Origin of the sequence: Brenneria uluponensis, assembly GCF_032395385.1 — a bacterium.
Classification (GTDB): domain Bacteria; phylum Pseudomonadota; class Gammaproteobacteria; order Enterobacterales; family Enterobacteriaceae; genus Prodigiosinella; species Prodigiosinella aquatilis.
On sequence record NZ_CP135917.1, the window covers coordinates 3,398,245 to 3,859,617 of the forward strand.

Annotated in this window: 395 protein-coding genes, 10 tRNA genes, 3 other RNA genes, 6 pseudogenes, 1 riboswitch and 1 other annotated feature (2 of these 416 cut by a window edge); of the genes and pseudogenes, 189 read left to right on the forward strand and 225 right to left on the reverse strand. The window is 48.6% G+C overall.

Annotated features, from left to right (window positions below; all coding sequences use genetic code 11):
- The 3 genes from RS889_RS15860 to RS889_RS15870 form a co-directional block, all read right to left on the reverse strand.
- On the reverse strand, nucleotides 1–218 hold the 5' end (the start) of the coding sequence (locus RS889_RS15860) for a nucleotide sugar dehydrogenase (RefSeq protein WP_315707971.1). 949 nt of this gene lie to the left of the window's left edge; 218 of the gene's 1,167 nt are visible here — the first part of the coding sequence; its start codon is at nucleotides 216–218; its stop codon lies beyond the left edge, outside the window.
- 114 nt (nucleotides 219–332) lie between these two features.
- A complete protein-coding gene (locus tag RS889_RS15865) occupies nucleotides 333–1,340 on the reverse strand; it encodes an NAD-dependent epimerase (RefSeq protein WP_315707972.1) in 1,008 nt (335 codons plus the stop codon).
- A 521-nt stretch (nucleotides 1,341–1,861) separates the two neighbouring features.
- Nucleotides 1,862–2,581, reverse strand: coding sequence for a glycosyltransferase family protein (locus RS889_RS15870; protein ID WP_315707973.1), 720 nt, complete (start codon nucleotides 2,579–2,581; stop codon nucleotides 1,862–1,864).
- 848 nt (nucleotides 2,582–3,429) lie between these two features.
- Here RS889_RS15870 and RS889_RS15875 point away from each other — a divergent pair.
- Nucleotides 3,430–5,016: a TerC family protein gene (locus tag RS889_RS15875; protein WP_021015181.1), complete on the forward strand. Its 1,587-nt coding sequence runs from the start codon at nucleotides 3,430–3,432 to the stop codon at nucleotides 5,014–5,016.
- Nucleotides 5,017–5,099: 83 nt separating this feature from the next.
- On the opposite strand, the gene asmA is transcribed toward RS889_RS15875, so the two are convergent.
- The 4 genes from asmA to apbC all read right to left on the reverse strand — a co-directional run bounded on the left by asmA (nucleotide 5,100) and on the right by apbC (nucleotide 9,715).
- Nucleotides 5,100–6,932: an outer membrane assembly protein AsmA gene (gene asmA / locus RS889_RS15880; RefSeq protein WP_315707974.1), complete on the reverse strand. Its 1,833-nt coding sequence runs from the start codon at nucleotides 6,930–6,932 to the stop codon at nucleotides 5,100–5,102.
- 41 nt (nucleotides 6,933–6,973) lie between these two features.
- Nucleotides 6,974–7,555, reverse strand: a complete 582-nt coding sequence (gene dcd, locus RS889_RS15885; RefSeq protein WP_021015179.1) for a dCTP deaminase — start codon at nucleotides 7,553–7,555, stop codon at nucleotides 6,974–6,976.
- A gap of 236 nt (nucleotides 7,556–7,791) precedes the next feature.
- Nucleotides 7,792–8,433, reverse strand: coding sequence for a uridine kinase (gene udk / locus RS889_RS15890; RefSeq protein WP_315707975.1), 642 nt, complete (start codon nucleotides 8,431–8,433; stop codon nucleotides 7,792–7,794).
- 172 nt (nucleotides 8,434–8,605) lie between these two features.
- Nucleotides 8,606–9,715 carry an iron-sulfur cluster carrier protein ApbC gene (apbC, locus tag RS889_RS15895; protein WP_315707976.1) on the reverse strand — a complete coding sequence of 370 codons (1,110 nt, stop codon included), beginning with the start codon at nucleotides 9,713–9,715 and terminating at the stop codon, nucleotides 8,606–8,608.
- A gap of 257 nt (nucleotides 9,716–9,972) precedes the next feature.
- Between apbC and metG the strand changes: the two genes are divergently transcribed.
- Nucleotides 9,973–12,003 (forward strand): methionine--tRNA ligase, encoded by a 2,031-nt coding sequence (gene metG, locus RS889_RS15900; protein ID WP_315707977.1) that lies wholly within the window; start codon nucleotides 9,973–9,975, stop codon nucleotides 12,001–12,003.
- A 149-nt stretch (nucleotides 12,004–12,152) separates the two neighbouring features.
- Here metG and pgl read toward each other — a convergent pair whose 3' ends face one another.
- Complete coding sequence (gene pgl, locus RS889_RS15905; protein ID WP_315707978.1) at nucleotides 12,153–13,151, reverse strand: 6-phosphogluconolactonase; 999 nt, start codon at nucleotides 13,149–13,151, stop codon at nucleotides 12,153–12,155.
- Between the two features lie 180 nt (nucleotides 13,152–13,331).
- Between pgl and RS889_RS15910 the strand changes: the two genes are divergently transcribed.
- A complete protein-coding gene (locus RS889_RS15910) occupies nucleotides 13,332–14,153 on the forward strand; it encodes a pyridoxal phosphatase (RefSeq protein ID WP_315707979.1) in 822 nt (273 codons plus the stop codon).
- Between the two features lie 47 nt (nucleotides 14,154–14,200).
- Here the strand turns inward: RS889_RS15910 and modC are convergent, their stop codons facing one another.
- The 4 genes from modC to RS889_RS15930 all read right to left on the reverse strand — a co-directional run bounded on the left by modC (nucleotide 14,201) and on the right by RS889_RS15930 (nucleotide 17,014).
- On the reverse strand, nucleotides 14,201–15,259 hold the full coding sequence (gene modC, locus RS889_RS15915; RefSeq protein WP_315707980.1) for a molybdenum ABC transporter ATP-binding protein ModC: 1,059 nt from the start codon (nucleotides 15,257–15,259) through the stop codon (nucleotides 14,201–14,203).
- The gene (modB, locus tag RS889_RS15920) at nucleotides 15,259–15,948 is read right to left on the reverse strand and encodes a molybdate ABC transporter permease subunit (protein ID WP_315707981.1); all 690 of its coding nucleotides are present in this window, start codon (nucleotides 15,946–15,948) and stop codon (nucleotides 15,259–15,261) included. The genes modC and modB overlap by 1 nt, the downstream gene beginning before the upstream one ends.
- Complete coding sequence (modA, locus tag RS889_RS15925; protein WP_315707982.1) at nucleotides 15,935–16,720, reverse strand: molybdate ABC transporter substrate-binding protein; 786 nt, start codon at nucleotides 16,718–16,720, stop codon at nucleotides 15,935–15,937. The genes modB and modA overlap by 14 nt, the downstream gene beginning before the upstream one ends.
- 144 nt (nucleotides 16,721–16,864) lie before the next feature.
- Nucleotides 16,865–17,014 (reverse strand): AcrZ family multidrug efflux pump-associated protein, encoded by a 150-nt coding sequence (locus RS889_RS15930; protein ID WP_315707983.1) that lies wholly within the window; start codon nucleotides 17,012–17,014, stop codon nucleotides 16,865–16,867.
- A gap of 201 nt (nucleotides 17,015–17,215) precedes the next feature.
- Here RS889_RS15930 and modE point away from each other — a divergent pair, with 201 nt between their 5' ends.
- The 7 genes from modE (at nucleotide 17,216) to gpmA (ending at nucleotide 25,342) form a co-directional block, all read left to right on the forward strand.
- Nucleotides 17,216–18,007 carry a molybdenum-dependent transcriptional regulator gene (gene modE / locus RS889_RS15935; protein ID WP_021015168.1) on the forward strand — a complete coding sequence of 264 codons (792 nt, stop codon included), beginning with the start codon at nucleotides 17,216–17,218 and terminating at the stop codon, nucleotides 18,005–18,007.
- A gap of 86 nt (nucleotides 18,008–18,093) precedes the next feature.
- Nucleotides 18,094–19,575: a molybdate ABC transporter ATP-binding protein ModF gene (modF, locus tag RS889_RS15940; protein WP_315707984.1), complete on the forward strand. Its 1,482-nt coding sequence runs from the start codon at nucleotides 18,094–18,096 to the stop codon at nucleotides 19,573–19,575.
- 214 nt (nucleotides 19,576–19,789) lie between these two features.
- The gene (gene galE / locus RS889_RS15945; RefSeq protein ID WP_315707985.1) at nucleotides 19,790–20,806 is read left to right on the forward strand and encodes a UDP-glucose 4-epimerase GalE; all 1,017 of its coding nucleotides are present in this window, start codon (nucleotides 19,790–19,792) and stop codon (nucleotides 20,804–20,806) included.
- Between the two features lie 18 nt (nucleotides 20,807–20,824).
- Nucleotides 20,825–21,871, forward strand: a complete 1,047-nt coding sequence (gene galT, locus RS889_RS15950) for a galactose-1-phosphate uridylyltransferase (RefSeq protein WP_021015165.1) — start codon at nucleotides 20,825–20,827, stop codon at nucleotides 21,869–21,871.
- A 5-nt stretch (nucleotides 21,872–21,876) separates the two neighbouring features.
- The gene (galK, locus tag RS889_RS15955; RefSeq protein WP_315707986.1) at nucleotides 21,877–23,028 is read left to right on the forward strand and encodes a galactokinase; all 1,152 of its coding nucleotides are present in this window, start codon (nucleotides 21,877–21,879) and stop codon (nucleotides 23,026–23,028) included.
- A complete protein-coding gene (gene galM / locus RS889_RS15960) occupies nucleotides 23,018–24,058 on the forward strand; it encodes a galactose-1-epimerase (RefSeq protein ID WP_315707987.1) in 1,041 nt (346 codons plus the stop codon). The genes galK and galM overlap by 11 nt, the downstream gene beginning before the upstream one ends.
- A 531-nt stretch (nucleotides 24,059–24,589) precedes the next feature.
- Nucleotides 24,590–25,342 (forward strand): 2,3-diphosphoglycerate-dependent phosphoglycerate mutase, encoded by a 753-nt coding sequence (gpmA, locus tag RS889_RS15965; protein WP_021015161.1) that lies wholly within the window; start codon nucleotides 24,590–24,592, stop codon nucleotides 25,340–25,342.
- 55 nt (nucleotides 25,343–25,397) lie between these two features.
- On the opposite strand, the gene aroG is transcribed toward gpmA, so the two are convergent.
- Nucleotides 25,398–26,450 carry a 3-deoxy-7-phosphoheptulonate synthase AroG gene (gene aroG / locus RS889_RS15970; RefSeq protein WP_315707988.1) on the reverse strand — a complete coding sequence of 351 codons (1,053 nt, stop codon included), beginning with the start codon at nucleotides 26,448–26,450 and terminating at the stop codon, nucleotides 25,398–25,400.
- A gap of 293 nt (nucleotides 26,451–26,743) precedes the next feature.
- Between aroG and zitB the strand changes: the two genes are divergently transcribed.
- Nucleotides 26,744–27,667 (forward strand): CDF family zinc transporter ZitB, encoded by a 924-nt coding sequence (gene zitB, locus RS889_RS15975; RefSeq protein WP_315707989.1) that lies wholly within the window; start codon nucleotides 26,744–26,746, stop codon nucleotides 27,665–27,667.
- A 16-nt stretch (nucleotides 27,668–27,683) separates the two neighbouring features.
- On the opposite strand, the gene pnuC is transcribed toward zitB, so the two are convergent.
- The 4 genes from pnuC to RS889_RS15995 all read right to left on the reverse strand — a co-directional run bounded on the left by pnuC (nucleotide 27,684) and on the right by RS889_RS15995 (nucleotide 31,522).
- Nucleotides 27,684–28,409, reverse strand: coding sequence for a nicotinamide riboside transporter PnuC (gene pnuC / locus RS889_RS15980; protein ID WP_315711080.1), 726 nt, complete (start codon nucleotides 28,407–28,409; stop codon nucleotides 27,684–27,686).
- A gap of 215 nt (nucleotides 28,410–28,624) precedes the next feature.
- Nucleotides 28,625–29,668: a quinolinate synthase NadA gene (nadA, locus tag RS889_RS15985; protein ID WP_315707990.1), complete on the reverse strand. Its 1,044-nt coding sequence runs from the start codon at nucleotides 29,666–29,668 to the stop codon at nucleotides 28,625–28,627.
- Nucleotides 29,669–29,894: 226 nt separating this feature from the next.
- Nucleotides 29,895–30,611 (reverse strand): DUF554 domain-containing protein, encoded by a 717-nt coding sequence (locus RS889_RS15990; protein ID WP_315707991.1) that lies wholly within the window; start codon nucleotides 30,609–30,611, stop codon nucleotides 29,895–29,897.
- A 287-nt stretch (nucleotides 30,612–30,898) separates the two neighbouring features.
- Complete coding sequence (locus tag RS889_RS15995) at nucleotides 30,899–31,522, reverse strand: TetR/AcrR family transcriptional regulator (RefSeq protein ID WP_315707992.1); 624 nt, start codon at nucleotides 31,520–31,522, stop codon at nucleotides 30,899–30,901.
- Nucleotides 31,523–31,758: 236 nt separating this feature from the next.
- Here RS889_RS15995 and RS889_RS16000 point away from each other — a divergent pair, with 236 nt between their 5' ends.
- From RS889_RS16000 to RS889_RS16010, 3 genes are read left to right on the forward strand one after another with little or no spacing between them, the layout of a single operon-like run.
- Nucleotides 31,759–33,459, forward strand: coding sequence for an FUSC family protein (locus RS889_RS16000; RefSeq protein WP_315707993.1), 1,701 nt, complete (start codon nucleotides 31,759–31,761; stop codon nucleotides 33,457–33,459).
- Nucleotides 33,456–34,931, forward strand: coding sequence for an aldehyde dehydrogenase family protein (locus tag RS889_RS16005; RefSeq protein WP_315707994.1), 1,476 nt, complete (start codon nucleotides 33,456–33,458; stop codon nucleotides 34,929–34,931). The genes RS889_RS16000 and RS889_RS16005 overlap by 4 nt, the downstream gene beginning before the upstream one ends.
- Nucleotides 34,932–34,979: 48 nt before the next feature.
- The gene (locus RS889_RS16010) at nucleotides 34,980–36,470 is read left to right on the forward strand and encodes a carotenoid oxygenase family protein (RefSeq protein WP_315707995.1); all 1,491 of its coding nucleotides are present in this window, start codon (nucleotides 34,980–34,982) and stop codon (nucleotides 36,468–36,470) included.
- Nucleotides 36,471–36,655: 185 nt separating this feature from the next.
- Here RS889_RS16010 and RS889_RS16015 read toward each other — a convergent pair.
- From RS889_RS16015 to sdhC, 23 genes are all read right to left on the reverse strand, one after another.
- A non-coding RNA gene (locus RS889_RS16015) (RtT sRNA) lies at nucleotides 36,656–36,782 on the reverse strand.
- A 40-nt stretch (nucleotides 36,783–36,822) separates the two neighbouring features.
- Nucleotides 36,823–36,949, reverse strand: a non-coding RNA gene (locus RS889_RS16020) — RtT sRNA.
- Between the two features lie 40 nt (nucleotides 36,950–36,989).
- A tRNA-Lys gene (locus tag RS889_RS16025) sits at nucleotides 36,990–37,065 on the reverse strand.
- Between the two features lie 44 nt (nucleotides 37,066–37,109).
- A tRNA-Lys gene (locus tag RS889_RS16030) sits at nucleotides 37,110–37,185 on the reverse strand.
- Between the two features lie 174 nt (nucleotides 37,186–37,359).
- Entirely contained in the window at nucleotides 37,360–38,154 is a 795-nt protein-coding gene (cpoB, locus tag RS889_RS16035; RefSeq protein WP_021015151.1) for a cell division protein CpoB, read from the reverse strand.
- A gap of 9 nt (nucleotides 38,155–38,163) precedes the next feature.
- Nucleotides 38,164–38,673 carry a peptidoglycan-associated lipoprotein Pal gene (pal, locus tag RS889_RS16040; RefSeq protein ID WP_021015150.1) on the reverse strand — a complete coding sequence of 170 codons (510 nt, stop codon included), beginning with the start codon at nucleotides 38,671–38,673 and terminating at the stop codon, nucleotides 38,164–38,166.
- A 40-nt stretch (nucleotides 38,674–38,713) separates the two neighbouring features.
- Nucleotides 38,714–40,003, reverse strand: a complete 1,290-nt coding sequence (gene tolB / locus RS889_RS16045; protein WP_290182222.1) for a Tol-Pal system beta propeller repeat protein TolB — start codon at nucleotides 40,001–40,003, stop codon at nucleotides 38,714–38,716.
- 132 nt (nucleotides 40,004–40,135) lie between these two features.
- On the reverse strand, nucleotides 40,136–41,338 hold the full coding sequence (tolA, locus tag RS889_RS16050) for a cell envelope integrity protein TolA (RefSeq protein ID WP_315707996.1): 1,203 nt from the start codon (nucleotides 41,336–41,338) through the stop codon (nucleotides 40,136–40,138).
- A gap of 63 nt (nucleotides 41,339–41,401) precedes the next feature.
- Nucleotides 41,402–41,827: a colicin uptake protein TolR gene (gene tolR, locus RS889_RS16055; RefSeq protein ID WP_315707997.1), complete on the reverse strand. Its 426-nt coding sequence runs from the start codon at nucleotides 41,825–41,827 to the stop codon at nucleotides 41,402–41,404.
- A 13-nt stretch (nucleotides 41,828–41,840) separates the two neighbouring features.
- Nucleotides 41,841–42,527 (reverse strand): Tol-Pal system protein TolQ, encoded by a 687-nt coding sequence (gene tolQ / locus RS889_RS16060; RefSeq protein WP_021015146.1) that lies wholly within the window; start codon nucleotides 42,525–42,527, stop codon nucleotides 41,841–41,843.
- Nucleotides 42,524–42,934, reverse strand: a complete 411-nt coding sequence (ybgC, locus tag RS889_RS16065; protein ID WP_315707998.1) for a tol-pal system-associated acyl-CoA thioesterase — start codon at nucleotides 42,932–42,934, stop codon at nucleotides 42,524–42,526. Before ybgC ends, tolQ begins: the two co-directional genes overlap by 4 nt.
- 134 nt (nucleotides 42,935–43,068) lie before the next feature.
- A complete protein-coding gene (gene ybgE / locus RS889_RS16070; RefSeq protein WP_021015144.1) occupies nucleotides 43,069–43,362 on the reverse strand; it encodes a cyd operon protein YbgE in 294 nt (97 codons plus the stop codon).
- The gene (gene cydX / locus RS889_RS16075) at nucleotides 43,359–43,475 is read right to left on the reverse strand and encodes a cytochrome bd-I oxidase subunit CydX (RefSeq protein WP_315707999.1); all 117 of its coding nucleotides are present in this window, start codon (nucleotides 43,473–43,475) and stop codon (nucleotides 43,359–43,361) included. Before cydX ends, ybgE begins: the two co-directional genes overlap by 4 nt.
- Before the next feature lie 16 nt (nucleotides 43,476–43,491).
- A complete protein-coding gene (cydB, locus tag RS889_RS16080; protein WP_315708000.1) occupies nucleotides 43,492–44,631 on the reverse strand; it encodes a cytochrome d ubiquinol oxidase subunit II in 1,140 nt (379 codons plus the stop codon).
- 12 nt (nucleotides 44,632–44,643) lie between these two features.
- Nucleotides 44,644–46,212, reverse strand: a complete 1,569-nt coding sequence (gene cydA / locus RS889_RS16085) for a cytochrome ubiquinol oxidase subunit I (RefSeq protein ID WP_315708001.1) — start codon at nucleotides 46,210–46,212, stop codon at nucleotides 44,644–44,646.
- An 830-nt stretch (nucleotides 46,213–47,042) separates the two neighbouring features.
- Nucleotides 47,043–47,915, reverse strand: a complete 873-nt coding sequence (sucD, locus tag RS889_RS16090) for a succinate--CoA ligase subunit alpha (protein ID WP_315708002.1) — start codon at nucleotides 47,913–47,915, stop codon at nucleotides 47,043–47,045.
- Nucleotides 47,915–49,081, reverse strand: a complete 1,167-nt coding sequence (gene sucC / locus RS889_RS16095; protein WP_290182213.1) for an ADP-forming succinate--CoA ligase subunit beta — start codon at nucleotides 49,079–49,081, stop codon at nucleotides 47,915–47,917. The genes sucD and sucC overlap by 1 nt, the downstream gene beginning before the upstream one ends.
- 131 nt (nucleotides 49,082–49,212) lie before the next feature.
- A complete protein-coding gene (gene odhB / locus RS889_RS16100) occupies nucleotides 49,213–50,442 on the reverse strand; it encodes a 2-oxoglutarate dehydrogenase complex dihydrolipoyllysine-residue succinyltransferase (protein ID WP_315708003.1) in 1,230 nt (409 codons plus the stop codon).
- Between the two features lie 16 nt (nucleotides 50,443–50,458).
- On the reverse strand, nucleotides 50,459–53,266 hold the full coding sequence (sucA, locus tag RS889_RS16105) for a 2-oxoglutarate dehydrogenase E1 component (RefSeq protein ID WP_315708004.1): 2,808 nt from the start codon (nucleotides 53,264–53,266) through the stop codon (nucleotides 50,459–50,461).
- A 247-nt stretch (nucleotides 53,267–53,513) separates the two neighbouring features.
- Nucleotides 53,514–54,230: a succinate dehydrogenase iron-sulfur subunit gene (locus RS889_RS16110; RefSeq protein ID WP_315708005.1), complete on the reverse strand. Its 717-nt coding sequence runs from the start codon at nucleotides 54,228–54,230 to the stop codon at nucleotides 53,514–53,516.
- A gap of 16 nt (nucleotides 54,231–54,246) precedes the next feature.
- Nucleotides 54,247–56,013, reverse strand: a complete 1,767-nt coding sequence (sdhA, locus tag RS889_RS16115; protein ID WP_315708006.1) for a succinate dehydrogenase flavoprotein subunit — start codon at nucleotides 56,011–56,013, stop codon at nucleotides 54,247–54,249.
- On the reverse strand, nucleotides 56,013–56,360 hold the full coding sequence (sdhD, locus tag RS889_RS16120; RefSeq protein ID WP_315708007.1) for a succinate dehydrogenase membrane anchor subunit: 348 nt from the start codon (nucleotides 56,358–56,360) through the stop codon (nucleotides 56,013–56,015). Before sdhD ends, sdhA begins: the two co-directional genes overlap by 1 nt.
- Nucleotides 56,354–56,743 carry a succinate dehydrogenase cytochrome b556 subunit gene (gene sdhC, locus RS889_RS16125; RefSeq protein WP_315708008.1) on the reverse strand — a complete coding sequence of 130 codons (390 nt, stop codon included), beginning with the start codon at nucleotides 56,741–56,743 and terminating at the stop codon, nucleotides 56,354–56,356. Before sdhC ends, sdhD begins: the two co-directional genes overlap by 7 nt.
- A gap of 634 nt (nucleotides 56,744–57,377) precedes the next feature.
- Here sdhC and RS889_RS16130 point away from each other — a divergent pair.
- On the forward strand, nucleotides 57,378–58,661 hold the full coding sequence (locus RS889_RS16130; RefSeq protein WP_315708009.1) for a citrate synthase: 1,284 nt from the start codon (nucleotides 57,378–57,380) through the stop codon (nucleotides 58,659–58,661).
- Nucleotides 58,662–58,857: 196 nt separating this feature from the next.
- On the opposite strand, the gene pxpA is transcribed toward RS889_RS16130, so the two are convergent.
- The 7 genes from pxpA to RS889_RS16165 form a co-directional block, all read right to left on the reverse strand.
- Nucleotides 58,858–59,595: a 5-oxoprolinase subunit PxpA gene (gene pxpA / locus RS889_RS16135; RefSeq protein ID WP_315708010.1), complete on the reverse strand. Its 738-nt coding sequence runs from the start codon at nucleotides 59,593–59,595 to the stop codon at nucleotides 58,858–58,860.
- The gene (gene pxpC / locus RS889_RS16140; RefSeq protein WP_315708011.1) at nucleotides 59,585–60,514 is read right to left on the reverse strand and encodes a 5-oxoprolinase subunit PxpC; all 930 of its coding nucleotides are present in this window, start codon (nucleotides 60,512–60,514) and stop codon (nucleotides 59,585–59,587) included. Before pxpC ends, pxpA begins: the two co-directional genes overlap by 11 nt.
- Entirely contained in the window at nucleotides 60,508–61,164 is a 657-nt protein-coding gene (gene pxpB, locus RS889_RS16145; RefSeq protein ID WP_315708012.1) for a 5-oxoprolinase subunit PxpB, read from the reverse strand. The genes pxpC and pxpB overlap by 7 nt, the downstream gene beginning before the upstream one ends.
- 68 nt (nucleotides 61,165–61,232) lie before the next feature.
- Nucleotides 61,233–61,976: a type 2 GTP cyclohydrolase I gene (locus RS889_RS16150; RefSeq protein ID WP_315711082.1), complete on the reverse strand. Its 744-nt coding sequence runs from the start codon at nucleotides 61,974–61,976 to the stop codon at nucleotides 61,233–61,235.
- A 16-nt stretch (nucleotides 61,977–61,992) separates the two neighbouring features.
- Complete coding sequence (gene phrB / locus RS889_RS16155) at nucleotides 61,993–63,435, reverse strand: deoxyribodipyrimidine photo-lyase (protein ID WP_315708013.1); 1,443 nt, start codon at nucleotides 63,433–63,435, stop codon at nucleotides 61,993–61,995.
- 22 nt (nucleotides 63,436–63,457) lie between these two features.
- Nucleotides 63,458–64,417, reverse strand: a complete 960-nt coding sequence (locus tag RS889_RS16160) for a YbgA family protein (RefSeq protein ID WP_315708014.1) — start codon at nucleotides 64,415–64,417, stop codon at nucleotides 63,458–63,460.
- Nucleotides 64,418–64,606: 189 nt separating this feature from the next.
- The gene (locus RS889_RS16165) at nucleotides 64,607–64,813 is read right to left on the reverse strand and encodes a YbfA family protein (protein WP_021015125.1); all 207 of its coding nucleotides are present in this window, start codon (nucleotides 64,811–64,813) and stop codon (nucleotides 64,607–64,609) included.
- A 376-nt stretch (nucleotides 64,814–65,189) separates the two neighbouring features.
- Between RS889_RS16165 and kdpF the strand changes: the two genes are divergently transcribed.
- The 7 genes from kdpF (at nucleotide 65,190) to RS889_RS16195 (ending at nucleotide 73,521) form a co-directional block, all read left to right on the forward strand.
- Nucleotides 65,190–65,243, forward strand: coding sequence for a K(+)-transporting ATPase subunit F (gene kdpF, locus RS889_RS23850; RefSeq protein WP_425475158.1), 54 nt, complete (start codon nucleotides 65,190–65,192; stop codon nucleotides 65,241–65,243).
- Nucleotides 65,243–66,931 carry a potassium-transporting ATPase subunit KdpA gene (kdpA, locus tag RS889_RS16170; RefSeq protein WP_315708015.1) on the forward strand — a complete coding sequence of 563 codons (1,689 nt, stop codon included), beginning with the start codon at nucleotides 65,243–65,245 and terminating at the stop codon, nucleotides 66,929–66,931. The genes kdpF and kdpA overlap by 1 nt, the downstream gene beginning before the upstream one ends.
- A 14-nt stretch (nucleotides 66,932–66,945) precedes the next feature.
- Nucleotides 66,946–69,012, forward strand: a complete 2,067-nt coding sequence (gene kdpB, locus RS889_RS16175; RefSeq protein WP_021015123.1) for a potassium-transporting ATPase subunit KdpB — start codon at nucleotides 66,946–66,948, stop codon at nucleotides 69,010–69,012.
- Between the two features lie 15 nt (nucleotides 69,013–69,027).
- Nucleotides 69,028–69,603 (forward strand): potassium-transporting ATPase subunit KdpC, encoded by a 576-nt coding sequence (gene kdpC / locus RS889_RS16180; RefSeq protein ID WP_315708016.1) that lies wholly within the window; start codon nucleotides 69,028–69,030, stop codon nucleotides 69,601–69,603.
- Between the two features lie 12 nt (nucleotides 69,604–69,615).
- On the forward strand, nucleotides 69,616–72,345 hold the full coding sequence (kdpD, locus tag RS889_RS16185) for a two-component system sensor histidine kinase KdpD (protein ID WP_315708017.1): 2,730 nt from the start codon (nucleotides 69,616–69,618) through the stop codon (nucleotides 72,343–72,345).
- A complete protein-coding gene (gene kdpE, locus RS889_RS16190) occupies nucleotides 72,342–73,031 on the forward strand; it encodes a two-component system response regulator KdpE (RefSeq protein WP_315708018.1) in 690 nt (229 codons plus the stop codon). The genes kdpD and kdpE overlap by 4 nt, the downstream gene beginning before the upstream one ends.
- Nucleotides 73,032–73,092: 61 nt before the next feature.
- Nucleotides 73,093–73,521, forward strand: coding sequence for an EamA family transporter (locus RS889_RS16195; protein WP_315708019.1), 429 nt, complete (start codon nucleotides 73,093–73,095; stop codon nucleotides 73,519–73,521).
- 46 nt (nucleotides 73,522–73,567) lie between these two features.
- Here the strand turns inward: RS889_RS16195 and pgm are convergent, their stop codons facing one another.
- Nucleotides 73,568–75,211, reverse strand: a complete 1,644-nt coding sequence (gene pgm, locus RS889_RS16200; RefSeq protein ID WP_315708020.1) for a phosphoglucomutase (alpha-D-glucose-1,6-bisphosphate-dependent) — start codon at nucleotides 75,209–75,211, stop codon at nucleotides 73,568–73,570.
- 25 nt (nucleotides 75,212–75,236) lie between these two features.
- Nucleotides 75,237–75,776 (reverse strand): replication initiation negative regulator SeqA, encoded by a 540-nt coding sequence (gene seqA / locus RS889_RS16205; protein ID WP_315708021.1) that lies wholly within the window; start codon nucleotides 75,774–75,776, stop codon nucleotides 75,237–75,239.
- A 341-nt stretch (nucleotides 75,777–76,117) separates the two neighbouring features.
- Between seqA and ybfF the strand changes: the two genes are divergently transcribed.
- Entirely contained in the window at nucleotides 76,118–76,885 is a 768-nt protein-coding gene (gene ybfF / locus RS889_RS16210; RefSeq protein WP_037380760.1) for an esterase, read from the forward strand.
- 184 nt (nucleotides 76,886–77,069) lie between these two features.
- Nucleotides 77,070–77,351: a LexA regulated protein gene (gene ybfE / locus RS889_RS16215; RefSeq protein WP_021015115.1), complete on the forward strand. Its 282-nt coding sequence runs from the start codon at nucleotides 77,070–77,072 to the stop codon at nucleotides 77,349–77,351.
- Between the two features lie 41 nt (nucleotides 77,352–77,392).
- On the opposite strand, the gene RS889_RS16220 is transcribed toward ybfE, so the two are convergent.
- Nucleotides 77,393–79,060: a methyl-accepting chemotaxis protein gene (locus RS889_RS16220; protein ID WP_021015114.1), complete on the reverse strand. Its 1,668-nt coding sequence runs from the start codon at nucleotides 79,058–79,060 to the stop codon at nucleotides 77,393–77,395.
- 418 nt (nucleotides 79,061–79,478) lie between these two features.
- On the opposite strand from RS889_RS16220, the gene fldA reads away from it, so the two are divergent.
- A complete protein-coding gene (gene fldA / locus RS889_RS16225; RefSeq protein WP_021015113.1) occupies nucleotides 79,479–80,006 on the forward strand; it encodes a flavodoxin FldA in 528 nt (175 codons plus the stop codon).
- Nucleotides 80,007–80,340: 334 nt separating this feature from the next.
- On the forward strand, nucleotides 80,341–80,787 hold the full coding sequence (gene fur, locus RS889_RS16230) for a ferric iron uptake transcriptional regulator (RefSeq protein WP_021015112.1): 447 nt from the start codon (nucleotides 80,341–80,343) through the stop codon (nucleotides 80,785–80,787).
- A gap of 71 nt (nucleotides 80,788–80,858) precedes the next feature.
- Here fur and glnS read toward each other — a convergent pair whose 3' ends face one another.
- Nucleotides 80,859–82,517: a glutamine--tRNA ligase gene (gene glnS / locus RS889_RS16235; RefSeq protein WP_021015111.1), complete on the reverse strand. Its 1,659-nt coding sequence runs from the start codon at nucleotides 82,515–82,517 to the stop codon at nucleotides 80,859–80,861.
- Nucleotides 82,518–82,695: 178 nt separating this feature from the next.
- A complete protein-coding gene (gene nagE / locus RS889_RS16240; protein ID WP_315708022.1) occupies nucleotides 82,696–84,186 on the reverse strand; it encodes an N-acetylglucosamine-specific PTS transporter subunit IIBC in 1,491 nt (496 codons plus the stop codon).
- A 432-nt stretch (nucleotides 84,187–84,618) separates the two neighbouring features.
- On the opposite strand from nagE, the gene nagB reads away from it, so the two are divergent.
- The 10 genes from nagB to RS889_RS16290 all read left to right on the forward strand — a co-directional run bounded on the left by nagB (nucleotide 84,619) and on the right by RS889_RS16290 (nucleotide 90,598).
- The gene (nagB, locus tag RS889_RS16245; protein WP_021015109.1) at nucleotides 84,619–85,419 is read left to right on the forward strand and encodes a glucosamine-6-phosphate deaminase; all 801 of its coding nucleotides are present in this window, start codon (nucleotides 84,619–84,621) and stop codon (nucleotides 85,417–85,419) included.
- Nucleotides 85,420–85,440: 21 nt separating this feature from the next.
- Nucleotides 85,441–86,595, forward strand: a complete 1,155-nt coding sequence (gene nagA / locus RS889_RS16250; protein ID WP_315708023.1) for an N-acetylglucosamine-6-phosphate deacetylase — start codon at nucleotides 85,441–85,443, stop codon at nucleotides 86,593–86,595.
- 7 nt (nucleotides 86,596–86,602) lie between these two features.
- Nucleotides 86,603–87,826: a DNA-binding transcriptional regulator NagC gene (gene nagC, locus RS889_RS16255; RefSeq protein WP_021015107.1), complete on the forward strand. Its 1,224-nt coding sequence runs from the start codon at nucleotides 86,603–86,605 to the stop codon at nucleotides 87,824–87,826.
- A 300-nt stretch (nucleotides 87,827–88,126) separates the two neighbouring features.
- Entirely contained in the window at nucleotides 88,127–89,788 is a 1,662-nt protein-coding gene (asnB, locus tag RS889_RS16260) for an asparagine synthase B (protein WP_021015106.1), read from the forward strand.
- A 220-nt stretch (nucleotides 89,789–90,008) separates the two neighbouring features.
- Nucleotides 90,009–90,085 (forward strand) — tRNA-Met (locus RS889_RS16265).
- Between the two features lie 7 nt (nucleotides 90,086–90,092).
- Nucleotides 90,093–90,177 (forward strand) — tRNA-Leu (locus RS889_RS16270).
- 29 nt (nucleotides 90,178–90,206) lie between these two features.
- A tRNA-Gln gene (locus tag RS889_RS16275) sits at nucleotides 90,207–90,281 on the forward strand.
- A gap of 37 nt (nucleotides 90,282–90,318) precedes the next feature.
- Nucleotides 90,319–90,392 (forward strand) — tRNA-Gln (locus tag RS889_RS16280).
- A 49-nt stretch (nucleotides 90,393–90,441) separates the two neighbouring features.
- Nucleotides 90,442–90,518 (forward strand) — tRNA-Met (locus tag RS889_RS16285).
- 6 nt (nucleotides 90,519–90,524) lie between these two features.
- Nucleotides 90,525–90,598, forward strand: a tRNA-Gln gene (locus tag RS889_RS16290).
- A 67-nt stretch (nucleotides 90,599–90,665) separates the two neighbouring features.
- Here RS889_RS16290 and ubiF read toward each other — a convergent pair.
- Nucleotides 90,666–91,832 (reverse strand): 3-demethoxyubiquinol 3-hydroxylase, encoded by a 1,167-nt coding sequence (gene ubiF / locus RS889_RS16295; RefSeq protein ID WP_315708024.1) that lies wholly within the window; start codon nucleotides 91,830–91,832, stop codon nucleotides 90,666–90,668.
- Nucleotides 91,833–92,038: 206 nt separating this feature from the next.
- Here ubiF and miaB point away from each other — a divergent pair, with 206 nt between their 5' ends.
- The 9 genes from miaB (at nucleotide 92,039) to RS889_RS16340 (ending at nucleotide 101,301) form a co-directional block, all read left to right on the forward strand.
- Nucleotides 92,039–93,463, forward strand: coding sequence for a tRNA (N6-isopentenyl adenosine(37)-C2)-methylthiotransferase MiaB (miaB, locus tag RS889_RS16300; RefSeq protein ID WP_021015104.1), 1,425 nt, complete (start codon nucleotides 92,039–92,041; stop codon nucleotides 93,461–93,463).
- Nucleotides 93,464–93,691: 228 nt separating this feature from the next.
- Nucleotides 93,692–94,747 (forward strand): PhoH family protein, encoded by a 1,056-nt coding sequence (locus RS889_RS16305; RefSeq protein WP_021015103.1) that lies wholly within the window; start codon nucleotides 93,692–93,694, stop codon nucleotides 94,745–94,747.
- Nucleotides 94,744–95,223 carry an rRNA maturation RNase YbeY gene (ybeY, locus tag RS889_RS16310; protein ID WP_315708025.1) on the forward strand — a complete coding sequence of 160 codons (480 nt, stop codon included), beginning with the start codon at nucleotides 94,744–94,746 and terminating at the stop codon, nucleotides 95,221–95,223. Before RS889_RS16305 ends, ybeY begins: the two co-directional genes overlap by 4 nt.
- Before the next feature lie 107 nt (nucleotides 95,224–95,330).
- Nucleotides 95,331–96,209: a CNNM family magnesium/cobalt transport protein CorC gene (gene corC / locus RS889_RS16315; RefSeq protein WP_021015101.1), complete on the forward strand. Its 879-nt coding sequence runs from the start codon at nucleotides 95,331–95,333 to the stop codon at nucleotides 96,207–96,209.
- Nucleotides 96,210–96,216: 7 nt separating this feature from the next.
- Nucleotides 96,217–97,746 (forward strand): apolipoprotein N-acyltransferase, encoded by a 1,530-nt coding sequence (lnt, locus tag RS889_RS16320; protein ID WP_315708026.1) that lies wholly within the window; start codon nucleotides 96,217–96,219, stop codon nucleotides 97,744–97,746.
- Between the two features lie 359 nt (nucleotides 97,747–98,105).
- A complete protein-coding gene (locus tag RS889_RS16325; RefSeq protein ID WP_315708027.1) occupies nucleotides 98,106–98,999 on the forward strand; it encodes an amino acid ABC transporter substrate-binding protein in 894 nt (297 codons plus the stop codon).
- Nucleotides 99,000–99,158: 159 nt separating this feature from the next.
- Nucleotides 99,159–99,899 (forward strand): amino acid ABC transporter permease, encoded by a 741-nt coding sequence (locus RS889_RS16330; RefSeq protein WP_315708028.1) that lies wholly within the window; start codon nucleotides 99,159–99,161, stop codon nucleotides 99,897–99,899.
- Nucleotides 99,900–99,901: 2 nt separating this feature from the next.
- Complete coding sequence (gene gltK / locus RS889_RS16335; protein ID WP_021015097.1) at nucleotides 99,902–100,576, forward strand: glutamate/aspartate ABC transporter permease GltK; 675 nt, start codon at nucleotides 99,902–99,904, stop codon at nucleotides 100,574–100,576.
- Nucleotides 100,576–101,301: an amino acid ABC transporter ATP-binding protein gene (locus RS889_RS16340; RefSeq protein ID WP_021015096.1), complete on the forward strand. Its 726-nt coding sequence runs from the start codon at nucleotides 100,576–100,578 to the stop codon at nucleotides 101,299–101,301. The genes gltK and RS889_RS16340 overlap by 1 nt, the downstream gene beginning before the upstream one ends.
- Before the next feature lie 54 nt (nucleotides 101,302–101,355).
- On the opposite strand, the gene RS889_RS16345 is transcribed toward RS889_RS16340, so the two are convergent.
- A complete protein-coding gene (locus tag RS889_RS16345; protein ID WP_021015095.1) occupies nucleotides 101,356–101,838 on the reverse strand; it encodes a zinc ribbon-containing protein in 483 nt (160 codons plus the stop codon).
- Nucleotides 101,839–102,146: 308 nt separating this feature from the next.
- On the opposite strand from RS889_RS16345, the gene leuS reads away from it, so the two are divergent.
- The 13 genes from leuS to lipA all read left to right on the forward strand — a co-directional run bounded on the left by leuS (nucleotide 102,147) and on the right by lipA (nucleotide 115,971).
- A complete protein-coding gene (leuS, locus tag RS889_RS16350; protein ID WP_315708029.1) occupies nucleotides 102,147–104,831 on the forward strand; it encodes a leucine--tRNA ligase in 2,685 nt (894 codons plus the stop codon).
- Between the two features lie 10 nt (nucleotides 104,832–104,841).
- Complete coding sequence (gene lptE, locus RS889_RS16355) at nucleotides 104,842–105,399, forward strand: LPS assembly lipoprotein LptE (RefSeq protein WP_315708030.1); 558 nt, start codon at nucleotides 104,842–104,844, stop codon at nucleotides 105,397–105,399.
- Nucleotides 105,396–106,430 carry a DNA polymerase III subunit delta gene (gene holA, locus RS889_RS16360; protein WP_315708031.1) on the forward strand — a complete coding sequence of 345 codons (1,035 nt, stop codon included), beginning with the start codon at nucleotides 105,396–105,398 and terminating at the stop codon, nucleotides 106,428–106,430. Before lptE ends, holA begins: the two co-directional genes overlap by 4 nt.
- A 1-nt stretch (nucleotide 106,431) precedes the next feature.
- Nucleotides 106,432–107,091, forward strand: a complete 660-nt coding sequence (nadD, locus tag RS889_RS16365; RefSeq protein WP_315708032.1) for a nicotinate-nucleotide adenylyltransferase — start codon at nucleotides 106,432–106,434, stop codon at nucleotides 107,089–107,091.
- A gap of 150 nt (nucleotides 107,092–107,241) precedes the next feature.
- Complete coding sequence (gene rsfS, locus RS889_RS16370) at nucleotides 107,242–107,559, forward strand: ribosome silencing factor (RefSeq protein WP_021015090.1); 318 nt, start codon at nucleotides 107,242–107,244, stop codon at nucleotides 107,557–107,559.
- A gap of 1 nt (nucleotide 107,560) precedes the next feature.
- Nucleotides 107,561–108,031: a 23S rRNA (pseudouridine(1915)-N(3))-methyltransferase RlmH gene (rlmH, locus tag RS889_RS16375; RefSeq protein WP_315708033.1), complete on the forward strand. Its 471-nt coding sequence runs from the start codon at nucleotides 107,561–107,563 to the stop codon at nucleotides 108,029–108,031.
- Nucleotides 108,032–108,067: 36 nt separating this feature from the next.
- Nucleotides 108,068–109,972: a peptidoglycan DD-transpeptidase MrdA gene (gene mrdA, locus RS889_RS16380; RefSeq protein ID WP_315708034.1), complete on the forward strand. Its 1,905-nt coding sequence runs from the start codon at nucleotides 108,068–108,070 to the stop codon at nucleotides 109,970–109,972.
- 9 nt (nucleotides 109,973–109,981) lie between these two features.
- The gene (mrdB, locus tag RS889_RS16385) at nucleotides 109,982–111,094 is read left to right on the forward strand and encodes a peptidoglycan glycosyltransferase MrdB (protein ID WP_021015087.1); all 1,113 of its coding nucleotides are present in this window, start codon (nucleotides 109,982–109,984) and stop codon (nucleotides 111,092–111,094) included.
- Nucleotides 111,095–111,103: 9 nt separating this feature from the next.
- Nucleotides 111,104–112,198 (forward strand): endolytic peptidoglycan transglycosylase RlpA, encoded by a 1,095-nt coding sequence (rlpA, locus tag RS889_RS16390; RefSeq protein ID WP_315708035.1) that lies wholly within the window; start codon nucleotides 111,104–111,106, stop codon nucleotides 112,196–112,198.
- A 193-nt stretch (nucleotides 112,199–112,391) separates the two neighbouring features.
- Nucleotides 112,392–113,603 carry a D-alanyl-D-alanine carboxypeptidase DacA gene (dacA, locus tag RS889_RS16395; protein ID WP_315708036.1) on the forward strand — a complete coding sequence of 404 codons (1,212 nt, stop codon included), beginning with the start codon at nucleotides 112,392–112,394 and terminating at the stop codon, nucleotides 113,601–113,603.
- Nucleotides 113,604–113,720: 117 nt separating this feature from the next.
- Nucleotides 113,721–113,984: a DUF493 family protein YbeD gene (ybeD, locus tag RS889_RS16400; RefSeq protein WP_315708037.1), complete on the forward strand. Its 264-nt coding sequence runs from the start codon at nucleotides 113,721–113,723 to the stop codon at nucleotides 113,982–113,984.
- Between the two features lie 119 nt (nucleotides 113,985–114,103).
- Nucleotides 114,104–114,805 carry a lipoyl(octanoyl) transferase LipB gene (lipB, locus tag RS889_RS16405; protein WP_021015083.1) on the forward strand — a complete coding sequence of 234 codons (702 nt, stop codon included), beginning with the start codon at nucleotides 114,104–114,106 and terminating at the stop codon, nucleotides 114,803–114,805.
- 200 nt (nucleotides 114,806–115,005) lie between these two features.
- On the forward strand, nucleotides 115,006–115,971 hold the full coding sequence (gene lipA / locus RS889_RS16410; RefSeq protein WP_021015082.1) for a lipoyl synthase: 966 nt from the start codon (nucleotides 115,006–115,008) through the stop codon (nucleotides 115,969–115,971).
- Nucleotides 115,972–116,094: 123 nt separating this feature from the next.
- Here lipA and tatA read toward each other — a convergent pair whose 3' ends face one another.
- Nucleotides 116,095–116,301 carry a Sec-independent protein translocase subunit TatA gene (gene tatA / locus RS889_RS16415; RefSeq protein WP_315708038.1) on the reverse strand — a complete coding sequence of 69 codons (207 nt, stop codon included), beginning with the start codon at nucleotides 116,299–116,301 and terminating at the stop codon, nucleotides 116,095–116,097.
- A gap of 158 nt (nucleotides 116,302–116,459) precedes the next feature.
- A complete protein-coding gene (locus RS889_RS16420) occupies nucleotides 116,460–117,248 on the reverse strand; it encodes a deaminated glutathione amidase (RefSeq protein WP_315711085.1) in 789 nt (262 codons plus the stop codon).
- A gap of 101 nt (nucleotides 117,249–117,349) precedes the next feature.
- Nucleotides 117,350–117,410, forward strand: a riboswitch (Fluoride riboswitch).
- A gap of 74 nt (nucleotides 117,411–117,484) precedes the next feature.
- Here RS889_RS16420 and crcB point away from each other — a divergent pair.
- On the forward strand, nucleotides 117,485–117,868 hold the full coding sequence (crcB, locus tag RS889_RS16425; protein ID WP_021015079.1) for a fluoride efflux transporter CrcB: 384 nt from the start codon (nucleotides 117,485–117,487) through the stop codon (nucleotides 117,866–117,868).
- Nucleotides 117,869–117,932: 64 nt separating this feature from the next.
- On the opposite strand, the gene cspE is transcribed toward crcB, so the two are convergent.
- A complete protein-coding gene (cspE, locus tag RS889_RS16430; protein ID WP_009113827.1) occupies nucleotides 117,933–118,142 on the reverse strand; it encodes a transcription antiterminator/RNA stability regulator CspE in 210 nt (69 codons plus the stop codon).
- 226 nt (nucleotides 118,143–118,368) lie between these two features.
- Here cspE and RS889_RS16435 point away from each other — a divergent pair, with 226 nt between their 5' ends.
- Complete coding sequence (locus tag RS889_RS16435; RefSeq protein ID WP_290182150.1) at nucleotides 118,369–119,064, forward strand: aspartate/glutamate racemase family protein; 696 nt, start codon at nucleotides 118,369–118,371, stop codon at nucleotides 119,062–119,064.
- Between the two features lie 379 nt (nucleotides 119,065–119,443).
- Here the strand turns inward: RS889_RS16435 and ypfM are convergent, their stop codons facing one another.
- On the reverse strand, nucleotides 119,444–119,503 hold the full coding sequence (ypfM, locus tag RS889_RS23855; RefSeq protein WP_101377563.1) for a protein YpfM: 60 nt from the start codon (nucleotides 119,501–119,503) through the stop codon (nucleotides 119,444–119,446).
- A 586-nt stretch (nucleotides 119,504–120,089) separates the two neighbouring features.
- Between ypfM and RS889_RS16440 the strand changes: the two genes are divergently transcribed.
- The 8 genes from RS889_RS16440 to RS889_RS16475 all read left to right on the forward strand — a co-directional run bounded on the left by RS889_RS16440 (nucleotide 120,090) and on the right by RS889_RS16475 (nucleotide 124,790).
- The gene (locus RS889_RS16440; RefSeq protein WP_021015077.1) at nucleotides 120,090–120,455 is read left to right on the forward strand and encodes an ArsR/SmtB family transcription factor; all 366 of its coding nucleotides are present in this window, start codon (nucleotides 120,090–120,092) and stop codon (nucleotides 120,453–120,455) included.
- Nucleotides 120,456–120,457: 2 nt separating this feature from the next.
- The gene (locus RS889_RS16445) at nucleotides 120,458–120,937 is read left to right on the forward strand and encodes an arsenate reductase ArsC (RefSeq protein WP_021015076.1); all 480 of its coding nucleotides are present in this window, start codon (nucleotides 120,458–120,460) and stop codon (nucleotides 120,935–120,937) included.
- Nucleotides 120,938–120,949: 12 nt separating this feature from the next.
- The gene (locus tag RS889_RS16450; RefSeq protein WP_315708039.1) at nucleotides 120,950–121,153 is read left to right on the forward strand and encodes a hypothetical protein; all 204 of its coding nucleotides are present in this window, start codon (nucleotides 120,950–120,952) and stop codon (nucleotides 121,151–121,153) included.
- Nucleotides 121,154–121,212: 59 nt separating this feature from the next.
- On the forward strand, nucleotides 121,213–122,259 hold the full coding sequence (gene arsB, locus RS889_RS16455) for an ACR3 family arsenite efflux transporter (RefSeq protein WP_315708040.1): 1,047 nt from the start codon (nucleotides 121,213–121,215) through the stop codon (nucleotides 122,257–122,259).
- Between the two features lie 181 nt (nucleotides 122,260–122,440).
- The gene (locus tag RS889_RS16460) at nucleotides 122,441–122,800 is read left to right on the forward strand and encodes an ArsC family reductase (protein WP_290183090.1); all 360 of its coding nucleotides are present in this window, start codon (nucleotides 122,441–122,443) and stop codon (nucleotides 122,798–122,800) included.
- Between the two features lies 1 nt (nucleotide 122,801).
- Nucleotides 122,802–123,929, forward strand: coding sequence for a succinyl-diaminopimelate desuccinylase (dapE, locus tag RS889_RS16465; RefSeq protein WP_315708041.1), 1,128 nt, complete (start codon nucleotides 122,802–122,804; stop codon nucleotides 123,927–123,929).
- On the forward strand, nucleotides 123,926–124,600 hold the full coding sequence (locus tag RS889_RS16470) for a M15 family metallopeptidase (RefSeq protein WP_315708042.1): 675 nt from the start codon (nucleotides 123,926–123,928) through the stop codon (nucleotides 124,598–124,600). The genes dapE and RS889_RS16470 overlap by 4 nt, the downstream gene beginning before the upstream one ends.
- Nucleotide 124,601: 1 nt before the next feature.
- Complete coding sequence (locus tag RS889_RS16475; RefSeq protein ID WP_021015070.1) at nucleotides 124,602–124,790, forward strand: YpfN family protein; 189 nt, start codon at nucleotides 124,602–124,604, stop codon at nucleotides 124,788–124,790.
- A 201-nt stretch (nucleotides 124,791–124,991) separates the two neighbouring features.
- On the opposite strand, the gene ypfH is transcribed toward RS889_RS16475, so the two are convergent.
- The 6 genes from ypfH to dapA form a co-directional block, all read right to left on the reverse strand.
- Nucleotides 124,992–125,678: an esterase gene (ypfH, locus tag RS889_RS16480; protein ID WP_315708043.1), complete on the reverse strand. Its 687-nt coding sequence runs from the start codon at nucleotides 125,676–125,678 to the stop codon at nucleotides 124,992–124,994.
- A gap of 722 nt (nucleotides 125,679–126,400) precedes the next feature.
- Entirely contained in the window at nucleotides 126,401–128,431 is a 2,031-nt protein-coding gene (locus tag RS889_RS16485) for a tRNA(Met) cytidine acetyltransferase TmcA (RefSeq protein ID WP_315708044.1), read from the reverse strand.
- Between the two features lie 27 nt (nucleotides 128,432–128,458).
- The gene (locus RS889_RS16490) at nucleotides 128,459–128,911 is read right to left on the reverse strand and encodes a DUF441 domain-containing protein (RefSeq protein ID WP_021015060.1); all 453 of its coding nucleotides are present in this window, start codon (nucleotides 128,909–128,911) and stop codon (nucleotides 128,459–128,461) included.
- 177 nt (nucleotides 128,912–129,088) lie between these two features.
- Complete coding sequence (gene purC / locus RS889_RS16495; protein ID WP_021015059.1) at nucleotides 129,089–129,802, reverse strand: phosphoribosylaminoimidazolesuccinocarboxamide synthase; 714 nt, start codon at nucleotides 129,800–129,802, stop codon at nucleotides 129,089–129,091.
- 100 nt (nucleotides 129,803–129,902) lie between these two features.
- On the reverse strand, nucleotides 129,903–130,940 hold the full coding sequence (gene bamC / locus RS889_RS16500; protein WP_315708045.1) for an outer membrane protein assembly factor BamC: 1,038 nt from the start codon (nucleotides 130,938–130,940) through the stop codon (nucleotides 129,903–129,905).
- A 16-nt stretch (nucleotides 130,941–130,956) separates the two neighbouring features.
- Nucleotides 130,957–131,835 carry a 4-hydroxy-tetrahydrodipicolinate synthase gene (dapA, locus tag RS889_RS16505; protein WP_021015057.1) on the reverse strand — a complete coding sequence of 293 codons (879 nt, stop codon included), beginning with the start codon at nucleotides 131,833–131,835 and terminating at the stop codon, nucleotides 130,957–130,959.
- A 111-nt stretch (nucleotides 131,836–131,946) separates the two neighbouring features.
- Between dapA and RS889_RS16510 the strand changes: the two genes are divergently transcribed.
- The 4 genes from RS889_RS16510 to arsC all read left to right on the forward strand — a co-directional run bounded on the left by RS889_RS16510 (nucleotide 131,947) and on the right by arsC (nucleotide 135,050).
- The gene (locus tag RS889_RS16510) at nucleotides 131,947–132,552 is read left to right on the forward strand and encodes a glycine cleavage system transcriptional repressor (protein WP_425475159.1); all 606 of its coding nucleotides are present in this window, start codon (nucleotides 131,947–131,949) and stop codon (nucleotides 132,550–132,552) included.
- 2 nt (nucleotides 132,553–132,554) lie between these two features.
- On the forward strand, nucleotides 132,555–133,022 hold the full coding sequence (gene bcp / locus RS889_RS16515; protein WP_021015055.1) for a thioredoxin-dependent thiol peroxidase: 468 nt from the start codon (nucleotides 132,555–132,557) through the stop codon (nucleotides 133,020–133,022).
- Nucleotides 133,023–133,208: 186 nt separating this feature from the next.
- Complete coding sequence (gene bepA, locus RS889_RS16520; RefSeq protein WP_315708047.1) at nucleotides 133,209–134,672, forward strand: beta-barrel assembly-enhancing protease; 1,464 nt, start codon at nucleotides 133,209–133,211, stop codon at nucleotides 134,670–134,672.
- Nucleotides 134,673–134,693: 21 nt separating this feature from the next.
- Nucleotides 134,694–135,050 carry an arsenate reductase (glutaredoxin) gene (gene arsC, locus RS889_RS16525; protein WP_315708048.1) on the forward strand — a complete coding sequence of 119 codons (357 nt, stop codon included), beginning with the start codon at nucleotides 134,694–134,696 and terminating at the stop codon, nucleotides 135,048–135,050.
- A gap of 9 nt (nucleotides 135,051–135,059) precedes the next feature.
- Here arsC and hda read toward each other — a convergent pair whose 3' ends face one another.
- The 3 genes from hda to upp all read right to left on the reverse strand — a co-directional run bounded on the left by hda (nucleotide 135,060) and on the right by upp (nucleotide 137,880).
- The gene (gene hda, locus RS889_RS16530; RefSeq protein WP_021015052.1) at nucleotides 135,060–135,767 is read right to left on the reverse strand and encodes a DnaA inactivator Hda; all 708 of its coding nucleotides are present in this window, start codon (nucleotides 135,765–135,767) and stop codon (nucleotides 135,060–135,062) included.
- Between the two features lie 102 nt (nucleotides 135,768–135,869).
- Nucleotides 135,870–137,162 carry a uracil permease gene (gene uraA / locus RS889_RS16535; RefSeq protein WP_315708049.1) on the reverse strand — a complete coding sequence of 431 codons (1,293 nt, stop codon included), beginning with the start codon at nucleotides 137,160–137,162 and terminating at the stop codon, nucleotides 135,870–135,872.
- A 91-nt stretch (nucleotides 137,163–137,253) separates the two neighbouring features.
- Nucleotides 137,254–137,880 (reverse strand): uracil phosphoribosyltransferase, encoded by a 627-nt coding sequence (upp, locus tag RS889_RS16540; RefSeq protein WP_021015050.1) that lies wholly within the window; start codon nucleotides 137,878–137,880, stop codon nucleotides 137,254–137,256.
- Nucleotides 137,881–138,113: 233 nt separating this feature from the next.
- Here upp and purM point away from each other — a divergent pair, with 233 nt between their 5' ends.
- From purM to RS889_RS16590, 10 genes are all read left to right on the forward strand, one after another.
- Nucleotides 138,114–139,151, forward strand: a complete 1,038-nt coding sequence (purM, locus tag RS889_RS16545) for a phosphoribosylformylglycinamidine cyclo-ligase (RefSeq protein ID WP_315708050.1) — start codon at nucleotides 138,114–138,116, stop codon at nucleotides 139,149–139,151.
- Nucleotides 139,151–139,789: a phosphoribosylglycinamide formyltransferase gene (gene purN, locus RS889_RS16550; RefSeq protein ID WP_315708051.1), complete on the forward strand. Its 639-nt coding sequence runs from the start codon at nucleotides 139,151–139,153 to the stop codon at nucleotides 139,787–139,789. Before purM ends, purN begins: the two co-directional genes overlap by 1 nt.
- A gap of 355 nt (nucleotides 139,790–140,144) precedes the next feature.
- Entirely contained in the window at nucleotides 140,145–141,185 is a 1,041-nt protein-coding gene (gene galS / locus RS889_RS16555) for an HTH-type transcriptional regulator GalS (RefSeq protein WP_315708052.1), read from the forward strand.
- Nucleotides 141,186–141,495: 310 nt separating this feature from the next.
- Nucleotides 141,496–142,491, forward strand: a complete 996-nt coding sequence (gene mglB / locus RS889_RS16560) for a galactose/glucose ABC transporter substrate-binding protein MglB (RefSeq protein WP_315708053.1) — start codon at nucleotides 141,496–141,498, stop codon at nucleotides 142,489–142,491.
- Nucleotides 142,492–142,566: 75 nt separating this feature from the next.
- Nucleotides 142,567–144,087, forward strand: coding sequence for a galactose/methyl galactoside ABC transporter ATP-binding protein MglA (mglA, locus tag RS889_RS16565; RefSeq protein ID WP_315708054.1), 1,521 nt, complete (start codon nucleotides 142,567–142,569; stop codon nucleotides 144,085–144,087).
- A 19-nt stretch (nucleotides 144,088–144,106) separates the two neighbouring features.
- Entirely contained in the window at nucleotides 144,107–145,117 is a 1,011-nt protein-coding gene (gene mglC / locus RS889_RS16570) for a galactose/methyl galactoside ABC transporter permease MglC (RefSeq protein ID WP_315708055.1), read from the forward strand.
- A 312-nt stretch (nucleotides 145,118–145,429) separates the two neighbouring features.
- Entirely contained in the window at nucleotides 145,430–146,254 is an 825-nt protein-coding gene (locus RS889_RS16575) for an ABC transporter substrate-binding protein (RefSeq protein ID WP_315708056.1), read from the forward strand.
- Nucleotides 146,251–147,105, forward strand: coding sequence for an amino acid ABC transporter permease (locus RS889_RS16580; protein ID WP_315708057.1), 855 nt, complete (start codon nucleotides 146,251–146,253; stop codon nucleotides 147,103–147,105). The genes RS889_RS16575 and RS889_RS16580 overlap by 4 nt, the downstream gene beginning before the upstream one ends.
- Before the next feature lie 218 nt (nucleotides 147,106–147,323).
- Nucleotides 147,324–148,433 (forward strand): ABC transporter substrate-binding protein, encoded by a 1,110-nt coding sequence (locus RS889_RS16585; RefSeq protein WP_315708058.1) that lies wholly within the window; start codon nucleotides 147,324–147,326, stop codon nucleotides 148,431–148,433.
- Nucleotides 148,426–150,537, forward strand: a complete 2,112-nt coding sequence (locus tag RS889_RS16590) for a TonB-dependent siderophore receptor (protein ID WP_315708059.1) — start codon at nucleotides 148,426–148,428, stop codon at nucleotides 150,535–150,537. The genes RS889_RS16585 and RS889_RS16590 overlap by 8 nt, the downstream gene beginning before the upstream one ends.
- 90 nt (nucleotides 150,538–150,627) lie before the next feature.
- Here RS889_RS16590 and ybbP read toward each other — a convergent pair whose 3' ends face one another.
- Nucleotides 150,628–153,060: a putative ABC transporter permease subunit YbbP gene (gene ybbP / locus RS889_RS16595; RefSeq protein ID WP_315708060.1), complete on the reverse strand. Its 2,433-nt coding sequence runs from the start codon at nucleotides 153,058–153,060 to the stop codon at nucleotides 150,628–150,630.
- Complete coding sequence (gene ybbA / locus RS889_RS16600) at nucleotides 153,057–153,743, reverse strand: putative ABC transporter ATP-binding protein YbbA (protein ID WP_021015038.1); 687 nt, start codon at nucleotides 153,741–153,743, stop codon at nucleotides 153,057–153,059. Before ybbA ends, ybbP begins: the two co-directional genes overlap by 4 nt.
- Between ybbA and tesA the strand changes: the two genes are divergently transcribed.
- From tesA to RS889_RS16615, 3 genes are all read left to right on the forward strand, one after another.
- Nucleotides 153,711–154,349 (forward strand): multifunctional acyl-CoA thioesterase I/protease I/lysophospholipase L1, encoded by a 639-nt coding sequence (gene tesA / locus RS889_RS16605; RefSeq protein ID WP_315708061.1) that lies wholly within the window; start codon nucleotides 153,711–153,713, stop codon nucleotides 154,347–154,349. The two genes, ybbA and tesA, sit on opposite strands and share 33 nt — an antisense overlap.
- 28 nt (nucleotides 154,350–154,377) lie before the next feature.
- Nucleotides 154,378–155,154, forward strand: coding sequence for an SDR family oxidoreductase (locus tag RS889_RS16610; RefSeq protein WP_021015036.1), 777 nt, complete (start codon nucleotides 154,378–154,380; stop codon nucleotides 155,152–155,154).
- 63 nt (nucleotides 155,155–155,217) lie between these two features.
- Nucleotides 155,218–156,078 (forward strand): co-chaperone YbbN, encoded by an 861-nt coding sequence (locus RS889_RS16615; protein WP_021015035.1) that lies wholly within the window; start codon nucleotides 155,218–155,220, stop codon nucleotides 156,076–156,078.
- Nucleotides 156,079–156,183: 105 nt separating this feature from the next.
- On the opposite strand, the gene RS889_RS16620 is transcribed toward RS889_RS16615, so the two are convergent.
- The 8 genes from RS889_RS16620 to menF all read right to left on the reverse strand — a co-directional run bounded on the left by RS889_RS16620 (nucleotide 156,184) and on the right by menF (nucleotide 165,335).
- Nucleotides 156,184–157,377 (reverse strand): nicotinamide mononucleotide deamidase-related protein YfaY, encoded by a 1,194-nt coding sequence (locus RS889_RS16620; protein WP_315708062.1) that lies wholly within the window; start codon nucleotides 157,375–157,377, stop codon nucleotides 156,184–156,186.
- Nucleotides 157,378–157,573: 196 nt separating this feature from the next.
- Nucleotides 157,574–158,119: a YfaZ family outer membrane protein gene (locus tag RS889_RS16625; protein ID WP_021015033.1), complete on the reverse strand. Its 546-nt coding sequence runs from the start codon at nucleotides 158,117–158,119 to the stop codon at nucleotides 157,574–157,576.
- Nucleotides 158,120–158,248: 129 nt separating this feature from the next.
- On the reverse strand, nucleotides 158,249–159,637 hold the full coding sequence (gene menE / locus RS889_RS16630; protein WP_315708063.1) for an o-succinylbenzoate--CoA ligase: 1,389 nt from the start codon (nucleotides 159,635–159,637) through the stop codon (nucleotides 158,249–158,251).
- Nucleotides 159,625–160,596: an o-succinylbenzoate synthase gene (gene menC / locus RS889_RS16635; protein ID WP_315708064.1), complete on the reverse strand. Its 972-nt coding sequence runs from the start codon at nucleotides 160,594–160,596 to the stop codon at nucleotides 159,625–159,627. The genes menE and menC overlap by 13 nt, the downstream gene beginning before the upstream one ends.
- Nucleotides 160,596–161,453, reverse strand: a complete 858-nt coding sequence (gene menB / locus RS889_RS16640; RefSeq protein WP_315708065.1) for a 1,4-dihydroxy-2-naphthoyl-CoA synthase — start codon at nucleotides 161,451–161,453, stop codon at nucleotides 160,596–160,598. The genes menC and menB overlap by 1 nt, the downstream gene beginning before the upstream one ends.
- Nucleotides 161,454–161,455: 2 nt before the next feature.
- Nucleotides 161,456–162,235, reverse strand: coding sequence for a 2-succinyl-6-hydroxy-2,4-cyclohexadiene-1-carboxylate synthase (menH, locus tag RS889_RS16645; RefSeq protein ID WP_315708066.1), 780 nt, complete (start codon nucleotides 162,233–162,235; stop codon nucleotides 161,456–161,458).
- Nucleotides 162,229–163,905, reverse strand: coding sequence for a 2-succinyl-5-enolpyruvyl-6-hydroxy-3-cyclohexene-1-carboxylic-acid synthase (gene menD, locus RS889_RS16650; protein ID WP_315708067.1), 1,677 nt, complete (start codon nucleotides 163,903–163,905; stop codon nucleotides 162,229–162,231). The genes menH and menD overlap by 7 nt, the downstream gene beginning before the upstream one ends.
- A 107-nt stretch (nucleotides 163,906–164,012) precedes the next feature.
- Complete coding sequence (gene menF, locus RS889_RS16655; RefSeq protein ID WP_315708068.1) at nucleotides 164,013–165,335, reverse strand: isochorismate synthase MenF; 1,323 nt, start codon at nucleotides 165,333–165,335, stop codon at nucleotides 164,013–164,015.
- 1,203 nt (nucleotides 165,336–166,538) lie between these two features.
- Between menF and RS889_RS16660 the strand changes: the two genes are divergently transcribed.
- The 3 genes from RS889_RS16660 to rcsB are packed head-to-tail and all read left to right on the forward strand — an operon-like array spanning nucleotide 166,539 to nucleotide 171,056.
- A complete protein-coding gene (locus tag RS889_RS16660; protein WP_021015026.1) occupies nucleotides 166,539–167,720 on the forward strand; it encodes an MFS transporter in 1,182 nt (393 codons plus the stop codon).
- Nucleotides 167,721–167,724: 4 nt separating this feature from the next.
- Nucleotides 167,725–170,412, forward strand: coding sequence for a phosphotransferase RcsD (rcsD, locus tag RS889_RS16665; protein ID WP_315708069.1), 2,688 nt, complete (start codon nucleotides 167,725–167,727; stop codon nucleotides 170,410–170,412).
- Entirely contained in the window at nucleotides 170,409–171,056 is a 648-nt protein-coding gene (rcsB, locus tag RS889_RS16670; RefSeq protein ID WP_021015024.1) for a response regulator transcription factor RcsB, read from the forward strand. Before rcsD ends, rcsB begins: the two co-directional genes overlap by 4 nt.
- Nucleotides 171,057–171,110: 54 nt before the next feature.
- Here the strand turns inward: rcsB and rcsC are convergent, their stop codons facing one another.
- Entirely contained in the window at nucleotides 171,111–173,972 is a 2,862-nt protein-coding gene (rcsC, locus tag RS889_RS16675) for a two-component system sensor histidine kinase RcsC (protein ID WP_315708070.1), read from the reverse strand.
- 125 nt (nucleotides 173,973–174,097) lie between these two features.
- A complete protein-coding gene (gyrA, locus tag RS889_RS16680; protein ID WP_315708071.1) occupies nucleotides 174,098–176,737 on the reverse strand; it encodes a DNA topoisomerase (ATP-hydrolyzing) subunit A in 2,640 nt (879 codons plus the stop codon).
- A 257-nt stretch (nucleotides 176,738–176,994) separates the two neighbouring features.
- Between gyrA and ubiG the strand changes: the two genes are divergently transcribed.
- From ubiG to RS889_RS16710, 6 genes are all read left to right on the forward strand, one after another.
- Nucleotides 176,995–177,714, forward strand: coding sequence for a bifunctional 2-polyprenyl-6-hydroxyphenol methylase/3-demethylubiquinol 3-O-methyltransferase UbiG (gene ubiG, locus RS889_RS16685; RefSeq protein ID WP_315708072.1), 720 nt, complete (start codon nucleotides 176,995–176,997; stop codon nucleotides 177,712–177,714).
- Between the two features lie 463 nt (nucleotides 177,715–178,177).
- The gene (gene nrdA, locus RS889_RS16690) at nucleotides 178,178–180,463 is read left to right on the forward strand and encodes a class 1a ribonucleoside-diphosphate reductase subunit alpha (RefSeq protein WP_315708073.1); all 2,286 of its coding nucleotides are present in this window, start codon (nucleotides 178,178–178,180) and stop codon (nucleotides 180,461–180,463) included.
- 71 nt (nucleotides 180,464–180,534) lie between these two features.
- Nucleotides 180,535–181,665 (forward strand): class Ia ribonucleoside-diphosphate reductase subunit beta, encoded by a 1,131-nt coding sequence (gene nrdB / locus RS889_RS16695; RefSeq protein WP_315708074.1) that lies wholly within the window; start codon nucleotides 180,535–180,537, stop codon nucleotides 181,663–181,665.
- A 5-nt stretch (nucleotides 181,666–181,670) separates the two neighbouring features.
- Entirely contained in the window at nucleotides 181,671–181,931 is a 261-nt protein-coding gene (gene yfaE, locus RS889_RS16700) for a class I ribonucleotide reductase maintenance protein YfaE (RefSeq protein WP_037380739.1), read from the forward strand.
- Between the two features lie 574 nt (nucleotides 181,932–182,505).
- On the forward strand, nucleotides 182,506–183,420 hold the full coding sequence (locus RS889_RS16705; protein ID WP_290182089.1) for an SPFH domain-containing protein: 915 nt from the start codon (nucleotides 182,506–182,508) through the stop codon (nucleotides 183,418–183,420).
- The gene (locus tag RS889_RS16710) at nucleotides 183,420–183,875 is read left to right on the forward strand and encodes an NfeD family protein (protein WP_021015017.1); all 456 of its coding nucleotides are present in this window, start codon (nucleotides 183,420–183,422) and stop codon (nucleotides 183,873–183,875) included. Before RS889_RS16705 ends, RS889_RS16710 begins: the two co-directional genes overlap by 1 nt.
- On the opposite strand, the gene cueR is transcribed toward RS889_RS16710, so the two are convergent.
- Complete coding sequence (cueR, locus tag RS889_RS16715) at nucleotides 183,872–184,306, reverse strand: Cu(I)-responsive transcriptional regulator (RefSeq protein WP_315708075.1); 435 nt, start codon at nucleotides 184,304–184,306, stop codon at nucleotides 183,872–183,874. The two genes, RS889_RS16710 and cueR, sit on opposite strands and share 4 nt — an antisense overlap.
- A 115-nt stretch (nucleotides 184,307–184,421) precedes the next feature.
- Here cueR and copA point away from each other — a divergent pair, with 115 nt between their 5' ends.
- From copA to ybaL, 7 genes are all read left to right on the forward strand, one after another.
- Entirely contained in the window at nucleotides 184,422–187,163 is a 2,742-nt protein-coding gene (gene copA / locus RS889_RS16720) for a copper-exporting P-type ATPase CopA (RefSeq protein WP_315708076.1), read from the forward strand.
- A 118-nt stretch (nucleotides 187,164–187,281) separates the two neighbouring features.
- Nucleotides 187,282–188,082 (forward strand): TraB/GumN family protein, encoded by an 801-nt coding sequence (locus RS889_RS16725; protein ID WP_290182086.1) that lies wholly within the window; start codon nucleotides 187,282–187,284, stop codon nucleotides 188,080–188,082.
- 31 nt (nucleotides 188,083–188,113) lie between these two features.
- Complete coding sequence (gene ybaK / locus RS889_RS16730; RefSeq protein ID WP_021015013.1) at nucleotides 188,114–188,593, forward strand: Cys-tRNA(Pro)/Cys-tRNA(Cys) deacylase YbaK; 480 nt, start codon at nucleotides 188,114–188,116, stop codon at nucleotides 188,591–188,593.
- Between the two features lie 367 nt (nucleotides 188,594–188,960).
- Entirely contained in the window at nucleotides 188,961–190,616 is a 1,656-nt protein-coding gene (gene lldP / locus RS889_RS16735; protein ID WP_315708077.1) for an L-lactate permease, read from the forward strand.
- Nucleotides 190,613–191,401, forward strand: a complete 789-nt coding sequence (gene lldR / locus RS889_RS16740; protein ID WP_021015010.1) for a transcriptional regulator LldR — start codon at nucleotides 190,613–190,615, stop codon at nucleotides 191,399–191,401. The genes lldP and lldR overlap by 4 nt, the downstream gene beginning before the upstream one ends.
- Nucleotides 191,398–192,579, forward strand: a complete 1,182-nt coding sequence (lldD, locus tag RS889_RS16745) for an FMN-dependent L-lactate dehydrogenase LldD (protein WP_315708078.1) — start codon at nucleotides 191,398–191,400, stop codon at nucleotides 192,577–192,579. The genes lldR and lldD overlap by 4 nt, the downstream gene beginning before the upstream one ends.
- 644 nt (nucleotides 192,580–193,223) lie before the next feature.
- Nucleotides 193,224–194,906 (forward strand): YbaL family putative K(+) efflux transporter, encoded by a 1,683-nt coding sequence (ybaL, locus tag RS889_RS16750; protein WP_315708079.1) that lies wholly within the window; start codon nucleotides 193,224–193,226, stop codon nucleotides 194,904–194,906.
- A gap of 45 nt (nucleotides 194,907–194,951) precedes the next feature.
- On the opposite strand, the gene hemH is transcribed toward ybaL, so the two are convergent.
- The 8 genes from hemH to RS889_RS16790 all read right to left on the reverse strand — a co-directional run bounded on the left by hemH (nucleotide 194,952) and on the right by RS889_RS16790 (nucleotide 203,256).
- Nucleotides 194,952–195,914, reverse strand: a complete 963-nt coding sequence (gene hemH, locus RS889_RS16755) for a ferrochelatase (protein WP_315708080.1) — start codon at nucleotides 195,912–195,914, stop codon at nucleotides 194,952–194,954.
- Nucleotides 195,915–196,149: 235 nt separating this feature from the next.
- The gene (gene adk, locus RS889_RS16760) at nucleotides 196,150–196,794 is read right to left on the reverse strand and encodes an adenylate kinase (protein ID WP_290182080.1); all 645 of its coding nucleotides are present in this window, start codon (nucleotides 196,792–196,794) and stop codon (nucleotides 196,150–196,152) included.
- Nucleotides 196,795–197,039: 245 nt separating this feature from the next.
- Complete coding sequence (gene htpG / locus RS889_RS16765) at nucleotides 197,040–198,923, reverse strand: molecular chaperone HtpG (RefSeq protein ID WP_315711089.1); 1,884 nt, start codon at nucleotides 198,921–198,923, stop codon at nucleotides 197,040–197,042.
- A 165-nt stretch (nucleotides 198,924–199,088) separates the two neighbouring features.
- Entirely contained in the window at nucleotides 199,089–199,694 is a 606-nt protein-coding gene (gene recR / locus RS889_RS16770; protein WP_021015004.1) for a recombination mediator RecR, read from the reverse strand.
- Nucleotides 199,694–200,023: a YbaB/EbfC family nucleoid-associated protein gene (locus RS889_RS16775; RefSeq protein ID WP_021015003.1), complete on the reverse strand. Its 330-nt coding sequence runs from the start codon at nucleotides 200,021–200,023 to the stop codon at nucleotides 199,694–199,696. Before RS889_RS16775 ends, recR begins: the two co-directional genes overlap by 1 nt.
- A gap of 41 nt (nucleotides 200,024–200,064) precedes the next feature.
- Nucleotides 200,065–202,086 carry a DNA polymerase III subunit gamma/tau gene (dnaX, locus tag RS889_RS16780; RefSeq protein ID WP_315708081.1) on the reverse strand — a complete coding sequence of 674 codons (2,022 nt, stop codon included), beginning with the start codon at nucleotides 202,084–202,086 and terminating at the stop codon, nucleotides 200,065–200,067.
- Nucleotides 200,674–200,738: a sequence feature (DnaX frameshifting element), on the reverse strand. (Overlaps the previous gene by 65 nt.)
- A 74-nt stretch (nucleotides 202,087–202,160) precedes the next feature.
- On the reverse strand, nucleotides 202,161–202,709 hold the full coding sequence (apt, locus tag RS889_RS16785; protein ID WP_021015001.1) for an adenine phosphoribosyltransferase: 549 nt from the start codon (nucleotides 202,707–202,709) through the stop codon (nucleotides 202,161–202,163).
- Between the two features lie 166 nt (nucleotides 202,710–202,875).
- Nucleotides 202,876–203,256, reverse strand: coding sequence for a DUF454 family protein (locus RS889_RS16790; protein WP_021015000.1), 381 nt, complete (start codon nucleotides 203,254–203,256; stop codon nucleotides 202,876–202,878).
- Between the two features lie 169 nt (nucleotides 203,257–203,425).
- On the opposite strand from RS889_RS16790, the gene priC reads away from it, so the two are divergent.
- A complete protein-coding gene (priC, locus tag RS889_RS16795) occupies nucleotides 203,426–203,959 on the forward strand; it encodes a primosomal replication protein PriC (protein WP_021014999.1) in 534 nt (177 codons plus the stop codon).
- 71 nt (nucleotides 203,960–204,030) lie between these two features.
- Entirely contained in the window at nucleotides 204,031–204,195 is a 165-nt protein-coding gene (gene rsmS / locus RS889_RS16800) for a pleiotropic regulatory protein RsmS (protein ID WP_315708082.1), read from the forward strand.
- An 85-nt stretch (nucleotides 204,196–204,280) separates the two neighbouring features.
- Here the strand turns inward: rsmS and mscK are convergent, their stop codons facing one another.
- Both mscK and acrR read right to left on the reverse strand, forming a co-directional pair.
- Nucleotides 204,281–207,538: a mechanosensitive channel MscK gene (mscK, locus tag RS889_RS16805; protein WP_315708083.1), complete on the reverse strand. Its 3,258-nt coding sequence runs from the start codon at nucleotides 207,536–207,538 to the stop codon at nucleotides 204,281–204,283.
- Between the two features lie 209 nt (nucleotides 207,539–207,747).
- Entirely contained in the window at nucleotides 207,748–208,389 is a 642-nt protein-coding gene (gene acrR, locus RS889_RS16810) for a multidrug efflux transporter transcriptional repressor AcrR (protein ID WP_315708084.1), read from the reverse strand.
- Nucleotides 208,390–208,531: 142 nt separating this feature from the next.
- Here acrR and RS889_RS16815 point away from each other — a divergent pair, with 142 nt between their 5' ends.
- The 4 genes from RS889_RS16815 (at nucleotide 208,532) to RS889_RS16830 (ending at nucleotide 214,732) form a co-directional block, all read left to right on the forward strand.
- Nucleotides 208,532–209,716, forward strand: coding sequence for an efflux RND transporter periplasmic adaptor subunit (locus RS889_RS16815; protein ID WP_315708085.1), 1,185 nt, complete (start codon nucleotides 208,532–208,534; stop codon nucleotides 209,714–209,716).
- A gap of 16 nt (nucleotides 209,717–209,732) precedes the next feature.
- Nucleotides 209,733–212,873, forward strand: coding sequence for an efflux RND transporter permease subunit (locus RS889_RS16820; RefSeq protein ID WP_315708086.1), 3,141 nt, complete (start codon nucleotides 209,733–209,735; stop codon nucleotides 212,871–212,873).
- Nucleotides 212,874–214,106: 1,233 nt separating this feature from the next.
- Complete coding sequence (tomB, locus tag RS889_RS16825; protein ID WP_315708087.1) at nucleotides 214,107–214,475, forward strand: Hha toxicity modulator TomB; 369 nt, start codon at nucleotides 214,107–214,109, stop codon at nucleotides 214,473–214,475.
- A gap of 53 nt (nucleotides 214,476–214,528) precedes the next feature.
- Nucleotides 214,529–214,732: an HHA domain-containing protein gene (locus RS889_RS16830; RefSeq protein WP_021014990.1), complete on the forward strand. Its 204-nt coding sequence runs from the start codon at nucleotides 214,529–214,531 to the stop codon at nucleotides 214,730–214,732.
- 355 nt (nucleotides 214,733–215,087) lie between these two features.
- Here RS889_RS16830 and ffs read toward each other — a convergent pair.
- Nucleotides 215,088–215,184, reverse strand: an RNA gene (gene ffs / locus RS889_RS16835) — signal recognition particle sRNA small type.
- Nucleotides 215,185–215,338: 154 nt separating this feature from the next.
- Between ffs and RS889_RS16840 the strand changes: the two genes are divergently transcribed.
- Together RS889_RS16840 and tesB are read left to right on the forward strand one after the other, a co-directional pair.
- On the forward strand, nucleotides 215,339–215,659 hold the full coding sequence (locus RS889_RS16840) for an MGMT family protein (RefSeq protein WP_021014989.1): 321 nt from the start codon (nucleotides 215,339–215,341) through the stop codon (nucleotides 215,657–215,659).
- A 355-nt stretch (nucleotides 215,660–216,014) separates the two neighbouring features.
- Nucleotides 216,015–216,878, forward strand: coding sequence for an acyl-CoA thioesterase II (tesB, locus tag RS889_RS16845; protein WP_315708088.1), 864 nt, complete (start codon nucleotides 216,015–216,017; stop codon nucleotides 216,876–216,878).
- An 80-nt stretch (nucleotides 216,879–216,958) separates the two neighbouring features.
- Here the strand turns inward: tesB and amtB are convergent, their stop codons facing one another.
- The 5 genes from amtB to RS889_RS16870 form a co-directional block, all read right to left on the reverse strand.
- Entirely contained in the window at nucleotides 216,959–218,245 is a 1,287-nt protein-coding gene (amtB, locus tag RS889_RS16850) for an ammonium transporter AmtB (protein ID WP_021014987.1), read from the reverse strand.
- A gap of 41 nt (nucleotides 218,246–218,286) precedes the next feature.
- Nucleotides 218,287–218,625 carry a P-II family nitrogen regulator gene (gene glnK / locus RS889_RS16855; RefSeq protein WP_002208627.1) on the reverse strand — a complete coding sequence of 113 codons (339 nt, stop codon included), beginning with the start codon at nucleotides 218,623–218,625 and terminating at the stop codon, nucleotides 218,287–218,289.
- A gap of 303 nt (nucleotides 218,626–218,928) precedes the next feature.
- On the reverse strand, nucleotides 218,929–220,713 hold the full coding sequence (locus RS889_RS16860; protein ID WP_021014986.1) for a SmdB family multidrug efflux ABC transporter permease/ATP-binding protein: 1,785 nt from the start codon (nucleotides 220,711–220,713) through the stop codon (nucleotides 218,929–218,931).
- A complete protein-coding gene (locus tag RS889_RS16865; RefSeq protein WP_315708089.1) occupies nucleotides 220,706–222,475 on the reverse strand; it encodes a SmdA family multidrug ABC transporter permease/ATP-binding protein in 1,770 nt (589 codons plus the stop codon). Before RS889_RS16865 ends, RS889_RS16860 begins: the two co-directional genes overlap by 8 nt.
- Nucleotides 222,476–222,558: 83 nt before the next feature.
- Nucleotides 222,559–223,020, reverse strand: coding sequence for an Lrp/AsnC family transcriptional regulator (locus RS889_RS16870; protein WP_290182067.1), 462 nt, complete (start codon nucleotides 223,018–223,020; stop codon nucleotides 222,559–222,561).
- A gap of 117 nt (nucleotides 223,021–223,137) precedes the next feature.
- Between RS889_RS16870 and RS889_RS16875 the strand changes: the two genes are divergently transcribed.
- Nucleotides 223,138–224,202: a PLP-dependent cysteine synthase family protein gene (locus RS889_RS16875; RefSeq protein ID WP_021014983.1), complete on the forward strand. Its 1,065-nt coding sequence runs from the start codon at nucleotides 223,138–223,140 to the stop codon at nucleotides 224,200–224,202.
- A 128-nt stretch (nucleotides 224,203–224,330) separates the two neighbouring features.
- Nucleotides 224,331–225,026 (forward strand): 7-cyano-7-deazaguanine synthase QueC, encoded by a 696-nt coding sequence (queC, locus tag RS889_RS16880; RefSeq protein WP_021014982.1) that lies wholly within the window; start codon nucleotides 224,331–224,333, stop codon nucleotides 225,024–225,026.
- 335 nt (nucleotides 225,027–225,361) lie between these two features.
- On the opposite strand, the gene RS889_RS16885 is transcribed toward queC, so the two are convergent.
- From RS889_RS16885 to bolA, 8 genes are all read right to left on the reverse strand, one after another.
- Entirely contained in the window at nucleotides 225,362–225,739 is a 378-nt protein-coding gene (locus tag RS889_RS16885) for a ComEA family DNA-binding protein (protein WP_021014981.1), read from the reverse strand.
- A gap of 141 nt (nucleotides 225,740–225,880) precedes the next feature.
- On the reverse strand, nucleotides 225,881–227,758 hold the full coding sequence (ppiD, locus tag RS889_RS16890) for a peptidylprolyl isomerase (RefSeq protein ID WP_315708090.1): 1,878 nt from the start codon (nucleotides 227,756–227,758) through the stop codon (nucleotides 225,881–225,883).
- Nucleotides 227,759–228,008: 250 nt separating this feature from the next.
- Nucleotides 228,009–228,281 carry a nucleoid-associated protein HU-beta gene (hupB, locus tag RS889_RS16895; protein ID WP_021014979.1) on the reverse strand — a complete coding sequence of 91 codons (273 nt, stop codon included), beginning with the start codon at nucleotides 228,279–228,281 and terminating at the stop codon, nucleotides 228,009–228,011.
- Nucleotides 228,282–228,482: 201 nt separating this feature from the next.
- The gene (gene lon, locus RS889_RS16900) at nucleotides 228,483–230,843 is read right to left on the reverse strand and encodes an endopeptidase La (protein WP_021014978.1); all 2,361 of its coding nucleotides are present in this window, start codon (nucleotides 230,841–230,843) and stop codon (nucleotides 228,483–228,485) included.
- A gap of 191 nt (nucleotides 230,844–231,034) precedes the next feature.
- Nucleotides 231,035–232,309 (reverse strand): ATP-dependent protease ATP-binding subunit ClpX, encoded by a 1,275-nt coding sequence (gene clpX, locus RS889_RS16905; protein ID WP_021014977.1) that lies wholly within the window; start codon nucleotides 232,307–232,309, stop codon nucleotides 231,035–231,037.
- Nucleotides 232,310–232,481: 172 nt separating this feature from the next.
- The gene (clpP, locus tag RS889_RS16910) at nucleotides 232,482–233,105 is read right to left on the reverse strand and encodes an ATP-dependent Clp endopeptidase proteolytic subunit ClpP (protein ID WP_021014975.1); all 624 of its coding nucleotides are present in this window, start codon (nucleotides 233,103–233,105) and stop codon (nucleotides 232,482–232,484) included.
- 377 nt (nucleotides 233,106–233,482) lie between these two features.
- Complete coding sequence (gene tig / locus RS889_RS16915; protein WP_315708091.1) at nucleotides 233,483–234,787, reverse strand: trigger factor; 1,305 nt, start codon at nucleotides 234,785–234,787, stop codon at nucleotides 233,483–233,485.
- Nucleotides 234,788–235,078: 291 nt separating this feature from the next.
- The gene (bolA, locus tag RS889_RS16920) at nucleotides 235,079–235,393 is read right to left on the reverse strand and encodes a transcriptional regulator BolA (protein ID WP_021014973.1); all 315 of its coding nucleotides are present in this window, start codon (nucleotides 235,391–235,393) and stop codon (nucleotides 235,079–235,081) included.
- A 328-nt stretch (nucleotides 235,394–235,721) separates the two neighbouring features.
- Here bolA and RS889_RS16925 point away from each other — a divergent pair, with 328 nt between their 5' ends.
- From RS889_RS16925 to RS889_RS16960, 8 genes are all read left to right on the forward strand, one after another.
- Nucleotides 235,722–236,300 carry a lipoprotein gene (locus tag RS889_RS16925; RefSeq protein ID WP_021014972.1) on the forward strand — a complete coding sequence of 193 codons (579 nt, stop codon included), beginning with the start codon at nucleotides 235,722–235,724 and terminating at the stop codon, nucleotides 236,298–236,300.
- A gap of 60 nt (nucleotides 236,301–236,360) precedes the next feature.
- Entirely contained in the window at nucleotides 236,361–237,827 is a 1,467-nt protein-coding gene (gene ampG, locus RS889_RS16930; RefSeq protein WP_315708092.1) for a muropeptide MFS transporter AmpG, read from the forward strand.
- Between the two features lie 420 nt (nucleotides 237,828–238,247).
- Nucleotides 238,248–239,195, forward strand: coding sequence for a cytochrome o ubiquinol oxidase subunit II (cyoA, locus tag RS889_RS16935; RefSeq protein WP_315708093.1), 948 nt, complete (start codon nucleotides 238,248–238,250; stop codon nucleotides 239,193–239,195).
- A 19-nt stretch (nucleotides 239,196–239,214) separates the two neighbouring features.
- Nucleotides 239,215–241,206, forward strand: a complete 1,992-nt coding sequence (gene cyoB, locus RS889_RS16940) for a cytochrome o ubiquinol oxidase subunit I (protein WP_021014969.1) — start codon at nucleotides 239,215–239,217, stop codon at nucleotides 241,204–241,206.
- A complete protein-coding gene (locus tag RS889_RS16945; protein ID WP_290182054.1) occupies nucleotides 241,196–241,810 on the forward strand; it encodes a cytochrome o ubiquinol oxidase subunit III in 615 nt (204 codons plus the stop codon). The genes cyoB and RS889_RS16945 overlap by 11 nt, the downstream gene beginning before the upstream one ends.
- Nucleotides 241,810–242,142 carry a cytochrome o ubiquinol oxidase subunit IV gene (locus RS889_RS16950; protein WP_290182053.1) on the forward strand — a complete coding sequence of 111 codons (333 nt, stop codon included), beginning with the start codon at nucleotides 241,810–241,812 and terminating at the stop codon, nucleotides 242,140–242,142. The genes RS889_RS16945 and RS889_RS16950 overlap by 1 nt, the downstream gene beginning before the upstream one ends.
- A gap of 14 nt (nucleotides 242,143–242,156) precedes the next feature.
- On the forward strand, nucleotides 242,157–243,047 hold the full coding sequence (cyoE, locus tag RS889_RS16955; RefSeq protein WP_315711091.1) for a heme o synthase: 891 nt from the start codon (nucleotides 242,157–242,159) through the stop codon (nucleotides 243,045–243,047).
- A 154-nt stretch (nucleotides 243,048–243,201) separates the two neighbouring features.
- Nucleotides 243,202–244,566, forward strand: coding sequence for an MFS transporter (locus RS889_RS16960; protein WP_315708094.1), 1,365 nt, complete (start codon nucleotides 243,202–243,204; stop codon nucleotides 244,564–244,566).
- A gap of 120 nt (nucleotides 244,567–244,686) precedes the next feature.
- On the opposite strand, the gene RS889_RS16965 is transcribed toward RS889_RS16960, so the two are convergent.
- Nucleotides 244,687–245,178, reverse strand: coding sequence for a YajQ family cyclic di-GMP-binding protein (locus tag RS889_RS16965; RefSeq protein ID WP_021014964.1), 492 nt, complete (start codon nucleotides 245,176–245,178; stop codon nucleotides 244,687–244,689).
- 207 nt (nucleotides 245,179–245,385) lie between these two features.
- Between RS889_RS16965 and panE the strand changes: the two genes are divergently transcribed.
- Complete coding sequence (panE, locus tag RS889_RS16970) at nucleotides 245,386–246,294, forward strand: 2-dehydropantoate 2-reductase (RefSeq protein ID WP_021014963.1); 909 nt, start codon at nucleotides 245,386–245,388, stop codon at nucleotides 246,292–246,294.
- Nucleotides 246,257–246,847 carry a protein deglycase YajL gene (gene yajL, locus RS889_RS16975; protein ID WP_315708095.1) on the forward strand — a complete coding sequence of 197 codons (591 nt, stop codon included), beginning with the start codon at nucleotides 246,257–246,259 and terminating at the stop codon, nucleotides 246,845–246,847. The genes panE and yajL overlap by 38 nt, the downstream gene beginning before the upstream one ends.
- Before the next feature lie 94 nt (nucleotides 246,848–246,941).
- Here the strand turns inward: yajL and thiI are convergent, their stop codons facing one another.
- On the reverse strand, nucleotides 246,942–248,390 hold the full coding sequence (gene thiI, locus RS889_RS16980; protein WP_021014961.1) for a tRNA uracil 4-sulfurtransferase ThiI: 1,449 nt from the start codon (nucleotides 248,388–248,390) through the stop codon (nucleotides 246,942–246,944).
- Between the two features lie 249 nt (nucleotides 248,391–248,639).
- On the opposite strand from thiI, the gene xseB reads away from it, so the two are divergent.
- The 3 genes from xseB to dxs are packed head-to-tail and all read left to right on the forward strand — an operon-like array spanning nucleotide 248,640 to nucleotide 251,692.
- The gene (gene xseB / locus RS889_RS16985) at nucleotides 248,640–248,888 is read left to right on the forward strand and encodes an exodeoxyribonuclease VII small subunit (protein WP_021014960.1); all 249 of its coding nucleotides are present in this window, start codon (nucleotides 248,640–248,642) and stop codon (nucleotides 248,886–248,888) included.
- Nucleotides 248,885–249,796, forward strand: a complete 912-nt coding sequence (gene ispA, locus RS889_RS16990) for a (2E,6E)-farnesyl diphosphate synthase (protein ID WP_315708096.1) — start codon at nucleotides 248,885–248,887, stop codon at nucleotides 249,794–249,796. Before xseB ends, ispA begins: the two co-directional genes overlap by 4 nt.
- 33 nt (nucleotides 249,797–249,829) lie before the next feature.
- Nucleotides 249,830–251,692 (forward strand): 1-deoxy-D-xylulose-5-phosphate synthase, encoded by a 1,863-nt coding sequence (gene dxs, locus RS889_RS16995; RefSeq protein WP_315708097.1) that lies wholly within the window; start codon nucleotides 249,830–249,832, stop codon nucleotides 251,690–251,692.
- 167 nt (nucleotides 251,693–251,859) lie between these two features.
- Here the strand turns inward: dxs and pgpA are convergent.
- From pgpA to nrdR, 6 genes and pseudogenes are all read right to left on the reverse strand, one after another.
- Nucleotides 251,860–252,365 (reverse strand): annotated as a pseudogene (gene pgpA, locus RS889_RS17000) (phosphatidylglycerophosphatase A).
- A complete protein-coding gene (gene thiL / locus RS889_RS17005) occupies nucleotides 252,346–253,320 on the reverse strand; it encodes a thiamine-phosphate kinase (RefSeq protein WP_315708098.1) in 975 nt (324 codons plus the stop codon). Before thiL ends, pgpA begins: the two are co-directional and overlap by 20 nt.
- A gap of 59 nt (nucleotides 253,321–253,379) precedes the next feature.
- Nucleotides 253,380–253,799, reverse strand: a complete 420-nt coding sequence (gene nusB, locus RS889_RS17010; RefSeq protein WP_021014956.1) for a transcription antitermination factor NusB — start codon at nucleotides 253,797–253,799, stop codon at nucleotides 253,380–253,382.
- Between the two features lie 29 nt (nucleotides 253,800–253,828).
- Nucleotides 253,829–254,305, reverse strand: a complete 477-nt coding sequence (gene ribH, locus RS889_RS17015) for a 6,7-dimethyl-8-ribityllumazine synthase (RefSeq protein WP_021014955.1) — start codon at nucleotides 254,303–254,305, stop codon at nucleotides 253,829–253,831.
- Between the two features lie 122 nt (nucleotides 254,306–254,427).
- Nucleotides 254,428–255,543 (reverse strand): bifunctional diaminohydroxyphosphoribosylaminopyrimidine deaminase/5-amino-6-(5-phosphoribosylamino)uracil reductase RibD, encoded by a 1,116-nt coding sequence (gene ribD, locus RS889_RS17020; protein ID WP_315708099.1) that lies wholly within the window; start codon nucleotides 255,541–255,543, stop codon nucleotides 254,428–254,430.
- Between the two features lie 56 nt (nucleotides 255,544–255,599).
- On the reverse strand, nucleotides 255,600–256,049 hold the full coding sequence (nrdR, locus tag RS889_RS17025) for a transcriptional regulator NrdR (protein ID WP_021014953.1): 450 nt from the start codon (nucleotides 256,047–256,049) through the stop codon (nucleotides 255,600–255,602).
- Nucleotides 256,050–256,566: 517 nt separating this feature from the next.
- On the opposite strand from nrdR, the gene mgtA reads away from it, so the two are divergent.
- A complete protein-coding gene (gene mgtA, locus RS889_RS17030) occupies nucleotides 256,567–259,275 on the forward strand; it encodes a magnesium-translocating P-type ATPase (protein ID WP_315711093.1) in 2,709 nt (902 codons plus the stop codon).
- A gap of 186 nt (nucleotides 259,276–259,461) precedes the next feature.
- On the forward strand, nucleotides 259,462–260,040 hold the full coding sequence (locus RS889_RS17035) for a SadB/YajI family lipoprotein (RefSeq protein ID WP_315708100.1): 579 nt from the start codon (nucleotides 259,462–259,464) through the stop codon (nucleotides 260,038–260,040).
- An 87-nt stretch (nucleotides 260,041–260,127) separates the two neighbouring features.
- On the opposite strand, the gene secF is transcribed toward RS889_RS17035, so the two are convergent.
- The 5 genes from secF to queA form a co-directional block, all read right to left on the reverse strand.
- Nucleotides 260,128–261,096 carry a protein translocase subunit SecF gene (gene secF / locus RS889_RS17040; RefSeq protein ID WP_021014950.1) on the reverse strand — a complete coding sequence of 323 codons (969 nt, stop codon included), beginning with the start codon at nucleotides 261,094–261,096 and terminating at the stop codon, nucleotides 260,128–260,130.
- A 10-nt stretch (nucleotides 261,097–261,106) separates the two neighbouring features.
- A complete protein-coding gene (gene secD, locus RS889_RS17045) occupies nucleotides 261,107–262,954 on the reverse strand; it encodes a protein translocase subunit SecD (RefSeq protein ID WP_071790851.1) in 1,848 nt (615 codons plus the stop codon).
- A gap of 27 nt (nucleotides 262,955–262,981) precedes the next feature.
- Nucleotides 262,982–263,317: a preprotein translocase subunit YajC gene (gene yajC / locus RS889_RS17050; RefSeq protein ID WP_021014948.1), complete on the reverse strand. Its 336-nt coding sequence runs from the start codon at nucleotides 263,315–263,317 to the stop codon at nucleotides 262,982–262,984.
- 51 nt (nucleotides 263,318–263,368) lie between these two features.
- Nucleotides 263,369–264,526 carry a tRNA guanosine(34) transglycosylase Tgt gene (gene tgt / locus RS889_RS17055; RefSeq protein WP_021014947.1) on the reverse strand — a complete coding sequence of 386 codons (1,158 nt, stop codon included), beginning with the start codon at nucleotides 264,524–264,526 and terminating at the stop codon, nucleotides 263,369–263,371.
- A gap of 100 nt (nucleotides 264,527–264,626) precedes the next feature.
- On the reverse strand, nucleotides 264,627–265,694 hold the full coding sequence (gene queA / locus RS889_RS17060) for a tRNA preQ1(34) S-adenosylmethionine ribosyltransferase-isomerase QueA (protein WP_315708101.1): 1,068 nt from the start codon (nucleotides 265,692–265,694) through the stop codon (nucleotides 264,627–264,629).
- A 117-nt stretch (nucleotides 265,695–265,811) separates the two neighbouring features.
- Between queA and RS889_RS17065 the strand changes: the two genes are divergently transcribed.
- Both RS889_RS17065 and RS889_RS17070 read left to right on the forward strand, forming a co-directional pair.
- A complete protein-coding gene (locus RS889_RS17065; RefSeq protein ID WP_021014945.1) occupies nucleotides 265,812–266,393 on the forward strand; it encodes an acyl carrier protein phosphodiesterase in 582 nt (193 codons plus the stop codon).
- A gap of 214 nt (nucleotides 266,394–266,607) precedes the next feature.
- Nucleotides 266,608–267,210 carry a peroxiredoxin C gene (locus tag RS889_RS17070; protein ID WP_021014944.1) on the forward strand — a complete coding sequence of 201 codons (603 nt, stop codon included), beginning with the start codon at nucleotides 266,608–266,610 and terminating at the stop codon, nucleotides 267,208–267,210.
- A 124-nt stretch (nucleotides 267,211–267,334) separates the two neighbouring features.
- Here the strand turns inward: RS889_RS17070 and proY are convergent, their stop codons facing one another.
- The 5 genes from proY to phoB all read right to left on the reverse strand — a co-directional run bounded on the left by proY (nucleotide 267,335) and on the right by phoB (nucleotide 274,028).
- On the reverse strand, nucleotides 267,335–268,708 hold the full coding sequence (gene proY / locus RS889_RS17075; protein WP_315708102.1) for a proline-specific permease ProY: 1,374 nt from the start codon (nucleotides 268,706–268,708) through the stop codon (nucleotides 267,335–267,337).
- A 75-nt stretch (nucleotides 268,709–268,783) separates the two neighbouring features.
- Nucleotides 268,784–270,103 carry a branched-chain amino acid transport system II carrier protein gene (gene brnQ / locus RS889_RS17080; RefSeq protein ID WP_315708103.1) on the reverse strand — a complete coding sequence of 440 codons (1,320 nt, stop codon included), beginning with the start codon at nucleotides 270,101–270,103 and terminating at the stop codon, nucleotides 268,784–268,786.
- A 486-nt stretch (nucleotides 270,104–270,589) separates the two neighbouring features.
- On the reverse strand, nucleotides 270,590–271,696 hold the full coding sequence (locus RS889_RS17085) for a cobalamin-independent methionine synthase II family protein (protein ID WP_315708104.1): 1,107 nt from the start codon (nucleotides 271,694–271,696) through the stop codon (nucleotides 270,590–270,592).
- Between the two features lie 292 nt (nucleotides 271,697–271,988).
- Nucleotides 271,989–273,311: a phosphate regulon sensor histidine kinase PhoR gene (gene phoR / locus RS889_RS17090; protein WP_315708105.1), complete on the reverse strand. Its 1,323-nt coding sequence runs from the start codon at nucleotides 273,309–273,311 to the stop codon at nucleotides 271,989–271,991.
- Nucleotides 273,312–273,338: 27 nt separating this feature from the next.
- The gene (gene phoB, locus RS889_RS17095; protein ID WP_021014939.1) at nucleotides 273,339–274,028 is read right to left on the reverse strand and encodes a phosphate response regulator transcription factor PhoB; all 690 of its coding nucleotides are present in this window, start codon (nucleotides 274,026–274,028) and stop codon (nucleotides 273,339–273,341) included.
- A 213-nt stretch (nucleotides 274,029–274,241) separates the two neighbouring features.
- Here phoB and sbcD point away from each other — a divergent pair, with 213 nt between their 5' ends.
- From sbcD to rdgC, 3 genes are all read left to right on the forward strand, one after another.
- The gene (sbcD, locus tag RS889_RS17100; protein ID WP_315708106.1) at nucleotides 274,242–275,480 is read left to right on the forward strand and encodes an exonuclease subunit SbcD; all 1,239 of its coding nucleotides are present in this window, start codon (nucleotides 274,242–274,244) and stop codon (nucleotides 275,478–275,480) included.
- Entirely contained in the window at nucleotides 275,477–279,160 is a 3,684-nt protein-coding gene (locus tag RS889_RS17105; RefSeq protein WP_315708107.1) for an AAA family ATPase, read from the forward strand. Before sbcD ends, RS889_RS17105 begins: the two co-directional genes overlap by 4 nt.
- A gap of 193 nt (nucleotides 279,161–279,353) precedes the next feature.
- Nucleotides 279,354–280,265, forward strand: coding sequence for a recombination-associated protein RdgC (gene rdgC, locus RS889_RS17110; protein ID WP_021014936.1), 912 nt, complete (start codon nucleotides 279,354–279,356; stop codon nucleotides 280,263–280,265).
- A 62-nt stretch (nucleotides 280,266–280,327) separates the two neighbouring features.
- Here rdgC and RS889_RS17115 read toward each other — a convergent pair whose 3' ends face one another.
- Nucleotides 280,328–282,118, reverse strand: coding sequence for a methyl-accepting chemotaxis protein (locus RS889_RS17115; protein WP_315708108.1), 1,791 nt, complete (start codon nucleotides 282,116–282,118; stop codon nucleotides 280,328–280,330).
- A 236-nt stretch (nucleotides 282,119–282,354) separates the two neighbouring features.
- On the opposite strand from RS889_RS17115, the gene RS889_RS17120 reads away from it, so the two are divergent.
- Nucleotides 282,355–282,498: a hypothetical protein gene (locus RS889_RS17120; protein ID WP_157831388.1), complete on the forward strand. Its 144-nt coding sequence runs from the start codon at nucleotides 282,355–282,357 to the stop codon at nucleotides 282,496–282,498.
- A 279-nt stretch (nucleotides 282,499–282,777) separates the two neighbouring features.
- Here the strand turns inward: RS889_RS17120 and ppnP are convergent, their stop codons facing one another.
- Both ppnP and aroL read right to left on the reverse strand, forming a co-directional pair.
- A complete protein-coding gene (gene ppnP / locus RS889_RS17125) occupies nucleotides 282,778–283,062 on the reverse strand; it encodes a pyrimidine/purine nucleoside phosphorylase (RefSeq protein WP_021014934.1) in 285 nt (94 codons plus the stop codon).
- Between the two features lie 105 nt (nucleotides 283,063–283,167).
- The gene (gene aroL / locus RS889_RS17130; protein WP_021014933.1) at nucleotides 283,168–283,689 is read right to left on the reverse strand and encodes a shikimate kinase AroL; all 522 of its coding nucleotides are present in this window, start codon (nucleotides 283,687–283,689) and stop codon (nucleotides 283,168–283,170) included.
- A 375-nt stretch (nucleotides 283,690–284,064) separates the two neighbouring features.
- Here aroL and RS889_RS17135 point away from each other — a divergent pair, with 375 nt between their 5' ends.
- From RS889_RS17135 to RS889_RS17145, 3 genes are read left to right on the forward strand one after another with little or no spacing between them, the layout of a single operon-like run.
- Nucleotides 284,065–284,904, forward strand: a complete 840-nt coding sequence (locus RS889_RS17135; RefSeq protein ID WP_315711095.1) for a PhzF family phenazine biosynthesis protein — start codon at nucleotides 284,065–284,067, stop codon at nucleotides 284,902–284,904.
- Nucleotides 284,905–284,931: 27 nt separating this feature from the next.
- Nucleotides 284,932–285,132: a hypothetical protein gene (locus RS889_RS17140; protein ID WP_315708109.1), complete on the forward strand. Its 201-nt coding sequence runs from the start codon at nucleotides 284,932–284,934 to the stop codon at nucleotides 285,130–285,132.
- Between the two features lie 34 nt (nucleotides 285,133–285,166).
- Nucleotides 285,167–285,511 carry an aminotransferase-like domain-containing protein gene (locus RS889_RS17145; protein WP_315708110.1) on the forward strand — a complete coding sequence of 115 codons (345 nt, stop codon included), beginning with the start codon at nucleotides 285,167–285,169 and terminating at the stop codon, nucleotides 285,509–285,511.
- A 133-nt stretch (nucleotides 285,512–285,644) separates the two neighbouring features.
- On the opposite strand, the gene RS889_RS17150 is transcribed toward RS889_RS17145, so the two are convergent.
- Nucleotides 285,645–286,172: a GNAT family N-acetyltransferase gene (locus tag RS889_RS17150; RefSeq protein WP_315708111.1), complete on the reverse strand. Its 528-nt coding sequence runs from the start codon at nucleotides 286,170–286,172 to the stop codon at nucleotides 285,645–285,647.
- A gap of 260 nt (nucleotides 286,173–286,432) precedes the next feature.
- Here RS889_RS17150 and RS889_RS17155 point away from each other — a divergent pair, with 260 nt between their 5' ends.
- Nucleotides 286,433–286,951 (forward strand): helix-turn-helix domain-containing protein, encoded by a 519-nt coding sequence (locus tag RS889_RS17155; protein ID WP_315708112.1) that lies wholly within the window; start codon nucleotides 286,433–286,435, stop codon nucleotides 286,949–286,951.
- A 158-nt stretch (nucleotides 286,952–287,109) separates the two neighbouring features.
- Here RS889_RS17155 and RS889_RS17160 read toward each other — a convergent pair whose 3' ends face one another.
- The 3 genes from RS889_RS17160 to RS889_RS17170 form a co-directional block, all read right to left on the reverse strand.
- Nucleotides 287,110–288,105: a type II asparaginase gene (locus tag RS889_RS17160; RefSeq protein ID WP_237160242.1), complete on the reverse strand. Its 996-nt coding sequence runs from the start codon at nucleotides 288,103–288,105 to the stop codon at nucleotides 287,110–287,112.
- Nucleotides 288,106–288,413: 308 nt separating this feature from the next.
- Complete coding sequence (locus RS889_RS17165; RefSeq protein ID WP_021014924.1) at nucleotides 288,414–289,535, reverse strand: 5-methyltetrahydropteroyltriglutamate--homocysteine S-methyltransferase; 1,122 nt, start codon at nucleotides 289,533–289,535, stop codon at nucleotides 288,414–288,416.
- A 284-nt stretch (nucleotides 289,536–289,819) separates the two neighbouring features.
- Nucleotides 289,820–290,752 (reverse strand): LysR family transcriptional regulator, encoded by a 933-nt coding sequence (locus tag RS889_RS17170; protein ID WP_315708113.1) that lies wholly within the window; start codon nucleotides 290,750–290,752, stop codon nucleotides 289,820–289,822.
- A 163-nt stretch (nucleotides 290,753–290,915) separates the two neighbouring features.
- On the opposite strand from RS889_RS17170, the gene RS889_RS17175 reads away from it, so the two are divergent.
- Nucleotides 290,916–292,343, forward strand: coding sequence for a M20 family metallopeptidase (locus RS889_RS17175; RefSeq protein WP_315708114.1), 1,428 nt, complete (start codon nucleotides 290,916–290,918; stop codon nucleotides 292,341–292,343).
- An 8-nt stretch (nucleotides 292,344–292,351) separates the two neighbouring features.
- Complete coding sequence (locus RS889_RS17180) at nucleotides 292,352–293,632, forward strand: MFS transporter (RefSeq protein WP_315708115.1); 1,281 nt, start codon at nucleotides 292,352–292,354, stop codon at nucleotides 293,630–293,632.
- A gap of 62 nt (nucleotides 293,633–293,694) precedes the next feature.
- Here the strand turns inward: RS889_RS17180 and RS889_RS17185 are convergent, their stop codons facing one another.
- The gene (locus tag RS889_RS17185; protein ID WP_315708116.1) at nucleotides 293,695–294,228 is read right to left on the reverse strand and encodes a GNAT family N-acetyltransferase; all 534 of its coding nucleotides are present in this window, start codon (nucleotides 294,226–294,228) and stop codon (nucleotides 293,695–293,697) included.
- A 96-nt stretch (nucleotides 294,229–294,324) separates the two neighbouring features.
- On the opposite strand from RS889_RS17185, the gene RS889_RS17190 reads away from it, so the two are divergent.
- Nucleotides 294,325–295,215, forward strand: a complete 891-nt coding sequence (locus RS889_RS17190; RefSeq protein ID WP_315708117.1) for a LysR family transcriptional regulator — start codon at nucleotides 294,325–294,327, stop codon at nucleotides 295,213–295,215.
- Nucleotides 295,216–295,324: 109 nt separating this feature from the next.
- On the opposite strand, the gene RS889_RS17195 is transcribed toward RS889_RS17190, so the two are convergent.
- Nucleotides 295,325–295,927, reverse strand: coding sequence for a hypothetical protein (locus RS889_RS17195; RefSeq protein ID WP_315708118.1), 603 nt, complete (start codon nucleotides 295,925–295,927; stop codon nucleotides 295,325–295,327).
- A 506-nt stretch (nucleotides 295,928–296,433) separates the two neighbouring features.
- Between RS889_RS17195 and RS889_RS17200 the strand changes: the two genes are divergently transcribed.
- The 4 genes from RS889_RS17200 to RS889_RS17215 are packed head-to-tail and all read left to right on the forward strand — an operon-like array spanning nucleotide 296,434 to nucleotide 299,393.
- Nucleotides 296,434–297,666, forward strand: a complete 1,233-nt coding sequence (locus RS889_RS17200; RefSeq protein WP_315708119.1) for a SpoIIE family protein phosphatase — start codon at nucleotides 296,434–296,436, stop codon at nucleotides 297,664–297,666.
- A 30-nt stretch (nucleotides 297,667–297,696) separates the two neighbouring features.
- Nucleotides 297,697–298,248 (forward strand): SiaB family protein kinase, encoded by a 552-nt coding sequence (locus RS889_RS17205; protein WP_315708120.1) that lies wholly within the window; start codon nucleotides 297,697–297,699, stop codon nucleotides 298,246–298,248.
- 1 nt (nucleotide 298,249) lies between these two features.
- Nucleotides 298,250–298,669 carry a DUF1987 domain-containing protein gene (locus RS889_RS17210; protein ID WP_315708121.1) on the forward strand — a complete coding sequence of 140 codons (420 nt, stop codon included), beginning with the start codon at nucleotides 298,250–298,252 and terminating at the stop codon, nucleotides 298,667–298,669.
- Between the two features lie 4 nt (nucleotides 298,670–298,673).
- Nucleotides 298,674–299,393 carry a GGDEF domain-containing protein gene (locus RS889_RS17215; RefSeq protein ID WP_021014914.1) on the forward strand — a complete coding sequence of 240 codons (720 nt, stop codon included), beginning with the start codon at nucleotides 298,674–298,676 and terminating at the stop codon, nucleotides 299,391–299,393.
- Nucleotides 299,394–299,479: 86 nt separating this feature from the next.
- On the opposite strand, the gene RS889_RS17220 is transcribed toward RS889_RS17215, so the two are convergent.
- The 4 genes from RS889_RS17220 to RS889_RS17235 all read right to left on the reverse strand — a co-directional run bounded on the left by RS889_RS17220 (nucleotide 299,480) and on the right by RS889_RS17235 (nucleotide 301,944).
- Nucleotides 299,480–300,379, reverse strand: a complete 900-nt coding sequence (locus RS889_RS17220; protein WP_315708122.1) for a DMT family transporter — start codon at nucleotides 300,377–300,379, stop codon at nucleotides 299,480–299,482.
- A complete protein-coding gene (locus tag RS889_RS17225) occupies nucleotides 300,373–300,684 on the reverse strand; it encodes a 2OG-Fe dioxygenase family protein (RefSeq protein WP_315708123.1) in 312 nt (103 codons plus the stop codon). The genes RS889_RS17220 and RS889_RS17225 overlap by 7 nt, the downstream gene beginning before the upstream one ends.
- 51 nt (nucleotides 300,685–300,735) lie before the next feature.
- On the reverse strand, nucleotides 300,736–301,605 hold the full coding sequence (locus tag RS889_RS17230) for a queuosine precursor transporter (protein ID WP_315708124.1): 870 nt from the start codon (nucleotides 301,603–301,605) through the stop codon (nucleotides 300,736–300,738).
- Between the two features lie 81 nt (nucleotides 301,606–301,686).
- Nucleotides 301,687–301,944 (reverse strand): adenine nucleotide alpha hydrolase family protein, encoded by a 258-nt coding sequence (locus tag RS889_RS17235; protein ID WP_315708125.1) that lies wholly within the window; start codon nucleotides 301,942–301,944, stop codon nucleotides 301,687–301,689.
- Between the two features lie 146 nt (nucleotides 301,945–302,090).
- On the opposite strand from RS889_RS17235, the gene RS889_RS17240 reads away from it, so the two are divergent.
- Entirely contained in the window at nucleotides 302,091–302,993 is a 903-nt protein-coding gene (locus tag RS889_RS17240) for a LysR family transcriptional regulator (RefSeq protein ID WP_237160191.1), read from the forward strand.
- Between the two features lie 115 nt (nucleotides 302,994–303,108).
- Here RS889_RS17240 and RS889_RS17245 read toward each other — a convergent pair whose 3' ends face one another.
- The 3 genes from RS889_RS17245 to RS889_RS17255 all read right to left on the reverse strand — a co-directional run bounded on the left by RS889_RS17245 (nucleotide 303,109) and on the right by RS889_RS17255 (nucleotide 305,232).
- Nucleotides 303,109–303,450: a zinc ribbon domain-containing protein YjdM gene (locus tag RS889_RS17245; protein ID WP_021014909.1), complete on the reverse strand. Its 342-nt coding sequence runs from the start codon at nucleotides 303,448–303,450 to the stop codon at nucleotides 303,109–303,111.
- A gap of 185 nt (nucleotides 303,451–303,635) precedes the next feature.
- Nucleotides 303,636–304,613, reverse strand: a complete 978-nt coding sequence (gene mbfA, locus RS889_RS17250; RefSeq protein WP_315708126.1) for an iron exporter MbfA — start codon at nucleotides 304,611–304,613, stop codon at nucleotides 303,636–303,638.
- Nucleotides 304,614–304,788: 175 nt separating this feature from the next.
- Nucleotides 304,789–305,232, reverse strand: a complete 444-nt coding sequence (locus RS889_RS17255; RefSeq protein ID WP_315708127.1) for a PaaI family thioesterase — start codon at nucleotides 305,230–305,232, stop codon at nucleotides 304,789–304,791.
- A 748-nt stretch (nucleotides 305,233–305,980) separates the two neighbouring features.
- Between RS889_RS17255 and RS889_RS17260 the strand changes: the two genes are divergently transcribed.
- Entirely contained in the window at nucleotides 305,981–307,876 is a 1,896-nt protein-coding gene (locus tag RS889_RS17260; protein ID WP_315708128.1) for a methyl-accepting chemotaxis protein, read from the forward strand.
- A gap of 231 nt (nucleotides 307,877–308,107) precedes the next feature.
- A complete protein-coding gene (locus RS889_RS17265; protein WP_315708129.1) occupies nucleotides 308,108–308,572 on the forward strand; it encodes a YehS family protein in 465 nt (154 codons plus the stop codon).
- 32 nt (nucleotides 308,573–308,604) lie between these two features.
- Here the strand turns inward: RS889_RS17265 and cobA are convergent, their stop codons facing one another.
- The 7 genes from cobA to RS889_RS17300 form a co-directional block, all read right to left on the reverse strand.
- Entirely contained in the window at nucleotides 308,605–309,432 is an 828-nt protein-coding gene (gene cobA, locus RS889_RS17270; protein ID WP_315708130.1) for a uroporphyrinogen-III C-methyltransferase, read from the reverse strand.
- A gap of 27 nt (nucleotides 309,433–309,459) precedes the next feature.
- The gene (locus RS889_RS17275; RefSeq protein WP_315708131.1) at nucleotides 309,460–312,180 is read right to left on the reverse strand and encodes a nitrate reductase; all 2,721 of its coding nucleotides are present in this window, start codon (nucleotides 312,178–312,180) and stop codon (nucleotides 309,460–309,462) included.
- On the reverse strand, nucleotides 312,177–316,370 hold the full coding sequence (gene nirB / locus RS889_RS17280) for a nitrite reductase large subunit NirB (RefSeq protein WP_315711097.1): 4,194 nt from the start codon (nucleotides 316,368–316,370) through the stop codon (nucleotides 312,177–312,179). Before nirB ends, RS889_RS17275 begins: the two co-directional genes overlap by 4 nt.
- A 19-nt stretch (nucleotides 316,371–316,389) precedes the next feature.
- On the reverse strand, nucleotides 316,390–317,184 hold the full coding sequence (locus tag RS889_RS17285; RefSeq protein WP_021014901.1) for an ABC transporter ATP-binding protein: 795 nt from the start codon (nucleotides 317,182–317,184) through the stop codon (nucleotides 316,390–316,392).
- Nucleotides 317,185–317,194: 10 nt separating this feature from the next.
- Nucleotides 317,195–318,118, reverse strand: coding sequence for a nitrate ABC transporter permease (gene ntrB, locus RS889_RS17290; RefSeq protein ID WP_315711099.1), 924 nt, complete (start codon nucleotides 318,116–318,118; stop codon nucleotides 317,195–317,197).
- Between the two features lie 11 nt (nucleotides 318,119–318,129).
- Nucleotides 318,130–319,389: a CmpA/NrtA family ABC transporter substrate-binding protein gene (locus tag RS889_RS17295; protein WP_021014899.1), complete on the reverse strand. Its 1,260-nt coding sequence runs from the start codon at nucleotides 319,387–319,389 to the stop codon at nucleotides 318,130–318,132.
- 516 nt (nucleotides 319,390–319,905) lie between these two features.
- Nucleotides 319,906–321,210, reverse strand: coding sequence for a nitrate- and nitrite sensing domain-containing protein (locus RS889_RS17300; protein WP_315711100.1), 1,305 nt, complete (start codon nucleotides 321,208–321,210; stop codon nucleotides 319,906–319,908).
- A 285-nt stretch (nucleotides 321,211–321,495) separates the two neighbouring features.
- Between RS889_RS17300 and nfsB the strand changes: the two genes are divergently transcribed.
- Together nfsB and RS889_RS17310 are read left to right on the forward strand one after the other, a co-directional pair.
- Nucleotides 321,496–322,149, forward strand: coding sequence for an oxygen-insensitive NAD(P)H nitroreductase (nfsB, locus tag RS889_RS17305; protein ID WP_315708132.1), 654 nt, complete (start codon nucleotides 321,496–321,498; stop codon nucleotides 322,147–322,149).
- Between the two features lie 423 nt (nucleotides 322,150–322,572).
- A complete protein-coding gene (locus RS889_RS17310) occupies nucleotides 322,573–323,076 on the forward strand; it encodes an RNA polymerase sigma factor (protein WP_315708133.1) in 504 nt (167 codons plus the stop codon).
- Nucleotides 323,077–323,264: 188 nt separating this feature from the next.
- On the opposite strand, the gene RS889_RS17315 is transcribed toward RS889_RS17310, so the two are convergent.
- Genes RS889_RS17315 through exbB form a run of 3 tightly spaced genes read right to left on the reverse strand, consistent with a single transcriptional unit; the run spans nucleotide 323,265 to nucleotide 325,521 of the window.
- Nucleotides 323,265–324,131, reverse strand: a complete 867-nt coding sequence (locus tag RS889_RS17315; RefSeq protein ID WP_315708134.1) for a TonB family protein — start codon at nucleotides 324,129–324,131, stop codon at nucleotides 323,265–323,267.
- Nucleotides 324,128–324,565, reverse strand: coding sequence for a TonB system transport protein ExbD (exbD, locus tag RS889_RS17320; protein WP_315708135.1), 438 nt, complete (start codon nucleotides 324,563–324,565; stop codon nucleotides 324,128–324,130). The genes RS889_RS17315 and exbD overlap by 4 nt, the downstream gene beginning before the upstream one ends.
- A gap of 2 nt (nucleotides 324,566–324,567) precedes the next feature.
- Nucleotides 324,568–325,521 carry a tonB-system energizer ExbB gene (exbB, locus tag RS889_RS17325; protein WP_315708136.1) on the reverse strand — a complete coding sequence of 318 codons (954 nt, stop codon included), beginning with the start codon at nucleotides 325,519–325,521 and terminating at the stop codon, nucleotides 324,568–324,570.
- Nucleotides 325,522–325,999: 478 nt separating this feature from the next.
- Between exbB and RS889_RS17330 the strand changes: the two genes are divergently transcribed.
- Together RS889_RS17330 and RS889_RS17335 are read left to right on the forward strand one after the other, a co-directional pair.
- Nucleotides 326,000–328,696 carry a M16 family metallopeptidase gene (locus RS889_RS17330; RefSeq protein WP_315711101.1) on the forward strand — a complete coding sequence of 899 codons (2,697 nt, stop codon included), beginning with the start codon at nucleotides 326,000–326,002 and terminating at the stop codon, nucleotides 328,694–328,696.
- Nucleotides 328,697–328,766: 70 nt separating this feature from the next.
- Nucleotides 328,767–330,023: a thioredoxin family protein gene (locus tag RS889_RS17335; RefSeq protein WP_315708137.1), complete on the forward strand. Its 1,257-nt coding sequence runs from the start codon at nucleotides 328,767–328,769 to the stop codon at nucleotides 330,021–330,023.
- Nucleotides 330,024–330,224: 201 nt separating this feature from the next.
- On the opposite strand, the gene RS889_RS17340 is transcribed toward RS889_RS17335, so the two are convergent.
- The 3 genes from RS889_RS17340 to RS889_RS23860 all read right to left on the reverse strand — a co-directional run bounded on the left by RS889_RS17340 (nucleotide 330,225) and on the right by RS889_RS23860 (nucleotide 335,749).
- On the reverse strand, nucleotides 330,225–332,870 hold the full coding sequence (locus RS889_RS17340) for a TonB-dependent siderophore receptor (RefSeq protein ID WP_315708138.1): 2,646 nt from the start codon (nucleotides 332,868–332,870) through the stop codon (nucleotides 330,225–330,227).
- Between the two features lie 94 nt (nucleotides 332,871–332,964).
- Nucleotides 332,965–335,643, reverse strand: coding sequence for a M16 family metallopeptidase (locus RS889_RS17345; protein ID WP_315708139.1), 2,679 nt, complete (start codon nucleotides 335,641–335,643; stop codon nucleotides 332,965–332,967).
- Nucleotides 335,633–335,749 (reverse strand): hypothetical protein, encoded by a 117-nt coding sequence (locus RS889_RS23860; RefSeq protein WP_425475085.1) that lies wholly within the window; start codon nucleotides 335,747–335,749, stop codon nucleotides 335,633–335,635. Before RS889_RS23860 ends, RS889_RS17345 begins: the two co-directional genes overlap by 11 nt.
- 46 nt (nucleotides 335,750–335,795) lie before the next feature.
- On the opposite strand from RS889_RS23860, the gene RS889_RS17350 reads away from it, so the two are divergent.
- Nucleotides 335,796–337,577, forward strand: coding sequence for an ABC transporter ATP-binding protein/permease (locus tag RS889_RS17350; RefSeq protein WP_315708140.1), 1,782 nt, complete (start codon nucleotides 335,796–335,798; stop codon nucleotides 337,575–337,577).
- Between the two features lie 47 nt (nucleotides 337,578–337,624).
- The gene (locus RS889_RS17355) at nucleotides 337,625–339,376 is read left to right on the forward strand and encodes an ABC transporter ATP-binding protein/permease (RefSeq protein ID WP_315708141.1); all 1,752 of its coding nucleotides are present in this window, start codon (nucleotides 337,625–337,627) and stop codon (nucleotides 339,374–339,376) included.
- Between the two features lie 42 nt (nucleotides 339,377–339,418).
- Here the strand turns inward: RS889_RS17355 and RS889_RS17360 are convergent, their stop codons facing one another.
- Nucleotides 339,419–340,396, reverse strand: a complete 978-nt coding sequence (locus RS889_RS17360; protein ID WP_315708142.1) for a FecR family protein — start codon at nucleotides 340,394–340,396, stop codon at nucleotides 339,419–339,421.
- A 675-nt stretch (nucleotides 340,397–341,071) separates the two neighbouring features.
- A pseudogene (locus tag RS889_RS17365) lies at nucleotides 341,072–342,096 on the reverse strand (IS630 family transposase).
- 1,183 nt (nucleotides 342,097–343,279) lie between these two features.
- Between RS889_RS17365 and mutS the strand changes: the two are divergent.
- Nucleotides 343,280–345,838, forward strand: coding sequence for a DNA mismatch repair protein MutS (mutS, locus tag RS889_RS17370; protein ID WP_315708143.1), 2,559 nt, complete (start codon nucleotides 343,280–343,282; stop codon nucleotides 345,836–345,838).
- Between the two features lie 90 nt (nucleotides 345,839–345,928).
- Here mutS and RS889_RS17375 read toward each other — a convergent pair whose 3' ends face one another.
- Both RS889_RS17375 and RS889_RS17380 read right to left on the reverse strand, forming a co-directional pair.
- Nucleotides 345,929–346,402, reverse strand: coding sequence for a copper resistance protein NlpE N-terminal domain-containing protein (locus RS889_RS17375; RefSeq protein ID WP_315708144.1), 474 nt, complete (start codon nucleotides 346,400–346,402; stop codon nucleotides 345,929–345,931).
- Between the two features lie 46 nt (nucleotides 346,403–346,448).
- Nucleotides 346,449–346,997: a YaeQ family protein gene (locus RS889_RS17380; RefSeq protein WP_315708145.1), complete on the reverse strand. Its 549-nt coding sequence runs from the start codon at nucleotides 346,995–346,997 to the stop codon at nucleotides 346,449–346,451.
- 239 nt (nucleotides 346,998–347,236) lie between these two features.
- On the opposite strand from RS889_RS17380, the gene RS889_RS17385 reads away from it, so the two are divergent.
- Nucleotides 347,237–347,437 carry a YaeP family protein gene (locus RS889_RS17385; RefSeq protein WP_021014892.1) on the forward strand — a complete coding sequence of 67 codons (201 nt, stop codon included), beginning with the start codon at nucleotides 347,237–347,239 and terminating at the stop codon, nucleotides 347,435–347,437.
- On the forward strand, nucleotides 347,424–347,684 hold the full coding sequence (rof, locus tag RS889_RS17390; RefSeq protein WP_021014891.1) for a Rho-binding antiterminator: 261 nt from the start codon (nucleotides 347,424–347,426) through the stop codon (nucleotides 347,682–347,684). Before RS889_RS17385 ends, rof begins: the two co-directional genes overlap by 14 nt.
- A 45-nt stretch (nucleotides 347,685–347,729) precedes the next feature.
- Here the strand turns inward: rof and tilS are convergent, their stop codons facing one another.
- From tilS to rpsB, 19 genes are all read right to left on the reverse strand, one after another.
- Nucleotides 347,730–349,061 (reverse strand): tRNA lysidine(34) synthetase TilS, encoded by a 1,332-nt coding sequence (tilS, locus tag RS889_RS17395; protein WP_425475086.1) that lies wholly within the window; start codon nucleotides 349,059–349,061, stop codon nucleotides 347,730–347,732.
- Nucleotides 349,051–349,440 carry a VOC family protein gene (locus RS889_RS17400; RefSeq protein WP_315708146.1) on the reverse strand — a complete coding sequence of 130 codons (390 nt, stop codon included), beginning with the start codon at nucleotides 349,438–349,440 and terminating at the stop codon, nucleotides 349,051–349,053. The genes tilS and RS889_RS17400 overlap by 11 nt, the downstream gene beginning before the upstream one ends.
- Before the next feature lie 176 nt (nucleotides 349,441–349,616).
- Nucleotides 349,617–350,576, reverse strand: coding sequence for an acetyl-CoA carboxylase carboxyl transferase subunit alpha (gene accA, locus RS889_RS17405; protein WP_315708147.1), 960 nt, complete (start codon nucleotides 350,574–350,576; stop codon nucleotides 349,617–349,619).
- A 12-nt stretch (nucleotides 350,577–350,588) separates the two neighbouring features.
- Nucleotides 350,589–354,071 (reverse strand): DNA polymerase III subunit alpha, encoded by a 3,483-nt coding sequence (gene dnaE / locus RS889_RS17410; RefSeq protein WP_315708148.1) that lies wholly within the window; start codon nucleotides 354,069–354,071, stop codon nucleotides 350,589–350,591.
- An 80-nt stretch (nucleotides 354,072–354,151) separates the two neighbouring features.
- Entirely contained in the window at nucleotides 354,152–354,748 is a 597-nt protein-coding gene (gene rnhB, locus RS889_RS17415; RefSeq protein WP_315708149.1) for a ribonuclease HII, read from the reverse strand.
- Nucleotides 354,745–355,893, reverse strand: coding sequence for a lipid-A-disaccharide synthase (gene lpxB, locus RS889_RS17420; protein WP_315708150.1), 1,149 nt, complete (start codon nucleotides 355,891–355,893; stop codon nucleotides 354,745–354,747). Before lpxB ends, rnhB begins: the two co-directional genes overlap by 4 nt.
- 3 nt (nucleotides 355,894–355,896) lie before the next feature.
- Nucleotides 355,897–356,685, reverse strand: coding sequence for an acyl-ACP--UDP-N-acetylglucosamine O-acyltransferase (lpxA, locus tag RS889_RS17425; protein WP_021014884.1), 789 nt, complete (start codon nucleotides 356,683–356,685; stop codon nucleotides 355,897–355,899).
- Between the two features lie 4 nt (nucleotides 356,686–356,689).
- Nucleotides 356,690–357,145 carry a 3-hydroxyacyl-ACP dehydratase FabZ gene (fabZ, locus tag RS889_RS17430; protein WP_021014883.1) on the reverse strand — a complete coding sequence of 152 codons (456 nt, stop codon included), beginning with the start codon at nucleotides 357,143–357,145 and terminating at the stop codon, nucleotides 356,690–356,692.
- Nucleotides 357,146–357,296: 151 nt separating this feature from the next.
- Nucleotides 357,297–358,319, reverse strand: a complete 1,023-nt coding sequence (gene lpxD, locus RS889_RS17435) for a UDP-3-O-(3-hydroxymyristoyl)glucosamine N-acyltransferase (RefSeq protein ID WP_315708151.1) — start codon at nucleotides 358,317–358,319, stop codon at nucleotides 357,297–357,299.
- 3 nt (nucleotides 358,320–358,322) lie between these two features.
- A complete protein-coding gene (gene skp / locus RS889_RS17440) occupies nucleotides 358,323–358,820 on the reverse strand; it encodes a molecular chaperone Skp (RefSeq protein WP_021014881.1) in 498 nt (165 codons plus the stop codon).
- Between the two features lie 130 nt (nucleotides 358,821–358,950).
- On the reverse strand, nucleotides 358,951–361,377 hold the full coding sequence (gene bamA / locus RS889_RS17445) for an outer membrane protein assembly factor BamA (RefSeq protein ID WP_315708152.1): 2,427 nt from the start codon (nucleotides 361,375–361,377) through the stop codon (nucleotides 358,951–358,953).
- A 35-nt stretch (nucleotides 361,378–361,412) separates the two neighbouring features.
- The gene (rseP, locus tag RS889_RS17450; protein WP_315708153.1) at nucleotides 361,413–362,768 is read right to left on the reverse strand and encodes a sigma E protease regulator RseP; all 1,356 of its coding nucleotides are present in this window, start codon (nucleotides 362,766–362,768) and stop codon (nucleotides 361,413–361,415) included.
- 21 nt (nucleotides 362,769–362,789) lie between these two features.
- Complete coding sequence (gene cdsA, locus RS889_RS17455) at nucleotides 362,790–363,647, reverse strand: phosphatidate cytidylyltransferase (protein ID WP_021014878.1); 858 nt, start codon at nucleotides 363,645–363,647, stop codon at nucleotides 362,790–362,792.
- A 9-nt stretch (nucleotides 363,648–363,656) separates the two neighbouring features.
- On the reverse strand, nucleotides 363,657–364,418 hold the full coding sequence (ispU, locus tag RS889_RS17460) for a (2E,6E)-farnesyl-diphosphate-specific ditrans,polycis-undecaprenyl-diphosphate synthase (RefSeq protein WP_021014877.1): 762 nt from the start codon (nucleotides 364,416–364,418) through the stop codon (nucleotides 363,657–363,659).
- 181 nt (nucleotides 364,419–364,599) lie between these two features.
- Entirely contained in the window at nucleotides 364,600–365,799 is a 1,200-nt protein-coding gene (ispC, locus tag RS889_RS17465; RefSeq protein ID WP_315708154.1) for a 1-deoxy-D-xylulose-5-phosphate reductoisomerase, read from the reverse strand.
- Between the two features lie 187 nt (nucleotides 365,800–365,986).
- A complete protein-coding gene (gene frr, locus RS889_RS17470) occupies nucleotides 365,987–366,544 on the reverse strand; it encodes a ribosome recycling factor (RefSeq protein ID WP_315708155.1) in 558 nt (185 codons plus the stop codon).
- A 137-nt stretch (nucleotides 366,545–366,681) separates the two neighbouring features.
- Entirely contained in the window at nucleotides 366,682–367,413 is a 732-nt protein-coding gene (gene pyrH, locus RS889_RS17475) for a UMP kinase (protein ID WP_021014874.1), read from the reverse strand.
- Between the two features lie 146 nt (nucleotides 367,414–367,559).
- Nucleotides 367,560–368,417, reverse strand: a complete 858-nt coding sequence (gene tsf, locus RS889_RS17480; protein WP_021014873.1) for a translation elongation factor Ts — start codon at nucleotides 368,415–368,417, stop codon at nucleotides 367,560–367,562.
- Nucleotides 368,418–368,528: 111 nt separating this feature from the next.
- Nucleotides 368,529–369,254, reverse strand: a complete 726-nt coding sequence (rpsB, locus tag RS889_RS17485) for a 30S ribosomal protein S2 (RefSeq protein ID WP_021014872.1) — start codon at nucleotides 369,252–369,254, stop codon at nucleotides 368,529–368,531.
- 337 nt (nucleotides 369,255–369,591) lie between these two features.
- Here rpsB and map point away from each other — a divergent pair, with 337 nt between their 5' ends.
- The 4 genes from map to RS889_RS17505 all read left to right on the forward strand — a co-directional run bounded on the left by map (nucleotide 369,592) and on the right by RS889_RS17505 (nucleotide 374,551).
- Nucleotides 369,592–370,386 (forward strand): type I methionyl aminopeptidase, encoded by a 795-nt coding sequence (gene map, locus RS889_RS17490; protein ID WP_021014871.1) that lies wholly within the window; start codon nucleotides 369,592–369,594, stop codon nucleotides 370,384–370,386.
- A 116-nt stretch (nucleotides 370,387–370,502) separates the two neighbouring features.
- Nucleotides 370,503–373,187, forward strand: a complete 2,685-nt coding sequence (gene glnD / locus RS889_RS17495; protein WP_315708156.1) for a bifunctional uridylyltransferase/uridylyl-removing protein GlnD — start codon at nucleotides 370,503–370,505, stop codon at nucleotides 373,185–373,187.
- Nucleotides 373,188–373,221: 34 nt separating this feature from the next.
- Nucleotides 373,222–374,046, forward strand: coding sequence for a 2,3,4,5-tetrahydropyridine-2,6-dicarboxylate N-succinyltransferase (gene dapD / locus RS889_RS17500; RefSeq protein WP_315708158.1), 825 nt, complete (start codon nucleotides 373,222–373,224; stop codon nucleotides 374,044–374,046).
- Between the two features lie 115 nt (nucleotides 374,047–374,161).
- The gene (locus RS889_RS17505; protein WP_021014868.1) at nucleotides 374,162–374,551 is read left to right on the forward strand and encodes a DUF3461 family protein; all 390 of its coding nucleotides are present in this window, start codon (nucleotides 374,162–374,164) and stop codon (nucleotides 374,549–374,551) included.
- A 179-nt stretch (nucleotides 374,552–374,730) separates the two neighbouring features.
- Here RS889_RS17505 and RS889_RS17510 read toward each other — a convergent pair whose 3' ends face one another.
- From RS889_RS17510 to syd, 4 genes are all read right to left on the reverse strand, one after another.
- Nucleotides 374,731–375,189, reverse strand: a complete 459-nt coding sequence (locus tag RS889_RS17510) for a flavodoxin (protein WP_021014867.1) — start codon at nucleotides 375,187–375,189, stop codon at nucleotides 374,731–374,733.
- 36 nt (nucleotides 375,190–375,225) lie between these two features.
- The gene (gene truC, locus RS889_RS17515) at nucleotides 375,226–375,996 is read right to left on the reverse strand and encodes a tRNA pseudouridine(65) synthase TruC (protein WP_021014866.1); all 771 of its coding nucleotides are present in this window, start codon (nucleotides 375,994–375,996) and stop codon (nucleotides 375,226–375,228) included.
- The gene (locus RS889_RS17520; RefSeq protein WP_037380683.1) at nucleotides 375,989–376,321 is read right to left on the reverse strand and encodes a YqcC family protein; all 333 of its coding nucleotides are present in this window, start codon (nucleotides 376,319–376,321) and stop codon (nucleotides 375,989–375,991) included. The genes truC and RS889_RS17520 overlap by 8 nt, the downstream gene beginning before the upstream one ends.
- Nucleotides 376,322–376,957: 636 nt before the next feature.
- Nucleotides 376,958–377,512, reverse strand: coding sequence for a SecY-interacting protein (gene syd, locus RS889_RS17525; protein WP_315711105.1), 555 nt, complete (start codon nucleotides 377,510–377,512; stop codon nucleotides 376,958–376,960).
- A gap of 234 nt (nucleotides 377,513–377,746) precedes the next feature.
- Between syd and ppnN the strand changes: the two genes are divergently transcribed.
- Nucleotides 377,747–379,111 (forward strand): nucleotide 5'-monophosphate nucleosidase PpnN, encoded by a 1,365-nt coding sequence (gene ppnN / locus RS889_RS17530; protein ID WP_021014863.1) that lies wholly within the window; start codon nucleotides 377,747–377,749, stop codon nucleotides 379,109–379,111.
- A 58-nt stretch (nucleotides 379,112–379,169) separates the two neighbouring features.
- Nucleotides 379,170–379,934 carry a flap endonuclease Xni gene (xni, locus tag RS889_RS17535; protein WP_315708159.1) on the forward strand — a complete coding sequence of 255 codons (765 nt, stop codon included), beginning with the start codon at nucleotides 379,170–379,172 and terminating at the stop codon, nucleotides 379,932–379,934.
- A gap of 27 nt (nucleotides 379,935–379,961) precedes the next feature.
- Here the strand turns inward: xni and rlmM are convergent, their stop codons facing one another.
- From rlmM to RS889_RS17555, 4 genes are all read right to left on the reverse strand, one after another.
- Nucleotides 379,962–381,065: a 23S rRNA (cytidine(2498)-2'-O)-methyltransferase RlmM gene (gene rlmM, locus RS889_RS17540; protein WP_021014861.1), complete on the reverse strand. Its 1,104-nt coding sequence runs from the start codon at nucleotides 381,063–381,065 to the stop codon at nucleotides 379,962–379,964.
- A gap of 1 nt (nucleotide 381,066) precedes the next feature.
- Nucleotides 381,067–381,453: a DUF423 domain-containing protein gene (locus tag RS889_RS17545; RefSeq protein ID WP_021014860.1), complete on the reverse strand. Its 387-nt coding sequence runs from the start codon at nucleotides 381,451–381,453 to the stop codon at nucleotides 381,067–381,069.
- Nucleotides 381,454–381,501: 48 nt separating this feature from the next.
- Nucleotides 381,502–382,428 (reverse strand): transcriptional regulator GcvA, encoded by a 927-nt coding sequence (locus RS889_RS17550; protein WP_315708160.1) that lies wholly within the window; start codon nucleotides 382,426–382,428, stop codon nucleotides 381,502–381,504.
- A gap of 367 nt (nucleotides 382,429–382,795) precedes the next feature.
- Nucleotides 382,796–383,017, reverse strand: coding sequence for a YgdI/YgdR family lipoprotein (locus RS889_RS17555; RefSeq protein ID WP_021014858.1), 222 nt, complete (start codon nucleotides 383,015–383,017; stop codon nucleotides 382,796–382,798).
- Nucleotides 383,018–383,200: 183 nt separating this feature from the next.
- Here RS889_RS17555 and csdA point away from each other — a divergent pair, with 183 nt between their 5' ends.
- Together csdA and csdE are read left to right on the forward strand one after the other, a co-directional pair.
- Nucleotides 383,201–384,406: a cysteine desulfurase CsdA gene (gene csdA / locus RS889_RS17560; RefSeq protein WP_315708161.1), complete on the forward strand. Its 1,206-nt coding sequence runs from the start codon at nucleotides 383,201–383,203 to the stop codon at nucleotides 384,404–384,406.
- A gap of 10 nt (nucleotides 384,407–384,416) precedes the next feature.
- Nucleotides 384,417–384,863 carry a cysteine desulfurase sulfur acceptor subunit CsdE gene (csdE, locus tag RS889_RS17565; RefSeq protein ID WP_021014856.1) on the forward strand — a complete coding sequence of 149 codons (447 nt, stop codon included), beginning with the start codon at nucleotides 384,417–384,419 and terminating at the stop codon, nucleotides 384,861–384,863.
- A 1-nt stretch (nucleotide 384,864) separates the two neighbouring features.
- On the opposite strand, the gene tcdA is transcribed toward csdE, so the two are convergent.
- On the reverse strand, nucleotides 384,865–385,680 hold the full coding sequence (tcdA, locus tag RS889_RS17570) for a tRNA cyclic N6-threonylcarbamoyladenosine(37) synthase TcdA (protein ID WP_021014855.1): 816 nt from the start codon (nucleotides 385,678–385,680) through the stop codon (nucleotides 384,865–384,867).
- A 454-nt stretch (nucleotides 385,681–386,134) separates the two neighbouring features.
- Here tcdA and RS889_RS17575 point away from each other — a divergent pair, with 454 nt between their 5' ends.
- Both RS889_RS17575 and RS889_RS17580 read left to right on the forward strand, forming a co-directional pair.
- Nucleotides 386,135–386,356 carry a GNAT family N-acetyltransferase gene (locus RS889_RS17575; protein WP_315708162.1) on the forward strand — a complete coding sequence of 74 codons (222 nt, stop codon included), beginning with the start codon at nucleotides 386,135–386,137 and terminating at the stop codon, nucleotides 386,354–386,356.
- Nucleotides 386,353–387,333, forward strand: a complete 981-nt coding sequence (locus tag RS889_RS17580) for a D-2-hydroxyacid dehydrogenase family protein (RefSeq protein WP_315708163.1) — start codon at nucleotides 386,353–386,355, stop codon at nucleotides 387,331–387,333. The genes RS889_RS17575 and RS889_RS17580 overlap by 4 nt, the downstream gene beginning before the upstream one ends.
- A gap of 106 nt (nucleotides 387,334–387,439) precedes the next feature.
- Here RS889_RS17580 and mltA read toward each other — a convergent pair whose 3' ends face one another.
- The gene (gene mltA / locus RS889_RS17585; RefSeq protein ID WP_315708164.1) at nucleotides 387,440–388,609 is read right to left on the reverse strand and encodes a murein transglycosylase A; all 1,170 of its coding nucleotides are present in this window, start codon (nucleotides 388,607–388,609) and stop codon (nucleotides 387,440–387,442) included.
- A 217-nt stretch (nucleotides 388,610–388,826) separates the two neighbouring features.
- On the opposite strand from mltA, the gene RS889_RS17590 reads away from it, so the two are divergent.
- Nucleotides 388,827–388,903, forward strand: a tRNA-Met gene (locus tag RS889_RS17590).
- A gap of 87 nt (nucleotides 388,904–388,990) precedes the next feature.
- On the opposite strand, the gene amiC is transcribed toward RS889_RS17590, so the two are convergent.
- Nucleotides 388,991–390,232, reverse strand: a complete 1,242-nt coding sequence (amiC, locus tag RS889_RS17595; RefSeq protein WP_315708165.1) for an N-acetylmuramoyl-L-alanine amidase AmiC — start codon at nucleotides 390,230–390,232, stop codon at nucleotides 388,991–388,993.
- Nucleotides 390,233–390,477: 245 nt separating this feature from the next.
- Here amiC and argA point away from each other — a divergent pair, with 245 nt between their 5' ends.
- A complete protein-coding gene (gene argA, locus RS889_RS17600; protein WP_290181956.1) occupies nucleotides 390,478–391,803 on the forward strand; it encodes an amino-acid N-acetyltransferase in 1,326 nt (441 codons plus the stop codon).
- A gap of 45 nt (nucleotides 391,804–391,848) precedes the next feature.
- On the opposite strand, the gene recD is transcribed toward argA, so the two are convergent.
- From recD to RS889_RS17665, 13 genes are all read right to left on the reverse strand, one after another.
- On the reverse strand, nucleotides 391,849–393,702 hold the full coding sequence (gene recD, locus RS889_RS17605) for an exodeoxyribonuclease V subunit alpha (protein ID WP_315711107.1): 1,854 nt from the start codon (nucleotides 393,700–393,702) through the stop codon (nucleotides 391,849–391,851).
- Nucleotides 393,695–397,264 (reverse strand): exodeoxyribonuclease V subunit beta, encoded by a 3,570-nt coding sequence (recB, locus tag RS889_RS17610; protein ID WP_315708166.1) that lies wholly within the window; start codon nucleotides 397,262–397,264, stop codon nucleotides 393,695–393,697. Before recB ends, recD begins: the two co-directional genes overlap by 8 nt.
- The gene (gene ptrA / locus RS889_RS17615) at nucleotides 397,261–400,146 is read right to left on the reverse strand and encodes a pitrilysin (RefSeq protein WP_315708167.1); all 2,886 of its coding nucleotides are present in this window, start codon (nucleotides 400,144–400,146) and stop codon (nucleotides 397,261–397,263) included. Before ptrA ends, recB begins: the two co-directional genes overlap by 4 nt.
- A 17-nt stretch (nucleotides 400,147–400,163) precedes the next feature.
- A complete protein-coding gene (gene recC, locus RS889_RS17620) occupies nucleotides 400,164–403,577 on the reverse strand; it encodes an exodeoxyribonuclease V subunit gamma (RefSeq protein ID WP_315708168.1) in 3,414 nt (1,137 codons plus the stop codon).
- 26 nt (nucleotides 403,578–403,603) lie between these two features.
- Nucleotides 403,604–404,005 (reverse strand): prepilin-type N-terminal cleavage/methylation domain-containing protein, encoded by a 402-nt coding sequence (locus tag RS889_RS17625; protein ID WP_315708169.1) that lies wholly within the window; start codon nucleotides 404,003–404,005, stop codon nucleotides 403,604–403,606.
- Nucleotides 403,992–404,444 (reverse strand): DUF2509 family protein, encoded by a 453-nt coding sequence (locus RS889_RS17630; RefSeq protein ID WP_315708170.1) that lies wholly within the window; start codon nucleotides 404,442–404,444, stop codon nucleotides 403,992–403,994. Before RS889_RS17630 ends, RS889_RS17625 begins: the two co-directional genes overlap by 14 nt.
- Entirely contained in the window at nucleotides 404,428–405,033 is a 606-nt protein-coding gene (locus RS889_RS17635) for a prepilin peptidase-dependent protein (protein ID WP_315708171.1), read from the reverse strand. The genes RS889_RS17630 and RS889_RS17635 overlap by 17 nt, the downstream gene beginning before the upstream one ends.
- On the reverse strand, nucleotides 405,027–405,518 hold the full coding sequence (locus tag RS889_RS17640) for a prepilin peptidase-dependent protein (RefSeq protein WP_315708172.1): 492 nt from the start codon (nucleotides 405,516–405,518) through the stop codon (nucleotides 405,027–405,029). Before RS889_RS17640 ends, RS889_RS17635 begins: the two co-directional genes overlap by 7 nt.
- A 170-nt stretch (nucleotides 405,519–405,688) precedes the next feature.
- Entirely contained in the window at nucleotides 405,689–406,483 is a 795-nt protein-coding gene (gene thyA / locus RS889_RS17645; protein ID WP_021014841.1) for a thymidylate synthase, read from the reverse strand.
- 30 nt (nucleotides 406,484–406,513) lie between these two features.
- Nucleotides 406,514–407,380, reverse strand: coding sequence for a prolipoprotein diacylglyceryl transferase (gene lgt / locus RS889_RS17650; protein WP_315708173.1), 867 nt, complete (start codon nucleotides 407,378–407,380; stop codon nucleotides 406,514–406,516).
- A 254-nt stretch (nucleotides 407,381–407,634) separates the two neighbouring features.
- On the reverse strand, nucleotides 407,635–409,881 hold the full coding sequence (gene ptsP, locus RS889_RS17655) for a phosphoenolpyruvate--protein phosphotransferase (protein WP_021014839.1): 2,247 nt from the start codon (nucleotides 409,879–409,881) through the stop codon (nucleotides 407,635–407,637).
- Nucleotides 409,882–409,892: 11 nt separating this feature from the next.
- Nucleotides 409,893–410,420, reverse strand: a complete 528-nt coding sequence (rppH, locus tag RS889_RS17660; protein WP_315708174.1) for an RNA pyrophosphohydrolase — start codon at nucleotides 410,418–410,420, stop codon at nucleotides 409,893–409,895.
- A 355-nt stretch (nucleotides 410,421–410,775) separates the two neighbouring features.
- Nucleotides 410,776–410,922, reverse strand: coding sequence for a hypothetical protein (locus RS889_RS17665; RefSeq protein WP_021014837.1), 147 nt, complete (start codon nucleotides 410,920–410,922; stop codon nucleotides 410,776–410,778).
- 188 nt (nucleotides 410,923–411,110) lie between these two features.
- Here RS889_RS17665 and mutH point away from each other — a divergent pair, with 188 nt between their 5' ends.
- The 4 genes from mutH (at nucleotide 411,111) to RS889_RS17685 (ending at nucleotide 414,149) form a co-directional block, all read left to right on the forward strand.
- Nucleotides 411,111–411,797 carry a DNA mismatch repair endonuclease MutH gene (gene mutH / locus RS889_RS17670; protein WP_315708175.1) on the forward strand — a complete coding sequence of 229 codons (687 nt, stop codon included), beginning with the start codon at nucleotides 411,111–411,113 and terminating at the stop codon, nucleotides 411,795–411,797.
- Nucleotides 411,798–411,880: 83 nt separating this feature from the next.
- Entirely contained in the window at nucleotides 411,881–412,597 is a 717-nt protein-coding gene (locus tag RS889_RS17675; protein WP_021014835.1) for a TerC family protein, read from the forward strand.
- Between the two features lie 160 nt (nucleotides 412,598–412,757).
- Nucleotides 412,758–412,976, forward strand: coding sequence for a YgdI/YgdR family lipoprotein (locus tag RS889_RS17680; RefSeq protein WP_021014834.1), 219 nt, complete (start codon nucleotides 412,758–412,760; stop codon nucleotides 412,974–412,976).
- Between the two features lie 132 nt (nucleotides 412,977–413,108).
- Nucleotides 413,109–414,149 carry an NADP(H)-dependent aldo-keto reductase gene (locus RS889_RS17685; protein ID WP_315708176.1) on the forward strand — a complete coding sequence of 347 codons (1,041 nt, stop codon included), beginning with the start codon at nucleotides 413,109–413,111 and terminating at the stop codon, nucleotides 414,147–414,149.
- Between the two features lie 57 nt (nucleotides 414,150–414,206).
- Here the strand turns inward: RS889_RS17685 and RS889_RS17690 are convergent, their stop codons facing one another.
- The 4 genes from RS889_RS17690 to trmB all read right to left on the reverse strand — a co-directional run bounded on the left by RS889_RS17690 (nucleotide 414,207) and on the right by trmB (nucleotide 419,972).
- Nucleotides 414,207–417,143 carry an autotransporter domain-containing protein gene (locus RS889_RS17690; RefSeq protein WP_315708177.1) on the reverse strand — a complete coding sequence of 979 codons (2,937 nt, stop codon included), beginning with the start codon at nucleotides 417,141–417,143 and terminating at the stop codon, nucleotides 414,207–414,209.
- 956 nt (nucleotides 417,144–418,099) lie between these two features.
- The gene (locus RS889_RS17695) at nucleotides 418,100–418,816 is read right to left on the reverse strand and encodes a YggN family protein (RefSeq protein ID WP_021014831.1); all 717 of its coding nucleotides are present in this window, start codon (nucleotides 418,814–418,816) and stop codon (nucleotides 418,100–418,102) included.
- A 92-nt stretch (nucleotides 418,817–418,908) separates the two neighbouring features.
- Nucleotides 418,909–419,253: a YggL family protein gene (locus tag RS889_RS17700; protein ID WP_021014830.1), complete on the reverse strand. Its 345-nt coding sequence runs from the start codon at nucleotides 419,251–419,253 to the stop codon at nucleotides 418,909–418,911.
- The gene (gene trmB / locus RS889_RS17705) at nucleotides 419,253–419,972 is read right to left on the reverse strand and encodes a tRNA (guanosine(46)-N7)-methyltransferase TrmB (RefSeq protein WP_315708178.1); all 720 of its coding nucleotides are present in this window, start codon (nucleotides 419,970–419,972) and stop codon (nucleotides 419,253–419,255) included. Before trmB ends, RS889_RS17700 begins: the two co-directional genes overlap by 1 nt.
- 160 nt (nucleotides 419,973–420,132) lie before the next feature.
- Here trmB and mutY point away from each other — a divergent pair, with 160 nt between their 5' ends.
- Genes mutY through mltC form a run of 3 tightly spaced genes read left to right on the forward strand, consistent with a single transcriptional unit; the run spans nucleotide 420,133 to nucleotide 422,637 of the window.
- Nucleotides 420,133–421,200, forward strand: coding sequence for an A/G-specific adenine glycosylase (mutY, locus tag RS889_RS17710; protein ID WP_315708179.1), 1,068 nt, complete (start codon nucleotides 420,133–420,135; stop codon nucleotides 421,198–421,200).
- A 20-nt stretch (nucleotides 421,201–421,220) separates the two neighbouring features.
- Nucleotides 421,221–421,493 carry an oxidative damage protection protein gene (locus tag RS889_RS17715; RefSeq protein ID WP_021014827.1) on the forward strand — a complete coding sequence of 91 codons (273 nt, stop codon included), beginning with the start codon at nucleotides 421,221–421,223 and terminating at the stop codon, nucleotides 421,491–421,493.
- A gap of 55 nt (nucleotides 421,494–421,548) precedes the next feature.
- Entirely contained in the window at nucleotides 421,549–422,637 is a 1,089-nt protein-coding gene (mltC, locus tag RS889_RS17720; RefSeq protein WP_315708180.1) for a membrane-bound lytic murein transglycosylase MltC, read from the forward strand.
- A 99-nt stretch (nucleotides 422,638–422,736) separates the two neighbouring features.
- Here mltC and RS889_RS17725 read toward each other — a convergent pair.
- Nucleotides 422,737–423,136, reverse strand: a pseudogene (locus tag RS889_RS17725) (phosphoenolpyruvate hydrolase family protein).
- A 54-nt stretch (nucleotides 423,137–423,190) separates the two neighbouring features.
- Nucleotides 423,191–424,402: a Tm-1-like ATP-binding domain-containing protein gene (locus RS889_RS17730; protein WP_315708181.1), complete on the reverse strand. Its 1,212-nt coding sequence runs from the start codon at nucleotides 424,400–424,402 to the stop codon at nucleotides 423,191–423,193.
- A 285-nt stretch (nucleotides 424,403–424,687) separates the two neighbouring features.
- On the opposite strand from RS889_RS17730, the gene RS889_RS17735 reads away from it, so the two are divergent.
- Nucleotides 424,688–425,290, forward strand: coding sequence for a TetR/AcrR family transcriptional regulator (locus RS889_RS17735; RefSeq protein WP_315708182.1), 603 nt, complete (start codon nucleotides 424,688–424,690; stop codon nucleotides 425,288–425,290).
- 301 nt (nucleotides 425,291–425,591) lie between these two features.
- Nucleotides 425,592–427,055, forward strand: coding sequence for an L-asparagine permease (gene ansP, locus RS889_RS17740; protein ID WP_315708183.1), 1,464 nt, complete (start codon nucleotides 425,592–425,594; stop codon nucleotides 427,053–427,055).
- Nucleotides 427,056–427,104: 49 nt separating this feature from the next.
- Here the strand turns inward: ansP and RS889_RS17745 are convergent, their stop codons facing one another.
- Nucleotides 427,105–429,258: an ornithine decarboxylase gene (locus RS889_RS17745; protein WP_315708184.1), complete on the reverse strand. Its 2,154-nt coding sequence runs from the start codon at nucleotides 429,256–429,258 to the stop codon at nucleotides 427,105–427,107.
- 622 nt (nucleotides 429,259–429,880) lie between these two features.
- Between RS889_RS17745 and RS889_RS17750 the strand changes: the two genes are divergently transcribed.
- Nucleotides 429,881–429,956, forward strand: a tRNA-Phe gene (locus tag RS889_RS17750).
- A gap of 260 nt (nucleotides 429,957–430,216) precedes the next feature.
- Here RS889_RS17750 and RS889_RS17755 read toward each other — a convergent pair.
- Together RS889_RS17755 and RS889_RS17760 are read right to left on the reverse strand one after the other, a co-directional pair.
- A complete protein-coding gene (locus tag RS889_RS17755; RefSeq protein WP_315708185.1) occupies nucleotides 430,217–431,179 on the reverse strand; it encodes a tyrosine-type recombinase/integrase in 963 nt (320 codons plus the stop codon).
- A 40-nt stretch (nucleotides 431,180–431,219) separates the two neighbouring features.
- Nucleotides 431,220–432,719, reverse strand: coding sequence for a TraI domain-containing protein (locus RS889_RS17760; RefSeq protein WP_315708186.1), 1,500 nt, complete (start codon nucleotides 432,717–432,719; stop codon nucleotides 431,220–431,222).
- Nucleotides 432,720–433,767: 1,048 nt separating this feature from the next.
- Between RS889_RS17760 and RS889_RS17765 the strand changes: the two genes are divergently transcribed.
- The 4 genes from RS889_RS17765 to RS889_RS17780 all read left to right on the forward strand — a co-directional run bounded on the left by RS889_RS17765 (nucleotide 433,768) and on the right by RS889_RS17780 (nucleotide 437,090).
- Nucleotides 433,768–434,694, forward strand: coding sequence for a hypothetical protein (locus tag RS889_RS17765; RefSeq protein WP_315708187.1), 927 nt, complete (start codon nucleotides 433,768–433,770; stop codon nucleotides 434,692–434,694).
- A gap of 144 nt (nucleotides 434,695–434,838) precedes the next feature.
- A complete protein-coding gene (locus tag RS889_RS17770; protein ID WP_315708188.1) occupies nucleotides 434,839–436,044 on the forward strand; it encodes a conjugal transfer protein TraF in 1,206 nt (401 codons plus the stop codon).
- Nucleotides 436,045–436,096: 52 nt separating this feature from the next.
- Nucleotides 436,097–436,642 (forward strand): hypothetical protein, encoded by a 546-nt coding sequence (locus RS889_RS17775; RefSeq protein ID WP_315708189.1) that lies wholly within the window; start codon nucleotides 436,097–436,099, stop codon nucleotides 436,640–436,642.
- Between the two features lie 283 nt (nucleotides 436,643–436,925).
- Nucleotides 436,926–437,090, forward strand: coding sequence for an FxLYD domain-containing protein (locus tag RS889_RS17780; RefSeq protein ID WP_315708190.1), 165 nt, complete (start codon nucleotides 436,926–436,928; stop codon nucleotides 437,088–437,090).
- Between the two features lie 76 nt (nucleotides 437,091–437,166).
- Here RS889_RS17780 and RS889_RS17785 read toward each other — a convergent pair whose 3' ends face one another.
- The 7 genes from RS889_RS17785 to RS889_RS17815 form a co-directional block, all read right to left on the reverse strand.
- Complete coding sequence (locus RS889_RS17785; RefSeq protein ID WP_021014812.1) at nucleotides 437,167–437,850, reverse strand: N-6 DNA methylase; 684 nt, start codon at nucleotides 437,848–437,850, stop codon at nucleotides 437,167–437,169.
- A gap of 107 nt (nucleotides 437,851–437,957) precedes the next feature.
- A complete protein-coding gene (locus tag RS889_RS17790) occupies nucleotides 437,958–438,326 on the reverse strand; it encodes a DUF5983 family protein (RefSeq protein ID WP_315708191.1) in 369 nt (122 codons plus the stop codon).
- A complete protein-coding gene (locus tag RS889_RS17795) occupies nucleotides 438,319–439,245 on the reverse strand; it encodes a DUF1281 domain-containing protein (RefSeq protein WP_315708192.1) in 927 nt (308 codons plus the stop codon). The genes RS889_RS17790 and RS889_RS17795 overlap by 8 nt, the downstream gene beginning before the upstream one ends.
- A gap of 100 nt (nucleotides 439,246–439,345) precedes the next feature.
- Entirely contained in the window at nucleotides 439,346–439,633 is a 288-nt protein-coding gene (locus RS889_RS17800) for a TA system toxin CbtA family protein (protein WP_315708193.1), read from the reverse strand.
- Between the two features lie 8 nt (nucleotides 439,634–439,641).
- Nucleotides 439,642–440,643 (reverse strand): ArdC family protein, encoded by a 1,002-nt coding sequence (locus RS889_RS17805; RefSeq protein ID WP_315708194.1) that lies wholly within the window; start codon nucleotides 440,641–440,643, stop codon nucleotides 439,642–439,644.
- Between the two features lie 242 nt (nucleotides 440,644–440,885).
- Nucleotides 440,886–441,215 carry a hypothetical protein gene (locus tag RS889_RS17810; RefSeq protein ID WP_315708195.1) on the reverse strand — a complete coding sequence of 110 codons (330 nt, stop codon included), beginning with the start codon at nucleotides 441,213–441,215 and terminating at the stop codon, nucleotides 440,886–440,888.
- Between the two features lie 109 nt (nucleotides 441,216–441,324).
- Nucleotides 441,325–441,666 carry a hypothetical protein gene (locus RS889_RS17815; protein ID WP_315708196.1) on the reverse strand — a complete coding sequence of 114 codons (342 nt, stop codon included), beginning with the start codon at nucleotides 441,664–441,666 and terminating at the stop codon, nucleotides 441,325–441,327.
- A 677-nt stretch (nucleotides 441,667–442,343) separates the two neighbouring features.
- On the opposite strand from RS889_RS17815, the pseudogene RS889_RS17820 reads away from it, so the two are divergent.
- The 5 genes and pseudogenes from RS889_RS17820 to RS889_RS17840 form a co-directional block, all read left to right on the forward strand.
- Nucleotides 442,344–442,805: pseudogene (locus tag RS889_RS17820) on the forward strand (IS110 family transposase); the annotation flags it as partial.
- Nucleotides 442,806–442,890: 85 nt separating this feature from the next.
- Entirely contained in the window at nucleotides 442,891–443,199 is a 309-nt protein-coding gene (gene tnpA / locus RS889_RS17825; RefSeq protein ID WP_290180506.1) for an IS66 family insertion sequence element accessory protein TnpA, read from the forward strand.
- Nucleotides 443,199–443,567, forward strand: coding sequence for an IS66 family insertion sequence element accessory protein TnpB (gene tnpB / locus RS889_RS17830; protein ID WP_290180505.1), 369 nt, complete (start codon nucleotides 443,199–443,201; stop codon nucleotides 443,565–443,567). Before tnpA ends, tnpB begins: the two co-directional genes overlap by 1 nt.
- Nucleotides 443,568–443,612: 45 nt before the next feature.
- Nucleotides 443,613–445,199: an IS66 family transposase gene (gene tnpC / locus RS889_RS17835; protein WP_315707817.1), complete on the forward strand. Its 1,587-nt coding sequence runs from the start codon at nucleotides 443,613–443,615 to the stop codon at nucleotides 445,197–445,199.
- Nucleotides 445,200–445,476: 277 nt separating this feature from the next.
- Nucleotides 445,477–445,929 carry a hypothetical protein gene (locus RS889_RS17840; protein WP_315708197.1) on the forward strand — a complete coding sequence of 151 codons (453 nt, stop codon included), beginning with the start codon at nucleotides 445,477–445,479 and terminating at the stop codon, nucleotides 445,927–445,929.
- Between the two features lie 189 nt (nucleotides 445,930–446,118).
- Here the strand turns inward: RS889_RS17840 and RS889_RS17845 are convergent, their stop codons facing one another.
- From RS889_RS17845 to istA (RS889_RS17855), 3 genes are all read right to left on the reverse strand, one after another.
- On the reverse strand, nucleotides 446,119–447,801 hold the full coding sequence (locus RS889_RS17845) for a DUF262 domain-containing protein (RefSeq protein WP_315708198.1): 1,683 nt from the start codon (nucleotides 447,799–447,801) through the stop codon (nucleotides 446,119–446,121).
- Nucleotides 447,802–447,903: 102 nt separating this feature from the next.
- Nucleotides 447,904–448,701, reverse strand: a complete 798-nt coding sequence (gene istB, locus RS889_RS17850) for an IS21-like element helper ATPase IstB (RefSeq protein WP_315708199.1) — start codon at nucleotides 448,699–448,701, stop codon at nucleotides 447,904–447,906.
- Complete coding sequence (istA, locus tag RS889_RS17855) at nucleotides 448,701–449,873, reverse strand: IS21 family transposase (RefSeq protein WP_315707433.1); 1,173 nt, start codon at nucleotides 449,871–449,873, stop codon at nucleotides 448,701–448,703. Before istA (RS889_RS17855) ends, istB (RS889_RS17850) begins: the two co-directional genes overlap by 1 nt.
- A 571-nt stretch (nucleotides 449,874–450,444) precedes the next feature.
- Between istA (RS889_RS17855) and RS889_RS23865 the strand changes: the two are divergent.
- Nucleotides 450,445–450,588, forward strand: a pseudogene (locus RS889_RS23865) (IS5/IS1182 family transposase); the annotation flags it as partial.
- Nucleotides 450,589–450,690: 102 nt separating this feature from the next.
- On the opposite strand, the pseudogene RS889_RS17860 reads toward RS889_RS23865, so the two are convergent.
- Nucleotides 450,691–451,371: pseudogene (locus tag RS889_RS17860) on the reverse strand (integrase domain-containing protein); the annotation flags it as partial.
- Nucleotides 451,372–451,576: 205 nt separating this feature from the next.
- On the opposite strand from RS889_RS17860, the gene istA (RS889_RS17865) reads away from it, so the two are divergent.
- Nucleotides 451,577–453,121, forward strand: coding sequence for an IS21 family transposase (istA, locus tag RS889_RS17865; protein WP_315708201.1), 1,545 nt, complete (start codon nucleotides 451,577–451,579; stop codon nucleotides 453,119–453,121).
- A gap of 13 nt (nucleotides 453,122–453,134) precedes the next feature.
- The gene (istB, locus tag RS889_RS17870; RefSeq protein ID WP_286118345.1) at nucleotides 453,135–453,875 is read left to right on the forward strand and encodes an IS21-like element helper ATPase IstB; all 741 of its coding nucleotides are present in this window, start codon (nucleotides 453,135–453,137) and stop codon (nucleotides 453,873–453,875) included.
- Nucleotides 453,876–453,953: 78 nt separating this feature from the next.
- Here istB (RS889_RS17870) and RS889_RS17875 read toward each other — a convergent pair whose 3' ends face one another.
- From RS889_RS17875 to RS889_RS17905, 7 genes are all read right to left on the reverse strand, one after another.
- A complete protein-coding gene (locus tag RS889_RS17875) occupies nucleotides 453,954–454,256 on the reverse strand; it encodes a phage integrase N-terminal domain-containing protein (RefSeq protein ID WP_315708202.1) in 303 nt (100 codons plus the stop codon).
- 997 nt (nucleotides 454,257–455,253) lie between these two features.
- Nucleotides 455,254–456,374 (reverse strand): IS3 family transposase gene (locus RS889_RS17880; protein ID WP_315708203.1). Its coding sequence is split into 2 segments (ribosomal slippage): nucleotides 455,254–456,122 and nucleotides 456,122–456,374, totalling 1,122 coding nucleotides; the frame shifts between segments, so codons are not numbered across the junction.
- 93 nt (nucleotides 456,375–456,467) lie between these two features.
- On the reverse strand, nucleotides 456,468–457,088 hold the full coding sequence (locus tag RS889_RS17885; RefSeq protein WP_315708204.1) for a histidine phosphatase family protein: 621 nt from the start codon (nucleotides 457,086–457,088) through the stop codon (nucleotides 456,468–456,470).
- Nucleotides 457,089–457,094: 6 nt separating this feature from the next.
- Entirely contained in the window at nucleotides 457,095–458,444 is a 1,350-nt protein-coding gene (locus tag RS889_RS17890) for an iron-containing redox enzyme family protein (protein WP_315708205.1), read from the reverse strand.
- A gap of 186 nt (nucleotides 458,445–458,630) precedes the next feature.
- Nucleotides 458,631–459,746, reverse strand: coding sequence for a nucleotidyltransferase family protein (locus tag RS889_RS17895; RefSeq protein ID WP_315708206.1), 1,116 nt, complete (start codon nucleotides 459,744–459,746; stop codon nucleotides 458,631–458,633).
- Entirely contained in the window at nucleotides 459,736–460,920 is a 1,185-nt protein-coding gene (locus RS889_RS17900; protein ID WP_315708207.1) for an MFS transporter, read from the reverse strand. The genes RS889_RS17895 and RS889_RS17900 overlap by 11 nt, the downstream gene beginning before the upstream one ends.
- Nucleotides 460,921–460,922: 2 nt before the next feature.
- On the reverse strand, nucleotides 460,923–461,373 hold the end of the coding sequence (locus RS889_RS17905; RefSeq protein WP_315708208.1) for a DUF2817 domain-containing protein. 602 nt of this gene lie beyond the right edge of the window; only the last 451 of its 1,053 coding nucleotides appear in the window; its start codon lies off the right edge, out of view; the stop codon is at nucleotides 460,923–460,925.

Below are 461,373 nucleotides of genomic sequence, written 5' to 3' on the forward strand. Positions count from 1 at the left end.
CCCTGATAGGCAGACTTGCCATCCAACGTTGCACGGAAATTGAGCGACGGATTACACAGAAACTCTTCAATTTCTTTATCTGCAATCGGTGAAATGCCTTTATTCAACATTTCTACCTTTTCGGCGAGAATATCTACCGCCACTACTTCATTATGCTGCGCCAGCAGCATTGCATTGGACAGGCCAACATAGCCAGTGCCCGCAATTGCTATTCTCATTTTTCAGTCACATTAATCAATATATTGTACGCAATGTACAAATTAAAAAAGAAATAGCAATGTAGCAGAAGACAACGTCTGCATATATATTGCTGTGCATCAATAACCAATTATTCAGACTTGATAAAAATCGCGGTACCAGTCGACAAAGGCCTGAACACCTTCGACCACGCCTACTTTAGGGCGATAGCCGGTCATCGCCAACAGGTCTTCAGTATCGGCGTAAGTTTGGTACACATCGCCTGCCTGCATTGGCATAAAGTGCTTTTTCGCTTCAATGCCGAGTGCATTTTCCAATGCGGTAACAAAATCCATCAGTTTCACCGGACTGCCGTAACCAATATTGTACACTCGATACGGTGCCGAACTGGTTGCCGGAGATCCATTTTCCACCGTCCAGGTGCTGTCTGCGACAGGAACCTTATTCGCAATACTCACGACACCGTCAACAATGTCAGTGATATAAGTAAAATCACGACGCATATCGCCATGGTTATAAATATCAATGGGATTGCCAGCCAGTATGCTCTTGGTGAATTTGAACAATGCCATGTCCGGCCGCCCCCACGGACCATATACCGTAAAAAAGCGTAACCCCGTCGTGGGAATGCCATATAAATGCGAATAGGAGTGCGCCATCAGCTCATTGGCTTTTTTGGTGGCGGCATATAGCGAGACAGGATGATCCGTCGAATCACAGGTAGAGAAAGGTGTTTTACCATTCAGACCATACACTGAACTGGAAGAGGCATACAGCAGATGCTCAACATCATGATGACGACAGCACTCCAGAATATTCAGATGCCCGATAAGGTTGCTATCAGCATATGCCATCGGATTTTCCAGCGAATAACGCACGCCGGCCTGTGCCGCCAGATGAATAACCCGGTCAAATTTTTCTGCGGCAAAAAGCGCATTCAGCCCTTTGCCATCATAGATGTCCAGTTTTTCAAAACGGAAACGACTCACTGTCTGAAGTTTTTGCAAACGCGCTTCTTTGAGAGAGACATCATAGTAATTATTAAGGTTATCAATGCCGATAACATCATGTCCGTCAGCGCACAGTGACTGACTTACATAAAAACCGATAAACCCGGCCGCACCGGTAACAAGAAATTTCATTACAACCCCTTATATAACTTCACATATGATGCTGCAGCAGCATTGATATCATATCGTTTATTTAGACTATTATTAATACTACTTGTTTTTTAACTGAAACCATCAATTTTCTAAGCTGACAATATCATTGCGCTTATATATCCGTCATACTTCAAGTTGCAGGTGTGTTGGCTGCGTTCGCTCACCCGAATCACTTACCTGAGTAAGCTCATCGAGATTCGCTCACTTGCCGCCTTCCTGCAACTCGAATTATTTTGGGTATAAATATATATTACATGTTGATATTATAGATATAATCTAACATAAGATTAACCATCAGAAATAAGGCAACTTTAAAAACATAGGTATTTAATAAAATTCGAATACATTCATTAACCCACATTTACATATTAAAAATAGAATTTGAATATCCACTCAAACTCTATAAAGCATAAAACTTCCATACGTATGATGAAGAACAATGAATTATAATTCAAAAACCAAGAATGAACAGTCCTATCCTAAAGAATGGAATCATCACATCATTTAATTATCATTTTCTTGATTGTAAAAATCAAGACACTCTTTATATGCCAAAAAAAATGCCTGGAAAATATTTTTCGATTATTATACTGGGCATAGTGCACCGCCTTTACCATAGGTAAATATAGTGGCTTTATGTTCTTCTTCGTTGAGCGATAACAGATATCTATATCCTCACAGTACATAAAATATCGCTCATCAAATCCTTTCAAATTAGCATAATGGCTCACTTCAAAAATCATAAAAGAACCGGCCAACCAATCCACATAAGCGATATCATTGACCTCTTTTCTATTTATTACAGTATCATTCTTACCTAAAAAGAATGATTTAAAAAAATCAGACAAAACCGGGTAATGCCTAATGCCCTTATCATGAATTGTGAAATTCTCATCTGTGAATAGATTTATACCCGCTAATTTAAAATGATACTGGTCATGAAGAGAAATAATTTTTTCAATTTCTTCGCATGTAATAAGCACATCTGGATTTAATACAATAAATAGATCATTGTCTTTAGGATTAAACTTATCTTGTATATATTTAAATATCAAATTATTATTTTCGCCAAACCCTAGATTTTTTTTATCATCAATATAGTCAATATTATTTTCCAAACAAAAAACATCAAACCCAGAGCGATAACGTTCTGAATTTTCTTTTACAACAACTTTATATTTTTTGGCAAGATCAGGAAGGCAATGAATGTTTTTTATCATGCATTGATGACCATGTGAAACGACAGAAATATATACATTCATATTAAAAATATTCCGAGCATAAAATTTCATGCTCTCTAAGTATTCTTTATTAACAAGACAGAAGCTATACCAATCGACCGTTTAATATTTGTATTCTATCACTCTCAAGTATGTTCACAAAATTCTGCTAATCAACATGATGCAAAGCAGAACAATATCTTCACATTCAGTTAATACACACCATTAATCTGAAAAAATCCACAAACCAGCGAACAGAAAAACGCCAGATCAGATGCCTATCAGAAATGCAGGGATTTTTCATACAAAAGAAAAAATCAAGCGGTTAGATTTAAGATTTAATCATAAAAAACAATAACAGGCAGGAAAAAGCAGTTTACACTATGAACTAAATAACGCACATGCACGCTACCGCCTTGGCTTTCTGGCTACCAATGCGCGACCAACCACAAATCCAAACTTGTGTCCATCACTATATCAATCTAAAGTGGCACCTAAAGATCAGAACACCCTTTGCTGAAACGAAGTAAAACAGCTGCCGCTACATTATTAACTGCATATAACATAATACAAGTGAAATATCCCGAATGAGGGAAATTTTACCAAGCTATAACTATCTTTTACATTTGAATTTCCGGGCATTTCTGTCTTCTGCACTTTTCGATCTCCATTCCGAATTTATATATGCTTTATCACCGAAGAAATTTTACAATAAAATGCTGTAGGGAGTAGTATTCGATGGGTTATTAATTCTTTCTCTCTCCCTAAGAAATCGCCTAACATAGACAACAAACGAACAAATCAAATAAAATTTAGAATATTATTCCAAAAAAAGGTAAAAATTCAGTATGGAATGGATAGTTGATCCAACAGTGTGGGCAGGATTGGCAACACTGGTGGTGCTTGAGCTGGTATTAGGCATCGACAACCTGGTCTTCATTGCGATTCTTGCTGAAAAGCTGCCGGAAAAACTGCGGGACAAGGCTCGTGTTGTCGGTTTATTACTGGCACTGCTGATGCGGTTTATCCTGCTCTCCTCTATATCTTGGCTGGTTTCCCTTACTAATCCGCTGGTTACAGCGCTGGATCACGCTTTCAGCGCCCGCGATATTATCATGCTGGTCGGGGGATTGTTCCTGTTGTTCAAAGCTACGATGGAGCTTAACGAAAGGCTGGAAGGCAAGGATCAGGGACAACAGACTCAACACAAGGGCGCACGTTTCTGGCCGGTTGTCGCACAAATTGTCATTCTGGACGCTATTTTCTCTCTGGATTCAGTTATCACCGCCGTAGGGATGACAGAGCATCTACTGGTTATGATGGCAGCCGTCACCATTGCTATCGGCTTAATGTTACTGGCCAGCAAACCACTGACTCGCTTTGTCAATGCGCATCCGACCATCGTCATTTTATGCTTGAGTTTCCTACTGATGATTGGTTTTAGTCTGGTGGCCGACGCCTTTGGTTATCATATTCCTAAAGGCTATCTCTATGCGGCCATCGGCTTCTCCGTGATGATTGAAATGCTCAATCAGATTGCGCAGTTTAACCATAAACGTTTTCTCTCTTTGTCTCTGCCGTTACGTCAACGAACAGCGGAAGCGGTACTACGAATGCTACGGGGCGAACATAAAGATGCCGAACTGGATAACCAGACATCAGCCATGATTGCGGACAACACCGGCGACGCCGGTCAATCCGTTTTCAACCGACAGGAACAACGGATGATTGAGCGGGTGTTGGGCATGGCTCAACGTTCAGTGAGTAGCATTATGACCTCGCGGCACGATATAGAAAATGTAGATATCGACACCGAAACTGAACATTTCCCTGCTTTGATGGAAAAAAATCAGCATACCCGGCTGGTAGTGACAGACAAAAATGTATCGAATGAACCACTCGGTGTCGTGCACATTATCGATTTGTTACGCCAGCAGCTTAATTGCCAGCCTCTGGATCTGCGCAAGCTGATCCGTCAGCCGCTAATTTTTCCAGAACAGCTATCGTTGTTATCAGCACTCGAACAATTTCGTGAGGCCCATACACACTTTGCTTTCGTGGTAGATGAATTCGGCTCGGTAGAAGGGATTGTTACATTAAGCGACGTCATGGAGACCATTGCCGGGAACCTTCCATTGGAAGGTGAAGAATTGGATGCTCGCCATGATATTCAGGAAAATGAAGATGGTACGCTGACCGCTAACGGTTATCTTCCCGTAGAAGATTTGATGATGTATGTCCCGTTACAATTGGATGAAAAGCGTGAATATCATACTCTGGCCGGATTGCTAATGGAGTACTCACAAAAAATCCCACAAGAAGGTGATGAAATCGTCATTGATGGATATCGTTTCAATGTGCTGACGGTCGAAAGTCACCGCATACTCAAAGTGTTAATTATTCAGGATACGCCACAGTCCGATTACGAGGTTTGAAATACAGCGTTTTAAATACACGATGGTGGCAAGTCAAACGGTCAATATGACTCTGCAGGCGTATATATCGCCTGCAGAGTTAATCACAACCCCTGCATCAGTTGCTTGATATCTTTATTCTTCTGGTACTGCTTATTTTTGCCTATCCATTCATTTAGTCGTTTCTTCATTTCATCTTGCAGACGATTGCGTAGAATTTGATCAACCTGAAGTTGGTAATTAAGGTTATGCCAAGAACCATACAAACGGAACGGTATCACGATATCCTGAAGCATCTGTACAACGTTTTTGTCACCTAGCCATCCTTGAGTGACCTTCACACCCAGGTTGACATCACAGCGCTGTGCTGGGAGGTCAAATGTACCCTCACCGGTCAGTGACAATATGTCGGAACGACCATCCAATGCCTGTAGCTGTAATTTACCCGCGCTAAGACGAGCTTTAGCGGTCATCTGCCGCACTTCGGTATAACGTTCATAATTGCCTTGGCTGTGGACGCTGCTGTTATTACGCTCAACCGCCTGCTGAATCATCTGTTGAATATTCAGGCCATTCAGCCGCAGACCCGTCGCCTGCAACGTGGCATTGCCATGCCACTGTGACATAACTGCGGCGGCAGAAAGTGAATTGCCACTCATATCCCCTTGCAGACTAAGCTTGCCACTTAGGGTTTCCGGCAAACCAAAAGCGTGTAGCAGTGGTGATAACGCTATATTTCGAAGATCCGGTTGTACGGTAATAGAGGGAGACGCATCTATATTCATCGATCCTGGCAACGAAAAACGCCCATCGCCTAAGGTACCCACTAAGGTGGGCACCGATAGTACCCCGCGTTGATTGGTCGCCTGTAGTGCAAACTGGGTAACATGCAAGCCGTGATAAATTAGCTCATCGGCATCAATGGCAACATGGGCGGTAAAACCTCTCAACACTTCATTATCTTTTTGACCTGTCACATCTTTAGAAATCACTGGTTTGGCTGCAATGGCTTTATCTGCCGGCGCATCGCTATCCTGGAACTGTGCCAGTCCTAGCAATTCGTCCAGATCCAGTCGCGTAGATTTCAGACTCAGTATGTAGTCAGGAACACTCCCCAGTACTGCCGTCACAGAGCCTGTCAACTGACTGTTATTAGCGCTCAAGGCAAATTGACTGATGGTCATTTTTTCTGGTTGCTGTTGGTAACTGGCCTTCAGACTGCCTTTACCACTGATACCGGTCACCGGAATCCCTGCGCCCTGCAGCTGATAATCAAACTGTTCAACACTGGCGCTGACTTGTTGTGGGAAATGCTGCATGTCCATGCTGGCTGCCAACGTAAACGATAAGTCACGCTGATCACGGTTAATACGGCTGGACAGATCCAGCTGTAGCTGATTGGCGCTGTTACGCACAACTTTCAGATTAATGTCACGGACATTAATCAAATCGTTATCAGTACGCTGGAAGACTAACAGGCTGTCGGCCACTTCTATACGGTTAATATCAAAGCGCCAGCCCGTTTCTTCTCCTGGTTCTGAAGGCCCAGGAGGAGCAATAGGTGCTCGACTCATCCGTTTAGCGGCACTTTCCGGTGTGAAGCGAATTACCGCACCTTTGAGCATCACCTGTTTTACTTCCAGCCGGTGGGAGAGCAGAGGCCATAACTTGACATCCAGGCGCATGTTTTCTGCGCTGACCAGTGGTACCTCTGCTCCTGGAGCACTCAACGACATACTGCCGGAAAGAATGCTCAACTCCGGCCATACATGCCAGCGCAATTCGCCATCAAGCTTCAGCTTGTAACCACTGTGCGCTGCCACCTGACGCACCATATAATCACGGAAGTCGTTAGGATTGATCAGTACAATCAGCGAGGTCATTCCCACGACCAGCACCACCAGCAGAATAACCAGCGCTGTTAGAAATCTTCTCATGCCATCCTCATTACAATAGGCATACAGCAAACTGTCGGAAGCTAGTCTTCATCAATCCGGCTTGCGACAGCACCTTTCTGATCTTTATATTTAGCGTCCTGACGACGATTATAAGGCCTTGCTGCCGGACCGGATAATGGTTCAAAACTCAGGGCACCAATCATCATGCCGGGGCGTAATGCCAACGGCAACTTACCTGAATTATAGAACTCCAGCACGATGAGTCCCTGCCAACCAGGATCAATACGGTGTGCCGTGACATGAACCATCAACCCTAAACGCGCCAGTGAGGAGCGGCCATCCAGCCATCCAACCAGATTATCTGGCAGTGTTACCGACTCCAGCGTCACAGCTAACGCCAATTCTCCCGGATGTAGGAAAAAAGCTTCTTTTTCGGTCAGATTGATTTCGTCGCTCATCACGCGATCCAACGCAGCACTGACTTCGTCTTTCGGACCACTTAAATCAATGAAAGGCGCCGTATGTCCACAAAATACGCGAAATTGATGGCCTAATCGGACATCCACTGTGGCACCATTAATTCGCTCTTGAGGGGGGCGAGGCGTAATCACCAATCGGCCATCATCCAGCCACCTTTCAATATCACGATCACACAGTCTCATTATTTTCTCCACTCAAGCAAGGTACCCACTAAAACGGCCACAGCCAGCCAGAAATCACCATGCCGACAATATATCCGTCATCTTTCAGGTGCAGGTGTGTTGGCATCATTCAAATCTGCCCCGACAGACTCATCACTCTAACCATCTACTAATGTAGGTTCATCGGGATTTATTCTTTCACCGTCGTTCTGCATCTTGAAATCTATTGGGTCTACATACAATAATAAAAAAACAAATTATTCAAAGAATTGACTAATTTTTGCTTTCAAGATATCAATCGCAATCCGATTTTTTCCGCCCCGCGGGACAATAATATCGGCATACTGCTTGGATGGTTCGATAAATTGCAAAAACATCGGACGAACGGTTTTCTGGTACTGCTCCATTACCGAATCCATCGAACGCCCGCGCTCATTAACATCACGGCGCATACGACGCAGCAAGCAGATATCCAACGGTGTATCGACAAAAATGGAAAAATTCATCTCTTCCCGTAACCGGGCATCCGTTAATAACAGAATGCCTTCCAGAATAATCACTTTCTTTGGTTCAAGCTGTACCGTTTCCTTTAACCGGGTATGTTCCACATAGCTATACCGGGGCAATTCAATTGGCTGCCCTACCTTCAGCATTTTCAGATGCTGCAGCAGCAAACCATGATCCATCGCGCCAGGATGGTCATAATTAGTTTTAACCCGAGTTTCCATGGTCAGATGAGTCTGGTCCTTGTAATAACTGTCTTCCGACACGACACCAATATGTTCATTGCCAACCTGATCACGTAACTCACGGTAAAGCGTACTGGATATAAGACTTTTGCCAGATGCAGATGCTCCGGCAATCCCGATGATGACACACTGATGAGATTTATCAGTCATGGTAATAAAGACCTGATTCACAAAATAAAGGAGGGGATGCATCGCCAGGATGCCCTGGCGCAGGCAATTATAGGGAGTTAGCACGGTTCATGCCAGCGTTTCGCGGAAACATGGCATTCGGATGGTGGGTTTCCGCGCCCTCTGCCGATGACGCGGAATGATACGATGCCAATTACAATGAGCGAACGGCTATCTCGGTGGGAATAACTTCACCCTGCCAGTACAGTTGAGCGGCCACACGACCGGCCAACTCACGGTAGAGTGATGTAAACTCACTATCCGGGTGGCTGACCACCGTCGGCTCACCACGATCCAGATCCTCGCGCAAGGAAATGTGCAGCGGCAACTGTCCCAGCAGAACACAGTGATATTTTTCTACCAGTTTCTGCGCACCACCGGTGCCAAAAATGGGCTCCAGATGGCCACAGTTGCTGCAAATATGCACACTCATGTTTTCTACAACCCCCAATACCGGCACGTTAACCTTCTCAAACATGACGATACCTTTCATTGCATCCACCAAGGCAATATCCTGCGGCGTGGTGACCACGACAGCCCCCGTGACGGGCACGCTCTGTGCCAGTGTGAGCTGAATGTCTCCGGTTCCCGGCGGCATATCCAGCACCAGATAATCCAGATCCGGCCACAGCGTATCCTGTAGCAGTTGCAGCAAGGCTTTACTGGCCATCGGTCCGCGCCACACCATAGCATTATCATCAGTAACCAGATAGCCAATTGAATTGGTTGCCAGCCCATGCGCCATGATCGGCGCCATATGCTGGCCGTCAGGTGACGTAGGACGTTCGTTGACCGCGCCCAGCATCGTAGGTATCGAAGGACCATAGATATCGGCATCCAAAATACCGACGCTGGCACCTTCCGCCGCCAGTGCCAACGCCATATTCACCGCTGTGCTGGACTTCCCTACTCCACCCTTGCCGGAACTGACGGCAATAATATTTTTAACGCCTTTGATTCCAGGCTGGTCGTTCACCCGGCGCAACGTCGCGATATTATGTGATAACCGCCATTCCACTACTGTGGCGCCACTCAAACGCAGCAATTCGGCGCTAACCGTTTCCTTTAATACTTCCAGGCCACTCAACCAGACAAACGGCATGATCAGTTCAATATGTAATACGCCATCCAGCAACGCACAATGATGCAGTGCATTAAGTGTCGTCAGGTTATTTTTGAGTGTTGGATGCTTAAAAGTAGACAGCACTCCGGTAACCATGGCACGCAACGCATCAGGGCTCTGCTCGGAGAGTTTATCGTTCATCCCGGCTCCTTGAAATTTGGTTATTTACCGATAAAAGACCGCTATAGCATATCAGAACGCCACGGTCCTGATGTACTGAAGGTCAAAAAACCGGGAGATAAACGAAAACGTGTTCCGGGCACGGTGGCCACCACGGGGAGGCGTATTCTCTTTGCCCCAATCTTCGTTTACACACACCAGCGGTTTACGTGCAAAGGCGCTATCGGTTAACATCAACACTTCGTCTCAATCACCATACAAAAAGCAAGTTCCCCACTATGACTCAAGTCGCAAAGAAAATATTGGTAACGTGCGCGCTACCTTACGCTAACGGTTCTATTCACCTCGGCCATATGCTTGAACACATTCAGGCAGATATCTGGGTTCGTTACCAGCGAATGCGCGGCAATCAAGTCAATTTCATCTGTGCAGATGATGCCCACGGCACACCGATCATGCTGAAAGCACAACAACTGGGCATTACGCCCGAGCAGATGATTGCGGAGATGAGTCAGGAACATCAGCAGGATTTTGCTGGCTTTAATATCAGCTACGACAACTATCACTCGACACACAGCGAGGAGAATCGTGAGATTTCCAGCCTGATCTACCATCGGCTGAAAGAGAACGGTTTTATCAAAACCCGGACTATTTCCCAATTGTACGATCCAGAAAAAGGCATGTTTTTGCCGGATCGTTTTGTAAAAGGTACCTGTCCAAAATGCAAGTCACCGGATCAATATGGCGACAATTGCGAAGTCTGCGGTGCCACTTATAGCCCGACTGAACTTATCAACCCAAAATCAGCGGTTTCCGGCGCCACACCGGTGATGCGTGAATCTGAGCACTTCTTCTTCGACCTGCCGGCTTTCAGTGACATGTTACAGAGCTGGACCCGTTCCGGTGCGTTGCAAGAACAAGTCGCCAACAAAATGCAGGAGTGGTTTGATGCGGGGCTGCAACAGTGGGATATCACTCGCGACGCGCCTTACTTTGGCTTTGAAGTGCCTGATGCTCCGGGAAAATACTTTTACGTTTGGCTGGATGCGCCTATCGGCTACATGGGTTCCTTTAAAAACCTGTGTGATAAACGCGATGATCTGAATTTCGATGAATACTGGCGCAAAGACGCCACTACCGATCTCTATCACTTCATCGGTAAGGATATTGTGTATTTCCACAGTCTGTTCTGGCCGGCGATGCTGGAAGGCAGTAACTTCCGTAAACCAACCAATCTGTTTGTTCATGGTTATGTGACGGTCAACGGCGCGAAAATGTCCAAATCGCGCGGCACATTCATCAAGGCAAGTACCTACCTGAAACACCTGGACGCCGATTGTCTGCGTTACTACTACGCTGCCAAACTCTCCTCCCGTATTGATGACATCGACCTCAATCTGGAAGACTTCATACAGCGCGTAAATGCCGATATTGTTAATAAAGTAGTCAATCTGGCCTCACGTAACGCGGGCTTCATCAATAAGCGTTTTGGTGGCCAGTTGGCAGATCAATTGGCTGATCCGGCGCTGTATAAAACCTTTACCGATGCGGCACAAAACATTGCCGATGCCTATAACAACCGGGAATCCGGGAAAGCAATCCGCGAAATAATGGCGCTGGCGGATATGGCCAACCGTTACGTGGACGAGCAGGCTCCGTGGGTAGTGGCAAAACAGGAAGGGCGTGACGCGGACCTGCAAGCGATCTGCTCAATGGGCATTAACCTGTTCCGTGTGCTGATGACCTACCTGAAACCAGTATTGCCCAAGTTGACCGAACGTGCAGAAGCTTTCCTGAACACGGAGTTAACCTGGGATGCAATCACCCAACCGCTGACCCGCCACTCAATCAATGCGTTTAAAGCACTGTTTAATCGTATTGAACTGCCACAAGTACAATCAATGATTGACGCGTCTAAAGAAGATATTGCAGCAACGTCTAACGCCGTAACGGGTCCCCTGGCGGATAACCCGATTCAAGACGTTATCGGGTTTGACGACTTTGACAAAGTGGATATGCGCGTGGCGCTGATCACGGCAGCCGAACTGGTTGATGGTTCGGACAAATTGCTGCGTCTGACCCTGGATATCGGCGGTGAAACCCGTCAGGTATTCTCCGGTATCCGGGCCGCCTACCCAGACCCGGCCAAACTGGAAGGCCGACTGACGGTAATGGTGGCTAATCTGGCGCCTCGCAAAATGCGCTTTGGCGTTTCCGAAGGGATGGTCATGGCAGCCGGCCCGGGCGGGAAAGATATTTTCCTGTTAAGCCCAGATAGCGGTGCCCAGCCAGGTATGCAGATAAAATAGTACTGACTCGGGCCGGGAAATATTCCGGCCCGCACTTTTCATCGGTCACTAGATTGGAATGGCGGCAATTGTTTCTTCCCCGACACACTCCCCACGACGACGCTGCCTTTGCTTATCTTGCCCTGGTATAGCAGATTCTCACTTCACTATTAGTCCAGTTGCAGAATAGAAACCCACATCGGGCCCTGACCAACCGCATAGCGCGCCAACGGATGCAACTCACCGGTTTGCTGATTGATACGGTAAACCGCAATGTGATGAGATTTCTGACCGGAAGAAATCAGGAAATTCCCGCTATGGTCAATATTGAAACCTCTTGGCTGGGCTTCTGTCGGCTGGTGGCCGGCTAACGTTAATACACTACCCTCTTGCGAGACCTGGAAAAGACTCAACAGATTGGCAGTACGATCAGAAGTATAGAGATAACGGCCATCCGGCGTCATATGGATATCCGCCGCCCAACGGGTATCGGTAAAATCGGCAGGCATGGCATCCAGTGTCTGTACCCGGCGGATCTGGCCATTGACAGTATGGCGCTGAAATACATCCACCGTGCTATTCAGTTCATTAACACAGTAGGCAAATTCACGGTTCGGATGGTAGGACATATGACGAGGACCCGCGCCGGTGACAGCCATCAACTCCGGTGGGTTATGCTCACTTAGCTTTCCGTCATCACCCAAATCATATAGCCGGATGCGATCTTCCTTCAGGCAGGGTGCCCACAGCACCTGATTGTCCGGGTCAATATTGGTAGAATGGCAACCTTCCAAACCGTCAAGTTGCTGAATCGGCGCTTCCACCACACCACTGGCATCAATCGGGCTGACGCTGACACAGGCATTACTGTAAGACGCACTGAACAGAAAACGTCCGCACCGATCGGTAGAAAGATGTGTCGGACTACCCGGTAATGGCGCAGAACCGGCTTCAGACAGCAATCCTTGTGCATCAATACGATAGCTGATCACCCTGAACTCAGGACGAACGCCAACATACAGATGACGCTTATCCGGCGCAATTACCATCGGCTGTACTTGCCCAGGAACATCCACTACTTGCAAGAGCGTTAGCGCACCTTCAATACCCAACTGCCAGACATGGATCTGCTGACTTTCCGGACTAGCGATATAAACAACTTGCTGCATGAGATTCTCCTTGTTACGCAAATTATGCGGCTGGACACCGACTCCAATGGGTGAATGGGGGTGTGCTCTGTTTGGCCGCAGCTCCGACTTGAAATGGCAAATAAAACAACCCTATTGGGATAGGTGAACATACAGTGTACCATCTGCTGAAAGACGACTTTATAACCTGATGAGATAATTATGACCTATCGTGTAATCGCGCTTGATCTAGATGGTACTTTACTGAACCAACAGAAAAAGATCTTGCCGGAATCACTGGCAGCACTGGCATTAGCCCGACAAGCCGGAATAACCATACTGATTGTGACAGGTCGCCATCACTCGGCTATCCATCCCTTTTATCAGGCGCTACAGTTGGATACACCCGCAATCTGCTGCAATGGCACGTATCTGTATAATTATCAGACAAAGCAAACGTCGGAAACCAACCCACTGACTGCCACACAAGCTAAAAACGTGCTACATCTGCTTGATCAGTTTGATATTCACGGTCTGATGTATGCTGACGACGCCATGTTGTATCAACATTCTACCGGCCACGTCACCCGATCACTGGCTTGGGCGGAAACACTGCCCGAACTGCAACGTCCTACATTTACCTATGTCAAAAACCTGTTCACCGCCGCGGATGATGCGTGCGCTATCTGGAAATTTGCCACATCACATGCGGACAGTACCGCGCTGAATAAGCTTGCCGAATTGATAGAAAAAGAGCTGGGATTAACCTGCGAGTGGTCATGGCAGGATCAGGTCGATATCGCTCAGGCGGGCAACAGCAAAGGAAAGCTATTGCAGAAGTGGGTGGAATCACAGGACATCGACATGAAAGAGGTGATTGCCTTTGGTGATAATTTTAATGATATCAGTATGCTGTCAGTCGCTGGGCTGGGTATTGCCATGGGGAACAGTGCCGATGAAGTGAAAGCGCACGCCGACCTGGTAATTGGTCATAATGAGCAGCCGGGGATCGCGGAAACAATCATGAAACGGGTGTTGGCATAGAAAGGTTGATTCCTGCCTGAACATGCAGGCAGGAAATCACCAGGAGACTACGGTGTTATCGATACGCTTTTTATCTGTGCATACAGCCATTGATAAGGATGTAGTGCCAATTCATCCCGAGCCCAAGGGGTTATACGGGCCCACAGCACTTGATCACCGATCGACAGCTTAACCTCCACCTGCTCACCAACATCAATGCATTCCAGCACTTTGACCGCCAATATGTTACGAATACTGCTGACCTTTGGTCGTTCCGTCACCAGTGATACATCGGCAGCATTGATACGGATACGCTGCTTCACATTCAGTGGCGCATCAATTTTACCCACCCACAGATGCTGTTCACCCAGTGACAATGCGGTCATTGCATAGCGAGGATGATGTTCCAGAACGGTGACATTCATAATGCTGCTTTGCTCCTCGCGCGGCAACCACGGACGCAACGCGTTACTAGCCCAGACAGCTTCCAGTTCACCTTGTGCCTTCACCTTCCCTTTATCCAGCACCAAGACGCGATCAGCTAACCGTAAAATCTCTTCCATGCTATGGCTGACGTACAGGATCGGCGTATTGACCTCTTTTGACAACCGTTCCAGATAAGGCATCAGCTCGCGCTTGCGGGGTAAATCCAGCGAGGCCAATGGCTCATCCATCAGTAACAGGTCTGGTGCCGTCAGCAGAGCCCGGCCGATGGCTACTCGCTGCTTCTCCCCGCCAGAGAGTGTCATCGGGTAGCGCTTGAGCAACGGTTCAATACCCAGTAACTGGACGATATCATCAAACTGACGACGCATGGATGCTGCCATGCCATAGCGCAGATTTCCTTGCACACGGTAGTGTGGGAATAAGCGTGCATCCTGAAAAACATAACCAACTTTGCGCTGTTCCGGTGGCAGGAAAACACGTCGCCGGGTATCCACTAGCACCCGCTCATTAAGCTGAATATACCCTTCATCAAGGTGTGTTAACCCGACGATAGCATTAATCAATGAGGTTTTCCCGGCACCAGAAACACCAAAGATAGCCGTGATACCATTGGCTGGCAGGTTCGCTTTCACCCTGAGCGTTAAATCACCCAATTGCTGGTTAATATCGAGTTGTAGCATTATCCCCCCAACCGACGTCGGCTCCAATGTGTCAGCCACTCCGACAGCAACAGCGATATCAACGAAAGGACAATTGCAATAACACATAGCCGCCCGGCCTGCATTTCTGCCCCAGGTGTTTCAATCAATGTGTACATAGCCAGTGGAATAGTGCGCGTTTCATCGGGAATATTGGACACGAAAGTGATGGTGGCGCCAAACTCACCTAACGAGCGAGCGAAAGCCAACACCGTGCCAACAATAACACCGGGTAACATCAGAGGAAGTGTAATCGTAAAAAATACCCGCCAGGGATTGGCGCCTAGTGTGCGAGCTGCCAGTTCCAGCCGGGTATCGACGGCTTCCAGCGCCAGGCGAATAGCTCTGACCATCAAAGGAAAAGCCACCACGGCAGAGGCCAAGGCTGCCCCGCGCCAACTAAAACTGAAGCTGAAGCCAAACCAGTCATAGAGCCATGACCCGATAACACCACGCCGTCCCATCGCAACCAGTAAAAGATAACCAATCACCACTGGGGGCAACACCAGTGGTAAATGGATAACACTATCCAATAGCGATTTTCCCGGAAAGTGACAGCGAACCAAAATCCATGCGACCAGTATTCCCAACGGCAAGCTGCACACGACCGCCACAACCGAAACTTTAAGACTCAGCTCGACGGCCTGCCATTCATAATCACTTAGCAACATTAACGGGTGTAAATCCATAACGAACAAACACGCTTAAAGCCTGTGGCGTTTTCAGGTAATCATAAAATGCTTTCACCGTCGGAGTGTTATGACCTTTCACGATGGCCATAGGATACTCCACCGGTTTGTGGGTATTTGCCGGGAATATACCAACCACTTTGACTTTATTGCTGGCTATCGCATCTGAACCATAGACAATACCCAATGGTGCTTCTTCCCGTTCTACCAGCATCATGGCCGCGCGCACATCATTGGCTCTGGCCATCAACGGTGAGAGGGTGTCCCAGGCTTTCAGTTTTTGCAGTGCTTCCTTGGCATAAATCCCCGCTGGCACATGATCAGGATCGCCTACTGCCAGACGACCACCTTTCAACAGACTTTTCCAGTCAGTATTTTCATCAATTTTGACCCCTTTTATCGTGGCCGATTTAGGCGCGATAACCACCAGATCATTGCTCAGCAACGTATAACGGCTGTTATTATCCATCAGTTGTTTATTCTGCACATAATTCATCCATTGCTGATTCGCAGAGATAAACATATCGGCAGGCGCCCCTTGCTCAATTTGCCGGGCAAGCGTAGACGACGAAGCGAAAGAAGTGACGATAGAAACCGATTTCCCCTGTTGATACTGCGTTGCAATGTCCTGTAACGCATTGGTTAACGATGCAGCTGCAAAAACAGTTATTTTCTCTTCTGCCGCAGATGCGGTTGCAGTAATACTGAAACTCAACGTCAAGGCTGCCAACCATTTAGTCCATTGTTGCTGCATTGCTTTCTCCCAAAATATTTATCGTTGTGTAAGGGCTAATATAACGATAAAAAATAAAACTTCATCTGTTTTATACAAATGATCCTCCAAAAAAAAGTCCGGCAATATGCCAGACGTTTTGGAAACAAAAAGGAATCCTACAGATTATTTATGGGTAGTATTTTCTTTGTCATGCCCAATACCGGAGAACACATTAAAGGCCTCTCCCAGCCCATAAATGGCTCCCAGAATCAGCGCCATCATCAATGGCACCATCGCAATCGCGAACAACAGGCTTTCTAATAACTCCAACATATCTACCTCACTTATTGCAACGGCTGTATATTGAACACAGCTCAATACTCAAGATTATATAGTAAACTTTCTCACTATCATCATAGTGGCATAGTTTACCTGAACGAACAAAAATAATACGGCCATTAGTGCGATTTGCTCCCTCGGGGGAAAATAGCGACAATACAAGCTGTTAACCGCTTCTTTCACGGACATTCCGCCATGCAAGCAGAAATTCTTCTCACTCTCAGACTTCAGCAACGCCTGTTTGCTGATCCCCGGCGCATCGCCTTACTCAAGCGGATTAAACAAACCGGATCGATCAGCCAAGGGGCGAAACTGGCGGGTATCAGCTATAAAAGCGCCTGGGATGCCATTAATGAAATGAACCAATTGGCCGAACAGACACTGGTCGAGCGCATGACCGGTGGGAAAGGCGGCGGCGGTGCCCAGGTAACTCGCTATGGTGAACGTTTACTCCAGCTCTATGATTTGCTGGAACAGATTCAACAAAAAGCCTTTGACGTACTTCAGCAGGATAATCTGCCGCTGGATAGCCTTTTGGCGGCCATTGCCCGCTTTTCACTGCAAACCAGCGCCCGCAACCAGTTTTTCGGCACCGTACTGGCACGCAGCCAGCAACAGGTACAGCAGCATCTGGAAATATTATTGGCTGATGGGCAGACGCGCATTCAAGCGGCTGTTACCCAGCAGAGTGCGGACCGTCTGCAACTAACCAGTGGTAAGGAAGTTCTGGTGCTGATTAAAGCCCCCTGGGTAAATATCACCGCCCTTTCTGCCCCGGTTCCAACAGCAGACAATGTGTTATCAGGACGCATTACCCACTTACAACCTGGGGAAGATCATAGTGAAGTATTACTTGCTCTCAACGGGGGAGAAACCTTGTGTGCCACCGTTGCCAACACAGTTATTGAACAGTTGGGTTTACAGACGAATCAGCTGGTCAACGCCTGTTTTAATGCTGATCAAGTGATTATCGCCACGCTATGCTGACGCCCCCTCACACGTTCACACATTGACAAGCAAAGAAGATATCGTAATTCGTCTAAAGCGCGGATTACCTCTAAAACGGAGTAGACATGTCATTACTGCACATCCACCAGGCATTGTTTCGCTTAAGTGATACCCGCATGTTACGTCTGGATGAACTGACGATTCAGCATGATCAATGCTGGGCCTTTGTCGGTGCCAACGGCAGCGGTAAATCCGCGCTGGCCCGCGCCTTGTCCGGCGACCTTGCGACACTGGATGGTCAGCGTCAGTGCAATTTCCAGCGCGTAGCCAGACTCTCCTTTGAACAGCTTCAGCAACTGGTGTCGCAGGAATGGCAACGTAATAACACCGATATGCTCAGCGTGGGTGAAGACGATACCGGCCGCACAACGGCTGAAGTCATTCAGGACAACATACTGGATCCGGACCGTTGTGTGCAGTTGGCTACTCAATTTGGTATTTCTCATTTACTGGAACAGCGCTTTAAATATCTGTCTACCGGCGAAACCCGCAAAACCATGCTGTGCCAGGCATTGATGTTACAACCGGATCTGCTGATTCTGGACGAGCCCTTCGATGGTCTTGACGTCACTTCCCGAATCCAGTTAACGGCGCTACTTGCCGACTTGGTCACGCAAGACTACACGCTGGTGCTAATTATCAACCGGTTTGAGGATATTCCAGATTTTGTGAATCAGGTCGGCATTCTGGCTGACTGTACTCTCACCCGACAGGGTGAACGTGAACAAATCATGTCCGATGTTCTGGTGGCGCAGTTGGCCCATAGCGAAAAGGATGTGGCCACAACCCTGCCGGAACCGGAAGACCCCCGACAGCAGCCGATGTTACCGGCAGACCAGGCACGAATCATCTTGCGTAATGGTGTTGTTCAATATAACGACCGTCTGATTCTGAACGATCTGAGCTGGGAAGTGCTACCTGGTCAACACTGGCAGATTGTGGGTCCAAATGGTGCCGGTAAATCAACATTGCTGAGTCTGATAACCGGCGATCACCCGCAGGGTTACAGTAACGATTTAACGCTGTTTGGCCGTCGACGCGGCAGCGGGGAAACTATCTGGGAAATCAAACGTCATATCGGTTACGTCAGCAGCAGTCTGCACCTGGATTACCGGGTCAGTATTAGTGTGCGCAACGTAATTCTTTCCGGCTTTTTCGATTCTATCGGTATCTATCAGGCCGTATCTGATCGCCAGCGTCACCTCACTACGCAATGGCTAGCGTTACTGGGATTTTCTGACGCGGTGGCCGATGCGCCATTTCAGTCACTGTCCTGGGGCCAGCAGCGGTTGGTACTCATTGTTCGTGCGTTGGTTAAACATCCTGCGCTATTGATTCTGGATGAGCCGTTACAGGGGTTGGATCCCCTTAATCGCCAGCTCATACGCCGCTGGCTGGATATTTTGATCGGTGAAGGTGAAACACAGTTGTTGTTTGTGTCGCACCACGCTGAAGATGCGCCACAGTGCATCACTCATCGACTGACATTTATCCCACACCATAACGGACATTATGATTATCAATTTGAAGACCTGAATTTAGTCTAACCATCATCTCAGATCCATGAACTCTGTTCGTGAGTCTCAAAATGGTAACGTTACCATTTATTTTTCTTCTCTAACGGGTAGAATAGAAAACAAGCAATCATCAGGCTAATAATATGATGCTGTGCCAGAAAATGCGCATTACTATTGCACTGATCACCGTTTTAAATGTTTATGCATGCTACTTTTCAATTAATTCACCACAACAGGAGTCATTATGAAGGTATTGGTTACTGGTGGAAGCGGTTACATAGGGAGTCATACCTGCTTACAATTAATCGCAGCGGGCCATCAGCCGATTATTTTAGATAATCTGTGTAACAGTAAAACCGGTGTGGTTGATACCATCGCACGACTGAGTGGTCAGACACCGGTTTTTTATCAGGGTGATGTTCGAGACCGTCACTTACTGGATGATATTTTTTCGCAGCATGCCATTGATGCCGTCATCCATTTTGCCGGGTTGAAAGCAGTAGGCGAGTCAGTGCGTGAACCCATCAACTACTACGACAATAATGTCTACGGTACACTGACGCTGGTGGAAGCGATGAAAAAAGCGGAGGTCAACACGTTGATCTTCAGTTCATCCGCCACGGTTTATGGTGATCAGCCGCAAATTCCTTATCACGAAAGTTTTCCGACCGGCACACCCTCCAGCCCTTATGGTCGCAGCAAGCTGATGGTGGAGCAAATTCTGCAGGACCTGCAACGGGCAGAGCCAGATTGGAGCATTGTCCTGCTGCGCTATTTCAACCCGGTCGGCGCCCATCCATCAGGTGACATGGGAGAAGACCCGCAAGGTGTCCCCAATAACCTGATGCCGTATATCGCGCAAGTCGCTGTAGGCCGCCGCGAATCATTAACAATATTTGGTAACGACTACCCCACCGCCGATGGCACTGGCGTCCGTGATTACATTCACGTGGTTGATCTGGCTGATGGCCACGTAGCCGCCATGAATATTTTGCATAAACGACCTGGCGTACATATTTACAATTTGGGGGCAGGTGTCGGCTATAGCGTACTACAAGTGGTTGAAGCTTTTGGAAAAGCTTGTGGCAAACCGATTCCTTACCATTTTGCACCGCGCCGTGACGGTGATCTGCCCGCTTACTGGGCTGATGCGGAAAAAGCCAACCGAGACCTTCACTGGCGTGTGAGCCGTTCACTGGATGAGATGGTAGCCGACGCCTGGCGTTGGCAGTCTAACCATCCCAATGGTTTTATTGGTTGATAATAAAAAAGGTATCACATGGTACATTTTGATCCTGTTGAACACCCACACCGTCGTTATAACCCGCTAACCGGACAATGGGTGCTGGTTTCTCCGCATCGTGCCAAACGCCCGTGGCAAGGACAGCAGGAGTCAGTATCCCCGATACAGCTTCCCCGGCATGACCCTGACTGTTTCCTTTGCCCGGGAAACACCCGTGTGACCGGAGACAAAAATCCGGACTATCAGGGTACATACGTTTTCACCAACGATTTTGCCGCCCTGATGTCGGATACGCCAGACGCTCCCAGCAACAATGATCCGTTGTTGCGTTGCCAAAGCGCACGCGGCACCAGCCGGGTAGTCTGCTTTTCCCCCGACCACAGTAAAAGTCTGCCGGAACTACCAGTACCCGCACTGGAACAGGTGATTATCACCTGGCAACAGCAAAGTGAAGAACTGGGCAAACACTACCCATGGGTACAGGTATTCGAAAACAAGGGTGCGGCCATGGGCTGCTCTAACCCGCATCCACATGGGCAAATCTGGGCCAACGATTTTCTGCCCAACGAAGCAGAGCGGGAAGATCGGATGCAGCGGGAGTACTTCCATCAGCACGGCATACCGTTGCTGGTTGATTATCTGAACCGCGAACAGCAAGAACAAGTACGCCATGTCCTGGAAACCGAACACTGGCTGGTGGTCGTGCCGTACTGGGCGTCCTGGCCATTTGAAACGTTACTATTACCCAAGGCTCATATTCTGCGCTTGCCGGATATCAATGCGGAACAGCGTCACGACCTGGCCATTGCCCTTAAAAAACTGACCAGCCGTTATGACAACCTGTTCCATACCTCCTTTCCTTATTCAATGGGCTGGCATGGAGCCCCCTTTAACCAGGATGATCAACGTCATTGGCAGTTACACGCCCACTTTTATCCGCCGCTGCTCCGTTCCGCCACGATACGCAAATTTATGGTGGGATATGAAATGCTGGCAGAAACCCAACGCGATCTGACCGCAGAACAGGCCGCCGAGCGGCTACGAATGGTCAGTGATGTCCATTATCGTGATTCAGGAGTCTGATAATAATGACCTTATCCGAACGTACCCAGACGTTTTTCCAACAACAGTTCTCCTACACTGCGACACTCACTGTACAGGCTCCCGGTCGGGTCAATCTGATTGGCGAACATACCGACTATAACGACGGTTACGTATTGCCTTGCGCGATTAATTACTCCACAACCATCAGTATTGCTAAACGTGATGATCGGCTGATACGGGCGATTGCCATAGATTATGACGGTCAACAGGATCAATTTTCTCTTGATGCACCCATCCAGCCGCATGCGACCTGGCAATGGGCCAACTATGTTCGCGGGGTGATAAAACATCTGTTACAGCGCAGCGATGCCTTTGGCGGCGCCGATCTGGTGATCAGCGGCGATGTTCCTCAGGGTGCGGGGTTAAGCTCGTCGGCGTCACTGGAAGTTGCTGTCGGCAAAGCGTTACAGGCCTTGTACAACCTGCCACTGGATAACGTGGCGCTGGCATTGAATGGTCAGGAAGCGGAAAATCAGTTCGTTGGCTGCAACTGCGGCATTATGGATCAGTTGATTTCCGCGTCGGGCCAGCGAGGTCATGCGTTATTGATCGACTGTCGCTCCTTGATAACGCGTGCGGTACCCATGCCGAACAATGTAGCAGTAGTCATTATCAACTCTAACGTCAAACGTGGTCTGGTGGGCAGTGAATACAATACCCGACGCGAGCAGTGCGAGGCCGCCGCCCGCTATTTCCAGGTTCCCGCACTGCGTGATGTCAGCGAAGCCACATTTATGGCAGCCGCAGCACAACTGGACCCAGTGGTTGCCAAACGGGCACGCCATGTCATCACTGAGAACACCCGCACACTGGCGGCAGCGGAAGCTCTGGCCAGTGGCAATCTACAACAGATGGGGGTGTTGATGGCCGCCTCCCATGCCTCCATGCGGGATGATTTTGAAATTACCGTGCCCCCGATTGATATCCTGGTTGATATTGTCAAATCGGTGATCGGTGATGAAGGTGGTGTCCGCATGACCGGTGGTGGATTCGGTGGCTGTATTGTGGCACTGATCCCACAACATCAGGTTGAAGCGGTACAAAATGCGGTGATGCGGGAGTACCCGCTAAAAACAGGGCTACAACCTACCTGTTATATTTGTCAGGCATCATCAGGAGCAGGTTATGTTGAATGAAGCAGAATCAGCAATGGCACCCGATGGTCAGCCGTTTCAACTGACCGTATTGCAAAACCGTGCCGGTATGCGTGTATGTGTGATGGATTGGGGAGCCACCTGGCTTTCATGCCTGTTACCGCTAGCCAGCGGTGAAATCCGCGACGTATTGCTGGGATGTGCGCCAGAACAATATCCGCAACAGAATGCTTACCTTGGTGCCTCTGTGGGTCGGTATGCCAACCGTATTGCCAATGCCACTATCGGCCAGGGAAGCGATATTATTCCACTGGTTGCCAATCAGGGAAGCCATCAGCTTCATGGGGGACCAGAAGGATTTCACACTCGGCGCTGGCAAACCCTTCATAAAGACAATAATCAGGTCTCTTATCAGTTGAATTCACCGGATGGCGATCAGGGTTTTCCCGGCAATCTCAATGTACAGGTTTCCTACCACCTGACCGAAAAGAATGCTCTGGAAATCGAGTACCGTGCAGTAGTGGAAAAACACTGCCCGGTGTGCATGACCAACCATGCGTATTTTAACCTTGATGACCATAATATGGATGTACGTAAACATAAACTCCAGTTATTTGCCGACTACTTCCTGCCAGTGAACAGCGAGGGTATCCCTGGCAATGAATTGCGTCAGGTAAATGGCAGTAGCATGGATTTCCGCCAGCCCAAGACGTTGTTTAAAGACTTTTTATCCGATGAAGATCAAAAAGCCGTGGGCGGTTATGACCATGCGTTCCTTCTTCACCGCACTTGTGGCTCAACAGAAAGCCCGGCAGCTAACCTATGGTCATCTGACGGACAGATACAAATGTGCGTCTACACCAGCGCGCCAGCGTTACAGGTCTACAGCGGAAACTTCCTTGGCGGCACGCCCAACCGCGAAGGCGGCCGCTATGAAAATTACGGCGGTATTGCGCTGGAAAGCGAGTTTCTGCCGGACAGCCCCAATCACTTTGACTGGCCGCAGCCTGACTGCTGGTTAAAACCGGGCAAACTCTACCGTTCCCTGACAGTCTATGAATTCCTTTATTGACTGACTCGCTCTTCGGGTCAGAAGCACGATGGCTGGCCCTTTACAAATTGGTGCAATTTTCTGCTTGCCAGGCATGCAGCAACAAGTTTAAAGATTCACTGCTAATGCACCAAAAAAGCGGTGAACACTCCGCCTGCACCAGTTGGCAGATTGACATTCGAGAAGACAATATAGTGCGTGTTCACCCTAAAATGATAACCGTAGCCATCACTATGACTGGTGTTTTGCCTACGATTATATGGGAAGCTGGTTGCGGCTCAAAAATTGTGTGATGTATCGCCGCCCCATGATAGGTGGCATGATGGAGGTCGTCATTACTGTTCATGCTGGTTATCCCGTCCGTGTTTTACTGCTGTACCGCCTTGTGACAGGAAACCCACAAGCTGAATCGTTCAAGCTTGTCTGTTTTCGCGCCATCACTGCTGGCAGTAAATCAGGTAGAGCAACGACTAGCGATTGCCGATAACCGCCCTCCCGCCATATAATGCGAACAGTAATCATAGAAATCTTAGGATCTGAAGGAGTTAAGCTATGGCTGTAACTAAGCTGGTATTGGTGAGACACGGCGAAAGCCAGTGGAACAACGAAAACCGCTTCACCGGCTGGATGGATGTTGATCTATCTGACAAAGGCCGCACCGAAGCCAAACAGGCCGGTAAATTGCTGAAAGACGAAGGTTATGCCTTCGATTTCGCCTATACCTCCGTGCTGAAACGTGCCATTCATACCTTATGGAGCGTTCTGGATGAACTGGACCAAGCCTGGTTGCCAGTAGAAAAATGCTGGAAATTAAATGAGCGTCACTACGGTGCTCTGCAAGGTCTGAACAAAGCCGAAACCGCAGAAAAATATGGTGATGAACAAGTTAAGCAATGGCGTCGTGGTTTTGCCGTTACACCACCAGAACTGACCCGTAATGACGAACGTTTCCCGGGACATGACCCACGTTATGCTTCCCTGAGCGACAAAGAACTGCCGTTGACAGAAAGCCTGGCACTGACAATTGAGCGAGTGGTTCCTTACTGGAACGAAACTATTCTGCCTCGCATCAAGACCGGTGAGCGCGTTATTATTGCTGCTCACGGCAACTCGCTTCGCGCGCTGGTCAAATACCTGGATAACATGGGCGAAGATGAAATTCTTGAGCTGAACATCCCGACCGGTGTACCGCTGGTTTATGAATTTGACGAAAACTTCAAACCAATCAAACATTACTATCTGGGTAACGCTGACGAAATTGCGGCCAAAGCCGCAGCAGTAGCCAATCAGGGTAAAGCGAAGTAATTCTACCAACTAAAAGACCACCTCCAGAGGAGGTGGTCTTTTTACTTTCCTTACATCAGCCACGGCGCTGGCGAACTGCCGCCGCTAATTGCCGTAGCAAGTTTTCCGTATCATCCCAGCCAATACAGGCATCGGTAACGCTTTTGCCATAAACTAACGGCTCACCGCTTTCCGGATTCTGGCTACCTTCCACCAGATGGCTTTCCACCATCACACCCACAATGGCTTTTTCACCACTGCTGACCTGGTGACTAACATCATCACAAACATCCATCTGTTTTTTATACTGTTTGCTGCTGTTAGCATGACTGAAATCGATCATTATCTGTGGAGGCAGGCCCGCTTTTTCCAGGCCGACTTTGACTGCCTGAACATGATCCGCACTGTAATTCGGCTCTTTACCGCCACGCAGGATAATATGACAATCATGGTTACCGCTGGTACTGACAATGGCAGAATGGCCCCATTTGGTTACCGACAGGAAGCAATGTGGCGCTCTGGCAGCATTAATGGCATCAATAGCGATCTTAATCGTGCCATCAGTACCATTTTTGAATCCAACCGGGCAGGACAAGCCAGAAGCCAGCTCTCGGTGTACCTGAGACTCGGTGGTACGTGCGCCGATCGCTCCCCAGCTCATCAGATCAGCCAGATATTGCGGCGTGATCATATCCAGAAACTCACCGGCGGCAGGCAGACCAGAATCATTAATCTCCAGTAACAACTGACGGGCAATACGCAAGCCGTCATTAATCTGGAAACTGTGATTCATGTGCGGGTCATTAATCAGCCCTTTCCAACCGACTGTAGTCCGTGGTTTTTCAAAATAGACACGCATCACCACTTCAAGATCATCACCCAATTCCTGCCGTAATTTGAGCAGGCGATCAGCATATTCTTTGGCCGCTTTGGTATCGTGAATGGAGCAAGGTCCAATCACCACCAGTAACCGGTCATCATTGCCATTGAGTATTTTGTGAATTGCAGTCCGTGCCTGAAAAACGGTTTCAGCGGCACGTTCTGTTGCCGGGAATTTTTCCAGCAGGGCCACTGGCGGTAGAAGTTCCTTAATCTCTTTAATTCTCACATCATCATTTTGGTAATTCATAGTGGTTCCATCGATCTGAAACGATACGCTTAACCCATCGTCAACGCACGTCCCGAAGGGGTAAAAACGACAGTCATAAAATGCGCAGTGCATATTGCAAGCTAGCTATTATAAGTCAAGAAGACGAAACAATGACGCTAAAATCATTCGATTTTGCATAATCTCCTGCGTCATAAAGCAATTCTTTGCAAATTCACTCTCTTTCCGTGTATTAAGCAGGCATAGGTTTTCCTTTACATTTACAGTAAAGTGAAACGGATATACCACTGGTGATTGATAACTCAGGACGAACTATGACTCATTCACATTCCGCGGGGCAAGGCAGCAGCAGACGCCTGCTGGCGGCTTTTATCGTTACAGCTCTATTCATGGTGGCTGAAGCCATCGGCGGTTTTCTATCTGGCTCTTTGGCGCTATTGGCCGATGCTGGACACATGCTGACAGATGCCGCAGCACTATTGGTTGCACTGCTGGCGGTACGCTTTGCCCAGCGGAATCCCACCGGTCGCCACACTTTCGGCTATCTACGTTTGACCACGCTGGCCGCTTTTGTCAATGCCATCACACTGTTAGCCATTACCTTTTTTATTTTCTGGGAAGCCATCCAACGTTTCTATCATCCACACCCTATTGCCGGTACATTGATGCTGCTGATTGCTATCAGCGGTTTGCTTGCCAATATAGTAGCGTTTTGGCTCTTGCATCACGGCAGTGATGAAAAGAATATGAATGTACGGGCGGCCGCAATACATGTACTGGGCGATCTACTCGGCTCTGTCGGGGCGATTGCCGCGGCACTCATCATCATGTTTACCGGCTGGACACCAATTGACCCTATTTTGTCAATTTTGGTATCTGGATTAGTATTGCGCAGCGCCTGGTCATTAATGAAAGAGAGCATTCATGAATTGCTGGAAGGGACGCCTGACAAAATTGATGTTGATGAGCTAAAAAAGAGACTACAACTGGATATCCCGGAAGTACGTAACATTCATCATGTGCACTTGTGGCAAGTTGGCGAAAAACCATTAATGACGCTTCATGCCCAGGTGATCCCACCTTACGATCATGATGCACTGCTGCTACAGATTCAAAACTACCTGCTTGAGCATTACCAGATAGAACATGTTACGATTCAAATGGAATATCAGCAGTGTGATGACAACCATTGCCATATCCAGCGCACAATGGAACATCATCATCACCACCATCATTAGTCACTGTACTCTCTGGTCACAAGGTCCGCGCCAACGGTTGGGAGTGATTCTCCCGCGCGCCTTTAATCCACAGCCAGGAACCGTTGAGCGCGATCAGCGTCAGAATGGCATATTGCAACGACATGGCATATACCCCTTGATAAGCGAATATCACTACGCTGATAACGTCAATCACCACCCACAACAACCAGTTTTCAACATATTTACGCGTCATTAGCACCATCGCCACGATGGAAAGAACAGTCATTGTGGAATCCCAGAATGGAAATGCATCCGGTTGCAACTGTGGCAATTGCGCATCAATCCCTACCGACTGCATCAAAGAAACGGCGATAGATGATAATACTGCAAAAACCGGATCAATATAGGCGCTCATCAACCCAATAGCGACGACACATACTGCTCCCCATACCAGTGTTTGCGGCAACGACAACCAACGGATCTTCAGCTCCGCCTCATGACTACTGGTTTTCCGGCTCCAGGCATACCAGCCGTACAGGTTTGCACCAAAGAAAAAGATTTGCAGCAGCAGGCTGGCGTAGAGTTGAATCTGAAAAAAAATCAGCGCAAACAAGGTGACATTAATCAGGCCAAACAGGTAATTAATGGTTTTTTCCAGACTTGCCAGCCAAATACATAACAAACCAAAAATGGTTCCCAACGCTTCTACCCAAGAAAGAGCGTAACCATTTGTTCCCAGAGGAATATAAACCAAAATGTTGCTGGTACTGAAAAAATCCATATTTTCTTTACTCCGAATAAAAACGCTGTTTACCAGTCCCTTGTTGTTACTCAAACCAATTACCAGCAAAACACAACCGTGGCGTTCTGAGATAATGTCACGCCATAATCGGCTTCAGCCTTTTGTTTTTTCACTGAACAACATGGTGCCGGATGATGGATCTTCCCCACATTTACACAGAAATAAGTCAACGAGTTGCCAGTTATGCTTACTGCTTATCCCCTGAGTTTAGCAGCAAAATCGAGCATCCTGTTCAACGGAAGCAGCGCACGCTCACGCACCAGTGAATCCACATGAATTTCATGGTTTACGCCACCGTCTTCCAACGCAGTGGTAATCGCCTGTAGTCCATTCATCGCCATCCACGGACAGTGCGCGCAACTACGGCACGTCGCGCCCTCGCCAGCAGTTGGTGCCTCCAATAAGGTTTTATCCGGACATGCTTGTTGCATTTTGTAAAAGATACCCCGATCAGTCGCCACAATAAGCTCTTGATTGGGTAACCGTTTAGCTGCCTGAATAAGTTGGCTGGTCGACCCCACTGCATCAGCCATATCCACCACGCTTTGCGGCGACTCAGGATGCACCAGAACAGCAGCATTCGGATAAAGCGCCTTCATGCGTTTTAGTGACTGATTCTTAAATTCATCATGAACAATACAGGCTCCCTGCCAACACAATACATCAGCACCCGTTTGCTTCTGTACATAGCGCCCAAGGTGACGATCGGGTGCCCAAATGATTTTTTCACCCAGACTATCGAGGTGATCGATCAGCTCCACAGCAATGCTGGATGTTACCACCCAATCAGCGCGAGCCTTTACTTCTGCCGATGTGTTGGCGTAAACCACCACAGTGCGTTCCGGATGATTATCACAAAAATCACTGAATGCCTGAGCCGGACACCCTAAATCCAGCGAACATTCGGCATCCAGTGTCGGCATCAATACCGTTTTCTCAGGATTAAGAATTTTGGCAGTTTCACCCATAAACCTTACGCCAGCCACAATCAGCGTTGAGGCCGGATGTGTATTACCAAAACGCGCCATTTCCAGCGAGTCGGCGACACAACCTCCGGTTTCTTCCGCTAATGACTGAATTTCCGGATCGGTATAATAATGCGCTACCAGCACGGCATTCCGTTGAATCAACAGCGCCTTTATTTGGTCGCGATAATGCACCTTTTCATCAACTGAAAGTGGTTTGGGTTTGACGGGAAAGGGATAATCGATTTCTTGGCTATCTAAGAATAGGCTCATGATAAATTCCGCACGGTTACATTAGCCCCTAACATCATCATTGGGCCACTTGTTTTTTATCCTAAACAAATTACCGTAGAAAAGCGATAAAGTCGCTTTATTTTTCCCAGTATGGGTGAAGTTTGTTTACTGGATTAAAACGATAATCGGCAGAAAGGTACTATTGATTGATATCATAGGGGAATAACAAAAGCTGACCCGGAATAAAGGTCAGCGATAACAGTAATTAACCGAATAACTGATGCCAATACAACGACAACGGGATGATGAGTATTAGTGCAGGCAGGAAATTTACCACAGCAAACGTCTTTATCTGAGCAATACGCAATCCCACAGCCATCATGATAATGCCACCGCAAGCAGAAAAATCCCCCATCGTGATAACCGTCATCACAGGCATAATCAGTTTGGCTGAAAAGAATAACAGCATCTGGACAATGAACTGAGGAATAGCAATAGACATGACCGCCATACCCAGAGTAGTAGCAAAAATGAGTGCGGTAAAAACATCCAGTACCGATTTAATTATGAGGAGTTGGTAATCTCCCGTCAGACCTTCCGTCAATGCGCCTACCACGCCTGTACCACTGGCGCAAAACAATACAATTAACGCCGTAAAGTTCTGCGAATAGACGTCCTGAGGTAATCTATGCTCGGGTGGTGGTACAAACCGACTCAACGTCCGCTCAACAAAAATACCTGCCTTCTGTACACCCAATTCTAAACGTAACAACTCGCCGATACTCACGCCGATGACAATAGACAATGCCACTGCCGGAAGTTGTTGAACCTTCACAACTAACGTTACTCCCATGGCAATAGAAACCATTGCAAATGCAGGCGGCAAACCATCTCGCATACGTTGGGGGATAAAACGACGCAATAAAACACCTAAGCCTCCGCCAATTAAAATGGCAGAACCATTAATAAATGGACCAATCATTAAACGACCTTACTTGTGGGCTTGTCTGACTACTACATGAGTATTTCAGATGCAGTAAAATCCCGAGAGATTAAACAGAAGGATGAAACAGTCATTATAACGCAAACAGGCAGCCGGCAAGCCAGGAAAAAGGGGAATACCTGATACTGATCAGGAATAGCATTTTGTTTTGTCGGTCTATTCGGCAATCGACGACTGTCGACGTCGATTGCGTGACAAACAGCGGCCATATCAGATGATTAGCGGCATGTCCTCCATTCGACACGCTGCCACTGGGCTACCGTAGCTCACTTTGCCAGTGGGAGCGTTTCGTGCACCGCAAACGCTCTGAGATATACATTGGTCGCATCCTCAACCGCTGCACGGCGGATTGCTGTATCGGGGGCCTGGTCTAGCCCCCACAGCTGGCGCTCGACGAGGCCTGCCTCACAGAGTGCCTTGAAATACAGACCGGCTTGCCGAATGTCAGTACAACGCAGCTCGCCGCGATCCATCAGGAGTTCGATCGTTTCGCAGATGATGATCAGAGTCTTTCGGGGACCGTTCTCATAGAAGATGCGACTAAGTTGAGGATGTCTCCCGGCTTCTCCCATGATCAGTCGGTTGACCTCAATCACGTCCGAACGCGTGACGAGGTTCAGATACGCCATACCGAGGCGATGAAGAATCTCCCTCACCGGCCCATACTGTTTCGCGGCTTCGAGTTCTTCCAGGCCTCCCTTGCCTGCTTCGTGCACAAACGTCTCGAACAGAGCTTCCTTGCTCGAAAAGTAACTATACAGCGTAGCTTTGGAGGCACCAGCCCGCAATGCGATTGCTTCCATCGTAACGGCACCGAATCCTTGTTCGACTAATAACGCTCCAGCAGCCTTAACAAAACTCAGTCGACGATCCTCAGTTTTCCTTCTCACTAATGATGACTCCTTTAGAAACTTTTGCTTACACAGCGGTAATTCTGCTTAACCTTTAATTGAACGATATCGTATAGAAAACTTGACTTTTATGAAAGAATAAATAATAACTAAACGATGTCGTATAGATATAATTTACCTATGGCTCACACATGACACAAACCCGGTCCGACGAAAGAGCTTTTCCATTTCACCGATCCTATCGTGAGATCGACTGTGCTCGGAAGGTGCCCAACATGAATGTCCTCCGTTCGGAATTGCCTCCGATTTTCGCACTACGGACAACAACCGCTGCGCTTTTCGCTTTCGCGACCGCCTGGAACTTCGGCATCCACCATCCTTGGTGGGCAGCCATGACAGTGTGGCTTGTTGCACAGCCGACACGGGGGCTTCTGCTTGAGCGCAGCCTCGCACGTCTTATCGGAACGATCGGCGGCGCGTTAGCCGGTGCATTGATCCTGGACTTGTTGGCGGAGAATCGGCTAGATGCGCTTGTAGCTGTCGCTACCTGGCTGGCGCTGTGTGCCGGGCTAGGTAGTATCTTTCGGCATTTTCGCAATTACGGCTTCGTATTGGCTGGTTACACGACGTCTATTATTGTCCTGTTCGGAATTGGCGAGGGGGTACCCGCTCCCGGCCTCACGCTCGACCGGGTCATCTGTACAATGATCGGTATCATCTGCTCAGCGGTTTTCTCGTTTCGCGCATTGCCCGGCCGTAGCAAGGAACTGGCATGTCGGAGGACAGACGTAGTGGATCGCTGCCTCGCCTATGTTGAAGAATCCCTCCGCAAGGGCGCTATGAGTAAGCCCTGCGTTACTCTTTTTTCCGAAATCACAGCGCTCGATCGCTGCGTCGATGAATATGCCGCTGGTTCGCTCCATCGCCAGCGCGAAGCCCGACGCACGCGATGCATCTCGGGATTGCTTCTGGAATTGATCGCTCTGAGCGCCACGTCGCACGGGGGCAACCTGCCATCAGAGGTCAATGGCCCCACCGAAAAGCGTCTGGCAATGCTGATCGCGGCAGCCAACGATTCCGATCAGTCGGCCATGGCGGGCACACTCGACGAATTGCGACAGCTCCTGGCGAATGAGAAAACATCACCTGAGCCCTTGCAGCTCGATATCGATCCATCGTCCGTCTGGCGTGCGGCATCACGTCCCGTTGTTGCCTTGGCGATTGCCGCAATCATCTGGTGGGTGTCGGGCTGGGGAAGTGGTGCCATGATGGTGATGACGGCAGCGCTTTTCACATCGCTGTTCTCCAGCCACGACCAAGGCAATCACATAGTAATCCAAGTGCTGCTCGGCACTCTGGCTGGCGCTATCACCGGGGCTCTGGCTCGACTCTTTCTGCTGCCCCATGCTGATGGCCTCGCAACGACCTTGTTGTGTATCGCTCCCTTCCTGCTTATCGGTGCCTGGTTAATGCAGCGTCCAGCGACGTCGAAGATGGCAATTGACCTTACCATGACCTTCCTGCTGATATCACAACCCTCTTCGCCGCCAGTTGGGGCCGCTCTCGTGCTCAACGAGGCAGCAGCGATAATTGTTGGCGTGATGATCGCCGTGGCGACGTTCTGGGCCATCCTTCCAGCCACGCCGTCTGTTCGTAGCATGCTGTTAGCGAGGAGGATCGTCCGACTAACCTTGCAGCTTTCGAAAAAACGGAGCACCACGTCAGCCAAGGCCATGCAGCAAAATCTGCGCAGTGCTTTGGCGAGACTACTCTATTTTACCAAGCCGCAGAGCACGATTTTTCTGGCCGCTCAGGAATGCCTCGCAGCCGCCAGCCAAGTGCTGGCAACGAAGAGCGAAAATCAAACCCTATCAACCTCATCGCCAAACACACCAACGTACGACTCTGCCGCAAGGCAAGCTGCCGCCACGCTGGCTAACGCACTTACAAAAAACCAAAAGGGAGAAACCTCATGAGTGCTATCAATCAAGCCCAAAGTAACTACACAGGCCAATATATCGCAGGGCAATGGCGGCCCGGTCGTGCCGGAACCACGCTTCAGGACCATAATCCCTATAACCAGAAACTACTGACCGAGATTGCCTGTGCCTCGCGCGACGATCTCGATGACGCCTACCGCTCCGCTGCCGCAGTCCAACGCGACTGGGAACGGCTGATGCCAAGCGAACGGGCCGCTGTCATGTACCGTGCCGTCGACGTTCTTGACCGGCGTCATAGTGAGATCGTCGACTGGCTGATCGCCGAGTCCGGTAGTACCCGAATGAAAGCGGAGATGGAATGGGATAGCGTTCGCGCCTGTACGCTTGCGGCTGCCACCATGCCGGCCCGTATTGCTGGGCGCATTCTGCCGATTGACGTTCCCGGCAAGGAAAGCCGCGTCTACCGCCGTCCTCTCGGCGTCATCGGCGTCATCAGCCCCTGGAACTTCCCTATGCATCTATCCAACCGGACGATCGCACCTGCACTCGCTATCGGCAACAGCGTTGTGGTCAAGCCGGCGGATGACACGCCGATCACCGGCGGCCTGCTGCTCGCGAGCATCTACGAAGAAGCGGGCCTACCTCCCGGCCTGCTGAATGTGGTGGTTGGCGAGATCAGCGAGATCGGTGATGCCTTTACGCTTCACCCTATCCCGAAATTCATCTCCTTCACAGGATCCACGCGCGTTGGCCGCCATATCGGCGAACTGGCAATGACGGGTCCGATGTTAAAGCGGGTTGCACTTGAACTCGGCGGCAATGCGCCCTGCGTGGTGCTGGATGATGCTAATCTCGACCGTGCGGTTAGTGGGGCGATCGTGGGTCGTTTTCTGCATCAGGGCCAGATCTGCATGAGCAGCAACCGAATTATCATTGAAAATGGTCTTTATGACCGTTTTGTCGACGCCTTCGTAGAGCGGGCACGCAAGCTCAAGGTCGGCGATCCCAATGAAGCCGATACTGTGATCGGCCCGTTGATCAATGAGAAACAGTTCAAGGCCGCACTGAAGCATATTGAAAAGGCGCGCGCTATCGGCACTCGACAGCTTCTCGGGGAAGAGCCGTCGGGACTGGTGCTACCGCCGCAGGTCTTCGCCGATGTCGCCAACGACTCAGATCTCGCCCAGACCGAATTGTTCAGCCCAATCGCCCCGCTCATCCGAGCAAGGGACGAAGCTGATGCCCTGCGTATAGCCAACCAGACAGAGTTCGGACTGTCGAGCTCGGTGTTCACCGAGGATACGGCGCGGGGCCTTCGTTTCGCCCAAAGCATCGAGGCGGGCATGACCCACATCAACGACATTTCTCCCAACGACGATCCCAACACGATGTTCGGTGGAGAGAAGAACAGCGGCCTCGGCCGCTTCAACAGCGACTGGATCATCCAGGAATTGACGACCGACCACTGGATCAGCGTGCAGCATGAACCGCGCGCCTATCCCTTCTGAGTGCCACCTGGTCAGCAATTCATCGCAAAAAACTGAGGAGCAATGATCATGAGTCTGAAATTTCCTGAAACGCCGGAGTTCTCCGGCCTGTACAAACCGAGCCGTGTCGAGACACAGGTCTTCGATCTAGAGATCGAAGGCGAGGTTCCGCCCCAGATCAAAGGCACCTTCTTTCAGGTCTCTCCGGATTCCTACTATCCGCCGATGCGGGGCAAGGACATCTTCTTCAACGGTGACGGGCTTGTATCAGCCTTCAAATTCGAGAACGGCCACGTCAGCCTACGGCGCCGTTACGTTCAGACTGACAGGCTGAAGGCACAATGGAAGGAGCGACGTTCCCTCAACGGCATCTACCGCAACATCTACACCAACGATCCGCTGGCCGCCGAGAACAACACCACGGCCAACACTACCGTGCTGTTCCATGCTGGCGTCTTGTTGGCAATGAAGGAGGACACGCTGCCTTATGCACTCGATCCTGACACACTGGAAACGCTTGGCGTCTGGGACTTCAACGGACAGATCAAATCGGCCACCTTCACCGCGCATCCCAAGATCGATCCCGACAATGGCGACCTTCTGTGCTTCGCCTATGAAGCCAAGGGCGATGGTACATCGGACATTGCCTATTTCGAGATCGATGCCAGCGGTAAGCTGAAAAAAGAAATCTGGTTCAAGGGCCCCTATGCAGCGATGATTCATGACTTCGCCGTCACCGCCCACCACGTCGTCTTCCCACTTATCCCGCTGACCGCCGATGTCGACCGGATGAAAGCGGGCGGTCAACATTTCGAATGGCAGCCGGACCTGCCACAACTCTTCGGTGTCCTACCGCGTGACGGCAGCAGTGAGGATGTTATGTGGTTCCACGGACCGAAGGATGGCTTTCAGGGGCATACCCTCAACTCTTATGAGGAGGATGGTTTACTGCGCGTCGACATGCCGGTAACGAACGGCAACGTATTCTATTTCTTCCCACAGGCCGACGGTTCCGTTCCTTTACCGGAGACCCTGAGTTCACAGCTCATGCGATGGACGTTCAATCTCAACGGCCCGGGAGAATCAGGGGCTGGCCAACAGACTCTCCAGCCACAACCTCTCACGTCCTTCCCTTGCGAGTTCCCCCGCTGTGATGAACGCTTCACCGGCAAGCCATATGAGCACGGTTTTGTCCTTGCCTTCGACCCGGCCCTGCCCTTCGACGAGACACTGGGCGAACGGCCATTTCAGTTCTTCAACCAGCTTGCTCATGTCAACGTAAGGACCGGCGAGACTGAAGCCTGGTATCCCGGTAATGCGCAGTGCTTTCAGGAACCGATTTTCGTTCCCCGTTCACCAGATGCGCCCGAGGGCGACGGCTATGTGATCGCGTTGCTAAATCATCTCCACGGCAACGATACCGAATTAGTGGTGCTGGACTCGCTGAAGATGGCTACCGGCCCTGTCGCCCACATCAAGGTTCCGTTCCGTCTACGCATGTCACTGCATGGCAACTGGACCCCGGCAGAGGCGTTGGAGGGCACCCAATCCGGCCGGTAACTCGGCAATTAGACACAGTCAGAGGTAGATCACGCATGGCTGGCATCGACACAAACTCTCCTTGCAAGAGGATTGTTGTGAGCGGTGCCAGTTTTACAGGACTGCAATTCGTGCACAGTCTCCACCATCACGATATGTGCAACACGCGGTTTTGGTGAAATAAAGATAATCAGCGTAATTTGAAATGGTGGGTCGTGCGGGATGATTCGGCCTTTGGCCTCACCCTCTGGGTCAACGCTATCGCGTTGCTGTCTCGCTTTCGCTCGGCTCGAACCTGAACGCAGGTTCTCACCCACACGATATGTGCAACATGCGGTTTTGGTGAAATAAAGATAATCAGCGTAATTTGAAATGGTGGGTCGTGCGGGATGATTCGGCCTTTGGCCTCACCCTCCGAGTCAACGCTATCGCGTTGCTGTCTCGCTTTCGCTCGGCTCGAACCTGAACGCAGGTTCTCACCCACACGATATGTGCAACATGCCGTTTTGGTGGAATAAAGATAATCAGCGTAATTTGAAATGGTGGGTCGTGCGGGATTCGAACCTGCGACCAATTGATTAAAAGTCAACTGCTCTACCAACTGAGCTAACGACCCGCAATGCGGAATTCTGCAAAGAAAAAATAGTATTTCTTGAAATTTGGTGGGTCGTGCGGGATTCGAACCTGCGACCAATTGATTAAAAGTCAACTGCTCTACCAACTGAGCTAACGACCCAAATTTACAGCTGCTTTAGCGATTCAGTCTTGCCTTGGCAACGGCGGCATATATTACTAATATAATTTCTCAGTGCAACCTATTTCCCACCCAAAAGGTCCGACTGCTTGTTCTTCACGCAATAAAGCACAAAAATCACACGGGATGAGTGATTTTTGTGCTTACCGAAAAGAATCACAAAGCCGTCAAACGCTTCCGTGCCTGTTTGGCGCTTTCAGTGTTGGGATAGATTTTAATAACCTGCTGATATACTGCTTTTGCCTTATCAGGCTGACCTTTTTCTTGCATGATTACCCCAACCTTGAATAACGCTTCAGATGCTTTGGGGGATTTAGGATAATTTTTGACGACATTAGCAAAATAATATGCCGCATCGTCTTTTTTACCTTTGGTGTAGTACAGTTGCCCAAGCCAATAGTTGGCATTTGGCTGGAAAGTAGAATCAGGATATTTCTTGATAAAATTTTGGAATGCAACAATGGCTTGATCATACTGCTTTTTTTCAAGCACTAAAGCTACGGCTTCATTATAGTCGCTGTTTGCATCCCCCGAACTGGCAGGCACAGCGGCCGGAGAAGTGCTGCTGGTATTTGTTGCGCCAGCATCAGGTGTCGTTGCTGTGCTGCCTTCCGCTGCCGCAGAAGACGGCTGTCCCCCTTTGGAACTCAGTCCATCAATTTGTTGATATATTTGTTTCTGTCGCTCAACAACCTGCTGCAACTGATACTGATTTTCCTGAATTTGGCCGCGTAAGCTATCAATCTCGTCTTGAGTCGCCGAGACTTGTTTCTGAAGTTCGGTTAAAAGCTGACCACGAGCGTTAGCGATACGCTCAAGTTCAATGACTCGATCTTCTATCGAGCCGGAGCCGGCATTACTGATTGGTGCCTGGGCAGTAGCGACCCAAGGGGTCGCTACGCCAATCAGTAACGACAGACTCAACAAATGATGTCTGAAGTTACTGTTCATGCGATTCTCTTAATATACCAGGACAGCACGACGGTTTTTAGCGTAAGCCGCTTCATCATGACCCAGAACAGCGGGTTTTTCTTTACCGTAAGAAACGATAGAGATTTGGTCAGCCGAAACGCCTTTACCTTGCAAATACATCTGTACCGCGTTAGCACGACGTTCACCCAACGCGATATTGTACTCTGGAGTACCACGTTCATCCGTGTAACCTTCGATAGTCACTTTGTAGGACGGATTATTACGCAGGAAGGCAGCATGCTCGTCCAACATCTGCGCAAAGTCAGAGCGGATATCATACTTGTCCAGATCAAAGTAAACGGTATTGTTGCGCTGCAATTTTTGTATCTGCAGGCGAGCCTGTTCAGCAGATGACATATTGCCATTGTTTTCCATTCCCATTCCCGTTCCGTCCGTAGACGATTGGTCATTGTTAGCATGTTTATTAGAGCTACATGCGGCAACGGCCAGCACCGGCAAAGCCAACATGAGGCCTTTCAGTACTTTATTGAATTGCATTTTTATGTCCTTTGAATAGGTTATACATATTTGTTTGCATTTATAAATACGGCGACCAAGCAGGAGAGTTAACCTGTCCATCAGTAGCCGGAAGGCGCGCTTTGAAACGTCCATCAGTCGAGACTAACTGAAGCACGGATCCCAATCCTTGTTCAGAACTGTAGATCACCATGGTACCGTTAGGCGCAATACTTGGCGTTTCGTCCAGGAACGAGTCCGTTAATACTTGAACAGCGCCCGTTACCAGATCTTGCTTGGCAATGTGTTGAGCACCATTGTTAGTGCTCACCATCACCATAAATTTACCATCATTACTGATTTCCGCCTCTTGATTCTGAGGCCCTTCCCACGTCAGACGCTGAGACGGTCCACCGTTAACGCTAATCTTGTATATCTGGGGACGCCCGGTCTGGTCAGAAGTATAGGCCAGTGTCTGGCTATCTGGAAACCAAGTCGGCTCCGTATTATTACTGCGACTATTCGTTATCTGGCTAATCTGTCCAGAACTCAAATTCATGACATACAGATTCAGGCTTCCACTTTTGGAAAGTGCAAACGCCAATTTAGTGCCATCAGGAGAGAATGCGGGTGCGCCATTGTGACGAGGGAATGAAGCAACCTGACGGATAGCCCCGTTAGCCAGCGTTTGGATAACCAATGCCGAGCGACCACTTTCAAACGTTACATAGGCCAGTTTGCTGCCATCCGGCGACCAGGCTGGTGACATCAGCGGTTCAGGAGAGCGATGAACGACAAACTGGTTGTAACCATCATAATCAGCTACACGCAGCTCATAGGGATATTTACCGCCATTGGTTTGAACCACATAAGCAATACGGGTACGGAAAGCGCCCTTAATACCGGTCAGTTTTTCAAATATTTGATCACTGGCGGTATGTGCCGCATAACGTAACCATTGTTTCGTTACCTTAAACTGGTTTTGTGACAGGACGTTACCCGTGCTACCGGAAACATCGACAAGCTGATAGGAAATTACATACCCATCAGCACTCGGTTGAACCTGACCAATAACCACATCATCAATACCCAGTGCAGTCCATGCTGCTGGCGTGATTTCAGCAACACTTCCTGGTTGTTGAGGCATACGACTCGGATCAATTGGATTGAATTTCCCACTGTTACGCAAGTCCGCTCCTACAATGCCACCAATGTCTGCCGGTGCAGCACCAGGGCCAACCCATTTGAACGGAACAACACCAATCGGGCGTGCAGAGTCGACACCCTGGGTTATTTCTATACGCACTTCTGCATGTAGTACAGATGCCCACAGCATTAAAAAACTCAACGCAACTTTAAATGCCTGCTTCATTTTATCTCCCTTATCCAGGCTCTTAGCCTATGATAAACAGCAGAATCTCAACAAACCAATATCAACAAAACACTATAACCCAGCCCACTTACCATAGTAATAGTCTCAAACCCATACTGGTAAGTGACATAATTATTGCGGTTTAAAATCTATCGGCGCGTTTTTAAAAGCTTCGTACACTTCCCGGCTAGGTGGCTTAGGAATTCTGGCCTGCTTAGCCGCAGCAGTAGCGGCCTGACATAAAGCGGGATCGCCACCTTCAGTCTGAACATCAACCAGTAAACCGTCTGGCGCCAATTTCACCCGTAATGTACAAGTACGCCCCTTATATGACTCCCAATTATAGAATTTACTCTGAATAGCTGCTCTGACCTGACTGCCATAGCTGTCAAGTGCAGCACCAGAAGCACCACTTTTCTTGTTGTTGCCAACACCAGCGGGTGCATTACCGGCATTTGCCGTCGCACTACTACCACTTTTGGGGGCATTCTTCGAAGAAGCCAGACCACCTAACAAATTATCAACAGTATTGGCTTGTTTAGCCGCTTCAGCAGCCGCTTTCTTTTTATCTTCAGCTGCTTTTTTTCTGGCAGCGGCTGCCACTTCGGCTTTTTTGGCTGCATCTGCCGCGGCTTTTTCTTTGGCTGCTACGGCTGCTGCCGCCTTGGCTTTTGCTTCTTCTTGCGTTTTTTGTTTCGTTAACTCTGCTGCTTTTGCCTTGGCAACATCTTCCGCTTTTTTCTTCGCTTCCGCTGCTGCCTGTTTCTTGGCTTCATCTTCCGCTTTTTTCTTCGCTGCCGCCGCGGCCTGTTTCTTGGCTTCATCTTCCGCTTTTTTCTTCGCTGCCGCCGCGGCTTTCGCCTGCTGTTCAGCCTCAGCCTTCACCTTGGCGGCTGCCGCTTCAGCTTGTTTTTGCTGTTCTTTGGCTTGCAGTACCGCTTCTTCTGCTTGTTTACGTTGTTCAGCCTGCTGCTGAGCCTGCTTTTTAGCCTCTTCCTGAGCCTGTAGGCGTTCTTTCTCCAATTCTTTCAAACGCTGCTGCTCAGCCGCCTGTTTTTCCTGTAACTCGACAGCCTGCTGTTCAGCTTGTTTTTGGCGTAACTGTTCAGCACGTTTGGCATCGGTCTGTTGCTGTTGCTGGCGGTTATACTGTTCAACAACCGCATTGGGATCAACCATGACCGCATCAATCGATGAACCGCCGCCGCCGCCACTAGCATCCATATTCTGGTTCGATGAACTCAGAACCAGCAACACAATCAGAATGATGTGCAAAACTGCCGAGACAATTACGGCACGTTTTAACTTGTCGTTTTGTTCGTTTGCCTTTAGCACAAGTGGTTTCCAAAAACAGTGTTGCCAGAAAAATGACTAACGCTCATTAACAAACCAACCTATTTAAATCGGTTGCGTCATCAAGCCTACAGATTTCACACCAGCCTGATGTAACAAATTCAATGCTTTGATAATTTCGTTATATGGAACATCTTTCGCTCCGCCAATCAAAAATATCGTTTTGGGATTCGCCGATAAGCGGGACTGCGCTTCTGCTACAACCTGCTCCGGCGGTAACTGCTCCATACGATTATGATCAATGACCAAGCTGTACTGCCCGATGCCAGATACCTCAACAATCACTGGAGGGGTGTCATTGCTGGAAACCGTTTTTGACTCTGTTGCATCCGGCAAATCGACTTCCACACTTTGGGTAATAATCGGTGCCGTCGCCATAAAAATGAGCAGCAATACCAGCAATACATCCAACAGTGGAACAATATTAATCTCGGACTTCAGCGCCCGGCGACCACGACGTACACGTGCCATGCTATCCTCCTGATTAACGACTATTTTCGCTGGAGAATGCCTGACGATGCAGGATGGCAATAAACTCTTCCATAAAGTTATCGTAATTCTGCTCGAGCCTGTTTACCTGCTGATTCAGGCGGTTAAATGCCATCACAGCCGGGATGGCAGCAAACAAACCGATAGCCGTGGCAATCAATGCCTCGGCGATGCCCGGAGCCACCATCTGCAACGTTGCCTGTTTTACCGCACCAAGAGCAATAAAGGCATGCATGATCCCCCATACAGTACCGAAAAGCCCGATATAAGGGCTAATGGAACCCACGGTACCCAAAAACGGAATATGCGTTTCCAAACTTTCCAGTTCTCGATTCATGGAAATACGCATCGCACGGGATGCACCTTCAACCACAGCCTCTGCCGCATGGCTGTTTGCCCGGTGCAGGCGAGCAAACTCTTTAAAGCCTGCATAAAAAATTTGTTCTGTTCCCGTCAGACTTTCCCGGCGAGTCTGGCTCTCCTGATAAAGACGTGATAATTCAATACCCGACCAGAATTTGTCTTCAAATGCTTCAGCATCACGAGCCGCCGCATTCAGAATACGCGTACGCTGAATGATGATTGCCCAGGAAGCGATAGAAAAACAGATTAAAATTAGCATGATAAGTTTAACCAAAAGGCTAGCCTTCAGGAACAAATCAAGGATATTCATGTCAGTCACTGCTTAAACTCCGCGACAATAGACTTAGGAAGCGCAATCGGCTTCATTTGATGTGGATCGATACAGGCGATCAAGACCTCAGCATGGCTTAGCACACTACCATGCGAATTGAGAATACGCTGAGCGAAAGTCAGAGAAGCGCCACGTATCAAAACGATCTCGCTTTGCACTTCCAACAAATCGTCAAGACGCGCTGGAACAAGGTACTCCACTGCTATTTTACGAACAGCAAAGGCAATATGTTCTTCCAACAGCGCCTGCTGATGAAAACCATGCTCACGCAGCATTTCCGTCCGAGCCCTTTCATAAAAGGCAACATAACGGGCGTGGTAAACTACCCCACCTGCATCAGTGTCTTCAAAATAGACGCGTACTGGCCAGCGGAACACCTTCACCTTATTACTCACTTTACATTCCGGCAATGCGATAAACCTCGTTACTATACGCAAGAGGGATGGTGTTTGGAATCGGAAGTATGTACAGGAAAGTAAATAATTATGGGTTGTTTACAACCCATAACAAAAAGGAATTAAAGATTCGTTTACAAGAAGTAGTAATACAATCCTGAGACAAGAATCACAAATGCAGGAAGAGGAGAGAAGATAGCTCGCCACCGCAAACGTTGCGGTCGGTAACCCGTCCCATGGACGACACCAGCACACACGGCCCAAACCAGTAAAAAACCTTGCCAGACAGCAAGAGAACTGGTTTTAGCAGCGAAACGTGCCGGTTCCCAAAACACACACCCAGCCAGCAAAAGCGCCATGATCAGGGAAAAGGCCCGAAACGGGCCTTTGTCCATTAAACGATAGAGATTATCAACAAGACGACTCATTGTGATTTATCTTTCACCGCTTTGTTTGCTTCACCCTGCTCAAGCGCCAGGGCAGTAACAATTCCCAGCGAACAAGCAAGAAGCGTTCCTAGTATCCAGGCAAAATACCACATAAATTATGCTCCTTACTTAATACAGCGAATGAGAGTTCTGCTCAACATGCTCTTTGGTAATACGGCCAAACATCTTGTAGTAACACCAGCAAGTATAAGCCAACATAATCGGTACGAAGATAATCGACACGACAGTCATTACCTGTAGTGTTAACAAACTGGATGTCGCATCCCACATGGTCAGGCTAGCATTCGGCATGGTTACGGACGGCATAATGAATGGGAACATAGCTGTACCGGCTGTCAGAATGACACCCGCAATACTCAGTGATGAGAACAAAAATGCCATTGCATCTTTTTCCAACCGGGCCATCATCGCTGACAATAACGGTGAGACCACACCTAACAGTGGAATAGCCCACAGCACCGGATATTTATTGAAATTAATCATCCATGCTCCCGCCTGACGAACAACTTCTTTATGTAGCGGGTTAGATTCGGCAGCCGTATTAATCACAGAAGTGATGACATAGCCATCAATACCATAAACAACCCATACGCCGGCCAGTGCAAACGTAACCACCAACAGAAGTGATGACACCTGAGCCGCGACTTTGGAACGAATGTGCAATTCGCCGGTTGTACGCATCATCAGGTAAGTCGCACCTTGAGCCAGAAACATGCTCAGGCTGACGATACCAGCCAGTAATCCGAACGGGTTCAGAAGCTGGAAGAAGTTGCCGGTGTAGTACAAGCGCAGATATTCATCCATATGGAATGGAACACCTTGCAGCAGATTACCGAAAGCTACGCCAATAACGACTGGCGGGATAAAGCTACCGGCAAAAATACCCCAATCCCACATATTGCGCCAACGCGAGTCTTCAATCTTGGAACGGTAGTCGAAACCGACCGGACGGAAGAACAATGAGGCCAGCACCAGAATCATCGCAACGTAGAACCCAGAGAATGCAGCGGCATAAACCGTTGGCCATGCAGCAAACAACGCTCCACCAGCGGTTATCAACCACACCTGATTACCATCCCAATGGGGAGCGATACAGTTGATCATTACCCGGCGCTCGACATCATTTCGGCCCATCAGGCGAACCAGGATGCCCACACCCATGTCAAAACCATCGGTGACCGTAAAACCGATCAGCAACACGCCAATCAGCAGCCACCAGATAAAACGTAATACTTCATAATCAAACATAGCGGACTCCTGTTACCGTGCGTCCTGCGCAGCTGCAATCGGCTGTTCAAAGTGGTAGGCACCCGTTTTCAGGCTACTGGGACCGAGACGCGCATACTTGAACATCAGATAGGTTTCTGCGACAAGGAATAACGTATACAGACCACAAATCAGCCCCATAGAAAACAGGATATCTCCGGCAGTCAACGACGAGTTGGCAACAGCGGTTGGTAATATTTCACCAATTGCCCAAGGTTGACGACCATACTCGGCGACAAACCACCCTGATTCGACAGCAATCCACGGCAGTGGGATGCCATACAATGCCGCACGATGCAGCCACTTTTTATGACCAATTTTGTTTCTCAACACTGACCAGAAGGAGAGGCCGATGATCAGCAACATCAAACCACCGCAGGCCACCATAATGCGGAAGGCGAAATACAACGGAGCAACACGCGGAATAGAATCTTTTGTTGCCTGCTTGATTTGATTCTCAGTTGCATCGGATACATTGGGCGTATAGCGTTTCAGCAGCAGGCCATAACCCAGATCTTTCTTGGCTTTATTAAAGGCCTCACGTACTGAGGGATCAGTATTACCCGCACGTAACTGCTCCAGCAATTGATAGGCTTTCATTCCATTGCGGATACGGACTTCATGTTGCGCCATAAGCTCTTTCAGACCGGTAACCGTTTTATCGGTAGAACGGGTAGCGATCAAGCCAAGCACATAAGGGATCTGAATAGAGTACTTATTCTCCATCGAATCCTGATTTGGCAGGCCAAACAGCGTAAAAGCAGCAGGTGCCGGCTGGGTTTCCCACTCGGCTTCAATGGCAGCCAGTTTGGTTTTTTGTACGTCACCCATTTCATAACCGGATTCATCACCCAGCACAATAACGGACAACACAGCAGCCATACCGAAACTGGCTGCAATTGCAAATGAGCGTTTGGCAAAAGCGACATCACGGCCTTTCAGCAAATAGAACGAACTGATACCAAGAACAAACATCGCACCAGTACAATAACCTGCGGCCACAGTATGAACAAACTTCACCTGAGCTACCGGGTTCAGTATCAGCTCACTAAAACTCATCATTTCCATACGCATGGTTTCGAAATTGAAATCAGAGGCGATGGGGTTCTGCATCCAGCCATTCGCAACCAGAATCCATAGTGCAGAGAGATTGGATCCCAGAGCGACCAGCCAGGTAACCGTCATGTGCTGAACTTTGCCCAGACGATCCCAACCGAAGAAGAACAACCCGATAAACGTGGATTCCAGAAAGAATGCCATCAGGCCTTCAATCGCCAGAGGTGCACCGAAGATATCCCCGACATAATGCGAGAAATAAGACCAGTTAGTACCAAACTGGAATTCCATGGTTAGTCCAGTGGCAACACCGAGTGCAAAGTTAATTGCAAACAGTTTGCCCCAAAACTTCGTCATATCTTTATAGATTTGTTTACCAGACAGGACATATACCGTTTCCATAATCGCCAATATAAACGTCATACCTAACGTTAATGGAACGAACAGGAAATGATACATCGCTGTTAAGGCAAACTGTAAACGCGACAGTTCGACTATATCTAACATCTTGACTCCTTGCTCCTCGCAGGAAGGTTTTAGCTTTCAGTATAGACAAGCTGCTAAACACCCGGCAGTAATACCCTAAAAAGCACAAAAAATGCTTCAGCGCAGGCTGATACCCATGATCTTTCAAGTTACAGTAATGTTAGCGTCGTTCACTCACCCGAATCACTTATTTAAGTAAGCTCATCAGACCTCATTCACTTGCCACCTTCCTGCATCATGAAATCTATCAAGTATATACACATTGCAAATAAGTATAGTAAATCCAACAAGTAGACTCAAAAGAGAACATTGGTATTACAAATATCATACCCAAATAGAGTAACCGTATATTACGCCTCTAATTATCTACAATAAATAAGTTTTTACGTGATGTAGATTGGGTTTTTGATTCTATATCAACCCTTCTCACATATACACCCCAGAATGCAATTGATCTGGCGCAATTTAGCATTATTAGAGAAATAACACTGGGTAGATTTTGTTGATCTGAAACAATTATTCACGCTTATGTTAACTATCGATGTTATTTAATTTTTTATTGGCCGCATTGTTAATTTTATGTAATTCTTAAGTTTCAAATTATCGCTAACGATAATATATTTTTTACTTAAATTAAAAAAAATGTGTGTTGATCCCAATTATCAAAAATTATAATTAATAATCAGCATTGTTATAATATTGTTGCGGATTTGATATATTTTAATTTCGCAAAAGTTATTTATATGCATATTAATAATGACAATACAAAAAAGGCCACGCGAAGGTGGCCAAACATGTCGAACTTTAAAAATATTACACACTAGCGTAGGAATATGTCCTGTAGTGTGGCTCTAGCGTGTCAGCACAGACTTTACTGCGTCGCCAATATCAGCCAGACTACGAACCGTTTTAACACCGGCAGCTTCCAGTGCTGCGAATTTATCATCTGCAGTTCCTTTACCACCGGCAATAATTGCCCCGGCATGACCCATTCGTTTACCTTTTGGCGCGGTCACCCCGGCTATGTAGCCGACGACTGGTTTTGTAATATGCTCTTTAATATAAGCAGCGGCCTCTTCCTCGGCAGTACCACCAATCTCACCGATCATCACAATAGCCTTGGTTTGGGGATCCTGCTCAAACAGCTTCAGGATATCAATAAAGTTTGAGCCGGGGATCGGATCACCACCAATACCAACACAGCTCGACTGCCCCAGACCAATATCCGTCGTTTGTTTCACGGCTTCATAAGTCAATGTACCTGAGCGGGAGACGATGCCCACTTTACCTGGCAGGTGAATATGGCCCGGCATAATACCGATTTTACACTCACCTGGCGTAATGACGCCCGGACAGTTAGGTCCAATCATACGAACACCGCTTTGCTCCAGCTTGACCTTTACGCTCAGCATGTCGAGGGTCGGGATCCCCTCGGTGATACAGATAATCAACTGAATGCCAGCATCAATAGCTTCCAGGATAGAATCTTTACAGAATGGAGCCGGTACATAAATAACTGATGCAGTGGCACCAGTGGCCTCTACCGCTTCGCGCACAGTATTAAACACCGGCAGTCCGAGGTGCTCGGTACCACCTTTACCCGGCGTTACACCGCCGACCATTTGTGTACCATAAGCAATCGCCTGTTCAGAGTGGAAGGTACCCTGGCTACCAGTCAAACCCTGGCAGATAACTTTGGTGTTTTTATCGATCAGAATGGACATTATTTACCCTCCACTGCAGCAACCACTTGCTGAGCCGCATCCGTCAGACTGGTCGCAGCAATGATATTCAAACCGCTGTCCGCCAATTTCTTCGCTCCCAGCTCTGCATTGTTACCTTCGAGACGCACAACGACAGGCACGTTTACACCCACTTCTGCTACCGCCCCGATAATACCGTCAGCAATCAAATCACAACGCACGATGCCACCGAAAATATTCACCAGCACCGCTTTTACCTTGTCATCCGATAAAATAATTTTAAAAGCTTCTGTTACACGTTCTTTCGTCGCACCACCGCCCACGTCCAGGAAATTAGCTGGCGCGCCACCATGCAATTTGACAATATCCATGGTGCCCATTGCCAAACCGGCGCCATTCACCATACAACCGATGTTGCCATCCAGAGCCACATAATTAAGCTCCCACTGGGCAGCATGCTCCTCACGCGGATCTTCCTGACTGGCATCATGCATCTCACGTAATTCCGGCTGACGGAACAAGGCATTGCCATCAACGCCCAGTTTGCCATCCAGACACACCAGATCACCCTGTTGGGTGATGACTAATGGATTGATTTCCACCAATGCCAGATCACGTTCCAGGAACATGGTTGCCAGCCCCATAAAAATCTTGGTGAACTGAGCAACCTGCTTACCGCTGAGACCCAGCTTGAACGCTAACTCACGTCCTTGATAAGGTTGAGGACCAGTCAGCGGATCCAAGGCAGCTTTATGAATCAGATGCGGCGTTTCTTCAGCCACTTTCTCAATCTCAACGCCACCTTCAGTGGAAGCCATGAAGACAACACGACGACTGGCACGGTCAATCACTGCACCCAGATAGAGCTCTTTATCAATGTCGGTAGCACTTTCCACCAGAATTTGGCTTACTGGCTGGCCATTGGCATCAGTCTGGTAAGTCACCAGACGCTTACCCAGCCAATTTTCCGCAAAGGCGCGGATGTCTTCTTTACTTTTTACGACCTTGACGCCGCCAGCCTTGCCTCGACCACCGGCATGAACCTGACACTTGACCACCCAGGGACCAGCACCAATTTTTGATGCAGCTTCTTCTGCCTCACGCGGCGTGGTGCAGGCATAACCGGTGGGTGCGGGTAAACCATACCGAGCAAAGAGTTGTTTTGCCTGATACTCGTGTAAATTCATGATGTTCTATCCATTTAAGTTTGAAGATAAGTCCTGGGACTTTCTTGTATTTTGGATAAAGCCGTTATGAAAACGGCCTGCATAGCACTCTCGACAGGCGGCATAAAATTGATTATGCCGCCCAAACAGCTTTATACGTCCAACAACAGACGAGCAGGATCTTCCAGCATCTCTTTTATGGTAACCAGGAAGCCAACAGACTCGCGTCCATCAACCAAACGGTGATCATAAGAAAGCGCCAGATACATCATCGGCAGGATCACTACCTGGCCGTTAATCGCCATCGGACGATCCTTAATGGCATGCATACCCAGAATAGCGCTCTGCGGCGGGTTAATAATCGGGGTAGACATCAGTGAACCGAACACACCACCGTTAGTAATGGTAAAGTTGCCACCGGTCAACTCTTCAACCGTCAGTTTGCCGTCACGACCTTTTACCGCCAACTCTTTGATTCTTTTCTCGATATCCGCCATACCCAAGGCATCAACATCTTTCAGAACCGGAGTCACCAGGCCACGCGGCGTTGAAACCGCAATACTGATGTCAAAGTAGTTGTGATAAACCACATTTTCGCCATCAATAGACGCATTCACTTCCGGGTAGCGTTTCAGCGCTTCGACAACGGCCTTGATGTAAAAAGACATAAAGCCAAGACGAACACCATGACGTTTTTCAAACGCTTCACCGTATTGGCGACGCATGTCCATAATCGGCTGCATGTTGACCTCATTAAACGTCGTCAGCATGGCAGTACTGTTCTTCGCTTCCAGCAGGCGTTCAGCAACACGCTTGCGCAGACGAGTCATCGGGACTCGTTTTTCACTGCGGCCACCTAGCACCGGTGTCTCTACGACATCCGTCACTGGCGTCGGTGTCACTGTCTTCTTACTTTCCTTACTTTGGGCGGCGAGGTGTTTTTCCACATCTTCACGCGTGATGCGACCACCAACTCCACTGCCTTTAATGGCTGTAGCATCCAGCTCATGTTCAGCAATCAGACGACGAATCGCCGGGCTAAGCACATCATTATTTTCTTCTTCCAACGCCGCGGTGTAACGCTGGGCAGGTGTAGACTCTTTGCTCTGTGGTTTTTCACTGCTCTCTTTACCCGTACTGTCACCCGGACGAAGACGCCCCAAGACCTGACGGGAAGTTACCGTTGCGCCTTCATTTTCCAGAATAACATCGAGAATGCCCGCCTCAGCAGCCGGAACCTCTAAAACCACTTTATCCGTTTCGATCTCAACCAACACTTCATCGCGCTGAACGCTATCACCCGGGTTTTTATGCCAAGTGGCTACGGCAGCATCTACGACCGATTCAGGCAGGTCAGGAACGAGAATATCTACGCTACTCATTATTTATCCTTCTAATTTAATCAACGTTCAGCGCGTCATTAACCAGATCTTGCTGCTGTTTCTGGTGTACGGACATATAGCCGACGGCGGGTGAAGCAGAAGCCGGACGCCCGGCATACCGTAGAGATGCCCCGAAAGGAATCACCTCACGTAAATGATGTTGGCTGCAATACCAGGCTCCCTGGTTAAGCGGTTCCTCCTGACACCAGACAAAATCATGCACATGAGCAAAAGCTTCCAGTGCCGCTTGTACATACTGATGCGGGAACGGATAAAGCTGCTCAATGCGAACAATCGCCACATCTTTCTGCTCATTTTTACGACGCTGTTCCAATAAATCATAGTAAACCTTACCGGAACAGAGGACGACGCGCTTCACTGCCTTTGGCTCCAACGCGTCAATTTCAGCAATTGCAGGCTGAAAATGCCCATTAGCCAGCTCATCCAGTGAAGACGTAGCCAGTGGATGACGCAGCAGTGATTTCGGTGACATTACCACCAGCGGTCGACGCATGCCACGCAGTGCCTGACGGCGCAGCATGTGGTAAACCTGAGCTGGTGTTGATGGAATACAGACCTGCATATTCTGTTCAGCACATAATTGCAGATAACGTTCCAGACGTGCGGAGGAGTGTTCAGGCCCCTGCCCTTCATAACCATGCGGCAATAACATCACCAGACCACACATCCGCCCCCATTTTTGCTCACCAGAACTGATGAACTGGTCAATCACCACCTGAGCGCCATTGGCAAAGTCACCAAACTGGGCTTCCCAGATAGTCAACGTACGGGGCTCTGCTGTTGCATAACCATATTCAAAGGCCAGAACGGCTTCTTCAGACAGTACCGAATCCCATACTTTGAATTCGCCCTGGGAATTATGAACATGCGCCAGTGGAGTATACGTCGAGCCATTTTTCTGGTTATGCACGACGGCATGACGATGGAAAAACGTGCCACGCCCGGTATCTTCGCCAGACAAGCGTATCGGAATACCTTCATCAACCAATGTAGCGTAAGCCAGTGTCTCGGCACCACCCCAGTCAAAAAGTTTCCGACCCTCAGCCATTTCCGCGCGATCCTTATAAACCTTAATGACACGCGGCTGCATCTCTATGGCTTCAGGAATTTCACTAATCCGTCTGGCGAGTTCCTGTAATCGTTTCATCTCAACTTTATGAGGATACTCTTCATCCCATTCATGGTTGAGATACGGTGACCAAGTGAAAGAGTGCATATCCATCGGCTGCCACTCTTCAACAACGCATTCACCCTCATCCAGCGCATCACGATAGAGATTAACCAACTCGGTGGCATCTTCCAACGTAGCAATCTTCTGCTGTTCCAGGCGATCGGCGTAAATCTTGCGCGGTGTCGGATGTTTTTTGATCTTCTGATACATCATCGGTTGGGTAGCACTGGGTTCATCCGCTTCATTGTGACCATGACGGCGATAACAGACCAGATCGATGAATACATCACGCTTGAAGGTGTTACGGAAATCCAGCGCTAAACAGGTGACAAAGGCCACAGCTTCTGGATCATCAGCGTTCACGTGAAAAATAGGTGACTGCACCATCTTGCCGATATCGGTACAGTATTCGGTAGAACGAGCATCAAGCGGATTAGATGTGGTAAAACCGATCTGATTGTTGATCACGATACGGATCGTACCACCGACTTCATAACCGCGAGCTTTGGACATGTTCAGGGTTTCCTGAACCACACCCTGACCGGCCATTGCCGCATCACCATGAATAGTGACTGGCAAAACCAACGAACTACTTGGCTGATCGAGACGGTCAATACGGGCGCGAACCGACCCTATCACCACCGGACTGACAATTTCCAGATGGGAAGGATTGAATGCCAGCGCCAAATGCACTTTACCGCCTTCAGTGTCAACGTCAGAAGAAAAACCCTGATGGTATTTGACATCACCGGTGCCAAGATGTTCTTTATGTTTGCCAGAGAACTCATCGAACAGTTCCTGTGGCTGTTTACCCAGCACATTAATCAGTACATTCAGACGGCCACGATGCGCCATCCCCAACACAACTTCTCGCGTACCGTTTTTACCGGCATGGCGAATCATCTCTTTCAACATCGGGATCAGGGCATCCCCACCTTCCAGCGAGAAACGCTTGGCTCCCGGAAATTTGGCGCCCAGATAACGTTCCAATCCTTCAGCAGCAGTCAGCTCTTTGAGGAAACGCTTTCTTTCTTCAACGCTGAAATTTGGTTGACCGACAACCGACTCAATACGTTGCTGAATCCAACGTTTTTCTTCCGTATTGGTGATATGCATGTACTCTGCACCAATCGAACCGCAATAGGTCTGTTTCAGCGCAGAGTACAGATCACCCAGTTTCATGGTTTCCTTGCCAATCGCAAACGAACCCACATTAAAGGTTTCGTTCAGGTCATCTTCCGTCAGATGATGATAGGCAAGATCCAGGTCAGGAACGATCTCCCGTTTCCACAAGCCAAGTGGATCAAGATCAGCAAGCTGATGACCGCGGAAACGGAAAGCATTGATAAGTTGCAATACCTTAACCTGCTTGGCATCACTGTCTGGATCGTTTACCGAAGAAGTATAGCGTGTTGTATCTTTCGCCAGGCGGCGAAAGTATTCCCGGGTTTTAGAGTGAAGTTGGTCCGGTTTGACCCCAGTAGTAGGCAATTGTTGAAAAATCGAACGCCAGCTGAGATCGATAGAATCCGGATCAGTTAAAAAATCTTCATAGAGCTGCTCTATGTAGGACTGGTTCGCGCCCGCCAGATAGGAGGAATCCAGCCAGGCCTTCATTGCGCCGTTCTGCATTATGATCCCTTAAGCTAATAAGCTTCAGTTTTCGCCGTGGTTAACATGTTTATTGTGCCGTATAAAAAACAGGTTGCCGTAAAAACGGTTCACTTATCGCGCCTGCTTATTGCAGGCTGAGGATATCCTTAACCTCTAAGGAACCTTTAAAAATCGGTTCGGCGCATAAGCCGGTTTTTAAAGATTTCCTGCCGCCCCTCTGCAAAAAACACAGAGGAGCGAACATGCTACTCGCTACGATTTACTGTCAGGCACTGCGTTGCAGCAACATTGACTTGATATGACCGATAGCTCGTGTCGGATTCAGTCCTTTCGGGCATACGCTGACACAATTCATAATACTGTGGCAACGAAAGACACTGAAAGCATCGTCCAAATCATCCAAACGTGCTTGAGTTTCCGTATCGCGACTATCAATCAGGAAACGATATGCCGCCAGTAATCCGGCCGGACCGATAAATTTGTCCGGATTCCACCAGAATGATGGACATGACGTAGAACAACAAGCACACATAATGCATTCATATAATCCATCCAGTTTTGCCCGTTGTTCTGGGGATTGCAGATGCTCACGTGCCGGTGGATTTCGCCCATTATTCAACAAGTAAGGTTTGATTTTCTCATATTGGGCATAGAATTGCCCCATATCTACTACCAAATCACGTACCACTGGCAAACCAGGAAGAGGACGAATCACTATCTTGTTGTTACCGCGCTGCAAGGAAGAAATCGGCGTAATACAAGCCAGCCCATTTTTTCCGTTCATATTTACTCCGTCTGAACCACAGACACCTTCACGGCAGGAACGACGGAATGCCAACGTGGGATCCTGTTCTTTCAACTGAATCAGCGCATCCAGTAGCATCATGTCACGCCCAGCGTCAACATCCAGGCGGTAATCCTGCATATGCGGCGCATCATCAACATCTGGGTTATAACGATAAATGGAAAATTCGAGTTTCATCGCTTAATCTCCGCAATTAATAAGTACGCACTTTCGGCGGAAAAGCCGGGCGCAATTTAGGTTGCATGTTCACCTTACGGCGCGTCATGCTTTCGGTTTGCGGTTGATAGAGCGTATGACACAACCACTTATCATCATCACGATCAGGATAGTCGAAACGACTATGCGCACCACGGCTCTCAGTGCGGAAATTCGCCGAAACAGCGGTGGCATAAGCGGTTTCCATCAGGTTATCCAACTCCAGACATTCAATGCGCTGTGTATTGAAATCGCTGGAAGTATCATCCAGACGAGCATTCTTCAGACGCTCACGAATCACCTTAAGCTCTTCCAAACCTTTTGCCATGGCATCACCTTCACGAAATACCGAGAAGTTGTGTTGCATACAAGCCTGCAGTGCTTTACGAATTTCCACCGGATCTTCACCGGAACGGGTACTGTTCCAGCGATTAAGGCGATCAAGAGAAGCCTCGATATCAGAATTGCTGGCATCACGGGTTGTACCCTGTTCTTCCAGTGATTCCTGCAGATGCATACCGGCTGAGCGTCCAAACACGATCAGGTCCAGCAGTGAATTACCGCCCAGACGATTAGCCCCATGTACAGATACGCAGGCAATTTCACCAACAGCGAACAAACCGGGGATAACCACATCCTCACCTTGTTTATTCACGGCCAGTACCTGGCCGGTCACCTTGGTCGGGATCCCCCCCATCATATAGTGACAGGTTGGAATAACCGGAATAGGCTCTTTAACTGGATCAACATGGGCGAAAGTACGGGAAAGCTCCAGGATACCTGGCAGACGGGATTCCAAAACATCTTTACCGAGATGGTCTAGTTTCAATTTGGCATGAGGACCCCATGGGCCATCACAACCACGACCTTCACGGATTTCGATCATGATTGAACGGGCAACAACATCACGACCCGCCAGATCTTTGGCATTCGGCGCGTAACGTTCCATGAAGCGTTCGCCGTGCTTATTGAGCAAATAGCCACCTTCACCACGACAACCTTCAGTAACCAGCACACCAGCACCGGCAATACCTGTTGGATGGAACTGCCACATTTCCATATCCTGAACCGGCACACCGGCACGCAATGCCATACCAACACCGTCACCGGTATTAATGTGGGCGTTCGTCGTGGATTGATAAATGCGTCCGGCACCGCCGGTTGCCAGCACGGTGGCACGAGCCTTGAAATATACGACTTCACCGGTTTCGATACAAATGGCGGTACATCCCATCACCGCACCATCCTGATTTTTCACCAGATCCAGTGCATACCATTCAGAAAATATCGTCGTGTGATTCTTCAGGTTCTGCTGATAAAGGGTATGCAACAAAGCATGACCGGTTCGGTCCGCCGCCGCCGCAGTACGCGCCGCCTGCTCACCACCAAAATTTCTGGACTGACCACCAAACGGTCGTTGATAAATACTGCCATCATCCAGACGGGAAAAAGGCAACCCCATGTGCTCCAGTTCCAGAACCGCTTCCGGACCAGTTTTACACATGTATTCAATAGCATCCTGGTCACCGATATAATCGGAGCCTTTCACCGTGTCATACATATGCCATTCCCAGTTATCTTCATGGGTATTACCAAGCGCAACGGTAATCCCCCCTTGGGCGGAAACGGTGTGGGAACGGGTCGGGAACACTTTGGATAGCAGGGCGCAGGAAAGGCCCATCTGGGAAATTTGCAATGCAGCGCGCATACCTGCGCCGCCCGCACCGATAACAACAGCATCAAACTCTCTGACTGGCAGATTCATTACGCACCCCACACTACAACAGTTCCATAAATGACATACACCATCAGCACAACCACGATCGCTAACTGCAAAGTTAGTCGGACGGCCAGCGGTTTAATGTAGTCGGTCAATACCTGCCACATTCCAATCCAGGCATGAACCAGAATCGAGAACAGTGTTAACAGGGTGAAAACTTTAGTGAGATGCATGGCGAAAAAACCATGCCAGACTTCATAAGTTATGTCATTAGCGCTGACAATGAAGCCAACGATATAAAGCACATACAGCACGATGACAATGGCAGAAGCGCGAAGTAATAACCAATCGTGTATGCCATTACGTCCCAATGCAGAGGCATTACTTACCATACGAGGACTCCAGCCAAAAATGAAAGCACGACAGTAATAATGAAGGAAAGATTTGCAGAGCGAGTTCCTGAGACGAGATCTTCTTCGATATATCCAAAATCCATCAGCAGATGACGCAGACCACCAACAATATGGTAAGCCAATGCAGTCAAGATGCCCCAGAGGATAAATTTCACGATGAAGCTGTCCATGATGGCAGCAGCCTGCATGAAACCTTCCGGAGAAGAGAGGGAAATGCCCAGCAACCACAGTAAAATACCGACGGCGACAAAAGTAATAACGCCGGAGGCACGGTGAAGAATTGATGCGATCGCAGTAATAGGAAATCGGATCGTTTGCAGATCCAGGTTGACAGGTCGTTGTTTTTTCACAGATTCGCCCACACAGCTTTTATTATTTTCTTCCTCCGGACCTGTTGTGGGGGGTCAGACAGCATAAAAGGTGGAATCAGTTTCATATTCCTTTGCTCACGCCGCTCTTACATATCAATGTCGAATGTTCAAACCGCGCAGACCTATCATACTGGGTGCTCCTACTGCAGGGTATTCCGGAGACCTGGCGGCAGTATAGGCACTTCACATTCTCATTACAATTACCACACAAACGGTTTGGACACATTTCCCTTGAACAGTGATTTAGATCACGATTTTCACAATTTATATAAAATCAATTATCTGATTTGACAAAAGATCAACATTTAAATTACAACTAGTGACTGGATTTCTTATGCTGTGCTAAAGGTCAACAGTGGCCCTTTCCCATCTGCACAAGTTATGTAACAGTGGGCAAATAACGTCCCCGGGAAAATCATAGTGCATCGTTAATGACTACAATGAATTCAGAACATGGTTAATATCCACGCAGGGAGAACAACTTGTTCATCCTGAATGAAACCTGCCTGACGCACATAGTTTCGGCTCTGTGCCCTATCGGTGCTGCGCATCCCTCTACAGAGTCAGGCATGACGATGTTTCTACGGTGGAAAATATTTAAAATCAAAGCGCTAAGGAGACTATAATGGCTGATAAAAAAGCGACGCTTATCATAGATCAAGAGCAGATTGAGCTTGATGTCTTGACAGGTACGCTCGGTAATGACGAAATTGATGTTCGTACCCTCGGTTCTAAAGGCTATTACACCTTCGACCCTGGCTTTACTTCTACCGCATCGTGCGAATCCAAGATTACCTATATCGATGGCGACCAGGGAATTTTGTTACACCGTGGCTTTCCTATCTCTCAGCTAGCTGAAAAATCGACCTATCTGGAAGTCTGCTATATTCTGCTGTTTGGCGAAGCACCGACTCAAGAGCAGTATGATACTTTCAAGACCACCGTTACCCGCCACACCATGATTCACGAACAGATCACCCGTCTGTTCCATGGTTTTCGTCGTGACTCCCACCCAATGGCCGTGCTGTGTGGGGTAACTGGCGCTCTGGCTGCTTTCTATCATGATTCACTGGATATCGGTAACGAACGCCATCGTGAAATTGCAGCATACCGTTTGCTGTCAAAAATGCCGACCGTGGCGGCCATGTGTTACAAATACTCTATCGGCCAGCCTTTTGTTTATCCGAAAAACGATCTCTCCTATGCCGGTAACTTCCTGCACATGATGTTTTCTACTCCGTGTGAAGAATACAAGGTGAACCCGGTACTGGAGCGTGCGATGGATCGAATCTTGATCCTGCACGCTGACCATGAACAAAATGCGTCTACTTCTACGGTACGTACCGCGGGTTCGTCTGGCGCAAATCCCTTTGCCTGTATTGCCGCAGGTATTGCTTCATTGTGGGGACCGGCACACGGTGGCGCCAATGAAGCCTGTTTGCGCATGCTGGAGGAAATCAGTTCTGTTAAACACATTCCGGAATTCATTAAACGTGCGAAAGACAAGAATGACTCTTTCCGTTTGATGGGATTTGGTCATCGTGTATATAAAAACTATGACCCCCGTGCCACCGTAATGCGCCAAACCTGTCATGAAGTGCTGAAAGAACTGGGTACGAAAGACGATCTGCTTGAAGTGGCAATGGAACTGGAAAATATTGCGCTCAACGATCCGTACTTTATTGAGCGTAAATTGTATCCGAATGTGGACTTCTACTCTGGCATCATTCTGAAAGCCATGGGAATTCCTTCCACCATGTTTACTGTTATTTTCGCTATTGCCCGCACCGTTGGCTGGATTGCACACTGGAGTGAAATGCACGGCGACGGCCTGAAAATCGCCCGTCCGCGCCAGTTGTATACCGGTTATGAGCAGCGCGACTTCGATTCATCGATAAGCAAACGCTAATCCCGTTTGTATTACCTCGCGTCATAAGGGCCGGATAATTCGGCCCTTAACTATTTTTAATACAACAAGTAACAACTGTAGCAAGTACCAGACGATGGCAATATTTTCTCAAGAACATAACCATTGTGGTGCTTATTGAGCGGGCACCCATGCGTTCGTCGCAATCGCAACGCCTTTCCATCTCGCCAATTCAGACCTACTGCGCACTGACCCGAATACCGTATTGGGTAAAACTTTGCCGTAGTTTCCGTGCAAAAATCAACGCATGATCACCATCGCCATGCAGACAAACCGTATCGGCCTGAACCGTGACCCAGCTTCCGTCACTGGCCCGCACCCGCTGACGCTGAATCATCTCCAGTGTCTGCGCCAATGCCAGTTCGTCACTGTTAATCAATGCTGAAGGCTGTCCACGCGGCACCAATGTTCCATCAAGCTGATAACCCCGATCGGCGAAAACCTCATGGCGGGTTTTAAGTCCAGCTCGTTTTCCAGCCCGTATCATCTCACTACCCGCCAGACCAACCAGACACAAGCCAGGATCAACAGCCTTGACCGCTTGTGCAATAGCATCAGCTAACGCTGGCTCCCTGGCTGCCTGGTTATAAAGCATACCATGAGGCTTTACATGGAACATCCGCGCCCCTTCTGCTTTAATGATCGCGGATAATGCCCCCAGTTGATAAACCACCTGCGCATAAACCGTTTCCGGCGGTAACTGCATGGCAGTACGACCAAAGTTTTGCCGGTCTGGAAAACTGGGGTGAGCACCGATGGCTACGCCATATTTTATTGCCCAGAGAACTGACTGGCGCATGCTCAGCGCATCTCCGGCATGAAATCCACAGGCGATGTTGGCAGAACTGACCAACTGTAATAATTCCTCATCATATTGGCCACCTTCTCCCAGGTCGGCATTTAAATCAATTATCATGTAGCCTCCAAGCCAATTGTTCCAGATAACGCTGTTGCTCCTGCAACGTTCGCTGAGCATCCTCAAGCGAGCAGTGAATAAAGTGTACCGGCTCACCGAGGCGAATTTGTGCCAAATTGTAAAGATCGGCTTCGATTACACAGGCAATGCGCGGATATCCCCCGGTGGTTTGTGCATCGGCCATCAATACAATAGGTCTGCCGTTGTGCGGTATTTGCACCACGCCTGGCAACACGCCATGAGATAACATTTCACGCGATATATGGCGCTTAAGCGACGGTCCCTGTAAACGGTATCCCATACGATTACTTTGCGGACTAAGATGCCAGTCAGCACGCCAGAAAGTATTACGTGCGTCCTCACTAAACTCCTGATATTCCGGCCCCGGCAGTGCCCGTATACGATTACTGAACAGTAATTGCTTCACACCAACCTGTTTTTTAGGCAACACGCTGGGTTTACCTAGCTGAAGCTGGTCACCGTCTGCCAGCAAACGTCCATCCAGGCCGCCGAATCCGGCTTTTAGATCAGTACTGGATGATCCCAGTATTTCGGGTACCTGAATACCGCCAGAAACCCCCAGATAGCTGCGCATACCATGTCGTGGTGCTCGCAAGCGCAATACCTGACCGGGTTCAACTGCAAAGCGCCATCCCGTCCACAACGGCTTTCCATCCAGATCTGCATGGCAATCAGCGCCGGTCAGCGCAATCCAGCAATTTGACGTAAACGAAACCACCAACTGCCCCAGCGTAATCTCCAGCGCGGCGGCATCACTATCGTTACCAACCAGCAGATTGGCAATTTTCAATGCAGGAATATCCAACGCACCACACTGACTGACACCTGACCGCCGCAAACCGAAACGGCCGGTATCCTGTACCGAGGTATATAAACCGGCCCGGATAATATTCAGCATATTCCCTCCGGCTGGGGAACAAAACGTACCCGATCCCCTGGTCTTAACAAGGTAGGGGGATTGTCTGTCGGATTGAATAAAGATAAAGGGGTATGACCGATAAGCTGCCAGCCACCCGGTGTCGACAGAGGATAAATACCGGTTTGATGACCGCCAATACCAACAGAACCCGCTGGCACGTACAACCGCGGCTCGGCCCGGCGTGGAGTATAAAGCTGTTCATCCAGTCCGCCCAGATAAGCAAAACCAGGCTGAAAGCCAAGAAAATAGACGATATAGCGGCCTGCGGAATGACATGCCACCACCTGTTTTACACTCATTCCACAATGCTCGGCCACCAACGACAAATCGGGGCCACTATCACCGCCATAGACAACCGGAATAGCAATATCCCGTGACTCCATCTCCAATAATTCACTCGCTTCCCACCAATGCTGCAACCATTCAATAGCATCCAGCGCCACTTGCTGAGGGTGTTCCAGTACAACCGTAATATTATTCATACCGGGAATGACTTCTCTCACATCCTCGTGATAACTCAGACGTTCAGCCAATCCCCAGATACGCTGCTGGCTTTCCAGTAGTACCGGGGGTTCCAGTTCCAGCACTACAGCCTTCTCCCCCAACAGATAACAGCGTGCCCGTTGCATCCTTCCTCCACTATTGACGAATGGCCGGCCGCCAGTGGCCCCAGCCTCATATCATGACTGAACGGTTCTTACGCCGGGTTAGGTATATCAATAAAGGTCACGTCAAAGCCGTGGTGCTGACCCAACCACTCTCCCAACGAACGAATACCGGCTCGCTCCGTGGCATGATGACCCGCGGCATAGAAATGAATTCCCATCTCACGTGCGGTATGAATGGTTTTTTCAGAAACTTCGCCGGTGATGAAGGCATCGACGCCAAAATCGGCCGCTTGGTCAATAAAACCCTGGCCACCACCGGTGCACCAGGCAATACGTTTAATTACCGCTGGCGCATTATCGCTACAGTGCAGCACCGTTCGGCCAAGCAGGACTTCCAGCTTTTGGCATAGATCTTCACCACTCTGTGGCTGACGCAGTTCACCATATGGCAGATACATCTCGATATCGCCTTGTACGTCAATATCCAACATCGCTGCCAGCTTAGCGTTATTCCCCAATTCAGGATGGGCATCCAGTGGCAAATGGTAGCCGTACAGGTTGATATCATTGGCTAACAATGTTTTCAGACGCTGGCGTTTTATGCCGCGAACAGAGACGGGCTCGTTTTTCCAGAAATAGCCATGATGTACCAGTACGGCATCTGCGTTCCTCTCCACTGCGACATTCAGCAATGCCTGACAGGCAGTGACACCCGTAATAATACGTTTGACCTCAGGCCGCCCTTCGACCTGTAGCCCGTTCGGGCCGTAGTCCTGAAACGCCGTGACATTCAGTAACTGGTTAATCAGTGTTTCCAGTTCGGTATTACGCATAAACACGCCTCCTTTGTTATTTGCCACCGTTAGCGTTGACATCTTTTGCCGCCTTAAAAGCGGCCAACGCCCGCAAGCGGGCCTGTTTGTGATCAACTATAGGCTGAGGATAGTTCAACTGACGATGCTGACTTTCCGCCCAGCGGTGAGGTTGATGAATCGACTTTCCTGGTACTAGCGCCAATTCTGGTACCCAGTGTCGAATAAATGTTCCTTCAGGATCAAAACGTTCACCCTGAACAGTTGGGTTAAAAATACGAAAATAAGGCGCGGCATCCATTCCTGTCGAGGCCGCCCACTGCCAGCCACCATTGTTAGCGGCCAGATCGCCATCCAGCAGTTGCATCATGAAATAATGTTCACCTTCCCGCCAATCGATCAATAAATCCTTCACCAGAAAACTGGCGCAAATCATACGCAAACGGTTATGCATCCAACCCGTCTGATTGAGTTGTCGCATGCCGGCGTCCACAATAGGATACCCGGTATCCCCCCGCTGCCAGGCAGCTAACCCATGAGGATCCTGGCGCCAGGCAATCCGTTGGGTCCAATCGATATAGGGTTGCCGTTTACACACGGATGGATTGAATACCAACACGTGGCGATAAAACTCCCGCCAAATCAGTTCATTGAACCAGACAAATGCTCCCCCCTCACGTTGCTGTAACCAGTCGGGCTGTTCTATCCGCATACGGTTAATGCATTGCCGTGGCGACAACACGCCCAGTGCGAGATAAGGAGAAAGCTTACTGGTAGCTGCTTGTGCCGGGAAATCACGTTGTTGGTGATAAAACTGAATCTGTTCGTGGCAGAAATTACGTAACCGCTGTAATGCTGGCTTTTCCCCCGCTGGATATGCGTCATTTATTGTTTGCAGGGGATAACTGAATGGTGTCAACGGCTGTAATGGAAGCGTGGTTGCCGTTGTGCGTGGCACCGGGGCGGGAACACAATGGATATTGCTATGTAGCAATCGTTTGATGAACGCCTCACGAAATGGTGTAAATACCTTATACATCTCACCATCTCCAGTCATAACACTACCCGGCGGTAGCAATACACTGTCGTCAAACCCCTGGCAAATTACCTGTCCGGCCAATTCCTGTTCCAGCGAAAGATCTCGCTGACGCTCGTTCAATTCATACTGACAGTTATAGAACAGATGGGTAACTCGCTGTTGTCGACAATATTCCGTCAGCCAGCGGACACTATCAGTAAAATCAGCACATTGGTGATAGTGCAGTTCAATACCGATGTCATGCAAAGACCGTTGCAACACATGCAGATTTTCCAGCAAAAACGCGGCCTGACGCGGCGACATATCATGCCGGGCCCACTGCGCCGGAGTGGCAATAAACAGGGCTATCACGTTGACCGTCGGATCCTGACAAGCCGCATGTAATGCCAGATTATCGGTAAGGCGTAAATCGTTACGAAGCCAGACCAGATGTGTGGTCATGAACCATCCTTTTCACTGAAAACTAATGACCATAACGTAAACGCAACGCTTCCGGGTAAGGGTCAAAATAACGCTGCTGGGACAAATAAGCATCTGGGTACTCAGACAGGTAGTGGCGTAACAACGTGATGGGCGCCAATAGCGGCTGCATACCCTGACGATACCGTTCAATAAGATGAGTCAACTCCTGTCGTTGCAGTGTTGTCAGTTGGCGACGGAAATAGCCCTGCACATGCATCAGCACGTTGGTATGGTTACGCCGACTGGCCGGATGCGATAACAGCTTCATCAGCCGTAAACGGTATTCCGCAGCAAAATCTACCAGCGAATCCCACTGTTCCATCGCGGCCACAAAACGCCCCAACTCTCGGTACCCCGGTTGAGAGTGCGCCAGCAGCAGCAGTTTGTAACGGCTATGAAAATTCATCAACGCACCACGACTTAACCCCTGTTGCCATAGTCGATTCAATTCATACAACGTGAAAACCCGCTCAATAAAATTTTCACGCAGCACCGGATCATGCAGACGTCCATCCTCTTCAACCGGTAACCACGGCATTAACGTCATAAGTTGCTGAGTGAACAACCCTACGCCACTTTTACGTGCATTCTTCTGGGATTCGTCATAAACCTTCACCCGCTCCATACCGCAACTGGGGGATTTGGCACAGACGATGTAACCACATAAATGCATAAGCTTCTGTGTGGACTCCGTTGCAAACAGCTGCATTTTTTCGGTGACATCCAGCGGCGCACCATTACTGGCGCACATAGTGACCATGCCCTGGCCATCCTTTACCAGCCGCAGCGCCGGACGAGGCACTGGCAACCCTATCGCCATTTCCGGACACACCGATTCAAAACCAAAATAAGGAGTCAACTGCTCTACCGCGAAAGGAAAACGCTTGTGGCCACCATCAAAACGTACCGGATTTCCAAGCAGACAAGCACTAATACCAACGGGAATCTGATCAAGTGTCATTATGGCAACCTCGCTAAAAGATAGAGCTATCTCAATAGCATAGCGGATTTATGTCCGTTGCTGTGAAGAAGGGACAGAAAATAACGTAATAAATAATGAGACTGACTGGCAGGAAAAGGGCAAACAAAACCCTCGTTTATATGAACAGTGTGGTGTCCCAGCGAGGGCTGAAAAATAACGGTACAGTTATCAATAAAGATCGTTAATAACACTCTCTGACTGTGCCAGCCATACCGGTTTGTCACTGGTTTTCAGCCAGACGCAATGTAAATAGCTATAAAAGCGGGCGCGATCTCGCCAGAAAAGCAGCGCCGGAAACATCAGCGCACCAATTACAATCACCGTTATGCGGCGCAGAAAAATTCGATGCCAGGAATAAGCAGTATAAAGAGACATGACAATCCTCGATGTAAGGCAGTCAGGAACGATAAACCCCCGACTGGCAATGAATGTCTACATTGGTAATGTCGATCAAAACGCTACCATGCGGATAAAATCTTATCACTTTATAGATCAAAAAATGCACAATTTATTACTTGATTATTCAGCCACGATTTTGTTGCATAGTCGTGAATAACATTACACTTCACGAGTTCCTCCCTCCGCAAATGCTCATTTCGCAGCCCGGCATTTTTATACTTTTTTTACACTGGTCCTTGTCAAATTTGTACTTTCTTTTTTTCCATCCGAGTAACCTGACGTTCTCTCGCTCTGACAGCACCGTTGGGGGTGTATTGTGAATTTCGGAACCATCATAGGCAGCATTCTGGTTGTGCTACTGTTGATCTATCTGTTTTATGCCTTACTGAAGGCGGAGGATTTCTGATGGCCTCGGATGCTTTTTTACTGATTGCCAGTCTACTGGTGGCAGTAATACTGCTGGCTCAACCCCTGGGACAATTTTTGGCTCGTCTGATCGAAGGGGAAACCGGTACGGTACTACAGCGGTTCGAACTGACAGTGGCACGTGGCTTCGGTTTTAACACGGATGAAATGTGCTGGCAGCAATATACGTTAGCCATACTGGTGTTTAATCTGACTGGCGGATTGTTGCTGTTTTTCCTGCTGATGTTTCAGGATCACTTACCGTTAAACCCGCAAAATATGCCAGGGCTGTCATGGCATCTGGCGTTGAATACCGCCGTAAGTTTTATGACCAACACCAACTGGCAGGCTTACAGCGGGGAGAACACCCTAAGTTACTTCAGTCAGATGTTGGGGCTGACGGTACAAAACTTCCTCTCCGCCGCCAGCGGTATCGCGGTAGCGTTCGTGCTGATTCGTGCTTTCGCGCGCCATTCAACAACCGCATTAGGTAACGCCTGGTTAGATCTGTTACGTATCACGCTATATGTACTGTTGCCACTCTCGCTACTGTTAAGCCTGTTCTTTATCAGTCAGGGCGTAATTCAGAATCTGCTGCCTTACCAACACCTGACGACGCTGGAAGGCGCTTCGCAAATTCTGCCGATGGGCCCGGTAGCGTCGCAGGAAGCCATCAAGTTATTGGGTACCAATGGCGGTGGTTTCTTTGGTGCCAACTCGTCGCACCCGTTTGAAAACCCTACCGCGTTGAGCAATATGGTACAGATGTTGTCTATCCTGCTGATTCCCACTGCATTGTGTTTTGCGTTCGGCCGCGCAGTGAACAATCCCCGGCAAGGTCACACTCTGCTGTGGGCCATGTTGCTCATCCTGGTCGTGGCTACCACGGCAGTAATGTACGCGGAAGTCAGCGGTAATCCGCATTTGCTGGCACTAGGTGCCGACAGTAGCCAAAACATGGAAGGTAAGGAAACTCGCTTCGGCATTCTTTCCTCGGCGTTCTTTGCCGCTATCACCACCGCGACGTCCTGTGGGGCCGTTAACGCCATGCATGACTCATTCACCGCATTGGGTGGCATGATACCCATGTGGCTAATGCAGATGGGTGAAGTCGTATTTGGCGGTGTAGGTTCCGGGTTATACGGTATACTGATTTTCGTGCTGATCACCGTCTTCATCGCCGGGCTAATGATTGGCCGCACACCGGAATATCTGGGTAAAAAGATTGCCGCCTATGAGATGAAAATGACCGCACTGGTCATTCTGATCACCCCTGCACTGGTGCTGCTGGGTACGGCGCTTGCTCTCAGCACCGACGCCGGACGCCGCGGGATCCTCAATCCGGGAGCACATGGCTTCAGCGAAGTGCTGTATGCCTTCACTTCGGCGGCGAATAACAATGGTAGCGCGTTTGCCGGTCTGAGCGTCAACACTCCGTTTTATAACGTCTTGCTGGCGATTGTCATGTTGATTGGTCGCTTCTCGGTAATGATACCGGTCATGGCAATTGCCGGTTCGATGGTCGTCAAAAAGCGCCAACCAGAAACCAAAGGTTCGTTGTCAACCAGTGGTCCTCTGTTCATCGGCATGCTGATTGCCATCGTGCTACTTATTGGTGCACTGACCTTCATCCCCGCTTTGGCGTTAGGCCCGGTGGCCGAACATTTGACATTTAATCTGGTTCACTGAGCCGGAGATCTATGATGATTCGTAAACAGCAAGCACTTTTTAATTCCACTCTGATGGGTAACGCCCTGTTAGATGCAGTGAAAAAACTTGATCCCCGGGTACAGTGGCGCAATCCGGTGATGTTCGTAGTGTATCTGGGTAGCCTGTTAACAACCGGTATCTGGCTGGCGATTATCGCCCGGGAGACGACGGGTGATGCCTTCTTCACCGGTACGGTTTCCTTGTGGTTGTGGATTACCGTACTGTTCGCCAACTTTGCCGAAGCGCTGGCGGAAGGCCGTAGTAAAGCGCAAGCCGAAACACTGCGGGGAGTAAAAAAAACCAGTTGGGCCAACAAACTGACAGCACCGCACCACGATGCCGATGCCCAGCGAGTGACGGCGGAAAGCCTGCGCAAAGGCGATGTGGTGTTAGTTGTCGCCGGAGAGATGATCCCCTGTGACGGCGAGGTGCTGGAAGGCGGCGCTTCTGTAGATGAAAGCGCGATTACCGGTGAGTCCGCGCCGGTTATCCGCGAGTCCGGTGGTGATTTCGCCTCTGTCACTGGCGGCACCCACGTATTGTCCGATTGGCTGGTGATTCAATGCAGCGTTAATCCGGGGGAAACCTTTATTGACCGCATGATTGCCATGGTAGAGGGGGCCCAGCGCCGTAAAACGCCGAACGAAATCGCTCTGACGATTTTACTGGTGGAACTAACCATTATCTTCCTGCTGGTCACCGCTACGCTGTACCCTTTCTCACTGTTCAGCGTGGCGGCCAATAACAGCGGCACGGCAGTCAGCATCACTATCCTGGTGGCGCTGCTGGTGTGTCTGATTCCCACCACCATCGGCGGGCTGCTGTCCGCTATCGGAGTGGCCGGGATGAGCCGGATGCTGAGCGCCAACGTCATTGCCACCAGTGGACGAGCGGTGGAAGCCGCCGGGGATATTGACGTCCTGCTGCTGGATAAAACCGGCACCATCACATTGGGGAATCGTCAGGCTTCCGCATTCCTACCCGCGCCCGGGATCAGCGAGCAGGCACTGGCAGATGCAGCCCAACTGGCATCTCTGGCAGATGAGACACCGGAAGGCCGCAGCATCGTGATTCTGGCCAAACAGCGCTTTAACCTGCGTGAACGACCATTGCAGGAATTGGATGCCACCTTTGTGCCCTTCTCTGCGCAAACACGTATGAGTGGTGTCAATGTTCAGGGACGAACCATCCGTAAAGGCGCAGTGGATGCGCTACGCCGTTACATCGACGCCAACCAGGGACATTTCCCGACGGAAGTAGAAGAGATAGTGGCCGGCGTAGCGCGTCAGGGCGGAACACCACTGGTGGTCTCCGAAGGCAAACGCGTACTCGGCGTGATAGCGCTAAAAGATATCGTCAAAGGCGGCATCAAGGAACGTTTCGCCGAGCTACGCAATATGGGCATTAAAACGGTGATGATCACCGGAGACAACCCACTGACTGCCGCGGCGATTGCTGCTGAAGCGGGTGTGGACGATTTTTTATCAGAAGCGACGCCGGAAACCAAACTGATGTTGATTCGCCAATATCAGGCAGAAGGCCGCATGGTCGCCATGACCGGTGACGGTACTAACGACGCTCCGGCGCTGGCACAGGCCGACGTGGCTGTCGCCATGAACTCTGGTACACGAGCAGCGAAAGAAGCCGGGAACATGGTGGATTTGGACTCCAACCCCACCAAGCTGATCGAAGTGGTACACATCGGTAAACAGATGCTGATGACCCGTGGATCACTGACTACATTCAGCATCGCCAACGATGTTGCCAAGTATTTCGCCATTATTCCGGCCGCGTTTGCCGCAACCTATCCACAATTGAATACGCTGAATGTGATGCGATTGCACTCACCGGCCTCCGCCATGCTGTCGGCGGTGATCTTTAACGCGCTAATCATCGTGTTTCTGATCCCGCTAGCGCTGAAAGGCATCAGCTATAAACCAATGAGTGCGGCAGCGCTGCTAAGTCGTAACCTGTGGATCTATGGTCTGGGCGGGCTGCTGGTACCCTTCCTTGGCATCAAACTGATTGACATCCTGCTGACCGGGCTGGGTATAGCATAAGCTAAGGAGAAAGTTATGCGTTATGTACGTTCTTCGATTCTATTACTGCTGTTGTTAGCTTTAATTACCGGGCTGGCATACCCGTTACTGGTCACCGGGCTGGGACAATGGTTATTCCCATCCCAGGCCAACGGTTCATTGATCTACCGGCAGGACAAAGCCGTGGGTTCAGCACTAATAGGACAGCCATTTAGCCGTGACGGCTATTTTCTGGGCCGCCCATCCGCAACCGCCGACAGCGCCTATAATACGCTGGCTTCTGGCGGCAGCAACCTGGCGGGTAACAATCCGGCGCTGGACAAGGCCATCAGCCAGAGTGTTGACGGATGGCATAAACGCATCGGTAATACCGAACCGGTGCCAGTCGATTTGGTAACGAGTTCCGCCAGCGGTCTGGACCCTAACATTTCACCACAGGCGGCTTACTATCAGGCCGGACACATTGCGCAGGTACGCGGTATATCGCGGGAGCAGGTTGAACAGTTGATAAACCGCACCATTCAAAATCCTCAACCTGCATTTGCCGGAGGGCCGGTCGTTAATGTATTACTGTTAAACATGGCGTTGGATCAATTAAAACCACTTCCTTGATAAGGAAAAATCATGACCAACGAGGAACCACGTCGCCCCGACCCGGACAGTCTGCTAACGCAGATTGATGAGCATCCCCGCGGCAAGCTCAAAATCTTCTTTGGGGCCAGTGCCGGCGTAGGGAAAACCTACGCTATGCTACAGGAAGCGCATCGGTTGAAGGCTCAGGGACTGGATATTGTGGTTGGCGTAGTGGAAACCCACGGACGCGATGAAACAGCAGCACTGCTCAACGGTCTTCCTCGACTGCCGATGAAGAAATTCAACCATCACGGTCGGCATCACGATGAATTTGACCTGGATGCCGCGCTGGCTCGCTACCCGGCGATGATCCTCATTGATGAGCTGGCACACAGTAATATCCGCGGCTCCCGGCACCCCAAACGCTGGCAGGACGTGCAGGAACTGCTTGATGCCGGGATTGACGTGCTGACTACCGTTAACGTCCAGCATCTGGAAAGTCTGAATGATATCGTCGGCGGTATTACCGGTATCCGAGTACGGGAAACCGTACCTGACCCGATTTTCGATGATGCCAATGAAGTAGTGATGGTGGATCTACCGCCGGACGATTTGCGCCAACGCCTGAACGAAGGCAAGGTCTATCTGCCGGTACAGGCGGAACGAGCCATCGAAAACTTTTTCCGCAAGGGTAATCTGATTGCACTGCGTGAACTGGCGCTACGCCGTCTGGCTGACCGGGTCGACGACCAAATGCGCGCCATGCGCGCCAGTCAGGGATGGGAACATGTCTGGCATACCCGCGACGCCATACTGTTGTGCATCGGCCAGGGTGCTGGTAATGAAAAGCTGGTTCGTACCGCTGCCCGTTTGGCAGCACGCCTCGGTAGCCTCTGGCACGCGGTCTATGTGGAAACGCCGCGTCTGCACCGACTGCCAGAAGCACAGCGCCGGGCCATTCTGAGAGCCCTTAAACTGGCGCAAGATCTGGGAGCGGAGACCGCCACTCTCGCCGATCCATCCGTAGAACGCGCCGTGCTGCGCTATGCCCGCGAACACAATCTGGGTAAAATCGTTATTGGTCGTCACCCTGAGCAAAAGCTGGGATGGTGGCGGCGTACCCGCTTTGCCGAAAAACTGGGGAAACTGGGGCCTGATCTCGATTTGGTGGTGGTTTCTGTGCAGGATGAAACCACGCTGCTTCCCGCCAAAACGCCGGACAATCGAGGGATAGCAGAAAAATGGCGCATCCAGTTATATGGCTGCGCCATAGCGGTGATACTCTGCTCCCTGATCACGCTGCTGGCGTTATGGTCTCCCTTCTCCATGCTGAAACCGGTTAACCTGGTGATGGTTTATCTGCTCGGCGTAGTCGTGGTTGCACTGTTTTACGGCCGCTGGCCCTCAGTATTTGCCGCCATCATCAACGTCGCCAGTTTCGATCTGTTTTTCATTGTTCCCAAAGGCACATTTGTCGTGGCCGACGCACAATATCTGGTTACCTTCGGGGTGATGCTGAGCGTGGGCATTCTGGTGGGAAGTCTCACCGCCGGAGTCCGTTATCAGGCACGAGTGGCCCGCTACCGTGAACAGCGCGTCCGGCATCTGTATGAGATGTCAAAAGCGCTCAACTGTAGCCTGTCAGTGAATGATATAGCCAAAGCCAGCCACCATTTCCTGCGTTCCACCTTTCAGGCAAAAATTGCCATCCTGCTGGCTGACCAGGCATCTTCGCCGACCGCAGAATTACAGCAGGCCGCGGTTGAAGAGCCAGATCAGTTGGTTGTCGATCAGGCCATTGCCCGCTGGAGTTTCGATCATCACGCGCCAGCAGGCGCCGGAACCACCACCCTGCCCGGCGTCCCTTATCAGATTCAGCCGCTGTCCACGCCCCAGCAAATTTTTGGCGTCATCGCCATTGAACCCAACAGTGTCCGTCAATTGATGATCCCTGAGCAACAACGCCTGCTGGAAACCTTTACCGTATTGATCGCCAATGCACTGGAGCGTTTGCAACTGATTAAAAATGCTGAGGATGCCCGGCTGAACGCTGAACGGGAACAACTACGCAATTCTCTGCTGGCCGCACTGTCACACGATCTACGTACACCGCTAACCGTACTGTTCGGACAAGCAGAGATTCTGACGCTCAATTTGGCATCAGAAGGCTCGCAGTATGCCCCACAGGCCAGCCAGATCCGCCAGTACATACTGAACACGACCCAGTTGGTGAATAATCTGCTGGATATGGCCCGCATCCAGTCCGACGGATTTAACCTGCGTAAAGAGTGGCAAACGCTGGAAGAATTAACCGGCAGCGCACTGCGGCAATTGGAAAACTTATTGGTCAACAATACTGTTCGGGTCAATCTACCGCCTGAGATGGTGCTAGTGTATTGTGATGCCAGCCTGATTGAGCGGGTGTTGATCAACCTGCTGGAAAACGCCATCAAATATGCAGGGGAGCGGGCTACCATCACTATTTCCGCTAAAATCAACAAGTCATCTGCTGTCGAAGAGAGTTTGGAAGTTACCGTGGCGGATAACGGCCCAGGTATTGCCAACGGTCTGGAAAAGATAATTTTCGATAAATTCGCCCGCGGCCATAAAGAATCATCCATTCCCGGCGTAGGGCTGGGGTTGGCTATCTGCCGTGCAATTATCGATATTCACGGTGGCAGTATCTGGGTTACCAATGCAGAAAACGGTGGTGCCGTTTTCCATTTCACTCTGCCACTCGCGACACCACCAGAGATAGAACCTGAATATATGGAGCCATGACGCTATTGCAGACCAACATCCTTATCGTAGAAGACGAAAAAGAGATCCGGCGCTTTGTCCGTAACGCGCTGGAAAGTGAAGGCTGTCGCGTATTCGATGCAGAAACACTGCAACGGGGTCTGATTGAAGCGGCAACCCGCAAGCCGGACCTGATTATTCTGGATCTGGGGTTACCCGACGGCGATGGTATTGATTACATCCGCGACCTGCGACAGTGGAGCACTATTCCGGTAATTGTGCTATCGGCCCGCACTGATGAACAGGATAAAATCGCAGCGCTGGATGAGGGTGCCAATGATTACCTCACCAAACCGTTTGGCATTGGTGAACTGATGGCCCGTGTTCGCGTGGCATTGCGGCGCTTCAACGCCCCTTTACAGGAAACGCCACTGATAAACTTCGATGCAGTGACGGTAGATTTGATTAACCGCCAGGTATTGCGTGATGGCCTGGAACTGCATCTCACCCCACTAGAATTCCGCTTGCTGTCGACCCTGATTGCTAATCCCGGCAAGGTGCTGACGCAGCGGTATCTGTTAAATCAGGTTTGGGGACCCAATGCGATAGAACATAGTCACTATCTACGTATCTATATGGGACATTTACGTCAAAAGCTGGAAAACGATCCGGCTCGTCCACGCCATTTCCTTACCGAAACCGCCATCGGCTATCGCTTTATCCCCTGACACACTGGAGCTGAGCAATTAGCAGGTGTAGCATCAGCATTTTCTCAATGAGAAGATATCGATGAGTAGCTGGCTAATCTATGCATTATTGTCCGCATTGTGCGCTGCGCTGGTAGCGGTGTTTGGGAAAATCGGACTACAACAGTTGGATGCCAATACCGCGACAGCAATCCGTGCGGTGGTGATGGCGTTATTTCTGGCGGGTGTGGTGGTAATGCAGGGAAAACTGGCACTGGTCGGCACCATTTTGGCCAATCATAGCGCACTGCTATTCATTCTGCTCAGTGGTATTGCAGGTGCCATGTCCTGGCTGTTCTACTTTATGGCGCTGAAGACCGGTAGCGTGGCACAGGTTGCGCCTATCGATAAACTCAGCGTCGTGTTTGCCGTTATTCTGGCTGTATTGTTGCTGGGAGAAAAAATCTCGCTGTTGGCGGGAGCCGGTGTAGCGTTGATATCGGCAGGAGCGCTACTCGTTGCTTTAGGATGAAAAAAGGCGCTGTATTCAGCGCCTGTAATCAATATCGGTAGCGGTCTTATTTCGTGTTATTCAACACCGCGCTGACAATTTCGACCGCTTCTTTCTCGATTTTCTCGCGATGTTCAACGCCAAGAAAGCTTTCGCAATAGATCTTGTAAGCATCCTCAGTACCTGAAGGACGTGCCGCGAACCAACCATTATCAGTCATCACTTTCAGGCCACCAATCGACGCGCCATTACCCGACGCCTTCGTCAGACGAGCAGTAATGGGATCACCGGCCAACATACTGGCAGACACCTGATCCGGCGACAATCGGGACAACGCCGCTTTCTGAGCGGAAGTGGCAGGCGCCTGTATACGATTGTAGCTCGGCGCACCAAACCGTTTAGCCAGTTCATCATAGTGCTGCTGCGGGTTTTCCCCGGTAACAGCGGTGATTTCCGCCGCCAGCAAACACATGATAATGCCGTCTTTATCCGTCGACCAAGGTGTGCCGTCAAAACGCAGAAATGATGCTCCGGCACTCTCTTCACCACCAAAGCCTAAACTGCCATCAAACAGACCATCCACAAACCATTTAAATCCTACCGGGACTTCCACCAGCTTACGTCCGAGGTCAGCCACTACACGATCAATCATTGCGCTGGACACCAACGTTTTGCCCACGGCAACAGACGCATCCCACTGTGGACGGTGCTGAAACAAATAGTTGATAGCCACCGCCAGATAATGGTTGGGATTCATCAATCCGGCTGGCGTCACAATGCCGTGGCGGTCATAATCCGGATCGTTGGCGAACGCCAGGTCGAACTTATCACGCAGCGCCAGCAGGCCAGACATCGCACAGACGGACGAGCAATCCATACGGATCACCCCATCGTGGTCCAACGTCATGAAGCGGAACGTCTGATCGATAGCATCATTGACCAACGTTAGATTCAATTTGTAATGCTCAGCAATTCGTTGCCAATACACGATGCCAGAACCACCCAATGGATCGACCCCTAATTTCAGGTCAGCGCGCTGAATCGCGGTCATATCCACGATATCGGTCAACCCTTCCACATACGGCTGCACCAAATCCTGCTCATGCAGGTATCCGCTCTGTTGGGCTTTAGCCAGCGTCAGGCGTTTCACACCACGCAGATTATCTGCCAACAGTGCATTGGCCCGCGTCTCAATAACGCGGGTAAGATTCGTATCAGCTGGACCGCCATTAGGCGGGTTGTATTTAATGCCACCATCTTCAGGCGGGTTATGTGAAGGGGTAATAACGATACCGTCCGCCTGAGCTTTCGTCTGGCAATTATGCGTCAGAATGGCGTGAGAGATCGCTGGCGTCGGTGTAAAGCCATTATCCTGTTGGATTATCACGTCCACACCGTTGGCAGTCAGTACTTCCAGCACAGAAATAAATGCAGGTTCGGACAACGCATGCGTGTCCTTTCCGACATAACAAGGGCCGATGATCCCCTGTCTGCTTCTCTCCTCAGCAATCGCCTGAGCAATCGCCAGAATATGCGCTTCATTGAAACTGTGACGCGCTGCGCTACCACGATGACCAGAGGTCCCGAACTTGACCGCATGAGCCGGTTCACTCACATCGGGACACAGAACATAATACTGTGACGTTAGCTGTGCGACGTTAATCAAATCGCTTTGCCGGGTGTGTTGTCCGGCTCTCGGGTGATTAGCCATTGGCGTTTCTTCCTGACGCTATGATTTAAAGGGTTCCGCAAACTTTCTCTATCAGCTCTGGCGGGAGCTGCATTGCCAGCATAATGCTTTCAATCATGCTGCGTTTACGATCGGTATTCGTATTAGTAATAACCCAGTAGGGCGTACCCTGGATATGCTTTGGCTTGGTATGTGTGCCATTCTGAAGCAGCGTTTGCTCATCCCCAGCGAAATAGACCCGAGTGCGACCAAGAAGAGACTCTGTTGCCACGGCAAATTCTTTAGGCGACAAATGATACAGTGTGGACAGAATCAACATAAAACGATTAACCGCCTTACGTTGATCCGCATATTCATCAGACAATAATAGCTCACGCAGAGTTCTTACCCGATCACGCGTACTCAGTGAAGCTGGAGCCAGGGGCTGAGCTTTTTCAGCTACTACCGGTGTTCCCGTTGCGACTGCTGGCTGCCCGGCGTTGAACTTCAGCATACGCCGCAAGATATCAGAAGCACTCTCGCCAATATGCTGAGTGTGGCTGGCGATATAACAATAAAGCTCTTCGTCAACGTCAATAGTTTTCATCTTTATCCAATACTGTTTTATGACTTAAAATCAATCGTCATGGATTATATACTCGCCATACTTCAAGCTGCATGTGCGTTGACCGTGCTCATTCACCCGAATCACTCACTTGAGTAGCTCATCGGGATTCCTTCGCTTGCCGCCTTCCTGCAACTTGAATTATTTAGATTATACAGATTATGATTCACCCTCAAATAGCGACGAGCGACAGTCTACACAAAAGTAAGACAATACCTCATCATCTCTGCCACCATGAAGGTAAGCACCTGTTTAGTCCACGGCAAGATAACGCAATAAAGTCATGATACCCTAAGCATCTGTCTCTCTAAATGAACTTCACTATGAAATTGAATTATCGTTGGCAAAACGCTCATCAGCCACAGAACAATTTACCTATTGTTTTTATCCATGGCCTGTTTGGCAATCTTGATAATCTTGGCGTATTGGCGCGCGATCTGCAAAACCAACATGACATATTGCAGATTGATGTGCGGAACCACGGTCTTTCACCACGTTCACCTGAAATGAATTACACCGTCATGGCAGAGGATGTCTTGGCACTCCTCGATGATTTACAACTAAAACAGGTCATTATGATTGGTCATTCCATGGGAGGAAAGATCGCGATGGCACTGAGCGCATTAATGCCCGATCGCATAGACCGCATTGTAGTTATTGATATTGCCCCCGTAGACTATCAATTACGCCGCCATGACCAGGTATTTTCCGCAGTGAAAGCCGTCAGCGCCGCAGGTATCACTCAGCGCGCCGCCGCCGCCGTACTGATGCGTGATTATTTGCCGGAAGAAGGTGTCATTCAGTTTTTACTGAAATCATTCCAGCAAGGAGAGTGGCGTTTTAACGTACCAGCCTTGTGGGATCAATATGAAAATATTGTTGGCTGGCAGGAACTGCCAGCATGGCATGGCCCGATTCTGTTTATCCGTGGTGGGAATTCCCCGTACCTGGATGATCGCTACCGTGATGCGCTACTACGCCAGTTTCCCGCCGCTAAAGCACACGTAGTCGCAGGGGCCGGTCACTGGGTTCACGCTGAAAAAACCGAGGCCGTTCTTCGTGCCATCCATCGTTTCCTCGATACCCATTGATATTGTTACCGTATTCACCGAACACGGGTTCAGTTAACCGTTGTCGCGGCCAGTACGGCTGGGGTATGATGGCGGCCGCAGTAAAGGAAGGCTGTCTGGCCACTGGCTTCATTAACCACATCATCAAAATGCAGCATTTGAAATGCACGCGTTTTGATCCGAATTTCTTGCAGTACCATTACTTATGGCAAAAGAACAAACGGATCGCACCACGCCGGATCTGTTCGCTGATGAGCGCCGTCCGGGTCGACCGAAAACTAACCCGCTCTCCCGTGATGAGCAGTTGAGAATCAATAAACGGAATCAACTGCGACGAGACAAAGTCCGTGGGCTACGTCGCGTAGAGCTGAAGATTAACAGCGATGCAGTGGAAATTTTAAATACGCTGGCGGAGGAACGTAATATCAGCCGCAGCGAATTGATTGAACAGATATTACTGGCGCAGTTGGCAGAGCGAAACGATTGATTTACCACCTTGGCGTCTTCCCTGACGCCCATGGTTATAACCTAGAATGTTTCCCAGTTATCATTACTTTTACCGGCAGGTAACGCCTTCCTGGCCGGAGTAGCAGCTACTGCTTTTGGTGTTTCACGAACTTGCGTCAGCGCCGCTTGATCGTTGGTCAATTGAAACAAGGCTACCGTCTGAGTCAGTACTGAAGCCTGCTCCTCCAGTGATCGGGCTGCGGCTGAAGCTTCTTCAACCAACGCGGCGTTCTGCTGGGTTACACCATCCATTTCAGTAATTGCCATTCCAGCCTGAGCAATGCCTTTACTCTGCTCTTCTGATGCAGTGGCAATCTCGCCCATAATATCCGTTACGTTGGTTATGCCACGCACAATTTCTCTCATTGTGGTACCCGCATCAGCCACCAGCGTTGAGCCGGTATCCACACACCTCACCGATTCAGAAATCAGATTTTCAATCTCTTTGGCCGCCTGAGCACTGCGCTGAGCCAGACTACGAACCTCACCCGCTACCACCGCAAAACCGCGCCCTTGCTCACCAGCACGAGCCGCTTCCACCGCCGCATTCAATGCCAGAATGTTAGTTTGGAAAGCGATACCGTTAATTACCGTAGTGATCTCGGCAATCTTCTTCGAACTACCGGAAATATCTGCCATGGTTTTCACCACATTATCCACCAGATCACCACCTTTACGAGCGGTGGTCGATGCCTGGTGAGCCAACTGGCTAGCATGGCTGGCATTTTCCGCATTCTGTTTTACCGTAGAGGTTAACTGTTCCATGCTGGCGGCACTTTCTTCCAGTGCTGCGGCCTGCGCCTCTGTACGTGATGAAAGATCATTATTCCCCGAGGCAATTTCCGCGACACCCTGATAGATGGAGTCTGCACTATGCCGAATCGTGCTTACCGTTTTCGCCAGACTGGATTGCATGTCGCGTAGCAACGGGAAAAGACGGCCAACGCAGTTATTACCAAAATCGATGATCGGTTTACTCAGATTTCCAGACGCAATAGCCTGAAAATGAGCGCGCAGATCATTCAATGGACGCATCAGATAAGCCGCCAGATAGCGATCTGTCAGGAATAACATCAGCAAACCAGCGACTAATCCGGCCAGCAGAATATTTTGTCCCACCCAGGTGATACTCTCCAGACGCTCACCTGAATCAACAAACATTTTGGAACCGGCTTTATCAAAATGAGTAAACGCCACATTAAATTGTCGGCTAAAAGCAGGAACAATATCTTTGGCATATTTTTCATATTCGCTCAGGTTCTGGGCAACCGCGTTCTGATACATTGGTTCAACCCCTTGAAATACCAGATTACTCCAGCCTTGGGTAACCGCATCGACTAACTCCGGTGACATCCCTGCATGATCAATTTTTTTGAATGTGTCTAAATTTGACTTTAAAAGATCCAGTGCCGCCAATGCTGATTTCTGCTGATCATCCGCTTTTTTATTATCACCATTACGACGATAGTCAACCGAGCGAGCCAGGCGTGTAACCATACGAAAATACTGGTCGTTGCCGGTATTGACCAGATTCATGTTCTTCACCAGTAATGAACTGGTTTTTGAGGTTACATTCATTGTTTTGAACGAGTACATGGTATAGACCGAAACACCAATCCATAATGTACAAAAAGTACCTAGCACCCATAGCATAGCCGTTCTAATAGAAATGTTTCGCAGAAATCGCATGTGTAGTCTCCAGACCTAACAACATAGGGAAGATGTTGTGATAACTAGCCAACATTAAACAAAGCGCATTTTTACGACCTTGACTTTGTTGTATGCTGAAATAAGAATAAAGAAGCACCTTCCTCTTTAATCGACATAATTAGAGGAATATTTAACGATAAATTGTGATTTTATAGTTATAAAATTTACAAATTAAGCATAATTAATAATGCTTTCAAGCAGATAATACATTTAGTTTTTTAAAAAAAATTAAAAAACCATCTACCCAAAAAGAGAAGAACAGCTAATCATTTTCTCATCTTAGAACAATGTGTATACCGATATTCAAGTTTCTCATGCGGAAAGTGTCTGCTATTATTACTCGATCAGTGATGGCAAAGGTCATCATACCATTAAGAATCAAGAGGTTATTTTATTCATGGCACTCATAGGAATTTTCTTTGGCAGTGATACTGGCAATACTGAAAACATTGCCAAGATGATCCAACAACAACTGGGAACAGAAGTTGCCGAGGTTCATGACATTGCCAAAAGCAGTAAAGAAGATCTAGAGCGTTTTGACATTTTACTGCTGGGGATTCCAACCTGGTATTACGGTGAGGCCCAATGTGACTGGGATGATTTTTTCCCAACACTGGAAGAAATCGACTTTTCCGGTAAATTGGTAGCCCTGTTTGGCTGCGGTGATCAGGAAGATTATGCTGAATATTTCTGCGATGCCATGGGCACCATACGCGATATTATTGAGCCACATGGAGCCATTATCGTGGGCAACTGGCCGACAGAAGGCTACCACTTTGAAGCATCTAAAGGTCTGGTGGATGATGACCATTTTATTGGTCTGGCCATTGATGAAGATCGTCAGCCGGAGCTGACCAGCGAACGCGTCAATGCTTGGGTTACAAAAATCAGCGACGAGCTAGATCTGAAAGGACTTCTTGCCTGAATCATGTCCTCTTTTGGCTCTGGCAATATTTTGCGCCGGAGCCACATCAATAGCGAAAAACTATTACAGAAGTAGATACATTTTTTTAACTTTTCGCAATGGCAAGGTACAATGACGCTATCGGTTTGCCGAAATCATCATAATATTTCGCTAATCAACAAGGCATTACGTTATAGACCGCCCCGCTAGGCAAGAATAATATGGTTAAGATTCCGTTGTTTCTATTTTGAATATGCAGTTCTATAATTGAGACGCATAACCTTTTTTGAGCCGACCGATAATATTAGGCTAGGTAGCCTCCCTTGATAAAGTAGAGTAACAGGACTAAATCCGCATGACTGACAACAACACCGCATTAAAGAAGGCTGGCCTGAAAGTAACACTTCCAAGACTCAAAATTCTGGAAGTGTTACAGGACCCTACATGCCACCATGTCAGCGCGGAAGACTTATACAAAAAGCTGATTGATATGGGTGAAGAAATTGGTTTGGCTACAGTTTACCGTGTACTTAACCAGTTCGACGATGCGGGTATTGTGACCCGTCATAACTTTGAAGGCGGAAAATCTGTCTTTGAATTGACCCAACAGCACCATCATGACCATCTGATCTGCCTGGATTGTGGCCGCGTCATTGAATTTCGTGATGAATTCATTGAAGCTCGCCAACGTGAAATCTCTGAAAAACATGGTATAAAACTTACCAATCACAGCTTATATCTGTATGGCCACTGTACCGATGGTAATTGCCGTGAAGATGAAAGTATTCACGACGAACGATAAAATAAATCTTCTGCAAAAAATAAAACCGCCGCGGCGGTTTTATTTTTTTGTACCCAGCCCTGCTTTCCCGCTTAACCAACCCAGGTATCTCGCAATCCCACCGTACGGTTAAATACCAGATTTTCTGTACTGGAATAGACGCGGTCTGCGCAAAAATACCCTTCACGTTCAAACTGATAGGCTTTTTCCGCTTTAGCATTGGCCAGACTGGCCTCAACAAAACCATGCTCAATGATCAACGAATTAGGATTAATAGTAGAGAGGACATCTTCTGCAGCCCCGGGATTCGGGACACTAAACAAGCGATCATACAGACGAAACTCTGCAGGAATAGCATGTGCTGCAGAAACCCAGTGGATCACCCCTTTTACCTTACGTCCATCCGATGGATCTTTACTCAACGTTTCAGGATCGTAACGACAATAAATAGTGGTGATCACACCTTGTTCATCTTTCTCGATATGCTCGGCCCTAATCACATAGGCATTGCGCAGGCGAACTTCTTTACCCAATACCAGGCGTTTATACTGCTTGTTCGCTTCTTCGCGGAAGTCGGCACGATCGATATAAACTTCACGGCTAAAAGCCACCTGACGCGAGCCCATCTCCGGTTTATTAGGATGATGTGGCATGGTTACCCATTCTTCGTGATCCATAGGCAGATTTTCGATCACTACTTTTACCGGGTTCAGCACCGCCATTGCGCGTGGCGCATTGTCATTCAGATCGTCACGGATACAAGATTCCAACGCTGCCATTTCAACATTGTTATCCTGTTTGGTTACACCAATACGACGGCAAAATTCACGGATAGACGAAGCAGTATAGCCACGACGGCGCAGTCCGGAAATCGTCGGCATACGCGGATCATCCCAACCTTCCACTACCTGTTCAGTAACCAATTGATTCAATTTACGCTTGGACATTACAGCGTATTCAAGATTCAAGCGCGAGAATTCGTACTGGCGTGGGTGACACGGGATAGTGATATTATCAAGCACCCAGTCATACAAACGACGATTGTCCTGAAACTCCAGTGTACATAACGAATGTGTTACGCCTTCCACTGCATCGGAGATACAGTGGGTGAAGTCATACATCGGATAGATGCACCACTTATTGCCGGTTTGATGATGCTCAGCAAATTTAATACGGTACAACACGGGATCACGCATCACGATAAATGGTGATGCCATGTCAATTTTTGCACGCAGACATGCCATACCTTCGGCAAAACCACCGTTGCGCATTTTTTCAAACAACGTCAGGTTTTCCTGCACAGAGCGGTCACGATGAGGACTGTTTCTTCCTGGTGAAGTCAACGTACCACGGTATTCACGGATTTGTTCAGGCGTGAGCTCATCCACATACGCCAATCCTTTACTAATCAACTCGACGGCATAAAGATGCAATTGGTCAAAGTAATCTGAAGAGTAATGTATGTCACCACTCCAGGAAAAACCCAGCCACTTGACATCATGCTTGATAGATTCAACGTACTCGATATCTTCTTTTACCGGATTGGTATCGTCAAAACGCAAATTACATTGGCCGTTGTAATCATCCGCAATACCAAAATTCAGGCAGATCGATTTAGCGTGACCAATATGCAAATAACCATTCGGCTCAGGGGGAAAACGCGTCTGAATATGATCATGCTTACCGGAAGCCAGATCTTCATCGATAATCTGGCGGATAAAGTTAGTTGGGCGGGCTTCAGCCTCACTCATGCTTGATTCCTCAAATACGAAAAACGACATATAACCACTAATGATCCAACAAGCCTCGTCGGGAAACAACCGTTTGTTTCACCTAATTGCACGAAAATAGGGAGAATAGAAAGCGGGATGAGCTTTTCTTCTCATCCCGCCGATAGCCACAACATCTTAATGTATCAATACTGCTGTACTATTCTTCACTTACTTCACGCATAGCAGCAGCGATGCTTTCCGCCTGAGTTCCCACCACAATCTGAATACTCTGCTTATTCAGACGAATAACCCCGGCAGCCCCCAGCTGTTTGGCCTGTGCATCATTAACAATAGCCGAATCTTTCACATTCAGACGTAAACGAGTAATACAGGCATCAATGCCAGTCAGATTTTCCTTTCCACCAACCGCCTGCAAGTAGCCACTGGCCAACACCCGACTGTCTGATGAGTTTGTCACCACTGCATGACTAACCTCTCCGCCGCCAGTTGCAGCAACATCAGCAGGAAGCTCTCGTCCAGGCGTCATCAGATTAAAGCGGGTAATGGTGAAGCGGAATACGACATAATAGATGATAAAGAACACGAATCCCTGCGGAATCAACATATACCAGTGTGTCGCCAACGGATTACGGGACGAAAGCACCATATCCACCAGACCCGCACTAAATCCAAATCCGGCAATCCAGTGCATACTGGCGGCAATAAAGACTGAAATCCCGGTCAATACCGCATGCAATACGTACAGCACCGGAGCTACAAACATAAAGGAAAACTCAAGCGGTTCGGTAATCCCCGTAAAAAATGATGCAAAAGCCGCCGCCAGCATGATGCCGGCCACCCGGCTACGATTTTCAGGACGCGCACAGTGGTAAATCGCCAACGCAGCGCCCGGCAAACCAAACATCATGATCGGGAAGAAACCAGCCTGATAACGTCCGGTAATCCCTGGGATGGCTTTCCCGGCATCAATTGCCTGCTGGCCACTCAAAAAATTGGGGATGTCATTAATACCCGCCACATCGAACCAAAACACCGAGTTAAGCGCATGATGTAATCCGACGGGTATCAGCAGACGGTTAAAGAATGCATAAATGCCTGCACCAACCGATCCCAACTGCTGGATATGTTCACCAAACGTAACCAACGCGTTGTAAATCACTGGCCAGACAAGCATCAGCGCGAACGCCACCACAATCATCAGCAACGAGGTCAAAATAGGCACCAATCGACGGCCACTGAAGAAAGACAGCGCTTTTGGCAATTCAACACCACTGAATCGATTGTATAATTCAGCGGAGATCACCCCGACCAGAATACCAATGAACTGATTCTCAATTTTTCCGAACGCAGCGGGTATCTGCGCCAGTGGAATCTTTTGGATCATGGCAACCGCCGCAGGTGAACACAACGTGGTCACCACCAGGTAGCCCACAAATCCAGACAATGCAGCTGCACCATCTTTATCTTTAGACATGCCATAGGCCACACCTACTGCGAACAACACTGCCATATGTTCAATAATGGCAGATCCAGACTTGATAAAAAGAGCAGCCAAAGCACTTTGGCTACCCCAACCAACCGGATCAATCCAATAACCCACGCCCATCAGAATGGCGGCGGCAGGTAGTGTTGCGACAGGCACCATCAGCGCCCGACCTATTCTTTGTAAATAGCTTAATATACTCACCTTCCCCTCTCTTCCCTTGTGGGCAAATAACACAACCAATCAGATTTATCTGCCATAAAACGCCATTCAATACACAACACAGTCAAGTAACCGGGTTACCCTGGGTATTCACAAAATCGAGTATTCCTCGTTTCGTGTTGTCTCTGACAATCAACCCGCTTAAGCAAGCAACAGAAAGTTTCAGGCTAGCCTGACCATGGAGTGTAAAAAAAATAATTCGCCTCGAAAATTAAACTCAATCATTATGTGATATAAATCACCAAAAAAGCACATACAAAAAGTTTATGGCACTATATTTTCGCCACTTATTTAAAGACAAAAAAAAACAAGTTACACTACAGACATACTATGGAGATGAGGAAACGCACCCATTGTGTTTTTCCCCTCATACTTAAATTCGATTACCTCACCAATCCGCCAGGAGAACCCTTTATGAGATTGATTCCTTTAGCCACCGCGGCACATGTAGGTAAATGGGCTGCACGATATATTGTACAGCGCATCAATGACGCCAACCCTACGGCAGATAAACCGTTTGTGCTTGGCCTTCCTACAGGCAGTTCTCCGTTGGAAGCATATAAGTCGCTGATAGAACTGTTTAACGCGGGTGAAGTCAGCTTTAAACATGTGGTGACCTTCAACATGGATGAATATGTAGGATTACCGCCTGATCATCCGGAAAGTTATCGCACGTTTATGTATCAAAATTTTTTCAATCACATTGATATTCCGCAGGAAAATATTAACCTGTTGAACGGCAATGCTGAAGATATTGCTGTTGAATGTCAGCGTTACGAAGAGAAAATCAAGTCTTACGGTAAGATCCAGCTGTTCATGGGAGGCGTAGGGAATGATGGACATATCGCGTTTAATGAACCGGCATCGTCCCTGGTTTCCCGGACACGCATCAAAACACTGACTGAAGAGACCCGTATCGCCAATTCACGCTTTTTTGGTGGTGACGTCAATCAAGTCCCCAAATATGCATTAACTGTTGGCGTGGGTACATTACTGGATGCCGAAGAAGTCATGATTCTGGTTAGCGGACGCAACAAGGCTCAGGCACTCCAGGCTGCAGTAGAAGGCAACGTGAACCATATGTGGACCATCAGTTGCCTACAGCTTCATGCCAAAGCGCTTATGGTATGTGACGAACCTTCCACCATGGAACTGAAGGTGAAAACCGTTAAATATTTCCGCGAATTGGAAGCTGAAAGTATCAAAAACCTTTAATCGGTAAGCCGGGAGCTCATAATGTACGCTTTAATTAATGGTCGTATTTTTACTGGACATCAGGTGCTCGACGATCATGCTGTCGTTATCGCCAACGGCCTGATAGACAATGTTTGTCCCGTCAATGAACTGCCTTCCGGGCTGGAAACACGTGATATTTCGGGTGCCTTGATCGCCCCTGGATTTATTGATCTTCAACTTAACGGTTGCGGTGGTGTTCAGTTTAACGACTCTTTGCAAACCATCTCTGTGAAAACGCTGGAAATCATGCAACGGACCAATGTGAAGCACGGTTGCACCAGCTTTCTACCCACGCTCATTACTGCTTCCGATGCGTTAATAAAGCACAGTGTTGAAGTCATGCGTGCCTGGCTGGCACAAAATCATCATCAAGCACTGGGTTTGCATATTGAGGGCCCGTGGCTGAACCCGGTAAAAAGAGGGACTCATGATGCAACACTCATCCGTCAGCCAGATCCAGAACTGGTGAATTTCCTCTGTGAGAATGCCGATGTCATCAGCAAAATCACCCTGGCGCCAGAGATGGTTGCCTCGACAGTTATTCAGCAATTGACCCGCGCTGGTATTGTCGTTTCCGCAGGGCATTCAAACGCGACCTGGAACGAGGCCAAACGTGGTTTTGCCGCCGGTATTCGCTGTGTGACGCATCTGTTTAACGCCATGCCTTATCTGACCGGGCGTGAGCCAGGGCTAGTAGGTGCTGTCTACGATGCGCCTGAGATTTACTGTGGTGTCATCGCCGATGGCCATCACGTCAGTTGGGCTAATATCCGCAACAGCAAACGCATCAAAGGTGACAAGTTGGTGCTGGTTACGGATGCCACCGCACCCGCTGGCGCTGATATTGATCGGTTCATTTTTGCTGGTAAAACCATATACTACCGCGACGGCATCTGTGTGGATGAGAACGGCATCTTGAGCGGATCCGCGCTCACCATGATTGAAGCTGTGCAAAATTGCGTAGATCAGGCGGGTATCGCTCTGGATGAAGCACTCCGAATGGCAACACTATACCCTGCGCGTGCTATCGGTGAAGACGGCAGATTAGGCAGTATTGAATGTGGTAAAGTAGCCAATCTGACGGTATTCACCCGTGATTATCACATCATCAATACTTTTGTGAATGGTGAAGAAGTATTGACCACAGGCGAGTAACGTTTTAATGACCACAAGCGGACAGACACAGATAGGGAATATTGATCTGGTTAAGCAACTCAATAGCGCGGTGGTATACCGACTGATTGACCAGCAAGGCCCAATCTCACGGATACAAATCGCGGAACAGAGCCAGCTTGCCCCCGCTAGCGTTACCAAAATCACCCGCCAACTACTTGAACGCGGGTTCATAAAGGAAGTTGACCAACAAGCCTCCACTGGAGGGCGTCGCGCCATCTCCATTATTTGTGAAACCCGCCCTTTCCATACAGTGGCAGTAAGGCTTGGTCGCTACGATGCCACGATCGCACTTTACAACCTACAGGGACGAATGCTGGCAGAAGAACATTACAGCCTGCCAGAAAAAACCCAGGAAACGTTGGAAACTGCACTATTTAAAGCCATCGACCACTTCATTGACACCCATCAGCGCCGCATCCGTGAACTGATTGCTATTTCAGTCGTACTACCTGGGCTGGTCGATCCGTTCGCGGGAATGGTGCGTTATATGCCACATATTAGTATTGATAATTGGCCATTGGTCCAACACCTGCAACAACACTTCAAGACTCACAGTTTTGTCGGTCACGATATCCGTAGCCTGGCACTGGCTGAACACTACTTTGGTGCCACCCAGGATTGTCAGGATTCGATACTGATACGCGTACATCGTGGCACCGGAGCCGGTATTCTGGTCAATGGGCAGATTTTTCTCGGTAGCAACGGTAATGTCGGAGAAATCGGTCATATCCAAATCGATCCATTGGGCGAGCGTTGCCACTGCGGAAATTTTGGTTGTCTGGAAACTGTCGTCTCCAATGCGGCCATTGAGAAACGGATACGAAATTTGCTTGAACAAGGCTATCCGAGCAAGCTAACACCAGAAGAATGTCAGATTTCTGCTATCTGCAAAGCGGCCAACCGTGGCGATGCACTCGCACGTGAAGTGATTGAACATGCGGGGCAAAATCTGGGAAAAGCAATATCGATTGCGGTTAACCTGTTCAATCCGCAACGGGTCGTGATTGCCGGTGAAATCGCCGAAGCTGAAAAAATTCTGCTGCCGGCGATTCAACGCTGCGTTAATACCCAGGTACTAAAAGACTTCCGTAATAATTTGCCGATTGTCATTTCCGAACTACAGCATCTTTCTGCTATCGGTGCATTTGCCTTGGTCAAACGCGCCATGCTTAACGGTGTCTTGCTCCAACGTTTGCTTGAAAATCATTAAGTTTGGTTTTCCACCATAAGACCCGATTATGGAATCTCCAAAATTCAGGCATTTCTCTCTATCTGTTTTGAACAATACGCATCAAATTCCCATTAAAAATGAATATTCGATAGCACAAAGGCTTTTTTTATTAAACGATATTGAATTGTTATAGCATTTTGATGCTAAATCATTGGTACTGACACGGCAGGTGGTCATCATGGTGCAGTTGTAATGCGACAACATACCCCCTCTGATTGCTGCCGATTAATCTGAATATTGTTCACTTCAAACCAAGAGTGAATCAAGGGAGTCTCTTCTATGTGTTCCATTTTCGGTGTGCTCGATCTGAAAACCGATCCGGTTGAACTACGCAAGAAAGCGCTGGAGCTATCTCGTTTAATGCGTCATCGTGGCCCGGACTGGTCCGGTGTTTACGCCAGTGATAAGGCGATTTTGGTCCACGAACGTCTGTCTATCGTTGACGTAAATACGGGCGCTCAGCCGCTGTATAACCTTGATCACACCCATGTTCTGGCTGTTAACGGTGAAATATACAACCATCAGGCCCTACGTCAGCAGTACGGCGACCGCTACCAATTTCAAACCGGTTCCGACTGCGAAGTGATTCTGGCGCTGTATCAGGAAAAAGGCCCAAATTTTCTGGATGACCTGCGTGGTATGTTCGCTTTTGTACTCTATGACAGCGAAAAAGACGCCTATCTAATTGGCCGTGACCATTTGGGCATTATTCCGCTCTATATGGGTTACGATGAACACGGCAACTTCTATGTCGCTTCCGAAATGAAAGCACTGGTACCCGTCTGCCGCACTATCAAAGAATTCCCGGCAGGTAGCTATTTATGGAGCCAGGATGGTGAGATTCGTGAGTATTATCATCGCGACTGGTTCGATTATGACAATGTCAAAGACAACGAAACCGATGCCAACGCGCTGCGTGAAGCACTGGAAGAGTCCGTCAAAAGCCACCTGATGTCTGACGTACCTTATGGTGTACTGCTGTCTGGCGGTCTTGACTCTTCCGTTATTTCCGCCATTACCAAAAAATTCGCCGCCCGTCGTGTAGAAGATGACGAGCAAAGCGAAGCCTGGTGGCCACAGCTTCACTCTTTCGCTGTCGGTCTGGAAGGCGCACCGGATCTGAAAGCCGCTCAGGAAGTAGCTGAACATTTGGGTACCGTTCACCATGAAATTCATTTCACAGTACAAGAAGGTCTGGATGCTATCCGCGATGTGATTTATCACATTGAAACCTATGACGTCACCACCATCCGTGCCTCTACACCGATGTATTTGATGTCTCGTAAGATCAAAGCGATGGGCATCAAAATGGTACTGTCCGGTGAAGGTTCCGATGAAGTATTTGGCGGATACCTCTATTTCCATAAAGCGCCCAATGCTAAAGAGTTTCATGAAGAGACCGTGCGTAAGCTATTGGCATTACACCAATACGACTGTGCCCGTGCCAACAAGGCGATGTCTGCCTGGGGTGTGGAAGCTCGTGTCCCATTCCTGGATAAAAAATTCCTGGATGTGGCCATGCGCATCAACCCTCGTGACAAAATGTGTGGCAATGGCAAAATGGAAAAACACATTTTGCGTGAGTGTTTTGAATCCTATCTGCCACACAGCGTAGCCTGGCGCCAAAAAGAGCAGTTCTCTGACGGTGTCGGTTACAGCTGGATTGATTCACTGAAAGAAATCGCTGCCAAACAGATTTCCGATCAGCAGTTGGAAACCGCACATTTCCGTTTCCCGTACAACACGCCGACCTCAAAAGAGGGGTACTTGTACCGTGAAATATTCGAAGAACTGTTCCCGGTACCCAGTGCGGCTGAATGTGTACCAGGTGGTCCTTCTGTGGCCTGTTCTTCCGCTAAGGCGATTGAATGGGACGAATCCTTCAAAAAGATGGATGATCCGTCGGGTCGGTCAGTCGGTGTTCACCAATCCGCTTATTAGTAATCTGTTTTTTTCTCAGCATAAACGGGCCTTTTACGGCCCGTTTCTCTTTGTTAATTGTGTTAAAAAACAGGCCTCCTGACGGTTTTCTCACCAGACTGTTCATAACCCAAACAAACGACGCCTCTTATCTGCTTTTCGGGAAAAAATGTGTTGACGACAAAAGACCAACTACGCATAATGCGCCCCGCAACGCCGATGAAGGTGACGCGGAAAGGATGGCTACGTAGCTCAGCTGGTTAGAGCACAGCACTCATAATGCTGGGGTCACAGGTTCGATTCCCGTCGTAGCCACCATCTTTTTGCGGGAGTGGCGAAATTGGTAGACGCACCAGATTTAGGTTCTGGCGCCGCAAGGTGTGCGAGTTCAAGTCTCGCCTCCCGCACCATTTACCTTCACGGTACTGACAAGATTTCTTGGGGTATAGCCAAGCGGTAAGGCAGCGGGTTTTGATCCCGCCACGCCCAGGTTCGAATCCTGGTACCCCAGCCATATTAAAGTAAGACGTTCTGCAAAGTACGTACCCAGTTGGGGTATCGCCAAGCGGTAAGGCAGCGGATTCTGATTCCGCCATCCGAGGTTCGAATCCTCGTACCCCAGCCAAGCATTTTGTCCGAAGTTATCAAACTCCGGAGATAACAAACAGTAATTTGGCTACGTAGCTCAGCTGGTTAGAGCACAGCACTCATAATGCTGGGGTCACAGGTTCGATTCCCGTCGTAGCCACCACATTATTGGGGTATCGCCAAGCGGTAAGGCAGCGGATTCTGATTCCGCCATCCGAGGTTCGAATCCTCGTACCCCAGCCATATAAAAAGCCCGCTTTAGCGGGCTTTTTGTTGTTTATTTTTTATAAAACTGCTCGGCAGCACAACATTACAAACCAAGCGCGTACTTTAATGCTGCTTGCTTCAGTTTACCAGCACGCTGCGCTGCCATCAGGGCAACATTACGAGCCAGTTCCAACGGCGGAAGCTGATTGCTGAAAACACCATAAAACAGATCCATACCGCTTTGCATCAGCATATTATCGATTTTGCGCCGATGCTGATAACGGCGTAGAACCGTTTCCGAATACCATGTTTCTCCGCTATCCCGCGCATGAATAACTACATCCAATAGTGCCTCAACATCACGGTAACCTAAATTCACGCCCTGCCCTGCCAATGGATTTATGGTATGTGCCGCATCTCCCAGCAAAGCCAACCCCGATAGCACATAACGCTGGGCATGGCGACGCACCAATGGGAAGGCACCGGCAGCAATAGCATTAACGTTGCCAAGACGAACGGGAAAGGCTGCCGAAATCTCTTTATTCAGTTGTGATAAGGGCATAGCTTGCAACTGTCGGATACGAGAAGGCGTGTCATACCAAACCAATGTCCCCCAGTGGTCAAACAGAGGCAAAAAAGCACGCGGCCCTGCTGGAGTAAACTGCTGCCAGGTAACATCCTGTTGTGAACCAGACATTTCAACACTGATCAACATACAGGATTGACGGTATTGCCAGCCACTGACACCAATGCTGGCCCATTGTCTGACCTGAGAATTGGCACCATCGGCACCAATAACCAATGCGGTGCTGAGTGTTTGTCCATCCTCCAGTATCAGTAACCAATCCTCACCTGTCTGAGTCATTGATTTCAGTTGTATCGGACAGAAAAGATGCATGTTGGAACTACGCTGCAAACATTCCCACAGTGCCAGTTGCAATATCCGGTTCTCCACCATGAAACCGAGCTCCGGCAAACCAAGTTCTGCAGCATCGAATACCACGCGGGCGTTATCCCATTCCCAGGTTTCCAATCGGCGATAGGGAGCACACCGCCTTTTTTCGACCCCATCCCAGGCGCCCAACTGTTTCAGCAGAGCCACCGAAGCATAGCTAATGGCAGATACGCGCAGATCCGGGGTACTACCAACATCAAATTCTGTCGGTACATCCTGCTCCAGCACCGCCACCTGGAAACCGCTTTGCGAAAGCCCCAGCGCTACCGCAGCGCCCACCATACCGCCACCGACAACGACCGCATCATAGTGCATACCAGCCTCATTACTCTTTTTCAGTGTCTGCCAACAAACAAAATAAATATCTGGTGACAGTTTACTGGATTTTGGGTCAATGTTTCAGAAAAGCGAGTGTTTTCACGCACTGGTCACAACGGCAGCAAAAGATTACAATACGCGCCCGCATGCAGGTAACGCGGGTTACCTGCACTGAGTAATGGCGTAATGGCAAGCTGATGACGATGACAAAAAAACTGCATATCAAAACCTGGGGCTGTCAGATGAATGAATACGATTCATCCAAGATAGCTGACTTACTGGCAAGTACGCACGGTTATACACTGACCGACGTCGCGGAAGAGGCTGATGTTCTGTTGCTGAATACCTGTTCAATCCGTGAAAAGGCGCAGGAGAAGGTCTTCCATCAGCTTGGACGCTGGAAAGCGCTGAAAGATACCAAACCAGACCTGATTATCGGCGTGGGTGGATGTGTCGCCTCGCAGGAAGGCGAACATATTCGCGAACGAGCGCATTATGTAGATGTGATTTTCGGGCCACAAACCCTGCACCGTCTGCCGGAAATGATTAACCATGTTCAGGGAACCCACAGTCCGATAGTTGATATCAGCTTCCCTGAAATCGAAAAATTTGATCGTCTGCCAGAACCACGGGCAGAGGGCCCGACAGCCTTTGTCTCCATTATGGAAGGCTGCAACAAATACTGTACGTTCTGCGTAGTACCCTATACCCGCGGTGAAGAAGTCAGCCGTCCCTGCGACGATATTCTGTTTGAAATTGCGCAACTGGCGGAACAAGGGGTGCGTGAAATTCATCTGTTGGGGCAAAATGTGAATGCCTATCGTGGTGCCACCTATGACGATGAAATCTGCACCTTTGCAGAATTACTGCGTTTGGTCGCTGCTATTGACGGTGTTGACCGCATCCGTTTTACGACTAGCCATCCCATTGAATTCACCGATGATATTATCAGCGTGTACGAAGACACACCCGAGCTAGTGAGCTTTCTGCATCTGCCGGTGCAAAGCGGTTCTGATCGGGTACTCACCATGATGAAACGCCGTCACACCGCGTTGGAATATAAGTCGATCATCCGTAAATTACGCAAAGCCCGCCCGGATATTCAGATCAGCTCCGACTTTATCGTTGGTTTTCCAGGCGAAAACCAGGAAGACTTCGAGCAAACCATGAAGCTGATTGCTGACGTCGACTTCGATATGAGTTTCAGTTTTATCTACTCGCCACGTCCAGGTACACCAGCCGCTGATATGGCAGATAATGTGTCAGAAGAAGAAAAAAAACAGCGCCTGTACATCCTCCAGGAACGGATCAGCCAACAAGCCATGCAATACAGTCGACGCATGCAAGGCACCGTGCAACGTATTCTGGTTGAAGGCACCTCACGGAAAAACGTGATGGAGTTATCGGGTCGTACCGAAAATAACCGTGTGGTTAACTTTGAAGGCTCGCCGGATATGATCGGTAAATTTGTGGATGTAGAGATTGTTGACGTCTATCCAAACTCGCTACGTGGTGTCGTCATACTGACGGAAGATCAGATGGATCTGCGTGTTATCGAGTCTCCGGCCGACGTAATAGCACGTACCCGCAAAGAGAATGAGAACGGCGTAGGCATTTACCAACCTTGATTCCTGTCTGGAACGGGTAGTTCAAGTTCAACTGCCCGTATCCATAAATTATTCCTGTTATATTGCTTTTGCGGCACTGTACCCCAATATAACAATTGTTACTTGCACCCGGCTGCATTAGCGATAAATAATCAATGTTCGCATATGTATCAACCCCGGACACAGGTTAACGAATCGCTGATACCAAGGGTATCATTCGTTTTCCGGCTAAATACCAAGAGGAATAATTTGAACGTAACGATAAAAGAAATTGCCCTCGAACCCGCTGACAATAAACGCTTACTCAGTCTGTGTGGCCCGTTTGACGACAACATCAAGCAATTAGAACGTCGTTTAGGCATCGAAATCAACCGTCGCGATAACAAATTCAAGTTGGTAGGTAAAGAACTCTGCATTCAGGCGGCGGCTGATATCCTGTTGCACCTGTATGTTGATACTGCCCCGGTACGTGGTGAAATAAAAGACCTTGACCCAGAACATATTCATCTGGCAATTAAAGAGTCCCAGGTACTGGAACAAAGCGCTGAAAGCGTCCCTGAGTATGGTAAAGCCGTTCACATCCGCACCAAACGCGGTGTCATTAAACCCCGGACGCCTAATCAGGCCCAGTACATCGCTAATGTACTCGATCATGACATCACTTTTGGTGTTGGTCCTGCCGGTACAGGGAAAACCTATCTGGCGGTCGCTGCCGCCGTGGATGCGCTGGAACGTCAGGATATCCGCCGCATTTTGCTGACCCGGCCAGCAGTAGAAGCCGGTGAAAAGCTGGGTTTCCTGCCCGGTGATCTGAGTCAGAAAGTCGATCCTTACTTGCGTCCTTTATATGACGCCCTGTTTGAAATGTTGGGCTTTGAGCGCGTCGAGAAATTAATAGAACGTAATGTGATTGAAGTCGCTCCTCTCGCTTATATGCGTGGTCGCACCCTAAATGATGCTTTCATCATTCTGGATGAAGGCCAGAATACCAGCATTGAACAGATGAAAATGTTCCTGACGCGTATCGGGTTTAACTCCAAGGCGGTGATCACTGGTGATGTTACCCAGATAGACCTGCCGCGTAACCAAAAATCGGGTCTACGCCATGCCATTGAAGTACTGGCGGATGTTGAAGAAATCAGCTTCAACTTTTTCCATAGCGAAGATGTAGTGCGTCACCCGGTAGTTGCCCGTATTGTTAATGCTTACGAGGCATGGGAAGCAGCCGATCAAAAACGCAGAGATGCACTGGCAGAACAACGGAAGCATGAGGCACAGATCTCATCCGTGCAGGAGCTCAAATGAGTCAGGTGATTCTTGATTTGCAAATCGCCAGTGAAAAAACGGAAGGCTTACCCACTGAAACTGATTTTCAACGCTGGCTGGAAGGTGTACTGCCGCAATTTCAGGAAATTGCAGAAGTCACTATCCGCATCGTGGATGAAGAAGAAAGTCGCCAGTTGAATTACACCTATCGTGGCAAGGATAAACCTACCAATGTGCTCTCTTTTCCTTTTGAAGCACCGCCAGAAGTTGAACTGCCACTTCTGGGTGATTTGATTATCTGTCGCCAGGTGGTGGAACGAGAAGCAGCAGAGCAGGACAAAACGCTATCAGCACATTGGGCGCATATGGTTGTTCATGGCAGTTTGCATCTGTTAGGGTATGACCATATCGAAGACAGTGAAGCTGAAGAAATGGAAGCGCTAGAAACCGAGATTATGCAAATGATGGGATACACTGATCCCTATCTTGCAGAAAAAGAAGATTTTACCGAATAGCATCAAATTCTGTATCCTAACATCTGTAGTGAGCACCAGCGGTCGCAAAAATTCAGAAAGTCCGCTGGTCATAATTTCTTAACAAGAGTGATATTTACTAATACTCCATGAGCGATGACCATTCTACAAACAACGATAGCCCCAGTCCCAAAAAGGGATTTTTTTCCCTTATTCTTAATCAGCTCTTCCATGGTGAACCCAAAGATCGTAACGATCTGCTCACACTGATCCGTGATTCTGAGCAAAATGACCTGATCGATCCTGATACCCGCGATATGCTTGAGGGTGTCATGGATATCGCTGAACAACGTGTGCGTGACATTATGATCCCACGTTCACAGATGATTACCCTGAAACATAATCAAACACTGGAAGAGTGTTTAGACGTAATTATCGAATCCGCTCATTCACGTTTTCCTGTCATCAGTGAAGACAAAGATCATATTGAAGGGATTTTGATGGCCAAGGATTTGTTGCCGTTTATGCGCAACGATTCCGAACCATTCAGCATGGACAAAGTGCTGCGACCTGCTGTTGTTGTGCCAGAAAGCAAGCGGGTAGATCGCATGCTCAACGAATTTCGCTCCCTTCGCTACCATATGGCAATCGTAATCGATGAATTTGGTGGTGTATCCGGGCTGGTCACGATTGAGGATATCCTTGAGTTGATCGTTGGTGAAATTGAAGACGAATATGATGATGATGAAGATCGGGATATTCGCCAACTCAACCGCCAGACTTATACTGTCCGGGCACTAACCCCCATTGAAGATTTCAACGATGTTTTCTCTACCCAATTCAGCGATGAAGAAGTAGATACCATTGGTGGCCTAGTGATGCAGGCCTTTGGTCATTTGCCCTCTCGGGGGAAAACCATTGACATAGACGGTTACCTGTTCAAAGTTGCCATGGCAGACAGCCGACGTATCATTCAGGTTCATGTCAGACTTCCTGACAACGTTCCACAACCACAACTGGAAGATTAAATCGGTCATGGCTGTAACCTCCTTATTACAACGCCAGCAGGTTCGTATACTGCTGGCGATTTTATTCGGTGCCTGCGGCACACTGGCATTTTCACCTTTTGACATCTGGCCAGCTGCGATTATTTCTCTTATGGGATTACAGGGACTCACGCTTAATCGTACTGTGCGTCAGTCATCCTTGATCGGCTTTTACTGGGGAGTAGGTTTATTTGGCAGTGGAATTCACTGGGTATATGTCAGTATTGCCGACTTCGGTGGCATGCCTGGGCCGGTGAACGTTGGCCTCGTTGTTTTGCTGGTGCTCTATCTGTCGCTGTACCCGATGCTGTTTTCAGGTGTATTGACTCGATTATGGCCGAAAACCACCTGGTGGCGGGTGGCTATAGCCGCGCCGGTTATCTGGCAACTAACTGAATACCTACGCGGCTGGGTACTGACGGGCTTCCCCTGGCTACAGTTTGGCTACAGCCAGATCGATGGTCCGTTAAAAGGTATTGCCCCCATTATGGGTGTGGATACCATTACGTTTATGCTGATGATGATCAGTGGTCTGTGGGTACAGGCACTGAGTCAACGTCGCTGGAAACCTGCGTTGATTGCCGTTGCTCTGTTTATTTTGGCCTGGCCATTACGCTCACTGCAATGGTTTCAACTCCAACCAGAACGAAGCGTCAACATGGCTTTGGTTCAAGGTGATATTCCACAAGAAATAAAGTGGAACCCTGATGAATTGCTGAACACACTGAAAATCTATCTGGATAATAGTTTGCCCTATATGGGCAAAGCCCCCATTATCGTCTGGCCAGAGTCAGCCATTCCCGACGTTGAAGTCCGCCAAAACAAGTATCTGACACTGCTTGACAATGTGCTACGTGAACGCCATAGCAGCCTGATTACCGGCATCGTCGATGCTCGCCGGGTAGGAAATAGTACCAAGTACTACAACAGCATTATCGTGCTCGGTGACGAGAAACCTTACCATTACCCTACCAGTAATCGTTACAACAAAAGTCACTTGGTTCCTTTTGGAGAGTTTGTTCCATTAGAAAAACTGCTACGTCCACTGGCGCCTTTTTTTGACTTGCCAATGTCATCTTTCAGCCGAGGAAACTACATACAGCCGCAATTAGTCGTTAATGGCTACAGACTCACCTCCACTATTTGTTATGAGGTGATTCTTGGTCAACAAGTGCGGGATAATTTCCATGAAAACACCGATATGTTACTGACTGTCTCCAACGATGCCTGGTTTGGTCACTCCATCGGACCCTGGCAGCATTTCCAGATGGCACGGATGCGGGCACTGGAACTTGGCCGGCCATTGGTACGAAGCACCAATAACGGAATTACTGCCGTTATCGATCCTTATGGTGAAATCAGTGCCTCCCTGCCGCAGTTTACACGAGCGGTTCTTGAAACCCGCGTGACACCCGCTACCGGTATGACCCCTTACGCTCGCTTCGGTTCATGGCCTTTGTGGATCCTGAACCTGTTATTCGGCTTCAGCGCACTCATTTACAGCCTGCGCAGGCGCTGAACTCCCGGCCTTCCATCCATTCTGGGCATGGCTGTCAGCATGCCCAGCGTCTTTTCCTGGCATATTAATTGCTTGTATTTACTCGAAATGGCTAATTTCATGTTTTTTGTAGATTTCTAAATTGGATTAGCACACATTCAGGGCATCTCACGCACTAAATGTGTGCATCAGAGCCTTTTTGCAGTGTTTTGGTGCGGCACGCCTCTCAAAAAACAAACATTTCCGTTTCAATATATTCACAATCCGCTATTTTTTAACAGTACAGTGTTTTTTTCGCTCTTTAGCGGTGCACGTTTTTTGTATCGCTTGAGATCAAATTATCATTTAATGGCTTAGCACCACAGCAAAGGAGTTAGAACATGCAACTGCGTAAACTGGCACTCTCACTACTTCTGATTGGTACCGCGAGTAGTCTGGCTCATGCAGATGACCTAACTGGCACCCTGAAGAAAGTGAAAGACAATGGTGTTATCGTTATTGGCCACCGTGAATCATCTGTGCCATTTTCTTACTATGATAACCAGCAGAAAGTTATCGGTTATTCTCAGGCGTACTCCAATAAAATTGTTGAGGCAGTCAAAAAGAAAATAGATGCACCCAATCTTCAAGTAAAACTTATTCCTATTACTTCTCAAAACCGTATTCCATTGTTGCAAAACGGGACGTTCGATTTGGAATGTGGTTCTACAACCAATAACCTGGAACGCCAGAAACAAGTTGATTTCTCCGATACTATTTTCATTATAGGTACGCGTCTGCTAACCAATCGAAATTCAGGTATTAAAGATTTTCCTGATTTAGCGGGTAAAGCCGTTGTGGTAACAGCCGGTACTACTTCTGAAATTCTGCTGAATAAGCTCAATGACGAGAAGCATATGAAAATGCGCATCATCAGTGCCAAAGACCATGGCGACTCTTTCCGTACACTGGAAAGCGGACGTGCCGTAGCTTTTATGATGGATGATGCCTTGTTGGCCGGTGAACGCGCCAAGTCAAAAAAACCTGACCAGTGGGTAATTGTTGGTACGCCACAGTCACAGGAAGCCTATGGCTGTATGCTGCGTAAAGATGATCCCCAGTTCAAGAAACTGGTCGATGACACTATTGCTCAAATTCAAACCTCTGGTGAAGCAGAAAAATGGTTTGATCGCTGGTTCAAACAGCCAATTCCACCTAAAGGTCTGAACATGAACTTCACGCTGTCAGATCAAATGAAAGCATTATTCAAGGCACCGAACGACAAAGCGTTGTAAACGAATTAATAATGAAAATAAGGGCAGTTTTTTCTGCTTTATGATTGCTGATTCGTGGCAAGACAGACAGGCATAGGGTGGTCGTTCCCCACCCTGTGTTCATCGCCACTCATCAATCTTCAGGGTAGCTTCGCTACCCTTTTTTTACCGGAGTTTGTTATGTCAATAGATTGGAACTGGGGTATTTTCCTGCAAGCCGCCCCGTTCGGGAATACGACTTATCTCGGGTGGATTATTTCTGGCCTTGAGGTCACGGTAGCCCTCTCCTTATGTGCCTGGGTCATCGCATTTATACTGGGTTCGCTCTTCGGTATTCTACGTACCGTACCTAATCGGTTTATTGCCAGTATCGGTACCTGTTATGTTGAACTTTTCCGTAATGTCCCACTAATTGTACAATTTTTCAGTTGGTACCTGGTTGTGCCGGAGTTGTTGCCTTCCAGTATTGGTACCTGGTTTAAAGCTGAGTTAGATCCCAACATCCAGTTTTTTGTATCTTCCATGCTTTGCCTCGGCATGTTTACTGCGGCTCGTGTTTGTGAACAGGTACGTGCGGGCATTCAGTCTTTGCCGAGTGGACAAAAAGCAGCAGGACTGGCGATTGGACTGACGCTCACACAAACCTACCGTTATGTATTACTGCCGAACGCCTATCGAATCATTGTGCCGCCGCTGACATCTGAAATGCTCAACCTGGTCAAAAACTCAGCCATCGCGTCTACTATCGGTCTGGCCGAATTAGCCTCGCAAGCCGGGAGATTGCTCGATTATTCTGCCCACGCCTATGAGTCTTTCACCGCTATTACACTAGCTTACATCGGCATCAACACCATTATCATGCTTATCATGCAAGTGGTTGAAAGAAAAACCCGTTTGCCGGGTAATATGGGGAGCAAATAAGTATGTATGATTTTGACTGGAGCTCAATCGTACCGGGTCTCCCCTACTTGTTACAAGGGCTGGGAATTACGTTCAGAATTACCATTACGGCCATAGTTTTCGGCATTATTTGGGGAACTGTCCTGGCAGTGATGCGTCTATCACCACTCAAACCCGTACGCTGGTTTGCCAAACTTTATGTAAACCTGTTTCGTTCAGTACCGTTAGTGATGGTGCTGTTATGGTTCTACCTGATCGTGCCTAATTTATTACAAAATGTATTTGACCTTTCACCGAAAACCGATATTCGGTTGGTATCCGCTATAGTGGCCTTCTCATTATTCGAGGCAGCCTATTATTCGGAAATTATCCGTGCGGGTATTCAGAGTATATCCCGCGGTCAATCCTCGGCAGCCTTGGCTCTGGGAATGACACATTGGCAATCCATGAAGCTGGTCATTCTGCCACAAGCGTTTCGCGCCATGGTTCCATTATTGCTGACACAAGGTATAGTCCTGTTCCAGGATACCTCGCTGGTATATGTACTCAGCCTGGCTGATTTCTTTCGCACCGCGTCCACTATCGGTGAGCGTGACGGAACTCAGGTTGAGATGATTTTGTTTGCCGGATTTGTTTATTTTATTATCAGCATTTCTGCATCGATGCTGGTCAATTACCTGAAGAAAAGGACGGTTTGATGATTTTCCTGAAAAATATTTCTAAATGGTATGGTCACTTTCAGGTTCTTACCGACTGTTCCACAGAAGTAAAAAAAGGTGAGGTAGTCGTCGTTTGCGGGCCGTCTGGCTCTGGAAAATCGACACTAATCAAAGCCGTTAATGGCCTGGAACCGATCCAACGAGGGCAGATTGAAGTTAACGGTATTATTGTTAATGACAAACGGACCAATCTGGCTCAGTTACGTTCCAAAGTGGGGATGGTATTTCAGCATTTTGAACTGTTTCCTCATCTTTCCATTATCGATAACCTCACACTGGCGCAGATTAAAGTGCTCAAACGCCAGAGTGAGCCAGCACGCGACAAGGCACTGAAATTACTGGATCGTGTTGGGTTATCCGCACATGCCAATAAATATCCAGGCCAGTTATCCGGTGGTCAGCAGCAGCGTGTGGCCATTGCCCGAGCCCTGTGCATGGACCCGATAGCCATGTTGTTTGATGAACCAACCTCAGCACTGGATCCTGAAATGATCAATGAAGTGCTGGATGTCATGGTTGAACTGGCGCAGGAAGGGATGACCATGATGGTCGTCACTCACGAAATGGGCTTTGCCCGTAAAGTGGCACACCGAGTCATTTTCATGGATGAGGGCAAAATCATTGAGGATACGCGTAAGGATGATTTCTTTAGTAATCCTCAATCCGAGCGAGCCAAAGATTTTCTGGCGAAAATACTGCATTAAGCCTTCCAGCGAGAGTGTCATTGACACCCTCGCTGTTTCTCCATGACCAGAAACTCATGGTTGGAAAGGCTGCCGATGAAACTGATTGTGAGAACACTTAGGACAAAGTGGCAACACTTCCGGGGTATAAAACGCAATATGATGATGACACTTCTCACAAACCAGATTGCCTAACCCGACGACTTCACCACTATTATAGATACCATGGTGGTTGACATCTTTGAAAATTTCCCGCCATTCAAGCTGGGTTTTATCTGTGATATCCGCCAGTTCCTGCCATAGGCTTTCTTTAATCACCCGCATAAATACACTATCAGTAACCGCCTCCTGATTTTCTTCATAGCTACGGGCAAACTCTTCCAGATCGCGCCGTATCGCCTGCATCACCAGTTCAATTTCTTTCTGCGTCAGCTCATTGCTTTCCTGTAACATCTTCCTGGCATTAGACACCAGGCTATCCAAATCCCGCTCACCATTCTTCAAGTGTTCGGACACTGAAGACATCAGTTCACGGTAATAGTGGGCGACTTTGTTCATAGCAACTCCTTAGCGATTCTGGTGAATAAAACGTTTGCCGAGAGTGAATATCCACCACCAGGGGGTAACCTTCACTGATGAATCAATAAGCTATCTTTTCATTTTAGATCATTTCCTCTCCACAACCGGGAGCCGTACCCAAATATGAACAAATTTACAGCGTTCATACCCATCAATGCATAAATCTGCGCCTGACTGACTCAGGGTGTTGTTGCTCCACTCGCTTATCAGCTATGCTATGCGGATCTTTTGATTGAAACAAACATGCTACTGGCGTAGCTATTATCACCATAGGACCCCTGGCAGCCATGCAAGAGCAATACCGCCCAGAAGAAATAGAAGCGCACGTCCAGCTTCACTGGCAAGAGAAGCAGACGTTTAAAGTGACCGAAGAACCCGGCAAGGAAAAATATTACTGTCTTTCCATGCTACCTTATCCTTCTGGCCGTCTACATATGGGACACGTTCGTAATTACACTATTGGCGATGTCATCTCCCGTTATCAACGCATGTTGGGGAAAAATGTTCTACAGCCTATTGGCTGGGATGCATTCGGTTTGCCCGCGGAAGGCGCAGCGGTAAAGAACAACACCGCCCCCGCCCCCTGGACCTACGCCAATATTGAATATATGAAGAACCAGCTGAAACTGCTGGGTTTTGGCTATGATTGGAACCGTGAACTCGCTACCTGCCAACCTGATTACTATCGTTGGGAACAATGGTTTTTCACCAAACTGTACGAAAAAGGCCTGGTTTATAAGAAAACCTCCGCAGTAAACTGGTGCCCGAACGACCAGACGGTACTGGCCAACGAGCAGGTTATTGATGGTTGCTGCTGGCGTTGTGACACCAAGGTCGAGCGTAAAGAGATTCCACAGTGGTTCATAAAAATCACTGCCTACGCGGATCAGCTGTTGAACGATCTGGATACGCTGGAAAGCTGGCCGGAACAGGTCAAAACCATGCAGCGTAACTGGATTGGCCGTTCTGAAGGTGTGGAGATCACCTTTGATGTGGCTGACAGCGACCAAAAACTGACCGTTTATACCACTCGCCCGGATACCTTTATGGGTGTCACTTATGTGGCTGTGGCTGCGGGTCATCCGTTAGCCTCACAGGCTGCAGAACATAACCCGGCACTACAGGATTTCATTGCCGAATGCCGTAATACCAAAGTTGCCGAAGCTGACATGGCGACAATGGAGAAAAAAGGTGTCGCTACCGGTCTATTCGCTATTCATCCATTATCCGGGGAAAAAGTCCCGGTGTGGGTGGCTAACTTTGTACTAATGGAATACGGTACTGGCGCAGTGATGGCCGTTCCAGGACATGACCAGCGTGACTGGGAATTCGCCACTAAATATAATTTGCCGATTAAACGCGTAATACAGTCTCCAGTTGAAAAAGCATATAGGGACGCTTTACGATTTGGAACAGCTTCAGTTAACGATCCTGAATATTTTGAACCTCTGACTGATAATCAAAGAGTCCAATTTGAATGTGATTTGTCAAATGAAGAGAATCAACCATATTTGGAAAAAGACGGCACCACATATAATTCTGGCGAATTTGATGGTCTGGAGTTCGATGCTGCTTTTAACGCCATTGCCGACAAACTGGTCGAGTTAGGTGTTGGCCAACGAAAAGTGAATTATCGTCTGCGTGATTGGGGTGTATCTCGTCAGCGTTACTGGGGCGCACCCATCCCGATGATCACACTGGAAGATGGAACTGTCATTCCAGCCCCAGCGGATCAGTTACCGATAATACTGCCGGAAGATGTGGTGATGGACGGGATTACCAGTCCAATTAAAGCCGACCCCAATTGGGCAAAAACCACAGTTAATGGTCAGCCAGCACTGCGTGAAACCGATACTTTCGATACGTTCATGGAGTCATCCTGGTACTACGCACGTTATACCTGTCCGCAATATGATCAGGGTATGCTTGATCCGGCGGCGGCCAATTACTGGTTGCCAGTCGATCAGTATGTCGGTGGTATTGAACATGCCATCATGCACCTGATGTATTTCCGCTTCTTCCATAAACTGATGCGTGATGCTGGTATGGTGAACTCTGATGAACCGGCCAAACGGCTGCTATGTCAGGGTATGGTACTGGCTGATGCCTTCTATTACATTGGCACGAATGGTGAACGTATCTGGATATCACCTGCCGACGTTACCATAGAGCGTGACGAGAAAGGACGCATTGTTAAGGCGTTTGATACCGAAGGTCGTGAGCTGGTGTATGCCGGTATGAGTAAAATGTCGAAATCGAAAAATAACGGCATTGACCCTCAGACCATGGTAGAGAAATACGGTGCCGACACCGTACGCCTATTTATGATGTTTGCCTCCCCGGCAGAAATGACGCTGGAGTGGCAAGAATCTGGTGTAGAAGGCGCTAATCGTTTCCTGAAACGTGTCTGGAAACAAGTCTTCGATCACACAGGGAAAGGGGCCACACTACCTTTGGATATTGCTTTGATTACCGAAGATCAGAAATCCTTGCGTCGAGACCTGCATAAAACCATCGCCAAAGTCACCGATGACATTGGCCGTCGGCAAACCTTTAACACCGCTATCGCTGCTATTATGGAGCTGATGAATAAACTGGCCCGCGCACCGCAGGAAAGCATTCAGGACCGTGCCTTGACGCAGGAAGTGTTACAGGCAGTAGTTCGTATGCTTTACCCATTCACACCACACATCTGCTTTACGCTGTGGCAGGCGTTGCATGGTGAAGGTGATATTGATAAGGCCCCATGGCCGATTGCTGATGAACAGGCTATGGTGGAAGACTCCAAACTGGTTGTGGTTCAGGTCAATGGGAAAGTACGTGGCAGAATCACCGTGGCGGCAGAGGCTACTGAACAACAGGTACGCGATCGCGCCGCACAGGAACCATTGGTGGCGAAATATCTGGACGGCGTCACTGTTCGTAAGGTGATTTATGTCCCGGGCAAACTGCTTAACCTGGTTGTGGGTTAAGGGAGGTACAGTGCGACACCCACTATTAACGTTGTTGCTGGGGCTAGTGGTCTTGGTTACCGCCGGTTGCGGATTCCATCTTCGCGGTACGACCCAAGTACCGTCACAGTTACATGACCTGATCCTGGATACAGGCGACCCCTATGGCCCGGTATCTCGCGCCATTCGGGAACAACTGCGTCTCAATAATATTAATATTGTTGAGAATGCGAGCCGTCGGGACGTACCCTCTCTACGTATTATTGGAGAATCTTCGACACGTAATGCTGTTTCTGTTTTCCAGGATGGTAAAGCCGCCGAATACCAATGGGTTATGGAATTAAAAGCGCAGGTTCTGATACCCGGGGATGATATCTATCCGCTCAATGTCAGAGTGTTTAGTACTTTCTTTGATAACTCGCTTGCCGCGTTGGCAAAAGATGCGGAACAAGACATTATCCTTCAGGAAATGCGTGACCGAGCTGCACAGAAGTTGGTCCGTGAGCTTTTGACTATCAAAGGGAAACAGGAAATGAAAAACAGGCAGAAGGATAAGGTCATCACACCATCTACACCAGCTCATTCATGATCCGTATCTATCCTGAACAACTTGCCGCCCAACTCCGCGAAGGGTTGCGCGGCTGTTATCTGACTTTTGGCAATGAGCCGCTTTTATTGCAAGAAAGCCTGGACAACATTCGTGCTGTTGCCCAACAGCAGGCGTTTCATGAACATTTCAGTTTTACACTGGATAACAATACCGATTGGGATGCTATTTTTTCTACCTGCCAGTCCCTCAGTCTATTTGCTTCCCGGCAGACATTGTTATTGGTCTTACCGGAAAATGGCCCCAGCGCATCAATGAATGAACAGCTGGTGAAGCTGTCTGAACTCTTGCACCCTGACATATTGCTGATGCTCAGGGGAAGCAGGTTGACAAAATCTCAGGAAAACAGCGCCTGGTTTAAAACATTATCGCAAAACAGTGTTTACATCCCATGTATAACACCAGAGCAAGAGCAATTGCCTCGTTGGGTTGCGCAGCGCGCCAAAACCATGAAGCTGGAGCTGGATGACCCCGCCAGTCAATTAATCTGCTATTACTATGAAGGGAATCTGTTGGCACTGGTACAGGCATTAGAGCGTCTTTCCCTGCTTTATCCTGATGGTAAACTGACACTGCCACGGGTGGAACACACTGTAGATGATGCCGCGCATTTCACACCATACCATTGGCTTGATGCACTACTTGGCGGGAAAAGCAAACGCGCCTGGCATATTTTGCAGCAATTGCGTCAGGAAGAGTGTGAACCGGTTATTTTATTACGTACTGTGCAGCGGGAATTGTTGTTGTTGTTGACACTAAAACGCCAAATGAGTGCCACACCATTACGCGCACTACTCGATCAACATAAGGTTTGGCAAAACCGTCGGGCATTGCTTACACAAGCACTACAGCGTTTATCTTTACTTCAGCTACAACAGGCAATAGGTTTACTGGCTAAGTTGGAAATTACACTGAAACAGAATTACGGGCAATCTGTCTGGTCCGAACTGGAAACATTAGCAATGATCCTGTGCGGCAAAGCGTTACCCACAAGCCTGCTTGAGGTTTACTAGTTTGTCGAGATTTACACCTAGACCACCGTTAACAGCTTATTTCGGTGGCACATTTGATCCCATCCATTATGGTCATCTACGCCCGGTAACTGCGCTTGCTACCCAGGTAGGATTACAACGCATTACGCTACTGCCGAATAATGTTCCACCACATCGTGAACAACCCGAAGCCAGCGCACTCCAGCGCAAACAGATGGTCGAACTGGCGATAAAAGATAATCCGCTGTTTAACGTAGATGATCGGGAATTACAACGCGAGACGCCTTCTTATACCATCGATACCCTCGAAGAACTGCGGCAGGAAAAAGGGCCAGACGCCCCACTGGCGTTTATCATCGGCCAGGATTCACTGTTTACACTACATCACTGGCACCGGTGGCAAGACATTCTTGGACAGTGTCATCTGCTGGTTTGCGCTCGCCCCGGTTACAAACAGCAACTCTCTACACCGGAAATGCAGCGCTGGTTGGAAGCCCACCATACCTGCGATCCACAGCACCTACACCAAATTCCCAATGGATTGATATATCTGGCTGATACACCATTGCAACCTATCTCTGCCACCGAGATACGTCAACGGCGTCAGCAAGGACTCGATTGCCGCGACCTGCTCCCCCCCACCGTACTGAATTATATTGACACATACCACTTATACCGATAGTGACGGCTTTATATCACTCACCCTAAGTGCGTGATATACTCCGCCGCTGGTTTCAACCACAGGTCCTGTGGTGGTTACGCGGGTATTCAAACTGATGCCACGCAATCCCAGTCAGGCTTCAGTTGATTAACAGTAACCCAGGGGGAACCTTTGCAAAACCAAGCACTCCAAGACTTCGTTATCAATAAAATTGATGATCTGAAAGGTCAGGATATTATTGCGCTGGATGTTCAGGGCAAATCCAGTATTACTGATTGCATGATCATTTGTACTGGTACGTCCAGTCGCCACGTCATGTCCATTGCTGACTATGTAGTACAGCAGTCCCGCTCTGCCGGCTTGATCCCGCTGGGTGTTGAAGGCGAGAACGTTGCTGACTGGGTGGTGGTTGACCTGGGCGACGTGATGGTGCATGTCATGCAGGAAGAGAGTCGCCACCTGTACGAACTGGAAAAACTCTGGGGTTAGTATGAAACTGCAACTGGTCGCCGTCGGTACTAAAATGCCAGACTGGGTGCAAGCCGGATTTACTGATTACCTGCGCCGTTTCCCTAAAGATATGCCACTCGAACTGGTAGAAATTCCAGCCGGGAAACGGGGTAAAAATGCAGATATCAAACGTATTCTGGAACGAGAAGGCGAGCAAATGCTTGCTGCTGTGGGTAAAGGTAACCGTATTGTGACGCTTGATATCCCAGGGGCACCATGGGAAACGCCTTATCTGGCGCAACAGTTAGAGCGCTGGAAACAGGATGGCCGGGATGTCAGTCTGTTAATCGGTGGGCCTGAAGGATTATCTCCTGAATGCAAGGAGGCGGCGGAACAAAGCTGGTCATTGTCACCGTTAACGTTACCCCATCCGCTGGTGCGGGTACTGGTTGCTGAAAGCCTGTACCGCGCCTGGAGCATTACTACTAATCACCCTTACCACCGGGAGTAAGGCGATATGATGAACTACGTTAAGTAAAATCGCCGGATGAAAATAGAACATAACCCTTTCCGTGATTATACCGCTGAAGCAGCTCTGTTTGTTCGTCGCGCATTTGTGGCGTTTTTAGGCATCGTGCTACTTACCGGTATTCTCATTGCCAATCTTTATCATCTGCAAATTTCACGTTTTGACGATTATCGTACCCGTTCCAATGAAAACCGCATCAAACTGGTCCCTATCGCACCCAGTCGCGGCATCATATATGATCGCAATGGCATCCCTCTGGCACTCAATCGCACAATCTATCAGCTAGAGCTGGTCCCAGAAAAAGTCACCAATGTCGATGCCACACTGAACGCATTGAAGCCTATCGTTAATCTGACAGATGAAGATATCGATAACTTCAAAAAAGAGCGTAAACACTCACGCCGTTTTGCCTCCATACCTTTAAAAACCGACCTGAATGAAATTCAGGTGGCACGTTTCTCGGTGAATCAATATCGTTTTCCCGGTGTTGAGGTGAAAGGATATCAACACCGCTACTACCCTTATGGTTCCGCACTGACTCACGTTCTCGGTTATGTTTCAAAAATTAACGATAAAGACCTTGAACGACTGGATAAAGAAGGCAAACTGGCCGACTATGCCGCGACCCACGACATTGGTAAGCTGGGCATTGAGCATTATTATGAAACGCAGCTGCACGGAAAACCCGGCTACGAAGAAGTAGAAGTTAACAATCGGGGACGGGTCATCAGGCAACTGCATGAACAACCACCGCAAGCGGGAAAAGACATCTACCTGACGATTGACCTGAATCTGCAGACTTATATCGAAAAACTACTGGTGGGAAGCCGAGCAGCAGTAATTGTTACCGATCCGCGGGACGGTAGCATATTGGCGATGGTATCCACGCCCAGTTATGACCCGAATCCATTTGTGGATGGCATTTCCAGTAAAAATTACCGCGCCTTACTCGATAACCCCGACCGGCCCTTGATTAACCGGGCCACTCAAGGCGTGTATCCTCCAGCCTCCACCGTAAAACCCTATATTGCGGTTTCAGCTCTGAGTGCCGGTGTTATTACGCCCTACACTTCCTTGTTTGACCCTGGTTGGTGGCAATTGCCAGGATCCGAGAAACGTTTCCGAGACTGGAAACGATGGGGTCATGGCCAACTGAATCTGACCAAGGCACTGGAGGAATCCGCTGATACCTTCTTTTATCAAGTCGCTTATGATATGGGGATTGATCGCCTGTCCGAATGGATGACCAAGTTTGGTTACGGCCAATATACCGGTATTGATATATCCGAGGAACGTGCAGGCACCATGCCGACACGCGCCTGGAAATTGAAACGATATAAAAAACCCTGGTATCAGGGTGATACCATACCGGTGGGGATTGGCCAGGGTTACTGGACAGCGACACCTATCCAGATGATGAAAGCACTGATGACCCTGATTAATGATGGGCAGGTGAAAACCCCGCATCTGTTGGGCAGTATCAGGGAAAATGGCGTATTAGTCCCTTACCGTCAAACCACCCATCAGCAAATTGGCGATATCCACTCCGGTTACTGGGAAATCGCCAAAGATGGCATGTATGGCGTAGCAAACCGTCCCAACGGGACGGCATATAAAAATTTTGCCAACTCTTCTTATAAGATCGCGGCTAAATCAGGGACTGCACAGGTATTCGGACTGAAAGCGAACGAAACCTATAACGCACATAAAATTTCAGAGCGATTACGCGATCATAAGCTGATGGTCGCTTTTGCACCTTATAATAATCCCAGAATCGCGGTATCCGTCGTTCTGGAAAACGGCGGTGCAGGCGCATCTGTAGGGACTATCACGCGCCAGATTCTCGACCATATTATGTTAGGTGATAACAATACAATACTACCGGATGCGCCCCCCTCGCCACCCGGCAGTGAAACCGAGTAAGAGATACCCATGACCGAAAGTCAACAACAAGGCTCGTTCTGGACTAAGCTTCATATCGACCTTCCTTTTCTCCTTGGCATTATGGGATTGTTGGGTTATAGCCTGATAGTCATGTGGAGTGCCAGCGGGCAGGATGTTGGCATGATGGAGCGCAAGATCGCCCAGGTCGTGCTGGGGCTCGTGATGATGATCATCATGGCTCAAATTCCCCCCAGGGTTTATGAAAGCTGGGCGCCCTATTTATACATTATCTGTTTCATTTTGTTGGTAATGGTCGATATCTTCGGACAAATCAGTAAAGGGGCCCAACGCTGGCTGGATCTTGGTGTAGTGCGCTTCCAGCCTTCGGAAATTGCCAAAATCGCGGTACCACTGATGGTAGCAAGGTATATTAACCGCGATATGTGCCCTCCTTCGCTGAAAAATACGGCTGTTGCCCTGGTACTGATTTTTGTACCAACGCTGCTGGTTGCGGCACAGCCCGACCTGGGAACATCAATCCTGATTTGTGCCTCAGGGCTTTTTGTCCTGTTTCTGGCTGGAATGAGCTGGCGGCTAATTGCCGTTGCAGCACTACTTGTTGCAGCCTTTATTCCCGTGCTTTGGTTCTTCCTGATGCATGATTACCAACGCGATAGGGTTATGATGTTACTGAATCCGGAAGCTGATCCTCTTGGCGCTGGCTATCATATTATTCAGTCCAAGATTGCCATTGGTTCAGGGGGATTATGGGGAAAAGGCTGGCTGCATGGCACACAGTCACAGCTTGAGTTCCTACCGGAACGGCATACTGACTTCATCTTTGCCGTGTTGGCGGAAGAGCTAGGGTTGATCGGCGTACTGGTTCTACTGGCACTCTATCTGTTCGTGATTATGCGTGGTCTGGTCATCGCAGCCAATGCACAGACCTCCTTCGGTCGGGTTATGGTCGGTGCATTAATGCTGATCTTCTTCGTCTACGTTTTCGTTAATATCGGCATGGTCAGTGGTATTTTGCCAGTAGTCGGTGTACCACTGCCGCTGGTCAGTTATGGCGGATCAGCACTTATCGTATTAATGGCGGGATTCGGCATCGTCATGTCGATACACACTCACCGCAAAATGTTATCCAAAAATCTATAGGGGTGGGAAATGCGTAAGGATTGGTTTTGGATTAGTGTTATCGGCCTGGCGCTTTCTGGCTGTACCGTAACGGAACAACCTCAGTCACCACCACACCAGAAGATATACAGCGGACCAGTAGAAGAGATCGGTGGCGTGGAGCCGCACTATGAGCCCTATAACCCATCCACATTGCAGGACTACGTCGTAAAAGGGCACACCTATAAGATTGTCAAAAACCCGGAAAACTTCAGCGAAACCGGTCTGGCATCATCGTATTCCAGAGAAGCTTCAGGCAACCGTACCGCCACGGGCGAAGTGTTCGACCCCAACGCATTGACCGCTGCACACCCAACACTACCGATTCCCTGCTACGTGCGAGTAACGAATCTGAGTAATGGGCGCCAACTGGTGGTACGAATCAATGACCGCGGCCCCTATATGCCCGGTCGGATTATTGACTTGTCAAAAGCGGCCAGCGATCGACTGAATATTTCCAACAATACCAAGGTTCAAGTAGATTTTATCAATGTATCTCCCGATGGCTCGCTTTCTGGCCCAGGAACTATTGGTACTCGCGTAGCCAAGCAAAGCTTTGCTTTACCAGAACGTCCCATCCTGGGATCCAGCGAACTTGGTACGCCGGTAATGCAGACTGAAGAACCATCTGCCACCACAACAGTCCGCCCTATCAGTAACACAACATTGCAACCTGCGACAAACAACACAAATACAATAGACAACACCTCAGTTTCCCACGGGAGTTTTCTTGGCGCACCAACACCATTGCGCAGCGGCGTACTGGAAGGATCTGAACCCGTATCAACGGTAAACACACCACAGTCGGTGGTATCTGCTGGCAGTACGCCACAACCTCGGTCGTCAGACAGCGGACATTACGTTGTCCAAGTCGGTGCGCTGAGCGATCAACAACGGGCACAGAACTGGTTACGCAGCCTGAACGATCGCTTCCACGTTTCAGGTAAAGTAACGGCTAATGGCGGGCTGTATCGTATTCAGTTAGGCCCATTTAATAATCGACAACAAGCTACTGAACTTCAACAACGCCTGTTAGTCGAAGCTAAACAGCAATCTTTTATCACTACTGTTCCTGGCACACGATAGCAACAAAATCAAGTGAAAGATGAGGGAAGCTAACTCATTAATCCTTCTTATAAAAAAATGGGCGGTCCAAATAAGACAACATGACTGATATCAACAAGATCACGTAACATATTGTCGGATGCCCACACATTTTTCATCTGTTATAGTGTGACTCGTTTTTTAACTTATACCCACGGATGTCGTTGTTCCCATCATGAATACAGTAATCACGTCTCGCCACACTAAACATATTGTACTTAGCGCCCTGCTCGTTATCAGTGCATCATCTTTCGCCTACGCCGACGACATTAATCTGAAAACCATGATTCCTGGCGTTCCGCAGATTGATGCTGAAGCTTACTTCCTGATGGATTACAACTCAGGCAAAGTTCTGGCCGAAATGAACGCTGATGCCCGTCGAAACCCAGCAAGTCTGACAAAAATGATGACCAGTTATGTCATCGGTCAGGCGATAAAGTCAGGGAAAATCAACCCAAACGATATCGTTACCATCGGAAAAGATGCCTGGGCTACCGGTAATCCGGTTTTTAAAGGTTCGTCGCTGATGTTCCTGAAGCCAGGTGATCATGTGCCGGTGTACATGTTAAACAAAGGTATCATTCTACAGTCTGGCAATGATGCCTGTGTCGCCATGGCGGATTATGTTGCTGGAAGCCAGGATGCGTTCATCAATCTGATGAATGGTTATGTTAAAGAACTGGGGCTGAAAAACACCCATTTTGAGACCGTGCATGGTCTGGATGCGGAAGGACAGTACAGTTCTGCACGTGATATGGCGTTAATTGGTCAGGCATTGATCCGAGATGTACCGAATGAATATGCCACCTATAAAGAGAAAGAGTTCACTTTCAATAACATTCGCCAGGTCAACCGTAATGGCTTGTTATGGGATACCAGTCTTAATGTAGATGGCATTAAAACCGGGCATACCGCATCCGCCGGCTATAATCTGGTAGCATCCGCCACCGAAGGGCCGATGCGTCTGATTTCAGTGGTACTCGGTGGACATACATTTAAAGGCCGTGAAACAGAAAGCAAAAAGCTACTCACCTGGGGATTTCGTTTTTTTGAAACTGTTTCCCCGCTGAAAGCGGATAAAGAATTCGCTTCCGAACCCGTATGGTTTGGTGACAGCGACCGCGTATCACTCGGCGTGGCAAAAGATGTTTACATCACCATTCCACGCGGACGCATGAAAGATCTTAAGGCCAGCTACATCCTGAACAATACCGAACTGCACGCCCCATTAAGTAAAAATCAGGTTGTGGGTACCATCAATTTCCAACTGGATGGCAAAACCATTGATCAGCGTCCGCTGGTCGTGATGAACGAAGTTAAAGAAGGCGGGGTATTTAGCCGGATGATCGATTACATAAAACTGATGTTCCATCACTGGTTCAGTTAATTTTGATCGTTCAGGAGATACGTCTCCCCATGGCATGACAAATATACTCCCGCTCAGGCGGGAGTTATACTGACTATCCATGTACTGTATCTCTATGCATACTACTCTGGAGTTTTCATGAAAACCAAACTCAACGAATTGCTCGAGTTCCCCTGCCCTTTTACCTACAAAGTGATGGGATTGGCAAAACCAGAACTGGTAGATCTGGTAGTTGAAGTTGTACAACGCCATGCGCCTGGTGACTATACACCGCAAATCAAACCCAGCGCCAAAGGAAACTATCACTCGATTTCTATCACTATCACCGCGACTCATATTGAGCAGGTTGAAACGCTATATGAAGAACTGGGGAAAATTGACATCGTGCGCATGGTTCTCTGAAACCAGCTCATCATTTAGACGGTTATCCTTCTCACACCAAGAAAAGCAAGTGTGGAAATCTCTGCTATTCGCTACTGCATCACGTCGTTATAATTGACACATTCCTCCTTAACCTGAAGATGACACGCTTGCAACAGGATAAGATAATCATTCGCCATCTGGGCGTGCTTCCTTATGAGCCAGTTTCACTGGCTATGCATAACTTCACTGAACATCGGTACGACACGACCTTTGATGAACTCTGGCTCGTTCAGCATCTCCCGGTATTTACCCAAGGTCAGGCAGGAAAGGCCGAACATGTCTTAATGCCTGGTGATATTCCGGTGATACAAAGCGATAGAGGCGGTCAGGTTACTTATCATGGGCCCGGCCAACAAGTGATGTATGTACTGATCGATCTCAAGCGCCAAAAACTGGGTGTACGGCAGTTGGTTACCGCTATTGAAGAAACCGTAGTACAAACGCTATCGCACTTTCACATTGATGCACATGCCCGACCAGATGCTCCGGGTGTTTATGTCGATGAGCGTAAGATCTGCTCGCTGGGGCTACGCATCCGCAAAGGCTGCTCCTTACATGGATTGGCACTGAATATTGCGATGGATCTGTCTCCTTTCCTACGCATTAATCCATGCGGTTATGCCGGTATGAGAATGACTCAACTCAGCGAGCTGGTCACTGGCGTAACGCTGGATGATGTTGCTCCGGTACTAACGTCATCTTTTATGCGCCTTCTGGGCTATAAAGAACATGAGCAAATTATCTGGGACTGGGAACATCAGGGTGAACCTCAGCCTCGTCCCTTCAGCGATTCTCCATAAAGCTATTGGTATTTTTATGCTGATGAATTCACATTTTATTTACACTTTTTGTTCATTTTGATTGTGCAAAAGCTGCTTGCCTATGGCAAAGATGATATAATTTTGTGATATTTTTAAAAAAAAGTTTAATCATTAAGATGATCCCATGAATTCTAACCATAAATTCATGATAGCGATTCAGAACTGGAACTTACGCAAATATGAGTAAACCGATTCAGATCGAACGTGGCGTAAAATACCGCGACGCAGATAAAATGGCCTTAATTCCGGTGAAAACAGTAGCGACCGAACGTCAGGAAATGCTACGGAAACCAGAATGGATGAAAATCAAATTGCCTGCGGATTCCAGCCGGATTCAAGGTATCAAAGACGCAATGCGCCGCAACGGGCTGCACTCGGTATGTGAAGAAGCATCCTGCCCTAATCTGGCAGAGTGTTTTAATCATGGTACGGCAACATTTATGATCCTGGGTGCCATTTGTACCCGTCGTTGCCCATTCTGTGATGTTGCCCATGGACGTCCAATCGCCCCAGACAACAATGAGCCAGAAAAACTGGCTCAAACCATCCACGATATGGGATTACGCTACGTCGTCATCACCTCTGTCGATCGAGACGATCTGCGTGATGGCGGGGCTCAGCATTTTGCCGACTGTATCAGCGCTATTCGCCGTAAAAGCCCACAGATTAAAATTGAAACACTAGTGCCTGACTTCCGGGGACGCATGGACCGGGCACTGGATATTCTGACCGTGACACCGCCAGACGTATTTAACCATAATCTGGAAAACATACCGCGTCTGTATCGCCAAGTTCGACCAGGGGCAAACTATGAATGGTCCCTCAAACTGCTGGAAAACTTTAAGGCTGTACATCCGGAGATTCCAACCAAGTCGGGGTTGATGGTGGGATTGGGTGAAACCAATGAAGAAATTCTGGACGTGATGCGCGATCTGCGACGTCACGGCGTCACAATGTTGACATTAGGTCAGTACCTACAGCCAAGTCGCCACCACTTGCCGGTACAGCGTTATGTCCATCCGGAAGAATTTGAAGAAATGAAAACGGAAGCAATGGCCATGGGATTCACCCACGCCGCTTGTGGTCCATTTGTACGCTCGTCCTACCATGCCGACCTACAGGCAAAAGGCGTCGAGGTAAAATGATTTACTTCTGGGAAAATCGTCGTAATGCGCGGTTACATTTTCCTGATGCGAAAAAACGCGGGCGGTCACATGCCGTCCGCTATTGGTTTTTAACCGTCTCAGGAGCTTGCTCTTTGTGGGACCTTACTCTTTGTGATGAGTCGTATCGTTAAGTGCAACGGGTTCATCTGAGCTAGCATTATTCGCTGGTTGCTCATCACTCATCGCTTTTTTGAAACCCTTGATTGCCGCGCCAAGATCTCCGCCCAGGCTGCGTAATTTATTGGTTCCAAATAGCAAAACAACAAGCACGCCGATCACTAAAAGTTTGGCAATACTGATACCTTCCATACCTACCTACCTGATTATATACGCTGGGAACCAGCATGTTTCTTATCACTCTTTTTAAAAGAAAGCCCTTAACAACACAAAGGCTATATGTAACAAAGTAAGACCATGCCAGCCAAGAGCATGGTTACTGATGATCTGCTTTACGAGTAGAGTTCAGATTACCGTAATACAGGAGCCTTGAATCGGTTGTGACGCAAGACAGGTAACTGATGGCGAACATGTTGAATACGCTCAAAATTAATATCTGCAAAGATAAGGTCAGGAGCTTCTGCCGCCTGGGCAATCACAACACCCAACGGGTCAACAACCAGACTGTTGCCAATATTCTTTTCCCCACATTCACCGACTCCGACCATATAGCAGGTATTTTCCAACGCTCGCGTTCTGGTTAACAACTCCCAGTGCGCTTCCTTCTGCGGCCCTTTAACCCAGGCGGAGGGTAATACCAATACCTCCGCGCCATTCATGGCCAACTGTCGCGCCAGGTCGGGGAAACGGACGTCGTAGCACACCATCAATCCCACTTTTATTCCTGCTATTTCAATAATGGCCGGTATTGACTCACCTGGTATCACTCGCGTTGATTCCTGGGAAGAAAAAGCATCATAAAGGTGCAGTTTATGGTAGAAAGCCAACACTTCACCCTGACGAAGCACCAATAGAGTATTGTGCACAAACTCATTATGAACGGGGGTATGAATAGTAAAAATAACTGAGATATCAATCGATTGACTGGCTTCCAGCAATTGACTGACAAAAGGACCATTAATAGGCTGAGCGGCGTCCATCCCCCATTCAGCATTATTATTATCCCTGGCATGAACAGCTTCTGGTAACACTAATAAATCGGCTCCCGCCGCCGCTGCCCTCTTCATTAATGCTATACAGGTAATAGCATTGTCTTGCCATGTACGCTGTACGGCAAACTGGCCGAGTGAAACTTTCATCATCAGGCTCCTTAATATGTGTTAACACATTACACCGCATTGCATGCCATTTCATGGCAACACTCTCTACAAAAATGCGAGACAAAAAGGTAAACTTTTATACCAGTAACGGAGATGACATTCCTCCATAACCGCCTTCCGGCTAATGATGTCTACGAGCTCCTCGAAAAGGGGTCGTAGCGTTATACTCTTCTTTTCGAGATCATTCTGACTTTCCTTTAAACAAAAAGGTGACCATGTATAGTACTTTATTTGCTGTTTTTATTGGTGGCGGGATAGGAAGCGTCTTACGCTGGCTGCTGAGCCTACGTTTTAACAGCATTTCCCCTCAGATACCAATAGGGACTTTTTTGGCTAATATGGCTGGGGCTTTTATTATCGGTGCAGCAATGGGCTATTTTATTCGCCAACCCGATCTTGATCCGCACTGGAAACTACTCATTACGACAGGTTTATGTGGGGGCTTGACGACGTTCTCTACATTCTCTTTTGAGGTCGTCACACTATTGCAAGGCGGAGAGTGGCTTGCTGCCGGGTTGAATCTACTGTTAAATCTGGTCGGTTCATTGTTAATGACATCGCTGGCATTTGCTTTGGTAACCGGACTTACCGCACACTAGATCAAGTGATGTGCCACAAAATAAAAACCCGCCTTTGGGCGGGTTTTTTAAGAAACCGGTATAATTAAATAGCGATAACGTTAGCAGCAGAAGGACCTTTAGCACCGCTAGTGATTTCAAACTCTACACGCTGACCTTCAGCAAGAGTTTTAAAACCATTACTCTGGATGGCAGAGAAATGTACAAATACGTCTTTGCTACCATCTTCCGGAGTAATGAAACCGAATCCTTTGGATTCATTAAACCACTTAACGCTACCTTTAATCTTAGACATCAAACTTACCTTTAACATGAATGAAAGACACAAAATCTGTGTCGCGTACAGTACAGCAATAGATGGACCATTTGTCCAGTCAAAGATAGATAAAAAGTGATAAAACACGATAAAAAAATGAGCAAAAAGCATTAATTCACCACTTTCAGGACTTTTCCCTCTTTTCTCTGATACGTTATTCTTGATTCATCACTTTTTTCAGTATCCAAGTCGGAGGAGACTTTACATGCAAAAAATGCTGGGATTACTCGGAGGGATGAGCTGGGAATCCACAATCCCTTATTACCGGATTATCAATGAATATGTAAAAAACGAACTGGGTGGTCTGCATTCAGCCCGACTACTACTGCACAGTGTCGATTTCTATGACATCGAACAACTGCAATCGCAAGAAGACTGGGAGACAGCAGCCCATGTTTTGTCAGAAGCCGCATGTGGATTAAAAAAAGCGGGCGCTGAAGCCATTGTGATTTGCACAAATACAATGCACAAGGTTGCGAACCAGGTAGAAAGCGCCTGTGAGCTGCCATTGATTCATATCGCCGACGCCACGGCCATCAGCATCCAGCAACAAAGTATCACCAAGGTGGCGCTGCTGGGCACGCGCTATACCATGGAACAGGACTTTTATCGTCAACGCTTGACAGATCTATATGGCATCACCGTCCTTACCCCTGACCAGCAGGAAAGAGAAATCATTAATAACATTATCTTTCAGGAGCTGTGTCTGGGAAAAACGCTTGATGCTTCGCGCCAACAATTCCGGAAAATCATCCAACGATTGGAACAGCAAGGCGCTGAAGGGATCATTCTGGGCTGTACAGAGATACCGTTGCTAATTAATGCAGACGATGCCCAGGTGCCTTTATTCGATACCACCTTACTACATGCCACCGCCGCGGCCCGTTATGCCCTTGGATGAGGGGAAATCGATCCGACAAACCGATGGATTGCTGACATTTCAAACAGAATGAGAATAATAGCCTCTTTTATTTACTTGGTTTTCCTCATTTATGCTCTGGACCAGACATAACCATTTCCAACGGGCATCAAAAAAAATCGCGAAGTAGATCACAAAAAAGGAAGTAAATTCTAAAGAAGAGAATAATGCCGTCTTAGGTTATCCGAAGTGCCGTGACGAAAATTAATATTTAAAAATCAGTTAATTAATAAATTAAATGTTCACTATCTCAGACACAAAAAAGCAGCAACGTCGACGTTACTGCTTTAGATTGCTCAAACTTTGTTCCTGGTCGGTAATGACACAAACAAAAATTATACTAATATGAATAGACCAATTGTTACTTACGTAACATCGCTTCGATGAAGCTTTTCCAGTTATTGAGTTCTATCTCAATCATGATAGCCCCTTAAGTTTTCTTATTCGGCGGGGTTATTATATGCTTTTTTTTTGACCATAATAAACCATTATACGCATACATGATGTGCCGGTATCACTACCCATTCTATAAGAAATTCATTTTTCAACTTAATTATCAACACATTACCTTTCCATTACCACACTACAACACCGTGCCATTTTGTCATAAAACAGAAGAATAGAGTGGCACCGATTATACCCCGGACTTACCCCACAAAATTGGCCCATAAACAGCCACATAACCTAGGGTGGGATGGCGTGTGGTACCAGAGTATCTATGCCAACACACTGAAATATGTCAACAACTCCGATCCAAGGCATTTCCCCCGTAGCTTGGCCAGCATATTGAAAAAGCTAATAGAGGATACTGAGACGCAGAGTGACTACCGGCTTCTGGTATGTTGAGTCAATGATTGAGTAAAACGATCCATTGTGGGCTTTTTATATAAAATTTATCCTTTAGTTGAGTATGGTGACTCGTAGCTGGTTTTCCATTTTGACATGTGGTGACATTTACGCCTTCTTAAACACTTGATCATTTCAACTATTCTTGTAGAATTGAAACAATGAACAAAGAAAACGCAGTTATTATTTTTGAATCTCTGGCATCCGGCATTCGATTGGATATTTATCGTTTGTTGGTGAGAACCGGGCTGAAAGGCCAGGTAGCAGGTGATTTAGCGCAGGAGCTTGATCTCGCGCCAAACAAACTCTCTTTTCACCTCAAAGCCTTGACACATGCCGGATTGACGACAGTCGAACAGGAAGGACGCTTTCAGCGTTACCGGGCTAATATCCCCGTGATGCTGGATGTTATTGCTTACCTGACTGAAGAGTGTTGCTCCGGCCATCCGGAGGAATGCGCGTCATTCAGAAAAGACACTTCCTGTTCTTCGGCGGTATTGCCCAATGTATCCACACAAAAGGACTGATGATGAACGTTTTATTCCTCTGCACTGGTAACTCTTGTCGCTCCATTTTGGGCGAAGCGATTTTCAATCAATTGGCTCCAGAAGGTTGGCACGCAATGAGTGCCGGCAGTAACCCAACCGGCCAGGTACATCCTCGCTCAATCGCGTTGTTACAGCGCGAAGGTATTTCCACTGAAGGCTACTACAGCAAGTCATGGGAAAACCTGCCAGCGATACCTGACATCGTGATCAGTGTTTGCGGAAATGCAGCGAATGAAACCTGCCCGGCTTATCTCGGCCCGGTATTGCGTACTCATTGGGGCGTTGAAGATCCGGCGCATGCAACAGGTACTGATGAAGAAATTGACGCTTCATTCATACAGGCTTACAAGATCCTACGTGCCCGTATCGAAGCTTTTTTCGCTCTGCCGCTGAATGAGCTGCAACACGATAAAACTGCACTGAAAACAGCGATGGATGAAATTGCTCAAATCATTGTGTAGAGAGAAGCCATCATGGCGCTTATCCAGATTTTTGACCCGGTAATATGCTGTTCAAGTGGGGCATCCGGTACAGAAGCCGCTAATTTTCGGGCTGATTTACACCAGAAGGGTATTGAACCGTGGGCATGGCTTATCAATAGTCGTCTGATGCTCGGTCATTCTACATCACCGCTATTACAGCAGCCTCTTGAACGGCCTGGAACCCAATCACATTAATTCAAACGCTAACGGTTGGTATTGAGTAACAATCATCCACAAATTAAGGAAAATCCTCAATGAGTGACATCACTCGCAAACTCTCATTTTTAGACCGATATCTGACTGTCTGGATTTTTGCTGCAATGGCTCTGGGTGTGGGTCTCGGTTTTTTAGTCCCTGGTGTAGAGAACTTCATTAACCGCTTTCAGGTGGGAACAACCAATATTCCGATTGCTGCCGGGCTGATCCTGATGATGTATCCCCCTTTTGCCAAGGTACGGTATGAAGAGCTGCCAGACGTATTCCGCGACAGAAAAGTGTTAACCCTGTCGCTGATCCAAAACTGGATCATCGGTCCGGCACTCATGTTCGCATTAGCCGTGATTTTCCTGCATGACAAACCGGAATACATGGTTGGGCTTATCATGATCGGTCTGGCGCGCTGTATCGCCATGGTGATTGTCTGGAATGAACTGGCGAAAGGCTCAACGGAATATGCGGCGGGTCTGGTGGCTTTCAACTCGATATTTCAGGTGCTGTTTTTCAGCGCCTATGCCTGGCTATTTATTACCATACTGCCGCCGTTCCTCGGATTGTCTGGTTCAATTGTTGATATCTCCATCGCGCAAATTGCCAAGAGTGTGTTTATCTATCTGGGCATCCCCTGTATTGCCGGCGTACTGACCCGAGTGATCATGCTGCGCTTTGTTTCAAAAGAGTGGTATCACGCCCACTTCGTTCCCAAGATCGGTCCTATTACCCTAGTTGCGCTGCTGTTCACCATTGTGGTGATGTTCAGTCTGAAGGGGAAATTGATTGTCAGTCTCCCTTTCGATGTCGTACGTATTGCTATCCCTTTGCTTATCTACTTTGTTGCTATGTTTGCCATCTCATTTTTCATGTGCAAACGCTTAGGCGCGAGTTATGAAAAGAGTGCAACACTCTCGTTTACCGCTGCCAGTAATAACTTTGAACTCGCTATCGCGGTAGCCGTCGCTGTTTATGGCATCAACTCTGGTGCTGCTTTTGCCGCTGTCATCGGGCCGCTTGTTGAAGTGCCAGTGATGATTGGTCTGGTGAATGTTTCCCTTTGGATCAGACGAAAATACTTCCTTTCAGCCTAAAAAAAAGTCTGTGCTGCTATCAATAGTGAAACGGCACAGACTAATTTCCTCTTCCCAATAGACAGCCACTTCACTTAACTGCATGATCTACTAAAACAAATTCAATACCCTGCCACCATTAGCGCGAATACGGTATGCTCTTCATTCTTATCAGATAAAAAGTGAAGAGTTTTATAAAATGATGACAGTTATGTACGGTATCAAGAACTGCGACACCATCAAAAAAGCCCGTCGCTGGCTAGAAAACAATCACATTGACTATCGCTTTCATGACTATCGGGTGGACGGTCTGGATGACGTACAATTGCAGGCTTTAATCAATTTGGTCGGTTGGCAACCCTTGATTAATACCCGTGGAACAACCTGGCGCAAACTGGATGAAGCGAAACGTAATGCAACCAATAATGAAGACGCGGCAAAAACTGTTATGCTGGAGCACCCCTCGCTCATCAAACGGCCCTTGTTAGTCACTGACCACGGTGCCGCATTGCTTGGTTTCAGCGAGGATAGCTACCAGCACTTTTTTGCGGAGAATAAATAACGTGTCTTGCCCGGTACTAGAACTGGCTCAGCAGTTAATTAAACGTCCTTCCCTCAGCCCTAATGATGAGGGTTGTCAGACGTTGATGATTGAACGTTTGCAGGCGATTGGCTTCAACATAGAAAAAATGAATTTTGGCGATACCCAAAATTTCTGGGCCTGGCGTGGCACAGGGAAAACACTGGCTTTTGCCGGTCACACCGACGTGGTTCCCTGCGGGGATGAAAAGCAGTGGCAGCACCCCCCATTTGAGCCCACGCTATGCGATGGCATGCTGTATGGGCGTGGTGCAGCAGATATGAAAGGGTCGTTGGCGGCGATGGTGGTTGCCGCTGAACGTTTTGTTGCCACGCATCCCCACCACCAAGGGCGCCTGGCGTTTTTAATTACTTCAGACGAAGAAGCCAAAGCCATAAACGGTACGGTTAAGGTTGTTGAAACCTTGATGGCCCGCCAGGAGCGCCTTGATTACTGCCTGATCGGCGAACCCTCCAGCACGACACGTATCGGGGATGTGGCGAAAAATGGCCGTCGGGGTTCAATCACCGCCAACCTTTATATACACGGTATACAGGGTCATGTTGCGTACCCCCACCTGGCAGACAATCCGGTACACCGCGCCATGCCCGCGTTGCATGAACTGATAGCCACGGAATGGGATCAGGGAAATGAGTTTTTTCCTCCCACCAGTATGCAGATTGCAAATATTCAGGCAGGAACCGGCAGCAATAACGTTATTCCTGGCGAACTGTTTGTGCAGTTCAATTTTCGCTTCAGTACCGAATTGACCGATGAACGCATTAAGCAACGTGTCGCTGAGCTACTTGACCGTCACCAACTCAAGTACACTCTGGATTGGCAATTATCTGGGCATCCCTTCCTGACCGAACACGGCGAACTGGTGAATGCTATTATTGATGCAGTTGAACATTATTGTGAAATCACACCGCAACTACTGACCAACGGCGGCACCTCTGATGGCCGTTTTATTGCGCGGATGGGAGCACAAATAGTTGAACTCGGACCGGTAAACGCCACTATTCATAAAGTGAATGAGTGTGTCAGTGCAGCAGATTTGCAGCTGTTAAGCCGGATGTATCAACGCATCATGGAGCAGTTGATCGCATGATTACGTCGGCCATGCTGACAGGCAAGAGTGATGGGCATCTGGTCACCCTGACAGGTCAACACCGTTTGCAACCGGAAGCCGTTATCGCTTTTAAGTCCATGCAACAGGCGGCCCGGCAGGATGGCTTTAATCTCCAGCCAGCGAGTACCTTTCGTGACTTCGGGCGTCAGCAACAGATCTGGAACGGAAAATTTACCGGTCTGCGGCCGTTACTGGATAAAGACAATCAGCCGTTGGATGCCCTCACGTTAAGTGAGGGTGACCGTTGTGAAGCGATACTGCGCTGGTCCGCATTGCCAGGTGGCAGTCGGCATCACTGGGGCAGCGATCTGGATATCTACGATCCTGACCGTCTTCCTTCGGGGCAAACACTGCAACTGGAGCCTTGGGAGTACGAAACTGGCGGATATTTCTCTACGTTGAGTGACTGGTTGGACTCACATATGCGGCTATTCGGGTTTTATCGACCTTACGCGCATGATCATGGCGGTGTTGCGGTTGAGCCTTGGCATATCAGTTATTTACCGTTAGCGCGATTAGCGATGGCGCAGTTGACGCCAGCAGTTATCCGTGAATCCTGGCACGGGGAAGAGATAGCTGGCTATCAGTGGCTGAATAAACATCTGCCACAACTTTTTACCCGCTTTATCACCCGTATCGATGAGGTATAACATGGCATGGCTGGCTGACTATTGGTGGATCATTCTGGTGTTCCTGCTGGGAGTAATACTCAATGGTATCAAAGAATTACGGCGTCTTGACCACAAATCCTTTTTGAACGACAAACCGGAAATTCCACCCCATCGTGATAACAACGATAAATGGGATGAAGACGACGACTGGCCACAAAAAAAACCCTGATACGGCGCATCCTTCAGGCCCGAGTCAAGCACGTTTATATTCATACCATGTATGGTTATGATAAAAACGTAAGCTTAGCAACAGGTCAAGGTATTGCCATGATCGTAGAACGGATCTAAACAGGCTGTAGATATTTGAATCAGTGTGTTCTGAGGAAACCGCATGCAGCAGTACCACTACCTGCTTCATGCGGTTGATCAATCATCGGAAAGCGATTAACTCTCCACGATTACCTTGTACTGCTTCATCCCAATAACGCTGTGGAATATAATTTTTCAGCCGATCCAATGCATAACCCATCATTTCATCATCAATGGCATGACCTAATTCTGGTACCAGATCCAGCGTAAAATCAGATCCATGCGAACGCAGGCGATGCGCCGCAGTGCGCACGTGATCCACCGCAATAACCGGGTCGTCTTCACCGTGAATCAAATGCACCACAGTCTCGGTGAATGGTTGTTCCGGCAACGCGGCAAAGCGGCCACTGAAGATGACCACCCGACCAGCAAGATTCTCTTCGGCTTTTAACGCTTCCAGTATCATTATTGAACCTTGCGAAAACCCAATTAATGCAGTGTGTGCATAATCAACCTGACTGTATTCCTGCCAATAACGCACCGTGTCGATAAAACGGGGCATGATAGTGTTAATCCGCTCGACCCGGTTCTCTTCCGTAATTCCCTGTATCGAAAACCACTGTCGACCATTACCGACGCCACTGCTTTCTGGTCCGCCAATGCTCACCACCAGCGCCTGCGGGAAAGCCTCGGCGAAATAACGGCCTATTTCACCCATTGATACCGGATTATCGCCGACACCATGGAATAACAAGAATAACTGTTTAGGAGATACGGCATTCTGCACCATAACGTATTCATGTTTCATTTTACGTCTCCTGCCGGCTCACATTATGCAACCGGTACTTATCGATGTTTGTTAGCAGTTACTATACACTCCTCATTGGTAGGCCAATATTGAGGGTTATTGAACAAGTCATTCCATTATCCTGTATCAATATCAGTGTATACCACGGAGGAAGGACAGATGACTGAGGGCAAAGATCGAATTGGTAAAAATGTGAGCGATGCCTTATTGAAGGTATAAATATTTTTTATTTAATTGATTAAGTTATCTAATATAAACACTCGGTTCATGTGATAAAGCGCCATATATAATAGTGTCGTAATATATATAAACCTTACGCGAACCTATTTATTTTTAACACACCAGTATTCAAATATAAAATCGTCTTGATAAATAACATTCTACAGTTTTAAAAATATTTAAACGTTATTGTAGCCTGAGTGCATATCTCAACATTCATCTATCTAGACATCGTCTTTGTATGTAATTTCGTTGCTCTCAAATTAACTCATTTATACCCGTAATACTTCAAGTTGCAGGTGTGTTGGCTGCGTTCGTTCACCCGAATCACTTATCTGAGTAAGCTCATCAGGATTCACTCTCTTGCCGCCTTCCTGCAACCCGAATTATTTTGGGTATATACATCCACATTATGCTGAGAAATACTGAAGGCAGACAATCCGCCTGCAACATGCAAGATAACAGGTATATACGACAAATCTAATTAGCCATCAGATATGAATTCAGGTTAATGATTTAATACTCCACCCTCGCCAGCGTTGTTCTGCAAAGGCGTCCAATTGCCGTAATACACTGGAAGTTTCATTACGCCAGCACTGTATCAACGCTTTCCGTCCAGCCAAATGCAGGTGCTGAACACATTGCTCGACAGACATCCCCTGCACCAGCCATAACCGCAAAGCAGGGATGGATTGTTCAGTATGGGTTATCAAACGGGATAACGATGCCAGACAAGCCTCTGGTGGCCGGTGGGCAAAAGCAAAACCCGCCAAATTTTCCCAGTCAGCTTCGCTGAGGCCAGTAGCGTTATCCAGCGGTAAATCCAGCATCAACGGGATTGAACGGCGCAACCAGTACCAGTCACGCGCCAGCTGCGCACTTGCCTGTTCGGTCAAGGTTTGCCCTGCCTCACTCAGAGGAAGCAGCGCCATCGCACTGTAACAACCACTGCTGGCCTCAATATGGCTGCCAATACGCACCAGCGTAAATCCGCAAGAGTGCCAAAAGGCCCACAGATCGGCCTGAAAACCAAAACTTACCGACAGATAATCCAATCCTTGCCGTTGTGCCGCTTGTTGCTGAAAATCAACCAGGGCACGCCCTATCCCATGTCGGCGGCGCGCCGCCGTGATGGCAATACGGCTAATCCGACGCGAACGCAGTATTGGTGCCAGCCACTGTCCTCCATGTGCTGCCAAAGACTGTGCCACCAGATTGCCACGAGGCCGGCGACGTCCGGCCCACACCTCATGCGCCAACGACGCAGAAAGCCCGCCTTCATCCACCGACCAGATAACACCGTAAATCACATCCTGATGGCGGGCGCTAGCCACATGCATACCCGATGCATCCATTAACCGGCGCAAATCCAGCGGCGAGGTACGGTAATGGGCACTGCATAACAGGCCATAGCATTGCGCCAATCGCTGTGGATATGCCAACCACGCATCCCGACTTTCATCATCAATGACAGGTTTGGTCTGTATGCTTGTCTCAGAAACGGCCTCTTCAGCGGTAAACAGCATCGACCTATCCAGCAGACGTTCCAGAGGATCGTCACCAGCCCAACGCAGTGGCTCAGTTAATTCAAATCCTTGCCAATCGGGTAATGCCGAACAGAATTTCAGTAAAAATCCGCGTCCGGTACCTTCATAACCTAGCACCGTTGTGGTCAACAATATCCGGGGAAAAAATGGCAGGATGGCATGCAGTATCGGCGCAGGGATGGCGGCGGCTTCATCAACAAGTAACCAGTCAATAACGGGTAAAGGGTGAGAGCGGCAATACTCCAGCAATGCATCCGGTGCCCAAAAATGAACGTTATCTCCCGAATGATGCAACAAGACATCCGTTGCCGCACGAGACGGCGCGATAACCCAGCATTCCCCACTGCAACAACGAGTCAACATCCCCGCCAGCGTCGACTTCCCTCGACCACGTGGCGCAGTAATCACGGAAACTGCATGCCGGGGCTGCTGAAGTCGCGCCAGAATCCGCTGCTGCTGACGCGTGGGTGTGCCACTGGCAGGATGCCAATCAGGACGAGGGCGCAACGGCCTGATATGCAAGTCGTCCCCTTGACGCCATATCACCGTGTCTTCATCCGCCAACAGCTGATGCCGGAAATGACGGATAAAGTGTGGTGTGATAATAGGTTCTGGCTGTTCGCTCCAGCGCAGACTATCTTCATCCGGGCGTTCCGGCCAATCATCCCATGCAGGCACCAGCAGAAGTAACCAACTTCCGGCTTTGAGCACCCCCGCCAGCATCGCCAACGCCTCAGCATCAAGACCGTGACGAGCATCAAATACAGCATGAAGTTGCTCTTGCCCCAGTAGCGTTCGTACCCGGCCAGGAGCAACTGATGTTACCGCCGAAGGTGCATGGGCACTTACCCACAGCCAGTCGCCCGCCAGACAGTGACTGAGCTGGTATGCTTGCGTGGCACTCCAGTCCTCGTCCCCGCTTATCACCAGCAGGCGACGAAGACCATAACGCCGTTGTAGCTGCCCGTTGGCGATAAAGCTCTTCATATCTGACCTCTACCGATCAAAACCACTTCACCCTTTACCAATTAATAAAGAGAGCAGCCCCGCAGCAATCAGCGGCCCCACCGGGACGCCGCGAAATAGCGCCACCCCCATAACGGTTCCCACCAGTAACCCCGCGACCACCGAAGGTTGGTTACTCATCAGGGAAACACCACGTCCCCCCAGCCAGGACACCAGAACACCGATAAATACGGCCAGCAGTGATTTCCAGTTCAGAAACGAGTGCAACACATCACTGGCGGTAATTTTCCCGCTGGCAATAGGCGACATCACCCCGATAGTTAATATCAGAATACCCAGGGTTAACCCGTATCTTTCCACCCAGGGTAAATAATGGTTCAGTGGTGTAATGCGTATAGTCAATAGCGCCAGCATTGCCAGCGTGACAGTCATGTTATGACTGATAATTCCCAGTGCAGCCAACACCAGTAGAATCAATAGCGTCGGGTCAAAATTGGCCATGAAGAATCCTTGCCAGGATGAAAGAAGAATTTACAGCGGAAAGAAAATGATAACACTAATATTCAGGGGACGATTGCAGATATCCGGACATCAAGCCGGAAAAATGAGATACAGTGAAAAATTGAAACAGTCAGGAACTCCCTGTTCCTGACGCTGGAAACGTAAACGATTGCGCAGTCAGTCTAATTTAATGCCAAGACGGTGTGCGACTTCTTCGTATGCTTCAATAAGGCCACCCAGACTCTGACGGAAACGGTCTTTATCCATTTTATTCAGCGTCGCTTTATCCCACAGACGGCTACCATCCGGAGAGAACTCATCACCCAGCACAATTTCGCCGTTGAACAGACCAAATTCCAGCTTAAAGTCCACCAGAATCAGCCCTGCATCGTCGAACAGTTTGCTTAATACGTCATTGGCTTTGTAGCTCAGTTCCTTCATCCGGGCCAGATTTTCTTCACTAACCCAACCGAATGTTTTGCAGTATGACTCGTTAACCATCGGGTCATGCATAGCATCGTTTTTCAGGAACAGATCAAACAACGGTGGATTAAGGATTTCACCTTCGGTAACACCCAAACGTTTCACCAGAGAACCTGCCGCACGGTTACGGACCACACACTCCACCGGCACCATTTCCAGCTTTTTCACCAGCACTTCGGTATCAGAAAGCAGGCTTACCATTTGAGTTGGAATACCTGCGTCTGCCAGCTTGGTCATAATGAAGTAGTTGAACTTGTTGTTCACCATACCTTTACGATCGAACTGCTCAATGCGCTGACCATCCAATGCTGACGTATCATTGCGAAACTCCAGCACCAGCAGATCAGGATCTTCGGTGGTGTAGACAGTTTTCGCCTTTCCACGATACAACTCAGCTAGCTTTTGCATCTTTAATTACTCCACACAGTGAGGGCCACCCGCAACGGCCCGATAATTTAACGCGTTGATAACTTAATGAAGAAGGGCCGGATAATCCGACCCTTACAGGTTACTTGTTGAATGCCGCCTGGAACACCGAGACCAGCGCATCGTTTTGCGACTGACCTAGCGTATGGCCTTTGGCGTCGGTAAATTGCAGGCTGCTGCGGTTACCAAGGTCACCAACCTGTAGTTTATAATCACCTTTGGGCAGTTGAGGATCTTTGGTCCCCAATGCATCCCAGGTGCTGCTGCCCGGCGCTTTGTAAGTGATGGAGATCGATCCCTGAGACTTACTGCGATCAGTCACCTTCATGTCGATATTTTCCAGTGCTTTTGGCAAGCGATCCCAGACTTGGGCATAGGTACCACGCACCACTAACAACGGCAAGCCGGAGTCATCGGCACCACTCTGCACATCCAGTGACGTACTACTGTGGTTAGCAAGCTCATCTGCGCGCTCTTGAGCTTGTTTCTCCAGCGCATTAGATATCAGATTAAGCATTATGCCGGCGTAGCGCTGCCTCTGGATAAGATCGGTAATCGCAACGTTCAACTGTCGCAGATCCAGCAACTTGACCACCAGCGCCAGTTGATAGCCTTGTGGTTGCACGGTGATCTGATAACGCGCCTGGTAGGCGACATCCTCATCTTCACGTTTCCAGGTAACCCAGTCAGTAGCCAGCGTCTGGTTGGCATCCTGACGGCTGGCAATGGTGAATCCTCTGGATTGAATAATATGCGTGACCTGAGACCAAAGCTGACTGTTATTGGCATTTTTTTCCAGTAACAGTGTAGCTGTATCACCGCTAATACGGCCACGGGAACCATTCAACAAAGCCAATGGCTGCATTGGCGGACGGATATCCAGTGCTTTACCAACCATACCATTCTGGTTGGCCGACGGAATATCATAGTCACCATTTTGCAGAGGAAGAATCATACCTGCCGGCACTTTTAACGCCCGCTGTTCTGGTGTTTTCAGATAGGACTCATCGCCGCTGACCTGACGCTTGTAACGCTGGTCACTGGAACAAGCGGCCAGCAGCATCACCAGTGATACGCCAATAACCTTAGCCACCATCGACTTTTGCAATGAAGAACTCATCAAATCTCCCTAACGGTTACAGCAAACCGGCCTGCTTCATCGCGAGCTCCAACACCGGCCGACCAGTTTCAGTCAACGGTGTCATCGGCAGACGAAGCGTATCGGTCGCCATTAATCCCAATGCCTTACAGGCCCATTTCACCGGAATAGGATTGGGTTCAACAAACAGTTTCTGATGCAGTGGCATCAAACGCTGATTCAGGCGGCGAGCTTCGGTAAAATTCCCCTGCGCCGCCAGTGCACAAAGTTCAGCCATTTCACGGGCAGCAATATTTGCCGTCACGGAAATAACCCCTTTGCCACCCAGTTGCATAAAGTCCAGACTACTGATGTCATCACCACTCAGCAGAATAAAATCTTCATGAACCAGCACTTGGATCTGACTTACCCGGCTTAAGTTCCCGGTTGCTTCTTTAACTGCCACAATATTTTTAATTTCTGACAAACGGGCTATCGTTTCCGGCAGCATATCGCAACCGGTACGGGAAGGTACGTTATACAGGATCTGTGGCAAATCAGTATGTTCGGCAATCGCTTTGAAGTGCTGAAACAACCCTTCCTGCGTCGGTTTGTTGTAATACGGCGTTACAGTAAGACAACCCGCAACCCCGGTATCATTAAACCGCTGAGTCAGAGAAATCCCTTCCGCCGTGGCATTGGCACCGGTTCCGGCAATAACCGGGATACGGCCATCGCACAACTCCAGCGTTAGCATCACCACATCGCCATGTTCATCATGGCTTAATGTGGCAGATTCACCGGTAGTACCTACCGAAACAATCGCTGACGTCCCGCTAGCGACATGATAATCAATCAGTTTTTTCAGGCTAGCACGATCAACAGCACCTTTGTCGTCCATCGGCGTAACCAGAGCAACAATACTTCCCGTAAACATTAGCCATCCCCTCCACAAACAAGTTCTTCATGGTACTTTTGACTTCTATGCAAAAGCAAGCTTGCAACCGCTGTTGTAAGCGCTTGGCAGGTGGTTTTTTTTGTGTTTACCATGTTACTCCCAACATTTTGTACAGGAAGCATAATTTTGCCGAGCCAACAAGAATACTATCTGGTCATCACCGCACTGGGGACCGATCGTCCCGGAATCGTCAATGCGATTACCCGCCACGTCAGTAGTTGCGGCTGTAATATCGAAGATAGCCGTCTTGCCATGCTAGGCAAAGAGTTCACATTTATCATGTTGCTTTCCGGCAGTTGGAATGCCATTACGCTGATAGAATCCACCTTACCGCTCAAGGCTGCTGAAATGGCGTTGCTGATTGTGATGAAGCGTACCGAATCACAATTTCGCCCACCGATGCCTGCTACTGTATGGGTAAAAGTGGAAGTCACGGATTCACCCCATATTATTGAACGCTTTACCAATCTATTTGATTCTTACCAGATGAATATTGCAGAGTTGGTTTCTAAAACACAGCCAGCAGAAGGGAATGCCCTCCCGCGGTTGTATATCCAGATTACCGCACACAGTCCTGCCGTACTGGCAGGCTCAATTATTGAGCCTGCCTTTCATCAGCTATGTACAGAACTGCACGCACAAGGCAATATTAGCGTCGTAAACTATCCGCAGCATGAAGAGAACGATGGAGAGTAGTGATGAACACACTGAAAGCCGGTGATATCGCACCGAAATTTAGCTTGCCTGACCAGGATGGCGAACAAGTTAATTTGACCGACTTCCAGGGACAGCGGGTCCTGGTGTATTTCTATCCCAAAGCCATGACACCAGGTTGCACTGTGCAAGCCTGTGGGCTGAGAGATAACATGGATGAGCTAAAAAAGCATGATGTTGAAGTATTAGGCATCAGTACGGACAAGCCGGAAAAACTATCTCGTTTTACAGAAAAAGAGTTATTGAATTTCACCCTGCTTGCCGATGAAAATCACGAAGTTTCAGAGCTGTTTGGCGTCTGGGGTGAAAAAACCTTTATGGGCAAAACCTATGACGGTATTCACCGCATCAGCTTTCTGATTGACACAGAAGGTAAAATTGAAAAAGTGTTTGATGATTTTAAAACCAGTAATCATCACGACATTATACTGAGCTATCTCAACGGCGTGTGATTTTTCGGGGTAACAATCTATTGACACCAGTGCTTTGTTTTTAAAGCACCGGTGTCTTGTATTTCAATTCACTGACTCTTTTTCCTGCCAGCTTTTCTCTATAAGTATTTCTTTGTGTGCCGTCGCTGGCTAAGATGTTGGCAGATACGTCTTATCTCACATGCTGTTCAGAAGGTTTTACCCGTTATGTCTAACCGACTCGGAAAAACGGTCATTCCCATTCTGGTAGGAACACTGCTGGCAAGTGGGGCGATCACCGCATATGCCGCATCCCAGGATTTGCTGCCGGATATTGGCACAACAGCCGGTAGTACGCTCAGCATCAACCAGGAGCTGGCGATGGGGGATTTCTATTTGCGCAAACTACGTGCCGGCGCACCATTGATTAACGACCCGTTATTATTGAACTACATCAACCAGCTCGGTGATCGGCTGGTGCAATCCGCGAATTCCGTGCGCACACCCTTTCATTTTTTCCTGGTTAACAATGATGAAATCAACGCGTTCGCTTTTTTTGGCGGTAATGTTGTTATCCATTCTGGATTATTCCGTTACGTAGAAAATGAAAGTGAGCTAGCCTCGGTACTGGCGCATGAAATCTCTCACGTGACCCAACGCCATCTCGCCAGAGCGATGGAATCGCAAAAGAATAGCGCGCCGCTCACCTGGGCGGGAACGTTCGGCTCAATCCTGCTGGCGATGGCCAACCCTCAGTTGGGAATGGCGGCGCTCAGCGGGACGTTAGCGGGTACCCAGCAGGGGATAATCAGCTTTACCCAAGCCAATGAGCAGGAAGCGGACCGCATCGGTATTCAGGTTCTGCAACGTGCCGGGTTCAATCCACAGGCTATGCCGGATTTTCTGCAACGTCTGGCCGACATGTCGCGCTATGCCACTAAACCTCCCGAAATGCTGTTAACACACCCATTACCGGAAAGTCGCCTAGCTGATGCCCGTAATCGGGCCAACCAAATGCGAGTCACCCCAGTACACTCCTCTCAGGATTTCCTGTTCGCACGGGTCCGGGCATTGGGAATGTATGGTTCTCAGGACAATCCCTTCAATGAAGTACTGCTGAATCGTTGGGCCAAAGGCAATATCCGACAACAGCAAGCTGCACGGTATGGGCGGGCCATCCAAGCCTATCAGGCGAAAAAATACGATGATGCCCGCAATACGCTGCAACCGCTGCTGAAGAAATCGCCCGACAATCCGTGGTTCCTCGATCTGATTACCGACATTGATATCGGCCAGCAACGAGCAGCACAAGCTATATCCCGTCTACAGAAAGTTCCTGATGTACAGGATAATCCGATATTACAGATCAACCTGGCCAACGCTTATGTGGAAGGTCACCAGGCAGCGGCAGCCAGCAAGATCCTGCGCCGTTATACTTACGCACATCCAAACGATCCCAATGGCTGGGATCTGCTGGCGCAAGCCTATGCTGCCCAGGGATTGAACAATGAGGAAATGGCAGCCCATGCAGAAAATCTGGCCCTTGACGGCGAACTTGATCAGGCGATCAGTCTGCTCAGTAGCGCCAGTTCACACAGCAAGCTTGGCAGTCTGGAGCAGGCCCGCTACGATGCTCGTATTGATCAACTGCGGGCACTGCAACAACGGTTCCGTAAGTATGAAAAATCCTGACGTTAAAAAGGTTACTATCCCATGAACAGTCACGTCACTATCTACCATAACCCGCGATGTTCCAAGAGCCGGGAAACGTTGGCATTACTGGAACGGCATGATATTCACCCAACAGTGGTGCTTTATCTGGAAACTCCGCCTGATGCCGCGACCCTTGCGGTGCTGATCAAGCAACTTGGATTTGACAACGCCCGCGAACTCATGCGCAGCAAAGAAGATCTCTACCGACAACTGAACCTGGCGGATGATACCCTCACGCAAACCCAGTTGATTCAGGCGATGGTGGAAAATCCTAAACTCATTGAACGCCCGATAGTGGTAGTCAACGATCAGGCCCGCATCGGCCGGCCGCCGGAAAGTGTGCTGGAGATTATTTAAACGCGGTCATTACAGACCAAGGATCTCTTTAACAAAGGGAATCGTCAGTTTGCGTTGGGCGGTAATAGAAGCATGGTCAAGCTGATCCAGCGTCATAAACAGGGTGCGCATTTCCCGATCCAGCCGTTTCAACAGGAAACGGCTGACATCTTCCGGCAGTTCAAAACCGCGGAGTTTGGCTCGCAGTTTCAGTGCTTCGCCTTTTTCTTCATCCGATAGTGGCTGAAGACGGTAAATTTGCCCCCAGTCCAGCCGGGAAGCCAGATCGGGCAGTCGTAGGTTGAGTTGACGAGGTGGGCAGTCACCAGTGATTAGCAGCCGGGTATGGCCTGCCTCCTGAATGCGATTATAGAGATTGAACATCGCCATCTCCCAAGACTCATCACCAGCAATAGCATTGATGTTATCGATGCAAACCAAGGCCAGTTGCTCCATACCATCCAAAACTTCCGGCACAAAATAAGCACGTTTATCAAGCGGCACATAACCGACGGCTGTACCGGCACGAGAAAACTCGGCACAGGCGGCATGCAGCAGATGGCTCCGTCCCCCACCCTGACGAGACCAGAAATAGATGTAACTGCCATGCTCTTGAATCAAGGCATTATGGAGAGCCGCCAGCAGAGACGCATTTTCTCCCGCATAGAAACTGGCAAAAGTTTCGTCATCAGGTAAATAGAGTGGCAATGAAAGCTGCGCCGGCGTGTTCAGAAGCACCTCAAGCAAAACGGGCAAAAAAACGGAGTAAGTCTAGCATAGAAACTTCACCCTGTTGAACCTGCAAACTCGTCAGGCCAACAGGGATATATCAGGTTGCTGTCAGTGTTGAGCTGGTTGCTCTTCGTCTGATGGATCAATGATCTCTTCTTCACCGCGAACCAGACTGATGACCTTGAACAACAAACTCAAGCAAATACCCACCACCGTTGCCAACGCCATGCCTTTCAGTTCAACCGCGCCCAGATGCACCTTGGCGCCACTTACACCGATAATCAAAATCACCGACGTGAGAATCAGGTTCTGTGCTTTGTTATAATCCACTTTGGATTCAATCAGCACACGAATACCGGAAGCGCCGATAACCCCGTACAGCAGCAAAGACACACCGCCCATCACCGGCACGGGTACCGCTTGAATCGCAGCCGCAAGCTTACCCACGCAGGAGAGCAGAATGGCCAGCACCGCTGCACCGCCAATCACCCAGGTACTGTAGACCTTGGTAATAGCCAGTACGCCAATATTCTCGCCATAAGTTGTATTCGGCGTAGAGCCGAAAAATCCAGACAAGATAGTGGAAATGCCGTTGGCAAACAGGGAACGATGCAGACCTGGGTCACGAAGCAAATCTTTTTTAACGATATTGGCCGTTACCACCAGATGCCCCACATGCTCGGCGATCACCACTAACGAAGCAGGCAGGATGGTCAACATGGCAAACCATTCAAACCGTGGGGTGTAAAATGTAGGTAATGCAAACCAGTGTGCCTGGCTGATCGATGCAAAATCCACCATCCCCATGGAAAAAGACAGAGCGTAGCCTGCCAACACACCAATCAAAATCGGGATAATCGCCAGAAATCCCCGAAACAACACAGAACCCAGTACCGTTATTGCGAGCGTAATCAGAGAAACCGTCACGGCTTTACTGTCAACCGGCACACCGTCAGCAGGCAACAGTCCCGCCATTCCTGCCGCAACCCCCGCCAACTCCAGCCCAATGACAGTGACAATCGCCCCCATTGCGGCTGGTGGGAAAATGACATTTAACCAACCCGTCCCGGCCTTTTTCACAATCAGCGCAACCAGACAAAACACCAGTCCGCACAAGATAAAACCACCCAGTGCAACTTCGTATCCCAAAGGCAGCAGTAGTAAAACCGGTGAAATAAACGCAAAACTGGAACCAAGGTAAGCCGGAATTTTGCCTTTACAGATAAAAAGGTAAAGCAGCGTTCCGATGCCATTGAACAGCAATACGGTAGCAGGATTGATTTTGAACAGAATCGGTACCAGTACGGTAGCGCCAAACATTGCAAACAGGTGTTGAAAACTCAGCGGAATGGTCTGTAGCAATGGTGGTCGTTCACTTACCCCGATGGCACGACGAGTCATCTTTTTTTCCTCTGTAATATTACTTTGGTGAAATGCCGACTGTCCGGCTGAAATAGGCAAAAAAAAGCCGACTGTAGAGTCGGCTTAAAAATCATTTCGTACCAAATATCTTATCGCCCGCATCTCCCAGGCCCGGCATGATGTAACCCTGTTCGTTTAACCCTTGATCAATCGCCGCGGTATACAACTCAACATCCGGATGCGCTTTTTCCAACGCAGCAAGCCCTTCCGGGGCCGCCACCAGTACCAGTACCTTGATGCTACGACAACCCGCTTTCTTCAGCAGATCAATAGTGGCGATCATCGAACCGCCTGTCGCCAGCATGGGATCAACCACCAGTGCCATACGCTCGTCAATATTGGAAACCAGTTTTTGAAAATAGGGCACTGGCTCCAGCGTTTCTTCATTGCGGTACATCCCTACAACGCTAATTCGCGCGCTGGGTACATTTTCCAATACCCCTTCCATCATCCCCAGACCAGCTCGCAGAATAGGCACTACAGTAATCTTCTTGCCCTTGATTTGATCGACTTCAACCGGTCCACACCAACCTTCAATAGTTACTTTTTCTGTGGCTAAACCCGCAGTTGCTTCATAGGTCAATAAACTCCCCACTTCTGACGCCAGTTCTCGAAAACGTTTGGTACTGATATCGTGCTCACGCATCAGCCCCAATTTATGTTTAACCAGCGGGTGTTTCACCTCGACGATCTTCATCACTATTCTCCTCTTCGGCGATAGACGGCCAAAAAAATCGCCGGATTATAACGCTTTTTTGGGCCAAGGCCATATGATTAAGTCTGATCCAGATCAAGCGATAACGGAAATTACTGATAGCAAGCAAAAAGCAAGTGCTTCTAATACTCCACTCGCAAACGATTGCTTACACTGTTAGAATTAGCGCGCTTGATTTCTCAATCACCAATCGTAACCTCCGTGGGGACTCCTCAGTGACCGACAAAACCTCTCTCAGCTATAAAGACGCAGGCGTGGATATTGATGCTGGCAATGCATTGGTAAACCGTATTAAAGGTGTAGTGAAACAGACCCGTCGCCCGGAAGTCATGGGTGGACTCGGTGGTTTCGGTGCCCTGTGTGCCTTACCGCAGAAATACCGTGAGCCAGTGTTAGTTTCCGGTACGGACGGTGTCGGCACTAAACTGCGTTTGGCTATGGACCTTAAACGTCACGATGCGATTGGTATCGATCTGGTTGCCATGTGTGTAAACGATTTGATAGTTCAAGGTGCCGAGCCGTTATTTTTTCTCGACTATTACGCGACCGGAAAACTGGATGTGGACACCGCTGCCAGTGTGATTAGCGGTATTGCCGAAGGCTGCAAACAATCTGGCTGTGCCCTGGTGGGTGGTGAAACGGCAGAAATGCCCGGCATGTATCATGGCGAGGATTATGACGTAGCCGGATTCTGCGTCGGTGTGGTTGAAAAATCTGAAATCATTGATGGCAGTAAGGTTCAGGCAGGTGATGTGTTGGTTGCTCTGGCGTCAAGCGGCCCACATTCCAACGGCTACTCGTTGGTTCGCAAAATTCTGGAAGTCAGTGACACTGATCCAACACAGGTACAGCTGGAAGGTAAACCATTGGCCGATCACCTGCTGGAACCGACTAAAATTTATGTCAAATCCATTTTGTCACTGATTGAAAAGAGCGATGTACATGCCATATCACATCTTACTGGCGGCGGTTTCTGGGAAAATATCCCGCGTGTGCTACCACAGGGAATGCAAGCCACCATTGATGAATCAAGCTGGCAATGGCCCGCAGTGTTCAATTGGCTGCAACAAGCAGGGAACGTCAGTCGCCACGAAATGTACCGCACATTTAACTGCGGCGTAGGTATGATTATCGTTCTGCCTGCGGCGCAAGCAGACAACGCCATCGCGTTGTTGAACAATGACGGTGAGACAGCATGGAAAATCGGGGTGATCACTCATACGGATACCGGAGAAACAGTGGTTATTAAGTGATGAAAAATATTGTTGTTCTGATATCAGGCCAGGGGAGCAATTTACAGGCGTTGATTAATGCCTGTAAAAATGGACGCATAAAAGGGAGAGTCGCTGCCGTATTTAGCAATAATCCCGACGCTTTCGGCCTGACACGGGCACAGGAAGCAGGGATTGACACCCATGTTCTCAGTCCGAAAAATTTCGAAGAGCGTGCCGCTTACGATGCAGCACTGGCTGATGAAATAGAAAAATATACTCCTGACCTGGTGGCACTGGCAGGTTATATGCGCATTCTCAGTCCTGAGTTTGTTGAACGCTTTGCCGGAAAAATGCTTAACATCCATCCGTCCCTGCTACCCAAATATCCTGGCTTACATACGCATGCTCAGGCTCTGGCAAATGGCGATATGGTACATGGTACATCGGTACATTTTGTCACTGACGATCTGGATAGTGGCCCCGTCATTCTGCAGGCCAAAGTGCCCATTTTTGCAGAGGATACTGAGCAAAATGTACTCGAGCGTGTTCAAGTACAGGAGCACACCATCTATCCGTTGGTTGTCAACTGGTTCCTGGAAGGCCGCTTGAAAATGAAAGATGGCGAAGCCTGGTTGGACAGCGTACGCATTCCCTCTAATGGTTACGCCGCTGAATAAGTAACCTGTTTCCCTGCCCCGACAAACCATCATTGTCGGGGTATTTCACAACTACCCTCCGATATTTCCGCGCTCCTGTATCTCAATCAAGCCCATGTTCCCAACAATTATGTTAACCACCTTGTGTCTGACACTATCAGATATTAAATACTGAAAGCTCGCTGACAAAAAACACGCATTCAGGATAATGATTGTCATCACAAAGGTTACAAAAAAGTTACAAAATGGCATGTAACCGCTTTCATTAGTGTGACAAAACTCACGCTGTATTCTGAAAACGCCTGACAGAATAACCATAAATATATTTTCATATATCAGGTAACAAATTTGTCTATTTCCTCTGTGGTGAATGTCCATGATTACTATACGTGATGTCGCACTTCAAGCTGGAGTGTCTATCGCTACCGTGTCGCGCGTGCTCAATAACAACAAAGCGGTAACGCCGGAAACGCGAATGCTGGTCCTACAGGCTATCGAGTCATTGGGCTACCGCCCTAATGCCAATGCTCAGGCGCTGGCAACGCAGATCAGCGACACCATAGGTGTTGTGGTCATGGATGTCTCAGACGCTTTTTTTGGTGCCATGGTCAAAGCGGTTGATACCGTGGCGCAATGCATGCAACACCATGTTTTAATTAATAACTCATACCATCAGGAAGCAAAGGAACGCCATGCTATCGAGATATTTATCCGACAACGGTGCAATGCACTGATCGTTCATGCCAAAGCGCTATCAGATGCCGAACTGGCTGACTTTATGGACCATGTACCCGGCATGATACTGATCAATCGTATTGTTCCCGGCTATGCCCATCGCTGCGTCTGTCTTAACAATGTTTACGGCGCAATGATGGCAACCCGCATGTTGCAGCAAAGTGGACATCGACGTATTGGCTATCTCAGCTCCAGTCATCCCATTGAAGATGTCGGGCAACGCCGTTCAGGCTGGCAACAAGCATTGGCTGAACAAGGCACCGTACCGCCAGATATGTGGATTGCCAGTGGGGACCCCGATTTACAAGGCGGTGAAGCGGCAATGATAGAATTATTGGGCCGCAATCAGCATCTCACGGCCGTTTTCGCCTACAACGACAACATGGCGGCTGGTGCGCTTTCTGCACTGAAAGACAATGGTATTCAGGTACCCCAGCATTTATCCGTGGTTGGATTTGATGATATTCCCATATCACGGTATACCGACCCTCAACTAAGCACTGTACGATATCCCATTGTTTCCATGGCAAAATTGGCAACAGAGCTGGCATTAAAAGGCGCGGCAGGTCAGCTGGATAACCGTGCTCAACACTGCTTTATGCCTACGCTAGTCCGTCGCCATTCTGTGGCCACTTGCCAAAATGTGGAACCAGTCACTAATTCAACCAAAGCCTCCATGTAACCGCTTTCAATTTGTGAGTAATTTCACAGTTAATTAACATTGCGTTATTTATGATGACATTGTCCTGCAAGGGCTAACAAAATGTAACACGATGAAATTCATCATTACCTTATCGAGTCCTTACGGCAAAACGATTCATAACCTATTTTCAGGACGTTTTACGCAACAGGGAAGTCAGGTTTTGTAGTAGCGTCCACCAGCCTGGCGTAATCACTCGCCTTGCTAATTTTTCTTAACTGATTGTCAAACCACTCTCATACAGCGTGGGCGTGGTAGACGTAGAACTACCCTGCATAAACCCGGAGATACCATGAATAAAAAGGTTTTTACTCTCACCGCCCTGGTTGCCAGCATGATGTTCGGCGCCACTGCCCATGCAGCAAATATCCGTATCGGCGTCACTATTTACAAGTATGATGACAACTTCATGTCGATGGTGCGCAAAGACATTGAGAAAGAAGCGGAAAATATTGGCGGTGTACAGCTGCTGATGAATGACTCACAGAATGACCAATCCAAACAAAACGATCAGGTCGATGTGCTGCTGGCTAAAGGGGTTAAAGCCCTGGCGATTAATCTGGTGGATCCAGCGGCGGCGGCGGTGATATTGAATAAAGCCAGTAGTAGTGGCATTCCAGTGGTGTTCTTTAACAAAGAACCGAATGCCAAAGTGATGGCTCGCTATCCTAACGCCTACTACGTTGGCACTGACTCCAAAGAAGCCGGCATTATCCAGGGGCAGCTGATAGAAAAACATTGGAAATCAACCCCGGCATGGGATCTGAACAAAGATGGCCAGATTCAGTATGTGCTGCTGAAAGGTGAACCAGGACATCCTGATGCTGAAGCACGAACCAAATATGTCATCAGCACACTGAATAAAGACGGTATCAAAACTCAGCAGTTGCAGATGGATACGGCCATGTGGGACACCGCTCAGGCAAAAGATAAAATGGATGCCTGGCTGTCCGGCCCAAATGCCAACAAAATCGAAGTCGTGATTGCGAACAACGACGCGATGGCCATGGGCGCTATTGAAGCCCTGAAAGCACATAACAAAACGTCTATTCCCGTATTCGGTGTTGACGCCTTGCCGGAAGCTTTATCGCTGATAAAATCTGGCGCTATGGCGGGTACGGTATTAAACGATGCGGAAAGTCAGGCGAAGGCCACTCTGGATTTGGCAAAAAATCTGGCGGAAGGTAAACCGGCGACTGAAGGAACCGAGTTCAAAATAGAAAACAAAATTGTCCGTGTGCCTTACGTTCCCGTCGATAAAGACAATCTGTCACAGTTCATGAAATAAATAAATCGCTTCGGGCACAGCATAGTACTGTGCCCTGCTTCGCTTGACCGAATGATTTTTTCAGCCAGGTAAATTATGGCCAGTGATAAAACAACACCACAACACGAATTCTTACTGGAAATGACCAATATCAATAAGTCATTTCCCGGAGTAAAGGCATTAGATAATGTCAATTTGAAAGTGCGACCTCACTCTATTCATGCTCTGATGGGAGAGAATGGTGCAGGGAAATCGACACTATTAAAATGCCTGTTTGGTATTTATCAGAAAGATGCAGGAAATATCCTATTCAAAGGGGAGGAAATTAATTTTAACAGTTCCAAAGAAGCGCTGGAAAATGGCGTATCAATGGTTCATCAGGAATTAAATCTGGTTCTGCAACGCTCAGTTATGGATAACATGTGGCTTGGTCGTTATCCCAAAAAAGGACTGTTTGTTGATCAGGATAAAATGTTTCTGGATACCAAAGCGATATTTGACGAATTAGATATTGATATCGACCCGCGGAGTAAAGTGGCGACACTATCTGTTTCTCAAATGCAGATGATCGAAATAGCCAAAGCTTTTTCCTATAATGCGAAGATTGTCATTATGGATGAACCGACTTCCTCGTTAACCGAAAAAGAAGTCAATCATCTTTTTACCATTATCCGAAAACTTAAAGATCGCGGTTGCGGTATTGTTTATATCTCGCACAAAATGGAAGAGATATTTCAACTGTGCGATGAAATAACTATTTTACGCGATGGCCAGTGGATTACGACTCAACCACTGGAAGAACTGGATATGGACAAGATTATCGCCATGATGGTCGGTCGATCCCTCAACCAGCGTTTTCCGGATAAAACCAACAAACCGGGTGAAGTGATCCTTGAAGTAAGAAATCTGACATCACTACGCCAGCCTTCCATCCGTGATATCTCCTTTGATTTACATAAAGGCGAAATTCTGGGCATCGCTGGTCTGGTCGGTGCAAAACGTACCGATATTGTCGAGACACTCTTTGGCATCCGCGAAAAATCAGGCGGCAGCATTAAGCTGCATGGCAAAGCCATTAATAACAACAGTGCCAATGAAGCCATTAATCATGGGTTCGCACTGGTCACGGAAGAACGTCGCTCAACCGGTATCTATGCCTATCTCGATATTGGCTTTAACTCGCTGATTTCCAATATTCGTAAATATAAAAACAATATTGGTTTACTGGATAACAACCGGATGAAAAGTGACACCCAATGGGTAATTGATGCCATGCGAGTAAAAACGCCTGGGCATCGTACTGCCATCGGATCACTGTCTGGCGGTAACCAGCAAAAAGTTATTATTGGTCGCTGGTTGTTAACCCAACCAGAAATATTAATGCTTGATGAACCGACACGTGGTATTGACGTTGGGGCAAAATTCGAAATCTATCAGTTAATTTCCGAACTGGCGAAGAAAAACAAGGGAATTATTATCATCTCCTCTGAGATGCCGGAGCTTTTAGGTATTACCGACAGAATACTGGTGATGAGTAATGGCCTCGTTGCAGGCATTGTCGAAACCAAAAATACCACGCAGAACGAAATATTGCGTTTAGCGTCGTTACACCTTTAATGATGCAAGGGCCGTTATCATGAACGTTATTACTAAAAAAAATGCGCTGAATTGGTTAAAAGAGGGCGCCATTTATATTGTTTTGCTGGCACTACTGGCAATTATTATTATCCAGGATCCAACTTTCCTCAGTTTAATTAATCTGAGTAATATTCTGACACAATCTTCTGTGCGCATTATTATCGCGTTGGGTGTGGCAGGATTAATCGTCACACAGGGAACCGATCTATCAGCAGGACGCCAGGTTGGTTTGGCGGCGGTGGTTGCCGCCACGTTGTTACAGTCGATGGATAATGCCAACAAGGTGTTTCCGCATATGGAAACCATGTCAATTCCGCTGGTTATCCTGATTGTCTGCGTTATTGGCGCGATCATCGGTTTAGTTAACGGATTGATTATTGCCTATTTACAGGTTACGCCGTTTATCACCACGCTTGGCACCATGATTATCATCTACGGGATTAACTCGCTTTATTACGATATTGTTGGTGCATCGCCCATTGCCGGCTTTGATTCGAAATTTTCAACATTCACTCAAGGGTTTTTGAAATTTGGCGATTTGAAACTCTCGTATATTACGTTCTACGCGATTATCGCCATTATTTTCGTTTGGGTGTTGTGGAATAAAACCCGCTTTGGCAAAAACATTTTCGCCATTGGCGGTAATCCAGAAGCGGCAAAAGTATCTGGTGTCAATGTGCCATTAAATCTGATTCTGGTATATGCCTTGTCTGGCGCATTCTATGCCTTTGGTGGCATGCTGGAAGCTGGTCGTATCGGCAGCGCGACCAATAACCTGGGCTTTATGTACGAACTGGATGCTATCGCCGCGTGTGTGGTCGGTGGCGTGTCCTTTACCGGTGGTGTGGGGACGGTTGCAGGCGTCGTCACTGGGGTGATCATTTTTACCGTCATCAACTATGGGTTGACCTACATCGGCGTGAATCCATATTGGCAGTACATCATCAAGGGCAGCATTATTATTTTCGCCGTAGCGCTGGATTCATTGAAATATGCACGCAAGAAATAAGGTAATGCCAACCAGGCATTAACCTGAAGATCCCTGCGCAAGCGGGGATCCATTCTGGTGTAAGTACATTGATGAAACACATTGATAGGAAACGGATTCCCATTTCGTGAATTATATTCACCGTTTTTACGTTTTACCTTCCCGGCATGACATGATAACCACGTTATCGGCGATGCTCACCTCCGATATAACCCATCGGTTGATCATGTCATCTACTGTTATAAGATAGCGGTTTTACCGATTTCCGTTGACGGAAACCTTCCTGTAAAGTGGACTTTCAGTGGTTAGCATCCTGGTTTGTAGGGAATACTGATGAAGAAAATTTTTGCATTACTCGCTCTCAGCATAGTGATGTGCCTTACCTTTGGTACCGTATCACGGGCGGGTGAAACGCTCGATCGGGTAAAACAGACCGGTGTAGTGCGCAATGTGTTGTTTAATGATTATCCACCGTTCAGTTACCTTGATGACAATAATCAACTGGTTGGTTTCGATGTTGACGTGGCCCACGCCGTGGCACAAAAACTGGGCGTAAAACTGGAACTGGCCACCCCCGGTTGGGAAACCATTGTCGGCGGTAAGTGGCGGGGTCGTTGGGATATGTGTATCTGTTCCATGACACCGAATGCTGAACGCATCAAGATGCTGGACTTCGCAGCACCTTATTACCGTTCTTATGCCGTGTTAATCGTGCATAAAGATGAAAAAAACATCAAATCAGCCGCTGACTTAAGCAATAAGAAAGTCGGGTTGGGTCTGGGTTCCAGCTATGAAAATTACCTGAATAAAACATTGGTGATCCCCGGTTCAGCGCCTATCGCTTTCCCGTTTGATCATGTTCAAGCCATCCCCACGGATGAAGCAATAGCCTTTCAGAACCTGGCACTTGGCCCCGGTAAACGCCTGGATGCTGTCATCTCCGATCGTATCACCGCCAAAGCCCGCCTTGCCCACATGCCCCAGCTACGTATGGTGGCGGAGCTGTATGCCGAACCCAACTGGATCGCTATCGATAAAGGCGACCCTGCATGGAGTAAGACGCTGGCCGATACCATTAACGCCCTGCGAGCAGACGGTACGCTGGAAAAAATATCCCGACACTGGTTCGGCGAAGATATTACCCGGATTACACCATGATGCCGCCGCCCTCTCCTCAGACGGAAAACCCTACCCCATCAGCACCAGTAGCACCGCCACATATCGGCAATATCGGATTTCGCCTGCGAACCGGCCTGACCTGGATATTGCTGCTGAGCCTGCTGTTATGGCTGTTTTCCAGCCTGAACATGGATGTCGGACTTATCCGGCAAAAATTGCCTTCACTGCTTGGTCTGCACCTCTCACCGGATGGTTTCATACAAGGCGCGGTACTGAGCATCGTCATCACCGTCATTTCCATGCTGTTTTGCACCCTTCTGGCCATTATTACCGCCACAGGACGTCTATCATCCAGCGCACTGGCATTTGGCTGCGCGACGTTTTACGTTTCCCTGTTTCGCGGCACGCCGTTGCTGGTACAGGTGTTGATTATTTACCTGGCGTTGCCACAAGTGGGCATCGTGATAGGGGCATTTGCTTCCGGTATCATTGCGTTATCGCTTAATTACGGTGCTTATCTGGCAGAAACCATCCGTAGCGGTGTGATTGCCGTTCCCCGTGGGCAAACAGAAGCCGCTATGGCGCTGGGGCTGTCTCGCTGGATTACCGTCACGCATGTCATCGCGCCTCAGGCATTGCGTATTATCGTGCCCCAGGCCGGTTCACTGTTTATTTCAATGATTAAAGATTCTTCGTTGGTTTCCCTGATGGGATTATGGGAACTGAACTTTCTGGCTCAGTCGTATGGACGTAGTACCTATCACTATATGGAAATGCTGAGCACAGCTGCGGTTATCTATTGGTTGATGTCACTGGTACTGGAGCTGTTACAAGGAAAGCTTGAACGCCATTTTGGCCGTGGCTATCAGCATAATTCCTCCCAACAATAGGACTTTTCATACTGTCATCAGATGATTTCAGTGCCTGATTTCACTTGAAGAATATCTCACTGCCACCATCCGGCAGATTTAATTATTTACATAAATTTAGTCATCATACTGATATATAAATATTTTTATTTTTATCCCCTCTGGTTCTTTTTTACTTATGTTGCAAATAATAATTATTATTATTACCTTTCCCATCCTGATTATTATGGGAAACACTGATGCGCATCATCCTACTACTGATTTCATCACTGCTTTGTAGCACACCGTCGCTGGCGAAAACCGTTACCGATATATTAGGTCGTCAGGTTGCTATTCCCGACAATCCACAACGTATTGTGCTGGGTGAAAGTCGGATGCTCTATACGCTGGCGCTGATAGAACCAGGAAATCCTGCCAAACATATAGTGGGATGGCCAAACGATATGGCACGCTACGATGCGCAAAGCTGGCGGCTCTATACAGAAAAATTCCCCGAAATAGCCAACATTCCCCGATTAGGTAATGGCAATCCCAATGCCCTTAATGCCGAAATGCTACTACAGCTGAAACCTGATCTGGTCATTCTACCGCGGCTGGCAAAAGGTTCCGACAACGAACAGACACTGCAACAGGTACTGAATCAAGCCGGAATCCCCTTTATTTACGTCGATCTGCGAATCGATCTGCTCAATAACACCCTGCCCAGCATTCACCTGTTGGGAGAGGTGCTAAACCAACCAGAACGAGCGGCGACGTTCAGCCGTTTTTATCAACAGCATATGGATAAAGTTCGTCAACGCATCAGCCAGTATCACGGCAAGAGAACCACCGTCATGTTGCATTTGCATCTTGGTCGCCGCAATACCTGTTGTACCACCGCAGTAGGCGGCAACCTTGGCGATCTGCTGCGTTTTGCCGGCGGAGACAATATCGCCAGTGGCATTATCACTACCGTTTATGGTCAGCTCAGTCCAGAGCAGGTTCTGGCGGCCAAACCCGACGTCTATATTGCCACTGGCATGGCTGGACCCGGAGGAAAAGGCAACTCAGGTCTGATGCTCGGACCGTTGGTTACAGCAAAACAGGCACAGACAAGCTTCAGTACATTGATCCAACGAGATCCATTGCTCTCGCAGCTTGGTGCGGTGAAAAACGGCCGGGCCTGGAGCATGTGGCATAATTTTTACCTCAGCCCTTATCACGTCGTGATGGTAGAGATGTTCGCCAAAGCGCTCTACCCCGATCTATTTAACGATATCGATCCGCAGCTTACCTTAAAACAACTTTATCAGCAGTTCTTACCTATTGGTTTTTCAGGGAATTATTGGAGTCATCTACCACATGAATAAGCGATTATCGCGCGGAGGCTGGCCGCTATTGGCCATGCTGCCTTTTTACACACTAGCCACAACACAGGACGATACATTGGTCGTCACTAGTGAAATCGGCACCGATAAGCAGGCGGAAAGCGATTATCAGCCACACAAAACGGTGACGGGAACCCGCACCGAAAGCCGTCTTCTGGATGTCCCGCAAGCGGTTAACGTCGTGCAGCAGCAGGTTTTGCAGGATCAGGCGGTGCGGAATATTGATGAGGCGCTGTATAACGTCAGCGGCATCACTCAGGCCAATACACTGGGCGGTACGCAGGATGCGCTGATGAAACGCGGTTTTGGTGATAACCGCGACGGTTCTATTCTACGCGATGGTGTTCGCTCTATTCAGGCCCGTAATTTCACGCCTACCACGGAGCAGGTCGAGGTTCTAAAAGGACCGGCGTCAATGCTGTACGGCATGGGGGACCCCGGCGGGATGATCAATATCATCAGCAAAAAACCACAACTGGTGCAAAAAACACATGTAGAGGGCTGGGGCAGCAGCTTTAATGGCGGTGGCGGTCAGTTGGACGTCACCGGTCCGTTAGGTACTTCCGGCTTGGCGTACCGTATGCTGGTTGACCATGATGAAACGGACTATTGGCGTAATTTCGGCCGTAACCGTCAGACGACTATTGCTCCGTCGTTAATGTGGTATGGCGAGAATACCACGATACGTGTGGCCTATGAGCACATGGAATATCTGACCCCATTTGACCGTGGCACCGTTATCGACAGTCGCACCGGCAAGCCGGTCAATACTCCGCGAGAGCGCCGTTTTGATGAAAGCTATAACGCAACCCGGGGTGATCAGGACACCATTACGTTTCAGGTGGATCGCACCCTCAACGACCGCTGGAAAAGTAGCATGACCTATTCTTACAGTCGTAATCGTTACAATGATAATCAGGCCCGCGCCACAAAATACAACGCCAATACCGGCATGTTAACCCGTCGTGCGGATTCCACTGCTAATGCCCGTAGTCAGGCACAAGTAGTACAGTTGACCCTGAACGGTGATATTGACTGGGGATCGGTGAACCATCAGTTGCTGTTTGGTGTCGATCACGAAGCAGATCGCACATACCGTGGCGATATGCTTCGCAGCACAGCGGTAGGTGGTTTTAACGTCTTTGACCCGGTGTATGGGCTGTTACCGGCATCGACCACCGTCAGTGATTCAGACAGCGACCAGCGTGAAAATATAGACAGCACAGGTGTGTTGATGCAGGATGCCATGCGCCTCAATGATCACTGGCTGTTGTTGGGTGGAGTGCGCTATGACAGTTTCGATGTCATGGCTGGGAAAGGCCGCCCATTTGTCACCAACACCGATAGTTCAGACAGCCGACTGGTACCCCGTACCGGCATTATTTATAACCTGACCTCTTATTCTTCGCTCTACGTCAGCTATAGCGAATCCTTCAAGCCCAACTCATCAACTTCCACACAAATTGGTGCACTGGCGCCAGAATACGGTAAATCTTACGAAATCGGTGCCAAACTGGATCTCCCCAATCGCATCACCGGGAATCTGGCCCTGTTTGATATCCAGAAGCGCAACGTCATGGTCAGTGAACTGGTGGACGGCGAAACCGTCACCCGTACCGCCGGTAAAGTCCGTTCTCAAGGTATTGAAGTGGATATGGCGGGGAAACTGACGAACTCGCTGAGCCTGATCGGTTCTTATGCTTACACCGATGCCCGCGTTACGTCCGATCCAGAAAATCAAGGCAATGAAATGACCAACGTGGCGCGCCACACCGCATCACTGTTTCTGACGCAGGATTTCGGAACACTCGGTCTGCATGCCGGTGACAATCTGCGGGCCGGCATCGGTGCGCATTATGTCGGGCGTCGTCCCGGTGATGCCGCCAACAGTTTCTATCTGGATGCCTACACGGTTGCCGATGCCTTCGTGTCTTACAGCATGCCGGTAAAAGGGTACAAAGTGAAATGGCAACTTAACCTGAAAAACCTGTTTGATAAAACCTATTATCCATCCAGTGGCAACAACCTGCGGATTGCCATCGGTGAACCCCGGGAAGTGGTATTGCGTGCCAGCGTCGATTTCTAAGCGGCAAAGCTGATTATCTAGCCTGCATTATCAGGATAATGCAGGTTTGAGTTTGATGACGAAGCGCGCATAGCGGCAATAATGAGCTATTCATGCCGAGTAATGTCGGAATAGCGCCTTACCCCGTAACAACCGCAGCCCCAACCAACCGCCACACAGAGAAAGCAGCAGCGCACTGAGTGGCGGTAGTCCGACCCACAACCACAGATTGGGTTGCCACGGAAAATCAAAGACCTTGCGCTGCAATAACCACAACGCCATTTCAGCACCCAATGCCGCCGCGATACCAGATACCAGCCCCAATACAGCGAATTCGCACCACAACGTGGTGCGCAGCAGACGCAGCCCTGCGCCGAGAGTGCGATAGACCATCAGTTCCTGACGGCGCTGACGCATCCCCACCTGAATCTGAGCCAACAACAGCAGAACGCCGCAGAAAATCACCAGCACGACCATAATCTCCAGCGCCTGACTGACTTGCTGCAACACCTGCCCGACCTGTCGCAGAATCGTGCCAATATCCAGCACACTCAATGTCGGAAACCGTCGGTTCAGTTGCGTAATCAGATTGTCATTATCCTCATGATGAAAACTGGTCAGCCAGGACTGTGGCTGGTTATCCAGTACGCCGAGTGGGAAAATAAAGAAAAAATTGGGGCGCATACTTTCCCAGTCCACCTGACGGAAACTGGTGACTTTAGCGCTGAATGGCTGAGTGTCGCCGGTAAACGTCAGCGTATCACCCAGTTTGATACCCAACCGGTTTGCTACGCCCTGCTCCACAGAGACTTCACCCGGTTGCGATGTCCAACGCCCCGCCAGCAGTGGATTGTGATCCGGTAACACCGGTAGCCAGGTCAAATTCAACTCCCGGTTAACCGTTTCGCCCCCTGGCGCATCCTCACGGATCAGTTCAGTGGCCACTTTCCCGTTAATTTCCGTCAGACGGGCACGGACTATCGGATAAAAGATTCCCGGCGTCACCTGGTGTTGTTCAAGAAACGTTTTAACCGTCGGCACCTGTTCCGTCGTGATATTCAGCACAAAATAATTCGGGCTATCGGGCGGCAATTGCTGCTGCCAACGCGCCAACAAATCCCCACGCAGTAACAGTAACAACGCCAACAGCATAAAAGAGAGGGAAAATGCGGCCAGTTGACTGGCCGTCGCCCACGGTTGCCGCAACAAACGATTGATAGCCAAACGTAACGCCAGCTGTTTTAGCGTTATGCGGCGTAGCAGCAACAGGCTACCCCAGCCAATGGCGGCCAGCAGCAGCGACAACACCGCCATCCCGCCCAGCAGAGACCATAACAGCGAACTCCCACCGGAAATCAACACCAGCAGGCTGACAACAATGGCCGCCACCACGGGCAGGTAGTAGCGCAATGGCCACAGGTTAACCACAATATCCTGCCGCAGCACCCGCAATGGCGGGGTCGCCAATAACAGCCGATACGGGCGGAATCCCACCAACAATGAAATTAGAACCAGCGTACCCAGTGCCCATCCCCACGGCCATAGCCCAGAGGGGGGTAACGTCGCAGGCAACACTGGTGCCAGCATTTTTACCAGCGCGGCTTCAAAGAGCAGCCCCAGCAGACAGCCACCGATGGCGGACAGAGCAAGTACAGACAACCATTGCCCGATGATTAGCCGCCGCAAAGCCTGGCGTCCAGCCCCCAGGGTTTTCAGGATCGCCACCAGATCATAACGACTGCGGCAATAATGACTCATGGCGACAGCCACTGCGGCGATAGACAGCAGTAACGTCAGCAGCGCGGATAACAACAGGAATTGTTGGGAACGTTTTAAGGACTGGCTCAGTGCGCCTGGCGAATCCTCCATGCCATACCAGCGTTGATCCGGCTTTAGTTGCGGCTGGATAAAATCACCCAATCGGCTGATTTGTTGCGAATTACCGGCAAACATGTAACGCCAGGTGATACGTCCGCCCGGCTGAACGGCACCGGTCTTTTCCACATCGGCCATATTTATCAGGATGCGGGGAGCCATCTGAAAGGGATTAAATCCCGCATCCGGTTCCTGAATCAGCTCCCCGGCAATACGCAACGAGGTATCACCCACATCCAGTGAGTCACCGACCTTAATATTCAGTAATGCCAGCAATCGTGGCGCGACCAATACCGAACCAGGTGTCACACGCAATTGTGGTGGCTTAGTCAGTAACTCACCATACAACGGATAACGTCCATCAACGGCCTTGACCTGTGCCAGTTGTGCCGTGTCTCCAGCGTAGGTCATAGTCATGAAAGAAATCTGTCGGCTGACGGTCAAGCCCTGCTGCCGGGCATACTGTAACCAGGATTCGTCCACAGGATGCGAAGCACGCAACACGCGATCACCGGCCAGAAAATCCCGGCTCTGCTGATTCAGCCCTTTCTCCATCCGATCGCTGATCATACCCAGCGCCAACACACAGGCGACCGCTAATGTCAGTGCCAGCCAGACAATCAGTAATGAAGGAGAACGACATTCACGCCAGAACCATCGCCAAATCATTCCTCCTCCCATAATTTTCCATCCAGCAGATGCAAGCGGCGTTCACAACGTGCGGCAAGTTGTTCATCGTGGGTCACCAAGATCAAGGTGGTTGCATAGTCACGGTTGAGGGAAAACAGCAGATCGGCGATGCGTTCACCGGTTTTGCGATCCAGATTGCCGGTCGGCTCATCGGCAAACAGCACGCCAGGACGACCGCTGAACGCTCTCGCCAACGCCACCCGTTGTTGTTCTCCGCCGGAAAGCTGAGCTGGCAGATGGTGCAGTCGGCCACCCAAACCCAGCTGTTGCAGTAATTGTTCAGCTTGCTCACGACTCTGTCGGTCACTTTCCCCACGCAACAAAGCGGGCAATTGCACATTCTCCAGCGCATTCAGTGTCGGCACCAGCATAAAGGATTGAAACACAAATCCGACGTCTTTGGCGCGTAGTGCGGCGCGCCCTTCCTCGTCCAGTTGGTTCAGCGATTGCCCCATTAGCGAGACTTCACCTTCACTACCATCATCAAGTCCGGCCAGAATACCCAACAGGGTCGATTTACCGGAACCCGACTCACCAATCAAGGCAATCGTCTGCGCAGGTTTGACAACCAGCTCAACTCCGGTGAGGATTGAGAGCTGGTGTTCCCCTTGACCAACGTGTTTACCAAGATGATGAACTTCAAGAATGTTTTCCGCTGGCATTTTCTCGTCCTTTTGCTTCTGGTATTACTCAGTGTACGTGCTCTGGCGGCCAATACGCTATTAGTGCTGGGCGATAGCCTGAGTGCTGGCTATCGTATACCGGCCGCCACGGCCTGGCCCGCGTTGCTGAATCAAAAATGGCAAAACGCACCAGATGGTGTAAAAATTATCAATGCCAGCATCAGCGGTGATACCGCTGCTCAGGGGCTGGCGCGACTGCCGGCATTACTACGGCAACACCAACCACGCTGGGTACTGATAGAATTGGGCGGCAACGACGGCTTGCGTGGTTTTCCACCACAAAATCTGGAAAAGGATCTCGCGCGGATTATTACACGGGTCAAAGAAGCGAAAATAGAGCCATTGCTGATGCAAATCCGCTTGCCAACCAACTACGGACGACGCTATACCGAATCGTTCAGCGCTGTTTATCCTCGTTTATCCAAACGGTTTAATATTCCTTTGCTGCCCTTTTTTATGGAGCAGGTTTACCTGAAACCGGAATGGATTCAGGAAGACGGTATTCATCCGACCCGCGATGCGCAGCCTTTTATCGCTGACTGGATGGCAAAACAGCTAAAACCATTAGTTAAACACGGCTCCTGATATTTAGGGCTTTTAGTTAGGTAAAGTTATGCAAAAAGCGGTTTTAATTACCGGCTGTTCCAGCGGCATCGGTCTGATTGCGGCGCAGTATCTGCAACAGCGCGGTTATCGGGTGTTGGCTGCTTGTCGGCGGTCGGAAGATGTTGTCCGGATGACTACGCTGGGCCTGGAAGGTATCGAACTCGATCTGGATGACCCAGACAGCGTGGAACGGGCGGCGGCCCAGGTGATAACTTTGACCGATAACCGGCTTTACGCGCTGTTCAATAACGCCGGTTATGGCTTATACGGACCGCTCAGCACCCTTTCACGCCAGCAGTTGGAACAACAGTTTTCCAGTAATCTGTTCGGCACCCATCAATTGACACAACTGTTGCTCCCCGCCATGCTGCCATACGGCGAAGGACGGATCATCCAGACCAGCTCGGTAATGGGATTGGTAGTAACGCCTGGCCGCGGTGCCTATGCTGCCAGTAAATATGCGCTGGAAGCCTGGTCTGATGCATTGCGTATGGAGTTGTATGGCAGCGGCCTTCACGTATCACTGATTGAACCCGGTCCACTGGCTACGCGTTTCACAGACAATGTCAGCCAGACTCAAACCGACAAACCGGTGACCAATCCCGGCATTGCCAGACGTTTTACCTTACCGCCAGAAGCCGTGCTGCCCAAATTGCAGCATGCACTGGAAAGCTCGCACCCCAAGTTACGTTATCCGGTGACGCTAATAGCCTATGCGCTTTCATGGTTACGGCGCTTGCTCCCCGGACGTGCGCTGGATCACCTGTTACGCACCCGTTCCTGATACGGGCTTGAAATGGTGGCATTTGTCCCCCATAACTAATTGAAACGGATAAGAGAGAATTCCATGCCAGAACAACACGCCAACGTTATTGAAATTAACGAAACCAATCTGCATCAGGTGCTGGAACAATCCATGAATGCGCCGGTGCTGTTTTATTTCTGGTCTGCCCATAGCCAGCACTGTCAGGAACTGGGGCTGGTGCTGGACAAACTGGCCCGCGAGTATGCCGGCCAGTTTACGCTGGCCAAAGTTGACTGTGATGCAGAACAACGCGTGGCCGCCCAGTTCGGATTACGTGCCATCCCTACCCTGTATTTATTTAAAGATGGTCAGCCGGTAGATGGTTTACAAGGACCGCAGCCAGAAGAGGCTATCCGCGAATTGCTGCTACGCGTGCTGCCAAGAGAAGAAGATCTGAAAACGGCTGAAGCCCAGCAATTGATTCAGGAAGGCAAACTGCCGGAAGCGATGCCGTTGCTGAAACACGCCTGGCAATTGGATCCAAAGCGTAGCGACATCGCGCTGCTACTGGCTGAAGTACAGATTCAGCTTAATCGAGCTGAAGACGCGGAAGCGGTGCTGGCCAAAATCCCGTTACAGGATCAGGATTCCCGCTATCACGGTCTGGTGGCAAAAATAGAATTGATGAAACAGGCAGCAGATACGCCGGAAATTCAGCTGTTACAACAACAATTGGACGCTGATCCGGATAATGCGGAGTTGGTGGTGCAATTGGGGCTGCAACTGCATCAGGTCGGGCGAAACGAAGAAGCCCTGGAATTGCTGATGAATGTGCTGAAAAAAGATCTGTCGGCCGCTGACGGTAGCGCACGTAAAACCCTGATGGACATCATGGCAGCATTAGGAACTGGGGATGCGCTGGCTGCCCGCTATCGCCGCCAACTGTACTCTATGCTGTACTAATCCCTGACGATAAAAACCCGCCGCAATGGCGGGTTCAGCATGCGGGCCGGGAGTTACACCAGATCAAGACCTATCACCGACCTCCGAGCAAACACTGATACTGTTTTACAGCGTCTCCAGTACCGTGATCCAACCGTGGCCACCATATACCGACCAGCCATTTAACCATCGACGCATCATATTCATCGCCAGCATCGCTACCACTTCCTGATGGATTTTCAGACTATGGCGCTGAACAGTAAACTGAATGGTCTGGGCAAAAGTGCCGTCCGGCGTGTGTAACGCCATTGACAATCGATCATCCTGTAACGCCCCTATATGTAGTGCCAGTGGTGCGTTATGACGGGCAGCCAGTTGGCGGGTCTGCTCCGCCAGAAATGGCAGATCAGGCTGGCTTTTCGTGGTCAATAACTCTCCTCCCGCCAACGGGACATTGGCTGACTGCAACTGCCAGTTAAGCAATCCTGCGGTAAACTGCTCACTGACTGCCACACACAGTTGACGCTCATCCAACCGGCGAGCCAACTGTGCCGGTAATCCTTCCGTCCCTTCAAAAACCATATTTTCACCGGCAACCTGACGCACCTGCTCCCATACGGTTTCCATCGCATGCCGCTGCGACGCCGGCCCGGTCAGCTTCAGTTCAATAATCGGCATAGACGAGCGATAACCCAGCACCGATCCTTCGGGCAACGGCAAACCATCCAACTGGTTGGCAAGATCACTTTCAGAACGACCAAAAGTGGTTAAACGCAGACACAACGGCGCATCAACCACCTCAAAACGCTGCCGCAGTCGCGGCATAATTTGTTGTTCTACCATCACTTTAAATTCAGATGGCACGCCCGGAGTAAAAAACATCAGGCACTGATTTAGCGCCAGGGCAAAGCCACAAGCGGTTCCCACCGGATTATCCACCAGTTCGGCGCTAGCCGGGATCTGTGCCTGCTTGCGGTTGCTGGGTGCCATTACCCGGCTCCGTTCGGTAAAAAACGCTTCCATTCGGGCAATCCACCCTGGATGTTCGACCAGCGTTTCACCAGCAGCCGTAGCCGCGGCAAGTGAACTCAAATCATCGCTGGTCGGCCCCAGTCCACCGTTGACAATCAGTACATCGGCAAACTGGCTCCGCTGGGTCAGCGCGGTGACTAGCGCGTCAAGATCATCTCCCACCGTCATACGGCTCGACATCGGTAGTCCCTGCTGGAACAAATAGTCCGCCAGCCACGCCGCATTGGTATCCACAATCTGACCATGCAGCACTTCATCCCCCGTACACAGCATCTCAACCCTAAGCATTCGCTATTCCCCATGATGGTTTTCAGTCACTTTAAAAAGTCACCGGTTCAAATACAACGCTTGTTTTAATTATTGATGAAAACACCAGGGAGAATGGTGCCCCGTAAAAAAACCACTACTCTTCAGTTGGTTGGCAGATACAAAAAAAGGGTGAGCAATTAGCCCTCCCTTTTTTCGCAATCTTCGCTGTACTGCGTTAAAAACTCAGGCCCAGCCCCACATATGCAGTATCGGCAACTTTATTATCATTATCACTTTCACCCGACGCCATATTGATATAACGATAACCGACATCAACAGACAACGGACGGAATACCTGCCAACGCACCCCGGCTTTGGCTTCCACATAATGATCAACATGGCTGGAGAACGCATCCGGTGAATAATAACCCTCACCATAAAGCGAGAATGAACTGTTCAACGGTATCTGCAACCCACCGCCCAGCGCAACACCATAACCATCGTCAAAATGGTTCTGGTTCATATACACCCCTTTCGCTCCCACGGTCAAAGAGGCATTACTCAGACTAAATGTGTAACCTAGCCCCAGGCTGTAGGAGTCATTACTGTGATCGCTATTATGTCCCCAACCCACATTTCCGGACAGCCCAGGGACTGGCAGTCCAAACCCGGCGCTAGCTCCCACATAATCACGGCCAGCTTCGCCAGAAACACTGACGGCCTGAGCCGATGCTGTGGCAAGCAGCAGGCTCCCTGCACAGGCAATCACGAACTTTTTCATTATGAAAATCCTTAAAACAGTAGATTAAACGCACATAAAACATGCCACGATAGCCTTGTCGAGGCTATCTGAATTTATGGGCCATTGCCGTTCAGAGCGGCATATTCGCCCACATGAATATACGCCGTGTCAGCCGCATGATACTCGTTGCCGCTGCACCCAGGTTTTCACTTGCTGACGGGAAATTTTAATGCCGCCGGTTTTTAATTCCAGAGGTAGATGGTAGTAAGCTATCGGGCGCTGAAATCCGGCCAACTGCGGTGACAACCAATCACGCAGACTTTCCAGCGCCACTTCTGCTGCCACTGCCACAACGGCTACTGGCCGATGGCCGAACTCCTCATCATCCACTGGCACCACACACGCATATTCAACGGCAGGATGTCGCAACAGCACCGCTTCCACATCTTCAGGCTGGATCCCCTCTCCGGCACTAAAAAACTGATTATCCAACCGCCCGAGAATACGCCACTCATCCTGTTCCCGACAGCCACGATCGCGAGTATGGAACCAGCCATCCTCATCAGTTAGCGGGATTAACCGACCATCGCGCCAGTAGCCCGATGCCAGGCTGCTACCGCGCAGTAAAATCTCTTCGTTGAGCAAGCGGATTTCCCGAGCTGCCAGTACACTCCCCACACCAGGACGCCCATCCGCACGCTTGGCACAAACAGTGGAAGCCAGCTCGGTCAGGCCATAGCCACACCAGCAGCGAATCCCTTGTGCCTCGGCCTGCTGCGTCAGTGATGGTGGGATCATCGCGCCGCCCAACAACACGTTTTTCAATGTTTGCGGTCTCTCGTCCTGCGACAACAGACGCCACAGTTGGGTAGGCACCAGCGAAGCATGGGTACAACCCCGCAATGCCGCAGGTAATGGCCGGGAAGGTCGTACCACCAGCGTCGCGCCAGCCACCAGCCAACGCCAGACAATGCCCTGACCGGAAACATGAAACAGCGGTAACGATAATAACCAGCGCTCGCCCGGCCCGAACGGCATCAGTTGTAACACACCTTCCGCACTGGCCAGATGCGCAGCATAGTGATGTACCGCCGCTTTGGGCATGCCACTCGATCCAGACGTTAGCGTCATCGTGGCAAATCGCTGCGATTGCCACTCCAGCCTGGATGGCGGTTGGTGTACTACTGATGTTGTTAGGTGGAGTCGCCTGATACCAGCAGGCCAGGATTGGTTTTTCAGGCAAAGCGCAAAATCGATATTCAGCGCGGTCAACAGTTCATCGGTCAAGACATTAGGCAGTTGTGGATTGAGCGGCAACAATCGCGCCCCACATTGCAGCAGGGCCAGATAACACAACAGTATCTCACTGCTGTTTTTTCCTCGCAGCGCCACACCACAGCCTGGGGCAACGCCCTGCTGCACAAAATTAGCTGAGAGATCATCAAGATACCCGGCCAACTGCTGCCAGTTCCAGTCCGTATCCTCAACGATCAACGCCGTCGCTTGTGGACAGCGACCAGCCCAGACGTGCCAGGGCCAGTCATTCAAAATTGCCATACCACGTCCAGTTGGCCGACATCCAGTAACGGCAACGCACTATCAGGCCAACGGCGGACAATCTGTGCCTGCATCAGATCCAGTGTGTCGAGTCCCGGTATGGTCAATGGCGTTAGCCACCCTGCCAGGCGCGCCAGTTGTGTCAATCCCAGACTAGATTCGATACTGGAACTGATGACCGCCGTTAATCCTGCCTGATGGGCCTGATGTACCAGTTGCTGGCAGCGAGCGATACTGCCAATCAGGGTTGGCTTAATAATAATGGCGCTAACGCCCGGTTCAGCTTCCACTTGAAAGTCCGCCTCGCGCACGCTTTCATCCCAGGCAATATTGATCCCGGTTGTCAGCGCAAAATCACGAGACTCGTCACGGGTTTTGCAAGGCTCTTCCAGAAACGCAATCCGTGAACGCAGTTCTGGGGAGACATAACGGGCAAAGCCATCAGCCTTGGTCCGTGTCCAACTACGGTTAGCATCCAAACGCAACGAGAGATCAGGCAACGCCTCCAGCAATACGCTGACCACCATGCCGTCACGTACCGCTTCATACAATCCGACTTTGACCTTGGCCACTTTGTCGCCCGGCAACCCTTGCAACATGGCAAATAACTCGTCCGGATCACCGCTGCACAATGGCACTTTACGGTAGTCCGCCTCGATGGGTAACTGCTGCGACAGCTCCGCCAACGCACAGCTCAGTCCGAAAGCGACAGACGGCGGTAACGAGTCAGACACACTGTCACCGGCCAGCCACCGCGGTAACTGCTCAAGAATTGCTGCTTCCGCTTCGGCCAGCGTTTCGATACTGAACTGCGGCAGAGGCGCAATTTCACCCCAGCCCTGCTGTCCATCCTGTTGCAGGCAAACAATTAATCCGTCACGGGTTTTCAGACGCTGGTTACGCAGCACGACGCCGGCATCCATCGGCACGCTGTAACGATAGAGAGTTACCTTACGCATTATGGATTCCGCCGGAATTTGCTGAAATCAGGCTGCCGTTTTTCGTTGAAGGCGTTACGACCTTCCTGTCCTTCATCCGTCATATAGAACAGCATGGTGGCATTACCCGCCAGTTCCTGTAATCCGGCCTGACCATCACAGTCCGCATTCGATGCCGCTTTCAGGCAACGCAACGCCATTGGGCTGTTTTGCAGCATTTCACGACACCAGCGCACGGTCTCTTTTTCCAGTTCAGCCAACGGAACCACCGTATTGACCAGCCCCATGTCCAGCGCTTGCTGCGCATCATACTGACGGCACAGAAACCAAATTTCACGGGCCTTTTTCTGACCGACGATGCGCGCCATGTACGATGCCCCCCATCCACCATCAAACGATCCCACTCGCGGACCGGTCTGGCCGAAAATGGCATTTTCAGCCGCAATGGTCAGGTCGCACATCATATGCAGCACATGCCCGCCACCGATGGAGTAACCGGCGACCATTGCCACCACGGGTTTTGGACAGGTTCGAATCTGGCGCTGAAAATCCAGCACATTCAGATGGTGAACACCACTGTCATCCTGATAACCACCGTAGTCGCCACGGACTTTCTGGTCGCCACCAGAACAAAACGCTTTATCCCCCGCGCCTGTCAGAATAACAGTGCCGATACCGTCGTCATAACGAGCGTTTTCCAGCGCCTGCATCATCTCTTTCACCGTTTGTGGACGGAAAGCGTTACGTACCTGAGGGCGATTAATAGTGATTTTAGCGATACCATCAACCGATTTGTGATAAAGAATATCGACAAAATCACCGCTGCAATCATGCCACTCTACCGGGGCATAAAGCAGTTCTTCACTGGGATACAGCATAATCATTGTTCCTTAGAGGGATGCGAAATAAACCAACGAATCCGTGCGGCATAGTCCGCCGGATTCGCCTGATGAGCGTTATGACCGGCATTGGCCACGCTCAAGAGCGGTAATTGATATTGTGCTGCCAACGCCTGAAATTTGTTATCACTGTCGCCGCACAGGTAGCCAAACGGCACGCGAAGCTGGCGCAGTTTGTCCACCAGCCACGGCTGGTGGGACAACGAAGTTGCCTCCAGCATACCCGCTACGGCGGGGCCATGATTGTGGCTGCGCCGCTCAGTCAGCGCCTCACGCTGCATTTTGTTCAGATCGGCAAATACCGGCTGCGTGTACCAGTCCGGTAATACCTGCTGCAACGGCTCGGTGCGAAAACGCGCCGCCCAGTGTGCATCATGCTGTTGCCGCGCTTCCCGCTGTGCGACATCGGCCAGACCGGGATGCCCACCCTCCACCAGTAATCCACGTAGCCCAGGGTCATCACGCTGGCACGCGTGATACATGGCGAGACGGCCACCCAACGAATACCCCAGCAGCCAATAATCCGTCACCGATTGCTGAACCAACAGGTCATGCAACTGTTGGCTAACCGTAGCAAAACTGTCCGCCGCGACCCATCGAGACGCACCGTGACCGGGAAGATCCACCAGTAACACCGGACGATCCTGCAAAAATGGCAGTAGCGCTTGCCAGTCTTCACCGCTGCCAAGCAACCCATGCAGAAACACCAGCCACGGTTGTCCTGGCTGCGCCGTTCCGATTTTCTGGCAATGTATTACCATGATGCTACCTCGGAAAGCAGTTGGCTCAACGTTTCAGCCCCCGCTTTTGGCGTTACCATCACCTCCAACAGAGTAGTGTCGCACTGTTGCCAACCTTGCGTGACCGCATCTTCTACCTGCTGCCAGTTCTCCGCTCGTACATAACGCAAGCCAAACATCGCCGCCGCATGGCCGAACTCCACCTGCTGCGGCATACAGTAAAACATTTCCCGCTGTTCTGGCGGTGTTGGTAGCAGAGAAAATATCTGCCCACCGTTATTGTTAACCACAATGAGCACCAAGGGTGCTGGCACCTGACGCAATAACGCCAGCGCATTGAGATCATAAAGCGCCGACAGATCGCCAATGATACCCAGTGTCGGACGACTATTCGCCCGCTGCACACCAGCCAGCGTAGAAATCAGACCGTCAATACCACTAGCCCCACGGTTACTGTAAACCGGATATCCAGCCGGCAATTGCGCCAAAGCATCCACCAGACGCACAGTCAGGCTGTTACCCACAAAAAATTGCCCATCTGTAGGCAGCAATTCGGGAACACGGTGCGCCAGTTGTGCCTCACCAAAACCGAAAGTCAGTCGAGAAACCACCTGCTGATGTACTCGCCCGACACAGTCGTCGAGTGCTTTCGCCCAGGGAGCCTGAGCGGAAGAAGGATGGGCCGTCAGCCAGACACCGATATCAGCCACCAGTCGCCGCCCACGATGTTGGGCCGGGTCAAGACGCCCCGATAATGGATCAACCAGCCAGTATTCCAGCGGCTGGCTCACTGCCTGCCACTGCAATAACCGTTTTCCGGTCAGGCTACCGCCAAACTGCACGACCAGTTCGGCCTGTTGCAAAATCGCAGCCTGCGGGTGTGCCAACCATAAATCTGCGCATGGCAACGGCTGTCCGCTTTGTGAGAGAACATCGCCAATCAGTGGCCAACCAAGCTGTTGTGCCCAATGGGCAATTTTTTCACCCTGTTCTGCCGGCACTCGCCCAACGATGACCACACCGCGTTTCTTCTGCCATGATAGCCAGTCCGGCTGCATAATACACCCGGCCGGAGCAGTATCCGCCCGCAGCCAGGGGGAACCCTCCTGCCACCAGTCCCCCAGCGTTTGCAGCCAATCCTGGTAAATATTCGGGTCATCAGCGCCATAGAGTGGTTCGGCAAATGGACAATTGATATGCAGCGCGCCATAGGAAAGTGATGTCAGGGCGTTATCAACGGCGGATACCAGCCAACGGGCAGAAATATCGGGTGTCGGACGGGGCAGGCTCAGTGTTTGCTGCGGATGTGAAGCAAACATGCCTGCTTGACGAATAGCCTGATTTGCCCCGCAGTCAATTAGCTCTGGCGGACGATCGGCGGTCAATACGACCAACCGTTCACCGGTCAACCCCGCCTCTATCACTGCCGGATAAAGGTTGGCGGCTGCCGTACCCGACGTCACAACGATCGCGACGGGTTCACGTCCTGCCTTCGCCAGCCCTAACGCCAGATGTCCCAATCCACGCTCATCAAAATGCGTATGGCAAATCAACGCCGGATGATTGGCGGCGGCAAGCGTCAATGGCGTAGATCGAGAGCCAGGCGCGATGCAGACATGGTGTACACCGTGACGGGTCAGCGCTTCGAACAACACTGAAGCCCAGCGGTGGTTAAATACATTTGTGGACATGATCGTCTCAACAACTCTGGTTGCGGGTTGTAGTCATAATTATATTTTTTTCTGTACCATCGACTTTGATATAAACCAGCAACTGGCACAACGAACATAAAACAAAACTATGACATATCACCGTCTAATAGCGATTTAAGTCCAGCGGCCTTGTTTTCCAGCTCCTGCCACTCTTGTTGTGGATCAGAACCAGCCACAATACCGGCGCCGGCATACAGCGTTAGTATATTTTCCGCGATATCTGCCGAGCGTAGCGCTACACAGAACTCCGACTGCTGACGGGAAAGATAACCGGCAGATCCAGCGTACCAACGACGGTCAAACGGCTCATGCTGCGCCAAGAATTGTCGGGCTGCTACTCGCGGTAATCCTGCCACCGCCGCAGTGGGCTGTAGCAGGTGGAGGCAGACACGGTCCGAGGCTTCACGCAATGTTACCTGAATGGACCGTCGCAGATGCTGAACTTTGCGTAAACGAACAACCTCAGGTCGCATTACATCCAGCGTCAGTGCCGACTGACGTAAGCGCTGGCAGATATCGTCCACCACCAACATGTTTTCACACTGGTTTTTCACATCATTCATCAACCAGTCGGCCAGTTCTGCCGCGCGCCTGTCGTCCCGATCACTGGCCACGGTCCCGGCAAGGGCTTCTGTTTCCAGTTGATTTATCTGGCGGAGATACAAACGTTCGGGGCTGGACCCCAGAAAAGCCTGATGGGCATCAAACGCCAGCATAAAGTGATAACAGCGATGATTGACTGCACGACTGGCGGCCATAAACGTTGTCGCCCGCAACGGCGTATCCAGCGTCAGGGTGGTCGCCCGAGCAGGAACTACCTTTTCCATTTTGCCAGCGTTAATGTCTTCCAGCGCGTGGTGCAACATGTCGATCCACTGCTGGCGATCAGGTTGGTGCTGCGTGTGCTTAATTACCGCATATAGCGGTGGTAGGGCGTGTAATGGGGCAAGCTGGCGCATAAACGCCAGAGCCTGATGCGCATCATCCTGCAACGATGTGTCACTGAACAGGTTAACGCACACCTGCAACAGATTACCCTGCCGCAATAGCGCAATACGTGGCAAGAACAGGTAGCCCGCTATCTGCTCTCCGTCCCGCTGTTGTTGCCCGAAAGCATTCAACCCCCAGATACGAACACGGTTATCAGTCGTATGCTGCTGCAAAAACGTTTCTGCTTCTCCAATATTATTGAAGTTACAGGCCTGGCCACACACGGCGGCCTCTTCATCATCCTGACGGTGCTGCCAGTAAAATTGGGGGTACAAGGGCTGTGACGCCAGCCATGCCAGTAATAAGGAGGTTTCAGTCAGCGTCATCGACAATGTAATGGGCCGAAAGCCGGCTTTCTCTGGCAATGGTTTACTTAATTCTTTCTGCATGCGTTGCAACAAGCCTGAAAGTTGCTTCACGTTAACCCCAGCATCCTAACTGAAAGGATGGAATTATACGGGCCGTCTCGTAGAAACGAAATGCCACAGAAGTACGATCCCGCATCAATCGCAAAATCCACTATCTCAGAGAATAAAAAATGGCCGAGTGAGGTCCAGGAATGGAAAAAGTAATCAAAGGCGACCAACGCATTTGCAACTCGAAGGATAACGGGTGCGTACTTAATAGATTTTAAGTTACAGATATGGGTAACCTCGTGGATGATACGGCAATAAATACGGCGTTTAATCGGGAATAGCACCCGCCTGATTGATAAGGCACTAAAAAGCGTAATTCCGGGCCACCTCAACGTTTATCATTTAAAAGTCGAGATACATACTCTATTTTTAAACACATAAAACAACACTTATTTACAATATGATACGACAATGCGTAAGCAATAGGGAAAAGTCGTTAAAGATAAATATAATCAATAAATTACAATCATAAATTTTCATTAAAAATAATAATTATAATTTTTTTCATATTTAAATATGAGATATTTCAGCATAATTGCCTATTCATACACGGATGTTATGAATGAAAAACATTCTGTCGATATATGATATCATTTCGCATTAAGTGATAAAAAAGTAGAAAATGAACGCATTACACTAATCATTCTTCATCATCTTCATTCCTCTATTAAGAATATTTTCTTTTCTATTGCCGGTTCGTCCGGCATTTTTTATAGTTCGATAGAACCGGCTATACCCCAAATAATTCGAGTTGCAGGAAGGCGGAAAGAGAGTGAATCCCGAGGAGCTTACTCAGGTAAGTGATTCGGGTGAACGAACGCAGCCAACACACCTGCAACTTGAAGTATGACGGGTATATACCCAATAGATTTCGAGTTGCAGAAAGACGTCAAGTGAAGGAATCCCGATGTGTCCACTCAGGTAAGTGATTCAGGTAACAAATCTGTCGAGAGCAGATTTGAACCCTGTTTATAGCGGCTCCAACAGGGCGAGGTTTGGTCATGGGCGCGTCATTGGACGCCACCAACGCACCCGCAACTTGAAAGATGACGGATATATCACTGTGTTTAACGCTCATACTCCTCATTTCGCAATCACGCAGAGAAAAACGCTTCCCTTCGCGATAAAATGATTCACTTATGGTAAAAGTAAGCGCTTATTTGTGTTTTTCTGACTCATGTTTTTTCTGGCGGTATCCATCAGGCTATGAGTACAACATTAGACCCCAAAACGACCAACGGACAACCGTCGCTTTCTGGCAGACCCGAGCAGATGGCAACACGCCTCGTCTTCTTCATTACGGGTATCACCATTTCTGCCTGGGCACCACTGATACCGTTCGCAAAGACGCGACTCGGCATCAACGATGCGTCACTCGGCGCATTGTTATTAACGCTTGGTATCGGATCATTACTCGCGATGTTACTGGCTGGATTCCTTACCAGCCGTTTTAGCTGTCGTCGTGTCATTCTGATAGCCACAATCTGCACATGTCTGATACTCCCTGCGCTGACCCAAGCCGATACCATACTGGAAATGGCGGTGGTTCTGTTTCTATTTGGTTTTGCGCTTGGCCTTATTGATGTTTCCATCAACATTCAGGCGGTGGTGGTGGAGCAGGTCAGCGGCCACGCCATGATGTCGGGGTTCCATGGCTTTTACAGCGTGGGGGGGATCGCTGGCGCCGGAGGGCTCAGCGCCTGTCTTTGGCTGGGGCTGTCACCGTTTTTCGCTACATTGGTGGTGGTGACGCTCACTCTGCTGTTATTGCTTGGGTCACAACGTCATCTACTCCGGTCAAGAAGCACACAGAACAAGGGGCCATTATTGGTACGTCCTCGTGGTCGGGTACTGGTTATAGGCATACTTTGCTTCATAATGTTTCTGACCGAAGGCGCCATTCTGGACTGGGGGGCGCTTTATCTGACTACCGCTCGTGGTTTTGACAATAGCTGGGCGGGTATCGGTTATGTGGCTTTTTCCATTACCATGACGGTGGGAAGACTTAACGGTGACCGAATCGTTAATGCGTTAGGACGTTACGCCGTCGTCGCAGGAGGTAGTTTGTGTGCCGCTTTGGGTCTACTGTTAAGCATCAGCATTAACCATCCGGCAACGACCATTGTCGGATTTATGATGGTCGGCATTGGCGCGTCTAATGTAGTCCCCATTCTTTTCACTGCTGCCGGTAACCAGAAAACCATGTCTACCAATATGGCAATCGCGTCTATCTCCATCCTCGGCTATATCGGTATTCTGGCCGGTCCAACACTGCTGGGATTCATTTCACAATGGAGCAACCTATCACTGGCACTGGGTGTTGTCGTACTGTTGCTATTGATTGTCAGCGCAAGTGCACGCACCGTGACCCGTCCATCAGGAGTCTGATTTAATGCCCGCCATCATCATTCGTTACTTCGCCCTGTTCATTATGCTGTTACTCCTGATAACCGGGGTGTTTAGCTATAGCTATATCAATAGTTGGATGACGGAGAAAAAATACGATTTGACTGATATTGCAGAAGATATGCAAAAGCGTATCGATGCTTATCGATTCTATACCGACCAAATATACAAAAACCTGATCAACGATCCTGTCACCGCCACAGATAACAGTAATATCAATCTCATCACACTGGTGCCGAATGTATTTTATGCAGAAAAAAGCGGCCAGAAAACAGATGCGCTGATCTTCGGGCAACATGACCAGGCGACCCTGAATTCAATGCGCAAAATGTCGCAGTACCTGGACATTCTGTGGGGTGCCACAACTGATGTATATTCGCTGTATTATCTGAACGGTGCGGATAATAGCCTGACGATGATCTCCACCCAACCACTGAAAGATATCTCTTCACAATTTCGCGGTAACTATATTTCCTCAATGGTGGAAGCCCGTAAAGCCGAGATGCTACAGCAGGCCAATGCGCTGGACGAACGCGAAAGCTTCTCTCCGCTACGTAAACTACGCTTTTACAACGATTATTATTTTACGCTGCGCACGACATTCAATCAGCCGGGACATCTGGCAACCGTGATCGCATTCGATCTGTCGATCAATGATCTGATTCCCAGGGATATGTCCAGCGAAGGGTTCATCCTGCGCCAGCAGACACCACCAACCAATATTGAACCGACGACAGAGAATGAAATCCCCACCGATGTCACTCTGGATGGCAGGACACTGGAAGTTTCTGCGCAGCTAATGAATGCTCCGATCAAAATCATCTACATGATTCCGCTGGGTCGTCTGATTACCAACATGTTAAGCGCCAATATCTGGCTGATATTGCTTAATCTGGCTCTACTGGTCATTGCCCTGATGGGGTTCTATGCCTTCCGCCGTCACTATACTCGTCCCCAGGAAGATCTGTCGTATCGTCTTAAAAAACAACAAAGAATGTATACGGAAATTATCAGTCAGGTTCCCATCGGGGTATTGGTTTACGATTTCGGTAGCAACAAGGTAGTGGTCTCCAACTCGCTGGCGGAACGGCTCTCCCCGCATTTGAGCCTGAAGAAAATTGCAACACTGGCGGAGGAGCATCAGGGAGTCATTCAAGTGACTGTCAATAACGAGATGTATGAAGTCCGTCTGTTCCACAGCCAGGAAGCACCTGATTATTACCTGTTCCTGCTGCGTGAGCAGGACCAGGAAATTCTGGTGAATAAAAAGCTACAGTTGGCACAACGGGAGCTTGATAAGAATATTGAGGTACGCAGCAGTCTATTTCGCAATTTAGGTCAGGAATTCAACCAACCTTTGTCATCAGTATATGATCTTGCGCTTTCACTACAGAAAACCGATTACCAACCAGAACAACAACAAGTCATTCGGCAATTAATTGCCGAAGCGGCCCGCGCCGTCAGACTGATAGAAAATATTTCACTACAAGCGCACCTAGAGACAGAGGAATGGACTTCGGCACATGACACTTTCTCGCTATTGACACTGATGGACAATCTGCTGCTGGAATCACTACCGCATATTCGCCAGAAAGGATTGATGCTATTTAACCATTATAATCTCGACATGCGTCAGACTTATTGTGGTGACAGCGAACTGTTAAAGAAAATGCTGTCATTATTGCTGGATTACTCCATCACTAATACAGATTACGGCAAGATTACTGTTTCCCTGACACAGGCAGACGATGCACCTGAACAGCTGATTATTCAGATCAGCGACACAGGTACTGAAATTTCTGACGTCATCCAGGATAATCTGCGCCACCCTTTTTCTGCCCTGCCACTGGCAGATCGATTCAATCAAAATTCCGGACTAACCCTATTTTTGTGCAACCAGCTTTGTAACAAACTGGGGGGACAGTTACAAATTAACAGTAAGTCAGGACTGGGAACACATTATATTCTGACGTTAATACTGAAACCGGAAGCTCTGCCTGTCGACGACGACGACGAAAAATTGCTGGATGGTATTACCGTATTACTCGATATCACCGCGATTGAAGTGCAACACATTGTCAATCGCATGGTCAGTAGTTGGGGGGCCAATTGTGTTATTTACGATGAACGATTGATGACACAAGAGGCCGCGCTGACGATTACGGATGATATGGAAAAATTGACCGATTACACCATTCTGGTTACCAGTGACGACACACAACTGGTGCCGATAGGTCATCGTCGATTGCGTACCAATTACAACATCAGCCAGCTTATGCTCGATGCCATGCTGAAACTGATTGAGCAGCAGTTGGAAACTTCTTCTGAAGATACCGTGTCAGAAAACGCTGACGGCATCAGTTTCTACGTCCGTCAGATCAAAAACAGTGACTATTACTCACTGTTTGTAGAGACAGTACCGGAGGATTTAAAGAGACTGTATACTGAAACAGAAAACGGCGATTTTTTGTCACTGGCGCAGACCGCACATCGGCTTAAAGGCGTATTCGCCATGTTGAATCTGCACCCTGGCAAGCAATTATGTGAAGAGCTGGAGAAACTTATTACCTCACAGGATAGTGTACAGATTGAAAATAACCTTCAACGAATTGAACGTTTTGTCAGTGCATTACTACAGCAGGGGGTAACTAACAACATGAGTAATAAACAATGAGTAACCTAAACGTAATTATTGCAGACGACCATCCTATTGTCATTTTTGGCATCAGAAAGTCGCTTGAGCAAATTGAATGGATAAATATCGTGGGTGAATTTGAGGAATCCACAACACTGGTCAATAATCTGCCTAAACTGGATGCCGACGTTTTAATTACTGATTTATCCATGCCTGGTGATAAATATGGCGATGGTATTACTTTAATCAAATATATCAAACGACATTTTCCGCAGCTCTCCATTATCGTTCTTACCATGAATAACAATCCAGCCATTCTCAGTGCGGTGCTGGAGTTGGATATTGAAGGTATTGTGTTAAAGCAAGGTGCGCCAACAGACCTTCCCAAAGCGCTGGCTGCCTTGCAGAAAGGAAAAAAATTCACACCAGAAAGCGTCACCAAAGTGCTGGAGAAAATCAGCGCCAGTGGTTATGGCGACAAGCGACTGTCCCCCAAAGAGAGTGAAGTGCTGCGTCTGTTTGCCGAAGGTTTACTGGTGACAGAAATCGCCAAGAAACTGAACCGTAGTATCAAGACTATCAGTAGTCAGAAAAAATCAGCGATGACCAAGTTGGGTGTCGATAATGATATCGCCTTGCTGAATTATCTGTCTTCCGTCAGCGTTACCTCTGACAAAGAATAAACACACCGGGCGTGGTGAATACTTGTTTGCCATTCCCGGCCACGTTAGCCAGAGTCAAGAAGCGGATGATTCCTGTTTTTGTCGCACCAGATTACTGTAGTAGGACAGCGTTTTTTGCAAGGTATCTAACGTCACTGGCTTAGACAGACAGTTGTCCATACCGGCCTGTAAACAGCGTTGCCGCTCTTCTGCCAGGGCATTGGCAGTGACGCCAATCACGGGAAAAGTCTGTTGCATCTCCCTCAGGCACTGAGTCAATTTATAGCCATCCATATTCGGCATATTGACGTCAGTCAGCACGATATCAACGCTGTTCTTCTTCAACCGCTCTAATGCATCAATTCCGTCATTGGCAGTAATAACCTGATACCCCAACGAAACCAGTTGATCTGCCAGCAGACGCCGGTTAATCGGGTGATCATCCACGACCAGAATATTGATGTACTCATTTTCATTGTGGCTGTAACTATCCACTTCCGGTGTTGTCACCGATGCCGGAAGTTCTGCCACCACACGATAGATTCGCCGCAATAATAACGGCAAATCCTGCGGTGCAGAGGTACTGTGCACCCAACAATCCGGACTGACTTGTTGCGCAGAACCGATATGTGAACCGCTAATCATGATCCAGGCACGCATGCTTACAGGCATTGTTAACAGATAATCGGCGATCACCACATCGTCTGCACCGATCTTCTGCCCTTCATGACGTCGAGCATCCAACCCATGATCCTGCAAGAGATCCAGTAAATAGCCCTCCAGACGTACATTACGGACCAACAACCAGCATTTTTTCCCCTGTAAACTGGCGTCAATCACCGAATGAACATAATTAGCCTGATAAAGCGGAATGCGAATGCCAAATTGGCTTCCGATACCAGATTCAGATTCAATCATGATATCACCATCCATAAGGCTGACCAGCTTCTCACAAATCGCCAGCCCCAGTCCGGTTCCCTGAAAATGACGCTGGACACCTGTTCCAGCCTGAAAGAAAGGATCAAACAACTTCATCACTTCCCGGGTATTAATACCGACGCCAGTATCCCGGATCAGAAACTCAAGATAACCATCCCGACAGCCCACCTGAAACACAATACAGCCTGTATCAGTGAATTTAATGGCATTACTGATCAAGTTGGATAATACCTGCTGTAAACGAACCGGATCACCAGAAAGATTCAGCGGTACTCGGGGATCAATAAAGCAGTACAGCGTCAACCGTTTCTTCACAACCAACGGTAGATAATTGCCCACAATATGACTGATGACTTCACGGGGGGAAAACTCACAGGGTTCTATTTTCAGTTGTTCAGACTCTATCTTGGAAAAGTCGAGAATATCGCTGATGATTTTCAGCAGTAGCTCAGAAGAGTTATGCATGGCGGAAACCAGACGGTTTGCATCTTTGGGCAACGTCTTGGTTTGTATCAAATCAAGATTACCGATAATGCCATAGAGCGGTGTTCGCAACTCATGACTAACCGTCGCCAGAAACATGGATTTAGACTGACTAGCCTGCTCCGCCGCATTTGCCATTTCCTGCAATGACTCCTCCATCCGGACACGCGCACTCACATCCAGCAACACACAGATGGCGACATTCTCATTACGATAGCGCGAATGGACAAAGCTGATTTGCAGATGATGCTGGCGTCCAGTCAGTACATCGACCGACTTCGATTGCTGTTCACAAATAATATGGGTGATCCGTAAACGATCTTCATAGCTCAACAGATTAAGATAATTATGGGCCAGCTCATTACTGAGAATATTAGTGCCGTCACTAAGGCGTAGAATACAGATACCCACAGGGGCAGAAGCTACAATTTTACGATTGAACTGTTCATTTTCTTCCAGTTGAAATGCATTCTTCTCTGCCGGTCGGAATATCTTGCGCTCAAAGAGCCGCGTCATCAAAAACAGGAGAACAGCCACTAGCAAATTCAGCACCACAGTTTTAATTATCAGCGAATTGAGCGCACTTAGTAGCACATCCAGCGGCAGCGAATACACAACATTTAATGTGGTTGGCAACAACACCTTTTTCAGAATCAGCTCGTTGTACCCATCGACATAACCAAAATAGTTAATCACCTCAGGGTAATGGCTGATACTTGCACTATTACGATTCATATCGCTGAACTGCAACAGTGTCTTATTATTTTTATCCAGCAATTTCACGCCAATCGGTAAATCACTGCTCATCAGAAAATCATCCAGACGAATGGTTTGTTCTATCCCCATTATCGTGATGAGCCGGTTATTGTCATAAATTGGCGTTAAGGCATAGAAATAACCCACATCTGATGTAGGACCAGGAGTAACCCAGAAAACACTGTCGTTCCGACGGCCTAACAATTGCTCATTTTTCTCATTCAGAAAGTGGTCCTGCACATTCTTCATCAGGCTTTCACTATCCAAAGACTGGTTGCGGATCCCAAAATCCACCATGCACTGTTGATTGCTATCGACAAAAAAGATTCTGTTGAGATCGTAAACCGAAGAAAAATCCTCATGCCACTGTTCAAAAAAAGTCACCAGCGGTGTCAACTGCGCAGGATTTTTAGCATATATCGCCGAGCAATTTCGCCCCGAAGCAAGGGAATACACTGAAAACAATGATGATTTGTCAGGCACAGACTGGTCATGCTCTGCCGCCAAAAGAGTGCTTAACCGTTGGGTAGCCATGTATTTCAATTCATGCGCAATATCGGTGGCATGACGTATATATCCTTGCGACTGATCAAAGTTCAGGTTGAAGATCTGACGCAGTTGCGACTCTTTATCATTCATCACCTTACTGACATAAAATACCGATATCAGCGCGCCAAGGAGCCACAGCATAATAGCCAGTACCCGGAACATATAGCGGGATACTTTGAGCGTAGTTTGAAATGAAGCTATAAATTTCAAAGGAATACCGTAAGGTTGTGGAATTATCACCAATAGGTAAAATCTGCGAATACACTACCGACACTGCATAAAAAAAGCCAGCGTATCACTCGCTGGCTCTGGGTTACTCTGGGCAAGTATCTGGGTTATTCATCATCTTCGGGAATGTCGTCATCGTTATCGATGTCATCGACATTACCCTCGTCTTCAGGCACTTCACCCTCAACGGCCACAACACCGTCCAGTTCTTCGTCTTCTACAGGTTCAGCAACCCGCTGCAAGCCAACGACATTTTCATCGTCTGCCGTGCGAATCAGCGTAACCCCTTGTGTATTACGGCCAACAATGCTGACTTCGGATACACGGGTACGTACTAACGTGCCGGCATCGGTAATCATCATTATCTGATCAGCCGCATCAACCTGCACCGCACCGACAACCTTGCCATTGCGGTCGCTCACCTTGATTGAAATCACGCCCTTGGTAGCACGGGATTTCACTGGATATTCGATGACCGCAGTACGCTTGCCAAAACCATTCTGCGTTACCGTCAGAATATCGCCCTCACCTCGAGGAATAATCAGGGAAACCACCCGATCTTCGCCCTGCAAGTTGATACCTCTCACGCCTGTCGCTGTCCGGCCCATGCAACGGACTGCGCCTTCGGAGAAGCGAACCACTTTACCGGCAGCAGAGAACAACATCACTTCATCGCTACCATCGGTGAGATCAACCCCGATCAGCTCATCACCGTCATTCAGATTCACAGCAATGATACCGGCGCTGCGTGGACGGCTGAATCCAGTCAGTGCGGTTTTCTTCACTGTACCGCTGGCCGTTGCCATGAACACACTCTTCCCTTCTTCGTACTCACGTACCGGTAGGATAGCCGTAATACGTTCATTTGGCTCCAACGGCAACAGATTCACGATCGGGCGACCGCGTGCTCCACGGCTGGCTTCCGGCAACTGGTAAACTTTCATCCAATAGAGTCGGCCACGACTGGAGAAACACAGGATAGTGTCATGGGTATTAGCCACCAGCAGGCGATCGATGAAATCTTCTTCTTTAATACGCGCAGCAGATTTGCCTTTACCACCACGACGTTGTGCTTCGTAGTCGCTCAGCGGCTGATATTTGACATAGCCCTGATGAGACAACGTCACCACAACATCTTCCTGGCTGATCAAATCTTCGATATTGATGTCAGCAGTGTTATGGGTGATTTCCGTACGACGGGGATCGTTATACTGCTCTTTGATCGCTTCCAGCTCTTCGCGGATCACTTCCATCAGACGTTCTGGATTCTGCAGAATGTACAGCAGCCCGGCAATCTGAGTCAGAAGTTCTTTATACTCATCCAGCAATTTCTCATGCTCAAGACCAGTCAGCTTCTGCAAACGCAGATCCAGAATCGCCTGAGCCTGAGGCTCGGTGAGATAATATTTCCCTTCATGAATACCGAATTCCGGCTCCAGCCATTCCGGCCGTGCGGCATCATCCCCCGCACTTTCCAGCATGGCGGCAACGGTACCCAAATCCCAAGGTTTGGAAATCAACCCCGCTTTGGCATCCGCCGGTGTTGAAGCATGACGAATCAACTCGATTATCGGATCGATATTCACCAGAGCAATCGCCAGGCCTTCCAGGATATGGGCCCGTTCGCGTGCTTTACGCAATTCAAAGATAGTTCGGCGGGTAACCACTTCACGACGATGACGGACGAATGCAGATAAAATATCCTTCAGCGTCATAAGTTTAGGTCTTCCCTGATGCAGGGCGACCATATTGATACCAAAAGAAACCTGCATCTGCGTCTGGGAATACAGATGGTTCAGCACCACCTCACCGACCCCATCACGCTTGATTTCAATCACGATGCGCATACCGTCTTTATCCGACTCGTCACGCAGCGCGCTGATTCCCTCAATACGCTTATCTTTTACCAGCTCGGCGATTTTCTCAATCAGGCGGGCTTTATTCACCTGATATGGAATTTCATGAACGATGATCGTCTCACGACCACTTTTGGCATCAGCTTCTACCTCGGCGCGAGCACGGATATAAACCTTGCCACGACCGGTACGGTAGGCTTCCTCAATACCACGCTTGCCGTTAATGATGGCCGACGTAGGGAAATCCGGCCCTGGTATATGGGCCATCAGGCCTTCGACGCTGATATCTTCATCGTCAATATAGGCCAGGCAACCGTTGATCACTTCAGACAGGTTATGAGGAGGAATATTGGTCGCCATCCCCACCGCAATACCGGACGAACCATTTACCAGCAGGTTCGGAATGCGGGTAGGCATAACGTCAGGAATCTGCTCCGTACCGTCATAGTTCGGTACAAAATCGACGGTATCTTTTTCCAGATCGGCAAGCAGTTCATGGGCAATTTTCGACATGCGAACTTCGGTATAGCGCATTGCAGCGGCGGAATCGCCGTCAACGGAACCGAAGTTACCCTGACCATCTACCAACATGTAACGTAATGAAAACGGCTGCGCCATACGCACAATAGTGTCATACACCGCGCTATCACCATGTGGGTGATATTTACCGATAACATCCCCGACCACACGGGCCGATTTTTTGTAAGGTTTATTCCAGTCATTCCCGAGTACACTCATCGCAAACAGTACGCGACGATGTACCGGCTTCAGGCCATCACGAACATCTGGCAACGCACGCCCGACAATAACAGACATGGCATAATCCAGATATGAGCTTTTCAGCTCGTCCTCGATGTTGACCGGTGTAATTTCTCTGGCAAGGTCGCTCATGGAGCCGCTATCCCTCTATTAATGCATCCACCCGGGTTCAAAAGGTGAAAAATTATAGCACAAAGCGCAGTTTCTGGGAAAACTCCACACCCGTTACCCTACTTTTATTCATCAGAAAAAACGTCACCCGGACAGAAAAGAATCGCCACATCACATTTATCCCTTCATACCGACAAGAATAACCAGCCGACTACAACATCGGTTGCAGGATAGATATACTCGCTATAGCGAAAATAAAGACAAGGTTATAAATACCCATGAATGCAGACACCAAACCCCTGAATGTCGATCACCAGGAAATTGCCAAATTTGAGGCAGTAGCCTCCCGCTGGTGGGATCTGGAAGGTGAGTTCAAACCATTACATCGTATTAACCCACTGCGCCTGAATTATATTGCTCAACACGCAGAAGGTATTTTTGGCAAAAAAGTACTGGATGTCGGCTGTGGCGGCGGCATTCTGGCAGAAAGCATGGCCCTGGAGGGAGCCAGTGTTACCGGGTTGGACATGGGTAGCGAACCGTTACAGGTAGCGCGGTTGCACGCACTGGAAAGCGGTATTACCGTTAACTATGTGCAAGAGACGGTAGAAACGCACGCTGAAACCTGTGCTGGTGAATATGACGTCGTCACCTGTATGGAGTTGCTGGAGCATGTCCCAGACCCACAGTCAGTAGTGGAAGCCTGCGCCAGGTTGGTAAAACCGGGAGGGCACGTCTTTTTCTCCACCATCAACCGTAATGCCAGGGCCTGGCTGATGTTGATTGTCGGTGCCGAATACATTACCAATATGGTTCCTCGTGGTACGCATGACATCAAAAAATTTATCCGTCCGGCGGAACTGTTGCAGTGGGTTGACGCCACTCGTCTGCGAGAGCGTCACATCAGTGGCCTGCATTACAATCCGCTAACCGACCGTTTCCGGTTGGGAGCAAATGTAGACGTCAACTACATGGTACATACCCGGTGCGACAGTTAAAAAAAACCAAATAATTTTTAAAACCAGTGCCTTTGTAACACTGGTTTTTTTATATCCAAAGCTCAAGAATAGAATGCCCCTTCCACTCTCCCGGCTATTTAAAGGATTTCGGCGTCAGCAGATTATTCCGAACGCTTCGTACTTGAATCCTCTTCAGATCAAGAAGATAATTTTCACATCGGACAAGAAACCGGCATTCGATCAATTTTTTTATTTTTCCATTCATTCGGTTGACAAAAAAAGAAGCCGCATAGGGGCTGGGATTTAGCGCATTTGTAACATTTCGTCCCTATGTTATCCACAAAACCTCAGTTTTTGTTTACTTGCAATCACTGACTTTTCCCACTATCTTGTTATCAAAACCAACCCAACCCCCTATATATAGTGTTTGCTTCTGACAGAAAACACTATTTTCATTTTTGTTATGATAGGGTGTTAAAAGAAATAACAGGTACTAAGCCACATGAATCAGAGTCTGCTCGTTACCAAACGCGATGGCAGTAAAGAACGCATCAATCTGGATAAAATCCACCGGGTGATCGCCTGGGCTGCAGAAGGATTACACAACGTCTCTGTTTCGCAGGTTGAATTGCGTTCCCACATTCAATTTTATGACGGCATAAAAACCGCTGATATCCACGAAACCATTATCAAAGCGGCGGCCGACCTTATTTCCCGGGAAAGCCCTGACTATCAGTATCTGGCCGCGCGTCTGGCCATTTTTCATCTGCGTAAAAAAGCTTACGGTCAGTTTGAACCGCCATCACTGTACGATCATGTGGTGAAAATGGTTGGGCTGGGCAAATACGATCATCATCTGCTGGATGATTACACGCCTGAAGAATTTACCCAGATGAATATGTTTATCGATCACTGGCGCGATATGAACTTCTCCTATGCTGCTGTCAAGCAATTGGAGGGGAAGTATCTGGTGCAAAACCGCGTCACGGGCGACATCTATGAAAGCGCTCAGTTCCTGTATCTGTTGGTCGCAGCCTGCCTGTTTTCGGGCTATCCGCGCGAAACGCGTCTGGATTATGTCAAACGCTTCTACGACGCCACTTCCACGTTCAGGATTTCACTGCCGACACCCATTATGTCTGGCGTGCGCACCCCGACCCGTCAGTTCAGCTCTTGTGTACTAATCGAGTGCGGCGACAGTCTCGATTCCATCAATGCCACGTCCAGTGCGATTGTTAAATATGTTTCCCAGCGAGCAGGTATCGGTATCAACGCCGGTCGCATCCGTGCACTGGGTAGCCCGATCCGCGGTGGTGAAGCCTTTCATACCGGCTGTATTCCTTTCTACAAACATTTCCAGACGGCAGTGAAATCCTGCTCTCAGGGCGGTGTACGTGGTGGTGCGGCCACACTGTTCTACCCGTTGTGGCATCTGGAAGTGGAAAGTCTGCTGGTGCTGAAAAACAATCGGGGTGTGGAAGGTAACCGCGTCCGTCATCTCGACTATGGCGTACAACTCAACAAACTGATGTATCAACGGCTGGTTAAGGGTGAAGACATTACGCTGTTCAGCCCGTCAGATGTTCCCGGTCTCTATGACGCGTTCTTCGCCGATCAAGATGCATTCGAACAGTTGTATGTGAAGTATGAACAGGATGATAGCATCCGCAAAAAGCAGATCAAAGCGGTAGAACTGTTCTCCCTGATGATGCAAGAGCGCGCGTCCACGGGCCGCATCTATATTCAGAATGTGGATCACTGCAATACCCACAGCCCATTTGACGCACAGGTAGCGCCAGTACGTCAGTCCAATCTGTGCCTGGAAATCGCGCTGCCCACCAAACCGCTGAATGACGTCAATGACGAAAGTGGTGAAATTGCGCTTTGCACGCTTTCCGCGTTCAACCTTGGCGCCATTGACAGTCTGGACGACCTGGAAGAGTTGGCGACACTGGCGGTACGCTCGCTGGATGCTCTGCTCGATTATCAGGACTATCCGATCCTTGCTGCAAAGCGCGGTGCTATGGGCCGTCGCACCTTAGGTATTGGTGTCATTAATTTCGCCTACTATCTGGCGAAAAACGGCGTGCGCTATTCCGATGGCAGCGCTAATAACCTGACGCACAGAACCTTTGAAGCCATCCAGTATTATCTGCTGAAAGCATCGAATGCATTGGCCCGCGAACAGGGTGCCTGCCCATGGTTCAACGAAACCACGTATGCACAAGGTCTGCTGCCGATTGATACATATAAACGCGATCTGGACGCCATTTGCAGTGAACCTCTGCATTATGACTGGGATGCGCTACGTAAGGATATTAAACAGTATGGTCTGCGTAACTCTACGTTGTCCGCGCTGATGCCATCCGAAACCTCATCACAGATCTCTAATGCGACCAATGGTATTGAGCCGCCTCGGGGTTATATCAGTGTGAAAGCTTCCAAAGACGGTATTCTGCGTCAGGTGGTGCCTGAATATGAACGTCTGAAAGATGCATATGAATTACTCTGGGACATGCCTAACAATGATGGTTATCTGCAACTGGTAGGGTTAATGCAGAAATTTGTCGACCAGGCAATCTCCTCTAACACGAATTACGATCCGGCACGTTTCCCGTCAGGGAGAGTTCCGATGAAACAGCTCCTGAAAGATTTGCTCACAGCGTACAAATTTGGTGTGAAAACGCTGTATTACCAGAACACCCGTGACGGTGCCGAAGACACGCAGGGCGACCTGTTGGATACACCTCAGGACGACGGTTGCGAAAGCGGTGCTTGTAAGATCTGAGTCTATTACAGAGGCTGCTCCACAGCCTCTGTGTTTAACAAGAAAACCATTACTGCCAGATCGAGATACTCATGGCCTATACCACTTTTTCACAGAATAAAAACGACCAACTACTGGAACCGATGTTCTTCGGCCAGCCAGTCAACGTGGCGCGTTACGATCAGCAAAAATATGAAATTTTTGAAAAGCTGATCGAAAAACAGCTTTCTTTCTTCTGGCGCCCGGAAGAAGTCGATGTGTCCCGCGACCGTATCGACTATCAGGGTATGCCCGAACACGAAAAACACATTTTTATCAGCAACCTGAAATACCAGACGCTGCTGGACTCCATCCAGGGACGCAGCCCAAACGTGGCCTTGCTGCCACTGATTTCCATTCCCGAGCTGGAAACCTGGGTGGAAACCTGGGCGTTTTCAGAAACGATTCACTCCCGTTCCTACACACACATTATCCGTAATATTGTCAACGACCCGTCACTAGTATTTGATGACATTGTGACCAATGAGGAAATTCTCAAACGGGCAAAAGATATCTCCGGCTTTTATGATGATCTGATTGAAATGACCAGCTACTACCACCTACTGGGAGAAGGCACACATCAGATCAATGGCAAGAGTATTACTATCAACCTTCACGTATTGAAGACAAAACTCTATCTATGCCTGATGAGTGTCAACGCACTGGAAGCCATTCGTTTCTATGTCAGTTTTGCCTGTTCATTTGCTTTCGCTGAACGCGAGCTGATGGAAGGCAACGCCAAAATCATCAAGCTGATCGCCCGTGACGAAGCCCTGCATCTGACAGGAACGCAGCACATACTGAATCTGATGCGTGCTGGTCATGACGACCCGGAAATGGCGCAGGTGGCAGAAGAGTGTCAACAACAGTGCTACGATCTGTTCGTACTGGCAGCGCAGCAGGAGAAAGAGTGGGCAGATTATCTGTTCCGCGATGGCTCGATGATTGGCCTGAACAAAGACATTCTTTGCCAGTATGTGGAATATATTACCAACATCCGTATGCAAGCTGTTGGTTTACCACTACCGTTTGAAACCCGCACCAATCCGATTCCGTGGATCAACGCCTGGCTGGTTTCAGACAATGTACAAGTGGCGCCACAAGAAGTTGAAGTCAGCTCTTATCTAGTCGGTCAGATTGATTCGGAAATCAACGCCGGCGACCTGAGCGATTTCCAACTGTAATTTCCATGAATATTTCAACAATTACTCTGCGCATCTCTGGTGCGCAGCTTTCCTGTTCAGACGAACACTCGTCACTGCTGGATGTTCTTGAATCCCACCGGATAAATGTCGACTATCAGTGTCGATCTGGTTATTGCGGCGCCTGTCGTACCCGACTGCTGAAAGGGAGTGTGGTCTACCGACAAGCACCACTGGCCTGCCTTCGACAGGATGAGATTCTGCCCTGCTGCTGCATGCCTGTGGATGATATTGAGCTGGATATATAATAATGCCTTTGTAACTGCACTATTATTCTGTTTATTTTTATAGCTACAGGCGTCGCTTAATCATTTCGGATAACGCAGGTTATTCTAGTTAGCAATATTTCATTTTATGGTTTTCTAGCAAGACACTATACCCAAAATAATTCGAGTTGCAGGAAGGCGGCAAGAGAGTGAATCCCGATGAGCTTACTCAGATAAGTGATTCGGGTGAACGAACGCAGCCAACACTCCTGCAACTTAAAGTATGACGGGTATATTTCCTCATACTAATTACGTTCAATAATAAATAATTGTCGGCACCTGCTTGTCCCGCCATCTTCCGGTCGTCTCAGTGAAGCCATATTGCTCAATCCAGTTGAAAACAGAGCGATGAAATCAGCAGATCGGCAAAGCAATTGGGCAAATTGCAGTATCTCCGATATTATCATTAACAAACAATCCCGAATCAGCAGATAACGGGGGTTTGGTCGCTTGCTGGGAATAGGCAGCAGCCACTCCGTCGAGCGTCGTTCCCCCCGATGATGTGTAATGAGATATCGGCTTAATCGGGATATAAAAAACCACTGGAGGCTCATTGATGTTTACGTTTATTCCTGTCGTAATTTTTGTCGCGCTGATCATTGTCTGGTCAGGTATCAAGATCGTGCCACAAGGTTACCAATGGACGGTGGAACGCTTTGGGCGTTATACCCGCACGCTGATGCCCGGACTGAATCTGGTGGTACCGTTTATGGATCGCATCGGCCGCAAGATCAACATGATGGAACAAGTGCTGGATATCCCGTCACAAGAAATTATCTCACGTGACAACGCCAATGTAGCCATTGATGCCGTTTGCTTTATTCAGGTTATCGATCCTGCACGAGCGGCTTATGAAGTCAGCAATCTGGAGCAGGCTATTGTTAATCTGACCATGACCAACTTCCGTACCGTGCTGGGTTCAATGGAACTGGATGAAATGCTCTCACAACGCGACAGCATTAATACCCGTTTGCTGCACATTGTCGACGAAGCAACCAATCCATGGGGTATTAAAATCACCCGAATAGAGATCCGTGATGTTCGTCCGCCAGCAGAATTGATTGCTGCCATGAACGCGCAGATGAAAGCCGAACGTAACAAACGTGCCGATATTCTTGAAGCGGAAGGTATCCGTCAGGCCGCGATTCTGAAAGCCGAAGGGGAGAAGCAGTCACAGATTCTGAACGCGGAAGGTCTTCGTCAGTCCGCATTTTTAGAAGCCGAGGCCCGCGAACGTGCAGCCGAAGCCGAAGCCCGTGCCACGCAGATGGTATCTGAAGCAATTGCGGCGGGTAACATTCAGGCAATCAACTATTTTGTAGCACAGAAATATACTGATGCGCTAAAAACCATCGGCTCCGCCAGCAACAGTAAAGTGATTATGATGCCACTGGAGGCCAGTAATTTGATGGGGGCGATTGGCGGCATTACCGAACTGATAAAAAGCAGCCAGGATAATCGAGGTCAATGATGGGAATTGAACTGGTGATGGAAAATGCGCACTGGTTCTGGTTATCACTCGGCGGCCTGTTGCTGGCAGCCGAGATGCTGGGTACCAGCGGCTATCTGTTATGGAGCGGGATGTCCGCAGTACTGGTTGGGTTACTGGTCTGGCTGGTGCCGATAAGCTGGCCGTGGCAGGGGACCGCATTTGCCATTCTGACCATTATCACCGCCCTGCTCTGGTGGTATTGGCTGCGTAAACGCGCACTAAATCGTCCCCCCTCTACACTGAACCAACGTGGACAGCAATTGGTCGGACTACGAGTCACACTAACTGAACCGGTCGTGGACGGGTTTAGTCGCGTCAGAATCGGTGATAGTACCTGGCGGGTGACAACCAGACAGGATTTGGCGGCAGGTACGGTCGTGGAAGTGATCGCCGTTGAAGGCATTACACTACATGTCCGCGCCCTTAACACCTAGCGGGAGTTATTCTCTCCCGACGGCAGTACGGTATCCTGATGGCAACACCCGGACAGATGGCTCATAATCGGACACTCTGCATTGTTGTCACCAGGACACTCATCGGCCATCGCCATCAAGCGCTGACGCATGTGTTTTAATTCTTCAATCTGTACTTCAATGTCCCGAACTTTTTGCAGGGTTCGTGCTTTGACATCAGCACTGTGCCGCATCGGGTCATTAAACAGCGTGACCAGCTCACGACACTCTTCCAGACTAAACCCAACCTGGCGTGCCTGGCGCAGTAGTGTCAGTTCTTCAACATGATGAGCGTTATAACTACGATAGCCATTTTCACAACGTAATGGTGCCGTCAATAACCCTTTTTCCTCATAAAAACGGATTGTCTTGCTGCTAAGACTGGTTTTTTTGGCTACGTCGCTAATGTTCATTATTCCCCCTTGACCCTCCCCTTGCTGGAAGGTTTAACCTATCTTATAACTAGTGGAAATCATACGACCGGTCAACGAGTTTGACCAACGGTTGTGATCACGGGAGAAAATTATTATGTCTCAAACTATTGTATTGTCACTACAGGGTTTGTCCTGCGAGCACTGTATTGGGCGAGTAAAAAAAGCACTGGAAGATCGTCCGGATGTGGAACATGCAGAGGTATCACTAAAGTATGCCAAAATTACCGGCGAAGCAGACAACCACACGCTGATTGCTGCGATAGAGCAGGCTGGCTATAAAGCCAGCCCCGCCACCATACCGGACGTCACCTTGCAGCTTTCCGGTCTGAACTGCCAGCATTGTGTGGCGTCGGTCCGTAAAGCGCTGGAAGCCGTTCCTGATGTTAGTGCAGTGGATGTTTCACTGGAACAAGCGCTGATTTACGGTGACGTAACCCCAGACACACTAGTGCAAGCTGTTGAACAGGCTGGTTTCCATGCCAGCGACACTACAGGTGCTGCTCACCCAAAAACTGAGCCGCTGACACCGATAGCAACTACGCCGGAAATGCTGTCAGCGGCTTCAGTATCCATTCCGGCCATCACTGAAAATACAGATGACGAAGAGAGTATTCAGCTCTTACTGCAAGGTATGAGCTGCGCCAGCTGTGTAAATCGGGTACAACAGGCGCTTGAGAACGTCAGCGGCGTCACCCAGGCCCGGGTCAATCTGGCCGAGCGTAGTGCATTGGTCAGCGGAACAGCATCGCATCAGGCATTGATCGACGCAGTGGAAAACGCGGGCTATGGCGCTGAGATCATTCTGGACGAAGAGGAGCGACGGGCGCGTCAGCAGCAAACAGCACAGCAAAACGTTCGGCGTTTCCAGTGGCAGGCGGCACTGAGTTTACTACTGGGTATCCCGTTGATGTTGTGGGGCGTTCTGGGCGGTAGTATGACATTAACCGCCGGGAATCGTACTCCGTGGCTGATGATAGGTGTGCTCACACTGGCCGTGATGATCTTTGCCGGAGGACACTTCTATCGCAACGCCTGGCGCAGCCTGCGCAACGGCGGCGCCACCATGGATACGCTGGTAGCGTTGGGGACGAGTGCCGCCTGGCTATATTCCATCACCGTCAACCTCTGGCCGGATAGCTTCCCACTGGAAGCGCGTCACCTCTATTACGAGGCCAGCGCCATGATCATCGGTCTAATTAATCTCGGTCATGCACTGGAGCAACGAGCCCGTCAACGGTCATCTCGTGCACTGGAACACCTGCTGGATTTAACCCCCCCGACGGCACGAGCTGTCACTCCACAGGGAGATCAACTTATCCCACTGGCGGAAGTGAAGAGCGGAATGACACTGCGTCTGACCACCGGCGACCGAGTGCCAGTTGATGGTGAAATTCTGCAAGGCGACCTGTGGATGGATGAAGCCATGCTTACTGGTGAGCCGATTCCGCAACAAAAATCAACCGGCGAGAAAATCCATGCCGGTACACTGGTGCAGGATGGCAGCGCCACCTTTCGGGCTGAAGCGATTGGCAACCAGACTACCCTGGCCCGAATCATTCACATGGTTCGTCAGGCTCAGAGCAGCAAACCTGCCATTGGCCAACTGGCAGACCGAATTTCTGCCGTGTTTGTACCAATAGTGGTCGCGATTGCGCTGATCAGCGGAGCCATCTGGTATTTCATCGGACCACCACCGCAAATCATCTACACACTGGTGATCGCCACCACAGTACTGATCATCGCCTGCCCTTGTGCATTGGGTTTGGCGACCCCGATGTCCATTATCTCTGGCGTTGGGCGGGCCGCCGAACTGGGTGTACTGGTACGTGATGCGGACTCACTGCAACAGGCCAGTCGACTGGATGTACTGGTATTCGATAAAACCGGGACATTGACCGAAGGGCAACCACGGGTAGTGAAAATCCATACTTTTGGCGACATCAGTGAGCAACAAGCGCTTATCTGGGCGGCATCGCTGGAACAGGGGGCCAATCATCCACTGGCAAAAGCTATCGTCAACCAGGCTGACGGACTGCCTCTCAGTGAAATCACCCAATTTCGGACATTGCGGGGGTTGGGTGTCAGCGGGCAGGCTGATTCGATATCCTTGTTATTGGGCAATCCGTCACTGCTAAGCCAACATCAGGTTGCACTTACCACCGTCCAACCTGATGGGTTATCACCTCAGCAACGCTTGCAGCAGCAGGCAGAGCGTGGCGTTACCCCGGTGTTGTTGGCGGCGAACGGTCAAATCGTTGCACTGTTCTCAATATTCGATCCACTGCGCCAGGATAGCGCAAGTGCATTACAGCGCCTGCATCAACAGGGATATCAATTAGTCATGCTGACGGGAGATAACCCGGTGACCGCCAACGCGATTGCCAAAGAAGCCGGTATCGATCAAGTCATCGCCGGAGTGTTGCCGGACGGCAAGGCGGATGCGATTAAAGCCTTACAGGCACAGGGTAAACGCGTTGCCATGATTGGTGATGGTATCAACGATGCACCAGCGCTGGCTCAGGCAGATCTGGGAATCGCCATGGGCGGCGGCAGTGATATCGCTATCGAAACGGCCGCTATGACGCTAATGCGCCATAGTTTGCATGGCGTGGCCGATGCGCTGGCGCTATCGCGCGCTACGCTGCGAAATATGAAACAAAACCTTATGGGAGCGTTTATCTATAACTCGCTGGGTATCCCTATCGCTGCCGGCGTGCTTTACCCCATTACCGGAACACTACTCAGTCCGGTCATCGCCGGAGCAGCCATGGCACTCTCTTCCATCACGGTAGTCAGCAACGCTAACCGATTGCTGCGTTTCACTCCCCGCTCCTGATGTAAACACCTGACCACTCAAGGGTGGTCAAACAAACTCTCTCTTTTCGGTCTAATACCGATACAACTTGTCCCTTGATGCGTTTAGCATGGAGAGATCATCACAGGAGACAATGCGTATGAGGCAACTGCTACGACAAATGGCGACATTTCTGGGTTTTATCTCTCCAGGAGGCTATGCCTACCCCGCCGTCGATGTTCAGGTAGCAAACCAGCGGCAATTTCATCTGGTGGGCAGTATTCACATGGGAACTATTGATATGTCTCCGTTGCCCGTTGAATTACGTCGGCAACTGCAACACGCTTCAGCACTGGTGGTAGAAGCCGATATTTCAGACCAAAGCTCGCCATTCAGCGATATTGAGAGCGAACCACCGCTGGCGGAGCGGCTGGATACAAAAACCGACGCGTTATTGAAAAAATTATGTACCGAGTTGACTTTCAATTATGACAGTATTGAACATCTCCCCGCCTGGCAGATAGCCTTAATGCTACAGGCTCGGCAGGCCCTGATGCTGGGATTGCGGCCCGACTATGGTATCGACTATCAGTTGATTACGGCGGCCAGAGAGCAAGGGCTGGAAATTATTGAACTGGAAGGTCAGCAAGCACAGGTAGGATTGCTACAACAATTACCCTATGGCGGAGCGCAACTGTTAGAGGACACATTAATCCACTGGCACACCAACGCCCGGCTACTGCAAACCATGGTGAGTTGGTGGTTAAACGGCAAACCCGTTTTAACTGAGCAGATTCCGCCTACATTTGGCAATGAAATGTCGGAACTGTTAATGAATCAACGTAACCGTCACTGGAAACAACGGTTAATAACGCTGCCTCCCGGGCAGTATGTCGTGGCCGTCGGTGCACTTCATCTGTATGGCGACGGCAACCTGCCCCAATTATTACAGACTCATTGAACAACCTATCCCATGTAAGGACCGTGACATCATGACTCCCGCAGTAAAACTGCTTGAGAAGAATAACATCACCTTTACGCTTCACAGTTACCATCACGATACTGATGAAACCAATTTCGGTGAAGAAGCCGCAAGCAAGCTTGGCCTGGATAAGCAGCAGGTCTATAAAACACTGTTGGTCGCATTAAACGGCGATGCAAAAAAACTGGCGGTGGCTGTCACCCCCGTCGCCAGTCAGCTGGACTTGAAAAAAGTGGCAAAAGCGCTGTCCGCCAAAAAAGCCGATATGGCCGACCCACAAATTGCCCAACGGGTTACGGGCTACCTGGTCGGTGGGATCAGCCCGCTGGGTCAAAAAAAATTACTGCCTACCGTGATTGATGAAATGGCACAACAGTTTGGCACCATTTTTATTTCCGGGGGAAAACGCGGTCTGGATATTGAACTGGCCGCATCAGATCTCGCGCATCTGCTGAAAGCCAATTTCGCCGATATCGCCAAACGAGACTAAAAAAGTTGGTAGTCGGGGGTTTCGCGGCCAGTGGACTCTCGGCTACCGCTTCGTAACACAGTAGCGGATAACGTTCCCCCGTCACACAAAGCGTATCATCGGACCACGCTGCACAGTCACCGTTAAATCACGGTTTTTCAATTCTGCCTGACGATCACCGATCCCTTCTGACATCAGTCCTCATATTGGTCCTACCAATCAAATAGAAAATGTGACCGTTTTAGGCATAACGACAAAAAAAACAACACATCCATTGCCATTTGTTAACACTGGATCAACGATTGGTCATCATTTGTCTTACATAACAAGATTGGTCCTACCAATCAAGTAAGAAATAATAAGTACATCACGTTCTGGAGATACCTGCATGCAAGTCTGGCAACAAGTCTACGATCCGGTCGGTAACATCTGGCTATCAAGCCTCATCGCCGCCATCCCGATTCTGTTTTTTTTCTTCGCGCTGATAAAGCTCAAACTTAAAGGCTATATGGCAGCTACCTTTACTGTGGCTCTCGCCCTACTGGTAGCACTTTTTTTCTACCACATGCCGGTTGACCGCGCTGTCGCCTCGGTGGCTTACGGTTTCTTCTACGGCCTGTGGCCGATTGCGTGGATCATTATCGCTGCCGTGTTCGTCTACAAAATCTCGGTAAAAACCGGGCAGTTCGACATCATCCGCTCATCAATTCTCTCCATCACCCCCGACCAACGTCTGCAAATGCTGATTGTCGGCTTCTCCTTTGGAGCGTTTCTTGAAGGGGCCGCTGGCTTTGGCGCGCCAGTCGCGATCACCGCCGCACTGCTGGTGGGACTGGGTTTTAACCCGATGTACGCCGCCGGGTTGTGCCTGATTGTCAACACCGCCCCCGTCGCGTTCGGTGCCATGGGCATCCCGATTACCGTTGCTGGTCAGGTCACTGGATTGAATAGTTTTGAAATCGGCCAGATGGTTGGCCGTCAGTTACCCTTCCTGACTATTATTGTGCTGTTCTGGATCATGGCGATCATGGACGGCTGGCGTGGCATCAAGGAGACCTGGCCAGCGGTCATGGTCGCCGGCGGCTCATTTGCCATTGCCCAGTACCTCAGTTCCAACTTTCTCGGGCCGGAACTACCGGATATCATCTCGTCGCTGGTCTCATTGGTATGTCTGACAGCATTCCTGCGCGTCTGGAAGCCAGTACGTATTTTCCGCTTTGGCGATCTCGGTGCCTCAATGGTGGACAAGACGCTTGAGCGCGGCAACTACTCTATCGGGCAAGTGATTCGCGCCTGGATGCCGTTTATTTTCTTGACCACCACGGTCACGCTATGGAGCATTCCGCCGTTTAAAGCGTTGTTTGCCTCGGGCGGTACGCTGGCAAACTGGGTTATCAATGTCCCCGTACCGTTCCTCAACGAACTGGTCGCAAAAATGCCACCCGTGGTAGCTAACGTTCTACCGTACGCAGCGGTCTACAAATTTGACTGGTTCTCCGCCACTGGCACCGCCATTCTGGTCGCCGCGCTGATGTCCATTGTCTATCTGCGTATGAAACCCGCCGCCGCCGTGGCCACCTTTACGGAGACCCTTAAAGAGCTGGCGCTACCAATTTACTCCATCGGCATGGTGCTGGCGTTCGCATTTATCTCGAACTACTCTGGCCTTTCCGCCACGCTCGCTCTGGCTCTGGCGCATACCGGCCATGCGTTCACGTTCTTCTCACCGTTTCTCGGCTGGCTGGGCGTGTTCCTCACCGGATCCGATACTTCATCAAACGCGCTGTTTGCCGCATTGCAAGCCACCACAGCACAGCAAATTGGCGTCTCCGACCTGCTACTGGTGACTGCCAATACCACCGGTGGCGTTACCGGGAAGATGATCTCGCCACAATCCATTGCCATTGCCTGTGCAGCGGTGGGTCTGGTGGGTAAAGAGTCTGAGCTGTTCCGCTTTACCGTGAAACACAGCTTAATTTTCACCTGCATGGTAGGGGTGATCACTACCCTTCAAGCCTATATCTTAACCTGGATGATTCCATGACGCTGTCTGCTCCACGCCTCGCCGACCACTTGGTGGAACAGGTGAAGGCACTGATTCATGAACGAAAATTGGATGCGGGCATGCGCTTGCCCGCGGAACGGCAGCTCGCCACCGAACTGGGTGTCTCTCGCTCATCGCTGCGCGAGGCGATCCAGAAATTGATCAGCGAAGGGGTGCTGATCAGCCGCCGTGGCGGTGGCACCTATGTGCGCTACGAGCGCGAACCCTGGTCGGAACAGCGTATCGTCCAGCCGTTGAAAACACTGGTGGAAAACGACCCCGGTTATCGCTACGACATTCTGGAAGCACGTCACGCCATTGAGGCCAGCACTGCCTGGCACGCAGCAATGCGCGCCACCGAGGCGGACAAAGAGAAACTCAGGGCCTGTTTTGATGCTACGTTGAAATTTAAAGAGAGTGACAACCCAGATTTGGCTGCCCAGGCCGACGTGCGTTTTCACCTCGCTATCGCCGAAGCCTCGCACAATGTGGTGCTACTCCAGACTATGCGCGGTTTTTTCGATTTACTTCAGTCTTCGGTGATGCACAGCCGCCAGCGTATGTACACCGTACCGACCATCTTTGCCCACCTCACCGAACAACATGATGAACTGCTGCGGGCAATTCTGGATGGCGACCCGGAACGCGCGAGCAAAGCCGCACGAGCACACCTCGGGTTTGTCCACACCACCATCAAAAACCTGCACGAAGATGAAGCCCGGCAATCACGCATTACCCGGCTACCAGATGAAAATACCGATGTTAAAAGGAAAGACAAGCCATGATTATTTCCGCTGCAACTGATTACCGCGCCGCAGCACAACGCAGATTACCGCCGTTTCTGTTTCACTACATTGACGGTGGTGCGTATGCCGAGCACACGCTGCGCCGCAACGTGGAGGACCTGGCACAAGTGGCGCTGAAGCAGCGTGTGCTGAAAAACATGTCGGCACTAAGTCTGGAAACCACTCTGTTTAATGAGACGCTCTCCATGCCGGTCGCCCTCGCCCCGGTTGGGCTATGTGGCATGTACGCACGTCGGGGAGAAGTACAAGCCGCGCAAGCCGCCGCAGACAAAGGCATTCCCTTCACACTGTCCACCGTGTCGGTATGCCCGATTGAAGAGGTTGCCCCAGCCATCAACCGTCCAATGTGGTTCCAGTTGTATGTGCTCAAAGATCGCGGGTTTATGCGCAACGCGCTGGAGCGCGCCAAAGCGGCGGGCTGCTCCACACTGGTATTCACCGTGGACATGCCGACGCCGGGGGCTCGCTACCGCGATGCGCACTCCGGCATGAGTGGCCCCAATGCCGCGCTACGCCGCTACTGGCAGGCAGTGACCCATCCGCAGTGGGCCTGGGATGTAGGTCTGCATGGCCGTCCGCATGACCTGGGAAATATCTCCGCGTACCTGGGAAAACCGACTGGGCTTGAAGATTACATCGGCTGGCTGGCGAATAACTTTGACCCGTCCATTTCGTGGAGCGATTTAGAGTGGATCCGCGAATTCTGGGATGGGCCGATGATCATTAAAGGAATCCTGGATGCTCAGGACGCCCGTGATGCGGTACGTTTCGGTGCCGACGGGATTGTCGTCTCCAACCACGGTGGCCGCCAGCTCGACGGTGTGCTCTCATCGTGTCGCGCCCTGCCCGCCATTGCTGATGCGGTGAAAGGCGATATCACCATTCTTGCCGACAGCGGTATTCGCAGCGGACTCGATGTGGTGAGGATGATTGCGTTGGGTGCTGACAGCGTACTGCTAGGTCGTGCGTACCTATATGCACTGGCCACTAACGGTAAGACGGGGGTGGCCAACCTTCTGAACCTCATCGACAAAGAGATGCGTGTAGCAATGACGCTAACCGGCGCGAAAAACATTAAAGAAATCTCCCGTGAATCACTGGTGCAAGAAGGTCTGCACGATGTTTTGCCGGCTGAAGGCATCGCGGTTAGATTCTGATACATATCCTGCATCTCAAGATGCAGGTTCCCCTTCCCCCTACCGAAAACACCATGAAGGTTCTGGACTGATTCACAAAGTAATCATCGATAAACAGAACCTTTCATGTAATTGCAAGCCATCAGGCATATAACCCTACATTTTCCCATGTAATGACAGTCAGAATATGATCTATCATCGCCAATGTGTCTATACCCGTCATACTTCAAGTTACAGGTGTGTTGGCTGCGTTCGTTCACCCGAATCACTTATCTGAGTAAGCTCATCGGGATTCACTCTCTTGCCGCCTTCCTGCAACTCGAATTATTTTGGGTATATAAGCCCATCATGAAATCATCAATGATTAGATTTATAGTAATTAATTATTCATATAATTCAATTACAAAATAACAAATATACCGATAAATACATGTTATAATTCAAAACATGGTTTAATTAGGATTTATCACAAAATTCTTTTATTTCCCCACATTATGTTTTCCATATACATGTACACTTAATTAATGAGCCTATCCCACAAACGCTTTAATCCTATGCATGGCGTATAAGCGATACAGTAAGGTTGAAAACGACATGAGCCATCTGACCTCATCGGCTATGGAACCTTCGCTCATTCACGTTTATCTATAAGCAAAGGAGTCAGGATGCATGACACAACACCGCTAATATCCACTATGGCTGTAGGTCTGGTACTTGCTTTTCTACTGGGTATTCTGGCGAATCGTTTGCGGATTTCCCCATTGGTAGGCTATCTGCTTGCTGGCGTGCTGGTCGGTCCTTTTACACCCGGTTTTGTAGCTGATGCCAAGTTAGCGATCGAAATTGCCGAATTGGGGGTAATTCTGTTGATGTTTGGGGTTGGCCTGCATTTTTCCCTGAAAGATTTGATGGCAGTAAAATCTATCGCTATCCCCGGCGCTATTGCGCAGATTGCGGTTGCTACACTGTTGGGTATCGGTCTTTCTTCCCTGCTGGGCTGGAGTTTACCAAACGGATTGGTTTTCGGATTGTGTCTTTCCACTGCCAGTACCGTGGTGCTGCTGCGTTCACTGGAAGAACGCCAACTCATTGATAGTCAGCGTGGGAAAATAGCCATCGGCTGGCTGATAGTGGAAGATTTGGTCATGGTGCTCACACTCGTGTTATTGCCAGCATTCGGCCATATGTTTGAATCGTCGACCACAAATATCTATCAGTTACTGTACGATTTAGGCTGGACACTCGGTAAAGTGATTGCCTTTATTACGCTGATGGTGGTGGTTGGTCGTCGTGCTGTGCCGTGGATACTGGCTAAAAGCGCCAGTACAGGTTCACGGGAATTATTCACATTGGCAGTGCTGGCGATGTCACTGGGCATTGCCTTCGGTGCCGTCAAACTGTTCGACGTCTCTTTTGCCTTAGGTGCTTTTTTTGCTGGTGTAGTGTTAAACGAATCAGAACTCAGCCAGCGGGCAGCCCACGACACACTACCGCTGCGGGACGCCTTCGCAGTACTGTTTTTCGTCTCTGTGGGTATGCTGTTTGATCCGATGATTCTGCTCAACGAACCTATTGCCGTACTAGGAACACTATTAATCATTGTATTGGGTAAATCAGTGGCCGCTTTTGTACTGGTGAAACTGTTCGGACACTCTAAACGTACCGCGTTGACGATCTCCGTCAGTCTGGCACAAATCGGTGAGTTCGCGTTCATTCTCGCCGGACTGGGTATTTCGATCGGCTTGCTGACCGAGAATGCCCGCAATTTGGTCCTGGCGGGCGCTATTCTTTCTATTATGATCAACCCGCTGCTATTTTCCTTGCTGGGTCGTTATCTGATGAAAACAGAAACTATCGAAGAACAGATCGTGGAAGAGGCGATTGAAGAGGAAAAACAGATCCCGGTAAATTTATGCAACCATGTGCTGCTGGTGGGTTACGGTCGAGTCGGAAGCTTAATCGGATCACGTCTGCACCAGGCCGATATCCCGATAGTAGTGGTCGAAACTTCGCGCACCCGTGTCGATGCCTTACGTGAACAAGGCATCAAAGCCATACTGGGCAATGCCACCAGGCCAGACATTATGGACATTGCGCATCTGGACTGTGCTCGTTGGCTTCTGCTGACCATCCCCAACGGTTATGAAGCCGGAGAAATCGTGGCCGCAGCCCGTTCCAAACGGGAAGATCTGATCATTATCGCCAGAGCGCATTATGACGATGAAGTTAACTACATTACCGAACATGGCGCCAATCAGGTCATCATGGGCGAGAGAGAAATTGCAGACGCCATGATTACGCTACTGAATATTGATGAAGCACAATCGGTAAAAACGTGTCCACTTTAAATCGGAAAACATCAGACGCGAATGCAGCGTCTGATGTTCAGTGCGTCAATTACCCTGTGTAACTAATTGCTCAAACAAATCGATATGCATAGGATCGGCATTCAGTGCAGGGATGTAGGCAAATCGCTCCCCACCCGCATGTAAAAAAACATCCCGGTTTTGTTCCTGAATTTCTTCCAGTGTTTCCAGACAATCCGCAGCGAAACCAGGACAAATGACCTGAATGTGTTTCACACCCTGCGCTGGCAATCCTTTCAACGTCTCATCAGTATAAGGTGTCAACCAGGGCTCACGACCAAAGCGGGATTGATATGTCATCAGCACTCGTTCTTTCGGTAATCCCAACGCAACAGTCAGCGCGTCAGCCGTCGCCGCACAATGCAGCGGATAGTCATCCCCTTCATCGGCATAACGCTGCGGAATACCGTGAAAAGAGATAACCAGTTTATCCGGCACACCATACTGGGCAAAAGATTGTTCTGCGCGATGCTTCAATGCGGCGATATATGCTGGATGTTCCGCATAGTCACGGATAAAACGGATGGCGGGTATCTGCCGATACTGTTTCAAGAGAGTAGCCAGGCCATCCCATACTGCTGCCGTGGTGGAACAGGAATATTGTGGATAAAGCGGTAAAACCGTTAGCTGAGTGACGCCTTGAGTCAACAAACTATCCAACGCAGAGTGCAAACTGGGTGAGCCATAGCTCATACCTAACGCAACGGGGATGTCCGGCAAGCGTTCAGCCAATGCCTGTTGCTGTCGACGACTGAATACCAGCAGCGGGGAACCGTCTTTCATCCAGACAGACCGATACAATTTTGCCACCCGCGGCGCACGAATCGGCAGGATAATGCCATAGAGAATAGGCCACCAAATCCAACGGGTAAGATCCACAACTCGCCGGTCGCTGAGAAATTCGGCCAGATAGCGCTTTATCGCCTGAGGCGTAGGTGAATCGGGTGTTCCCAGGTTAACCATCAGCACACCACGTTTTTCTTGCCTCATTAACGTTATCCTCTTCCAGCTACAGGGCTGGTGTATTGTTTTAAATCCCATTATCAGACCGCTATTGTAGCGAAAAAATCGAATAAAAACGGGCAGACAACATGGTTAAAATCAATACTAGCGATTGCTGAAGCTGATGTAGTGAAAAACCATAAAAAATGCCAGACATAGTGTCTGGCATCATAATTAACACCGTACCGCATAACGACCGAATAGCAATTTGCGACGATATCTATTAGCCCAGAATACCAGCCAGTTCGGCGCTGACTTCACTCACTTTACGAGTACCATCCATTTTATGGTACAGCGTGTTGCCCGCAGACGCTTCTTTCTGATAGTAGGTCACCAGCGGTGCTGTTTGCTGATGGTATTCTACAAGACGTTTGCGCACAGTGTCTTCATGGTCATCCTTGCGGATCGTCAGATCTTCACCAGTGACATCATCCTTACCTTCCACTTTGGGTGGATTGAACTTCACATGGTATACGCGACCTGACGATGCATGAACACGACGACCCACAATACGTTCCACAATCAGCTCATCAGGCACAGCAAACTCGATAACATAATCAACGTTGATGCCCGCTTCTTTCATGGCATCAGCCTGAGGAATCGTACGAGGAAAACCATCCAGCAAGAAACCGTTACGACAATCATCCTGTGCAATACGCTCTTTCACCAAGGCAATAACCAGTTCGTCAGTGACCAACTTACCCGCATCCATAATTTCTTTTGCTTGCTTGCCCAATTCAGTACCAGCTTTTACTGCTGCGCGCAGCATGTCACCGGTGGAAATCTGAGGAATTCCATATTTTTCCATGATGAACTGAGCCTGAGTACCTTTGCCTGCGCCCGGAGCGCCCAGCAGAATAATACGCATCGCGTAAATCCCCTTGCATGTAATTTTTTTAAAATAAATTTGAAAATCGCCAAACCATACCATTCCATGCGCCCATCCTCAAGGAACGGGCTCGGTTCAGCTTTTTTTCGCGCATGAAATCATGACCCGTCAGTGCTATAACGGGTGTTATGACAGTGTAGACGATGAATTAATTAACAAGCCAGTAACAAGAAAAAACACTTACGAGACATTGCCCCAGTTGTAAAACCGGGGCAACAGAGGATTTAAGCCGTTAACAACTGATTCATACGGCGAACAAACTGATTCGGATCATCCAGTGTACCGCGTTCTGCCAGCAGAGCCTGATCCAACAGTAATTCCACCCACTCAGTAAACTGAGTGTCGTCGGTAATATCAGATGCCCGCTTCACCAGCGCATGCTCTGGATTCAATTCAAAAATGTATTTCACTTCCGGTGCCGCCTGGCCCGATGCAGCAAACAATTTCGCCATCTGAGTGCTCATGTCACTAGCATCAGTAGTGACAATCGCTGGCGTATCGGTGAGCCGATGAGTCAGACGAACATCTTTCACTCGTTCACCCAGCAGATTTTTCACACGATCAACAAAAGGTTCCAGCGCTTTGTCTGCTTCCTTCTGCGTGTCGCTTGTTTCATCCGCCAGTTTGTCCAACGCTTCATCCGCCTTGCTGACTGATTGGAAAGATTTACCATCAAATTCCGTTAGATAGCTCATCATCCATTCGTCAATGCGATCGGAAAGCAGCAGTACCTCAATGCCTTTTTTGCGGAACAGTTCCAGATGAGGACTACTCTTGGCTGCGGCGTAACTGTCGGCAGTGATGTAGTAAATCTTCTCCTGACCTTCAACCATATGGCCGACATACTCTTCCAGCGATACCGTCTGGGCAGCGCTATCAGTATGCGTAGAAGCAAAGCGTAACAGTTTGGCAATCGCTTCACGGTTGCTGCCATCTTCTGCCGGCCCTTCTTTCAGCACCAAACCGAACTGTTGCCAGAATTGCTGATATTTTTCACTGTCGTCTTTCGCCAGTTTTTCCAGCATCTGTAATACACGTTTAGTCAATGCGGTACGCAGGTTCTGAGTAACACGGTTATCCTGCAAAATTTCACGGGAGACATTCAGTGGCAGATCATTAGAGTCGATCAGACCACGAATAAAGCGCAGATAATTTGGCATAAACTGTTCAGCATCATCCATGATGAACACCCGCTGTACATAAAGCTTCAGACCGTGTTTATGGTCGCGGTTCCACATATCCCACGGCGCCTGGGATGGAATATACAGCAGACTGGTATATTCCTGTTTCCCTTCAACCCGGTTATGGCTCCAGCTCACCGGATCGGTAAAGTCATGGGCAATGTGTTTATAGAATTCGGTATATTCTTCGTCGCTGATTTCAGACTTGCTGCGTGTCCATAACGCCTGAGCCTTGTTAATCTTTTCCCAGCTTACCGTCGCTTCGCCACCCTCTTCCTTGCTTTCAGTACGGGACTCAATCTCTACCGGCAAAGCGATGTGGTCAGAGTATTTGCTGATGATGGAACGCACGCGCCAACTGTCAAGAAACTCGTCTTCACCTTCACGCAGATGCAACGTAATTTCCGTGCCACGCTCTTCTTTGGTGATATCGGCAATGGTGTAATCCCCTTCGCCCGTGGATTCCCAGAATACCCCTTGATCAGGGCTGGTACCCGCAACGCGAGTGCGGACAGTGACTTTATCCGCCACAATGAATGCAGAATAAAAACCGACACCGAATTGACCAATAAGCTGGCTATCTTTTACCTGATCAGAGCCCAACGACTCTAAAAAGGATTTAGTGCCTGATTTGGCAATTGTTCCCAGATTATCAATGACCTCGTCGCGGGTCATCCCAATACCGTTATCGGCAATGGTAATAGTCCGTTTTTCTTTGTCAGTAGAAACTCGCACCCGCAACTCGCCATTGCCTTCATACAGTTCAGGGGCAGACAACGCACGGAAGCGTAATTTATCAGCCGCATCAGAAGCATTGGAGATCAATTCACGCAGGAAAACCTCTTTATTGGAATAAAGTGAATGGATCATCAAATGCAGCAACTGCTTCACTTCAGACTGGAACCCGCGGGTTTCTTGGCCTTTCATACTCATTGTGGCTTACCTCAATATCTGTTTTATTCCGACTGATTAAACAAAGATGAGCATGAGGTGGGGATAAAACAGTGGGATTTCAAGGGAGAAACGAGAAATTAAACGTAGAAAATAGTAAGTGTATGACAGCCGCCGGCCAGAACGCCGACAGCCACAAGATCAAAACGTGATTGGATGCCGCCCTGCCAGCGAATGAGATAAGGTGGTACCATCCACCATTTCCAATTCACCACCGACTGGAACACCATGAGCAATACGGCTGGCCATAACGCCATACTGTGAGCACAACTCGGCAATGTAGTTTGCCGTAGCGTCACCTTCGACTGTCGGATTGGTCGCCAGAATCACCTCGCTGATAGATTCCGTAGACAAACGCTCTTCCAAACGCCCCAAACCGATATCATCAGGACCTATGCCATCCAAAGGTGAAAGGTGCCCCATCAACACGAAATAACGCCCGGAAAACTGACCTGTCTGTTCTATTGCATGGATATCAGCCGGACTTTCCACCACACAGATTTGTCCTGTTTGCCGACGACGCGGATTAGCGCAGATAGTACAAACATCCTGTTCGGTAAAGGTACGGCAGTCGGCACAATGTCCGATTTCAGACATCGCACGGGTCAACGCCTGCGCCAACCGCATACCACCGCTGCGATCACGCTGCAACAGATGGAATGCCATACGCTGCGCCGACTTCGGCCCCACGCCAGGTAAACAGCGCAGGGCTTCCATCAACGACTCAAGAAGTGGACTGGTCTGCATCAGAACGGCATTTTGAAGCCCGGTGGCAACTGCATACCACCGGAGACTGACGCCATTTTCTCTTTCTGCGTTTCGGCGATACGGCGTGCCGCATCGTTAAATGCCGCAGCGACCAGATCTTCCAGCATTTCTTTGTCGTCTTCCATCAGGCTGGGGTCAATTTCCACACGACGGCAGTTATGAGCACCATTGATAGTCACTTTCACCAGCCCGGCACCCGACTCCCCCGTGACTTCCAGATTGGCAATCTCTTCCTGCATCTGCTGCATTTTCTCCTGCATCTGCTGGGCTTGTTTCATCAGATTGCCTAAACCACCTTTACCAAACATATCGCTCTCTCTATCACTTCGGGCTGCTTATTCAGCAGCAGTTAAACGGGGCGGATACTTTCTTCGTCCAGTTCCGCGTCAAAGAAACGCCGCAGCGTTTGAATATTATTGTCCGTCATAATGGACTGACGAGCCTCGGTCAGCATCTCTTCATAGATAACCTGTCGCCACTCCAGCGGTGTATGCACCGTAAGGTCATCATCTTCAACTACGGTCAGCACTATCGGACGACCGTAGTGTGCCATCAATGCCTCTGCTAGCGTTTTTTGCGCCACAGCACTATTCAGGTGGCGCAGAGAAGAACGCAGATGCAACTGCACAACACCCACTTCCGGCTCTTTTTTAAAAGCATTCAATGCCAGCTGTTGTACCAGTTTTGGCAACGTCAAACTGTGGATTTCCGCCGCCCAGGCATCCCTTTCTATCGATTCTTCAACCAGACGAGCCACCAATTCCGGTGTTTTCTCATGTTCCAATGCCGAACGCAATGCCTTGGGCGTTGTCGTGACATTTTTCTCTACCACTTCAGTTTTTTTCTGTGCTCGCCAGCGATAAGCTTCCTGCTTTTTCTGCTCCGGCTGTGCGGTTTCTTTAGCAGACATCTGTTGTTGACCACGCTCAGCCACGGAAGCCAGACGCTCCAGTGCCGAGGTTACCGGCCGCGTTTTACTGAACGCCGCCGCTTCACTCTTTTTTGGTGGAATTGCCTCTTGCTTGCGTAACAGTTGGCTACGAGCTTGCAACAGTTGCGCGGTAGAGTCAGACAGCTCACTACTGTAGTTGTCGTTTTCCGGACGGCTCCCCGCAGGCTCAGGTTGTTCAGTTGTAGCAGTTGGCGCCGGGTTTTCTGACGGCACCATCGTCCGGGGGTGATTTTCCGTTCGCGACATTGAAGCCGCTGGCTGATGTGGAACAATCACTGGCTCTATGGCCGAAGGAGTCGATGTAGAAACCGGGGCCTGGGATTCAATGACCTGATTGGGATGAAAAGCCAGCGCCCGCAGCAGCGTCATTTCTACCCCCATACGGCGATCTGGCGCATATGGTAATTCTTTGCGGCCAATCAGCAAAATTTGATAGTAAAGCTGAACATCCGCTGGTGGTAACACACGGGCCAAATCTCGCAACCGTGGCGCCACCATCGCATAATCGTCACCCAATGCGGAAGGCAGTAGCTGCACCATCGCGATGCGATGCAGAATGGTGAGTGTTTCTACCAGCAGCGACTCCCAATCAACCCCGCGGGAAGCCGCCTGCGCCAACAGCATCATGACCCGTTCACCATCCGCTTTCACCAGTGCTTCAATTAACGCCAGCGGTTGTTCATCATCCAATGTCCCGAGCATCTGGCTTACCGCGGCTGTCGTCACCTGCCCCTGTCCAATGGCAATCGCCTGATCGGTCAGACTTAATGCATCACGCAGGCTACCATCAGCCGCACGGGCCATCAGTTGTAACGCCCGCGGCTCAAAAACCAGTTGTTCTTCCTGCAGAACATGTTCCAAATGCGCGCGAATTTGTTCAACATCCAGCGCTTTCAGATGAAATTGCAGACAACGTGACAGAATGGTGATCGGCAACTTTTGCGGGTCAGTGGTAGCCAACAGGAATTTAACGTGGGCGGGAGGTTCTTCCAGTGTTTTCAGCAGCGCATTAAAACTGTGGCGTGACAGCATATGCACTTCATCGATGAGATAAACTTTGAAACGACCGCGCGCCGGGGCATATTGCACGTTATCCAGCAGGTCGCGGGTATCTTCAACTTTTGTACGTGAAGCCGCATCAATCTCAATCAGATCGACAAACCGCCCTTGTTCGATCTCTCGGCAACTGTCACACTGACCGCAAGGTGTCGCAGTGATGCCCATGTCACAATTCAGCCCCTTTGCCAGCAAACGCGCGATGGTGGTTTTTCCCACGCCGCGAGTGCCAGAGAAAAGGTAGGCATGGTGAATCCGGCCTAGGGAAAGACCGTTAGCCAACGCCGTCAGCACATGCTCCTGACCAACCACATCAGCAAAGGTTTGGGGGCGCCACTTACGGGCAAGAACCTGATAGCTCATCAATACCGCAACAGTTGAGTTATTGAAGAGGTGATGCTAACACAGTCTCGCCACTATCGGCGAGACTGTTATGCTTAATGTCCGGGGAAGTCAACCAGGCTGTAACAGTTCACGCCTATGCTTTCAAGACGCTGGCGGCCACCCAAATCGAACAGATTGATAATAAACGCCGCATCAGAAACCTGCCCACCTTGACGGCGAATAAGTTTCACAGTGGCTTCAATTGTGCCGCCTGTAGCCAACAAATCATCAATCACCAGCACCCTATCACTGGAATCAATTGAATCTGCATGCATTTCCAGCGTATCGACACCGTACTCCAATACATAGCTTTCACTGACAGTAACACGCGGCAATTTACCTGGTTTACGCACTGGAACAAATCCTACGCCTAACGCCAAAGCTACCGGAGCACCAAACAAAAAACCACGGGCTTCAGTACCCACAACTTTGGTAATCTCAGCATCCCGATAATGCATTACCAGCATCTCAATACTCATTGAGTATGCCTGAGGGTTTTCCAACAGGCTCGTGACATCCCGGAACAATATGCCCGGTTTAGGGTAGTCTCGAATACTTTTGATACTATTTTTAATTAATTCTGGTTGCAGTGATACGGTCATGATCTTGTGCCTGATAAAACGTTCTGTTTACTGAATAACCCGCTGCGGACCTTCGCTTCATCAATAATAAAGCGCCATTTACCGCAAAGAAGGAAAGTGGTGATCTACACACGAAAACGCCCAAATCTAGTCAAAGTGCTCGGTAAATGCAACCGCCCCACCAAAATCAACTCGTCTTTTGTTGCTCAGGATCAATAACGGGCAGGCGTAGCATAAAAATCAGCAACACAGCCAAAATAGCCAGTAGCAAGCCTCTGACCCAGGTAATTTCCACCATCCAGAGTGATAAAACAAATGTTGCTATAATTACAGCAATCGCTTTTCCTTTCACCCGTGGTGGCAAAGCACGGTGTTGCTGCCAGTGACGAAGATAACCGCCAAACAAAGAACGGTAAAGCAACCAATGATGAAAACGTGGCGATGACCGAGCAAAACACCAGGCAGCCAGTAGCAGGAAAGGTGTCGTCGGCAATAACGGTAATATCACGCCAAATGCCGCTAGAATCACCGCCAACCACCCGATGACAATCAGAAATCCACGATACATGCACACCTCTTTTCTAAATGATAACTACCCGCATTTAACTTTATCATCACATTTGGCTTTTTACCGGATAATATCCTCTGTACTGTAAAGGCTGAAATAGGACCTACGTATTGTATCTATCGGGATTAACAGGCAAGCTTGCCGCCCATGCCAATGGTGAGGAAACTGTGTGAATACGCAAACATTGTTGCAAGCGCTGGAACATCAGATAACAACCCTGGCGCAGGAAATCGCCTCTGTTGCCACACATCCCGCTTCACAATCTCGGTTTGATCGTCAGTTGTTCAGCTGTTACGGCACTCGATTAGGCGATTATCTGCATGAAGTACAACAAAACCATCAGCATCTCCGGCAATATGTTGCGGAAAAACGCACCGAACGAGTAGCATTTATGGCAGAAAAGCTGTTGGCGCAAATCACTGCGCTACAACGTGAATTAGCGACACAGCAATTACGCCAGCAAGAACCCACTTCTGCTCCACCGAAGGATCTTTACCATAAACTATCCGAACATCAAGGTTTTGAGCGCCGTCTGCTGGCAATGATTCAAGATCGTGAAAGCCTGTTATATCAACAAACTACACTCAGCGAACAACAACGACTGCAAAAAGAATTGGCTGCATTGGAAGGTCGTCTCTTACGATGCCGGCAGGCATTGTCTCGTTTAGAAAAACAGATAGAGCGGCGGGAACAGGGCCACTAAATCTCGTGGTATCAGGCAATATCTGCTATATCTAAAAACCGGACTTAGAGCAATAGGAAGGTGGACTCACTATGTCACTGGAAAATGCAGCTCCCGAAGTCAAGCTGGCGGTAGATCTCATTATGTTGTTAGAAACCAACCATATTGAGCCTGAAATCGCGCTGGCTGCGCTGGATATTGTACGCAGGGATTATCAGCAAAAAACACAGCACAAAGAAGACAGCATGGCAAGATAAGGTGATTTGCTCCGCCGGAGCAAGATTGCCCTTTCTTGCTCCGACAGGCTCTGGCTTATTCAACATTCAGACTATCATCTGGCTGTTAGCGGGAAACTTCTTTAAACTCAGCGCCCTGAGTGTTATGCAGATAAACTTCCAACTGATTGAAAGCAATATTAATATTATTTTCCCGGCACAGGCGATCAATCGCTCGATTGAGTTCATCCACGGTATAGCTGCGGTCACCCAGTTCCCGGACATACAACCGCAGCTCGTGATCCAATGAGCTGGCACCAAACTCCAGGAAAAAAACTTGTGGTTCAGGATCAACCATAACTCGAGGGTTCTCCCGAGCCGCCTGTAACAACACCTCTTTTACTTTGTCCAGATCCGAGCCATACGCCACACCAATACGAATAATGACACGCGTAATCGTATCTGACAGTGACCAGTTGATCAGCCGCTCTGTCACAAAGGCCTTATTGGGGATGATGACTTCCTTGCGGTCGAAATCCGTAATCGTGGTGGCACGAATACGGATTTTGCTCACTCCCCCGGAAAACGAACCAATGGTGATGGTGTCGCCGATGCGCACCGGACGCTCGAACAAAATAATCAGGCCAGAGACAAAGTTGGCGAATATCTCCTGCAAGCCGAAACCTAATCCGACAGATAATGCTGCCACCAACCATTGCAGCTTATCCCATGATACGCCCATCGAACTTAAAGAAGTTGCGGCACCGATGATCGTAATCAGATAAGTCAACATCGTGGTAATGGCATAGGATGTCCCCTGACGTAATTGGAGTCGGGAAAGAACCAGAACCTCCAGCAAACCGGGGAGATTTCGGGTCATCACATAAGCCACAGCAATAATCAACAATGCGACCAGAAGATTACCCAGTGTCACCGCCTGCAAAACACTACTGCCAGCAACAGAGGTGTTGTAGTGCCACAACGTAATGCTGTCCAGGTAAGAGAATACGGTGATCAGCTCTGACCAAATCCAGTAGAACGCCACGGAAAAAATAAGCAACATCACCATCGTGGCCAAACGCAACGACTGTTGACTGATCTGCTCTAGCGCCAGAGGTGCTTCTGGAACTGGCTCACTGCCTTCCGCGCCCTCTTTAGCCATATTCTGCCGTCTTGCCAGCGCGCGACGATAAGCCAGACGCCGGGCCGCAACACTGAGTCCTCGGATTATTGTCATATAAACAGTATTCCATACCATCCATAGACAGAGTGTTTCTATCCAGCGTGCCGATAGTCGTAAGGTAGTATAGAAATAACCATTGAACATCAAGCCAATCAGGAATAGCGGCATGAGAACAATGGCCGTCACAATGATAAGTCTGGCAGTATGACGCTCTTTTTCACGCCAACTGTCTCGGCACAACGGGAAAACCAGAACAGTCAGCAAAATCAGGTTACAAACGATAATAATCTGCCCAATAACATCGTCAGCCAGATAAAGTGGCATTTTGTCGCCGATCACCGACCAAAAAACCAGCGGTAGTAATGCGCTCCCTAACCTCACCGTTTGTCGGCGATAATGCGCGCAACGTGAGGACGGAATACTAAAATGGCGTTCACAAAGACCACCGGGTTTCAAGCTGATATAAGTCATCCCGAATACCAGCCAGAGCAACGCTAGATTTTCACTCAGTAGCCAGGAAAAACTGCTGATCTGGCTATCCATCTTTTTCAACCATATCCCCAGGATAAGAATAATCAGCACCCCGGGTAAGGTTTTTAACACAACCAGCAGAATAAACTGCGGCGTGTGAAGCTGGCTGTCTCGCTTAAGCTGACCGACATCATCCGACAGCTTGTTCATGTAGTTATCAATCGCCTTGCGTCGCCAATAAATCAGCCCGATAGCAAGCAATGATGGCACCACAAACAACAGTGATTGCAGTGTGCCCTGCAATAATTGTGCTGGCTTCAGCGTCAGATGCAGATCATTTACCTGCTGCTTCAGCGCTGATGGCAAATCTTCCAGCCAGCTCCAATCCATTGGTTTATTGCTGTTTACCCAGAAGATCTGCTGCGTTAACGTGTGCTGCAAAGAGGTATTAATACCCAGTAACTGCTGCCTGTTGATTTGTAGGTTTATCGCCAACATCAGTTGATTACCCAGTTGCTTATTGAGCTGATCAAGCAACTCTCTTCGCATGTCCAGCACTTGTCCCAGAGCATCAGTTACTTCCGCATCAACCGGCTTATTACTACGTGCTAACAATTTCTGGATATATTCATCCCCGCGGAACAACACATCACGTTGCTGATTAATATCGAATTGCTCAAGACGTAAATCAGCAATCTGCGCACTCATGTCACTCAGTGAATCAGCAGAAGGCAGGTTAAGCTGCTGCTGATAGAGAATCCGCGATAATAACAAACTGCCTTTTAATACTGTCACCTGCTCTTTCAGATTACGCTCAGACTGAGAGGCGCGATCCAACCAGTTTTTTACCTGAATAGTTTGCTGGACCAGCGTATTGCTCTCTTCGGTAGCCTTGATTAAGCGCTGACTAAGCTTTTGATTTATATCCATTTCTGTTTTCACTAATGGATTTTCTTGGATGCGTTGTAAATCTTCGGAATTTTGCGCTTCTTTGGCTGTTTTTTCAGAAAGGTTCAGACGCTTGCCATTAATAATGCCTTGCAGTGCCTGAACCATGCGTTCCAGTTGGTTAATTTGTGCCGCAGTATAATCACGCTGTTTCTGTAATAAATCCTGCAAGGTCGTATTCACCTCCAGGCTTTTACGCTGCTGCTCCATTTGCAACGTCACCAGAACTTGCTCTGCCTGCAACAATACCTGCTGACTTGAGCGCAAAGGCGCTTGATTCGAGTCCAATCCATTGAGTTGGTTACGTAACTTCTGGCTACGCTGCAAAGCAGCAACCAGAGCGCTTTGTACACGCTCTGGTTGAGTTTGCAGAGAAATTAATTGACTGTTGTAGGTAGAAAGGTTTTCCTGAGCAGATTGTAAATCATTCAGGGTTTCGTTCAAACGTGCTTCGAGCTGTTTGAGGGATAGAGATTCTAATGATTTAGGTACATCATCCTCGCTCGTCGCATTGAGGGCATCCAGATCTCCACTGACCTGTTTTAATTTGGCAGGTGCCTGCGCTGCCTGCTGTTTAAGCTGGCTAGTCTCCTGCTTTACCCGATCAATGGTATCCAATACATCAAGAGTTTGTGTTAAATCCTGCTGGGTCAGCTTATCCGTCGGCGTAAGGTTTTTTTGTTTATTCAGTATATTCAGCCGATTTTGGATTTCACTATGCGTTGGCAAATCACTTCCAGCTTCCACCGCAGGTGAAAACAAGAGTATGGCAAAACATATCATCGATATGTGTAACATATGACAAAACACAACATCGAGGCGATAATCAGAAAAAACTGAACGAAGACGGAGCGAAACCACTGGCCAGTAAACCATGATACATCATCAAGTTGATGGAAATACTTTAGCTTACCATGACTCGTTACAACAAAGTATGAGGATTGTCAGGTAAAAGTAACACTTTCCTTCACGCATTATTTACCGGCACAGGATCACTCACGTTGACCGCGCAATGCCGGGCTGGTACGAAGCATATCAATTAAAATATCCACCAACAGAGGAGATTCCTGCTTCAGGTTGAAGCTGCTCGGCATAAATAACCAGTTTTCCATGATACCGGAAATATAAGCGCGCGTTACAATAGCGGCCCGCCTCACGTGAAGATTGATAGGCAGTAACCCTTGGCGAATACAATGCTCCAAGTTTTCTTCTATTTGTAGATAACAATCAAGATACAATTCTTTACGTCCGTTGTATAATGGCACCATTTCCCCGACAAATTCACACTTGTGAAAGATTATTTCCATCATTGAACGCCATCCTGGATCAGACTCGGTGAGTCTCAGGATATAAATCAGCATTTCTCGCATCACATGCAGTGGATTATCGGGAAATTTTGTCTGATACTCGGTTTTGAAATCAGTAATTTTAGACTCTGCTCGCGCCCAAATTTCATCAAAAAGTTCAGCTTTGTTTTTGAAATGCCAATAAATAGCGCCACGGGTCACACCAGCAGCAATTGCGATGTCAGACAATGATGTAGAAGAAACCCCACACTCAGAAAAAAGATGTAGTGCAGCATCCATTATTTGGATTTTTGTTTCCTGAGCTTGTCGTTTGGTTTTTCGTGCCATAGCGCCGCTTTTACAAAAAAGTGCGATTTACATACATTCGAGAATGTATGTAACATAGCATGAGTATAACATTACCGCAGCAATGGGTTTAAAAGCTTGTGATCCATTGACCAATTTCAAATCGGACACTTGAGGTTTATTTATGAACAAAAACAGAAGGCTTACACCTCTGGCAGCAGTGCTGATGCTTTCTGGCGGCTTAGTGCTCACGGGATGTGATAATAAAGGGAACCAACAGGGGGCACATCAAAGCCTTCCTGAGGTCGGCATCGTCACGATAGCTGCACAACCTCTCAATATCACAACAGAACTCCCTGGGCGCACGAGCGCTTATCGTATTGCAGAAGTTCGTCCTCAGGTAACCGGTATTATCCTGAAAAGAAATTTCGTAGAAGGCAGCGATGTCAAAGCAGGTTCATCGTTATACCAAATTGATCCTGCTACCTATCAGGCACAGTACAATAATGCCAAAGCCTTACTGTCTCAGGCCCAGGCTAACGCAGCAATCGCTCATCTGACAGTTAAGCGCTATAAACCCTTGTTGGGTACCAATTACATCAGCAAGCAGGATTATGACCAGGCGGTTGCTACTGCTCGTCAGGATGATGCATCAGTAGAAGCCGCAAAAGCGTCTCTGGATTCAGCACAGATCAACCTGGCTTATACGCGGGTGACCGCGCCGATCTCCGGTCGAATTGGTAAATCAACCGTCACTGAAGGTGCGTTGGTTTCCAACGGTCAGTCCACAGCTTTAACAACGATTCAGCAGCTTGATCCAATCTATGTTGACGTAACCCAATCCAGTAACGATTTTTTGCGTCTAAAAAAAGAGATGGAAGACGGCACACTGGAGCAGAGTAATGGGAAAGCCAACGTCCGATTATTACTGGAAAATGGGACTGAGTATGCCCAAAAAGGTACGCTGGAATTTTCTGATGTCACTGTAGATGAAACCACCGGTTCTATTACTCTGCGAGCCGTATTTCCCAATCCACAGCATAACCTGCTGCCAGGTATGTTTGTGCGTGCGCGTTTAGATTCCGGTATAAACAACAACGCCATTCTGGTACCTCAACAGGGAGTAAGCAGAACACCACGCGGTGATGCCACGGTAATGGTGGTGGATAAAGATAATAAAGTGGAAGTTCGCTCGATTGTCGCCGCTCAAGCGATTGGAGACAACTGGCTGGTGACATCCGGTGTTAAATCTGGTGATCGCGTGATTGTTTCTGGCCTGCAAAAAATCAGACCAGGCATCCAGGTAAAAGCCCAGGAAGTGACTTCCGATAATACCCAACAACCTCAGGCACAACCCGCTAAGTCTTAACAGGAGCCGGTAATCGATGGCTAAGTTTTTTATAGATCGCCCCATCTTTGCATGGGTAATCGCCATTATGGTGATGCTTACCGGGATGCTGGCAATTGTTAAACTGCCCGTTGCGCAGTACCCGACTATTGCACCACCAGCAGTACAAATCACCGCATCTTATCCAGGTGCTGATGCTAAAACACTTCAGGACAGTGTAACGCAGGTTATCGAACAGAATATGAATGGCATCGATAATCTGCTGTATATGTCTTCCAGTAGTGACTCGTCAGGTACGGCGCAAATTACTCTGACCTTTGATGCCAAAACCAATCCCGACATTGCTCAGGTTCAGGTACAAAATAAGTTACAGTTAGCAATGCCGCTGCTTCCTCAGGAAGTGCAAGCGCAAGGTGTGAATGTTCAGAAATCCAGCAGCAGCTTTCTGATGGTTATCGGTTTTATCAGTGATGATAAAAACATGACTCAGCAGGATATTGCTGACTACATAGGCTCCACTATTAAAGACCCAATCAGCCGTGTAATGGGCGTAGGTGATACTGAGTTGTTCGGTGCCCAATATGCCATGCGCATCTGGCTCGATCCTAACAAGCTGAATAACTATCAGCTCACCACATCAGATGTGGTGAGCGCCATTACAGTGCAAAACAACCAGATTGCCGCTGGTCAACTGGGTGGTGCTCCGTCCGTTCCAGGGCAAAAACTGAATGCATCCATTATTGCACAAACTCGCCTTAACTCTCCTGAACAGTTCTCTAACATAATCCTTAGGGTCAATAAGGATGGCTCTCAGGTGCGTCTTAAAGACGTAGCAAGAGTAGAGCTGGGGGGGGAAAGTTATAGTACTGTCGCACGCTACAATGGCCAGCCCGCCTCTGGTCTCGGTATTAAACTTGCTACTGGGGCCAATGCGTTAGATACCGCCACTGCTGTAAAAGCGGAAATAGCAAAACTGCAACGACAATTCCCGGCAGGAATGAAGGTAGTTTACCCCTATGACACCACACCCTTCGTTACGATTTCGATCAACGAAGTAGTGAAAACCCTGATCGAAGCTATCGTTCTGGTGTTTTTGGTGATGTATCTGTTCCTGCAAAACTTCCGTGCAACACTGATTCCTACTATTGCGGTGCCGGTAGTATTGTTGGGGACTTTTGCGATTTTGTCTGCGTTTGGTTATTCGATTAATACACTGACAATGTTCGCGATGGTGCTAGCCATCGGTCTGCTGGTAGATGATGCCATTGTTGTCGTGGAAAACGTCGAGCGCATAATGACCGAAGAAGGTCTGTCACCCAAAGAAGCAACACGTAAATCGATGGGGCAGATTCAGGGGGCATTGGTCGGCATCGCGCTTGTTCTATCAGCTGTATTCGTTCCTATGGCTTTCTCTGGCGGTTCAACCGGGGCCATCTATCGACAGTTTTCTGTAACCATCGTGTCAGCCATGGTGCTTTCAGTGTTAGTGGCGTTGGTTCTAACCCCTGCGCTTTGTGCCACAATTCTGCAGCCAACCCATGGTCACGATGAAAAAAGAGGCTTATTTGGTTGGTTCAATAAGCTATTTGGAAAAAGCACCAATCACTATTCTGACAGTGTTGCCAGAATATTGCACAGTACCGGCCGCTATGTTCTCCTTTATATGATTATCGTGGTGGGCTTGGGGCTACTGTTTACACGGATACCAAGCTCTTTCCTACCAGAAGAAGATCAAGGGGTTCTGTTGACCATGGTGCAATTACCTGTCGGGTCAACACAGGAAAGCACACAGAAAGTTCTCGACAAAGTAAGTAATTACTATCTGGAACATGAAAAAAATAACGTTAACTCCGTTTTTACTGTTAATGGCTTTGGTTTTGCTGGTCGAGGCCAAAACATGGGTCTGGCGTTTGCCAGCCTGAAAGACTGGAAGGAACGTCCTGGTTCGAAAAATAAAGTTAGTGCTATTATCGGAAGGGCTTACGGCGCACTTTCACAGATTAAAGAAGCGTTGGTCATCCCTTTTAATATTCCGGCTATTGTTGAGCTAGGCACTGCCAGCGGATTTGACTTCGAGCTCATTGACGAGGGTAATCTTGGCCATGAAAAATTGATGGCAGCTCGTAACCAGCTGTTGGGAATGATTGCTCAACATCCTGATACGTTGATACGCGTACGTCCGAATGGCATGGAAGATACGCCGCAATATCGGATTGACATCGACCAGGAGAAAGCAGAGGCATTGGGAGTCTCGATTTCTGATATTAACTCAACGCTTTCTACTGCATTGGGTGGTAGTTACGTCAATGACTTCATCGATCGTGGCAGGGTGAAAAAAGTTTATGTTCAGGCTGATGCCCCTTTCCGTATGCTGCCCAAAGATATCCAGAACTGGTATGTCCGTGGCACATCAGGGCAAATGGTCCCTTTCTCCGCATTCTCATCAGCACATTGGGAATATGCCTCACCTCGTCTGGAACGCTATAACGGCTTACCTTCTGTTGAACTGGTGGGTGAAGCCACTCCAGGTAAGAGTACTGGTGAAGCAATGGCAATGATGGAGAAATTGGCATCGCAATTACCGAAGGGTATTGGCTTTGACTGGACCGGGATGTCTTATCAGGAACGTTTGGCTGGTAACCAGGCTCCTGCATTGATCGTTGTTTCAGCCATTGTCGTGTTCTTATGCCTAGCAGCGCTGTATGAGAGTTGGTCTATCCCATTCTCAGTTATGCTGGTTGTTCCTCTTGGTGTCTTGGGTGCGGTTATTGCAACCAGCATGCGTGGCTTGGAAAATGACGTTTACTTTAAGGTAGGGTTGCTGACCACCATCGGGCTTTCAGCGAAGAATGCTATTTTGATCGTCGAATTCGCCAAAGATCTGATGCAAAAAGAAGGTAAGGGTTTAATAGAAGCAACGTTGGATGCCAGTCGTATGCGTCTACGTCCTATTCTGATGACATCACTGGCCTTCATTCTCGGTGTTCTTCCGCTCGCTATCAGCACGGGGGCTGGTTCTGGCGCTCAGAATGCTGTCGGCACCGGTGTGATGGGGGGGATGATTACGGCAACAATACTCGCCATCTACTTTGTGCCTGTATTCTTTGTTGTCGTTCGACGCCGCTTCGATAAAAAGAAAGATAATGATGCGGCAGATCAATCTATAGAACACCATTAAAAATATCTATTAGTAGTGATTAAAAGGCCGCTGACGCGGCCTTTTTTATTCGCTACTTAAAAGTAGTGTTCACCACCAAAACACCTACACCCCTTGCCTTGAAGCTTCAAACCATATTTCTACATCTTCGTTTTCTTTCACTTTAAAATCCAATTGTTGATCAATCAGTGAAAAAAGAGCAACATGAAGGTTATGTTATAACATATCCATTAACATCTTTATAAAGCCCGTCATCCAGACGAACTATCGTACAAAGGTATTTTATGACATCAGTGATTGTATTTTTTTACCAGGTAAGTCCAGCGAAGATTAATGCATAACCCATTAAGCGGAAAGGAAAGATATATATCTATACCCAATAGATTTCAAGATGCAGGAAGACGGCAAAAGAGAGTCTCAATGAGCGTACTCAGGTAAACGAATTCGGGTAAGCGAACACAGCCAACACACCTGCAACTTGAAAGATGACGAGTATATGTTAATGTTGATATTTCCTTTGCCTTACTACGGGAAAACAGAAATAATATTTCACGGTAGGAAGCGCTACCGACGCTCTCGAAATGCTTTGGCTGACTTTTGAAATTCTAGCACTATCCATGCAGGTACTAAGCGCACACCATGCAGCTTAAACACCTCATAAAGATTGTATTGCTGTCCAACGATACAGACATAGCGGTGTAATTTGTAAAACAAACCCTCGATTCCACACCATACGATGGAAAAAAGAAATGGTGATAATGTAGCTGAGCAGATAACCATTAAAGAGAGGTGCCAGTATAGCATTCCGATTTTATTTTAATTATTTATAAAACAATAGGATAAATATTTTTTACTTTTTATTGATACTCATCTGCGAGACAGACATATAAGCTCAGTCAAATAACCGGTCCCCAATCACGGATTAAAGGTAAAAAAAGGTAAATAAAATTAGACAATGGCCGATTAATATACTGCAATGTGGAAAAATGGGGCAACCCCGATAGCAATGTTAGGTACAAAAAATGACACCAAGGTACAAGTAAGACTGATTTTTTTGCTATAGTTAAGACAGAATAATTTTTGATAGTGAAGTTGGGTCATTCTTTAACATTCACCTCATCGCCTTTGTTTGGTCTTCACCCAGTAATTCGAGGCATACTGAGGGGGCATTCTATCTTCTGCAATTCATCACTCTACCTGTTTAGCAGGTGTTAACCCTAGTAACACTGATCGCGGTTTAACGGAGGGATTGAAATGGATGAGTACTCACCTAAACATTATGATATTGCCCAACTCAGATTCTTATGTGAAAATCTGCGCGATGAAAGTATCGCTACGTTAGGTGACAGTAGCCATGGCTGGGTTAATGACCCTACGTCGGCTGTCAATCTTCAGCTAAATGAACTTATTGAACATATAGCTGCATTTATTGTCACCTATAAAATTAAATACCCGAACGACGAAGAACTTTGCGAGCGGGTTGAAAAATACCTAGACGATACCTATATTCTTTTTAGTAACTATGGCATCAATGATGGCGAGTTACGTAGATGGCAGAAATCTAGGTCACAATTATTCAGAATGTTCTCGGAAAAGAGCATCTGTGCGGCAGTCAAAACTTAAGCAATAATTTGTCTTATACTTATTCTAATCCAGGAAAATTCATAAAGGTTATTATGAAAAAAATCGATTATTTGATGCGTTTACGTAAATGCACCTCCATCGACACACTTGAACGTGTTATTGAAAAAAACAAGTACGAACTTTCAAACGACGAGTTAGAAATGTTCTATTCTGCAGCTGACCACCGCCTGGCCGAGCTGACTATGAATAAGCTTTATGACAAGGTTCCTGTTGCTGTTTGGAAATACGTACGCTAGTTGTTAATTAATTGCGAGAACATTAGCAGCGCTAAATACACTGGGCCGGTATCAATATCGGCTTTTGTTTTTATAGGCTATGTAGTGTTATAGCAAAAGTTGTAACAAACTGTATGGGAGAATTGATAATGTACTGTTCTACTTTTAAATTATGACTTAACCAATACAGACAATATAATCACTTCTTTTTTGTCAAAAGCATCCTATCAACAGCATTGATAAATAAAAATCTTGTTTTTTTATCTTATGTGATAAGAGTACCAGAAACCATTTACGACTGAATAACGATTAAAGAACCACTGTCGTTAATCACGAACGGAGAAAAGCTGAATTGATATTGCAGAAATGGTGGGGGCCCTGCCAGCTACATCCCGGCACACACATCGTCTGCTGCGGCTGCTTCCTTCCGGACCTGACCGAATTCACAGAGTAGTGTTGCGGGAGAACCGACAGAGCCCCCATTGACAGCTCAACTAGTGTAAAGCGGAGGGCATTATCTGTGATGGATTATGTAATTGCAAGCCTACATCATCTAATCGCTGTTTTCTTACTCATTACTCGTATTATACTTCCTGTTTTATCATCTAAATCAGTATGAGACTTACAATGCCTAACAATAAGGATAATTTTCGTCAGCGCGTTTTTCATATTGTTTCGGCCATTCCCTATGGAAAGATTGCCACCTACGGAGATATTGCATGTTTGGCAGGCTCCCCACGAGCAGCTCGTCAGGTTGGTGGAATATTGAAAAACCTCCCTGAATGCACCAAGCTACCATGGCACCGGGTTATTAATCGTAAAGGGGAAATATCGTTGATAGGTAACGACTATCTGCGACAAAAAAACGCCCTTGTAGCTGAAGGGATCCAATTTGATGAAACAAACAAAATAAATTTACATCTCTTCCGTTGGCAGTACACATCCTAGATTTCTTTCAGAGTGATGCACCATCAGAGTCGTGACTCAAGGTTATTACGCTGAAGTTAAATAAACAGATCATGCAAAGAATTATTATAGGTTATGCATCCGTATTGCCAGAGGTTTAGTTGGAGCAGGCCTTGCGATACAGGCCCTGTGGGTTGAGGCCCCTATCATAACGACAGTTCCCCTCCCCAGTGAGTATAATTGAAAATGTGATAACGCCCAATGTAGATCATAATTTCATGTGGCAGGTCTCTTTTTCTTATTGTCTGATTATAATCTCCTCATGTGGAACTCTCTTATAGCTACTATTCCAGTCAATTTTCTTTTTTATAGACATATTATTAATAAGGATAAAACTATGAGTCAGGCATTGCAGAACCTGCTTAATCTGCTTAATTTGGAGAAACTTGAAGAGGGGCTATTTCGCGGACAAAGTGAGGATCTTGGATTACGGCAAGTATTTGGAGGACAAGTTGTAGGACAGGCACTTTCAGCTGCGAAACAGACAGTTCCTATTGAACGATTCGTTCACTCCTTTCACTGCTACTTTTTATTGCCTGGAAATAGTCAGAAACCGATCATTTATGACGTAGAAAAACTACGTGATGGAAACAGTTTCAGTACCAGACGTATTCGCGCCATCCAGAATGGAAGGCCTATTTTTTATATGACTGCCTCTTTCCAAAACAGAGAGGTCGGATTCGAACACCAAAATGTCATGCCTCAGGTCCCACTACCAGAGGGGCTACTTTCCGAACAAGAGATTATACGAAGCATATCGCATCTGTTACCTGAACAATTCAGCGACAAGTTTACTCGCGAAAGGCCCATTGAGATACGTCCGGTAAAATTTCACAGCCCTTTCAAAGGCGAAGTAGAGAAACCATTCAGGAATGTATGGTGCAAAGCCAATGGCGACATGCCGGACGATGAACGGACACACCAGTATCTGTTGGGCTACACGTCAGATTGTAACTTCTTATTGACGGCATTACAGCCTCACGGTGTTGGGTTTCTGGAACCGGGAATGCAAGTCGCTACCATTGACCATTCAATGTGGTTCCATCGCCCTTTTCGCTTAGATGATTGGCTGCTTTATTCGGTAGAAAGCACTTCTGCTTCTGGGTCCAGAGGATTCGTCCGCGGACAGTTTTACTCCCGTGATGGTGTCTTGGTTGCCTCCAGCGTTCAGGAAGGTGTAATACGCCGTCATAGTGTTTGAAATTCAGACATAAAAAACCACCTACTAGAGGTGGTTTAATGGCAAAGGCGTGAAGTCACACGCCTTGGGATAATTAACGATTACTGGTTGTATGCATTCTCACCATGGCTGTTCACATCCAGACCTTCGCGTTCCTGTTCTTCCGGTACGCGCAATCCAACAGCCATATCCGCAACTTTGAAAGAAATAAATGCGGCGACGCCAGACCATACAATACAAACGACGACGCTGAATAGCTGCACCCACACCTGATGAGTCATGGTCACACCTTCAGCATAGCCCGTACCACCCAGTGAGGCAGAAGTGAATACACCAGTCAGGATGCAACCGACAATACCACAGACGCCATGGACACCGAACACATCACACGGATCATCGACACGTAACCATCTCTTCAATACCGTTACGCCCCACAGACCAGCGAAACCTCCAGCCAGACCGATAATCATTGCACCGCCGATACCAACAGTACCTGCAGCAGGCGTGATAGCCACCAGACCGGCGATACAACCAGAGCAAGCGCCCAGCAAAGAAGGTTTGCCTCGAGCGACCCACTCACCAAACACCCATGCCAGAATAGCGGCCGCTGTTGCAATCACAGTGGTCAAGAATGCCAGTGCAGCGATATTGTTGGCACCGCTGGCCGAACCGGCGTTAAAACCAAACCAACCAATGTACAAAATAGCGCAACCGATACATACCATTGGCAAGTTGTGTGGTTTAAATGCTTCTTTACCAAATCCAACACGTTTACCCAACAACAATGCGCCAACCAGGCCAGCAACAGCAGAATTAATATGCACCACCGTACCACCGGCAAAATCCAGTGCACCATCAGCCGCCAGATAACCACCCCCCCAGACCATATGTGTCATCGGCAGGTAAGACAGCGTGAACCAAATCGCAACGAAAATCAGCACAGCAGAGAAACGGATACGTTCTGCAATAGCACCAATAACCAGACCAACAGTAATACAGGCAAACGAAGCCTGGTAAGCGACGTGAATAAACTGGTAGAACGTCCCGCTCTGCGAGTTAATATTAATGCCATTCAGCATAAAGTTAGTCAGACTACCGAAAAACGCATTGCCGGAACTAAATGCAATACTATATCCATAAACTACCCACAGGATACAAACTAAAGCAAACGACACCATGACTTGAGTCAGCATGGATAACACGTTTTTAGAACGGTTTAAACCACCGTAAAACAATGCAATACCAGGTATAGTCATGAAAAGTACCAGAGCGGTACAGATCATCATAAAAGCGTTATCCGCTTTATCAATAGCAACTGTATCTGCCATCGCCCATGTGGGGAGCATGGCTGCCACACCGAGGCTCAACGAGAAAGAAAGTTTCTTCATTTTTCACTCATCCCTATTCATAAAACCAAATCAGGTAGTTGTTATAGTGCGGCTTCGTCAGTTTCGCCGGTACGGATGCGGATAACACGCTGTAATTCAGCGACGAAAATCTTACCGTCGCCAATTTTTCCGGTATAAGCCGCTTTACTGATCACATCAATGACCTCATCAAGCTGATCGTCAGCAATAGCAATATCGATTTTCACTTTCGGTAAAAAGTTAACACTGTACTCTGCACCACGATACAGCTCCGCATGCCCTTTTTGACGTCCGAACCCTTTCACCTCAGTGACGGTAAGCCCCTGGATGCCCACAGAAGATAAAGCCTCACGTACATCTTCCAGCTTGAACGGTTTAATCACTACAGTAACCAGTTTCATCCTCATCTCCCTAACCATTAAGTCCAGGCCTTCGCCCGTCACTATCAAATGTGTATACGCCACCAATAAAGCAAATGGTGTGCCATAAAATGATTTATCTTAATCAAAGCGGTAAAACATGACAGGCTCACGTTAACAAACAGATGATGGTTTATAATATGAGCACTAGAGAAGAATATAGTACATTTCGGTAGCACTATTTTGGTGCAATACGCTTAATTGCAGTGCATCTTAAGGAGGCAAAAAAGAAACAGCTGCTAATTTATGGTGCGTGTCTTTGCACTGAAGAAATACTACAGGGACTCAAGAGAGCTCGGTAATAGTCTCATGTCGTTCCGTGGCTGTGAGCTCTTTTCCCGCCAATTGCAGTTGATACATTTGATAATAGCGACCCTGAAGGGTAAGTAACTGTTCATGTGTACCCTGCTCTGCCATCTTTCCATGATGGAGCACCAGGATGCTATCTGCATCTACAATGGTCGATAGCCGATGTGCAATCACAATCAGTGTGATTTGTTCGCGGATAAGCTTTAGTGCCTGTTGAACAGCCTGCTCCGTCCCGGAATCAATATTAGCCGTGGCTTCATCAAGGATCAGGATCTTTGGCGCTTGCACCAACACTCGGGCTAACGCCAATAACTGTTTCTGTCCCACAGAAAGGTTATTGCCCTGCTCTCCAATACGACTATGAATACCTTCCGGCATTCGGCGAACCAGTTCGGCAAGCTGAACAGCTTCCAGTGCTGCCCAGACTTTTTCTTCACTGATAGCACGCCCTAATGCCACGTTAGCGTACATTGAATCCGCCAACACCACCGGATCCTGCTGTACCATAGCCACATTATGGCGCAAAACCTGATGAGACAGTGTTGACAATGGTCGGCCGTCAAGACGAATCTCCCCACTATCAAGCGGGTAATATCCCATCAGCAAATTTGCCAATGTACTTTTACCGCTACCAGTATGCCCGACCAATGCAACAAAGCCGCGTTCGGGTACGGTAAAAGAGATATGTTGTAATACCGGTTTCCCTGCATGGTAGGAAAATGTGACATCATCAATATCAATACGCCCGCTGGTGAGCATCTGTTGATCGCTACCGTACTGCTGCTGAGCACCATCCATCAGTTCAAAAATTCGCTCACCCGCCACTACAGCCTGCTGCAACATAGATTGTTGCGTCGTCAGTTCTATCAATGGTTCATTCAAACGCCCCAGATAGTTAACAAAAGCATACAGAACCCCGACGCCAACAGAGCCGATGGAACTGAAACCAAACTGGATCAATAGACCACATAGCACCAGCGCTGAAAACAGGCTCATCAGTGGACGCAACAAAAAGCCGTTCAACCTCAGTGTTTGCACACGTGTCTGATAATGTAACTGACTTGCAGCATTCAGCTTTTCACCGAAACGGATTTGCTGACGGAATTGCTGGATGACATTCATACCATTAATAACTTCATTAAAGCCGTCATTAATATCTGCCAGATAGCTGCGCATCCGACGAACGATCGGCGTGCTGTAGCGTTGATAAATTATCATCACAATGATAACTGCCGGGAAAATAGCTAAAACCACTAAAGCCATACGCCAATCCAGGCTGAACATTGCCACCAGCATTGCACCAATCAAAGCAGCACTGCGTAATACGGTGGAAACCACCATCACATAAAGATCTTTTACCACTTCAGTATCATTGGTGACACGGGAAATCAGTTGCCCAACAGGTTGTGTATCAAATGTAGACAGCGGCTGGCGCAACGCAGCATCCATAACATCAATTCGCAACTGCTGCACCACGCCAACCGAAACACGGTTGAACACGATGGCCTGAAAATAGTGCAATGTTGCAGCCAACACCTGCAAAAGCACATAAGCCACGGTCAAGCCCGTGACTATCAACAGCGGGAACTTCCCTTTCGCTACCAGTTGGTCAATGAAATAACTGACTAATGCTGGTCCGGTGACTTCAGCCGCAGCAGCAATCCATAACATCAACACACCTTGCGCTAGTGGCTTACGCCATGGAGAACCATACGCAAGCAACCGTTTCAGCGTCGGCCATAATGGATGGGAATTATCCATCTTTCCTTTCCCCATCAACAGGTAAGTCGTCCAACGCCGCTTCCAATTGCTGATAACGATACATATCCCGATACCAACCTGCCTGCTGTGATAGCGCCTGATGATTTCCTCGTTGCACAATACTTCCCTGCTGAAGAACTAAAATTTCATCGGCATTGGTCAATGCTGAAAGCCGATGAGCACTGATAATTAACGTTCGTTTTTCACCCCACTGGCGAAGGTTGTGCAAAATGCGATGCTCAGTACGACCATCAATAGCTGACAACGCATCATCCAGCACCAATATCTCAGCTTTTAGCAACAAGGCACGGGCGATGGCAATACGCTGCTTTTGCCCCCCAGACAACATCACCCCCTTGTCTCCGACTTCAGTCTGATATCCTTGAGGTAAACGTAAAATATCGTCATGTACACTGGCTAAACGAGCTGCCTCTTCGATTTGCTGCTGAGTAGCACCCGGTCTTCCCAATGCAATATTATTCGCGACTGTATCAGAGAACAGAAAGGGCGTTTGTCCGACAACAGCAAAGCGATGACGCAAGTCATCCAGCGATATCTGACGTAATGGCGTCTGGTGATAATGAATTTCGCCCTGCTCAACATCGAAATAACGCAAAATTAACGACAGTAAGGTACTTTTCCCTGAACCGGTCTGACCACATAATCCCAGAACATCGCCTGGTTTCAAGGTAAAACTAACGTGGTTAAGCACCGATTGAGTATGGTCGGGATAATGGAATGATTGAATATCCACCACCAAGGTTCCTGCGCTTGCGGGAAGTGAGCAGTTACCATCTGCAACAACCGGCTCCTCCGCGAGTAACTGTCGTATACGGCTGTACGCTGCGCTACCTCGCTCAACGATATTGAACATCCAGGCCAGTGCCAACATCGGCCAAATCATCAGTCCTAAATACATCACAAAGCTGGTTAATAGCCCTAGCGTCAACGAACCATTAATCACGAGCCAACTCCCCCCACCGATAGCCAGCAAGTTTGAAAAACCAACCGCAATATAAATAGTGGGGTCAAAGCGGGCATCAACGCGGGCAACATGGATATTTTTTTCCCCCGCATCCGCAGCAACCAGAGCAAAGCGATGTGACTGATAATCTTCCAGACCAAAAGCTTTAATCATTCGGATACTGGTCAGGCTTTCCTGCGTTTGATCGTTCAATGAGGAGAACGCCGCCTGCGCCGCTCTAAAACGCTGGTGGAGCTGCGTACCATAATACTTGATTACCATTGCCATTATCGGCATTGGTACTAATGCCAATAACGTCAGTTGCCAACTGATCTGAGTACACATTACAACCAGAACTGCACATCCCATCACCAGTGAATCAACCAGCATCAAGACACCTTCACCCGCAGCAAACACTACACGATCCACATCATTGGTGGCGCGGGCAATCAAATCACCTGTACGGTGATGCAAATAAAAAGCGGGATTCTGGCGACTTAACTGGCAATAAAAATCTTTGCGCAGTTCTACCGCCAACTGGTAGGACGCACTAAACAACAACACGCTCCATAAGTACCGGAGCAGGTAAATAACAATTGCCGTAAGCAGAAGAATACCAATCCACCGAGTGATAGCTGCAGCAGACATGGTATTTTGAGTAACGCCATCAACAATAATTCCAACTACTTTAGGTGGCAATAATTGCAGAATGGCAATAATGATTAACAGTATTACCGCGCTCAAATATCGTTTCCATTCGCGGCGAAAATACCATCCAAGTTGAGTAAAAAGTCTCACGCAGTCTTAATTCCAGTTGCTAAGCAAGCGTCGTTGTTATACTGAACAGAAATATTATACATAAAGCTGATGACTGATAGATTTTATATCTGAAGCGGCAAAGCGGTAGTATGTTTTATACGTTCCATGGCAAAACTGGAAGTTACATCCACCAGACCGGGAATACCATTAACCAGCCGCTTGTAAAAATTATCATAGCTCTTCATATCAGCTACCTGAACCTGCATCAGATAATCATACTCGCCAGCCATTCTGTAAAATGCCAAAACTTCTGGCATATCCGAAACAAAACTGGTGAACTCACGATACCAGGAACTGTTATGCTGCTGAGTTTTCAGCAAGACAAATGCCGTCAACACCAATCCAAGTCGATCGCTATCCAGCAATGCCACACGCGCCCGGATGTACCCATCTTCATCAAGACGCTTAAGGCGTTTCCAGCAAGGTGTCGACGTCAGATTCACCGCATCTGCCAGCACTTGCAATGACAAGGTGCAGTCTTGTTGCAACAACGAGAGTAAAGTACGGTCAGTTTTATCTAACATTCCGTCACCTAATAGAAAATATTTCTCCTATTTAGTACATATACAGTGAAAAAGGCAATCTTTTTTTCCTGAGTAACCGTTACGCTACTGCTATCGTTGCCAACAGAGTTTTTCATTATGACCAACACCTGGATAAAAGAAGCCATCAGCACCATTGAAGCAGACTATCAACGTTCGGCAGATACCCATTTGATCCGTGTGACATTATCAAACTATCCCGGTATTTATTTTTATTTAAAAGATGAGAGCACCCATCCCAGCGGCAGCCTGAAACATCGGTTGGCTCGCTCACTGTTCCTCTACGGCTTAAGCAACGGCTGGATAAAAGAAAACACCCCGATCATTGAGGCATCTTCAGGCAGTACCGCTGTTTCAGAGGCCTATTTTGCCCGCCTGTTAGGGTTACCGTTTATTGCCGTCATGCCTGCATGTACCGCAAAACGCAAGGTGGAACAAATTGCGTTTTATGGTGGCAGTTGCCATTTTGTCGAACAGTCCAGACAGATTTACGCGGTTTCAGAACAACTCGCCCGAGACCTGAATGGTCATTACATGGACCAGTTCACCTATGCAGAACGGGCAACCGATTGGCGTGGTAACAATAACATCGCCGATAGCATTTACCGGCAAATGTCCCGTGAACCATTTCCAGTACCCGATTATCTGGTTATGAGCGCCGGCACTGGGGGTACCTCGGCCACATTAGGACGTTACATTCGCTACAAGGGACTGGATACACAACTGGTCGTCGTAGATCCGGAAAACTCGGTATTTTATGACTGTTATCAGCATAAAGATCCCATGATTACCGGTCAGTATAGCAGCCGTATTGAAGGAATTGGTCGTCCACGTGCGGAGCCGTCGTTCATCCCAAGCGTTATTGATGAAATGATCAAAGTACCCGATGTTGCCAGCATTGCCACTATTTACTGGCTGGAAAGTATTCTGGGCCGCAAAGTCGGTCCGTCCACCGGAACCAATGTCTGGGGGATGTTACAACTGGCTAAAAGAATGGTAGACGAAGGACGCGGGGGTTCTATCGTTACCCTACTGTGTGACAGTGGTGAGCGTTATCTGGATACCTACTACAACCCTTACTGGGTAGCGGAGAACATCGGCGATATTGCACCTTATTTCCAACAATTAGCAGAAAAAACCAATGATGAATGCACGCCGGTTTGATCCCCTGGAATCCTTCGCTGAACAGCGGGAGATTTTTCAGGTACCATATCTTTTTCTATGATACGTGAAGTTATATGACCGATGTTATATAACAGCATGGAGACTCATCCCCGGTAAGGTGAATCAGAATGAAAAGCGCAGTTGTTGTTTTTAGTGGTGGACAGGATTCCACGACCTGCCTGATACAGGCACTGAAGCAATATGATGAAGTCCATTGCGTTACCTTCGACTATGGACAACGTCATCGAGCTGAAATTGAAGTAGCCAAAACGCTCGCACAACAACTGGGGACCAGATCGCATAAGGTGCTTGATGTCGGTTTACTTAATGAATTAGCCATAAGCAGCCTGACTCGTGACAACATTCCGGTACCTGAATTTGAAGCCGACCTTCAGGGACTTCCCAGTACTTTCGTTCCCGGACGTAATATTCTGTTTCTGACGCTAGCCTCAATTTATGCCTATCAAGTTGGTGCCGAAACCGTAATCACTGGTGTTTGTGAAACGGATTTTTCCGGTTACCCAGACTGCCGCGACGAATTTGTCAAAGCGCTTAATCAGGCCATTGCTCTCGGATTGGCCAAAGACATTCGTTTCGTAACACCTTTAATGTGGCTGAATAAGGCTGAAACCTGGGCCCTGGCCGATTACTACCATCAGTTGGATACGGTCAGAAATAATACTCTGACTTGTTACAACGGTATCAAAGGTGCAGGATGCGGCCACTGTGCAGCCTGCCACTTACGCGCCAAAGGTCTGGAAGAATACCATCAGGATCCCGTTGGGGTCATGGCGTCACTGCGCCATAAGACAGGCTTGCAGTAATTATACAAAGACGATCAGATAATGATCACTGCCTAGTCTGAACACCGTCCTTTGATATGACTCTCATCTATTATCTGAGATGGTTATAATCTCAGGCACAATTCGGTCCATTCTCCGGAGAATGGACCGGACGAATATCCCCCAAACGTACTGCCTCAGGGACCCCAGGTAGCAAGCACTGTTTACATGATGAAAATGCCAATATTATAGCCACGAACAGTGATACGGGTTTGTGTTGTCTTACAATAGTCGTCTCAGGAAAGAACCTGTTCAATTGATACGCATGGCAAAGGTTCGCAGCCAGGTGAATCTGCCACACCAGGCCGCGAACAATATCACAGTTTTAAACGAGACAGATTCCGTCCGACCAGCGCGGCACCAATCCCTGGAACCTCCTGGAGTTGTTCTATCTGGGTAAAAGGACCATTTTGCTCACGGTAGGTAACAATAGCTTGTGCTTTTTTCAAGCCGACCCCATTCATAATCGCCGCCAGTTGCTCTGCTGTTGCCGTATTGATATTTACCTCGTCTTCATCGCTGTCAGCTATGATTGCTTTTTCCAGTTTCTGTTTCGGTACAGACGATTTCATAACCTCCGATGATTTTTCCAGTGCACCTTTCTGTTCAACCGTAGTGGCTTGTACCATTACCGTTAAACCAGACAATCCCATTCCAACAATCAGGCAAAGCGCTTTTATTCCTGACTTTTTCATGCTGTTTCCTCCTTGTGTTTGACAGCATCATCACATTGCCGCAACGTCAGATAATCAGCAAACCTCAAAGTTAAAATGTGGAAAAGGCCGCGAAAGCGGCCTTTGTTTATTGCAGAGATTTGCAGATGTTTGCGAGGACGATTACTGTTCCTGGATGACTCTACCCAGTTTGATTGTTGCTTTGCTACGCAGGCTGCTAATCAGCGAATCAAACAGTGTGCCAACAGCCCCTTGTTCAAGCTGGGAAACAAACTGCGTTTTCTGTTGTTCTTCCAGGGTGTGCGGCTTAACGCTATCTAGCGCTACCAACACAATATTACCGGCCTGATCCTGAGCAATTCCATAAGAAGGTTTATCTTTCTGCGGATGTGGCAAAGAGAAAACAGACTCAGCCATCACATCATTCTGAGCAACAGAGGACATAGTTCTTGGTTCGCTGAAACTCAAGCTTGCGGCCTTAAGACTATCATCCTTGCCTTGTTTCAGATCGACCAGAATTTTTTCAGCTTCTACCCGGGCCTGTTGCTCTGCTTTCTGACGCTTCAGGGTCTGAACCACCAGATCATGAACCTGGTCCAGTGGTTGAGTCGTTTCAGCTTTATGATCAGTGATCCGGAGAACAAAAGCACGATCACCATCAACGGTGATGACATCAGAGTTATTGCCCGGCGCCCCATTTTCACCTAACAGGGAACCGCCAAAAATGGCCTGGGTCACCGGCTGGAAATTCAGCGCTGCTGGCGGCTTGTCACGTGTAAACCAACCCGTCGATATAGCTTTGGTGCCTGAAACCTGCTCAGCCGATGCCAAAGATTCATTATCATTGGTGGCAGCGTCACTCACTTTCTGCTGCAACGCATAATATGCATCCAGCGCCTTCTCGCGCTTAACCTTGGCAACCACCTCGTCTCTGACATCATTCAGTGGCTTGATACGCTGAGGCTGAATGTCATCCAACCGAACAATCAGATAACCGACTGAAGACTTGATCGCACCAGATAATTGGCCCTTCTTCGTCAGGTTAGCCTGTTTCAGTTCATCCACCGTGGAATCAGCATCCATCCAGCCCAGATCACCGCCCTTAAGACGAGAAATGACATCTGTCGATTCTTTTTTAGCCAAGGTAGCGAAATCAGCCCCTTTCTTCAGCTTATCCAGAACAGCGTTAGCATCAGATTCACTTTTAACCTGAATCACGCTATATCTCTTACGCTCTGGCTGAGAAAAATCGCTTTTATGCTGATCGTAATACTGAGTAACGGCTGCATCATCTACCGTGGTTTTATCCATGATAGCGGCAGCATCCAGCATGATATAGCTGACTTTAAACTGTTCAGGCGCGAGATAACGACTCTTGTTCTGATTATAGAAGTTCTGTATCTCTTCATCGGTAACCGTTTGGGTTTTCGCACGATCAGCAATATTGATAGTCGCAGTACGAATAGTCCGGTCCTGTGCCGCCATAGAAATCAAGTTATCGATTTCCTTCGGTAACAGAAAATCGGTATTACCTAGTCCATGAATCAATTGCTGTGTAATCAACTGCTTGCGTAATAGTTGAGCGTAAGCATCGGCTGTCAGGCCAAGACGACGAACCTGAGCCAGGTATTTTTCGTTATCAAACCGATTATTGGTCTGGAATGCCGGCACTGCAAAAATCGCCTGTTTAACTTGCTCATCGCTAATGCTCAAACCAAGCTTATGTGCGTACTGATCCAACAACACTTCATCGATCAATTGCGACAATACCTGATTACGCATCTGCTTCATGTAACCATCGTTACCAGCCAAAGCGGAAAAATTTTCCCCCAGCATTTCCTGCTGACGGCTACGCTCGTTCTGTACCGATTGCTCCAGTTGAGCACGGGAAATTTCCTGTCCATTAACCTTCGCAGCATAATCACCTGAACCACTAACCAGGTAACTGCCTACGCCAGTCAACACAAATGAACCGATGATCAAGGCCAGAATAATTTTAAGCACGACGTTATTAGCGGCCGCGCGTAAATTGTCCATCATAATGTGACAACACTCCGCTGTAGAATGGATAAAACTCCCTGCGCAAGCCGTAGCCATACGTCCTTGCTATTGCTATAGCCGAAACCGGCTAGGGCGCATTCAACCTTTTGACTGATAATAATAATCCTGACTATCAGTAAAAAAGGCACACCATAAAATGGCGTGCCCTCTATCTTACCCTACCAGTAACTTTGCGTCAGGTAATGTTTCCGGGAGAAACCAGCATTCCCAGAGCTTTTCTGTCCAATGATCAGTTAACTGCATCCTTCAGCACTTTACCGGCACGAAAGCCCGGCACTTTTGCTGCCGGGATACTAATTTCTTTTCCGGTCTGTGGGTTGCGGCCAGTACGTGCTGCGCGTTCACGCACAGAAAAAGTGCCAAATCCCACCAAAGCAACGTCATCTCCTGTTTTCAGAGATTCGGTAACAGACCCAATAATTGCATCTAACACACGCCCTGCTGCCGCTTTGGAAATATCAGCATCTGCGGCAATTTTATCGATCAATTGTGACTTGTTCACACTTTCATCCCCCTCTGAAATCTTGTAATCATGATGTCTTTTTTAAAAACACGATACGTAACTTTATATAGATTCTGCCAAGTCATCCCAAACGTTATCGATAAACCTAACAGTGCTCTAAATTAGCGGTACAAAAAAAGGCTGGCAAGCATCATTTAACTTACCAGCCCTTATTTTATCAATGGTTTTTGCTATAGGTCACTATTTGGCCGTAGCTGTGACCACTTGCATACCATAAGGTGCATTCAGCAATGCTATAGACAGAACTTCCTCAATGCATTTCACTGGATGAATATCCAAGTCAGCAATGATATTCTGCGGAATCTCTTCCAGATCACGTTTATTCTCTTCAGGAATCAACACTGTTTTAATCCCACCGCGATGAGCTGCCAACAGTTTTTCCTTTAATCCACCAATGGGCAAAACCAACCCACGTAACGTAATCTCACCAGTCATGGCCACATCCGCTCGAACCGGGTTCCCCGTCAGACAAGATACCAGCGCGGTACACATGGCAATCCCCGCACTTGGACCGTCTTTTGGCGTTGCCCCCTCGGGCACATGCACATGGATATCCCGTTTCTCATGGAAATCCGCATTGATACCCAGTTTATCTGCTCTGGCTCTTACTACTGTCAGCGCTGCCTGAATGGATTCCTGCATCACCTCGCCCAATGAACCGGTATAGGTCAACTTCCCTTTACCTGGCACACTAGCCGTTTCGATAGTCAGCAAGTCCCCACCCACTTCTGTCCAGGCCAGCCCGGTTACCTGACCGACTCGATTTTCATCATCTGCCCGGCCATAGTCATAACGCTGTACACCCAGAAAGTCCTTCAGATTATCGCCAGTGACTTCAATATGCTTGACAGATTTATCCATCAGTAATGTTTTCACTGCCTTACGGCATAGTTTGGAGAGCTCTCGTTCCAGATTACGCACACCCGCTTCCCGAGTGTAATAACGAATAATGCCAGTAATAGCACTATCCTCAACGGTCAATTCACCTTTTTTCAGTGCATTGCGCTCAATCTGCTTTGGCATCAAATGCTTTTTAGCGATATTGAGCTTTTCGTCTTCGGTATAACCGGACAAACGAATCACTTCCATACGGTCCAGCAGCGGTGCCGGGATATTCATGGAGTTGGACGTCGCAACAAACATCACATCAGAAAGGTCATAATCGACTTCCAGATAATGATCGTTGAATGCCACATTTTGTTCAGGATCAAGCACTTCTAACAATGCCGATGCTGGATCACCACGCATGTCCGAAGACATTTTGTCGATCTCATCCAATAAGAACAGTGGGTTTTTCACCCCCACCTTCGCCATTTTTTGGATCAATTTACCTGGCATTGAACCAATATAAGTCCGTCGATGACCACGGATTTCTGCTTCATCACGCACCCCGCCCAACGCCATACGGACATACTTACGCCCAGTCGCTTTGGCAATAGATTGACCCAAGGATGTTTTACCCACTCCCGGAGGCCCGACCAGACACAAAATGGGCCCCTTGATTTTGCTCACGCGACTTTGAACGGCAAGGTATTCCAGAATACGATCCTTAACACGCTCCAGACCATAATGATCGGTATCCAGCGTTTCCTGTGCCTTAACCAAATCTTTCTTCACTTTACTGCGCGCATGCCAAGGAACCTGGATCATCCAGTCAATATAGCTACGGACCACTGTCGCTTCAGCAGACATCGGCGACATCATCCGCAATTTCTGCAACTCAGCTTCGGTTTTTTCCCGCGCCTCTTTCGGCATATTAGCGGCATCAATCTTACGTTTCAGCGCTTCATGCTCATCGGGCGTATCATCCATTTCGCCCAGTTCCTTCTGAATAGCCTTCATCTGCTCATTCAGGTAATACTCACGCTGACTTTTTTCCATCTGTTTCTTAACGCGGCCACGGATCCGTTTTTCAACTTGTAACAAGTCGATTTCCGACTCCATCATCGCCATCAGATACTCCAGACGCTCAGTCACATCTGACATTTCCAGTACAGACTGCTTGTCCGCCAACTTCAGCGGCATATGCGCCGCTATCGTATCAGCAAGACGAGCTGCATCTTCAATGCTATTCAGTGAGGTAAGTACCTCAGGAGGGATTTTTTTATTCAGCTTGATGTAGCCTTCAAACTGATTAATAGCCGTGCGCATGAGAACTTCTTGCTCACGCTCTTCAATTGCCGGCGAATCCAGATACTCGGCCTGAGCAGCAAAATGCTCACCGCTGTCAGATAACGTCGTAATACGAGCTCGCTGTAGGCCTTCAACCAGTACCTTAACAGTGCCATCGGGCAATTTTAGCATCTGAAGAATGGAGGCTACCGTCCCCACCGAGAAAAGATCGTTAACACTTGGCTCATCCGTTGATGCCTCTTTCTGCGCCACTAACATGATTTTTTTATCATGATCCATGGCGGCTTCAAGGCACCGAATCGATTTCTCCCGACCAACAAACAACGGAATGACCATGTGCGGATAAACCACCACATCGCGCAATGGCAATACGGGGATTTCTATGCGTTCGGAACGCTCAGGGTTCATAGAGCTCTCTCTTAGTTTCATTTCCGCCAGGTTAAGGGAATCTCGTGAAACTCGGTCATCACGGGTTTCACCTCTAGGTATCGAGTATATGGGGATAAATATCTTACATTCAACGACCAGAATACGCGTAAAAACGAATGGGGGGGATAACCCCCCCCCATTTTATCGCTTAGTTTCATTTTTTCGGCTATTTATTCGCCAGATGCCTGCTGAGCTTCCGGTTTACCATAAATCAGCAGTGGTTCAGATTGGTCAGCGATGACTGATTCATCGATCACAACTTTATCAATATTTTCCAGAGAAGGCAGATCGTACATGGTATCCAGCAAAGCAGCTTCAACGATGGAACGAAGACCACGTGCTCCTGTTTTACGAGCCATTGCTTTCTTGGCAATTGCTGTCAGTGCTTCATCACGAAACTCCAGATCCACACCCTCCAGTTTAAACAGTGCCTGATACTGTTTGGTCAAAGCATTTTTCGGTTCACGCAAAATCTGGATCAGCGCCTTCTCATCTAACTCTTTCAATGTCGCGACAACAGGCAAACGGCCAATAAACTCAGGAATCAAACCAAACTTGATTAGATCACCCGGTTCAACCTGGCTTAGCAGCTCACCTTCCGTCACTTTCTGTGACGGACCTTTGACTGTGGCACCAAAACCGATGCCACGCCCAGTATCGGTACGCTGTTCAATAACCTTGTCCAGACCAGCAAAAGCACCGCCGCAGATAAACAGAATTTTAGACGTATCTACCTGTAAAAATTCCTGTTGAGGGTGTTTACGACCCCCCTGAGGAGGAACCGCTGCAATAGTGCCTTCAATCAGTTTCAACAACGCCTGTTGAACCCCTTCACCCGAGACATCACGAGTGATAGAAGGGTTGTCTGATTTACGAGAAATTTTGTCAATTTCGTCAATATAGACAATACCACGCTGTGCCTTTTGTACATCGTAATCACATTTTTGCAGCAGTTTCTGGATAATATTTTCGACATCTTCACCTACGTAACCGGCTTCGGTAAGCGTAGTAGCATCCGCCATGGTGAAGGGGACATCCAGAAAACGTGCCAGCGTTTCTGCCAATAGCGTTTTACCGCTACCGGTTGGGCCAATCAGCAGAATGTTACTCTTACCCAGCTCAATACCATTCTTACTGTCACCGTTCCGTAAGCGCTTGTAGTGGTTGTATACCGCGACTGCCAGTACTTTTTTCGCCGGTTCCTGACCGATGACATAATCATCCAGGTGGTGACGAATTTCGTGTGGCGTTGGTAGCGCACTACGTTCACGATGCGGGGCCACTTCTTTAATCTCTTCGCGAATAATGTCGTTACACAAGTCAACACATTCATCGCAGATATACACTGACGGCCCGGCAATCAGCTTACGAACCTCGTGCTGGCTTTTGCCGCAGAAAGAGCAGTACAGCAACTTTCCTGAACCGTCTTTGCGCTTATCTGTCATCAGTAAACCTCTTCTTTAGTCTCTTGCCCGCAGGACAACCATACAGCGATAGCGTCACAGCGATCACCGACATTTCTAGCCAATACGCGCAACAACGACTCGCACAACAGACTATTCGGCCGAACACTGATTCTAACTACTACAAACCACTTCCCCGCGCATAACATTAACATTACTCACGATGGGTTAATACGGAATCTACCAGACCGTAGTCTACCGCTTCATTAGCGGAGAGGAAACGATCTCGCTCAGTATCTCTTTCTATCGATTCAAGAGACCGTCCCGTATGAGTGGCCATTAATTTATTCATCCTTGCTTTCACTTTAAGGATTTCTGTGGCATGGATTTCAATATCTGTGGCCTGTCCCTGAAATCCGCCCAACGGCTGATGAATCATCACTCGTGAGTTAGGTAAACAGAAACGCTTGCCTTTGGCACCAGCCGTCAACAGGAATGCCCCCATCGATGCAGCTTGCCCCATACAAATGGTACTAACATCCGGTTTAATAAACTGCATGGTGTCATAAATCGACATACCGGCAGTAATGACCCCGCCTGGAGAGTTAATATACAGGTAGATGTCCTTTTCAGGATTTTCGGCTTCCAAAAACAGCATCTGAGCCACAATCAGGTTTGCCATGTGATCTTCTACCTGACCAGTCAGGAAAATCACACGTTCCTTCAGTAATCGTGAATAAATATCGTAAGAACGTTCTCCACGCGAAGTCTGCTCAACCACCATCGGCACCAGAGCCATATGTGGAGCTTGTGTTTCTTGTTCGCCACTGTATGACATTAATGTCTCCTAGATAAATACATTCGGCGTATATCGCCTGATTCTACTTGAGATATAGAGTGAAGACCATGCTCAGGCATCCAGTTCGCCAATCCCTTTAACACAACAAAACCAATCGGAATCCCTGACGGTGCGACATGTACTGTTGCTAATCAATTGGGGTATCCTGCATCCGTTTTCAAGCTTACACCAGTGATTAATCTTGATTAAAGCCTTATCGTTATGAAAACAGGCTTCATCACTAATGATAGTGCAAATTCGGTAGCGTTAGCCGGGGATTTCATATCAACGACCGTAGGTAGCTGGGTAGAAAAAAGCCCACAGCGGCAAGACTGCGGGCTCTACCTGATTCAACGCTTCCCCGAGGGGAATCGTTATTATGCGGCAGTGGTCTGGTTCATCAGCTCATTAAAGCTGACAACTTTTTCAACCACTTTCGCCTTGGATAGCAGCATTTCAACCGCCTGTTCTTCCAAAGCGACATTGCGCATATTGTTCATCATTTCTTTATTTTTCTTGTAGAAATCAATAACTTCTTTTGGATCTTCATAAGCAGAAGCCATTTCTGCAATTAGTGTATTAACGCGAGCGTCATCCACTTTCAATTCGTTGACACTAATAACTTCACCTAACAACAGCCCAACAACCACACGGCGTTTGGCTTGTTCTTCAAACAACTCGCGTGGCAATTCCAACGCCTGCTTTTCATCGCCACCGAAACGCTGTGCGGCCTGGCGACGGAGAACATCAATTTCACCATCAGTCAGCGCAGCAGGGACATCGATTTCATTCGCTGCCACTAGCCCATCGATAACCTGTGATTTCAAACGGTTACGTATAGCACTTTTCAGTTCACGTTCCATGTTTTTACGTACTTCGGCACGCAGGCCGTCAACAGAACCGTCTTCAACACCAAAACGTTCGATGAATTCAGCCGTCAATTCTGGCAATTCACGCTCTTCAACCTTTTTCAGCACAATAGCAAACTTGGCCGCTTTACCTTTCAGGTTTTCAGCATGGTAATCTTCAGGGAAATTTACATCAATCGTGAATTCTTCACCGGCTTTATGGCCCACAACACCATCTTCAAAGCCAGGGATCATACGATTCTGACCCATTGCCAGTACAAAATCGGACGCTTTACCACCTTCAAACACCTCACCGTCGACAGAACCGGTGAAATCGATAGTTACACGATCTTCTGCCGCGGCTGCGCGATCAGTTTCTTTCCATGTTGCCTGCTGTTTACGTAACGTTTCCAGCATGATGTCAACATCAGCATCAGTCACTTCAACCAGCGGTTTTTCGACTTCAATTGTATCCAGACCTTTCAGCTCCACATCCGGATAAACTTCAAACTCCACAGAGTAAGTGAAATCAACACCTTCCTGATATTCACCCGGAACATAGTTCGGAGCACCAGCAGGATTAACTTTTTCTTTGATGATGGCGTCAACAAAATGACGCTGCATCAAATCGCCCAGCACGTCCTGACGCACGGATGCACCATAACGCTGAGCAACGATGTTCATTGGCACTTTGCCTTTACGAAAGCCGTCGATACGAACCTTTTTAGACACGCTGATCAGTTCGTTCTTAACAGCAGTCTCGATACTATCAGCAGCAACGGTAATCGTTACGCGGCGCCCAAGGCCTTGAGTGGTTTCAACAGAAACTTGCATCTTGTTACCTCAAAAAATCACAGTGCTCGGTCAACCCCAAGGGCCATTTTCATGAAGAACATCTCAGTAGATGTTCTGCTGATCACAGTCTAACAGAACCAGGATGGCTACTTTACCAGAGCCCTGTTCCCTTTAGTCAGAAGCGTCCCGAATACATTCCGGAAAATAAGACGCAGCATTATAGCGATATAGATAGAATGAGTCGAGGAGAGTAACCACTCTATTAGAGAAGGAGATTCACACTTTTCGCACCATGGCATCCGTGCACTCTCGAAAAGCGTGCCTGAAGGTCTAAATTGTCAGCCCTGCGCCACCACAAGGTGGAGAAGAAGGCACTGCATTTTTCAGGTCATTCCACTCTTTTGGGGTATAAGTATGCAATGCCAGCGCATGCACCGAATCCGCCAACTCTTCGGCTAATACACCATAAATTGCACGGTGGCGACTGATCACCTTCTCACCGGAAAAATGCTCACTGACCACGACAACTTTGAAATGGCTTTCAGAACCAGCAGGTACGTTGTGGCGATAGCTTTCATTGATCACTTCAAGGTGCTCTGGTGCAAATGAGGAGCGTAATTTAGCTTCAATATTCTCACGAATCATACAATTACCCTTTTAGATCTTAGGGAAAGGAGCAATATCTATCGGTGTTTTCATCATGTTATAAACTCTCTGTTCAATCCAATATTAGCGGTGTTTTCACTGATATGAATAGCTTTACTCAAGTGATAAGTAACAAAAAAACGCGCGCACCGCCAGCGTGTATTACGCCATCAGTTTATAGTAAAAAATCAAACATCCGGATTAGCCCGAAAAAGAGAGCATTCGGATGATATTAACCACTCTCAGCTCTTTCCCTTATTAGTGGCAATGATATGATGGCAGGAATGTTTATCAGCTAACGCCCCTAATCATTACTGAGAAAATACGCATGTTAAAAAAATTCATTTTACCCCTGTTCGCCGCACTCATACTCGCAGGATGCGCGAGCAAAAGTAATACGCTTGAGATTACTCCCAAGATTACGCTTCCTTCGCAGGATCCTACATTGATGGGGATAACAATTAGTATCAATGGTGTTGATCAGCGAACTGATCAAGCCTTGGCCAAAGTTAACCGTGATGGTCAACTGGTTACCCTAAAGGCTTCCCGCGATCTGCGCTTTCTGTTACAGGAAGCCCTGGAAAAACAAATGGCGGCCCGTGGTTATATGATTGGTACCGGTGGCCCAGTAGCATTGCAGATCGTTGTTAATAAACTGTACGCCGATGTCACTGAAGGTGACCTGCGCTATAGCATCACTACTCGTGCGGATGTTTCTATCATCGCTCAAGCAACAAATGGTAATAAACAAGTAAAAAACTATCGCGCTACTTATGATGTTCAAGGCGTACTGACCGCCACCAATGACAAAATAACCAAAGCAGTTAACCAGGTGTTAGGTGATGTCATTAACGATATGGCACAAGACACCAGCATAAGCAGTTTTATCAAGACCAATTCCCATTAACTGTTCATTCCGCTTCCCTTGTCCTGATAAAACCGTTCAGGACAAGGGAAAGGATCTCTCATGTTAAGTCGTATTTTCGCACTGTTAAGTCAACGTAATGCCATTTTTCTGCTGGTGTTGGGATTCGCTTCCGGACTACCACTGGCATTAACGTCGGGTACGCTTCAGGCATGGATGACAGTGGAAAATATCGATCTGAAAACGATAGGTTTTTTTTCACTGGTCGGTCAAGCCTACGTTTTTAAGTTTCTCTGGTCCCCGTTGATGGATCGTTACACGCCACCTTTTGCCGGACGCCGTCGAGGGTGGCTTCTACTAACTCAACTTGCTCTGGTAGTTTCCATTGCGTACATGGGCATGCTCACACCATCAAGCGATTTATGGTTGCTTGCCACATTGGCCATTTTCGTCGCCTTCTGTTCGGCCTCGCAAGATATTGTTTTCGACGCTTACAAAACGGATCTGTTACCCGCCCAGGAACGGGGTAGTGGCGCAGCAATATCCGTATTGGGCTATCGTTTGGCCATGTTGGTATCGGGAGGTCTGGCATTATGGGTAGCCGACCGATTTTTAGGATGGCATCTTACCTACTGGCTCATGGCTGGATTAATGCTGCTTTGTGTTATCGCTACCGTATTCGCCCCTGAACCAGACAATAAGCCAGCACCACACAATATGGAACAGGCGATTGTTGCACCATTGAAAGACTTTTTTGGCCGTAATAATGCCTGGCTCGTGTTGATATTGATCGTTCTGTACAAGCTCGGCGACGCTTTTGCTGCCAGTCTCAGCACCACATTTCTCATTCGTGGTGTGGGTTTCAATCCAGGTGATGTCGGACTAGTGAACAAAACGCTGGGGCTGTTTGCCACCATCGTAGGCGCACTCTACGGTGGCCTGCTGATGCAGCGTTGGTCTCTATTCAGAGCTTTAATGATATTTGGCATTCTTCAGGCGGTGTCCAATGCCGGATACTGGTTTCTCGCGATCACTGAGCGGCATATGCTAACGATGGCCAGTGCCGTTTTTCTGGAAAATATTTGTGGTGGTATGGGGACGGCGGCATTTGTAGCCTTACTGATGACACTTTGTAACAAGTCATTTTCCGCAACACAATTCGCGTTACTATCAGCGATTTCAGCGATAGGACGTGTATATGTCGGTCCAATATCAGGGTGGTTTGTCGAATATTATGGCTGGGGATGGTTTTATCTGTTCTCTATTTTTATCTCTATTCCTGGATTACTACTGCTACTGTTATGCCGACGCACCCTTGAATATACACAAATAAATGACACCTTCATGCCACGGGATTCGTATCCTAAATTTTATACTGCTGCGGTAAGGATGTTTTTCATCGGTTGTGTAGTCGTGGTGGGTGGCGCGGCCTTATGGATACTTCATCGACTGGCGTGGTTTCACACCACTAGCGTCTTTGATGGCATGTTGCTACTGGGAATGACATTGGCAATATCCGGTATTCTTCTAGGCGGCCTACTGGATTACCTATCGTTACGCCGTTTGTAAACTTGTTTACTGCATCGATAAAACATGGAAATAAAGCACCGATGAGTATTTAATCACTTCGTTGAATTATTTTTTCCCTGTCAGGATAAAAGAAGAAAAAATTTAATTTTGCTGCTGTAGTAATTATTTCAACTATTTTTTTATTATGACGGTACACCATTCAGTGTTATGCATTACATCTGCAAAATTAATCCACAGAGTCAATTGTATTTTTTAGCATGAATCCATATTTTCTTTTAAAATATGTTACTTACTGTTTTTAAAATAATTTTTCATAATAGGTTGCATATGTGACAAACAGAGCAAATTTTAGCAACAAAAGGGCGACATACCCTTAATAATGTTTACAGTACGGCAACCTTCCCGTAAAATGCCCGCTCGCGTAAATGACAATAGAGCCCTTGTAATTGAGGTCGCTAGATGAGACTCAAGAAATACAATAAAATTTTTGGGATGTTGTCTTTATTTGCAACTACTTTACTACTTAGTGGTTGTGATATGGCACTAATGAACCCCAAAGGACAGATCGGCTTAGAGCAACGTTCGTTGATACTGACAGCCCTTGGCTTAATGTTGATCGTCGTTATCCCCGTGATCGTTATGACGATCACTTTTGCCTGGAAGTTCCGTGCGTCCAATGAGAAGGCGAAATATACGCCAAACTGGTCCCACTCCAATAAAATCGAAGCCGTAGTCTGGACAGTGCCAATTATCATTGTTGTGATCCTGGCTACCATTACCTGGAAGACAACCCATTCGCTTGATCCATACAAGCCACTGGATTCTGATATCAAACCTATCACTGTCCAAGTCGTTTCCCTTGACTGGAAGTGGCTGTTCATTTACCCCGAATTGGGTATCGCCAGTGTAAACGAACTCGCTTTCCCGACAAACGTACCTGTTTCGTTTAGGATTACGTCGGATTCAGTGATGAATTCCTTCTTTATTCCTCGTCTTGGCGGACAGATCTACTCGATGGCTGGGATGCAGACAAAGTTACATTTGATCGCAAATGAACCTGGGAAGTATAAAGGAATTTCAGGCAGTTATAGCGGAAAAGGATTTTCTGGAATGAAATTTACCGCTATCGCCACACCTACCCGAGAAGCATTTGATCAATGGGTCGATAACGTCCGTAAATCATCCCATACACTGAGTAATATGGATGAGTTTGACAAACTGGCGCAGCCGAGCGAGTACCATCCAGTGGAATACTTCTCGCAAGTACAACCGGATCTGTTCCGTCAGATCATCAAAAAATTCACTGGCAACGACATGATCATGCAACACCATGATGAAAGCGCATCTAAAAAAGATGACACGCCACACCATGAAAACATGAACATGAGCGAGCACTCCTCTCATTGAGGAACCGAGGGATAATACGATGTTCGGAAAATTAACTCTTGATGCGATTCCATACCATGAACCAATCGTCATGGTCACCGTCGCAGCGATCATTCTGGGTGGATTAGCGCTGTTGTCCGCTATCACCTATTTCGGTAAATGGAAATGGCTGTGGTCGGAATGGTTTACCTCTGTTGACCACAAAAAAATCGGCATAATGTACATTATTGTCGCTTTTGTCATGATGCTGCGCGGTTTTGCTGATGCCATCATGATGCGTACTCAGCAGACACTGGCCTCTGCTGGTGAAGCCGGGTTCCTGCCGCCTCACCACTATGACCAGATTTTTACCGCACACGGCGTTATCATGATTTTCTTCGTGGCAACGCCTTTCGTCGTGGGTTTGATGAACCTTGCCGTTCCGCTGCAAATCGGTGCCCGTGACGTAGCCTTCCCCTTCCTGAACTCGCTCAGTTTCTGGTTTTTTGTGGCTGGTGTGATTCTGGTTAACATTTCACTCGGGGTTGGCGAGTTCGCACAAACTGGCTGGGTAGCCTACCCTCCCCTTTCAGGTAAGGAGTACAGTCCTGGCGTAGGTGTCGACTACTGGATATGGAGTCTACAGATATCCGGTATAGGTACCACACTGACCGGGGTGAACTTCTTCGCCACGATTATGAAAATGCGCGCACCAGGCATGAGCCTGATGAAAATGCCGGTTTTCACTTGGACAGCATTGTGTACCAACATATTGATCATTGCTGCGTTTCCGATCCTGACGGTTACTATCGCATTACTGACGCTTGATCGTTACCTTGGCACCCATTTCTTCACTAACGATATGGGTGGCAATATGATGATGTACATCAACCTGATATGGGCGTGGGGTCATCCAGAGGTTTACATTCTGATACTGCCGGTATTTGGTGTTTATTCCGAGGTAGTAGCGACATTCTGTAAAAAACGTCTGTTTGGGTATACTTCCCTGGTTTGGGCAACAATTGCCATTACCATTTTGTCTTTCATTGTCTGGTTGCACCACTTCTTTACAATGGGATCCGGTGCAAACGTCAATGCTTTCTTCGGCATAGCGACCATGATTATTTCGATCCCAACCGGGGTTAAAATATTTAACTGGTTGTTTACCATGTATCAGGGACGCATCCAGCCTCACTCTTCAATGTTGTGGACTATCGGTTTCATTATCACCTTCACTATTGGCGGCATGACAGGTGTACTGCTGGCGGTTCCCGGTGCCAATTTTGTGTTGCATAACAGCCTGTTCCTGATTGCTCATTTTCACAACGTGATCATTGGTGGTGTGGTATTTGGCTGCTTCGCAGGTATCACGTATTGGTTCCCGAAAGCCTTCGGTTTCACATTGAACGAAACCTGGGGTAAACGTGCTTTTTGGTTCTGGATCATTGGTTTCTTTGTCGCCTTTATGCCGCTATATGCATTAGGTTTCATGGGAATGACCCGTCGTCTGAGTCAACACATCAACCCGGAATTCCATCCGCTGCTGGTAGTGGCATCAGCTGGTGCCGGATTAATTGCACTCGGTATTTTATGCCAGATAATCCAGTTCACTGTTAGCATCCGTGATCGCCATCTGAACCGCGATCTGACGGGTGACCCATGGGATGCACGTACACTGGAATGGTCGACATCCTCTCCACCGCCGTTTTATAACTTTGCCATTGTTCCACACGTTAATGAACGCGATGCCTTTTGGGAAATCAAAGAGAAAGGTGATGCTTATCGTAAACCAGCTAAATATGAAGAAATTCATATGCCTAAAAACACTGGTGCAGGGGTAATCATCGCAGCGTTTGGCCTGGTGTTTGGTTTCGCCATGATATGGGATATCTGGTGGATGGCGATTATCTGTTTCGTCGGCATGATTTCGACCTGGATCATACATAGCTTTAACGAGGATGTTGATTACTACGTTCCAGTTAAAGAAATTGAGCACATCGAGAATCAGCATTTCGATCAAATCAGCAAGGCAGGCGCGAAAAATGTCCACTGAAACTCTGACTAACCATAATGCAGCCCATGTTGAGCATGGGCATCATGATACAGGAGCGACCAAAGTATTCGGCTTCTGGATCTACCTGATGAGCGACTGTATTTTGTTTGCGTGTCTGTTCGCAACGTATTCAGTACTGGTGAATGGCGTAGCGGGTGGCCCAACAGGAAAAGATATTTTCGAGCTGCCCTTTGTTCTGGTTGAAACCTTCGCGTTGCTTTTCAGTAGTATTACTTACGGCATGGCTATCGTTGCCATGAACAAGGGCAAAAAATCACAGGTGACCACCTGGCTAGCACTGACGTTTCTGTGCGGTCTCGTGTTTATCATGATGGAAGTTTACGAATTCCATCACCTGATTGCCGAAGGATTTGGCCCGGATCGCAGTGCCTTCCTGTCTGCCTTCTTTGCACTGGTGGGAACTCACGGTATTCATGTGACGTCCGGTCTGATTTGGATCATTATCATGATGATTCAGGTATCTCGCCGTGGTCTTACTGCTACAAATCAAACACGGCTGATGTGTCTCAGCCTGTTCTGGCACTTCCTTGACGTGGTATGGATTTGTGTCTTCACCGTTGTTTACCTGATGGGGGCGATGTAATGAGTCATTCAACATACGATCAGGCAGGCGCCAGTCACGGCAGCGTAAAATCGTATCTGACAGGTTTTATATTATCGATTATCCTCACTGTCATTCCCTTCTCCATGGTGATGACTGGCTCAGCGTCCAATAGTACCGTTATTCTTACCGTAGTAGGTTGCGCGATAATTCAGATCCTGGTGCATTTAGTGTATTTCCTGCATCTGAACACGTCTTCAGAAGGACGCTGGAATGTGGTAGCACTTGTCTTCACCGTCCTGATTATCGGAATTGTGGTAACGGGTTCCATATGGATCATGTGGAGCACACACTACAACATGATGCTTCAGTAACAGAGCCGTAAATGATGATTAAGCAATACCTGCAGGTCACCAAACCAGGAATTATTTTTGGTAATCTAATTTCTGTTATTGGCGGTTTTTTACTGGCAGCCAAGGGAGTCATTGATTATCCCTTGTTTGCTGCGACGCTGATTGGTGTGTCACTGGTTGTCGCATCAGGTTGTGTCTTTAACAACGTAATCGATCGTGACATCGACAAAAAAATGGAGAGAACCAAGAACAGAGTGCTGGTTAAGGGACTTATTCCACTGAAGGTAACTCTGGTTTACGCGTCTCTGTTAGGTATTGCTGGTTTTGCATTACTGTACATCGCAGCAAATCCGCTGGCCATGTGGTTGGCAGTGATGGGTTTTGTGGTTTATGTCGGCATATATAGTCTTTATATGAAACGGCATTCTGTCTACGGCACATTGGTTGGCAGTTTATCCGGGGCTGCGCCTCCGGTAATTGGTTATTGTGCAGTCAGTAATCAGTTTGATGCGGGCGCCTTTATCCTGTTACTGATTTTCAGTCTTTGGCAGATGCCACATTCCTATGCCATAGCTATTTTCCGTTTTAAAGATTATCAGGCAGCCAATATCCCCGTGTTACCGGTGGTAAAAGGTATCTCGGTCGCTAAAAATCATATCACGCTCTACATTCTGGCATTCATGATTGCCACGCTGATGCTGTCTATCGGCGGTTATGCAGGTTATAAGTATTTAATTGTTGCTGCGGCTGTCAGCGTGTGGTGGCTGGGAATGGCACTTTCCGGTTATAAAAAACCCACTAATGACCGGGTATGGGCGCGAAAATTATTTGTGTTCTCTATTGTGGCGATTACTTCATTAAGCATCATGATGTCCGTAGACTCCATCGCTCCGGCACAAGAAGCATTACTCACCTACCTGCACTGATCAACCATTCCACACTATAACAGACGAGAATGCTCGTCTGTTTTTTTACACTCTCCTGCCGTCATAACCAATCACATATCAGTTAACAAAGCTGTCGTTTACGGGTTGACGCTTAGCGAACTAAAATAGCGCTGACTGATAGCTAGAGGTATTAATGAACGACAATAGAATGACACCTACAGAATTGCGTGCGACATGGGGACTTGGCGCAGTATTTTCTCTGCGCATGCTTGGCATGTTCATGGTTCTTCCGGTTTTGACCACCTACGGTATGGCCTTGCAGGGTGCCAATGAATCTCTTATTGGTATTGCGATCGGAATTTATGGCCTGATGCAGGCAATATTTCAAATCCCGTTGGGCCTTATGTCAGATCGTATTGGCCGAAAACCACTGATTGTTGGTGGATTGCTTGTATTTGCTCTGGGGAGTGTTGTCGCAGCTCTCAGCAGTTCAATATGGGGAATTATTCTCGGCCGTGCAATGCAAGGTTCCGGGGCTATCTCTGCGGCGGTGATGGCGCTGCTTTCTGATTTGACACGTGAACAAAACCGAACAAAAGCAATGGCTTTTATTGGTATCAGCTTTGGCATTACTTTCGCCATTGCGATGGTTATTGGTCCTATCGTGACGCACGTTCTGGGGCTACATGCCCTATTCTGGGGGATTGCAGTATTATCCGGTCTGGCGATTATCATCACATTGATATTAATTCCCACCTCGTCAACGCATATTCTTAATCGAGAATCCGCTATTGTCCGTGGCAACTTCAGCAAAGTATTGACGAATAGCCGCCTGCTGAAACTGAATGCCGGTATTATGTGTTTGCATATTCTGCTGATGTCGAGTTTTGTCGCATTACCTCGAATAATGGAACAGGCTGGTTTAGCACCGCAGAATCACTGGAAAGTCTACCTGGGAACCATGCTTATTGCCTTTGCTGCAATCATTCCCATCGTCATTTATGCCGAAGTCAAGCGTCGCATGAAACAGGTATTTATCATTTGTATCCTGATACTTATTACCGCTGAGCTGGTGTTATTCATTTCGGGCCATCGTCTGTGGTACATCATTTTCGGGATTCAGTTATTCTTCCTGGGCTTTAATGTCATGGAAGCATTACTACCATCGTTGATCAGTAAAGAGTCTCCTGCCAGTTATAAAGGTACGGCGATGGGCGTTTACTCCACAACACAGTTTATTGGCGTTGCCATCGGCGGAAGTCTGGGTGGGGCTCTGTTTGATTTGCACGGTGCACCGCTGGTGTTTGGTGCAGGGGCCGTAGTGGGTATAGCATGGCTACTAGTGAGTTTCACTATGCAAGAGCCACCGTATCTCAGCAGCTTAAGACTTACCTTATCGGATCTTGCCCTACAGGATAATGCGCTGGCTCAGAAACTACGTACGGCTCCTGGCGTTGCCGATGTCGTCATCGTTCCGGACGAGTACAGTGCCTATGTAAAAATCGATAATAAAAAAACCAGTAGGCAAAAACTGGAACAGTTGCTGAGTCAATGCTGATAACGCCGTAGTGTTGTCATGGAAATCATTACGTTGAGCTCTCGGGGGAACGTCGAACATGATGTTCCCCCAGGTATGTTTTTCTCAACGGACAGGCATTATCGCTCGGGTCTTTTATTACTAATCACGGAAATTACTGAATTGAAACGGTTGCCCTAATTCAGCACCACGCACCAACGTAATAACACTTTGCAAATCATCACGGGATTTGCCTGTTATCCTAACTTGCTCACCCTGAATTTGCGCCTGTACTTTAAGCTTGCTGTCCTTGATCAGCTTGACGAGTTTTTTCGCCAACGCCGTTTCAATACCTTGTTTCAGTTTTGCCTCAACACTATACGTCTTGCCGCTACGTTCCATTTCCTCTGGGATTTCCAGTGCGCCACCGTCGATCCCGCGTTTGGACAGTTTCTCCCGCAAAATGTCTACCAACTGTTTTACCTGAAAATCAGACTCACTAGTGATCTTGATCGTTTGTGCTTTCTCATTTAGATCAAAGCTGGCAGGAATATTACGAAAATCCCAACGGGTACCGAGTTCACGTGTGGCATTTTCTACAGCGTTGCGCGTTTCCTGCATATCAATTTCCGAAACTATATCGAAAGATGGCATAATTTTCTCTCCTGACAAAATCGCTGCCGAGCATAATAACCGTTCCCATCTCATAAACAAAATGCGAGGCAACACGAGGATTATTGTGGTTAGACTTTATTCTACAATCACAGCTTATTAGTCTGTTCTAGGCTACTGGTAAGGGGAACAGCCTATTATAGGCCTAAACAAGAACGAGAGTTCCCGCCTTTATAAAGGGAGATATGCATGAAAATTACCGTTCTTGGTTGCGGTGCAATCGGACAACTATGGCTCGCAGCTTTACATCGGCAGGGCCATGACGTACAGGGATGGTTACGTATCCCACAACCGTTTTGTCCAGTGAATGTCATGATGCTGAATGGGCAACACTGTAATCTGAATCTGACTGCAAACGATGTTGAACATCTGGCACAAAGCGAATTATTGCTGGTAACACTCAAGGCATGGCAAGTTTCTGATGCTGTGACCAGCCTAATCTCACGGCTTGATCCCAACTGTACTATTCTGCTGTTGCATAATGGCATGGGTGCCCGTGAAGAGCTGCCGACGCTTAAGCAACCTGTATTGCTTGGTGTGACAACCCACGCCGCACGCCGCGATCCCACCACCGTTGTACATATGGCCGCTGGGATAACACATATTGGTTCAATAAATGGCGTTGATACGCAAAGCCACTTTGCAGAAATACTGCACCATGCCCTGCCAGATGTTGCCTGGCATAACAATATTACCGTTACCTGCTGGCTGAAACTGGCGGCAAACTGTGTCATCAACCCGCTTACTGTCGTACACCACTGTACCAATGGTGAATTACGGGCCTACCCACAATTACTACAATCTCTTTGTCAAGAAATTGCACTGGTGATGGAACGTGAAGGATTCCATACTTCAACCGAAAGCCTGCTACTCTATATAAACCAGATTATTCAGAATACGGCAGACAATACATCCTCCATGCTACAAGACGTATTGGCACAAAAACACACTGAAATTGATTACATCACGGGTTATCTGTTGAAGCGCGCTCGCGTTCATGGATTGTCATTGCCGGAAAATAGCCGTTTGTTCGAATATATTAAGCGAGAGGAAAGTGACTATGAGCGCATCGGTACTGGTATGTCTGGCACCTGGTAGCGAGGAAACGGAAGCTGTCACCACTATCGATCTATTGATAAGGGCTGGTATACGGGTGGTCACCGCCAGTGTGGTGAGTGATGGTCATCTTGAAATTATCTGTTCCCGTGGTGTCAGACTGGTAGCGGATGCGCCGCTGGCTGCTGTCGTCGACCAGGAATTCGATGCTATTGTTCTTCCGGGAGGGATGCAGGGTGCAGAATGCTTCCGTGATAATCCGTTACTGATTGAACGAATTCGTCAGACACACCAGGAAGGAAAAATTATCGCAGCAATCTGCGCTTCTCCTGCAGTGGTATTGGAATATCACCAGATCTTCCCGATGGGGAACATGACCGGATATCCGACCCTGAAAGCGCAAATCGGCATAGATAAATGGGTGGATAAACGCGTGGTTTTCGATCCTCGTGTCAATCTACTGACCAGCCAAGGACCAGGTACCAGCATGGACTTCGCACTAAAGTTGATTGATCTACTATTGGGAAAAAAGAAAGCAGCGGAAGTGGCGGCACAATTGATATTGCCGTCGGGAATTTATAACTATCAAGACTGAATGCAAAAAGGCGCGCCTGCGCCTTTACAATCGCGCCATTATCGCCGCCGCCATGTGCACATTATCACCAACCTCAGGTGTGCCAGTGTTTTCCTCAGGGACGATAAACTTTCACATTACTAAAGCCCTGTTCACGCAGATAAAGCGCCTGTAATCGACTCATCACACCACGCGCACAATAAAGCAAATAGGTTTTGCTTTGGTCCAAATCGCCAAATTGGGTCGCCAGCTTATAGAAAGGCAAACACTTAATCGTTACCTGATCCAGCGACAACGGTTTCTCTTCCTGCTCATCAGGCGAGCGGATATCCAGCAAAACATCATTGGCGACGAAGCCCGCCACGGTTTCCACTTCAACGACTTCCTGACGGGTTTGCTCTGCAATCTCACGGATATCAATATTGCGGGCTTCGCTAACCACTCGGTCCAGAATGGAAAAGTCAAAATGAGCTTCTTCATGCTCAATTTTTGCTTTTACCGCTTTTACCGTCGGGCTCTTGGAAATCACACCACAATATTCCGGCATGGTCTTGGCAAAATCTTCAGTGCCCAGCTCGCGCGCCAGCTTGATAATGTGTTCTTTATCATGAGAAATCAGTGGACGTAAAACCAATGTATCGGAAGCATTATCGATCAAGCGTAGATTGGTCAATGTCTGGCTGGAAACTTGCCCCAGTGCTTCGCCGGTAACCAGTGCTTCCACACCATAACGCTCGGCAACTCTCGACGCCGCACGAACCATCATGCGCTTCAGGACGACACCCATCTGGCCATCATCGACGTTCTCCAGAATTTCTCCCACCACTGGTTCAAAATCAATAGCGACAAAACGAACCCGGTGTGAACTGCCAAAACGATTCCAGAGATAATGAGCAACCTGCTTCACACCGATTTCATGTGCCGCTCCGCCTAAATTAAAAAAGCAGTAATGGACACGGCAACCACGACGCATCAGCATATAACTCGACACACCGGAATCAAAACCGCCAGAAATCAGAGATAACACATCCTCCTGGGTACCAATCGGGAAACCGCCGATACCTTCATGGCGCCCTTTAATCAACAGCAGGCGATCCTGCTCGATTTCCAGATGCACCGTCACCTGTGGAGCAGTCAGATTGACACGTGCACTTTCGATATGCTGGTTCAAGCCACCACCAACATAACGCTCTACATCCTGAGAGCTGAAATCATGCTTACCACGCCGCTTGACTCGGACACAAAAGGTTTTCCCTTCCAACTGTTCCCGATACATTGCCAGTGTTTGTTCAAAAATATGGTGCATATCCGTATAGTCACGATCTTCAACTTCAAGAATATGGTGAATGCCAGGAATTCGAGTCAGCGCATCACATATGCTATCGTGCTGAAGTTCATCTTGTGCTCGAACTTCAATATGATCCCAGTGACGGACAACCGCCAGTGTTTCATCATGGGACTTTAAAACGTTACGAATATTACTGGTGAGAATTTTAATAAAGCGTAACCGCACAGATGGGCTTTTGATGGTAATTTCTGGGAACAATTTAATGATAAACTTCATGGTGGCTTTCGTTACTTGGTCTGAAAGGCGTAAATAAATTTACCCTGAGCGCTAAAATCGCGTTATCGGTAAAACCAGCCGTTTATATGATGGTTTACCAATAGCATCTAAAGCGCGGAGTATATCACCATATTGCGGATGGCTGCGTGCTTTAAGCGTATAATTGCAGCGATATTGCAAGCTGGTACGCTGATAATTGAGTGGCGTCCTCACAGCCAGACGCGTATAAACAGGAGTCTGAAACCGACTATGCCGAAAAAAACTGAACAACCCGTCAGCTTTGAAAGTTCACTCAGTGAACTGGAGCAAATCGTAACGCGTCTGGAATCTGGCGAATTACCGCTGGAAGACGCGCTGAATGAATTTGAGCATGGCATTCAACTGGCGCGTCAGGGTCAACAAAAACTTCAACAGGCTGAACAACGTGTGCAGATTCTATTAAATGATGACCCGGAAGCAGCATTAACGTCTTTCACTCCGGATAATGAGACGCTATGACAGATTTCGATACGCAGCTGAATGTTCTCTACCAGCGCAGTAATGCTGCCTTGAGCTGCTTTATTTCAGCACTACCTTTTCAGAGTAGTCCATTGGTAGACACCATAACTTATGGCACGCTTCTCGGAGGGAAACGGCTGCGTCCGTTTCTGGTTTATACTACCGGACACCTTTTTGGATTAGCCACAGAAAGCCTTGATGCGCCAGCGGCAGCGGTTGAATGTATTCATGCCTATTCACTCATTCACGACGATCTGCCCGCGATGGATAATGACGACCTGCGCCGAGGACAACCTACCTGCCACATGAAATTTGGCGAGGCCAGCGCCATTCTGGCAGGAGACGCATTGCAGACGCTGGCGTTCTCTATACTGGCTGATGCGCCTATGCTGCATGTCAGTGACCGTGACCGGTTGGCAATGTTATCTGAACTGGCTCAGGCCAGTGGCGTCAGCGGAATGTGTGGTGGTCAGGCGCTGGATCTTGCTGCGGAAGGGCATCAGGTGGATTTGTCCTCGCTCGAACAGATCCATCGCCACAAGACCGGCGCATTGATTCGAGCCTCCGTACGATTAGGCGCACTTGCGGCTGGCGAGCGTGGACGGGATGCCTTACCTTATCTCGATCGCTACGCCAATGCTATCGGGCTGGCTTTTCAGGTTCAGGATGACATACTGGATGTCATTGGTGATAGCACCACGACGGGGAAACGTCAGGGAGCCGATCAACAATTGGGGAAAAGTACCTACCCCGGCTTATTGGGTCTGGAGAACGCGAAAGCCAAAGCTCGAGATCTTTACCAGGAATCTTTAGCCGCGCTGAATGATTTGGTGGCTTCCAGTGATATTCCATTAGTCGTAACACCACTGCAAGCCTTAGCGAATTACATCGTTGAACGCGATAAATAACACCAATACAAGTAACTCCTTAATGGGCATCCGATGAGCTTTGATATAGCGAAATATCCCACGCTGGCGTTAGTGGAAACTCCAGAAGAATTGCGTCTGCTGCCAAAAGAAAGCCTGCCAAAACTATGTGACGAACTACGGCAATATTTGCTAGATAGCGTTAGTCGTTCGAGTGGTCACTTTGCCTCCGGTTTGGGTACAGTTGAGTTAACGGTCGCATTGCATTATGTCTATAACACCCCTTTCGATCATCTGGTGTGGGATGTGGGCCATCAGGCTTATCCGCACAAAATTCTAACCGGACGCCGTGATCGTATATCCACTATCCGTCAAAAAGACGGTCTACATCCGTTTCCCTGGCGCGAAGAGAGCGAATACGATGTACTCAGCGTGGGACACTCATCCACGTCCATCAGTGCCGGGCTGGGTATGGCCGTGGCGGCCGAACGTGAAGGTATGGGACGACGTACCGTTTGTGTTATCGGTGATGGTGCCATTACAGCAGGAATGGCATTTGAAGCCATGAATCATGCAGGCGATATCAAGCCTGATATGCTGGTGGTTCTAAATGATAACGAGATGTCGATTTCAGAAAATGTCGGTGCATTGAATAATCACCTCGCTCAACTGCTGTCTGGGAAGCTTTATTCCACCCTGCGTGAAGGCGGCAAAAAAGTCCTTTCGGGATTACCACCCATCAAAGAATTGATGAAACGGACTGAAGAACATCTGAAAGGTATGGTAGTGCCCGGAACCTTGTTTGAAGAACTGGGTTTTAATTATATTGGCCCGGTTGACGGTCATGATGTTCAGGCGCTTGCGCAAACACTGAAAAATATGCGTAGTCTGAAAGGCCCGCAACTACTGCATATCATGACCAAGAAAGGCAAAGGTTACGCACCTGCCGAACAAGACCCCATTAGTTGGCACGCAGTGCCAAAATTTGACCCGGCCAGTGGTACTCTGCCTAAAAGCAAGGAAAGCCTGCCGACCTACTCCAAGATTTTTGGTCAGTGGTTGTCTGAAACAGCCGCACAAGACAGTACACTAATGGCTGTCACTCCTGCCATGCGCGAAGGGTCAGGGATGGTGCAATTTTCCCGCGACTATCCGCAACAGTATTTTGATGTTGCGATCGCTGAGCAACATGCCGTTACCTTTGCCGCCGGTCTGGCAATTGGTGGTTATAAACCTGTTGTAGCTATTTATTCAACGTTCTTGCAACGCGCCTACGATCAAGTGATTCACGATGTCGCCATCCAGAATCTGCCAGTACTGTTTGCCATCGATCGTGGTGGCATTGTCGGTGCTGACGGGCAGACTCACCAGGGTGCTTTCGACCTGTCCTTCCTGCGTTGTATTCCCAACATGATAATCATGGCTCCCAGCGATGAAAACGAATGCCGTCAGATGCTTTACACTGGTTACCATTACCAAAAGGGCCCAACGGCAGTACGTTATCCCAGAGGCTGTGGGATCGATGCCGAACTCATGCCGTTGCAGGCATTACCCATCGGTAAAGGTGCCATCCGTCGCCAAGGTGAGAAAATTGCCATACTAAACTTCGGGACATTGCTGCCAGAGGCGAGGACAGTAGCTGAAACGTTGAACGCTACGCTAGTGGATATGCGATTTGTCAAACCGCTGGATGAAGCATTGGTTGAGACATTGGCGAGCACTCATCAAGCACTGGTAACGCTGGAAGAGAACGCCATTATGGGCGGAGCCGGCAGTGGCGTGAATGAATTCCTGATGTCAAAACGACTGTTGGTCCCGGTGCTGAACATCGGATTACCGGATCGTTTTATTCCTCAAGGGGTACAGGGAGAGATTCGGTCCGATCTAGGTCTGGATGCAGCAGGTATTGAGCACCAGATAACGCAATGGCTGGCATAACGGGCTGATAAAAAACAAGGAAGTAGTGACGCGTCCCTGATAGTGTTCACTTAGAACGATTGCCACAAAAATACGGAGTGAGATCCTAAGGAAAAGGTATCCACTCCGTATCGACTATCCCGATTGCTTCACTGACCGGTATTCATGTTTAAAAAAGTTCACAGCGGCTAATAATGGCCAGCCAAATAAATAATCCCGGTTGATATCGCGCCAGCGACGATGTCATCCACCATAATACCTGCGCCACCATGAACATTTCGGTCAAACCAGCGAATTGGCCAAGGTTTCCAGATATCAAGACAGCGAAAAACAACAAATCCTATAGCAATCCAGCCTCAGTTTCTGTTTGGAATCGCCATCAGCGTGATCCACATGCCGACAAACTCATCCCAGACAATGCTGCCATGATCGTGGATACCCATGTCTTTTGCCGTCTGATGACAAAGGTAAACACCGACACAGATACTACACATCACCAGCAGCACGTAAAGTTGTCAGGACAGGAACGACATCAGATACCACACGGGAATCGAGGCCAGAGATCCTACTGTTCCAGGCATCCAGGGTGACAAGTCGCTGCCAAAACCCGTTGCCAGAAAATGCAATGGATTACGATGCGCAAACGGTTTTTGGCAATTGAAGCGCTTTTCTTATCATGAGCCAAAATGGTCATAGCCCTTCAGATTCAGTTCAAGGGGTTTATCATGCTGAAAAAAACGTAACCCTTCAGAAGAAGGACCAATCTGCCCGATACAGGTATAGCGAGCCCCCAGATGGCCCAGGGCCACATCCAGGGCACCACGATTAAGCTCCGGAACGGTAAAACACAACTCATAATCCTCACCACCACTGAGCGCCAGGTTCATTGCCCAGGATGGATCCGCGTGTGCCAGCAAGGCATCAGAATAAGGTAATGCATCAAGGTTGATTCGCGCACCACATCCACTTGCTTTCAAAATATGCTGTATATCGGATACCAATCCATCGGAAAGATCGATAACCGCACTGGCCAGATCGCGCAGCGCCTGCCCTTGTAAAATCCGCGGATGTGGCCGTAAGTGGCGTTGAATCAGCATCTGATGTGCTTCAGGATCAGCAACTTCCCATTGATTCTGCAAAATCGCCAGACCAGCCGCACTGTCCCCCAGTGTGCCAGTGACGTAAATCCAGTCGCCAATACGAGCCTTGCTACGTGTCAATGCGCGTCCGACCGGAACCAGGCCATGGATAGTCAGTGTCATACTCAGCGGGCCGCGAGTCGTATCACCACCGATTAACTGCATGCCATAGTAATCCAACTGCTCAAACAGACTGTCACTATAGGCCGTCAACCACGCGTGATCGATTTCCGGCAATGTTAATGCCAGCGACAACCAGGCAGGATCAGCGCCCATGGCAGCCAAATCGCTCAGGTTAACCGCCAGGGATTTATAAGCCAGATCAGCGGGATCAATATCAGGCAGGAAATGAATCCCGGAAACCAGTGTATCGGTACTTATCGCCAGCAGTTGCTTGTCAGCGACTGTTAACAAAGCACAATCATCACCGATCCCCAGTTCGACATCCCGACGTGAAGTTCTTACCCGATCAAAATAACGGGCAATAATCTCAAACTCACCTTCAACCATAACCCTTCCAGACTGGTGAATCTAAAAAAACCAAGGCCGGTAAACCGGCCTTGGTTATCTTATTTTCTGCCTTTACGTATGTGAGGAGCAGCTTTATCCAGCACACCATTCACAAATTTATGACTATCTTCTGCACCGAAAGTCTTGGCCAGTTCAATGGCTTCATTAATTGCCACTTTATAGGGCACATCCTCGCGCTTGCTCAATTCGAACAGCGCCAAACGCAGAATGGCTTTTTCCACCTGACCTAATTCTCCCAATTGACGGGACAGATAAGGAACCATCAAGGCATCAAGCTTATCAGCCTGACTGGCAACCCCTGACAGGAGTTCACGAAAATAGGTGATGTCGACATCTTTGACATCCTGCTCGCTCAAAAATTGTAGTTCAATATCGGCAATATCGTTCTTTGATAACTGCCAAGAATAAAGCGCTTGAACCGCACATTCACGAGCACGGCGACGAGCAGCAGGTTTCACGGAATTCCCCTTAACTTAATAAATCAGGCTTACTTGATAGCGTTTAATACATTAATCATTTCAAGCGCGGTCAGGGCTGCTTCCGCCCCTTTATTACCCGCTTTGGTACCCGCACGCTCAATGGCCTGCTCAATACTTTCTGTCGTCAATACCCCGAAAGCGACCGGAATATCACTACTCATGGCGACATGAGACAAACCAGAGCTACACTCGCCGGCGACCAATTCAAAATGCGCAGTACCACCACGGATAACCGTTCCCAGAGCAACTACGGCATCGTACCCACCATTCTCAGTACTTTTGGTCAGCGCACGGACTGCCAGCGGCAATTCATAAGCACCTGGGACCCAAACGACGGTAATGTTCTCATCTTTAACCTGGCCAATGCGTTTCAGTGCATCGATAGCACCTTCCAGCAGGCTATCATTGATAAAATGGTTAAAGCGGGCAATAGCAATCGCCACACGGGCATTAGGAGTAGCAACAACACCTTCAATAACGTTCATAGCTTTCCTTTGACTGTTTTATTACCCCGCAGGGGGGCGGATTCTATCATATTCTTTTGGTCGGCGTATCCGCTTTTGTCGGACCAGGAGAGTCGCCTGACACCGGTTATTACTCTGGGTGTTCAGTACTGTGGCTTCAGGATAATCCGCAGGTCCGGCCCCACCAATCGGACATCTGTCATTGAGAATTCAGGTGCCCGCGCCAACGTCTCCAGTCCCGGCAACACACACAGCGGACGAGCCAAATCCCCAAGCAGTCTGGGTGCCATGTAGATAATCAACTCATCCACCACATTTGCTTGTAGTAACGCCCCGGCAAAGCGAGCACCAGCCTCCACCCACACCGAGTTAATCTGACGCTTTCCCAGCAGCATCATTAATGCCACCAAATCGCTACCATCACCTTGTTGCGGAACCAAAAGCTGTTCAACCGTATCCGGCCACGGCTGTTGATCCCGCTGGGGACGCGCCAGCCAGGTCATACCCGGCTGATGGATAATACGATGCTGTGGTTTCACCCGTAGTTGGCTATCGACAATAATCCTCACGGGCTGACGCAGTTGATCTTGCGGATAGACACGTTGCGTATCCGCATCCAATTCCGACCAACGTACGGTAAGTGAAGGGTCATCAGCCAGCACAGTAGCGCTACTACTCAGAATAGCGGCACTCTGTGCCCGAAACCGCTGCACATCCTGCCGTGCCTGCGGTGATGTAATCCACTGGCTTTCACCGGAGGCCATTGCCGTACGTCCATCCAGCGAAGCCGCCATTTTTAACTGTACATAGGGGAATCCGGTACGCATCCGCTTGAGAAACCCCCGATTAAGCTTTTCGGCTTCCGCCATCATGACACCGTGGGTAACATCGATACCGGCCTGCTGCAAACGATACAAACCGCGCCCTGCCACCTCGGGGTTGGGATCCTGCATTGCCGCAACAACTCTTGCCACTCCTGCCTCAATTAATGCATCAGCGCAAGGCGGTGTACGACCATGATGGCTGCACGATTCCAGCGTTACATACACCGTTGCACCGTTGGCCTGCTTTCCCGACATCCGCAAAGCATGGATCTCTGCATGAGGCTCACCGGTTTTATGGTGATAACCTTCGCCGACAATTTGTCCATCACGCACAATGACGCATCCCACATTCGGATTCGGCATCGTCGTAAAGCGACCACGCCGCGCCAGCGCCAATGCGTGAGCCATATAAAATTCATCAGACTGTATAGCCATCCTGCGAGTCCTTTTTGCGTGAAGAAAAACAGTTTTATTCTTCTGAAAGTAGCGGATTAGTCTTGCAAACGGGCAATTTCTTCACCAAATTCGCGGATATCTTCAAAACTACGATATACCGAGGCAAAACGGATGTATGCGACTTTATCTAACTTTTTCAATGCATCCATCACCAGATTTCCCACCATCTTGGCAGTAACTTCCCGTTCGCCAGTAGCCCGGAGTTGAGATTTGATATGACTAATGGCCATTTCAACGTCATCAGAACTGACGGGCCGTTTTTCCAACGCCTTTAGCATTCCGCTACGCAGTTTATCTTCGTTGAAAGGTTCACGGACATCATTACTCTTGATTACCCGGGGCATCACCAGTTCGGCTACCTCAAAAGTCGTAAAACGTTCGTTACATACCAGGCACTGTCGGCGACGGCGGACCTGAGAACCTTCCCCAACCAAACGGGAATCAATAACTTTGGTATCAACAGCAGAACAAAATGGGCAATGCATAAGATTTCCCGACCATAACCATCAACATGGATATAGTTTACCCTGAATTCCCCGCGTGACCAAAATCCCGACACGAGTCCGCGAGTGAAACACACGCATTTGACCGACCCCGCGACAAACTGTAAAAAATTCGTGTTAATTATACGAAAGAGTAACGGTTTAAGCTTTATTGAGGCTACATCAGCTAAAGTAGCCCCGCGATGTGGTCGTCCTATGCGCCAGTTTAATGAAAGCTGCCGATAGCGATTAGACCCACCTGTAATACCGCAGACTTGCCCTATCGTCTGCGCATGTTCAATAACCGGAGAACCCCTAATGGGACCAGACCCTAATCCTCACCCGGAAAACAGAGTCATCCACCGGTAAGCCAGCTTTTTTGCTGCCTTGCCGGTAACAGGCAAGGCAGTGACGTCTTCGTTCGTCCCTGCTGAAAACAATGAACTGCACGCTGGTGTATCGCCGCCACGTGTCGTTTTAGTCGTGGTATCTCTGATACTGCGGCAGGGAGATTTTTATGTTGTTTATTCGTCTCACACGGCAGCTGTTGGCACAGCTCAGCCGTCATTTACCACGCCGCCTGTTCCAGCGCGATCCGCTGCCAGATGGGCACCTGACTGCCACTCACGCGATGGCAGATACCATGGCCGAACGCTGCCTACGTCTTTCCAGACTAAGTGAAGTCGCGCTATATCAGGAATTTGCCAGTCATCCAGAAGGGCTACTGCCCGTCGAAGTAGTGCAGGCCAGAGAAACACACGGCGAAAACCGTATCCCCGGAGAGCAACCCGCGCCTTGGTGGATCCATCTGTGGCATTGCTACCGCAACCCGTTTAACCTGCTGCTAACACTGCTAGGGATGGTTTCCTACGCCACGGAAGATATCACCGCCGCGTTGGTGATTGCCCTGATGGTGTTAATCTCCACCCTGTTGCACTTCATTCAAGAGGCACGTTCAGGTAAAGCGGCTGACGCCCTGAAAGCGATGGTCAGCAACAAAGTGACGGTACTACGCAGCGATGCGCAGACCGGCTACAGCGACTATCAGGATATTCCACTGGTTCAGTTGGTCCCCGGTGATATCGTCAAACTCGCAGCCGGGGATATGATCCCGGCGGACTTGCGGGTGCTGCAAGCACGCGATCTGTTTATCAGTCAGGCTTCGCTGACGGGTGAATCCATCCCGGTAGAGAAAGTGGCACAGTCCCGGCAACAGAACGGTGTAGCTGCACTGGAATGCGATACGCTCTGTTTTATGGGCACCAATGTGGTGAGTGGTACCGCGTTAGCTATCGTGATCGGCTCTGGGGCCAATACCTGGTTTGGCCAGTTAGCTAGCCGCATAGTTCATCAACCCGGAGAGGAAAATGCCTTCCAGCGGGGTATCAGCCGGGTCAGTTGGCTATTGATCCGTTTCATGCTGGTGATGACGCCAGTAGTGTTGGTGATCAACGGCTATACCAAAGGTGACTGGTGGGAAGCCGCCTTGTTTTCACTCTCTGTTGCCGTAGGTCTGACACCAGAAATGCTGCCGATGATCGTCACCTCGACGCTAGCCAAAGGCGCAGTGAAACTGTCGCATCAAAAAGTGATCGTCAAACGCCTGGATGCAATCCAGAACTTTGGCGCCATGGATATTTTATGCACGGATAAAACCGGCACGCTGACACAGGATAAAATTGTACTGGAGTGTCATACCGATGCGTTTGGCCGCGCCAGTCAGCAGGTACTGCATCGTGCCTGGCTCAACAGCGCCTACCAGACCGGATTACGAAATCTGCTGGACCAGGCGGTACTGGACGTTATGCCACCCGATCAACAGCATTCTACCCTGTCTCGCTGGCGGAAAGTGGATGAAATACCGTTCGACTTTGAACGTCGTCGTATGTCGGTAGTAGTGAGTGAGAACCACAGTGGACATTTGCTGATCTGCAAAGGGGCGCTGGAAGAGATGCTCAGCGCCTGCTCACAGGTACGGCGAGGCGAACAGTTGCTGACATTAGATGATCAGTTGCTGACACAAATCCGCCAGTTGACTGACGATCTCAACCGCCAGGGGCTGCGTGTGGTGGCCGTCGCCAGCAAAATGATGACAGCTGACCGCCAGGATTATAGCCGTGTAGATGAGTCCGATTTAATTCTGGAAGGCTACATCGCCTTTCTTGATCCGCCGAAAGAAAGCACCGCGCCGGCACTGAAAGCGCTGAAAGATAACGGTGTAACGGTCAAGATCCTTACCGGCGACAGCGAACTGGTAGCAGCCAAAATCTGTCGGGAAGTTGGTATTGAACTCGAAGGCAGTCTCATCGGCAGCGATATTGATGCGCTCAACGACAAACAATTGGCCACAAAAGCACTCACCACGACACTGTTTGCTCGTTTAACGCCGCTACACAAAGAACGGATTGTGAGGCTGCTACGGTCTGAAGGACATGTGGTGGGCTTCATGGGCGACGGTATCAATGATGCTCCAGCTCTACGTGCCGCAGACATCGGTATCTCCGTTGATTCGGCAGTGGATATCGCCCGTGAAGCCGCAGATATCATCCTGCTGGAAAAAAGCCTTATGGTGCTGGAACAAGGCGTGATTGAAGGACGTCGCACGTTTGCCAACATGCTGAAATATATCAAAATGACTGCCAGTTCTAATTTTGGCAATGTTTTCAGCGTGTTAATTGCCAGTGCTTTTTTACCGTTCCTGCCAATGTTGCCGTTGCATTTGCTGATTCAGAATCTGATGTACGATATTTCGCAGATTGCCATCCCGTTTGACAATGTGGATGAAGAGCAACTCCGACAGCCACAACGCTGGAACGCCAGAGATCTGGGGCGTTTCATGGTGTTCTTCGGTCCCATCAGTTCGATTTTTGATGTGCTGACATTTGCGCTTATGTGGTGGGTTTTTCATGCCAATACACCGGAACTACAGACGCTGTTCCAGTCTGGCTGGTTTATTGAAGGCCTATTGTCGCAGACGCTGATTGTGCATATGATTCGTACCCGCCGGATTCCCTTTATCCAAAGTCGCCCGGCATGGCCACTGGCAGTGATGACGCTATTGATCATAGGAACGGGTATTGGACTTACCTTCTCACCATTGGATGGCTTCTTGCAATTGCAGGCGCTGCCCCTCAGCTACTTCCCGTGGCTGATCGCGATTCTGGGTAGCTATATGTTGTTGACGCAGGCAATGAAAGGCTTCTTTGCCCGTCGCTATGGCTGGCAGTGATACCTCTGCTTCTATTCCTCCGATACAGCGGGCAGCGTCCCGCTGTATTTCTATTTTTCACTACAATTCAGCATTCTCCACCTATCTTTCCCTGAAAGTTGTCAGTCACTATAGCGGAGATTAAATCACCTCTACATTGATGATCATTAAATAGCTCATGTACACGGTCCAAGGGAGAAACACGACATGACCATCCGCTATCGCCTCATCTTCACGCTGTCGGCTATGGCATTGCTGGCAGGCTGCGCCCAGCCTCAAACAACCCATGTACAAAATGAAATCGGTCAGCTCAATCAGAAACTGCGAGATCTGTCCGATCGCGCCGCAGCGCTGGAACAGCAAAATTCGCTGAATGCCAACTCAACCTCCGGGGCATATCTGTTGCCTGCGGCGAAAGACAGCGCACTCATTGATAGCAGTATCGGCAGACTGAGTCTGTCACTCAGCCAGATCGAGCCCGAGGCCAATGGCACCCGTGCCTTGCTGGTGTTCCGCACGCTTAATGACACAGCTTTACCCGCTTTCAGTGTCCAGATCAACTGGGGTCCGCTCGATCCAGTCAGCGGAAAACCGTTGGATATTGATATGCAAACCCTGTCACTGACAGTTCCACAGCCCTTGATACCAAAACCAGAAGTCACTGTCGACGTCAGGTTATCTGACCTCTCCCCAGAGCAACTCGGATTTGTACGTGTACACCATATTATTGCCGAACCATCAACTCATGGTGTTAATGAGTCCACCGGGACGTCAGGACGGAATTAATATCCATAACTAAAAAACCCGCCAATTGGCGGGTTTTTTAGTTCAACTGAAGGTCAATCTTTATTAAAAATCCGAGAAACCAACGGATTACGGCAGCAGTGACGGCTGGTCAGCCCCTTCTTTCTCTACTTTTTGCTGAAGCATATGTTCACGTTTCATACCGAGTTTCAGCGCCAGCGCAGAAGCTACGTAGATAGAAGAAACCGTACCAACTGATACCCCGATCAACATGGAAAGTGCAAAACCATTCAGCATCGCACCACCAAAGATATACAGCATCAGTACCACTACCAGCGTAGTGGCGGATGTCATAATAGTACGGCTCAAGGTCTGCGTCAGAGAGACATTCATGATTTCATACGACGTACCACGGCGAATTTTACGGAAATTTTCACGGATACGGTCAGAAACCACGATACTGTCATTCAGTGAGTAACCGATAACGGACATCAGCGATGCCACGATAGTCAGGTCAACCTCTATCTTGAACAGTGATAACACCCCTAACGTAATAATGACGTCATGAGCCAAGGCAATAACCGCCCCAAGGGCCAAACGCCATTCGAATCGGAAGCCCACATAAATCAGGATACAAATCAGTGCAGACAGCAATGCCATAGCACCGGCTTGCGCCAAATCACTGCCCACGCTGGGGCCGACGAACTCAATCCGTTTTACTACTGCATTCTGCCCGATTTTCTGGTTAATCACGCTCAATACCTGATTACCCAACTCCTGTCCAGAATTGCCCACTGACGGCGCCATGCGCACCATCAGATCACGGCTGCTGCCGAAATTCTGAACCAGCGGATCAGCAAAACCCGCTTGTTTAAGCGCATTACGCATCACATCCAGATTGGCTGGTTTCTCAAGGTGAATTTCAATTACCGTACCACCGGTAAAATCCAGCCCCCAGTTAAAACCACGAACACCTATCAGGACGAGAGCGATAACCACCAGTGTCCCTGAAATCAGGAAGGCAAGATTATCCCAGCGCATAAAGTCAATGACTTTACGCCCGTAGTTGAGTTGCTCAACAGTATATTCCTGTGCCACAACGCACTCCTCAGATAGACAGCTTGTTTATGCGTTTACCGCCGTAAAGCAGGTTAACGATGGCACGAGTACCAACAATTGACGTGAACATAGAGGTAAGCACCCCGATGGTCGTCGTGATGGCAAACCCTTTTATGGAACCGGTACCGACGGCATACAGGATCACCGCAGTAATCAACGTGGTCACGTTCGCATCAATAATACTGGAGAATGCGCCTTTATAACCTTCATGGATCGCCTGCTGAACAGTACGGCCGTTCCTCAGCTCCTCCTTGATACGCTCGTTAATCAGTACGTTGGCGTCAACGGCTACCGCCAGCGTTAGCACGATACCTGCGATACCCGGCATCGTAAGTGTTGCCCCTGGCAACAGCGACATCACACCAATAATCAGCACCAGGTTAGCGAGCAACGCGGTGGTCGCTATAATGCCGAACTTACGGTAGTAAACCACCATAAACAGAATAGATGCCACCAATCCCCATAGACAGGCTTCCAGACCCTGTGTGATGTTCTGCATCCCCAGTGTCGGCCCGATGGTCCGCTCTTCAACAATCTGAATAGGTGCAATCAATGCACCAGCACGCAGCAGCAGTGACAGCTGACGCGCTTCATTTGGATTGCTGATACCTGTAATTCGGAAGCTATTCCCCAGACGAGACTGAATAGTCGCAACGTTAATCACTTCTTCATGTTTCACCAGGATGGCGCGACCTTTGGCATCTTTCTTACCACTGTCTTTATACTCTACAAACAGTGTTGCCATCAGCTTACCGATGCTGTTCTTGGTGAAGTTGGACATGATGTTTCCACCAGTGCTGTCCAATGAAATATTCACTTGCGGACGGTTATATTCGTCAGTGCTCGAAGTAGAGTCAGTAATGTGGTCACCGGTCAGAATCACGCGTTTGTATAGCACTACCGGAGAGCCATCCTGCATGTACTTCACTTCTGAGTCACCCGGTATATGGCCACTGGCCGCCGCCGCTGCGTCAACATTACTGTTTACCAGACGGAATTCCAACGTTGCGGTAGCCCCAAGGATCTCCTTGGCTCGCGCGGTATCCTGAATCCCCGGCAATTCAACAACAATACGGTCTGACCCTTGACGCTGCACCAATGGTTCAGCCACGCCCAGCTGGTTTACGCGGTTACGCAGAATGTTAATGTTCTGCTGTACGGCATATTCGCGAGCTTCTCTCAAACGGGCATCACTCATCACGGCATGCAGCATGTCGCCGCCTGAAGCATTGATAACCAAATCACGGTGGCGTGGCGTCAAATAGTTAACAGCTTCATCACGGGTCTGACTGTCGCGGAAACGAATCTCGACACCATAATTATCTGACTTACTAACTGAAGAATAAGGGATACCTTTGTCACGCAGGTCGCTGCGCAGGGAATCCATGGTCTGCTCTTGCAGTTTACTTAGCGCGGTACCCATATCCACTTCCATCAGAAAGTGAACGCCGCCACGCAGATCGAGCCCTAACTTCATGGGCTCTGCTCCCAGCATTCTCAACCATTGCGGTGTAGCCGGAGCCAGGTTAAGCGCCACTACAAATTTATCGCCCAGCGCGCTGAGCAGCGCTTCCCGGGCACGAAGCTGAATATCAGGATTAGAAAAGCGAGCCAGAATCGCACCATTTTCCAGTGCAATCGACTTGCTGGCGATATTTTGTTCTTTTAATACTTTCTGGACCTGGACCAGCGTAGATTCACTGGCGGCGACACCTCGCGCGCCAGTAATCTGTACCGCCGGATCCTCACCATACAGGTTAGGAAGTGCATAAAGCAGACCGACAGCAAGAATCACGATCAGCATGATGTACTTCCACAAAGGATAACGGTTCAACACGGTAGTTCCCTTCGGGAAAGTCGAAAATTACAGGGCTTTCATAGTACCCTTCGGCAACACTGCCGCCACGAAATCACGTTTGATAATGACTTCATTATCATCATTCAAGGCAATCGAAACATAACCAGTATCGGACACTTTGGTTACACGGCCAACCAAGCCGCCGGTGGTCAATACTTCATCACCCTTGCTGATGGAATCCATCAGCTTTTTGTGTTCCTTGGTACGTTTTTGCTGGGGACGCAGGATCATGAAGTAAAAGATCAGACCGAAAACGGCCAGCATAATAACCAGAGAGTACGGGCTTCCCTGAGCCGGAGCACCAGCGGTTGCTGCTACAGCATCGGAAATAAAAAGACTCATTTAAGTTTCCTCTTTGTTATCAACACAAAAATGTTATCAATAAAACGATATTTAAAGGTGGCCACCCTTATCATCTACAACATCCTGTTCAGCCAACGGCGGAACCGGCTTACCCATACGCTGATAAAACGCAGCCACAAAGTCCTCTAATCTACCCTTTTCAATGGCCTGACGTAAACCTGCCATCAGCCGCTGATAATAGCGCAAATTATGGATAGTATTGAGTCGTGCACCAAGTATTTCGTTACAACGATCAAGGTGATGCAAGTAGGCACGGCTATAATTGCGACACGTGTAGCAATCACAGTGTTCATCCAATGGTCCAGTGTCGTCCTTATACTTGGCATTACGGATTTTTACTATCCCATCGGTGACAAACAAATGACCATTACGGGCATTACGCGTTGGCATTACGCAGTCAAACATATCAATGCCACGCCGCACCCCTTCAACCAAATCTTCCGGTTTTCCGACCCCCATAAGATAACGGGGTTTATCCGCCGGAATTTGCGGACAGACATGTTCCAGAATTCGGTGCATGTCCGCTTTAGGTTCGCCGACTGCCAAGCCGCCCACAGCGTACCCATCAAAGCCAATGTCTACCAGTTCTTTTACCGAGACATCTCGTAAATCTTCGTAAACACTACCCTGAATAATCCCAAACAGCGCATTCTTGTTACCTAGCTCGTCAAAACGCTGGCGACTGCGTTGCGCCCAGCGCAGCGACATTTCCATTGAGCGCTTGGCATAATCCCAGTCAGCAGGATACGGCGTACATTCGTCGAAAATCATCACAATGTCGGAGCCCAGATCATGCTGGATTTCCATGGATTTTTCAGGGCTCAGAAAAATGGCATCGCCATTAATCGGGTTACGGAAATGGACACCCTCTTCCGTAATTTTACGGATATCTCCCAGGCTAAACACCTGGAAACCGCCGGAATCAGTAAGAATAGGTCCATGCCACTGCATAAAATCGTGCAGATCACCATGCAGCTTCATGATTTCCTGCCCAGGACGCAGCCACAGATGAAAAGTATTACCTAACAGGATCTGCGCGCCGGTTTCCTTGACTTCTTCCGGAGTCATCCCTTTAACCGTACCGTAAGTACCTACCGGCATAAATGCCGGTGTTTCCACTACACCGCGTTCAAATACCATGCGACCACGGCGAGCGCAACCATCGGTATTTAATAATTCATACTTCACTTAACCTCCAGCATCAGAGAAACAGTCTGATGTTATCGTTGATTGCTTATAAAACAGTCATACCCACAGAACCTGGTCTGTAGTACATAATAACAGGGAGTTACCCGATTTTTTCCTGCTCAGCCGCAGCATTGTGCGTGATAAACATCGCATCGCCATAACTGAAAAAACGGTATTGCTCTGCCACTGCCTGCTGATAGGCGCTCATGGTATGGTGATACCCGGCGAAGGCTGAAACCAGCATGATCAACGTGGATTCAGGCAGGTGAAAGTTAGTCACCAGCGCATCGATCACCCGATAGTGGTAACCGGGATAGATAAAAATGCGGGTATCACCAAAAAAAGGGGAAATCAATCCATCCTGGCTGGCCTGCGCCGCACTTTCCAGCGAACGGACTGACGTGGTGCCAACAGCAACAACCCGATTGCCTCGCGACTTACAGGCCAATACCTCATCCACCACATTCTGTGGTACTTCAGCGTACTCCGCGTGCATGATGTGCTCTTCGATGGTCTCGACCCGTACAGGTTGGAAAGTACCAGCCCCGACATGCAAAGTGACAAACGCCATCTTCACACCTTTGGCGCACAGAGCAGCCAGCATCGGTTCATCGAAATGCAATCCAGCAGTAGGCGCGGCTACCGCACCTGGTCGCAGGCTGTAAACCGTCTGGTACAGCTCCCGATCGCTTTCTTCATCAGGGCGGTCAATATAAGGCGGCAACGGAATATGGCCGATATCATTAAGGATGGTCAGCACATCGCGCGCGTCATCAAAGCGAATCTCAAACAAGGCATCGTGACGGGCCAGCATCGTTGCACGTACGCTCTCATCTTCACCGAGAATCAGCACCGCATCGGGTTTCGGCGCCTTAGACGCACGAACATGTGCCAGTACACGGTGTTCATCCAGCACTCGCTCCACCAGCACTTCCAGTTTGCCACCACTGGCTTTACGACCAAACAGGCGAGCCGGAATGACTCGAGTATTGTTGAAAACCAGCAGATCGCCAGCATCCAGTTTGTCCAATAGATCGGTAAACACGCCATGCGTTATCTTCCCTGTCGGCCCATCCAGCGACAGTAAACGACAACCACTGCGTTGTGGCTGTGGATAATGGGCAATAAGAGATTCAGGAAGTTCAAACGAAAAATCGGTAACACGCATGACAATTCACTTAGCTTTTCGACATAGTAAAAAAAGAGGCGGCCTAGTCTAGAGCCGAGAGAGGATGGCTGCAAGAAATAAGCAAGGAATACAGATAAATTGCACTATACTGGGCACATGAATTTTCTCGCGCACCTCCATCTGGCCACACTGTCCAACAGTTCTCTGATCGGGAATCTGATGGCTGATTTTGTACGGGGTAATCCCCAGGAACATTATCCGTCTGACATTGTGGCAGGCATCCGATTGCATCGTCGCGTCGATGTCCTTACCGACAGTCTGCCTGAAGTACGGGAAGCCTGCCGCTGTTTCAGTGCGGACTATCGCCGAGTCGCCCCGATCACACTCGATGTTCTGTGGGATCATTTTCTGTCACGGCATTGGTCGACACTGGAACCTACGACCTTGCTGGATAACTTTATTACTACGGCGCAATTGCAAATAGTCCCTCATTTGTCCCAAACGCCAGATCGTTTCCAGAACCTAAACCGTTATTTATGGCCGGAACGTTGGCTGGAGCGCTATGCAGAGCTCCCCTTCATCGCCGATGTACTGCATCGGATGTCAGTGCGTCGCCCGCGTCTGGCCGCACTTTCCGGCTCTTTTAGCGATATTGAACGTCACTACCACCAATTTGAAACATTATTCTGGCAATTCTATCCTCGTATGATGCAGTTGGCGAAAACGGGTCAACTTTAGATCTTAAGCTGGTCTGCTATAGTTTTGTCGATACTGCTTGCCCTTTTAGACAAAGGGATTAATTTAAGTATCAGGGTTAAATACCAATTGATTCGATAGGCAAAAGCTATCTCATTGATTGGTCGCTTTACCTTTATTCACTAGTATGGAGTCCCTATACTTACTAACGTTTTCTACATCAATCCATCATTCACAATTATTTACAGGAGTAATTATGGTCCTGGTAACTCGCCCAGCCCCCGACTTCACTGCTGCAGCTGTTTTAGGAAGCGGAGAAATTGTTGAAAATTTCAACCTGAAAAAGCATATCAGTGGTAAACCTGCTGTGATCTTCTTCTGGCCGATGGATTTCACTTTCGTTTGCCCTTCCGAGCTGATCGCATTCGATCACCGCTATGAAGAGTTCCAGAAACGTGGTGTTGAAGTTGTTGGTGTTTCTTTCGATTCTGAATTCGTACATAACGCCTGGCGCAAAACGCCGATCGATAAAGGCGGTATCGGCGAAGTGAAATATGCAATGGTCGCAGATTCTAAACGTGAAATTCAGAAGGCATATGGTATTGAACATCCAGATGCCGGCGTGGCACTGCGCGGTTCTTTCCTGGTTGACAAAAATGGTGTTGTCCGCCATCAGGTTGTTAACGATCTGCCGTTAGGCCGTAACATCGACGAAATGCTGCGTATGGTTGACGCATTGCAGTTCCACGAAGAGCATGGCGAAGTATGCCCGGCTCAATGGGAAAAAGGCAAAGCCGGTATGGGTGCCTCCCCTGATGGCGTAGCTAAATATCTGTCTGAAAACGCGGCCAAGCTGTAAGAAACAACTTCTTCCGGTTATTAGTTTTCATCAGTGTTAAAAAGCCAATTGCTAACGCAATTGGCTTTTTTCTTATCTTTAAGATTTATCTAACGGGAAATACCTGACAGCAGCAAAGCCGTTATCAGCAGGTAGCTGTTTCAAGTTTTTTACGACGTTGATAAATGGCATAGCTTAGCAGCAGCATAACTATCCACAGCACCCCGACATACAGAGAAATTCGGGTATCAGGGAAATAACCAATCAATCCAATGATAAAAATCAGGAAAACCACCCCGACAGCAGAGGTGACAGCGCCACCACGTAACGGGAAGGCCAGTGCTTTTGTTTCTTCACGGCTGAGTTTGCGACGAAAGGCGATTTGAGAACACAGGATCATAATCCACACCCATACCGTCGCGAAGGTTGCCAGAGAGGCGATCACCAGAAAGACTTTTTCCGGCATGATGTAATTCAGGTACACCGCCACCAACAACGCCATGGTCATCACTACTACTGTCACCCAGGGAATGCCATGTCGTGAAAGTCGGGTAAAGATCCTGGGCGCTTGTCCTTGTTCCGCCATGCCGTGCAACATACGTCCTACACCAAAAACATCGCTGTTAATCGCGGAAAGCGAGGCAGTAATCACCACAAAATTCAGAATACCCGCTGCGGCGGTAATGCCCATATGCTGGAACGTCAGCACAAACGGGCTACCATTAGTCCCTACCTGATTCCATGGATAGATGGACATAATCACGAATAGTGTACCAACATAAAATACCAGAATACGCCACGGCACTGAGTTGATGGCCCGTGGAATCGATTTACGAGGGTCTTGCGCTTCCCCAGCGGTAATACCGATAATTTCCACACCGCCATAGGCAAACATCACCATCTGTAGTGAAATAATCATTCCCATAACCCCATGGCTGAAAAAACCACCGTTGGACCACAGGTTATGAATACCGGTCGATTCACCACCATTGCCGATTCCCCAGACGATAATACCGACGCCGGCGATGATCATGACAATAATGGTTGCCACTTTGAAGAAGGACAACCAGAACTCCAATTCACCAAACACCTTGACGTTCATCAGGTTGATCGCACCGATGATCATCACCACGCTCAGCACCCATACCCAGTGCGGGACATCGGGAAACCAGACGCTCATGTAGATGCCAAAAGCGGTAACATCGGCAATCGCAACGATCAGCATCTCAAAACAATAGGTCCAGCCGGTGATATATCCCGCCAACGGCCCAAGGTAATCCAGGGCGTAACGTGAAAAAGAACTGGCCTGAGGGTTATTGACCGACATCTCCCCCAAGGCGCGCATGATAATGTAGGCCACCACGCCCCCAATCAGATAAGCCAGCAACACGCTGGGTCCCGCCATCTGAATAGCGCTGGCTGAGCCATAGAACAAGCCGGTACCAATCGCCGAACCTAAAGCGATAAAACGGATGTGCCGCGCACTTAACCCACGCTTGAGCTTGGATTGTTGTTCCATAAATAAGCAACCCTGTTTTACAAACGAAAAAACCACAGGCGCTTGCCTGTGGTACAAAATTCAAACAATCACAACTTAAAGATGCACCCTGACTTCCTGATGACCAGACACCCGGTCGTAAATAATCGCCACCAGCAACACCGCCATGGATGGCGGCAGCCAGGCCAACCCTTGTTCACTCAACGGCAAATGCAATATCCACAGTGGCAGCAACGGCTGGAAGGCAGACGATTTTACACCATCAACCATGCCAAATAACAGGCTCACCAACATCACCGGCGCGATAATATGCGCACTGTTATTCCACCAGCGAAGCGTAAAACTCAGTAAAACCAGCACGATACAGGGCGGATAAATCGCCGTCAGCACCGGAATGGACATTTGAATCAAGTGGCTCAATCCCAGATTAGACACCACCATTGAAAACAGCCCCAGGGTGAAAACCAGTGTACGGTAGGAAAAAGGCAGATACTGGGAAAAAAACTCCGCACAGGCGCAAGTCAGCCCTACCGCGGTCACCATGCAGGCAGTAAAAATCAGCAATGCCAGAAAGCTACTGCCCATATTACCAAAGGTGTGCTGAACATAAGCATGCAGAATTTCAGCCCCATTCTGCGCTTCCGGCACCAAAACACCGCTGTTCGATCCCAACTGGAACAGACTCAAATAAACCAGTGTTAAACCAACACCCGCAATCAACCCCGCCAGCATGGTGTACCGGGTAAGCAGGGCAGCATCGACAACCCCTCGGGAACGGGCGGCGTTAACTATTACAATACCGAATACCATCGCCCCCAGCGTATCCATAGTGAGATAACCATTAATAAACCCGCTGGAAAAAGGCACATGCTGATAGATATCAGTAGCCGGAATGGGAGCACCGACAGGCCACAGTAGCGCCGCCACACCCAATATCGTCAGAGCGATAATTTTTACCGGTGCCAGAATATGACCGACAGTATCCAGCAAACGCCCCGGATACAGGGAAATCCCGATGACAATCGCAAAATAGATCAGGCTATATATCAGTAGCGGTGTGGTGCCCTCACCCACCAACGGTGCAATACCTACTTCAAACGATACTGTTGCGGTACGAGGGGTTGCAAACAATGGCCCGACGGCCAGGTAGCATACCGTCGCCAGCACAACGCCGGCTTTCTTGCCAATCGGACTGCTCAAGGTATCGATACCACCGCCAACCCGTGCCAAGGCAATAATGGTTAGGACCGGTAGCCCAACGGCAGTGATCAAAAAACCGAGTGCGGCGATCCAGACATGTTCTCCCGCCTGTAAACCCACCATCGGGGGGAAAATGATATTCCCCGCGCCGACAAACAGGGCAAAGGTCATAAAACCCAATGCCATGATATCTTTGGACGTTAAACGATGACTCATAGTTATGTCGTGTTGCCTGTATAAACTCGCTAAAAAAGAAAAAACCGGGTAGAAAAATCAGCGACACCAGATTTTCATTCGGGCAATGTGCAGAATTATTGAAATAATTGATTGGCGTATATATCCATCATCTTTCAAGTTGCAGATGCGTTAGCTGTGCTCAGTTACCTGGTTGCCGTCTTCCTGCATCGTGCAATTTATTGGATATAGCCACAATGGGGGCTAAGTAAAGCGTTTATAGCGAAAAAATACAACACTTGATCTAAAAAGCAGAATATTAAACTAAATTTAATTGCTAAGATGACATATTGAGTTAATTTAGGACAATCGGCCAATACATGATTTGTGCATCATAAGAATATTTAGTGCAATAAAATCCCATTAAATACTTAGATTGTACAAAATAAAACCATAACTAAAACTTATAGAAATAAAAAACGCTGGCGAAATATGCCAGCGTTATAACAAACATAAACGGGTACTGAATCACCACACACGCTGGGCGATATCGACCACTAGTTTCAGCTTGTTCCACTGAGCTTCTTCGCTCAGGCTGTTGCCCTCTTCTGTTGACGCGAAGCCACACTGCGGACTCAGACAAAGCTGTTTTATGTCGACATATTTTGCCGCTTCAGCAATACGACTTTCTACATCCTGTACATTTTCCAATTCGCCATTTTTAGTCGTGATAAGCCCCAGTACAACTTGTTGGTGTCCCGGCTTGATATAGCGCAACGGCTCAAATCCCCCCGCACGCTCCGAGTCATACTCCAGAAAGAAAGCATCGACATTCACTTCACCAAACAGGGTTTTGGCCACCGGTTCATAGCCCCCTTCGGAAATCCAGGTCGAACGGAAATTCCCCCGGCAAACATGCAGCCCGATAATCAGATCGTCTGGTTTGCCAATCAACGCTTTATTCAGCACATCCGCATAAATACGGCACAGTTGTTGTGGATCTTCACCACGTTCACGGATTTGGCGCTTCTGATCGTCAGAACACAGATAAGCCCATACCGTGTCATCCAGTTGCAAATAACGGCAACCTGCATCATAAAACGCTTTAATGGCATCACGCCAAGTCTGAGCCAAATCGTCAAAGTAGGCGCCCAGATCGGGGTAAATGGTGCTATCAATAGCCTTACGACCGCCACGAAAATGCATCACGCTTGGACTGGGTATGGTCATCTTCGCCACCGCATCGCCCGCAATAGCGTTCAGATAACGGAAGTCTGCCAGCATGGGATGCTGTGGGTTGAAACTCACTTTACCGGTTACTTTTATGCCACGGGACTTGGTCTGAATACCGTTGAACTGAATGCCTTGCTCGGCTTCATAACGCTCAACACCGTTCAACCCTTCAAAAAAATCGAAATGCCACCAGGCACGACGAAATTCACCATCAGTCACCACCTGCAATCCGGTGTTCCGCTGCAACTCAACCGCACGCAGAATTTCCTGATCTTCTATGTTCCGCAATTGAGCGGCGCCAATCTCACCAGCCTGAAACTGCTCACGGGCCTGTTTAATTGCTGTGGGACGCAACAAACTACCGACCACGTCGGCACGAAACGGAGGAAGTGTTTGTGTCATGTTTTGCTCCTGACAGCCTGTTGACAGCGCAATTACTGTCACAGAGTTATAGTTTCATTATAAAATAATTACGCCGCTGTATTTAATGGACATCTAGACGGCTAAAAGTGGGAGCATCTTGGCATGAGTATTAATCAAGGACAAGGGAGTAATTTTCACATCACATGAAATAAATTCATCTTCCCGTGACAAATACTCATGAATGTATAGCGAGGTTGGGTACCGCAAACAACACCGAGCAGCAACAACGTAGCTGCGGCGGTGTGATAGCGGATTTCATCAGGTATTTCCGTCAGGCTAACGGTTTAGCCGTATTTTGGTTCAGGGCGGAAGACACTATCAACCGGTTTGGCAGGGTAAACATAAAGCGAGAACCGATACCTTCTTCGCTAATAACTTCCAGCTTGGCGTCATGATGGCCAAGGGCGTGTTTCACGATAGCCAGCCCCAGTCCGCTACCCCCGGTCTGGCGGGAACGGGCTTTATCCACACGATAAAACCGCTCGGTCAGGCGAGGTAGATGTTTGGGGGCAATACCTGGCCCGTTATCGCTCACCTGAAACTGTGCGCCCGACGGCGTCTGTTGCCAGCACACCTCAATACGGGTTCCCTTCGGCGTATGATTCACCGCGTTATACACTAAATTGGAAACCGCGCTGCGCAGCTGATCTTCATTACCGAACACTTTTAATTGTTCATTAACACGAAAAATGATCTCATGGCGCCCTTGACTCAGCGTCTCCGCTTCACGCTGTAACACCCGCAGCATCAGCGGAATGTCCACTTCCTCGCTCAGATCGATAGCGGTTGCCGCCTCGATGCGGGATAGCGTAAGCAGTTGTTTAACCAGACCATCCATCCGCCGCGTCTGCTCCTGCATGGTATTGAGCGCCTTTGCCTGTAAAGTGGCATCCAGCGATTCATCACTCATCATTTCCAGATAACCTTGTAACACTGTCAATGGTGTACGCAGCTCGTGACTGACATTAGCAAAGAAATTACGGCGGGCACCTTCAAGCTGATGCATTTGTGTCACGTCGCGAGCCACTATCAGCAACTGCCCTTCTGAATAGGGCATCACGCGGAACTCGACATGATACGAATTATTCAACAGCAACATCAGCGGTCCACTGAAGTCCCGTAACTGCATATATTCGGTAAATTCCGGATAACGCAGCAGATTGAGAATATTTTGACCATTATCCTCTGGCCAACGGAATCCCAGTAAATGCTGGGCTAGCCGATTACACCAGATCATGGTGCCTTCTTCTGTGGTGATCACTACCGCGTCAGGTAGTGACTCAGCGCCGCTGCGAAAACGTTTGATCAACAGCGCCAGTTCGCGTCGACGTCGACGGTTGCGCAACTGCATCTGATAGAGACCATAAAACAGCGGTTCCCAGCTCCACCGACCGGGAGGTGGCGTCATGCTGCGGTCAATCCACAGCCAATGAGAGAGTTTAAGCTGATTGTAAAAATTCCAGCATAAAGCCGCCAAAACAAAGACCAGAAGAAACCAGGGCAGATAACCAAAAATCAGCCCAAGCAACACAGCAGGAGTACAAAAAAAAGCCAGCTCCAATGCCAGCTTTTTCCAGGATAAACGTTCTAGCACGTTAGAAAATCTCCCAAACTAACGCTGTCAGTAACGCGTCGAGAAACGATAACCGGTTCCACGAACCGTCTGCACCATTTTGTCATGCCCACTGGTCTCCAGCGCTTTACGAAGACGGCGGATATGAACATCAACAGTACGATCCTCAACATAAACGTTAGTGCCCCAAACATGATTCAGCAACTGTTCACGACTATATACCCGTTCAGAGTGCGTCATAAAGAAATGCAGCAATTTAAATTCAGTTGGCCCCATATCCAGCGCGTACTCATCCGTCGTCACTCGATGTGAAGAAGGATCAAGGCTTAACCCGCGCATTTCAATCACTTCATCCACCGCCATGGGTGAAATCCGACGCATCACAGCCTTGATACGCGCTACCAGTTCCTTGGGGGAAAATGGTTTGGTAATGTAATCATCCGCACCAACTTCAAGCCCACGCACCCGATCTTCTTCTTCTCCGCGCGCGGTAAGCATCATTACCGGAATATCCCGGGTCAGTGTTTCACGTTTCATGTGCTTGATGAATTGCAGGCCTGAACCGCCAGGCAGCATCCAGTCAAGCAGAACCAATTCAGGGTATGGTTCAGTCAGCTGGTTTATCGCGCTATCATAATCTTCCGCCTCAACTGGCTGATAACCGTTCTGTTCCAGCACAAAGCACACCATTTCACGGATAGGCGCTTCATCTTCCACAACCAAAATACGTCTTGCCATCGTTAATCCTGCCATTAATCATCGCTATTAGCGTGCGGAATGCATTATGCGTCACTTTTGTGACAGATTTATGAACAGAAACCTGCCCCCGGGTCCACTCTTCTGGTCTGATTTAACCTGACGTAATTACTGCTATTCTTTGCGACAGCACTAAACTGACCACCTATAATCGCCGATGATAACTATTACATAACCCCATCAGCAGGGAGTTTCATGCGAATTATTCACACTTCTGACTGGCATCTTGGTCAATATTTTTATACCAAGAGCCGTGCCGCTGAACACCAGGCCTTTCTATGCTGGTTGATTCATCAAGTTCAACAACACGATGTGGATGCAGTAATAGTAGCAGGTGACATTTTCGATAACGGAACCCCGCCCAGCTATGCACGGGAGATGTATAACCGTTTTGTCGTGGATTTGCAGCACACCGGTTGCCAGTTGGTGATACTTGGCGGAAACCATGACTCAGTGGCCACGCTGAACGAATCCCGTTCCCTGCTGGCCTGCCTGAACACGCAGGTCATCGCCAGCAGCGATAACGATATTGACCGGCAAGTGCTGGTACTGAATAACCGTCAGGGGGAACCGGGTGCCCTACTGTGCGCCATTCCTTTCCTGCGTCCGCGCGATTTGCTAACCAGCCAGGCTGGCCAGTCTGGTGCAGATAAACAGCGAGCGCTGCTGGACGCCATTGCCGAACATTATCAGCACTGCTACCAGGTTGCCTGTCAGCGACGTGATGAGCTGGGATTACCCTTGCCCATCATTGCTACTGGTCACCTTACCACTGTCGGTGTCACGACATCGGATTCAGTGCGTGATATTTATATTGGCACGTTGGAAGCCTTTCCAGCTCAAATCTTTCCCCCCGCCGATTATATTGCCCTCGGACACATTCACCGCCCTCAACGAATCGCAAAGACCGAACACATTCGTTATAGCGGCTCCCCCATCGCATTGAGCTTTGATGAGTTGAATCACGAAAAATCCGTTTATCTGGTCACGTTTGACCAAGGATCACTCCACACTGTCGATACATTGACCATCCCAGAAACACAGCCGATGCAGTTGATCAAAGGCGATTTGGTAGAAATTGAACGTCGCCTGAACGGATTCAGGGAGTATCAGGGAGCATCGCCAGTCTGGCTGGATATTGAAGTCGCCACACAGGACTACCTGAATGACATTCAGAAACGGATTGAAGAACTGACGGTGGGGCTACATGTTGAAGTGCTGCTACTGCGCCGGGCGCGGGAACAACATTTACAAATGCTGATACAACAGGAAAAAGAGACACTGAACGAACTGAAACCAGAAGAGGTCTTCGAACGGCGCCTGGCGTTGGAGCCCGACCTGGAGACACCACGTCGACAACGGCTTCAGACACTGTTTACACAGGTCATGCATGACATCGAACAGGATGAACATCGGCAGGAGGACAAGGTATGAAAATACTCAGCCTGCGTTTAAAAAACCTCAACTCGCTACAAGGCGAGTGGAAAGTTGATTTCACCCGCGAACCTTTCGTCAGTAATAGCCTATTTGCCATCACCGGGCCGACCGGTGCTGGTAAAACCACACTGCTCGACGCCATCTGTCTGGCGTTATATCACCAGACACCGCGGCTGAAAGTGACACCCACTCAGAATGAACTGATGACGCGACATACCGCTGAGTCGCTGGCCGAAGTTGAATTTGAAGTCAAGGGTATTGCCTATCGAGCCTTCTGGAGTCAACGTCGGGCCCGTAATTCACCGGAAGGGAATCTACAACCACCGAAAGTCGAGCTAGCCCGGTGTGCCGACGGCAAAATTCTGACAGAAAAGATCAATGACAAGCTGGCAATGATTGCCGATATCACCGGCCTTGATTTCGACCGGTTCACCAAATCCATGCTGTTATCCCAGGGGCAATTCGCCGCTTTCCTCAACGCTGACGCCAACGAACGGGCAGAATTACTGGAAGAGCTGACAGGTACGGAGATTTACGGCCTCATTTCCGAACGGGTATTTGAACAGCATAAAGAAGCACAGGTTCAATTGGATACATTCCGCGCACGCGCCAGCAGCATCGAACTGCTAAGTGATGAACAGCGTGCGGAACTGGAACATCAGTTGTCAGCACGACAACAACGAGAGCAGTCACTGAGTCTACAACGTGATGAAATCCTCGCACATCAGCGCTGGTATGAAACACTGGCGCAATGTCAGCAGGCGCTCACTGCCACGCAACAGCAGCGCAGTCAGGTAGAGCAGATGCAACAACAGGCTCGACCACAACTGGAACGATTGGCGACAAGTGCGCCAGCGGAAAAATTACGCCCTCTTTATGATACGCAAGAACGATGTCAACGTGAAAAAACGTTACTGGCCCAGCACATTACCGACTTGACTGACCAATTGACCAACCAGCAATCCGTCATGGCTTTACTGAAATCACAAGCCGAAAAAGCGATAGTGGCGCAACAGGAACATGCCGATTACCGTCAGCAACAGGAAACCCTGATCAACGAACAAGTCCTACCGCTGGACCTCCATATCGCCACGCAACAGGAGCAACGCAACCGGTATCAGCACGCGCTAGAGCAACAGCGTAACCAACAGAAAGCCGCTATCGGCAAGCTAGAGCAATTACGTCAGCAGTATCGCCAAACCCAGGAACGGTTAAGGCAAATTGACATTTACCGACAGCAAAACCTGATGTATCAACACTGGGGAAGCCATATTCCGCTTTGGCAGGCCCAGTTCCCACAGCAACGAAAACTATTACAGGAACTGCTGATACTACAGGACAGACTTGCACAACAGCAGGAGCAGTCAGAACATCTGCAACGTCAGCAGGTAAAGCTAATCGAAAAACGTGATGCACAGCAGGCCGCCACCGGACGAGCGCAGCAGTTACTCGGGCAACATCAGCAACACCACCAGCAACAGGAACAACAGCTGCCAGTAACGACGCTTCAGCAGCAGCTTGTCCAACTCACCACTCAGCGGCCGCAACGGCAACAACTCTCGACCAGCACCACAGTCCTGCACCGATTGTCCAACCAGTATCAATTGTTGGATGCACAGCAACAGGACTCTCAACACCGCATCGAGCAGTTGGAAGCATTACAGTTACGACAACGTCAGGAGTATCAACGACAGGCCCAACACCTGATCGATTTAGATAAACGCTATGAACTGGAACAGCGGATTGCCAGTCTTGAAAACGAACGAAGTCAATTGCAGCCGGGTAAAGAGTGTCCATTGTGTGGTTCTACACATCATCCGGCAGTTGAACGCTACCAGACACTGCGCGTTTCAGAAACCCAGAATCGACTGCATGCCCTACGTCAGGAAGTGGAAACACTGAAGGCGGCAGTGATACAAACAGAAACGCAGCTACAGTTATTACAGCAACAGCGTCAACAACAACAAACTGCACTGTTAAATGTTTCTCAGGAACATGAGGCACTACAACAGGAATGCCAAACGCTAAGTGAACACTTACTTGTAAACTTCAACCCACAGCAGCCAGAAACACTTATCACCTGGCTGGAGCAGTGTGATGAGCAGGAACGGTCACTCCAGTCCCAGATTACAGAACGAGAGCAAAATCAGCACCAGATACAGAAAAGTAAGGATTTACTGACCGCAGCCAATCAGCTATTGCAACAAACGGAACAGCAGATGGCGTTGAATATCCAGCAGCGACGCATGCTGGAAACCACGCATATCGAATTGCAACAAACTCGGGAAAAGGTCGAGCAGGAGCAAAATCGACTGCACCAATCCATCACGCAATCACTTACGCGTTTCGGTCTGCCAATTCCCGAAGCTGACGAGCAAGAATCATGGCTTGGTCAACGTCAGATGGAGTGGTTGCGATGGCAGGAGAACGAGCACGAACAACATCAGCAAACCCCTCTGTTATCGTCACTGAATACCGAAATTGAAGGTGATGAACGGCGTTTGCGTGAAATAGACGAAGCCATCAAAACACAACAACAGCAATTGACGGAAACGGAGCAGTCGCTGGAACAGGCTCAACAGACCCGCTGGCAGTTATTCGGCAATAAACAGGTCAATGACGTTCTTGGGCAATTGCGTCAGCTCAGTCAGAAGCATGAACAATACCGTCAGAAGTCTCAGGCACAATGGCAGCAAGGACAGTCTGCGTTCAGCCGTCTTACCGGTGAAAAAGGCAGTCTGGAACAGCAATATCAACGAACACAAGCCGCTTATCAGCAGGCGGTACAGCATTTTGATACTGCGCTGCAACAGAGCCAGTTTGAGAATCAAGACGCATTCAAACGCGCGCTGTTGGACGAAGCCGAGCGTAACCAGCTTATGGCGTTGAAAGAAAAAATCAGTCAGCAACAGCAGCAGGTTGAGGCATTGCATCAACAGGCGGAACTGGCGCTGGCACAGCACCTGGCCGGAAAACCTGATTCATTGTCAGAAGACATTAACCCGTCAGATATCAATCAAACGCTCGCTGGATTGAGCAATGAGCTTAAAACCGAAGTTCAACGACAGGGAGAGTTGCGTCAACAACTGGCCAGTGACCAGCAACACCGACTCAAACAACAGGTATTGCTGGATGATATTGCCAAAAGCCAGCAAGGATGCGACGACTGGGGCTACCTTAACCACCTGATCGGCTCGCAAAAAGGCGACAAATTCCGCCGTTTTGCCCAGGGATTAACACTGGACCATCTGGTCTATTTGGCCAACCGCCAACTTTCACGCCTGCATGGCCGTTATCTGCTGCAACGTAAGGCCTCTGACACGCTGGAGTTACAGGTAGTAGACACCTGGCAGGCGGACGCCGTCCGGGATACGCGAACCTTGTCCGGCGGGGAAAGTTTTCTGGTCAGTCTGGCGCTGGCGCTGGCGCTCTCCGATTTGGTCAGTAACAAAACACGTATTGACTCGCTATTTCTGGATGAGGGCTTCGGTACGTTGGATGGTGAAACGCTGGATTCCGCGCTGGATGTGCTGGATAACCTGAATGCCTCTGGCAAAACGATTGGCGTAATCAGCCATGTTGAGGCGATGAAAGAGCGAATTCAGGTACAAATTCGGGTAAAAAAACGCAACGGTCTGGGCATCAGCCAACTGGACAGTGAGTATGCAGTGAAATAACAACTTACGGGCCACGATATCCCCGATACCGTGGCCCGATTCAACACTCGCGACACGGGAAACGACGACATACGCTGACCGTGAATCCGTTATGAGACTATTTTATCTTACTTTCTCCCATCGCAATTCGTTATCATGCGCACTGTGAATAAAATCGCGTGTCTTTACCACACGCCAGCCTGGGATAACATAAATGCTGTGGTTTAAAAATTTAATGATCTATCGCCTGAATCGCGATATCAGCCTGTCAGCGGATGAAATGGAAAAACAGCTGGCCGCCTTTGCCTTTACACCGTGTGGCAGCCAGGATATGACCAAAAGTGGATGGGTTTCACCGATGGGTTCCCATAGCGACGCATTTACTCATGTTGCCAACGGCCAGATTATTATCTGCGCACGCAAAGAAGAGAAAATTCTACCCTCACCAGTCATTAAACAAACCTTGCAGGAAAAAATTGAAAAACTGGAAGGCGAACAACACCGTAAACTGAAAAAAACCGAAAAAGACGCTTTAAAAGATGAGGTTCTGCACAGCCTGTTGCCTCGGGCCTTCAGCCGCTTTGGTCAAATCTGGTTATGGGTAGACACAGTCAACAATCTGATTATGGTTGATGCCGCCAGCGCAAAAAAAGCCGAGGACACACTGGCCTTACTGCGCAAAACCCTCGGTTCGTTACCAGTAGTCCCGTTAACAATGGAAAACCCGATCGAACTCACGCTTACTGAATGGGTGCGATCTGGTGAGACGCCTGCTGGTTTTACACTCCAGGATGAGGCAGAACTGAAAGCCATTCTGGAAGAGGGTGGCGTTATCCGTTGCAAAAAACAGGCACTGGTCAGCGATGAAATTGCTGCCCACATCGAAGCTGGCAAGGTGGTGACCAAATTGGCGCTGGACTGGCAGGAGCGAGTACAACTGGTACTATCCGATGATGGTTCGCTCAAACGACTGAAATTTTCCGATATACTGCGTGAACAGAACGACGATATAGATCGGGAAGACGCAGCACAACGCTTTGATGCGGACTTTATCCTGATGACCGGCGAGTTGGCCGCGTTGATCAAAAATCTGACGGAAGCCTTGGGTGGCGAAGCCCAGCGTTAAGAACGTTGGTGCGTAAAGGCATCCCGCCGCATAATCCGGCGGGATGGGTTGCGTTATGACAATTACAGTTTGAAGTGTCCGATGGTTGAGGTTAACTCTTCCGTTTGAGATTGCAGTGCTGCGGAAGCCGATGCAGATTCCTGTACCAGTGCGGCATTCTGCTGCACCATCGAATCCAATTGCGCCACCGCTTTATTGATCTCCTGAATGCCGCGCATCTGCTCTTCAGAAGCTTGTGTTATTTCAGACATTACTGTGGTTACAGTAGAGACACCACTCACTATTTCATTCATGGTGTCGCTGGCCTGACGGACCTGTCGAGACCCTTCGGTAACACTCTCTACCGTCGCTTCTATCAATGTCTTAATTTCTTTTGCCGCCTGCGCGCTACGCTGTGCCAGCCCGCGAACCTCAGACGCCACCACGGCAAAACCACGGCCTTGCTCGCCGGCACGCGCCGCTTCCACCGCCGCGTTAAGAGCCAGGATATTAGTCTGGAACGCAATACCATCAATAACACCGATGATATCGCCGACTTTACCAGATGCGACGACAATCTCATCCATCGTGACGATAACATCGGATACCACTTTACCGCCGGTACTGGCATCACTCGCCAGTGATAGCGCACGAGCATTGACCTGTTGAGCGGACCCTGCCGACTGCGTCACGGTAGCAGAGATCTCTTCTAACGCCGCGGCCGTCTGCTGCAAACTCGCCGCAGAGGCCTCAGTTCGAGAGGAAAGATCGTTATTCCCGGCAGCAATTTCATCGGTAGCCACTTGTAGCGAGGCACTGATATCCCGGATTTGCAGCATGATCATGCTAAGTTTATCGATGAAAGTGTTAAATGAACGGGCAATCTGCGACACCTCATCATGACCGTCATCCGGCAAGCGAAGTGTTAAGTCATTGGTACCACTGCTGATGTCGTCCATCGCGTCACGAACTTGCAACAAGCGCCTCAGCGAAGAATTGATCAGGAATCCCACAATCAGTGATCCCAGAATTGCAATCACCACCAGCGTACTCACCGACGTCCACAACAGTGAATGCATTCCAGCCGTAGCTTCTTTTTCATTCAACGCCACCAGCATATACCAGTCAGTCCCCTTGACCACCTGAGCACGTACCAATTTATCACTGCCACTGATCACAACATTCACCGGATGTTCCGCTTTTAGCACCTCACTCAAATTAATGTCAGGTGCAATATCCGTGATTTTCTTCAGCGTCAGTTTCTCATCAGGATGTGCAATGATAGTACCGTCCGCTTGAATCAGGATGCCGTAGCTGGCAGGTGTGGGATGGATGGATTTAACGTTGGCAATGACACTTTGCATCGTCACGTCGCCGCCCAATACGCCTTTCACCATACTGCCATCCAACACTGGCGCAACAAAAGACACGACAATCGTGTTGGTCGCCATATCCAGATAAGGTGCGGTGACAACCGGTTTGCCCTCACGTACCGCCTGTTGATACCAGGGTCGGACTGTCGGGTTATAATCGGCAGGAATATCACCAGGATCGGAGAACTTCGCTGTCTTGTTGGCATACCCCATATAAACGTTAATAAAATTTCCTGCGGCAGCCATCTGCTTGAAAGCAGGAATCGGATGATCACTGGTCAGTGCAACATTATTCAATGATGCAATCATCTGTTTTTTTGACTCAACCCAGTCCCCAATGGCGAGACTATGACTTGATGTTACTGCTGTCAGAAGGTTATTGATGGATTCTGTATTGTATTTGTCCGTCACCCGATAGTTAAAAAAGGTATTAATAGCCAGGGAGAACACAATGATGGTCGTACAAACAGCCAGAATACGTGAACGTGTCGTTTTAAGCATAGTTAACCACTTATGAAATGATTATTTATACCCGCCGTCGTTCAAGTTGCAGATGTATTGGCTACGCGCTCAGTTACCCAGTTCATCTCTGGACCTCGTCCCTTTGGGACAGTTGTAAGCGGCGTTCAAACCTGCTCTTGGCAGAGTTGTCACCCTGGCCACTTACCTGAGTAAGCTCATCGGGATGTTTTCGTTTGCCGCCTTTCTGCCACTCGAAGTTTATTGGGTATGTAATCATGCTGATTATTTTAAATAAAAACCCAGATATTCCATTTTGTGAGAGCAACAATATTCCTGCCAAATTCCCGCTAACCACCATTCCCCCAGAAGACTTGATTAAACGATCTGTCCAAAAGGAAAAATCTGCTCAAAGAGAATAAGAGAAAAATCAGATTAATCTCACAGAAAAAATACAACGACTTGCATTCATTTTATAGAGTTTTAATTTATTTTTTAATATAAGAAAATGTTATGAATCAGAAAAAGTGGTAGGAAATATAAAATATTTAATAAATTCAATATATTATTTAGTCACCCTCTCGTACTCATCTCCTGCATCTTGAAATCTATTGAGTATCAGGGTGTATAAAAACTGGAGAGTATCGGCTAATAACATTTCATTATTAGCCATCACAAGAAGAGATAATTACGTACTGTGACTACAAGTATTTGCAAAGATAGGATGAATTTTCAGATACCTGTAAATTGAATTCACTTTTAGCCGGTACGAAAAAAGACTCACCTGGCATAAAAACCTGCCAATCAGGCGAACCGGGCAATAATACATTTAAGGCGCCGCTAATAACTGTCATCTCTTCGGCCTGGCCGGTACTAAAAGTATATTCCCCTGCTGCCATCACGCCGACACTAGCGCGGCCAATGCTGCCACTATCAAATCCAATTGATTTCACTTTCCCTGAAAAATATTCATTTACATTCAGCATAGTGCGCTACCTTTTTGTCGAAAAGTCGATGAAATTCATATTAGAAGGAGAAAAGGCTGGCTGTCACGATTTATTCTGCGAATTTGTGCAGCCACTGGCATTGTCTCACGCTATTGGTAAACGCAACGCCTGTATTACATCGGTCACAATGGATGACAATGATTGCGTGGCATCAATCCTGTAATGAGCTACATCCTGATAAAACGCCTCACGCTCCGCCAGAACTTCCGCTATTTCTTCAGCGATCGGTCGCCCGGTTAATGTAGGCCGCTGATGTGCCTGTGGGCTTTCTTCCAGACGTTGAACCAGCGACGAAGCTGGCGCATACAGATAAATAACCGTACCCTTTTCACGCATGAAGCGCCGATTCTTCTCCAACAGAACCATGCCGCCACCAGTGGCAATGACCCGATTCGACATCGTGACTGCCTGCAATGCTTCACTTTCCCGACGGCGAAACTCTTGCCATCCTTTCTGAGCTACGACATCGGCGACAGTCATATGACTGGTCTCCTGCATAAAAATATCCGTATCCACAAAGGTATAACCAAGAGTCCGCGCCAGTTCACAACCAACCGTGGTTTTACCGCACCCTCTGGCACCAACCATAAAAATGGGCTGTGTCATCTAAAGATGTATCCTTATTTTTCTCTCAGGCCGGTCACCAACGAAGAATGTCGTTGGCCATACCAGCTGCACAAGCCCCAAATCATACAAGTAAAATTCATTAATAAGGAAGACTCTGATGTGGTAATGATCGGGAAAATCATCAATATTGGTGCTTCTAGTGCCAATTTCCGCACTTTTTTGCTGAAAGCAGGCAATTGAGAATAATTAATGATGATATCAAATTATTTTTTGGCCTCCGAAAAGAAGTGACATTATAGACATGGATTCGATGTTCTGGTGATAAACGCAGGAGGCGATATCTTTTCATAACCCCATTTTCGACGGACAAAAAGATCCCGTCATCTCGACGATATGGAGACACGTTTTATGACTATGATTCCCGACATCCCAGTGGAACGGTTCGCCGCCTTTTCGAATGGTGATCATGGCGGCAATCCCGCAGGTGTTATGATCTGCAACACGTTCCCTGAGCCTTCGGTCATGCAACGTCTCGCCGCCGAGATCGGTTATTCCGAGACGGTGTTTGCGATGCCTGATAGTGGTGACTGGCGTGTTCGTTACTTCGCACCGGCCATGGAAGTGCCTTTCTGTGGTCATGCGACTATCGCGCTTGGCGCAGCATTGGCGGCGAGACAGGGAGACGGCCACTTTCGGCTCCAGCTCAAAAATGGGCAAGCCACCGTCGAAGGACGCACATCTGGTCGTTTGACGAGGGCTACTTTACAATCCCCGCCAACCACGATGAAGATTGTGCCACCCGCTTATCTTTCGAAAGCCCTTGATTTATTCGGCTGGTCAAGTACTGATCTCGACCCGCGCATCCCACCAGCGATTATCAGTGCCGGTGCCAACCATCTTCTGCTGGCCCTCAATAACCGCGAAAGCCTGCGTGATATGACCTACAACCTTGATGCTGGCAAAACAGTGATGGATGCTGAATCACTGGCGACGATCATGATTATTTTCTCCGAAACGGCTCAGCGCTTCCATGCGCGCAATCCGTTCGCTGCTGGCGGCGTCTACGAAGATCCAGCGACAGGGGCTGCCGCTGCCGCCTTGGGGGGATATTTACGGGAAATTCATTGGCCCCATGGCGGCAACATCACGATCATACAGGGCGAGGATATGGGCATTCCATGCCAACTTGATGTGGAAATCACCGATATCCCCGGTGCCAGCATTCGGGTCGGCGGTTGTGTTCGGAGGCTATGATATGCAAGTAAAGATAAGGATGCCGTCATGATCATCAAAGCCGGCGACGTTGATAACCCCCAAGCCGTAGAACTTCTTCACCTTCATTTGCAGGGTATGCACGCTAACTCCCCGCCCGGCAGCGTATTTGCGCTCGATATGTCCGGCCTGAAGCGACCGGATATATCCTTCTTCACGGCCTGGGAAGACGATAAATTGCTTGGGTGCGGTGCATTACGCGAACAATAGCTCCTTTCTTACGCAAGCAACGGTTACTGATTTCATGGTTCAGGGGCACTTTGCCCGCCATCTCAGGAAAATGCGCACGCTCTACGCGCTACGGCGTCGCTATCTGATCGATGCCCTGGTTCAGGTATTTGGTGAGAAATTACAGATCTCTTCGTGGGCAAACGGCCTTCATGTGCTGGTATATCTTAAAACGACACACAGCGACGACATCCTGGCCTCATTGGCGAATGAGCAGGGGCTGGCAGTCCACGCGTTGAGTAATTGGTCTATGCGCAAAGGCTCACCGTCAGGGCTCATACTGGGTTTTACCAATCTCGCCACACCGGAGCAGGCCCTGGAAAATGTGCTGCGCTTAAGTAAAGCGTTGGGGGAATTCTAGCCCTCATCCTTAAGCCAGGAGGGGCTTATCTTTGACAATACCGGGATAGTGGAGCAGGTCACTGCACCCCGCATCCGATCAATTCGCTGATGTCATGATAAGCCGCCGGATCAGGGACGTCCCCCGGTGGGGTTCAAACTGGTTTCGTATTGTCGGGTTCTAACCGATCATCGAGCACCAACTGGAAAAAGGCGAGATCGAGCCATTGCCCAAATTTTGTGCCTACTTGCGGCAGCAGACCAACGTCCACAAACCCGAGTTTACGATGCAGTTCGATCGAGACAGTGTTGGTCGCCTCAATGCCAGCCACTATTACATGTTTGTCAAGATCACGAGCGCGCGCAATCAGCGCGTTCATCAGTACCCTACCTGTCCCGTAACCGCGTCGATCCTTATGTACATAAACGGAATGCTCCACCGTATGACGGTAGCCGTCGAAAACACGCCAATCGCCAAAGGAGGCATAGCCGAGTACAGCATCCACATCATCGACAGCCACCAGCACTGGATAGCCCTGACGGCGCCTGTCTGCGATCCAAACTTTCCGATTATCCGCGTCGACCGTCTTCTCGTTCCAGATCGCAGTGGTGTTAAGTACAGCATCGTTGTAGATCGCCGCAATACCATCGGCGTCATCATCATTTGCATCACGTATTTGCATGGTTCTCTCCGGATCATCAATATGGTTAAACGTGCCGCCGATCCACCAAAGTGAACAGACCAACGGCAGAATGGTATTCCACGCCATCTCACTAGTCTAATAAATTAGACATATGAAAATAGTATTCTGCAAAATAAACCAAAATATACGAATAAAACGCCCTACTTGTCGGTTGAAAACACGACATTTGTCCACTATAGTATTACGCGACAAACAACAAGGAGAACACCATCGACAAGCGCATCGGTACTCGCATCAAGATGGAACGGGAAAGTCGCGGCTGGTCATTAACCGAGCTTGCTGAGCGCTCGACCGTATCGCGGGCCATGATTCACAAGATCGAGCGAGGTGAAAGTAGTCCGACTGCAACGCTGCTCGGCAAACTTTCTGGCGCTTTTCAGCTCAGTATGTCAACACTCATCGCACGAGCCGAGTCCCAACAAGGGCGCCTGCTTCGCAAGGCCGATCAACCGGTCTGGACCGACCCACAGACGGGGTATCAGCGCCGGCACATCTCGCCGGACTCAGACATGCCGCTCGACCTGGTTCGCATCGAGCTGCCAGCCGGAGCCCAGGTTCCCATGCCCGCGTCCGCTTATGCATTTGTGCGTCAAATTATCTGGGTTTTGGAAGGTAATCTGGTCTTTCTGGAGGGCGACACAAAGCACGAGATGTCAACCGGAGACTGCCTCGAACTCGGACCGCCATTGAATTGTACGTTTCAGAACGAAAGCAATAAACTCTGCGTTTATGCGGTCATCGTCCTGCACAGGACATAACCAATAGTAGCGTCGCCAGAGTCAGATATTGTGGGCTGTGAGCATAGACAATTCGACCGGCTAGCCTCAGCGTAGATCACCCCAATTCAGTTGCTAATCACTGCACAAAGTAAAAACCCCGCCTAAATGCGGGGTTGAGCAATACAAATCAGCAACAATCAGTAGGTGTGGAAATATTCCTGAATCACTGCCGGATTCGTGGTTTTAGTCAATGCCAGCATCAGCAGAATACGAGACTTGGCTGGGTTAAGTGAATCAGAAACCAGGCCGGGCTGGTTAGCATCCGGTGGCACAATGCCATTGCCAGTCCGGGTGGAACGAACCACGATAATACCTTTACTTTCAGATTTACGGATACCAGCGTCACTACGTTTGGAAACGGAGCCCGCTCCCATGCCAGCGTAGACAATCCCCTTCACACCATGCGCAATAGCGCTGTCATACATGTATTCCGGGTCGTCCTGATAGCCATAGATAATATCCACTTTCGGCAGTGATTTCAGATGCGTCACATCGAATACAGAACGAGTGGTATGGATTTTGTCCAGTCGATTCTGATAGTAGATATGACCACCAATAATCACGCCCAGATACCCCTCTTCCGGCGCTTTAAAGGTATCCAGTGTAGAAGCATTGGTCTTGCTGATAAAACGTGCAGAACCGATACGATCATTGAGCACCACCATCACACCACGACCACGTGAATTCTTGTCTGCCGCGACTTCCACTGCCTCAAACAAGTTCATCGGACCATCGGCACTCATGGCCGTTGCCGGACGCATGGACGCTGCAAACACAACGGGTTTATCGCTTTTCACGGTCAGATTGAGAAAATACGACGACGCTTCCAGCGTATCTGTACCGTGGGTGATCACGACACCATCCACATCGTCACGCGCCAATAGCGCATTAACCCGGTGACTCAGTTTAAGCAACACGTCACTGGTCATATTTTCACTACCGATGTTGGAGATTTGCTCTCCTTTTATATTCGCCATCGTTTTTAGCTCTGGCACCGCATTAATCAGGACATCAACCCCTAATGCGCCAGCTTTATAACCCGTAGTCTGCGTATTAGTGGCCGCAGACCCGGCGATAGTACCGCCTGTTGCCAGAATAACAATGTTCGGCAGTTTTTCTGCCGCGTTGACCATGAAAGAAAAACAAAGGACAAGAATTACAGAGAGAGTTTTAAACAATTTTTCCATAACATATTCCAACTCATATGTCAGAGCGACAAACCAGCCGACCAGAATTCCGGGAAGGTGATTTGCCTGTTTTTTATTTTCGGTATATCCATACTGCTGATCGAATGTATCAGCATCGACGCTTATCTTGCTCCAGCACTGCTAATCTGTATAGCTGATGATTGCTAACTGGAGAGCTAAGTCACTGAATGGTCAAAGTTTAGACAGCCCAGTTTTCCTATTATCGCCAGGACGTAAAACCAGATGACTCACGATTAATCAGGCATCGTCCACACCTCTTGCGCGATATTGACAATATGACGTAACTTCGCCCACTGCTGTTCCTCCGTTAACATCGCCTCTCCGTGCGTCGAGGAAAAACCACATAGCGGACCAAGCGCCAATTGTTGTAAAGGCACATAAAGCGAAGCAGTGTTAACCGCCATTTTTATCGCTGCCGAATCTTCCAGTTCGCCTTTGTGGGGAGTGACAACACCCAGCACCACCTTTTGATGGGTAATATGTCGCAATAACTCCAGGCTACAGGAATGCTCATCGTCATACTCCAGAAACAGGCCATTAACATTCACACTGGCTATCACATAACCAATAGCGTCATAGCCGTCCTGGTAAATCCAGGAAGGCATCGCACTTCCGCGGCAAATATGCATGCTGATGTACATATCCTCAGGCCGCACTTCCAGCACCAGATTAAGAGTCCGGACACAGATATCCAGCAGATACTGGAGATCGATACCCGCTTCCTGCTCTTTTTCCCTCTCCCGTAGATCAAAGAGGTAGGCCAAGAAAACGTCATCCAACTGCAGATAACGGCAGCCCTCATCATAAAAAGCCAGGATCGCCTTACGATAGGTATTGGCCAAATCGTCGCTATAAGCTTCCAGTGAAGTGTAAAATGCATTCTCCCGGATGCAGGAATGCATCAGCATGGTGGGACTCGGCAACGTTTGCTTTGCCAGACTCCAACCATCAATACCAACGGCTTTATGCAGAAAACGGTAATGTTCCAGAAAAGGATGTGAAACATCGAAATCAATTTTACCCACCACACGGATATGATGAGTACGTGGCTGAACAGTATTAAAAGGTTCACCATCCGTATCGTTATAGCCTTCAAGACCTTGTAAATGATCAAAAAAATCAAAATGCCACCAGGAACGCCTGAGCTCACCATCAGTAATCGCCCGCAGGCCACACGCTTTCTGGTTTTCCACTACCCGCAGAACTTCTTCATCTTCAATTTCAGTCAGTTTGTCTCGAGACAACCTACCTTGTTCCCATTCAGCACGCGCCTGTTTCAAACGAGAAGGTTGAAGGAAACTACCGACATGATCGGCATGAAAGGGGGGATAGTTTTTTTTTACTGTACGGCTCATGCCAACTTCATCCTTTTCATTAACAAGCCACTGTCAGCGCATCAATGCGCTATTTTTTAACTCAACGCCATCACGATAATGCGAATCTCACAATATAACGGCTAACATGCATCGTTTTCAGGTACATACCACATGCCTACGACAGCGGGTAACATATTTAAATGGTAAAGCTCAAATAACTATATCTAATTATTATTTTCGAAATCTTATTTAAATTTTCGTTTTATTTACAGTTTAAGCTGTAATTATTATCTTTTCGGGCGCGGTAACAGTACCAGTCACTATTAACACCCGTTCAGGGCTACATCCTGTAAAAACCTTTCGCTTTCCCGACGCAGTTCCTCGGTAAGAAAATCGATAAAATAACTCAGTGCTACCGAGCGATGCTTCCCGGCCATGGTTTGTACCTGGAGTGTTCGCTGGCCAAGCTGCTCACTGTCCACCGATTTCAACGTCAAATTATCTGCTCGCGCCCGGTACAACACGGAGAAATGGCTGCAAGCGGTAATGGCATTCGGAGTCTGCAATGTGAAGTAGTAAAGAGCGGAGAAATTGTTACAGCTAAGCGTGGGCTCAAGAAATGTCCCGCTCATCCGACATGACAGATCAAATAGTTGGCGAATAGTCGTGCCCGAATGTGAAAGCGCTAGCGGGAATTCATGCAGATCCTCCATGTGTATTTTTTTCCGTGCCAGCGGATGTTCGTCCCCCATCAGCAACAAAACTGGTGCGGGATAGACGGCGATAACCTCAACACCTCGTTCTGGCGCCAGACAAAACTGCAAGGCGATATCGCATTCACCATTGCGCACCATTTCTGAAACCTGCATAGCGGAACCCACCACCAAGTGAAACGTCACTGACGGCGTTGACTGTCGGAAACGGGCGAGCAACCCTGGCAGCAGATCAAATGCCATTCCGTCGGTACAGGCAACGCGCACAAAAGTACGCCGTATCGCCTTCAATCCTTGAATTTCAGCGATGGCATAGTCCATATCCATCAGGCTTTTGCGCACATGGTTTTCCAGAATCTGCCCGGCATCGGTCAACACCATACCGCGGGCATGACGCTCGAACAGCGGTACACCAATCCGCGTTTCCAACTTCTGAATCTGCCGGCTAATGGCGGAAACCGCCACGAACAATTGCTGGCTGGCCGCGCTTAATGAACCCATATTCGCGACAGCCAGAAAATAACGTATTTCACTACTGTGCATGAGAATCCCCAGTCCGCCTCTTTTTTGTGCAAAGAGATTTATATTAAAAGCAATGCTTGCTTGCAATTATTATTATTGTGGCAAGGCTGGGTTTTGGTTTAGAAACCAATAAACATTAAAAAAAACCAAACAGCCCCATAAGGCATGACAAGACAGGGTAACCATGACCGTTGAACAAGCCGTAAGACAAGCACTGGACTTTTTTGATAGCGGAAATTTTAAACAGATACTGGCACGGCGCGTTGCCATCACCACCGAAAGCCAGCGCCACGATCGTAACGAGGCGCTGTACCATTATCTCAGTGCTGAAATCATACCCACATTGCAAGCTATGGGTTTTGAACTGCGCCAGGTAGATAACCCGCAAGCCACTCATCGCCCTTTTCTGCTGGCGACTCGAACTGAAAACGCCGCTCTTCCCACGCTGCTTTGCTACGGTCATGGGGATGTGGTGTTCGGTGATGATGAAAACTGGAGCGATGGTCGCTCTCCGTGGCAACTGACTGAGGACGGTGACCGTTGGTATGGACGGGGCAGCGCAGACAACAAAGGCCAGCACTCCATCAATTTCACTGCGCTAGAACAGGTTTACCAAGCGCGTGGTGGGCGGTTAGGCTTTAATTGCAAATGGATTTTTGAAATGGGAGAGGAAATCAGCTCCCCTGGATTAGCTGAAATCTGCCAGCAATATCGAGAACAGTTGCAAGCGGATATATTTATCGCCTCCGATGGTCCGCGTCTAAATGCAGAACGCCCTACGTTATTTCTCGGATCCCGCGGTTGCGTCAATTTCCGTTTGAGTATTCATGCCCGCAACAAAGACTACCACTCTGGTAACTGGGGAGGCTTGTTAAGCAATCCCGGAACGCAGTTAGCCAACGCTATCGCCAGTCTGGTAAACCAACAGGGTCAATTGCAGGTTGAAGCACTGAAGCCACCACATCTGACTCCCGCATTACGGGATATCCTCAGCGATATTACCCCAGGTGGCAATGCCACTGATCCTGATATCGATAGCCAATGGGGAGAAGCAGGATTAACAGCATCCGAACGACTGTTCGGCTGGAACACACTGGAAATACTGGCCTTCTTGACGGGAAACCCACAGCGTCCCATGAACGCTATCCCCGGGCACGCCACGGCTGTCTGCCAACTGCGTTTTGTGATCGGAACCGACTGGCAGAATCTGGCCCAGCATCTTCGGCACCATCTGGACGCCCAGGGATTTACCATGGTTGATATTTCAGAAGTCCGAGGCACACCGGCCACCCGGTTGGATCCAACCGACCCACTGGTGAACTGGACACTGGATATCATGCGTCAGAGCAGTGATAAAAAACCGGCACTATTACCTAACCTCGGTGGTTCCCTGCCCAATGAAGTTTTTGCCGATATCCTTGGGCTACCGACATTATGGATCCCGCATTCATATCCTGCCTGCGGTCAGCACGCCGGGGATGAACATATGCTGATCTCCGTCGCCCGGGAAGGGCTACAGATAATGACCAGGCTGTTCTGGCAACTAGGGGAACAGGGAAACGATATTTTGGCCAGACACCGCGCGCACCGCGCATCTTCTGACATTCGCTGAGGTGAACCATGAGCATATTATCCAGCCAGCTTGATTCACCCGCTGCAACGCTTCGTCCCAGTCTATACAAAACGCTGTTTGCCACGTGCATCGGTAACGCGTTGGAGTGGTTTGATATCGCAGTATATGGTTTTTTCGCCATTTATATTGCCCACGCATTTTTCCCGACCCAAGATTCGGCAGTCTCCCTGCTGCTGACCTTCGGCAGTTTTGGCATAGCGTTTCTGATTCGTCCACTGGGTGCTGTGGTGCTGGGTGCCTATGCAGATCGCGCCGGACGCAAAGCATCCTTACTGCTGTCCATCAGCCTGATGCTACTGGGCGGCGCTATCATTACATTCATGCCGACCTACGCGGCGATTGGCCTGGCGGCACCCATCCTGATTATCCTGGCCCGTCTGATTCAGGGTTTCTCTGCGGGTGGAGAATTCGGCAGTTCCACCGCCTTTCTGGTTGAGCACTTTCCCGAGCGCCGGGCCTTTATCGCCAGTTGGCAGTTTGCCACCCAGGGGGCCAGCACCTTGTTGGCGTCAGCGTTCGGCCTGGGATTATCACAATTTCTGAGCGAAACGCAGATTCAGGACTGGGGATGGCGTATTCCTTTCGCTTTCGGATTAATGATCGGGCCGGTTGGACTGTACATTCGCCGGCACATTCATGAGCCGGACAGTTTTCAACAGGCGGAAAAAAACGCCACACCGGTAAAAACGATTTTTACCCGTCAGAAGAGCCTGTTTTTTACCGCTATCGGTTTGATGGTGATTTCAACCGCCATCAATTACATGTTGAATTACGTACCAACGTATGCCACCAAGACATTACATCTGGCCTCGACCACCGCATTCAGCGCCACACTGATCGCCGGTATTATCCTGACCATTGTCACCCCCTTGATGGGACTGTGGGCAGAAAAAATCGGCCGTCTGCCACTTATGTGGGCGGCACTGCTGTTACTTATCATCACCATCTATCCGGCATTCTGGCTGATGACGAAATACCTTTCTCCACTATCTCTCATCATCGTAGTCGGTTGGATGGCGCTGCTGAAATCGGTTTATTTCTCCACCGTTCCTTCCATGATGGCAGACCTGTTTCCAGTATCTACCCGCGCCAGCGGCATGGCCATCAGCTATAACGTTTCCGTAACGGTCTTTGGCGGCTTCGCACCGTTTATCTGCACGTTGCTGATCAGTGCGACCGGTAGCAGCCTGGCCCCCAGTTATTACCTGATGATAGTGGCATTACTAAGTGTGATTGCCTTGTGGAAAACACAGCAGACCCATCATTGATGTCCCGATAATTTACGCAACGGATTGCAACATCATGCGCCGCCGGTGGCGCATGATGTTTATCAGGCTTCATCCGGTAATATGGTGTCGCCAGCACCCAGCGCCCGCTGAAGTAATACCGTATCCACCCAGCGTCCATGCTTCATGCCAACTGAACGCAATGTGCCAACCATTTCAAAGCCCAGCGATTGATGCAATCTCAGCGAAGCATGGTTCTCGCTATTTCCTATTACAGCAATCATCTGTCGGTAGCCCTGATTTTCCGCCAATGTCAGTGCCGTCGATAAAAGCTTTTTCCCGACACCTTGCCCTTGGACATCAGGATGAATATAGACTGAATCTTCCACGGTAAAACGGTATGCCCGACGTGTGCGATACAGCGAGAGATAACAATAACCAACCACCAGATCGTCTCGCAACGCCACCAGCCAGGGTAGCTTTTCAGCGTGGACTTTCCTGAGACGGGCCTGCATTTCAGCAATATCGGGAGATTCTGTCTCAAAGGTTGCGATACCATGCAGAACATGATGACTATATATCGCCTGAATCGCAGCGATGTGATGATCTTTGGCTTCTTCAATAACGACCAGATTCATGCATACTCCTTATTGATGTTTAGCAATAAGAGTAAAACTTTCATTTTCTGGTGGATAGAGCCTGAAACTTATACGCGGTATAAAGGAAACTTTGCTATGGCCAGGTTGAATCCGGATCTGTTGGCAACGTTTGCCATCGTTGTGCGGGAAAGCAGTTTTTCAGCCGCCGGAGATATTCTCGGGCTGACACAACCGGCAGTTAGCCTACAGATTCGTCAGTTAGAGCACTATTTTGGGTTGCGGCTGGTGGAACGTGCCGGGAAAAAACTCCGCCCGACCCCGGCGGGAGAAGCACTCCTGACACAGGCTGAACGAGTTAGAGTCGTACTCGATGATGTACAACAGGTCATGGCTGATTATTCACAGGATATCATCGGCAGTGTAGTGCTGGGGACTGGCGCCACGGCTTGCATTCATCTGATGCCCCCCTTGCTCCGTGAACTTCGACAGGATTATCCGCGAATTACTGTCGGCATTCGTACCGGCAATACACGGGACATCGTCAAAGCCGTGGCAGATAACCAGATTGATGCCGCGTTGGTCACAATGCCGGCTAGCGGACGAAATCTTGTTATCTCACCCTTACTGGAAGATGAATTCGTAGCGATATTAAGTAAAGACTGTGCCACGGCCCTCCTTTTCGATGCCGCAACACTGAATCGTTTACCCTTAATTGTATTTGAATCAGGCAGCAGTACCCGCAGTCTGATTGATGGCTGGTTCAGTGCATCGGGGGAAAAAAACGTTCCAGTGATGGAGTTGGGCAGTATTGAAGCCATCAAAGAAATGGTGGTCGCTGGATTGGGATACAGTATTATTCCCCGCATAGCCGTGACACCCGAATTACTGCGGCGTGGTGTCTACGCCCATACGCTAACACCGCCACTCAACCGCACGTTGAGTATTGCCCTACGACAGGACAAGTTACTGAGTAAAGCATTAAAAATTGTGCTTAACCGTCTTGAGACAAGTGCCCTGACAAAATAAATAGAAACAAAGCGGTAATTTGAAAAAACAAGAAACACTCAGCACTCAGTCAATGACTTAACCGGAAAATATCATACAAGTGTTAGAGATATCCCCACGCTTAACCGATTTAAGAGAAGAGATCTGATGAACCAACGACTTCCCAAGTCATGTCGTCAGACTCCATATTCAGCATCTGCTGTATCTTTTCGTAGATTTCAGCAGCAGACATTCCTTTATATACTCCTTGGTTATAAAAATTGAACATATCCAGATTTTCACTGCTATTTTGCTGATTCATCCATGCGACATTTTCGGATGTCACTCGTTGACCGGTAAACGCGTCAAACGCTTCCCAACTACCATCCGGGTAGCTAATCATGGAAACTAGCGTTCCACCATACAATGGAATACCATTCATCATCTCCAGAGTACGTTCTGAAGACACCCCCTCCCTTCGCTTTTCCTGTTCGTCCCTGGCTTCCTGTTCAGCGGCTTTTTTCTGAAAATCACTAATACTTTCAGTTGACTGGGTAGCATTTGACTTATCTTTTCCGTCAAGGGATAACGTGACCTTTGTACTCGGCTCAGGGGTAGTAAATAAGTTCGCCAGCGCGTCATTACTCGTGGAGTCCGATGATACATCCACTTTATTCACCGAACTTATGGTTGTTATGAGCGGGTAAAAAGACTTTACATTCTGACTATGTGTTTCAAGACCCGATATAGCCACGACGTAACTCCTTTCGTCTATTGAATTTAACGTCTGTATACGAAATCTATTGGGTACATATTTCTGATGGTGGCAATTGTCAGTCGTGATTCACACACAACCCAGTCAAGCAAAAGCATGACATCGAGAAATCTGATCACCCCATCGATACATATAACCGTTTTCCATATAAAAGATAACTTATGAAGAAAAGTGAATAAAAAAACATTTTGTCATATTTACTAACGATAATTACTTATTTTGGCAAAAATAATTACAATTACTAACGTATAAAATATATCGGCCAATTTGATTTTTTGTTAAGACATAATTGGAATAATGGTGTTCAATTATTGAGCTCATAAGAAATATTCACACTATTCCCCTCACGACATCGGCAAGATTCGCTGACCCATAACATCCCTATTACCCAGTCACAGAAGGCAATAGTTGCGGAATAATGTCATGAATTCGTCATATAGGGTTGTTATGTTTTATTCAGAACAATCTTATTGTTAAGACACCTGATGCATACCTTATCTGTCCCGAAACCACAGTTGCCGTCCCCAGTGCATTTTCCCTGTGCGCGCGACTTGTGTATTACGACACCCGATGTTTCTCCGGCTACAGAGAATGCCAGCGTATTACAGATCTTTGGTCAGCATAAAGATCTGGTCAGCCTGCCAGTGGTCGAAAATGGCCGGCCATTCGGATTAATCAACCGGAATATTTTCCTCTCTCAGATGGCCCGCCCTTTCTATCGCGAGTTGTACGATAAAAAAAGCTGCATTGCCTTCATGGATAAAAATCCGCTGGTAGTAGAGGCTTCTGCCTCCTTAAGTGACGTGACAGATAAGGCGGTGATTACCGGCGATAAATTTCTGACTGATGGATTTATCATTGTTGAACAAGGGCAATATCTCGGCATTGGACTGGGTATTGACTTAATTAAAAACGTTGCGGATATGCATGCACAAAAACACCAGCAAATCATGCAAAGTATTGAGTATGCCAGCGTCATTCAGGGAGCAATGCTGGCATCCTCACATCAGGCAATGTCCAAAACGTTGGCAGAATGGTGCCTGATATGGGAACCGCGTGATTGTGTCGGGGGAGACTGTTACTACTTCAAACCCTATGCTCATGGCTGGCTGGCCGTAGTGGCGGATTGTACAGGTCATGGTGTCCCTGGTGCGTTCATGACACTGATTTTTGCCTCGGCACTGGAGATGGCGCTAACCCTACATGGACCGGAACAACCAGCACAGCTGTTGCAGACTATCAATCGCCACATCAAAGATACATTGGGGCAGATTAGTCATATCGGACAGAAACCTTCCTCTAATGATGGCTGCGACGCCATTCTTATATTTATGGAAACCGCCTCATCTACCCTTAACTGGGCCAGTGCGCGTATACCCGCCTTCATACTTAAAGCCCAGAATCGTGAAATCACGATGCTTGAGAACGATCGCATGGGCGTTGGCTATACTGACACACCTTATGACTACACTTGGCCAGCGTTCCGACAAACACTGGCACCACAGGATATAGTTTTCACGACCACCGATGGACTGACCGATCAGATCGGTGGTGAACGACAGATCATGTTTGGTAAGCGTCGCCTGCAAGACTTATTGCTGCGTTTTCAAACACTCCCGATGCATAAACTAGCCAACCAGTTGATGCAGCAACATAACGCCTGGCAAGGCGAACAATATCGACGAGACGATCTGACATTTTGGGGTTTCAGGCAATAAACGAGATTATCAATTGGGTGGATCAGCAATATGTCAGACACGAATTACGACAGTTTTTTTGACCTTACACAACAGCAGGATCTTACGCTGTATTACGTGGGGTACTTTTCACAAAATATCATCTGTTCCCTGGCGGAGACAGTGAAATTGCAACTGGAAAAAAAACAGGTACCTGCCAATGTTCGCCGCAAATTGTTTTCCAGTTTTGTAGAAATAGTTCAGAACATCATCCGCTATTCAGCCGCTAATCTGACATCAATTGATCACCCAAATGAAATGCGGCATGGATTGGTATGCATCGGCCATGAAGCAGGGAAATACTTTCTGCTCTGTGCCAATCGGGTCCATCCCTATGACATGGAAAAACTGCGAGTGCGTCTGGAACCGCTGCGTCACATGACGCTCGAAGAAATCAAACTCGCCTACAAAGCCTCGTTACGTGATGATACCCCGCCCCAGAGCAAAGGCGCTGATATGGGGTTACTGACTATTGCACGCGATGCCAGTGAACCCCTGCAATTCACTTTTCGGAATGATGAATCAACGGGGTTTCCCACGTTTTATCTAAAGGCAATTATTTAACATGACAGAGACTATAACAACAGAGAATCTCCATATTGCTGGCACGCCAAGCTCGCCAACCGTAGATTTTTATTTTGATACACACCAGCTCTCTCTTTCCGGTGAGTCCTATCCTGAAAATGCGGCGGCGTTTTACAACCCGCTCATTACGCGGATTCAGCATTATCTCACCACCATACAGGCTACAGACATCCTTCTTGACAAGAAGATCGATGTGCATGTGTCGTTGATTTACTTCAACAGCTCCAGCACCAAAATGCTGTTCAGCCTATTTAACCTTCTCAATCAGGCTGCTGAAAACGGGCTTCCCATTGTCCTACATTGGTATCACGACCAAGACGATGACATTACAGAAGAATTCGGACAAGAACTGCATCTGGATTTCCCGGCACTTGAATTTCATAGCCATATTTTGGAGTAACGCCATGAGCACCAATGAACTGTTTACACCAGAGTATGATATTTTGCTGTCAGCACGTCACGTCGCCGCACAACTGGATATGCCAGCTGAAATATATCGGGACAATCTGATGCTGTTATCAGAACATTACCAGCGTCTGGTTCGGGAGACCTACCGACTGATTACCCGCAGTGATCGTGCCGAAAAGGAACTTACACGCCTTAATACCCAACTTCACACATTAGCAGTCGAGTTGGAATACAAGGCGACCCATGATCCGTTAACCGATATTTTTAATCGCCGCGCGATTATCGATCTTGTCGACGAAACGCTGGCACAGAAACCAGCCGCGCTGATTGTGCTGGATATTGATCATTTCAAACAGGTCAATGATACATTCGGTCATCCCACCGGCGACACTGTGATTTGCAATTTGGTTTCACGCATTCGAGAAGTATTGCAGGGACAGGGCTATATTGGCCGCGTGGGCGGCGAAGAGTTCACTATTCTGTTGAGTGAATATACGCTGATGCAGGCAGTCTCTATTGCGGAACAGATCCATCACAGTCTCAACCAAACCCCATTGCTGCCCCAGCGAAAAGTAACCGCCAGTTTCGGCATCAGTTGGACACCGGCTCAAGCTCGCTTTGACACACTCTACAGCATCGCTGATAACGCGTTGTATCGGGCTAAAAATAAGGGTAGGAACCGTGTCGAATATAGCGTCGATGCCATCATAGAATAGTGGTGGTTAAACAAGCCGCCACCGTTGCCGAACGAATATTCCCGCCAAAGCGTCGCGCTCATCGGCTGCGTTTTCATGGTCTGTACTCATGGTTCGCTGATGGAAATTCTCCTGACCGGCCGGGGCCACGATGCCCACAGCGATGATGCGACAATCATCCCTCCCCCCAACCATGCAAATACGCTCAGCCGCTCTTGCAACCACAGAGTGGCAAATATGGCACCAAAAAAAGGCTCCGACCCCATCAATAATGAAGCCCGTGTTGGGGTGATTCTGCGAACGGCATAGTTTTGAGCAAAAAAGGCAAACATCGTGCAAAACAGCACCAGATATAACGTCGCTGACCAAAACGCCCAGGTCGTTGGTAATGGCGGGATCCCCTGCTGAGTACAAAGCAACAGGATCAACGAGCCGCCCGCAACAACACCGGTTTGCACTGCGGTAAGCGCCAACGCGGGAACATCATGATGCTCCATCAGTTTTTTGGTCAGACAGACCATCAGTGCGCGCAGCAATGCCGCGCCCAGTACCAATACATCGCCGACATTCATCTCAATATCGTCGTTTGTGCGGGTTAACAGTAGCGCACCACACAGTGACAATGTGGCTGCAACGAACACGGCGGTTTCTGGCCGCTGGCGAAAAATGGACCACTCGACAAATGGCGTCAGGACCACACACATGCTGATCAGGAAAGCTGCATTACTGGCGCTGGTATACATGACACCGAAGGTTTCACACAAGAAGATCGCCAGCAAGAGCAAACCAAGGACAGCACCCGGCAATAACGCCTGACGATAATGATTGCGCAGCACGGGCAGCAGTAAAACAAATGTCATGATAAACCGGATAAACAGGAACCCGGCTACCGGATAAAATAGTATGGCGCCTTTCGCCACACCATAACTGGTTCCCCAAATCATCGCGACAGCCAGTAGCATTAACTCCGCATAACCACGGGTGCTTTTGTGTAGTTTATTCAGCATGGGCATTCTCGCTCAAAGGCAATAACCAGGACATCACGATATCCCTGTGAACCTTGACTACAGGAGATAGGAGAAACCTCGTGCATTATTCGGCGGTCATCAGCAACAATAATATCCATCGGCTGGTTAAGCGTTTTGCTATGCAGAGGTGTACGTTGGCTATCCGTAATGGTTGTCACACCTCCCGAGACATTGACGCGTCGAATTAACGCCATGGCAATATAGTCAACACCATCACGATGTAATCCTTCCGGGGTCGGTTTTCCAGCCTCTATTTTATTAGTCAGAATACGATAAGGATGCAAACGAATAGTCCATATAATAGAGGGAGGAAGATTACAGTAATATGCATGTAATCAGTTCTTTTCCGTAGCGGTATTGATATAGCTTCTGAACAGTTTCCCGGCACCGTAAATAGGACCGACACCCAGCACTGCATAGACTACTTTGATCAGGAATTGCGACAAAATCATCTCTTTGATTATCTCAAAACTCAGTACATTATAGAATGCCAGGGTACAAAAAATAATACTATCCAGGGCAGATGCTGTAACGGTACTGGTGATCACGCGGATAAACAGATAATTGGATTTGGTCAGGATCTTTATTTTATACAATACGTAGGCATTAACGTTTTCAGAAATTAGATAAGCGAGAGACGAGGCTACCAATACGGCCATCATACTATGAACAATGCCGTTATAAGTTTGGCCGTATTCCCATTGTGGCAGTGACGGAATCAGGCTAGTAACCCATAATGCCAATATAAAAAAAAGACGAAAAAAAAAGCTGATGACAATCGTTTGTCTGGCCAATTTTAAACCATAAAACTCATTAAGAATATCCACCAGAATAAACGTGATTGGATAAATAAACCCCGCGGATGGAACAATCATCTCCAGTATGGGAATATAAACAGGTTTAACACCAGCGATAGTAGAGAAAATAAGAATAACCGTTAATGCAATACTAATCAGGACATAAACATGCCATGAGCGAACATGACGATCGCTCATAACATAAGTAGTCGTAATATCTTTCCCACTATACAGCTTTTTATATAAAGCATTCAATTCATGTCGGCTAAAGTCCTCTGAGATTTCACTATCAGCAAGTTTCTTTAAATTCATATTGATAGTTTTTCCCGTAGCCAGCACCATGATATTGGCTGATAATTTTCCTCTATGGTTAAAACCCAATAATTTAAACTTCCTGTTAGACTCCATGTACAATATTTCCTCTACAATATATACTAAGGACTTTATATCCTGCATATTTACATTAGTTTTAATTGCCAGAATAATTACTTACTCAATAAATCGTTCACGAGCGTCAATGACTTTTAATCTGACACCAAAGAATTCCGCAATATATTGTAAATCCTCGCTGACAACACCATCGCCAAGATCAATAGTTAATGCCGTGACTTTACAGCGATACTGCGATAGCTTGTAAAGAAGATAGCTACTATCTACCCCGCCGCTAAATAAGGTGAGAATATGTTGTGTGTGCTTAGCAATAAAAGACAGATCTTCCAAACTCCTCACTTCCAGAGAACGCGTCATTTTCGCTTCCTTTTAGCTGTGTATTGTAATGATAATGACTTGCTGCCTGGTCAGTATCGCTGATCCGTCCACGTGGAATAATAGTGATAAACAAATAACTCTTTTGCATTATGAGAACAAATCAATACATGGGTTTAATGCCGTACATGGCTGTTTTCGTCCAGGTCGTTGAGTCTGGCAGCTTTTCAGCCGCCGCCGAACAACTTGGCACCACGGCATCATCAGTTAGCAGGCAGATAGCCAGCCTGGAACAGGCGTTGTCAATAAAATTACTGGAGCGCACGACGCGCCGGCTCAAACTCACCGCCGCTGGCACGGAAGCTTATGCGTACTGTAATGAGATGATTGAGTCAGCAAAAAATGTAATGGAAATAGCAGATCGCTTCTGTAACAGCCCTCAGGGGCTGGTGAAAATCAGCGCCCCCAGAGCATTTGGCCGTGATTTAATCACACCGCACATTGCCGAGTTTCTACGGCTGTATCCCCATGTGGATGTGCAATTAATGCTGACCGACAGGCTGGTTGACTTGATTGGCGATGACATTGATTTAATTATCAGAATTACAGATGATCCTCCCGCCGGACTGGCCGCAAGACCACTTATTCGCGTTAATCATATTATTTGTGCCACAAAAACTTATTTAGATGAAAAAGGTACGCCTCAGCATCCTCTTGATCTGACGCAACACAGTTGTATTTATTTAGGTGAAACACCTGGCGATAATTGCTGGAAATTTAAAAATACCGTCACTGGAGAACAAAGCAGAGTAACGGTAAGAGGCCGTTATGCCACCAACCATAGCAAAGCGCGGCTTGATGGCATTCTCAACCATTTGGGCATTGGCTGCCTGCCTTTTTTCACGGTACAAGAAGCAATTGAAAAACAGCAAGTTATTCAGGTACTGCCACAGTGGGACTATATGACAACCTATTACGGAATGTCGTGGATCCTTTATCATCCCAATCGCTATTTACCCTCTAAATACCGGGTTCTCATCGATTTTCTGACGGAAAAGATTTTAGTCCGCAAACAGACCGGCAACCCTTAGCCACAGTGAAAACGGCACCCACAACCTTTCGCAGTGTGGGTGCCGTTCCATCGAATGGGTTCGTTGTGAGAGTTTACTGTCAGAAAGCCCGGCGGTAGTAGCTGAGCTTCATTAATCAGCTTTTTTTCACAAACTCGGATTTCAGTTTCATCGCACCAAACCCATCAATCTTGCAATCGATATTGTGATCGCCTTCGACCAGACGAATGCCTCTGACTTTCGTCCCGATTTTCAATGTTGAGGAACTGCCCTTTACTTTCAAGTCCTTAATCACTGTCACAGTGTCGCCATCCGCCAGCAAATTACCATTCGCGTCTTTGACTATCAGGCCCTCGTCCTGAGAAGCAGAGCTGCTGTCTGCCGACCACACATGACCACATTCCGGACAATTGAATAACTCGCCATCTTGCCACGTATATTCAGAATTACATTTTGGGCAACTCGGTAACTGAGGCATCAGTAAACTCCTAAAAAGATAAAAAAATAGAGAAAAAGTGTATAAAATCATATAAAAATGAGTTTGCTCACCACTATTTTATCTTGTTGTCATCGTGGTGAGTAGCCATCTTTTACAATGAAATTACCGCGATTGCCTCAACCATCGTATCAAAGGAGAAAATCAGCACGCCTGATAGAGGCTGGCTAAGCGTTTCCGATCAAAACCCCGGCGGCAAAAACAAGTGCACCCCCCAACACTACCTGTAACGCAGCACGCCAGAATGGTGTTTCCATGTAGCGCTTTTGGATCCAGGCAATACTCCATAATTCACAGAATACCATCACAAAGGCGATGCTGGTTGCCATCCAAAAATTAGTGATAAGATAAGGTAATGCATGACCCAAGCCGCCCAGGGCCGTCATCACGCCAGCCGCCAATCCCCGTTTGATTGGCGATCCCCTTCCGGAAATTGTCCCGTCATCAGCCGCCGCCTCCGTAAACCCCATAGATATTCCCGCACCAATCGATGCGGCCAGACCAACTAAAAAAGTGGTCCAGGTCGACTGTGTTGCGAACGCTGTAGCGAAAACCGGAGCCAGAGTCGAAACAGAACCATCCATTAGTCCTGCCAATCCCGGTTGTACCCAGGTCAGGATAAACTGGCGATGTGCGAGAGCATCCTCCTCCGAACGCACATCCTCAGGCAGCATCTCTTTTTCCAGGCTCGCCACGAGATCAGTGTGCCGGGCTTCCATTGCTGCCAGGTCACCGAGCAATCGCCGAGTATCCGCGTCACTCGTACGTTGTGCGGCTAATATGTAAAACTGATGTGCCGCCTCTTCCATTGCTGCGACTTCTGCCCGAATCCGGGCAATGCCCAGATTTTGAACCAGCCATAGTGGTTTACGATTGTAATAACCGGCAATATGCTCGCGTCTTATCAGCGGAATAATATTCCCAAATCGACGCTGATGCAGGGATATCAGCCGTTCGCGATGACGGTTCTCCTCCTTTGCCATCCTCAGGAGCATTTCTGCTGTTGCGGGATAGTCCTCTTGTACATGCACCGAGTACGTCTGGTAAATACGGGCATCATCCTCTTCAGAGGAAATTGCCAGTGAGAGGACCTCTTGCTCATTAAGCTCGGAAAACTGACGCCTTCTATCAAATCCAGACCACACATTGACCCCCTAAATACCAAGAATGAATAACAGAATGTAACGTTAATTTAAGATGTCTCGAATTGCTTTCCCTTGCCGACAGCAGGCGGGCGCTTTCGGTAATAACAAGGCAAGCCAACATGTTGATTCAAATCCATTAAAGATGTCATTGTTACAGGCAACAACAACCAAGAGCTCATTTTTGATAGAAAAATGCCTGGGGAACCGCCATAAATTTTGCAGTTGCCCGCGCCAAATACTTCAATTCTCCCCGAAAACAGATAGTAGATTCCAATCGAAAGATATTTTTTCTTTGCGATAAAACCCAAGAGGTAATCGACAGGTAACTACCCACTGGGATTGGAGTAGAAAAGCGCACCAATAACTCTACCGTTAGAGCATGAATACCTCGGGAAAAGAGGCAATTTGTCATGGTTGCATCCAGAAGCGTCGAGATCAGACCACCGTGCAACAATCCCGGATAACCCTGGTGTTCAGGTGTCACCAGAAAATCGGTGGTAACCGCACCATTGGCCATTTCACGGAACACCAGCCCGAGAGCCAGTTGCCCCTCTGCTGGCTCACCACAAGCGATACATTGCGCATGAATCTTCTTCGTTTCCGTATATAAGCTATTCATAATGTGTCTCCATGGGGGAAAAGAAGCCCCCTTAACCAGACTGCTGTTCGGAGGGCTCATCCACAATAATCCGCGTCCGAGTCATATAAATTACTACGACACCCGCTGCCCATCCATACAGTAGCATCAATGGTTTCAATCAGTTTTTTATTGCATTGCTCCTATCCCGAACGGTCCTGACATCAAAATAATTGAATTCACTTTATTTCGACTAACAGCCGTTACGTTCAATCAATGGCGCCCAACGTTCTGGTCAATAAGCATATTGGGTCTGAGCTGGCGGCTCCATTTATAGCATATGCCACATAATAATCTTATTTATTGCCTATGTAATTATTTAATCTTACCGATATTTTATGACCGGTAACGGACTCATTAGCCACTCTTCAGTATCAGGGGGTTGCCCATGCAAACCGGAAAGATTAATCAACGGCGCGGATGCCCCATATAGCGTGGTGTAGAAGAGCAGTAATTTTCGGGGTAAATGGCAAACTGAGCACTCAGCCGTGATGACAAACCCGGGAAGTTCGTCACGACCTTATGAGTTAAATAGCTATATAATTCATATTGATATGTTTAATCATCTGCCGATAATACCGCGGATAATCTCCGCGTTCTCCCAATGGGGAAAGTAACAAAGCCTTCGAGTTTCATTGCAAAAGTGTGCAGATGATCACCTCAAGTTTCTCTTTAGAATGCCGTTGGTTGTATTCAGGCAATCACGCTTTTCAGCTTAAATGGTAGACATATGTTAAAAACAACACAGTCTCGCTTTACTGTCTCCATCCTCGGTTTTTTCGTCCTGCTGATCATTGTGACCGTGGTGGTTATCAAGCAATTTGTGGCGCCGCAGTTGACCGATAATGAAGAACGCCTCGTGCGCTATCAAGTTGACTCACTTGCAACCACGATCATAGAACAGATGAACCGCGTACAAGCACAGCAACGCAGTATTACCGAAGCCATCAGCGTGATGGACAGTGCATCCATTGATACCTTACTGCCAGCACTGGTCAATCAATATCAGGATACCAACGTGTTTGGTGGCGGTATCTGGCCGCTGCCGAAACTGCGTGATCCGGAACGCGATAAATTTTCGACCTTCTTCGCTCGAGACGACAGTAACCAGCTCAAAGTGAATACCTACTGGAACTCGGCGGAAGCGGATAAATATTACGAACAACCCTGGTATAAAGATGGTATGGCTGCCGCCAAAGGTGTGTGCGCCTGGGCGAAAGCGTATCAGGACGCAGCCAGCCCACAGCCCCGAACCAACTGTGCGATGGGCATCTATCGCAATGGCAAAGCCTGGGGTGTCGCCACCATCGATGTGACGCTTGGTTTTTTTAATAACCTGGCGAAAAAAATGGGCGACGCCATTAACGGTCGCGTACTGATTATTGAAGCTGATGGAAAAGTGGTGGGTAATGCGGCACTGGTTGGCGCTGCGCCCAAACTGGAAAATCTCAGTACACTCACCTTGCCAATGGCGGCACCACTGCGGGCCATGTTGGTAAACGCCGGTAAAGAACCGATTCAAAGCCAATATGACGCTAAAGACGGTAGCCATACGTTGTTCGTTCAACCAATTGCCGGCAGTCCCTGGTATCTTGCCAGCGATGTTCTTACCAGCCAGTTGACTTCACAAACCAGCGATATGCTGATACGTCTGGGTGCCGTTCAACTCCCATTGGCCATTATTCTGCTTCTGGTATTGTTGGGTTTTATCCGCACGATGATGAAACGCCTCAATAACCTTAACGACAATATTCTATCGCTCTCAACGAGCGGTGCCGATCTGACTCAGCGCCTTCCCGTCAGCAATAGCCCGGAATTCAACAATGTTTCCCAGAGCTTCAACCATTTCATCGCCTATCTACAGGATATGATGCATCAGGTTGGTGACAGTACGCTGGCGATCACCTCCGCGTCACGCCAGATTGCTCGCGGTAACATGGACTTATCATCACGTACCGAGGAGCAGGCCAGTTCAATTGTGCAAACGGCAGCCTCCATGGAAGAACTAACCGGCACGGTCAAACAAAATGCCGACAATGCCACTCATGCCAACAAACTGGCCAGTGAAGCGTCGCTTGTCGCCGAACGGGGAACACAGGTGGTACAGCAGGTGGTTTCAACCATGGGTGAGATCAATACCTCATCACACAAAGTCGTCGATATCATCAGCGTCATCGACAGTATCGCTTTCCAGACTAATATTCTGGCGCTAAATGCCGCTGTCGAAGCCGCCCGTGCTGGTGAACAAGGGAGAGGATTTGCCGTGGTCGCCTCAGAAGTTCGCAGTTTGGCACAACGCTCAGCCAACTCGGCACGTGAAATCAAGAAATTGATTGAAGAGTCTGTTGCCAGCATTGACGCAGGTAGCAACCTGGTAGAACAGGCAGGACAAACGATGGATGAATTGATGCAAGGGGTGAACAATGTGACGACGCTGATAGGCGAAATCATGTCCGCCAGCCGGGAGCAAAGCATGGGCATTGAACAGGTGAATCAGGCGATTAACCAACTGGATAGCACCACTCAGCAGAACGCCGCACTGGTTGAAGAGGTTTCTTCCGCTGCCCGCGCGATGGAAGAACAGAGTGAGCAGCTCGAATTGGTGGTTCAAAGCTTCAAACTCTGATTCTGACCAGCCACTCCAGGGACGAACCGAAAACCAGGTTCGTCCCTCCTCGTTCCACCGGGACTCTCCCGTTACATCTGATGAATGTCCCCATCTGGCGTTAGCGGCAAGCCGAACTATCTTGTTTGAGGTGAGCAGCCTGATGCTAGCTCGAGTTCCTCTCTGCATTTTTTCACTGTTCCCTTATACTACCCGTCTATAACGATGATGAATGGCGAGAAAAAACCGGGAATGATGAATAACGACGTGCTACGTAGCGTGCGCTATATGCTGAATTTAAATAACGATCATCTGCTGGCAATCCTGACGCTAGCGGAAATGACTGTGCCTCTCCAGCAATTGGCAAGCTATGTGAAAAAAGAGGATGAAACCGGCTACCAGCCGTGTCCTGATATTGTGATGAGCTATTTTCTCAATGGCTTGATTCTGCAAAAACGCGGCAAAGACGAAAACCAGCCAGCACTGCAAGTCGAGCGTAGAGTCACCAATAACATCATCCTGAAAAAACTGCGCATCGCATTTTCGCTGAAAACCACGGATATTCAGGAAATACTGGCCTCCCAGGATTTCAAGGTCTCTCAGCCAGAGCTGACGGCCATAATGCGTTCACCGGATCATAAAAATTACCGCGCCTGCGGTGATCAAATTCTACGCTACTTTCTAAAAGGATTAACCGCACGAGTTCGTCAGCGTTGACCGTCCTTGTGACATTCTGCCCACTGTCGAGATCAGGCTGCCGCCGGTGCCATAAGCGGCATCGGTAACGCCGCGACCGTCAATGCCGGGTGATGGCAGAATTTCACTACCTCGCCGACCACCAGCAGGCTGGGTGACTGTGGTTGATAACGCGCCAGCAATTCCGGTAATGTCGCCAGTGTAGCGGTTAACAATCGCTGTTCCGGCTGAGTGCCGCGCTCAATAATCGCCACCGGCGTCTGTGCAGACAACCCATGCTCGATCAAACGCTGACATAAGCGGCTGCCGTGGCTTAATCCCATGTAAAACACCAGCGTTTGTTGCCCATCCACAAATGTCGGCCAGTCCAGTTGCGGTTCACCATCTCGTGAATGTCCAGTCACAAAGCGTACCGACTGCGCGCAAGCCCGATGCGTTAATGGCAGTCCGACTGCCGCTGCACAACCGGTCGCCGCCGTAATTCCGGGAACAACATGACACGCAATACCCGCCTGCTGGGCATAATTCATCTCTTCACCACCGCGACCAAAAATAAACGGATCACCACCTTTGAGACGGACAACGCGCTGACCTGCCTGCGCCAGTTCAACCAGCAACTGGTTGATTTTTTCCTGAGAAAGACGATGGCAACCACGGGTTTTGCCCACATCAATACACAGCGCCTGCTGTAGCACCAGATCCATTATATCCGCTGATACCAGCCGATCGAACACCACCACATCAGCCTGTTGGATAGCACGCAGCGCTTTCAGCGTCAGCAGTTCTACATCGCCCGGCCCTGCGCCAACCAGCCAAATTTCGCCCGCCAGTACCGGCTGACTTCGCTGCGCCTGAACCATAATCTGTTGCAGTGTTTTCATTTTTTACCTCTTACCTTCGTCAGCAGGTTAACCTGCTTTCTGTAGTTCGCTCTTCGCCGCCGGCGTATGCTGACTCAATAATGCTTTCAGCTCCGGGATACAGGAACCGCAGTTGGTACCGCACTTCAGCTTGCGACCCAACGCCGAGACGCTGTGACAACCTTGCCGGATCGCACCAATAATGATTTCCTCACCCACGCCATAGCAGCTACAGACGGTCGAACCCTGTTTCAGCTGCCCTTGTGCCATTTTCCCCGCCAACAGCGCCTGTCGCTGGTAAGAGGATTCTGGTGGCGTGATAAACGCGTTACAAATACTGTCGTTATCAATCTGTAGCGACTGTGCGCTGACATACAACGCCAGCACTACACGCTGGTCACGCCAGGCAACCAGATGAAACAGGCCTTTACCCTGCGCAATCTGATACTGCACGCTATCCCGCCCACTGTTTTCTATAAATCCATAGTGCTCTGCCAGCCACCCTCGCCAGTCAGCAATATCCGTTTGCCCAGCGAGTACATATTGCGTTACGGTTTCATGCGGAATCTTGCTCCAATACGCCGTTGGCGGTTCGCTGGCATTCGACCAATCTCCGGTATTGGATAACCGCGCCTCATCCAATAAAAACAGCGACGCCTGCCACGCCGGCTGCCAACGCTGCACCCGCACCCTGCCATGCTTACTCTCGGGCTGCCCGGAATAGGGATCGGTGATGGGTGCAATCAGGCTATCGACGCGGGCCTGTGCGCTGAACTGTCGGTTCCAATGCATCGGCACAAACACGCTGCCACGCGCTTGTCCGGTGCTGATTTTTGCCTTAGCCAGCATCCAGCCCTGTGCTGATGACAAGCGCACCAGATCACCTGCGTGAATATCTTCGTTCTTAGCGTCCAACGGATGCAGTTCACAGTAAGGCTCTGGCTGGTGACGCATCAATCGAGCGGATTTACCCGTGCGCGTCATGGTATGCCACTGATCGCGTATCCGTCCGGTGTTCAGTACCAGCGGATACGCCAGATGATGAGGATGTAGAGGAAGCTGTGGCGTCACGGCAATCAGCCGGGCTTTGCCATCGGCATGCCAGAATTGCCCATCGTCACCCAGTCTGGCGCGCCCTTGAGGGAAACGTGCGTTGACCGGCCACTGGACCGGTGCCAGATGCTGCCACTGCGCGTCGCTGAGCGCTGCCAACGCGCTGATATCAAACACCCGGCTACCGTTATTCTCAAAACCGGATAAGGCGGCGTGTTCACGGAAAATCTGTGCTGGATGCTGGTAATCAAATGCCGCCGCAAATCCCATCCGTTGCGCCACTTGAGTCAGTATCCACCAGTCAGCTTTTGCTTCCCCCGGTGCAGGCAGAAACGCCCGCTGGCGGGAAATACGCCGTTCAGAATTGGTGACGGTGCCATTCTTCTCCCCCCAACCAAGCGCCGGAAGCAAAATATTCGCGGTCGTCCCGGTATCCGTGTGGCGCATCACATCAGAGACAATCACCAGCGGACAACGCGTCAGCGCCTGTTTTACCCGGTCGGCATCCGGCATCGATACCACAGGATTGGTGCCCATGATCCACACTGCTTTCACTTCACCGCGGTCAATAGCGTGAAACAACTCCACGGCATTCAGGCCAGGTTGGGTTGCAACCCGATCGGTCTGCCAGAAACGCTTCATTCGATCAATATCCTGCGGCGTAAATCCCATGTGGGAAGCCAGCTGATTAGCCAGACCGCCAACCTCACGCCCCCCCATCGCATTGGGTTGTCCGGTAATGGAAAAGGGACCGCTGCCGGGACACCCGATTTTCCCGCTCAGCAGATGAACATTAATAATTGCGTTGCATTTATCACTACCAGATGACGACTGATTAATCCCTTGGGAATAGAGTGTCACCACCGTTTGCGACTTGCTGAATAGACGATAAAAGCGCTCAATCAGCGCCGCATCCAATTGACAAAAATCAGCGACTTGCGCTGGTGACCAGGGGTCGGCCGCCGCCAGCGCGTCATCCAGCCCGGAAAGGCATCCAGACAGCGCCCCACGATCGAACACGGCTTCCTGCTGTAGCCAGCGCAACAGACCGTTGAACAATCCGGCATCGCTGCCCGGCTGTAATGGCAGATGCAAATCGGCAATATCACAGGTGGCAGTGCGACGCGGATCGATCACCACCACCCGCATGTGCGGCCGTTGCTGTTTAGCCTGAACCAGCCGCTGATACACCACCGGGTGTGCCCAGGCCGTATTAGAACCCACCAGCACCACCAGATCCGCCAATTCAATATCTTCATAGCTGCAAGGTACTGCATCTGCCCCCAGCCCACGTTTGTAGCCAATCACTGCCGACGCCATACACAGCCGGGAATTGGTATCCATGTTGGCGACACCGATAAAGCCTTTCATCAGTTTGTTGGCAACATAGTAATCTTCCGTCAACAGTTGACCGGAACCATAAAACGCCACGGACTGCGGCCCATGTTCGGCGATGGTTTTCTGTAAACGCTCGGCGACGGTGTCCAGCGCCTGCGACCAACTGACGCGATGGCCTTCCACTATCGGCCACAGCAAGCGGCCTTTCAGATCCAACGTTTCGCCCAACGCAGAACCTTTTACGCATAATCGCCCAAGATTGGCCGGATGATGGGGATCACCTGCAATGGTCACCTTTCCCTGTTCGTCGATTTCGGCCAGCACGCCACAGCCAACGCCACAGTAGGGACAGGTTGTCTGACAGATGCGGCGGTTCATGATACTTCCGCCATGGCCGCAGTTTTAGTCAGACTCAGCGGCTGACGGTTCACCCAGATCTCCCCTTGTTCAATCCGTACCGGCCACACCTGTACACGCAGTTCCGCATCATCCGGACTGATGCCATCACACAGTCGGAAACGTTTTTTGTATAACGGGGAGATCACCACCGGCTGGCCGGCTGCGTCGCCAATCAGTCCACGGGACAACACATTCGCCCCACTGCCCGGCTCGTGGTTTTCCAGCGCGTAAACCTGTGGCTCACTACCGGAGAGATGAAACAGAGCGATCTGCTGCTGCCCGATACGGGCCGCCATCCCGGCATTGGCGGGGATATCCTGCAATGCGCCGACATGAACCCATTCCGTCTCATGATCCGCCGGCTTCAAGGCAAATGGCGCGTTAGCTGACGGCTTTTCATCACCCTGCGCCGGACGAATTTGTCCCCGTTCCGGCACCATCACTACCGCTTCGTCGGGGCTGTCGCTATTGAGGAACCCACGGAACAGCGCCAGACGCGCCGGACTCTCCAGCGTGGTTTGCCACTCGCACTGGTAGCTGTCCACCACCCGCTGCATGTCGCTGTCCAGTTCGGTCCCGATGTTGAGGCTATCATCCAGAATGACCTGACGCAGGTAGTCGATGCCGCCTTCCAGATTATCCATCCAGGTGCTGGTGCGCTGTAGCCGATCAGCGGTACGGATGTAGAACATCAACACCCTATCGATGGTCTGAATCAGGGTTTCGGTATCCAGATCACTGGCAAACAGATCAGCATGGCGCGGCTTCATACCGCCGTTGCCGCACACGTACAGATTCCACCCCTTATCGGTAGCAATCACGCCGATATCTTTACCCTGCGCCTCCGAACATTCACGGGTACAGCCGGAAACGGCCATTTTTATCTTATGCGGTGAACGCAGCCCTTTGTAACGCTGCTCCAGTGCAATAGCCAATCTGGTGGAATCCTGCACGCCGTAACGACACCAGGTTGATCCGACGCAGGATTTCACGGTACGCAACGATTTGCCGTAGGCATGGCCAGTTTCAAAACCGGCGTCGATCAATTCACGCCAGATCGCCGGTAACTGCTCCAACCGGGCGCCAAACAGATCCACACGCTGACCACCAGTAATCTTGGTATACAGGTTGTAGCGCTGCGCGACCTGACCGATGGCAATCAGCCCTTGTGGGGTAATTTCTCCAGCCGGTATACGCGGCACGACAGAATAGGTGCCATCCTTCTGGATATTGGCGAAGAAGCGGTCATTGGTATCCTGTAACGGCAGGTGCTGGGGGTGCAGTAAATAGTCATTCCAGCAGGATGCCAGCATGGAACCCACCAACGGTTTACAGATTTCACAGCCCAAACCGTGACCATAGCGCGCAACTAATTCGTCGAATGAGCGGATCTCATGGACGCGGATCAGGTGATAAAGCGCCTGACGGGAGTAGGCGAAATGTTCACAGATGTCTTTCTTCACTTCGACACCCCGTTGCGTCAATTCATACTCCATCACCTGTTTCAGCAGTGGAACACAGCCGCCGCAACCCGTACCGGCTTTAGTGCAAGACTTAATCGTCCCCAGTTCGGTGCAGCCGCTGGCTACTGCGGCGGAAATATCGCCTTTACTGACGTTATGGCAGGAACATATCTGTGCGCTGGCAGGTAACGCCGCCACACCCAACCCTTTTGGCGCATCACCGGAGCGGGCTGGCAAAATTAAACTTTCCGGCTGAGTAGGCAGCGGCATATCATTCAACATCATCTGCAACAACGTGCTGTACTCACCACTGTCACCCACCAGTACCGCGCCCAGCAGATGTTTACCGTCCGCGGATAGGATGATTTTTTTATAAACCTCGTTCGGCCCATCCACCCACTGATAGCTTTGACTGCCCGGCGTGCGGCCATGCGCATCACCCACCGACGCCACCTCGACGCCTAACAGCTTCAGTTTGGTGCTCATGTCCGCGCCAGTAAAAGGGGTTTCCCGCTGCGCCAGCGTATCTGCCACGCTACGTGCCATTTGATAACCCGGCGCCACCAGGCCAAAAATCTGTCCTTTCCAGAGTGCGCATTCGCCAATGGCGAAAATCGCCGCATCCGATGTCCGGCAGGCATCATCAATCACAATGCCGCCACGCGGACCTCTCTCCAATCCGCAAACTTCAGCCAGCTTATCGCGCGGACGAATACCGGCGGAAAACAGCACCAGATCAGTTTCCAGCACACTACCGTCGGCAAAGCACAGCCGATGTTGCGCCTGCTCGCCATCAATGATTTCACGGGTTTCCTTGCCGGTATGTACCCGTACCCCCAACGCTTCAATTTTGCGGCGCAGCATCGTTGCCCCGCCGTCATCAAGCTGTACCGCCATCAGACACGGTGCAAACTCCACCACGTGCGTTTCCAGCCCCAACTGACGTAACGCATTCGCCGCTTCCAGGCCCAACAGACCGCCGCCAATCACCACGCCGACGTTGGACTGCTTCGCCTGAGCGGCGATGGCGTCCAGATCATCCAGCGTGCGATAAACCAGACAACCCGGTCGCGTATTCCCGGGGATCGGCGGTACAAACGCATAGGAGCCGGTCGCCATGACCAGTTTGTCATAAGCCGTTTCTCGGCCCTGCGCATCACAAACACATTGATGCTGACGATCGATATGGATGATTTCACGGGCGTTGCGCAGTTCAATACCACTGTTGGCGAAAAATCCCTCTTTTACCAGCGACAACGACGCAGCGCTGCGACCGGAAAAGTATTCGGAAAGGTGAACACGATCATAGGCTTCATGACGCTCTTCGCCAAAAACCACAATGTGATAACGCTGATGCAGATCGCGTTCGACCAGTTGTTCAAGAAAATAGTGGCCGACCATGCCATGACCGATAACCACCAAAACTGGCTTGCTCATTACAGGAATCCTTACAGCCGCTGGCTGTGAATCAAAATCAGAGAAAGAAAGACCAAAAAGCAGCGATGTAGGAGAAGGCCGCAAGGTCTCAGGTTGAGGATTCTCCATGATGTTCAGCAGGTGCTGGTTATTATTCGTATCGCCGTACAACAAGACGCCAGCCAGACGGCCAGCGCGAAACAGCAAACGACGATAGTGCTGTTCCAGAGGATCAAACAGGGTGTAAAGCTCATCATCAGGAGCCACATTGATGTCGCCGCCGCTGACCACACCGATGCCGGTCACCTTCAGTCGGGTAGCGACTGGCTCGCGCTGATAATCCACCGGTGTGTGGCCTGCCAGACGTGCGGCCAGCAGCATCGCCTGAGACAAACAGGGGGCCACCAGACCGAAGGTTTCGCCGTTCAGTTCACAGCATTCGCCAATGGCGCTAATGTTAGGATCGCTGGTACGCAGTTGACCATCCACCAGCACGCCACGATGACACATCAACCCACACTGGCGCGCCAAATCGCTGTCCGGCAAGACACCCGCCGTGACCACCACCAGCCCGGCAGGTATCACCCGGCCATCTGCCAGTACAACGGCGCAGACGTGATCCGCCCCGTTGAGGAACTCACCACGCAAGGCCACCACCTGAACATCGGTTTCACACACGATGCCGCGTGACTGTAAGCTGTCACGCAGCAACGCGCCGGCCGTCGCATCCAATTGGCGTTCCATCAACACCGAGCGGCGGTGCAGCAGCGTGACATCCGCACCACGTCGCTTCAGTGCCGCCGCCGCTTCAATCCCCAATAGCCCGCCGCCAATCACCACCACGGGGACACACTGGCTGATCGTCGCCAGCATCAACTCCACGTCGTCCAGAGAGCGAAAACCACAAACGCCTCGCAGATCGATACCCGGTATCGACGGCATAAAAGGTCGGGAACCTGTGGCCAGCACCAGATGGTCATAGTCGATCTGGCGTTGCGTAGTGATAACCTGACGCCGTTGGCGATCGATAGCGATCACTCGCTCCCCCAGATATCGACGAATCGCGGGCGATTGATCTTCAGCGCTGGAAACCCCATCCGCTGGCAGCAGGATTTCAGCAACCGTTTTTTCACCGCTCAACACCGGTGACAATAAAATACGGTTATAGCCGGGGCGTGGTTCCTCACCGACGACTGTGATTTGATAGTGCTGCGGTGCCAGTTGCAGCAGCGTGTCTACCAGTCTGGCGCTTGCCATGCCATTACCAATCACCACCAGATGCGGTTTCATCATGTCAGATGCCTCCCGCTCAGGCGGCCTTCGGCTGTTTTTCATACAGGAAGTGCAAAACTCGCTGCCGGTAGTGGTGATAACGGGAATCATCCGCCAGCGCGATGCGTGAACGCGGGCGCGCCAAATCGACAGCCATGATTTCCCCTATCGTAGCCGCCGGGCCATTGGTCATCATCAAGACACGATCCGACAACAACACGGCTTCATCCACATCGTGGGTAATCAGTACGATGGTGGTGTGCAGGCGTTGTTGAATGTCCATCACCGCATCCTGCAAATGTGCGCGAGTCAGTGCATCTAGTGCGCCGAACGGCTCATCCATCAGCAGCACCTTGGGTTTCATCGCCAACGCACGGGCGATGCCCACGCGCTGTTTCATGCCACCGGAGATCTCATTCGGGCGCTTATTCAACGCCTGGCCCATATGCACCAGTTCCAGATTGTGGACAATCCACTCATGCATTTCGGTTTTACTCATCTGCCCGCGAAACACCTGATGTACCGCCAGCGCGACATTGTCGTAAGTGGTCAGCCACGGCAGCAGAGAATGGTTCTGGAACACCACGCCGCGATCCGGGCCGGGGCCATCGATCTCGCGGTTATCACACAGCAGACCTCCGCTGCTTGGCAGCGTCAGACCGGCAATCAGGTTCAACAGCGTAGACTTGCCGCAGCCGGAATGACCAATCAGGCTGATGATCTCTCCGGGGTGAATATCAAAACTTACGTCACTCAGTGCCAGAAACTCGCCACTGGCAGTATTAAAACGCTGGCTGACCTGTTGTACCTGAATAATCGGATTCGTACGCATCATGGGCTCCTTAACGATCGTCATAGCTGAAACGTTTAGCAATCAACATCAACCCCTGCTCCAGCAACAGGCCGATCACACCAATCACCACGATGGCGATAATGATGTTTTCCACGTTCAGGTTGTTCCACTCATTCCAAATCCAAAAACCGATACCAATCCCGCCAGTCAGCATTTCCGTCGCCACAATCACTAACCAGGCAATGCCGATCGACAAACGCACGCCGGTCAGTATGCTGGGTAATATCGCAGGCAGCAGAATCTTACGCATCACAGTGAATTCAGACAGCTTCAGCACCCGTGCCACATTCAGATAGTCTTGTGGGATATGTTTTACGCCCTCAGCAGTATTGAGGATCATCGGCCAGATGGAGCAGATAAAAATCGTCCAGCTGGAGGCGGGTTCGGCGCGCTGAAACAGCAGCAGACCGATGGGCAGCCACGCCAGCGGACTGACCGGACGCAGCAAAGAAATAATCGGATTCAGCATGTGGGCCAGAAAGCGAAAGCGGCCAATCAGGAAACCCGTCGGGATCCCCACCAACGCCGCCAGCCCAAAACCGATACCGACGCGTTGCAATGATGCCAATACATTCCAGCCGATCCCCTGATCGTTCGGGCCAGCCACATAGAATGGATCGGCAAAAATACGCAATGCCGCCAGCCAGGTTGACCACGGCGTCGGGAAGTTTTTACTGTTCAATGCCGCGATCTGCCAAATACCAAGTAACAGTACGATGCCCAACAACGCCGGGAAGATTCGCAGTGCAGCTTGACGCAGCAGCGAACGATAGCGCCTGACCGGTTTCATCACCGGGGAGGCTAGCCTCTCGGGCGTTGCCACCGTTGACGGTAATGACATAACCTTCGCGCCAGGTGAGATTTCAGGGGCACTATCTGGTGCTATCGAAATGACTTGGGCCTGGTTTTTCATCATTGCCTCACTTATTTCTTCACACTAAAACTGTTGGCATAGCCTGCTGGATCGCTGCCATCCCAACGACGACCATCCATCAGTACACTGCTGCGCATGTCGCTGCCTGGTAGCGGCACATTGCCCACCATCGCAGCGGCCTGTTTGTAGATATCGATACGGTTAATCTGTTTGGCTACGGCCAGATAGTCCGGGTCTTTGGTGAGTAGTCCCCAGCGTTTATGCTGTGTGAGGAACCACATGCCATCGGATAGATAGGGATAGTTCACTTCTCCATCGTGATAAAAGCGCATGGCATGAGGGTCCTGCCAGGTTTTCCCCAGCCCGTTCTCGTACTGACCCAGCATGCGTCCAACAATGATTTCTTCTTTGGTGTTGATATAGGCGCGGCCCGCCACCACACTGGCCGTCTCACGGCGGTTAGCATCCGACGTGTCGATCCAGCGTGACGCGTCCAGAACGGCAGCGGTAAGCGCACGTGCGCTGTTCGGATTGGTATTGACCCAGTCGGCGCGTGTGCCGAGCACTTTTTCTGGATGATCAGGCCAGATGTCCTGTGACGTCGCTGCCGTGAAGCCAATTTTTTCGCTAATGGCGCGCTGGTTCCACGGTTCACCCACGCAATAGCCGACCATGTTGCCAATCTTCATGTTCATCACCATCTGTGGCGGCGGCACCACCACGATGCGGACATCGCTCAGCGGATTAATGCCGCCGGCTGCCAGCCAGTAATAGAGCCACATGGCATGCGTACCGGTGGGAAAAGTCTGGGCAAAGGTATACGTCCCCGCCGGACTAGCGGCGACATATTTTTTCAGCGCGGCAAGATCCGTCACATTGACGGCACGCAGTTGATCGGCAAGCGTAATGCCTTGCCCGTTCTGGTTGATGCTCATCAGCACAGCCATGTTGGTTTGCGGACCCGCCAACCCCATTTGCAGGCCGTAGAGCTGACCGTACAATATGTGTGCGGCATCAAGCTCACCGGAGATCAGTTTGTCACGTACCGTTGCCCAACTGCTTTCTTTACTGGGAATAATCTTAATGCCGTATTTCTTATCGAACCCTTTCACAGCGGCCATCACAACCGACGCACAGTCCGTTAACGGAATGAAGCCAACACGGATCTCTTTTTTCTCCGGCGCGTCCGATCCTGCGGCCCAGGCACTGTTCATCAGACCTGGCAACATAAAACTCCCCCCAATTGCCGCACTACTCAGTAAAAACTGACGACGGGAAACCGTTATGCCTTTTGTCTTGGAATCACTCATTAACGATACCTTTTCAGCAGATAGCCGTTTACGGCCGTAAAAAACAAAACGGCGTCCATAAGCCTATGCAAAGTCATGCACGCTTATGGACGCCGTTATCCAGTTAACTCATTTCGAACCGCCATTGGCGCAAAATGCGTTAATGATGTTTAATTGTTGCTGCTAAGTTAAAGCAATGTATATGCCAAGAGTGATATCTCATATAATAGCGAGGTGGGATTATAGGTAATAGCGTGACGAGATAACAGAGCGCGTTTTAGTAATAGAAGCTATTTGTGTGCCGCCATATTGTCATTTCTGCTACGTCACAGCACGCGCTCGGCACAAGGTACTCCGTCATTGCCGCTCCGTGGGCCAAGGCTTTTCACAAACATAATGTCGCTACGCGATACTCTCAGAAAAATACTCGCCAGCAACGCAATATCCATAATGTTTTTCAGGATAATAAGGATATGCACATCTCTGCTTTTGCACCGCAAGTTAGCAGAATACGCACAGTTCATGTGCATATACTCCTTAAGGAGTATCTTGAAAAACATCAGCTACCGCCAGCATGGCAGTAGCGATCTCAATCAGTTTTTTATTCTGATTCATCGCCATCCGGCGCAAGGTTTTATATGCGTCTTCCTCACTCAAACCACGGTGCTGCATCAGCAGGCTTTTCGCTCGATCGATATGTTTTCTTTCATTCAGTGTATCCCGTAACGCCGCCAGTTCGTGATCCAACGTCTGTAGACGCCGCGACTGTTGTTGCACTAATGAAAGCAACGAACGTCCCAGTTGAGGCCGGAGACCGTCACTGTTCAACCAACCGTTCGGTGTACGTTGTCCGTCCGACGCATGCCCGGCCATATCATGGCCCGCAATAAACACCGAATAACCCGGATCATCGTGTCCCTGCCGGGACATCAGGCTTTCAATACCCGCCATTTGCTCACTGCAAGCCTGTTTCGCAGCAGTGATGCGGGTGCGGCAAAGCTGCATCAGCGTCAGCTCCAGATGATCTTCCACCTGCTTCATTTCATCAATGCGCTGCGTGGCGATAGCAAACCACCGCAGGCTACCCTCCTCCGGCAATTTCTCCGTGCTACTGCGCGTACAGGCGATACGGCGCAGGCGTTCAAAATCACTGTCTGTCGCTATCTGTAACCAGCGCTGCCGGTTCTCTTCATCGGTGAAATCCGCAAACGTATCAAAACAACGCTCTTGTCGTTCAATCAAATCCATCAGCTTCAGCCGGGTTGCTTCATTGAACTCGCCTACGGCAAAGGCCGCTGCCCCGATGGCACGCTCTTGCCCGGCGAGTTCCTTACCCTGCATAAAACTGAACATGGCAATCAACGCCCGTGAAATCACCGGCTCCGTCGCCGTGTCCGAGACTTCAAACACCAGTGATAACAGATTGCGGATAATGTCATTGAAGAAGTCCATGGCCTGCGGCTGTTGCAACAACCGCTGCCGAATTTGCTGACGCAGTGTCGGCAGCAGGCCCAGCGCATACACCACGCTGGCGACACGGCTGAACAACCGGCTGGCCTGCGGTAAATCGGCTGTCATGGTTTCCAGCTTTTCCAGATGCTCCATCAGCGGCACCTGTGCCAATGCCACTTCCTGCTCACGCAGTGTTAACTCATCAGCAAACAGACGGCCATCAGAACAGAGAAACAAGTTGGATGAGCCACGTTCACGTTGCAGCATATGCACCAGCTGGCTGATCTTCCCGACCAGTTCACCGCTTTGCAGTAGATAATGCAGACTGTTCAATTCACACTGGCGCGAAGCAAGTAAAAATCGAATCGTTGTGGAAGGGTCTGCTACCATCATCGTTTCTCCCGAAAAATCATCAATCAGGTAATGCAATTAACACACCAGTTAGCCAGAGATTAATATCCACTACAAGCGTCCCCGATGACCATCGCCGTTCATAAAGGGATGAGAGTGATAATAACCCAGGCATGGAAAGCGTTGTTCCAGTGGTTGACGGATATACGCTGTAGACGTCATCTTGATGCGATAATATGGTGACCTTCATGTCCTGTTACGTGTCCTGATCAACGCAACATAAGCAGCAACCCATTAATGTCAACAATGTGAGAGGAGAGAAAAATGACACTGAATGAAGCCGTCATTAACCGCCATACCGTTAAGGCTTTTGACTCAGGAAAAACGCTGCCGGAATCCCAAATTGAATCCCTGCTAAATGTGCTGCGCAACAGTCCTTCTTCTGTGAATTCCCAGCCCTGGCATTTTGTTGTTGCATCAACCGCAGACGGGCGGGCGGCCATCGCAAAATCAACCACCGGTGCGTTCGCGTATAACGAACCTAAAGTATTGAATGCATCGCATGTTATTGCATTGTGTATGCATACCGATATGGATGAACAGCATTTGGACAATATCCTGACTCAGGAAGATCAGGATGGTCGTTTTGTCGCGGAAGGGTCTAAAGCCGGACAGGATAAGAGTCGTCGTTCCTATGTGGACATTCACCGCTACGAACTGCGGGATATGCCGCAGTGGATGGAAAAACAGGTTTACCTGGCGCTAGAGGGATTGCTTCTAGGAGCAGCAGTATTAGGCATTGACGCCACGCCGATGGAAGGGTTTGACCAGCGCACACTGGATATTGAACTGGGGCTGCGTGAACAAGGGCTGACTAGTGTGGTACTGGTCTCGCTGGGGGTCAAAAGCGACAAAGACTTCAATGCTCTATTACCTAAATCACGATTGCCACGCGAGCAGATTTTCACCTTTATCTAGACCAAAGAATGTTTCCGACCCGGCGGGAATCGATGCCATGCTGAGACTAAACACGTGGTTGATTGATACCCGCCCGCATGACAACAACAGTTACACCACCAACGTAGTCCGAAGAAAAAATCTGAAGATCATATATTTCTCCTAACGCTACATCCCGTTAATCGTTATTTAGTAGATTCTTATATTCTTCTGAATCAAAACCAGATGGCAATATGCAGCGGTTAAAAGCTCAAGGTATCATTTTTTATTATGGATATCTAAAAAAAAGAATCAAAAAATATATTGTAAGCGCATTGACATGATGTTCATCGAACATTAACATTTTTTTGCAAAGACATATAAAAAAATATTATTAGTAGATAAGTACAAATACTTTTACATTAAACATACGATTAAATGTTCTTTCTGTTTGGGGTTAATATTGTGCTAGCGAGTAATGATATTGTAGATATCTTTGTGGATTTACATCCAACCTTGCAACGGATAGTCACTTACCGTACAGGTTCTAAGCAAGTTGCTCAGGATCTTACTCAGGACATTTATTTTCGTATATTAAATCTGGCCAACCAGCTTCCAACTCATGATGATGCCCGTAACTATCTTATACGTATTGCACTAAATGCATCGACCGATTACATTCGCACGGAGCAACGGCGTATGCAGTTGCTGAAAGGAACTTGCGAACTATTTGAAAGCTACATGCCTTCGCCAGAAGAAGATTTACATTATAGTCAGCAAATCAAAGAGATAGATGTAGCGCTCTCTTCACTGCCGGAAAAATCCCGTGAAATACTTTATATGAGCCGTGTTGAAGGCATGACTCATGGAGAAATTGCGGAAAAACTCGGTGTATCCCGCAGCTTGGTAGAAAAATACGCAGTGAGAGCGGTACTACACTGCCGCGATGTACTAAAGAATGTCAAATAAAAAAACAAACCACTAAAATATTTAAATTAAATTATCTTATTTCAGAATGAAAAACTCTCATTAAAATACCCCCTTTCTTTAATTTTCATCGTCATAACGGCTTCACTGTAGAAATTCATGAAAAAATCGACATCATCCAATTAAACATGATATCGATTTAATTTTTCTCTGAGAATTAATTAAATAAATTAACCATTTCGAATCACAAATGATATTGGAACTACCAGCTCCATTCTATCTGAGTCGCGATCAAAAGCGCTTGATGGTGGTTTAGGTAATGGAGATACCCGTTCTAATAACTGTAATGCTTCACGATCCAGTGAAGCGTATCCTTGACTTTTCACTATTGAAGAATCTAGAACCTTTCCATCTCGATCAATAACAAAACGCACCATCACAGTATCCTGCTGCTTCATATGCAGTGCGTATCCAGGATAACGTTTGGCACGTTGCAACCGTGCCAGAATGATTGACTGCCAGCTCTGTTTCATTGCAGTTGAATTATTGCTTTCCGCGCCAACTTGAGGGGCCTGGCTATGCTGTGAAAGCCGATCACTATTATTACTCAGGGTTGACGCAATCGCCGTGACTTCAGACGGCTTCTTTACCTCAATTTTTTTCGGCTGCGGTTTCACCTTATCATGTTTCACCCGTTGGAGTTTCTTTTCCAATTTTGGCTTGGGTTCCACTTTCGGTAGAGGTTTCGCATCATGAACAACCGCCTTTACATCTGCATTCTTAACTTCTTTTTCTGCCGCATCCAGTTTCGCAACTGAAGGGGGGAGAGTGGCCTCATCCGGTACCCTCTCTTGCCGGGCAACATTTTCATAACTGTATAATTGCGAGGTAGCAGGCACAGCGGCCATAGTTACGACAATTGGTGCCGCAACTGGGCTCGGCTGAGCATTCACTAACTGCGATGGATTTTGGAGAATATATAATAATAGTAACAAATGAATCCCGATGGCCAGTGCCGGACTAATCACCCACAACAGCCTTTCTTTACTAAAAGGCGGTTGGATTCGTGGTGTTGTATCCAGAATAAAACTGGTCATTTTTTACTACTCGTCTGGTCACTGGGTAGGCCTATCAGTGCGATTTTTGTGTATCCGCCATCCCGCAGTAAATCCATAAACGTCATCAATCGGCCATAATCGATATCCTTATCCGCACGCAAAAAGATACGTGCGTTTTTATTGCCTTTAGATCCTTTATCGAGCTCGGCAATAAACTGATCTTTACTCACTGGTTCATCACCGATGTACATCTGATTATCCGCTTTCAGGCTCACCGTAATCGGTTCCAGCACGGGAGTCGGTTGTATCGATGTTGTTGACGGCAAATCTAACGGAATATTGGCTGTCGACAGCGGAGCCGCCACCATAAAGATAATCAGCAACACCAACATGACATCAATAAAAGGCGTCACATTGATCTCTGACAACACATTCATATCGTTATTGTCTAAAGGGTGGGATGAAAAAGCCATAATTATGCCGCGCTCGTCAGAATGTTATGTTGATCTTCTTCCATGGTATCCAGGTCATGACTCAGCAAACACATGGTACGCGTCATCGCATCCGCCAGAAGCATACGATATCCGCTAATCAGTCGGCCAATGACGTTATAGAGAATGACCGCCGGTATCGCCACCACCAATCCAAGCGCCGTAGCAAAAAGCGCCTCCGCAATGCCCGGAGCCACAACACTAAGGTTGGTCGTTTGTGACTGTGCAATAGAGATAAAACTGTGCATAATTCCCCAGACCGTACCAAACAGACCAATAAATGGCGCGACAGCGCTGGTAGTCGCCAAAATGCTGGCACCACGTGTTGCACATCCAATTTCAGCAGCTTCAATACGCTGAATCTGTGCATGCACACGCTCCTTAATCGCCTGTGTGGTATGCTGCGAGATTCGGCCTTTCACATAGTTCAGTTCCGACAGGGCAACAGCGTGCATCTGTTCGCAGCTCTGTGCCGCAAGTTCTCCACACTGACGCAGTGAACGTTTACCGGCCAACTGACCCAGATTCTTTCTCATACGCCGACCGCGTACCAGCAGTTCCCAAACTTTACCTAGCCAGATACTCCAGCTCAGCAAAGAAGCAAAAATCAGGATCAAAATGACCGTTTTCACAATCGAATCAGCATGGTTATACAAAGCGATAGGTGAAAAACTCAGTGATGCTGGCGGCAGACTGGCTGCAGGAACGGTGACAGTGGACGATGTTACGGGCGCAACGGAAGTCACGCCAGAGGCCACTTTCGAAACATCAGATACCGGCACCGTTAAAGGTGGTTGCACTGCGTCAACAGCAGCCGGTTGAGGTTCGGCCCATGCAGTCATCGATACTGTGGTTAACAGAAATAAGGCGATGCCAAAACAGACCCAGTTTTTCGTGTTTCCCCGTAATCCAGTACATTTTTCAGAAAAGGTATTCACACTCACTCCTCACTAGACGACAGAATTATTACCATGTTCCACAGGTATTAGCTGGGTATGTGAGGAAAACGAACATCATTCAATTTTTCATCAATCCAATAATGAAAAAAGTGAAATATTTGCAATAAAAATGAAAAGAAGGGCAGTTAATTTGATGTGTTGTACTTTAACCGCTAATCACACTAAAAATAGCCATCACCATGGAATAACCTAGAAGAGACTTTTTCTCCTCTTTGAAAACTCTTCTCTTGAATTACCCCTTGATATCGTCCTCTTTACTGCGATTTTGTTGACTACAATCTGCGATCTCGCACGCGATGTATTACACCGCGTTAAATATTTTCATCTGTTGAATGCGAAGAATACGTCGTTCATTCGTTTCATTTCAGTTGGCAGTACTTACGCTGACTTTCTGACTAAAGTGATGCCCGCCATCAATGCTCTGGTGAAGTTCAACTGAGAGGATATATCTTTGACAATGCAGTTCAGGCCACAGCAAATACCGGAAAAGAGTGACCTCTTTACTGATATCCATATCCCTGCTACTACTTTTACCCTGGAGAATGGGCTGACAGTGATTGTGTCTGAAAATCACGATGTCCCACTAGTCTCACTTCAGCTTATTTATCAGGTCGGTTCAAAAGATGAAGGCCAGGGAAAAACCGGATTTGCTCATCTGTTTGAGCATCTAATGTTTGAGGGTAGTGAGAATGCCCCCGGCTCATTTCTCGATAATATGATGCGAGCGGGTGCCACTAACCTTAATGCTTTTACCAGTACGGACCACACCACCTACCATGCAACAGTGCCAGTTGGTTCTCTCGACTATGCGCTGTTTATGGAATCAGACCGTATGGGGCATTTTTATAACACCATTAATCAGGCGTCACTGGATCAGCAACGCCGGGTAGTGCTCAATGAAAAGATGGAAACCGAAAGTGGTCCCTATGGAAAACTCTATGAGTGTAAATCGAAAGGTTGCTTCCCTGCGGATCACCCCTATGCCCATACCGTGATCGGTGAAAAAAAAGATGTAGAAACGGCAACGCTGGAGAATGTCCAGAATTGGTTCCGTATGTGGTACACACCGTCCAATACGGTACTGGCTTTATGTGGTGATATTGATATTGCCAGCGCACGTGAGAAAGTCACCCACTGGTTTGGCGATATCCCCCCCGGCCCGCCGGTGGCCAGACCGGTGGCCTGGGTTGCAGATATTCCGCAGAACCGGCGCGACAGCTATCAGGTAAAAGTACCTAATGGTTCACTGATGCTGGTTTGGAATATCCCCCCTTATGGCGATACCGACTGCACCCTTCTATCTCTGGTGGCTGACTATTTTGCTTCTGGCATCAGTTCACTATTGGTGAAAAAACTGGTGTATGAAGACAAGATTGCCAGCAATGTCGTCGCCTATATGGCACCTGCCACCTTCTGCAGCCAGTTTATTATTAGTGCAACTGTAGTTGATGGCATGACGCTACCTCAACTTGAAAACCAACTGCTGCGTGAAATTCATACTTTTCTGGCTGTCGAGTGCGACGCTGAATTACTGCAACAGGTGAAAAATGATGTGCTGAACAATTTCATCGAATCTTATAAAACCTCTGCACAGATTGCAGCCTTGCTCAGTAACTCCCATGTCTCGCTGGGTACAGCAAATGGCTATCAGCAAGTGTTATCTGTGATACGACAGGCATCAACACAGGATATCCGCCAGGCAGCACAACGCTGGTTGAGTCGTTCACACTACACTCTAGAACTGAAACCGTTTATAGCTAGGCGTGATGAAAATGCCGTTGCCGCCGATCGCCATCTACCGCCACAAATCCTGCCACCAGTACTGGTGGCCTTGCCTCCAGCGCAACATGCACAGTTGGATAATGGCATCAAACTGGTCTTTTTGGAGCGACACAGTCATAAAGATATTTACCTCGATCTATTATTGCCAAAAACAGCATTACCACGCCCCGGCCAGCATCAGCTACTCCTGGAACTGTTGAATCAGTCCGGTGCCGGTAACAGGGATGCCTTTGAATTCCACAATGCCTGTCGCAAAATTGGCTGTAGTATTCAGATGCGCAAGCGGTTACGCCACTTGTCGGTGCTCCTATCCTGCCGGATCGCGCATTTCCCTGATGCGTTAAGCCTGTTAAGCGAACGATTACAGCACAGCGTGCTCAGTGAAGAGGACTTCCTGCGTCAACGGGCGTTACTACAAGATGCACTAATAGAGCAACAAAATATGGGTAGTGTTCAGGTTTTGCGTGTGCTGCCTGGCTTGATATACCCTGCGGGCCATCCCAGCCAGGTGCCAGAAGGCATCGAAGGCACTGCATTAAGCCTTGCGCAAACCGAGCTGATAGAACTGACCCACGCATTGCCTGATTTACTGAATATAAACGGTGCGACATTAGTGGTTACCGGAGATACCACGCTGAAACAACTGTTGTCGCTGTTGAACCAATCCATCGGCAACATTACCGTTCGCCCTCGTCATCGACCAAATCCGGTGCCAGTGATAGCGCCAACTCGCCCGCACGTATTCTTGTTGCATATCCCAGGGGCTGATCAAACCTCCATCGTGACCGCCTCGCTGCTGCCAGGTATCCGTGAAACTGAAGAAGCAAGTTTCGAACTGCTGAATACGGTGTTCGCAAACGGATTTACCTCACGAATTAACCTGAATCTACGTGAAGATAAAAATTGGACTTATGGCGTGAAAGGTCAACTGATTAATGATCCTGACCACCGGGTGCACTATATCCAAACTGAGGTTCAGGCAGACCGCACTTGCGATGCTATCCAAGAGATCCTTGCTGAATACCAGGCAATAAACGGTCTACGCCCAGTGACAGAAAAAGAGCTGGAAGATGCACGTACCACGAATCTGCTGAGCTTCAGCGGGTCGATGGAAAGCCTTGCAGGGTTGAATAATATGGTTTCATGGCAGATCAGATGTCAGTTGTCAGACGATTTCTGGCATCACCACCAACAGCGGATCAGCCAGATCACCGTAGAGCAGGTGAATGAACTTGCCCGCCGCCTGTTCTCAACCAATCAGCTAACGTGGGTTATCGCTGGCGACACCACATTGTTTGCGCAACAGCTTTCCGAACTATTCCCAGGATCGATACAGATGATTACTGATACTGGCGACAGTCTCTATGACTGACACTTCCTACGCTGTTTACTCTTTTTCGTTCCATTACGTTAAATCATAATTACTGGATTTTGGAGCCATTATGTCTGACCTTATTGTCAATCTGACTGATTCAACACTAGACGATACTTTAAAGAACGCCTCTGTCCCGGTCTTACTGGATTTGTGGGCACCTTGGTGTGGCCCTTGCCTGGCGGTTGCCCCGTTACTGGAAAAAGTTGCTAATAGCACAGCAGGACACCTAACGGTTGCCAAGCTTGATGTTGAACAGTACGAACATCTGATGCCGCGTTTTCGTGTACGCAGCATCCCGACACTGTTGTTGTTTCGCAATGGCAGCGAAATTTCGCGTAAAGTTGGTGTGGATTCGCTATCAGATCTCAATAGTTGGTTGCGTTCGCAAGGCATCGCCGTGGAAACAGCGGAAGAAACTGTACTGCCCGTCTCTTATCCATGGCCATCTTTCTATCAGGATAAAGCACTCTTTGATTTTCTGACTGGACGCCTGAAAGCTAAAGCGCATGCAGGCGAGATTTCACATTACAATTATCCACGCCCAGAAGGCCTAACCACCAGCCCGTTTGTCATGGTAGGGCAAGAATCGTTGGATGTTTTTGAACGGGTCACTGCTCTTCCCAAAACGCTGGCTAAATGGCTGGAATGTTTCGATTATATTACCCCATCACAAATTGATGCACTGATAGATGCTCTCGCCATTGGCAAGGATTACAGCACTACCCCTCTGCGCTTTGTAACGCATTGGCTGAGTAATAATAATATCCCATGGCAAACTCTGCTGGAGGCTCCCATCGCTAAGCTACATCAGCAATGGCTAACACTGGCCAATGATTATCTGGCAGCGAAAGAAACTCCTCGCCAAAACTGGCTCAGCTTACAACAACAGGCAGTAGAGTTTTATCAACTGTGCCAGAACAGTCGTCACTTTGAAATGCATCTTTGCGCCCTGCTGTCTGTCCTGTCTCCCCCACCAGAGTTAAATGACGATCAGATCGCCGATGTAATGATAAACCATTGGTTTGAGTGTCAGATTTATCTGGAAAAAATTAAAGCGGGGTGGAGCAAAGAAGAAATTGGTATGGCCGATGTACGTTGGGCATGGATAGAAGCACGGCTGACAGAAGATATTCCTGAGGAAAAAGTACAGAAAATGATTGATTCATTGAGACAGGATTGGGCGGCAGAAGCACCTGAATTTACAATTTTCGCGCAAAAAGAAGTGGCTTTTTTCTCCGAATACCCAGCATTAGTGGCCAAGATTAATCAGCCGTTTCAAGCCCTGTTCCTCACATTGTTACAGCAGGCACCAGACGTAATTTAATATTACGCAAAAATATTACTGTTTTTAGATCAAAAAGTCTGCCTAATAACACGGCAGACTTTTTTATATTTAATTATTGTTATGTTTCAAATAAAGGAAATTTATCCCGGCCAGCCATATTGCTCATCGCTCCCTCCCAAAAACCCCGAATCATATTCAAGGTGTTGAAAGAAACATCCATTACTAATGGATATCAAAGAATTATTGGAATTTACCCGTGAGTGTCAGCATAAAGTTGCGTGGTTCACCATACCAAAAACCACCATTGAAACTACCCGTTGTCTGGTAATAATTACGATCCAGAAGGTTATCACCCCGCAAGGCAACGCTCCAGTTCTTGTTGATCTCATAAGCAATACGAGCTGAAAATACAGAATAAAAACCGCTTTTAAAGTTAAATTCACCACAGAAGCTGAAATCGTCAGTACAGTAATCTCCTACGGTATATGATGCCGACTGTGCCTGCACTCCCAGACCGAACTGGAAACGGCTTAACATATCGCCATAATCAGAAAAATGAAAATCATTCCATAATTTAATGGTATGTTTAGGAATAAAGGTTTGCAGCGGCTTTCCTTTTCCTTGCGTGGATAATTCCGAACCTTTACTAATACTGTAAGTATAACCCAGGCTCATTTGCCACCATGGCATCATTTTCCCGGTAATTTCCAGGTCAACACCCTGACTAATATCAGCCTCGGTCGAATTTTTATAATAACCTGTGCGCCCGCCGCCTAGATCCACACTTGGAAGAATCTGACCTGTCTGCGAATCATAGCGAACAATTTCCTGACCTACTCCCTGACGATTAGTACGATACAACGCCACAGAGGCATTCATCATACCATCAGGACGAGCGTATTTTATGCCAGTTTCATAATTGCTGCCGGTAATAGGTTTAATCGGCACCCCGTTTAACCCTATCATTGATAACTGCGGAGTGTAGATGTCGGTATAGCTTCCATACCATGTCCAGTTATCATTAATATCAAAACTGATAGCATAATACGGTTTTTCAAACGAACGGTCTGAATCATTAGTAATACTCTTCAGCGTGCGCCATACCCCGTCCGTGTCTTCTCCTGGAGTGTTATCCAGAGAATAAGAACGATAACTGTTCAGACGCATGCCAAAAGTAAAATGTAACGGTTTCCAGGGCGTAATCTGAAAACGAGAATATATTCCCCATTGTGTCATGTTCAATAGGTTGGAATACATATAGTTTGATGCTGGAATAACAGGTTCCGGGTAGGAAGTATCCCAATGAAACGGATCAATCAATAAATCTGATGGCAAGATGGAGCCATCAGAACCGTCGCCTGGTGCAGTGATCTTGGAGCGAATACGCTGCCAGTTGCCGCCAATGGTTATTTTCTGAGGTAAATCGAAAACATAAAACTTACCATTTAATGTCAGATCAAAAGAATCCTGGCTACTTTGCGAGCGGCTGGCCGCTGAATACAAGGACACTGATGAACCATCCAACGGAACAGTGCCGATAGGTTCCGCTTCGATCATGTCATTTTTTTGTGATAACCGGGTGTAATTTAATTTCGCGTCCCAGTTTTCACCAAATTTCTGTTGTATTGAAGTAAAGATTTCGGTGGTATCCGAATCAGCTTTCTCCCACGGATAAGTCCATCCGGTATTACGCGGCAGATGAGGATCGCTACCATTAGCATAGACCATGAGCCCGTTATACCACGGTGTTCCACGCATACGACTATAGCTTCCACCAACATTAAATAACGTCGTCGGCGTTAAATCTATTTCCAGACTACCAAAAGCGATTTTATTATCGTCATGCGCGGTATCGTAAAAAAAATCACGATTATTCCAGGTTAAAACACCTCGCGCGCGCACTTTGCCATCAGCATCTAAAGGTCCACTGACATCAAGCATATTGCGGTAGTTATTCCAACTGCCGACTGAACTTTCCAGCACGGTCTGATAATGATCCAATGGCTTTTTACGCACCAGGTTAATCGTTCCTCCCGGACCAGTGGAGCTATTACCATTAAATAAACCATCAGCACCGCGCAACACTTCAACATGATCATATAACGACATGTCAAACGATGGTTGAAAACGATAATTACTTTGTGCATTTCCACTAATATCAATCGGCGAGCCGCCATCAATTTGCATATTTGTAATTTGATAGCCGCGAGAATAAAAAGTTGTCGAGCGAGAGTCAGAACCTTGTTGTGTGGTCACGCCAGTTGCATGAGTCATTGCATCATTAAGATTATAAATATTCTGCTGCTGCATCGATTCCTGAGTAATCACACTGACTGACTGAGGAGTCTCTTTGATACTGGTTGGTCCTTTAGAACCCAGGGTCAGAATACTGCTATTGAGGCTACCGGAACCTTCAGTCGCCGTAACATCCTGGCTACCATTAACCCCGCCACTCACTGAGTCCGCATCATTCACTGCTCCTTCTACCTGTACAGCGCCCAGGACTTCAGCTCCCTCTACCGGAGTGGCGGCAATACTGTATATCTGAATGGTGTTGACGCTAACATATTTGAAGGCCAGAGAAGTCCCGGATAACAATTTACGCAACGCCTCATCTGGCTGGTAGCGGCCCATTACACCGGTAGTTGATAGCCCGGCAGTCAATTTGCTTGGAGCAATCAACTGCAGTCCACTTTGCTGACCAAAGGCCAGCAAAGCACTCGAGAGTGAACTACCTGAAGGAATAGTAAAATCAGTGCTATTTAATCTGAGTATTGACTCACTACTTGAATGTTTAGTCTCTTGTGCCACAGCCGTTACGCATGCAGCTAAATTTCCCCCAAGTGCCACCAGTACTAACCAGGATTTATAATTTTTAGAGCCCATAGTGAACAATTCCAGTCATAGAGTTTATGTCGTCTATGTTTGAACGAATCAGTAACAGAAACTCATCAACAGAAAGTCACTTGCTTACAGATATTTATTGATACAGGGTATCTGGGCACTCAGGGAAGAGGTACGCAGGTAGCGTTAATAACTGTTCCAGCTCACTGCAATAATCAGCAATATCCCCTTGCAGGATCCATTTCCCCGCTTCTGGTCGCAGATATTGCTGGATTACATGGTCTACTTCTCCAACGCTTAAAAGCGATAATGATGTCTGCATATCATACCAGTAATGCTCGGTCAGCCCCTGTCGCAGCAGAGATTCCTGCTGGCATAACGCTTCATAGTCGTTAGCAATGGGTCTACACAGCCGTAAGCGTTCCCCCTGGATTAATGACCGCATCTCAGATATTGACAATGGACGGTTGTCGAGTAATTCACGCATTTCCTTACAGATAGCTTGCACCGTCTCCAGGATATTACCCGCCGCCACTGTCAGTTCAAATCCCAATAATCGCCCTCCTGGAAACACCTGTTGTAGTGCGCTCACGCCATAGCTAAGCCGATAAACTTCACGCAGACTAAAGTTTATCCGTGAGCCAAAACTGGCGGCCAGCAGGTTATAAATCAACTGGACCGCTGCATCTTCCGGACTACTGCGCCCCGGCAGCACAAAGAAAACACTCAAGGTGGTGACAGAGGTTCCCGGCTGATCAACCAACATCAGAGAACCTGCAGATATAGGTACTGCTGGCACTACGGCTGACGGAGAGTCAATTTCAATGGAATGCCAGCGGGCAAATGTACTTTCCAAAAATGACTCCAGCTGAGCTGAAGACAGTGAACTGTACACAATCAAACTTGATCTTTTCGGGCGATAGTAGCGTCGGAAAAAGTGCTGTATGTCGTCACTTGTTATTTGTTGAAGTGTTTGACGACAGCCTTCCGTAAATGCCGGATGCCGCAATGGGTGCTTTGGTGGGAAGGTCATTGCGGGCAAAGCCCATTGCACCACGCCCCTTTCTGGCAACATTTGAAGATAATGCTCGCGATGAGTTGATATCAAATCTGACCGTAGTTCGTGACAAGAGATGGTATCAGCCAGCAAGCCCAGTACGGTTTCGGCGTTTTGCACTGGCATTTGCATACGCAGGGCAATACTTTCCATACCAACGTCAGTTTCAAAACCCGCGCCTTGCTGATAAATTTGCTGATGAAAATCTGTATGTTCATCCTTCCCTACGCTTATCAGGCCAGCGACCAGTTGAGCCATACCACCCAGATCTGGCGGATCATACATCGAACCAGCATTAACTATCAGACTGGCACTCAGCATGGATTCTTCCATAGCGGGCATACAGATAACCCGTAAACCATTCGATAACATCAGACGGTGACTGACGACTGTCTTCGACATTGGTGCAATTTCAATCGCTGGGGGAATTCGAGGCAGTACCGAAGTGATATCAGGCGGTGCCGCCATATAAGGCTCCACCGTCAACACCAAGTTGCCATCATCCAGCCATTCGCCAACAGCGGCCAGCACAGTTTCCGTTGTCATGGACAGAGCCTGTTCTACTCGTTGTCGCAAACCTTCCGCTTTTGTCGGAAACATTTCATGCTTTCCGAGCTCCACCGCCAGTGACAAGTTATCCCCCCACTTGTCAAGGCTCGTCTGCAGCAGGTACTGCTGACTATGTTGCAACAGGTCATTATCAATACCCGCTGCCATTATTTCTGTAATGGTCTGTTTTACGATTCGTTCAACCTCTGTAGGCAACGCCCCAGGCAGCAACATGATCCTCAGGTTGAAATAGCTGGCTAAGATACCCGGCTCAATGAAGGATGAGACATCGCTGGCCAGGTTATTGTCCATCATCAGTCGCTGTACCAGCAGAGATTGCGTGGTATCAGTCAGCACAGTCGAAAACAGTTCCAGTGCAGTAGTGCTCTCCTCTCCATATGGTGGGATTACCCAGCAAATTCGTATCAGCGTACTATCTACACGATCCTGTAAAGTGACTCTACGCGTATAGCATAACCTGGGGATCCATCGGTTACAGAATCCCAGCGGCTCACCTGGTGGTATATGGCCAAACCAGTGATTTACCTTATCCAAAGCCTGCTGTGCCGTTACCGCGCCGACCAGTGTAACCACCGCATTATTCGGCCGGTAAAATCGTTTAACCCATGATTTGACTTGTTCAAAACTGACTTGATCCAGATCGGCTCGTTCTCCCGCGACCTTATGTGCATAAGGGTGATCGGACGGAAACAGATGGCGCAAAATGACTCCCTGTACGGTACCGTAGGGCTGTAATTCGTTTTCTTCCATTTCACGGGTAACCACTTCACGCTGCACATTCAGCGCCTCCGTCTGGAGCCCCTCCAGCAAATGTCCCATACGATCAGATTCAGCAAATAACGCAAAATCGAGTGAACCGACTGGTACCGACTGAAAAAACTGCGTCATGTCAGCATTGGTTACACCATTAAGTCCCTGCGCACCAGCCAGTTCCAGATGGCTGATATAACTCCCCGGCAAACCAGCACTTCCTGAAAACATCAAATGTTCCAACAAATGAGCAAAACCAAACATTCCTACAGGCTCATCTTTGGCACCCACACCATAGGTGACATGCACAGCAACCATCGGCGTGCTCTGATCTTCTTGAACCAGTAGCGTCAAACCGTTATTCAGCGTAAAACGTTGAAAAGCAACTTCAGGAATACTTGCCACTAAAGAAGTGGCAGAAACAGATTTATCGTTCATGCAGGCTCCAGAACCAAAGACATTCGCCAGGCGAGAGGAAGTAACTGAAGAACGAACAAACCTGCCGCTTCCCACAATTATTTCTGCACAATTGAGGATTAACCACTACTCACTCGTTCTCAGAATATCTGGAACCTTGGTGGATATTTTCGATGTCAGTTGATGAGCAACACGATAGCGCCTCTCGAAGTCACAAACTGAACGCTCTGTTTTTTCGCCGGTTATATTCTCTGAGCGAGCCTTACTGGTGTCGGAAAGCCGCATGGAAATCCTGGACGATCATGGTGATGCTGCTCTCTTCTGCCGGCGCATTAAGTATCATTGGCGGGTATATTTCCAACCTGGTGGCCGATTCAACCAACGCTTTAGTGGCGAAAGAAAGTATTTACTGGCACATCATGATCTGGATGGCCTTTGTCAGCCTGATGCAGACACTGACAAATCAGGTAACGAGCTTTTTTAGTACATGGCTACTGCTGGATTGGCGCAAATGGATGACGAACCATTTACTTCATACCTATATGCACAACCGCACCTATTACGAAATTGAAAAAGACGCTTTTATTGATAACCCCGACCAGCGCATTCAGGAAGAGGTCCCTTCTGTCTGTCAGACGGTAATCGGCATCCCCCAATTTATTATCAGTTCCATGATGACCATCGCCGTTCAAGCCAGCATCATTATTAAGGTTTCTCCCGGCATGTTTTGGGCCGTCGTGATTTATTCCATGCTAAACACGCTGGTTTCCCTGTGGCTATATAACCCGACGATTAAACAGAACTGGGACCTGACCGTTGCCAATGCCCGTCTGCGATCCAAACTAATGCATCTGCGTGATAATGCCGAGACAATTGCTTTTTATCGTGGTGAACATAGCGAACGGCTGCGTCTCCATCAGCGGCTGAAAGAGGTCGGACGCGTCAAACGAACCATGATTTATTACGGCATACGTATGGGTGTAGTAAATCAGGTACTGAGCCTGATTTTCAGCCTGCTACCCGTCATTTTTATCGTTCCACTTTATTTTCAAGGAAACGTAGCCTATGGCTCCATTGATCAGGTAGGTGCGGCATCGGCGATGGTGCTTACTGGTCTTTCCGTCATCTCAAATTTTATCCCCGCCATGACTAGTGCGATGCCCAGTGTCGTCAGACTGGCAGAAATTCAGGAAAAATTTGAACAAATTTCTAACCAGGAATCGCAGCATAATCATTCACGCATTCGACATAGAGAAGGCGAGGTTATCGCGTTACAGAATGTCAATGTGTATACCCCTGGCGGAGAACAGCATTTAGTGACCGACTTATCGCTCACCATTGCCCCAGGGCAAAATACGGTGATTGTCGGACAAACCGGCGTCGGTAAAAGCTCGTTACTGCGAGCTATTTCCGGGTTATGGAGCCGTGGGGAGGGTGAAGTTGTTCTCCCTCCCCACCAGCAATTGATGTTTATTCCACAGCAGCCCTATATGATTCTTACCGATTTACGCTCACAGCTGTTCTACCCGGAAAGCTGCACCAGCAGTGATGACCTGCAAGTTCATCAGGCGTTTATCCGACTAGGCAGACCCGACTTTCTGGCAAAACAAGGCGGTCTGGATTGTATAAAAGACTGGCGTAAAGTGCTGTCGCTCGGAGAGCAGCAATTGGTGGCGTTCGCACGCATCCTGCTACGCCGTCCACGTTATGTTTTTCTCGATGAGGCCACCAGTGCAATGGATGTTGAGACCGAGCAGCAAGCCTATAGCGCACTCGGTGGATTAGATATCACCTATATCAGCGTTGGCCACCGGGAAACTTTGTTGAAATTTCATCCGCAGAAACTCCACCTGATGGCTAAAGGAGAGTGGCAGCTCACTCAGTTGGCTCAAACTTCCAGTAATCATAGTGACATACCCAACAGTGAAAACAATGTCCAGGCCTGGGTGAGCTGAATGTCATATCTAAATGATTTAAATAGCATTAATGTAGGATATTACTGATGGCCATTATGTTATCTGAACTTAAAAACGATCGAGACAGGCATACATTAAACCGCTTGTTCTTTCTGCGCGTATGGTTATTGGCAAAACCTTACTGGGTACGTAAAGGAGTATGGAAATCCTGGCTGATGGTCGCATTTCTTTGTGCCATGATGGCTGGATTTAGTCTGAGCGGTGCCTATTTTTCCAAAATGACCGCAGATGTAACCAATGCGCTGGTGGATAAAAAAACCTCCATGTACTGGGATCTGTTTACCTGGATGACGGTACTAGGAGTTCTCCGCTTTGGTGCGGACATGGTGCAACAACTGGCGAGCTCGCTACTTGCCATGCATTGGTGGCGCTGGATGACTGAATACATCATGGATAACTACCTGTACCGTCATGCTTATTATCATATTCTACAGGACGAAAAAATTGATAACCCGGACCAGCGTATTCAGGAAGAGATTGAGCCATTTTGTGGCACAGTCGGCGCATTTCCCCGTCAGTTTCTCGGCTCCCTGATGGATATGGGTGTGCAGAGCAGTATCATGATGAGCATCTCCACTCCTATGTTTTTTGGTGTGATTGGCTTTGCCATCTTTCAGTCCATTGCAATGTATTTCATTAACAAGCCCACAATTAAACAAAACTTTGATATTACGGTGGCCGAAGCTGATTTACGTTACGGTTTGACGCATGTACGCAATAATGCCGAAAATATTGCGTTCTATCGCGGCGAACAGGTCGAGATAACGCATATTGGTGCGCGCCTGCTAAATGCGTTAAAGAAACAGATGCGCTCAAATGTGTATGGCATCTACATGCAATTGATGAATGAAGGTGTTGCTCAGGTATGGACTTTCCTCCCGTTAATTATTCTGGTTCCCATCTATTTTCGCGGAGACATCAGTTATGGCAGCATTGCACAATCGACCGCTTCAGCAACTATGTTACTCAACAGCCTGTCTGTACTGACCACTTATATTCCGCTACTAAGCCAAACCGTTCCCAATGTTGTGCGTCTGGCTGAGATCCATGAGACATTCTTGCAACTGAAATCCAATCAACATGACGCAGAAAACCACCTGGTTATGGAAAAAAGCCATGATATTCAGTTAAAAAAAGTCAGTCTGAAAACTCCGGGCGGAGAACAGTCACTAGTAGATAATATTAATCTACAGTTGGATGATAACAGCCGACTGGTGATTATCGGACGTACCGGTGTGGGTAAAAGCTCGCTCTTACGTGCAATCGCCGGGCTATGGAAACGAGGGCACGGAACGATTTCATTGCCGTTAGATGAGAATGATTGTCTTTTCTTACCTCAACGCCCTTATACCTTTGAGGGTGATTTACGTAGTCAGCTTTGTTATCCAGCAACCGAGTCTCCGATAAGTGATCAGGAATTGACAACGGTGTTGAATAAAGTCTGCCTGGGAGATCTGTTGATGCGTCACGGCACACTGGATACGGAAAAAGACTGGCCGCGAGTGTTATCGCTCGGGGAGCAGCAACGCCTTGCCTTTGCCAGAATTCTGCTAATTAACCCGCGCTACATCTTTCTTGATGAGGCCACCAGTGCGCTAGACCTTCCAACAGAGGCAACGCTTTATAGCCTGCTGGAGAGTTCAGGTTTTGCCTATATCAGTGTAGGACACCGCCCCAGTCTGATAGGTTATCACACCAAGGCACTACGCTTGCAGGAGGGAGGTAAATGGCAGCTTCTGCCGGTGGAAAAACTTACTGTCGCAGAAGACGAGTGCTGATTCTGATCATAAGGCAACAGCTGTCTTATGATCTCATATTGTTTAATTGATCCCACGCACCCAGACTACTGGACCAACTCGGCTTATTTTAATCGGCAAAGACCGTTGCAAACCGTCATACCAATCATCCAGATGATGAATATCGATAATCGCATTCAGCCTCACTGTAGAAAGCTTATCGCTATTAAACATAATCACCCGCTTGTCATAACGCTTAAGCGCAGACAGTATGTGACTCAATGGTTGATCCTCAAATACCAGTTGTCCCTGATGCCAGGAAAGCGCTTGTTTGGCGTTAACGTTAATGACATTCACCGTATCCGGCTCGGAATGCAGCTGAATTTGCTGATCAGCCTGTAACACCATATCCGGTTTATCTTTACGACTGAGTTGAACCTTACCGTGCTCAACAGTAACGACTATCGCATTAGAATCGCGTTGCACGCCAAAAGTCGTGCCCAGCGCTTTAATCTCTCCTGCACCGGCATCAACAATAAACGGCTGCAAAGGATTATGCACAACGTCAAAAAATGCTTCCCCTCGAGCTAAACGGACAAAGCGCCGACCAGAATTAATGCGGATATCAGCCGCACTGTCGGCATCAAGCCACATTTTACTGCCATCATCCAGTGACAACATGCGTTGCTCACCCGTTGTAGTGTATTGATCATACTGCCAACGCGACAGCCAGCTCTGGGTCATCCACATCGAGAAAATCAGCAAGACTACCACAGGTAATACCACCTGCCAGCGCAAAAAATAGCGACGCAGATTTTCATCTGGCATCATGCCATTCAACATATCTGGTTGGTAATAATTCTCCAGAGGTCTACCGATACCGACCCATAGGCGACGAACTTCAGATAAAGCCGCCTCATGGCGGATGTCTGACTTACGCCAAGATTCAAAAGTGGCAAGTTCGCTATTAGTGATATCACCAGAAGTCAGGCGAACAAGCCATGTAATAGCCTGAGTCTCAATGTCCGTTTTCTGCTGTGCATTATCCTGGGTCGTTGGCATATAGGGTTAAAACTGTTGATTAAAGGTATCGTACTAAACAGTGCCGAATATTCGGAAAGTGGCTAGCCCACAGGCTTATATAACAGGATCGTTGTTCCAGTGCGCCACATAATATGCTAATTCTGCTGTCACCAACTGGACAGTTAGCTGCTATCTGTATAATGCACATGTCGAATACACATTAGAGCCGAAAATATAATATTCAGGTAGCATGCACAATCTCCGTTAACCGAGAGTTAAGTCTCCAGAAAACCAGTGGTCAATGCAGATTGAAACCATTCCTGTCAGCGTATCACTCTACGCCCCCAGCTATTCATTGATTTCAGTCAACCAATTGGCCATATCGTAGTGCCATTATGAATTCATATCACTAATCTATTAGAAAAATTTATGTATACACTACACAGATAGTCCTGTTTTTATCAGAAATAGAGAACGGCGACCTTGTTATATTTCATCTAATGGTTTTTTCACCAGCAACAGTGTTGCTTAAGAAACGCGCCACACTGCAAATTTCATCAATAAAAAGACATTATTTTTATATATGATGAAAACGTAATTTTCCATTCAAATATAACTAATTATATATAGGATAAATTTATCCAGATACATACACAGCACTGCTCCACATTCATGGTACGTAGGGTGTTCTTTTTGATATATACCCAATAAACCTCAAGATGCAGACTTCAGTACCTGAAAACGGTCATTAATTCGGGACGTCAGAGAACCCGCCATGTCCGGTAGCGTATCGCTGAAAAATTCAGATATTGCATCCCTGAACTCCCTGCTACTGCTGAAGTAGCGATTATTCCGGGCATGTTCGTTCATTAATTTCCACATTCGTTCTATCGGATTCAGGTTCGGACTGTACGGCGGGAGATAATGAAGTTTTATATTTACCACCTCCGCCCACTCTTTCACTAATTGTGAACGGTGATAACCTGCACCATCCAGAATAACATGAACTTTCTGGACATAATCAGGATAAACCTTACGTATCTCATTGAAAAAACGAGATACATTGTATTCATTAATCGTTTTATATTCGCAGATTAGCGGGTGTTCCGGGGCCTTCAGATTCAGCGCCCCCATGATGTTCAGCCGTGTACGACTTCTCGTTGTTTTTACCGCTTTTCTCTGGCCTTTGCGTATCCAGCCATAACTGATTTTAGTGGCCTGAGTAGGATGGACAGCATCAATAAAAAGAACCGGTTCATCACCCGCAGTTGCTTTCAGTTCCTCATAATATTCAATGAATTGTTTTTGTTTCTCTTCACTAAATTTATGGGGAACACCTGACGGTTTTTTGTAGGTAAAGCCGTTACGGTGCAGCCACTTATTCATTCCCGGAACGCTGAAAACGATGTTCCATGTCCGGGCGACAAACGCGACAATATCACGGGTCTGATGAAATACGTTATCAGATAACTGGCTGATTAAAGAGGCTGTTTTTTCAGCACTGAGTTTACTGTCTGAACCGCCATTCTCGGGTTTCAGTTTCCCTTTATTCAGAAACTCGCTGATATGATGGTCAACGGTTGTCTGATGCAGCCGCAAAGCCTGAGCGATCATGGCCGAACTCCAGCCTTCGGAAGCCAGAAGAATGGCTTTAATCGATCGCAAACACGTTTATCACGACTGGAATCGTGAAGGCGCTCAAGTTCAGCTTTTTGTTGGTCAGTGATGAATATTTTCATGGTGAACAGCATGATCTTCTGTTGCCTGAAAATCAAGCATCTTCAATGATCAGGGGTATATAAAGGTTACTTGAACATATTTAGCTTCTGGCATTATGCTAATATTGTACAATTTACATTATACTACGAGCAGATACTGAACGAAGGAAAGAGATCAAGTTTCATCGCAGTGGAAATTGTTTTGAGCGGAAGTTTCCAAAACGTCAATGTATCGACATTTCGGCTTGAAGAATAAATTAGTTGCGGTTGCTACAGATACGGGAAGCCGATTGGATACAATTCTGGATTGGCATTTCTCTTGATTTCGATCTGTGGATTTCAAAGAGTGTATGTTCATGTATGCCCTGGCCGAGTTCAAAGGATACGATGAAGTATTAGCCCAGAGGACATTGCAGTATAAAATTTGACTTAAGTCCTTGTTGTTCTTTATATTCGAGCTTGGACAGGAGGACACAAAAACCAGAATCTAACCCCTGATAACTTTTCTGGAAACGATGATTGTCAGAGCTGAATTCAGGGAAATGACTGAATGTGAGCCAGCATCTTGATTTTTTGCAGATTTCTCTTACAGCAAGGCCAAATCAGTATAGATAATAACCTCAAAAAATACTGATCTCTGAGCATAACGATGTATTGGTAGCGTTATGTCGCCACAATAATTTATTTAAATTTCAAACAGATAATAATAAAACGCTATCAAACCCAAGAGATTCATCATACAGGCCTGACTGTAGTGATGTAATAGACATTCCTCTTTAATGCAAGTTCCTGTCGCACTTATATTGCGAAGCACCAGGCAAACATTGCGTTCGTTTTACAAAAAGTAGTAAAAACCCAGACCCGCTCAGTTATGATGAGTATCAGAGACTCTGATTGAAAAAGACTGCCTGTACCCAGTCGACATAGTAGCCGTTACACTGGTTGTTTATAGCGACACGGCCTGGCGAATTGTTGACGCTAGCCGTTGAAGGTGTGAACCTGACGTCGCGAGGCAACCTTGCTTTCATCGCCAACCAGATGGAATACCAAGACAACGCAATGCTCGCGGAAGTCTATGCGCACTGAATAGACTCAGAGTCTCCCAGCGAACAGGATCGCATTTGGGAAAACATGAAAAATATGGTTCAAATTGCCCCCAAATTACCCTTAATTTGGCATCATAGTTTATAAGTGATTTATTTAAATGGAAAAAAAAGAAATTAGCTTGCACACCCCCATGATGCAGCAGTACTTAAAGCTAAAGGCGGAGCACCCTGAAATACTGCTGTTTTATCGTATGGGTGACTTTTATGAGCTGTTTTATGATGATGCCAAACGGGCATCTCAGTTACTGGATATTTCGCTGACTAAACGGGGTGCTTCGGCGGGTGAACCGATCCCGATGGCGGGTGTTCCTTATCACGCGATAGAAAACTATCTGGCGAAACTGGTTCAGTTAGGCGAGTCCGTGGCTATCTGTGAGCAGATTGGTGATCCAGCGACCAGCAAAGGTCCGGTAGAACGCAAGGTGGTCCGAATTGTTACACCGGGCACCATCAGCGATGAAGCCTTATTGCAGGAAAAGCAGGATAATCTGCTAGCTGCCATCTGGCAGGATAGCCGTGGCTTCGGCTATGCCACACTGGATATCAGCTCCGGGCGTTTTCGCCTGGCCGAGCCGACTGATCAGGAAACGATGGTAGCGGAGTTACAGCGCACCAATCCCGCTGAACTGCTTTATCCGGAAAACTTCGAGACGATGTCGCTCATCGAGCATCGTCGTGGCCTGCGCCGTCGCCCATTGTGGGAATTTGAACTGGATACCGCACGCCAGCAATTGAACCTGCAATTTGGCACCCAGGATCTGACCGGCTTTGGCGTCGAACAGGCCAAACAGGGGCTGCGTGCCGCCGGTTGTCTGCTGCAATATGCCAAAGACACGCAACGGACATCGCTCCCCCATATCCGTAGCATCACCATAGAACGGCAGCAAGACGGCATCATTATGGATGCAGCAACATGTCGCAATCTTGAACTGACACAAAACCTTTCTGGTGGTATAGAAAACACACTGGCAGCAGTGCTCGATTGTACGGTCACTGCGATGGGCAGCCGCATGCTGAAGCGCTGGTTGCACGTACCCAGTCGGAATACCCAAACCCTGACCCAGCGGCAACACGCTATCGCTGACCTACAGAATATTACCGCTGAACTGCAACCCTGTTTACGTCAGGTTGGTGATCTCGAACGGATCTTGGCACGACTGGCACTTCGAACAGCTCGCCCGCGCGATCTGGCCCGGATGCGTCATGCTTTTCAACAACTGCCCGAAATTCATGCGCAGTTGTCTTCGATTCATGCAGATTATGTGCATCATCTGGCGAGCCAAATTGGTCAGTTTGATGAACTAAGGGCGTTGCTGGAACGTGCCGTAGTAGAAGCCCCGCCGGTGTTGGTACGTGATGGCGGCGTTATTGCTACCGGTTATAACGCCGAGCTGGATGAATGGCGCATGCTGGCAGACGGCGCCAGCGATTATCTGGATAAGCTGGAAATCCGGGAACGGGAAAAACTGGGCATTGATACGCTGAAAGTCGGTTTTAACGGCGTTCATGGTTATTACATTCAGGTCAGTCGCGGTCAGAGCCATATGGTGCCGATACACTATGTTCGTCGCCAGACACTGAAAAACGCCGAGCGTTACATTATTCCCGAACTGAAGGAATATGAAGACAAAGTGCTGACATCGAAGGGCAAAGCACTGTCGCTGGAAAAAATGCTGTATGACGAGCTGTTCGATCTGTTGCTGCCGCATCTGGCTGAACTGCAACAGAGTGCCAGTGCACTGGCTGAACTGGATGTACTGACCAATCTGGCGGAACGCGCCGATACGCTGAGTTATGTGTGCCCCACGCTAAGCGACAAACCCGGCATCAAAATTGTGGGTGGCCGTCATCCGGTGGTGGAACAGGTACTCAGCGACCCTTTTATTTCCAATCCACTCTCGCTTTCTCCCCAGCGTCGGCTGTTGATCGTAACCGGTCCGAACATGGGGGGTAAAAGTACCTATATGCGTCAGGCGGCACTCATTGTACTGATGGCGCATATCGGCAGCTATGTACCTGCTGAGCAAGCCATCATCGGCCCGGTGGATCGCATATTCACCCGGGTAGGTGCCGCAGACGACCTGGCTTCCGGTCGATCCACCTTTATGGTGGAAATGACGGAAACAGCCAATATTCTGCACAATGCCACAGAAAACAGCCTGGTACTGATGGATGAAATTGGCCGGGGTACATCAACCTACGATGGACTTTCTCTGGCATGGTCCTGTGCAGAAAACCTCGCTAATAAAATCAAGGCCATGACACTGTTCGCGACTCACTATTTCGAGCTGACGACCCTGCCAGAAAAAATGGAAGGCGTGGTAAACATTCATCTTGATGCCATGGAACACGGCGACACAATTGTCTTCATGCACAGTGTTCAGGAAGGTGCGGCCAGTAAAAGCTACGGTCTGGCAGTCGCCGCCCTGGCTGGGGTGCCTAAAGAAGTTATCAAACGGGCGCGACAGAAACTGAAAGAACTGGAGTCACTTTCCAATAACGCGTCCGCCAGCCATGTTGACGGGTCACAGTTAACGCTGCTCAGCCCCGAGGAAGAGCCCTCACCCGCACTGGAAGCCCTTGAGTCTATCGACCCAGATACTCTCACACCACGCCAGGCACTGGATTGGTTGTACCGCCTGAAGACGATGCTGTAATCCGTTGAGGTCAGAAAGGATATTATATAGTAAGGGCTGAGGTCTGGCCCTTGCTCATTAAACTGCGTTCGCGTGAAAAAATCATAATAATCAAGAGAATATTACTACACGGGTATGATACGTTACTGGTTGCCAGATAATCACCGGAGCTTTCATTCGCGGTTCATCAATCGCAATTAACTGATGACGATTACGAAATTTCAGCGGTTTCCCGTCACTATCCAAAACTTCCAGTTCATTACTATTTTTGGGTCGGAAATAACGTTTCTCACCATTGAAACCGGTCAATACCAGCTTCTCTGCCGTCCGGCGCCACTGCCCATATTCCGCAGTAGTTTTCAGACCATCCTCCCCACTCTGATAATATTTTTGTAAGGCAAAACGGCCGTCTTTACCCAGAAACAGTGAAACTTCAACATTGACACAATCACTACTCGATAGCGTACCACGGTAATTCTGTGCCATCGGTCGCAAAGGTTCTTCCTGAATCGGAGAAAATGAACGACAACCGATTAACACTGACAACACAAAAACCAACCCCCCCCTTATCATCAGTTTATTCATTCTGATTCTCCTGTCGTATCTCCTTGTTGAGCGCTGAACATCATCTCTATTGCCGGGCAATTTGCCACTCAGTAAACGATAATTCCAGATTATTATCATTATCTGATAGCCAAATAATTCCTTCCTGTAGCGTAGCTTGTAATGACATATTACGCTGTACCAATCCTGCTAATTGATTAAGCTGCTGGTCATCCAGAAAACGTATCGTCAGGTTTTTGAATGCCACCACTTTCTCCGCCATATTTTGCCACCAAACCTGTGCAGCTCGTTCACCATAAGCATAAAGCACCACATGAGGCGATAAACTACAGGCTTTTTTGAGTCGCCGTTCATCCGGCAACCCGAGTTCAATCCATAGTCCCAGTTGCTGTGAATCGCTATGCTGCCAGATTTCCGGTTCATCATCCGCACTGAGTCCTCGGGTAAAACGCAGATTATCATCAGCATGGCAAATCCAGGCTAACAACCTTAACATCATACGCTGATCGGTTTCGGAAGGATGTTGGGCAATCGTCAGACTGGCATCGTGGAAAAACTGCCGATCCATATCTGCTATGTTGATTGCCGCTTTATAAACCGTTGCTTTTAACGCCATTATTCACCTCATTGAGTAATGCAGCCAGTGTACTTGAGAATGTGCAATGCTCACAGTAAAGGTGACACTTGCGCCACTAATCGCGGATTAGACTGTTGCATAATGCTGATAAGCTGTGAATGGCTATGCTATAGTCGAATGAGATAACAGAGTTTATCTTCGTAGGCTTACGTAGTCCGTTAACATAATAACGTATGATGCATGAATGCCTACCGGGTTGAGCTCTAAGGGAGGATCTTGTGCAACAATACAGTGAAATAGTACGCCGTCTATACGCTCAAATTGCCAGTGGTGATCTGGGCTATGTACCCGACGCACTGGGTTGTGTATTAAAAACCCTGGATGGAATCGCCACAAACAGCGAATTGCCGTCCTCAGTCAGGGAACAGGCGGCTTATGCCGCCGCTAACTTATTGGTGAGCGATTATGTCAATGAGTAATGAATATCAACCCATCAATTGTGATGATTATGACAACCTGGAGGCAACCTGCCAGCAGCATCTTACGCTAACGGTAGAGTTGCGTAATGGAGAAATCATTACCGGGAAAGCCAGCGATATGGTCTCCCGAAAACATATTGAATATTTGGTGCTTGAAGATGCTGGTCACCTCCATGAGCTTAGGCTCGATCATATCCTCAGCTTTAGCCATCCGGAAATAGGCAAAGTTGTTGTCAGTGAGCCTTAAATCGCTACTGTAAACGGACAACTCAGGTTGTCCGTTTTTTTATCTTCATCGCTGCCAGTCAATATGCCAACCATCTTCACCGTGTTGCACCTGCCCTTCCATCGTGATAAACACACCCACAGCGGCAATAAGTTGCTCATTATAAAAGAGTAGTGGCGTGCGTTCCCGCTGCCAGGGCGGAACACCCATTTCCTGCCACAACTTTTTCATCTGACGGCCATGTTGTCTACCCACTATATGAATTTTCCCTTGCGCCATAAACCGGACTGTTACCTGCTCTCCCTCTCGTGGAGAGCGCACATGAGTGCCATGAGACGCTAGCATTAAACACCCCAACCCATCCGGTAATACAAGCGGTGACGACGCCGCCAGTTGCCACGGCAGAATGCAAGATTTGAGTGAATCCATCAGCGGTAATAAATAAAGTTGCTGCCGAAAACGCCTGACTTGCACATTGCCCAGTTGTAATTGCGGCTCCGCATCCTGTTTACTCATTGCCACTTCTCGCCATACGCGTTGCAACTGATCACGGGAAGGCATCTGTGCACCTTGTCTTGCTATCCAGCGACGCAACAACGCAAAACGACGTGCCGGGCTCAATGGCATCAGTGCATCAATGCACAGAGCACCATCGGCATCGCTCATTGCCTGTAACGACTCGGCCAACAACTCATCCAGTAATTGCTCTTGTTCTGCGCACAGTGCAGCACTACGTGCCACAGCAGAAAGAAAATGCGGCCAGCGCTGTTTTAACAAAGGTAATACGTGCAGACGTAAAAAGTTGCGGTCAAAACGTTCATCGCCATTGCTGTCATCTTCAATCCAGGAAAGCTGTTGTGTCTGTGCATACGCTTCCAGTTGAGTACGGGAAAATGTCAATAATGGGCGCAATAAAACATGACCGTTCGACGCGGAGTGTTCAGCCATTGAGGCTAGCCCTGCCGGGCCGCTCCCTCGTTTGAGCGCCAGTAGAAAAGTTTCGCTCTGGTCATCCAGATGTTGGGCAGTCAGTAACGCTTCACCGGGTAACAAATGATTTTTCAATGCCTGATAACGCGCCTCACGTGCAGCTGCTTCAATCCCTTTCTGTCGGGCATCGACATCCACATGCAGCACATCAAACGGAACCTGCCAACGCTGACATTGCTGGCGGCAATGCTCTGCCCAGCTATCCGCCAGAGGATTCAAACCATGATGGACATAAACCGCTCGCAAGGAAATATGCTGTTGCTGGCTGATGCGCGTCATCAGGTTCAGCAATACACTGGAATCCAGTCCGCCGCTGTAGGCCACCAGACAATGAGAATACATTGCAGTCCTGCGACACACCTCAGCCAGCAACATCTCTTCGCTGCTCATATCATGGTTACCGTTCATACAATTCAAGTGGCAGTCCATCAGGATCACTGAAAAAAGTGAACCGGCGCTGGGTTTCCTCATCAACACGTAGAGGCTCACAGATCACACCGGATTGCGTTAGCTCAGCGATAGATTGTTCAATATCTTCAACAAAGAACGCCAGATGACGTAAGCCACAGGCCTCAGGGCGACTCACTCGGGTTGGCGGTTGAGGAAATGAAAACAGCTCAACAAGGTAATGACCATTTAATGCCAGGTCGCCTTTCCAGGAATCACGCGACGCACGGTAAACCTCATGCAACAGTGTAAAACCCAGCACATCACAATAAAACCGCTTACTACGTTCGTAATCAGATGCGATGATGGCAATATGATGAATATCTTGAATTTTAAGCATCACTCTCTCACGGTTTCAGTGCAAATAGTTATTCAGTACGGCAACACCCGGCATAAGCGAAAATCGTCCTGTCCGCCCCATAATAACAAAAAGTCCGCGCTCATTTCTGATTGCGGACTTTTAACGATGTTTAAATTACTGTGTCAAACCCATAGCGTTTGGAAACTTGAAAGGAATCAACAGTAACCGTAATTCATCAAACGCTGATAGCGACGATTAAGCAATTCCTGCTCACTAAATACATCCAGATCACGCAAGTCAACCAACAACTGGGACTTCAGTGATTCAGACATCGCTTCAATATCACGGTGAGCCGAGCCAAGTGGCTCAGGAATAACGCTATCGATCAGATTCAGCTCTTTCAACCGGTGCGCGGTAATACCCATCGCCTCAGCGGCCAGAGGTGCCTTATCGGCACTTTTCCACAGAATAGATGCACACCCTTCGGGGGAAATAACAGAATAGGTGCTGTATTGCAGCATATTCACCTTGTCACCCACACCGATGGCTAATGCTCCACCAGAACCACCTTCACCAATAACGGTACAGATGATCGGTACACTCAGACCCGACATTTCACGCAAATTACGGGCAATCGCTTCAGACTGACCGCGCTCTTCCGCACCTACGCCCGGGTAGGCGCCAGGGGTATCAATGAAGGTAATGATCGGCATTTTGAAACGCTCGGCCATTTCCATCAAGCGCAATGCCTTTCGATAACCTTCTGGTGCTGGCATACCAAAATTGCGACGAATTTTTTCTTTGGTTTCGCGACCCTTCTGGTGACCGATAATCATCACAGGACGCCCATCCAGACGAGCAATCCCACCAACGATGGCTTTATCATCAGCGTAAGCTCGATCTCCTGCCAATTCATCAAAATCAGTAAAGATGTGCTTAACATAATCCAGCGTATATGGGCGCAGTGGATGGCGAGCCAGCTGGGCGATTTGCCAAGCACCCAGATCAGCGAAAATTTTACGTGTCAACTCAACGCTTTTTTCGCGTAGACGCTTAACCTCTTCGTCCAGGTTAATATCCAATTTTTCGTCTTGACGGCTGACTGCGGTCAGCGAGTCAATTTTCGCTTCCAACTCTGCAATCGGCTGCTCAAAATCAAGAAAATTCAGACTCATAGTATTCCTATATTAGTCAAATTCCAGTTCTACCTGTTCATTACCCACTAAAGTGCGCAAATCATTCAGCAACACATCGGTCGGCGTGACACGCCATGCAGCACCGAAGCGTAACCGGGCACGCGCATTCTCCCGTTGGTAGTAAAGATGCACTGGAATCGTCCCTGATCGATGGGGTTCCAACGACTGACGGAGACGGTTTAACAACTGGTCATCAATTTGCCTGTCAGTCAGCGAGATAGCAAGCCCGCGAGCATATTTTTCCCGCGCGTCGCTGATATCCATTAACTCGCGGACCGTCATTTTAAGTCCACTGCTGAAGTCATCAAAGCTGACCTGTCCGCTGGCAATAAGAATGCGATCTTTTTCCAGCAGATGCTGGTATTTTTCCAGTGCATCGGTGAACAGCATGATCTCAAGACGCCCGGAACGATCGTCAAGAGTACCAACACCAATCCGGTTTCCACGCTTAGTCACCATAACTCGGGCAGACAGTACCAGACCGACTGCCGTGGTAAGTTTTCCCCGTTCCGTGGGGTGCATATCTTTTAAACGTAAGCCTCCTGCATAACGCTCAATTTCCTTAAGATACTGGTTAATCGGGTGGCCGGTCAGATACAAACCCAGCGTTTCCCGCTCACCATCCAGAACAACCTGTTCCGGCCATGGAGACACTGTACTATATGACTGCTCTACCTGTCCCGGCGCCTCCGCCAGGACACCGAACATGTCCACTTGCCCGATAGCTTCCGCTTTCGCGTGCTGATCCGCGGCTTTCAGCGCATCCCCCAACGAATTCATCAGCGCGGCCCGATGAGGTCCAAGTCGGTCAAAAGCTCCCGACATAATCAGCTTTTCCAGTACCCGTCGGTTAAGCTTTTTAGTATCAGCACGTGCGCACAGGTCAAACAGCTCCTTGAAGTAACCATCCTTATTCCGCGCTTCAATGATTGCTTCAATCGGCCCTTCACCCACGCCTTTAATCGCGCCAATGCCGTAGACAATCTCTCCGTCATCATTCACATGGAAATGGTACAACCCACTATTGATATCCGGCGGCAGAATTTTCAGGCCCATGCGCCAGCACTCGTCCACCAGACCCACAACTTTATCGGTGTTATCCATATCCGCTGTCATCACGGCAGCCATGAATTCAGCCGGATAGTGCGCTTTTAACCACAGCGTCTGATAAGAGACTAGCGCATAAGCCGCAGAGTGCGATTTGTTAAATCCATAACCCGCGAATTTTTCCACCAGGTCAAAGATTTTCATCGACAGCTCACCGTCGACGTTCATTCTCTCCGCGCCCTCTTTAAACACAGAGCGCTGCTTGGCCATCTCTTCGGGCTTTTTCTTACCCATCGCTCGACGCAACATGTCCGCGCCACCCAGAGTATACCCTGACAGCACCTGGGCTATCTGCATCACCTGTTCCTGATACAGGATAATACCATAGGTCGGTTCCAGCACCGGTTTGAGTGACTCATGCTGCCATTGGATATCGGGATAGGAAATAGCTTCTCGACCATGCTTACGGTCAATAAAGTTATCTACCATACCCGACTGCAAAGGCCCGGGACGGAACAAGGCCACCAGCGCGATCATATCTTCAAAACAGTCAGGCTTCAGACGCTTAATCAAGTCCTTCATGCCGCGCGATTCAAGCTGGAACACCGCCGTGGTTTCCGAGCGCTGTAGCATGTCAAAGCTCTTTTTATCATCCAGCGGAATAGAGGCGATGTTGATCGGATCCTGTCCGGCCCGAGCCCGACGCGCGTTGATCATCTCCAGTGCCCAGTCAATGATGGTCAGCGTTCGCAGGCCAAGAAAGTCAAATTTCACCAGCCCGGCGTATTCCACATCGCTTTTATCAAACTGAGTAACTGGGTGATGACCTTCCAGATCGCAATACAGTGGCGCAAAATCAGTGATTTTCGTCGGTGATATCACCACACCACCGGCGTGTTTACCGGCATTACGCGTTACCCCTTCGAGCTTGCGCGCCATGTCGATCAACGCTTTGACTTCCTCATCGGCATCATAAATTTCGCCTAATTGAGGCTCGGCGGCAAATGCTTTTTCCAGGGTCATACCAGGATCGAGTGGTATCAGCTTGGAAATTCGATCCACAAAACCATATGGATGCCCCAGTACGCGCCCTACGTCACGGATTACCGCTTTAGCTGCCATCGTACCGAAAGTAATAATCTGGGAAACGGCATCCCGACCATACATATCCGCGACGTGGTCAATAACCAGATCACGCTTTTCCATGCAAAAATCGACGTCAAAGTCTGGCATGGAGACACGTTCCGGGTTAAGGAATCGTTCGAACAGCAGATCGAATTCAAGCGGATCAAGATCAGTAATTTTCAGCGAATACGCCACCAACGATCCGGCGCCTGAACCTCGCCCCGGACCAACCGGTACATTGTTATCCTTAGACCACTGAATAAACTCCATCACGATAAGGAAGTAACCGGGAAATCCCATCTGGTTGATGACTTTCAACTCAATATCCAGACGTTCATCATATTTTTGACGTTTCTCAGCCCGATCTTCTTCATTCGGGAATAGATACTTCAGACGCTCTTCCAGCCCTTCTTTCGCACGCTTAACCAGGTAATCTTCCGTGGACATATCACCCGTAGGAAACTGCGGCAGGAAATACTCTCCCAGCCGAATAGTGACATTACAACGTTTAGCAATCTCCACGCTGTTAATCAGCGCTTCAGGAATATCCGCAAATAGCTCGCACATTTCCTCTTCGCTGCGCATGTATTGCTGCGAACTGTAATTGCGCGGACGTTTGGGATCGTCCAGCGTAAATCCATCATGAATGGCAACGCGGATTTCATGCGCATCAAAGTCGTCTTCACTGATAAAGCGAACATCGTTGGTCGCGACCACGGGCAAACCATGCGCCACCGCCATTGCCACGGCAGAATGCAGATAACTTTCTTCATCGGGACGACCAGTACGGATCAACTCAAGATAGTAACGATCAGGAAAATGCTGTTGATAAAAAGCCAAACATTGTGTTGCCTGCGCCTGATTACCACGTAATAAAAATTTCCCTACATCACCATGTCGCCCGCCTGACAACAATAACAAACCATGTTGATGCTCAATCAGCCATTCACGTTCAATGGTCGGCCCAACAGGACCGTAGCCCCGCTGGTAAGAACGAGAGATCAGTAGCGTCAGGTTCTGATAACCTTCATTATCCATTGCCAGGATAGTGAGTTGAGACGGCTCATCGCCCAACTCTTCACTTGAAACCAGTAAATCAGCACCGACAATAGCCTTAATTCCAGCACTGTGCGCACCGCCGTAGAATTTCACCAGGCCACACAGGTTGGTGAAATCGGTAATCGCCAGCGCTGGCATTCCCAGCGACGCTGCTTTTTTTACCAACGGCCCGACTTTCGCCAGTCCATCGATCATGGAATAGTCACTGTGAACACGCAGGTGAACAAAACGTGGTTCGGCCATATCCAGATCCTAGAATGTGTCAAGTAATTAACCTGATAACATAATAAAATTATCAGGCAGATAAGTAATATGTATTTCTACTATGCCAAGCCCAACGCTCGTTTAACCGGAGCGAAACTGCGCCTGTGATGATGGGTAGCCCCTAAGGTAGCCAGTTTTTCCAGGTGATAAGCGGTAGGATAGCCTTTATGCTGCGCAAAACCATAAGCGGGGAAAATCTTGTCCAACGCTTCCATTTCCCAGTCTCGCGTGACTTTGGCAAGTATTGATGCGGCACTAATCTCCGGTACGAGGTCATCACCCTTCACCACCGCCAACGACGGCATGGGTAGCATCGGGCAGCGATTACCATCGATTAAAACATAATCAGGCGTCAAGACCAAACCAGCGACTGCGCGTTGCATTGCCAACATTGTGGCATGCAGAATATTCAGTTGATCAATCTCTTCCGGTTCTGCACGTCCCAGACTCCAGGCTAGCGCCTTGTCCTTAATTTCGTCATACAGAGAAAGACGGCGTTTTTCACTCAATTTCTTCGAGTCCGCCAACCCGACAATCGGGCGGTTAGGGTCAAGAATCACTGCCGCAGTAACAACTGCGCCCACTAACGGGCCTCGCCCTACCTCATCAACCCCGGCAATACAGGTTGCCTGAGGGTAACTAAATGATTTATTCATGATTTTGATAATTCCAGTACTGCCTGAGCAGCCTGCTCGTCAGCATTACAGCGAATCTGTTCATGCAACGCCAGGAAATTACCCTGCAACGCGACGGCCTCTTCTCCTCTTTGCAGCCAAGGCATCAGAGCTGCCGCCAACTTGTCCGGAGTGCAATCCGCTTGCAGTAACTCTTTAACCAGTTCACGACCAGCCAACAGATTAGGTAACGATACCCAAGGGGTTTTTACCAGTTTCTGGGCCAACCAGAAGGTAAACGGCTTCATTCGGTAACCCACTACCATCGGGCATTTTGCCAGCATACACTCCAGTGCAGCCGTACCGGAGGCCAGTAATGTGGCGTCACTGGCCACCATAGCTTCGCGGGCATGACCATCCAGCATGTGAACTGTCAATTCCGGTGCTACTACATCTTTTACCTGCTCAAATTGAGCCCGACGTTTGCTATTAACCAACGGCACCACAATTTCAAGTTCTGGGTAAGTTTGTCGTAGCAACTGCGCCGTTTTAAGAAAATCGGCACTCAGCATTTTCACCTCGGCACTCCGGCTACCCGGTAGCAACGCCAGACAACGTGCATCCACCGCCAACCCCAGAGCAATGCGTGCAGCCTGTTTATCGGGATGTAATGGCATGGCATCAGCCATGGTATGACCGATAAAACGGCAGGGGACATTAAAACGATCATAAAACGCTTTTTCAAAAGGCAGAAATGCCAGAACCAGATCTGTTGACCGGCCAATTTTGAAAACCCGTTTCTGTCGCCAGGCCCATACTGATGGGCTGACATAATGAATGGTTTTGATTCCACGCTGCTTCAGACGTCCTTCCAGCGTGATATTGAAATCAGGTGCGTCAATCCCAACAAAAACATCTGGCTTCAATTCACTGAAGCGGCGTGTTAAATCACGACGAATCTTTAATAACCGAGGCAGACGTTCCAGTACTTCGACCACTCCCATGACTGCCAATTCCTCCATTTCGTACCAGGCTTCACATCCTTCCTGCAACATCTGCGGTCCGGCAACGCCCACAAAACGGGCATCCGGTATTTTAGCCTTAAGTGCGCGAATTAATCCGGCACCAAGAATATCGCCGGAGGTTTCCCCGGCGACTATTCCGATAATGAGTGGGCGCGGAGTCATAAATCAGCGGATAATACCGCGCGTCGAGCGGGCAAAGAAGTCGAGAAACACTTGTACTGCCGGATGACTAACGGCCAGTGCTTCAATCTCGGGTTTAACATCGTCGAGTGTTCTACCACTGCGGTAAATTAATTTGTAGGTGTTACGAATAGCATGCTGGGTTTCTTTATCAAAACCACGGCGTTTCAGACCTTCAATATTAATTCCGAACGGTGTGGCGTGATTGCCTTGGGCAATAACATAAGGTGGGACATCCTGCGCTACGCCGGAACAACCACCAACCATAACATGCGCACCAATAACACAAAATTGATGAACCGCCGTCATCCCGCCGATAATGGCGTAATCACCGATGTAGACATGACCACCCAACGTTGCATTGTTAGCCAAAATACAACGGTCACCAACCATGCAGTCATGGGCAATATGCGTATTGATCATCAATAAATTGTCGTTACCGACTTTAGTCAACCCACCACCTTGTACCGTGCCACGATGAATACTCACACTTTCGCGAATACGGTTACGATCGCCAATCTCGACACATGTCGGCTCTCCCGCATATTTCAGATCCTGATTAACTTCACCAATAGAGGCAAACTGATAAATTTCATTATCACAACCAATTTTAGTGATGCCGTTAACCACAACGTGAGATTTGAGTACCGTTCCTGCACCGATTTCGACCTGAGAACCGACATAACAAAACGGACCGATATGCACACCGGCACCGATAACAGCACCCTCTTCAATAACCGAGCTGGGATGAATAAAGGCAGTTTTATCTATCACGCTATCAAACCTCCCGACGACGAGCACACATCATTTCAGCTTCACAAGCCACTTCTCCATCGACTTTGGCTACACCTTTAAAACGGGCGACACCACGACGTTCTTTAATAAACTCGACTTCCAGGATCATCTGATCACCTGGTTCTACCGGGCGTTTAAAACGCGCTTCATCAATGGCAGCAAAATAATAGAGTTCGCCAGGTTCAAGTTTACCAACACTTTTAAATGCCAATATTCCGGTTGCCTGTGCCATTGCTTCCAAAATCAGTACACCGGGGAAAATAGGCTTCCCTGGGAAATGCCCTTGAAAAAAAGGCTCATTGAAAGAAACATTTTTAACCGCACGTAAAAATTTCCCTGCTTCAAAATCCAGTACACGATCTACCAGCAAAAAAGGATAACGATGCGGTAACAACTCCAGAATTTCTTCAATATTCAGAGTATGGGTGTCAGTATTCAAAATACTCTTCCTGTCCATATAAAATTGATATCATCAACAACACGGCTCGTATAGTTCCTAAAACAGGGAACATCAAGCGGACCGCAAATAAGGATTAAGCGCCTTTGCGCTCGTCTTGCTTGTAAAACACGGCGGAGATAAATATTGGTGACTAGATTTTTCCGAGCTTGCGCTCAACGGCTTTCAGCCGCTTACTTATATCATCAATATTCATTACCAATGCCGCGGTCTTACGCCAGACTTTATTGGGCTGCAACGGAATTCCTGATGAATAGACGCCAGGCTCGGTGATAGGGCGCATTACCATACCCATGCCAGTCACTGTTACTTTGTCACAAATTTCCATATGACCATTAATCACGCTGGCACCACCAATCATGCAATAACGGCCGATCTTCAAACTTCCTGCCATAATCACACCACCAGCAACTGCGGTATTGTCGCCAATCACAACGTTGTGTGCAATCTGGCACTGGTTATCAATGATGACACCATCACCGATGATCGTATCATCCAATGCGCCACGATCGATGGTAGTATTGGCACCGATCTCGACGTGATCACCGATTTTAACCGTCCCTAGTTGTGGTATTTTTATCCAGTTACCACGATCATTCGCATAGCCAAAACCATCTGCGCCAATCACTGCTCCTGATTGAATCAGACACTTTTTACCTAGCACGACATTATGGTAAATCGTTACATTAGCCCATAAACGGGTTCCTGCACCAATTCTGGCATTTTTTCCAATAAAACAACCGGCACCGATCACCACGCCATCACCTAGTACGGCACCAGATTCAATGACTGCATTGGCACCGACTGATACAGAATCCCCCAAACATGCATCGGAAGCAATCACTGAGGCAGGTGATATATCCTGAGCCGGAGTCGGCGTAGTATCCATCAACTGCGCCATACGCGCATATGTCGAATAAGGATTCTTTACTACCAACGCAGGAATCTTGCAATAAGGTAAATCCGCTTCTGTCAGTACGACTGCTGATGCTTGCGTATCTGCCAGTTGTTCACGATAGCGGCTATCAGACAAAAAAGTGATCTGACCTGCCAGTGCTGAATGCATCGACGCAACAGCGGTGATGACGATATCGCCATCACCGTGTAATTGAGCATCCAACTGTTGTGCCAAGGCGTCCAGTCGAATTGAAAGCATGTATTATTTAGCCTGTGTCAACACGTCAGCAGTAATATCTTTTGCATTATCCGCATAAGCAATAGCATTAGCGTCAATTACAATGTCATAACCCTGCTTTTTAGCAACAGCTTTTACCGCATCCTGAATGCGGCTCAAAATCTTGTTACGTTCTTCCACCTGACGACGACGGTTATCCTGATCGAAAGCCTGCGCTTTGGTAGAAAATTCTTTGCGCTGTGCCATTATCGCTTTTTCCATTTTACTACGATCACTGGCTTTCATTGTCGAGCCATCACGCTGTAGTTTCTGCATTTTCCCCTGCAGATCACGTTCCATAGCCTGTAGTTCAGAAGCACGGCCTTTGAACTCATTTTCCAGTTGTTTAGCAACTGTTTCTCGCTGTGGCAACTGTTGAAAAATGCTGGAAATATTGACAATTGCAATTTTGTCAGCAGCCTGCACACTGGCTGAAACAGCCAACACGAAACCAAGACCCGCGGCATACAACCACTTTTTCACTATAAAACTCCTCACCCTAACTGATTTGTGCTTTTCACACATTTTTAATCTGCACAATACAATGGTTTCGGCATACTAGTTTGAACACCGGCACCATAATATCCGTGCGACGCTTGCCTATATGATCAGATTACCAGGTCTTACCAATATTAAACTGGAACTGCTCCGACTTATCCCCACTATATTTCTTAATCGGTTGGGCATAAGAGAATACCAATGGCCCAAGTGGTGACATCCATTGTAGCGCAATACCGGAAGAAATACGGATGTTACCAGGGCTATTATAATCAGGTACTCCAGCAGCCACTGTTTGTGCTGTATTTTCCCAGTGGGTATCCCATACCGTACCAGCATCCACAAAGAGGGAAGTACGCACTGAACTGGCGTATTTCTCACTGATGAACGGTGTCGGAACGATTAATTCACCACTCATCACTGCCATAGCATTCCCGCCAACAGCATCACTGCTATTGTCGATCGGGCAATTGGCATAAGACGCCGCACCAGAAGCACAATTGTAATAAGCCGCCTTCGGGCCAATCGTGTTAGAACGGAAACCACGCACGGTACTGGAACCACCAGCATAGAAGTTATCGTAGAATGGCACTTCTTTTCCGCCCAAACCATCGGCGAATCCGGCTTTGGTTCTGCCCATCAACACCCAGTTATGGTTTTCACTCAGCGGTAAATAGCTCGTTGAATCAAAAGTCAGCTTATAGTATTCGTTATCCGAACCCGGCACGGTCACTTTTGCATTCAGAGAAGCACGGCTACCTGCTGTTGGGAAATAACCACGATCAAGATTGTTATAAGTCCAACCGGTCTTTACAAAGAAATCGTTCGCCGAGACGTCCGCGCTGGAAGTAGAACTGCTTTCCGAGACGACATCGGGATGGATACCCATTTTCGCCAGATAACGCCAGGTAGACACCTGCGGTTTCATATCCGATAAATCGTTGTGGACATAATCTAAACCAACGTTCAGCGAGTTATTTTCGTTAACCGGGAAACCCAGTGTGGCACCGGTTCCGAAACTGCGGTCAGTATAGTCAGATAAATCAGCATCAGAGGCGTCAAAATTGTTATAGAAGATTCGTCCACCTAAGCTGACTCCATCGACCGTAAAATACGGGTCGGTCATAGTAAGTTCAACGTAGGTCTGGTAATCATTCTTCGTGCCACTAATCCCCACAGAATTACCGGTACCCAACCAGTTATCCTGTTGCACCCCAGCTTGAAAACTGACACCACTTTCCGTACCGAAACCAATACCAAAGTTAAAAGTACCGGTATTTCGTTCTTTTACCTTATAGATGACATCTACTTGATCTGGTGTTCCTGGTACCCGCTGTGTTTCAACGTTTACGCTTTCAAAATACCCCAAACGATCGAGACGTTCTTTACCTTTTTCGACCAAATTGTTAGCAAGCCAACCGCCTTCCATCTGGCGCATTTCCCGCCGTAACACAGAATCTTTGGACGTATCATTACCTTCAAAACGGATACGGCGTACAGAAAAGCGATTCCCCGTATCAACATTGATATTCAAGCGAACCGTTTTATCCGCATCGTTGATTTCAGGCTGGGTAACCACACGTGGATAGGCATAACCATAACGCCCCAACAGTTTCTTGATATCATCTTCCATCCGGGTCACTTTAGTGCCGTTATACAGCTCTCCCGGCTGAATTTTGGTCAGCGCTTCGATCTCAGCCGAATGACCAGCCAGATTGCCACGGACCGTCACACCAGACAGCTTGTATTGCTCGCCTTCGGTCAGGTTAATGGTGATGTAAATACCTTTTTTGTCTGGCGTCAGGCTAACCTGCGTTGAATCGATTTTGAAACGTGCATAACCACGATCCAAATAGAAACTACGCAATGTTTCCAGGTCACCGGAAAGTTTTTGCTTCTGATATTTACGATCGCCGACAACATTCCACCAGGGAACCTCATCACGTAGTTGAAAATGAGAAATCAACTCATCAGAGTTAAATGCCTTATTCCCAACAATATTAATCTGTTGGATTTTCGCTGATACCCCTTCCGTGAACACCAACTTAAGGTCTACACGATTACGCGGCAGCGGAGTCACTATTGCTTTTACCGTAGCGCTATATTTACCCACGCTATAGTAAAAATCTTCCAGACCTTTCTCAATATTGGAAATCGTTGTGCGATCAAGTGCATCGCCTACACGAACACCGGAGGCATCCAGATTCTCCTTCAGCATTTCTTCCTTAACCGATTTATTACCGGAGAAAGTTATACTGGCGATCGTTGGACGTTCTTTAACTTGGACAACCAGTGTTTCGCCATCACGCAGGACTCGGACATCCTCAAAGTTTCCGGTCGCAAATAAAGCGCGAATGGTATTACCGATATCTTTATCACTAACGGTATCCCCCACTCGGACTGGCATACTAAGTAATGCCGCACCGACGGCAACCCGCTGCAGGCCCTCGAAATGAATATCTTTCACTACGAACCCGTCTGCACCGTATACGGTGGCGCTGCTGAACAGCAGCGACGCTATGAGCAACTTTTTCATCGCCATCGTTGTTATGCGCTTATCCTAACCTGGTCTCACACCTAAAGGCGGGAGAAATCATTAAAAAGTGCGAGCCCCATTAACATCATCAGCAACACCGTGCCAATGCGATAACCGAAGTTCTGCACACGCTCGGAAACCGGCTTACCCTTAAGTTTTTCAAGCACCAGAAAAAGCAGGTGACCACCATCTAATACCGGTAGAGGAAACAGATTGATGACCCCCAGATTGACGCTTATCAATGCCAAAAACATCAGGTAATAAATCAATCCATAATCCGCTGACATCCCTGCCCCCTGAGCAATCGATATCGGCCCACTCAGGTTGTTCAACTTTATATCGCCAGTAATCAACTTACCCAGCATACTGACCGTCAGCTTCATTAATTGCCAGGTTTTATCGCTGGCTTCATAAATCGCGCCAAACGGCCCATACTGACGTACCGTTCTATACTCATCGGGCAATGGTATGACTCGAGGGACAACACCAGCGAACCCCACATATTGACCTTGTCCCACAGACTTCTTGTCTGGCGTCAGAGACAACGTCAGGGTTTCCCCTCCTCTTTCAACCTCCAGAGTGACTACATTACCTGGGTTATCACGTATCGTGGTAACAAACTGCTGCCAACGCGTCAGCGGTTGACCATCGACTTTAACGATCCTGTCCCCAACATCTAAACCCGCTTTTTTTGCGGCTGAATGAGGCTGGACTTGTGTTAATACTGCGTCGATCTGCGGTCCACGAGGAACAATTCCCAACGAAACGGCAGGATCCTGTTTATCGGGCTCAAAATGCCAGTCACGCAAATTCAACGTTTTCCGTTCAATCTGCGACGAACCCAGTGGCGCGGTACCAATGATAACTTCAGGATCACCAATCTTGCCAATCAGAGCCAGACGTGCACTATCCCAGTCAGGCGTTTCGATACCGCCAATGGTCTTTAGTTCCATTCCTGGTGAAATTTGCGCGTGCGATGCAATCGAATCGGGCAAAACTTCACCAACCACTGGGCGTATGCCTGGTACTCCGATGATAAACACCATCCAGTATGCAAAAACAGCGAAGATAAAATTGGCAATTGGGCCGGCACTTACAATCGCAGCACGTTGCAAGACAGTTTTATTATTGAAGGCTTGGTGGAAAAGTGCTGTCGGGACATTATCAATCCGGCCATCCAGCATTTTAACATAACCACCAAGAGGGATGAGTGCGATAACGTATTCTGTACCATGACGATCATAGCGTCGCCACAACGCTTTACCAAAACCAATCGAAAAGCGTTCGACTCTGACGCCGCATCGGCGTGCGACCCAGAAATGGCCGAATTCATGAACCGTTATCAATACACCTAATGCAATGATAAATGCGGCCAGATTCCAGAGGATATTCATCATAAACAGGCCTTAACCTTTTCCCTAAATAGCTTTAAAAATCAGTAGCATCAGGCAAGAAAAAACCGGTACTGCCGCAGTAAGACTATCTATACGATCCAAAACACCACCATGACCAGGTATCAAGTGACTACTGTCTTTTAGACCTGCTTCACGTTTGAACATGCTCTCGGTCAGATCACCCAGAACCGAAGCTAACGCGGCCACAATAGAGCAAACCAGCAACGTTGTCATTGATGTCGCCAGTGGCACATAGTGACTAAAGAGTAACGAAATCAGCGCGGAAGTCACTAATCCTCCAACCAAACCTTCCCAGGTTTTTCCTGGTGAAACCTTAGGTGCAAGTTTACGCTGCCCAAATAGCCGACCAAACATATAGGCACCACTGTCCGCTCCCCATACAAGCAACATGACATACAACAACCACCAGGCGCCGGCGTACGGATTAGACTCGTAGTCATACTGCCGTAATGCCAACATTCCCCAGAAAAATGGGACAATAGTCAATACACCGAAGAGCAGGCGAAGTATCCGTGAAGAACGCCACAATGATGCTGACGCCGGATAAAACAGAACCAGTAGCAAAGCCAGGCTCCACCAAACTAACGATGACCAGAGTGACATCCTGACTTGCAAGATAGATACAGGATGATGATATGGCGGAAGGGTAAATAGCATCAGAGCCAGCAACAAGCCACAAAAAATCGCCAACCAGACTCGATGAGTATAGGATGCAAATCCGGCAAATTGCCCCCATTCCCAAGCTGCAAGCATACATACCGCCAACGTAACCAGGGCAAAACCCACAAGCGGCAATAAAAACAGTGCAGCGATAACAGCAGGAATAAGAATCAAAGCAGTTATCAGACGGTACTTCAGCAAAAGTTCTCCCTAGGATACATCAGTATCAATAGGTGTTGTTCCCCCGAAGCGACGCTCACGTTGTGCAAATGCATTCAGAGCACCTTCAAAGACTTGTTCATCAAAATCGGGCCAGAGAACATCGGTAAAATAAAGCTCAGCATAGGCAATCTGCCACAGTAGAAAATTGCTGATACGGTGCTCACCACCGGTTCTTATTACCAAATCCACAGGCGAGAGATCACTCAGACAGATGTAACGGCATAGAGTTTCTTCATTGATGGTATCAGGGCGTAAAACGCCTTCCTGTACCTGCTCCGCTATCTTTCTGACACTCTGAATGATATCCCAACGGCCGCCATAATTTGCAGCGATATTCAGCGTAAGCCCAGTATTATTTTCTGTCAGATGTTCCGAGCGGCGAATCCGTTCCTGTAACCGAGTATTAAAACGACTGATATCGCCAATAATACGTAACCGGACGTTATGTTTGTGAAGATTTTTTACTTCACTATCGAGCGCCCGTACAAACAACTCCATCAAAGACGTCACTTCCTGCGTCGGACGATTCCAGTTTTCGCTGCTGAACGCATATAGCGTCAACGCATCAAGATGATGACTGACAGAAAAACTCACAGCACGACGAACAGACTTTACCCCCGCCTGATGCCCGAATATCCGCAGTTTACCCCGATGTTTAGCCCAGCGCCCATTACCATCCATAATAATGGCGACATGACGTGGCCCAACGGGTAACTGATTCTGACTACCTTGCTGATTTTCGGACGGCATAACGTGTACTTAATTTCCTCAAATAAGAAAAACGGCTGTTTATCCGTGACGTTCGATCTGACCAGCGCAAAAATCGCGAACAGGTAGAACCTATTGCCATCGTTGACCGTCACACCCATCCCCCACACCAAATGGCGCAGACTATATCATTTCAATGGCACGTGAACAAACGCGCGATCAACTAAGGTTGCTGATATCGCAACAATGTCTGGGTGGCAATACGTCTGGCCCAACGATCAATGACAAGAACGTCGTCCACACTGTCAGGCTCAGGTAAAGCAAGCTGTTCCAACACGCTCTGGTTGACCGCAGCAATATCAGTAAAACGGATACCCGAACGTAGAAATGCCTCTACCGCAACTTCATTAGCGGCATTCAGTGTGGTTGTGGCGGCCTGCCCTTGATTACAGGCTTCAATGGCCAGCCGCAAACAAGGATAGCGATGATAATCTGGTGCTGAAAATGTCAATGCGCCAAGACGACAGAAATCCAACGTCTCTACGCCGGAATTCACTCGTGCCGGATATGCCATCGCGTGGGCAATCGGCGTACGCATATCGGGAGCGCCCAACTGCGCCAGCACACTGCCATCCCGGTAACGCACCATGGAATGGATGACCGACTGAGGATGAATGATAACCTCCATCTGTGCTTCCGAAGCATTGAAAAGCCAGCGGGCTTCAATGTATTCCAGCCCTTTATTCATCATGGTCGCCGAATCCACTGAAATTTTGCGTCCCATCGACCAGTTAGGGTGAGCACAAGCCTGATCGGGGGTCATTGTACTCATTTCTGCTAGCGGGATTTCACGAAAAGGCCCACCAGACCCAGTCAAGATAATTCGCTCGACACCGTATTGAATCAGAGAACCATGCCCCAACTGACATTGGATTTGCTCAGGTAAGCTCTGAAAAATGGCATTATGCTCGCTGTCTATGGGCAACAATTGTGCACGGCTTTTTGAAACAGCGTCCATAAACAGACGACCGCAGGTAACCAGCGACTCTTTATTGGCTAACAGCACCTGTTTATCGGCTCGGATGGCCGACAACGTTGGAAACAATCCTGCCGCCCCCACAATGGCCGCGATGACCTGATCGACATCATTCAGCGCCGCTAGTTCACACGCAGCTTGCTCTCCCGCCATTACTTCTGTACGACAACCATGCTGGCTTAGCTGCCGGCGTAATTCCCGGGCAGAACTCTCATCTGCCATTGAGGCATAGGTTGGATGGAATTCCAGGCATTGTTCTACCATGCGGGATACATTACGTCCGGCGACTAATGACTTGACCGAAAATTTATCAGGATTGGCCCGAATGACCGACAGTGAACTGACGCCAATCGAACCGGTAGAACCAAGGATGGTCAGTGTCTTCATGAAATGCTCTGAATAACTGCAATTGATTACAGGGAGGTAACTCAGTCTGAAACGATTAACATAAACTGTCTATGACCGTTATAAAAAAAATAACCCTGCATCAAGGGAACAATAAAAAATAAAGCGCCGCAGGGAGAGAAGGAATACATCCTGTTCCTACCCGGCGACGCCGACCCAAACTGATGGATTAAAAATCCATCAGTTCGCTTTCTTTATCAGCCAATGTGGCATCAACCTTTTTGATGTAACTGTCAGTCAGTTTCTGAATTTCATCCTGAGCACGATGTTCTTCATCTTCACTGATGGTCTTGTCTTTCAGTTGGGCCTTTAACTTGTCATTCGCATCACGACGGACGTTGCGGACAGAGACGCGACTTTGCTCAGCTTCACCACGGACGACTTTGATCAGGTCCTTACGACGCTCCTCCGTCAACGGCGGCAGCGGTACACGAATAACGGAACCTGCCGACATAGGATTAAGCCCCAGATCGGATTTCATAATTGCTTTTTCAACTGCTGCTCCCAACGTGCGATCGAATACCGTGATCGACAAAGTACGGGAATCCTCTACTACAATGTTGGCAAGCTGACGCAACGGGGTTGCAGTGCCATAATATTCAACATGAATACCGTCCAGTAAGCTGGGAGAGGCACGGCCGGTACGGATTTTGCCGATCTGGTTCTTAAAAACCTCAACGCATTTTTCCATGCGTGTTTCAGCATCTTTTCTGATTTCATTAGTCACGTTGTGAACCCTTGAAAACTGGTTGCCTGTCAGATCACGTCTCGACATGATCCGGTGAATAATTTACACCAGCGTCAGCTGGCAATGTATGGCGCTATCTTGTGCCACCAAAACAGAATATTACCTTACTTTTGTCGTCAGCCGTTATTACTGATCAACGTCCCTTCTTTTTCACCCATCACGACACGCCGCAATGCACCCGGTTTATTCATATTAAACACCCGGATTGGCAAATTATGATCTCTCGCCAAGGTAAAAGCAGCCAAGTCCATAACTTTAAGTTCGCGTTCCAGTACGTCCTGATAGCACAGTGTTTCGTACAGCGTAGCATTGGGATCCTGTATCGGATCGGCGGAATAAACACCATCGACCTTGGTGGCTTTCAATACCACATCAGCTTCGATTTCAATGCCGCGCAGACAGGCAGCAGAATCGGTGGTAAAAAAAGGATTACCTGTCCCGGCGGAAAAAATCACTACGCGATTATTACGCAACAGGCTGATGGCTTCTGCCCAACTGTAATTATCACAGACACCATTCAACGGGATAGCAGACATCAAACGGGCGTTGACATAGGCACGGTGCAATGCATCACGCATCGCCAGGCCATTCATTACCGTAGCCAGCATACCCATATGGTCACCCACAACACGGTTCATGCCTGCTTTAGCCAAACCAGCACCACGAAACAGGTTACCACCGCCTATTACCACTCCGACCTGGATATCCAGCTCAACCAGTTCTTTTACTTCCTGAGCCATGCGATCCAGGATGCTTGCATCAATACCGAAACCTTCGGCGCCTTGCAGGGCTTCGCCACTAAGCTTGAGCAGGATACGTTGATATACAGGTTTTGAGTTGGTTGCCATGGTGTTTTTGTCCTAACAGGCTGTCATCGTATTGAGGGTTATTACAATGACACTGAGCGACCTAGGATAAAGATACGCTCAGTGTCACGAAACTATTTTTAAGGTTGGATAAAAAGGAACCGCCAATCGGCGGTTCCTTTTTATAATTAAGACTGCTTACTCATTGCCGCGACTTCAGCAGCAAAGTCAGTTTCAGCTTTCTCAATGCCTTCACCTACTTCAAAACGGATGAAGCCGCTTACACTGGCACTATGCTCTTTCAGCAACTGACCAACCGTTTTGCTTGGATCCATGACAAAATGCTGACCAGACAGAGAGATCTCACCGGTGAATTTACGCATGCGTCCTTCAACCATTTTCTCTGCAATTTCACGCGGTTTTCCAGATTGCATCGCAATGTCCAACTGGATCTGATACTCACGAGAAACAACGTCAGCCGGTACGTCTTCGGCGTTAACATATTCTGGTTTGCTAGCCGCAATGTGCATAGCAACGTGTTTGATCAGTTCTTCATCAGCACCCGTGGCCGCGACGAGAACACCGATACGCGCGCCATGCATATAAGAACCCAAAGCATCACCAGTCTGAACAGCAACACGGCGAATGTTGATGTTTTCACCAATCTTGGACACCAGCGCAGTACGGCCTTCTTCAAACTTCGCTTTCAGTGCTTCAACATCGGAGATGCGCTCATTCAGTGCGGCATTAATAACATCTTCACCAAAAGCTTTAAAACCGGCATCTTTAGCCACGAAGTCAGTTTCACAGTTCAGTTCAACAACAACACCGTATTTGCCGTCTGCAGAAATTTTGGTCAGGATAATACCTTCAGCGGCAACACGTCCTGCTTTTTTCGCAGCTTTAGCCTGGCCTGATTTACGCATGTTGTCGATGGCCAGCTCAATGTCACCATTCGCTTCAACCAGTGCTTTCTTACATTCCATCATGCCGGCGCCAGTACGCTCACGCAGTTCTTTTACCAGGGCAGCGGTAATTTCAGCCATTATCTTTTCCTCGGTTATCTCATGGGGGAGATAAGTAAAAGGGGGCCTAACAGGCCCCCTAACCAACATATGTCATACCTGGTTAATAAGGGCTCAAAAGAGCCTGTCTTATTATTCAGCTTCGACGAAGCTCTCTTCTGCCTGTTCAACCAGATCCTGAGAACGACCTTCGCGCACAGCAGTTGCGACCGCACTCAGATACAGGTTAATTGCACGAATAGCATCATCATTACCAGGAATAATGTAATCAACGCCGTCTGGATCGGAGTTGGTATCAACGATAGCAAATACCGGAATACCCAGGTTGTTTGCTTCTTTGATAGCAATGTGTTCATGATCGGCATCAATAACGAATAGCGCGTCAGGCAGGCCGCCCATGTCTTTGATACCACCAAGGCTGTTTTCCAGCTTGTCCAGTTCACGAGTACGAACCAGCGCTTCTTTCTTGGTCAGCTTGTCGAAAGTACCATCCTGAGACTGCGTTTCCAGATCTTTCAAACGCTTGATGGACTGACGAACGGTTTTCCAGTTAGTCAGCATACCGCCTAACCAGCGATGGTTCACGAAGAACTGATCACAGTTGGTAGCTGATTCTTTTATCGCTTCGCTTGCTGCGCGCTTAGTACCAACGAACAGAATTTTACCCTTGTGAGAAGCAATTCTGCTCAGCTCAGCGAGAGAGTCGTTGAACATCGGTACGGTTTTTTCAAGGTTGATGATGTGAACTTTGTTACGTGATCCAAAAATGAAAGGTTTCATTTTCGGGTTCCAGTAACGGGTCTGGTGACCAAAGTGTACGCCAGCCTTAAGCATGTCGCGCATGGAAACAGTTGCCATGATTACCTCTAAATTAAGTATGGGGTTATGCCTCCACGTGTCCCATTACACCGACTCTGAATGCAAGCACCAGAGCACCCCGGCAAATGTGCCGACACGTGTGTGTTATATACACATAGTGAGTTCTATGAAGATTCAGCCACTTCTGTCGCAGAAATATAGCCGGATCGTCGGCGCGCTTTATACCATAATCAGCCCTCGGGCACCAACTTTTGTTGTGTGTTATACCAATGTTATGGAATCATGATTTGGCAGTGTCTGGCGGGGCTGATACCATAAGTTACTATCTTGTTGACTCTATTTCGTTAAAAACAACGACACTTGTGGACAAATTTCAATGGCAATATCAATTAAAACAGCTACAGACATCGAGAAAATGCGTGTAGCCGGGCGCTTGGCTGCTGAAGTATTGGAAATCATCGAACCTTATGTGGTTCCCGGAGTCAGCACCGGCGAACTGGATCGTATCTGCCACGATCATATCATCAATAAACAGCATGCGATCTCAGCATGCCTGGGTTACCACGGTTTTCCGAAATCAGTCTGTATTTCTGTTAATGAAGTAGTGTGCCACGGTATTCCCAGCGATGAAAAAATTCTGAAAGATGGCGACATCGTCAATATTGATGTCACCGTCATCAAAGATGACTTTCATGGCGATACATCAAAAATGTTTATTGCCGGGAAACCCACCATTTTGGGAGAACGCTTATGTCGGATCACCCAGGAAAGCCTCTATCTGGCGCTCAAGATGGTTAAACCGGGCATTCGTCTGCGCACCCTGGGTAAAGAAATTCAGAAATATGTGGAAGCCCAGGATTTCTCCGTGGTACGTGAGTATTGTGGCCACGGCATTGGCAAGGGTTTCCATGAAGAACCCCAAGTGTTGCATTACGATGCCGATGACGGTGGTGTGGTGTTACAACCCGGCATGGCGTTCACGATAGAACCGATGGTCAATGCTGGTGATTTCCGCATTCGCAGCATGAAAGATGGCTGGACAGTAAAAACCAAAGATCGCAGCTTGTCGGCACAGTACGAGCATACTATTGTGGTGACAGAAAACGGCTGTGAGATAATGACGTTGCGAAAAGATGACACCATCCCCAACATCATCACACATCAGGAATAAACACCAGCCGGCAATCGCCGGCTTTATCATGGTGGAAGATTTCTGTTTACCCGCTTTCGGGCCGCCACAAGTGGTGTTTAAAATCACTCTCTACGATTTCATATGGGTTGAGTAACATGATCGACAGAGACCTTCCGCACGATACGCTAGAGTCCGCCGTCGCGGTCCATATGACCCCCACCTCGCCATTAACCTTCAGCGATGGCATGCTCGAATGCCAGACGCTAAAACAGCATCTGGAACAATTCCAGTTGTGGTTGGCCGATGAGTTCAAAGCGGGTGTCAGTGCAGAGATATTAATTGATGCAAGAACCTTGTTTATCGATCATCTGTTGCAGCGTCTATGGCGCTTTTATGGTTTTGAAAACGTACAACAAACCGCTCTGGTCGCGGTAGGCGGTTACGGTCGTGGCGAGTTGCATCCACTTTCTGACATTGATCTGCTGGTATTAAGCCAACAAAAGCTGAGTGAAACCCAGTCGCAAACCATCAGCGCGTTTATTACCTTACTGTGGGATTTGAAACTGGAAGTCGGTCATAGTGTCCGCACACTGGATGAATGTCTGCATGAAGGGCGAGCCGACATTTCCGTTGCTACCAACCTGATTGAATCTCGAATGATTTGTGGCGATGTCGCGCTTTTTCTTACACTTCAGAAGCATATTTTCAGCGACGATTTCTGGCCCTCAGAGAGTTTTTTTGCAGCAAAAGTTGCTGAACAGCGGGAACGTCATCAACGTTATCACAGCACCAGTTATAATCTGGAGCCTGATATTAAAAGCAGCCCCGGAGGCTTACGGGATATTCACACCTTGCTATGGGTCGCCCGTCGCCATTTTGGTGCTACGTCCCTGAATGAAATGGTGGAATTTGGTTTTCTGACCGAGGCTGAACGCAATGAATTGAACGAGTGCCAGAGTTTTCTCTGGCGTATCCGCTTCGCGTTGCATCTGATTTTACCTCGTTATGACAATCGACTATTGTTTGACCGTCAACTCAATGTTGCCCAGCTTTTACAATATCAGGGAGAAGGCAACGCTCCGGTAGAACGAATGATGAAAGACTTCTATCGAATGACGCGGCGAGTAGGTGAGCTGAACCAGATGCTGTTGCAACTGTTTGATGAAGCTATTCTGGCACTGGATACCAGTGAAAAACCGCGTCCTCTTGATGAAGAATTCCAGTTGCGCGGCACCCTGATAGACCTACAGGACGAAACGCTGTTTGAACGTAAACCTGAATCCATCATGCGTATGTTTTATGCGATGGTACGCAATAAGGAAATTACCGGTATCTATTCCACCACGCTGCGCCAGTTACGCTATGCGCGGCGTCACCTCGCCAAACCCTTGTGTGCCATTGAGGAAGCGCGTCATCTGTTCATGATGATACTACGCCATCCCCACGCTGTGAGTCGGGCGCTGTTACCGATGCATCGCCACAGCGTATTGTGGGCTTATATGCCCCAGTGGGGAAACATTGTCGGACAAATGCAGTTTGATCTATTCCATGCCTACACGGTAGATGAGCATACCATCCGGGTACTGATGAAACTGGAAAGTTTTGCCGATGAATCCACCCGCACCAACCATCCACTGTGCGTGGAGCTTTATCCACGTCTTCCACAGCCCAACCTGCTTCTGCTGGCCGCACTGTTCCATGATATCGCCAAAGGTCGGGGGGGAGATCACTCCGAGCTGGGTGCCAAAGACGCACTTGAATTTGCCGCCCTGCATGGTCTGAACTCGCGAGAAGCTCAGCTTGTTTCATGGCTGGTTCGCTGCCATTTGCTGATGTCAGTCACCGCACAGCGCCGTGACATTCAGGATCCGGTAGTCATTCAGCACTTCGCCGAGCAGGTTCAAAGCGAAACCCGGCTGCGTTATCTGGTTAATTTGACGGTGGCGGATATCTGCGCCACTAATGAAACGCTCTGGAACAGTTGGAAACAGAGTCTGTTACGCGAACTCTACTTTGCAACCGAGAAACAACTGCGTCGTGGTATGCAAAACACACCGGATCTGCGTGAACGGGTACGGCACCATCGCCTACAGGCGTTGGCACTGCTGCGCATGGATAACATTGACGAAGAAGCACTGCATGATATCTGGAGCCGCTGCCGCGCTGACTATTTCCTACGTCACTCACCAAATCAGTTAGCCTGGCATGCACGCCATCTGTTGGAGCATGATACCAGTAAACCACTGGTGCTGATCAGCCATCAGGCCAGCCGTGGCGGTACTGAAATATTTATCTGGAGTCCAGACCGTCCTTATCTGTTTGCTGCCGTAGTCGGCGAGCTGGATCGCCGAAATCTCAGTGTTCATGACGCCCAGATTTTTACCAGCAGGGATGGGATGGCGATGGATACATTTATTGTGTTAGAACCGGACGGTAGCCCGTTGGCACAGGATCGTCACGAAATGATCCGCTATGCGATCGAGCAGACGTTAACGCAACGTGATTACCAAAACCCGCGTATCCGGCGTCCATCGTCCAAGCTAAGACACTTCAGTGTTCCCACGGAAGTCAGCTTTCTACCAACACATACCGATCATCGTAGTTATATGGAGCTTATCGCGCTCGACCATCCCGGTTTGCTGGCCCGTATCGGAGAGATTTTCGCCGACCTTAACTTGTCATTACACGGTGCACGAATTTCCACCATTGGTGAGCGTGTAGAGGATTTATTTATACTGGCGGACAATGAAAGCCGGGCATTAAGCCCCGAATTGCGTCTTAAGCTACAAGATCGGTTGACAGAAGCCCTTAACCCAAACGATAAAGTAAACTTGTCTTAATTGTTATTTCAGTAAATCAGGAAAGAGAAACAGAATGCAACAACTACAGAACATCATAGAAACCGCCTTTGAATACCGTGCGGAAATCACGCCCACCAACGTAGACAGCGAGACACGTGACGCGGTAAACCAGGTAATCAGCCAATTGGACAACGGGTCATTGCGTGTCGCTGAAAAAATCAACGGCCAGTGGATCACGCATCAATGGCTGAAAAAGGCGGTACTACTCTCTTTTCGCATCAACGATAACTGTGTGATGGAGGGTGCCGAAACCCGCTATTACGACAAGGTACCGATGAAATTTGCGGATTACGATGCCGAGCGTTTCCTACAGGAAGGTTTCCGCGTTGTACCGCCCGCCAGCGTTCGCCAGGGTGCCTATATCGCTCGCAACACGGTACTGATGCCTTCCTATGTCAATATCGGCGCTTATGTTGATGAAGGCACCATGGTGGATACGTGGGTTACTGTCGGCTCTTGCGCACAGATCGGTAAAAATGTTCATCTGTCTGGTGGTGTTGGTATCGGTGGCGTACTGGAACCATTGCAGGCCAACCCGACAATTATCGAAGACAATTGCTTCATCGGTGCTCGTTCTGAAATTGTAGAAGGTGTCATTGTTGAAGAAGGAGCCGTCATCTCCATGGGTGTGTTCATTGGTCAAAGCACCAAAATCTATGACCGTGAAACCGGTGAAATTCACTATGGCCGGGTACCGGCTGGCTCCGTGGTCGTTTCCGGCAATCTCCCCTCTAAAGATGGCAGTTACAGTCTCTACTGCGCCATTATCGTGAAAAAAGTGGATGCCAAGACCCGCGGTAAAGTGGGAATTAATGAGTTATTACGCACCATCGACTAAACTTCTCTGGCGGGTTAAATAACCTGCCATTTTTTTATGACCGGTAAGCTATCACAGACAACACAGACCAGCTACATCACTATAGTGACATGATTTACAACAAAAAGGTGGTGCTATGTACGACAATCTGAAAAGCCTGGGTATTACCAACCCGGAAGATATCGACCGCTACAGCCTGCGACAGGAAGCCAGCAACGATATTTTGAAAATTTACTTTCACAAAGACAAAGGTGAATTTTTCGCCAAAAGCGTCAAGTTTAAGTATCCCCGCCAACGTAAAACTATTGTGGCTGACAACGCCGGGCAAGGTTATAAAGAAATCAATGAGATCAGCCCAAACTTGCGCTATGTCGTCGATGAGCTGGATCAGATTTGTCAGCATGAACAGGTAGAAGTGGATTTAAAACGCAAAATTCTTGATGACCTGCGTCATCTGGAGAGTGTCGTGACCAATAAGATCAGTGAAATCGAAGCCGATCTGGAAAAACTAACCAAAAACCGCTAATCCTTTCCAGCACATGCAATCCGTTACTTTAACAGGACCTGTTCACTGCTAATCCTGTGCTTAGGGTGCCACCATGTCAGGTTCCTTCTCGAGGAGCACGAAACGTGGTGGTTGCCCTATTTTACTTACTTAAACTCAACAGGCAGTCGACCCCGGCCCGTTATTTTGTCTACTCGGCATTATCCTTGCGAATCAATCAGCTCCGCCCATTGCTTCACCCATGGAGATGAAAGCACTTCAGGCTCTGGATGCTCAGTTGCATCAATTTCCAGTACCTGACCAATGCGTTGCGCCCCGATCTCCTGCAACAGAGAATCAAACTGATGACCACCGCCACAGAAATGCTCATAACTGCTATCACCCAGGGCAATCAAACCATAATGTAACGCTGGCTGATAACCGCCCTTCTCTCGCAGCGCCTCATACAGCGGTGCAATAGACTCCGGCAATTGCCCCTGGCCAGTAGTGGACGTGACTACCAACACATAATGCTGACAGTATGCCAACCAGGACTCTAGCGAAGCGTCCTCAAACACAGCCACTTCGTGACCATGCTCTTTGAGAATGCTTTCCGCTTCTTCAGCAACCAACAACGCGTTCCCATAAACCGTGCCAACAAAAATGCCTATCTGCGCCATGATACTGACTCCCTTATGATTAATGCCGCAATCAAGTCAGCTATCCTGCCCCGGACAATCAGGAAACTCAACCCTTTCAAATTCAGGGAGATTCCCCTGCCACCCCAATTGTGCCATGACACCTTGCCACGGATCATCCCAGCGAGCTTCAAACGTCAGCATGTCTCCACTGACCGGGTGTGGTAACGTTAATCGGCTGGCATGTAACATCAACCGACCACAGGAAAAATGTGTTTCCATTCCACGATTCTGACGTAAATCACCATGGGCAGAGTCGCCAATAATGGGATGACGTATATGTGACATATGCCGGCGTAGCTGATGTTTACGACCCGTTTCCGGCTTCAGTTCCACCAGACTATAGCGGGACGTTGGGTAACGACCAATTGCTACCGGCATTTCCGCCTGAGCCAATGCCTGATAATGGCTGACCGCTGGTTGGGGGCCCTTATCCAGATTGGCATATTTATCAGCAATTTTATCCAGCTCTTCCGTTAGTGCATAGTCAATCACACCAGAGTCAAAGACGTACCCGCGCACCACCGCATGATACGTTTTCTGGATTTGATGCTGCTCAAATTGGACCGAAAGTTTACGTGCCACCTCACTCGACAGCGCCAGCAACAGGAGTCCTGAGGTTGGCCTATCCAGGCGATGAACCGTGAACACATGCTGGCCAATTTGATCGCGTACCGTCTGCATAACAACGACTTTTTCCTTGCGATCCAGCCAACTACGATGGACCAACCAACCTGACGGCTTATTCACGGCCACCAGATACTCATCCTGATAAATGATTTCAAGCATCTGATTGCCCGCTTAACAACACATCGAGCCGCCCCAGTTCAAACAACAGCGGCTTCACCCCTTCCAGAGTGTCATCCAATGCTTCTTCAAAGTAAGGCAATAGAGAAAAACGTGATGGCAAAGGTGCGTTGCTATCCAGTAGCCTATGCATCCGGGGTAACAAGACCCACTGCAACCATTGCTCGGGACGCATGGTATCAATACAAAAGGGTTCAGCACTGTTAAACGCTGTGGAATCTGGCGGGGACGACTGCCAGAAAGGGCTCTCTTTCAACACGCGCTCGGTTTCAAACAGCGCCTGACGAAGCTGGATCTCTACACTCATGCAAGTATCTCGACAGACTAACAACAAGGCGGCAAAGCATAGCATTGTTGCTTCCACCGATCACTCAACAGCCAATTCTGACGGAAAAAATGGGGGTACTGATTGCTCAGTACCCCCGATTCGTTTTATAGCAATCCCGCTACACAATTGCGTCCCTGCTCATCCTTGAAAACTTTTCCTTGAACGGTCTTCCTAACCAACAATCCTTGCCGGCGATCCCTCTTTCATCCTTGACGGTCGTTCCTTCATGATCATCCTGATCATTTCTCCTTTAGGCTCCTGCCCCACCAGCCTTCCCTATGCTGGCTCTCATTCTCCTTCCTGGAGGTGTCCCTCATTCTTCCTGAAAAAAGAGTCTGGCCATAACAGAACGCTGTCTACCTTCTTCATGATGGTATGAAATACTCTGTTACTGTGTTGCTCTACTGAATAATAAGATGTATTAATTAAACTGAATCGGCAAGCCACTTACACGGTGTAATAACCACACAAATTATAAAAGAAAGTAATAGAAATCATTAATCCCTTAATTAATAATGAAAAAAATAAATATAAATGTAAGTTACATATTAAAGAGAAGAGATAACTTACAAGTAATGTAAGAGATATCTTACAAGACAGAAAGCGAAACACGGTTCAGTAATGCGGAATCAATGGCTGGAGCTTATCGAGGAAGTCAGATAGTGTGGGGGCCAGAACATCCCGTTGCCTGGTACCAAACTCTTCCAGAATAACTTCGCCACTAATATTACATAAAGATATAAGCGTCATTTCAGTATTTGTGGTGGCTAAAAACAATGTTGGTGGCAATTTCAGTCTTTTCTGTGTCAAAAGATGACCAATCAGATTCTCTTGCATACGGATAAAATCATCCTCACTCCATACCTGCAATAAAGTGCAGGCAATATCACCGTAGTTCGCTTCCATATCGCCTGCATATTGACAGGTAAAAAATGCATGAGCGGCAGGATGGATACGTATGTTCAGCGCACGTTCGACGCCATCCAACCGAGATGCTAAACCGGAAGGTTGCGGCAACCATTGCACACGATGATCATCACTGGCAACAATGCATGGTGACCCTACACCATGCAACGCTTCACTGGCCGGAGGATGCCCCATCTCCAGCTGCCATAAATCGACATAACGTTGTGTAAACGTGCTCAGCGCCTGTACTATCTCATGCTCCATAATGTCTCTCATCATTTTGTCTGCCGGGTTACACTCATTGCCATTATATCTGGCTGATTATCCCTATAGTGCGGGATGTGGTCGACGGTTAAGGCAATAAAATGCGTGGAAATGCGCAACTTTTCCTGCTAACTGGAACCACCATTGGCAAAACGATGGCAGCACGTTAAGGTAGAGACAAACCGGTAAAGCATTACGTGATTGTCGTAACATACTGCATTTCAAGGAGTAAAATTGATTACACATATTAGCCCATTAGGGTCAATGGATTTGTTATCGCAGTTGGAAGTAGACATGCTGAAAAGCACTGCCAGCAGCGATCTTTATCGCTTATTCCGTAACTGCTCACTTGCTGTACTGAATTCCGGCAGTCAGACTGATAACAGTAAGGAGTTACTCTCCCGCTACGAAGACTTTGATATCAACGTGCTACGTCGTGAGCGTGGAGTAAAACTGGAATTGGTGAACCCTCCTGAAGAGGCATTTGTCGACGGTCAAATTATCCGGTCACTGCAAGCCAACCTATTTGCCGTATTGCGCGATATCCTGTTTGTTAATGGGCAAATTGCTTATGCGAACTATTATCAGCACCTGAATCTGGAAGATTCGACACATATTACCAATCTGGTATTTTCCATTCTGCGTAATGCCAGATCACTACATGTGGGGGAAGAACCAAACATGGTGGTGTGTTGGGGCGGCCACTCGATCAAGGAAAGCGAATACCTTTATGCACGCAAAGTTGGCAGCCAACTGGGATTACGGGAATTAAATATCTGTACCGGATGTGGTCCTGGCGCAATGGAGGCCCCAATGAAAGGCGCCGCCGTCGGCCATGCTCAGCAGCATTACAAAGAGGGGCGTTTTATCGGCATGACCGAACCGTCTATCATTGCCGCCGAACCGCCGAACCCATTAGTGAACGAACTCATCATCATGCCAGATATTGAAAAACGGCTGGAAGCGTTTGTCCGACTCGGTCATGGCATCATCATTTTCCCAGGCGGTGTGGGTACGGCTGAAGAGTTTCTTTATCTACTGGGGATCATGATGAACCCGGCAAACAGTGAACAAGTTCTGCCCATCGTGCTGACTGGACCAGAAGAAAGCGCGAATTACTTCCAGGTGCTGGACGAGTTTATCGTCAGCACGTTGGGCCGTCAGGCACGCCGTTACTACTCTATCATTATCAATGATGCGCCCGAGGTGGCCAGACAGATGAAAAAGGCCATGCCGCTGGTTAAAGAACAGCGCCGCCATACGGGTGATGCCTATAGTTTTAACTGGTCAATGCGCATTGAAGCAGACCTACAGCGGCCTTTTGAGCCTACACACGAAAATATGGCAAACCTCAATCTGCATCCAAATCAACCCGCAGAACAACTGGCCGCGACATTGCGTCGAGCTTTCTCTGGTATTGTCTCAGGTAACGTCAAGGAATCAGGTATTCACGCCATTGAGCTGAATGGTCCATATAAATTGCATGGTGATGCGGAAATCATGAAAAACATGGACAAGCTGTTGCAAAGCTTTGTCGCCCAGCAACGCATGAAACTTCCGGGCAGTGCCTATATTCCTTGCTACGAAATTTGTACCTGACAACCTCGATACCGATGGTGAAAACGACGTTACTATCGGTAGCATCAGGACTCTGCTTATGCTCGTACATCTATTAATTATTGATGCGCTTAATCTGATCAGACGTATCCATGCGGTACAGGGTTCTCCCTGTGCCACGGCTTGTGTGCATGCAGTCAACCAACTGATACAGCACAGTCAACCGACCCATGCAGTAGCCGTGTTTGACGATGAAGATCGCTCGACAAGCTGGCGCCATCAATTATTGCCGGAGTATAAGGCCGGACGAAAGGCCATGCCGGAAACACTGCGGCAGGAGTTGCCGCGGATTAAAGAAGCGTTGCTCACCATAGGGATCAATAGTTGGCATTCGCCCGGTGATGAAGCCGATGATCTGGCGGCGACGCTGGCAAAAAAAGTCGCCGCACAAGGGTTACACGCGACGATTATCTCCACGGACAAAGGATATTGCCAGTTACTGGCGCCAACCATTCAGATTCGTGATTATTTCCAGAAACGCTGGCTGGATTTACCTTTTATTCAGCAGGAATTCGGCGTCACCCCGCAGCAATTACCCGATTATTGGGGGTTGGCAGGTATCAGCAGCAGCAAAATTCCAGGGGTCAGTGGCATTGGCCCAAAAAATGCGGCGCAGTTACTACAACAGGCCGGTTCACTGGACAATCTTTACCAGCAATTGGACCAACTACCTGACAAATGGCGCATTAAACTGGAGCAACAGCGCGAGATGGCTTACTGCTGCCGTCAAGTAGCAACGCTCAGGACTGACCTTACACTTCACGGTAATCTGCAACAACTACGATTGCGCGCATCGGCTGGGTAATCCCAGCCCATTCTGTGCAATAACAAATCACCCGCGCTCATCGCGCCGCCCCGGCATAGCACTCCAGATACGTCGGGCATGTATCGTGACTTCTTCTCGATCGTGGTAGAGCTGTTTGGCGTGAATTTCAGAATTGATACCGTTTTCCTGCAAACGCTCGGTAAGCAAGGCCAGATTCTGCATCACTTCCTCATAGCGTTTTTTCATTGGCAACTTGAGGTTGAAAATAACCTCACGACACCATCCATTAACCAACCAGTCGGCCATCCTGTTAGTCACTTTCGCCGGTTTCTCCACCATGTCACATACCAGCCAGGAGATATTGTTACGGGGGGGTTCGAAACGGAATCCATCGACCTGATGATGAGTAACCTGTCCGGTATCCATCAGACTGGGAGCCATCATTCCGTTATCAACAGCGTGGACCATCATGCTGCGTTTCACCAGTTGATAAGTCCAACCACCGGGACAGGCACCCAGGTCTACCGCATGCATCCCGCTGGCCAGCCGCTCATCCCACTCATCGGCGGGAATAAACACATGGAAAGCCTCTTCAAGCTTCAGAGTGGAACGACTGGGAGCATCAGATGGGAATTTAAGACGCGGAATCCCCATATAGAAAGGAGAGTTATTATTAGTGTAGGAGTACCCTACATAACAACAGCCTGGCGCGATAAAGAGTACATGTATCACGGGTTTATCAGCCCTCTCCTGCGCCAGCAAAATATGATGTTCACGTAAAACGGCACGTAAGGGCACCGTAAATTTGCGACAGAACGTCATCAGCTCTTTACTTTCATTGGTGTCAGGCACTTCAACCCGCAGTTCACCAGCGCACTCCAGTACCCCCGTCAACATACCCACAATCGGCGTGATACGATCTTCCGGAGGCAGGTCCCGCAACAATTCGCCACAGACCATCATCTGCCGGACAAAAATCAGTTCCCGAAACGGCAATTCCTTAATCAAACGGTCAGCATCTTCATGTTGATAACATTCGAATATCACATAACCGCTGTTATCCTTTACTCGCACGAAACCGTATACATTGTAACGAGCGGCTTTATCGGTAATTTCCGCTGCACACTCTTTTTCAAAACCGGGCCGACAATACAAAATAACTTTATTCATGCTACTCAGCCTTTTTCTTTAAACGTAAGGCACCAATCAACAACAGTATCCAACCCACCAGGAAAAATACGCCACCCACCGGGGTAATATAGACCCAGAATTTCAGGAGAGAGAGTGCCAGACAGTAAAGACTACCGCTGAATAACACCGTGCCAAGTCCTAAAAAAACACTGCTCCAGTAGAACCACAAATTGCTTCTCTGATTCATGGCGATAGAAAGGGCCAGTATCACCAGAGTATGAAAAGCTTGATATTGTAACCCGGTATGTAACCAGCTCAGTTCAACGTCACCTAGAGATTTACTCAACACGTGAGCACCAAATGCCCCCAGCGCGACATAAATAAATCCGCTAATGGCAGCAAATACCATCATGAAACGACTGTTCATCGTTGTTATCCATTCACAAAGAAAGAGAGATCTGAAACCGTTATGGTATCAGCGTGTATTGTGATCATAACGAAAGCGAAATTTTTCCTGCTCACTGGCCGCCCGAGAGAGTATCCACTGGCGAAAGGCGGCTATTTTACCCAGTTCGGCCTGACTGTCATGACATACCAGATAAAAAGCGCTCTTGCTAACCAAAACATCACTAAACGGACACACCAACCGGCCCGCTTCAAGTTCTGTCTGTGCCATCACGTTATTGGCCAATGCCACGCCCTGCCCATGAATGGCAGCCTGTAATACCATAGCGCTGTGACTGAAAATCGGCCCCTGTTGCACATTAATCTGCTGAATGCCCAGTTGCCGGGTATAAGCCAACCAGTCCCGGCGGGAAGCGTCATGTAACAAAGTGTGCCAAACTAAATCTTCCGGTGTTTTCAGCGGATGTGCTCCCGTCAGCAATAGCGGGGAGCAAACTGGCAACAAGTACTCGGCATAAAGTTTTTCCACCCGTAAGCCCGGCCAATTACCCCGTCCATAAAAAATGGCCACATCTACATCATCAGACAGACGATCCTCTTCTCGATCTACTGCCTGAATCCGCACATCAATGCCGGGGTAATCCGAATTGAAACTGGACAACCTGGGTACCAGCCAATGGATAGCAAAACTAGGCAACAGACTGACGGTCAATGCCCCCTTGGCACTGCGGGCCTGTAGCTTACGCGTAGCTTCATTCAGCGCAGAGAAAATTTCTTTTATATCCAGAAAATAACTTTGCCCCTCCTCGGTAAGCAGCAACGAACGGTTGCGCCGTCGGAAAAGCTTCAAGCCAAGAAAATCTTCCAGAGACTTGATCTGGTGACTGACGGCAGCCTGAGTAACAAACAACTCTTCAGCCGCTTTGGTGAAGCTTAGATGGCGGGCAGCCGCATCAAATACGCGTAGTGCATTGAGTGGAGGTAGTCGTTTTGACATAAACGGATTTCTTTTATTTACCGGGAAGTAACGTGTAATACACACTCATATACACATTAGTTTTTATAATCCGAGGCATTATAAATTGTCCGTTGAGGATGCACCAGCAAATACCTATATTAGTGCTACTTCCTGAGCCGGAACGAAAAGCGCGAAGGGGAAATCCTGATGTGCTTTTGGCTTGTGGTTGTGATGTTGTGTTTGCTATTTGTTTATTGTCTGCCTTTTCAGACACCGGTAGCTCAGCTACTTTTTCACTTCCTGTATTTACCCTGTCTGTCTATAGTGATTTTGTATAGCACCGCGTACATGCGGTGCTTTTTTTTGCTATGAATGTCCCGTTAGTAACCCAAACACTATCAATGCGTTACTTGGCTTCACTCATTTGTTCTATATCGGAACGGTTAATCTGTTGCTCGTTACCCTCGGCGTCTTTGTATTTAATCATGCCGGTTTCATCATCCACTTTGGGTTTTCCTTGCGCCACAATATCCCGCCCGTCATGGGTATGCATAACGTAATTACTGGAACAGGCCGCCATAGAGAATGCCATCATAACCACTGCCAAAATTAATATATTATTCTTCATAATAAACTCCCGGTAATTTTAAAAACCCATTAATTGAATCTAAATGCCATAAAACTCCATTTCTTAACAGTGCTAAGGTTAGCAATCTTTATTCGTTTTGTCAGAATATGCGCTTAAGCATTGTCTGAAACTTGTTTCGACGGCAAGAATGCGACAAGATCTGCCGCTCAATAGAGGACTGCTATGAAACTGTTCAACGCCGCCACTTTTCGCCAACAATTCCCAGCATTACAGCAGCCTGGGGTCTACCTTGACAGTGCCGCCACGGCGCTGAAACCACAGGCAGTTATTGACGCTATCGAACAAAGTTATTCTCACCATATTGGGAATGTGCATCGTAGCCAGCATCATGGTGCCCAGGCGTTAACTCAGCAGTTTGAAGATGCCCGTGCGTTGGTCGCCGCATTTATCCATGCGCAAGACAGTCGAAACATCATCTGGACCCGTGGCACCACCGAAGCGATCAATCTGATTGCGCAAAGTTATGCTCGCCCACGACTACAACCTGGTGATCAGATCCTGGTGAGTGAAGCCGAGCACCACGCTAACCTGATCCCTTGGCTCATGGTGGCGCAGCAAACCGGCGCACAAGTCGTCAAGCTGCCAATTGGCACGGATTTAGTGCCAGATCTCAACCAACTGGCAACCTTACTGACACCCCGGACTCGGTTGCTGGCACTGGGGCAAATGTCAAATGTCACTGGTGGGATGCCTGATCTGGGAAGAGCGATTACGCTGGCACATCAGGTGGGGGCCGTCGTAGTTGTAGATGGTGCTCAGGGCGTCGTCCATCACACACCCGACGTACAGTTGCTGGATATCGACTTCTATGCCTTTTCCGGTCACAAGCTGTATGGCCCTACCGGGATTGGCGCACTGTATGGCAAACCTGACCTGTTGGAATCCATGCCACCGTGGCACGGCGGTGGGAAAATGATGACGGATGTTTCTTTTGCCGGTTTTGTTCCGCAGGTTGTTCCTCAGCGTTTTGAAGCCGGAACGCCGCATATTGCCGGTGTAATCGGACTCGCTGCCACGCTACGCTGGTTGGCCGAACAAGATATGGACGCCGCCGAACAATACAGCACGGCATTAGCTGAAGAGGTGGAAACCCGGCTGGCCACGCTTCCCGGCTTTCGCAGTTTCCGCTGTCCGGGTTCCAGCCTACTGTCATTTGAATTTGACCAGGTACATCACAACGATCTGGTTACGTTGCTGGCGGAAGACGGTATTGCGCTGCGTGCCGGCCATCACTGTGCACAACCGCTGATGAACGCGTTAGGTTTGAAAGGGACATTACGCGCCTCTTTTGCCCCTTATAATACCGAACAGGACGCAGACCGATTGGTTGAAGCCACCCGGAAAGCACTTGAATTACTTACTGATTAAATGACACGACATGAATAACCCACAACCTACACAACATCCGTTTGGCACACTCATCACCACAGAAGATTTGGCACAACAATTTAATGCCTGTCGTTCATGGGAAGAACGTTATCGCCAGATTATTTTGCTGGCCAAACAGCTTCCCGTGTTACCCGAAGCACTAAAACAGGATCAAATAGCACTGTCAGGCTGTGAAAATCAGGTCTGGCTGGGTTATCAGCGCCGGGATGATGGCACCCTGCATTTTTACGGCGACAGTGACGGCCGTATCGTGCGCGGTTTGCTGGCAATACTGCTCACCGCCGTAGAAGGGAAAACGCCAGAAGACCTGGGTCAGCAAGACCCACTGGCACTTTTCGAACAATTGGGTTTACGGGCACAGCTCAGCGCGTCACGAGCCAGTGGATTGTCAGCGCTGGCGACACGCATTCACGACATCGCCGCACAGAAACGCTAATTTACGCAATCGGTCTCTGCCGCTGCGCTTTAGCCATCATTTTTTTCAGCGCATGTGACACAGCCACAAAACCAAATGTCGCAGTGACCATTGTTGCCGCGCCGAAGCCAGAGGCACAGTCCATCCGCTTTACACCTTCCGCCGTGCTGCGTGAAGCACAAACAGAGCCATCTGGTTGAGGATAGACCAGCGGTTCACTGGAAAACACGCAGTCAATACCCAGCTTACCCTTGCTGTTTTTTACAATATTAAAATCATGTTTCAGCCGTTCGCGCAATTTCGCCGCCAGCGGATCTTGAATGGTTTTGGCAAGATCTGCCACTTCAATGCGCGTTGGGTCAATTTGTCCGCCGGCACCGCCGGTTGTCACCACCGGGATCTTATTACGTCGACAATAGGCCAGTAATGCGGCTTTAGCACGCACGCTGTCAATGGCATCAATGACATAGCTGAAATTTTGAGTCAGCAACTCTGCCATATTGTCTGCATTGATAAAATCGTCCACACAAGTCACGCGGCACTCAGGATTAATCGCTAAAATACGCTCGGCCATCACGTCGGTTTTCGGTTGGCCGGTATACTGGCGCAGTGCGTGGATCTGTCGATTGGTATTGCTAACACACACATCATCCATATCAATCAGGGTAATCGCGCCAATGCCGGTTCGCGCCAGTGCTTCCGCCGCCCAGGAACCGACGCCGCCAATGCCAATCACACAGACATGTGACTGGGCAAACAACGCCAGCGCCGGCTGGCCGTATAAACGAGCGGTACCACTGAAACGTTGCAAATAACCCTCGGATAATGGCGTACTCATTACAATCAACCTTGCAGAAATGAAAATAAAACGGTACGAATCATACCTCAGCGACGTTCATTTGCGGAGCAAATTACTTCGGATGTCAGGCAGTAGCCTCGCGACGATTAAAAATTTCTTCTGGACAATTTATCCCATCCTCAATCATGTTAATGATCATCATCGAATACCATTCGGTAATAACAAAATCGGCCTCAGCCCGTATGCAGTTCAGGAAAAACGATGAAACTTGAATGAGTAAAGGCGACAGCATCTGACATTAATTTTCTCTTACAACTAAGAGAGTTAACGATGGGGAAGTATCTGACTGAAATAGGGGCCGCCAATGACAAAGCATCCTACCTTAAACGGATCTTGTATAACTTTGAGGATGCTCAATTGGTTATGATTAACGGACAACCCGCCGGACTATTCAAGAGCAGCTTTAATTGCCGAAAAAGATCACTGGTATCTGGTGCAAATCCAGGTCCATCCAGATTTTCAAAATCTTGGTATCGGCAAAATACTCATCACTACCCTGCTTGAACACGCCCGCGCAGAAGGAAAAAATGTGCTACTGAGCGTATTGAAAAACAACCCGGCCAAAGCACTTTATTACCGATTGGGCTTTAGAACGACGGAAGAAAACGAATACGAGTATGTGATGGAATACCAGACCAGTAGGAAACCTGTATGAAAATTGCTGTATTAGATGATTATCAGGACGAGGTAAAAAATCTGGCGTGTTTCTCGCTGCTGGCAGGACATGATGTGCAGATTTTTCATGAAAGCTATGCCGACATCAGCGAACTGGCTGAAAAACTTCAGGATATAGAAGCGATCGTGCTTATCCGGGAAAGAACCGCGATTAGCGACGAATTATTGTCCAGACTTCCGCATCTGAGACTCATCAGCCAGACCGGAAAAATCAGTAATCATCTGAACCTTGCCACTTGCACCCGACATGGCGTGGCGGTGGCGGAAGGTATCGGTTCCCCCATTGCACCGTCTGAATTGTGCTGGGGACTGATTATGTCGGCATCGCGTTATATTCCCCAATACTCTGCGAATTTATCAAAGAATATCTGGCAGCATTCAAATGCACTTGGGTTGGGAAGAACGCTCAACGGACTGACACTGGGGATCTGGGGCTATGGAAAAATAGGTCAACACATCGCACAGTATGCAAAAGCGTTTGATATGCGAGTACAAGTATGGGGAAGTGAAGCTTCAAGAGCCAAAGCGCAGGAACACGGGTTTACTGCTGCAAAGACCAAAACCGAGTTCTTCGCTTCAGCAGATGTCCTCTCACTGCATTTACGGTTGAACGAAATGACCTACGGATGTGTGACAAAGACGGATCTCGAACAAATGAAGCCTGATTCGCTATTGGTAAATACCAGTCGGGCAGAATTGATCGAGCCAGGGGCGGTATATCAGGCATTAAGTACCAATCCGACTAAACGCGCGGCATTGGATGTATTTAATATCGAACCGGCCACATTGGAAAATGAACCGCTTCTCTCTTTGCCCAATGTCCTCTGTACGCCGCATCTGGGTTATGTAGAGAAAAATAGTTATGAGCTGTATTTCAAAGTGGCATTTGAAAATGTGATCGCATTTGCGCAGGGAACCCCCACCAACGTGGCCAATAACATATTGCCGTTCAGTTAACGTCGAGAAATATCAAATCAATAATGAAGTATCGTAACGGTATTCAGCAGAGAACGTGCCAGCTCGTTTATCAGCCGGCTCGTTCTCAAACCTTACTGGCACAGATTTAATTCTGGGGATTATCGACCAATAGCCCGCCACTGCCATTACCGGATGAACGATTGCTGGCACTGAACAGCGTGCCGGTGTTCCTCTGCCCAGGTGCGCTCTTCAACACCCATACACGGCCATAATGATTATAAAAACCAGCGGCATGACCTGCTTGTTTACCTATTCCCTGATAGATATCGAAATGCTGCCCTTTGATAGCCCCCCCCACATCCAACGCCACCATCAAGCGCATTTCATATTTGCCCGTAAATTTTCCGTCATTATCCAGCAGTGGTACTTCAGCCAACAATGAGGTACCTGCCGGGATCAGGGAACGGTCTGAAGCCACGGAAGCTTTCGCGACCAACGGAACCGCACTCGCGCCCTTGACTTGTGCCGCCATCATCGGCTTAAAGAAAACGTAAGAGGGATTTTGTTCCAGTAATTCACGGACTTCAGCTTCTGTATGGCACGCTGCCCATTTGCGGATTGCCTGCATGGACATATCTTCTTTCGCCACTTCACCACGGTCGATCAACACTTTACCGATACTACGATAAGCGTACCCATTCCTGCCGCCATAGCTAAAAAAGGTCAGCGGCTGCCCGTCACCAAAATCAACATAACCGCTACCTTGTACTTCCATCATAAAGTTATCCATCAGCGAGTTAGTCCAGGCAATGACCAGACTATTACTCAGCGCCCCAGCATAAATAGCACGACGATCAGGTAAACGATGGTTTTTCCTGACCCGAGGCATCGCATACAGCGGATAACGGAATTCTCCCTGACGATAATGGCGGGCCTGCAACACTGGCGTGTAATAGCCAGTAAATTGGACATTGCCGAAACTATCAACACCTTCCATTTGCCAGGCACTGAGACCGTACTTATTTAAATCTCGGGTATCACCGCCCGCCACGATCCAACTTTCGATAGACTGGAAAATGTCGTTGTTGCGGTAGTATAGCTCGGGAGATGCCGCCTGAATCTGGGTAACCTGATTAACAAAGTCTCTGGCATTCACTGGCTTACTGGTGGCATTCGGTTCATTCACCAGTTCCAAAGGCTGATTGAGGTGTCCGTCTTTATATTGCTGCCCGCGATCAGTCGGCCTTGTCTGGCACCCGGCCAGAATAGCGATCATCGCGCCAGTCAGCACATACTTACTCCACCATCCTTTCATTTCTAGCGCTCTCTTTATCTTTTAACTTTTACGAACACAACGTAGAACGATAACAAACAGCTATGGAGAATTAAACGCGCAGAGACAAAACCTTTCCCATTACGCTTAAAAAACAAACCATTCGACGACAAAAGCATCACTCATCGGTTCAATCGTTAACTATTTTAAAAAAGGGGTTGCATACCAATCCATGCAGAGTATAGTGCGCTTCCACAGACGCGGGGTGGAGCAGCCTGGTAGCTCGTCGGGCTCATAACCCGAAGGTCGTCGGTTCAAATCCGGCCCCCGCAACCAATTATCACTGAACACCCTGACGGGTGTTTTTTGCTTTTCAGGGCTTATCACTTCTGATATTTCCCGGCACTCGAGGTTATCACTACATTACCTGATCTGGCTGGCAAAATACGCCTTGATCCCCTCCAGAATAGAAGTTGCTATCTGTTGCTGAAAACGGCTGGTGCGCAGTTTACGCTCTTCTCCCAGATTGCTTATAAACGCCGTTTCCACCAACACTGACGGAATATCGGGAGCTTTCAATACCGCAAACCCGGCCTGATCGACGCGATTCTTGTGCAAACGGTTAACTTCACCCAACCGATGTAGAATCTCTCTGCCAAATTTAAGACTGTCGTTAATCGTAACGGTTTGCACCATATCGAACATGGTGTGGTCGAGGTAACGATCACCACTCATGCTCACGCCGCCTATCGAATCCGATTCGTTTTGAGAATGGGCCAGAAAACGCGCCGCCGAGCTGGTTGCGCCTTTTTCGGATAGCGCAAACACCGATGAACCACGAGCGGAACGGCTGGTAAACGCATCGGCATGAATAGAGACAAACAGATCGGCTCGTTGCTTACGCGCTTTGGCAACACGCACTCTCAGAGGGATGAATACATCCTCGTGACGCGTCATATACACTTTCATATTAGGCTCACGTTCAATCAGTGCCTTCAGACGATGCGCGATTTGCAGTACCACATCCTTCTCACGGGTTCTGCGCATTCCGATAGCCCCCGGATCTTCACCACCGTGCCCAGGATCCAGCATGATAACCAACGGTCTGTCACGCCCGATCTTGCCCGGTTTTGGCACCTCCGGCGGTAACGCTTGCTCCAGATCACCCTTGTTGTAATCTTCCAGCAACGCCAGTAACGGATCTTCCGCGTTATCGTAACGTCCCGCCAACGGATACAGATCCATCACCAGGCGATTTTTAAAACCGGCGACAGGCGTCAGCGAAAACATATTGGGATTAACACTTTGTTTCAATTCAATCACTAGCCGGACCGTATTTTTATCAAACTGGCCGACACGTGCTTCTTTTATCAGCGGGTCATTTTTGCCAAATTGCCCGCCCGCATTTTTCAGGACGCTGTTAAGCACCACATTATCAATGTCAATGACAATCCGTTTCGGATGTTCAAGCGTAAACTGCCGGTATTTCAGCGGATGATTCGACTCCAGCGTCACACGGGTATAAGAGGAGGACGGCCAAACACGTACGGCAATCACCTGCGATACAGCCGCTGCCATACTGACACCACTGACGCTTAATAACCAGGTAGCCGCTGCGCCCTGCAACAAGCGCCGCCGAGTCAGATGATTATTTGAATGAGACATGCAACTCCGCTTTCTTTACCGTATGAACCTGATAGATGATAAATGAAAATATCAAACATAAAAACGCGAAAAACTTTAACGAATCTATCACTGACTGTCATGCAAAAATCATTTTTCTACTTTATAAGTAGTTTAATCCACATCAGCTATGTCTCACTTTTCTCCTGATGACTTATCACTTGCCTTTTGCTTCATGAAGAATAAAAATACAAAAATATCGAATAAAAATTCAAAGAGGGCTCGCAGTGAAGGAACGTAGTACAGAACTGGTTCAAGGCTTCCGCCACTCAGTTCCCTATATCAACGCCCATCGGGGTAAAACGTTCGTGATCATGCTCAGCGGTGAAGCTATCGAGCATGAAAATTTTGCCAATATTGTCAATGATATCGGGCTATTGCACAGTTTGGGAATCAAACTGGTGGTGGTTTACGGCGCACGACCGCAGATTGACACTAACCTGTTGGCCCATAACCACGAGCCTCGCTACCATAAACATATCCGAGTTACGGACCGCACTACGTTGGAACTGGTAAAACAGGCGGCGGGTATGCTGCAATTGGATATTACGGCACGTCTGTCCATGAGTCTGACCAACACGCCACTTCAAGGTGCGCATATTAACGTCGTCAGCGGTAATTTCATTATCGCCCAGCCGTTGGGTGTCGATGATGGTGTCGATTACTGCCATAGCGGACGCATCCGTCGTATTGATGAAGAAGCATTGCACCGTCAACTGAATAGTGGAGCCATCGTCCTGCTCGGGCCAGTGGCTGTTTCCGTCACCGGTGAAAGCTTTAACCTGACATCGGAAGAAGTCGCCACCCAACTGGCGATCAAGCTCAAAGCCGAAAAAATGATTGGCTTTTGCTCCTCACAGGGCGTGACCAATGAACAGGGTAATATTATTTCCGAAATGTTGCCTGAAGCTGCGCAACAACGCATTCAGATACTGGAAGAACAAGGTGATTTCAACTCTGAAACCATCCGCTTCCTACGAGGCGCGACGAAAGCCTGTCGCAGTGGCGTGCGTCGCAGTCATCTGATCAGCTATCAGGAAGATGGTGCCCTGGTGCAGGAATTGTTCTCCCGCGATGGTATAGGAACCCAGATCGTGATGGAAAGCGCCGAACAGATTCGGCGGGCCACCATTAACGACATCGGCGGCATTCTGGAACTCATTCGCCCTCTGGAGCAACAAGGTATTCTGGTTCGTCGCTCACGCGAACAACTGGAAATTGAGATTGATAAATTTACCGTGGTAGTGCGGGATAATCTCACCATTGCTTGCGCAGCACTTTACCCTTTTCCGGAAGAAAAAATCGGTGAAATGGCCTGCGTGGCAGTTCATCCTGAATATCGGAGTTCCTCTCGCGGCGACCAGCTACTGCAACACATTTCAGCACAGGCCCGGCAACAAGGGCTAAAACGGCTGTTTGTATTGACCACCCACAGTATCCACTGGTTCCAGGAACGGGGTTTTCAACCGGCAGAAGTCGACGTACTGCCGAAGAAAAAGCAGGAACTCTATAACTATCAGCGCCGCTCCAAAATTCTGGTAACTGATCTCTAATCCGCTGTACTTTACTTGCGCGTGGTGCTCACTTCACCACGCGCATCATGTCATCAATATCTGAATCTGTTCGGCTAATCCACTGTAACGCAGAGTCGGTGTTTTCACTGCCCGACACAAAACAGGTATGTCCGTATACAGCGATAAACGCTCGCGGGCGCGGGTAATCGCGGTATAAACCAGTTCCCGGGTCAATACCGGCAGGAAGTGGTTCGGCAACGCCAGGGCCGTATGCTCAAACTCGGATCCCTGAGATTTATGTACCGTCATGGCATAAGCCGTTTCATGGCGTGGTAACCGATTGGGAGCCACGGACTTGGTACTGCCATCTGGTAACTGAAAGTAGACCCGCAAGTCGTTATTCTCATTCAACAACGCGATACCGATATCGCCATTAAACAATCCTAACACCGCGTCATTACGTTCAATCATGACCGGTCGCCCCACATACCAGTGACTGATGGAATTTGTACTGTGTCGTATCAGTCCGGCCTGATGTAAAGCTTGCTCAATTCGCGGGTTAAGTCCCGATACGCCAAACGGCCCTTCACGCAGGGCGCACAATTGGCGGTAACGCTGGAAAGCCCGCAGGATCGCTTCTGGTGTATCGTCGACGCCAATACGCGTCAGATAGTCACGGTAACCGGCGACAGCTTGAGACAACAACTGCTGGTAATCCTGATTATCAGCCAGCGGCTGACAGGTAATATCAGCATGCCCTTGTTGCAGCACACGTTGCACCTGTAGCTCATCACCGTCATTCACCGCCTGGGCAAGTTGGCCGATTCCCGACGATTGATCAAAACGATAGCTTTTACGCAGCAGGCAAATACTGTCTGCCACGCTGCGCTGCGTTTCTATCGCAGTATGTGTCAGCGGACAACCGGTAAGTCGGGACAATTGCTGACTGCGACTGCGGCTATAACCTTGTTCGGCCGAGCGACAGATATCACCCAATACGGCACCGGCTTCCACGGAAGCCAACTGGTCGCGGTCGCCAAGGAAAACGACACGGGCATGAGGAGGCAAGGCGGCTATCAAACTCGCCATCATTGGCAAGTCGACCATGGAAGCTTCATCAACCACCAGAACATCCAGATGCAATGGATTTTCCTGATGGTAACGCAGCCGGTTGCTATCCGGTACGGCCCCCAACAAACGGTGAAGCGTTGTCGCCTCTTGCGGGAAAACGTGCTGCTGTCCGGCACTGAGCAGCAGGTTGCCCAACGCTGCCCCCAATGACTCCGTCAAACGCGCCGCCGCTTTACCTGTCGGCGCGGCCAATTGAATACGCAATCGTGCACCGTGATGCAGTTGAACCAACGCTGCCAGCAATCTGGCGACCGTGGTGGTTTTCCCCGTTCCCGGGCCACCGGAAATCACGGTGATACGCCGTGTCAGCGCCACCGCAGCGGCAATTTTTTGCCAATCAGTTTCCGATGTAGCGACGCCAAACAAACTATCCAGCACCTGACGTACAGCCTGTTCATCAACGGGCTGATCGTGACGATCACTGGCAATGAACTGCGCCACCCGACATTCACTCTGCCAGCTACGCTGCAAGTAAAGCCGCCCGTGTTGTAGTACCAGCGGCGTTGCTGTACTGCCATCGCCCACCGCTGGACAAACTGACAGCTGACGATGCCACGCCGCTGTATCAGGCTCCCCGACCGATTGCCATACGGCCTGAGACAGCTCTGGATCACGCCCATCAAAAAAATCACGTGGATGCAATTGCGCCAGTGGTAAACAGACATGCCCTGCCCCGGCATGGTAGCTCAGACTGGCCGCAGCCAATAGCAAATGCGGTTGATCATCATCTGCCAGCATTCTGGCAAATTGCAGATCCAGCGAACGCAGTAATTGGCGCTGAAAAGCGGTTTCCAATAGATCAATCATGCCCGGCACGCTGTTCCCCCTCGCTGCCTTTCCCCTGAAATAGTTGGTCCATGCCTTCTACCAAACCCTGTGGTGGACAGCAGAAAAACACGCCATTTCCGGGATAGGCGACGTCAATACCCCGTAAAAAAAGATAGAACACACCGCCAAAATGCTGCTGATAATCATACTCAGGTAGCCGATGACGCAGGTAGCGATGTAATGCCAGGGTATACAATTGATACTGCAGATCATAACGGTGTTCCGCCATCGCCTGCATCATGGCAGACTGGGTATAAGCGCTGGCATCAGCCCCTAACCAGTTGGATTTGTAATCCAGCAGGTAATAACGCCCCTGCCAGCAAAACACCAGATCAATAAACCCTTTAAGCATTCCTTTGACCTGCTGGAATGCCAACGGCGGACATTGAGCAGAAAGAGGATCAAACGTCTTGGTCAGGCTATCCAGATTTCTGGCCTGCATCGCTTGCTGAATGGGCAGATAGAACTGCATTTCCGCCTGCTTATGTCCGTTATCCAACTCGGCAAGCTGAATACCGTCCTTATTCAGCGGGGTAGTCAGTATGGTTTCCATCCACTGTCTGAGTACCGAGCACCAGATCTCATCAATGCCGTATGCCTGTAGCTGCGTCATCAGCCAGTCATCATCAACGGGTTGGGTAAAATCCAACGATTCAAACAAGCCATGCAAGAAAGTGCCCGGCGAAGCGCCTCGGGGAAAAGTATGTGGCGTTAACTGTGACTCCGGCTCCTGCTGCCGCTCCCCCATGGCTTCGATATCAAGGCGGGGTAATAAATCCTGCACGACTGAAGAACCATGCTGCTGTAATCCGGAATAACTGGTCACCCGCCAGCCATCACGTAATACACGCGTATTCTGGCGCGCCTGCAACTCCTGCTGGTCTTCGATCAGTGGCTGCCACGGCTGCTCATCCTCCGGGTTCACCAGACAGGTGGTCACGCCATCCACTGCCATGCCATCCAGCTCGGCAATGAGCCCCGCGGCATCCGCTGGGACTCCCCGCTGTAACAGATACCCCAGAGCGCTCTGGTGCATGTCGCTATCCCCCTCTTTCTTCTGGGAACGCTGGTAAAGCGGAGCCACCCCGATACTACAGTGATAAATGGCCCGGGTCATCGCGACATAAAGCAGACGCAGATCTTCCGCCAAGCGTTCTTCTTCCGCCAGCGTCTGGCTCTCTTCACTATTTTGTAAATCCAGCAGTGCCTGAAAACTTTCCCGGTCATGATAAAGACCCTGCGACTGTTGCCGGAAATTACCGATAAAAGGCAACCATACCAACGGATATTCCAGTCCTTTGGATTTATGAATGGTGACAATCTGTACCAGATGCTGATCACTCTCCAGACGAAGCTGTTGATTTTCCGCCTGTGGATTGGGCTGCATAATCTGCTGCGATAACCAACGCACCAGTGCGTGTTCACTGTCCAGAGATGAAGAGGCTTCCTGTAACAATTCACCAACGTGCAGGATATCCGTCAGTCGTCGTTCCCCATCACGACTGGATAACAGATTTTCAGCCAATTGGTGACGGCGCATCAACGCCCGCAGCATCGGCAGTACACCACGCTGTTGCCATAGAAGACGATAGCCTGCGAATTCATCCACCAACGCATCCCAGTCCGCTTCATTATGATTCAACGCCTCTAGCGCCGGCGCATCCAACCCCATCAATGTGGTGGCCATGGCGCTGCGCAGTGTCCGTTCCTGCTCCGGGGCCAGCACAGCGTGTAATAGCCAAAGCACATCCCGGGCTTCAGGTGTGGTAAATACGCTATCGCGGTTTGAGAGATAAACAGAAGGAATATTCAGGCGGCCGAGCGCCTGGCGCACCAAGGTTGCTTCATGACGACTCCGTACCAGTACGGTAATATCCGCCGCCTGCACTGGCTGGCGTTTATCACCGTTCACCAGCCAGGCCTCGTGGCGTTGCCCCGCCATCAGCCAGTCACGGATTTGAGATGCACACTGTCGGGCCACTATCTGCTGGTATTCGCTCACACCGACACCTTGTGTTCCCGTTAACCAAAACTGCAATGCAGGACTCACGGCCCCCTGATACTCAAAGGACAGTGAGCGGTTGGACTCGGCCGGTTTGACCGCCATAAAAGGGATCTGCGAAAAAATAAATGGCGCATCGACGCGCTGGAACAGGCAATTGACGGCATTCACCATATCTGGGGAAGAACGCCAGTTGGTGTCCAATGTGTAATGTGCGGTCACATCGTCCCGCGCACGCATATAGGTAAAAATATCCGCGCCGCGGAATGCATAAATGGCCTGTTTGGGATCACCGATCATCAACCAGCCACATTGCGACTGACCGGCATACAAGGTGCGAAAAATACGGTACTGCTGGGTATCCGTATCCTGAAACTCGTCAATCATCGCCACCGGATAACGCTCGCGGATAGCCTGTGCCAGTTGCTCTCCCCCGGCCTGTTGTAATGCTTCATCCAGACGGGAAAGCAGGTCATCAAACCCCAATTCGGCCCGCCGTTGCTTCTCCTCACGTACCGAGCGGCGGATCTCTTTCAACGCCAACCAAATCATCAAATCCCGCAGTGACAGAGACTGCTGTAAAAACTGATCCACAGCATCAAAAACCGCATGTGATGGAGGTTCACCCTTGATCGTACGCTGATTCAGTTCTGACTGGCCAAACCGCTCCAAATCCTTGGGAAATTGATAGTCTACTGTTGGTTGTTCCTCGGCCCACTGGGTCACATTACGTAACCAGTTAGGTCGATTACGGCTGCTGTAACGCCGTTTGTCCACACCCGATGCACTGATTAACGCGTCCAGTTCCGGGGCAGCTTCCCGCCACTGCTGTTTGAAACCGTCGATAGTGGCAATGATTTTCTGATGCCGCTCTACCAACGTTTCACTTTCCTGCGGCGGCAGGCGCAGCGCAGGCGTATCACCATGCAAATAAGGCGTTAGTTCCTGCAACAGTTTTTCCGGCCCGCTCCACAGTGTCCCGATTACCCGCGCCATATCCAACGGCAGCGGGTAGCAGTAGCGACGCCAGAAATCAGCGCAAGCCTGACGACGCAATGGTTGTTCATCTTCCAGCAGACGCTGTTCAAACAACACCCCAGACTCGAACGCATTGCTGGTCAACATGCGCTGACAGAAACCGTGAATCGTGTAGATAGCCGCGTCGTCCATTTGCCGTTCGGCCATCAACAACGTTTCCGCGGCATCGGCCCGCGACGCTTCCGGGATCTCCGCTAACAATTGCGTCATCAATGGGTTATCACTCTGACGGCGGATACAGGCCAAACGCAGTTCATGGATCCGCTCACGGATACGCTCGCGCAGCTCTTCCGTCGCCGCTTCGGTAAACGTCACCACCAGAATTTCATCCACTGACAACGGGCGCAGATAAGCCGCTTCTTTACCCAACCCCAGCAATAAACGCAGATACAGTGCCGCCAGTGTGTAGGTTTTTCCGGTACCTGCCGAGGCTTCAATCAACCTTTCGCCAAACAATGGTAACGTGAAAAAATTCAGTGATTGTGGGGGCGCATTGGTCATTTATTTTCCACCTGCTCAATGGGCAGCGTTTTCTGCAACGACGACGCGTCGGGATAGATTTTCCATCCCTGAGGTGCCGCGTAATCCGCCTTATCATGATGACTACCGGAAACCTGAGACAGTACCGCCAATCCCTGCGGTTTCAACGCGTGTTGAAAAAAGTCGGCCAGTTGAGTGAGCGTTATCGCGTTCACCTGTTCGATCAGCTTTTGCCGCGTGTCAAAGGCAAAGTTTTCCCGCTCCAGATCGTTGCGCAGACGACCAGCTTCTTCATCCAGCGTCTGCGGACGCTGGCGCAATTCGTTAATCAATCCCCGTTTATTCTGTGCAAACTCGTCTGGAGCCATCGTTTGCAGGCGCTCCCCGGCTGTGGCATAGAAATTTTGATAACGCTGAAACAGATAAGCCGGTTGTCGGCTGTTGCTTTGCAGCAGAAAACCAATACCCCACTGACGACCGATGGAGAACGGCGTGGCAAACACCGCATATCCTAACTGTTCTTGTGTCCTGAGCTGGCTATAAAACCAGGGATGCAAGATTTGTCCCAGCAAACTGCTATAGGCCATACCCTGTACCTCATCATAGCCAGCCGGAATGTAAACCGCCGCCAGCGCAGAATCTGTACTGCTGCCCACCTGTTGCAGAGTGGCACGCTGAGTCTGGGTAATTTTCACTTTTTTGCTTCGCCACCACTGGACGCCGCCACAGCCCAGACGCTTTTTCAGGCTCTGCGCCAGACGGACCACATCATCCGGCAGCACGTTTCCCACCACCATCATTTCCGGTGTAGCTTGTTGCAGCAGCGCGTTGCGATAATCCATTACATCTTTCAGTTGTATGCCCTTGAGCAACTGACGGCGTTCTGAGCGTTCCGTGTAAGGAACGTGGGACAGCGCCTGTATCGGCTGTATCGCTTGTTCATACGCTTTAGCCTTATCTGCCGCATCCAGCTGTTGGGCATACCAGGACTTTGCCTGCGCTAACTGCTCTTGCGTAGGCGTAAACGAGGAGTAGACATCAATTAACGACTGCAATAATTCGGGTAGGTGCTGGGTATAGCCACTGGCCTCCATAACCACGCCACCATTACCGCCGGTAGAAAAACCAATGCCACCCACCGATGCTTGATAACTCAGTTCATCCAATGCCAACCCGGCCAGATAATCATGCAGTGCAAACAACACTTGATGACGAGCCGTATCGTCAGCCATTTTATTGCGTAACAGTAGGGTGATATTGGCTTTCGGTTCATCCGCAAAGTAGCGGCTGGGCATATACAGCACACGCAAACCAGGTTGTTCCAGCAACATTTTAGGATGGTCAATCGTGGTATTCGCTTTGATCAACGAAAAATCATTCGGAATATAAGGGTTGGTCGCAGGCAACGTCAGGTTGATACTCTTTTCCTGTTGTTGCCATTTGGCTATCTGGTCAGCCCTGATTTTGTCGACTTGATAAGGTGCCTGAACGAAGTAGGCCATTTTGTTATGCGGCTCATCTGGACTGATAAACCAGATACGGGCGTTCTGTGGCGTCATATCGTCCAGCCTTGCCGCAATAGCTTTGGGATCATAATGATCGGCAAGATAAGACGCGTCCAGGGTATGTTCAATCGGAACACGCAGCATGGTATCCACCAGCCACTCGATATAGCCCATATCACGATTGATCGAAGGATAACGGAAATCCACATTCAGTACATGCGCGATCTCATCAAAATAGCGTGGCTGAATCCCGTCCTGACGTATTCTGTGCAGATAACTGAAGATCGCGGCAATCACCTCATCTTTCTGCGCCAGTCCTTTATCCGTAAGATTCGCGGAAATAGTCAATATCCCGCTATTACGCTCAACCATGGGATTGGCACCCGCGCTGATCGAGTCCACCAGTCCCTGCTTCTGTAACCAGTCTGAAAGTGTATTCTGGCTGCGATTACCAATCAAATAACTGATATAGGTATCTGTTTTGCTTCGAAATGCCTGACTATTATTCTCAATTCTGAATTCAAGGCGCAGCTGCTTTCGTGGTTGAGCCGGCACGTAGTGAATAATGACACCGCGCTGTTTTTCAGTCACAACCGGTACCGTAATCTCTGGTACATGGGCTTGATGGTTGGCAATACGGCCAAAGGTTTCTGCTGCGGTTTTGGCCATTTCCCCCAAGGGTTTATTACTATAGATAACGCCCTTCATCAGGTTTGCGGAGTAATAACGCTGGTAAAAACGGACCAGTTCATCATGCAGATTGCTGCCTGGTTTATCACGCAGGGTTTCCAGATTCCCCCCCGCGAACCGAGAACCGGGGTGTGCCGGGTTCAGTGTCTCAGCGCTCACCTGTGACATTCTCAATCCGTCTCGTGAACGGGCCATAGTCAGTTCGGCATTGACGGCATGGCGTTCACGATCAGCATTGACCGGATCCAATAAAGGCTCCGCGATAGCATCTGCCAGGCGATCGACCGCGGGTTGCAAAGCATCATTTTCAACTTCCAGATAAAACGCGGTACGGTACGATGCGGTGCTGGCGTTATGGCTGCCTCCGTGTTTTTTCAAAAACTCGGACAAGCTTTCCGGCTGCGGATAACGTTTGGATCCCATCAACAACATATGTTCCAGATAGTGCGCCAACCCGGGCTGGCTCTTCGGGTTATCCAATGAGCCGACCGGCAGTGCCAGCGCGGCCAGAGAACTGGTTGCCTGCGGATCAGAAACCAGAAGCACCGTCATGTCATTGTCCAACTTGATCGCTTGATATTGCCGCGGATCGTTGGCGCTTTTATTGATGGTTTGCGGTAAAACCTGCCAACCGGTATCGGCCCAACTGATCGGAAGCCAGAAAATCAGTAACAACAATCCGGTGATCCAGACATACTGTCTACGCATGCAACGCTCCAAATACTTCACGTGGATATACTCACTTTCTTGCCGTACTGATTAAAACGCACCGGTGGTAACAGCCAGGTTTGCGCCGCATCAATAACCTGCTCCACCCGTTCACTGTCCATGATACGGATAATCCGCTGGAGGTGATAATCCTCCCCTTCGCCCAATATCATCCGGTTTCCCTGCCAGGCATCCAGCAGTTTGAGCCGGGCTTTTTGCCGAATGGCTTCATCTGACGACAGACGGTCAGCTTCGCGATCATAAACTTCCGTCAACCAGGCACTACCTGACCGATTAAGCAATAACAGAGGCTTATTCATTCCCTGTTGATACCCGTCGACCATCACTGCCAGGAATTCCCGCGCCAGCTCTCTACTCAAAGCCGGGAAGCGCCAACCGGTATCCTGACTACCATAGCTACGGCTCTCTCCCTGTCCGCCCATCAGGCAATAGGCCAAATGTTCCAGCCACAACATCATGCCGTCTTTCATCGCCAACTTGCCGGGGCGCCAGCGTAACAAACCATCATGCTGAACCTGCGTCAGCCAGCCTGTTATCCGTACGCCATCCAACTCGATATCCAGTTCCTGACTACCGAGCGGATCAGGTCGCCACTCTTCACGCACCTTGGCGGCCAGTTGGCCCATTTCTTCCTGCTGAGTCTGCCAATACAGTTGACCAAAAGCACCGTAAGGTAACTCTCCTGCCGCCCGGACATGCTGATACAAACGTTCAGCATCGCCACCATTAATCAAGGCATTGAGCAGTTGAATATTCATCTGATAACGGTTCAGACCATCAACCTGAAAAGGTTCCTCTTCCTGCATGTCACTTCCTTCCAGCAGGAAACTCACCCCCAGACGCATCTGGAAGAACGCTTTTATCGGATGGCGGTAAAAGCGACTTAAATCATCCAAGGTTATCTCGTGATACGTTTCATGCGGTAAAGGATGATCAAAAATCGGCTGACTTTCTCCCTGACGGCCTGCCGCCGCCAGCCATTCCGCCGCAAAACTTTGCGGAACCGGATCCGGAATAAAATTGACGGTATCGAACGGCATCCGTGAATGTTCATGCCACAAATGTGCTATTACCCTGTCTGCACTGGCATCAATATCCAGATCCTCGTCACCGGGCAGATAATGGCTTTGGGCAATATAGTCCATCAGTTCACTGACCAGCACAGATGGAAAACGCCGGGTGTTATCCTGTATTGAACGTCCGATAAAACTGATATAGAGACGCTGTTGAGCAGAAAGCAACGCTTCCAGAAACAGATAACGATCATCATCACGGCGACTACGATCCCCCCGACGAACCGGCCGGGTCATTAAATCAAAACCTAATTGCGGGAGTGTTCGCGGATAGACGCCGTCATTCATACCCAGCAGGCAGACAACATTAAAGGGGATAGAACGCATCGGCATCAGGGTACAAAAGTTAATTGCCCCGGCGAGAAAACGCTGACTCAAACGCGCCTGATCAAGCTTTCTGGCCAGTTCATCCCGCAACAACGTGATAGGAACCACCTCGGGGTAACGGGACTGCTCTCCCATATTGATAATCTTTTGCCACTGTTCTTCGATCAGTGTTAACGCGGCTTCGGTATCATCATCCGGTTTAAAGAAGGTCTCCAATAATTGACGACACAGCGGTTGCCATGCCTGTATTTCACGGGTTTGACGCAAACATTCCCGCCACCGGCTAAGCTGCATCAACAGTTCGGCCAATTGCCCAGCCAGTTCGGCTATCAAACCACTGGATTCATCGTAGGGTAATACGCCTTGCCAGTCTCCTGACTGGCTATCCATCGCATAACCGAGCAGCATCCGTGTCAGGCCGAAACGCCAGGTATGCTGACCAGTGGCAGGCAGGTTCAGATCTCGAACGTTATCATCGTCCAACCCCCAGCGAATACCCGACTCGGCCACCCACAGCCGCAACCGCCGCAGACCGTCTTCATCAATGCCAAAACGCGCTGCCAACGCCGGGACCTCCAGCAACGCCAGCACCTGTTCCGCAGTGAAACGGCTGTCAGGAAGCTCCAGCAACGAGAGCACCGCCTGTAAGGCCGGATGTGCATGGCGAGCTCGCTGGTCTGATATAGAGAAAGGCAAGTAGCGCTCTTCAGGCGCATTCCCGAATACCGCCTGAATAAACGGGGAGTAGCTGTCAATATCCGCCACCATCACAATGATGTCCCGTGGCATCAATTCAGGATGGTCCGCCATCATTGCCAGCAATTGATCATGCAGGACCTCAACTTCGCGCTGGGGGCTATGGCAGGCATGCAGAGAAACCGAGTAATCATCGGGCAACAGTTGTCGCTTCTGACGGCTGTTTTCCAATGCCTTCTGATCGGTGGCAATTACGCTGTGATTTTCCAGATCAAGAATATCGTGCTGAAGAGTCGAAAGCAGATTATGGGCATCGATATCCACGAACGCATCAATACTGCGCACCTCATCCAGTTGTTCCAGCAAATAGAGATGATCACGCCCCAACTTGCCCCATGAGGCAAGTAACGGATTTCCCACGCTCGACTCGCCACTCGCCTTGAATAAGGATTCAGCCTGATTGGGCTGACGAAACAGAGGCCGACTCATCGTCGTTATCTGGCTGTTTTGATACAGCAACCGTTGTCGACGCTTTAGTTTGGCCAGAAAGGTTTCATCCTGAATATCACTCCAGTAATCCCGGCATGGGTTGGTAAACAAGAGATGGACATCAATATGCTGCCCCAATGCCCGCAACGCCTGCAAATATATAGGGGGAAGCGCCGAAATACCGCAGATAAATACTCGCGTAGGTAATCCCGGCGGGCATGCGTCGGCACGCGCCAGAAGACCGATAAAACGTTCATAAAGACTGGCATGATGCCATCTCGGTTGTCCCAATTGATGAGTGTAATCCACCAGCGCACGCCAGAGAGGAGCCTGCCACTGTTGCGCATCGCCGATGTCTGCTACCCATTCATTCTTTTGCCAGCACGTTATCCAGTCAGGACGATAAATCAGATACTGATCGAACAGATCGGCAATACGCCCGGCCAACTGGTGCAGTTTGCGTTTGTCAGCATCTTCTTGTAGATAGTGCGCCAACAGGGTGAACGCCGGATCCTCCAGATGTTGTGGCAGCAAATGCATCAGCTTCCAGGCCATGGCATCTTTACTGAAGGCACTCTCTGGCGGAATATCCGGCATCAGAAGACGATACATCTCCCACAGAAACACGCCTGGTAAAGGGAATCGGATATTGGCGGCAATGTTGAAACTGTTTGCCAACTCTATCTGCAACCACTGCGCCATACCTGGACTCTGAACCAAAATCACTTCCTGCTGGAAGGGATTACTCAACGGTTGCCTCGCGATCAACGCTGCCGCTACGTCTTTTAAAAGATCCAGCCGATTTGAATGATAAACCGTGAACATCCTGACTCCTGACCATCCACTGCCATTTAAGGTGTAGTTTGCGTCTGCACGCCCAAAGAATTTTCCGCTACGATACGGCAAAACCAACGGGTAAGTACGGCCCGGTAACGATAAGGAGTTACTGTGGTTACAGTCACGCTATGACACGCCGTGGTACGGACTTGCTCTGTCAGTGTCATTGACCACCCTGACGGCAATGAGATGACCCGCACCTCTTCCCCGGCGGCTGAACCATAAACATCTAGCTGCTGATGTGCGAATCGCCAGGCCTGACGCTGCTGCCATTGATGCTGTAACAACTGTTGAAGCACCTGATGATATTGCAATAATCCAGCCAGCGAAACTGCAAACAACAAAGCCGCAACCAGTGTTTCCGGTAAACTGAACCCTTGCTGCGCCGACGCCAATCCGCTATCACTCACTGGCACACTGACTCTCCTGCGATTCAGGGCAGGAATCAAACCATCCCTGAGCTAATGGGCGCAAGACCAGACCAGTGGCTGAAGCCAGGCTTTCCACCCGGTGATAGAGCAATAACGGTGTGGTCTGTGACGAAAACGCGCCTTCACCCCGCAGAATGCCACGGCCATTTTCCGGCGAAAGTCGCAGACAAACCCGCAGTATTTCCGCAGATAACCGCTGACACTGCCAGTCGCTTTGGTCTCCCTGCCACTCGAGACTTAACCCCCAACTCAGTGACGAAAGCGCTCGATTGAACGCCCGCCAATATTGTTGTTCATCGCTCCCTATTTGCACCGTCGCATCTAGTTGCCGCTGTAATCCTCCCAACAGCAACAATCCGATCATTAACAGTAACATCACCATCAACAATGAGCTGCTTCCGGCCTGACTATCCTTTTTCATCATTTAGCCTCACGACCAGACGGCCAACCTGCTGCTTAATCTCAGGTCGTCGCGACCAATATCCCGCCAGTTGTATCATATAACGCGCGTTATCTCCGCCGCTTTGCGGCAGAACCTGAAATTGCGTTATCGTTACTTCATCGGGGTCGAGAAGTTTTTCCCAGCGTTCGCCCTGACATAAGCTTCTACCGGTTTGAACCTCCAGCGCGCCGGAACGTAAGCGGTAACTAAAAAATTCCGCCTCCGGCTGATCAGTCTCATCCCATTGTCCATTACGATTAACGTCGTAAGCCACCGTCAGGCAGTTTTGCGCCGGGTTTACCGTATCCGGGATAAGGGTTAATGCGCTCCCGTTACAGGTACCAGCACAGAAACCGGCCCGGCGGATGTCTTTTTCAATGCTGAATAATGCCTGACTGAGAAGCTGCTCCAGCCGGAAATAATGTGCGCTATTCTGACTCTGAGCGCGCAGCACCGGATAAATCTGTGCTGTAGAAAGTATAATCAAACTACTCAAACCGAGAGCCACCATCATTTCCAACAGGGTAAAGCCGCTTTGCCCGCACTGATTATGGTTATGGTTGTTCAGCATACAGAAATCGCCAGCACCGGTTGGGATTCGCTGCAAAGCCGTAATCGCCCCCGAACCGAAATGACCAACCGCACGCGCCCTGCAGGATTAGACAGCGTCAAATGTCCGGATTGCGCTGTATTGCGAAATCCATAAAATAAAAATTGATCTGCCGTTGTTTCTGCCAAATCAATGTGCTCCGCTGAGCGAGTGTAATACTTGGAGCTATCTGGCGGGCAGACCGGCATTTCCGGGCCACTGCCAACACACCAACGATCCCCGCTCTGTTTGATCCAAACCGAATATGTTTCATTATGCCAATAGGCATTAGCCTGAATGCGGGCAATAAAGCTCAGCAGTTGCCGAGCGCCTTGTTCCAGTATTAATGCCTGACGATATCCCAGCCAGCTGTGTAATCCACCCCCGGCCAATAATCCCACGATTGTCATTACCATTAATAATTCAGGCAGGGTAAACCCCTGCTGCCATCCTTTGCGTTTTTTCATACTCACAGTGTAGAGGACGAAGACCGGAGCGACAGAACGGCGTACTGCTTTTCCAAAGCAGTACGCAATGTTTTTCTGCAAACAGGTAACGGTGGAATAGTGGTGCGTAATTGTCTGGAAAAAAACATGAAAAAACCGCCCTAAAGGCGGTTCAGATGGGCACAGCTGGATTAGATGGCAACAGGTGCTTTGATGGCGGGATGCGGATCATATCCTTCAATATCAAAATCTTCAAAACGATAGTCAAACAGTGAAGCCGGACGACGTTTGATCACCAGTTTTGGCAGTGGACGTGGCTCACGACCAAGTTGAAGATGTGTCTGATCCATATGGTTGTTGTAGAGATGAGTATCACCCCCGGTCCAGACAAAATCACCGACCGCCAGGTCACACTGCTGGGCCACCATATGAACCAATAAAGCATAACTGGCAATATTGAACGGCAGGCCAAGAAATATGTCACAAGAACGCTGGTATAACTGACAGGACAGTTTTCCGTCAGCCACATAGAACTGAAAAAAGGCATGACACGGCGCCAACGCCATCTGATCCAGCTCACCAACATTCCAGGCCGATACGATAATACGGCGAGAATCCGGATCCTGTTTCAGTTGGGTCAGCACGTTTGTCAACTGGTCTATATGGCGACCATCCGCCGCCCCCCATGAACGCCACTGCTTGCCATATACAGGGCCGAGGTCGCCGTTGTCATCGGCCCATTCATCCCAGATAGTGACACTATTATCATGCAGGTAACCCACATTGGTATCCCCATTCAGAAACCACAAGAGCTCATGAATGATAGAGCGTAGATGGCAACGTTTGGTCGTCACCAACGGGAAGCCGTCCTGCAGATTGAAACGCATCTGATGACCAAAAATCGACAGTGTACCTGTGCCAGTGCGATCGTTCTTCGGCGTCCCTTCATCAAGCACTTTTTTCATCAATTCCAGATACTGTTTCATACAACCTCGTCTAAAGATTAATAATCGCCGTTATTGTTTTGCAGACTGATGCCGATACGCCCATATCATCATCAGAATCCCCACCAGCACCATGGGAATGGACAGAATTTGCCCCATACTGATAATGCCGTCGAACAACCCCAGTTGAGCATCCGGCTGACGGAAAAATTCGACAAAAATACGGAAAAGTCCATACCCGATCAAAAATAGACCAGAGACACTCCCCATCGGACGTGGTTTGCGGATAAAAGTATTCAGAATGATAAACAGCACCACACCTTCCAGCAGCATCTCATATATTTGCGAAGGATGGCGGGGCAATAGGCCATACTGATTAAAAATCGCCTGCCATTTAGGGTTAGTGGCGGCCAACACCATATCTTCACTGTGGGAACCAGGAAACAGCATTGCCCAAGGCGTATCTGTCGTGACGCGTCCCCATAATTCACCATTGATAAAGTTACCCAAACGCCCGGCACCCAAGCCAAATGGAATCAATGGCGCGATAAAATCCGCAACCTGAAAGAAGTTGCGTTTGGTACGGTGAGCGAACCACAACATCACCGTAATAACTCCTATCAGCCCACCATGAAAAGACATCCCCCCATCCCATACCTTAAATAGGTAGAGCGGATTCGCGATGAACAAAGGGAAAGCATAAAACAACACATAACCTAAACGACCACCAACAAACACACCGAGAAAACCAAAATAGAGCAGGTTTTCAACTTCATCTTTCGTCCAACCGCTTCCTGGCTTGTTTGCCCGGCGTACAGCCAGCCACATAGCGAAGACAAAGCCGACCAAATACATCAATCCATACCAGTGCAGCGAGACTGGCCCAATAGAAAAGATCACCGGATCAAACTTGGGAAATACCAAATAGTTCGTCGTCATCGATCACCACATCTCGTTGTTTTGTCCCTGATTACGGGGTTTTTGATAGACAGGAGGAAGAAACGACATTCTTCCACACACTGCGGTTGCGCATCATAACATAGCGCACCAGGACAAGCGGCGCAGTTGCAGGAAAAGATCTGTAAAATATGGGTTCAGTTAAAGATGGCTAAGCTAAAAACGAGCTTGATAAAACCGTGCCGACAGACGCCACATCTTCACATCCCCCCTAATATGAAAATATCAGGTAATGATTAACGGCCACCGCGAATCAACCCTCCCAGGCCACGCTCTTCAATGAAGATCGAGGCCCACTGCCGCACTTCGCTGGCCGTTTGTGCTTTCAACACTTTACTCGCCAACAGTTGCGCCTCTTCTTGCTCGATATGTCGCAATAAGTATTTCACGCGCGCCACACTGCGCCCGTTCATACTCAAGGTCCGGTAGCCCAACCCCATCAGCAATAACGCGCCCATCGGCTCTCCCGCCATTTCACCGCACACAGAAACCGGCAGGCTATAGCGCTGACAAGCGGTAATGATCATGTGTAATGCCTGCAACATGGCCGGATGAAGGCTGTCATACAGCGATGCCACATGAGGATTATTGCGATCAACGGCCAACAGATACTGCGTTAAATCATTGGTTCCCACCGAAACAAAATCAATACGCGCAGATAGATGCGGTAGCAGGAACAGCACTGACGGGACTTCAATCATGATACCGATACGGGGTCGAGGTTGCAGGAAGCCCAGCATCTCTTCCACTTCTCTGGCGGCCTGGTCAATTAGCCTTCGGGCCTCATCGATTTCATCCAGACTGTTAATCATCGGCAGTAAAATATTCAAGTTGCCAATATAAGCGTTGGCACGCAGCATCGCCCGCACCTGAATCAGGAATATTTCAGGCTGATCGAGTGTGACACGAATCCCACGCCAGCCAAGGCAAGGATTCTCTTCACTAATGGGCAAATACGGTAGTTGTTTATCAGCACCGATATCTAACGTACGCAGCATAACCGGGCGCGAAGGATAGAGACGCAGCATTCCTTCATATTGTGCCATCTGCTCATCTTCTGATGGGAAACCGTTCTGTAGCATAAACGGAATTTCAGTACGATATAGCCCGACACCATCAACCTGATTAATAAAGTGTTTTTCATGCTCGGCACTTAACCCGGCATTCAACATCACGTTTACCCGTTCGCCACTTTTCAACATGGCAGGACGGTCCATATCATCTTCAGTCAACCGGGTCAGTTCATCTTCCTCACTGATAAGTCGCTGGTATTCCTGAATCAGCACGGGTTCCGGATCTACCAGCAGTTCGCCGCGATAACCATCCAGAATCAACATACGCTGATGTAGCAATTCTGGTTGTATATCAGCGCCCATCAACGTCGGAATCCCCATCGCCCGCACCAGGATAGCCGCATGAGAGTTGGCCGCACCATCATAAACCACCACGCCAGCCAACCGTTCCGCCGGAAGTTCAGCCAACAGCGTCGCTGTCAGTTCATCAGCGACCAGAATAAAGCGCTCCGGCCACTGCGAAATACTTTGGGCATTATCATCAAGGTGAAACAGTAAACGTTGGCCCAACGCCCGTAAATCCCCAGCCCGCTCGCGCAAGTAGGTATCCTTCAGGACAACAAATTGCTCGGCAAAGCGTTCAATAACGACTTTGACTGCCCATTCCGCCGCGTTACCCTCCCCCACTTCCTGAAACAACTCTCGCTTCAAGCGGGCGTCATTCAATAAATGAGAATAGAGATCAAAAATAGCCGCGCTTTCTTTCTGTGCACCCGCGGTGAAACGTTTACTGAAGCGACGGAACTCGGCGGTAGCCTCTTCAATAGCCAAGAGTAAACGGGAACGTTCCCGTTCGGTATCCAAAGTAGAGGTGGGGAAAACCTGATCCAGCGAAGGTTGGCTACAGTCTTGCCAGCCCGGAGCAATCGCCACGCCAGAAGAAGCAGCCAGTGCCTTTATACGGGTCTGCCGATATTGTCCAAATAACGCTTTCATTTGTGACTGTGACAGAATAGCCGCCATCTGAGTGGCCAGCGTCACCATAAAAGATTCTTCATTCATGTCAAACTGGCGGTGCTCGCACTGCTGAACAACCAGAACACCCAACAGTTGACGGCGATGAATTATTGGCACACCCAGGAAGGAGCGAAAACGCTGTTCTTTAACCGCAGGAATGAATTTGAAACTAGGATGGCTTTGCGCATCCGCCAAATTGATAGGTTCGGCCCGCTGCCCCACCAGACCAACAATACCTTGACCAAAAGCCAACGTAATAGTGCGACCCCGAGGCTTTTTCAACCCCCGGGTCGCCATCAGGTAATAACATTGGCGATCATGATCGGCCAGATAAATGGAACAGACCTCTGTATCCATCGCCAGACAGGTTTCATTGACCAAAATATCCAGCGCATCATTCAGTTGAGCTGTAGCCGCGACTTTCTCGATAATTTCTCGCAAACGCGTGAGCATGATGTACTGAATTATCCTCTTTTTCGTCTGGAACCTGATGACATCCGGGCAGCAGCATTCTCCTGTAACTGTATAACTGGAGTGATAAACTCCTTCATCACCCGCCGATAAACATCCCGTTTAAAAGAAACCACCTGACGTACCGGATACCAGTAGCTCACCCAACGCCAACCATCAAACTCAGGTGTGTTACTGCTTTGCATATTGATATCTGATTCATTACACATTAACTGTAGCAGAAACCATTTTTGCTTTTGCCCGATACAGACTGGTTTTGTATCCCAACGCACCAAACGTTTTGGCAATTTATAACGAAACCAGCTACGGGTGAAAGCCAAGATACGGACATCTTTCTTCCGCAAACCAACTTCTTCGAACAGTTCACGGAACATCGCCTGTTCTGCACTTTCACCTGGGTTTATCCCACCCTGGGGAAACTGCCAGGAGTGCTGACCGTAGCGACGAGCCCAGAGAACTTGCCCCTGCCGATTACAAATCACAATTCCAACATTCGGGCGGTAGCCATCATCATCGATCACCGGACTACCTCAATAAACGTAAAATGCAAAGATAAGCTGATTGTTTCACACTCCCGCCAGACGGTAAACCACCGCTTAACATCGTTGACTTTATAATAAAATCTCGGTAACTCACAGATAAGATCAAAGTTATAAACATACAAAGCGTCATTGTATCGGTTTATTCACTTTTTCTGTGGACATCTTTGTGAAGAACATCATGAAAAAGTGAGTAAAACTTCTTTCTCTTGCAGAAGTACTTTCGATTAAAATTTAAAATAGCTTTTTAATTTCATGATGTTATTTCTATCCTCTACCACATTTATACCCGTGTATAACCCGACAAAAAAAACGGATCACTAAAATCGGTGAAATATCACGCTACGGACATTTTATCCACAGACGCTGAGGTAATATCAAACAAAAAACCGGCAAAACCAGCAAAAAAAGCGGCCGTCAAGGCTGTAAATGGAACCAGTGATCCCAACTTATTCCACTTATCCCAAAAAACTGTGGATAACATGGTGTGCAATCCTGTTCATTCCCGGTGTCTTACCGTGCACAAGTTAATAGTGATATGCTGAGTGATAAATATCATCAAGAAAAAATCCAGCAGAATCATGTTATTATTATTCTTATTCATGGTTAGCGTTATCTATTTTCTACTATCACCGCTGAGTGTGCTTTTTTTAATCAAAATCAGGTAATGGTATGTATTCACCTTCGATCCACAACATCCCACCAGAGAATGAGCAGGAGTTGCTGCAACGTGCCCGTGCGCTGGCAGGTTATAACCTGGCAGAACTGGCAAACATGGCCCAACTGCCGATACCTGCCAATCTGAAACACGATAAAGGGTGGACCGGCGTTCTATTGGAACGTTTTCTGGGAGCCAGTGCGGGCAGTAAGCCTGAACCGGATTTTCCACAGATAGGGATAGAATTGAAAACCATTCCCGTGGATGAAACCGGGCGGCCATTGGAAACGACCTTCGTTTGCGTGGCACCGCTAACTGGCAACAGTGGCGTTACCTGGGAAAACAGCCACGTACGCTATAAACTGGCGCGAGTGTTGTGGATTCCGGTTGAAGGTGCGCGTCATATTCCGCTGGCCGAACGCCGTATTGGCGCACCATTATTATGGAGTCCCAGTGCAGAAGAAGAAGAAAAACTGAAACAAGACTGGGAAGAACTAATGGATCTCATCGTACTGGGCAAGGTAGAAAGCATTACTGCACGGCATGGTGAAGTGCTGCAACTGCGCCCCAAAGCGGCTAATAGCCGGGCATTGACAGAAGCCATCGGCGAGTATGGTCAGCCGATTATGACACTGCCTCGTGGTTTTTATTTAAAAAAAGCATTTACCGCCCCGCTGCTGGCTCGTCACTTTTTACTCTGATTTGTCACGCATTATATTGCCTCCAGACTAACCGGGCAGCCTATAATTATCGTTTACGTTTTATTTAAAGGTGCAATGTTACAATGTTCAATTGGATTGCAGATCCCAACGCCTGGTTGGCGTTAGGTACACTCACCATTCTGGAAGTTGTTTTGGGTATCGACAACATTATTTTCCTTTCTCTGGTTGTCGCAAAACTCCCAAAAGCGCGGCAAAACAAGGCCCGTCGCATCGGTTTGCTTGGGGCGATGTTAATGCGCCTCGGGCTGTTGGCCTCCATCGCCTGGGTTATCCGGCTGACAAACCCACTGTTTACCGTAATGGGAAATGTAATCTCCTGCCGTGACCTGATTTTGCTCTCCGGGGGACTGTTCCTGCTATGGAAATCCAGCAAAGAAATTCATGAAACCATTGAGGGAGGATCAGAAGATCACGCTTCAATGGTGTACTCGTTTTGTGGCGCCATCGTGCAGATCATGATGCTCGATATTATCTTCAGTCTGGATTCGGTGATCACCGCAGTCGGCTTGTCTGACCATCTGTTTATCATGATGTCTGCAGTCGTGATCTCCGTTGGGGTAATGATGTTCTCTGCCCGTCCTATCGGTGAATTCGTGGAGCGTCACCCTTCAGTGAAAATGCTGGCCCTCGCTTTCCTGATTCTGGTGGGATTCACTCTGATACTAGAGGGTTTCGACATCCATGTGCCGAAGGGTTACATCTATTTCGCCATGTTTTTCTCAATGTCGGTAGAAGCGCTAAATCTGGTGCGTGGTAAAAAGTCGGATAAAGCCGTCTGAATAACACGGGGAAACGGGTGGACATACTCGTTTTCCTGACATATTTTTTTCTAAATATCAGTTATTTTCTTCCATTAATCCTAATTAAATCATCAAATCTCTTTGGTAAGCTGGTCGAACAACCTTCAGTTTTTTTGCTGTTAACAACAGGTACACCACCATGAACGTTTGGATGAAAACGGCGCTCACTCTGGCATTAATTACTCAGCTCTCCGGCTGTGCAAGTGACTACGTCATTGCCACACAGGAAGGCCAGATGCTGTTAACCAAAGGCAAACCCACATTGGATAAAAACACCGGGATGCTCAGTTATACTGATGAAAATGGCAACCATCACCAGATTAACCGCAACAAAATCTCCCAGATTATTGAACGCTAACAGCCACCGCTCCCTGGTCCGATACGCTAGATTACACGTAAAGACGCTTTCCCCTCTGACGAGGCTTGGTTATAGTCAGACTGAGGTGCCTTGACGAGCACCTGCTCCTCTCAGACAAAAAGGAAGCTGGCAATGCAATATCACCGTATTCCCCACAGTTCTTTAGAAGTCAGTGTGCTAGGTCTCGGCACGATGACATTTGGTGAACAAAACAGTGAATCTGAAGCCCATGCCCAATTGGATCACGCCATTGCCGCCGGGGTTAATCTGATTGATGCTGCTGAAATGTATCCTGTTCCTCCACGCCCGGAAACCCAGGGACTGACCGAACGTTATATCGGCTCCTGGCTGAAAAGCCGTGGTGGACGTGAAAAACTCATCATAGCGACTAAAGTCGCAGGCCCGACACGTGGTAACGATAATGGCATTCGCCCGCAGCAAGCACTGGATCGTAAAAATATCCGTGATGCGCTGAATGACAGCCTGACACGGCTAAATACGGATTACGTTGATCTGTACCAGTTACACTGGCCGCAGCGGCAAACCAACTGTTTCGGCAAGCTGAGCTACCAATACAGTGATGAAAAACCGACGGTAACATTACTGGAAACACTGGAAGCCCTGAATGAGCAGGTACGGGCGGGTAAAATCCGCTATGTCGGCGTATCCAATGAAACACCGTGGGGTGTGATGCGCTACCTGCAACTGGCGGAAAAGCATGACCTGCCACGCATTGTATCGATCCAAAACCCGTACAATCTGCTCAACCGCAGCTTTGAGATAGGTCTGGCAGAAATCAGTCAGCATGAGGGGGTGGAGCTATTGGCCTATTCAGGTCTGGCGTTTGGTACTCTGACTGGCAAGTATCTTAATGGCGCTAAACCGGCCGGAGCACGTAATACTCTGTTCAGTCGCTTTGTCCGTTATTCCGCCCCACATACCCAGCATGCCATTGCCGAATATGTCGCATTGGCACAGAAATATAGCCTCGATCCGGCACAAATGGCACTGGCATTTATCCGCCAACAGCCCTTTGTCGCGACAACACTGCTGGGAGCGACATCAATTGAGCAACTGCAAATCAACCTTGCCAGCCAGGATCTGACATTAAGTGCAGAATTACTGGCCGAACTGGAGGCGATCCACCGTCGTTTCACCATTCCGGCACCTTGATCTTTATCGGCTTACCATGCAGCATCGTCTCTTACAGAGACGATGCTGCATCTGCCGTCAGAACGCCATACTGAACTGCACTCTGGCACTGTCATCCTTTACATTGGCCGCATGATCTCCCTGATATTCAAGCAATAAATGCATATCTCGACTAAAATCCGCTTTCACGCCAACGCGAAGAAGAGTCAGGTTCTCTGCCGGTTGCAAACCTTCCACCTCGTACTGATCCCCCCCCTGAACAAACTGGAGTTGCATCTGGTTAGCCTCCTCAGTCATACGGTGTTGATAACCCACATCGCCGTAGAGCGAGATCGGTACGCTGGACAAAAGTTGGATTTCCATCCGCAAACCCGCAGTCGTAAACGCGGCTTCGCTGGTTTCCTTGTCAAAAACCAGCGCGGCACGATTGCCGGTTTCTTGCCCACGCGGGCTTTGCAACCATACATAGGCAGCATTGCCATAGGGCTCAAAGCTGACAATATCAAAAAAGCTGAACCGGTGGCTGGCTTCAACAAATCCCTGTGCCAGATTGGCGTGATAATCTGCTTCCGCCACTCCATTCAGCCCAGCAACAGTAATATCCCGCTGACTATCCAGAGTCAGATAGCTATAACTGATCCCGGAATGCAGATCGAGGGCTAATGTGTGACCAGAGAGATATCCCGCAATATGATAAGCAGTTACATCAGCGCGGGAGGCACGATCATCCATGGTAATCTGACCTTTTTCCGCACCGATGGCGAACCCCATGGCCCCCTGTTTACCTATCCGGCCACCATTCCCTATCAACAAGCCGTAGCCATCATGCTTCACCCCTGCCCTGGGGCCTTCACTATCCTGGTGCCCATCATAGGTCCAGGTGTTTAACCAAGGGTGTTCCGCCATACCAGCAGTACGCATGGTACTGTTCAGTGCATCACGCACATACCGACTGTTTTGTATCAATGCACTGCGGGATGTCGCGAAAAATTCTCCGCTGAGATTATCGAACGCACGTTGCGCCGACCCCACATCCTGTAAATCAGCAATGGCGCTAAATACCGGGCCACCAGACTGACTTTCGATAGCGTTTGCCACCGCTTTCTGATTACTGCCCAATGCCACATCACTGAACAACACATTATTTCGTGTTACATCAATGAAAGCGTTTTGTGCGCCATAACCAAGCTTATCCGTTAAAAACAGCGCGCTATTGGCTGCTTCCAGATTATCAAACGAACCAGAAAGGGTTCCACCCACCTCTAGCAGGGTAAAGTGATCGCCTAAATGCCCGACATTCTGGTTCACCACCTTCAGCGTCCCTGCCAGGGCGGCATTGTTTGTCACGATGAGCTTATCTGTATTCCCTTGTGAATCAATCTCATACTCATACACCGACCCAGGGTTAAACAGCACATTCCCCACGGTCAACGTCCCGATAGAGTTACCGGGAGAGAGGGTTCCATTACTCTGGACAACCACCGAGCCCTTGACCGTTCCGTGTCCGCCCAGTACGGCACCAGACGCCACCCAGACACTACCCGCCAGACTACCACTGCCGCCAGCCACTTTGCCGACCACCAACTTGCCGCCTTCGATCACGGTAGGCCCCGCAAACGTATCATTCCCAGTCAGATACAGGGTTCCAGTTCCTTGTTTGCGCAAGCCAACATCAAGCTGAAACAACGTACTACTACTGACATCGTTCTTCACCTGAGCGATATCATTACTCCAGGTACTGTCGAAGCCTTGCGTATTGACGGAGTACAGCGCGTATTTGCCACCAAACTGACCGTCATTCAGGTCGCTGTCGGTCAAACGTTTGGCATTCAGCGCCCCCGGACCTTGTACTGCCTTATAGGCGTTCACAATGCCTTGACCAAACAATGCTCCATAATCGTTTTGGGAAAGTACCGTAATACTCTGATCGGTCGCGGCCGCTAGAATGACTGCTTTTACTCGATCATCCGCCACGGAAGGTATTTGAATTTTCACTGATTTGATCAATGCCGTCATTTCTTCATCGCTAAACGTAATCCCCGTTCTGGTGGAATAGACCTTGATGGTAACGCCAGTAAGTTGCTGGGAATCGTCAAAATCTTGACGGAGCAGAACTACCGCTTTCGGCAAGTTTGCGCCGGTAAGCCGCGTGGCAGTAGAAAGCAAGACATCGGCGAGTTGTTTGCCGCTCATGTAAGGAAACGCTTCGCTGACCAGCGCCGCAACACCGGAAACATAAGGTGCGGCAAAAGAGGTCCCATTGGTTGTCACATAGCTATTATTTTCAGAAGTGGTGTTAATACCCACTCCTGGCGCTAGCAGGCTGTAATCTGAAGCGCCCTGCGCCAGATTGCTGAACGTGGCGATAAACGCGGCACTGGTACTTGCCTGGGTAGGATCATACGCCATCACGTTGAGCCAGTTATTGGCAATATTATCCTGAAAACCAGTGGTATCCAGTAATGTGGGGAATGCAGAGAGAAGTGACGGTGTTAAATGACCATCATTACCGGCAGAAAACACCATCAGTTGCCCTTGATTGGCCAGCGTTTCCCCTAAAGACTGGAATATCGGGATTATGGTATCGGTCAGTTCAGCCTGGGTATCAGAACCATAAGAAGCGATTTCGTCATAATACAGACTGAAACCCCAGCTGTTGTTGATGATTTTGACATCCGGGTGTGCTGCCATCGTCTGCATCGCTTGTGCTAGCGCTAGCGTGCTGGCATCGGTACCCAATGGCAACAAATTCACGTTATAGGCAACACCATGAATGCCGATGTTATTTTTGGCTGCTCCGATAACACCCGCCACCCAGAAACCGTGATCATTACCATCGTTTGGATCACTGATCCAGTGCGCACCGGAATCTATTCTGCCTTGAAATTCATCGCCAGTTAAATCTGCATTTCTGTCAATAATACCGACAGTCACTCCGGCTCCGGTATAACCTAACGCATAGGCTTCAGCAGCGTGTATGGAATCCAGTGCTGCACCATTGCGCATATATTCCATAGTGCGGAAATCCTCTGCGGTAGCCGCAAAAACAGAATTAACCGAAAACGTAATAACGGCCGTGAGTAATAGCCAACAAATTAATTTTAAATCACTTCGCTGGTTTTCAAGTGGTTTCCAAATATATCTAGAATAGGATCCTGATATTTCATTAAAATGATTAAAAAACGATTTATTAATTTTCATACATACATTCACCCTGGCAATTAAAAAACATGTAGCTTTCCTGGCGAAAAGTGTTTATTCCTATTCGCGTCATCGAAATACCATCGTGCTTGTCATTTGCTGTGCAAGGGTTAATACATAATTCAATTAATGGGTTGATATACTTGTCACTTTTCGAGTTTCAACTGCATTGATGGCGCACAATTACTTGGCCCATCGCTGGGTCTGTTGTTGCAAGCAGCGGCCACACTGGCTTCCGGCAGATTTATCACCCAAACTCTTATTTGAGTAAGCTCATCGAAATTCCTTCACGTGCCACCTTCCACCAACTCGAAATCTATTAGGTATATACACACTAAAAGGGACGATATTCCATTCCACTCATCATGAGTGATATCAGAAAATATCATTATTATTAAAGACACATAAATTATGTAAAGGCGATGCTTAATTTAAAATTCATCCATTGAATTATAACTAATCACAAAGCTACCAACAAAAACACTCAACTTATTAAAAATAACAATTTACAAAAAAATGAGAATCTCTTATCTAAATGATTACATTAAAAAATGAACAAAAAAAGCTATTTATTTTATTTTTTCATGACGAAATATGAACAAAGAAACAAAATGACATCAATATTAACACCATCAAACAATCGCAGTTATTTTCAACAATGGATTATTATTAAAGGAATAAGATGTTTTAAGAAACAAGGGTGGGTATAATTTGGAAAAAGAATAATAAAAAGACGAGAAATAAAAAACCTCGTCTTTTTCAAAAGAAGGCTATTTAATTGACTGTAAAAGAGTCTGGCGCTGTTTTTCCAATGCGGTTACGCGGCTACATACATCATGCCCAAAGCGCTGAAAATCCATTTCTTGATTGTTCCATTCACTCTGAATCGCTTTCTGTAACCCCCCCAGATTCCCCATTATCGCCTGCAATGGATTACTGCCGCCATTGGACATCTGCTTAACACCCATTTCATTCAGACTATCCTGCAACACCCCACCCAGACTGTTCTGCACAATCTGACGACCGTCCTGTTCTACCTGCTTAATCGCGTTGTGATGGAACGTCAGACCGTCGCTACGGTGCTCAATAATACGCTCCATCTGCTGTTTTAACTGTGTATCCAGCGCAGTCAAGCGTTTACGCACACCACTGTCACTACCCAGTTCTTGCACAATCACTTTATCCAGTGCCTGATTTGCTTTCTCCAGATGTTGCTCTGCACCGTTATCAATCCACGGAAGCTGCTCGCGCAGTGCCGCCTGATACGATTTTGCCTGCTGGCGCTGGGAAGCATTAAGGGATAGCGGTACTCCGTTTTGTATCACATCTCCTTGCGGGGAAAACTGTAAATCACCGCTAGCGCCCACCACCTTAACACTCTGCGGGCTAATGATGATGTCATCCTGAGGTTGGACACTACACTGATAGCTCGCCTGGGCTTGCCAGGCAAACAACATCAATATACCGAGGGTCATTCTACGCAACATATCTTTCTCCTGAAAAAACAGCGCTAAAAGCGGCAACAGGCGTCATCTCCGGCCTGAAAGACAAGAGATGACCGACAGATAGAAAGGCAGGATTAAGCGAGGTTGGCAGGCAAATCCCACCAAATATCAAACAGATCACTAACGCTTACTTCTGTCAACTGATGATCTTTCAGCCAGCTCATCACCTGTTGGCGATGTTCATCTGTGCAGTTACCTTGCTTTTGCAGGCAAATCAGCCCTTCCCATTGCAGATAACCACTACCTTCAAATGCCAGACCGTTTGGTTCAATTACGTCGTCCACAAATTGATCCAGTATACGATCGATCCCATTAACATCGGTCCCTTCGGCGAAGCGCCAGTTTACTGAGAAACCAAATTCCTTAAATTCGTCAATATGCATTTTTTTGCGTAAACGACGGCTACGATTCTTTGCCATTAGTTCATCCTCTCAAACATAAGATCCCAGACACCATGCCCCAAACGCTGGCCACGTGCTTCAAATTTCGTTAACGGCCGGGAAGCTGGCCGCGGTACATAGTCATTATTCTCGGCAAGATTGCGATAACCAGTGACTGAACTCATCACTTCGAGCATATGTTCTGCATAAGGTTCCCAATCGGTCGCCATATGAAATACACCGCCGACCTTAAGCTTACGCAACACCAACTCCACAAACGGCACCTGCACAATACGCCGTTTATTATGTCGTGCCTTATGCCACGGATCGGGGAAAAACAACTGCACCATCGACAGGGAGCCATCAGGAATCATTTTTTCCAGCACTTCTACCGCGTCATGACACATGACGTGCAAATTGCCGAGATTGGCATCCTGAGCTGAAAACAGACAGGCCCCCACACCAGGCCGATGGACTTCTATTCCTAAAAAATTCTGCTCTGGATGCTGCTCTGCCATCGTCACCAGCGAAGCGCCCATCCCAAAGCCGATTTCCAGCACTACTGGTGCATCACGCCCGAACAACTGGGTAAAATCCAGTGCTTCATCCTGGTATTCCACGCCCATCACTGGCCAAAAGTTATCCAGCGCTTGTTGTTGCCCTTTCGTCAGGCGTCCCTGGCGGCGAACAAAACTGCGAATCCTGCGCAGCGGACGCCCGTTTTCATCAAATTCCGGGGAGATGACATTATTAATCATAGTGCGTTATGTGAGTCCGATTTCATTAAGGAAACGCGCATTATGCAAGGATACCGGTGTTTAGCAAGTAAACAGCGTCGGAAAGTTCCGGTTTACAGCGCATTCACTCTGTGCTGGAATCCCAATCAAATTTTCACCTGCCGGATAATACCTTATTTCAATGATGCAAACGCAACCGTTCACTCGACAGGTGCTGGATTGGTATGAGCGATATGGTCGCAAAACCCTACCTTGGCAACTGAAAAAAACGCCGTATAAAGTCTGGCTGTCTGAAGTAATGTTACAGCAGACTCAGGTGACTACCGTTATTCCTTATTTCCAGCGGTTCATGGCAAAGTTTCCCGATGTAACCGCGCTGGCAACTGCACCGTTGGACGAAGTGCTGCATTTATGGACCGGGTTGGGTTATTACGCTCGCGCCCGTAATTTGCATAAAGCCGCTCAGATTATCACGGCAACGCATGGTGGAATATTTCCCACTACGTTTGAAGCCATCGCCGATTTACCTGGTATTGGCCGTTCAACCGCCGGTGCCATTCTTTCGCTGGCGCTAGAACAGCACTACCCTATTCTGGATGGCAATGTAAAACGCGTTCTGGCTCGTTGTTATGCCGTCGCTGGCTGGCCGGGGAAAAAAGACGTGGAACAGCGATTATGGGCTATCAGTGAGGATGTCACGCCGGCACAGCACGTCAACTGCTTCAATCAGGCCATGATGGATCTGGGGGCCATGGTATGCACTCGCAGTCGGCCAAAATGCGAACTGTGTCCACTGAATAATTGCTGCATCGCCTATGCCAACCACAGTTGGACTGAATATCCCGGTAAAAAACCCAAACAAACACTGCCGGAAAAAACGGCCTGGTTTTTACTGCTGCAACAGGATGATACGGTCTGGCTGGAGCAACGTCCGGCCATGGGATTATGGGGAGGGCTATTCTGTTTTCCACAGTTCAATAATCGGGATGAACTAGAGAGCTGGTTGCGGCAACGTGGTATAAAAACAGATCAACTGCAACAGTGGGTGGCATTTCGCCATACTTTCAGTCATTTTCATCTGGATATCGTGCCGTTATGGATCAATGCCGCACCATATCGTTCCTGCATGGATGAAGGCGCCGGTCTTTGGTATAACTTAACGCAGCCTCCTTCCGTCGGGGTAGCCGCTCCGGTAGACCGGTTGTTACGTCAGTTGGCTAAGCCACGATCAGCATCCGTTGATTCTTGAACGATAAAAGAGGAATAAGCATGAGTAGAACGATTTTTTGTACTTTTTTACAACAAGACGCCGAAGGACTGGATTTTCAATTGTACCCCGGTGAGTTGGGAAAACGCATTTATAACAACATTTCCAAAACAGCCTGGGCACAGTGGCAAACTAAACAAACCATGCTAATTAATGAAAAAAAACTCAGCATGATGAATGTTGAACACCGCAAATTGTTGGAACAGGAGATGGAGAAATTCCTGTTCGAGGGGCAGGACGTTCACATTGACGGATATACTCCGCCAGACCATTGATTAGTGAAGGATCCATGGCCTTGAATTCGTCCCTATCCCTATACGGTTTTATACAATGAAGAAACTGTTAGTTTTGCTGCTCGTCGCCCCATTGCTGATCTCCTGCTCCAGTAAAAAGGGGTACGTTGACAACGAAGCTTTTATCAAAGATACCAACGCTTTTGATATTCTGATGGGGCAATTTGCCAACAATATTGAAAACATCTGGGGTATCAATGAAGTACTGATAGCCGGCCCCAAAGACTACGTAAAATACTCCGATCAATATCTGACACGTAGCCATATCAACTTTGAGACGGGGACAATTACCGTCGAGACGATTTCAGCCACCAACTATCGAGCGAGCCTGCGTCAGGCGATTATCACCACGTTATTGATGGGAGATGATGCCAGCAACACTGACCTGTATTCCGATGCCAATGATATCCAGATCAGTCGCGAACCGATGTTATACGGTCAGGTGCTGGATAACACCGGGCAACCGATTCGCTGGGAAGGCCGAGCCAGTGCCTTTGCCGATTATCTGCTTCAGACCAAACTGCAAAGCCGCACCTCCGGGCTGCATGTTATCTGGTCTGTTACCATCCAGTTAGTACCTAACCACCTTGATAAGCGTGCTCACAAGTATCTGCCCATCGTGCGCCAGGCATCTGAGCGCTACGGTATTGATTCATCACTGATTCTCGCCATCATGCAGACAGAATCCAGTTTTAACCCTTATGCCGTGAGTAATTCCGACGCCCTGGGATTAATGCAGGTCGTTCAACATAGCGCCGGACGCGACGTATTCAAGATGAGGGGAAAATGGGGAAAACCGAGTCGCAGCTATCTGTTTGACCCGGAAAAGAATATTGACACGGGCACCGCTTATCTGTCGATTCTGAAAAATGTCTATCTGGCGGGCATTGAGAACCCCACATCACGGCGTTACGCCATGATTAGTGCTTACAATGGCGGTGCAGGCAGCGTACTGCGAGTATTCTCTAATGATAAGAATAAAGCGGTGAATATCATTAACGGGATGTCGCCAAGTGAAATCTACCAGACACTGGTAACACGTCACCCGTCTGCCGAGTCACGCCACTATCTGTACAAGGTCAATTTGGCGCAAAAAAACTACCGGCTTGGCCGCTATACTCAATAGATTTCAAGATGACAGGTATAGTCACAAATGATGTAGCCAGCAGGGTGTTCCTGCTGGCTATATTTTCCCCGCTGTTGGCAAATAATCAGCCTAAAAATATTAACGCGTGATGCTATTGAACTGCTTTGTAGTATCCGTTAATGCTATTTCTGTCGGTAGACGCTCCATCGAACTGGCACCATAAAAACCATCACATTGTGGACAATGTTCCATGATGTATTGCGCATCTTCCGCACTGAATACATAAGGTGTGGTCAGCATATTTTTCTCATGCGCCAGACGGATCATGTCCACTTCCAGAGCGTACCCCATACCGGTCTCTTCCAGATTGGCGCGGAAGTTGCCGTATGCCAGCAAACCCGCCAACGAACCACGTCCGGCCATTCGATAACGACCTGAGTTATATGATGTTCAGGTCAATGCCACCCGCTTCTTCACACTTCGCCGACAGACCCATACCGGCTCCGCCACCGATAATCGGTTCACGACAGGCAATCATCTCCTTAAATTTTGTCAACAACGGCTGATGATGTTGCACATATGTTTTTTCTCCTTATCTGAACAGAGCCCTAAACACAGCCACTGCCGTGCTGGCAAACAAAGGATCGTTAATGTGGTACGGCAAGTGGACTATCTGCCGTTTCTCCGTTTGGTTTACTGTCATTTCCAACGTCTGACTAAAGGCTTTTTGTGCCGATGGATCCCAAAACGCCTGACCAGGAGCATCCAGTGCAGAAAAACCGCCATCCGGGATCAGAAAACGAACTTCGCCTTCACAATGGTTAAGCTTGTTGCCAATCCATTTCGCCATAACGATGTTCTCTTCCACCGTGGTACGCATCAGAGTGACCTGTGCATTGTGGTTATGAAATAACCGACCAGCGTATTTTCCAGGAATGGTGAAAGGATGGCCGAAATTCACCATATCCAACGCACCACAGGAAACGACATATGGCAGTTGTGTTCGGGCAATGGAATCAAACCGTTCCGGCATACAGGCCAATACACCATCAAATAATAAATCACACACCTCAGTGGTCGTAAGGTCGAGCACACCTGCCAACAAGCCACTGTCCACCAGTTTTTCCATCGCCAGACCACCACTGCCGGTAGCATGGAAGACCAGACAGTCAAAATCGTTTTCCAGCGCCTGACAGACAGCCTGAATGCAAGGTGTAGTGACGCCGAACATGGTCAGCCCCAGCGCCGGTTTATCATCATGGTTTTGCTGCGTACGGAACTTCACGGCTCCGGCCATCTGGTGCGCGGCATTGCCCAGCACCTGACGAGAAATTCGGTTCAGGCCGGATACGTCGGTAACCGAGTACATCATGCTGATATCGCTAGCACCGATGTAACCTGAAATGTCGCCCGACGCCATAGTTGAAACTATCAGCTTGGGCAAGCCAATGGGTAGAGCCTGCATCGCCGGAGTGATCAACGCGGTACCACTGGATCCTCCCAACCCTAACAAACCTGCGACATCTTCACGAGATAGCATAAAACGCTCAAACGCTTGCGCCATGGCGCTAATCGCACATCCACGGTCACCGCAGAATATCGCTGCTGCCCCCTGTGGATGATAAGACGCCACAGTGCCAGCCCTGATATCAGTTCCCGCATCCTCAGTCAACGACTTGGTAGAAAGGTCAACAGTGACAGTATCAAGTCCGGTTGCCGCAATCAGATCTCGGATGTAAAACAGTTCTTTTCCTTTAGTATCTGATGTAGTTGCAATATAAATACTACCTGATCCCTTCCCCATTGACTCCTTTCCTACATCTGGTTAATCTATAAAAATACTTAATAATTAGCATGTTAAGTAATTTTATTATCAATACATAATGAGACTGCCGTATCAATATCGCAAATCACTAAGCAATCAAATGAGATTGAGGTCTCACAAAAATATTGTCGTTACTGTATGTTGTAGCGTAAAAGTTGACATGGCAGGTGTATCACCCATTTTATTATATTGCCGTCAATACAGCGGCCTGCTGTCTGACCATAGCGTGATAAAAATAATGAGGCCTACGTGACTGGACAGGAAATGACACTCACATCCACACGAGCACGAACCCGCCGGCTGTTGATTGAAACCGCCATAAAAATGTTCGATCAGGAAGTTTTTCCTTCGATTACCGACATCGCCGCCGAAGCACAGCTCTCCCGTGCGACAGCGTATCGTTATTTTCCTACTCAAAGTGCGTTGGTTTCTGCTGTGGTCGCTGAAAGCCTGGGGCCAATTCTTGCCTGGCATCCTACCCAGCCCGATGCAAAATTACGGGTTGCCGAGCTACTGAGCTTCGCCTATCCACGGATGTTTCAGCATGAAGGTGCATTGCGGGCGGCATTGCAGCTTTCGCTGCAACAATGGGCAGATCGTCAGCATGGTGACAGGCTGGTTCGTGGTAATCGCAAGCAATTGCTCAAACTGGCGACCGAACCGCTGACAGGTAAGATCACGGAACAGGAGCAACAGCGGGTCATTTATGCTCTGTCACTGATTTACGGCTCTGAGGTGTTTCTGGTTTTGAAAGATATCTGGAATTTGGACAATGGCGAAGTTCAGGATGTCACCCAATGGGTAGCCAAGGCAATTTTACGCCAGGCTGAAGAAGACGCCAAGGCCGTAAACATATCGTCACAGTAATAAGCAAATGCTATGATTAATTGATTACACAGCCAGAAAAACCATAGAAATACCTTATTTAATCAAGTTATTCTGGCTTTCTACGTGTTTCTCTTATAACCCTCTTATTTTGATTCTTTACCAACCCAGACAATTTTTGCCTCCCTTGTTAAGAAAAGGTAGCATCGCTGATGTTTTTAACGCCGCCCTCCCTGTTGGTTCGGGTTGTACGGCGCGCAGAAAACCTGATTTACAGCTAACTGATTAAAATAAAACATCAATTTCAGACTCCTGAATGACAGACAAGGGAATTAAACCGGTAATGAATCAGCATAAAAATACAGATACCGAGCACCATGCCGCGAAACGGCGCTGGCTGGACTCACATGAAGCGGGATATCACAAAAGCATGGGAAACCGCCAGGTACAGATGATCGCCATTGGCGGTTCCATCGGTACCGGATTGTTTCTTGGCGCAGGTGCCCGTCTGCAAATGGCAGGACCGGCACTGGCTCTGGTTTATCTGGTCTGCGGGATATTTTCGTTCTTTATTCTGCGGGCGCTGGGAGAGCTGGTTCTACATCGCCCTTCCAGCGGAAGTTTTGTTTCCTACGCTCGGGAATTCCTGGGGGAAAAAGCCTCCTACGTAGCAGGATGGATGTACTTTCTTAACTGGGCGATGACAGGGATTGTCGACATTACCGCGGTCGCGCTTTATATGCATTACTGGGGCACCTTTGCTGATGTGCCTCAATGGGTATTTGCGTTAAGTGCGCTGGGTATTGTCACCACCATGAATATGATCGGCGTAAAGTGGTTTGCGGAAATGGAGTTCTGGTTTGCACTAATCAAAGTCGCGGCGATCTCCCTCTTTCTGATTGTCGGAACCCTGTTTCTCGGAAGCGGCAAAATGCTGGGTGGTAATCCCACTGGCTTTCATTTGATCAGCGACAATGGCGGCATGTTCCCACACGGTTTGTTACCTGCATTGGTTCTGGTTCAGGGCGTTATTTTTGCCTTTGCTGGCATTGAGCTCATCGGTACCGCCGCCGGAGAGTGCAAAGATCCGGAAAATATGTTACCCAAAGCGGTGAACAGTGTTATCTGGCGCATCAGCTTATTCTACGTAGGCTCGGTGATCCTGCTGGTGTGCCTGCTGCCGTGGAATGCCTATCAAGCTGGAGAAAGTCCGTTTGTCACCTTCTTCAGCAAACTGGGTATACCCTACATCGGTACTATCATGAATCTCGTGGTATTGTCAGCCGCGCTTTCCAGCCTTAACTCTGGGCTTTACTCGACTGGTCGCATTCTGCGTTCCTTGTCGCTCGGCGGCTCCGCACCGAAGTTCATGTCCAAGATGAGTAGCCAGTCCGTACCCTATACCGGCATTCTGGTGACGGTGGGCATTTATATCATTGGTGTATTCCTGAACTACATCGTGCCATCACAGGTATTTGAAATTGTTTTGAACATTGCGTCTCTTGGCATTATCTGCTCCTGGGGGTTCATCATCATCTGTCAAATGAAACTACGACAGGCCATAAGGGAAGGAAAAGCCAAACCCGTATCGTTCAGAATGCCTGGTGCACCGGTGACCTCCTGGTTAACGCTGGCATTCCTGCTAGGGGTATTGGTTCTGATGGCAATGGACTACCCGAACGGAACCTGGACTATCGCCACCATACCCATATTGGTATTGGTGCTGATCGCTGGCTGGTATGGTTTGCGCAAACGGCAAAAAGAGGTCAATCGGCCGGATACTGAGCACAAAAGTCTGGTCAATTGAGCGTAAAACCCCGGGAATTCCCGGGGATTATCTGGGTTGGTTACTGTGTTTACTGTGCAATCACATGCGCATACAGTCGCTTACTACCATCGGCTTGCGCCACGCTGTAAACCCCTTGCAACTCCGGTGCGAAACCCGGCATCAGATTGATTCCTTCTTCTAACGCCAGGAAATAACGCAGTACCGCGCCGCCCCATACTTCGCCTGGCACCACGCAAAGCACTCCCGGTGGATAAGGCAATGCGCCTTCTGCCGCAACACGACCTTCAGCTTCATCCAGCGCAATGAACTCGATATCACCCCGGACAAAAGCGCTATTGGCTTCCTGCGGCAACATCACCACTTCAGGGAAAGAGGATTTACGAAACATCGCTTTTTGTAGCAGTTTCACATTATGACTGACATAAAAATTATGCATTTCCTGGCATAACTGGCGCAGCGTATAACCTTCATAACGCTGTTCATATTTATGATACAACCCCGACAACACGCTACTCAGCGGTGCATCCTGTTCAATCAACTGCTCAAAACGAACCAGAGCCTGCACCAGATGCTGCATCTTGAGACTATCTTCCGCTGGCGTTAGCAGGAACAAGATGGAATTAAGATCGCATTTCTCCGGGATAATGCCGTGTTCACGCAGATAATTCGCCAGAATTGTGGCCGGAATACCAAATGGGGTGTAATCACCGGTGAGCGCATCAATTCCTGAGGTGGTCAGTAACAGTTTACAGGGGTCGACAAAATACTGCTCCGGCGCATAACCTTCAAACGAATGCCAGCGATCACCCGGCCTGAAATTGAAGAAACGGACATCTTGCGCCATTACGTCGGTTTCGTGATCCTGCCAGTGGATCCCGCCGACACTGACCGGGACAAACGGCCGGATGAGTGAGCAGCACGCCAACAGTTGCTTGCGAGTCTCGATCCCTAACTTGACGCACTCCAGCCATAAACGGCGACCACCAGCACCTTCATGCATCTTGGCATTGACATCCAGCGCGGCAAACAGCGGATAAAACGGACTGGTCGAGGCATGCAGCATAAACGCATTGTTCAGGCGTTTGTGGTTGCAAAACCGCTTCTGCCCTTTAATGTGAGTATCCTTTTTATGGATCTGTGACGTTTGGGAAAAACCAGCCTGCTGCTTGTGTACCGACTGAGTAACGAAAATACCGGGATCATTCTCGTTCAGTTCCAGCAACAGCGGAGAGCACTGTTCCATCATCGGAATAAACTGCTCATATCCCACCCACGCGGAATCAAACAGGATGTAATCACACAGATGGCCAATACTATCCACCACCTGACGGGCGTTATAGATGGTGCCATCATAAGTACCAAGCTGAATCACCGCCAGCCGGAAAGGACGCTGTTCATCAGCACGTTCCGGCGCGACCTCCCGCACCAGCTCACGCAGATAGGTTTCATCAAAACAGTGCGCATCAATACCGCCAATAAAGCCAAACGGATTTCGCGCTGTTTCCAGATAAACCGGTGTAGCGCCAGCCTGAATCAACGCGCCGTGATGGTTAGATTTATGGTTATTGCGGTCAAACAGCACCAGATCGCCACGGGTCAACAGTGCATTAGTCACCACTTTATTGGCTGCCGAGGTCCCGTTCAGCACGAAATAGGTTTTATCCGCGTTAAATACCCGGGCAGCAAACTTTTGCGCCTTTTTAGCGGCCCCTTCATGAATCAGCAGATCGCCTAGTTTGACATCGGCATTACAGATATCCGAACGGAACACATTTTCGCCATAAAACTCATAAAACTGACGGCCCGCCGGATGCTTGCGAAAGAATTGCCCGCCCTGATGTCCTGGGCAGGCAAATGTACTATTTCCCATAGCGGCATATTTGATCAGCCGACCAAAGAAAGGTGGCAACAGCGCGCGCTGATAACCTTCCGCTGCCTGTTCCAGAGTTTCTGCGTGTTCGCCAGACTCATCCAGCCACAACCACTCACTGCCAGGTGGCAGCATTTCCAGACTGTCATTCGTTTGCTCCCGCGCCACAAAAGCCGGAATAGCAAAACCGGTGTGATGCAGCACCGACAAAATGCCGCTGCGCGCTTCTTCCACCGAGACGACTACAGCAGCGATATCGGTAAAATCGGTCTGACTCAACGCCACAATCGGACGCGTTGTGATTATACGGGAGGCAATCGCCGCATTAGCCGCAATTTTTAACTGTTTCATGTAACCAAACCTAAAACGGTTAAGGATGAGTGTACGTGCCTAGAAGACACAGTGCAGGAATAAGGTTCCCAACCAACTACAATGCCAATCAATCACGACACATGCATGATCTACAGCGTTAAATTGCCGATAACGAATGGGAAAACTGGGATCAGCACCATCCGATAGACATCAGTAAAATCAGAGGAGTTACTCTATTTTTAATCATGTCTAACAGTGAGCGTCATTATGCCTCACCGCATGGTGACAAAGGATAAACGGGGAGTGAAGAAAGCAGAAACAGAACCACCAGCATACTGCGACATCATCAAAGTTCTGGCACATTGTTTCCGCACCATGAGCATTGAATCTGGCATATCAGCGGCCCTCTATAACCACAAGTGAATGGGAAGTCATAAACCGCGCAATAGTGGCACTCTTTTAGGTCAAATTCAAGAAAACAGACTCACTCAGCAGGACGGATTACCAAGTGGTATAACAGTCATTTTGTACCGACTGATGTCATCCATTACCCATATTGATGATTAATCCAGCATTAGTGACTGAAAATAGAGCAACCGTACCGAGTTGTGACAGAAACCCGTTGACGACTTTAGTGATATACGGTTTAATGCGCCCCGTTGCCCGGATAGCTCAGTCGGTAGAGCAGAGGATTGAAAATCCTCGTGTCCTTGGTTCGATTCCGAGTCCGGGCACCATCTTCAGAGCCTGTTCGTTAAGGGATGAGATCCTTAACGGGCATGACATAAGTACCCGAATCGACTTCATGTGATAAATATGCTTATCGCATCGATTGTTGAACACTCGGGACTAAGAAGCTAGAGAGTGTCTGTAAACACTTTCTAGCTTTCTCTCGTCCTTCCGATGAGAATTCTTACAGTTTCCTACCGGTAGTGTCAATCTTCTGTAAAGGAAAGCGCCATTTTTTTGCTTTCAGTCACCTGAATTTGACCTGGTATTATCCCTGTCTGTCAAATACCTCGTCCAATGCCAACCGTAAACTGTCCATATTTCCTTCGACATACTCCAGTGTGACCGCAACACTTGAATGTCCAAGGAGTGTCTGAACCACTTTCAGATTACGATCGGGTGATTTCATCATATCGGTAGCAATGGTATGCCGGAACCGGTGCGGGGTGATGGTACACTGACACTCCTTCGAGAGCCGACGGAAGAAAGCACGCAGCGGTTGATAAGCCATAACGTCAGTTAGCATGTTTTTTCGTCCATCAAACCGGCTTGCGTTAAACAACATATCACTGTGTGTTGCGCCGCGTTCTGTGGCAACCATAATCAGTCGTTCTAGTCTGGGCCGCAGTAATCGGGTGATTGGAACCCGGTGCTCTCGGTGATTTTTAGACGCTTCTGATCGTAAATTTATCCACCCTTCCTCGAGTTGAACATCTTCCAGACGAATATTGAGCAGCTGATTTTGTCGCATCCCCGTATAGCGAAGCGTATCTACTACGCTAAGCCAATACCACGCCGGCCGCAGTGCAGAGCGTATTTTCTCAGTAATGCCAAGGCCCTCCTCCTTTTCCCTGGCCTCCAGCAGTAAATAGATTTTCTTGATCTCTGACTCAGTGAGCGTTTTTTTACGCTTAATATCGGGTCTGACAACAACGCCATTAAAAGGGTTATCTTTCAGGGGAATGATTTGTTGCTGTAATACATGATTATAAATCGCCCGCATATGCGCGACTTTGTTATTCCATGTTATGGATGACAGACACTGTTCATTTAATATATACCGGCGCCAATTCAGCACGGTCAGTCTGTTGACCTGGCCAGGTAAAACGTTATCTTCTGTATAGCGCCTGAATGAATTAACGACCTTCCGATAACTCAACTCGGTAGCCGGCCTTAATACCTTACTGAAGAAATAATCCTGCAATATATCGTCATAATTAATCAAATCCATTTCACTCTCCGTATCATTCAATTAAAGATGTCATTAATACTTATTTATTAGGTGCCAACCATGGGCTATCAGAAAGCACCACACCTTTCTTGAAAACCTGTGCTACCGGGATCATATAACCTGACATTTTTGTAAAACGCCCTTCTCTACCATCGTTCTCATATTTTCTGTAGATATAAATCCCCTTGCCATTCCTTGAATAATGCCTGTTCAGGGCTTCAAAGGTTTTTTGAACCTCATTTTTATCTGCTTCAGCATTATTCCGCGTTGCCAGGTAACGGTAAAAACAATCAGGCGTTTGAATGAAAACATACTGCGCCATAATATGAAGCAGGCTGTCCTGCGCATTAACGCTTAATGTTCCCTCCTCTGTGGAATCAATCAGCCAGTTCCAGAAACGCTCTCCCGAGGTGAATGTCTCGTCAGAGATTGGCTGAAGCAGAGCCTCCGCAGGGGAGAGACTCTCGGAGGAAGCAGAGCCAGAGATATCCGTGGGTTCAGCGCCGGTCATTTTATCCAACAACGTCAATAATTCCCCCGGCGTCCCTCCCTCCAATGGCGTATCTGTCCCCGATACGGCCTCATCAACTGGCTCGGATTGACTGATGGCAGAGACCAGTTCCAACCCGGGGAGAGAGACAGGTACGCCATTCGGCGACTGAGAGTCATTATCATTATTCTTGGCAGAAACAATGGGGCTGATAACGAATTCATCGGTGGGATGTTCGGCAGACGCCTGAAGTGCACTCTGGCGTAAAGACTCAGGATTTTCTGCTGCAGAGTTGACCGAAGACAGGAGAGAGGTGTGTTGAGCAAACAGCCCACATTTTTCGCGGGCCTCACTCACGGCGACATGAAGGATAGCAGCAGCGGACTTATCGCCCGACAGGTAAACCAGCAACGCGTCCATCAGTTGCGGCCAGCGTGCCACCCAGCGCAAGCCTTCACAGGGTAGCAAGCGATAAGCCGATGTGGCAGCCCGGACCACTGAATTCGTTGTCTGATCACAAAATCTCACCCGCCAGGGCGCATCAGGCACCTCGACCCCCAGATACCACCGGCGACCATCCTCATGAAAAGCAGCCATCTGCTCCAGGCTGCCCAGATCATGCAGCAATGCTGCCCAGAAAATGGCGGTGCACCAGGCAGCACTCTGTGCAGCCTGTTCTTCCGGGGGTGCCCCCGGCGGCAGCATCCATCCCCGGGACAACCTGACCGCGCAAACGGCCACTTCCAGCGCCTCATCCAGCATGCCTCCCTCGCGGGCGTAAGGCCCAGTGGACGCTGCCGGCAACTGCTGTAGTCTGACCGCCAGCCGCCTGACCGGATCCAGCCAAAACGCGTCCCATACCTGTCGGGAGAAAGGACTGTTGTCCCATAGCTGCTGTAGCGCCTGTTTTCTGGCCCGCGTGGACAGAAGCGCGTCGGCATTTTGCGGTGAAAACCACCCTCCGGTATTCAGATTCTCTGATACCACAGCAACCTGAGGTGACATATCTACTGTCAGAGTATGTAGCTTGCCTGCAATCCACTTTAGCATTGCCGCCCCGTATCAATCACTCGTAAAGGGGCATTACGCTATGCTTTATCGTTATCCTGGCAAGCCGGAACTGTTTATTGATTATCTCCATTAACCTCTTGATCTTTTTTTTGGATCTGCATGAAGAATTTCAACGGGTGAAAAATAGAGGGATGTGCATGAATGTGTTTTTTCAAAGGTAAGACACAGGCATGAAATCAGACCGTTTCCTGCTGGCTACGATTGCCTCCAGTTGGCTTTTGCTCTGCGCCGCCATCACCCTAATCATCACCGGAAGAGGCATCACATCAGGCTCATTGGTGGTGTTCGGCATACTTCATTTTTCCCCATTGCTGCTCAATCCGTTATCACGGGTGATGTTGTTGTTCAGAAGATCCCCTTTCGTGTTAATGAAAAAACGACACAGAGTATGGCTGCACCTCAACCCCTGGCTCTCTGTTGGCCAGCCTGGTCTCAGAGACATCACCCATTTTTGGGACGCGTTAATACACACTCTCAGTACCGGCTTAGCCTCTCCTGGACGCTCGCTTATCCTGTCATCGCATCTGCTAAGCTCTCGGCGGCTAGCAAGACTGTTACGCCACTTTCCCCCAGAGCATTACCAATACCGCATCCTGGGAAGGCCATTGGGCCGTGCAGAACGGTCAGGACTTCAGCTTGAGACACTCCTGAAGGAATGGCGATGGTATTCCCCCTCAGTGCACTGTGGTGTTCTGGTGATACGCAAAAAAGACAAGAGGCACTGACTGCTGTCATGGAAACGGATGAAAGCCACGGAAAAGGCCTGCAGGAACCGCTGCGAAAATGAGGAAGCCGCCGCGCACGACCATCATCTGCTGCCTCTCCCATTAATTTGCAATGCTGAATGAACAATTTCCCGTTATGCCCCTCCGGCGATGTATTCATACTGACTACATAAACCGTTTCGATCTGAACGATCGAAATTGTCCGTTATACAACTGCAATCTGTCTGATTATGGTATTCACATCGAATACAAAGAATAAAACACAGTCGATACAGCACATTATTTCAACACCAGGGAAAACCATGAACCTTAACGTCACGTCACTGCTTTCACACCTGGTCCTTGAACAGGACGATAAGCTCAGCGTGCTGCTCAGCGCCGCCGCGACGGAGAGTAAAAAATCAGGGGACCCATTGGCGGTCAGGTTCAAACCAGGTATCCGAGAATATGTCACGCAAGTCTCGGCGAAGTTGGGGATCTCAGCCTCCGAGTTTATCAATGTTTTGATTGAAGGCGTGATCCGGGAGACCCTGTCTCCCTTCCAGGCTCGGGCAACACAGGTTGTTGAACGTTTTCAGCTACTCATGGATGCCCATGATCTGAAGATCACCGATGTTGCCACACTGTTGTCTCAGTGGAACATCGGTCTCAGTGTCCTGGAAAACCGGGAACGGACGATGGATTATTTGACGGCACCGTTGCTTTCAGAGATGGCTGACTGGTTTAACGTCAACAAGGCATGGCTTCGGGGTGAAGTCGCCACACCAGGGATAACCTCAGGCAATATTACGGACTGGCACAGTCTGTCTAAACAAATTGATAATAAAATAGCTGAAATACCAGAAGCCCCATTACCTCAGATTATCTTATTGCGCGATGACCTCGCACCACCGGTCGATATGCGCAGTCATGAAACACTGATTAGTGTCTGCCTTATTCAATTTAAAAAGATCAATGGCATCAGGCTGCGCACCGTTGAATATCTTGGAGAGCAAATACCCTATGGTGGGCATGAGCCGTTTATTTCAGACTTTCTTTCATATTGTGGTGTGCTGGAAAAAAAGGGGCGTGCTTCTATTACAACCGCTGTAGCCGATGCTGCCATATTATCCCTGCTCTCATCCGGAAAAGTTCTGCCCATCATGGCTGTGGACAAAATACTTTTTTCAAAACAGTTATCCGCGTGGCAAACAGAAGAAGTAATGCCACTCAGATTTTCTGAAAAATAGGCAACACCGGCGTGGTTAAAATAAATAGATGACATGAACTAATTAATTAATCCGTTATTCAATAAACAAATAATTTTAATCGGTGCGTCAGCATCAGGGAATTCTTTTACCTAAAAAACATAAACTGCACAGGAAAATACAATAATGAAAGCCACATTAATAACACGCTGCCTGATGGTCGCCAGTCTGGCATCTTCACTGCCCACGGCGCAGGCAGCCGGTACCTGGTTTGAAGCCCGTAACGATGCGATGGGAGGAACCGGCGTCGCCTCCTCAAAATACGGCGCGGCGCCGCTGCTGAACCCCGCCCTGCTGACAAAGTCGGGCCCCAGCGATGATATCAGCATTATCCTGCCTGCCGTGGGCGCCCAGGTCAGTGACCCAGATAACCTGCAGGACGGTTTCGATAACGTCAAACACGCCTGGGACAATCTGGAGAACACCACCGGTACCGGTCATTCCGCTTCTTCAGCCGCTGACCTCAGAAAATCGCTGACCGATATCTCTGGTCACAGCGGTCGTGCAGATGCCGGTGTCGGTGCGGTGATTGCGGTACCGAATGCCACCCTGCCGTTTGCCCTGGTCATTAAAGGCTGGGGACAGGCGAAAGCGCGCGCCGTGGTGAGTGACAGCGACCTGACGTATCTCGATGCTGCCAGCACCGGCCTTGTTCAGCCTGATGACTCCACGCTTAACAACCTGACTTCGCGGGCTGAAGGTGTAGCCGCACTGATCAGTGAGTACGGTATTGCCATGGCACATCCGTTTACCCTGGGAAAGGTGCCGGTGTCCGTGGGGATCACCCCAAAATTCCAGCGTGTTGATACCTGGAACTACAACGTGGCCATCAACAACTACAGCACGTCCGACTTTCACAGTGGTGACTGGCAGCGTTCAAAGAGCGGCGCCAACGTTGATCTTGGTTTTTCTGCTGACCTGACTCCCGAGTGGACGGTAGCACTGGCAGTACAAAACCTCGTGGCACGCAGTGTCGATACCCGCAAAGTGAATGGCCTGCAGGACAGTTTCAACATTCGCCCTCAGGCCACGGCCGGTACTGCGTGGAGCAATGGACTCGTTACCTTCGCGGCCGACATTGACATGACGCCCGCCAGTGGATTCGCCTCCGATGAAAAAAGACAGTATGCCAGCATCGGTGCCGAACTTAATGCCTGGTCATGGGCGCAACTACGTGCTGGTTACCGCGCTGACATGCGTAACAGTGGCAACAATGTCGTGACGGCCGGCATCGGTATTTCTCCGTTAGACGTCGTTCACCTCGATCTGACCGGCATGGCCGGAACGGATCGTACCTACGGTGCCGTGGCCCAGCTTTCTGTCACTTTCTGATACCGCCAGGGGCATGTCCAACATGACCCGTCCCCCTTAACGGAGAAATACCATGACAACCTCAAAACGACACCGCGTACCTGTGATCCTTTTGGCTATGGCAATCGTCCTGGGTGCTACAGGATGCAGTAATAGCGATCTGGGCACCTTAACACGTCAAATCAGCGAGTTCGGTTCTTCTTTTTCACCATCGACAGCGTTATCTAATAACGGGAAATCACCTGAATGGGGTGAAGTCAGTAAAACCCTGACGGTTCATGCTGATGTCGATACGGCCGCCGCAAGGCTGAAACGTTATTACCGCTTCACGTCGGACGATGAAATCACCGCCGCAAAAAATAGCGGTAAAGGAAATTCAGGATGGGTGGCCAGCGCAATGGCAGAAGGGACTGACTGGAGCGCTCAACCGGGATCTTACTACCGGATGAGCCGCATCTGGGGGAACGCAGACCATCTGACACTGGAAGTCAGCCGAGAAGGGAGCAACAGCCAGGTCGCTGCAACCTATCGCTCAGCAGACTCCTCCCACCTTAAAGAGGCCTGGACAAAAAAACTCTGGACACAAATTGGCCCGGTGGCGGAAGGAGAAATTCGCTGATTTTTAACTATGATGCCATGAATTAGCGGGATGGGAGACTTTCAATGTTGGATCTGAATTCAAAATTGAACGGCATCCCCTCCTTCATTACTGATGCTGAAGAAATCGTTCAAAAAAGAGGGAGAAAACGCATTCAAAATACAGAAAAAAGTATTTCCAATGGGTTAAATAGGCCAGTGGAAATAAAGTCACATTAAGTGAACTTCATCTTGAAAACACGTCCAATGGATTAATTGCTATCGTCGGTAAAGGACACAACAACACCGATGCTACTATCAAAAATGTGTTCATCAAATTTAACCTTTATCAAGGTGACACTGTCGTCAGCGACACCATTGACTCAGCCACAAATCTATTACCTGGGCAAAACGTTAAGGTGCAAGCGTTTGTCAACACGATTAAAGGTAAACCGGACAGTTTCAACGTCACTGAAATAACTGCATATTAGCCTCTTCTGGCCATAAAAATTTAGCGCTAACGCAATGTATTAAAAGCCTCTGCAATGCAGAGGCTTAAGTTTAGGTTTATACAGCGTGTACAGCGCAGCTTTTTAGACGCGATGGCCAGTTTCCCAGCCAATGCGCCGGTGTAAACATGACCCGGCGACGTTCACCATTCAGTGCATTTCCCGTCACCACTTCACCAGCAACCCCCGTCAGAGACAACTGAATATAAGCCATTCCTGACGCCACGGGATCGATATCGATACAAGAAACCCAGAGATGCCGGGACGGATTAAAACCTTTCTCCTTTATCACCTCAGCGATAGCCAGAAGCATTCCAGCAGAACCGCAAGCTGGCTCGTAAACAGTAACAAAGGGCTTATCTATCAGTATGTTTTTGATATCACCCAACTGTATCTCAGCCATCATCCGGGAAACGCAAAATGGTGTGAAAAATTGGCCTCGTGCTGATTCACCAAGCTCCAGTTGCATGTAGAGCGAACCAAGAAAATCACTGCTTTCAGCCGCAAGCCCCATTGCAACTTCTTCCAGTAACATGGACATCCGTTCTGCATCTTTTGCCTCATACTGGCGAACAGTCTCCATATACTCCTGTTCCAGCAGGTCATCAAAACAGATACCGTTATGAATCGATGCGGCCGCGAGAGTAATAAAGTCGCGAAAGACCTTCTGCCGGTGATGGTAGCGGGCGGTTTCGTTAAAAATGGATATGAATTGCTTCTTATGGTCGACCATGATGTTCATCGCATATCTCCAGGGGAAATATGCCCTGAAGGGGATATTTCCCCTTCAGGATGGTGAGAGAGACGGAACGACGTTCCGCTTATGTAACTGTCGAATAAAGCACAGGCTTACCAGTCATGGACAGCAAACCCGCTTAGTACCTCACCGCAGCAGTCAAAGTGGATGAGAGAGATATTTAATCGTCTCATCAGTACGTAGATCAGCCTGCGTGCATTTTTTGAAAATCCGCGCCTCTTCAGAACCAGCAGCGGGAAGCTGAAGGCACTTAACCGCACCAGATAGCCGGTGCCAGTAAGATGGATCCACTCTGAATCCCCCCACTCACACCACTGATGACCGAGGCGATGACACAACTCAGCGTCTTGCTCAGTCAGATGTGCGGTACTGCAAACAACATACCGGTAAAGTTCTTCAGGTTGCGCGTATTCACCCGCTGTGCGACTCAACACCTTATTGTCATTGACCATTTCACGCATCCTTCACCTGCGGCACATCGGCCTGTTCATTCACCGACAACGCGTCTGCCGGGAAAGACAGCAGTTCAGCCGAAAACGACCCCGTCCCACACTTGCCGCTATCAACATGATCTCCGCGGTCATAGCAGTCATAACCCCGAATACCGTTGACCGGCTCCTGATACCAATGTCGGATTTCACAGTCAAAGATGGCTGAGATTTCCCCCATTAATTCACTGGAGGGCGGATACGATGGTGAATCGAACTCCAGTCGCAGGCTGTTTATACGGTCGCGATGCCAGAGAACGTTATGACCACAAGGCCACTCCATCCCGTGGACCCGACGGTAAAGGCTACCCGTACTGGACATCCCCGTCAGCAGATGGCCATTACCGTTAAGTTCCGCCGCAAGCCGGGAGGGAATAATCATCAACATGTCGCAATGGCAGGCACGATCAGGTCTTTTCCCCAGTTGTTCCCAACAGGCACCGCCATCGATATGAGATGACCAGGTGGCCACACCAAACCAGTCAACGTACTGCCGGGTCATTAACAGCGTCATTATCTGGCGTGCTGCCAGAGAGATCGTCTCCCATCTGACCGCACTCAGACCTGATTGCATCCAGATACGGTCAATCTGCCTGATGGTATCTGGATTGAGTACAGCATCTTTCTGCAGTAACTCCAGCCAGTGCTGAAAAGCCAGATTTGAGGCAATGGCCGGGCCAGAACCGTGAGACACCAGCCCAGGGAACGGGAGGTATTCCACATTTTTGGCCGGCTTCAGTATCCCTGCCGCGCCAGCCAGAAACAGCTGAATACTCTGTTGTACGGCGTGACGGTAGAGCGGAACTTCATCGCCCGTCACCCACTGCAGCATGACATCGATAAATACAGAACGACCGGTGATTTCCAGACGGTTTTTGCACCATTCAAACATGGTTACTTCTCCTCTTTTGGACATAAAAAGAGGGAGACTCCCCACTGGGGGAAGATCTCCCCCTGTGGGTGGTGAAATGAATAAAACGGGTCAGCCCCGTTTACGGGTGACTGATGAACCCGAGCGTTGCACCGGCCTCAAGGCCGGCAATCAACTCATCAGCCGCAGTCAGATAAGGCGAACGCGGCCGGTAAGCGGCACCGTCAAGATGAGTCAGGTGATACTTGTCCACCAGGTCATTAATCGCTTCAAAAGGTTTGATACCCGCTTTTTGCAACGCGTCCACACAGGCTTCATCGCATAAATCGGTATCATTCAACGTCAGGCCAAAGTGCCTGGCCAGCAGTGCCGATGCGGTGGCCTGCCAGAATTGTTGTGTCTGCATCATTATCTCCATCAGGCCACTTCTGAGGCCGTTAATGCCGATTCAGTGCCAACCTTCAGATTTAATAAAAACGCTGAAGCCTCCCGTGCCTGACGGCACGCCCGGAACAGGGCCCTTTTGTCTTCCTTGAGGGCTTTTAGCCAGCCACTGATGTAACTGTCATGCTGCACCTCGCCGTACACGCCAAGCTCTGCGCAAAGAAAGGCGCTGCCCAGCTCGGCGATGAGCTCCTCGAACGCATAAACCGGATCCCCAAATTGTCGAGTCGAAGAGGTTATCCCTTCCCGGTTTAGCCGTTTTTGATGGCCACTGGCATGCACCAGTTCGTGAAGTAATGTGGACCAGTAATCCGCCTCGGTAAAAAACTGCCCGGAAGTCGGCATCACTATCTGATCCGCGACCGGCCGATAACATGCCCGGTTTTGATTCAGAAAGTTTACGGTCACACCACTGGCATTGAATATCTCCAGTACACGGTTCATCACCGGTGCAGAAACCGTCTCCGTCTCTTCCTGAGTCAGAATAGTGGCCGGTGCATCGGACAACGCTGCCGGCAGACCGTCACATTGTTGCGTATTAAACAGTTGCAGGGGTTTGAGCATGGTGCGGGGTTCCATCACGGGTTTCCCGTCATCATCGACAAGCTTGTTGCCCTGGTCATCTTCAGCCTGGACCTCAAACGGCTTGAAAATCACGGCCAGGCTACAGGTTTCGCCAGTACGGATGTGTCCTCCGGCACGCTGTGCCTGCCGGTAGGTGAGCCAGCGATCGGAGCTGAACCCTCGCTCCTCTGCCGCCATCCATAACAGGGGGATATTTATCCCGCTGTAAGCGTTGCCGGTCGTGGCATTCGCCGGCAGAGAACTGCCGGCAGGCTTTTGTGCAGCACGCCAGGGTCTTCGCCAGGGCGCGGTCCCCTTCTCCAGGGCGGCAACAATTTTGTCAGTCACCTGCTGATAAAGGTCAGCACGTTCAGTTTTCGGTGCCCTGCGGGCAGAAGACGTTTTTTTCATGGGATAAACCTCAAAAAGGCGTATCCCGGCCAGTGGCGGAATACGCCACTGGGAGTGGAAGAAAATTATCGGTTATCGGGTAAAAGAGGGGATGATTTCACCCTCCGGAGTGACCGAATTGATACGATATTTGCGCAGAGAAGCGGAAGTAAAACGGAACATGATAAGTCCCCCTCTGTGGTTAACAGGAGAGACTTCCCGGAAGGAAGTCTCTCCGGGAAGCCATGTCATAAAATTCGGTGTCACCACGTGTTGAGGGCGCCATCGCTAAAACGATAACGATACAAAGCCAGATCGCGAGCCATTCTACGGGCTGCTTTCATGGCCTGACGTGCAGAACGCCAGTGACCACAGGTGCAAAAATACTGCACCTGCCAGTCACGGGAACTGCACCCCGTTCGACACGCGACCGAAGCGGTAAATTGCCCCAGCCCGTTTTGAAAGACTTCGGGACGGAAGCTCAGCTGGCCCGTTCGATTGGTGAACCAGTCGTTGTCATGCTGCTCCAGCACAGTAGAAAAATGTTCCAGGGCGACGGCTGCTTTATGTAAAGCAGAAATGAGGATTTTCATGGTGTTTCTCCTACAGTGAAGCGGAGAAACCTTCACCACCTGCGGGGGAAGTTTTCCCCGCAGGTGGTGATTAGTTAAGTAGCCCTGTTAGGACCTCGGTGAAGCGCTATCAGAAGTCTTCGACAGACTCCACGCCTTTATGGAATCCATATTCCCAAGCATATTCATCTACAGTTTGACCAAGAAGAATGAGCTCAGTGATATACTTTTGAAAAAGATAATCAGGTATCAGATTGGACTCGCAGGCTTTCCCGAGCTGTCCAGCAATCCAAACTATCTCGTTGGTCCGTGATGGGAAGCCATCTACATCGACGTCATCCGGAATACCACAGCGTTCTAATGCACGTATAGTGAGTAATGCCGCTTCCATTTCAGAAACGAGCACGATGAACTCAATATTCGACCGGGCACAAGCGTGAATACGTTCGACAGTAATGTCATAGACAGACATGGCAATATCCTCTGATAACAGGGAAACCATGCCCGAAGGGAGCAAAGTCCCTGCAGGGTAAGAAAATCTGATGGCGAAGTGCCATGGGGTAACAGCAATTAAGAGTAAAACGTGTGAAGTGAGCCTTAACCCGAAGGTCTCTGTTTTCAAAGGATAAACAGATTTAACTTAACCGCCCGAAAGCGCCATCTCTCAGGTCATGATGGCATTGGCATGTGATTACCCGAAGGCGTTCCTCTCAAATCACCGGAACATTGGCAGTTGTCGGAGACAACATTAGCGAATTAATCGTACACAATCTGCCCAGGCTCGGCAATACCATCAACGCAAAGATTTTTCCATTTTGTACGATAAAACCAGGTCATAAATCGTATTAGTGTGATTACCAAGAGATACTGACAGGTTTTTTGGTTAGGACACGATAAAACCTGACAGTCTGCAATGAGCGAGATATGGTCATTCGAACCCTGAGAATTACACTTTCAAGTGATTCAGGGTATGCGCTTACTGGTTACGAATATTGAGCGAGAATCATGTGATGATCACCGCTTTGCTTTCGAGCCAGTAGGTGCTCCACGTTCGCTAACGAATACTCAGGGCATGCAGACAAACTGCTGGCAATATTTCTTTCAAAGAGCGTGGAACGCATACCAATCCCCGATAAAAAGGAGTTGGTGATGACTGCGATAAATCAGTTTGCTGCTCATGTTGGTCTGGACTGGGCCGATAAGAAACATGATGTATATGTTCAGTTTAAAAACGGTGAACGCGTATTCCATGTGATTGAACATACTCCAGAGGCGATTGATACTTGGCTTACCGAGTTACACCAGAAGGTAAAAGGCAGGATCGCTATAGCTCTTGAGCTGAAGAAAGGTCCCGTGGTGTATGCTCTTCAGAAATATCCGTTTATCACCGTTTTTCCTGTACACGCTTTGTCCCTGGCTCGCTACCGGCAAACCTTCTGGCCCAGTGGCTCTAAGGATGACCCGCAGGATGCCGAGTTAGCATTAGAGTTAATGCTACGCTATCCCCAAAAGATAAAAGCCATTGAACCCGACAATGCTGATATCCGATTGTTCCAGCAGTTAGTTGAACAGCGTCGCCAGATGATTGAGGACAAACGCCGTTTTGTGAACAGTAAGCGCCCTTAAATCGGCATCTTTTTTTCAGTGATTAACTGCGCCACACTGCCGCTGTCTACCATAAATGCAGGGCGCAATCATGACATCTCAACAGCGGGCCGACTATTGGCGCGAACAGATCACCACCTGGCAAGCATCCGGTCTTTCTGGCCAGGTTTTCTGCCAGCAACAGCAGCTGACATACCACCAGTTTGTTTACTGGCGGCAAAAATATTGTACCGATAACCCGACTCAAGCGCGGGCCCCAGGGTTTGCCAAAGTCACCGCCGACATCACCCACGTCGACACCCCAACCGAGCTGACACTCTCATTGCCCAATGGCCTGGTGATCACCGGTCTTAATGACCGCAATGTCTCCCTGCTGGGCGCTATTCTCAGGCAACTCTGATGCGTAACCGTGACTTACGCCCGGCGCTGGCGATGCCACAGATTTTTCTTTATCGCGCACCCATCGATTTCCGCAAGCAGGTCAACGGGCTGGCGGCGCTGATAGAACAGGAATTGGGACACGATCCTTTTACCGGGGCGCTGTATGCTTTTACTAACCGCCAGCGCAATAAAATCAAATGTCTGATGTGGGAAGACAATGGTTTTGTCCTTTATTACAAGGCGCTGGCAGAGGAGAAGTTCAAATGGCCCAGTCTGGCCGATGACCTGTTACCCCTGACCGGGGAGCAGATTAACTGGCTGCTTGATGGTTACGATATCAGTCTACTCAATGGGCATAAAAAACTGCATTATGATGGCGTTAATTAGTCGAAACAGGAAGCATCAGGTGGCTGTTTTTGTTATAATTTAACCATGAAAACGCCCACTTTCCCGCCAGCCGAAAACCCAGACAACCGCAGTTTATCTGCGGTTGAATTGCTGGCGCAGGTCGAGGAACTTCAGCAACAGCTTCAACATCGCGAATGTTATATCGCCCTACTCGAAGAACTGCTCCGCCTCAAAAAAGCCCAACAGTTTGCCGCCAGCAGTGAGCGGCATACTGACCAGATTGCCTTGTTCGATGAAGCCGAACTGGACGTGGCAATGGAGTCCTTGTTGGCTCAACTGCCGGATGACGTATCGCCGCCCCCACCGCCGTCTGGCACCCAAAAACGCCAACGCGGTTTCTCCGCCAACCTGCTGCGTGAACGTGTGGAGTTGTGCCTGTCCGACGAAGAAAAAGCCGGCGCCCGCGCCACCTTCTTCAGCAAGGTTAAAGAAGAGCTGGCGTTTATTCCCGCCCAATTAAAAGTCATCGAATACTGGCAGGAAAAAGCGGTGTTTGACCGCGATGGCGAGGAGTTTATTGTGGCTGCCCGCCGCCCGGTCCATCCGCTGGGCAAATGTTTTGCCACCACCGCCTTGCTGGCGTATATCATCGTCGCCAAATATGCCGATGGGCTGCCGCTGTACCGCCTGGAAAACATGCTTGCCCGCAGTGGCCACCCGGTAGGCCGCACCAATATGGCCCACTGGATCATCCGGTTAGCCAAGGTATTTGCCCCGCTGCTGGCCAGGTTGCGTGACGTGCAAAACAGTGGCCGTTACCTGCAAATGGATGAGTCCCGCATCCAGGTGCTGAAAGAAGAAGGCAAAACCGCCCAATCGGACAAATGGATGTGGGTGATACGCGGTGGCCCCCCCGATAAACCCTCAGTGCTGTTCGAGTATGACCCGAGCCGCGCGGGTAGTGTTCCCGTGCGCCTGTTGGCGGGATTCACCGGTATTTTGCAAACCGATGGTTATGCCGGTTATGACGCGGTGTGCCGTGAAAACAATCTCGTGCGTATCGGCTGCTGGGATCATGCCCGGCGCAAATATATTGAAGCGGGCAAAGCGGTCCCCAAGGGCGCAAAATCTGCCAAAGGCAAACCCACTAAAGCGGATGTGGCGCTGGGCTACATCGGTAAACTGTATGGCATTGAACGGAGCCTGCAGGGGCGCAGTGAAGCGGACAAATACCTGGCCCGTCAGCAATATAGCCTGCCGTTGCTCAAGGCATTCAAACTATGGCTGGAGCAGAATGTCGGCAAGATAATGAAGGGATCGCTGACCCGTCAGGCCATGGACTACACGCTCAACCACTGGGCAGAATTGATAGGCTATTGCGATCATGGGCAGGTGAACATCAGCAATGCGTTGGCGGAAAATGCCATCCGCCCGTTTGCGGTCGGTCGCAAGGCATGGCTATTTGCCGACAGTTCGCAGGGCGCCAGCGCCAGTGCCGGGTGTTATTCCTTGATCGAAACGGCGAAGGCCAATCAGTTAGAGCCGACGGCGTATATCCAGTATGTGCTGGATCACATCGGCGAGGCGGATACGCAAGAAAAACTCGACGCGTTATTGCCCTGGAATGTGGACCTGGTCCCCTTTTTAAAAAATGTGTCGCAGTATGGATAGGGGGAGTACGTCGATTTAACGGCGCTTACTGTGAACAGGTTAATCAACACTCTTAAACAATATTATCCTCAACTTCTTATCAGGGCGTGAAGCGGACATTCATTTCTTTAATGAACAGCATTGTTGAGAAAAAAATTCACAATTTAAGAAGGTGGTGGTATAAATCCATAGGCTACATTTTTTAATAAACTCAGACGGAGTAATAATGTTACCTGCGTGCAGATCAACTGATAATGACTTTAAAGTGTTGATAGGTCAAAAGATTAAAAGTGGGAACATGAGAAATGTCTATGAAGTAAATGGATATACTGACTTTATAATTAAAGAGGATACTACAGCTGGTAACAAAGCAAATGAAACGGAAGCAACAGTATATTTCACTGCTGTTATAAAAAATTTTCAAAGTGTTCTTGAATGTATTGCCGAGATCAGGAGTATTAGCCAATCTGGTAAGTATCTTATTATGGAAAAATTAGAAGCTAACATACCGAGTAATTTAAGGCCTGATGGTAAGATGCCTGACGAGGTATCTGATAATAAGTTGGAGAATTTTGGAATAACCTTGGGTAATAACAAAATCAAATGCCTTGATTACGCACTTCTTAAAAATGATCACAAGCCAGGAAAAATATCAGGCAATGTGCGATCAGCAAACCTCCCCACGGATCAGATTATCGATGAGATGAAGCAACGTATTGAATCCATAATTCAGATAATTAATGATTCTTAACTACGACCTAAATTTTAATAATCCCACCAACACTTACCGGCGAGAAGCGGACCTGCCAATAGCGGGTATTTCTAACATGTGTTTGGTATGACTGCAGACAAGGTAGCGAACTTGGTGAGAGATGTAATGCCATGGCTCGTCGAACTACCTGCGAAACATCCCATCTTCACCTATGCATCTATCGATATGTTAAATAACTTTCCAAGCTTTTACTGCTTGTTCAGACATCCATTTTTGAAAGTCATTAACTGCCTCTAAATTCCAACTCGCATACTCCTTAACCTTTGATGCCAATTTGTATTTTGACTTTTCATATTCGGTTTTTTTTACCTCGAAAGAGGCTCTTTTTAGATTATCTTTATCCATTAAAATCATATTCCCGAGTCTATCTTTCACATCATTGACTCCCTCCCCAAAAGAAGTACACCAATCTTTTTCTGGATTGAAAGGACAAATATGCTCTAATGTAATTTTTTCATAATCGCAACGGTTACCTAGATATTCCTCAATCTCAGCCAAAAGGAATCTGATTTTTTTTGCTGTTTGTCTACTTGGCATTCGATGAAATTCAAATGCGTTAAAGAAAATATTATCATCAGGATACAATCGCTTGAACTCATCGCCATGTTTCACATGACTAGCTCTTTTATATTCTCGATTAGAAACCTTAATTGCAATTTGATTATACATAGATTCTTGTTCACTTGGTGACAAATGACAAATAACATTGTATCGAATAGATAATACATATAGACAGCGTGCAAGGTTGACAAATTCTTCGGGAGTGAATTTATTGAAAGCCGCAAGTAGTATAGTCAATGGCTGTTTTATATTGAATAGCCTAATTCCGTTGAGGTAATGCATTGCATCTTTGTATTTCATATCTTGTTCAGCCCACCATTCATCATTTGGACTAATCAATGATGCATAAATAGATGCGGAATCTATCAATGATCTTAAATAATCATATGCTTCTTTAGGGGTCGTTATTACTCTTCTCATGGAAGAGTAGAGGTCATTTTTTGTCACCATTCTCCTGTGAGAATTATGATGATACCTGATATAATCAGACACATTACTTTCTCCAAGCTGAGCAATGATCTCCGACCATTGCTCATCTAATTCATCTAGTTCCTCATCTCCGATCTTTTCATCTTTAGTTACTATTGAAAATAAATAGTTTTTCAATAGGTCTGGTGTTGATAATTGAACACCTCTAGCGTTTAAAGTTTCAAATACTTTGTATGCATTAAGATCATCTTGAACAATAATTTTCGTAAAAACCATGCTTGAAGAGAAATCAGCGATAAATTGTGCAATTTCAGACCCGGAGTTGCCGAAGGTTTTTTTATTGAAAAATTCAAAGCATTTTCGAAGTAATTTATTCGTAGAGGTTGTGCCACGACTATTAGGAGCCTCTAAGTTTGAGCATATTTTTTGAAAGTATCTTTTATTATTTCTGTTCAAATCGAGCTTGCTGATTACTTTTAACGAAACGAAGTTTTTATTACCAACAAAGGTCTTTGTTATTTCATTAAGTCGCTCAGTGTTCTCTTCAACTTCCTCTCCTTTGTCTATCAAATTTTTAATAGCTTTCATAGCCGCCAGAACTATAATAGACAAAGTAACTAACCGTTGTTGTCCATCAATGACTTCATGTTGGTACTGCTCTTTTTGTTGAAGAACTATATAACCCATATAGTGGAACCCTTCATCATCAAGCGTAGTGACATCACTCCACAGGTCTTCCCATTGGCCTATATCCCATGCGTAGTCTCTCTGAAATCTAGGAACAATGTACTTATTTGATCCTCCAATTAATTCATTAAAGTTTTCATTTTTTGGTTCCATTAACATAAACTGCTTAGTCATATAGTTAAAATCCTTTATTTTTTTGAGATTAATATCATAATTATGTCAACGCCACGATCTTTGACCGTTATTTGCCATTTTCATGCCCGCTAGATGCTTTCTTTACTGATGCTGTCCGCTTTCCGCCATTTCATCGTCACTGATTGGCATGGCGTTTTTGGTCAGCACCCCAGCTTTACGTTTTTCCTTCAACCTATAGCTTTCTCCTTTGATATTCAGCGTGGTTGAGTGATGCAGCAGCCGATCCAGGATCGCCGTAGCCAGCACGTTATCTCCGAACATCTCTCCCCAGTCTGCGAAGCCTTTATTTGACGTCAGGATGATGCTCGCTTTTTCATATCGTCTGTTCAGCAACCGGAAGAACAGGCCGGCTTCCTCTCTGGTCATCGGCAGATAGCCTATTTCGTCCAGGATCAGCACCCGGGCATAACTCAGTTGCTGTAACTGACGCTCCAGACGGTTTTCCAGTTTCGCTTTCATCAGCGTCGCGATCAGTCTGTCCAGTGGCATGAACAGTACCCGATGCCCTGCATCCGCCGCTTTCACGCCGAGAGCAACGGCCAGATGGGTTTTCCCGACACCTGGAGGACCCAGCAGGATTACATTCTCGCAGCGCTCCACGAACGCCAGACCGGCCAGCTCCCGGACAACCTTACGATCGATGCCCGGCTGGAAGGTGAAGTCGAACTGCTCCAGCGTTTTGACCCATGGCAGACGCGCCTGCTTCAGTCGGGACTCCATGCCGCGCTGATGTCTGCCGTTCCACTCCTGCTGCAGCGCCATGCACAGGAACTCCCGGTAGTTCAGCTCTTTTTTAGCCGCCTGCTCCAGCAGGCTTTCAACGTGATAGCTCAGGTGCTCCATTTTCAGGCGACTCAGCAGCGCTTCAAGTTCATGCATCACAGCAACTCCTCATAAGCACTCAGTGGGCGATGTTCTACCATGCTGACCTGCTGCCAGAGCGGGGCGTGGTGTTCCGGCACAGTCTGCCAGCCAGACGATGCTGAACAGAGTCGGTGTGACGCCACCTGTTGCTCATTGCTGTAGATCCGCAACTCATCATCCAGTGAGATCCGTATTGAGACCGGCTGTCCACACAAGGTTTCAGGAACACTGTAACGATTGCCGCCAACCTCGATATAACTGTCCCAGGACACATGGCGGATGTCGAAGTAGCTGGTATCGAAGTCTGTATCCGGCAACGGCTGCAGATGCTCCTGTTCCAGCGCGAAGCGCTGTTCCGGTGTTTCTTTGAACTGGCGAAGCTCCCGTTTATCAGCAACATCCGCCATCCACTGCTCCAGTTGCTGGTTAACATGAGCGAAGCTGTCGAACGTGCGGTACCGGACGAAGAAGTTCTCCTTGAGATACTTCACCATCCGCTCTACTTTTCCTTTGGTTCTGGCCCTGCGTGGGCGGCAGGCCCGTGGCAGGAAGTCATAGTGATCGGCCAGCAAGAGGAACCCGGAGTTGAACACCACTTTTCCGTTGTTATTTTTCAGCACCGCTGCCTTCTGGTTATCAACCAGCACAGTTTTCACACTGCCATCGAAGTAGCGGAAGGCGCGAACCAGCGACTCATAGGTGTGTTCAGCATCCTGCTTTGGCGCGGCGAAGACATGGAAGCGTCGGGAGAACCCCAGCGTATTAACCGCGAAGTTAACTTTACACCGTAGCCCGGCAACCTCCAGCTCGACTTCGCCCCAGTCGTGCTGGAGCTGATATCCCGGCTGGGTTTCGAAGCGAACCGTTCTTTTTGATGGGCGCATTTTACGTTTGGGCTGGATGTAGTAACGCAGCATGGAACGCCCGCCGGTATAGCCCATTGCCTTAATTTCCGCGAGGATGACCTCGCTATTCCAGACATTCTCGGCCAGGCGCATGTCGATGTAGTCCATAAACGGTTTCAGCTTAACCATTTTGTGGCGAGTCTTTCTGGCTGGCGGTTCAGGGTATTTGAGGTAGCGTCTGACAGTTCGTTCAGAGCAACCCACCTGAGTCGCAATATCGACAATGTACGCACCCTGCTGGCGCATTTGCTTTATCATGTAAAAGTCCTCTCTGCTCAGCATGTTGATGTCCTTTCTGGTGTGAGAACCTAAAGGAAACAACATGTAGGGTGGAGCGGACAATACTAATGGTGAATTACCGTCTTATATCACTGGCGCTAACATAATTAAGTTAAATGGACTCTTGCATCATATGAATCGTTACAGATTATCTTGACACTCTAGGACCATTGTTGACTACCCTATCCGGTAGATAATACAGCATTAGTGTAGGTAATGTCCGCTATGCATTCCACGCTCTTTGAAAGAAATATTGTCAGCAGTTTGTCTGCATGCCCTGAGTATTCGTTAGCGAACGTGGAGCACTTACTGGCTCGAAAGCAAAGCGGCAATCATCAAATCACATGATTCTGGCACAATATTCGTAACCAGTAAGCGCATACCCTGAATCACTTAAAAGTGTAACTATCAGGGCTCGAATGACTATACCTGGCACAGGCTGTGTGAAAACTACTATTCACTTTTTGGTCTAAGCAGTGACTTAATATGATCAACCATTCTTGATAAACCCATGCGGAGACCCACTTTATCTATTAAAATTAGAAGCATACGATTACATATTGCGAGTACAGATATGACGCATCACATTAAAGTCCAAGGCAGACATCGGTCGACTTTGTTCCCTGAGGTGCTGGATGATTTTGTCACTGAAGATAACCCAGTCAGAGTAGTTGATGTATTTGTAGAGGGATTACAGCTTGATTCTCTTGACTTCGAGAGAGTTAATGCGAATATAACGCCAGAATACCCACCCAACACCCAGCATCTTTTCTGGTAATACGCCGAATAAGATTAATGCCGAGATTAATATGAATTAACATCAGTCCCCCTCAGCCACATCATTCCGATAATAAACCTGTTTAATATAGCGCCCACGGCCATCACCGTGACCTAAATCCATTGAAACCAGTGCCAGGACTTCGCTATCGTTAAAACCATTATCTTTGTGATATTTTGAAAGTTCGCGGGCAAAATTATAGCGCATGCTATGTGGTGCTTTCTCACCATTCAAACCAGCTTTACGAAGAAAATATCGATACCGGTTAATTGCCTGATGAATGCCTGGCTTGTCAATAAATTTACCATTGCGCTCCCTGGCTTCTTTTTCTGCATACAAAATTGCCCTTCGGGCTTCATTGCGATCAATGATTGTTGTATCACGGGGACGGCCACCTTTCGTACCAAACACAACACGAATGGATTTATCACCACGCTCAATGGCCTGTTTCCAGGTTGATAATGATTTGCAGGCCTCAACCGACTCTTTCGTTCTTAATCCGAAAACATAGGCCAGTCTCATCGTGGCAGCCACACCGCGATCCTGTTTTTCAATTTCATTAAAGGCTTTTAAAAACTCATCTTGTGTTAACGCTGTTTTCGTTCCATCACGATTTACGCCCGAAATACCGAGCGATTTATTATTCAGTCGTTCATTTTTAGGGTCTGCCAACCGGTGTTTCCCCGCAGTGCATATTCTGGCCGCTCGTGAACACTCATTCTGGCGGAACGTGAACGCTGTTTCTGGTTTTGCGTGAACGCGTATTCCGGCGGAAAATACCACGATTTTGCACCATGACCAGAATCACTGTTCATTTTGCCAGAATCGGTGTTCACCTGACCGGAATTGCTGTTCACGTCTCCAGAATCATTCTTAACGCATTGATTTTTCCTGTTATACCTCTCCCTTTCATTCCTGGGAGAGATGTATGCCAAACAAGAGGATCGCAATGCGTAAAATCCATGAAATTTTAAGGCTGCGTTTTGAGGTCGGCCTGTCCTTCCGTCAGATAAGCCAGTGCGCCGATGTCAGCACGGGTGCCATCCAGAAAATGCTCAAACGCCTTGAGGCCTCTGGGATCACCTGGCCGCTACCAGAGGGGATGTCAGAGCCCCAGCTTGCCAGCATGCTGTATCCGGAGTCTGACAGTCGTCCCGGCGCGCTGGAAGATCCTGACTGGGCTGAAATCCATATGGAGCTGCGTAAGAAAGGCGTCACTCGCCACCTTCTGTGGGAAGAATACTGCCAGCGGATACCCGTCCGGGCGTACAGTTACTCGCAGTTCTGCTGCCGCTACCAGACCTGGTGCCAGTCGCAGAAACGCTCCATGCGCCAACAGCATCTCGCCGGTGAAAAATGCTTTATTGACTACTGTGGACCCACGGTGCCGGTTATCTCGCCAGAAACCGGTGAATGCCGCCAAGCGCAGATCTTCGTGGCAGTATTGGGAGCCTCAAACCATACCTTCGCGGAGGCCACGTATACACAGTCGCTACCGGACTGGCTTCTCAGCCACGTCAGGATGCTGGAGTTCTTCGGTGGCGTCCCCGAAATCCTGGTCCCAGATAACCTCAAAAGCGGGGTTAACAAAGCCTGTCGCTACGATCCCGAACTCAACCCATCCTACCAGCAACTGGCGGAGCACTATCAAGTTGCCGTGATACCTGCTCGCCCCCGAAAACCCAGAGACAAGCCAAAGGTGGAAGTTGGCGTTCAGATCGTTGAACGCTGGATCCTGGCCCGGCTGCGGCACCAGGTCTTCTTCTCGCTGGCAGAGCTGAACCACTGCATCCGTACGTTGGTTACGGAGCTCAACGAGCGTCCCTTCAAAAAACTGCCCGGCAACCGGCGGGAAGCCTTCGAAAGGCTTGATAAACCCGCACTTCGACCGTTACCGGTACAGCCATGGCGCTACCGCCACATAAAGAAAGCGAAGGTGAATATCGATTATCACGTCGAATATGAGCTGCGCCATTACTCGGTGCCGCATCAGTACGTCGGTAAAACGGTGGAACTCCATGCCTTCGACAACCTGCTTGAGGTCTGGGCTGATGGGCAGATGATCGCCAGCCACCCTCGACGTCTTCATCCGGGTAACAGTACTGCGGCAGAGCATATGCCAGAGCGTCACCGCCATCATCAGCAGTGGACGCCGGGGCGGTTGAAAAACTGGGCTGCCGGTGTGGGACCCGACACGCTCACGTGGGTCAGTGAACGTCTGGCAGAAAAAGCGCATCCGGAGCAGGCCTATCGCTTGTGTCTGGGGCTGCTGAGCCTGACGCGTGAGTATCCTTCTGAGCGAGTTAACAACAGCTGTCGGCTGGCTAATGCTGAGGGGCTGACCCGACTGAAGCAGATAAAATCGATACTGAAAAATAACCGCGACCTTGTTCCAGTGGACGGTGATCTGCATCCGTCACAGGAGCTTCCTCAAGAGCATGAGAACATCCGTGGCCCACGCCACTTCCACTGAAACAGGAAACCCAATAATGCCACATACGCTGATGAAACAACTGACAGAAATGAAACTGACAGGAATGGCTGCCGCGCTGTCGTCGCAGATGGAACAGCCAGGCACTTACGAGGAGCTCTCCTTCCGGGAAAGACTGACGCTGCTAGTCACGCGTGAATCTCTCGAGAGGGATCAGCGCAAGCAGAAACGTCTGTTGCAGAAAGCACGGTTAAGGCTGGAAGCTTCGGTCCACGACATAGACTATCAGCCAGCGAGGAACCTGGAACGTTCACGGATCGCCCAGTTAAGCCAGAACGAATGGGTGCTCAGAGGGCAGAACCTGCTGATAACCGGCCCCTGCGGTTGCGGTAAAACCTATGTGGGTTGTGCTCTGGGTAACAATGCCTGCCAGCAGGGTTACAGCGTGCAGTACTGGCGCCTGAGTCGGTTACTGGTTGAACTGACGCACAGCCGGGCAGATGGAAGCTACAGGAAGCAGCTTGCACAACTCTCGAAAACGCAGCTACTTATCCTGGATGACTGGGGGCTGGAACCGCTTCAGGCGGCTCAGCGCAACGATCTTCTGGAGCTAATGGACGATCGCTACGGTAAAAATGCCACGGTGATGATAAGCCAACTGCCAACGGATGAGTGGTATGGCTGTGTGGGGGATAACACGCTGGCCGACGCTATCCTGGATCGCCTGATGCATAACGCCCATCGACTGGAAATGAAAGGTGAGTCGATGAGAAAACGACTGGCACAGGTTGACTGAAAGTGAACGGTCGGTGTAATAAAAGGAAGTTAGGGCGCGTTAGGAAATAACGCGTTCACGTTCCTCCGGAACGACCGTTCATCTTCGCCAGAATACGCACGCAGCACTGAAGATCCCCCTTAATACTGACATTTCATTCTGCAGAGTGCGATTGCTCAGATTTAAACTCTTTCGGTATTCAATATAACTCTCTACGTAACGCACTTTTAACGCGTCAACGCTACGTAACTTGATACCTGTATTGTTAAGGTGTTCAAGAAAGTAACGCCCAATACGCTGACGATCTGCAATAGTCGCGTATCCCCCTGCCCCAGCTCTGGCAAGCGAAATGAACGCTTTCCTGAAACACTCAATCTTGGAACGGGTACTTTTCTGCTTCATTCTTCTCCCCTGCGCAACATTCAGACAAAGCCTTTCTGCCGTGAACCACTCATAAGTGGCACCTGGCAGAAAGACTCACAACGATGACCAATACGTTGGTCAGACGTCCATGCGTGTCGGTTAGTTTGCCATCCTGGCCGTCAGATACTGTGTAGCATGGCGAGGCTGTGTTGAGTTGTTGCAGGAGCCCGTTAAGCACTCTGTGCGACGGTTTTTATGCTCCCCGTTCACCCAGTTTTGGTGAACGCCTCAGTACCTGGACGATGTCCTCCTTTTTCATGTAGTCAGGACTTAAAAAAGTCATTAGTTGAAGTTTCAAGTTTTGCGGACGTCCGTGAAAACGGACGCAAAACGGATACGTAGTTACGGAGCGATTTGGTGATTCTCGTGAAAAACACTTAAAATCGCTTTCAAAGCCGCGTATTACGTGGTGTTGACGTTGTCCGCCTTGCGGCGTCACTTGGTACTCGTTTCACTCGAACGCAAGTGACGCCGCGCTCCTCTGCTCTCAATGCGTACGTGGAAGATGCCAAATGTTCCAATTGGCATACCCACGGTCTGCAAAGTTTGCAACCGTAAGCTGACGTCAAAGCATCAAATCGAAACGAGTAAAACATTCGCAGAATGTATCTGCGATAGAAGATTCTGCATAAAGCAGATCGTAGTGAAGTGAACCTTCATCGCTGTTGCGATCCTCGTTTTCAAAGGTTAAACGAGGGTACCGCCCGAAGGCGCCACCTCTCAGGTTAAGGTGGCATTGGCATGTGATCACCCGAAGGCGTCCCTCTCAGACCGCTGGGACATTGGCGTGTTGCGCGAGGCAACTGATATAACTCTGTTAGCTTAAGGTAATAGATGTTTTCGAAGCAAGGACTTTTAATCAGAGAAAACTCTCAATCTCATCCTGTCTTAGATATGTAATTTTCACTAATATTTTTTATAGTAGGACCATAAATCATAACCTCTGCTGACCTGCCCCCAATAATTAAGCCGACACTTAACTAGTAACATCGTTTTGAGCCGTATCATTTTTGCCACTGCGATAGTTTGCAGCGAATTCCAACGGCGTCAGGTAATTAAGCGCAGAATGTGGTCTTCGCTCGTTATAGTCCTGTCGCCAGTCGCTGATGATCTCGCGTGCCTGATCAAGATCCTTGAACCAGTGTTCATTCAGGCATTCATCCCTAAACCGCCCGTTAAAACTTTCGATAAAACCATTTTGTGTCGGTTTTCCCGGCTGGATAAGTTTTAACTCAATGCCATGATAATGAGCCCATTGGTCCAGCGCATGGCCGGTAAATTCTGGCCCCTGATCGGTGCGTATCGCTTTGGGATAACCCCTGAATAACGCCACATTATCGAGTATCCGCGTCACCTGTTCGCCAGAGATCCCGTGCGCAACAGCGATATCGAGGCTCTCTTTGGTGAAATCATCCACGCAGGTCAGGCATTTTATCCTTCTGCCACCGGCGAGAGCGTCCATGACAAAATCCATCGACCAGGTCATGTTTGGAGCACTGGGCCGAACAAGAGGTTGACGCTCCACGGACAGCCCTTTACGACGCTTTCTCCGGTGAACAGCCAATCCATTTTCATGATAAATACGGTAGACTTTTTTATGGTTTACGTCGACGCCATCGCGTCGCAGCAGTTGCCAGATACGACGGTAACCAAAGCGTCGGCGCTCATGCGCCAGCGCTTTTATCTGTTCCGACAGCGCTTCATCCCGTTGTGCCCGAAGAGAGCGATAACGACAAGTTGCTCTGGAAAGCCCGGCAAGATGGCAGGCACGACGTTCTGAAATACCTGATTGCTGGCACATCTGAGCAACCGCATTGCGCTTGTGAGACAGTGTTAATACTTTACCCCAAGCGCTGCCTGCAGGGCCTCCTTGTCCAGCATGGTTTCAGCCAACAATTTTTTCAAACGTGCGTTTTCATCTTCAAGCGCTTTGAGACGCTTGACTTCGGAGACTTCCAGACCGCCAAATTTTTTTCGCCACGTATAAAATGTCGCATCGGAAATATTATGCTTACGGCACAACTCCTTAGCTGTCATGCCGGCCTCAGCTTCGCGCAGGATGCCAATGATCTGTTCTTCAGAGAAACGCTTTTTCATGGGTAATGTCCTCATCGTTCAATGATAAACATTACTAGCCTGGCGATGGACTAACCAGAGGGGAGCAGGTCAAGACTATAAGAAGAATGTTAATTAATTTGCCAGTTGGCGTAAATGTGTGGAGATCCCCCAATAGAGCTTCACACATTTTCCATCCAACATTTCTAAAAGAGAATAACTAGCATTCGGCTGATAGTAGCGAGAAAAATTATCTATTTTTCCTTCTTTCAACAAAGCAAGTACCCCCTGAGTAACCTGCCCATGAGTTACAATACAAAGAGTTTGGTTCATCGCCATCGCTTGTTGTTCGTGCAAAAAATCGATAACACGTTTAGATGCCTCCACCAAAGACTCCCCTCCAGGAGGACAAAAACGAGCATCTTGAACAAACAGTGCCTTCGCTTCATCGGGATGCTCTCGTTGCAACTGCGTTAATGGCGTTCCTTCATAATCGCCGAAAGCCTGTTCCTTAAGTGAAGGATTTGCAATAAGCGGGCAGAGAAAATAGCCCGCAAGTGCCTTTCCCATACTCCACGCGCGACCAAGTGGCGATGAGTAAACACATTCTACGCAATGATTTTCTTCCGCTAACACCGCAAGTAATGCTGTTGTCTCCAACGCAGCACGTGCGGTCAATGGACTATCCTTGTGTCCTTGAATAATACCGCACAAGTTCCATTCTGTTTCCGCATGTCGAACAATTATCACTTTCATAATAAATTATAAGTGCTTAAGTAACTGGCCTGCATCCATTTGTGGCTGCGACGGCAAGGTGTGCCAGACATGCCAAACTGAGGCAATGACATGTTCTTTTCGATGTTCTGAAATACGATCTTCTGCAAGATGCTCAAGCCATTCAAGCGTATTCAAATAAAGTGTAAGATCAGTATATGCCGCCTTCCATAGAACATTCTCCAACATCAACATCAGCAACTGCTCAACTTTATTGAGGTTAAAATCAACATAAGGCTGATGTTTATTTGCACATAGCATCTTCACCAGTCTTTCACTTTGTGACAAAGTGGCTCTTGGGATAGCAATTGGTAATGTACTCATTTTCAATAGTGGAAGCATATCGCTCAACGCCTGCCGGAACAACGCTTTATCTACACCCGCAAAACTGTCTTCGCCTAATAACCAAGGCGTAATAGCACGCCGAACAGCATAAAATACTCGTACTGCTTTTTTGGCAATATCTAGGTCACTTACGCTCAACGCGGCGATATGAGAGAAAATTTCTCTCCCTTCATTACCGTGTTCACCTTCAATATTGATTTTTTCGTGCACAATCTGGCTTTGAATCGCCTCAGAGGAAAGATTTGAGTTTTCCAACACGTCAATGTAAATCTGACTCTCATCACTGTTACCTTCCATCAAAGTCACCAATGTCACAAATGTTGGTAGGTGAAAATGCGCAGCACGCAACAACATTGCCATCATGGTCTCAGTGCAAAGATGAGGGTGGCTTAACTCTATCTCCTCCTCGCTCATACCAAAACCTCGGAGGGAGCGGTGCAATAACTTTTCATGACCGACTTCATCAAAGAAAAAATCACGTATGGCCATCGTGAGACCATCATTATTATAATCGCGCAGTGAGGCGGTGAGCACACGCTCCGCAGCTCTGGTTACATGATAATATTCAACAGACCAACGCTTTAAAGCTGCATTATCAATAGTTTTGGTAAAGACTTTACGGCTAAACTCATCCTGTTCAAAGGCCGGCAAAACAATATTAAAATAGTAGTTCTCGATCTCACAAATAAAAGCCCGCCCCGAAATAACATCACTAACAGGCTGTGCGTCGGATAGTAAATGCTGCTCATCAAGAATAACAACAAAATCAGAAACAGAGTAAGGTTGCATTGCAAAGTCAAACTTCTCTTTTAAAAATGAAATATCAAAATCAGCATTGTTAAGATGTTCAAGTATATATCCAGCAGCTTGTGCCATTGTTTCACTTTCGAAATCTATAGTAAAATTTTCACTATTGTTGATAAAAGTAATTTGCTGTTTATCAATCTGATATTTGATACCTTGCACAAGGCATGGATAATTTTGATAAGTCATTTGGCATCCTTAATATAATAAAGGCACTCCATAAAAATGGAGTGCCGTACTTTCATTATTACAGACGAGCGTTCATTACTGGAATAACACGACGAGTTACTTTCATGTTAGCCTCCTTTCTTAAAGTTAATATTCCTCACATGAGGGCCTGTCCTTCAAAACGAGAATCTATTGGTAATAAAAAATTTAATAAATAAAACGATCACATATTTGATAACTTTCTTTTATTGTGACGCAGCCACATCTTTCAATATATTTAGCGACGACAGGCAGCCCTTTATTCATCCAGAGGGTCATTTCCTCTGTCGAATACGTTTTTGTTATCTGCCGTGGTGAATCATAAAGTAATCCATGAAACTTCACTACTTCATCAAACTGTTCACGCGTCATTCCATATTGCTGCTGATAAGGCCAGGATTGATTCTCAATAATGGAATAATCTCCATCCCACCGCGCAGAGCTACACTGCTGTTGTAGCCACGCAAGGAGTGCTGGCATCGGCTCATAAATTTCCGCCTTCCAGAAATCAGAAAGTAATAAAACGGGTGCTTCAAGCTTTGCTTGTTTTAAAAGCACTAATAATGACGACCACTCACTTTCTGATAATAAATTAAAAGAAAGTGTTACATCTATTATATCACGTAAAGTAAATTTTTTTGCAACCCCATCACGAAAAGTAAACTCGGCAATAGAAAGTAAAACTAAACGAGTTACTTCTGTCAAGCCAGATAATTGATCGAAATATAAACTCGAGAAATTCGAAACAGGAAAGGCATTAACATGAATCTCAACATAAATGTCATCAAGTGCACGCTCGCCTTCATTATTTTTTAGTCGAAATTTGGCCGAACCCGCCATGCCATTGCGAGTCTTACGCAACCAAACAAACATTTCTCTGAAACCTAACGACACTAAGTATTCATGTGCAGAAATAAAATCATGCTCATTTTTATATAATACATCAACATCTCGAGATTCTCGCTGAAATCCTTTGGGGTAAAGGCTCCTAAAACTTTCACCTTTGAGTTTAATCAGTGAACCTGGTAAACATCTACTCGTTAGTTTCTCTAGTATTTTTTCATGAAGCAATTCTTTCTGTTTATATATCTCTAGTCTTTTTTTAGCCCATGGTGTTAGTATATTAGTTTGACGCCAAATATCAAGCCAAGCATACAATAATTTATTACTATAAAGCTCTTCCCAATTGCTATCATTAATAACCGGCAAGGTAACCTCAGAACCAGCAATGAGATATTTATTGAAATAATCATAAAAACCAAGAATTTCTTTATTAAATTTCATAGACAGATTTTCTGTGTGATTGAATTGCCCATAATGTAACTGGGAATGTTAAAACTAACTCAGAAATCGCTGTAAGTAAATATACTTGGCGCACACCGGCGTGCCATGCAATATATCCACCGAACAATGTGGCAATAGGTATGCCGCATTTCACCATTGCTCCTGAGATACCTAGTGTAGTTCCGTAACTAGCTGGATCAGAGCATAGCTGACGCAACGTACGAAAAGAAACTGAAGAGACAACTATCGATAATGACTCAATGAACATTGAAACCATCAATATTGGATAGTTATTTAGTTTATAAACGAGAAAATAAAGTAGTGCATTTACCAGCATCGAGGCAACCAACAAGCCAAGCAACAACGATGGCTTTTTACTGATAAAACTCAGCAACCATGCACCCACAATGCCACCGATACCTGCCGCAGTGATAATGGTTCCGGTGTCTAGGGCGCTGAGTTTTAATTCATGTGTAGCGTAAAAAACCATTAATGTCGCGGGTGCAGTTTCAATGGCATTAATGAGCATTATTATCAATGATAGTTGCATCAGTACCCGGTTGATTCTGAATGCCTTAATCCCATTTTTAATCCTCGAAACAAACAATGAACCACACGGCACCTTGGATATTTCATTTTGGCGTTCATAATGCGGAGTGATAAGTGATACAATAAAAGAGAAAACAATCAACATGATCAGCGTTAACTGTAATGACCTAGTCAGTGCCCATCCCATAACAAGCGGCACGACCACAGTCACTATTTGTTCAAATAACGATGTTCGCGCATTAAAATTTCCTAAATCCTCTTTCGGTAACACATCATAAGCTGTACGGCTAGTACCTGCAGATACACTGTATGCAACGGCCGACATAATAAGTAGTGCTACATACAGAGCCTGTATTGGTAACCATTCGTTATAAACTAGAATCAGCACCAGTAGTGGAAGCAAATGAAGGTAGAGGCTCCAGCGCATGATCACACCTGCCCCCCAAGAGTCGATGGATGCGCCGACAATAATGCCAACTAAAATGTAAGGTACGTATTCAATAGCGCGGTATGACGCAAATACATCAGCATCAACGATACGCTGAGCAAGGAACACTGGAATTAAGACCGATAGGCCGACAGCTATGATTTTAGAATAGGTAAACTGTAGAAGTAATCGGTTCATATTTATACCTCTCTGACCGACTGATGAACATACAAGGTATCCATAGCATCATGTAACGTCGTGAAAATAGCATCTGTAGCCTTCATCAGCCAGTGAGCGTCTGATGGAAAAAACATCTCTTTAAATTCCTCGCGAACGCATTCATATAACGTTCCAGAACGTATCTTTTTACGCCATAACCAGTTTTCACGCTGCATTGCGATCATTACATCAAGAGCGGGATAGGTACCTACTTCAAGTACATATCCTTCTGCACGTCTTCCGTGAAAAAACGTATCAACATATCCAGTAAGCGTACCGCTCAGTAAAGAAGAAACGGCTTTATCGCTGGTATGATTAGTAGCTTGAGAAAATATGCGTTTATCGCTGATACCACTCCCTCCTTCACTAATAATACTGAGTTGTCCTTTTTCTCCCAACCCGGTATGAATATCCAGTACTAAGAAATCTCGA

Coding starts and splice junctions, on each gene's coding strand:
- RS889_RS15865 (WP_315707972.1), bottom strand. CDS start 1,340: ATGAAATTTCTTGTTACCGGTGCGGCCGGGTTTATCGGTTTTTATGTA.
- RS889_RS15870 (WP_315707973.1), bottom strand. CDS start 2,581: ATGATAAAAAACATTCATTGCCTTCCTGATCTTGCCAAAAAATATAAA.
- RS889_RS15875 (WP_021015181.1), top strand. CDS start 3,430: ATGGAATGGATAGTTGATCCAACAGTGTGGGCAGGATTGGCAACACTG.
- asmA (WP_315707974.1), bottom strand. CDS start 6,932: ATGAGAAGATTTCTAACAGCGCTGGTTATTCTGCTGGTGGTGCTGGTC.
- dcd (WP_021015179.1), bottom strand. CDS start 7,555: ATGAGACTGTGTGATCGTGATATTGAAAGGTGGCTGGATGATGGCCGA.
- udk (WP_315707975.1), bottom strand. CDS start 8,433: ATGACTGATAAATCTCATCAGTGTGTCATCATCGGGATTGCCGGAGCA.
- apbC (WP_315707976.1), bottom strand. CDS start 9,715: ATGAACGATAAACTCTCCGAGCAGAGCCCTGATGCGTTGCGTGCCATG.
- metG (WP_315707977.1), top strand. CDS start 9,973: ATGACTCAAGTCGCAAAGAAAATATTGGTAACGTGCGCGCTACCTTAC.
- pgl (WP_315707978.1), bottom strand. CDS start 13,151: ATGCAGCAAGTTGTTTATATCGCTAGTCCGGAAAGTCAGCAGATCCAT.
- RS889_RS15910 (WP_315707979.1), top strand. CDS start 13,332: ATGACCTATCGTGTAATCGCGCTTGATCTAGATGGTACTTTACTGAAC.
- modC (WP_315707980.1), bottom strand. CDS start 15,259: ATGCTACAACTCGATATTAACCAGCAATTGGGTGATTTAACGCTCAGG.
- modB (WP_315707981.1), bottom strand. CDS start 15,948: ATGTTGCTAAGTGATTATGAATGGCAGGCCGTCGAGCTGAGTCTTAAA.
- modA (WP_315707982.1), bottom strand. CDS start 16,720: ATGCAGCAACAATGGACTAAATGGTTGGCAGCCTTGACGTTGAGTTTC.
- RS889_RS15930 (WP_315707983.1), bottom strand. CDS start 17,014: ATGTTGGAGTTATTAGAAAGCCTGTTGTTCGCGATTGCGATGGTGCCA.
- modE (WP_021015168.1), top strand. CDS start 17,216: ATGCAAGCAGAAATTCTTCTCACTCTCAGACTTCAGCAACGCCTGTTT.
- modF (WP_315707984.1), top strand. CDS start 18,094: ATGTCATTACTGCACATCCACCAGGCATTGTTTCGCTTAAGTGATACC.
- galE (WP_315707985.1), top strand. CDS start 19,790: ATGAAGGTATTGGTTACTGGTGGAAGCGGTTACATAGGGAGTCATACC.
- galT (WP_021015165.1), top strand. CDS start 20,825: ATGGTACATTTTGATCCTGTTGAACACCCACACCGTCGTTATAACCCG.
- galK (WP_315707986.1), top strand. CDS start 21,877: ATGACCTTATCCGAACGTACCCAGACGTTTTTCCAACAACAGTTCTCC.
- galM (WP_315707987.1), top strand. CDS start 23,018: ATGTTGAATGAAGCAGAATCAGCAATGGCACCCGATGGTCAGCCGTTT.
- gpmA (WP_021015161.1), top strand. CDS start 24,590: ATGGCTGTAACTAAGCTGGTATTGGTGAGACACGGCGAAAGCCAGTGG.
- aroG (WP_315707988.1), bottom strand. CDS start 26,450: ATGAATTACCAAAATGATGATGTGAGAATTAAAGAGATTAAGGAACTT.
- zitB (WP_315707989.1), top strand. CDS start 26,744: ATGACTCATTCACATTCCGCGGGGCAAGGCAGCAGCAGACGCCTGCTG.
- pnuC (WP_315711080.1), bottom strand. CDS start 28,409: ATGGATTTTTTCAGTACCAGCAACATTTTGGTTTATATTCCTCTGGGA.
- nadA (WP_315707990.1), bottom strand. CDS start 29,668: ATGAGCCTATTCTTAGATAGCCAAGAAATCGATTATCCCTTTCCCGTC.
- RS889_RS15990 (WP_315707991.1), bottom strand. CDS start 30,611: ATGATTGGTCCATTTATTAATGGTTCTGCCATTTTAATTGGCGGAGGC.
- RS889_RS16000 (WP_315707993.1), top strand. CDS start 31,759: ATGAATGTCCTCCGTTCGGAATTGCCTCCGATTTTCGCACTACGGACA.
- RS889_RS16005 (WP_315707994.1), top strand. CDS start 33,456: ATGAGTGCTATCAATCAAGCCCAAAGTAACTACACAGGCCAATATATC.
- RS889_RS16010 (WP_315707995.1), top strand. CDS start 34,980: ATGAGTCTGAAATTTCCTGAAACGCCGGAGTTCTCCGGCCTGTACAAA.
- cpoB (WP_021015151.1), bottom strand. CDS start 38,154: ATGAACAGTAACTTCAGACATCATTTGTTGAGTCTGTCGTTACTGATT.
- pal (WP_021015150.1), bottom strand. CDS start 38,673: ATGCAATTCAATAAAGTACTGAAAGGCCTCATGTTGGCTTTGCCGGTG.
- tolB (WP_290182222.1), bottom strand. CDS start 40,003: ATGAAGCAGGCATTTAAAGTTGCGTTGAGTTTTTTAATGCTGTGGGCA.
- tolR (WP_315707997.1), bottom strand. CDS start 41,827: ATGGCACGTGTACGTCGTGGTCGCCGGGCGCTGAAGTCCGAGATTAAT.
- ybgE (WP_021015144.1), bottom strand. CDS start 43,362: ATGAGTCGTCTTGTTGATAATCTCTATCGTTTAATGGACAAAGGCCCG.
- cydX (WP_315707999.1), bottom strand. CDS start 43,475: ATGTGGTATTTTGCCTGGATACTAGGAACGCTTCTTGCTTGTTCGCTG.
- cydB (WP_315708000.1), bottom strand. CDS start 44,631: ATGTTTGATTATGAAGTATTACGTTTTATCTGGTGGCTGCTGATTGGC.
- cydA (WP_315708001.1), bottom strand. CDS start 46,212: ATGTTAGATATAGTCGAACTGTCGCGTTTACAGTTTGCCTTAACAGCG.
- sucD (WP_315708002.1), bottom strand. CDS start 47,915: ATGTCCATTCTGATCGATAAAAACACCAAAGTTATCTGCCAGGGTTTG.
- sucC (WP_290182213.1), bottom strand. CDS start 49,081: ATGAATTTACACGAGTATCAGGCAAAACAACTCTTTGCTCGGTATGGT.
- odhB (WP_315708003.1), bottom strand. CDS start 50,442: ATGAGTAGCGTAGATATTCTCGTTCCTGACCTGCCTGAATCGGTCGTA.
- sucA (WP_315708004.1), bottom strand. CDS start 53,266: ATGCAGAACGGCGCAATGAAGGCCTGGCTGGATTCCTCCTATCTGGCG.
- RS889_RS16110 (WP_315708005.1), bottom strand. CDS start 54,230: ATGAAACTCGAATTTTCCATTTATCGTTATAACCCAGATGTTGATGAT.
- sdhA (WP_315708006.1), bottom strand. CDS start 56,013: ATGAATCTGCCAGTCAGAGAGTTTGATGCTGTTGTTATCGGTGCGGGC.
- sdhD (WP_315708007.1), bottom strand. CDS start 56,360: ATGGTAAGTAATGCCTCTGCATTGGGACGTAATGGCATACACGATTGG.
- RS889_RS16130 (WP_315708009.1), top strand. CDS start 57,378: ATGGCTGATAAAAAAGCGACGCTTATCATAGATCAAGAGCAGATTGAG.
- pxpA (WP_315708010.1), bottom strand. CDS start 59,595: ATGATAATTGATTTAAATGCCGACCTGGGAGAAGGTGGCCAATATGAT.
- pxpC (WP_315708011.1), bottom strand. CDS start 60,514: ATGCTGAATATTATCCGGGCCGGTTTATATACCTCGGTACAGGATACC.
- pxpB (WP_315708012.1), bottom strand. CDS start 61,164: ATGCAACGGGCACGCTGTTATCTGTTGGGGGAGAAGGCTGTAGTGCTG.
- RS889_RS16150 (WP_315711082.1), bottom strand. CDS start 61,976: ATGCGTAATACCGAACTGGAAACACTGATTAACCAGTTACTGAATGTC.
- phrB (WP_315708013.1), bottom strand. CDS start 63,435: ATGACCACACATCTGGTCTGGCTTCGTAACGATTTACGCCTTACCGAT.
- RS889_RS16160 (WP_315708014.1), bottom strand. CDS start 64,417: ATGACACTTGATCAGATTCCCGTTGGTATTAGTGCTTGTCTGCTTGGA.
- RS889_RS16165 (WP_021015125.1), bottom strand. CDS start 64,813: ATGTCTCTTTATACTGCTTATTCCTGGCATCGAATTTTTCTGCGCCGC.
- kdpA (WP_315708015.1), top strand. CDS start 65,243: ATGGCCTCGGATGCTTTTTTACTGATTGCCAGTCTACTGGTGGCAGTA.
- kdpB (WP_021015123.1), top strand. CDS start 66,946: ATGATTCGTAAACAGCAAGCACTTTTTAATTCCACTCTGATGGGTAAC.
- kdpC (WP_315708016.1), top strand. CDS start 69,028: ATGCGTTATGTACGTTCTTCGATTCTATTACTGCTGTTGTTAGCTTTA.
- kdpD (WP_315708017.1), top strand. CDS start 69,616: ATGACCAACGAGGAACCACGTCGCCCCGACCCGGACAGTCTGCTAACG.
- kdpE (WP_315708018.1), top strand. CDS start 72,342: ATGACGCTATTGCAGACCAACATCCTTATCGTAGAAGACGAAAAAGAG.
- RS889_RS16195 (WP_315708019.1), top strand. CDS start 73,093: ATGAGTAGCTGGCTAATCTATGCATTATTGTCCGCATTGTGCGCTGCG.
- pgm (WP_315708020.1), bottom strand. CDS start 75,211: ATGGCTAATCACCCGAGAGCCGGACAACACACCCGGCAAAGCGATTTG.
- seqA (WP_315708021.1), bottom strand. CDS start 75,776: ATGAAAACTATTGACGTTGACGAAGAGCTTTATTGTTATATCGCCAGC.
- ybfF (WP_037380760.1), top strand. CDS start 76,118: ATGAAATTGAATTATCGTTGGCAAAACGCTCATCAGCCACAGAACAAT.
- ybfE (WP_021015115.1), top strand. CDS start 77,070: ATGGCAAAAGAACAAACGGATCGCACCACGCCGGATCTGTTCGCTGAT.
- RS889_RS16220 (WP_021015114.1), bottom strand. CDS start 79,060: ATGCGATTTCTGCGAAACATTTCTATTAGAACGGCTATGCTATGGGTG.
- fldA (WP_021015113.1), top strand. CDS start 79,479: ATGGCACTCATAGGAATTTTCTTTGGCAGTGATACTGGCAATACTGAA.
- fur (WP_021015112.1), top strand. CDS start 80,341: ATGACTGACAACAACACCGCATTAAAGAAGGCTGGCCTGAAAGTAACA.
- glnS (WP_021015111.1), bottom strand. CDS start 82,517: ATGAGTGAGGCTGAAGCCCGCCCAACTAACTTTATCCGCCAGATTATC.
- nagB (WP_021015109.1), top strand. CDS start 84,619: ATGAGATTGATTCCTTTAGCCACCGCGGCACATGTAGGTAAATGGGCT.
- nagA (WP_315708023.1), top strand. CDS start 85,441: ATGTACGCTTTAATTAATGGTCGTATTTTTACTGGACATCAGGTGCTC.
- nagC (WP_021015107.1), top strand. CDS start 86,603: ATGACCACAAGCGGACAGACACAGATAGGGAATATTGATCTGGTTAAG.
- asnB (WP_021015106.1), top strand. CDS start 88,127: ATGTGTTCCATTTTCGGTGTGCTCGATCTGAAAACCGATCCGGTTGAA.
- ubiF (WP_315708024.1), bottom strand. CDS start 91,832: ATGCACTATGATGCGGTCGTTGTCGGTGGCGGTATGGTGGGCGCTGCG.
- miaB (WP_021015104.1), top strand. CDS start 92,039: ATGACAAAAAAACTGCATATCAAAACCTGGGGCTGTCAGATGAATGAA.
- ybeY (WP_315708025.1), top strand. CDS start 94,744: ATGAGTCAGGTGATTCTTGATTTGCAAATCGCCAGTGAAAAAACGGAA.
- corC (WP_021015101.1), top strand. CDS start 95,331: ATGAGCGATGACCATTCTACAAACAACGATAGCCCCAGTCCCAAAAAG.
- lnt (WP_315708026.1), top strand. CDS start 96,217: ATGGCTGTAACCTCCTTATTACAACGCCAGCAGGTTCGTATACTGCTG.
- RS889_RS16325 (WP_315708027.1), top strand. CDS start 98,106: ATGCAACTGCGTAAACTGGCACTCTCACTACTTCTGATTGGTACCGCG.
- RS889_RS16330 (WP_315708028.1), top strand. CDS start 99,159: ATGTCAATAGATTGGAACTGGGGTATTTTCCTGCAAGCCGCCCCGTTC.
- gltK (WP_021015097.1), top strand. CDS start 99,902: ATGTATGATTTTGACTGGAGCTCAATCGTACCGGGTCTCCCCTACTTG.
- RS889_RS16340 (WP_021015096.1), top strand. CDS start 100,576: ATGATTTTCCTGAAAAATATTTCTAAATGGTATGGTCACTTTCAGGTT.
- RS889_RS16345 (WP_021015095.1), bottom strand. CDS start 101,838: ATGAACAAAGTCGCCCACTATTACCGTGAACTGATGTCTTCAGTGTCC.
- leuS (WP_315708029.1), top strand. CDS start 102,147: ATGCAAGAGCAATACCGCCCAGAAGAAATAGAAGCGCACGTCCAGCTT.
- holA (WP_315708031.1), top strand. CDS start 105,396: ATGATCCGTATCTATCCTGAACAACTTGCCGCCCAACTCCGCGAAGGG.
- rlmH (WP_315708033.1), top strand. CDS start 107,561: ATGAAACTGCAACTGGTCGCCGTCGGTACTAAAATGCCAGACTGGGTG.
- mrdA (WP_315708034.1), top strand. CDS start 108,068: ATGAAAATAGAACATAACCCTTTCCGTGATTATACCGCTGAAGCAGCT.
- mrdB (WP_021015087.1), top strand. CDS start 109,982: ATGACCGAAAGTCAACAACAAGGCTCGTTCTGGACTAAGCTTCATATC.
- rlpA (WP_315708035.1), top strand. CDS start 111,104: ATGCGTAAGGATTGGTTTTGGATTAGTGTTATCGGCCTGGCGCTTTCT.
- dacA (WP_315708036.1), top strand. CDS start 112,392: ATGAATACAGTAATCACGTCTCGCCACACTAAACATATTGTACTTAGC.
- ybeD (WP_315708037.1), top strand. CDS start 113,721: ATGAAAACCAAACTCAACGAATTGCTCGAGTTCCCCTGCCCTTTTACC.
- lipB (WP_021015083.1), top strand. CDS start 114,104: ATGACACGCTTGCAACAGGATAAGATAATCATTCGCCATCTGGGCGTG.
- lipA (WP_021015082.1), top strand. CDS start 115,006: ATGAGTAAACCGATTCAGATCGAACGTGGCGTAAAATACCGCGACGCA.
- tatA (WP_315708038.1), bottom strand. CDS start 116,301: ATGGAAGGTATCAGTATTGCCAAACTTTTAGTGATCGGCGTGCTTGTT.
- RS889_RS16420 (WP_315711085.1), bottom strand. CDS start 117,248: ATGAAAGTTTCACTCGGCCAGTTTGCCGTACAGCGTACATGGCAAGAC.
- crcB (WP_021015079.1), top strand. CDS start 117,485: ATGTATAGTACTTTATTTGCTGTTTTTATTGGTGGCGGGATAGGAAGC.
- cspE (WP_009113827.1), bottom strand. CDS start 118,142: ATGTCTAAGATTAAAGGTAGCGTTAAGTGGTTTAATGAATCCAAAGGA.
- RS889_RS16435 (WP_290182150.1), top strand. CDS start 118,369: ATGCAAAAAATGCTGGGATTACTCGGAGGGATGAGCTGGGAATCCACA.
- RS889_RS16440 (WP_021015077.1), top strand. CDS start 120,090: ATGAACAAAGAAAACGCAGTTATTATTTTTGAATCTCTGGCATCCGGC.
- RS889_RS16445 (WP_021015076.1), top strand. CDS start 120,458: ATGAACGTTTTATTCCTCTGCACTGGTAACTCTTGTCGCTCCATTTTG.
- RS889_RS16450 (WP_315708039.1), top strand. CDS start 120,950: ATGGCGCTTATCCAGATTTTTGACCCGGTAATATGCTGTTCAAGTGGG.
- arsB (WP_315708040.1), top strand. CDS start 121,213: ATGAGTGACATCACTCGCAAACTCTCATTTTTAGACCGATATCTGACT.
- RS889_RS16460 (WP_290183090.1), top strand. CDS start 122,441: ATGACAGTTATGTACGGTATCAAGAACTGCGACACCATCAAAAAAGCC.
- RS889_RS16470 (WP_315708042.1), top strand. CDS start 123,926: ATGATTACGTCGGCCATGCTGACAGGCAAGAGTGATGGGCATCTGGTC.
- RS889_RS16475 (WP_021015070.1), top strand. CDS start 124,602: ATGGCATGGCTGGCTGACTATTGGTGGATCATTCTGGTGTTCCTGCTG.
- ypfH (WP_315708043.1), bottom strand. CDS start 125,678: ATGAAACATGAATACGTTATGGTGCAGAATGCCGTATCTCCTAAACAG.
- RS889_RS16485 (WP_315708044.1), bottom strand. CDS start 128,431: ATGAAGAGCTTTATCGCCAACGGGCAGCTACAACGGCGTTATGGTCTT.
- RS889_RS16490 (WP_021015060.1), bottom strand. CDS start 128,911: ATGGCCAATTTTGACCCGACGCTATTGATTCTACTGGTGTTGGCTGCA.
- purC (WP_021015059.1), bottom strand. CDS start 129,802: ATGCAAAAGCTAGCTGAGTTGTATCGTGGAAAGGCGAAAACTGTCTAC.
- bamC (WP_315708045.1), bottom strand. CDS start 130,940: ATGAGTTCTTCATTGCAAAAGTCGATGGTGGCTAAGGTTATTGGCGTA.
- dapA (WP_021015057.1), bottom strand. CDS start 131,835: ATGTTTACGGGAAGTATTGTTGCTCTGGTTACGCCGATGGACGACAAA.
- RS889_RS16510 (WP_425475159.1), top strand. CDS start 131,947: ATGTTACTCCCAACATTTTGTACAGGAAGCATAATTTTGCCGAGCCAA.
- bcp (WP_021015055.1), top strand. CDS start 132,555: ATGAACACACTGAAAGCCGGTGATATCGCACCGAAATTTAGCTTGCCT.
- bepA (WP_315708047.1), top strand. CDS start 133,209: ATGTCTAACCGACTCGGAAAAACGGTCATTCCCATTCTGGTAGGAACA.
- arsC (WP_315708048.1), top strand. CDS start 134,694: ATGAACAGTCACGTCACTATCTACCATAACCCGCGATGTTCCAAGAGC.
- uraA (WP_315708049.1), bottom strand. CDS start 137,162: ATGACTCGTCGTGCCATCGGGGTAAGTGAACGACCACCATTGCTACAG.
- upp (WP_021015050.1), bottom strand. CDS start 137,880: ATGAAGATCGTCGAGGTGAAACACCCGCTGGTTAAACATAAATTGGGG.
- purN (WP_315708051.1), top strand. CDS start 139,151: ATGAAAAATATTGTTGTTCTGATATCAGGCCAGGGGAGCAATTTACAG.
- galS (WP_315708052.1), top strand. CDS start 140,145: ATGATTACTATACGTGATGTCGCACTTCAAGCTGGAGTGTCTATCGCT.
- mglB (WP_315708053.1), top strand. CDS start 141,496: ATGAATAAAAAGGTTTTTACTCTCACCGCCCTGGTTGCCAGCATGATG.
- mglA (WP_315708054.1), top strand. CDS start 142,567: ATGGCCAGTGATAAAACAACACCACAACACGAATTCTTACTGGAAATG.
- mglC (WP_315708055.1), top strand. CDS start 144,107: ATGAACGTTATTACTAAAAAAAATGCGCTGAATTGGTTAAAAGAGGGC.
- RS889_RS16575 (WP_315708056.1), top strand. CDS start 145,430: ATGAAGAAAATTTTTGCATTACTCGCTCTCAGCATAGTGATGTGCCTT.
- RS889_RS16580 (WP_315708057.1), top strand. CDS start 146,251: ATGATGCCGCCGCCCTCTCCTCAGACGGAAAACCCTACCCCATCAGCA.
- RS889_RS16585 (WP_315708058.1), top strand. CDS start 147,324: ATGCGCATCATCCTACTACTGATTTCATCACTGCTTTGTAGCACACCG.
- RS889_RS16590 (WP_315708059.1), top strand. CDS start 148,426: ATGAATAAGCGATTATCGCGCGGAGGCTGGCCGCTATTGGCCATGCTG.
- ybbP (WP_315708060.1), bottom strand. CDS start 153,060: ATGATTTGGCGATGGTTCTGGCGTGAATGTCGTTCTCCTTCATTACTG.
- tesA (WP_315708061.1), top strand. CDS start 153,711: ATGATGAACTTCAAGAATGTTTTCCGCTGGCATTTTCTCGTCCTTTTG.
- ybbA (WP_021015038.1), bottom strand. CDS start 153,743: ATGCCAGCGGAAAACATTCTTGAAGTTCATCATCTTGGTAAACACGTT.
- RS889_RS16610 (WP_021015036.1), top strand. CDS start 154,378: ATGCAAAAAGCGGTTTTAATTACCGGCTGTTCCAGCGGCATCGGTCTG.
- RS889_RS16615 (WP_021015035.1), top strand. CDS start 155,218: ATGCCAGAACAACACGCCAACGTTATTGAAATTAACGAAACCAATCTG.
- RS889_RS16620 (WP_315708062.1), bottom strand. CDS start 157,377: ATGCTTAGGGTTGAGATGCTGTGTACGGGGGATGAAGTGCTGCATGGT.
- RS889_RS16625 (WP_021015033.1), bottom strand. CDS start 158,119: ATGAAAAAGTTCGTGATTGCCTGTGCAGGGAGCCTGCTGCTTGCCACA.
- menE (WP_315708063.1), bottom strand. CDS start 159,637: ATGGCAATTTTGAATGACTGGCCCTGGCACGTCTGGGCTGGTCGCTGT.
- menC (WP_315708064.1), bottom strand. CDS start 160,596: ATGCGTAAGGTAACTCTCTATCGTTACAGCGTGCCGATGGATGCCGGC.
- menB (WP_315708065.1), bottom strand. CDS start 161,453: ATGCTGTATCCCAGTGAAGAACTGCTTTATGCCCCGGTAGAGTGGCAT.
- menH (WP_315708066.1), bottom strand. CDS start 162,235: ATGGTAATACATTGCCAGAAAATCGGAACGGCGCAGCCAGGACAACCG.
- menD (WP_315708067.1), bottom strand. CDS start 163,905: ATGTCCACAAATGTATTTAACCACCGCTGGGCTTCAGTGTTGTTCGAA.
- RS889_RS16660 (WP_021015026.1), top strand. CDS start 166,539: ATGAGTACAACATTAGACCCCAAAACGACCAACGGACAACCGTCGCTT.
- rcsD (WP_315708069.1), top strand. CDS start 167,725: ATGCCCGCCATCATCATTCGTTACTTCGCCCTGTTCATTATGCTGTTA.
- rcsB (WP_021015024.1), top strand. CDS start 170,409: ATGAGTAACCTAAACGTAATTATTGCAGACGACCATCCTATTGTCATT.
- gyrA (WP_315708071.1), bottom strand. CDS start 176,737: ATGAGCGACCTTGCCAGAGAAATTACACCGGTCAACATCGAGGACGAG.
- ubiG (WP_315708072.1), top strand. CDS start 176,995: ATGAATGCAGACACCAAACCCCTGAATGTCGATCACCAGGAAATTGCC.
- nrdA (WP_315708073.1), top strand. CDS start 178,178: ATGAATCAGAGTCTGCTCGTTACCAAACGCGATGGCAGTAAAGAACGC.
- nrdB (WP_315708074.1), top strand. CDS start 180,535: ATGGCCTATACCACTTTTTCACAGAATAAAAACGACCAACTACTGGAA.
- yfaE (WP_037380739.1), top strand. CDS start 181,671: ATGAATATTTCAACAATTACTCTGCGCATCTCTGGTGCGCAGCTTTCC.
- RS889_RS16705 (WP_290182089.1), top strand. CDS start 182,506: ATGTTTACGTTTATTCCTGTCGTAATTTTTGTCGCGCTGATCATTGTC.
- RS889_RS16710 (WP_021015017.1), top strand. CDS start 183,420: ATGGGAATTGAACTGGTGATGGAAAATGCGCACTGGTTCTGGTTATCA.
- cueR (WP_315708075.1), bottom strand. CDS start 184,306: ATGAACATTAGCGACGTAGCCAAAAAAACCAGTCTTAGCAGCAAGACA.
- copA (WP_315708076.1), top strand. CDS start 184,422: ATGTCTCAAACTATTGTATTGTCACTACAGGGTTTGTCCTGCGAGCAC.
- RS889_RS16725 (WP_290182086.1), top strand. CDS start 187,282: ATGAGGCAACTGCTACGACAAATGGCGACATTTCTGGGTTTTATCTCT.
- ybaK (WP_021015013.1), top strand. CDS start 188,114: ATGACTCCCGCAGTAAAACTGCTTGAGAAGAATAACATCACCTTTACG.
- lldP (WP_315708077.1), top strand. CDS start 188,961: ATGCAAGTCTGGCAACAAGTCTACGATCCGGTCGGTAACATCTGGCTA.
- lldR (WP_021015010.1), top strand. CDS start 190,613: ATGACGCTGTCTGCTCCACGCCTCGCCGACCACTTGGTGGAACAGGTG.
- lldD (WP_315708078.1), top strand. CDS start 191,398: ATGATTATTTCCGCTGCAACTGATTACCGCGCCGCAGCACAACGCAGA.
- ybaL (WP_315708079.1), top strand. CDS start 193,224: ATGCATGACACAACACCGCTAATATCCACTATGGCTGTAGGTCTGGTA.
- hemH (WP_315708080.1), bottom strand. CDS start 195,914: ATGAGGCAAGAAAAACGTGGTGTGCTGATGGTTAACCTGGGAACACCC.
- adk (WP_290182080.1), bottom strand. CDS start 196,794: ATGCGTATTATTCTGCTGGGCGCTCCGGGCGCAGGCAAAGGTACTCAG.
- htpG (WP_315711089.1), bottom strand. CDS start 198,923: ATGAAAGGCCAAGAAACCCGCGGGTTCCAGTCTGAAGTGAAGCAGTTG.
- recR (WP_021015004.1), bottom strand. CDS start 199,694: ATGCAGACCAGTCCACTTCTTGAGTCGTTGATGGAAGCCCTGCGCTGT.
- RS889_RS16775 (WP_021015003.1), bottom strand. CDS start 200,023: ATGTTTGGTAAAGGTGGTTTAGGCAATCTGATGAAACAAGCCCAGCAG.
- dnaX (WP_315708081.1), bottom strand. CDS start 202,086: ATGAGCTATCAGGTTCTTGCCCGTAAGTGGCGCCCCCAAACCTTTGCT.
- apt (WP_021015001.1), bottom strand. CDS start 202,709: ATGACCGTATCACTGCAACCAGAATTAATTAAAAATAGTATCAAAAGT.
- RS889_RS16790 (WP_021015000.1), bottom strand. CDS start 203,256: ATGTATCGTGGATTTCTGATTGTCATCGGGTGGTTGGCGGTGATTCTA.
- rsmS (WP_315708082.1), top strand. CDS start 204,031: ATGTCACTGGAAAATGCAGCTCCCGAAGTCAAGCTGGCGGTAGATCTC.
- mscK (WP_315708083.1), bottom strand. CDS start 207,538: ATGATATGTTTTGCCATACTCTTGTTTTCACCTGCGGTGGAAGCTGGA.
- acrR (WP_315708084.1), bottom strand. CDS start 208,389: ATGGCACGAAAAACCAAACGACAAGCTCAGGAAACAAAAATCCAAATA.
- RS889_RS16815 (WP_315708085.1), top strand. CDS start 208,532: ATGAACAAAAACAGAAGGCTTACACCTCTGGCAGCAGTGCTGATGCTT.
- RS889_RS16820 (WP_315708086.1), top strand. CDS start 209,733: ATGGCTAAGTTTTTTATAGATCGCCCCATCTTTGCATGGGTAATCGCC.
- tomB (WP_315708087.1), top strand. CDS start 214,107: ATGGATGAGTACTCACCTAAACATTATGATATTGCCCAACTCAGATTC.
- RS889_RS16830 (WP_021014990.1), top strand. CDS start 214,529: ATGAAAAAAATCGATTATTTGATGCGTTTACGTAAATGCACCTCCATC.
- RS889_RS16840 (WP_021014989.1), top strand. CDS start 215,339: ATGCCTAACAATAAGGATAATTTTCGTCAGCGCGTTTTTCATATTGTT.
- tesB (WP_315708088.1), top strand. CDS start 216,015: ATGAGTCAGGCATTGCAGAACCTGCTTAATCTGCTTAATTTGGAGAAA.
- amtB (WP_021014987.1), bottom strand. CDS start 218,245: ATGAAGAAACTTTCTTTCTCGTTGAGCCTCGGTGTGGCAGCCATGCTC.
- glnK (WP_002208627.1), bottom strand. CDS start 218,625: ATGAAACTGGTTACTGTAGTGATTAAACCGTTCAAGCTGGAAGATGTA.
- RS889_RS16860 (WP_021014986.1), bottom strand. CDS start 220,713: ATGGATAATTCCCATCCATTATGGCCGACGCTGAAACGGTTGCTTGCG.
- RS889_RS16870 (WP_290182067.1), bottom strand. CDS start 223,020: ATGTTAGATAAAACTGACCGTACTTTACTCTCGTTGTTGCAACAAGAC.
- RS889_RS16875 (WP_021014983.1), top strand. CDS start 223,138: ATGACCAACACCTGGATAAAAGAAGCCATCAGCACCATTGAAGCAGAC.
- queC (WP_021014982.1), top strand. CDS start 224,331: ATGAAAAGCGCAGTTGTTGTTTTTAGTGGTGGACAGGATTCCACGACC.
- RS889_RS16885 (WP_021014981.1), bottom strand. CDS start 225,739: ATGAAAAAGTCAGGAATAAAAGCGCTTTGCCTGATTGTTGGAATGGGA.
- ppiD (WP_315708090.1), bottom strand. CDS start 227,758: ATGATGGACAATTTACGCGCGGCCGCTAATAACGTCGTGCTTAAAATT.
- lon (WP_021014978.1), bottom strand. CDS start 230,843: ATGAACCCTGAGCGTTCCGAACGCATAGAAATCCCCGTATTGCCATTG.
- clpX (WP_021014977.1), bottom strand. CDS start 232,309: ATGACAGATAAGCGCAAAGACGGTTCAGGAAAGTTGCTGTACTGCTCT.
- clpP (WP_021014975.1), bottom strand. CDS start 233,105: ATGTCATACAGTGGCGAACAAGAAACACAAGCTCCACATATGGCTCTG.
- tig (WP_315708091.1), bottom strand. CDS start 234,787: ATGCAAGTTTCTGTTGAAACCACTCAAGGCCTTGGGCGCCGCGTAACG.
- bolA (WP_021014973.1), bottom strand. CDS start 235,393: ATGATTCGTGAGAATATTGAAGCTAAATTACGCTCCTCATTTGCACCA.
- RS889_RS16925 (WP_021014972.1), top strand. CDS start 235,722: ATGTTAAAAAAATTCATTTTACCCCTGTTCGCCGCACTCATACTCGCA.
- ampG (WP_315708092.1), top strand. CDS start 236,361: ATGTTAAGTCGTATTTTCGCACTGTTAAGTCAACGTAATGCCATTTTT.
- cyoA (WP_315708093.1), top strand. CDS start 238,248: ATGAGACTCAAGAAATACAATAAAATTTTTGGGATGTTGTCTTTATTT.
- cyoB (WP_021014969.1), top strand. CDS start 239,215: ATGTTCGGAAAATTAACTCTTGATGCGATTCCATACCATGAACCAATC.
- RS889_RS16945 (WP_290182054.1), top strand. CDS start 241,196: ATGTCCACTGAAACTCTGACTAACCATAATGCAGCCCATGTTGAGCAT.
- RS889_RS16950 (WP_290182053.1), top strand. CDS start 241,810: ATGAGTCATTCAACATACGATCAGGCAGGCGCCAGTCACGGCAGCGTA.
- cyoE (WP_315711091.1), top strand. CDS start 242,157: ATGATTAAGCAATACCTGCAGGTCACCAAACCAGGAATTATTTTTGGT.
- RS889_RS16960 (WP_315708094.1), top strand. CDS start 243,202: ATGAACGACAATAGAATGACACCTACAGAATTGCGTGCGACATGGGGA.
- RS889_RS16965 (WP_021014964.1), bottom strand. CDS start 245,178: ATGCCATCTTTCGATATAGTTTCGGAAATTGATATGCAGGAAACGCGC.
- panE (WP_021014963.1), top strand. CDS start 245,386: ATGAAAATTACCGTTCTTGGTTGCGGTGCAATCGGACAACTATGGCTC.
- yajL (WP_315708095.1), top strand. CDS start 246,257: ATGAGCGCATCGGTACTGGTATGTCTGGCACCTGGTAGCGAGGAAACG.
- thiI (WP_021014961.1), bottom strand. CDS start 248,390: ATGAAGTTTATCATTAAATTGTTCCCAGAAATTACCATCAAAAGCCCA.
- xseB (WP_021014960.1), top strand. CDS start 248,640: ATGCCGAAAAAAACTGAACAACCCGTCAGCTTTGAAAGTTCACTCAGT.
- ispA (WP_315708096.1), top strand. CDS start 248,885: ATGACAGATTTCGATACGCAGCTGAATGTTCTCTACCAGCGCAGTAAT.
- dxs (WP_315708097.1), top strand. CDS start 249,830: ATGAGCTTTGATATAGCGAAATATCCCACGCTGGCGTTAGTGGAAACT.
- thiL (WP_315708098.1), bottom strand. CDS start 253,320: ATGGTTGAAGGTGAGTTTGAGATTATTGCCCGTTATTTTGATCGGGTA.
- ribH (WP_021014955.1), bottom strand. CDS start 254,305: ATGAACGTTATTGAAGGTGTTGTTGCTACTCCTAATGCCCGTGTGGCG.
- ribD (WP_315708099.1), bottom strand. CDS start 255,543: ATGGCTATACAGTCTGATGAATTTTATATGGCTCACGCATTGGCGCTG.
- nrdR (WP_021014953.1), bottom strand. CDS start 256,049: ATGCATTGCCCATTTTGTTCTGCTGTTGATACCAAAGTTATTGATTCC.
- RS889_RS17035 (WP_315708100.1), top strand. CDS start 259,462: ATGACCATCCGCTATCGCCTCATCTTCACGCTGTCGGCTATGGCATTG.
- yajC (WP_021014948.1), bottom strand. CDS start 263,317: ATGAGTCTTTTTATTTCCGATGCTGTAGCAGCAACCGCTGGTGCTCCG.
- queA (WP_315708101.1), bottom strand. CDS start 265,694: ATGCGTGTTACCGATTTTTCGTTTGAACTTCCTGAATCTCTTATTGCC.
- RS889_RS17065 (WP_021014945.1), top strand. CDS start 265,812: ATGAATTTTCTCGCGCACCTCCATCTGGCCACACTGTCCAACAGTTCT.
- RS889_RS17070 (WP_021014944.1), top strand. CDS start 266,608: ATGGTCCTGGTAACTCGCCCAGCCCCCGACTTCACTGCTGCAGCTGTT.
- proY (WP_315708102.1), bottom strand. CDS start 268,708: ATGGAACAACAATCCAAGCTCAAGCGTGGGTTAAGTGCGCGGCACATC.
- brnQ (WP_315708103.1), bottom strand. CDS start 270,103: ATGAGTCATCGTTTAACGTCCAAAGATATCATGGCATTGGGTTTTATG.
- RS889_RS17085 (WP_315708104.1), bottom strand. CDS start 271,696: ATGACACAAACACTTCCTCCGTTTCGTGCCGACGTGGTCGGTAGTTTG.
- phoB (WP_021014939.1), bottom strand. CDS start 274,028: ATGGCAAGACGTATTTTGGTTGTGGAAGATGAAGCGCCTATCCGTGAA.
- sbcD (WP_315708106.1), top strand. CDS start 274,242: ATGCGAATTATTCACACTTCTGACTGGCATCTTGGTCAATATTTTTAT.
- RS889_RS17105 (WP_315708107.1), top strand. CDS start 275,477: ATGAAAATACTCAGCCTGCGTTTAAAAAACCTCAACTCGCTACAAGGC.
- rdgC (WP_021014936.1), top strand. CDS start 279,354: ATGCTGTGGTTTAAAAATTTAATGATCTATCGCCTGAATCGCGATATC.
- RS889_RS17115 (WP_315708108.1), bottom strand. CDS start 282,118: ATGCTTAAAACGACACGTTCACGTATTCTGGCTGTTTGTACGACCATC.
- RS889_RS17120 (WP_157831388.1), top strand. CDS start 282,355: ATGCTGATTATTTTAAATAAAAACCCAGATATTCCATTTTGTGAGAGC.
- ppnP (WP_021014934.1), bottom strand. CDS start 283,062: ATGCTGAATGTAAATGAATATTTTTCAGGGAAAGTGAAATCAATTGGA.
- aroL (WP_021014933.1), bottom strand. CDS start 283,689: ATGACACAGCCCATTTTTATGGTTGGTGCCAGAGGGTGCGGTAAAACC.
- RS889_RS17135 (WP_315711095.1), top strand. CDS start 284,065: ATGATTCCCGACATCCCAGTGGAACGGTTCGCCGCCTTTTCGAATGGT.
- RS889_RS17140 (WP_315708109.1), top strand. CDS start 284,932: ATGATCATCAAAGCCGGCGACGTTGATAACCCCCAAGCCGTAGAACTT.
- RS889_RS17145 (WP_315708110.1), top strand. CDS start 285,167: ATGGTTCAGGGGCACTTTGCCCGCCATCTCAGGAAAATGCGCACGCTC.
- RS889_RS17150 (WP_315708111.1), bottom strand. CDS start 286,172: ATGCAAATACGTGATGCAAATGATGATGACGCCGATGGTATTGCGGCG.
- RS889_RS17155 (WP_315708112.1), top strand. CDS start 286,433: ATGGAACGGGAAAGTCGCGGCTGGTCATTAACCGAGCTTGCTGAGCGC.
- RS889_RS17160 (WP_237160242.1), bottom strand. CDS start 288,105: ATGGTCAACGCGGCAGAAAAACTGCCGAACATTGTTATTCTGGCAACA.
- RS889_RS17165 (WP_021014924.1), bottom strand. CDS start 289,535: ATGAGCCGTACAGTAAAAAAAAACTATCCCCCCTTTCATGCCGATCAT.
- RS889_RS17170 (WP_315708113.1), bottom strand. CDS start 290,752: ATGCACAGTAGTGAAATACGTTATTTTCTGGCTGTCGCGAATATGGGT.
- RS889_RS17175 (WP_315708114.1), top strand. CDS start 290,916: ATGACCGTTGAACAAGCCGTAAGACAAGCACTGGACTTTTTTGATAGC.
- RS889_RS17180 (WP_315708115.1), top strand. CDS start 292,352: ATGAGCATATTATCCAGCCAGCTTGATTCACCCGCTGCAACGCTTCGT.
- RS889_RS17185 (WP_315708116.1), bottom strand. CDS start 294,228: ATGAATCTGGTCGTTATTGAAGAAGCCAAAGATCATCACATCGCTGCG.
- RS889_RS17190 (WP_315708117.1), top strand. CDS start 294,325: ATGGCCAGGTTGAATCCGGATCTGTTGGCAACGTTTGCCATCGTTGTG.
- RS889_RS17200 (WP_315708119.1), top strand. CDS start 296,434: ATGCATACCTTATCTGTCCCGAAACCACAGTTGCCGTCCCCAGTGCAT.
- RS889_RS17205 (WP_315708120.1), top strand. CDS start 297,697: ATGTCAGACACGAATTACGACAGTTTTTTTGACCTTACACAACAGCAG.
- RS889_RS17210 (WP_315708121.1), top strand. CDS start 298,250: ATGACAGAGACTATAACAACAGAGAATCTCCATATTGCTGGCACGCCA.
- RS889_RS17215 (WP_021014914.1), top strand. CDS start 298,674: ATGAGCACCAATGAACTGTTTACACCAGAGTATGATATTTTGCTGTCA.
- RS889_RS17220 (WP_315708122.1), bottom strand. CDS start 300,379: ATGCTGAATAAACTACACAAAAGCACCCGTGGTTATGCGGAGTTAATG.
- RS889_RS17230 (WP_315708124.1), bottom strand. CDS start 301,605: ATGGAGTCTAACAGGAAGTTTAAATTATTGGGTTTTAACCATAGAGGA.
- RS889_RS17235 (WP_315708125.1), bottom strand. CDS start 301,944: ATGACGCGTTCTCTGGAAGTGAGGAGTTTGGAAGATCTGTCTTTTATT.
- RS889_RS17240 (WP_237160191.1), top strand. CDS start 302,091: ATGGCTGTTTTCGTCCAGGTCGTTGAGTCTGGCAGCTTTTCAGCCGCC.
- RS889_RS17245 (WP_021014909.1), bottom strand. CDS start 303,450: ATGCCTCAGTTACCGAGTTGCCCAAAATGTAATTCTGAATATACGTGG.
- RS889_RS17255 (WP_315708127.1), bottom strand. CDS start 305,232: ATGAATAGCTTATATACGGAAACGAAGAAGATTCATGCGCAATGTATC.
- RS889_RS17260 (WP_315708128.1), top strand. CDS start 305,981: ATGTTAAAAACAACACAGTCTCGCTTTACTGTCTCCATCCTCGGTTTT.
- RS889_RS17265 (WP_315708129.1), top strand. CDS start 308,108: ATGATGAATAACGACGTGCTACGTAGCGTGCGCTATATGCTGAATTTA.
- cobA (WP_315708130.1), bottom strand. CDS start 309,432: ATGAAAACACTGCAACAGATTATGGTTCAGGCGCAGCGAAGTCAGCCG.
- RS889_RS17275 (WP_315708131.1), bottom strand. CDS start 312,180: ATGAACCGCCGCATCTGTCAGACAACCTGTCCCTACTGTGGCGTTGGC.
- nirB (WP_315711097.1), bottom strand. CDS start 316,370: ATGAAACCGCATCTGGTGGTGATTGGTAATGGCATGGCAAGCGCCAGA.
- RS889_RS17285 (WP_021014901.1), bottom strand. CDS start 317,184: ATGCGTACGAATCCGATTATTCAGGTACAACAGGTCAGCCAGCGTTTT.
- ntrB (WP_315711099.1), bottom strand. CDS start 318,118: ATGAAAAACCAGGCCCAAGTCATTTCGATAGCACCAGATAGTGCCCCT.
- RS889_RS17295 (WP_021014899.1), bottom strand. CDS start 319,389: ATGAGTGATTCCAAGACAAAAGGCATAACGGTTTCCCGTCGTCAGTTT.
- RS889_RS17300 (WP_315711100.1), bottom strand. CDS start 321,210: ATGGTAGCAGACCCTTCCACAACGATTCGATTTTTACTTGCTTCGCGC.
- nfsB (WP_315708132.1), top strand. CDS start 321,496: ATGACACTGAATGAAGCCGTCATTAACCGCCATACCGTTAAGGCTTTT.
- RS889_RS17315 (WP_315708134.1), bottom strand. CDS start 324,131: ATGACCAGTTTTATTCTGGATACAACACCACGAATCCAACCGCCTTTT.
- exbD (WP_315708135.1), bottom strand. CDS start 324,565: ATGGCTTTTTCATCCCACCCTTTAGACAATAACGATATGAATGTGTTG.
- RS889_RS17330 (WP_315711101.1), top strand. CDS start 326,000: ATGCAGTTCAGGCCACAGCAAATACCGGAAAAGAGTGACCTCTTTACT.
- RS889_RS17335 (WP_315708137.1), top strand. CDS start 328,767: ATGTCTGACCTTATTGTCAATCTGACTGATTCAACACTAGACGATACT.
- RS889_RS17340 (WP_315708138.1), bottom strand. CDS start 332,870: ATGGGCTCTAAAAATTATAAATCCTGGTTAGTACTGGTGGCACTTGGG.
- RS889_RS17345 (WP_315708139.1), bottom strand. CDS start 335,643: ATGAACGATAAATCTGTTTCTGCCACTTCTTTAGTGGCAAGTATTCCT.
- RS889_RS17350 (WP_315708140.1), top strand. CDS start 335,796: ATGTCAGTTGATGAGCAACACGATAGCGCCTCTCGAAGTCACAAACTG.
- RS889_RS17355 (WP_315708141.1), top strand. CDS start 337,625: ATGGCCATTATGTTATCTGAACTTAAAAACGATCGAGACAGGCATACA.
- RS889_RS17360 (WP_315708142.1), bottom strand. CDS start 340,396: ATGCCAACGACCCAGGATAATGCACAGCAGAAAACGGACATTGAGACT.
- mutS (WP_315708143.1), top strand. CDS start 343,280: ATGGAAAAAAAAGAAATTAGCTTGCACACCCCCATGATGCAGCAGTAC.
- RS889_RS17375 (WP_315708144.1), bottom strand. CDS start 346,402: ATGAATAAACTGATGATAAGGGGGGGGTTGGTTTTTGTGTTGTCAGTG.
- RS889_RS17380 (WP_315708145.1), bottom strand. CDS start 346,997: ATGGCGTTAAAAGCAACGGTTTATAAAGCGGCAATCAACATAGCAGAT.
- rof (WP_021014891.1), top strand. CDS start 347,424: ATGTCAATGAGTAATGAATATCAACCCATCAATTGTGATGATTATGAC.
- tilS (WP_425475086.1), bottom strand. CDS start 349,061: ATGAACGGTAACCATGATATGAGCAGCGAAGAGATGTTGCTGGCTGAG.
- RS889_RS17400 (WP_315708146.1), bottom strand. CDS start 349,440: ATGCTTAAAATTCAAGATATTCATCATATTGCCATCATCGCATCTGAT.
- accA (WP_315708147.1), bottom strand. CDS start 350,576: ATGAGTCTGAATTTTCTTGATTTTGAGCAGCCGATTGCAGAGTTGGAA.
- dnaE (WP_315708148.1), bottom strand. CDS start 354,071: ATGGCCGAACCACGTTTTGTTCACCTGCGTGTTCACAGTGACTATTCC.
- rnhB (WP_315708149.1), bottom strand. CDS start 354,748: ATGAATAAATCATTTAGTTACCCTCAGGCAACCTGTATTGCCGGGGTT.
- lpxB (WP_315708150.1), bottom strand. CDS start 355,893: ATGACTCCGCGCCCACTCATTATCGGAATAGTCGCCGGGGAAACCTCC.
- lpxD (WP_315708151.1), bottom strand. CDS start 358,319: ATGCTTTCAATTCGACTGGACGCCTTGGCACAACAGTTGGATGCTCAA.
- bamA (WP_315708152.1), bottom strand. CDS start 361,377: ATGGCGATGAAAAAGTTGCTCATAGCGTCGCTGCTGTTCAGCAGCGCC.
- rseP (WP_315708153.1), bottom strand. CDS start 362,768: ATGATGAATATCCTCTGGAATCTGGCCGCATTTATCATTGCATTAGGT.
- ispU (WP_021014877.1), bottom strand. CDS start 364,418: ATGCCGTCCGAAAATCAGCAAGGTAGTCAGAATCAGTTACCCGTTGGG.
- ispC (WP_315708154.1), bottom strand. CDS start 365,799: ATGAAGACACTGACCATCCTTGGTTCTACCGGTTCGATTGGCGTCAGT.
- pyrH (WP_021014874.1), bottom strand. CDS start 367,413: ATGGCAACCAACTCAAAACCTGTATATCAACGTATCCTGCTCAAGCTT.
- tsf (WP_021014873.1), bottom strand. CDS start 368,417: ATGGCTGAAATTACCGCTGCCCTGGTAAAAGAACTGCGTGAGCGTACT.
- rpsB (WP_021014872.1), bottom strand. CDS start 369,254: ATGGCAACTGTTTCCATGCGCGACATGCTTAAGGCTGGCGTACACTTT.
- map (WP_021014871.1), top strand. CDS start 369,592: ATGGCAATATCAATTAAAACAGCTACAGACATCGAGAAAATGCGTGTA.
- glnD (WP_315708156.1), top strand. CDS start 370,503: ATGATCGACAGAGACCTTCCGCACGATACGCTAGAGTCCGCCGTCGCG.
- dapD (WP_315708158.1), top strand. CDS start 373,222: ATGCAACAACTACAGAACATCATAGAAACCGCCTTTGAATACCGTGCG.
- RS889_RS17505 (WP_021014868.1), top strand. CDS start 374,162: ATGTACGACAATCTGAAAAGCCTGGGTATTACCAACCCGGAAGATATC.
- RS889_RS17510 (WP_021014867.1), bottom strand. CDS start 375,189: ATGGCGCAGATAGGCATTTTTGTTGGCACGGTTTATGGGAACGCGTTG.
- truC (WP_021014866.1), bottom strand. CDS start 375,996: ATGCTTGAAATCATTTATCAGGATGAGTATCTGGTGGCCGTGAATAAG.
- RS889_RS17520 (WP_037380683.1), bottom strand. CDS start 376,321: ATGAGTGTAGAGATCCAGCTTCGTCAGGCGCTGTTTGAAACCGAGCGC.
- syd (WP_315711105.1), bottom strand. CDS start 377,512: ATGGAGCATGAGATAGTACAGGCGCTGAGCACGTTTACACAACGTTAT.
- xni (WP_315708159.1), top strand. CDS start 379,170: ATGCTCGTACATCTATTAATTATTGATGCGCTTAATCTGATCAGACGT.
- rlmM (WP_021014861.1), bottom strand. CDS start 381,065: ATGAATAAAGTTATTTTGTATTGTCGGCCCGGTTTTGAAAAAGAGTGT.
- RS889_RS17545 (WP_021014860.1), bottom strand. CDS start 381,453: ATGAACAGTCGTTTCATGATGGTATTTGCTGCCATTAGCGGATTTATT.
- RS889_RS17550 (WP_315708160.1), bottom strand. CDS start 382,428: ATGTCAAAACGACTACCTCCACTCAATGCACTACGCGTATTTGATGCG.
- RS889_RS17555 (WP_021014858.1), bottom strand. CDS start 383,017: ATGAAGAATAATATATTAATTTTGGCAGTGGTTATGATGGCATTCTCT.
- csdA (WP_315708161.1), top strand. CDS start 383,201: ATGAAACTGTTCAACGCCGCCACTTTTCGCCAACAATTCCCAGCATTA.
- csdE (WP_021014856.1), top strand. CDS start 384,417: ATGAATAACCCACAACCTACACAACATCCGTTTGGCACACTCATCACC.
- tcdA (WP_021014855.1), bottom strand. CDS start 385,680: ATGAGTACGCCATTATCCGAGGGTTATTTGCAACGTTTCAGTGGTACC.
- RS889_RS17580 (WP_315708163.1), top strand. CDS start 386,353: ATGAAAATTGCTGTATTAGATGATTATCAGGACGAGGTAAAAAATCTG.
- mltA (WP_315708164.1), bottom strand. CDS start 388,609: ATGAAAGGATGGTGGAGTAAGTATGTGCTGACTGGCGCGATGATCGCT.
- amiC (WP_315708165.1), bottom strand. CDS start 390,232: ATGTCTCATTCAAATAATCATCTGACTCGGCGGCGCTTGTTGCAGGGC.
- recD (WP_315711107.1), bottom strand. CDS start 393,702: ATGATTGATCTATTGGAAACCGCTTTTCAGCGCCAATTACTGCGTTCG.
- recB (WP_315708166.1), bottom strand. CDS start 397,264: ATGACCAATGCGCCCCCACAATCACTGAATTTTTTCACGTTACCATTG.
- ptrA (WP_315708167.1), bottom strand. CDS start 400,146: ATGCGTAGACAGTATGTCTGGATCACCGGATTGTTGTTACTGATTTTC.
- recC (WP_315708168.1), bottom strand. CDS start 403,577: ATGTTCACGGTTTATCATTCAAATCGGCTGGATCTTTTAAAAGACGTA.
- RS889_RS17630 (WP_315708170.1), bottom strand. CDS start 404,444: ATGATGAAAAAGGATAGTCAGGCCGGAAGCAGCTCATTGTTGATGGTG.
- RS889_RS17635 (WP_315708171.1), bottom strand. CDS start 405,033: ATGCTGAACAACCATAACCATAATCAGTGCGGGCAAAGCGGCTTTACC.
- RS889_RS17640 (WP_315708172.1), bottom strand. CDS start 405,518: ATGAAAAAACGCAAAGGATGGCAGCAGGGGTTTACCCTGCCTGAATTA.
- thyA (WP_021014841.1), bottom strand. CDS start 406,483: ATGAAACAGTATCTGGAATTGATGAAAAAAGTGCTTGATGAAGGGACG.
- lgt (WP_315708173.1), bottom strand. CDS start 407,380: ATGACGACGAACTATTTGGTATTTCCCAAGTTTGATCCGGTGATCTTT.
- ptsP (WP_021014839.1), bottom strand. CDS start 409,881: ATGCTCACGCGTTTGCGAGAAATTATCGAGAAAGTCGCGGCTACAGCT.
- RS889_RS17665 (WP_021014837.1), bottom strand. CDS start 410,922: ATGTTATCCACAGTTTTTTGGGATAAGTGGAATAAGTTGGGATCACTG.
- mutH (WP_315708175.1), top strand. CDS start 411,111: ATGTATTCACCTTCGATCCACAACATCCCACCAGAGAATGAGCAGGAG.
- RS889_RS17675 (WP_021014835.1), top strand. CDS start 411,881: ATGTTCAATTGGATTGCAGATCCCAACGCCTGGTTGGCGTTAGGTACA.
- RS889_RS17680 (WP_021014834.1), top strand. CDS start 412,758: ATGAACGTTTGGATGAAAACGGCGCTCACTCTGGCATTAATTACTCAG.
- RS889_RS17685 (WP_315708176.1), top strand. CDS start 413,109: ATGCAATATCACCGTATTCCCCACAGTTCTTTAGAAGTCAGTGTGCTA.
- RS889_RS17690 (WP_315708177.1), bottom strand. CDS start 417,143: ATGGAATATATGCGCAATGGTGCAGCACTGGATTCCATACACGCTGCT.
- RS889_RS17695 (WP_021014831.1), bottom strand. CDS start 418,816: ATGTTGCGTAGAATGACCCTCGGTATATTGATGTTGTTTGCCTGGCAA.
- RS889_RS17700 (WP_021014830.1), bottom strand. CDS start 419,253: ATGGCAAAGAATCGTAGCCGTCGTTTACGCAAAAAAATGCATATTGAC.
- trmB (WP_315708178.1), bottom strand. CDS start 419,972: ATGATTAATAATGTCATCTCCCCGGAATTTGATGAAAACGGGCGTCCG.
- mutY (WP_315708179.1), top strand. CDS start 420,133: ATGATGCAAACGCAACCGTTCACTCGACAGGTGCTGGATTGGTATGAG.
- RS889_RS17715 (WP_021014827.1), top strand. CDS start 421,221: ATGAGTAGAACGATTTTTTGTACTTTTTTACAACAAGACGCCGAAGGA.
- mltC (WP_315708180.1), top strand. CDS start 421,549: ATGAAGAAACTGTTAGTTTTGCTGCTCGTCGCCCCATTGCTGATCTCC.
- RS889_RS17730 (WP_315708181.1), bottom strand. CDS start 424,402: ATGGGGAAGGGATCAGGTAGTATTTATATTGCAACTACATCAGATACT.
- RS889_RS17735 (WP_315708182.1), top strand. CDS start 424,688: ATGACACTCACATCCACACGAGCACGAACCCGCCGGCTGTTGATTGAA.
- ansP (WP_315708183.1), top strand. CDS start 425,592: ATGAATCAGCATAAAAATACAGATACCGAGCACCATGCCGCGAAACGG.
- RS889_RS17745 (WP_315708184.1), bottom strand. CDS start 429,258: ATGAAACAGTTAAAAATTGCGGCTAATGCGGCGATTGCCTCCCGTATA.
- RS889_RS17755 (WP_315708185.1), bottom strand. CDS start 431,179: ATGGATTTGATTAATTATGACGATATATTGCAGGATTATTTCTTCAGT.
- RS889_RS17760 (WP_315708186.1), bottom strand. CDS start 432,719: ATGCTAAAGTGGATTGCAGGCAAGCTACATACTCTGACAGTAGATATG.
- RS889_RS17765 (WP_315708187.1), top strand. CDS start 433,768: ATGAACCTTAACGTCACGTCACTGCTTTCACACCTGGTCCTTGAACAG.
- RS889_RS17770 (WP_315708188.1), top strand. CDS start 434,839: ATGAAAGCCACATTAATAACACGCTGCCTGATGGTCGCCAGTCTGGCA.
- RS889_RS17775 (WP_315708189.1), top strand. CDS start 436,097: ATGACAACCTCAAAACGACACCGCGTACCTGTGATCCTTTTGGCTATG.
- RS889_RS17785 (WP_021014812.1), bottom strand. CDS start 437,850: ATGAACATCATGGTCGACCATAAGAAGCAATTCATATCCATTTTTAAC.
- RS889_RS17790 (WP_315708191.1), bottom strand. CDS start 438,326: ATGCGTGAAATGGTCAATGACAATAAGGTGTTGAGTCGCACAGCGGGT.
- RS889_RS17795 (WP_315708192.1), bottom strand. CDS start 439,245: ATGTTTGAATGGTGCAAAAACCGTCTGGAAATCACCGGTCGTTCTGTA.
- RS889_RS17800 (WP_315708193.1), bottom strand. CDS start 439,633: ATGATGCAGACACAACAATTCTGGCAGGCCACCGCATCGGCACTGCTG.
- RS889_RS17805 (WP_315708194.1), bottom strand. CDS start 440,643: ATGAAAAAAACGTCTTCTGCCCGCAGGGCACCGAAAACTGAACGTGCT.
- RS889_RS17810 (WP_315708195.1), bottom strand. CDS start 441,215: ATGAAAATCCTCATTTCTGCTTTACATAAAGCAGCCGTCGCCCTGGAA.
- RS889_RS17815 (WP_315708196.1), bottom strand. CDS start 441,666: ATGTCTGTCTATGACATTACTGTCGAACGTATTCACGCTTGTGCCCGG.
- tnpA (WP_290180506.1), top strand. CDS start 442,891: ATGACATCTCAACAGCGGGCCGACTATTGGCGCGAACAGATCACCACC.
- tnpB (WP_290180505.1), top strand. CDS start 443,199: ATGCGTAACCGTGACTTACGCCCGGCGCTGGCGATGCCACAGATTTTT.
- tnpC (WP_315707817.1), top strand. CDS start 443,613: ATGAAAACGCCCACTTTCCCGCCAGCCGAAAACCCAGACAACCGCAGT.
- RS889_RS17840 (WP_315708197.1), top strand. CDS start 445,477: ATGAGAAATGTCTATGAAGTAAATGGATATACTGACTTTATAATTAAA.
- RS889_RS17845 (WP_315708198.1), bottom strand. CDS start 447,801: ATGACTAAGCAGTTTATGTTAATGGAACCAAAAAATGAAAACTTTAAT.
- istB (WP_315708199.1), bottom strand. CDS start 448,701: ATGCATGAACTTGAAGCGCTGCTGAGTCGCCTGAAAATGGAGCACCTG.
- istA (WP_315707433.1), bottom strand. CDS start 449,873: ATGCTGAGCAGAGAGGACTTTTACATGATAAAGCAAATGCGCCAGCAG.
- istA (WP_315708201.1), top strand. CDS start 451,577: ATGCCAAACAAGAGGATCGCAATGCGTAAAATCCATGAAATTTTAAGG.
- RS889_RS17875 (WP_315708202.1), bottom strand. CDS start 454,256: ATGAAGCAGAAAAGTACCCGTTCCAAGATTGAGTGTTTCAGGAAAGCG.
- RS889_RS17885 (WP_315708204.1), bottom strand. CDS start 457,088: ATGAAAGTGATAATTGTTCGACATGCGGAAACAGAATGGAACTTGTGC.
- RS889_RS17890 (WP_315708205.1), bottom strand. CDS start 458,444: ATGACTTATCAAAATTATCCATGCCTTGTGCAAGGTATCAAATATCAG.
- RS889_RS17895 (WP_315708206.1), bottom strand. CDS start 459,746: ATGAAATTTAATAAAGAAATTCTTGGTTTTTATGATTATTTCAATAAA.
- RS889_RS17900 (WP_315708207.1), bottom strand. CDS start 460,920: ATGAACCGATTACTTCTACAGTTTACCTATTCTAAAATCATAGCTGTC.